The sequence below is a fragment of the Stenotrophomonas sp. C-A genome (assembly GCF_054030835.1).
In genome coordinates this window covers 734,229-1,184,316 of sequence record NZ_CM132916.1, presented here as the reverse complement: position 1 = coordinate 1,184,316, position 450,088 = coordinate 734,229, and the positions used below count along the sequence as shown (strand labels likewise).

Here is a 450,088-nt window from a genome sequence, read left to right as displayed (position 1 = left end):
TGATGGCAAGCAGCAGGTTGACCGCGCGCTCACCAATCTCCCGCATCGGCTGTCTGATCGTCGTCAGTGGCGGCGTGAGGTAGCGCGAGGAGGCTAGGTCGTCAAAGCCGACGATGGACAGATCCTCCGGCACGCGGATGCCCAGCTCCCGACAGGCCGCCAGGGTGCCCAGCGCCATCTGGTCGCTGAAACAGAAGACCGCAGTCGGTACCGGCGCGGCGGCCAACATCGCCATCGCGGCGGCATGGCCGGACTCCACCGAAAAGTCACCCGGCACGATGTTCAGCTGACGCAGGCGTCCACGCGCCTTGCCGGCCGCCCGCACCCCTTCCAGCCGTTGCTGGTGCAGGGGGTTGTCAGGCGGTCCACCGACCACCGCAATGCGTTCGTGTCCCAGCCCGTACAGGTGTTCCATCACCGCGCGCGCGGCGGCCGCATTGTCGATGTGGACGCTGGGAATGCCCAGCGCGGGATCGAATTCGCAGCCGTTGACCACCGGCGCGGCGGCACCCCGCTGTTCGACGATGTCACGCGCCGTGGGGGGCAGGCGATGCCCCAGCACGATCATGCCGTCGGCCTCGTTGCGCCGGAGCATCTGCGCGTAGCGCTCCTCGCGATCCGGTTGATGCTGGGTGTCCCCCAGCAGGACCGCGTAGCCAACGGCCTGCGCTGCGTCCTCCGCGCCCTGCAGGATCTGGGCGAAGAACGGATTGGCGATGTCCGGGACGGTGACCAGGATCTTGCCGCTGCGCTGGGTCTTGAGCGTGCGGGCCACCGTGTTGGGCACATAGCCCAGCGCGGTGGCGGCCTGCTCGATGCGCGCACGGGTGGCCGGCAGGACCTTGTCCGGCCGCGAAAGCGCCCGCGACACCGTGCCTGCGGAGACGCCGACGTGCTTTGCAATGTCGTAGATGGTGGCCATGGCGTTAGTTCTCCTGCCCGCTGTGCAGTGCACAACAGGTCCTGCGTGAGCCCCTGCTAGGATAATGCAATCGATTGCATCGAGGGCGAATCACGTTGAAGACGCTCAAGGGTCCAGCGCTGTTCCTGGCGCAGTTCATCGGCGACGCAGCTCCTTTTGATCGGCTGGACACGCTGGCCGGGTGGGCCGCGGGTCTCGGCTATTCTGGCGTACAAGTCCCCACCACGGCGCCCCACCTGTTCGATCTGGCGGAGGCCGCACGCAGCCAGGCGTACTGCGACGACCTCGCCGGCATGCTGGCCGGGCACGGCGTGCAGGTCACCGAGCTGTCCACCCATCTGCAGGGGCAGCTGGTCGCGGTCCATCCTGCGTACGACGGCCTGTTCGACGGCTTCGCGCCAGCGGACAAGCGCGGCGACCCCGCCGCGCGCCAGGCCTGGGCAGTGGAGCAGCTGCTGCTGGCGGCCAAGGCCAGCCAGCGCCTGGGGCTGACCGCGCATGCCACGTTCTCCGGCGCGTTGGCGTGGCCCTATTTCTATCCCTGGCCGCAGCGCCCACCGGGGCTGGTGGAGGAAGCCTTCGCCGAACTCGGCCGCCGCTGGCGCCCCATCCTCGATGCGTTCGACGCCTGCGGCGTGGACCTGTGCTTCGAGATCCACCCGGGCGAGGACCTGCACGACGGCGCGACCTTCGAACGCTTCCTCGATGTGGTCGATCACCACCCGCGCGCGAAGATCCTGTACGACCCCAGCCATCTGTTGCTGCAGCAGATGGACTACCTCGGTTTCATCGACCGCTACCACGCGCGCATCGGCGCCTTCCATGTGAAGGATGCGGAGTACCACGCCAGTGCCAGCAGCGGCGTGTACGGCGGCTACCAGGACTGGATCGATCGCCCGGGCCGGTTCCGTTCACTTGGCGACGGCCAGATCGACTTCAAGGCGATCTTCTCCAAGTTCGCCCAGTACGACTTCCCCGGATGGGCGGTACTGGAATGGGAGTGCTGCCTGAAGCACCCGGAAGACGGCGCACGCGAGGGTGCCGCCTTCATCCGCGACCACATCATCCGCGTGACCGAGCGCGCCTTCGACGACTTTGCCGACAGCGGCACGGACGCGGGATCACTGCACCGCATGCTGGGAATCTGAGCCGACACCGCCCCGGGAGGGCAAGCCATGACGCACGCCATGTCGCGCTTGGGCGCGATGATGTTTCTGCAGTTCTTCATCTGGGGGGCGTGGTTCGTCACCCTGGGTACCTACCTGGTGCAGGGCCCGCTGCAGGCCAGCGCCAGCCAGGTGGCAACGGCATTCCTCAGCCAGTCCATCGGCGCCATCGTGGCGCCGTTCCTGGTCGGGCTGATCGCGGATCGCTACTTCGCGGCGCAGCGCATCCTTGCGGTACTGCATCTGGCCGGCGCGGTGCTGATGTGGCTGGCGTCCACGGCAACCAGTTTCAGCATGTTCTCCGCCTGCGTCATGGGCTACATGCTGCTGTTCATGCCGACGCTGGCGCTGGCCAACAGCGTGGCGATGCGGCACATGCAGTCGCCGGAGAAGCAGTTCCCGCTGGTGCGCGTGGCCGGTAGCGTCGGCTGGATCGTTGCCGGCGTGCTGATCGGCTGGCTGGGCTGGGAACAGGCACACCGGCTCGAACTTACCTTCCAGATGGCGGCCGTGGCATCGCTGGTGCTGGGCCTGTACGCGTTCACCCTGCCGCACACGCCGCCGCTGGCGAAGCAGCGCGATGCCGGCCTCGGGCAGATCCTTGGGCTGGATTCGCTGCGGCTGCTGAAGTCGCGCGCGTATCTGGTGTTCTTCCTGGCTTCCATCGCCATCTGCATCCCGCTGTCGTTCTACTACAACTTCACCAATCCGTATCTCAACGACTTGGGCCTGCGGGGTGCAGCCGGCCTGCAGTCGCTGGGCCAGGTCTCCGAAGTGCTGCTGATGCTGGCCATGCCGTTCCTGTTCGTGCGGCTGGGAGTGAAGACCATGCTGGCGGTGGGCATGGCGGCCTGGGTGGTGCGCTACGCGCTGTTCGCCTTCGGCGATGCGGGCAGTGGTTTCTCCCTGCTGGTGATCGGCATCGTACTTCACGGTATCTGCTACGACTTCTTCTTCGTTACCGGCCAGATCTACACCGACGCGCACGCTGGCCCCGACGCACGCAGCAGTGCACAGGGGTTCATCACCCTGGCCACCTACGGCGTGGGCATGCTGATCGGCACCTTCCTGTCCGGCGCGGTGGTGGAGCACTTCACCACCGCGGCCGGCCCCGACTGGCAGCAGATCTGGCTGTTCCCGGCCGGCGTTGCACTGGTGGTGCTGGTCGCCTTCCTGCTGCTGTTCCGCGACCGGCCGGCGGCCACGGCCGCGCCCTCCACGCCCTGAGGATCCCAGTCGATGCCCAAGCTTGGAATCGCCATCGTCGGCGCCGGCATGATCGGCGCAGTGCATCGTCGTGCGGCACTGCTGGCGGGTGCCGAGGTACGCGGCGTGGCCGCCTCGTCACCGCAGCGTTCACATGAGGCAGCGCAGTCCTGGAATGTCGCGCGCGCCTACCGGGACATTGAGGAGGTCATCGCCGACCCGCAGGTGCAGGTCGTGCACGTGTGCACGCCCAATCACCTGCACCGCGCGATGGCCCAGGCTGCGCTGGAAGCCGGCAAGCACGTGATCTGCGAGAAGCCGCTGGCCACCTCGCTGGAAGATGCACAGGCGTTGGCTGCGCTGGCGGCCTCGCGCGGCCTTGTGGCCACGGTGCCCTTCGTCTACCGCTACCACCCGGTGGTGCGCGAGGCGCGCGCCCGTATCGCCCACGGTGAACTGGGGCCGTTGCACCTCATCCACGGCAGCTACCTGCAGGACTGGCTGCTGGACCCGGCCAGCAACAACTGGCGCGTGGACCCCGCGCTGGGAGGCACTTCGCGTGTGTTCGCCGACATCGGCTCGCACTGGTGCGACCTGGTGGAGTGGATCAGCGGCGAGCGTTTCGCCGAGGTCAGCGCGGCGTTCTCCACGGTAATCGCCGAGCGCGGCGCCGTCAGCGGACAGAGCTTCAGCACGCCAACGGCCGCCAGCACGATGCAGGCCGTCACGAGCGAGGACGTGGCCGCGGCGATGTTCAGGACCGGCGCCGGCACGCTGGCGTCACTGACGGTCAGCCAGGTCTCGGCCGGACGCCACAACCGCCTCTGGTTCGAGATCGATGGCGCAAAGGCCAGCGTTGTCTTCAACCAGGAGGATGCCGAACGGCTGTGGATCGGAAGACCCGACCAGCGCGAGGAGATCTTCGTGCGCGGGCCAGCCGGCGGCAGTGCCGAACAACGCCGCCTTTCCGTGCTGCCGGCCGGGCATGCACAGGGCTACGCCCAGTGTTTCGAGGCGTTTGTCGCCGACACCTATCGCGCCATTGAAGGCGAGCGGCCGCAGGGCCTGCCGACCTTCGAGGACGGCCTGCGCTCGGCGCAGATCGTTGACCGTGTCATTGCATCGGCCAGGTCGCGTGCCTGGACCACCATCGGTTGAATCCCGGGAGGATCTGTTGATGAAAGCTCTTTTCCGTAGAAGTGCAAGTCTCATCCTGCTGTTCGCCACCCTGCCCGCTTTCGCGGACGAAGCCGCCAGCACGCAGAAACCGATCGCGGTGCAGATGTATACCCTGCGCAACGCCGGGTCGCTCGACCAGCAGCTGAAGATCGTCCACGACGCCGGTGTGCACGCAGTGGAGACGGTCGGCACGCAGAACGCCAGCGCTGCGGAGCTCAAGCGGCTGCTGGACCGGTATTCGATCAAGGCGGTTTCGTCGCATGTGCCGCTGGCCGAGCTGCGCAATGATCTGGACGGCGTGGTGACGTTCAACCGGTCGATCGGCAACACCACGCTGGTGGTGCCGTACCTGGATGCGAAGGATCGGCCGACAGACGCCGCGGGCTGGACCGCACTGGGCCAGGAGCTGGGCAGGATCGCGAAACAGGTACGAGCCAAGGGCATGCGCCTGGCCTATCACAACCACGACTTCGAGCTGGTCGACTTCGATGGCAGCACCGGACTGGAGCTGCTGTTCGCAGCGGCCGGCCCCGACCTGCAGACCGAGCTGGACCTGGCCTGGGTCGCACGTGCGGGCCTGGACCCGGCCGTGATGCTGGGAAAATTCCGTGATCGCGTGTTCGCGGTGCACGCCAAGGACAATGCGCCCAAGGGCCAGGCTGAAGACGAAGGCGGATTCGCCGCCGTCGGCCAGGGCGTACTGGACTGGAACGCGATCCTGCCAGCCGCGGCCGCCGCGGGCGTGCACTGGTACATCATCGAGCACGACCAGCCGCGCAACCCGGCCAAGGTCATCCAGACCGGCGCGGACTACCTGCGTGAACACCTGGCCATCGACCAACCTGCTCGCGCACCGCGCTGATGCGAAGGAGCCTCGCTTGAACACTCGCCTGAAATTGAGCTTCACCCTGACCGCGGTCCTGTGCGGCGCGATGCTTGCGACCACGGCCTGGTGCAAGGACGACCCTGCGGCCGGTGCGAAGCTCTACAGCGCAAACTGCACGGCCTGCCACGGTGCCGATCGCGCTGGCATGCCGGGCGCGTTTCCTGCGCTCACCGACATCAGCAAGCGGCTGCAGCCCGCGCAGATCAAGGACAAGATCAGAAAGGGCGGCGGATTGATGCCGCCCTTCGCGCAGCTGTCGCAACAGGAAATCGATGACATCGCCAGCTACCTGGCGAAATAGCGGGTGGGCGCTACAGTTCGCGCACCCAGATGTTGCGGTAGCTGACCTTGGAGTCATGCTCCTGCAGATAGAGCGGCGCGCACGCATGGGGCGCGTACGAAGGCGCACCGATGTACTCGGTCTTGCCTGCCAGCACGGTGTCGTCCTGTACCAGCACGCCGTTATGCAGCACGGTGATGCGCGCGGGCGACGTCAGGCCGCCGCCCTGCGAGAAGCGCGGCGCCTTCCAGATGATGTCGTAGACCTGCCACTGGCCCGGTGCACGCGAGGCGTTCACCCGTGGCATGGCCTGCTTGTAGATCGAACCCGCCTGGCCGTTGGCATACGTGGGGTTGTTGTGACTGTCGAGCACCTGCAGCTCATACAGTTCCTGCAGGAAGATACCGCTGTTGCCGCGGTTCTGGCCGTCGAAGCCCTTCGTCTCGGTGGGGGTACGCCATTCGACATGCAGCTGGACATCGCAGAAGCGCTGTCGGGTGCGGATGCCTTTGCTGCCCGGCACCACGGTCATCGCGCCATCGGCGACGGTCCAGGGCACACGCCCGCCCTGCTCTGCCTCCCACGCCGAGACATCCTTGCCATCGAACAGCACGATGGCGTCGGACGGCGCCTTGCCCGCGGGCGTTGCCACGACTGCAGGCACCGGCGTCCACACCTCGGTCTTCTTCGGGTCACGCGCAGCGTCGGCACTGTCCTGGGCGAATGCAGTTGCAGCGGCCAGCAGGCTGGCGGTGATCAACGCAGGACGGATCATCAGGGTGGTGTCCATCAGCTGGTCCCCCACGCAGGCGTGCCGGGAACATAGGCCAGGTCGCCGTCGTAGCGCCCCGGCACGGCGACGTACTGCAGCACCCCGGTCGCGCCGACCTTGGAAGTGAAGAAGCCGAAGATGGCCAGCTGCTTGATCATCGTGAAGTAATGCGGCATCGCCTCGCCCTCTTCAGGCGTGCCGGTCTCGGTCACATCGGCAGGGCGTGCCTTGGCTTCGGCGTCCAGCGTTCGCAGCAACCCGGTGCGGGCTTCCGGTGTGAGCGATACGAAGCGGCCACCTGCGCGTTTGTCGATGTCGGCGAGGCCGGCACGAAACGCCGCCTGCTGCCGGGCGGTGTAGCAATCGCTGACGAATGTCGCCATGAACAACCCGGCACCGGCGTCCTTCGCGCCAGGTGTCCGGGTCCGCGGCAGGATGGTCTCGGCGATCTCGTCCAGCGTGCCGACATCGGCATCGGAGAAATGGATCTTCGTGGCGCCCGCCGGTGCCTGCCCGTGCACAAGCGCAGGCAATCCAACCATGGCCGCGCCGGTGGCGGCGACGATCATCTTCAACAGTTCGCGACGATCCATCAGAGGTTCCCCGCTTTCAGTTCGCGTACCGCGTGGTCGGCCGCGCGCGCGGTCAGCGCCATGTAGGTCAGCGAGGGATTCACGCAGGCGCTGGAGGTCATGCAGGCACCGTCGGTCACATAGACGTTGGGGGCATCCCAGACCTGGTTGTGCTGGTTCAGTACCGAGCTCTTGCGATCACGTCCCATGCGCGCGGTCCCCATCTCGTGGATGCCCTTGCCCGGGGCATAGTCGTTGTCGTGCATCTTCACGTCCTTGACGCCGGCCGCCTCCAGCATCTCGGCAGCATCGGCGGCCATGTCCTTGCGCATCGCCAGTTCGTTGGCACGCATGGCAACGTCCATCGCCAGCACCGGCAGCCCCCACTTGTCCTTGCGGTCGTGGTCCAGGCGGATTGTATTGTCGTGGTGCGGCAGCATTTCACCGAACCCGGTCATGCCGATGCGCCAGTCACCCGGCACGGTCAGCGCTTCCTTCAGGTCGGCGCCGATGTTCAGCTCGGCGATCTCACGCGACCAGCCGTTTCGGCTGGCACCGCCCTGGTAGCCGAACCCGCGCAGGTAGCCACGCTTGTCGGCTGCGACGTTGCGAAAGCGCGGAATGTAGAAACCGCAGGGACGGCGGCCGAAGTAGTACTTGTCTTCGTAGCCCTCGACCCGGCCCGAAGCACCCGCACCGAAATGATGATCCATCACGTTGTGCCCCAACTCACCGGACGAAGAGCCCAGCCCGCCGTCCCACACATCGGTCGCCGAATTCATCAGCAGCCAGGTCGAGTTGAACGACGACGCATTGAGGAAGATCACCTTGGCCGTGTACTGGTAGGTCTGCCCGGTCTCGGCGTCGATCACCTCCACGCCGCGGGCACGCTTGCGATCCTTGTCATAGAGCACTTCCTTGACGATCGAGAACGGACGCAAGGTCAGGTTGCCGGTCTTCATCGCCGCTGGCAGCGTCGCCGCCTGGGTCGAGAAGTAGGCACCGAAGGGACAACCCAGGATGCACTTGTTGCGGTACTGGCAGTTGACGCGCCCCTGCTCGGGCATCGGCTTGGTGATGTTGGCGGTGCGCGAGTGGATCATGTGGCGCGTCCCGCCGAAGGCCTTCTTGATACGCGCGGCCACATCCTTCTCGACGATGTTCAAGGGAATCGGCGGCAGGAACTCGCCATCCGGCAGCACGTCCAGGCCTTCGCGCGTGCCGGCGATGCCGGCGAACTTTTCCACGTAGTCGTACCACGGCGCGATGTCGGCGTAGCGGATCGGCCAGTCAGCAGCGATCCCGTCCTTGAGGTTCGCCTCGAAATCCAGATCGGAGAAGCGATAACTCTGCCGCCCCCACAGCAGCGAGCGGCCGCCGACGTGGTAGCCACGGAACCAGTCGAAACGTTTGGTCTCGATGTAGGGCGAGTCCTGTTCGTTGGCCCACATCCCTTCCAGATTTTCGGCCAGGCCGTAATCGCGCATCAGCACCGGGAAGTCGGCCTTCATCGCCTGCGTTGGCCGATTGCGATGCGGGAAGTCCCACGCCTCCTTCATCGCGTTGACGTAGTCCTTGACGTGCTCGATGTTACGGCCACGTTCCAGCATCAGGACCTTCAGGCCCTTTTCGGTCAGCTCCTTCGCCGCCCAACCGCCACTGATTCCCGAGCCAACAACAATGGCGTCGTAGTGATTATCTGCCATGGGTTTCTCACCTGGGTGGATATCGTTTCAGACGTCGCAGAGGCGGATCGCCTCGCGCAATGAGGCAACGGGATCGGGCGCTGCAGGCGTGAACTCCTGCGCCAGATACCCCTTGAAACCGGTGTCGCGGATCGCGCGACAGATGGCCGGATAGTGGAGCTCCTGCTGGTCTCCGATCTCGTTCCGGCCTGGCACGCCTGCGGTGTGGTAATGCTTGAAGCAGGCGTGGTGTTTTCCAATGGTGGCGATGATGTCGCCCTCCATGATCTGCATGTGATAGATGTCGTACAGCAGGCCGAAGTTGTCCGAGCCGAGCCGCTGGCACAGCTCCACGCCCCAGGCGGAGTGATCGCACAGGTAGTCGTGGTGATCGACCCTGGAGTTGAGCAGCTCCATCACCAGCACCACGCCGCGCTTCTCGGCATGCCCGAGGATGCGCTTGAGGCCAGCCTCGGCATTGGCCATGCCGTCGCGGGGATCCATGCCGTTGCGATTGCCGGAGAAGCAGATGAGGTTGCGGTAGCCAGCATCGGCGACCAGATCGATGTGCCGCGTGTAGCGCTCCACCAACTGGTCATGGAACTGGCGCCCGGCAAAGCCCTTGGTCAGGCCCAGCTCCGCGCCGTTGCACATCGAGCTGTACACGCCATGGGCCTTCAACGTCGGCCAGTCTTCCGGGCCGACCAGGTCGATCGCGGCGAAGCCGATGTCCTTCACCGTCGCGCAGAGCTGGGTGACGGACAGCTGCGGGAAGGTCCAGCGGGCGACGGAGTGCTTCAGGTTGCCTTTGAGCGGCGCGGTGGCGGCGAATGCGGGCAGCGTGCCCGCGATTGTCGCGGCCCCCAGGCCAATGCTGCCGGCAACTGCGATGCGCAGCGCATCGCGCCGCGTGAGCCCCGTCGCCGGGGCCGGTCTGATCGAATGGACGGACATCCACCTGCCGGCCTCCCAACCGGTATCAAACGCAACGATTCACTGCAATGCAATCGATTGCACCATAGGGGAGGAAATTGTCTGTTTGCAAGTCGCGGTGCACGAAAACTGATGCTGCGAAGCACAACGCAGATGACTTCGCGCAAAAAGAAAAGCCCCGCATCAGCGGGGCTTTCTTTCTGCTGCGAACGAGCGCTCGATCAGAACGGAATATCGTCGTCAGCGAAGTCGTCCATCGGCGGAGCCTGCTGCGGCTGCGGGCGCTGGTTGCCACCCTGGTTGCCGTAACCGCCGCCCTGGTTGCCGCCCTGGTTGCCATAGCCACCGCCCTGGCCGCCACGCTGGCCACCGCCACCGCCGCCGTACTCCTGGCGTGGAGCCTGCTGACGCTGCGGGCGATCGCCGCCGTAGTTGCCACCACCGCCACCGCCACTGCCTTCACCGCGGCCGCCCAGCATCTGCATTTCATCTGCCACGATGTCGGTGGAGTACTTCTCCACGCCGTCCTGGCCGGTGTACTTGTCGTAGCGCAGGCTGCCTTCGACGTAGACCGAGCTGCCCTTGCGCAGGTACTCGCCGGCGATCTCGCCGAGCTTGCCGAAGAACACCACGCGGTGCCATTCGGTACGTTCCTGCTGGTTGCCATCCTTGTCCTTGCGGACGCTGGTGGTGGCCAGGCTGATGCGGGTGATCGCCATGCCGCTCTGGGTGTACTTCACGTCCGGGTCGTTGCCGAGGTTGCCGACCAGGATGACTTTGTTGATGCCGCGCGCCATAGATGGATTCTTCCGTTGTCCGGGGCTGGACCAGTGATAGCACACCCGACGGGGTGCCGATACGCTGGACCTCCCACGGTTGCGAATGGGGGATATCGGAACGAGGCATCTTACCATTCCCTTCGCCCCCGGCCCGTCGGGAATCCGGCCGATCCGGGTCGGAACCGACCTCAACGAAGCAGGGGGCGATCCAGCAGCAGGCCGGTGACCCGCGTGACCTCCCCCACCGCCACCACCTTGGGCCCTTCATGGCAGTGGAAGCGCACGCCCGGCCGGATACGCTCCCGGTGCAGCCCAGCCCTCAGCACCTCATTGACCACGGTCAGGCCGGCCAACAGGGGCTCGCCCACCGGCAGCGGCAGCTCGGTCGCCCAGCTGTCGCCCTCGGCGTGCCGGAAGTCGGGCCAGATCATGAACAGCTCTGGCGCCCCGGCGTCAGCGGCGTCAGCGGCGTAGGCGAAGTCCCAGCGGATACCGTTCCGGGCCGGGCTGCGCCGCCCGCCCTCCTCCGGCGCGAGGATACGGATCCGCGCCTCGAAATCATCCGGAACATCCGGGTACAGGCGAAAAGACACCGCTTGGCTCCATCAGGCTGTGGCACTGACCGTCGCATGCCTGCGACCTTGACCACAAGCAGCATCGGGCGGGTCTGCCTGCAGCCACCCCATGGCATCATGCCCAGGCACCTTTTCCCCAGCCCCTTCCGCGCGCCCATGACGATCAAAGGCAAAGCCACCTCCCTGGACATCGCCCACCTGGCCGGGGTCTCCCAGCCGACCGTGTCGCGGGCCCTGCGGGGCAGCCCGATGGTCAATGCCGAGACCCGCGAGCGCATCCTGCGCATCGCCCGCGAGCTGAACTACAAGGTCGACAAGAACGCCTCCAGCCTGCGCCTGCGCAACGCCGGCACCCTGGCCCTGCTGTTCTTCGAGGACCCGACCAACGACGATTCGCTGATCAACCCGTTCTTCCATTCGATGCTGGGCTCGATCACCCGCGCCTGCGCGCTGCACGGGCAGGACCTGCTGGTCTCGTTCCAGCAGCTGTCCACCGACTGGCAGGCCGATTACGAGGACAGCAACAAGGCCGACGGCATCATCCTGCTCGGCTACGGCGACTACCACGAATCGCGCGACCGCCTGCAGCGGCTGGTCGAACAGGGCACGCATTTTGTGCGCTGGGGCGCCGCCCTGCCCGGCCAGCCCGGTGTCTCGATCGGCAGCGACAACTTCCAGGGCGGGCATGACATCACCACCCACCTCCTGCAGCAGGGCTGCCGCCGCATCGCCTTCCTCGGCCATGCCTCCAGCCATTACCCCGAATTCCAGGAGCGCTACCGCGGCCATGTCGCGGCCCTGCAGGACCACGGCCTGGCTGCCGAACCGGCGCTGCAGCACGATGCGATCACCACCGAGGCTTCCGGCCAGGAGGCCTGCCAGGCGCTGCTGGCGCGCGGCGAACCGATCGATGCGATCTGCGCCGCCAGCGACCTGATCGCCATCGGTGCGATGCGCGCCCTGCGCGAGGCCGGGCTACGGGTGCCGCAGGACGTGGCGGTGACCGGCTTCGACGACATCCCGCTGGCGGCCTCGGTATCCCCGGCGCTGACCACGGTGCAGCAGGACACCAAGCAGGCCGGCCAGCTGCTGGTGGAGCGCCTGCTGGCGCTGATCGGCCGGCAACCGGTGGAGAGCCAGAGCATCCCGGTGAAGCTGGTGGTGCGGGAATCGTCGCTGCGCCGGTAAGCGCCACCAGACCTCCCGCCACGCCCCAACGTGCGACGGCGGAATTCTCCCCCCATGACCAACGGCGGATGCGCACGGAAGCCGATGCGCGGATAACGCGCAGACATCGCCCATGGAAAGGTGTACGTCGCATGCTGAAGATCGATTCGCTGTCCAAGACGTACGCCAACGGCGTGCATGCCCTCAACAACGTCACCCTGGACATCCCGCGCGGCATGTTCGGCCTGCTCGGTCCGAACGGCGCCGGCAAGTCGTCGCTGATGCGCACGCTGTCCACCCTGCAGGAAGCCGACAGCGGCACGGCCACCCTCACCATTCCAGGCGAGGCGCCGATCGACGTACTGCGCGACAAGGACGCGGTGCGCCGCCGGCTGGGCTACCTGCCGCAGGATTTCGGCGTGTACCCGAAAGTCAGCGCGCTGGACCTGCTGGAACATTTCGCGGTGCTCAAGGGCCTGACCCAGCGCGCGCAGCGCCGCGAGGTGGTCGATGGGCTGCTGCAGCAGGTGAACCTGTGGGACGCCCGCAAGCGCAAGCTGGGCACCTACTCCGGCGGCATGCGCCAGCGCTTCGGCATTGCCCAGGCGTTGCTGGGTGACCCGCGGCTGGTGATCGTCGATGAACCCACCGCCGGCCTCGACCCGGAAGAACGCAACCGCTTCCTCAACCTGCTGGCGGCCATCGGCGAGAACGTGGCGGTCATCCTGTCCACCCATATCGTCGAGGACGTGACCGATCTGTGCCCGACGATGGCGATCATGAACAAGGGCCAGGTGCTGCTGACCGGCCGGCCTACCGAGGCCATCGACGCGTTGCAGCACCAGGTCTGGCGCAAGCAGGTCGATCCTTCGGAACTGGCCGACCACGAGGCACGCTACGTGGTGCTGTCCACCCGCCTGGTCGGTGGTCGCCCGGTGATTCACGTACACAGCGCCAATGACCCCGGCGACGGCTTCGCCGCCGTAGCCCCCGGCCTCGAGGACGTGTACTTCCAGCGCCTGCGCCTGCAGGCCCGTGCCCGCGCGGCAACCTGAGCGGAGCACACCATGATCCTCAACTTCTTCCGCTTCGAGCTGCGCGAGCAGCTGCGCTCCCCGCTGTTGTGGCTGCTGGCCGGGCTGTTCGCCCTGCTCGCCTTCGCCGCCGCGTCCAGCGACGCGGTGCAGATCGGTGGTGGCGCCGGCAACGTGCACAGCAACGCGCCCACCGTGATTGCACAGATGCTGGGCATCTTCACCCTGCTCGGCATGCTGGTCACCGCACTGTTCGTCAGCAACGCGCTGTTGCGTGACTTCGAACTCGGCACCGCCGAACTGATCTTCGCCAGCCCGGTGAAACGCCGCGACTACCTGGCCGGACGCATCGCCGCCGCCCTGGCGGCAGGCTTGCTGGTCTACGTGTTGATCGCGTTCGGCCTATGGCTGGCACCGTTCATGCCGTGGGTCGATCCCGAACGCATGGGCCCGATCAGCTGGCAGGGCTATGCGTGGACGTTCGCAGTCATCGTCATTCCCAACCTGTTGTTCACCACCGCGCTGCTGTCGCTGCTGGCGGCGCTGACCCGCTCGATCCTGTGGGTCTACATCGGCCTGGTGGCCTACCTGGTGCTGTACGGCGCCAGCGCGGCCCTGCTGCGCGACATCGACAACACGTGGATCGCGGTGCTGAGCGAACCGCTGGGCATGCGCGCACTGGGCCGCACGATCCGCTACTGGTCCACCGCCGAACGCAACAACGGCATTCCCGAACTGGCCGGTTATCTGCTGGCCAACCGCGCCCTGTGGCTGGGCGTGGCGGCGGCGCTGTTCGCCGCCACCTTCGCGTTGTTCCGTACCGAACGCAGCGGCAGTGGCCGTCGGCGCAGGGGCCGCAGGCACGCGCAAACGGTTGCCGAAGCCGCCATGGCCCGCCCCACCCGCGCAACACTGCCGCGCACGGTACCGGCGTTCACTGCCACCACCGCGTGGCAGCAGTTCCTGCGCCAGGTGCGCTTCGATACACGCGGCGTCCTGCGCAGCGTGCCGTTCATCGTGCTGCTGGTACTGGGCCTGGCCAATTTCCTGCCCAGCGCGCTGTTCCGGCAGACCCTGTACGGCACCTCGATCTGGCCGGTCACCTCGCAGATGATCATGGGGCTGCAGGGCGCCTTCAGCTGGCTGCTGGTGATCATCGTGTTGTTCTTCGCCGGTGAGCTGGTCTGGAAGGAACGCAGCGCGCGCATCAATGAAGTGACCGATGCCATGCCGGTGCCGAACTGGGTGCCGCTGTTGGCCAAGTTCACCGCATTGCTGGCGGTGATCGTCTGCTTCCAAGCGGCCGGTGCAGTGGCCGCGATGGGCGTGCAGCTGGCCAAGGGCTACACGCATCTGGAGCCGCTGCTGTACCTGCGCAGCCTGGCGCTGGATTCGGTGGTCTACATCCTCATGGGGGGCCTGGCGCTGGTGCTGCAGGTGCTCACCAACAACAAGTTCGTCGGTTACGCATTGCTGATCGTGGTGATGATCGGTCAGGGTGTGCTGGGCATGCTCGACTACACGCAGAACCTGTACAACTTCGGCAGCTGGCCCAACGCACCCTATTCGGACATGAACGGCTACGGCCACTTCCTGACCGGGCAGCTGGCATTCCAGGGCTACTGGGCCCTGTTCCTGCTGACCTTGATGTGCCTGGCGTCGGCCTTCTGGGTACGGGGTGTCAGCCAGGGACTGCGCCAGCGCCTGGCCCTGGCCGGCCGCCGCCTGCGTGGTCCGACCGGCGCCTTCGCCGCGGTGGCCGCGCTGGCGTTCGTCGGCCTGGGCGGCTGGCTGTACTGGAGCACCAACATCCGCAACGAGTTCATCTCGCCCGACCAGCAGCTGGACCTGCAGGCCCGCTACGAGCGCGAGCTGTCGAAGTACCGCAACCTGCCGCAACCACGCATTGTCGCCGTGGACAACCGCGTGGACCTGTTCCCGGAATCGCAGTCGATGGTGATCGATGCGAACTGGACGGTACGCAACACCCACGCCACGCCGATCCAGGACGTGCACGTCTCGATGGGCGATGACAAGCAGCTGATCGCGGTCGACCTGGGTGGGCAGACACTTTCGATGCATGACGCCGATCTCGGCTACCGCATCTACCGCCTGCAGAAACCGCTGCAACCGGGTGAAAACCGCAGCGTGCATTTCCGGGTGGTGCAGAAGCCTAATGGCATCACCGCCGGCCAGGCGCCGAGCAACATCGTGGACAACGGCACGTTCTTCAACAGCCGCGTGCTGCCTTCCTTCGGCTACAACGAAGGCGCCGAGATCAGCGACCGCAACGAACGCCGCAAGCGCGACCTGGGCGAGCCGCGGCGCATGCCCAAGCTGGAAGACGAAGCCGCACGCGCCAACACCTACATTTCCAACGATGCCGACTGGCTCGACTTCCGCACCACGGTCTGCACGGCACCGGACCAGGTGGCGCTGGCCCCGGGGTACCTCCAGCATGAGACCACGGTCAACGGCCGGCGCTGCTTCAGCTATGCCATGGACCGGCCGATGCTGAACTTCTACGCCTATCTGTCGGCACGCTGGGAGGTGCGCAAGGCGAAGTACAAGAACATTCCGGTGGAGGTCTACTTCGACCCGGCGCACGGCTACAACGTGGACCGGATGATCGAGGCGGTGCAGAAGTCGCTGGCCTACTACGAAGCGAACTTCACCCCGTACCAGCACCGCCAGGTACGCATCATCGAGTTCCCGGGCTATGCGCGCTTTGCGCAGTCGTTCGCCAACACCATCCCCTACTCCGAGGCCATCGGTTTCATCGCCGACCTGCGTGACCCGGACAAGGTGGACTACGTGTTCTATGTGACCGCGCACGAGATCGCACACCAGTGGTGGGCGCACCAGGTGATCGGTGCCAACGTGCAGGGCGCGACGGTGCTGTCCGAATCGCTGTCGCAGTATTCGGCACTGATGGTGATGGAGCAGGAGTACGGCCGCCAGCACATGCGCCAGTTCCTCAAGCGCGAACTGGACGGCTACCTGTCCGGGCGTGGTGGCGAGGCCATCGAGGAACAGCCGCTGGAACGTGTGGAGAACCAGCAGTACATCCACTACCAGAAGGGTTCGCTGGTGTTCTACCGGCTGCGCGAGGAGATCGGCGAGCAGGCGCTTAACCGGGCATTGAAGCGTTTCCTGCAGGACAAGGGTTACCAGCAACCGCCCTACACCACCTCGCGCGAATTGCTGGCCTACATCCGCGCCGAGACCCCGGCCGACCGCCAGCAGCTGGTTACCGACCTGTTCGAGAAGATCAGTTTCTACGACAACCGGGTGATGGTCGCCAGCGCCCGCCAGCGCGATGACGGCCGCTACGACGTGACCCTTGACCTGCATGCTGCCAAGCAATATGCCGACGGCAAGGGCCAGGAAAGCGACGGGAAGATGGAGGACTGGATCGAGATCGGCGTGTTCGCCAACGGGCCTTCAGGCAAGGAACGCGACCAGAAAGTGCTGTACCTGCAGCGTCATCACATCACCAGCGCCAATCCGAAGATCACGGTGACCGTGGATGAAAAGCCGGATGAAGCGGGCTTCGATCCGTATAACAAGCTGATCGACCGGGTGAGCGACGACAACCGGCGCAAGGTGACGATGTGAGGCAACGGGGGGCCGGCCTGTGCGCCGGCGCTCCACGCAGCACGTGCGGGCTTGGCTCGGCCTTGCTGTAGTTCCGAGCCATGCTCGGCACATTGTCCACGGCAGCCGCGAAAATTCAGTGCACCTGGGCCTTCGGCCCGAGCAATGCCAGCAGCACATAGACCACGATGGAGGCGACGGTACCGAACGCTGCCGGCAACCCGAACGCCCACGCCGAACGGCCCTGCTGGCGTGCCCACTGGGCCAGATGCCAGGCCGCGCCCAGGTTGATCAGCCAGGCAATGACGAACACCGGCCACAGCACCATGCCCACCGCGCGCAGCAGGGGCATGGACACCAGCGCTGCAGCGATCGCTGAGATCAGGAAGATCAGTGCGGAGCGGGAATGGCGCGATGTGGATGCGCTCATGCGGCCAACCTGCGCACCATCACCAGCACGCGATAGCTGCGGTTGTCGGCTTCCTGCAGCGGCTTCCAGCCCAGCCGAGCGTACAGGCCGCCATCCAGCGCTTCGGTCTGTAGATACAACTCGGAAACCCCCATCCGCACCGCCTGCGCCGCTGCCTGTTCCACCAGCGCGCCAGCCAGCCCACGCCCGCGATGGCTGTCGGCCACGAACACGCTGCCCAGCCAATGTTCGTACTGTGGGAACGCCTGCATTTCCCGGCGCTTGAGCTGGACTGCGCCAACCACCTGACCGCCATCGAATGCAGCGATCAGGTGCGGGAAACCTTCGGCATCCTGCGGCGGATTGAGCCGCTGCAGTTCCTGTTCCAGTGTCAGGCCGGCGTCCTGGCCCCATTGGGCGTGGTACCACTGGGCCAATTGCTGTCGTTCCGCTGCGTCGGCAGGCAATACCCTGAACTCCATGACCAAGCCTCGATCCCGATGTCGCCCAAGGGGATCACGGACGGCGTTCAAAAGGAAGCCTTCTGTAGCGTCGAGCCGTGCTCGACTGAGCGGGCATTGTGCGAAAGGCAGCCGAGCATGGGCTCGGCTCTACAGGACAATCAGCCCTGGGCGAAATCCTTGAGGATTTCGCCGATTCCGCTGGGCGAGATCTCGAAGCCCAGCGGAGTGCCCGGGTTGATCACCACGCCGTAGCCCCCCGGCACGCGGCGCAGCACGTCCAGCATCAACCAGCGGATCTGGTGTTGGGCCTGCTGGCTGTAGATGCCCACCCGCGATGGATCGGTGAACACGGCCACGTGCAGGGTGCCCTGCTTGTCGAACAGCAGCGGGTCGAAGCCGCTGCCGTCGGGCGTGACCAGGCTGCCGGTCAGCAGCACTACCTCGGAAGCGACGAAGGCCTCCATGAAGGCGCGGATCGGCACCGCCCCGTCCATCGCCGCCTTCAGCAGGGTTTCGATCGGGGTCTGCGGGGCGAGGTCGGTCATGGCGGTACGGCAGGGCGTGAGGGGGGCCTATTGTAGGGTCGAGCCTGCTCGACTGCTCGAAGAGCGTGCCAACCGAGGTTGGCACCCACCAGAGCGGTAGCGCCGGGCCATGCCCGGCGGCGCCCTCACCGTCCCAGACGCTGGTCCCGAGCCTTCTGGTCGGTCATCGCCTTGTCCAGCTCGACCTGCAGCGCCGGCTGCTGCACGGCGGCATCCAGCACGTACACCTTCACGCCATGCGCAGGCACTTCGGCCTTCAGGGAGGCATCCACCTGCAACGAACCGCCGTCCAGCGCATCACGCCAGCGGCCAGCCTGGACGTAACGCGCCACGGTGAAGCTCCTGGCCTGGTCGCCCTTGTTCAGCAGCACCAGCGCGGTCTGCGCCACCTCGCCCTGCTGCAGCACGCGGAAGAACACCGCCTCATCACCCTTCAGCCGCTCGTTCACCTGCAGGCCGCGCTGCAGCGCCGGGGTGGCTTCGCGCAGTCGTGCGATACGCTGCAGGGGCGCGAAGATGGGGCTCTTCGGCGCCGCATCCACACGCGGCTGGCCGAAGTAGGCGCGGTTGCCGGCGTGCTCGGCGCGGCCACGCATGAAACCGGTCTCCGAGCCGTAATAGACCACCGGAATGCCGCGCGCGGTGAACAGCCAGTTGTGCGCATCGATGAAACCGCTGTCGCTGGCCTGCAGGCGCGGCATGTCGTGGTTGTCGTAGAAGCTCATCAGCTCGTACGGGTTGGCGTACGGGCCACCGCTCAGGTGCAGCGGCTCGGCCAGCGTTTCAAAGCCCTTGCCGGCGGTGCCGAAGGTCTGCTCCAGTGCGCCGCGCAGCGGGAAATCGAGCACGCTGACATTGGCGTTGGCCGGCCAGGTGTGCTCGGCAATGGTCGCCGCGTTGTAGTCGAAGGCTTCGCCGAACATGAACATGCCCGGGTGCTCGGCGCGGATGCGCTTCACGAAGGCATGCCACCACGGGTGCGGCAGCCAGCCGATGGTGTCGATGCGCAGCGCGTCCACGCCCTGCGCGGTCCATTGCAGGTAGGCACCCACCAGGTAGTCCATTACCGCCGGATTGTCCTGGTTGAAGTCGGACAGCTCGGCCAGATTGCCGTCGAAGATCGAACCGTCCTTGCCGTCGACCGGACCGATGTTGTTGTAGAACGCGTGCAGCGGGTTGTGCTTCGGATCCAGTTTCTGCGGCGGCAGGTTCTGGTGGTCGGCAATCAGCTTTCCGTCCTTGTCGAAGATCTGGCCGAACTGCGGCTGCCGCGTCGGCATGGTCCAGGCCGGCGAGCCGTGGTTGCCCACGATATCCAGTACGACCTTCAAGCCAGCACCGTGCAGGCCCTTGGTCAGTCCGGCAAAGTCCAGGTCCCTGCTGGGCAGGTGCTCATCAAGCTTGTAGAAGTTGATGCCCCAGTACCCGTGGTAGCCGGTCTTGCCGCGGTCGGTCAGCGTGCTGGTGCAGCTGATCGGCTTGCTGCCGGTGAAAGCTTCGTCGGGGTTATCCACGATCGGCGTGATCCACACCGCGCCGAAACCCAGGTTGCGGATGTACTGCGCATTGTCGAGCACGCCACGGAAGTCACCGCCGAGGTAGCCGATATTGCCGTCCACCTTGTCCGGGCACGGCACCGGAATATCGAAGGTGCGGTGCTTGCCACCCTGGTCACGATGGTCGTTGGACGGGTCACCGTTGACGAAGCGGTCGGTGACCACGAAGTACACCGCATCGCTGGCGAACGGCTCGGTGGTGCCCACATAGTCCGGGCGCGGCGCGGCCGCCGCGTGGCCGGCCAGCACCAGGGAAACAGCAACAGACAGCGCACCACGCATCACACCACCTCCGGACGGGACGGAACCCACAACACGCACAGGCCGGCGATGAACAGGCTGCAGCCGCCCAGCACCAGTACATGCATCGGCTGGCCACCCAGCAACGTACGCAGGGCGAAGCCGAGCGCGCTGGCCGCGACCAGCTGCGGGATCACGATGAAGAAATTGAAGATGCCCATGTACACACCCATCTTCGACGCCGGCACGCTGTCGGACAGCAGTGCATAAGGCAGCGAAAGAATGGACGCCCAGGCGAAGCCGACGCCGACCATCGACAGCAGCAGCCAGTGCGGGTCGCGGATGAACATCAGCGAGACCAGCCCGGCACCGCCCAGCCACAGGTTGAGCAGGTGGCTCCAGCGCAGGCCGATCGCACGCACCATGAGTGGAATCAGCACCGCCGCCAACGCGGCGAAACCGTTATAGGCGCCAAACAGTACGCCCACCCAGTTGGCGCCTTCGTTGTAGGCCGCCGTCTTCGGGTCGTCCGAACCGAAGTGGACACCGGCCACCGCCGCAGTGGTGTAGATCCACATTGCGAACAGCGCGAACCACGAGAAGAACTGCACCCAGGCCAGCCGCCGCATGGTCACCGGCATCGCGCGCAGGTCGCCGACGATGGCGGCCAGCATATGCGTGCCAGGCAGCACGCGGGCCACGGCCAGCAGCAGGCCGTAGCCTGCACACAGCCCCGCCAGCACGTACAGCATCCTGTCGCCCTGTCGCCACGCGATCAGCACCGCCAGCAGCACGCCCAGGCCCAGCCATACGGCCACCCGCGCCCAGGGCGCCGGACCGCTGATCGTCGCCGCTGCGTGATGTGCCGGCGGCTCGGCATCATCGAACCCGGCCAGCTCCGCCGGTGAATATTCGCGGGTGCTGACCACCGTCCAGGTGATCGCCGCCAGCAGCACCACCGCGCCGAAGTAGAACGCATAGCGCACGGTGTCCGGCACCTCACCTGCAGCGGCCGTGTTGGCGACGCCGAAATGGGCGAGGATGAACGGCAGGAAGCTGGCGACGATCGCGCCCACGCCGATGAAGAAGCTCTGCATCGCATAGCCGGTGGGGCGCTGGCGTGGCGCCAGCTGGTCGCCGATGAAAGCGCGGAACGGCTCCATCGATACGTTGATCGAGGCATCCAGCACCCACAGCGTACCGGCCGCGATCCACAGCGTCGGCGAGTTCGGCATCACCAGCAGCGCCAGCGTGGTCAGCACCGCACCGATCATGAAGTATGGACGACGGCGCCCCCAGCGGGTCCAGGTGCGGTCGGACAGGTAACCGATCACCGGCTGCACCAGCAGGCCGGTCAGCGGCGCGGCGATCCACAATCCTGGTACCGCGTCGATGTCCGCGCCCAGCGTCTCGAAGGTGCGGCTGGCGTTGGCGTTCTGCAGGGCGAATCCGAACTGGATACCGAGGAAGCCGAAACACATGTTCCAGATCTGCCAGAACGACAGTTGTGGCTTGGCGGGACGATTCATCGTGCGTCCTCTTCCGCCGCCACCTGCGTCACCTTCAACGCTTGCACCTGCGCCTGGTTGAGCACGCCGTCGCGCCCGCCCTTTCCGCCGGTGTAGTGCGCGAAATGCTGCAGCGCGCTCATGTTGAAGCCTTCTTCAAGCGTGACCGTGCACGGCCCCTTGGGCACAGCGAACGTTGCAGAGGTCGAGTCCTGCACGGCCACGCTGTGCGGCATCGCAACCGTATGCCGCTGCAATGGCTGGCCCGGGCACTGCATTGCCAGCTGCTTGACCGCAGCCGTGACGCCGGTGTTGATCGGCCCGTTCGGGTTGCGGTACTGCAGGCGCAGGCGCACCTGCCCGGCCTTGGCCGAGGTGAACTGCCAGCGATCCTCGCCCTTCAGCACCTGCTGCGGACCGACGCAGAGCATCGAGCTGTGCAGCGATTCCAACGTGCCTTCGCGCCGGGTCAGGCTGAGGCAATGCTGCAGGCCATCGTCGCTGATGCGCGCCACGCCGTTGCTGTCGGTGACCGCCTTGCCGTCCTTCCACAGCACCTGATCGGCTGCCACCGCAACGTTCCAACCCGCGCCCTTGCGCAGGGCCTGCGGTGCCACCGGCGTGGCCGGCGCACGCGCGTTGGCATCCGCAGTCGTGGCAGCGAAACCGGTTGCTGCCGGGGCGGCGACCAGCTGCACCGTCGTGGTGCTGCCACGCGTGGTGGTTCTGCCGGCCACCAGCAGGCCATCGCCCACGTTCTGCGGGCGCTCCAGCACATAGCGCTTGCCGTTGGCTTCCAACGTGATACGGGGATGCGTGCCGAACAGTTCCGGCACCAGCACGGCCGGCAGCTTGGGCTGCACGCGGCCATCGTCCTGCACACCGAATACGCCTTCGACCACCATCGACAGATAGCCGGCCACCGACCACAGCTGCCGTTCGGAGTTGACCACCGGGCCGCTCAGCGCGCCTTCCTCGACATGCACGGCCTGGCTGACCAGCTCGTAGTTCTCCATGTTGGAACCGGCCAGCGCGGCGCCCTGCATCAGCGAGCGGATCTCTGCGGCGATGCGCGGCGCATCGTCCAGCTGCCGCGCCGCACGCAGCGAGTAGGCACTGACGAACGGCCAGATCGCGCGGTTGTGGTAGATCGGCTGCTGTGCTTCCTGCGGCCAGACCACCGGACTGCCGGCCGGCCCGATCGGGTACGCCGCCAGCGCACGGCGCGCACGCTCGGGCGGCAGCACGTCGGCCAGGATGCCCAGTGACAGGCCGAGCAGATCCACCTTGGCATACGGCACCGGATGCGCGGCTTCACCGATGTAGCTCATGTACTGGCCGATGTCCTCGCGCCAGAAGCGCGCATCGATCTGCTGCGCCAGCGCGTCGGCCCAGGCCTTGTAGTTGGCCGCACGGGCGTCACCACGCTGGGCCGCCAGCCGCTCGGCCAGGCGCAGCGCCTGGTAGTGCAGCACGTTGGTGGACAGCGCGTAGGAATCACCGATGAAGCGCACATCCTCACGGGTCCAGTCCGGATAGGTCTGCTCGCGCCAGTCCAGGAACGAGGTCTCGCCGCGGTACAGGCCCATCTGCCCGTCGAACACCATCGCGCGGTCCTGCGCCAGCGTGCCCTGCAGTGCCTGCCAGACCTGCTCGGAAAACGCGCGATCCTCCAGCAGGTGGCGTGCCGCCAGGAACCACACCACGCGGTCGCTGCTGATCGGCCAGCTGCCGCCGGAACCGGTGTCCTGCGCCACGAACAGGCCGGGCGTGTGCCCGTCGCGCGCCGCCGACAGCTTGAACTGCAGCGACTGCCGGGTGCGCTGCGGGTCCAGCCGCGCCAACGCCAGATCGGCAGCGAAGCTGACATCGCGGGTCCACACGTAGGGCCAGCGTGCGCCGGTCTGGAAACACTCGCACGGCACCGGCCGGCCTTCGTCGAACGCAGGATCGCGGATCGCGTCCACGCGGTCCTGGTCCATCTCCTGCTGGGCCAGCGCGAACAACGCATCGAACATCACGCTGCCGGTCTGGCTGCGCATCGGCATCGGCGCGATACGCACCTCACCCTTCGGCGCATGCAGCACGAAGCTGCCGTTGGCAGCGGCTTCGGCACGCGCATGGCGGCCATCGAATTGCAGGTCGGCCGCCTGCGCGGTCGATCCCAGCGCTGCCCCCAGGGCAGCGGTCAGGCAAATGATCTTCAGCATCGAAGCGGCGGACCGGCTTGCGCCCGTCGGCCTCCCTCCCTCTCTGCACGCGTTGTAGGTCCGCACCGTCGTTGCCGGCGGGCGGGCGCGGCCCCTCCCTCAAGGTGCCTTGGCCCCATGGTAGACGCGGGGCTGTCGGCTGCGTCCAGCTGCATACGTATTCATGGCGCCACGCGGTAGCGCGCCTGCTGCGCTGGCTTATGGTCCGGGTCTGCCAACGGCGCCTTGGGAGGGGAAATGCCGATGTCACACACTGCTGTACGCGCGGCAATCGCGCACCTGCTCGGCCTGGCCCTGCTGGCCTGGGCCACGCTGGCGCAGGCCGCGCCGCAGGTGGCCAGCGTCGAGTCACCGGGCAAGATACTCAAGGTCAGTCTCGTGCTGGACGGCGGCACCGCCCGCTACCGCGTCGAGCGTTTCGGCGAGCCTGTGGTGGAGGATTCGAAGCTCGGCTTCGCCCTGCGCGATGGCCGCCTGGACCGCGATTTCGCCCTGCTCGGCCAACAGCGGCGCAGCGTCGACGACAGTTGGGAGCAGCCGTGGGGCGAGCGCCGGCTCACCCGCAACCACTTCAACGAGCTGACCGTGCAGCTGGCCGAAACCACCGGCAGCAAGCGACGGCTGGATGTGGTGTTCCGCGTCTACGACGACGGCCTCGGCTTCCGCTATGTGTTCCCTGAGCAACCGAACCTGCGCGAGGCGATCATCGATGACGAGCTGACCGAGTTCGCCATCGCGCCCGAATCGACCGCCTGGTGGATTCCGGCCGGCGAACCGATCCACTACGAATACCTCTACCAGCGCACGCCGCTGCGCGAAGTGCCGCTGGTGCATACGCCGATGACCCTGCGCAGCCGCGATGGCCTGCACGTGGCGATCCACGAGGCTGCGCTGGTGGACTACGCCGGCATGTGGCTGCGCCGCACCGAGGGCCAGCGCCTGCGCGCGCAGCTCTCGCCCTCGGCCGAAGGCTGGAAGGTGCGCCGTGCCCTCCCCTTCGCCACACCCTGGCGCACGCTGCAGGTTGCTGACCGCGCGGGTGGGCTGATCGAATCGGACCTGATCCTCAACCTCAACGAACCCAATGCGCTGGGCGACGTGAGCTGGGTGAAGCGCGCCAAGTACCTCGGGGTGTGGTGGTCGATGCACCTGGACAACGAGAGCTGGGCGACCGGGCCGAAGCATGCGGCCACCACCGCCAAGACGAAGAAGGTGATCGACTTCGCCGCCGCGCACGGCTTCCGTGGCGTGCTGGTGGAAGGCTGGAATCCGGGCTGGGACGGCATGTGGGTGGGCAATGGCTACGACTTCGATTTCACCCGTGCCACGCCCGATTTCGACATCGAAGCGCTGTCCGCGTATGGCCTGAAAAAGGGTGTCCATCTGATCGGCCACCATGAAACCGGCTGTGCCATCGAGCACTACGAGGATCAGCTGGGCGCTGCGCTGGACCTGTACGCACGGCTGGGCGTGGACCAGTTCAAGACCGGCTACGTCTGCGACGATGGCCAGGTCGACCGCCGCAATCCGGCCGGCGGCCCGCTGTGGCGTGAGTGGCATGACGGGCAGTTCATGGCCCGCCACCATCTGAAGGTGGTGCAGGAAGCGGCGCGCCGCCATCTGTCGGTGAACCCGCATGAGCCGATCAAGGACACCGGCCTGCGCCGCACCTATCCCAACTGGATCTCGCGCGAAGGCGCACGCGGCATGGAGTACAACGCCTGGGGCCAACCGCCGAACCCGCCGGAGCATGAGGTCAATCTGGTGTTCACCCGCATGCTGGCCGGGCCGATGGATTACACCCCCGGCATCCTCAGCCTGAAGGGCCGCCACGGCCAGGCCATTCCCAGCACGCTGGCCCGCCAGCTGGCGCTGTACGTGGTGCTGTACAGCCCGATCCAGATGGCCGCCGACCTGCCCGAGCACTACCTGCAGCATCGCGAGGCGTTCCGCTTCATCGAAGACGTGGCGGTGGACTGGGAGCAGAGCCGCGTGCTCGATGGCGAAGTAGGCGACTACGTGACGATCGTGCGCCGCGACCGCAACAGCCGCGACTGGTTCCTCGGCAGCATCACCGATGAACACGGCCGCGTACTGCCAGTGTCGCTGGGCTTCCTGGAACCCGGCGTGCGCTATCGCGCAGAGATCTACCGCGATGGTGACGGCGCTGATTTCCGCAGCAACCCGTTCGCGTTCGCACGAGAAACCCGGGAGGTGACCAGCGCCGATGCCCTGACGCTGGTGCTGGCACCGGGCGGTGGACAGGCCATTCGCTTCACGCCTATCCGTTGAACGTCTTCCTCCCTGCGCGCCGCTGTAGCGCCCGAGCCCACGCTCGGGCGGCGGTGCGCAGCGCCGGAACGCAGCCGAGCATGGGCTCGGCTCTACAGAACGATGCACCTGAAAGCGATTACACCCCTGCAAACGCCATTGAATACGTATGCAGGGTGATTCCCGCGAAGAACGCGCTGCCTACCATAGCGGCGACGACAGCGGCCACCGCGTCGCACGTCCACGGTCACTCCGGGACGTTCACGAATCGATCTGCAACATTGCCTGGGAGGGGAAAATGTTGAACCACAAGCGCAGCGCGCTGAGCATCGCGCTGGCCGTTGTCCTGGCGCCGACGCTGGCGTCGGCACAGTCCACGCAGAGCACCACCACGCCGGCCGCCACCGCCGCCACCAACCTGGATACGGTGCAGGTCACCGGCATCCGCCGCGGCATCGAGAACGCGATCGCGATCAAGCAGGACGCCACCTCGGTGGTCGAGGCGATTTCCGCCGAAGACATCGGCAAGCTGCCCGACGTCAGCATCGCCGAATCCATCTCGCGCCTGCCCGGCCTGGCCGCCCAGCGCGTTGCCGGCCGTGCGCAGGTGATCAGCGTGCGCGGCCTGTCACCCGACTTCGCCACCACCCTGCTCAATGGCCGTGAAGTGGTCAGCACCGGCGACAACCGCGGTGTCGAGTTCGACCAGTATCCGTCCGAGCTGGTCAACGGCGTGACCGTCTACAAGACCCCGGACGCGGCGCTGGTCGGCCAGGGCCTGTCGGGCACCATCGACATGCAGACCGCACGCCCGCTCAGCTTCGGCGAGCGCGTGATCGCGGTCAGCGGCCGCTATCAGAAGAGCTCCCTGGGCCGCGCCGCCAACATCGATCCGTACGGCAATCGTTTCAGTGCCAGCTACATCGACCAGTTCTTCGACAACACCCTGGGCATCGCCATCGGTTACGCGCACAGCGACATGCCGATCCAGGAGAACCAGGTCGGCCTCTACGAGCCCTGGACCACCGAGCACACCGACAAGGGCGAGCGTCGCGGAATCGCGCCAGGCACCTACTTCACCGATGGCATCAAGGCACTGCGCCGTACCGGCAACAACAAGCGCGACGGCGTGATGGCGACGATCCAGTTCCGTCCGAGCAACAGCTGGACCAGCACCTTCGACGCGTTCCACACCGAAGCCGAGCAGATCGACACCGCCAACCAGTTCGAGCTGAGCCTCAGTGGCAATGGCGAGGACAGCAACAATCCCAACGCGATCCTGCCGGTGTTCAGCAATGTCGGCCGCAATGCCGATGGCAGCTTCACCGGTGGCACGATCAGCAATGCATACCCGCTGGTCCGCGGCATGTACAACAAGCGCAAGGACAAGATCGACGCGTTCGGCTGGAACAACGAGTTCAACGTCGGCGGCGTGAAGCTGGTCGCCGACCTGAACTACTCGAAGGCAACCCGCCGCGAGATCAACCTGGAAAACAACCTGCAGCTGGTGCCGCGCCCGCAGTTCGACACGATCGGCCTGGTGGTGAACAACAACAGCTTCTCGCAGATCACGCCGGGGCGTGACTACTCCAATCCGGGCAGCCTGTTCCTGACCAATACGATCTATGGTTCCGGCTACGGCAAGGTGCCGGAGGTCGAAGACCGCTTGAAGGGCGCCAAGCTGGCGGCGACGCTGCCGGTTCCCGAGGCCATGTCCAGCTGGTTCTCGGATGTGGACGTGGGCGTGAACTATGCCGACCGCCGCAAGCAGAAGGCCCAGGCCGAAGGCAACATCCTGCTCGGCGCCCAAGGCGAATCCACCATTGCCCCGGACCTGCAGTACCGCCCGGTCAACCTCGGCTTCGCCGGCATCGGCTACATCCCCTCGTGGAACGTGCCGGCAGCGGTGGGGCGCTACATGACCTTCAACCCGGTCGACAATCTGGACTACCTGATTCCCAAGTCGTGGACGGTCGAGGAGAAGATCACCACCGCGTGGGCACGCCTGAACATCAACACCGACATCGGCGTGGTCGGCGTGCGCGGCAATATCGGCGTGCAGATGCAGCACACCGACCAGAGCTCGGATTCGCGCTACTGGGACAGCTCGCAGCCGGTGGGCAGCAACATCCAGCCCTTCTCTGCCGGCAAGACCTACAAGGATTGGCTGCCGAGCTTGAACCTGGTGTTCATGTTCCCGCACCAGCAGACGCTGCGCTTCGCCGCCGCCAAGCAGGTCGCGCGCCCGCGCGTGGACCAGATGCGTGCCGGCCTGGAATTCGGTGTGGATACCAACAACGGCCGCCCCGGTGGCAGCGGCGGCAATCCGCTGCTGGATCCGTGGCGCGCGACCGCGCTGGATCTGTCCTATGAGAAGTACTTCGGCGAGAAGGCCTACGTGGCTGCGGCGATCTTCTACAAGGACCTGAAGAGCTACGTCTACACGCAGTCGGTGGACAACTATGACTTCAGCGGCCTGCTGGGCAATTACGTGCCGCCGCCGGGCATGACCGCACCGGTGCTGACCACCGGCACCTTCTCCACGCCGCAGAACGGCAAGGGCGGCACGTTGAAGGGGCTGGAGCTGACCGGGTCGTTCCCGCTGGAGATGCTGACCGACAGCCTGCGTGGCTTCGGCGTGCAGGCCAGCGCGACCTTCAACAAGAGCGACATCACCATCCTGGATCCGGAAAGCGCCTCCAGCGTGGGCAGTGACCCGATCAGCCTTCCCGGCCTGTCCAAGCGCGTGTACAACTTCACCGCCTACTACGAGCGCAGTGGCTTTGAAGCACGCGTGAGCCAGCGCCGCCGCTCGGACTTCATTGGTGAAATCGGCAACTTCAACGGCAACCGCACGCTGCGTTACGTGGTGGGCGAGAACGTGACCGATGCACAGGTCAGCTACACCTTCAGCGACAGCAGCGCCCTGCGTGGCCTGACCCTGCTGCTGCAGGGTAGCAACCTGACCAACGAGCCGTACCGCACCTATGCCGGCAGCAAGGACCGCCCGCTGGAGTACATCGAGTGGGGCCGCACCTACATGCTGGGCGTGAACTACAAGTTCTGATCACCACCGGGTAGTGCCGGCCGCTGGCCGGCAACCCATGGAAAGCAGGACCGGAAACCCGCTGCGCAGGCAGCGGGTTTTCTTCTGCGCGGATGCCGGCCGTTGGTCGGCCAGGCCCACCCACAAAAAAGGGACGGGGCGCTTCGGCCCCGTCCCCGCAAGTACCGCCACCGGAGAAAACGGTCAGCTGCGTCGGGCGCAATACACCGCGCGCGGCGGCAGCTGGAGTTCATTGCCCTGCACCGTGCCCGCATCCGGGCCCGGTACCTCCACCTGCTGCCAGTTGCCCGGCGGCAGCGGATGGCTCACCGCCTCGGCCGACAGGTTGAAGGCCAGCAGGAGGGTTTCATCTGCAAGCATACGCTCGAACAGCAGCACTGGCTCGGCGCTTTCGATGAACCGGATGCTGCCATGCAGGAGCGCCGGCTGGCTATGCCGCCAGGCCAGGAACCCCCGGAATGCGGCCAGGACCGAGCCCGGGTCGCGCTCCTGCACCGCCACGGCCGCGGCGCGGTGCTCGGCCGGGATCGGCAGCCACGGCTGGCCCGTGGTGAAACCGGCCAGCGGCGCATCAGTCCACGGCAACGGGGTGCGGCAGCCGTCGCGGCCCTTGAAGTTCGGCCAGAAGGTGATGCCATAGGGGTCCTGCAGCGCCTCGAACGGCACCTCGGCCTCAGCCAGGCCCAGCTCCTCGCCCTGGTACAGGCACACCGAGCCGCGCAGCGAGCACAGCAGCGCCACCAGCATCCGCGCCAGCCGCGGGTCAGCCGGGTGCCCGCCCCAACGGCTGACCGCCCGCTCCACGTCGTGATTCGACACCGCCCAGCACGGCCAGCCTTCGGTCATCGCCGCTTCCAGGCGGGAGACCGTGTCGCGGATGTAGGCCGCGCTGTAGTCGTCCACCAGCAGTTCGAAGCTGTAGCCCATGTGCAGGCGGCCGTCCCGGGTGTACTCGGCGGTGGTGGCCAGCGAGTCCTCCGAGGATATCTCGCCCAGGCTCACCGCGCCCGGGTACTCGTCCAGCAGCGCGCGCAGGCGCTCCAGGAAGGGCAGGTTCTCCGGCTGGGTGTTGTTGTAGTAGTGGTACTGGTACGCGTACGGGTTGTCCGGGCTGAAGCCGCGGCCCACGCGCTTGTCGGCGGGCTTTGGCGGGTTGTCGCGCAGCTGCGCGTCGTGGAAGCAGAAATTGATGGCGTCCAGGCGGAAGCCGTCCACGCCGCGGTCCAGCCAGAAGCGCACGTTGTCCAGGGTGGCCTGCTGCACGTCCGGGTGGTGGAAGTTCAGGTCCGGCTGGTCGACCAGGAAGTTGTGCAGGTAGTACTGCTCACGGCGCGGCTCCCACTGCCAGGCGCCGCCGCCGAACAGCGACAGCCAGTTGTTGGGCGGGGTGCCGTCCTCGCGCGGATCGGCCCACACGTACCAGTCGGCCTTCGGATTGCTGCGGTCCTGGCGGCTCTCGCGGAACCAGGCGTGCTCGATCGAGGTATGGCTCAGCACCTGGTCGATCATCACCTTCAGGCCCAGGCCGTGGGCCTTGGCCAGCAGCCGGTCGAAGTCGTCCAGGCTGCCGAACAGCGGGTCGACGTCGCGGTAGTCGGCGATGTCGTAGCCGAAGTCGGCCATGGGGGACTTGAAGAACGGCGAAATCCAGATCGCGTCCACGCCCAGCGCGGCGATGTGGTCCAGCCGCTCGATGATGCCCGGCAGGTCACCCACCCCGTCGCCGTTGGCATCGAGGTAGCTGCGCGGGTAGATCTGGTAGATGACGGCTCCGCGCCACCATGGATAGTGCGACATCGACAGCCCCCCTCCGGGCATGCAGGGCCCACCGGAAGCGGGCCGAAATCCTGTTCCGGCAAGCTTAGCGGTGGCCTCCGGGGCATGGCGCAGCCTGCATACGTATTCACGCTGGCCGCTGGCGTGACCACGCCGCAGCGGCGTGCCAGTCCGGTTTGCGCCCGGAGTTCACGGGCAACGCCTATAATCAACGGCGAGCCTGAAAGCCTGATCGCATGACCATCACCGAAGACACCCGTCCCGCCCTGGGCCTGCCCCAGATCCAGTCGCTTGCTGCGGCCGACATGGCCGCCGTCGACGCCCTGATCCGGCGCCGGCTGTCCTCGGACGTCGTGCTGATCAACCAGATCGCCGATCACATCATTTCCGCCGGCGGCAAGCGCCTGCGCCCGATGCTGGTCATGCTGGCCGGCCATGCGGTCGGCCAGGCCGGCCCGGATCACCACCAGCTGGCGGCAATCATCGAGTTCATCCACACCTCCACCCTGCTGCATGACGACGTGGTGGACGAATCCAGCCTGCGCCGTGGCCGCAGCACCGCCAACGCGCTCTGGGGCAATGCACCGAGCGTGCTGGTCGGCGACTTCCTGTACTCGCGCAGCTTCCAGCTGATGGTCGAACTGGAGCGCATGTCGGTGATGCAGATCCTGGCCGATGCCACCAACCGCATCGCTGAGGGTGAGGTGTTGCAGCTGCTGCACGTGCACAACCCCGATACCGACGAAGCCGCGTACCTCCGCGTGATCGAGCGCAAGACCGCGGTGCTGTTCGCCGCCGGCACCCGCCTGGGCGCGCTGGCCAGTGGCGTGGACGAAGCCAAGCAACAGGCCCTGTTCGACTACGGCATGCACCTGGGCTACGCGTTCCAGATCGCCGACGACGTGCTGGACTACTCGGCCAACGCCGACGAGCTGGGCAAGAACCTGGGCGATGATCTGGCCGAAGGCAAGGCGACGCTGCCGCTGATCCACGCGATGGCGCACTCCGACGACGCCACCCGTGAGCGCCTGCGCACCATCGTGCAGGACGGCGATGCCTCGGCGATGCCGGAAGTGCTGGCCGCGATCCGCGCCACCGGCGGCCTGGAGTACAGCCGCGCGCGTGCAGAGGAATACGCTGAGGCCGCCGAGCGCGCGCTCGATGGCCTGGGCGACAACGACGCGGTCGCCGCCCTGCGCGGCCTGGCCCGCTACGCGGTGCAGCGCTCGCATTGATCGGTTGAGGTGTGCCGACCAACGGTCGGCACCTACCGTGGCTGTGGGTGGATGCCGACCATTGGTCGGCACTGGAACATCGGTGGGTGCCAACCTTGGTCGGCACGCCTTTGTTTACCGGAACCGCTCCTCGAAGAACTCATCCAGCGCCTTCCACGCGCGCTTGGCCGCCCGTTCGTTGTACTGGCAGCCCGGCGGACTGTTGGCATCGCGCTCGGCAAAGCAGTGCACCGCACCACTGTAGTTGGTGAACTCCCAATCGACCTTGGCCGCGTTCATTTCCTTCTGGAAACCGGCGATGTCCTCGGCGGTCACGCTCTTGTCGTCGGCGCCATTGAGCACCAGCACCGACGGATGGCTGCCACCGGCCTGCGCCGGCAACGGCGAGCCCAATCCACCGTGCAGGCTCACCACACCGGCCAGCGGCGCACCGGCCCGGGCCAGCTCCAGCACCGTGGTGCCGCCAAAACAGAAGCCCACCGCGCCGATCCGGCTGGCATCCAGCGGCACCTTGCCGGCCTGCGCCTTGAGCACGTTCACCGCCTCCAGCGCGCGGGCACGCAGCAACGGCCGGTCGTTGCGCAGCTTGGTCGCCACCGGCCCGGCCTCGGCATCGGTCTTCGGCCGCACGCCCTTGCCGTAGACATCGGCCACCAGCACCACGTAGTCGTCACCGGCCAGCTGCTTGGCCTTCTCGATGGCCGATTCGTTCACGCCCTTCCAGTTCGGCACCATCACCAGGCCAGGGCGCTTGTCATGCTCGCCGTCGTCATAGACCAGCACGCCACTGAAGGTCGTGCCCTGGTGTTTCCATTCCACCGGCTGCGTCTTCATCGCCGCCCACGCCGGCATCGCCGCCAGCCCCAGGATCACCGCCACACCGCATCGCCAACGATTCATGCGCCTGCTCCGCAAGAAAAAGGGGACGGAGGGGATTAAGCCGTAATCGCCCCTCCCGCGTCGCATTCTGCATTGGCGGCGTGACGCAGGTGTGGTTGGATACGACTTAATCCCCTCCGTCCCCTTTTTTCGCATGAATCTTGTTGATCGCTTTCTGTCTGGCCTGATCCCGCGCCTGCCTGCTGACGATGCCCCGCAATGGGCCCACGTGCAGGGCGCAAGCGCCGAAGACCTGCAACGCCTGCGGGCGCAGTGGCCGCAGGTGCCGGACAGCCTGGTGGAGCTGCTGTCGCGCGTGGATGGCACCCACTACCGGGAGTACCCCGCGGGCAAGGTCTGCGTGCTGATGCTCGGCTCGGATGTCGAGGACGGCGGCTATCCGTACTACCTGCGATCGGTCGCGCAGATCTTCGAGGACCAGCAGCGGTGGGACGACAGCATCCGTTCCATCTACGAAGAGTGGCTGGATGACGAACCGGAGATTCTCGGCGAGGGCATCGATGCGGATCTGCCGATGAGCCGCCGGCTGTGTTTCTCGCACTGCATGAACAACGGTGGCACCTCGATGCTGTATCTGGAATTCGATCCGGCACCGGGCGGCACCGTCGGCCAGGTGGTGCGCTACCTGCACGATCCGGACAGCTACGCGGTGATCGCACCGAGCTTCGATGCGTACCTGCAGCAGCTGATCGATGGCGATTACGCGTTCATCGACGAAGACCAGTAGATCCACGCCATGGGTGGATGAATTCCCCGCTGGGTTGCCGGCCAGCGGCCGGAACTACCCTCAGGCGATACCCAGCCCGGGAATCGCGCTGATGCTCTCCGGGTCGAAACCGGCCAGCTCGGCAAAATGGCGGCCACGCGCCACGTAATCGCGATAGGCACCAAAACTGGGCGCGCCCGGCGACAGCAGCACCACCCCGCCCTGCGCACCCAGCGCCGCGCGTGCAAGCGCCATCGCCTCGGGCAGGTCGCCGGCGGCGTGCAGGCCGAAGCGACCGGCATCGGCCAGCGGCTGCAGCATCGCGTGGATGCGCGGGCCGTTGCTGCCCATGGTCACAATCTCCACCGGCGGCACGTCGTGCGCCATGTGCTGCATGAAATCGGTCCAGTCCAGGCCGCGGTCATGCCCGCCCACCAGCAGCGCGATGCGCTGCCCGGCGAAGCATTCCAGCGCGGCCAGGCTGGCATGCGGCGTGGTGCTGATCGAATCGTTGACGTAGGTCAGGCCATCGGCCACGCCAATCCGCTGCAGGCGGTTCGGCAGCGGGCGGAAATCCTGCACCGCCGGTGCCAGCGCCACCGAATCCAGGCCCAGCGCCTCCAGCGCGGCCAGCACCGCGCACAGGTTGCCGCGGTTGTGGCGGCCCGGCAGCGGCGTGTTACGGGTATCGAACACCGGCTGCTCGCCGCGATGCACGATGTCGCCCCGCATATGCCACCCCTGCGGCTGGTTGAACCAGACCACCTCACTATCGGGCAACGACAGCGCGGCCAGATGCGGATCGGCGGCATTGAGCACGGCGATGCGCGGCGCAGCTTCAGTCACCAGCCGCAGCTTGTCTTCGATGTAACGTTGTTCGCTGCCGTGCCAGTCCAGGTGTTCGGGGAACAGGTTCAGTACCACCGCCACCTGCGGGCGGGCGCCACTGCGCGCCACTTCACCGGTCTGGTAACTGGACAGTTCCACCGCCCAATACTCGGGTGCCGGCTGCGGATCCAGCACTTCCAGCAGCGGCAGGCCGATGTTGCCGACCAGGCCGGTGCGATGGCCGGCGGCACGCAGCAGGTGCGCGACCAAGGCGGTGGTGGTGCTCTTGCCCTTGGTGCCGGTCACGCACACGGTGTCGTGCACGATGCCATCGTCGGCCGCGTGTTCGGCGAACCACAGCGCGGTGCCGCCGATGAAGGTGGTGCCCTGCGCTGCCGCCGCCAGCGCGATCGGCTGGTAAGGGCTGATGCCGGGCGACTTGATCACCACATCGAACGCGGCCAGCGCTTCGGCCGAGGGTTCGCCACGCACGTCCAGCGCGCCCTGCGTTTCCGCACGCGCGGCTTCGGCTTCAGCAGCCGGGCAGAACAGGCTCAGGCCAAGCGTTGGCAGGCGCTCACGCAGCACCGCAAACGCGGCGCGGCCCTCACGACCCCAGCCCCACAGCGCAACGCGCTTTCCCTCAAGCGTCGAAATCTTCACGCACCCGTTCCCACAGCGCAGCCGGAACGCGGTGCTCGCCCTGCAGCTGCAGCAGCGGCGCCAGTTCCAGTTCGGCGGCATCCAGCTGCGGCTGGATCTCGTTGCAGAAGCGCTTCACCAGCACGTCTTCCTTCCACTCCGGGCGCTGCGCCAGGGTCGCCATCGCCGCACGCGATTCGCGGCCTTCGCCCACGCACTCGAACGGCTTGTGGTCCTGGAACTCCAGCAGCGCATCGAAGCCACCGGCCTGTTCGGCATCGTCCAGCAGATTGCGGCCGAAGATGCGCACCAGGCGCGTCTTCGGCATGAACGGGGCCAGCGCCAGGAACACGAAGTGGCACTTCGGGCAGACGCCGCACCAACGGTTCACCGGGCGCTCGCCGAGGATGTGGAAATTGCGGTTGCAGCTGGAGAAATGCGCGTCGTAGAAATCGGTCTTGGCGAACTGGCGGGCCACCGCCAGCTCCGACATCGGGCGCAGCAGCGAGTAGTACTGCAGGTCCGCTGCGACGTGCGCCTGCACGTGGCTGCCGAACGCCTGCTCGAACGCCCAGCCCTTGGACCACTGGTGGTTCACTTCGCCGGTGCCCGGAATCTGGCTGCCGTAGCTGGCCGAACGCTCGTTGGAGAACACCACCTGATCCACACCCTGCAACAGCGCGGCCAGCACCATGATCGCCGAGTTCACCGCGGTAACCGGGATATGCCCGTTCCACGCGCCCTGGCGGTTGAGCTCGAACAGTTCCGGCGCCAGCGCGCGGCCCAGGTTCAGCGTCGGCAGGCCGGTGCGCTCGGCACAGGCGCGGATCAGCTGCGAACCACCGATCCAGGTCACTGTTTCGTCCACGCCGGCACGCCGCAGCGCTTCGATGCTGACCAGCGAATCCTTGCCGCCACCAATGGCCACCAGCGCATGCGCCTGCAGGCCCAGCACCGGCGCCTGCGCCGCTTCGCCCTGTACCGGCAGGCGGAAGCGCCCGCGCAGGTTCAGACCGTTGCGGTAGGCGAACTCGCCCAGGCCGTTGAGGTAGACCGTCTCCACCAGCGCCGCGGTATCGGCATCGATGGCGTAGCTGTCGATGCTGACCGTCTCCGGCACGCCCGCCTTGTAGTAGCTGACACCGGCGATCAGGTGCAGCAGCTGCAGCGCGCGCTGCACGGCGGCGGTACGCGCCTCGTCAAGCACGAACGGGGCGCCCGGCACGGTGATGGTTTCCACCATCTCCGGGCCGTCATCGAAGGCGTAGACCAGCTTGGCCACGCCGGTTTCCGCAGCGAATTCGCAGCGGACGAAGCGGAAGCGGGAAACCTGGTGTTTGTCGAAAGCAGTCATGGTGTATCCGGTCAGGCACGGGCCCGCGCGAGGGCGCGGGGCGTGTCGGTGGGCGGGTGCAGGGCGCGCGCGGCGATCATTCGATCACGTCTTCGCGCGGCAGCATCCGCTGGTTGTAGGTGTTGGCCATCGAATAGCCGTAGGCACCGGCATCGGCGATCAGCATCACATCGTCCGGCGCGGTCGACACCGGCAGCTTGCGGCGCTTGCCGAACACATCGCTGGATTCGCAGATCGGGCCGACCACATCGAATGCCGCTTCGGCGTAACCGCCCTGGCGGCTGAGGTTCTCGATGTCGTGCCAGGCGTCGTACAGCGCCGGGCGCATCAGTGCATTCATGCCGGCATCCAGGCCGACGCGGCGCACGCCCTCCTTTTCCACCACCTGGGTGACATGGGTCAGCAGCACACCGGACTCGGCCACCAGGTAGCGGCCCGGCTCGATCGCAAGCCGGAACGCCGGGTGCAGCGCCTTGACCTCGGCCAGGCCGGCGGCCCAGGCATCCAGGTCGAACGGCTCGTCCTCGGCGGAATACGGAATCGGCAGTCCGCCACCGATGTCGATGGTCTGCACGCTGCCGATGCGGCGGGCGAAACCGGCCAGCTCATCGCACATCAGGCGCCAGTGCTGCGCGGTCTCCACGCCACTGCCCAGGTGCGCATGCAGGCCGACCACGCGGCTGCCCAGGTCGGTGGCCGCGCGCACGAACTCGTCGACGCGGGCGATCGGCAGGCCGAACTTGGACTCCTTGCCGCCGGTGCGGACCTTGGCGTGGTGGCCTTCGCCACGGCCCAGGTCGACACGCAGCCACAGCTCGCGGTTGCGGAACAGGTCCGGCCAGCGCTGCAGCGCTTCGACGTTGTCGACGGTCACGGTCACGCCCAGCGCGAACGCCGCCTCGTACTCGCTGCGCGGGCAGAAGCTGGGGGTGAACAGCACGCGCTTGGGCGACAGTTCCGGCAGGTGCTGGAACACATGCTTCAGCTCGCCGTGCGACACGCACTCCAGGCCGAAACCTTCGGCTTCCAGCAGCTGCAGGATGGCCGGGTGGCTGTTGGCCTTGATCGCGTAGTAGCGCTGGTCGATCGGCTTGATCGCGGCCAGCGCGCGGGCGCGGGCGCGCACCGTCGGCAGGTGGTAGACGTAGCGCGGCGTACCGGCATCAGCCAGCTGCAACAGGTGGGCACGCTGGCCCCGCCACCACGGCGTGCCACGCGGGCGCACGGTGCCGGCGATTTCGCGCCAGCGCGGGCCGAACACCTCGGTCTCTTCCACCGGCATCGCACCGCTGTCGATCAGCTCGGCATGCAGCACGGGCAACAGGCCATCGGCATCGGCTTCGTCGATGACGAAGGTCAGGTTCAGGTCGTTGGACGACTGCGAGATCATGTGCACGCGCTCGCGGCCGAAGGTGGCCCACACGTCCGACAGCTTGTGCAGCAGCGAGCGCATGCCACGGCCCACCAGGGTGATGGCCGCGCACGGCACGATCACCTTCACCTTGCAGATCTGCGACAGGTCGGCCGACAGCGCGGCCAGCACATCGGTGTTGACCAGGTTCTCGGACGGGTCCAGCGACACGGTGACGTTGGTTTCGGCCGAACCGATCAGGTCCACCGACAGGCCATGCTTCTTGAACAGGTTGAACACATCGGCCAGGAAGCCGACCTGCTGCCACATGCCGATGCCTTCCATCGACACCAGCACGATGCCATTGCGGCGGCTGATCGCCTTCACCCCCGGCACCGGTGCGGCGCTGCCATCGATGCTGGTGCCCGGCAGTTCCGGGCGCTCGGTATCGAGGATGGCCATCGGCACGCCGGCATCGCGGCACGGCTTGATCGAGCGCGGGTGCAGCACCTTGGCGCCGGTGGTGGCGATTTCCTGTGCTTCGTAATAGTCCAGGCGGGTCAGCAGGCGCGCGTCCGGCACGTCCTTCGGATTGGCGCTGAACATGCCCGGCACGTCGGTCCAGATCTCCACGCGGCTGGCGCCGAGCAGCGCACCGAAGTACGCCGCCGAGGTATCCGAGCCACCACGGCCGAGGATGGCGGTGCCGCCATCGGCATGCCGCGAGATGAAGCCCTGGGTGATCAGCAGGCGGGTCGGCTGCGCGCGGAAGCGCTGCATCCACTCCGCATCCGCACGCCACTGGCAGTTCACCGACAGGCGCTGCGACCAGTCGCTCTGGTTCGGCTGCGGCGGCATCGCATCCAGCCACTGCCGGGCATCCATCCAGCCCATGTCCAGGCCCGAGGCGTGCAGGTAGGCCGCGCCCAGGGTGGAGGACAACAGCTCGCCCTGGCCCAGCACGTCGGCCTGCCAGTCCAGCGGACGGGTGGCCGCACGCGCGTCGTCGAGCAGGCCCTGCAGCGCCGCCAGGCGCTCGGCCAGCACTTCGCGGCCCAGGCCCAGTTCAACCAGGAAGCCCTCGTGGCGCTCGACCAGCGCCGCCACGCGATCACGGCTGTCCGGCGCGCCATCGGCGATCGCGGTCAGTTCGTTGGTGACCCCGGACAGCGCCGACACCACTACCAGCACGCGCGAGCCGGTCTCTTCCGCACGTTTTTTCGCCAGCTTCCCGATCGTGTCCCAGCGATGACGACGCGACACCGAGGTGCCGCCGAACTTCAGTACGATCCAACGATCGACAAGGGGGGAAGCTGACATGGATTGGCTATGTAGAATGTGGGGAAGCCGCCCTCGGGGGCGGAACCTTTGATTCTAAGCGCAATATCACCGTAGATGGCCGTCCTCCGTTACCTGCAGCTCGATGTCTTCGCCCCCCGCCCCGGCACCGGCAACCCACTGGGCGTCGTCCTGGACGCCGACGGGCTCTCAAGTAGCCAGATGCAGGCCCTTGCCGCTTGGCTGAACCTGTCCGAGACGGTGTTCTTCCTGCGCCCCAGCACGCCGGGCGCCGACTACCACATCCGCATTTTCACCCCGACCCGCGAGCTGGCGTTTGCCGGCCACCCCAGCGTCGGCGCCGCCTGGGCGGCGGTGACCTGCGGCTTGGCGCAACCGCGCGACGGCGCCCTGTTGCAGCAATGCGCGGCGGGGTTGCTGCCGGTACGGGTGAGCGGTCCGGCCGTGGCACTGCAGATCCAGCTGGCCAGCCCCCCGGCGCGGCAACTGGACACCAGCGCGGACGCCGCGCCGAAGGAGCTGCTGGCGCTGGCTGCCTGTGGGCACGTACCCGAACTGTGGGACAACGGTGCACGCTGGTGGCTGCTGCCGCTGCGCGACGCCGCCGCCGTGCGCGGACTGGCGCCAGACATGGCGGCCCTGCGCGACTGGAGCTTGGCCACCGACGCTACTGGCTTGGCCGTGTTCGCCGACGAGCCCGGCGACGACCACGCCCGCGTGGTGCGCGCCTTCTGCCCCGCTGACGCGGCCGCCGTACCCGAAGACCCGGTGACCGGCAGCGCCAATGCGCTGATCGGCGCCTGGCTGCGGCAGCGCGATGCCCTGCCCGGCCGAGAAGGCCGCTACGTGGCCAGCCAGGGCCGCGAAGTGGGCCGCGATGGCCGCGTGCAGGTGCAGGTCGACGCGCAGGGCACGGTGTGGATCGGCGGCCAGGTGCAGTGCGTGATCGACGGCAGCATCCATTGGTAGCGTCGGGCCACGCCCGGCGAACGCCGCACACGGACGCCGGGCATGGCCCGGCGCTACCGTACCCCTCTCGTTCTACGGAGTTTGCCCCCTATGACCACCCGCCGTTTCCTGCAGCTGGACGTGTTCTCCCCGCGCGCCGGCGCCGGTAACCCGCTGGCCGTGGTACTCGATGCCGAGGGCCTGGATGACATCAGCATGCAGGCCATCGCCCGCTGGACGCGGCTGCCCGAAACCACCTTCGTGTTTCCGCCGCAGGCACCCGGTGCCAGCTACCGGCTGCGCATGTTCAGCCCGCAGAAGGAAGTGCCGTTCGCCGGCCACCCCAGCGTCGGTACCGCGCATGCGGTGCTTCAGAAGGGCCTCGCCACACCAGTCGAGGGCGTGCTGGTGCAGGACGGCATTGCCGGTGCTCTGCCGCTGCGCGTCAGCGGTGAAGGCGCGCAGCAGCGCATCGCCATCCGCACCCCGCGCGCGCAGCTGGCCGAGACTGCCGAGGCGACCGATCCTCGCCTGCAGGCCGCACTGAAGGGCTGGCCGCTGGGCACGCTGCCACCGGCACGCATGCAGGGCGGGCGCAGCTGGTGGGTGGTGCAGGTGGCCGATGAGGCCGCATTGCGCGCGCTGCAGCCGGACTGGGATGCGGTGGCCGCACTGGCCGAGTCCACCGACAGCATGGGCGTGTTCGCCTATGCCTTCAGCGATGGCAGCGAGGGCTTCGACCTGGCGGTACGTGCCTTCGTCGGCAATGGACGCCGCTTCGAAGACGCCGCCTCCGGCGCCGCCAACGCCGTGCTGGCCGCATGGCTGGACCTGCGCGATGCGCTGCCGCGCGGCCGCGCACCGTTCGAAGTCAGCCAGGGCCGCGAAGTGGGCCACGATGCGCGCCTGACGCTGCTGGTCGACGAGGACGGCGAGGTCTGGTCGGGCGGCCAGGTGCAGACCGTCATCACCGGCACCATCGATTGGTAAAGGGACACTGTAGAGCCGAGCCCACGCTCGGCTGTTCTTCGGCCAGATCACGGGACCTGCAGAAGCCGAGCCTGGGCTCGGCTCTACAGATGCGCCGGCTCAGCCCAGCTCGGCTTCCAGGCTGATCGGCACGGCGCTCAGTGCCTTGGACACCGGGCAGTTCTGCTTGGCGTCATCGGCAATCGCACGGAACTGCGTCGCGTCGATGCCCGGCACCACCGCCTTCACCTTCAGCCGGATCTGCGACAGCTGCGGGCCGCCTTCCAGCGACAGATCGACCTTGGCTTCGGTATCCAGCGAGGTCGGGGTAAAGCCGGCTTCGCCGAGCTTGGCCGACAGCGCCATGGTGAAACAACCGGCGTGCGCGGCAGCGATCAGCTCTTCCGGATTGGTGCCCTTTTCGTCGCCGAAACGGCTGTTGAAGCCGTAGCGGGTCTTGTCCAGCAGGCCACTCTGCGGCGTGCTCAACTGCCCCTTGCCCGACTTCAGATCGCCTTCCCAGTGCGCGGTGGCGTGTCGCGAGATTCCCATGTGCTGCTCCTGCGTGACGGTGATGAACGGTCACCCTCGCACGGGAGGCGTTAGCCCTGCGTCGCTCCGACGCACGCTGGAGGTCGTCTTCCGAACCCGGCGCGTGGACACTTCCTCGCCAACCGGAAACGCATTTCCCTCTTGTTTTCAGTGGTTTCGCGCATTCCGACGATGGTCGGGCGCGGGCCATCGCGCGCGCTGCCACACCCCCATCCCCCACTGCCGGCCATGTACTGAATCGGCCTGGATATGAAAAAACATGCACTTTCCGCGCTTCGGGCTATTGGCGGCGCCCGAGAGTTGCCCTACATTGCGCTTGCCGACGGGGTTCGGCGCCGACCAAACAACCAACCGTTCACGGAACAGGAAACCATGGCAAAGACCGCTAAGAAGGCTGCCCCGAAGAAGGCAGTGAAGAAAGTCGCGACGAAGGCAGCCGCCAAGCCGGCCGCTCCGAAGCCGATCAAGGAAGTGCTGACCAAGTCCGGCCTGGTTGCACACATCGCTGAAGCCTCCGGCGTCATCGCCAAGGACGTCCGCGCTGTGCTGGCCTCGCTGGAAAGCGCCGTCGCCTCCTCGGTGCACAAGAAGGGCGCTGGCTCGTTCACCCTGCCGGGCCTGCTGAAGATCACCACCGTCAATGTGCCGGCCAAGCCGAAGCGCAAGGGCATCAACCCGTTCACCAAGGAAGAGCAGTGGTTCGCTGCCAAGCCGGCCACCACCAAGCTGAAGGTGCGTCCGCTGAAGAAGCTGAAGGACGCCGCGCTGTAAGCGCGCGCCCCAACGCGGATTCCGACGGGACGGCTCTGGCCGTCCCGTTTTTTTTGTCCCAACCACAGCCCGCAACACAGCGTTGCCGCATTCCCGGGAATGCGCGTACAGGCCCGTCGCCATTGGCTGGGCGTGGTCCGTTGCGGCCCCGGAACGTACCAGGTGGAACACTGCGTGCAGCCCCGGCCATCGCCGCCGGGCACGGCCTTGCCTAAGGTGGGCACATCCTCCACAGCTACGGCGAGCGTCCCCTCATGGCCAGCCCCTCCACCCGCTACCGGATCTCGGTGACCCCCATCGAAAAGGACGGGTTGCAGTGCACCGGGCGCTGCACCATCGAACTGGAACATCGCGCCAGCCGCGACCTGATGCGCCTGCTGGAAGCGGCGCCGCGCACCGCAGGCATCAGCGGCGACGAGCGCGCGACCCTGGTGATCGCCACCCAGCTGCTGCGCGACATCGTGCAGCGCCACGCCGAAACCGAAGGCCATGCCCTGGCCGCCATCGCCGCGCAGGTGCTGCCGGCGCTGGATGCACTGGAACAGCTGCCCTCCTCCCGCTGATCGCGGCACAGCCGATACACTGCCTCCTTCCGTTCGCCTCGGGGAGGAGGCAGACATGCGCAGGTTCCTGATACTGATCGCACCGCTGGTGCTGCTGGCCTGTTCCCGGCCGCCATCGCAACCTCATCCTGCGGATGCCGCTCCGCCGGCCACGACCGAGGCGGCTGCCCGCGCGAAGCCACAGGCCGCCGCAGAAGGCGATGCAGCGGCCGTGCAGGCCATCGATGTCGATCCCCTGTTTGCCGCCGTCGCGGCCGAGGCCGAGCTGCCGGCGGGAATGCTCAATGCCTATGTCATGGCCCTGCTCAATCGCGATCGCAAGGCCATCGACGCCGCATGGACCTTCCCGCCCAGCGATGCACGACGCGCCGACGATGCCGCATTGCGCCAGCTCACGGACGTGCGCAGCCTGCGCCTGACCAGCGAACTGCCGGTCGCGCGCGACGGTCACCAGCCACCGCAGCTGCTGGAGGTTCCGGTGCAGATCCGCGCGGTGACCGCTGAGGGCACCTTCCGCTTCGGCGGCTGGTACCGCGTGCAGCCCAGCAGCGATGGCCGCGCCTGGCAGATCCAGTCGGCGCAACTGCGGCCATCGCTGGACTGAACCGTTGCAGCGGCATGCACGCGCGATTCAGCCGGCAAGGCTACTCTTTGGTCCATCCATTCCGCATTCACCGGTCACCGCCATGCGCCTGCGTTCCCTGATGACCCGCCTCGCGGCCTCCACCGTGCTGATCGCTGCTGCGATCGGCGCCCAGGCCGCCCCTTCCATTTCCGGCCGCGAACTGTCGGTCGGTGCCAGCGACGTGCAGCAGTACCTCGATGGCAGCTTCCCGCGCACCCAGGACGCCCTGGGGGGCCTGATCGCCCTGACCATGAGCCATCCGCAGCTGAGCCTTCCGGCCGGCGAACGGTTGAACCTGGGCATGGACGTCGCACTGGCCACCGCCGGTGGCAACCCGTCCAAGCTGGGAACGGTGAAGCTCAGCAGCGGCCTGCGCTACGACGCGCAGACCCAGGGCTTCCACCTGCAGCAGCCGAGCGTGGATGACTTCACCCCGGCCAACCAGGGCGGTCGCCTCGATTCGCGCACCCGCGGCCTGCTCAATGCCTGGCTGAGCGACTACGCCCAGCGCGAACCGATCTACAAGCTGGACCCGGCCGTGGCCGGCCTGCTCGGCGCACTGCAGGTGCAGTCGGCACAGGTGAAGAACGGCAAGCTGGTGGTCACCTTCAACCAGAACCTGGGCAACCTGGTGCCGGCAGGCGTGCTGGGTAAATGAGGTAGTGCCGGCCGCTGGCCGGCACTACCCGTAGCGCATCAGGCGGCAAGTACCTTGACCACCGCCTCACTGAAGGCGGGAATGTCGTCCGGCTTGCGGCTGGTGATCAGGTTTCCATCGATCACAACCGCGGTATCGCGCCATTTCGCACCTGCGTTGACCAGATCCTGCTGCAGGGACGGCCAGGACGTCACGTCGCGCCCCTCAGCAAGGCCGCTGTTGATCAGCAACCACGGGCCGTGGCAGATGGCCGCCACAGGCTTGCCGGCTTCATCCACTGCCCGGATGAAGCCGAGTACAACCTCGTCGGTACGCAGCGTGTCCGGATTGATGACGCCTCCGGGCAGGACCAAGGCATCGAAGCGTGCCGGATCCGCTTCATCCAGCGGAATGTCCACCGCGACGGCGTCGCCCCAGTTCTTCTCCTTCCAGCCCTTGATCGTCGCCTCCTTTGCGGGCGACACCACGCTGACGCGCGCGCCCTCGGCTTCCAGCAGCCGCTTGGGTTCGGTCAATTCGGACTGTTCGAAGCCGTGGGTGGCCAGGATGGCAATCTGCTTGCCCTTCAATCGCTCTGCCATGGGTGCACTCCGGTTGGGGGAGCCGACAGAATGGAAGAACGGCCCTTGCACGGCGGTGACCCTGCCGTGCACGGCAGGTGGAGAGCCTCCGGGTAGTGCCGGCCAGTGGCCGGCAGTCCCCGGTACCGGTCAGCGCTTGGGCTGCAGCATGGTGCCGGTGCACTTGGGCGAGCCGCAGCGGCACTCCCAGATCTTCTTCAGCTTGGCGGTATGACGCTCGGCCAGGGTGATGCCGTAGTTGTAGGTCAGTTCCTCACCTGGCTTGATGTCACGCAGCGCCTCGATGAACACCTTGTCGCCACGGCTGTCGCCGTCTTCGTCTTCCTCGATCACCGCCTCGCAGTTCGGGTCGCAGCTGTGGTTGATCCAGCGCGCGTCATTGCCCTTGTAGTTGGCATCGATCACCCAGTCGTCATTGAGGGTGAACAGGAAGGTATGGCCACTTTCAACGTCGCCGCTGTCATCGGCATCAACGTCGCCGTGGCTGCGCAGCAGGCCCTTGTACTGGATCACGCGCTCGCCCTGCTTGATCGGGGCCACGGAAAACACACCGTTGCCGTGGATGGCGGACTTGCGGGCTTGGATCTTCTTGGGCATCGGCAAGGGAAGTCTGCAGCGAAAGGAACGTTGATTCTCGCCCATTCCGGGTGATTGCGAAAATCACCCCGTTGGCGCAGCATTGCGCCCTGGCAACGGCCCCGGTGTGTCCTCCCGGCCCGGCCCCAGCGCCGGCTGAATGCCCGGGTTGGATGGCGACGAAGAAAAGCGTACAATTTCAGTCCGCTTTAAGAACCACTCGCATCCCCATGTTGCGCGTCACCAAACTCACCGATTACGCCACCGTCGTACTGACCGTGCTCGCCGCCCGTCCGGGCGAGGTGCTCAGTGCCACCGAGCTGGCCGAATTCACCGGTCTGGAGCCGCCCACCGTCAGCAAGGTACTCAAGCCGCTGGCCCAGGCCGGCCTGGTGGAAGGCCTGCGCGGCGTGCGTGGCGGCTACCGCCTGACCCGCCCGGCCATCGAGATCTCGCTGTTCGAAGTGGTCGAAGCGATGGAAGGGCCGCTGGCCCTGACCGAATGCAGCCACGACCACCACCAGTGTGGCATGGCGCCCAAGTGCGGCGCGCGCAGCAGCTGGCGGCTGATCAACGACGTGGTTTCCGAGGCCCTGCGCGATGTCACCCTCGCCCAGATCCTGCCCCCTCTCCCCCTTGCCGATGACGAACAGCGCCGCACCATCGCTGTCGACGTCGTCTCCTGATCCGTAGGCAGCCCCCCATGGCCACCGAAACCATCGAAAACGTCGCCCACGACGACACCCCCAACCGCGAGATCCACGAGCAGCTCGGCCGCAAGTATTCGGCCGGCTTCATCACCGAGATCGAATCGGACTCCCTGCCGCCGGGCCTGGACGAGGACACCATCCGTGCCCTGTCGGCCAAGAAGGATGAGCCGGAGTGGATGACGCAGTGGCGCCTGGACGCCTACCGCCACTTCCTGACCATGCCGATGCCGGACTGGGCCAAGCTGGAGATCGCGCCGATCGACCTGCAGGCGCTCAGCTACTACTCCGCGCCGAAGGGCCCGAAGTACGCCTCGCTGGATGACGTGCCCAAGGAGCTGCTGGACACCTACGACAAGCTGGGCGTGCCGCTGCACGAGCGCGCCAAGCTGGCCGGCGTGGCGGTGGATGCGGTGTTCGACTCGGTGTCGGTCGGTACCACCTTCCGCAAGGAACTGGCCGAGAAGGGCATCATCTTCTGCTCGATGTCCGAGGCCATCAAGGAACACCCGGAGCTGGTGCGCCAGTACCTGGGCACCGTGGTGCCGGTGGGTGACAACTACTTCGCCGCGCTCAACTCGGCGGTGTTCTCCGATGGCAGCTTCGTGTTCATTCCCAAGGGCGTGCGCTGCCCGATGGAGCTGAGCACCTACTTCCGCATCAACGCCGGCCACACCGGCCAGTTCGAGCGTACCCTGATCGTGTGCGAGGACAAGGCCTACGTGTCCTACCTGGAAGGCTGCACCGCGCCGATGCGCGACGAGAACCAGCTGCACGCCGCAGTGGTCGAGCTGGTCGCGCTGGAAGACGCGGAGATCAAGTACTCCACCGTGCAGAACTGGTACCCGGGCGACGAGAACGGCGTCGGCGGCATCTACAACTTCGTCACCAAGCGTGCCGAATGCCGTGGCGCGCGCAGCAAGGTCACCTGGACCCAGGTCGAGACCGGTTCGGCGATCACCTGGAAGTACCCGTCCTGCGTGCTGCTGGGCGACGATTCGGTGGGCGAGTTCCACTCGGTGGCGCTCACACACCACCGCCAGCAGGCCGACACCGGCACCAAGATGATCCACATCGGCAAGCGCACCAAGAGCAAGATCGTCAGCAAGGGCATCAGCGCCGGCCGCGGCCAGAACACCTACCGCGGCCTGGTGCGGGTGGACCGCAACGCCGATGGCGCGCGCAACTACACCCAGTGCGATTCGCTGCTGATCGGCAAGCAGTGCGGCGCCCACACCTTCCCCTACATCGAGGTGAAGAACCCGGGCGCCACCGTCGAGCACGAGGCCACCACCTCCAAGATCTCCGACGACCAGCTGTTCTATTGCCGCGCCCGTGGCATCAGCCAGGAAGACGCGGTGTCGATGATCGTCGACGGCTTCTGCAAGCAGGTGTTCCGCGAACTGCCGATGGAGTTCGCGGTGGAAGCCAAGAAGCTGCTGGAAGTCTCGCTGGAAGGTTCGGTGGGCTGACCGCCCGCCCCTGCCCCTCGCAAACGCATTCTCTTTACCGGCGGGCCGCGGCCCGCCCCACGGAAATCCCCACCATGCTGAAGATCGAAAACCTCCACGCCCGCATCGGCGACAAGGAAATCCTCAAGGGCCTGTCGCTGGACGTCCAGCCGGGCCAGGTGCACGCCATCATGGGCCCGAACGGCGCCGGCAAGTCCACCCTGGGCAATGTCCTGGCCGGCCGCGACGGCTACGAAGTGACCGAAGGCAGCGTGCAGTTCGACGGCGTCGACCTGCTGGAGCAGGACCCGGAAGCGCGCGCCGCTGCCGGCCTGTTCCTGGCGTTCCAGTACCCGGTGGAGATCCCGGGCGTGAACAACACCTACTTCCTGCGCGCGGCACTGAACGCCCAGCGCAAGGCACGCGGTGAGGAGGAACTCGATTCCATGCAGTTCCTCAAGCTGGTGCGCCAGAAGCTGGCCGTGCTGCACCTGAAGGACGAACTGCTGCACCGTGGCGTCAACGAAGGCTTCTCCGGTGGCGAGAAGAAGCGCAACGAGATCTTCCAGCTGGCCGTGCTGGAACCGAAGCTGGCGATCCTGGACGAAACCGACTCGGGCCTGGACATCGATGCACTGAAGAGCGTGGCCGATGGTGTCAACGCACTGCGCGCTGCTGATCGCTCGTTCCTGGTCATCACCCACTACCAGCGCCTGCTGGACTACATCAAGCCGGACGTGGTGCACGTGCTGGCCGATGGCCGCATCGTCAAAAGTGGCGGCCCGGAGCTGGCACTGGAACTGGAAGCGCACGGCTATGATTTCCTGAAGGACCGGGTCGTGCCCGAGGCGGCGGTCTGATGAGCGCCCTGCTTGATTCGATGGCCCAGGCCTTCTGCGGCAGCGATGCGCGCCGCGAAGTGCTGGATGCGGCCCTGCGCGACGGCCTGCCGGCCGCCCGCAACGAAGCCTGGAAGTACACCTCGCTGCGCCAGCTGGAACGCCGTGCGTTCGCTGCGGCACCGCTGCAGGGCCCGGCGCTGGATGCCGCGCTGCTGGAGGACATCCCGGCACCGCGCCTGGTGTTCGTCAACGGCCGCCTGGACGCCGCGCTGAGCGACGTGCAGGCCCTGCCGGCCGGCGTGCAGCTGCAGCCGCTGTCGGCCGCACTGGCCGCTGGCGAAGACGCCGTGCGTTTCCTCGGCCGCCGCTACGAGCGCAGCGAAGAGATCTTCGCCCGCCTCAATGCCGCCCTGGCCGATGAAGGCGTAGTGCTGCGCGTGGATGAAGGCGTGCAGGTCGAGGCACCGCTGCAGCTGGTGTTCGCCAGCGTCGCCGGCGACACCGACCTGGCCTGGCATCATCGCCACCTGATCGAACTGCGTGCCGGCGCCAGCCTGGGCGTAGTCGAGCACCGCTTCAGCGTGGGCGACTCCGCCCACCTGGACAACACCGTGCTGCATGCCCATGTCGCCCGTGATGCCGTGCTCAAGCACGCCCGCGTGCAGGCCGGCAGCGCGCGCCAGACCAGCTTCCTGCGCACCGACGCCGTGCTGGCCCGCGATGCGCAGTACCACCGCGTCGACCTGGAACTGGGCGCCGCGCTCAGCCGCCACGAACTGAACGTACGCCTGGAAGGCGACAACGCCCAGCTGACCGCCAACGGCGTGCTGCTTGGCAATGGCCGCCGCCACGTCGAAACCCGCCTGGGCATCGACCACATCGCACGCGATACCGCCTGCGAACTGCTGTGGCGCGGCGTCGCCGCCAACCGCAGCCGCGTGGTGTTCCATGGTGGCATCCAGATCCGCGAAGGCGCCGATGGCACCGACGCGAACCTGTCCAACAAGAACCTGCTGCTGTCGGCCGATGCCGAGATCGACACCCAGCCGACGCTGGTGATCGACGCCGATGAAGTGAAGGCCGCGCACGGCGCGACCGTCGGCCAGCTCGACGCCAATGCGCTGTTCTACCTGCGTTCGCGCGGCCTGCCGCAGGCACAGGCGCAGGCACTGCTCAGTGCCGCGTTCTGCCACGAACCGCTGAAGATCCTGCCGGACGCACTGCGTGCGCAGCTGGCACGCCGTCTGGACAAGGCGTTGGCCGAGGCAGGTGTGGCATGAACCTGTCTACGCCGCGCCCGATCGAAAGCCCCAGCGGTGCCCCCGACTGGGATCGCGTCCGCCTCGACTTCCCGCTGCTGATGCGTGAAGTGCATGGCAAGCCGCTGGTCTATTTCGACAATGCCAACACCGGCCAGAAGCCGGTGCAGGTGATCGGCGCGGTGGACGAGTTCTACCGCCGCTACAACGCCAACGTCAGCCGCGCGGTGCATGCACTGGGCAGCGAAGCCACCGACGCCTACGAAGGCGCACGCAACACGCTGGCGCGCTTCCTCAACGTGCGCCCCAGCGACCTGGTGCTGTGCAGCGGCACCACCTTCGCCATCAACCTGGTGGCCTACTCGTGGGCGCTGCCTCGACTGAAGGCCGGCGACGTGATCCTGATCACGCGCATGGAGCACCACGCCAACATCGTGCCGTGGCAGCTGGTCGCGCAGCGTACCGGCGCCACCATCCGCGTAGCCGAGATCACGCCTGACGGCGCACTCGATCTGGATGCGCTGCGCGCGGCGATGACCCCGGAGGTCAAGCTGCTGGCCGTCACCCACGTCTCCAACGTTCTGGGCACGGTCAACCCGGTGCGCGAGATCTGCCGCGAAGCGCGCAAGCGCGGCATCATCACCGTGGTCGATGGCTCGCAGGCGGTGCCGCACCGCAAGGTCGACGTCGCCGCGATCGGCTGCGACTTCTACGCGATCACCGGCCACAAGATGTGCGGCCCGACCGGCACCGGCGCCTTGTGGGCGCGCCGCGAGCATCTGGATGCGATGCCGCCGTTCCTCGGTGGCGGCGAGATGATCAAGGAAGTCAGCTTCGACGGCACCGTGTTCAACGATGCCCCGCACAAGTTCGAGGCAGGCACCCCGAACATCGCCGGTTTCATTGGCCTGGGCGTGGCGGCGGACTATCTGCAGAACGTCGGCTTGGACCACGTGGAAGCGCGCGAAGCCGAGCTGCTGGCGCACTTCACCGAAGAGCTGCGCCGGGTCGATGGCCTGCGCATCATCGGCGAAGCGCCGGAGAAGGCTGCGGTGGTCTCGTTCCTGATCGACGGTGCGCATGCCCATGATTTGGCGACCCTACTCGACCTGGAAGGCGTGGCCGTGCGCTCGGGCCAGCACTGCGCACACCCGCTGCTGCAGTACTTCGGCGTCGCGGCTACCTGCCGCGCCTCGTTGGCGTTCTACAACACGCATGCCGAGATCGAGCGGTTCATGACGGCGTTGGCGAAGGTGCGCAAGCTGCTGGGCTGAAGATTCGCCAGAACCTGGGAAGTATGAAAACGCCGCAGGAAACTGCGGCGTTTTTTATTGCGCGCTGGACGCAAGCAAGCAGATGTGTAACCGGGAAACGCTGAGTGATGCCAGGAACGGGCAATCTCACCGTAATGCCGATCCATCCACCATCAACGGCCTTGAGGCACCGTCTTCTACATGCCAACAAGCATGGATACCCCGAAGGCAATCAAGAAGACGTACATCATCACGACGCCCCTCAACACCCACCGTCCCCCCTGATGGAGCGTCTTCCCTTTGGAAGTAAGGGCAAGCACTGCAATACCGCGCAAGCACCTAAGCCACCAATCAACCTTGATGATTCCGACTGCAGCGAGTACTTCCGGCCGTTCACGCTCGATTTTCAGCAACATCCTGTGAGCCGCAAATGCGTTTACCCACATAGCGCCTAGAATGAAGGTAGAGCAGACAGGATAGCTCTCAATAATGACTGTCACTTAGCCCCTACCGGAAGAAAAATGCGAGCCTCATTCAACCTTAATTACCAGTCCATACCGACGGACACGAACAACTCTCGCGAGAACACCCTTGATCACTGATAACCCAGTTCAGCGACGACAGCCTTGCAGCTCGAATCCAAATCAACGTGAAATGATTTAAGCTCTTCTGAGGGCAACCTGCCCTTGTCGTCACGATGCATTACTGCATATCCCCGAAGCGGCCCCTCCTTACCCTCGGGAACAATGTCGTAGAGATCTCTGCCCCACCCCCGCGAGGCCTTCACGTAGTCAGCTATTACCGACATACATGCATCAACATGCCCGCCCTCCTTTACCTCTCGTGCCGAACAACCCGCAGTTGCGACAAGGCACAGCATTGAACCAAGCGTCAGCCTATAAATTATCATTAGCGACCTCCCGGAATGGGGATGAACTCATAACCCTCATGCCCCCGAATCATACCGGGGACTCCCTGCTGTAATTGATAGTCGTAGTCATACCCGTTTGTACCAGGGAAATAACCCTCTGCCCTTGTATTTGGATGCGTATGAAAATATCCCTTTACTATACATCCGCATTCGAATTCAGAAGGCTTTCCAGTGGATTCCATTGACATTCTGTCCCTGGTTCCCGCGGGCGACCTTACCAACTCATGGCCTTCCTCTCCCACAAACTGGACGATCCATCCGCCGTTCTCTCGCTTCAGAGACCCAGACTCCCCTCTGCGAACGGCCGGGGCGAACGGGTTCGAATCATTCCAAGCGCTCTCCATCTGCCCCTTTACTTTAGGATCTCGGGTCCATTCAGGATCGGATGCCCGCGGCTCTCGCCCATAGCTTCCATTCGAACCTGATGCAGCATTCGCAGCTCCCAGAGTTCCCATACGGCTACCTGGAGCGACCATCCCATTCTTTATTTTGCTTCCCACCACTGCGGATCTCCTCTGGCTTTTCTCTTCAGACGCACGCCCGTCCGGGTCCACAAATCTGTAGGGGCTATTGTTACCGTAGAAGTAGCGTCCAAACATTGAGCTCGATGCAGAAATTGGGTCCACACTAAGAAACACACCCAGCCCCGAGTCGTAATACCGCTGCTGCATATAGCTCAGCCCGGTCCCCGAGTCCGTCACATGCCCCGTATATCCCGGTCCATCCTTCAACGGCCGGTTGACCACCGTCCCATACGGCTCATACACCGTACGCTCGATGACGTTTCCGCTGGCATCGGTGATCGCCACCGGTGAACCCAGTGCATCAGTGTGGATGTACTCGACGACTTCCTGTGCGACCGCCGGAGCCACACAGGCCGCCAGCACCACCAGCGTGAGCACCGCCCGAATCAACAGCGAACAGAGTCCATTCATGGCTTAGTCCCAATTCAATACGCCGCGGGTGACGGGGAAGTCTGCGGACCATGCCGAACAGCCACCGGCGTTGCAGGCCCTGACAATGTAGAGACTGGCGCAGTAGGTCCCGCCGCTCGACTGCACGTAGGTATTGGGGCCGGTGTACAGGCGCCGTCCAGCTCCGGAAGGCTCAAGCTGATACTCCGTTGCCCCCGGAACCGCGCGCCAGCCGACGCTGCATTGCACCTGATAAGGCGCCTTGCGCGTGCTGAGCCACTCGGCCACGTAGATCTGAGTGGCCGCGGGAGGAAGCACCACGGAGACATTGGCGATGCCCGAGTAGGGACTGCACCCCGCGAAATTGCATGCCCTCACGCGATAGGCGTAGCTGCCATTGCCACGGCTGGCACCAAAGCTGTTCCCGCCGCCGTTATGCACCACCGTCCAGCCACCACCGTTGGCACTCTCCTCCAGCACGAAGCTCTCGCTGTTGGCCGGCACCGACCAGCTCAGGCTGTACTGCGGCACGTTCACCAGGCCCGGCGCGCTGATCACCGGCTCGATCGTCGGCGGTCCGATCACCGCTACCGTCGACGTGGCCGACCACGGTCCGCAGCCTGCGCCATTGCAGGCGGCAACCCGATAGCCATAGCTGCCGACCCCGCGCGCAGCGGTGGCATAGGAACCCGCGTTGCCGTCGAACAGCGTGACCCATCCGCCACCATTGCTGCTTTCCTGCAGGGTGTAGCGCGTGGCACCAGCCACCCCGTTCCAGCCAATGCCGATACTGCCCGGCGCAGCGCGTGCCGGCGCAGAGAGACCTGGCGCAGTGGCAGGCGGATACACCACCGTCACTGCGGCCGTGGCGCTGTATCCCGTGCATCCCACCGGGTTACATGCGCGAACCCGGTAGTTGTAGCTTCCCGCTGCCTTGCCACTGAAGGCCTTGGACTGACTGATGGCGTTGTGCACCTGGGCCCATGCGCCACCATTGGCGCTTTCCTCCAGCTCATAGCGCTCGGCACCGGAAGCCGCAGACCAAGCCACGTTGTAGCTGCCGTTGAAGGCCGTGGCAGGCAGGTTCAAGGTCGGCACAGTGGATGGCGCCAATGCCACGGCCACTGATGCGACATTGCTCCATCCGCCGCACACCGCCCGGCAGCCGCGCACGCGGAACTGATAGGTTCCCGTGACCAGGCCGGTGCTGGTGAACGATTGCGCCGCGCCATCAAAGACCGTGCTCCAGGTGCCCGCAAGGGCACGCTGCAGCTCATAGCGGTTGGCACCACCGGCCGGGCTCCAGGTCAGGTTCACGCTGCCCTGGGTGATGTAGCCCGGCGCACTCAGCGCGGGAACGCTGGGTGCGGCTTCGCCATGCACCTGGGACACCAGGCTGCCTGACAGGTAGAGATAGTCGGTCTGTTTGCCGGTACGTTCGTTGCGCTGGAATCGCAGCACACCGCCGTTGTCGTAGAACGAGTAGATTGCCCCCTTGCCACTGGCGCTGGCCTTCACCCGGCGCCCGTGGGCGTCATACTCGTAGCTCTCTGCTGTACCCGCCGCACGCAGCCGGTTGCCGTAGTCAAACGCGAAAGCCTGGCCATTGCGCACCGAAAGATTGCCCTGCACGTCATAGCCAAGACCGGTCACGGTTGCCCCGGTTCCGGTTTCGATCACGTTGACCAACCGATTCGTCGGATCGAAATAGTGCGTACGATCGCGGCTGCCGACCTTCGCACGGCGCAGGTTGTCCAGCGCGTCATACTCATACAAGGCGTTGCCGAAGCCCGGTGCAGTGACCGTCCGCAACCGGTCCAGGCCGTCATAGGTCATGTCCCGGTTACCGGGCGCCCCGGGCAGGCCATCGGAAATGGCCATCACATTGCCGCCGGCATCGTAGTCGTAGCTGTCATCCAGCACTGCGGCCGCTGCAGTGGCATCGCGGCTGCGGTCAGGCAGTCCGCGGGCATTCTGGGTCAACGTGTGCACGATCCCGTTGCCATAGACAAAGCGGGCCAACGCGCCATTGGCAAAGTAACTGGCCTCCTTTGCATAGCCGCCGACCGTCGTCGCCCGACCCAGTGCATCCGGCGCATAGCTGACGACACGCCCCCCCGGATAGGTATTGCTCGCCAGTGTGCCGTTGGCATCGTAGCCATAGGCCAGGCTCAGGCTTCCCAGATCCGGATGCTGCAGGGTTTCGCCGCTGAGCAGGCGGCGGCGGTTGTACTGGTAGCGGTTGACGACCATCGGCCGGGCCGGGTCGTTCTGCGTACTGATCTCGGCAGGCAGACCATCAGGCGCGTAGGACCAGTTCTGATTTCCGCGCCCATCCGGGAAGATCAGGGTCGACAAGCGGTTGGCAGCATCGTAACTGCGCTTCACCGCACGTCCACTGGCCAGCGCTTCACTGCGGTTGCAGTCGGTGGTGCTGGTCAAACCCGTGCCAGCCGCCGACCACAGCACGTTGCCTGCCGCGTCGTAGTCCTGCACGGTCGCGCCGGTTTCCGGTTCGATGGTCTTGCATAGCTGCTGGTAGCCGTCATAGACGTAGCGGCGGGTCAGCGACTGGCTGCCGTCTGCACTGCGGCGGGTGATCGCCAGCGGCTTGCCCAACGTGTCTCGCTGGATCTCGGTCACCACGCCTTCCGGATGCTGCAGCGTCAGCGGCATCTCATAGCTGGGCTGGTCGTAGGCAAGATGACGGGTCGTCGTGGCCTGGCCGCGTGGATTGGTCACCTTCACCGACAGATTGCCCACGTACTCCGTGCGGGTAACCAGTGCCCCCAGCTCGGACGATTGACTGACCACGGTGGGGCGGCCCAACGCGTCGTACTGCGTCGTGGTGCCGGTCAGGGTGGCATTGATATCGGAGAACTGCCGCGTGGGATACGAGGCAAACACAGTCTTGCCGCTGGTGTCGTAGCGGGTCACCACGGCGCTGTCCAGCACGTTGTTGGCGTTTTCGGTCACCAGCACCGGGCGGAACATCGCATCCAGGTAGGTATCCGTGCGCCGCCCGCCCTGCGTGCGGGAGTGCTTCCACGCACCGGCGGGCACCCCCAGCTGCGCGCCACCCAGCCGCTGCAGGTCCATGGTTACGCCATTCCAGTTCACGCTGTCGCCGCCAGGGAACTGCTGGCTGCGCAGCCTGCCCATGCTGTCGTAGCTGAAGCTGGTGGTTGCGCCGGTTTCGTCGGTCAGCGAGGTGATCCAACCGTTGTCGTCGACGGCAACCGTGCGCACCGCGCCATTGGGCGCTTCGGGCGTGGCCGGCATGCGCAGCTGCTGCGGAACGCCACGCTTCCATCCCGACAGATGGCTGGTATTGCCGCGGCCATCGGCCACCGAGGCAACCGTGCCGTCGGCTGCGTAGGTCACCTGCTGCGCCAGGCGGCCGAATGCATAGACGCGTAACGGCAGTGCTTTGGCCGTATCGAATTCGGTGCGCGACTGCTCGATGCCATTGAGCACACTGCGCGCCGCCTGGCCGTTCACCCACAGCGCGGGATTGTCGTAGTAGCTGGTGCTGCTGGTGCGACTCTGGCCGGCGGAATTCGCTTCGACAACGGTGACTTCGCGCGCAAATGCATCAAAGGCCTGCACGGTGCGGGTGAACTGCACGCCATCCTGTTCCACAACGGTGGATTGGACGGGGCGGTTGTAATGGGCCTTGAGATCGTTGGCACCGTACTTGAAGTCCTTGCCGGCCTCCTTCGGGAAGGGCGCCGCATCCAGCTGGGCATCCGGATAGTAGTTGTTGCGGTCAATGCGCACGACCGCGCCGCCCGATCGCGTTGTCGTGGACAACAACAGGCCATCGTTGTAGGCAACTTCCTTGCCGAACTCATAGACGCGAACGACACCATCGGGCAGCGTTTCGGTGGTGATCTTCGGCTCTGCCTGGCCCACCGGGATTACTGGACCGCCCAGGTCCTGGGCGAAAGCACCGTTGAGATTGGTGTATTGATAAGTCCACTGTGCAGTGGGCATGCCCGGACCGCTGATGGTCTTGGTCACCAGCGACATTGCGTCACGGTAGACCGGCGTGTAGTTCCAGCCGTCGGCAAACAGGTGATTGTCGCCAGAGGTCTGGCAATCCAGCTTTACATTCTTGCGCCCGTGGCGGAACGGGCGGAACAGGAACGTTCCCAGCGCACCCGACGGATGCTGGATGCTCAGGGTGATCTCGCTGGGCACGATCTTGTTGACGCGCGAGCATGTGGCCGGGTAGTCCATGTACTCCCAGATGCTCTGCCCGATGTAGTCGGCATACTTGTGGGTGACTGACAGCGGCGGCAGGTTGTAGACCCATTGGGTTCCGTCCGGCAGCGTCACTGTCCGCAGGATATCGGCCTCCGTGTACCCGTAAGTCCAGGTGCGCCCTGCAGCGGTTGCGGACGCGATCAGTCCTTTCGCGTTGTAGCCCAGGCTGATCTCGCGGCCATCGTTGGCAACCATGCGCAACAGCCGGTCGCCACTCCACTCGTAGCGCACCCAGTTGCCGAAGCGATCCACAACCTGCGATGGGTACAGGAACACACGCTTTCGATTCAGCAGTGCATTGCTTTCTGGCCCGTAGGGTTGCAGCGTTGCACCGTTGTGGGGCTTGGCGACCATCCAGTCGAAGTAGTACTTGGTACCGTCGGGCGCATGACCAAGGAAGCCTTGTCCCGGCTGTCCGCTCTTCAGGGCGGTCAGGCAACTGAACGTCCAGCCGCCCTTGGTATTCCAAGGCGCCGGTTCGCCAAACTGTGGCTGCGGCTGGCGCGCATCACCGCTGCCTCCCAGGACCGGCTCACCACCACCGCCTGGCAGGGAAAGGCGCACGCCATCCCAGAATGTAGTGGGACTGAAATTGACGGTCTGGGTTTGGCGACGGTTCCAGACCTCCAGCGCTGGGGGCGCCGCCACCGTACTGCAGCGCGCAGCAGGCGCCCAGTAGCCGACAGCAGCGGTCTCCGGCAGATCACCATAGACGCCGGACATGGACGGAATATCCAGATCCCAATCCGAGAATGGGCTCTCACTACTGCCATCGCCATCGCGGTAGCTGCGGCCCAAGGTCATCGCCAGGCTGCCATTGCCCGGAATCGAAACATCCGTGGCCTTGAAGCTGATCGAACCGTCATAGAGGTTGACCTGCTCGCCGAAGATCTCGCCCTTCAGCGGCTCGACAAGGTCCCCGTACTTCAGTCGCTTGTCGTACTCCTGCCGCCAGGTGGGAACGATCTGGGCGGAAACGCCGACCGGTGCCAGCACGCACAGGGCAACGACACCGAGAAGCAGACCCTTGGCAGCCATTGCGGCGCGCGGATGAGAAATGAGGCCAGACTGCATGCAGATCCTCCCTGGATCGACGTCCCTGTGTGCCCCACCTGCGCCGAACGGCAGTTGGCCTTCGACCAGGCGGCACCCACGCCGGCAGACAGCCACGCGTTGCTTCACGGTGGGCGGGTGCTGGTCACAGATATGAACGAATAATGAATATGGCGTCAAGTCCACGCATTGGCCAAACTCGGCAAAGTCACGTCAACCAGCAGCCTCCCGCGCCCTTCCCCGCCCCACATAGAATGTCCCCATGAGCACCCTGACCTTCCGCGCCGCCACGTCGGCCGACATCCCCGCCCTCATTGCCCTCGTCACCTCGGCCTACCGGGGTGACGCCAGCCGCGTCGGCTGGACCACCGAAGCCGACCTGCTGGACGGTGCCCGCATCGACGCCGAGGGCATCCAGGCCGACCTGGACCGCCCGCGCTCCACCATCCTGCTGGCCGAGCGCGGGGACCAGCTGGTGGCCTGCGCCCACGTCGCCGATGTCGACGGCAAGGGCTACTTCGGCATGTTCTCGGTCGACCCGGCCCAGCAGGGTGGCGGCGTCGGCAAGCAGCTGATGGACGCTGCCGAAGCGCACGCCGCACGCGAATGGAACGTGCCGGTGATGCAGATGACGGTGATCGACGTGCGCGACGAGCTGATCGCCTTCTACGAGCGTCGCGGCTACAGCCGCACCGGCATCAAGAAGCCGTTCCCGTATGGCGACGAGCGTTTTGGCATTCCCAAGCGCGACGACCTGCGCTTCGAGATCCTGGAAAAGCCGCTGGCCGGAGCCGCCGCGTGAGCGAGGCCTGGACCTTTGTCTGTGCCGGCAACGAGCTGCTGCCGGGTGAAATGAAGAGCGTGTTCGACGAGGTGACCGGCACGCCGATCGTGGTGTTCAACCTCGACGGCGAGCTGTACGCCCTGGAAGACCAGTGCACGCATGAAGAGTTCGAGCTGTCCTCGGGCGAATTCAACACCACCGAAGGCAGTGTGGAGTGCGTACTGCACGGCGCGCGCTTCGACGTGCGTGACGGCCGCGCCCTGTGTGCGCCCGCCTACAGCCCTGTGCCCAAGTTCCCGGTGAAGCGCGAACACGACGCCGTCTGGACCCGCGACGACCGGGATTGAGGCGGCGCCCCGCCCGGAGAGATCATTCACAGGGCGCCCCGCCAGAGAGCATCCACCCATGGGGTGGATCTACCGGAAGGCCATGAGGACCCTCCCAGGGCGCCCCGGGGTCGCCTCGGGGGGGCGCCACGTCCCGTACATGCGAATCATTATCGTTGATGTTATTCTACGTAACATCTTCGTAACGACTCGGCCCCCGCGCCATGGCTTCGCCCGCGCCCACCGCCACGCTGTGCCAGCTTGCCCGTCAAGGGTGGCCGCTGCTTGTGGTCGTGCTGCTGACGCTGCTGCTGGGCTGGTCGGCATTGCACGAAGGGCGCGGCAACAACCCGGCTGCCCACGGCTGGCAGGCACACGCTGATGATCTGCAGCAGGTCATGCCGATGCCGGCCCCGCCGGCGGACGAGTGCCCGCACCCTGCCGCGCCAGCACCGGAGCCGCCGCTGGATGGCGAGGGCACCACGCCCTGTACCGGACTGGCTCCCCCGCGCGCCGTCCTGGTCGCGCATGTTCCGCTATGGCGCTCCAACGCCCTGCGCTGGCAGCTGCACGATCCCGCACTGCGGTTGAACCCCGGCCACGCACCGCCCGCACCGCACGCCAGCTGAGGCGCCCTGCGGCTTTTGCCGTGCGCCTGTTTACGTTTCCTGCCAGCCGAGCGTCGGCTCGGCTCTACAGATACCGCCTTCTACATGCCGTCGCGCTGCCTGCGCTTCGGCCCGCGCCCTTTTCTGATCCAAGCCACCGCCACCCAGACCATGACCCACATCACGTCTCGCAAGCACGCCCCGCGCGTTTCCCTGCTCGCTACCGCCACCCTGGCCGCCGGCTTCGCACCGCTGGCCGCACAGGCCGCCGACAGCGCCGATGCCAGCTCCCGCAACGCCACCGACCTGGACAAGGTGCAGGTGCGCGGCAGCTGGTTCAATCCGTCCTCGCCGAAGTTCACCGCCGAGCTGCTGGACACCCCGAAGTCGGTGTCGATCGTGTCGGAGAAGCTGATCGCCGAAACCGGTGCGACCAACCTACAGGATGCGCTGCGCATGGTCCCGGGTATCACCTTCGGTGCCGGCGAAGGCGGCAACCCGACCGGTGACCGCCCGTTCATCCGTGGCTTCGATTCGCAGAGCAACGTCTTCGTCGACGGCCTGCGCGACGTCGGCTCGCAGACCCGCGAGATCTTCGACCTGGAGCAGGTGGAAGTGGTCAAGGGCCCGAGCTCGGCCTACGGCGGCCGTGACTCCGGTGGTGGCAGCCTGAACCTGGTGAGCAAGACGCCGAAGCTGAAGAACGAGACCAGCGCCAGCATGGGCATCGGCACCGACAGCTACGCGCGCGGCACCGTGGACGCCAACTACGTGCTGGGCGATGGCATCGCCGCCCGCCTGAACCTGATGAAGCACGCGTCGGACATCGCCGGTCGTGATGCGGCCAATGTCAGCCGTTGGGGCATCGCGCCGTCGATCGCGTTCGGCCTGAACGGCCCGGCGCAGCTGATCGCGAGCCACTACCACATGCAGAGTGATGACCTGCCCGATGCGGGTGGTTTCCCGTACAACAACCCGTTCACCAACGGCCCGAACGTGGCCAAGAACGGCGACGGCCGCCCGATGGTGCCGGACCGCAACAACTACTACGGCCTGGTCGACCGTGATTTCCAGCGTACCCGCGCCGATATCAGCACCCTGGACGCCAGCTACGATTTCGGTGGCCACAAGCTGCGCAACATCGCGCGCCTGGGCAACACCAGCAACGACTACCTGTGGACCCAGCCGGACGACAGCAAGGGCAACCCGAACAACTACGGCACCCTGTGGCGCCGCACCAACAGCCGCGCCGTCGACGTCAAGAGCTTCGCGGACCAGCTGGGCCTGACCGGCGCCTTCCAGACCGGCGCGCTCAAGCACAGCTACAGCGCCGGTGTGGAATACAGCGACGAGAAGATGACCCGTGGCAGCTACCAGATGACGCCGGGCACCGCCAACCCGCTGGAACCCCTCGCTGCCAACAGTTCGCGATGCACGGTGTCCGGTGCCGCTACCGGTTACAACTGCACCGACTTCAACAATCCGAACCCGAACGATCCGTGGGCGGCCGGTCAGACTGTCTACCGCAGCAACAAGGCGCTGGACGTTGAACAGCGCACCAAGACCAAGTCCGCCTACCTGTTCGACACCATCGAGCTCAATGCACAGTGGAGCTTCAACGTCGGCCTGCGTTATGACGACTACTCCACCACCCTGCTCACTCCGGGCAGCACCACTCCCCGCCTGCGCAACGACAACGACTTCGTGAACTACCAGGCCGGCGTAGTGTTCAAGCCGGTGGCCAACGGCAGCATCTACCTGTCCTGGGGCACCTCCTCGACCCCGCCGGGCATGGACGGTGGCGATGGCTCCGACGGCCTGACCGGGCTGGTGGCCGACCTCAAGCCGCAGGACACCAGGAACCTCGAACTCGGCACCAAGTGGGACCTGCTCGACAACCGCCTGAACCTGACCGCCGCGATCTTCCACACCGTGATGAACAACGCACGCGTGACCGTCGACAACGGCACCAGCCAGAACGCCGGCAAGAAGGAGATCAACGGCTTCGAGCTGGGCTTCAACGGCCAGCTGACCGACGCCTGGAGCCTGTACGGCGGCTACACCTACCTGGATTCGGAACTGAAGGACAACGGCTTTGTCTGCGCCGTTTCCGGCCGCACCTGCCCGAGCGGTATTTACGTGCCGTCGCCGAACAACGGCAACGTGTTCCCGAACACCGCCAAGCACAGCGCCAACCTGTGGACCACCTACCGCTTCCCGATCGGCCTGACCATCGGCGCTGGTGCGTTCTACTCGGACAAGCAGTACGGTGACGTTGCCAACATCAAGTGGATTGCCAGCTACACCCGCTTCGACGCGATGGCCAGCTACGCGATCCAGGACAACATCAGCCTGCAGCTCAACGTGCAGAACCTGACCGACAAGACCTACTTCACCAAAGCCTATGCCTCGCACTACGCGAGCATCGCCCCGGGTCGCTCGGCCACCCTGGCACTGAACGTGAAGTTCTGATGTAACTCCGCTCCACCACGGCGGCAGGCTCTCCTGCCGCCGTTTTTGTTTCCGGCGATACTCACCCCATGGCGACCCTTACCCCCATCGACAGCGACGCCCTGGCCGAGCTGCTGCAGCACGATCCGCAGGCTGCCTTCGCGCGCGTGCGCGACGCTGCGCAGGCCGGGCAGGTCGAGGCACAACTGCTGCTCGCGCAGATGCACATGGAAGGCAAAGGCACCGCGCAGGACGCCTCGGCGGCACTGCTCTGGTACGAAACCGCCGCCAACAACGGCGCGCCGATGGCGATGAACATGCTTGGCCGCTGCCACGAACTGGGCCAGGGCACCGCGCCCGACCCGGCGCTGGCTGCGGTGTGGTACCGCCGCGCCGCCGATAGCGGGCTGGACTGGGGCCTGTACAACCTGGCCAACCTGCTGGCCACCGGCCGCGGCGTGACCCAGGACCGCGCGCAGGCACTGGCCCTGTATACCCGTGCCGCACACCTGGGCCATGCCAAATCGATGAACCTGCTGGCCCGCCACCTCGAAGATGGCCTGGAGATCGAGCGCGATCCGCAGGCCGCCCTGGGCTGGTACCGGCGCGCGGCCGAGACCGGCGATTTCCGCGGCCAGGCCAACTACGCCTCGATCCTGCTGCAGGCCGGCCAGATCGAGCAGGCCGTGCACTGGCTGCGGCTTGCACTGGCACACGGCAGCCCGGCGTTCATGGCGCACATCGTCCCGGAACTGGCCGCATCGCCGCATCCACAGGTGCGCGCCCTGGTCGCACCGCCGTCCCTCTGAGGAGTCCCGCATGCTGCTGCACATCCCCGACATTCTCAGCGCCGACCAGGTGGCCGACTTCCGCCGCCGGCTGGATGCCGCCGACTGGACCGATGGCCGCGAGACGGTCGGCCATCTGGGCGCACAGGCCAAGCACAACCAGCAGCTGCCCGAGGCCTCACCGCTGCGCCGCGAACTGGGCGAGATCGTCCTCGTCGCATTGGCCCGGCACCCGCTGTTCTTCAGCGCCGCGCTGCCGCTGAAATACCTGCCGCCACGCTTCAACCGCTACAGCGGTGGCGGCACCTATGGTTTCCACGTCGACGGCGCGGTGATGAACCTGGCCAACGGCGAACAGCTGCGTTCGGACATCTCCTGCACCCTGTTCCTGTCGGCGCCGGACGAGTACGAGGGCGGCGAACTGATCATCAGCGACACTTACGGCGAGCATGAAGTGAAGCTGCCGGCGGGCGACCTGATCGTGTATCCGTCCAGCAGCCTGCACCAAGTGCGGCCGGTGACCCGAGGTGCGCGCGTGGCCTCGTTCTTCTGGGTGCAGAGCATGATCCGCGATGATGTGCAGCGCCGCCTGCTGTGGGAAATGGACGGCTCGATCGAGCGCCTGCGGCAGACCGGCGGCGACGCCGAAGCGGTACTGCAGCTGACCGGCGTGTACCACAACCTGCTGCGGCGCTGGAGCGAAGTCTGAGCCCCATCTGGCCAGCCTGCGACATTTTGGCAATCATTCTCATTTGCAACAGCTAACGGCTCTCATTACAATCACGCCCCGTTGATGCCGGCCGCTGCCGGCAGACCCCTGGGGACCCCTGCTTGCTGCGCCCGCTTCGCCCTCGCCCACTCATTCATCGCAAGATGGGCACCGCCATGCGTGGCCAGCGTCCTGCGCTGGCCAGCCTGCTGGCGTGGGTGGCGATGCTGGCCTTGCTGCTGGGTACTCTGCCACTGCTGCCACACGGGCAAGCCGGAATGGCCGTGCAGATGCCGCTGGAAGAACGCGGTGGCGAAGCGCCCCTGCAGGAAGAGGCCCCGGCCAAGCTGCGTCGCTGTGCTGCAGCTCCGGTGAAATCAGCCGAGAAGGCTCCCCCGCCGCTGCTGCTGGCCAGCCAGTGGCTGCGTACCGAACGTGAACTCGTACCCGCCACGCCGGCCATGCCCGGTGTGCGCCCGGACTGGCCGCTGGCCGCTCCGGACACGCCCTGGGCCGACGCGCCCGGGCGCCGCCAGCAACGCGGCCAGGCGCCGCCGCTCGCCTGATTCACGGCCCCGCGTGACCGCCTGCGCGGTCGCGTCAGCGCGCCGCTGCCTGCTTCATCCCTGCCGCCCCTGACCGGGCCTCCCCGTGCATGCCGCGCCATTCGCGCCTGGCATTGCATCACCCTGCATCCTTCGAGGTTACTGCCATGGCCCAGCGCCATCGTGTCCGTTCGTCCCTGTCCCGTACCCTGCTGACCAGCGCCGTGCTGGCGGCCATGACCGCCCCTGCCTTCGCCCACGGTGACGCTTCCGGCGCGCCGCAGACGCTGGACAAGGTGGTGGTCACCGCCTCCGGCTTCGAGCAGAAGGTGGTCGATGCACCGGCCAGCATCAGCGTGGTCAGTCGCGAAGAACTCAGCAAGCGCCCCTACACCAACCTGGTCGACGCGCTGCGCGACGTCGAAGGTATCGATGTCGGCCTGGAAGCCAGCGACAAGAACGGTCGTGCCACCATCTCCATGCGCGGCCTGCCGTCAGAGTACACCCTGGTGCTGATCGACGGCCGTCGCCAGAGCAATGTCGGCCAGCTGTATCCGAACAACTTCGGTGGCGGCCAGTTCGCCTACCTGCCGCCGCTGGATGCGATCGAACGCATCGAAGTGGTGCGCGGCCCGATGTCCACGCTGTACGGCTCGGATGCGATGGGTGGCGTCATCAACATCATCACCCGACGCAACCAGGACAGCTGGCACGGCGCCGTGACCCAGGGCTTCACCGTGCAGCAGGATGACCAGTTCGGTGATGCACGCACCACCGACCTGTACCTCAGCGGCCCGCTGCTGAAGGACCGCCTCAGCCTGGCGGTGCGCGGCAGCTACTACGACGCCAAAGCCTCCAATCCGGAGTGGGATGCACTGACCCTGCCCGACGGCAGCCTGTGGGAGCGCAGCATCGGCTTCGGCGGCGGTGGCAAGTCGGTGGCCAACACCAACTGGAACACCGGCGTACGCCTGGACTTCCGCGTCAACGATGACCACGAACTGTGGCTGGACTACGACGTGTCGCGGCAGAAGTACGACAACAGCGCAGGCCAGACCGGCACCCTGGACAGCCTGGCCAGCCTGTGGCGCGTCGGCAACGCGGTCATCCCCAACCCGAACGGCAGCGGCACCGTCACCCGCCGCGTGGTGCAGCCGCGCGTGGGCTACACCGCCTACCAGCGCTACGAGCGCGATCAGTTGTCGTTGACCCACCAGGGCCGTTACAGCTTCGGCACCTGGCAGACCTCGCTGACCCACAGCAAGAGCAGCAACCTCGGCCGCTCGCTGCCGCTGACCCTGGATGAGCGTGCCAACCTGCAGACGCTGTGGAATGACGTCTGCCGTCGCACCGGCGCTTCCAACAACTGCGCGGCCGGCCGTGGCAATGCGCTGACCGCACTCAATCCCAGCGAAATGGCGCGCCTGCAGGCGTTCCTGCCGCGCCCGCTGCGCACCATGGAACTGGAAGGCTACGTGCTCGACACGATGCTCGACCTCGACTTCGGCGCGCACAAGCTGACCGTCGGCGGCCAGTACAACGACACCGACATGATCGATGGCGTGTTCGGCATGGATGGCGCCGGTTATCGCAGCAACACCAAGCAGAAGCACCGCATGTGGGCGCTGTTCGCCGAGGACAACTGGGCGTTGACCGATAGCCTCACCGCCACCTTCGGCCTGCGCTACGACGACCACAACGTGTTCGGCAGCCACGTCAGCCCGCGCGGCTACCTGGTGTGGAACGCCAGCGACGCGTGGACCTTCAAGGGTGGTGTCAGCACCGGCTACAAGACCCCGCGTCCGGACCAGCTGTTCCCGGGCATCACCGGCTTCGGTGGCCAGGGCGTGCTGCCGCTGGTGGGCTCACCCAATCTGAAGCCGGAGACCAGCACCAACTACGAGCTGGCCGCCTACTACGAAGGCCAGCGCTGGGGCTTCAATGTCACCGGCTTCTTCAACAAGTTCGAAGACAAGATCGCCAGCGGCGGCACGTTCCCGAACTGCGAAGTGGCGCCGGCCGGCAGCGGTTACTGCGTGGACATCGGTCCGGGTTGGGCAACGCTGGGCTACAGCACCTTCACCCAGAGCGTGAACATCGACAAGGCCGAGACCCGCGGTGCCGAGCTGGCCGGTCATGTCGACCTGCTCGACACCCTGCAGTTGCGCGGCAACTACACCTGGACCAAGAGCGAGCAGACCAGCGGCCCCGACAAGGGACGCCCGATCGCAGGCACCACGCCGGCAAAGCACATGGCCAACGCCAGCCTCAACTGGCAGATCAATGACGCGGTCAGCGTGTCGCTGATTGGCGAGGGCCGCTACGACCGCTATCGCGACACGCTCATCGACAGTGCCGGCACCCGCCACGTGCGCTATTACGAGGACTACACGATCTTCCATCTCGGCGGCAGCTGGAAGGCCACGCCGTGGCTGACGGTCAACGCACGGGTCAACAACCTGTTCGACAAGGACTTCGTCTCGCAGTCGTGCCTGCTGCTCAATCCCAGTGAGTTCAGCTGCGTGGACGACTACGCGACCAAGGACCAGCGCCGCAGCTACTGGATCTCGCTCAACGCGAAGTTCTGATCGCCGCGCACCGCCTTGGTGGGTGCCAACCTTGGTCGGCACCGCTTCATCCACGCATGGCGTGGATCTACCGACCCGCGGTAGCGGTAGTGCCTGCCGCTGGCCGGCAGCCGATAACCCCCCTCCGGGATACAGAACGACACGCAATTGCGAGCTATTCTCATCAATGATGTAATGGGCAGTCCCCGTCCGCCTCGAACCGTGCCGTGAGCCGTCCTGCCTCTTCCACCGTGCAGCAGCAACAGAACCGTGGCTTCTGGCTGCGGACGCTGCACCAGTGGCACTGGATCAGCTCGGCGGTGTGCCTGATCGGCATGCTGCTGTTCGCGGTGACCGGCCTGACCCTCAACCACGCCGCGAAGATCGAAGCCAAACCCCAGGTGCAGAACCAGCATCTGGAACTGCCGGCCGCGCTACTGGGCCAGCTGGGCGCGCGCGAGGACGGCAACGCGCCGATTCCGCGCCCGGCCCGGCACTGGCTGGACGCCCAGCTGGGGATCGCCATCGGCGGGCGCCCGGCCGAATGGTCGCCCGAAGAGATCTACCTGTCGCTGCCGCGCCCCGGTGGCGACGCCTGGCTGAGCATCGATCGCGAGACCGGCGCAGTGGAGTACGAATCGACCTCCCGTGGTGCAGTGTCCTACCTCAACGACCTGCACAAGGGCCGCAACGCGGGCCCGGCGTGGGGCTGGTTCCTGGACCTGTTCGCCGTGGCCTGCCTGGTGTTCTGCATCACCGGCCTGTTCCTGCTGCACCTGCATGCGCGGCAGCGGCGCATGACCTGGCCGCTGGTCGGCCTCGGCCTGATGATCCCACTGCTGATCGCCCTGCTGCTGATCCACTGACTTTCCTTCGTTTCCGGAGCCGCCCCATGCGCGTCACCCTGACCATCGCCCTCAGCGGCCTGCTGGCCACCTCGCCGGCCTATGCCACCACCCTCGACATCAACGTCGAAGTACCCAAGCTCAACGTCGCCGAGTACCACCGCCCGTACGTGGCGGTGTGGCTGGAAGGCGCCGACCAGAAGGTCGCAGCAAACCTGTCTGTCTGGTACCAGCAGACCAGCAACAGCGAAGGCCACGGCACCAAGTGGCTGCCCGACCTGCGCCAGTGGTGGCGCAAGAGCGGCCGCACCCTGCAGGTGCCGGTGGACGGCGTGACCGGCCCGACCCGCCCGGCCGGCAAGCACGCGCTGTCGTTCAACGACAAGCAGCCGGCACTGAAGCAACTGGCCCCGGGCAACTACACCCTGGTGGTGGAAGCGGTGCGCGAAGTCGGCGGCCGTGAACTGCTGAAGATCCCCTTCACCTGGCCGGCCACTGCCGCACAGAACGGCAAGGCGCAGGGCGCCACCGAACTGGGCCAGGTCACCCTCGCCGTCAGACCCTGAAAAGGGGACGGAGGGGATCAAGTCGTAATTCCCTCCTCCTTGTCGCATCACCCCGCATCCACTGGAGTCTTCCGCATGAAGCGCACGCTCGTCCTCGCCGCCGCCCTGGCCGCTGCCCTTCCCTTCTCTGCCCTGGCCCACAAGGCCTGGCTGCTGCCCTCGCAGACCGTGATCGCCGGCAACACGCCGTGGATCACCGTCGACGGTGCGGTCTCCAACGATCTGTTCTACTTCAACCACGTGCCGCTGCGCCTGGAATCGCTGGTGATCACCGCGCCGGACGGCAGCACCGTGCAGCCGCAGAACGCAGCCACCGGCAAGTACCGCAGCGTGTTCGACATCGAACTGAAGCAGCCGGGCACCTACCGCATCGCATCGGTCAATGACGGCCTGTTCGCCACCTACGAGCAGAACGGTGAGCGCAAGCGCTGGCGCGGCAGCGTCGCCACCTTCGGCGAACTGCCCAAGGACGCGAAGAAGCTGGAAGTGAGCCAGTCGGTCGGCCGCGTGGAGACCTTCGTCACCAACGGTGCGCCGAACGACACCGCGCTGAAGCCGACCAACCGTGGCATCGAGCTGGTCGCCGTCGGCCACCCGAACGACCTGTTCGCCGGCGAGGAAGCCACCTTCCGCGTGCTGGTCGACGGCAAGCCGGCCACCGGCCTGGAATTCGAGATCGTGCGTGGCGCCACCCGCTACCGCAACGCGCAGGACGAACTGAAGGTCACCAGCGATGCCAAGGGCGAGATCAAGGTGACCTGGCCGGAAGCTGGCATGTACTGGCTGGAAACCGGTACCGAGGACAACAAGACCTCGGTGAAGCAGGCCGCCAAGCGCCGCCTTAGCTACGTGGCCACGCTGGAAGTGCTGCCGCAGTAATGACGTGGAACGCGATGCCGGGCAGCCCCGGCATCGCATCTGCAGCACACCACCATGACCGATCCCCAGCTCGACATCGCCCGCCTCGGTGGCACCACCATGGGCACCACCTGGAGCGTGTCGCTGGTCGCGCCGCGCCAGCGCGACCTGCACCCGCTGCATGCCGGCATCCAGGCGCGGCTGGACGAGGTGGTCGCGCAGATGAGCACCTGGGAGCCCGGCTCGGACCTGAGCCGCTACAACCGCGCCAACGCTGGCCAATGGTGCGTGCTGCCGGCTGAGACCCGCCAGGTGCTGGCCTGCGCACAGGCCATCGCCGCCGCCAGCGATGGTGCATTCGATCCCACCGTCGGCCCGTTGGTGGCACTGTGGGGTTTCGGTGCACATGCCGGCGAACGCCGCCAGCCCAACGACGCTACCCTGCAGGCAACGCGTGAGCGCTGCGGTTGGCAGCGCCTGCAATTGCGCAGCGATGCGCTGCTGCAACCGGGCGGACTGGAACTGGACCTGTCGGCGATCGCCAAGGGGTTCGGCGTCGATCAAGTGGCCGCCTGGCTGCGCGATCAGGGCATCGCTGCTGCACTGATCGAGGTCGGTGGCGAACTGGCCGGCTACGGCCGCAAGCCCGACGGCCACCCCTGGCGCGTACTGGTGGAATCCGCACCGGAAGAAGACGCGCACACCGAAACACCACCGCGGGTGCTGGCGCTGGAGGACAAGGCGGTGGCCACCTCCGGTGATCGCTGGCACCAGTACCAGGCCGATGGCGAGGCTTACAGTCACAGCCTGGACCCGCGCTCTGGCAGACCGGTGCGGCTGGTCGCCGCAGCGGTCACCGTGGTGGCCGACGACGCCATGCACGCCGATGCCTGGGCCACCGCACTGACCGTGCTCGGCCACGAACAGGGCATGGCGCTGGCCGAACGCGAAGGGCTGGCCGTGCGTTACCTGCAACGGGCCGCCGTAGGCCCCCGCGAATTCCTCAGCAGCGCCTTCCAGCGCCTGCTCGACGAGCAGGACGCATGAGCGCACGTCCATCGCGCGCGTGGCTCGGCAACGCACTGGTTCTGTTCCTGTTGGCAGTGATCGGCTGGGCGCTGCTGCGGCTGCATCTTGGTGAAGCCTGGTGGCAGGGCGCGCCGCCGGCACGGCAAACGCAGATCGCGATCATCGCCACCGCGCTGTATGCGCTGGCCTGCGCCGCACTGTGGTGGCGTGGGCGACCGCGCGACGATGCCGCCTGTGGCGACGTCGCACCGATCCTGCTGGTCTGGTCCAGCCAGACCGGCTTCGCGCGTGAGCTGGCCGAACGCAGCGCCGAGGCCCTGCGCGGTGCCGGCGTGCCAGTGCGCGTGCGCGGACTGCATGAGGTCGACGCCGCGTTGCTGGCCGACAGCCAGCGCGCGCTGTTCATCGCCAGCACCACTGGCGAAGGCGATCCACCCGATCATGCGCTGCCGTTCCTGCGCGGGGTGATGGCCTCACCGCCTGCGCTGCAGCACCTGCAGTACGGCGTGCTCGCACTGGGCGACCGCAGTTACGGCCACTTCTGCGGATTCGGCCACCAGCTCGACCAGTGGCTGCGACAGCATGGTGCGCATCCGCTGTTCGATGCGATCGAAGTCGACAACGCCGATCCGGCCGCGCTGCGCCATTGGCAGCAGTTGCTGGGCCAGCTCGGCGGCGGCGCCAGCGAACTGCCCGACTGGAGCCCGGCCGAGTACCAGCCGTGGACGCTGCTGCAACGTGAGCATCTGAACCCGGGCAGCCCTGGCGGCGCGGTGTATTGGTTGCGCCTGCAGCCCCCGGCCGATGCAGATGCGCAGTGGCAGGCCGGTGACATCGCCGAGATCGGCCCGCAGCATGCATCGCACACCGTGCGTGCCTGGCTGGACGCACAACGCTTCGATGCGGATACCGTGCTGGATGATGGGCAGACGTTGCTGGCACGCGTCGCGCGCTCGCACCTGCCCTCATTGGTTCCCCCAGGTGATCTGCCCGCATTGCTGGCGACCCTGCAACCGCTGCCCCATCGCGAGTACTCGATCGCCTCGGTGATGGCCGACGGTGCGGTTGAGCTGCTGCTGCGCCGACAGCTGCGCGCGGACGGCACGCCTGGCATCGGCAGCGGCTGGCTGTGCGACCACGCGGCCATCGGCGAACCGGTGCAGCTGCGCCTGCGCCGCAACGACAATTTCCATGGAGTGGCCGCCGACGTGTCGCTGCTGCTGATCGGCAACGGCACCGGCATTGCCGGCCTGCGCGCGCATCTGCACGAACGTATCCGCAGTGGCGCACGACGGACCTGGCTGCTGTTCGGTGAGCGCACCGCCGCGCATGACTTCCACTTCGGTGAAGAACTGCAGGCAATGCTGGCCGACGGCTCACTGGCGCGGTTGGATGCCGTGTTCAGCCGCGACGGCGGCGCGCATCGCTATGTGCAGGACCGGTTGCTGGCCGAAGCGGCAACGCTGCGGCAGTGGGTGGATGAAGGCGCCACGATCCTGGTCTGCGGCAGCCTGCAGGGCATGGCCCCGGCCGTGGATGCGGTGATCGAGCAGGTGCTGGGTGTTGCGGGCAAGGAAGCACTGCTGCTGGCCGGTCGCTACCGGCGCGATGTGTATTGAGGTTGCCGCATCCACGCATGGCGTGGATGGTGCCCACCGGCGCCCAGGAATCATCCCGCCGCCGCACTGACCCGTATCGCCAACAACTCGCCACCGCCCTGCAACGCGTGCCGCTGGCGCTCGCCGGCCGCCAACCACGCGGTATCGCCCGCCTGCAGCGCCGGCAGGCCGCTGTCGGCACCGAACTCCGCCTGACCGGCCAGCAGATGCAGTGCCCAGGCCACGCCCGGTTCGCAGAAGAAGAACATCGCGCCCACCAGTGGCCGGTGCAGCAGTTCGGCCTGCAGCAGCTCACGCTTCCACATCAGGTTGAAGTCGTGGGTGGTGCCATCGACCAGTTCGCCGTGCAGGGTTTCCTCACCCGCAAACCGCACGCGTCCGTGTGGCGGCAACACCTCGGCCACGCGACCATCGTCGAAGCGCAGGCGCACGCCATTGCCCTGCAGCAACACCAGCTCGCGCTCAACGCCGGGAAACGCGGAGAACGCGGCGTCCTGCTCGATCTCGGCCACCGACAGGCGCAGCGCCCAGTCATCGCCCTGCGCAGGCAGGCGCAGGATCTCGCGGGTCCAGCCAAGTCCATTCCGCCAGCGTTCGCGGCGATAGTCCAGGCTGGAAATGACCTGGCTCGGAGTGTGCAGCAGGGAGTCGATGTTCATCCACGCATTGCATCATGCCGCGCGCCGTCGTGCATCACCGCGTGGCGAGCGTGCCCTGGCCACCGCACCCGCCGGCCAGCAGCTGCGAGTGCTTCAGCCAATCCTGGTCGGGGTAGTAAGCAAACACCATCGTGCCGCCACGCAACGCATCGATCAGCGGCTTGGCCACCGACAGCCGCACCGCAGGGCAACCCAGGCTGCGGCCCAGCCGCCCCTGCATCTGCGCGGTAGCCGGGTTCACGTACGGCGCACCATGGATGACGATCGCTCGGTCACGCGCGCGGTCGTTGAAGCCCGGTTCCAGGCCGGCCAGGCGCAGCGAATATCCATTGCCACCCATGTAGGTCTCCTGCGCGGTGAATGCGCCGAGACTGGACATGAAACTGCCATCGCGGTTGGAGAAGTGCTCGGTGCGGTTCTCGCCGCTGTTGCGGCCATGCGCCACCCATTCCTCGAACAGCAGGCGCTGGTGGGCCAGGTCGAACACCCACAGTCGCGGCTCGGTGGAGGGCCGCGAGTAGTCGATCACGCTGAGGCGATCACCGTTGATGCCCAGCTCCGGCCGTTGCAACGCACAGCGCATGGCGTGCGCCGCCAGCTGCAGCACGTGGCGGTCGGCCTTGGGTGCACTGCGCGACAGCAGGGCAGCCAGATCATCGGCGCTGGTGGCAAGGGCGGGCGTCTGTGCCAGCGCCGGGGCGCTGGCCGAGGTCGCCAGCAGGCCGAACGCGGCCAGCCGGCACAGGCGGGATGCAGTCATGGGCACAACAGGAGGACTCAGTTGCCCTTGAGGGTGGACCCTGGCGGCTCGGATTCCAAGACCGGCTGCATTCCGGATTCAGCCGGGCTTGGGCGGACCGCCGGCAGCGAGGTCACCAGCAGGGTCGTGCCCGGCACCAGCACCTGGTACAGCTGGCGGGCGAAATCGGCCGGCAGCGCCATCGGCAGCGAGGGCGTGGCCAGCAGGTCCGGCGTGGCCTGGGCGCGGTCCTGGCCCAGCAACGGGTAGGCCGTCCACTGGTGCAGGCGCTGGTTCACGTCCAGCGGGCTGGGGGTATCGCTGTAACCCTGCCCCATCACGAACAGGGTGGTGCCCTGGAAGGCTGGCAAGGCGTCGGCCTTCAGCGGCGACTCGCCGATCATCACGCCATCGCGCAGCACGTACAGGCGCTGGTCGTGCAGGCTGACCAGGATGCCGACCTGCCCGGCCGGGGCCGCACTGTCATCCCACCAGGCCTGCGCCGGCGCGCCGCCCTCGGTCTCCGGCAAGGCCTGGCCACGTGCGTTGACCGGCGCCAGCACCGACGGATAGGCCAGGGTCATCGGCGAGCTCTTGGCATCGGCCACGACCACGGTATCGCCGCGCTGGGTTTCACTGAACAACTTCTGCGCGAAGGCCTGCGGCAGGCGCACGCAGCCGTGCGAGGCCGGATGTCCGGGCAGGCTGCCGCCATGCAGGGCGATACCGTCCCAGGTCAGCCGCTGCATGTACGGCATCGGCGCGCTGTTGTAGAGGTTGGACTTGTGGTCCTTGTCCTTCTGCAGGATGGTGAACACACCGGTCGGCGTCTCGTGCCCGGCCTTGCCCGAGCTGATCGTGGTCAGGCCGATGGCGATGCCATTGCGGTAGACGTAGGCGCGCTGCTCATCAAGGCTGACCACCAGCACGATCGGACCGGTCGGCGAGATTTCCGGATGCCACAGGTATTCGCCCGGCTTGAGGTCGGTCGGCCCGCGTACCTCGGCGGTGGCCGCAGCGGCAGCTGCAGGCTTGGCGGCCGGCGTCGGCGCAGCGGCATGAGCCAGCAGCGGCAGGGCCAGTGCAAGGGCGAGCATCAGGGTCGTGGGGCGGTGCGGAAGCATCCAGCGGGGGTCCTTTCCATGCGGAGCGGCCACCGTACACCATCGGCCCGTGGTGGTCGCGGCAAAACCAGGCGCCGGAAATGAAACTGCCCGGCGACACAGCCATGTGTCGTACCGGGCAATCGTTACGTCCTTGTCGGCCTGCTGCCGCCCCCTCGCATCCTGCGCTGTGGGGGTAGCGTTGCATCCTGCACGCGGCCGCGTCTGTCCTGTTTGTATCTCAGCCCCTTCCACAGGTCTGTGATGCCACCATCCTGGTGATTGGTGCCGCGTCCTGCGGCGGTCGGTGGTCACGGCCTTCCTGTCCGTGACCGGTGAACCAGCCTCCTGCCGGTTCCGACGATTCCTGCTGTCAGCGCCTCGGTACGGTTCGCACCGGTACCGATCCGGGTACCGGATCCGCCGGCAACAACCTGTTGCCTACGGTGATCCGCTGTCGATTCCGTTCGACGATTGCTTTCCCTATCCCCTTCACCTGCGTCAGGTCCTCGACGCGATGAAACGGGCCGTGTCTGCGCCGGTGCTCGACGATCGCCTCGGCCTTGGCGGCTCCGACCATCGTCAATCCCTGCTGCAGCGCCTGGGCATCGGCACGGTTGATGTCGATCGGTTCGGCGGCATGCGCCCCAGCGATCCACACGACCAGCACCAGTGCCCTCAACACGACACTCCAAGGCACGACGTGTATCTCCTTGTGGTTCTGGCCGTCCCGACCGGCAATCCCGTCGGTAGGAACAGTGTCCGTCACCACATGCACACAGCCTATCGGTTTCCTGGATTTCTAAAAGCCAGCCAAATACCCGACGTGATGTAGGAAAAACCCTACCCACGGCACAGGCGTAGAATGTCGCGATCACAGCCCATGCAATCGGAGTTTCAGATGGACAGCGCCAAGCTCGGCCAATTCGTCAATGACAAGTGGGACAGCGAGATCGTCCCGCAGTTGGTCGACTACATCCGCATTCCCAACAAGTCGCCGATGTTCGACGCCAATTGGGTGCAGAACGGCTACATGGAACAGGCGGTCACGCTGATGGAGAACTGGGCCAAGGCCCAGCAGCTGCCCGGTCTGAAGGTTGAAGTGGTGCGCCTGGAAGGCCGTACCCCGCTGATCTTCCTGGAAATTCCGGCTACCGGCGCCGAAACCGGCGACGACACCATCCTGCTCTACGGCCACCTGGACAAGCAGCCGGAAATGACCGGCTGGGACGACGACCTCGGCCCGTGGACCCCGGTCCTGCGCGGCGACAAGCTGTATGGCCGCGGCGGCGCCGACGACGGTTACGCCATCTTCGGCTCGCTGGCCGCCGTACTGGCGCTGCAGGCCCAGGGCCTGCCGCACGCGCGCTGCGTGGTGCTGATCGAAGCCTGTGAAGAGTCGGGCAGCTACGACCTGCCGGCCTACGTCGACCACCTGGCCGACCGCATCGGCAAGCCGTCGCTGGTGGTCTGCCTGGATTCGGGCTGCGCCAACTACGACCAGCTGTGGTGCACCACCTCGCTGCGGGGCCTGACCGGCGGCAACTTCACCGTGAAGGTGCTCAACGAAGGCGTGCATTCCGGCGATGCCTCCGGCGTGGTGCCGTCCAGCTTCCGCCTGCTGCGCCAGCTGCTGTCGCGCATCGAGGACCAGGACACCGGCCGCATCCTGATCGACGGCATGAACGTTGAAATTCCGGCCGAGCGCCAGGAACAGGCCAAGCGCGCCGCCGAAGTGGTCGATACCGAGATCTTCGAGAAGTTCCCGATGGTCGACGGCCTGCGTCCGATGAACGAGGACCTGACCGAGCTGGTGCTCAACCGCACCTGGCGCCCGGCGCTGTCGGTCACCGGCGTCGGCGGTATGCCGGCGCTGGAATCGGCCGGCAACGTGCTGCGCCCGCAGACCTCGGTGAAGCTGTCGCTGCGCCTGCCGCCGACCGCCGATGGCAAGACCTGCGGCGAGCTGCTGAAGGAAGCGCTGCTGCGCGACCCGCCAAACGGTGCGCAGGTCACCCTGGACCTTGAAAAGGCGTCCACCGGCTGGAACGCCCCGGCCATGGCGCCGTGGCTGACCCAGGCCATCGACGATGCCAGCCAGGCCTTCTTCGGCAAGCCGGCGATGTACATGGGCGAAGGCGGCTCGATCCCGTTCATGGGCATGCTCGGCGAGAAGTTCCCGGGCGCCCAGTTCATGATCACCGGCGTGCTCGGCCCGCACTCCAATGCGCACGGCCCGAACGAGTTCCTGCACATCCCGATGGGCAAGAAGGTCACCGCCTGCGTGTCCAAGGTGATCAGCGAGCACTACGCCGCCAGCCTGCGCGGCGAGACCAGCGGTTCGCCGGTGGCTGCCGACAGTGGCACTCGCCACGGCGACCACGGCTGCTGCTGATTACGGCACACCGTGACGGACGCAGCCTGGCCTTGCTAGGCTGCGTCCACCCTTGGTGGAAATCGCGCGCATGAATGGTCTGTTCGGCAGCAGCAGCTGGCTCTACATCATCCTGGTCGGCTTCTTCGTTGGCCTGCTTGGGCGTTTCTTCATGCCCGGCAACAACCGCATGGGCTGCCTGCTGACCATCGTGCTGGGCATCATTGGCGCCTTGGTGGCAGGCTGGTTCGGCCAGTACATGGGCTGGTACGCCCCCGGTGAGCCGGCCGGTTTCCTCGGTGCGGTAGTGGGTGCGGTGGCCGTGCTGGCCGTCCTGCGCCTGTTCAGCGGCCGCCGCTGACCCCGCTCCCCTTCCCTTCCTGTTCCCGACGAAGGCGCGCCCGGCGCGCCCGGATATGCCTGCATGACCGAACCCGCCTCCGACCCCCAGCGCAGCGCGCAGCGCCTGCAGTGGGCCCGTACCCAGCTCGATGATGCCAGCGCGGTGGTCGAACGCGCCTCGGTCGATGCCGGCATGCGCAGCTACTGGCGTACCACCAGTATCGGTGGCAGCCACATCGTGATGGATGCCCCGCCGGGACTGGAAGATCCGCGGCCGTGGCTGCGCATGCGCGGCCTGCTGCACGACCACGGCCTGCGTGTGCCCGCACTGCTGGCACAGGATCTGGATGCCGGTTTCCTGCTGCTGGAAGATCTCGGCGGCCCGACCCTGGCGAAGATCCTCGACGAGCGCAACGCTGACGACTGGTTCGGCCGTTCGATCGAACAGCTGCTGCGTCTGCAGGCGATCCCGGTGCCGGCCGACTTCGGCCAGTTCGGCGAAGCACTGCTGCAGCGCGATGCCGGCCTGTTCGACGAATGGTTCCTGCAGCGCCACCTGAACCTGGAGCTGGACTGCGGCGAGATCGAGGGGCTGCAGCTGGTACACCGCCGCTTGATGGACAACGCGCTGGGCCAGGCCCAGCTGATGACCCACCGCGACTACATGCCGCGCAACCTGATGCCGGTCGAAAATGGTCCCGCAGTGCTGGATTTCCAGGACCTGGTGCGCGGCCCGATCGCCTACGATGCGATGAGCCTGTTCAAGGACGCGTTCCTTAGCTGGCCGCTGGAGCGTGTGGACGAGTGGCTGGCGCAGTACCACGAGCGTGCCCGCGACGCCGGCCTGCCGGTGCCCGACCGCGCCACCTTCCTGCGCGATGCCGACTGGATGGGCATCCAGCGCCACGTGAAGATCCTTGGCCTGTTCTGCCGCCTGCGCTACCGCGACAACAAGGGCCATTACCTCGACGACGCGCCGCGCTTCATCACCTATCTGGATGAAGTGCTGCCGCGCTATCGCGAACTGGCGCCGCTGCAGCAGTTGCTGGACGACCGCATCAAGCCAGCACTGGCCGAGTTGGCCGCACCGCTGCGCGTGGCCCGATGAAGGCGCTGGTCTTTGCCGCTGGCCTCGGCGAGCGCATGCGCCCGCTGACCCTGCACACGCCCAAGCCGCTGCTGGAAGTGGCTGGCAAACCGCTGATCGTCTGGCACCTGGAACGCCTCGCCGCGCTCGGCGTGCGCGAGGTGGTGATCAACACCGCATGGCTGGCCGAACAGTTCCCGGCGACGCTGGGCGATGGCAGCCAATGGGGCCTGCGCCTGCATTTCATGTACGAAGGGCAGACCCCACTGGAAACCGGCGGCGGCATCCTCAACGCGTTGCCGGTGCTGGGCGACGCCCCGTTCCTGGTGGTGAACGGCGACATCTGGACTGATTTCGATTTCGCCACGCTGCCGCGCGAACCACAGGGCCAGGCGCACCTGGTGCTGGTCGACAACCCGGCGCAACACCCCGAAGGTGATTACCGCCTCGATGCGCAGGGGCTGCTGCATCACGACCGCGAAGGACCGTGCCTGACCTATGCCGGCATCGGTGTCTACCGCCCTTCGATCGTGGCCGACTGGCGCACGGTGATCGGCGATGCGCCGGGTAGCGAGCGTGTTCCGCCGAAGTTCTCGGTGGTGCCGCTGCAGAAGCATTTCATGGCGCAGGGGTTGATGACGGGGCAGCACCATCGCGGGCGTTGGACCGACGTGGGTACCGTGGATCGCCTGCGCGCGCTGGATGTTGAGTTGGCGGCGAACGGCTGAGCCCCTCGTGGCTGGACTCATTGAAAGCAGAAGCCGTGCTTGGCCGGTCGGGGTGAGCTGCGCAGGGGACGCTGCAAGTACGTCCATGTAAGCTCGGTCGCCGCATCCATGCGGCTCACGCCCCTGCGCAGCCCACCCCGCCCGGCCTCTGACAGTTTCCGTGGGCGTCCAGCCACGGAAGAAAGAAAAGAAAAGCAAAAGCGGGTCGCTTCGCTGCGCTTGCTCTGGTGTCGACCAAGGTCGACACCCACCACAAGCAAGACCCGTGTCGATCAAGGTCGACACCCACCAACAGCCGCGGGAACTTGTCGAAGGCGGGGCGCTGTGGGCTTGCGGGGTGTGAGCCGCATGGATGCGTCGACCAAGCCCCCATGGACGGGTTTACGGCGGCCCCGCAAGCCCACAGCGCCCCGCCTCCCCTCAGGAAGCCAGCTTTTGAAGTTGACGTTGCCTCGGCTTCGGCTTCGGCGGGTGCAGGGCGCAGCCCTGCAAACAAACCCCACCCTCAGTAACGAGGGCGGCCTTCTTCCAGCACCTGGCGCAGGAACGGTACGGTGATCCGCCGCTTCGCCGCCAGCGACTCGCGGTCCAGCCAGTCCAGCAGCGTGATCAACCCACCCAGCTCACGGCCGGTGTGCGACAGCAGCCACTCGATGGCCGCCTCGTCGATGGCCAGGCCGCGGCGCAGCGCACGCTCGCGCAGCACCGCAGCACGCCCTTCCTCATCCAGCGGCTGCAGCAGCACGCGGACGCACTGGCCCAACCGCGAACGCAGGTCCGGCAGCACCAGGCCCAGCTCGCCCGGCGCCTTCTGCGCCGTGTACAGCACGGTCACGCCTGCAGCGCGCGCGCGGTTGTGGAAATCGAACAGCGCGATCTCGTCTTCGCGATTGCCCGCGATCTCATCCAGGCCGTCCAGCGCCACCAGCTCGCGCACCTCCAGCCCATCCAGCGCCGCACGCACGCGGCCGGCCGCACTGGCCAGCGGCACGTAGGTCGGCAGGCGCCCGGCCTGCTCGGCGCTGGAACACATCGCCAGCGCCTGGTGGGTCTTGCCCGTGCCCGCCGCACCTTCCAGGTAGACCCAGTCGTGGCTGGCACCCACCGCGATCGCGCGCAGCTGCGCCAGCGCGCCATCCGGCGCGCCGATGAAGGTCTCCAGGCGCTGGTCCCGCGGGTAATGCAGGGCCAGCGGCAGTTGCGGCACACCCATCACTTCAGGTCGGGGCCCTTGTCGTTCGGAATGATGATATGGGGGGCATCGACCACGCCATCAAGCACGATCGCAGGCTTCTCGCCCACGTACAGCTCGCTCTGGCGATAACGCTGGTGCGCATAGCGCAGCAGCACGTTGGTCACCGCCGCCACCGGCAGCGCCAGCAGCATGCCGAGGAAGCCGAACAGCTGGCCACCAGCCATCACCGCGAAGATCACCGCCACCGGGTGCAGGCCGATCTTGTCGCCGACGATGCGCGGGGTCAGCACGTAGCTCTCCAGCAGCTGGCCGACGGTGAACACCACGCCGACCAGGATCAGCAGCTTCAGATCGAAGCCCTGCGCCTGCACCAGCGCCGCCACGATCGCCATCAGGATGCCGGTGGTCGCGCCCAGGTACGGGATGAAGCTGATCAGGCCGGCAATCAGGCCGATCAGCAGGCCCAGCTTGAGGCCGACCAGCGACAGGCCGCCGGCATAGATCACGCCCAGCGCCAGCATCACCAGGAACTGGCCGCGGATGAACGCGCCCAGCACCTCGTTGGACTCACGCGCCAGCGCGCTGATGGTGCCGATCTGGTTGCGCGGAATCACCGACGCCACCCGCTCGACCAGCTTGTCCCAGTCACGCAGGAAGTAGAACGCCAGGATCGGCAGCAGCAGGATGTTGACCACCCAGGTCACCATCGCGAAGCCCGAGCGCGAGACGTAGCCCATAAACGTGGTGGCGAAGCCGCCGGCCTGCTGCCAGTGGCTGCGCACCCATTCAATCAGACGGTCCGGATCCATCCACTGCATCACTTCCAGGCCGGTCTTCTGCTCGAACCAGGGAATGCCCTTTTCCATCAACCACGCCTGTGCCTGCGGCGCGACCGCGATCAGGGTGGTGATCTGGCGCTCGATCATCGGCACCAGCACCAGCAGCAGCGCCACGATCACCAGCACCATCGCGGCGAACACCAGCACCACGCCGGTCATGCGCGAGCGGCCGGTGGCCTCGATGCGGTCCACCAGCGGATCGCCCAGCCAGGCCAGCGCCAGCGCCAGCACGAATGGGGTCAGGATCGGCGCCAGCAGCCATACCACCCAGCCGACCAGGCCGGCGAACAGGATGTACTTCAGGCGGCGCAGGAACTGCGCGATTTCCGCTTCCGGGGTCAGAGTCATCGCAGGTGGTACTCGTTGCTTACCGGCGGGGCCACCGGGGTACCGGTGGTGTCATCGATCGGCGTCGGCAGGGCCGGCAGCGGTGCGCTCGGCACCAGCACGCCGTTGTCGCCCAGCATGCGGTTGAAGCCGGCCAGGCCGGTGGTCATCTCCAGGCTCAGCTCCAGCTGGCCGGCCGAAGCGTGCAGCGGGGTGACGTTGCGCACCACCGGCACCTCGCGCAGGCCGGCAGCCAGGCGCAGGTAGTCATCGGCACTGTTGATACCGGTGACCACCACCCGGTAGCTGCCGGCCTGGCCGACGGCGGCGCCCGCCTTGGCATAGCGCTTGACCAGCGCATCGGCGGCACCATCGGCACCGGCGGCCATCGCACGCATGGCGTTGGCGTCCTTGCTGGTCCACTTGTTCAGCTCACGGCCGTTGTCGACGAACACCCAGTCCGCCTGCCAGCCACCGTTGGCGCGGTACAGCTTGCCGATCAGCTGCATCGGCGGCGAGTAGCGCGAAGAGGCGCGGGCCACGGCGGCGCTGTCCTGGCGCCAGATGGCACCGGCCAGTGCCTGTTCGGCGGCACCACCGCTGGGCAGGCCCAGCTTGTAGCCGCGCTCGATGGCGCGGTTCAGCAACGGCCGGGCGGCGTTGGCCTGCTGCACGCTGACCAGGCGCGGACCACTGCCGTCGTCGACGGCCAGCCACAGCACCGGCTTCGGGCGCGGCTGCGGCCACAGCGGCAGGCCCAGCGCCGACACCAGCGAATCGACATCGTCCTCGCGGAAGCGGGCCACCAGCAGGGTACGGAAGCTGGGGGCGCCACTGGCGCTCACGCTCTGGTCCTGCTTGTAGTCGTAGCTGGCCACGTAATCCTTGGCATTGCGCAGCGCCTGCGCCACGCCAGGACGCGACATCACGCTGCGATCGCCGGACAATTTGCCCAGTACAACGCTCAAGGCGCGGGCCAGGGCGCCGTTGCGGTCGGCTTCGGCTTGGCTGTTGACGGGCACTTCGGCCTCGTACGCGCCAGTGGCGGTTGCAACATCACCCTCGGTGCGCAGGCCGCTCTGGGCCATCGTGGCCACCGGCAGGCTCAGCGCAAGGAGCAGGGTCAGAATCAGGCTGCGGCGCATCAGGACATCCATTGGCTCGACGTATCCGGGGGAATTGTTGCCCGAATACGGCCTTTGCGCCAATGCGGCCTGTTAAAATCGCCCGTTCAACCCCTGCCAGCGCCGACGCCCGTGACCAACACCCCGTCTTCCGCCCCCTCCCCCCTCACCTACCGTGACGCGGGTGTCGACATCGACGCCGGCAACGCGCTGGTCGAGCGGATCAAGCCCCTGGTCAAGCGCAGCTTCCGCCCGGAAGTGATGGGTGGCCTGGGTGGCTTCGGCGCCCTGTTCGACCTGTCCAACAAGTACCGCGAGCCGGTGCTGGTGTCCGGTACCGACGGCGTGGGCACCAAGCTGAAGCTGGCCCACCAGCTGAACCGCCACGATACGATCGGCATCGACCTGGTCGCCATGTGCGTGAACGACGTGCTGGTGCAGGGTGCCGAACCGCTGTTCTTCCTGGACTACTTCGCTACCGGCAAGCTGGACATCGACACCGCCGCGGCGGTCGTGGGCGGCATCGCCAACGGCTGCACCGAGGCCGGCTGTGCGCTGATCGGCGGCGAAACCGCTGAAATGCCCGACATGTATGCCCCGGGCGAGTACGACCTGGCCGGCTTCACGGTCGCTGCGGTCGAGAAGAGCGAGCTGAAGGACGGCGCCAGCGTGGCCGCCGGCGACGTGCTGATCGGCATCGCCTCGTCCGGCCCGCACTCCAACGGTTACTCGCTGGTGCGCCGCATCTACGACCGCGCCGGTCGCCCGGCCGATCTGGAGCTGGAAGGCGGCGTGAAGCTGGTCGATGCGCTGATGGCGCCGACCCGCCTGTACGTCAAGCCGATCCTGTCGCTGCTGAAGTCGCACGGCGAGGCCATCCACGGCATGGCCCACATCACCGGTGGCGGCCTGACCGAAAACATCATCCGTGTGGTGCCCGAAGGCCTGGGCCTGGACATCCAGGCCTCGTCGTGGACCCTGCCGCCGGTGTTCCAGTGGCTGCAGAAGGAAGGCGCGGTGGCCGACAGTGAAATGTGGCGCACCTTCAACTGCGGCATCGGCTTCGTGCTGATCGTGGCGCCGGACCAGGTGGCTGCAGTGTCCGACGCGGTCAAGGCGCAGGGCCTGGAGCACTGGACCATCGGCCAGGTGGTCACCGCCGAAGGCGCCGAGCGCGTCCACATCGGCTGATCCCGGCAACCCAGGAGCCCGCATGGACGCAACGCCCCCCTTGTCGCCCGCCCCCGTGCCGCCGCCGCTGGCGACGGTACCGGTGTTCAGCGCGCAGGATGCCGATCACCTGCGCATGCTGGCCATCGCGCACTACGTGGTCGGCGCCCTGATCGCGCTGTTCTCGCTGATCTTCATCATCCACATCGTGCTGGGCATCACCGCGCTCACCGGCAACCTGCCGATGAATTCCGGCGGCCAGCCGTCATCGCCGGCCGAGGAGCGCCTGTTCGGCTGGATGTTCACCATCGTCGGCTGCGTCATCGTGTTCGGTGGCGTGACCCTGGGTGCGTTCGTGGCCTACGCCGGCCGCTGCCTGACCCGTCGCCGCCGCTACCTGCTGTGCCTGATCGTGGCCGGCCTGGCCTGCCTGTTCACGCCGATCGGCACCGCACTGGGGGTGTTCAGCCTGATCACCCTGCTGCGCCCGCAGGTCAAGGCTGCCTTCGACCTTCCCGCCACGACCGCATGACTGCCTCCGGCAATCCGCCGCCGCTGCCACATCAGACCCTGGCGCAGCTGCAGCTGACCAGCCATCTGCAGACGCTGAAAGTGCTGTTCTACGCGTTGGCCGGCTTCCATTGGGTCGCCACAGTGGCGTTCCTCGGCCTCAGCGGCTGGGTGGCCCAGTCACGCGGGCTGGACGATGCCTGGATGCTGACCACGGTCTATGCGTCGATCGCCGGGCTGGCCGCCGTGCTGGGGTTCGTGCAGCTGCACACCGCGCGCCAGCTGTCACATCGCACCGGGCTGGCCTGGTGCCAGCGCGCAGCCTGGCTGGGCGTACTGGCCGGCCCGCTGGGCATGGCCTTGGCCGCCTATGCCTGGGTGTTCCTGTCCAAGCCTGAAATGGCCGCGCTGTTCGACCGCGGCGACCGCCTCAGTGTCTGAACCTGCCGGCAGACGCCCCGTCCTGTCCTGATCGATTTCCCATGTCCGCGCCTGCCCTCCCGACGTCCACTTCGCCCACCACCCACCGCTTCTCGGGCCCCAAGAAGCTGGCCTTTGCCACCGTACTGGCGGTGTTCGCAATCAGCTGGGTTCACCCGCTGTGGCCTACCGAACAGGCCCTGCACAGCACCCTGACCGTGATCGGGCTGGCCGCGCTGCTGTGGGTCGACCGTCGCGGCGGCTGGCTGGGCAACGGCGCCTTCATCGCCATCTGTGGCTTCATCGCGCTGCACTGCGTGGCGGCGCGCTGGCTGTATTCCAACGTGCCCTACGACGCCTGGGCGCAGGCGCTGACCGGCTGGTCGCCGAATGCGGCCTTCGGCTGGCAGCGCAATCACTTCGACCGCCTCATCCACTTCCTGTTCGGCGTCTGCTTCACTCCCGCGCTGCTGCAGCTGGCGCGCCATGCGTGGCCCGCGCTGCGCCTGGGCCAGGCCTTCACCCTGGCGGTGATGACGGTGATGTGTGCCAGCCTGGTCTACGAATGGTTCGAGTGGGCCATCGCGCTGGCGCTGTCGCCGGATGCCGCCGAGGCCTACAACGGCCAGCAGGGTGACATGTGGGATGCGCATGCCGACATGCTGATGGCGACCGTCGGCAGCCTGCTGACGTGGCCACTGATCCGCCGGAGTTCCCTGCAATGACCGCCCCAACCCGCATCGCCGTGCTCGCCTCGGGCCGCGGCAGCAACCTGCAGGCCATCCTCGACGCGATCGGCAGCGGCCGCCTGCCGGCCGAGGTGGTCGGCGTGTTCTCCGACCGCCCTGCTGCAGAGGCCCTGCAGCGCGTCGCACCGAACCTGCGCTGGGCACACACGCCGAAGTCCTTCAGCGACCGCGCCGCCTACGAGCAGGCACTGGGCGATGCGCTTGCCGCAGTACAGCCGGACTGGATCGTCTGTGCAGGCTACATGCGCATCCTCGGCGCGGCCTTCGTGCAGCGCTTCAATGGCCGGCTGGTCAACATCCATCCGTCGCTGCTGCCGCTGCACAAGGGCCTGGACACCCACGCGCGGGCGCTGCAGGCCGGTAATGCCGAACACGGTGCCAGCGTGCACCTGGTGGTGCCCGAGCTGGATGCCGGAGCCGTACTGGCGCAGGTGCGGGTTCCCGTGCTGCCGGGCGACGACGCGCACAGCCTGGCCGAGCGCGTGCTGGCGGTGGAGCATCCGCTGCTGATCGCCACCCTGCAGCTGTTGTGCGCTGGCCGCCTGGCTGAACGGGAGGGCCAGCCGCAACTGGACGGTCACCCCCTGTTTAGCCCGTTGGCCCTAGATTCCGCCGGGAACCTGAACCGGTAACGCCCTTGCACACGCCCCGCTGACTGCGGGGCTGGCATCCTGCCCCCTCCTGCGGTCCCTGTCCTCCATGAAGACCACGACCCTGCTGTCCACCTCATTGCTGCTGTCGCTTGCCGTGTTCCCCGGCGTGGGCTGGGGACAGGCACCGGCGCCCGCCACCCCGCCGGCACCGGTGCCCGCAGCGCAACCGCCTGCCGAGGCGCCGGCCGTACCGATGCCACCGGCACTGGCCTGGGAGCCACCGCCGCTGCAGCCCTTCAGCGCCACCTACCAGGCCTTCTACAAGGGCAAGGAAGCGGGCGATGCCAGCATGCAGGTCACCCACACCGGCGGCAGCCAGTGGCGGGTGGACATGCAGGTGGTCGGCCGCCGCGGCTTTGCCAGCGTGCTGGGCCTGAACATCGAGCAGAGCACGGTGTTCGAGGAGCGCGGCGGCGTGTATGCGCCGCTCAGCCAGAGCACGGTGCGCAAGGGCCTGTTCCTGGGCAAGAAGGCGGTCGGTACCTACAACTGGCAGGCCGGCACCGCGCAATGGACCGGTGACGTCAAGAAGGAACGCGCGCAGCCGATCCCGCTGCAGGCGGGTGACCAGAGCGCGCTGCTGATCAATCTGGCGATCATGCGCGATGCCCGCCCGGGCGCCGCCATGCATTACCGCTACGTGGACATGGGCAAGGTCCGCGAACACGACTACCAGGCCGCGCCGCAGACCGAGAACGTCGAGGTCGGCGACCTGTCCTACAACGCGCTGCGGGTCTACCGGACCAACGGCGGCAGAAACGAAACCATTCTCTGGATCGCCAACGGTGTCCCCACCCCGGTGCGCATCCTGCAACGCGAAGACGGCGAAGATCGCGTCGATCTGCGCCTGATCGAATACCAAGGAGTCTGAGCATGAACACCCTGACCCGCCACCTCACCTGGATCGCAGCCGCTGCCCTGACCGTGGCCAGCCTGCCGGCCATGGCCCTGGAACCGTTCAAGGCGGATTACCTGGCCAGCTACATGGGCATGCAGGCCAACGGCACCATGACCCTGGCCAGCGAAGGCAGCAACAAGTGGCGCTACAGCCTGCAGGTGAAGAACCAGCTGGCCGACCTGAGCCAGAGCACGGTGTTCGAGGAAGTGCGTGGCCAGCTGCGCCCACTCAGCAGCCAGGACCGTTCGGCACTGCTGGTGAAGAAGCGCAACGTGCAGGCCAACTACAACTGGACCAGCAACCAGGCCACCTGGACCGGCGACATCAAGCCGGACCGTGCGGGCCCCATCGCGCTGAAGGCGGGCGACATGGACGCGCTGCTGATCAACCTGGCGATCGCCCGTGACCTGGCCGCCGGCAAGCCGCTGACCTATCGCATGGTCGACGAAGGCCGCATCAAGAACATGACGTACCGCGTGATCGGCAAGGAATCGATCACCGTGGGCGGCAAGAGCTACGAGGCCACCAAGGTCTCGCGCGCCGACGGCAACAAGGAGCTGATCGCCTGGATCGTGCCGGAGTTTCCGGTGCCGGCGCGCATGCTGCAGCGTGAGAGCGGCCGCGATGCGCTGGACCTGACCATCAAGGCGATGAACTGACCGGAGATCCACGTCATCCACGCATGGCGTGGATGGATGTATCCCAAAAAGAAACGCCCGCTTTCGCGGGCGTTCTCTTATTTCTTCGCTTCGGCCGGTTTCTCTTCGGCCGCCTTGAACTCGGTGCGGCAGTCCACGCGGATCTGCTCACCGGTGCTGCGCCAGACGAAGGTGCGGCAATGACGGTTGCCGTCCTGGCTGTCGTTCACTGCGACCGCATAGAACGACTCGATGATTTCATCACGCGTGACCGTGCCATCGCCATTCCAGTCCATATCCTTCTGCTCGATGCCCCGGGTGATGGCGATGTTGGCGTACCAGGCATAGCCCAGCCACGCCAGCACGATCAGCACCAGGGCCAGCAGCGCCTTGCGACGCGGGCTGAACTTGCCGCGCAGGATCATGGCACGCGCCGGATGGTGGCGCCGAGCGAAGACAGCTTCTCTTCGATGTTCTCGTAGCCACGATCAAGGTGGTAGATGCGGTCGATGGTGGTGTCGCCGCTGGCCATCAGGCCGGCCAGGATCAGCGACGCCGACGCACGCAGGTCGGTCGCCATCACCGGTGCACCGCTCAGGTGCTCGCTGCCACGCACGATGGCGGTGTGGCCTTCGACCTGGATGTCCGCACCCAGGCGCAGCAGTTCGTTGACGTGCATGAAACGGTTCTCGAAGATCGTTTCGTTGATCACGCCCACGCCATCGGCCACGCAGTTGAGCGCCATGAACTGCGCCTGCATGTCGGTCGGGAATGCCGGGTATGGCGCGGTGGTCAGGTTGACCGCCTTCGGCCGCTTGCCCTGCATGTCCAGGGTGATGGTGTCGTCGGTGGTCTCGATCTTCGCACCGGCCTCGACCAGCTTGGACAGCACCGCGTCCATGGTGTTCGGGCGCGCACGGTTGACGGTGACCTTGCCACCGGTCATCGCTGCGGCGACCAGGAAGGTGCCGGTCTCGATGCGGTCGGGCAGCACTTCATGGCGGCCACCGGACAGGCGCTCGACGCCTTCGATCACCAGGCGGGCGGTGCCCAGGCCTTCGATCTTCGCGCCCAGCGCGATCAGGCAGTGCGCCAGATCGGTCACTTCCGGTTCCATCGCACAGTTGTCGAGGATGGTGGTGCCTTCAGCCAGCACCGCGCCCATCAGCACGTTCTCGGTGCCGGTGACGCTGACCATGTCGAAGGTGAAGTGCCCACCCTTCAGGCGCTTGGCGGTGGCCTTGATGAAGCCGTTCTCGACCACGATCTCGGCGCCCAGCGCCTGCAGGCCCTTGATGTGCTGGTCGACCGGACGCGAGCCGATCGCGCAACCGCCCGGCAGCGACACTTCGGCTGCGCCGAAGCGGGCCAGCAGCGGGCCCAGCACCAGGATCGAGGCGCGCATGGTCTTGACCAGCTCATACGGTGCCACGTGCTGGTTCACCGGACGCGGGTCGACCACGATCGCGCTGCCGCGCGACAGCGTGCCCTGGTCGATGGTGACCTTGGCGCCCAGTTCACCCAGCAGCTTCACCGTGGTGACCACGTCGTGCAGGTGCGGCACGTTGGTGATCTCCACTGGCGCATCGGCCAGCAGGGTCGCGCAGAGAATGGGGAGGACGGCGTTCTTGGCGCCGGAGATGCTCACTTCACCGTGCAGCGCAGCGCCGCCGGTCACAACGATCTTGGCCATGTATTCGGGATCTTCTGCGGTTCAGCCGGCTTCGGCCGGGGTCACGGTTTTCAGCGCCAGCGCGTGGATCGCGCCGCCCATCAGGTCGCCCAGCGTGGCATACACCATGCGGTGGCGGGCCAGCGGCATCTTGCCGGCGAAGGCCTCGCAGACCACGGTCGCTTCGAAATGCACGCCATCGTCGCCCTGCACGTCGGCGCGGGCGCCGGGCAGGCCGGTTTCGATCAGATTGCGGATGGTGTCGGCGTCCAACGGGCTTTCCTAATAAAATGTGCCTCCATTCTACTTCCGCTGCGTGGCGTCCGCATGGCCGAATCCCTGTTGCCCCCCCGTTCCGTCGACCCTGCCGGCCTGGTCGCCAGCGGCCGCCGCGTCTTCGAGATCGAGCGGCAGGCGCTGGATGCCGTGGCCGACCGCCTTGGCGAGGCCTTCCAGCAGGCCTGCCAGGCGATCCTGGCCAGCCGCGGGCGGGTGGTCGCCACCGGCATGGGCAAGTCCGGGCATATCGCCCGCAAGATCGCCGCCACCCTGGCCTCTACGGGTACGCCGGCGTTCTACGTGCACCCGGGCGAAGCCGGCCACGGCGACCTGGGCATGATCACCGAGGACGACGTGGTACTGGCCCTGTCCTATTCGGGCGAGTCCGACGAGGTGCTGATGCTGCTGCCGGTGCTCAAGCGCCAGGGCAACGTGCTGATTTCCATGACCGGCCGCCCGCAGTCCAGCCTCGCCACCGCCGCCGACATCCATCTGGACGTGAGCGTGCCGGCCGAGGCCTGCCCGCTGGCGCTGGCACCGACCTCCAGCACCACCGCCTCGCTGGCGATGGGCGATGCGCTGGCCGTGGCCCTGCTCGACGCGCGCGGCTTCACCGCCGATGACTTCGCCCGCTCGCACCCGGCCGGCAGCCTCGGCCGCCGCCTGTTGCTGCACATCACCGACGTGATGCACACCGGCGAGGACCTGCCCAGCGTGGGCGCCGACGCCAGCCTCAGCGAAGCGCTGATGGAAATGAGCCGCAAACGGCTGGGCATGACCGCCGTGGTCGATGCCGACGGCGTGCTGATCGGCCTGTTCACCGACGGTGACCTGCGCCGTGCGCTGGACAGCGCGCTGGACGTGCGCACCGCGAAGATCGCCGATGTGATGACCCGCAACCCGCGCACCATCGGTGCTGACCAGCTCGCGGTCGAGGCGGCCCGGCTGATGGAAACCCACAAGATCACCGGCCTGATCGTGGTCGATGGCCAGGGCCGCGCGGTCGGCGCCCTGAACATTCATGACCTGTTGCGGGCCCGGGTGGTTTAACCGACAGTCCGTAGACCCCATTCAGTCTGTAACGCCGCACCTGCCCCCAACGAGCCTGCCGCCCTGATGCCCTGGTCCCCCCTGCCCGCCTTACCCGCCCATCTGCATGCCGCCGCGGCCCGTATCCGCCTGGCCTGCTTCGACGTGGACGGCACCCTCACCGACGGTCGGCTGTACTACGACAAGGACGGCAACGAGAGCAAGGCGTACTTCGTGCAGGACGGTCTGGGCCTGAAACTGCTGCAGCAGCACGGCATCCATCCGGTGCTGATCACCGCGCGCAACAGCCAGTCCGCGCTCAAGCGCGGCGCCGACCTCGGCATCGATACCCAGATCGCCGTGGGCGACAAGCTGGCCAGCGTGCAGGCGCTGTGCGCGCAGCACGGCATCGGCCTGGAACAGGTGGCGTTCATGGGCGATGACCTGCCCGACCTGGCGCCACTGGGTGCGGTCGGCCTGGCGGTGGCCCCGGCCAACGCCCATCCGTGGATCGCCGAGCGCGTGCATTGGCAGACGCGCGCCGAAGGCGGACTGGGCGCCGCACGTGAGCTGTGCGACATCCTGCTGGCCGCGCAGGGGCATGTGGACGCCGTGCTGGCGAGGTTCGGCGCATGAACCTGCCTACCCTCAACTGGCGCACCGTGCTCGGCATCGGCCTGCTGCTGGCCGCCCTGCTGAGCAGCTGGGCGGCGCTGCGCAACCGCGACAAGGGGCCAGCCAAGGGTGGCCAGGAAGTCGGCGTGGACTACGTCCTGCACGACTTCCAGATCGTCGCCCTGGATGAGCAGGGCAAGGAATCGACCACGCTGCGTGCGCCGCTGCTGGAGCGCCAGCGCGGTGACCAGACCATCAACATCGCCACGCCGCTGTTCGAGATGCCGGACAAGGATGGCAAGCACTGGACCCTGCGTGCCGAGACCGGCTGGCTCAGTGCCAAGGGCGACGAGATGAAGCTGCGCGGCAATGTCGCTGGCGACAGCCCGGCCGGCCCGGGCACGGTGCCGACCACCTTCCGCACCGACCATCTGGACGTGTTCCCGAAGGAAAACCGCGCCCGTACCGACGCCCTGGTGACCATGACCCGCCCGGGCATGGAACAGTCCGGTGTGGGCTTCGAAGTGGATTCGAAGAACAACACGTATCATTTCCTCAGCCAGTCCAAGGGCCGCTACACGCCCAAGCGCTGATTCCGCCGCCAGCCTGCGACGTCTCCGGACAGGCGCAAGGCCGGCAGCTCCACCCGCCCGCCCCCGGTCCAGCCGGGAGGCCCCCACCGGTAGAACGGACCCCGATGAAGATTCCCTTTGCCGCTGTACTCGCGCTTGGTCTTCTTGTCCCCAGCGCCGCCTTCGCCAAGTCCACCGACCGCAACGAAGACATGCACATCGATTCCGGCGCCCAGTCGGGCATGCTCACCGGCGACGGCAAGACCGTGCTGTCGCAGGGCGTGATCATCACCCAGGGTACGCTGGACCTGCGCTCCTCCGAGGCCGAGATCTACCTCAAGGACGGAGAAGCGGTGCGTGTGGTGTTCACCGGCAAGCAGGCCAAGATGAAGCAGCAGCTTGATGACGGCACCTGGATGGATGCGCTGGCCGACCGCATCGACTACGACATCAAGACCGAGATAATCACCCTGACCGGCAACTACAAGGTCACCAGCGCGCGCGGCACCAACGCCGGCCAGCGCATGGTCTACAACACCCGTACCGGCGAAATGAACTCCGGTGGCGACGGCAGCCGCGTGCGCACCGTCATCCCGCCGAAGAGCAAGACCCCGGCCGCGCCGGCGGCACAGCCCAGGGCCACCACGCCGGCACAGCCGGCCGGGAGCAAGAAGTAATGCTCGTCGCCAAGGGCCTGCGCAAGAAGTACAAGCAACGCGAAGTCGTCAAGGACTTCGGGCTGACCCTCGACGCCGGTGAAGTTGTCGGCCTGCTCGGCCCCAACGGCGCGGGCAAGACCACCTGCTTCTACATGATCGTCGGCCTGGTGGCTGCCGATGCCGGCAGCATCGTGCTTGATGGCAAGGACATCACCGGCGACCCGATGTACACCCGCGCCAAGCAGGGCGTGGGCTACCTGCCGCAGGAACCGTCGGTGTTCCGCAAGCTGACCGTGGCCGACAACATCCGCCTGGTGCTGGAACTGCGCGAGGACCTTGATTCGAAGGGCCGCGAGCGCGAATTGAACAGCCTGCTCGACGAACTGCAGCTGGGCCACGTCGCCGACCAGCTCGGCGCCAGCCTGTCCGGTGGCGAACGTCGCCGCTGCGAGATCGCCCGTGCCCTGGCCGCGCAGCCGCGCCTGATCCTGCTCGACGAACCGTTCGCCGGTGTCGACCCGATTTCGGTCGGTGAGATCCAGCGCATCGTCACCCATCTCAAGCAGCGTGGCATCGGCGTGCTGATCACCGACCACAACGTGCGCGAGACCTTGGGTATCTGCGACCGCGCGTATATCCTCGCCGAGGGCAGCGTGCTGGCCCAGGGTTCGCCGGAAGCGATCCTGGACAACGCCGATGTACGTCGCGTCTACCTCGGGGATTCCTTCAAGCTGTGAGTGCAGTCGCCGGGTCCCTTTCCTTCCTTTCGGCACAGGCATGAAGACTCGGCTGCAGACATCGTTGGGACAGCAACTGGTGCTCACGCCCCAGTTGCAGCAGGCGATCAAGCTGCTGCAGATGTCCACCACCGAGCTGGAGCTGGAAATCGCGCAGGCGGTGGAAAGCAATCCACTGCTGGACTGGGCCGACAGCAGTGACAGCAGCAGTACCGCCAACGAAGCCGGCGATGGCAACGACAGTGACGCCCCCGCAGAACGCACCGATGCCGGTGACGACTGGGCACCGGCCGAACTGGACTGGAGCGCGGCCGGCAGCGGCGGCACCTTCGACGATGACGACGACAACGGCAGCGCTGCCGAGCGCGTAGCCGAAACCGAAACATTGGCCGACCATCTGCTGTGGCAGCTGCATCTGTCGCATCTGTCCTTGCGTGATCGCAGCATCGGTGCCGCACTGATCGATGCGTTGGACGACGACGGGTACCTGCGCGAGCCGCTGGCCACCATCGCGGAAACCCTGTTGCCGGCGATCCACGCCGACGAGGACGAGATCCTCGCCGTGCTGCATCGCATCCAGCGCTTCGATCCGGTGGGTGTGGCTGCACGCACGCTGGGCGAATGCCTGCTGCTGCAGCTGGATGTGCTGGCCGGCGACACGCCCGGCCTGATCCTGGCGCGACAGATTGCCGCAGGACCCTTGGAACGGTTGCCACGCAGCGGCGTCGCCGGGCTTGCCCATGAGTTGAAGCAGCCGCTGGACGAGGTCGAGACTGCCGTGGCGCTGCTGCGCTCGCTGGACCCGCGCCCGGGCACGCAGATCGCACCGCTGTCGCAGGACACCTATGTGGTGCCGGACGTGGTGGTGTGGCGGCAGAACGGCGTGTGGCGCGCGGCGCTGGCCGCGCATGCCGGACCGAAGGTGGTGATCCACCGCGGCTACGAACAGCTGATCCGACGCTGTGGCGACGCCGATGCCGGCTACCTGCGTGCCCAGCTGCAGGAAGCGCGCTGGCTGCTGAAAGGGCTGCAGCAGCGTGGCGAAACCCTGCTGCGCGTCGTGCGCAGCCTGATCCTGCAGCAGGCCGGCTTCCTTGAGTTCGGTGAGCAGGCGCTGCGTCCACTGACCCTGCGCGAGATCGCCGCCGAGCTCGGCCTGCACGAATCCACGGTGTCGCGTGCGATCGCCCGCAAGCACGTGCGTACCCCGCGCGGCACCCTGCCGCTGCGCGCCTTCTTCGCCTCCGGTATTGATACCGAGGGCGGCGGCGAGGCGTCCAGCACGGCCATCCAGGCGATGATCCGGCGCCTGATCGACGACGAGAACCCGCGCAAGCCGCTTTCTGACGCCAAGCTGGCTGACCTGCTCAAATCGTCGGGAATTCCAGTAGCGCGGCGCACCGTGGCGAAGTATCGTGAAGCCATGAACATTTCCGCCTCGCACGAAAGGGTCAGAATCGCTTGACGCGCCGCCGCGCCCGGCGGAGAGGTTCATTGGCACATCCGAACACAGGAGAAACCCGATGCGCATCGAAACGTTTGGCAAAGATGTCGAAGTCACCCCGGCCCTGCAGTCCTATGTAGAGGAGAAGCTGGCCCGGATCGGCAAACACTTCGACCAGCACTGCGAAGCGCGGGTGACCCTCAAGCTGCAGAAGACCGAACACCACGTCGACGCCAGCCTCAACATTCCCGGCCAGACCCTGCACGCCGAGGCCAATGCCCAGACCATGTATGCCGCGATCGACCTGCTTGCGGACAAGCTTGACCGTCTGGTGATCAAGCACAAGGAGAAAAAACAGCAGCACGCGCCGCTGCCGGTGGGCGACAATGGTGGCTGATCGCCACCGTTCCCCGCAGACATGCCCTTGACTGACCTCCTGGCGGCCGTGCAGACCCAGCTCTGCACGGCCACCGACCGCGACAGCGTCCTGCAGGCCGCCGCCGGGTTGCTGGCCTGCCGCCAGGCCAACGCCGAACAGATCTATCTGAACCTGTGCCAGCGCGAAGCGCTGGGCAGCACCGTGATCGGTCACGGCATCGCCATTCCCCACGGCCGCGCGCCAACCCTGGACCGCCCCCGCGGCGCCCTGCTGCGGTTGGCCACCCCGGTCGACTTCGGCGGCGAAGAGCCGGTGGACCTGGTGTTCGCCATGGCCGTCCCCGCCCACTACACCCACCAGCACCTGATGTTGCTGTCCGAGCTGGCCGAGCTGTTCTCGGCGCCGGACATCCGCCAGGCCCTGCGCGAAGCGGGCGATGCCCGGGCCCTGCGCGAGGCGCTGGACATGACCCCACCTGCGAGTGCCGCATGAATACCAGCATCACCGCCCGTGAACTGTTCGAACAGCAGCGCGAGCGGCTGGGGCTGCGCTGGGCTGCCGGCAAGTCCGGCGAGAAGCGCGAGCTGGAGGCCGGCAACACGGTCTCGCGGCGCCCCTCGCTGGCCGGCTACCTCAATGCGATCTATCCCAACAAGGTGCAGATCCTGGGCACCGAGGAACTGTCCTGGCTGGATGCGCTGGAACCGCGCCAGCGTTGGGAGACCATCGAAAAGATCATGCAGTCGCACCCGCTGGCGCTGGTGCTGACCCGCAACCAGGCCTGCCCGGAAGACCTGCGTGCCGCCGCGGATGAATCCGGCACGCCGCTGTGGCTGTCGCCCAAGCGCGGCCACGAACTGCTCAACCACCTGTCCTACCACCTGGCGCGTACGCTGGCGCCGCGGGTGATCCTGCATGGCGTATTCATGGAGATCTACTCGATCGGCGTGCTGATCACCGGCGAGGCCGGATCGGGCAAGAGCGAGCTGGCGCTGGAACTGCTCAGCCGTGGCCATCGCCTGGTGGCCGATGATGCCCCCGAATTCACCCAGATCGCGCCCGACGTGCTCGATGGCACCTGTCCCGAACTGCTGCAGGACCTGCTGGAAGTGCGCGGCCTGGGCGTGCTGAACGTGCGCGAGATGTTTGGCGACACAGCTGTAAAGAAGAACAAGTACCTTCGGCTGATCGTCCACCTGACCAAGCCGATGACCGAACCCACCCCGCATGGCTACGAGCGCCTGACCGGCGACTCGGGCACCCGCCATGTGCTGGACCTGGATGTTCCGCTGATCACCCTGCCGGTGATGCCTGGCCGTAACCTGGCCGTGCTGACCGAAGCCGCCACCCGCCTGCATATCCTGCGTACAAAGGGCATCGACCCGGCGGCGATGTTCATCGCCCGCCACAGCAACCTGCTGGAACGGCGAACGCCCTGACTTCCCTGCCCTTCGAAGAGCCTGTCCATGAGCACCGCAACCCCCTCCGCCCCGACCCTGATCATCGTCAGTGGCCTGTCCGGCTCGGGTAAATCCGTCGCCCTGAAGACCTTCGAGGACCAGGACTACTACTGCTCGGACAACCTGCCGATCCACCTGCTGCCCGACTTCGTGCGCAGCCTGCTGGCCAACCACGACGGCAGCGCACCACGCCGGCTGGCGGTCGGCATCGACGTGCGCGGCCAGGCCGACCTGAGCCAGCTGGGTGACTGGCGGCAGCTGGCCACCGACGCCGGCGTGGAAGTGAAGGTGCTGTTCTTCGAGGCCAGCGATGAAACGGTGCTCAAGCGCTATGCCGACACCCGCCGTCGCCATCCGCTGAGCCAGCTGGGTCTGTCCCTGCCCGAAGCCATCGCCCGCGAACGCGAGTTGACCGCACCGTTGCGCCGCGAGGCCGATGCGGTGATCGATACCAGCAACCTCAACGTGCATCAGCTGCGGCGGCGGATCATCACCGAGTTCACGATGGACCATGCCACCAGCCTGTCGCTGCTGTTCGAATCGTTCGCCTACAAGCGCGGCGTGCCGGCCGAGGCGGACTTCGTGTTCGACGCGCGGGTGCTGCCCAATCCCCACTGGGACCCGGACCTGCGCGCGCTCAGCGGCCGTGAGCCTGGCGTGCGCGACTACCTGGAAGCGCAGCCGGACGTGCAGCGCTACCTGGCCCAGCTGATGGATTTCCTCGATACCTGGCTGCCGAAGCTGGGTGATGGCACCCGCAGCTACGTGACCGTGGCGTTCGGCTGCACCGGCGGCAAGCACCGCTCGGTGTTCCTGGCCGAGCGCCTGGCCCGTCATGCCCGCGAGATGGGCTGGGAAGACGTGGCCACGTACCACCGCGAACAGGATTGAGGGGGGCGGCCGGGCTGCGCCCGGCACCCGCCGATGCCGAATCAACGGCAACGTCCGAAGCAAAAGCGGGTTTCCTGCGGGTAGACGGGGTGGGCCAACAAGCGGGGGACGCTGCAAGTACGTCCCTGTAAGCTCGGTCGCCGCTTGCTCGTGTGCGCAATCCTGCGCACACGGCAAGACCGGGGTTGGGCGTCCTGCCCAACCCGCCCCAAGGCATGCCTCGGGCCCATGCGGCTCACGCCCCCGCTTGCTGACCCACCCCGCCTTCGACAGATTCCTGCGATCTGTCGGGACGGCATTGTGTGCTGCTGTTGGTGGGTGTCGACCTTGGTCGACACGGTAGATCCACGCCATGCGTGGATGAGTCCCGGTCAGGCATCGAAAAACGCATGGGGTCGGATCCCTTTTCCAGGGGAAAAGGGCTCTGACCCCAGCAACGCTGAATACGGGACACAGTGCCCCTCATCTGCTGCTATCGCCAATTCACCTTGACCTGTTAACGTGCAGTAATGACCTGTGGCATTCTCCTCGTAACACATCCCGGGGTCGGGACCGCCCTGCTTGACGTGGCGACCCGGCTCCTGCGGCAGTTGCCGCTGAAAACCGAAGCTTTCGAAGTACCGTTCGACGCAGACCTGGACGCTCTTCTCCCGCTTGCCTCGGCCGCTCTGCGGCGGGTCGATGGCGGTGAAGGTGTGCTGATCCTGACCGACCTGTACGGCGCCAGCCCCGCCAACCTTGCCGGGCAGCTGGCCCGGCTGGGGACCCCGGTTCGCCGGGTGTCGGCGCTGAGCCTGCCGATGTTGCTGCGGGTGATGAATTATCCGGAACAGGGACTGGATCAACTGCCCGCCACAGCCGCGGCGGGTACCCGTAATGGAGCGATAGTCGACGATGCTTGAACGAGAACTCACCGTGAGCAACCGCCTGGGCCTGCATGCCCGGGCCACCGCCAAGCTGGTGCAGACCCTGGCGCCGTTCCGCTGCAACGTAACCATGGCCGCCAAGGGCCGTGAGATCAACGCCAAGAGCATCATGGGCGTGATGCTGCTGGCCGCCGGCCAGGGCACCCCGGTCACGGTGCGCATCAACGGCGAGGACGAAGCCGCCGCGATGGAAGCGGTGGTCGGCCTGTTCGAACGCCGCTTCGACGAGGACAGCTGAGCGTGCCGCGCGCGCGCGCCGGCCAGGTCCCTTCCGGCCAGCGGCCGGTACAGCTGCTGGCCGGGCACGGTGCTGCCCGTGGCGCGGCGATGGGCCGGGCGCGGGTGCGCCTGCCGCATGCGCTGGAAGTGGCCGAGCAGCGCGTCGCCGCCCATCAGGTCGAGGCCGAACTGGCCCGTCTGCACCGGGCGGTGGATGCCGCGCGCACGGAAATGCACGAGCTGCGCCAGCGCCTGCATGGCGCCTTGAACCAGGAAGTGGGCGAGTTCCTCGACCTGCATGCCCTGCTGCTGGACGATCCCGAGCTGTTGTTCGGGCTGGACGAACTGATCCGCAGCGGCCCCTACAGTGCCGGCTATGCACTGCGCCTGCAGCGTGATCGCCTGGCCAAGGTCTTCGATGGCATGGACGATGCCTATCTGAAGAGCCGCATGGACGACCTGGACCATGTGATCGGCCGCATCCACGCCTTCCTGCAGCCCGAACGGCCGCCGGTGATGAAGGGCCTGGCCGGGGAGATCCTGGTCTGCGACAACATCGCCCCGTCCGAGCTGGCGCAGCTGCAGGCACAGGGGGTGGTCGGCATCGTCACCGCCGCCGGCAGCGCGCTCTCGCACAGCGCGATCCTGGCGCGCAGCCTGCACCTGCCCCTGATCGTCAACGTGCCGCAGCTGCTCAGCCGCATCGCCGATGGCGACGTGCTGATCATCGATGGCGCCGACGGCAGCATCACCGCCAACCCGCAGGCCGACAATCTGCGCGACTACCGCGCGCGATTGAAGGAACACGCGCGCGAACAGCGCGAGCTCGGCCGCCTGCGCAGCAAGCCCAGCCGCACCCGCGACCAGGTCGACATCGCCCTGCTGGCCAATGCCGAATCGCTGGAGGACGTGACCCAGGCGCATGCGCTGGGCGCCCACGGCCTGGGCCTGTACCGCACCGAATTCCTGTTCCTGCAGCGCAACGAGCTGCCCGACGAAGAAGAACAGTTCCAGACCTACCGCGATGCCGCCCTGGGCATGAGCGGGCGACCGGTGACCATCCGCACCCTCGACCTGGGCGCGGACAAGGCTGATCGCACCGGCCTGACCCTGAGCAACGAAGAGAATCCCGCACTGGGGCTGCGCGGCGTGCGCCTGTCGCTGGCGCGACCGAAGGTGGCCGACACCCAGCTGCGTGCGATCCTGCGTGCCTCGGCCTACGGCAAGCTGCGGGTGCTGGTGCCGATGGTCAGCACCCGCGAGGAACTGCTGGCAGTGCGCCGGCGCATGCTCAAGCTGACCGAACAGCTGCGCAGCGAGGGCCACATGGTGTCCGACCACGTGCCACTGGGCGCGATGATCGAAGTTCCTGCAGCGGCGCTGGCGCTGGAAAGCTTCATCGACCTGGTCGATTTCCTGTCGATCGGCACCAACGACCTGGTGCAGTACCTGCTGGCGGCCGACCGCAACAACGAAGCGCTGGGTGAGTTGTATTCGCCGTTGCACCCGGCGGTGCTGCGACTGCTGCAGATGGTGATCGAGACCGGCGCGCGCCACCGCATCCCGGTGGCCGTCTGCGGCGAGATGGCCGGCGATGCGCGGATGACACCGCTGCTGCTGGCACTGGGCCTGACCGAATTCAGCCTGCATCCGGGCACGCTGCTGGAGGTCCGCCGCGCGATCCGCGAGGCCGACCTCGCCACACTGCGCGCCCGCGCGCCAAAGCTGCTGGCCGCACGCGACCGCCGCGCCATCGAGCGCTGGCTGGCGCTGGTGGCCGAAACGGCCTGAGCGCCAAGGGTCGTGCCGGTCGCCATGCGTGGCGGCTATGCGTTGAAACATCCCCTTGCGATAATGACGCGCTGAACACCCCTGTTGCCGCATCCTTGCCGGGATCGCGGCTTTTCTTATCCCGCGGGAGCTGCGATGGCTGAAGCTGTACGCCACGACAAGACTGCACGCCAACTGCGGATGCTGTCCGACGCACTGGACAGCGGTCGGCTGGGCCCGGTGCGCCGCCTGGTCAACACCCTGGCCCCGGCCGAGATCGGCAACCTGCTCGAATCGCTGCCGCCGGGCAAGCGCGAGGTTGTGTGGGGCCTGGTCGATCCGGAAGATGACGGCGAGGTGCTGGTCCACGTCGGCGACGACGTGCGCGAGAGCCTGCTCGCGGACATGGACCCGGACGAAATCATCGCCGCGGTCGAAGACCTGGACATCGACGACCTGGCCGACCTGGTCGAAGACCTGCCGGACACGGTCATCGACGAAGTCCTCAAGTCGATGGACCGCGAGAACCGCGAGCGCCTGGAGCAGGTGCTGTCCTACCCTGAGGACAGCGCCGGGCGCCTGATGAACCCGGACGTGGTGACCGTGCGCGCCGACGTCAACGTCGACGTGGTGCTGCGCTACCTGCGCCTGCGTGGCGAACTGCCCGACCACACCGACCACCTGTTCGTGGTCAGCCGACGCCATCAATACCTCGGCCGGGTGTCGCTGGCGGCACTGGTGACCCACGAGGACACCACCCCGATCAACCGCCTGATCGACGACGAGCAGCCGGCGATCGATGTCGGCGAAAGTGACCAGGAGGTCGCCCGCCAGTTCTCCGACCATGACTGGATCTCCGCGCCGGTGGTGGACGACAACAACATCCTGGTCGGCCGCATCACCATCGATGACGTGGTCGACATCATCCGTGGACAGGCCGAGCACCAGGCGCTGGGCGCCGCCGGCCTGGACGAGGACGAAGACCTGTTCAGCCCGGTCTGGCGCGCCATGCGCCGCCGCTTGATGTGGCTGTCGGTCAACCTGTGCACGGCGTTCCTGGCCTCCAGCGTGGTCGGCCACTTCGAGGGCACCATCGACAAGCTGGTGGCGCTGGCGGTGTTGATGCCGATCGTTGCCGGCCTCGGTGGCAACGCCGGCACCCAGGTGCTGGCGCTGATGGTGCGTGGCCTGGCGCTGGGCCAGGTGGGCGCCTCCAACGCGCGCACCCTGTTGTGGAAGGAGGTACGGGTTGCGCTGTTGAACGGCGTGATGCTCGGCTCGGTGCTGGGCCTGATCGTATTGGCCTGGTTCCATTCACCCGGTCTGTCTGCGGTGATCGCCATCGCGCTGACCTGCAACCTGCTGTTCGCAGCGCTGGCCGGCGTGCTGGTGCCGCTCACACTGAAACGCTTCGGCTTCGATCCGGCGTTGGCCAGTGGCATCTTCCTGACCGCCGTGACCGACTCGATGGGCTTCTTCACCTTCCTCGGCCTGGCCACCCTGGTGCTGCTGCACTGACCGTCTCAAGCGTTGGATCCCCGCTGCGCGGGGCTCTGACCCGTTCCCAACTGGATCCCCCATGGCAACCACGATCGAAAACTACTTCCAGCCCGGCTGGCGCGATCAGCAGCACACCTGCCCGGCCTGCGAATGGAAGGGCAGCTCGCGTGCCATGGAGATGGAGCTGGACGAGGACGCCACCGAGTACGACTGCCCGGTCTGCGAGAACCCGCTGCTGGTGGTGCTGCATCCGGACATGGCACAGGTACAGGCAGCTGCCGCCGAAGGCAACGCCGAGGCACAGGAGCAGTTGGACATCATCGCCAGTTTCCCGCGCGCGCAGTGACGCGGCGCACGATGCCGCATTGACGTGTGGCGGACTACGATGCGGTCATACCTGCCGCCTCGGGAATTCCCATGGTCCGTTCGATGTCGCGCTGGCTGCCGCTGCTGGCCCTTCTGATGATGAGCGGTTGCACTTCGCTGCCGGACAGCGCGCGTGGTCGCTTCGAAGCACGTGCGGTGAAGGTGGAGGGAGAGACCACCTACTACCAGGTGTTCATTCCGGCCGGCGTGCAGGCCGCCGCTCCCACCAACCTCCCGGTCATCCTGTTCCTGCACGGCTCCGGCGAGCGCGGTGCCGATGGCGTCAAGCAGACCCACGCCGGGCTGGGGCCTTACCTGCGCGAGCATCCCGACTTCCCCGCCCTGGTGGTGTTCCCACAGGTACCGGGCCACGAGGAGTGGAGCGGCCGCAACAACCGTGCGGCAGTGGCCGCACTGGACGCGACGATCGCCGAATTCGGCGCTGACCCGGCACGGCAGTACCTGACCGGCATGTCGATGGGCGGCTACGGCAGCTGGAACATCGCGTTGGACGACCCGCGCCGCTTTGCCGCGATCGTCCCCGTGTGCGGCGCGGTACTTGCACCACGCGCGAAGCGCCCAACCCTGTTCGTCGAGCAGGTCGCCCAGGAAACCGATCCGTATGCCGTGATCGCGCAGCGCCTGCGGCACACGCCGATCTGGATCTTCCACGGCGCGCTGGACGACGTGGTGCCGCCGGACGACGACCGCAGGCTGCACGCCGCCTTCCAGGGCGCCAGCGCACGCGACGTGCGCTACACCGAGTACCCCGACGGCAACCACAACGCCTGGGATGCCACCTATGCGGACCCGGCAATGTGGGCGTGGCTGTTCGCGCAGAAGCGCTGAGCCACAGCTTCTGCTGGGAAACATCTGTTGGTGGATGCCTACCGTTGGTCGGCTTGGGTATTGGTGGGTGCCGACCGTTGGTCGGCACTATCTCTCCGCTTCGGGGTAATCCATTGCTTGGTAACTCACATCGATCTCCCATCGGCACCAGGCATACGGATAATCCCCCACGCAGCTCGCCAAGTTCGCCCTGACCGGGTTGGCGACGATGTACATCGCATGGCGAAACAGTGATTCTTCAGAACGAATGGCGTGATCGTGATAGCTCGATTGCCAGAATCGTCCTGTCCTACCCAGCATGCGGTTGATCCGCAATGCACTGCTCGATTTGAAGCGTTGCATGATGTGGTCCAGCGAGAACGCTCGGATCTCCACAAGCCAATGGATGTGGTCTGGCATGACCACATAGGCAAGTGAGTGCGTCAGGCCCTCAGCATCAATGCGACGGAACACATCCATCACCTCCTGTGCCGCAGTGGCATCATCGAAGTAGCATCGACGTTCCTGGGTGACGGTGGTCAGGATGTAGGATTGCCCGATCCGGGAATGGCGGCCAAGGCGTAGGCGTGCGCGGTTCATGGGCCCAAGCGTGCGCCTGCCGGCATCCGTCTTCTATCGGGCAACCACGTCAGTACAGGTAGGCCCGGAACCATTCAGTGGCTAGGCCCGCACTTCACCGCACTGATGGTTCAGTGCCGACCAACGGTCGGCACCCACCAGGGCAGGTCAGCCCACCAGGGGGATCAGCCCAGCAGGGTTTCCAGCACGGCCATGCGCACGGCGACGCCGTTGGCGACCTGGCGCAGCACCCACGACTGCGGGCCGTCGGCCACCTCGTCGGTCACTTCCACGCCGCGGTTGATCGGGCCCGGGTGCAGCACCGCTGCATCCTTGCCGGCGCGGGCCAGGCGTTGGTTGGTCAGGCCGTACTGCGCGTGGTACTGCTCCAGCGACGGCACCAGGCCTTCTTCCATGCGCTCGCGCTGCAGGCGCAGCATCATCAGCGCGTCGACGCCTTCCAGCATCGCGTCGAAATCATCGCCGACCACGCAGCCCTTCAGGGTCTCGTCGTCCGGCAGCAGCGACTGCGGGCCGCACACGCGGATCTCACCCACGCCCAGCGTGCGCAGCGCATGCAGGTCGGTGCGGGCCACGCGCGAGTGCTTCACGTCGCCCACGATCACTACTTTCATCTTCGAGAAATCCGGGCCCTTGGCCTGGCGCAGGGTCAGCATGTCCAGCAGGCCTTGGGTCGGGTGCGCGCTGCGACCGTCACCGGCGTTGATCAGTGCAGTGCCCTCGCCCGCCGCTTCGGCCAGTGCGGCCACGGCGCCATCATCCGGGTGCCGCACCACGAAGCCGCGCACGCCCATCGCTTCCAGGTTGCGCAGCGTGTCGCAGGCGGTTTCGCCCTTGCGCGTGGACGAGGTCGAGGCATCAAAGTTCAGTACATCGGCGCCCAGCCGCTGCGCGGCCAGCTGGAACGAGCTGCGGGTGCGCGTGGACGGTTCGAAGAACAGCGTGCACACCGCCGAACCGGCCAATACGTGGCGCTTGTTGCCGACGCGGCCGACTGCGGCATCGCGGATCTGCCCTGCCCGATCGAGCAGCTGCAGCAGGGTCTCGCGCGGCAGGCCCTCCAGGGTCAGCAGGTGGCGCAGGCGTCCGGAGGCATCGATTTGCTGGGCGGTCATGGCGGTGTCGGGCAGTCAGGGAATGGGGGTGGCGTCGTCCGGCGACGACAGCCAGCGGTCGATGATCACCGCCGCGGCCACGGCATCGAGGGCGGCCGCATCACGGCGGCGCTTGCGCCCTTCGGCGCGCTCGACGGCGAAGCGGCGGGCGGCCTCGACCGAGCTGGAACGCTCGTCGATCATCACCACCGGCAGCTTGAAACGTTCCCGCAGCTGGCGGGCGAAGCCCTGCGCACGCTTGCGGTTGGGCTGGTCCTGGCCGTCCAGGGTCAGCGGGTCGCCGACCACCAGGCCATCGGGCTTCCATTCCTTGAGCAGGCGCTCGATCGCGGTCCAGTCCGGGCCGTTGCCGTGCACATCGACCACGGCCACCGCGCGCGCATGCGCGGCGAAGGCACTGCCGATAGCCACGCCGATCCGTCGCGAGCCGACATCGAAACCCAGAACGGTGCCATCACGGCGGATCGCCGGGGCAGCAGGAACCGGTGCGGGCGCGACCGGCTCAGACATGGCCGCTGTAATCCGTCAGCCGGAACAGGTCCACGCCGATACGCGAGGCCGCCCCCTGCCAGCGCTGCTCCAGCGGCAGCTGGAACACCAGTTCGGCATCGGCCGGCACCGTCAGCCAGCTGTTCTCGGACAGCTCGCTTTCCAGCTGCCCTGCGCCCCAACCGGCACAGCCAAGGGTGACCACGGCATTGGCCGGGCCTTCGCCGCGCGCCATCGCTTCGAGGATGTCGCGCGAGGTGGTCAGGTACAGGCCGTCGCCCACGGTCAGGCTGGAATCCCACGCCCGCGCGTCGTCATGGATGACGAAGCCGCGTTCGGGATGCACCGGGCCGCCGTTGAGCACCATGCGCGCCTGCAGGTCGCCATCACCGGTGGTGATGTCCATCTGTGCAAGCACTTCACCCAGCGTGTACTCGGAAGGCTGGTTGACCAGCACGCCCATCGCCCCGTTCTCGTCGTGCTGGCAGATCAGCGCGACGCTGCGGGCAAAGGTCGCGTCGAGCAGCGACGGCAGCGCGACGAGCAGGTGATCGGCAAGGGAGGTCGGCGTTACAGGCATGGCCCCATTCTACCTGCTGGGGCCGATATGGTCGCGCGATGGGCGCGTGCAGCGATGGGCTAGGATGGTGCTTTGCCATGGAAGGTCATCGATGCAGCCCTCTTCGCCCCTGACCCTGCCGGCACGCAGCGCCATCGTCCTGATCGCCCTGCTGCAGGGTCTGATGCTGTATGCCGCGCAGGAACTGTCCGATGCCTGGCCGTTCCGCGATATCGGCTGGCGCTACTGCTGGTACGCCTGGGTGCTGGCCATTCCCAGCGCGGTGGCGCTGAGCCTGGTCGAGCTGGGCCAGCGCCGCCTGTGGCTGCAGGCCGCGCTCGGCTCGGCGGTGGTGCTGGCGTTGGCCGCCTGGATCGGCTGGAACCTCAATGGCGAGACCGCACTGGAATCGGGCGCGCTGCAGTTCCCGCTGACCCTGGGCATGGCCGTGGCGGTGTTCGTGGCCCTGCCCTGGTGGCAGTTCCAGCTGCAGCACGGGCATTGGCGTGCCAGCTACCCGGCGTTGTTCGAGCGCGCCTGGCAGAACGGTCTGACCCTGGCCCTCGCCGCACTGTTCACCGGGCTGACCTGGCTGCTGCTGTGGTTGTGGGCGGCGCTGTTCCAGCTGCTGGAGGTGACGTTCTTCCGCGACCTGTTCCGGCAGGACGCGTTCATTGCGCTGGCCACCGGCAGCCTGGCCGGGTTCGGCGTGCTGATCGGGCGCACCCAGCACCGCGCGATCCAGATCACCCGCCAGGTGCTGTTCGCGATCTGCCGCGGGCTGCTGCCGCTGCTGTCGTTCATCGCGGTGCTGTTCGTGCTGAGCCTGCCGCTCACCGGGCTCGAGCCGCTGTGGAAGACCCGCTCGGCCGCCAGCCTGCTGCTGGTGCTGTCGCTGTTGCTGGTGACGTTCACCAATGCGGTCTACCAGCAGGGGGAAGACAGCGCCCCCTACCCCCTGCTGCTGCGACGCCTTGTTGAAGCCAGCCTGCTGGCGCTGCCGGTCTACGCGGCGCTGGCACTGTACGCGCTGGGCCTGCGCGTGGTGCAGTACGGCTGGACCGTGGACCGGTTCTGGGCAGTACTCGTCGCGTTGGCCGTGGCCGGCTATGCCGTGGGCTACGCGCTGGCGATGCTGCGCCGGCAGGGGCGCTGGTTGCAGATGCTGGAGCCGGTCAACCGCTGGATGTGCTGGGCGGTGCTGGCACTGGCATTGCTGGGCAACTCGCCGCTGCTGGACCCGGTGCGGCTGACCCTGTCCAGCCAGCTGGCGCGGCTGCGCGCGGACCCGCCGGCAATCACCAGCAGCGACGTCAACGTGCTGCGCTTCGATCTTGGGCGCCGTGGCGTGCAGGCGCTGCGCGAGCTGCAGCGTGATCCGGCCATCACCGCCGATGCCAACGCGCCACAGGTGATCGCGGCAGCGCTGGCACGCACGTCACGCTGGGACGACGGACAGCGCCTCGACAAGGGGCCGCAGGACGTCGTCGCCCTGCAGCGCGCGCTGAAACTGGCCAAGGGATCCAGCTCGCCACCGGACGATTGGTGGCAGGCACTGGCCACACGTTCGATCAATGGCGAATCCTGCGCCCAGAGCGAGCGCGACTGCCTGATCGTGCATCGCGACCTGGACGGCGATGGCACCGGCGAAGTACTGCTGTGCGAGCTGTACACCCACCGTGGCCCGGACTGCGTGCTGTATGCACGTGGCAGGGATGCCCAGTGGCGCCGGGCCGGTTCGCTGTTCGGCACCGTCAGCGGCCAGGCCGAGGCGATCAACCAGGCCCTGCGTGATGGCGAACTCACTCTTGTGCCACCGCGTTGGCCGATGCTGTCCATCGGCGGACGCCCTGCGCTGGCCATCGATCCCGAACCCGAATCCAACGAGTCTTCCCCATGAGCGGCTACTGCCTCATCGCCCCGGGCCATCCGGTGCACGACTACTACCACGCCAACGAGTACGGCTTCCCGCAGCGTGACGAGCGCGAACTGTTCGAGCGGCTGGTACTGGAGATCAACCAGGCCGGGCTGAGCTGGGAAACGATCCTGAAGAAGCGCGAGGGTTTCCGCGCGGCCTATGACGGCTTCGATGTGGACCGCGTGGCAGCGTATGCCGAGCAGGACATCGAACGCCTGCTGTCGGACGCGGGCATCATCCGCAACCGGCTGAAGGTACTGGCGGCGATCCACAACGCGCAGGTGATCCAGCAGCTGCGGGCCAGCCATGGCAGCTTCGCGGCGTGGCTGGATGCGCATCACCCGCTCAGCAAGGCCGACTGGGTGAAGCTGTTCAAGAAGACGTTCCGCTTCACCGGCGGCGAGATCACCGGCGAATTCCTGATGAGCCTGGGCTACCTGCCCGGCGCGCACGCCGAGAATTGCCCGGTGCATGCGCGGCTGCTGAAGCTGTCGCCGCCGTGGCTGAAGGCCGCCGGCGGTTGATCGGCGCTCGTGCCAGCCACGCATGGCGTGGCTCTACTGCATGCTGCGGGTGATCTACACGTTCCCGGCGAACGCGGAGAGCGCGATCACACGCCCATGTAGCGGCCGGGGCGGTGGTTGAACATCAGCACCAGGCTGAGCACCACCGCGCCGATGGCCGAATACAGCACCTTGGAAGGCGACAGCACGAAGAACGCGGCCACCATCAGGCAGGCGTCGTAGGACATCTGCACCTTGCCCGCGCTCCAGCCACGGGTGCGCTGCAGATACACCGCCAGGATGCCGATACCGCCGAGGCTGGCACGGTGACGGATGAAGAACAGGATGCCCAGGCCGGACAATGCGCCACCGACGATCGCCGAATACAGCGGGTGGATGTGCGAGAAGTCGATCCAGCGCGGCAGCAGGTCGGTCAGCACGCCGCAGGCGGTGACCGCGGCGAAGGTCTTCAGGGTGAATTCCCAGCCCATGCGCCGCACCGCCACCCAGTAGAACGGCAGATTGACCAGCACGAACACCACGCCGAAGTTCCAGTCCAGCGCGTAATGCAGCAGGAACGCCATGCCGGCCATGCCGCCGATCATCAGCCCACTCTTGGCGAAGATGGCCAGGCCCAGCGAGGCCACCATCGTGGCCAGCACCATGCCCTGCACATCCTCGGCGATCGAGTGGCGCAGCGCTTTTTCGTCGGCGGTGGTACCGGCGCTGTCGGGCGGCGGGGTCAGCGGACCGGCGGTGACCAGGTGGCCGTCAGCGTCGTCGCACGGCGCGGGGCCATGGGAGGGAAGGGACATGCGGATGGGGAACAGCAGGTGGGGAGCGGTATTAGACACGATCTGCATGACAGTTGCAGATGAAATCGTTCAGCTGAATGCGACTTGCCCTGCCCCGGCCCGCCCCTGCTCAGCCCTTGCCGGCCAGATGATGTGCCACCAACACGTTGGCATGGCCATGGCCCAGCCCATGCTCACTTTTCAGGAAGCTGACCAGCTCCATGTGTTTCAGGCCCTTCTTCCCCGCCAGCAGCCCGAACCAGTGCGCCACCGGCTGCCCGTAGGTCTTCTCGATGGAGGGGAAATACGAGGCCGGGCCATTCGGCTTGGTGTCAGTGCTCATGTGCAGCTCCCGTTGTTGAAGTCATTCATTCGACGAACCACAGACGCAGAAATCGACACCCCCACACGTCCGACCCAGTGCCGACCGACGGTCGGCACCCACCAAAGCAGAATGCCGTTCCAACAGCTCACGGGAAACTGTCGAAGGCGGGGTGGGTCCGGTTGAGGGGGCGTGAGCCGCATGGGCCCGAGGCATGCCTCGGGCGGGTTGGGCAAGACGCCCAACCCCGGTCTTGCCGTGTGCGCAGGACAGCGCACACGAGCAAGCGGCGACCGAGCCTACATGGACGTATTTACGGCGTCCCCCTCAACCGGACCCACCCCGCCATCCCACGGAATGCACGCATTTGACGTTGACGTTGCCTTGGCTTGAAGCAGGTGCCGGGCGCAGCCCGGCCGTATCATCCCGTCATGCCCCGCGAAAACCTCAACGACCTGCAGGCCTTCGTCCACGTTGCCCGCGAGGGCAGCTTCACCAAGGCCGCCGCCCAGCTGGGCATATCCCAGTCCGCGCTCAGCCATGCCATGCGCGGCCTGGAAGAACGTCTCGGCGTGCGCCTGCTGACCCGCACCACCCGCAGCGTCTCCACCACCGAAGCCGGCGCCCGCCTGCTCGATACCCTGGGCCCACGCCTGGCCGAGATCGAGGATGGGCTGGCCGCGCTGGCCGAATACCGTGAACGCCCGGCCGGCACCATCCGCATCAATGCCACCGGCCACGCCGCCGAGTACATCGCCTGGCCGCGGCTGGCGCCGCTGCTGCAGCAGTATCCGGATTTGAAGGTGGAACTGGCCGCCGACTACGGGCTGGCCGACATCGTGGCCGAGCGCTATGACATCGGCATCCGCCTCGGCGAGCGGCTGGCGCGCGACATGGTCGCTGTGCCGATCAGCCCGCCGCTGCGCATGCGCGTGGTCGGCGCGCCCAGCTACTTCCGCCAGCATGTGGTGCCACGGCATCCGGACGAGCTGGCAGATCACAACTGCGTCACCCTGCGCCTGCCCACGCATGGTGGGCTGATGCCGTGGGATTTCGGCCAGGATGGCAACGAACTGAGCGTGCGCGTCACCGGCCAGTGGACCTTCAACACCATGGGCATGACCCGCGCCGCTGCGCTGGCCGGCAGTGGATTGGCCTGGCTGCCGGAAGACCAGGTGCAGCCGATGCTGGACGATGGCCGGCTGCAGTCGGTGCTGGATGACTGGTGCCCGCACTTCGATGGCTACTACGCATACTACCCGTCGCGCCGCCACGTCACCGTGGCGATGCGCACGGTGCTTGATGCGCTGCGTGGGCCGATGGGGTGAGGGTCAAGGAGTGCGGACCAACGGTCCGCACCCACCACCAACGGTGCGCACCTACCAACGGTCCGCAGCCACCGGGTGGTCAGCCCTTGGCCTGCGCCGCACGCTGCGCGTTGTAGCGCTCGCCGACGATCGACACTTCATCCAGCGCCTGTGCGATGCGCTGCAGTTCCTCCGGCGCCAGCTGCAGGTTGGCCGCGCCCAGGTTTTCTTCCAGGCGATGGATCTTGGTGGTGCCCGGAATCGGCACGATCCACGGCGCCTGCGCCAGCAGCCAGGCCAGCGCCACCTGCGCTGGGGTCGCGCCACGTGCCGCAGCAATCGTACTGATGCGATCCACCAGCGCCTGGTTGGCGCGACGCGCTTCCACTTCGAAACGCGGCACGGTGTTGCGGAAGTCGTTGGCGTCGAACGTGGTATCGGCGTTGATCGCGCCGGTCAGGAAGCCGCGGCCCAGCGGACTGAACGGCACGAAGCCGATGCCCAGTTCCTGCAGGGTCGGCAGCAGTTCGCGCTCCGGTTCGCGCCACCACAGCGAGTACTCGCTCTGCACGGCGGCCACCGGCTGCACCGCATGCGCGCGGCGCACTGTGGCGGCACTGGCCTCGGACAGGCCGAAGTGACCGACCTTTCCTTCGGCGATCAGGTCACGCACGGTGCCGGCCACATCCTCGATCGGCACGTTCGGGTCGACGCGATGCTGGTAGAACAGGTCGATATGATCGGTGCGCAGGCGCTTGAGGCTGGCTTCGGCCACTGCACGGATGTTCTCCGGGCGGCTGTCCAGGCCGGTATCGACGCGCGCGTCCTTGAAGCCGAACTTGGTGGCGATCACCAGCGTGTCGCGGTACGGCGCCAGCGCCTCACCGAGCAGGTCTTCATTGGTATACGGGCCGTACACTTCGGCGGTATCGAAGAAGGTCACGCCGCGTTCCACCGCAGCGTGCAGCAGGGCGATGCCCTGGCTGCGCTCGACCGGTTGGCCATAGCCATGGCTCAGGCCCATGCAGCCCAGGCCCAGGGCGGAAACCTTCAGGCCACTGCGGCCGAGTTCACGTGTCTTCATCGTCATGCTCCAGAGGGGGAGCGCTGACGATACGCCTGCAGGGGCGCTGGATTGAACCGACTGGATGGCAGTCGGTCATGACTGGAATTCATCAATCCGGTCACGACCGAAGCCAGCCGGGTCACCGGATCTCGGAGATCTCCACGCCGTCCAGCCCCTGCGACAGGGTGCGCGCGTCACCGCCCTGGCTGAGCTTGATGCGAAGGCGTACCTCGTTCTGCGAATCGGCGTAGCGCAGTGCGTCCTCGTAACTGATCTCACCGGCCTGGTACAGCTCGAACAGGCTCTGGTCGAAGGTCTTCATGCCCAGCTGGACCGAGTCCTTCATCACTTCCTTCAGCTTGTGGATCTCGCCGTCGCGGATGTAGTCCTGCACCAGCGGCGTGCCCAGCAGGATCTCCATCGCCACCTTGCGCGAACGGCCATCGGGCGAAGGAATCAGCTGCTGCGCGACCACGCCTTTGAGATTCAGCGACAAGTCCATCAGCAGCTGGTTGCGGCGGTCTTCCGGGAAGAAGTTGACGATGCGGTCCATCGCCTGGTTGGCGTTGTTGGCATGCAGGGTGCACAGCACCAGGTGGCCGGTTTCGGCAAACGCGATGGCATGGTCCATGCCTTCGCGGGTACGCACTTCGCCGATCATGATCACGTCCGGTGCCTGGCGCAGGGTGTTCTTCAGCGCCGCTTCCCAACTGTCGGTATCGATGCCGACTTCGCGCTGGGTGATGATGCAGCCCTCGTGCTTGTGCACGAATTCGATCGGGTCTTCGATGGTGATGATGTGGCCGGTCGAGTTCTGGTTGCGGTAGCCGATCATCGCCGCCAGCGAGGTCGATTTACCGGTACCGGTGGCGCCGACGAACAGGATGATGCCGCGCTTGGTCATCGCCAGCGTCTTGATGATCGGCGGCAGGCTCAGTTCTTCCACGGTCGGGATGCGCGTCTCGATGCGACGCAGCACCATGCCGACCTGGTTGCGCTGGTAGAAGCAGCTGACACGGAAGCGGCCGACACCGGACAGGCCGATGGCGAAGTTGCATTCGTGGGTCTTCTCAAACTCCTCGCGCTGCGCCGGGGTCATCACGTTGAGGACCAGATCACGGCTCTGCTGCGGCGTCAGCGGGGTCTGCGTGATCGGCGAGATCTTGCCGTTGACCTTCATCGCCGGCGGCATGCCGGCGGTGATGAACAGGTCCGAGGCGCGCTGGTGCGCCATCAGCTTGAGGAACGAAGTGAAATCGATGGTGGTCGCGGTGGTGTTCACGGCGGGCTCCCAATGGGGCATGTACCAGGAAACGGTCGGTGGAGGAAACGGCGCGGGAACGGCGGCGCACTGGCGCACGCCGCCCCGTCGCGGCTCCGCCTTACTCGAACAGGCGCTTGTCCTTGGCGTAGTCGCGGGCCTGGTTGCGGGTGATCAGGCTGCGCTTGACCAGGTCCTGCAGGTGCTGGTCCAGGGTCATCATGCCGTACTGCTGGCCGGTCTGGATGGCCGAATACATCTGCGCCACCTTGTCCTCGCGGATCAGGTTGCGGATGGCCGGGGTGCCGACCATGATTTCCCACGCAGCGGTACGACCGCCACCAACCTTCTTCAGCAGCGCCTGCGAGATCACGGCACGCAGCGACTCGGACAGCATCGAGCGCACCATCGGCTTTTCGCCGGCCGGGAACACGTCGATGATGCGGTCGATGGTCTTGGCCGCCGAGCTGGTATGCAGGGTGCCGAACACCAGGTGGCCGGTTTCCGCGGCGGTCAGTGCCAGGCGGATGGTTTCCAGGTCACGAAGTTCGCCGACCAGGATGATGTCCGGGTCCTCACGCAGCGCCGAGCGCAGCGCTTCGTTGAAGCCATGCGTGTCACGGTGCACTTCGCGCTGGTTGATCAGGCACTTCTGCGAGGTGTGCACGAATTCGATCGGATCCTCGACGGTGAGGATGTGGCCGTATTCGTTCTTGTTAATGTAGTCGATCATCGCCGCCAGCGTGGTCGACTTGCCCGAGCCGGTCGGACCGGTCACCAGAATCAGGCCCTGCGGCTGCTGGATCACTTCGCGGAACAACGGCGGGCAGGCCAGGTCCTCGAGGGTGAGCACCTCGGACGGAATGGTACGGAACACCGCACCGGCGCCGCGGTTCTGGTTGAACGCGTTCACACGGAAGCGCGCCAGCGACGGAATCTCGAAGGAGAAGTCCACTTCGAGGAATTCCTCGTAATCGCGGCGCTGCTTGTCGGACATGATGTCGTACACCAGCGCATGGACCTGCTTGTGGTCCAGGGCTGGGATGTTGATCCGGCGAACGTCGCCGTCCACGCGGATCATCGGCGGCAGCCCTGCGGACAGGTGCAGGTCGGACGCTTTGTTCTTTACGGAAAACGCCAACAGTTCGGCGATATCCATGAGCGGCTACTCCCCAATAACGGCTTCGACTGGAAGGATCTTTCCCCGGGCGGCAGTATAGCCTCCTGATTCAACGGAACGCGTTACGTGGCCACTCCCCTGCCCCAGATCCTGAGCAACCTGCATGCCGCCGCCGAGGCCGCGGGCAGGCCCGATCCACGCCTGCTGGCGGTGTCCAAGACCCAACCGGCCGAGGCCGTGGCTGCGCTGGCTGCACAGGGCCAGCATGCCTTCGGCGAAAACTATGTGCAGGAAGCACTGGCCAAGATGCAGGCGCTGCAGCACCTGGCACTGGAATGGCACCTGATCGGCCACCTGCAGTCGAACAAGGCCGATGCCGTGGCCAGCCATTTCGACTGGGTACAGAGCGTGGACCGCCCCAAGCTGGTGACTGCGCTGGCACGCCATCGCCCGGCCGCGCGCGGCCCGCTGAACGTGCTGATCCAAGTCAACATCGACGACGAATCCAGCAAGCATGGCTGTGCACCGGAAGAAGTGGATGCACTGGCCGCGGCGATTACCGCTGAGCCCACCCTGCGCCTGCGCGGACTGATGGCGATTCCCGCGCCGTGGCCCGAGGCCGAGCGCCGTCGGGATGCATTCGTGCGCATGCGCACACTTTTCCAGTCGCTGGCTGCCCAGCACGCGCAGATCGACACGCTGTCGATGGGCATGAGCAGCGACTACGCCGAAGCCATCGCCGAGGGTGCCACCCTGGTGCGGATCGGCACCGCCCTGTTCGGCGCGCGCCCGCGCCCGGCCTGATTTTCCGAGGAGACTTCCATGGCAGCTGATTCCATCACCTTCATCGGCGGCGGCAACATGGCGCGCAGCCTGATCGCCGGCCTGATCCGCCAGGGCACACCCGCCGCGCACATCCACGTCGCCGAACCGGTGGCCGAACTGCGCCAGGCGCTGGCCGCCGACTTCGGTGTGCAGGTGCATGACAACGCCGCAGATGCCGCCGCGCAAGGTGGCACCTGGCTGCTGGCGGTGAAGCCGCAGGTGCTGCGTGAGGTCTGCCAGTCGCTGCGGGCACTGGCCCAGGCAAACCAGCCGTTGGTGGTGTCGATTGCCGCCGGTATCACCAGCGCGCAGCTGGAACGCTGGCTGGGCGGCAACCTGCCGGTAGTGCGCGCGATGCCCAACACCCCGGCCCTGCTCGGCGCCGGCGTGACCGGCCTGTTCGCAACGCCTTCGGTGGATACGCGGCAGCATGCACAGGCCGAGAAGGTGCTGGCCAGTGCCGGGCGCACGGTGTGGATCGACAGCGAGTCGCTGATGGATTCGGTGACTGCCGTCTCCGGCAGCGGACCGGCCTATGTGTTCCTGCTGGCCGAGGCGATGGAAGCGGCGGGTATTGCCCAGGGCCTGCCGGCCGACGCCGCGCGCACGCTGGTGGTGCAGACCCTGCTGGGCGCCTCGCGCATGCTGGATGAGGCTGGTGAGAGCCCGGCGGAACTGCGCCGCCGCGTGACTTCGCCGAACGGCACCACCCAGGCCGCGATCGAGAGCTTCCAGGCCGGTGGCTTCGAGGCGCTGGTGGACACCGCACTGCGCGCCGCGCAGGTGCGTGGGCAGGAACTGTCTGCGGCGAATGATTGATCCCGATGCGTGCCGACCAACGGTCGGCACCCACCGTCATCCACGCCTGGCGTGGATGCTCATTGCCCCAATGTGGTCATGACGAAATCGACGAAGCACTGCAGCCGCGGGCGCGGCCTGCGGTCGGGCAGGTAGATCAGGTGCATCGGCCGTGGTTCGGGCAGGTAGTCGCGCAGCAGCGGCTTCAACCGACCTGCTGCGATCTCCGCCGCCAGCAGTGCGGTCGGCTGCAACACCAGCCCCGCGCCGGCCACCGCGGCTTCGCGCAGCGCGACACCATCGTTGCAGGTGAGCCGCGCCTCCCAGTCCACCTGCTGTCCATTGGCCAACTGCCAGCCATGCCCGCCGCGCCAGGCCAGGTGGCTCAGGCAGTCGTGCCCCTGCAGATCCGCGGGCGTACGCGGCGTGCCGCGCCGGCGCAGGTAGGCTGGCGCCGCACACAGGCTCATCGCATACGGTGGCAGCGGCCGCGCCACCACCTCCTGCGACGGCAGTGGCCCGACCCGGATCGCAACGTCGAAGCCGTCCTCGATCAGGTCCACACGGCGGTTGCTCAGATCCAGTTCGATGTTCAACTGCGGCTGCGCGCGCAGCAGGCCGGCCAGTTGTGGCGCCAGCACGCAGCTGCCCCAGGTGGTGGGTGCGCTGACCCGCAGCAGCCCGCGTGGCTGTATCTGCAGGCCGGCCACATCGGCCTCGGCCTGCTGCACCTGCTCCAGCACTTGCCGGCACCCGGCCAGGTAGGCACTGCCGGCTTCGGTCAGGCGCTGGCGGCGGGTGTTCCGTTGCAGCAACGCGGTGCCCAGGTGCGCCTCCAGCTGCTGGATGTACTTGCCGACCATCACCGCCGAGACCTGCAGCTGTTCGGCGGCGCCGGCGAAGCTCCCGCGCTCGGCCACGGCAACGAAGGCCTGCATGCAGCGAAGGGTATCCATTACTAATCCAGAATTAGGAATCTGCGAAGCATACGCCGCTTACCTAACTCCACTGTGACGGCGCAGACTGCGCTCACCCCCTCACGCAAGGAACGGCCATGAAGATCCTCCTCGTCGGTGCCAGCGGCACGCTCGGCCAGGCAGTCGCCCACCAGCTCGGCCAGCAGCATCAGATTCTCGCCGCCGGCCGCAGCAGCGGCGAACTGCGCGTGGACCTGACCGATGACGCCAGCGTCGCCGAACTGTTCGCGCGTACCGGCCCGGTCGATGCGGTGATCTCCACCACCGGCTCGGTGCACTTCGGACCGTTGCAGCAGATGACGCCAGCACAGTTCAACATCGGGCTGCAGGACAAGCTGCTGGGGCAGGTGCGGCTGGCACTGGCCGCCCAGCACCACCTCAACGCCGGCGGTTCGATCACCCTGACCAGCGGCATCATCAGCGCCCAACCGATCCGCGATGGCGTCAATGCCACCGCCGTGAACGCCGCACTGGAAGGCTTCGTGCGTGCGGCAGCACTGGAGCTGCTGCCACGTGGCCTGCGCATCAACGTGGTCAGCCCGAACGTGCTGATCGAATCGATGGCGGCGTACGGCCCCTACTTCCCGGGCTTTGAAGCGGTAAGCGCGCAACGCGCGGCGCTGGCCTTCCAGCGTGCAGTGGAAGGCATCCAGAGCGGCGAGACGATCACGGTCTGGTAAGAAAAAAGGGGACGGAGGGGATTAAGTCGTTAATGCACAAACGACATAATCCCCTCCGTCCCCTTTTCGCGGGTCACTCCCAGCGCATCGGGCCGTCGCCGCGTTCGCCGAGGACGTCACCGGGGTTGGCCAGGCGGCAACGCTGCAGCGACAGGCAGCCACAGCCGATGCAGCCGGTCAGTTCGTCGCGCAGCAGTTCCAGCATATGGATGCGCTCCTCCAGCTCGGTGCGCCAGCGCGCGGACAGCTTGGCCCAGTCGGCCTTGGTCGGTGCGCGCCTCTCGGGCAGGCTTTCGAAGGCACGGCCGACGGCTTCCAGTGGCATGCCCACCCGTTGCGCGACACGGATCACGGCCAACCGTCGCAGCACGTCACGGCTGTAGCGACGCTGGTTGCCGGAGGTGCGCAGGCTGCTGATCAGCCCCTTGCGCTCGTAGAAATGCAGCGCGGAAACCGCCACGCCACTGCGCTGGGAGACTTCGCCAACGCTGAGTTCCTGGGAAACCATTGCTTGACCTAAACTGCGGTTGAGGTGGCATGCTGCTATCTTCGCCGCCAGTTGACAAGCGCGGCCCGCATCTGACTCGTATATGTCCCCCACTCTTTCGCCCGCCGACGCCCGTGCGCCGGCTGATACGTCGATCCTGTCCCCGCGCTACCGCGCCACCACCATCGGCATGGTGGCGCTGGTGGCGCTGCATGCCTTCGAAGCCCTGGCGGTGGCGGCGGCCATGCCGACCGTGGCCGAGGCACTGGATGGCCTGCGCCTGTATGCGCTGGCCTTCGGCGGCACCCTGGCCACCAGCGTGATCGGCATGACGCTGGCCGGACGCTGGGCCGACCGCCACGGGCCCGCCAGGCCGCTGTGGTACGGCCTGGCCTGCTTCGTACTGGGCCTGCTGCTGGCCGGCTTCGCGATGCGCATGGGCATGCTGGTGGCCGGGCGGCTGCTGCAGGGTTTCGGCGCGGGCGCGATCTCGGTTTCGCTGTACGTCATGGTCGGCCGCAGCTACCCCGAGCACCTGCAGCCGAAGGTATTCGCCGCGTTCTCGGCCGGTTGGGTGGTGCCATCGATGGTCGGCCCGGCATTGAGCGGCCTGATCGTGCAGCACCTGGGCTGGCGCTGGGTGTTCCTGGCGGTGCCATTGCTGGCGGTTCCGGCGGCCCTGCTGCTGCGCCCGGCACTCACGCGCATGCAGCCCACCGATGGCGGCCTCGCCGACGATGGGCGAGGCAACGTGGTGCGCTGGGCCAGCGGTGCCTCGCTGGCGGCGTTGTTGCTGTACTTCGGCGGCCAGCAGCAGGGAGCAGCGGCCCTGCTCTGTATCGGCGTGGCGATGCTGGCGCTGCTGTTCTGCGTACATCGACTGCTTCCGCCCGGAACACTGGTCCTGCGCCGTGGCCTGCCCAGCGTGATCGCGCTGCGCGGCATCGCGGCGGCCGCATTCTTCGCGTGCGAAGCCTATCTGCCGCTGCTGCTGCAGCGCGAACGCGGACTGTCGCCCAGCTGGGCCGGCGCCGTGCTCAGCCTCGGTGCGCTGGGCTGGTTCGCCGGTTCATGGCTGCAGGGTCACCAGCAGCGTGGCTGGTCGCGCCAGCAGCTGCTGCGCACGGGTACGTCATTGATGACCGTCGGCATCGCCGCCACGCTGGCGGTGCTGTTCAACGTGGTGCCCCTGCCGGTGTCGCTGCTTGGCTGGGCCGTGACCGGCTTCGGCATGGGCATGATCTACGCCAGCCTGTCGGTGCTGACGCTGTCGCTGTCGGCGCCGCAGGAGCAGGGTGCCAACACCTCGGCACTGCAGCTGAGCGAAGCGCTGTCGGTGACCACCGCGCTGGCGGTTTCCGGCGCGCTGTTCGCGTTGTTCGTGCAAAGCGCACCCCACACCGGTTACGTGTTGTGCCTGGCGATCACCTTCTGCCTGGCGCTGCTGGCCACGGTGATCGCGCGGCGGGTGTAACGCCGCCGCATTGCGGGATTGCCGGCCAGAGGCCGGCACTACCGGGTGCCAGTCCCCATGTCATCGATATCCCGGTGCAGGATGCGCCGCACCTCCAGCACCGCCTGCGGGGTCTCCTGCACGCTGTGGCCGGAAATGACCACCTTTTCGGACAATGCACCCGGCAGGTGCGCGCTCCAGTACGGCACCAGCCCGTCATCGGACTTCTCCACCGGCAGTTCCGGTTTGCGCTGGGCGATGATCGAGTGGTACTTCAGGCCCGCTTCGATCGGCAGCTGTGCGGCGGCCTTCACGAACGGATCGCTGGCCTTGAGGTTGTCGATGCTGTTCGGAATCTTCGGCTTGGCGGTGCCATCGACCTGCTGCTCGGCCTGCGCCAGTGCCATGAACACGTCCTCGAACTTGCCGAGAATGGTCAGCGGCAGGCGCACCAGGCGACCGATCAGGCGGCCGACCTTGTTGCCGGCGATGTCGGTACCCTGGTGCGGCGCGGCGATGAAGATCGCACGTTCCACGTTCGGCTGTGCCTTGAAATGCAGCAACGGCCCCAGCTTGTTCTGCACCCGCTTCAGCCGTTCACCCTTCAGGTCGTAGTTGGCCAGCAGGTCATTCCACAGCACGTCGCCCGAGTCGCTCACCAGCAGCCGGGCCAGTACACCGCCCATGCTGTGGCCGATGTAGACCATGTCCTTCGATGCACGCGTGCTGCCGTTGGGGTCGAAATGCTTCAGCGTATCGTTGAACGCATTGGCGATCTCGTAGCGGTTCAGTGCGATCGGCGCATTGGTCGGGTAATAGACCTGCCACACCTGGAACTGCTGGCGCAGCTCGGGATCACCCATGATCTCGTTGGCCAGGTTCACCCAGGCTTCCGGGCTGCTGGCCAGGCCATGCAGCATGAAGATGATGCGCCGGTTCGGGTCCCAAGGCTGCATCAGGTAGATGTGCGGTTCGCCGATGCCCTCGCTCATGCCGAACAGGGTGCGCAGCGACTGCCGGGCGAAGCCACTCTGCGCCAGCCACAGGCCATAGGCCGCGGTGAAGTTGCCGGCCAGCGGTACCTGCTCACCGTGCAGGGTGATGCGCTCGGTGGCTTCCGGCGAATAGGCATCCAGCTCGACCCGGCGCGTGCGCATCACGTCTTCCAGGCTGCTGCCCTCGAAACGCAGCAGTGCGGTGACGTTGATCGAGGACATCTCACTGAACTCGGGCACCGAATCGTCATGGCGATGACGACGGCCACGGTGCGCGTCGTCGCCGTCGTCCTGCGTGGTCTCGGCCTTCGGGCCATCGGGTTCGATCACCGGCGCGACCAGCTTCGGCGGATCCATCACCATCACCAGCTCGGCGCCGAAACCATCGCGGCGATAAGTGCTGCGCAGGCCGACGAAACTGACGGTACCGGCCGGCACCAGCTGCGCCGGGATGCTCTTCAGGTTCAACTGCTGGTAGTTGGAGGCCAGCGACCAGCTGCCGACCGAGACCGGCTTCGTGTAGTCCTCGCCGGCCAGTGCCGCCGCACGCGCACGCACGAACAGCACCACCGCTGCTTTCTCGGCCGCGTAGTTGTAGTAGTCGCGCACCTGCGTCTGGCGATCCTCGAAGGCACGGTCGGACGGTGAGCGGCCACTGTAGAACAGGTAGGCATAGGCATAGCGCGCGGCTTCCAGCCAGGCATCCAATGCCGCATCACTCATCGGCGGGTCGCCGGCGGCAGTCTTCTTCGGCGTCATCGCCAGCGCGGCCTTCACCCACAATTCGGACAGCGCCGACAGCCGCTGCTCGACATTGAGGTCATCGGTCATCAGCAGCGTGCTGCGGCAGACCAGAAAGTCCTTCTCGCACTGCGACTCGTCCAGGCCCGCCGCGCTGAGCGTTTCGCGCGCGGCCGGGCTGAGCTTGCCGGTGTTGAGCACATCCGCGCGCTTGTTGACCAGCGAATCGCTGGACTTGACCTGCTTGACGGTCACCATCGCACAGCCGCTGCTGCCCAGCAGCAGGAAGGCGGCAAGCAGCGCCGGCAACATGCGCTGCCAGCGGGTCAGAAAGAGTTGGGTCATTACTGCGGGTCCTGCTCGGCGCCGGGCACGCCCTGGCGGATCACGGTGGAGAAGTGCGGGCCATCACCCAGGTCCAGCGCGCGCTGGGTGATGCGGCCCTTGGCATGCAGCTCGGTGTACGGCACGCCTGGAGTGAGCGCGCCGACCTCCTGCGCGTACTCGGCCAGGTAACCGGACAGCAGCAGGCGGTAATCCAGCGGCAGGCGCGGTGCGATGTGACGGGCCAGGTCGAAGACGATCGTGGTGCAGTTGCTGGTCAGCGTGTTGTAGAAGCCCGGTTTCGCATCCAGTTCCCGGGCCTGTGCGATGTACGCGGCGAACAGTTCCTTCAGCTGCGCGCGGTCCATGCCATGCAGGCGGTACAGGTAGACATCCTCGCCACGCGCGTTGGTGCGTGTGCGGATGATGTCGGTCTCCTCCGAAGCCACCAGGGTCATCTCGAACTTGCGGAAGAAGCCACCCAGCGCCGAGAACGACTCACCGCGCTCCTTGCGGATCTCCAGCGAGAACACCACGTGGCGACCGTCCTCGAAGCCGAACGAGATCAGGGTGTGGGCGATGGCCGGGCCCATCCAGTACGACAGCACCAGGTCGGCCGAGCGCAGCTGGTCCAGGTCGTACTCGCGGCGCACCCAGTGTGCGTCGTAGTCGGTTTCGGTGCGCCAGCTGAAGTCACGCACATTGTCCAGCACGACGTGGCGGCCATCGAAGGACACCACGTGCAGGCGCTGGGCCACGTCATCGGCCCACAACCGGTCCTGGCGCGGGGTCAGCAGCAGCCACCACAGGCCGGCCAGTGCCAGCGATGCCCCGAACACCAGGCCCAGGCGGCGCGAGGCACGGCCCCGCGCGACCCGCCACGACGCCCACAGCGCCACCAGCAGCCACAGCCCGGCGACGCCGGTGGCCAGCCAGCCCGGCCCCGGCAACTGATAGGCCAGCAGCCCGGTCACCCACAGCGCCAGCAGCGCCATGGCACTTCCTGTCATCCATCGTCCTGCGGCGTTCACTGGCATCCTGTCGCGGTCTTGAAGCCGCATAGTTAGCCACAAGCGGGTTCACCGTGGCATCTACGGCCCGTTCAGGCAGGCCGGCGCACCGTCGGCGGCGGCCTCTGCGGCTTCGTTTCACCTCATAGGAGCACTGATGGGCATCACGTCCGTGGCCGGCGTTCCGGTCCAACCCCGGCATCGCGCCACCTGCCACTGCGGCACGGTCGAACTGCTGCTGGACCTGCCTGACGGCATCGTCGACCCGCGCCGCTGTGACTGCTCGATGTGCCGCCGCCGTGGCGCCATCGCCGCCAGCGTCACACGCGCGGGCCTGCAGGTGGTGCGCGGGCAGAACCACCTGCAGCTGTACCAGTTCAACACGCATGTGGCCGAGCACTACTTCTGCGGCGTGTGCGGCATCTACACCCACCACCGGCGTCGTTCCAACCCGGACCAGTACGGCTACAACGTGGCCTGCCTGGAGGGCATCGACCCGTTCGCACTGGGCATCATTCCGGTCAACGACGGGGTCAACCACCCGGCCGACCGCGGCGACTAGCCTAGTGGCGCGTCCGCCGTGGCGGTGCGGCGACCTTCTGCCACGGCGCCATGCCACTGCGGCCGGCCCGCACCGGGCGTTTCAGCCACGGGCGACGAGGCGTCGCCTGCGGTTCGGCAGCGACCGGGGGAGGGACAGGTCTGCGGCCGGGCCAGAGATGATCGAGCAGCCACATGGCGGGTCTCCGTGGGGGACGGGGACGACCTACGCTAGCGACAGTTGGGCAAAGGACGGGTGATGGTGCTGCGGCAGCCAGATGACAGCCGCGCCCATCAGTCCTGCGGCCGTGACCGGCCGAGGCGGCGCACCAGCACGAAGAACAACGGCACCAGCACCACCGCCAGCACCGTGCCGGAGACCATGCCGCCAATCACGCTCATGCCGATCTCACGGCGACTGACCGCACCGGCACCGGTGGCCAACGCCAACGGAATCACACCGGCCACAAAGGCCAACGACGTCATCACGATCGGACGCAGGCGCAGGCGTGCGCCCTGCAGCGCCGCCTCCACCGCAGAACTGCCGGCGCGATAACGGGCCTCGGCAAACTCAACGATCAGGATCGCATTCTTGGCTGACAGGCCGATGGTGGTCAGCAGGCCGACCTGGAAGTAGATGTCGTTGACGAAGCCCGCCGCCGTGGTCGCCAGCACGGTACCGATCACGCCCAAGGGGATCACCAGCACCACCGCCACCGGTACCGTCCAGCTCTCATAGAGCGCCGCCAGGCACAGGAAAATGAAAGCGATGGAGGCGGTGTACAGCCACAGCGTCTGGTTGCTGGCCAGTTGCTCCTGGTAGGACAGGCCGCTCCACTGCAGGTCGAATCCGGGTTGATCGGCAACCAGCGCCTGCATGCGCTGCATCGCCTCGCCCGAGCTACGCCCTTCCGCGGCGCTGCCCTGGATCTGCATCGCCGGCAGGCCGTTGAAACGCTGCTGCAGCTGCGGCCCGCGCGCCCAGTGGCTGCTGGCGAAGCTGGCGAACGAGGCCATCTGGCCATTGCCACCGCGCACATACCACTGGCCGATGTCGTCGGGCACGCTGCGGTAGGGCTGGTCACCCTGCATGTAGACCCGCTTGACCCGGCCACGGTCGAGGAAGTCGTTGATGTAGCTGCCGCCCCAGGCCGCCGACAGGGTGGAATTGATATCGGCCTGGGACAGCCCCAGCGCGCTGGCCTGCGCATGGTCGATGTCCAGCCGCAGCTCGGCCTTGTCGCCGAGGCCGTTCAGGCGCACCGAGGTGAGCCCATCGTCTTCGCCGGCCGCACGCACCACCTGTTCCTGCGCTGCCTGCAGGGCCACGCGCCCGGCCGCACTGGTGTCCTGCAACCACAGTTCGAAGCCGCTGGACTGGCCCAGTCCACGCACTGCCGGCGGTGCCAGTACATTGACCCTGGCATCCGGCAAGCTGCGGAAGTAGGCATTGGCACGCGTGATGATCGCCGCAGCGGTGTTGTCGCCCGTGCGCTCATCCCAGGGTTTCAGGGCGAGAAAACCCTGCCCCGCGTTCTGGCCGGTGCCGGCATTGTTGCGGCCGACCACCACGAACACCACGTCCAGGTTCTGCTTCTCGTGCTCCATGAAGTAGCGGCTGATCTGCTCGCCCAGCGCTTCGGTACGCGCCATCGGCGTGCCCTCCGGCGTGGAGAACTGGAAGGTCACCTGTCCCTGGTCTTCCACCGGCAGGAAGCCGGTGGGCATGCGCGCGTACAACGCAATCATGGCGACCACCAGCAGCAGGTAGAACGCCATCCAGCGCCGCGGCCGGGCGACCACGCCACCGAGCTTTCCCTGATAGGCCAACTGGCTGCGCTCGACTCCTCGGTTGAACGCCCTGAAGAAGCGGCCCTGCGGTTTCTGCGCCGAAGATGGCTTGAGCAGGGTCGCGCACAGCGCCGGGGTCAGCGTCAGCGCGACCAGCGCCGACAGCGCCATCGCAGATGCAATGGTGATCGAGAACTGGCGGTAGATGATGCCGGTGGAACCACCGAACAGGGCCATCGGCAGGAACACCGCGCCCAGCACCACGGTGATGCCGATCAGCGCGCCGGTGATCTCGCCCATCGATTTTTCGGTGGCCTCGCGTGGCGGCAGGTGCTCGTCGTGGATGATGCGCTCCACGTTCTCCACCACCACGATCGCATCGTCGACCAGCAGGCCGATCGCCAGCACCATCGCGAACAGGGTGAGCGTGTTGATCGTGAATCCGGCGACCGCCAGCACGCCGAACGTGCCCAGCAGCACCACCGGCACCGTGATCGCGGGGATCAACGTGGCACGCAGGTTCTGCAGGAACAGGAACATCACCACGACCACCAGCACGATGGCTTCGATGAGGGTATGGATGACCCCCTCGATCGAGACCCGCACGAACGGTGTGCTGTCACGCGGATAGGCCACCTGCAGCCCCGGCGGGAAGGTCGGCCGCAGCCGTTCGATCTCCGCGCGCACGGCATCGGCAGTGGCCAGTGCATTGGCACCGGAGGCCAGGGTCACCGAGAAGCCGGCCGCCGGATAGCCGTTGAGATAGCTGCTGGTCTGGTAGTTCTCGGCACCGATCTCCACCCGTGCCACGTCGCCCAGATGCACTGCAGCGCCGCTGGGAAGCGTGCGCAGGATGATCGCGCGGAACTGTTCGGGCGTCTGCAGCCGCGACTGTGCGGTGACGGTGGCATTCAGGCTCTGCGTTGCGCTGGATGGCAACGCCCCCAGCTCACCGGCCGTGACCTGGGTGTTCTGGGCCTGGATGGCCGTACGCACGTCGGCCGGCATCAGGTCGTAGGCACGCAGCTTGTGCGGGTCCAGCCACACGCGCATCGCATACGCCGAGCCGAACACATTGATCTCGCCCACACCCGGAATGCGGCTGATCGGATCCTGCACGTTGCTGACCAGGAAGTCGGAAACGTCCACCCGTTCCATGCGCCGGCTGGTGTCATACAGCGAGACCACCATCAACGAATCGCCCTGCGACTTGGCGACCGTCACGCCCTGCTGCTGCACTTCCTGCGGCAGCCGGTTGATGGCCTGGTTGACGCTGTTCTGCACCTGGACCTGGGCGATATCCGGATTGGCGCTCTGGTCGAAGGTGACCGTGATCCGCGCCTGCCCCGATGACGAACTGGTCGACGAGAAATACAGCAGATGGTCGATGCCCTTGATCTGCTGTTCGATCACCTGGGTGACGCTGTCTTCCACCGTCTGCGCCGAAGCACCTGTGTAGTTGGCGGTGATGTTGACCTGCGGCGGTGCGATGTCCGGGTACTGCTCCACCGGCAGCTGGCTGACGGCAATCGCGCCGAAGGCCATGATGCAGATCGCCAGCACCCAGGCAAATACCGGGCGGTGGATGAAGAAGCGCGGCAGCATGGGCTCAGTCCTTCCCGGCCGCTGCCGGCGTGACTGCCCCAGCGGGCTTCACCTGCACCGCCATGCCATCGGAGAGCCCCTGTGCGCCGGCCACGACCACCCGTTCGCCGGCAGCGATGCCATCCAGCACCAGCCACTGGTCGCCAATCGCGCGCGCGGTACGGAACAGGCGCAGCTTCGCCTTGCCGCCCTCATCCACCACCCACACCTGCGCCTCGCCCTTCGGGCTGCGGTCCACTGCAGACTGCGGCACCAGCAGCGCCTGCCGCTGCGTGCCCTGCCCCACCTGCGCCCGCACGTACATTCCCGGCAGCAGCTGCCCGGCGGGATTGGGAAACCGTGCACGCAGGGTGATGCTGCCGGTTTCCTGCTGCACGTCGATGTCGGCAAATTCCAGGGTGCCGGGCAACGGATACGCACTGCCATCGGACAGCCGCAGCCGCACCGCAGCGGTGGTGGCCTGCACGCCACCGTCGGCGATCGCGCGGCGCAAGGCCAGGTACTCGTTGCTGGACTGGGTGATGTCCACGTTCATCGGGTCGACCTGCTGGATCCGCGCCAGCGGGTCGGCCTGGCCGGAGGTGACCAGCGCCCCCGGTGTGAACAGCGCACGACCGATGCGCCCGGCAATCGGCGCGGTCACCGTGGCAAAACCAAGCCGCGTACGAGCGGTATCCAGGCTCGCCTGTGCCGCCTGCACCGCGGCTGCGGCCTGCTGCCCACTGGCGATGGCGTCATCCACGTCCTGGCGCGCGGCCAGCTGCTCGCCGCCCAGCGCTTGCATCCGTTGCGCGCGCAGGCGTGCGGTGACTGCCGCCGCTTCGGCGGTTTTCAGGTTGGCCTGAGCCTGATTCAGCGCCGCTTGGTACAGGGCCGGTTCGATCTGGAACAAAGGCTGCCCGGCACGCACGGTTTCGCCCTCCTCGAACAGGCGTTTCACCAGCACGCCATCCACCTGCGGGCGCACATCCGACTCCTGCGATGCGATGGTTCGCCCCGGCAGCTCCTGTTCCATCGCCAGCGGCCTTTCCTGCAGGGTCAGCACCTCCACCTCGTGAAGCCTGCCGGCCGGCTTGGGCGCATCCTTGCCGCAGGCCGTCAACAGGCCGAGCAGAACGAGCGCAAGCAGCAGCGGCCGTCGGAGCCGCGGTGGCCGGGCGTGGTGTGGCAACGGGGTGGGCAGGAGGTTCATCGGGTGCCGGGGTTCCGCGCGCCGGGGGGAGACGCTCGGCGCCGAATATAGAAGACCCGTGCGCGGAATCCGGCGAATCGCGCATGAAACATTTTTCATTTGCAGTCACCGCGAGCGGTTGCGAGGATGGCAGCCATCCAACCTGCACACTGGCCCATGCCGCGCGTACTCACCATCGAGGACGATCTTGTCACTGCGGAGGAAATCGCAACCGAGCTGCGCAGCCATGGCTTCGAGGTCGACGTTGCCGTTGATGGCACTGCCGGCCTCGCATTGGCGCGTGCGGGCGACTACGCGGTGATCACCCTGGACCGCATGCTGCCCGGCATTGATGGCCTGGCGCTGGTCACTGCGCTGCGGCGCGAAGGAATCGTCACCCCCGTACTGATGATCAGCGCGCTGTCGGACGTGGACGAGCGCGTGCGTGGCCTGCGTGCAGGCGGCGACGATTACCTGACCAAGCCGTTCGCCTCGGATGAGATGGCGGCCCGCGTGGAGGTATTGATCCGTCGCCAGAGCCAGGCTGCCGCCATCGACAACGTACTGCGCGCCGGTGACCTGGAACTGGACCTGATGACCCGTTCGGCGCGACGCGGGGGCCACGAGATTGCGCTGCTGCCCACCGAGTTCAAACTGCTCGAATTCCTGGTCCGCAATGCCGGCCAGGTGGTCACCCGCAGCATGCTGTTCCAGGAAGTCTGGGGCTATCACTTCGACCCCGGCACCAACCTGATCGACGTCCACATCGGCCGCGTGCGCAAGCGCATCGAGCAGCCGGGCCGCCCGCAACCCATCACCACCGTACGTGGAACCGGCTATGTCTTCGATGCGCAATCCTGACCAGTGGCGCTCGTCCAGCAGCCGCCTGCTCGGGTTGTACTGCATCCTGTTCGTGGCCTGGTCGAGCCTGCTGCTGGGGGTGATGTACTGGCGCATCTCGGACTACCTCAATGACCTGACCGAATCCGGCCTGCAGCAGCGCGCCCATCTGTTCATGGCATTCGACGGCCAGGCACTGGACGATGCGTTGCGCGACAGCCAGCGCTTCGACCTGCACCAGGTCTATACCTACGGATTGTTCAGCGGCGACGGCGCGCCATTGGCTGGACCGCTGACCGCCATCCCAGCGGGACTGCCGCTGGATGGCAGCTCGCACCCGGTGGAAGGCTGGACATTGGTCGATGGAAAGCACGAGAGCGGCGGCAGCGCGCTTGGCGTAGCGACCCGGGATGGGCGGACGCTGGTGTTCGTGCGCCAGAACGGCAAGCTCATGGCGGTCAACAGCATCATTCTCGATGCACTGCTGTGGGGCGTGTCGCTGACCGTCATCCCTGGCCTGGTCGGCTGGCATCTGCTGCGCCGACGCCCGCTGAAGCGGATCCAGCAGATCGAAGCGGCCACCAGCCGCATCGTCGCCGGCGACCTCGGCCAGCGCCTGCCGGTATCCAACCGTCGCGACGAGATCGATCGGCTGTCGAGCATCGTCAATGCCATGCTGGAACGCATCGAGCAGCTGATGACCGAGGTCAAAGGCGTGTGCGACAGCATCGCCCATGATCTGCGCACCCCGCTCACCCGACTGCGGGCGCATCTGTACCGCATGCGCGTCGGCCTGGACGAACAGGATCCGCATGCAGACCCGCTGGACAGGGCATTGGCGGAAACGGACATGCTGATGGCGCGCTTCACCGCGCTGCTGCGGGTATCCGAACTGGAAAGCCACCAGCGGCGTTCGGCCTTCGACGAGGTCGACCTAGCCGAGCTGCTGCAGGAACTGCACCAGTTCTACCTGCCACTGGCCGAAGAGAAGCAGCAGTTGCTGGAACTGCAGGTGGATCCACAGGTCGGCCTGCTGCGCGGCGACCGTGAGCTGTTGTTCGAAGCGGTGGCGAACCTGCTGTCCAACGCCCTGCAGTTCACCCCTGCGCACGGCCGCATCCTGCTGCGTGCGGTCGATGATCACGGCGCGCCGAGGATCGATGTGATCGACAATGGACCCGGCATCCCGCCGCAGGATCGCACGCTGATCTACCAGCGCTTCTTCCGCGGCAGCAGCAGTGCCGGCCAGGGACCTGGATTCGGCTTGGGCCTGTCGATCGTGGCTGCTATTGCCGGCCTGCACGGCTTCCGGCTGCGCGCGGGCAGCGCCCCGGGCGGCGGCGCCTGGCTGAGCATCCGCGGCGCCTCGGACGGCCTGCCCTGACACCGGGCCTGGGTAACTCAATCGCATTTGGGAATCATTTGTATTTGCAGACACGCATCCGGATAATCCGCCGTCACCGCCTTCCCGGATTCCTGACGATGCCCGCCCTGTCGCCGCGCCGCCCGCTGCTGTACACGCTCGCCCTGCCCACCCTGCTGGCCTCGGCCATCGCCCAGGCCCAGGACGGCCCGGCGGCACGCACCCTGGACAAGGTGACCGTGGTGGCCGAGCGGGCCAGCACCGCGACCAAGACCGACACCGCCCTGACCGAGACGCCGCAGGCGATCAGCGTGGTCACCCAGCAGCTGTTCACCGATCGCGGCGCGCACAACCTGCAGGAAGTGCTGCGCTACAGCGCCGGCGTCACCGCCGATGCCTGGGGCCTGGATACCCGCAACGACGCGACCTCGGTACGCGGGCTGGACCCCGTGCAGTACCAGGATGGCCTGCGCCGCAGCTACGGGTTCAGCCCGCTCGCCCGCCCGGAGATCTACGGCCTGGAACGCGTGGAAGTACTGCGCGGCCCGTCCTCGGTGCTGTACGGTGCCGGCGCCACCGGCGGCATCATCAATGTGATGAGCAAGCGCCCGACCTTTGGCACCCTCACGGGCGAGGTCGGCGTGCAGTTCGGCAGCTTCGACCGCAGGCAGCTGCAGGGTGACATTGGCGGCGCCTTGAACGATGCCGGTACGGTTGCCGGTCGCTTCGTCGGGCTGATGCGTGAATCGAACATGCAGACCGATGTACTCAACGATGACCGCATCTACCTGGCGCCCTCGATCAGCTGGCGCGGCGAACGCAGCACGCTGACCCTGCTGGCCAGCTACCAGCACGACAGGACCGGCTCCAGCCAGCAGTTCCTGCCGCTGGCAGCGACCCTGCTGGCGCCGCCGGGCCGCCGCCTGGACACCTCCACCTTCATCGGCCACCCCGGCTTTGATCGCATCGATTCGCGCGTCTACAGCCTGACCGCGCTGTTCGACCACAGCTTCAATGACGTGCTCAGCCTGCGCTCGGCGGTGCGTTACATCGATGGCAGGACCACCCTGCAGCAGATGTACGTGGACAGCTACAGCAATCCGGCAGATCCCTTCATCGACGCCGACCGCCGCGTGGTCAACCGCACCGCCTACGGCACCCGCCCCGACGTGCAGATCTTCAGCGCCGACAATGCGCTGCAGTTCGATTTCGCCACCGGTGCCTTCCAGCATCTGCTGCTGGCCGGTGTGGACTACAGCCAGTACAAGGAGCAGCTGCAGCGGCTGGACGCCACCGGCACGCCGATCGACATCTACACCCCGGTATCGGTCGCACCGATCGTGCGTGGCTGGGATCGTCAGCCGGACCAGACCTCCACCCAGCTGGGTGTCTATGTGCAGGACCAGATCCGCTGGGCCGACCGCGTCTCGCTGGTGCTGGGCGCGCGCCGCGACCATGCGCGCTCGAAGACCGAAGGCCAACCCAGCCAGACCGACAACGCCACCACCTACCGCGCCGGCCTGATCGGTGACCTCGGCGCCGGAGTATCGCCCTACCTGAGCTACAGCGAATCGTTCCTGCCGGTCACTGGCCAGGACCTGTTCGGCCAGGCCTTCAAACCAATGCGTGGCCGCCAGAGCGAGGCCGGCATCAAGTGGCAACCGGCACGCAATCTGCTGCTGACGATGGCGGCGTACCGCATCACCGAAACCAACCGGCAGACCAACGATCCGGACAACGTGCTGAACGTGGTGCAGACCGGGCAGATCCGCTCCAAGGGCCTCGAGCTGGAAGGCCAGTTCCAGTTCGCCAACGACCTGACGATCACCGCCGCCGTCGCGCGCAATGAGGCCGAAGTCAGCCGCAGCAACTTCGCGCTGGAAGTGGGCCAGCGCCTCAACGACACCCCACAGGACCTGGCCTCGGCCTGGGTGTCCAAGGGCTTCCAGCTGGACGATGCCGCACGCCTGCGCCTGGGCCTGGGCGTGCGCCATGTCGGCAATACGGCGTCGCTGGGCAATGGCGGGCGCATCATCACCCCCAGCTACACGTTGGCCGATGCATTGGTGGAAGTGCAGGTGACCGACTGGACGATGGCATTGAACATCACCAACCTCACCGACAAGCGCTACTACGCCCCGTGCCGCACGTTTGGCGACTGCTTCGCCGGCTACCCGCGCGTAGTCACCGGCACCATCAGCTATCGGTTCTGACCGAGGATCACGCTGACCGCCGATTCAGCAGGTGAACCGGCGGCTCAGCCGCGGGCAGGCAGCTTCGCCACGTCCAGGAAATTGCGCAGCACCGGCGACGCCTGTTCCGGGCGCGTGGAAAACTGCAGGGCGAAACGGGCGGCTTCGCCCTCCAGCACGCGGTAGACGATCTCCTGCGGACGAAAGCTGGCCATGCTGGCCGGCACGATCGCCACGCCGGCGTCCACCGCCACCAGCGACAACACCGCGTGCATGCCCTGCGCTTCCTGTACCACGCGCGGGGTGAATCCCGCCGCCGTGCACAGGCCCAGCACCTGCGCATGGAAGCCGATGCCCTCGCCCGCCGGCCACGAAACGAACGGTTCATCAGCCAGCATCGCCACACTGACCTCCGCCGCATCGGCCAACGCATGTGCACGCGGCAGCGCAATCGCCAGGCGGTCGTGGTCGAAGTCGTGCAGCACCAGCTCGGCGGTGGGAATCGGTGGAATCAGCACGCCTACGTCGATGCGCTGCTCACGCAGCCACAACTGCTGCTGGCGCGAGGTGGCTTCCTGCAGGTGCAACTGCACCTGCGGGTACTGCTGGCGGAAGCGGCGGATCAAACCTGGCAGGCGGCCATACAGCGCACTGCCGACATAGCCTACGCGCAGGCAGCCAGACTGTCCGCTCGCCGCCTCGCGCGTGCGCTGCAACGCCTGCTCAGCCTGCCGCAGCGTTGCACGTGCCTCCACCAGCAACGTCTGCCCGGCCACGGTCAGGCCCAGCGTGCGGTTGCCGCGCACGATCAATTCACTTCCGAGTTCGTCTTCCAGCCGACGTATTGCCGCCGTCAGCGGTGGCTGCGACATGTGCAGGCGGGCCGCAGCGCGGTGGAAATGCAGTTCTTCGGCCACGGCCACGAACTGGCGAAGCAGGCGCAGATCGATCATCTGGGAGCAGGCAGTGAAAACCTGCCTAGGGTACGCCCTCAGCCGCGCGCGTCCACGCTGGCGCGGGCAATGGCCGGCCACTGCAGCGCCACCGACTCGATGCTGTCGGCACTGACCGCACGCAGATCGCGCGGATACGCCACGTGCTCGGCCTCCTGCAGGCGCAGTGCGTGGAACTGGCCATTGCTTGCGCGCAGCACCCAGCCGCCGTCCTGGCAGCGTGTGGATGCCAGATAGGCCACACCTTGCGCAACAGCTTCCGGATGCAGCTCATCGGGCTCACCCTCGATGCCCCACATGCGCGTCTTTGCCACCGGCGAAACCGCATTGACCACGATGCCATGCTCCGCGCCCTCCAGCGCCAGCACATTGACCAGGCCAAGCGCCGCCAGCTTGCCCATCGCATAGGCGGACAGTCCGCGCTGTGCGTACTGCGGATACAGCGCGCGATCCGACGTCGTGATGACGATGCGGCCACCGCCCGCCGCGCGCATCGCCGGCCATGCCGCCTGCGCCAGCCACAGCGGCGTCTTCGCCGCCAGGCACAGCATCTGCTCCAGCGCCTCGTCCTCGATCGCTTCCAGTGGCTGGTACTCGACCCAGCCCGCGTTGTGGATCAGGAAGTCGATGCGGCCGTGCGCCTGCAGCAGTTCCTGCACCAGCGCATGGCAACCGCTGCGATGATCGATGGGACCGCTTGCGGCCTGTACCGCCAGACCCTGCCCCTGCAGCGCCTCGACGCTGCGAAGGATGCGCTGCGGATCGGCGCCTCGGCCATCGGTACCGGCACCGACGTCATGCATCACCACCTGCGCACCGCGCTCGGCCAGCAGGCGACTGTAGGCCAGGCCCAACCCACCCGCGGCACCGGTCACCAGGCCCACCTGGCCCTCGAAGGAAATACGGGAAATCGGCTTCATGGGCACAGCTTCGGCCAAGCGCACTGCCCCGGCCAATACCGTTGACCACCGCCCACGATACGCACCCGCTATCACCGGAAAAAGGGACGGAGGGAGTTAAGTCGTTTCAGGCACAGCAGGGCCAGTTACGACTTAATCCCCTCCGTCCCCTTTTCTGTTCAGCGACTGAAGCGGCGCGCGCCAGCCACGCAGATCACTGCGACCACGGTCACCAGCACCATGCTGAGGCTGACCGATTCGTGCAGCAGCAGCGCGGCCAGGGCCAGGCCGAAGAAGGGCTGCAGCAACTGCAACTGGCCGACGGCGGCGATACCGCCCTGGGCCAGCCCGCGATACCAGAACAGGAAGCCGAGCAGCATGCTGAACACCGCCACATAACCCAGCGCCCACCACGCCGAGGCATCGACCGCGGTGAACGAGGCCGGACGCATCAGCACCGTCAGCGGCAGCATCACCGGCAAGGCCAGCAGCAACGCCCAGCTGATCACCTGCCAGCCGCCGAGATGGCGGGCGAGCCGGCCGCCTTCGGCATAGCCCAGCCCGCACACCACGATCGCCGCCAGCATCAGCAGGTCGGCCTGCAACGAGGCCTCGATGCCGTTGCGCGCGGCATAGCCGACCACGCACGCACTGCCCAGCAGCGAGAACAGCCAGAACGCCGGGCGCGGCCGATCGCCACCCCGCAGTACGCCGAACACCGCAGTGCTCAACGGCAACAGGCCGAGGAACACGATGGTGTGCGCTGATGAGGCGTGGCGCAGGGCAAGCGCGGTCAGCAGCGGGAAGCCGACCACCACGCCGAGGCTGACCACCACCAGCCCCGGCAGGTCACTGCGCCGTGGCCAAGGCTGGCGCAGCATCAGCAGCAGGCCCAGGCCGAGTACCGCAGCGATGGTGGCCCTCGCAGCAGTGACGAATCCGGCATCCAGCTGCAGTACCGCCAGGCGGGTGGCCGGCAATGAGCCGGCAAAGATCACCACGCCAATGAAGCCATTGATCCAACCACTCGCCGACCGTTCCACGCCTATGCTCCTGGGGTGCCGGGCGGCGCCCGGCGGGATCTCCATGGAAGCACCTGCAGCCCGCGCTCCCCAGCTACAATCCAGTACAGTTTCAAATAACTGTACTGCCCACACTTCCAGCACACTTTCGCCATGCCACGCCCGCTTACCCGTATCGAATCGGTCATCCAGGCCGTCCGTACCCGCATCGGCGCGCGGGTGGATGGCCCCGGCTCACGCCTGCCCTCGGTGCGTGCTCAGGCGGCGGCGATGGGCGTGTCGGTCTCCACCGTGGTCGAGGCCTACGAGCGCCTCGCCGCCGAAGGGCTGATCAGCGCCCGTGCCGGTTCCGGCTTCTATGTCAGCGGACCGCCCGCACCGCTCGCTCTGGCCGAAATGGAACCGCGACTGGACCGCGCGGTGGACCCGCTGTGGGTGTCGCGGCAATCGCTGGAAACGCCGCCCGGGCACCTCAAGCCGGGCTGCGGCTGGATGCCCAGCGACTGGCTGTATCACGACGGCATGCGGCGAGGCCTGCGTCGGCTGGCGCGCGGCGATGCTCCCCACCTGGTCGACTACGCCGGCCCGCTCGGCCTTCCGCCGTTGCGCCATCTACTGCAGCGACGTGCCGCCGCGCTTGGCATCGATGCACCCATGGAGCAGATCCTGCTGACCGAATCCGGTACGCACGCGGTCGACCTGATCTGCCGCTTCCTGCTCAAGCCCGGCGACTGCGTGCTGGTGGATGACCCGAGCTACTTCAACTACCACGCGCTGCTGAAAGCGCACCAGGTGCAGGCGGTGGGTGTACCGTACACACACGCCGGCCCGGATCTGGACGCGTTCGCGCAGGCGCTGCAGGAGCACGCGCCGCGGCTGTACATCACCAATTCCGGCCTGCACAACCCGACCGGCGCGATCCTCCCGGCCAGCACCGCGCATCGGCTGTTGGGGCTGGCCGAACGCAGCGAGCTGATCATCATCGAAGACGACATCTTTGCCGACTTCGAGCTGCACCCTGCGCCGCGTCTTGCTGCGCTGGACGGGCTTTCGCGGGTGATCCACGTCGGCAGTTTCTCCAAGACACTGTCGGCCGCTTCGCGCTGTGGCTACATCGCCGCGCGCCACGACTGGATCGAAGCGTTGACCGACCTGAAGCTGGCCACCAGCTTCGGCGGTGGCCATCTGGCGATGCAGTTGATGCACATCGCGCTGACCGACAGTGGCTATCGCCGCCACATGCAATCGGTACGCTCGCGCCTGGCCGACGCGCGCCGGCACACGCTGCGTAAACTGCACACGCTGGGCATCACCCCGTGGCTGCAACCGGAAGCCGGCCTGTTCCTCTGGTGCCAGCTTCCCGATGGCCGCGACGCCGCTGCGCTGGCACGGCAATGCCTGCGCGAAGGCATCGTGCTGGCCCCGGGCAACGCCTTCAGCCAATCGCAGCGCGCGGCCGACTATGTGCGTTTCAACGTTTCGCAGTGCCAGGACCCGAGGATCTGGCAGGTACTGGCGCGCGCGCTGCGTTGAGCTGGTAATGCGCGACCAGCGCATCCACCACCATGCGCACGCCCGGCGACTGGCCGCGACGATGCGGCAGCGGCACGCAATGCCCCCTGCGCGCCGCGCTACAGTGGTATGTCCCCCCGCCGCAGGAATCCGCGCATGTCCACGTTCTCCGACCCGCAGGCGGTGGCCCGCTATGCCGAAGCACCGCTGCGCCAGGTGCCCGGTTTCCTCGCGTTGCAGCAGATGAGCCACCTGCTGCTGGCCGAACGCGTTCCCGCACAGGGCCGCGTGCTGGTACTCGGTGCCGGTGGCGGGCTAGAGCTGAAGGCCTTCGCCGAGGCACAGCCGGGCTGGCAGTTGCTGGGCGTGGATCCGGCCGCACCGATGCTGGCCCTGGCCGAGCTGACACTGGGTCGGCTGATGTCGCGCGTGCAGCTGCTGGAAGGCTACATCGACGATGCGCCCGATCTGCGCTTCGACGGTGCCAGCTGCCTGCTGACCCTGCACTTCCTCGACGCCGCGCAGCGCCTGCACACGCTGCGCGAGCTGCACCGGCGCCTGCAGCCCGGCGCGCCGCTGGTGGTGGCGCACCACAGCGTGCCGCAGGATCCGGCCGGCAAGCTGCGCTGGTTGCAGCGCTACGCGGCGTTCGCCGAAGCCTCGGGGGTTGCCCGCGCCGATGCGCAGCGCGCGATCGAGGCCATTGCCGAGCGGCTGCCGCTGCTGGCGCCCGAGCAGGAGGTCGCACTGCTGCACGAGGCCGGCTTCGACGACGTGGAGCTGTTCTATGCCGGCTTCAGCTTCAAGGGCTGGGTGGCGTACGCCGGGTGATGCCTACGGCACCACCGTGATGCCGATGCGCTGCATCAACAGCGCCACCTGCTGCACGTCCAGCGTGGCGCCGCGCAGGTTGGTGCTGCGCAGGTCCAGCTCGCCCAGCTCGGAGTTGGTCAGATCGCAGTCGGTGAAGTTGGCGCTGTTCCAGTCGATGCCCTCGAACTGGCCGCCGGACAGGTCCGAGCCGGCGAAGCTGGCGCCGCTCACATTCGCACCGTCCCAGCGGTTTTCCCATAGCTCGCACTTCTCCAGCGTCACCCGCGAGAAATTGGCATAGCGCAGGTTCGACTTCTTGATGAAGGCACTGCAGAACCCGCTGCGCGTGGTGATCTGGTTCATGAAGCTGGCGTTGCTGAAGTCCGCGCCCTGCGCACGGCACTCACTGATCTCCAGACCCAGCGCCTTGATGAAACTGAAATGGCACATGCTGATGTCACAGCTGCGGAAACTGGCTTCCTTCAGCGTGGCGCCATTGAAGCGGCAGCCGGCGCGGCTGTCGGCATCGTAGAAACTGCAGTTGATGAACTCGGTGCCGGTCAGGTCCGCGCCTGAAAAATCGCACTCGTGGAACTGCTGATCGACCACTTTCTGGCCGGTGTACTGGTCTGCGCGGATGCGCAGCTTGCGGTGAACGGTCGGGGACATCAGGGATTCCATGCCAGGGGCCCCGCCATGATGCCGGGCCGCAAAGGCGATCCATAGACCCCGGGTGCGGCCCGGTTTACCGGCAGTCCAGCCGCGCTGCGCCTACCCTGCCCAAATGCACGTTGTTGCACGTTAATGCACGAAGATGCAGACTTGCAGCATGAGCTCCGATTCCAGCCCCCTCCCCGCCCAGCGCACCCGGCAGATCCTCGAGGAACTGCGCCAGCAGGGCCGCGTGGTCGCCGCCGAACTGGCGCGCCACTATGCCGTCTCCGAGGATTCGATCCGCCGCGACCTGCGCGAGCTGGCCGCCCAGGGCCTGTGCCAGCGTGTCTACGGTGGTGCCGTGCTGCCACCGCCAAAGGAACGCCCGCTGCGCGAGCGCCTGACCCGCGACCGCGGCGACAAGGCTGAGCTGGCCGCCCGCGTCTGCGCGCTGCTGCAACCCGGCCAGGTCGTACTGCTTGATGCCGGTTCGACCAACCTGGCGATCGCCCAGCAGCTGCCGGCCGCTCTCGGGCTGACGGTGATCACCAATGCCCCGCAGATCGCCACCGCCGCCAGCATGCTTGAAGGCACCTCGGTGCAGCTGATCGGCGGCCGCTTGGCCAGCGGTGGCGGTGCGGTCGGTGCCGAAGCGTTGGCCCAGGTGCAACGCCTGCGTGCCGACGTGTACCTGCCCGGCCCCTGCGCGGTGGACGGCGACACCGGCGTGTGGGCGATGGATGCCGAGGAAGCCACGCTCAAGCGCGCGATGGTGGCCTGCAGCAGCCGCATCATCGTCGCCGCCACCACCGAAAAGCTCGGTGCCCGCGGCCACTGGCAGATCGCCAGCCTCGACGAGATCGACGACCTGGTGCTGACCACCACCGCGCCCCCCGCATTGGCGGCGCGCTTCCGCGCCGCCGGCATCGCGGTACACCCCACTCCGTCCTGACCATACCGCTCATGTCCCTTGCCAACCGCGCGCGTGCCGAACAGCACGCGACCCGCGCTGCGTTCTTCATTCCCGGCTTCGCCACCGCGCTGTGGGCCACCCTGGTGCCGTTCGCAAAGGCACGCACCGGGATCAACGACGCCACGCTGGGGCTGGTGCTGCTCTGCCTCGGTGCCGGTTCGCTGCTGGCGATGCCGTTGTCCGGCGTGCTGGCCGCGCGCCTCGGCTGCCGGCGGGTGATGGTGGCCAGCAGCCTGCTGATCTGCCTGACCGTGCCCGGCCTGGCGCTGGCCGGTTCGGCCTGGTCACTGGGGCTGGTGCTGTTCGTGTTCGGCGCCGCCGTGGGCGCGATGGACTGCACGATGAACGTGCAGGCCGTCATCGTCGAGCGCGAAGCACGGCGCGTGATGATGTCCGGCTTCCATGCCTTCTTCAGCATCGGCGGCTTCCTCGGCGCGGCCACCATGACCGTGCTGCTGTCCGCACAGCTGCCCCCCTTGGCATCGGTGCTGATCGGCGTTGGCGCCATGCTCCTGGTGATGCTGTTGTCGGCGGCGTACTGGCACAGCGAACGCATGCCGCACGACACACCGATGCTGGCCCTGCCGCACGGCATCGTGTTGTTCATCGGCGTGCTGGCGTTCGTCGCCTTCCTCGGCGAAGGCGCGATGCTCGACTGGAGCGCGGTGTTCCTCAGCGATGTACGTCGCGTCGATGCCAGCCTCGCCGGGATCGGCTATGTGACCTTCACCCTGACCATGACCGTCGCGCGCCTGTTCGGCGATGCACTGGTGGCACGCGTGGGCCGCCAGCGTGCGATCGTGTTCGGTGCCCTGCTTGCGGCCGCGGGCGTACTGGTGCTGACCTTGGTCACGCCGTGGCAGGCGTCGCTGCTCGGCTATGTGCTGGTCGGCCTCGGCTGCGCCAACATCGCACCCGCGCTGTTCTCGCTGGCCGGCCACCAGACCCGCATGCCGGGTGCGCTGGCAATCACGGCGGTATCCACGCTGGGCTTTGCCGGCATCCTTGCCGGACCGGCGCTGATCGGATTTGCTGCCAATCACTTCGGCCTGATCGCCGCCTTCATCGGCGTGACCACCGCCTTGTTGCTGGTTGCCCTGTCCACGCGTTGGCTGCGGGTGTAGTCCAGGGCATCAGCGCCGCCTGCGCCGCAGCTTCATCCGCAACCGCCGATAGCCGATCACCGTCGCCGTGGCACACAGCGCGGTGCCAGCAGCGCTCAGCAGCAGCAACACCGCCAGCCGGGCACCTTCCTGGCGCAGCATCGCCGGCAGGTCCCAGCTGTGCAGGAAGTAGAACAACCAACGCCCCACCCGCTCGCGATGCCCCATCGTCAGCAACGGATCGCCGGTCGCCAGATCGAGATAGACGCGCGTCGCCTCGGCATCGCCAAAGTCCACCACCGCCACCGGGAAGCGGCGTACCGCTGCACCATTCATGGCCTCGGGCGCACGCGGATAGAAGTAGGCATCCGCCGCATGCTGCACCACGAACCCCTGCATCGGTGCATCGGACAGCGCACGCACCTTCTGCTGCAGCCACGTTGCCGGAAGCAACCGCGTAACCTGCAGATGCCCATTGCTGCCGGACACGATGCGGGTATCACCCTGCCCGTCCAGCAGCACCGCGAACAGTTCACCACCGATCCGTCGCCACTGGATCTCCACCGGCCGGAAGCGCTCGGCATCGGCCACCGCCAGGAGCTTTGCCGGCTCACCCAACACGCCATCCACCGCCACCGCGCCACCCCGATAGCGTCCGCTGTCGATCGCCTCGCGCGTGCTGCTGAAGACGCCCAATGGATTCATCGACATCAGGCCGCTGAAAATCCAGGTGAACACGAAGGCCGCAGCACACAATCCGATCAGATGGTGCCAGCGCATCCACGACTCCACGTACGGCGTCTTCGCACCGGAACGATAGTGCCCACGGAAACGCCAGCGCCATACGCCCACCACGATGCCGCTGATCGCCGCCACCGTGCACAGTGCGGACAGCACGATCACCACCCACGTCCACACCGGGTCGACCGACTGCATGCGCAGGAAGTACAGCCAGTGCAGCCAGGCACCCACATAGTTCCAGCGCTGCTGCACATGCGGTGCGTCCAGCACCACTTCGCCGGTGTGCGAGGACACATACAGGTCACCCGGCTGCGCGCCCCCTACCTCCACCCGGTACAGCGGCCGGTGCGCGTCCAGCGCGCGCGAGTGCGTCCAGCGATCCTCGTCCACGCGCATCGCGCCGACGAACGCCTGGCCGCCAGCAAACTGTGCAGCGGACGCTTCGGCGCGCTGTGCCGACACCGGAAGCAGAACCTGGCCGGTGCGCGCAGACCAGGCGCCCACGTTGCCGCCGCTTCGCACCACATACGCTGGCTCGCCGCGCAGCGTCGTCAGTGCCACGGCCTCCGGCTCGGCCTGCACGGCAGCTGGCAGTACCGACAGCCCCTGCCAGCCGCGGGCATCCCCCAGCACCGGCAACGCCGCCAGCCGCTCACCCGGCGTCAGCTTCGGGTAGCCGATGAACAGCATCACCGTGCCACTCACGAACCACAGCAGCATCAGCAGGCACCCACCGATGCCCAGCCAGCGGTGCACCAGGTAGGTCCAGCGCTTGGCGGTGGATCGCAACGTCATCGCCAGCGTCCTCAGAAGCGATGGTCGACGGTGAATTCGACGCGCCGGTCCGCACCCAGCAACCACTGCGTACTGGTGTAGTACGCGGTGGCGTAGTACGCCTTGTCGAACACGTTGAACAGCCGCGCGGACAGTCGCGTGCGCGGTGCCGCCTGCCAGGTCAGCGCCAGGTCGGTAGTGCTGTAGCCGGGAAGTTCCAACGCGTTGGCATTGTCGGCGTAGCGCTTGCCGACATAGCGGATGCCCGCCGCTGCGCTCCAGTCCGGCAGGAACTGCCAGCTCAACCATGCGTTGGCCAAGCGCTCGGCCACGTTCGGCGGTACGTTGCCATCGCGCGACACCAGCACCGCCGGCGAACCGCTGGTTTCCAGGAAGTCCTCGAACTCGGCCTTCAGCACCGTGGCGTTGGCATCGAGCGACCACTGCGGCGCGAAGTTCCAGTTCAAGGACGCCTCAATGCCACGCGAGGTCTGCGCGCCCACCTGCACGCGGCGGTCCGGCACCAGCGGATCGCGGCTGAGCAGACCGGTCTTGCGGATGCGATACGCCGCCAGCGTCCACTCGCCGCCATCGAAGGCCTGCTTCAGGCCCACCTCGATCTGCCGGCCCTTGGCCAGGTCGAAGGCACCGTTGGCCGGGCTGATCATCAGCAGGCCACTGACCGGATCCGCCGCCTGCGAGTACTGCGCGTAGAGGCTCAGCGTCGGCTGCAGCGCGAACACCGTGCCTGCACGCCAGCCGGTGCTGCTGTAGGTCTTCGAGAACGCGTTCTGGCCGCTGATCAGATCGGTGCGATCGATGCGCGCGCGGTCGTGACGCAGCCCACCCAGTACCGACCAGCGTTCACTCAACACCAGCCGGTCCTCCACGAACAGCGCGTACTGCTCGGCGCGGTTGCGATAGCGCGGCAGGTTGGGCGCGTCGCTGGCGAACCGGCCTGGCACCGGATCGAACGGATCGACCGGGCCCGAGCTGCCGGCATAGGTGTTGTTGGTGTGCTTGAAGTGCGCACGATTGGCATCGAGGCCCACGGCAAAGCGGTTGGCCAGGCCCGCGATGTTTCCTTGTACCTGCAGTGTCGAGGTCAACCCGGTCTGGTCCTGGTTGTGGGTGATCTCGGTGTTGCCCGAGCGATCGATCAAACCGGTGGCGCGGTTGTAGACATAGGCCTCGGCATTGCGCCAGTCGCGCTGGCTGTCGATCTGGTAGACGCGGGTTCGCCATTCCACGTTCGACGTCGGCGTCCACAGCGTATCAAGTTGGGTCCAGCGGTCGCGATAACGGATGTCGCTGTCTTCCACGTTGTAGTTGCGATGGCGCAATGCCTCCAGCTGCTGCCCACCCACCAGCGGCGTGCCGAAGTAGCGCATCGGTTTCTGGTGGCCCTGCGCATGGGTGAGGGTCAGCTGCAGGTCCGGGCGTGGCTGCCACAGCAAGGCACCGGAGAAGGTCACGTCACTGTTTCGCCCGCGGTCAACCCAGCCACCGCTGTAATTGCCACTCACGTCCAGCCGATAGGCCAGGTCCCGGGTCAACGCACCGCCGCTGCCGAAGCCCAGGCGCGCAGTATCCTCGCTGCCGACGGTCACGCTGATCTCGTTCTCGATGGCGCTACGCGAGGGCTTCTTGGGCACGATGTTGATGACCCCGCCAATGGCGCCATCGCCATGGATGACCGACGCCGGGCCGCGCAGTACTTCGATGCGTTCGATCGACCAGGTATCGAACGGGAAGGTGATGCCCACGCCGCCGTACTGGCGAAGCCCGTCGTACAGGCGCATCACCGAGGCGCCATCGGTGAAGCCTCGGCTGGACAACGCACTCAGGCCGTTGCCCGGGTGCGGCATGGCACTGATCGCGCCTGCCCGGCTGATCGCATCGCTGAGGTTGGTGTCGCCCCGCTGTTCCAGCTGTTCACGCGAGATCACGGTCAGGCTGGCCGGTGTCTGCAGCACGCTCAGGCCCAGCGCAGACGCGGCGCTGGCGGTGGAAGACAGTTCACCGCTGCGGGTGTCGACCACGCGCACGGTATCCAGCGTGGTCGGGGGTGGCGCATCGGCGGCAAGGGCGGGCACGGCGTACAGCAGGGACATGCACAGCGCAGGCAGTGTCGCCCTGCGCAGGCGCGCGGAGTTGGGGTTGGTTTTCATTTGTTCACGGCATGCAGGGCCGCCCCGCAGTGGCAGGGCAGCTCAGGGAATTCGGAGAACGCGCACGCAGCAGTGCCAGGCCATGCCTGGCGGCTCGGCAAAATCAATCCAAAGGCGCGCGCGCAGGGCTCAGGCGGCCATCAAGGCCGGCGGCCCACGCGCTCCCAATGTGCCGCTGATGCGCTGCGGCAACGCCTGCACCGCACCGCGCAACGCGCGGCATACCGGCGCCATCGGCGCCAACAGCAACACTGCCGCCACCAGCAGGGTGATCAGCCGCGCGGCGATCAGGCAGTAGTCGCAGTCCACGCCCATCTCATGTTCGGCGTGTGGATCGGCAGGCGGCTTCTTTTCGGCCTCGCCGTGCGACATCCCGTGATGCTCGTGGTGCCCTTCCATCGCGTGCTGCGCATGCTCTGCGTGCATCGCGTGATTCATGGCAGCCACCGGTGCGGTTGCCGCAACGTGGCCATGTACCAGCCAGCGGCTCACCAACGGGGCGAGCAGCACCAGCAACATGGCAAGCCATGCCAGGGTCTGGAACCGGCGGTGGAGGACAGAACGACGCACGCCACCATTCTACGGGGCGATGGCCAACCTTGGACCGAGTTCAGGGTTTCCAGAAAGGCGGTGCGACGTTATGACGCAGCCGCGGACGCAGACGCTCTCCACGGCCCCAAAGGGGGACGGAAGGCGGCCTTACAGCCCCTTCCGTCCCCACATCGCATTGCTAGAACCGCGCGGGCTGCTGCACCGCACGTTCCAGGAACATGACGCCCGCCTGCAGGCTGTTGCGGGCGTTCTCCAACCAGCGCTCCGGATCGGCCACCGCAAATCGCTCCTGTGCATCCACATCACCCGAGTCGGCCAGGTCGGCCAACTGCAGATGGATGTGGTTCTCCACCAGGCTCACCAGCACGGCGAGCTCGGCCGACAATCCGGCGATGCGTTCGGTGAAGCCAGCGTCGTTGCTGTTCAGAGACATGTCCCCTGTTCCTATGCGTTGCGGTGTTGATGGATGGCTTCGAAACGCTCGGCGCAGGCAGGCCCACAGAACAGCCTGGCCGGATCGTTGTCGAAGTCTTCGCTGCAGTCCGGGTTGTGGCATTCCCCAATGGGCCTGAGTGGGGCAACGCTGCGGGCCCGCGTTGCGTGCTGGGCCAGTGCTCGTTGCAGATGGCGCGCGTCCAGTTCCTGCGCTTCGTCGATGGTGTCCGTCATGCGGGTTGTATTTTATCGAGGGGTCGTCGCACTGATTGAGAACGTCGCGGCCGCGGCCTGCGGCGCGCATGTGGCATCGGGCCGGGGCATTTCATTGAGGTCGGCTTCAGTCATGCAGGCTCCTTGTGCATGGGCGCCCTGGCGGGCGTTTGAGAGAGAGTGAAGGGCCGCGTCGAACGGCCCGGCCATCATCCGGAAACCGGTTCTCGCCGATTGCGACGCAAGAAGGCGATGATGCGGATCTGCGATCGCAGTCGCATGTCCAACCGCGTGGAGCGCCCATGGCGGAACCGGGGACAGCAGGTATCCAAAGGTGTTGCAAATGGCGGATCCATCGGACACCATGACCACATCAACACCTCCCATCACCTACTGACCACTTCGCGTCGGGCCGCCGCCGCATGGCCTGCACAGCGCAGGCATCGCACAGCGCCGTTGCCATCCACGGCCGCTGTGCATCGAACAACGTTCCAAGGGGGTCCCGCCGAATGTACACACCGCACCCAACACAGGACGTCGTCCCGGCGTTCCTGCAGGCCATGCATGCACACGGCATCGTGCCGGACGCCCGCGGACGCGATGCACTCAACGCCGACGGCACGCTGGTGCGCTTCCACGTGGAGGGTGACCGCCGTGGCACCCGCAATGGCTGGGCGGTCCTGTTCGGCGACAACGTGCCCGCCGGCGAGTTCGGCAGCTGGCGTACCGGTACCCGTCACGCCTGGTGCGCGCAATCACCGGCCACGCTGAGTCCCACCGAGCAGCGCGCGATCCGGCAGCGCCAGGAATCGGCCCGGACCGAACGTGAGCGGCAACAACGCGAGCGCGAGGATGCCGCAGCCAAGGCCGCCAACGTACTGTGGCAGCGGGCCATGCCCGCCGACGACAGCCACCCCTATCTTGCGCGGAAGGGCGTGCACGCTCATGGCCTGCGCGTGGCAGCGTGGCCGGTACGCAACAGCGATGGGCTGGTGTTCCGCCACATCGAGAATGCGCTGTTGGTGCCGGTGGTGAACACTGCCGGACGCATCGTCTCCCTGCAGGCGATCCTTCCCCGTACCGACCCGGCACTGGGGCGCGACAAGGACTTCCTGGCCGGTGGCCGCAAGCAGGGCTGCTTCCATGTCATCGGCAAGCCATTGCCCGGGCATCCCATCGCCATTGCCGAGGGCTATGCCACCGCAGCATCGATCCATCAGGCCACCGGCTGGTGCGTCGTGGTCGCGTGGGACGCGGGCAACCTGACGGCCGTGGCCCGTGCCTGGCGCAACGCCGTACCCGATGCCTCGTTCGTGCTCTGCGCGGATAACGACCAATGGACGCGGCAACCTCTGGAGAACCCTGGTGTCAGCCAGGCCACGCAGGCTGCGGTAGACATCGGTGCTCGGGTGGTCTGGCCGGAATTCGCCATCGTGCACGGCGACGATGATCGCCCCACCGACTTCAACGACCTGCATCGGCGTGAAGGCCTGGAAGCACTGCGCGCGCAGCTGCTTGCCGACCCACCGTGCGCGCCGGACGAAGGCCCCGCCGACAACGGCACACGCTCCCCGGCCGCCGCGAGCTATCAGGTTCCCGGCAACCTCTCCGCCTTCGATACCTTCACTCCGTTCCCGGACAGCAGCGCACGCGGCCGCCCGTTGCCGACCGCGCGCAATCTCGCCGAGCTGTGCCGCCGCACCGGCGTTACGGTGCGTTACAACGTCATCCGCAAGGACCTGGAGATCCTGGTGCCGGACCTGCAGTCCACGATCGACAATGCCAAGGAGGTTGCCGCCGGCGAAGTGATGGACTGCATGCACCGCGCCGGCATGGCCACCGCCAGCTTCGAGACCAACCTGTGCCAGGTGGCCGAAGCCAATCCCTACAATCCCGTTGCCAGCTGGATCACTTCACAGCCCTGGGATGGTCAGTCCCGCCTCCAGGCGTTCTTCGACACCGTGCAGGAAGCCCAGCCCACGCGCATGTCCGATGGCCGCATCCTGAAGGAGGTGCTGATGCGGCGTTGGCTGATCTCCGGCGTGGCGGCCGCCTTTGAACCGGATGGCGTGGTCGCACGGGGTGTACTGACCTTCGTCTCCAAGCAGAATCTGGGCAAGACGCGCTGGGCACGGCAGCTGGCACCGGCCGAACTGCAGCTGATCGCCGATGGCGTGGTACTCGACCCCGCCAACAAGGACAGCATCAAGCAGGTCATCTCCAAGTGGATCGTGGAACTGGGTGAGGTCGACGCCACCTTCCGCCGCACTGATATCGCCGCGCTGAAATCATTCATCTCGCGCAGCCACGATGAAATCCGCCGGCCTTACGCACGCACCGAATCGCGCTATGCGCGGCGCACCATCCTGTTCGCCAGTGTCAACGACGAGCGCTTCCTGCGTGACGCGACCGGCAACAGCCGCTGGTGGACCGTGCATGCCGTGGCGTTGGGTGAACCGGCGCGGATCGACATGCAGCAGGTGTGGGCCGAAGCCCATGCGCTGTACCGCAATGGCGAGACCTGGCACCTGTCCGGCGAAGAGCTGGATGCACTCAATGCCACCAACAGCGAGCACGAACCCATCTCGCCTATCGCCGAGCTGATCGACCGCCACTTCGACTGGTCCCTCCCCGCCGAGCATTGGAGCACGCACTACCGTGCCACCGAGATCGTCATCGCGGTGGGCATCGACAAACCGAACCGGCGCGAGGTCAACGAGGCCGCCGCCTACGTGGTGAAGCGGCATGGCGTGCGCACCCGCGTGGTGGGCAAGGAACGGGCAAAGGTGTGGCTGATGCCACCGCGCAGCCGCAGCCTGTCCGAACACATCGCAGGACCGTTCTGATGCCACGCACCCATGATGGCCGCGAAGTCGGCAGCGACAGCGCCGAGTGGCGCCTCGACTGCGAGGCACGTCGCCTGCTGCAACTGGCGGGCTACCGCTGCATCGACGCTCAAGGGCGGTGCAGAACGATCAGCCCGCGCCGGCATCGCCAGCAGTACCTGGCACGCGTACAGGCCACCCGGGGTCCTGTGGAGCGCGAGCGATTGGCGTCACTGGCGGTACGGCAATGGATCGCCAATCCACCCTACCAACCCGTCGAGGACGCGAGTAGATGAAAGGTGTTGACTGGAGCAGTCCACAGAGGCAAGATGACTGTATCGGCCACGCCACCTTCCAGGAGCGCTTCCGCCATGCCTCGACCCCGACTGCATGCCTTTGAAGGTGAGCAGCTCACCGTGCGACAGATCCACCAACGGGTACCGGTACTGTCCGAGCGGACCATCCGCGATCATCTTGCTGCCGGCCGTCGTACGCGTACCGCCATGTTGTGCTTTGACCCGATCGCGGCGGCAGCGCGCGGTGGCCGCATCACCCAGCGCATCCTGCGCGCCCGCAGCACCGCCGCACGTGATTCCTGATCCACCGGCAGCGGCCACGTTCTTCAAGGAGTAGATTCCCCATGATTCCCGCGTCCCTCGACAGCGGCCATCGCATGATCGCCGACACGCTGGCTGCGTTCCGTGCCGGGCCTGCCCTGGCCAGCACTGCGCTTTGCGCACGGCCGCAGGCGGGTCCGCCGCTCTACATCGGCATCGCCGGCGCCAAGCGTGCGGGCAAGGACACCCTCGCCAGCGGGCTGGCGTCGGCGCTGGCACTGCCCTGCGACAGCTTCGCCGCACCGCTGCGGCAGTTCGTCGCGTCCCTCCTCGGGCTCTCCCTGCGTGAACTGGACAGCCGCAAGGAGGACACCATCGACTGGCTGGCCGAACTCACTCCTCGCCACCTGATGCAGACCGCGGGTACCGAATGGGGCCGCGACCGCGTCCATCCCGAGCTGTGGGTACGCTCGCTGTTCGCGCGCCTGCCTGCGGGAGGACTGGTGCCCGACGTCCGCTTCAGCAATGAGGCCTGCGCGATCCGTCGCCGCGGTGGTGTCGTGATCCGCGTCAGCCGCCCGGGCCATGGAGGCCATGACACCCACGCCAGCGAGCAGCCACTGCCCGATGAGCTGGTCGACATCGAGGTAAGCAACGACGGCAGCCGGGCCGATCTGGTACGCAGGACGCTGGACCAGCTGCTGTCGCGCGGCGTGATCTGAGCCTGGAGCAGGGCCGCGCTGCCCTGCATCTTCCTGACCCAACCGCAGGTTCCGGCCCATCATCAGCGAAAATGATGTAAGGTCGTCCCCCATCACCGACGGCACCTGTCGTCACCCTGCATCCCCAACCATTTCGCAAAGAGGAATTGTCATGGAGGTCGAACAGTTCACGTCGACGCGCCAGAAGGCCATCGAATTGTTCAAGTCGCAGCCCAAGGGTGGCAAGGACATCGTGAGCCTGGACGCGATCTTCATCTCGCTGTGCTCGCTGGCCAACGCTCGGACCGAGACCGGCACCACCCGGCAGGAACGCACAGCGGCTCGTCCCGGCAGCCAGCAGCCTCCCGCGCCGTGGTTCACCGAGACCCTGGCCGCCCTGAAGGGCAAGGGCGAATCGATCACCGTGGCGCGGTTCCTGATGTTCGCCAACCGCTTCCCGGTCAAGCGCATGGACCAGGTCAATGCAGCGCGTTGGCTGCGTGATGCCGGCTACATTCCGCGCAAGACCGGCGGCAACCTGGTATTCGACCTTTGATCCAGCACCACCTGCAGTCCTGAAGCCCCGGCATCGTCCGGGGCTTTTTCGTTCCAGGGCCTGCTCGCCTGCATGAGGACCGCCAACCGGACGCCATCCTCACCCCGTACCTGCCACATCCCCTTGATCTGCCTTTCTCTCTTCCCTGTGAGGACTGCGAGTACGAAGGAAAGAGCAAACATCAGCAGCAACAGCCAGCGGCCGCAGAGCGTCATACGCTGCCCAGCAGCCCTCCTCACCCGTCCTCGGGGCGCCGATGAACACCTTCAGCACGCATACTTGCAAGTAGACGAAAGGTGTTGACTGGCGGTGCGGGATGGCAACAGTGGAGATCAATGCCACTGAAGACATCCTCCATGAACGCCCTGCCCGACAGCATCCAGACCCTGGCCGAGGTCATCGGCGAATCCGCAGCCCTCACGCTGGTGCGTGCGTGGCCGCCGACCACCTCCAGCACCACCGGCCGTCATCGCGTCATCGTCTACGTTCCCTCCACCCTGCCCGACCAGCATCGCCTGATCGACATCCTCGGCCGCGACGTTGCCCAGCGGCTGGTCACCCACTTCGGTGGCGAGCTGCTGTTCCTGGCCTCGTGCTTTGCAGCCAATGCCCATGAGCGCCGCGAGCAGATCGCACGAGCGGTCGCCTGTGGCATGCCGCGCGAGCACGTCGCGCGCGAATTCGGTGTCTCGCAGACCACCATCAAGCGCGCCCTGCGTGGCGCCCGTTCCGCGCCACCGCCTGCGGTCCATCCGGCCCTGCTCAAGGGGTACGCACGCGCATGAACGAGAGCGACCTGCTGGCTGGTGTTCCGGACTGGGCCAAGTATCTGGGGGGAACCTCGGGTGTACTGATCGCGGTGTCGCTGTGGCTGCGCCAGTGGTTGTCGTCGGCCAAGGTCGACCGCACCGCAGACGAGGCCACCAGCAACACCCTGCGCACCCTGCAGGAGCAGCTCGCGGCCGAGCGTACCCGCGCAGACGGCCTGATGCACGAGCGCGAAGCAATGGCCCAGGAGATCGGCCAGCTGCGCGGCGAGGTCAACGCCCTGCGCGCACAGATCGCCCAGCAGAGCGTGCAGATAGACGCGCTGTTGAACCTGGTGCGCAAGCAGCCGGGGGCCGCCGCATGACCGCCGCTGCAGCCAGCGCCCTCGGTGGGGCCAACATCGCCGCATTCCTGGACATGCTGGCGGTATCCGAAGGCACCGACATCCCCAGCCAGCGCTCGCGTGACCACGGCTACGACGTGATCGTGGGTGGCCAGTTGTTCAACGACTACCGCGACCATCCCCGCGTACTGGTGTCGCTGCCACGCTATGGCATCAAGTCCAGTGCCGCCGGTCGCTACCAGTTCCTGCGCAGTACCTGGGATGACCTGCGCGTGCGGCTGGGCCTGCCCGACTTCGGCCCGGTTTCGCAGGACCGCGCGGCCGTGGCGCTGCTCAAGCAATGCGGTGCCTACGAATTGATCCGCCTCGGTCGCTTCGATGCCGGCGTCAACGCCGCACGACGTATCTGGGCATCACTGCCGGGCGCCGGCTACGGGCAGAAGGAGCAGGCACTGGAAACACTGCGCGTGGCCTACCGCACCGCCGGCGGAGGCCTGCAGTGACGCCCGTCGCCCTCCGTTTCCGCATGGGCCTGCTGGTCCTCGCCGGTACCCACGCAGGCTGTGCCTGGCTGGGGTGGACGCTGCGCGACCGCAGCGCGGACCTTGCCATCGCCACCGTCCACACCGCACAGCAGGCATCGCGCGCTGATGCGGCGCAGGCCGCACATCAGCGGGACCTCGGCAACGCCCGCGCAGGTGCGCAGGCCGAATCGCAGCGCCTGGCCACGCAGGCCGAACGCACCCGGCAATTCCAGACCCTGCAACAGGACATCGAGACCCATGCCAAGACTCCTGGCCGTGACCGCGGCGATGCTGATGCTGAGTTCGTGCGCATCTGGCGCGAAGCCAACGCCGGCCGCGCCCTGCCGCGTTGATCTCAGCATCGCCCCGGCGCAGCTGCGTGCGCCGGACGAGCTGCCGGATCTGCAGGCGGCCAACGACGATGCGCTGCTACGCAATCACGTTGCCGTCGCGCGGCAGTACCACGCACTGGCCGACCAGCTGCGTGCCCTGCTGTGCAGCCTCGGCAGCCAGCAGGGGATCACCCTCAACGGTACAGCGCCAATGGCGCCTGCGGAGTGCGCAGCCACCGGCACCGGCACTGCCACCGCACGACAACAGCGCTGATCCCCGCGGCCACGCCTGCAATGTCCCATGCGGCGGGTGATGGCAACACTGGATGCAGACAGCGCGCGTCCCCGACCTGGCGCGTCCTCCCATTCAACGCACGAGCTGACATGGCGACCAACTCCCCCTCTTCCATTCTCGACGCACTGCACCCCGCCATCGAAGCCGCGATCCGCGCGCGCTTCCCGGACTTCGCAACCGTCGAGTTCTATCGCGAACCCGGTGCTGAAGGCCTGGCCACACCCGCCTGCCTGCTGGCGATGACCCGCTGCGATCGCAGCAAGGACAAGGACGATGGCAGCGGGCAGATGCAGGCACTGCTGCGCTTCGAGGCACGCGTCGTCGTCGCTGCCGCTACTGCCGACGCGGCACTGCAGCTGCGCAAGGCCGCCGTCGCGCTCGCCAGCTGGCTGCACCAGCTCGGCCGGTTCCCCGGTGCGGCCAGCGGCGCGATCGATGTGATCGCCGCACTGCCCGAAGACGCGGCGGCGGCGCAGCCAGGCCTTCGCACCTGGCTGGTGGAGTGGTCATTGCCGGTCGCCTTGGGCAGCAACGCCTGGGAGGAGACCGGAGGCACAGTTCCCCAGGCCTTCTACAGCTTCGTACCGGAGATCGGTCGTGATCACGAAGCGCGCTATCGGCCCATTGAGGGAGCAGCACCATGAGCGCCGAACACGCACGCTTGATCGGCAACCTGCTGATGATCGGCGTCGTGCGCGAGCTGGACGAAGCGGGCGGCCGCGTGCGCGTGGATGCAGACGGCATGCTGACCGACTGGATTCCCTGGCTGGAGCGCCGTGCTGGCCCAGGCATGCGCAGCTGGTGTGCGCCCGAACCCGGCGAGCAGGTGCTGCTGGCGTGCCCCTATGGCGACCCGGGCCAGGCACTCGTTCTCGGCAGCCTGTACCAAGACCGGTTCCCGGCGCCCACCGACTCGCGGCTGCGGCACCGCACCGAGTTCGCCGACGGCAGCGTTGTCGAGTACGACCAGGAAACCGCAACGCTCAACGTCGATGTCGGCAGCGGCAAGGTCATCGTCACCTGTGCAAGTGCACAGGTGATCGCCAGCGAATCGATCGTGCTCGATACACCGTCGGTCAAGGCGACTGGCGACCTGGACGTCACCGGTGCGATCAGTGCCGGCAAGGACATCAGCACACCCGGCGAGGTCAAGGCTGGCGCCATCGGCCTGAAGGCACACACGCACACCGCACAGGGTCCGACCGCACCCACCACGCCCGCGCAGCCCTGAGCGGCCACGCGTGCAATGCCCTGAAAACCCGCACTCCACGACGATAGAGGCCATGCGAGGAATCGACGCCAACACCGGCAAATCACTGGATGGGCTCGCCCATCTGCACCAGTCCGTGCGTGACGTTCTCACCACGCCCCTTGGCTCCCGGGTACTGCGCCGTGAATACGGTTCGCGCGTGTTCGAACTGATCGATGCGCCGACCAACCGCTCGCTGCGCATGGACCTGATCGCGGCCACCGTCGACGCACTCGCGCGATGGGAACCGCGGCTTCACGTCGAGAACGTCGACGTCTCCCTCCCCGCCCCCGGCGTGATGATCCTGGCAGTGACCGGAATCCACCTGCCGGACGGCGAGGCCATCACCATCGAAGGAATCGAGGTTCGCTAACCGTGGCATCCGGCTCGTTCACCAGTGTCAATCTCTCCCAGCTGCCTGCACCGGCGGTCATCGAAGTGCTCGATTTCGAGACGCTGTTCGATGAATCGTTGACCGCACTGCAGGTGCTCGACCCCACCTTCGACGCGCTGCTGCCGTCGGACCCGGCCTTCAAGATCCTGGAGGTCTGCACCTACCTGCGCCTGCTCGACCGACAGCGCGTCAACGATGCGGCGCGTGGCGTGATGCTGGCCTACGCGGTCGGCAGCGACCTGGACCAGCTGGCCGCGATCTTCGGCATCGGCCGCCAGATGCTGGACCCGGGCAAGCCGCAGGAAGGCATTCCGCCACGCTACGAGAGCGATGAAGATTTCCGTCGGCGCATCCAGCTGGGTCCGGAAGGCTTCAGCGTGGCCGGGCCGGAAGGCGCCTACATCTTCCACGCGCTGAGCGCCGATCCGCGGGTGCTCGACGCCAGCGCGACCAGTCCGTCGCCGGGTGAAGTGGTGGTCTCGGTGCTGTCGCGTGAAGCCGATGGCACGGCCACCCAGGCGCTGCTCGACGTAGTGGAAGCGAAGCTGAGTGCGGCCGACGTGCGTCCGCTGACGGACCACGTGCTGGTACGCACGGCGGCAATCATCAACTACGCGGTCACCGCCACGCTCTACACCTTCGCCGGCCCGGATTCGCAGGTGGTGCTGGCCGAAGCACGCTCGCGCCTGGATCGCTACATCGCCGAGTCGCATCGGCTCGGCCGCGATGTCACCCGCTCCGGCCTGTTCGCCGCATTGCATGCCGAGGGCGTGCAGCGCGTGGAGATTTCCAGCCCGGCGGCTGACGTGGTGGTGGACCGGACCCAGGCCACCTACTGCACCGCGGTGACCCTGACCCATGGCGGCAACGATGAGTGATTCCACCGCACGCCTGATCAATGCACGCCTGCGTGGCGCGATCGATGGGCACAACCTGCAGTTCCGCCATCCAGGTGGCGCACTGGCCACCCTGCAGGCGGTGTACCGCACCGATTGGCAGGGGCGATTGAAGCTGTCGGACACGATGCGGCGCAACCTGCAGCGTTTCTCGGCAGCCTTCGGCCACACTTGGTGGAAGGGCTTCTACGTCAAGCCGGCGAACCTGTCGTACAGTCATCCCGCTCCGGATGGCAGCTCCAGTGCCTGGTCCTTCCCGGTCTCCGATGCGATCGGGGGCCCGGAGCAGAACTTCGCCGGCGTGGTGGACGAGGATGGAAGCGCGTTTCCCAATGGTGCCGTGCGCACCATCAGCATCTGGCTGCGTGCAACCGAACCCTGTGCGATCGACTTCGGCATGCGCACCACCGGCGCAGGCAGGACCCGTCTGCAGGTGGGCACCGAGTGGAAGCGCTACAGCTACACCTATGCCGCAACCGCGGATGACGCCCCCCGGGGCGTGAGCATCGTGCTGGATCGGCGGGCAGGCGGGAACACCGGCCTGAAGCCGGACAGCCGCATCCACCTTTGGGGCGTGCAGGTGGAGGAAGGCCGCGAGGCGACCAGCTACATCCGCACCATGCCCCAGCCGGTGGGCGTGATCGATTACAGCGTGCTCAACAATGTGATCACGCTCAGCCGGCCACCCGCTCCCGGTTCGATCATCGACGCCGACGCGCTGATCAGGGTGCCGACGGCAACCACCCTGCTGCCGCCCAACGCCACCCGCGCGGAACGGGCGCTGGCCCGTGCTGCGGTGACCCGCCCGCTGCCGGTGGACATCACCGCGCTGTGGGATGCGGACCGCTGCCCGGCCGCGTTGCTGCCCTGGCTGGCCTGGGCCTTGTCCGTCGACGAATGGAAGGCCTACTGGCCGGAAACGGTAAAGCGTGCCCGCGTGCGCGCCGCGATCGCGATCCAGCGCCGCAAAGGCACCTGGGGCAGCGTCCGCGATGTGGTGGCTGCATTCGGCGGCTCGATCCTGATCCGCGAATGGTGGGAAATGCAGCCGCGAGGTGCACCGCACACCTTCGAAGCGGTGATGACCATCGCCAACCAGGGCGGCGAGACCGCCACCGCCAAGTTCGTCGACGACGTGATCGGCGAGATCAGCCGCACCAAGCCAGTGCGCTCGCACTTCACGTTCACCCAGGGCATGCAGGCCAGCGCCGGTATCGGTGCACTTGCCGGCGCCCATGGCACCACCTTCCGCCGCATCCAACTGATCGGAGAGTAAACCCCGCATGCGCTTGAAAATCACCGACGCCGGCTTCGCCAAGCTGGTCAATCCACCCAACACCGGCACCAGTGCCGTGCTGATCACCGAGATCGGCCTGACGTCCACGGCATTCACGCCGACGGCAGGGCTGACCGCCCTGCCGGGCGAGATCAAGCGGGTCTCGACGTTCGGCGGCAAGGCCGTGGGCGACGACACGCTGCACGTCACGATCCGTGACGACAGCGCTACCGCCTACAGCCTGCGCGGCTTCGGCCTGTACCTGGGCGACGGCACGCTGTTTGCAACCTTCGGCCAGACCGATCCGATCATGGAGAAGACCGCTGCCTCGATGCTGCTGCTCTCCACCGATACCCGCTTCAGTGAAGTCGATACCGCGCTGATCGAGTTCGGCAATGCCGAATTCATCTATCCGCCCTCCACCACCGAGGTGCAGGGCGTGGTCGAACTGGCCACGACGACCGAGACCGAAGAGGGGGCAGATGCCCAGCGTGCAGTGACACCGCGCGGGCTGCGTGCCTTCATCGACAAGCGCTTTGGCGCCAGCGCCCCCACCCAGTTCGTCCGCACGCTGCTGTCGATCGCCACCGATGCCGCGTTCCGCTCCGCTCTGGGGCTGAAATCGGCCGCGTTGAAGGACGAGGGCGCCGACAAGGGCCTGGATGCCGACCTGCTCGATGGCCGCCACGGCACCCACTATCTGGACTGGCGCAACATGACCGGCGTGCCATCCAGCGTGCACGTGCCCGGACAGGTGATTCTGTTCGCCGGTGCCACCGCGCCCAACGGCATGCTGCTGTGCAACGGCGCCGCTGTTCCGCGTGCCAGCTACCCGGCCCTGTTCGCCGCCATCGGTACCCGCTACGGCGCCGGTGACGGCGCAACCACCTTCAACCTGCCGGCAATGCAGGAAGGCACGGTGGTCACGCACACACTGAACCCGGAAGCGGTCGGCAGCTTCACCCAGGGTGAGGTGATCCGCCATGCCCACGGTGCAAGCGCGGCGACGGCAGGCAACCACAGCCACGCCATTTCCGTAGGCGCAGGCGGCGCGCACTCCCACGGTGCCAGCGCCAGTGCCGTCGGCGACCACGCGCATGGTGCGTGGACCGACTCGCAAGGCCACCACGCACATACCGGCGGCACCTCGTGGATCGGCGATCACCAGCATCTCACCGCGTTCGCCGAATCAGGCACCACCTACCCATGGGGCGCCGACTACAACAACCACGCCGGTTCACGCGGCAACCTGGACTACGACAACCCCTGGCCGTACACCAGCCCGGCCGGTGGCCACGCCCACAGCTTCACCACCGACGGCGCAGGCGGCCACGGCCACAACATCGGCATGAACGGCGCCGGCGGCCACTCGCACACCATTTCCATCGCCCAGGTGGGTGACCACGGCCACGCCGCGTCGGCCGCCGACGCCGGTGCGCACACCCACACCGTCGTGGTGGAGAACGCCGGTGGCGACCGCAACCTGCCGGCTGGCCTGCGGATGATCTATTGCATCGCGTACTGAGGACATGAACTTGCCTACCGAACCGCGCTTCGCGCACTCCTACGATCCCGATACCCGCGCCTACATGGGCAAGGTACGCCTGCAGCCTTCGCCGGACGGTGCCTGGAACCTGCCCGACTTCACCGTGGACGTCGCGCCTCGCCAACCTGCCGGCGAATACCAGGCACTGCGCCTGGCCGAGGATGGCTCACGCTGGGAACTGGTGGCCGATTTCCGCAACTGCATGCTGTGGGACACACGCACCGCGATGGCGGTACCCAACCGCCTCGCGCTGGGCGAGCCGTTGCCCAAGGACGTGACCCTGTCCGAACCATTCAAGCTGGATGGCACCACCGCGCAATACAACGCGTGGAATGCCAGCCGCCGCGAATGGACGCTGCTGCCGGACTACAGCTCGCGACCGCTGTGGAACAAGCACGATGCCAGCTTCGCTACTCCCGTTTCCCGTGGGGTCGCGCTGCCGTCATCGGTCACCGATCTGGCACCGCCTGCAGATCGCAGCTACCCGGTCACCTTCGATGAAGCCCGTGCTGCCTGGGTGATGGTCACTGCCCCCGAACCCGACCCGGCCGCGCAACCGCAACCGCAACCGCAACCGCAACCGCAACCGTGATTTCGGGCCACCGCTGCAATTAATCCAGCCGCGGCCAGATACGAACATGTACCCATGCGGCGCAGATCGCGACCGCAGCACCCACCCAACCAAGGAAAAAACAACGCATGGCCGAATTTCTGCATGGCGTGCAGGTCGTCAACATCGATGGTGGTTCCCGCTCGATCGCTGTTGCCTCGACCAGCGTCATCGGCATCGTGGGCACCGCGCCCCGCGCCGACAAGATCGCCTTCCCGTACAACACTCCGGTCCTGGTGACCTCGCGTTCGCAGGCAGCCAAGCTGCTCGCCAACGCCGCAACCGAAGTCGATGAGGGCACCCTCCCGGGCCAGCTCGACGCCATCTTCGACCAGTCCAACGCAGTCGTCGTTGTCATCCGCGTCGAGAAGGGCGCCACCGAAAATGACACCCTGGCCAACGTGCTGGGCGGCGTAAACGCGCAGACCGGTGCCTACACCGGCGTGCATGCATTGCTGGCGGCAAAGTCGGTGGTGGGCATCAAACCCCGCATCCTGGCGGTACCGGGCTTCACCCACACCCACGAAAAGCGCGATACCGAACTGCTGGCCAACCCGGTCGTGGCCGAACTGCTCGGCATTGCCGACAAGCTGCGCGCGGTGATCATCAAGGATGGCCCGAACAGCAACGACGACGCCGCCAAGAGCACCACCGCCCTGACCGGTTCCAAGCGCGTCTACGTGGTCGACCCGGCGCTGCTGGTGCAGTCCGGTGATGCCATCGTCACCCGCTACGCCTCCGGTGCCGTGGCCGGCGCCATCGCCCGCAGCGACAACGAACGCGGCTGGTGGGCATCGCCGTCCAACCTCGAGCTCAACGGTGTGGTCGGTACCGCACGTGCGATCGACTTCGGCCTGTCCGACGCGACCAGCCGCGCCAACCTGCTGAACCAGTCGAACGTGGCGACCATCATCCGCGAAGGTGGCTTCCGCCTGTGGGGCAACCGTACCGCCAGCAGCGACCAGAAGTGGCAGTTCCTGTGTGTGGTGCGCACTGCCGACATCATTGCCGACAGCCTCGAGGCCGCCCATCTGTGGGCCGTCGACCGCGGCATCAGCAAGACCTACGTCGACGACGTGCGTGAGGGTGTCAATGCCTTCCTGCGCGGCCTGAAGACCCAGGGCGCGATCCTCGGCGGCAACTGCTGGATCGACCCCGACCTGAATGCAGCGGACAGCGTGGCCCAGGGCCGCTTCTACTGGGACTTCGACTTCACCCCGACCTACCCGGGTGAGCAGCTGACCTTCCGCATGCACATGAACAACAACTACGTCTCGGAGATCTTCTAAGCATGGCGCGCAAGATCCGCAAGAACTTCAACTTCTACGTCGACGGCAAGGGCTATGCCGGCAGCGTGATGTCCTTCACCGCCCCCAAGCTGTCGCTGAAGACCGAGGACTTCCAGGCCGGTGGCATGCTGGCCCCGACCGAGATCGTGCTCGGCCATGACAAGCTGACCGCCGATGTCGAGTTCGCCTCCGACGACGCGGAGATCATGAGCAAGTTCCACGTCATCGAAAGCAAGGAATACGGCTTCACCGCCCGCGAAGCGCTGGAAGGCGATGACGGCGAAGTGACCCAGGTCGTGCACAACATGCGCGGCAAGGTGAAGCTGCTGGACCGTGGCGAAACCAAGGTCGGCGAGAAGGGCACGATCAAGGTCAACCTGGCGCTGAGCTACTACAAGCTGACCCATGGTGCCCAGGTCGTGCAGGAGATCGACGTGGTCAACATGATCGCCCGCCAGGGTGGCGTGGACGTGCTGGCCGGCATCCGCGGCGCACTGGGCATCTGAACCCTCGCCGCACTGAAGAACCCGGGGGCGCCTCGCGCCCCCGCATCCATCGCACCGCATCGCATTCCAGGAACGCATCCATGTCCAGCAAGACCAAGACCCCCACCGACACCGTCATCGAGCGCGATGGCTTCGCCGAAATCACCCTCACCCGCCCGCGCCAGGTCAACGGCATGGAAACCGCCGTGCTGCGCATGCGTGAACCGACCGTGGAAGACATGGAGCGCTACCAGGATGACAAGGGCAGCGACGCACAGCGCGAGGTGCGGATGATCGCCAACCTGTGCGAGGTCTCGCCGGAAGACGTGCGCAAGATGCCGCTGCGCGACTACGCACGACTGCAGGCAGGCGTCGCGCTTTTTACCACCTGACCCTGCCTCAGATCAGGCAGGGAGTGCTCGCCCTGGCCGGTCATACCGGCTGGGGCCTGCGCGAGATCATGACACTGCGGGTGTCGAAGTTCATCTGGTGGATTCAGGGATTGCCGGTACATGGCCAGTAACGTTCAAACGACAACGATCACGATCGGCGGCGAGGTGTCCAAGTCACTGAAGGACGCCTTCTCCTTCGCCAACGACGGTATCAAGCGCCTCGGCACCGAGGTGACCCTGCTGGACCGCAGGCTCGCGCGCATGAGTACGACCAGCAAGGAGTACGCCCGCATGCGTACCCAGGTCGATGCTCTGCGTGCCTCGCAGGTGGCGCTGGAGAGCATCGAAGCAAAGCGCGACGCCAACCTGGAGAAGCGCGGGAAGCTCGGCTCGGCATTTGGCGAGGCACGCGGCACGCTTGGCACGGCCGTTACCGCACTGGCCAAGCCGGTCGAGAACGCCTCCGGCTTCGCCCGCCAGAACCAGCAGATCGGCGTGGCGGCCAACCTCAGCCGCACCCAGGTGAGCGCCTTGGGTCAGGCCATCCTGGAACAGTCGCGTGCAACCAACCAGGGCGCCGACGCGCTGCAGCGCTCGATCAGGCTGATGATCGACGCCGGCATGGATGCGCAGTCGGCCCAGGCCAGCCTCGGTGCCGTCGGGCGGACCACCACCGTCACCGGTGCCAGCATCGATGATGTGGCCCAGGCCGCGGCCGCCCTGCAGCAGTCGTTCGACATCGATCCCTCGCGCATGCAGAACGCGCTGGATGTGCTGGTCGTCAACAGCCGGCAGGGCGGGCTGGGCCTGAAGGACATGGCCGAAGTGCTGCCTACCCTGGGTTCGTCGTTCGAGGCGATGAAGCTGCAGGGCACCTCGGCGGCCGCCACCCTCGGCGCGGCCCTGCAGGCCACCCTGGATTCGGCCGGCGGCGCCGACAAGGCCGCCAGCAACATGAAGAGCTTCATGTCCGAGGTGCTCTCGCCGGACATTCAGGAGAAGGCCAAGAAGAGCCTGAACCTGGATCTGCGCAAGATCATCGGCGATGCACAGACCAGCGGCGGCAATCCCTTCGATGCTGCGATGCAGGGAATCATCCAGGCGACCGCGGGCGACCAGAAGAAGATCGGCACCCTGTTCAGCGATGCACAGGCGAAGAACTTCGTCCAGCCGATGATCGAGAACTGGGATACCTACATCCGTGTCCGCGACAAGGCCTTGAATGGGTCGGCGGGTACCACCGATGCGGCCTATGCCGATGCGATGCAGACCGATCCGCAGAAGATCGAAGGTGCCAAGATCGCCGTGGACAACCTGTCCAAGGCCTTCGGTGCGGCACTGCTGCCCGCGGTGGGCGAGGCCGCCGTCAAGCTGACCGAGCTGTTGAACGGGGTTACCTCGTTCGTGCAGGAAAACCCGAAGCTGATCGCCAACACCACGCAGATCGTGGTCGGCATGCTGGGCATGCGCACGGCGGTGCTCGGCGCTCGCTACGCCTGGACCTTCCTGCAGGGCCCGATCCTGGGCGTGCAGAAGGCCTTCCAGCTGTTCCGTGGTGGCAGCCTGCTGGCACAGATGGGGCGCTTCGGGCCGATGGCCATGCGCCTGGCATCGGGCTTCCGTGTGGTTGCTACTGCCGTGGCCGCCATCGGTGGTGGTCCGATCACGATCGCCATCGCGGCAATCACCGCAGGCGCCATCCTGGTGCGCAAGTACTGGGAGCCGATCAAGGCATTCCTGGGTGGCGTCTGGGAAGGCCTGAGCGGTGCAGGCACCGCAGCGATGGGTGAACTTATGCGTGCGGTTGAACCGCTGCGCCCCGCCTGGGAAGTCATGAGCGGGTTGATCGGCCAGGCCTGGGACTGGCTGTCGAAGATGCTTGCACCTGCACAGTACACCGGCAACGAACTGTCGCGCGTTGCCCAGATCGGCAGCTTCCTCGGTACCGTTCTGATGGAAGGCCTGAGAATGAACATCCAGCTCATCAGCGGCCTGGTGCAGTACGTCGCCTGGATGGGCAACGTGTACACGACCGTCGCCAGCGGGATCGGAATCGGAATGAGCAAGATGTGGACGGCGATCAAGTCCGGTGCCGAATCCCTGTTCGACTGGCTCATCCCGAAGCTGGATTTCCTCATGCCCTACGTCGAGAAGCTGATGGGGTTCGTCGAAGGGGGCATTGGCAAGGTCAGTGCGCTGGTCGGCAAAGGCCTGGACTTCGGCAAGGAGGTGCTTGCCGGTGGAGCGGAAGCAATCGGCAACGGCATGGTGGGGTACACCAACATGCGGGCCGGCGGCCGAGGTGGCCTGGATGACGCCGTGGGCCTGGTCGGCGACGTCGCCACGTTGGACGCGCCGGGCGCGCGCAAGCGTTGGGGCGGCATCAGCGAGGCCGCTCGCGGTCGCACCGCACCCGACATGCCATCGCCCTCTGCGCGCGGCGTCACCACCGTGCAGCAGCAACAGACCAACAACATCACCATCCACCAGCAACCGGGTGAATCCAGCGAATCGGTGGCGCGTCGCACTGCCGACGAACTGCAGCGTCGCAACGCGGTTGCTGCCCGTGGTGGCCTGGCAGACAGGAACTAAGCATGAAGCGCGAGTTCGTAACCGCATCCATCGACAAGCTGTTGTCCAGTTTCCAGAGCAACGACTCCGGCAACGCCCCGGTACTGCTGATGCTGGGCGGCTTCAAGTTCAGCCTCAACACCGCCGTGTTCCAGGAGATCCAGCAGAGCAACGAGTATGGCTGGGCTGCGCAGGAACGCATCGGGCAGATGGCCGCCCTGCAGTACACCGGCCCCGGCAAGGCCAGCATGACCTTGCCGGGCGTCATCCACTATGCGTTCCGGGGTGCCGGCAATGAGCTCTCGCAGCTGCGCAAGCTGGCGGCACAGGGCAAGCCACAGCGGCTGCTGACCGGCAAGGGCGGAAACCTGGGGCTGTGGGTCATCGACAAGATCGACGCCACTGCCTCCGGCTTCACCGTCGATGCGGGAATCCAGCGGCACGAATTCACCCTCTCCCTGCGGAAGCACAGCGATGGCACGAACGTATAACACCCGCGACGGCGACGTCGTTGACCGCATCGCACATGCGCACTATGGCGAACAATCACCGGCCATTCTGCGCGCGATACTCGACGCCAACCCGGGCCTGGCCGCGCGCGGCGCAGTACTGCCTGCGGGCATCGCGATCACTCTGCCAGACGTGCAGCGCCCCGCCGGCGAACGCAAGGGGATCGCGCTGTGGGACTGAACATCAGACCGGCATTCCGCGTGGTGGCCAACAGCCAGGACATCACCGACAAGATCATGTCGCGCTTCAAATCATTGCGCATCACCGACGAGACCGACAACAACTCGGACATGCTGGAGCTGCAGCTGGCCGACCATGATCCGTCCGATCCGATCCAGCTGCCGCCGGCAGGCGCGGAGCTGGAAGCCTTCATCGGCTATGACGGCGAAGTGCGGCGCATGGGCCTGTACATATGCGATGAGGTGGAGATTTCCGGCTACCCGGGCAGCATGACCCTGCGCGCGCGCGCCGCACCGTTCGAGGCCAGCAAGGGCGGCAAGAACGATCTGCAGACGCAGAAGACGCGCACCTGGAAGAAGGGCACGACGATCGGCGGCATGGTCCAGCGCATGGCCGGCGAGCACGGACTCAGCGCGGCCGTGAGCGGATCGCTGGCGTCGATCGCACTGCCGCTGACAGTGCAGTCGCAGGAGTCGGACATGAACCTGCTGCTGCGCCTGGCCAAGCAGCACGATGCCATTGCCAAGCCGGGCGGCGGCCGCCTGATGTTCGTCAAGCGCGGCGAATCCACCAGTGCCAGCGGTGAGCGCATTCCCGACGTTACCCTGACCCCGGCCGATGGCAGTGGCTACAAAGTGAGCATCGTCTCACGCGAGAAGACCGGCACCACCATTGCCTACTATCGCGATGTACGCGGTGCCAAGCGCCAGGAAGTAAAGCTGGGCAGCGGTGAACCGATCGTGCGCCTGCGCATGGCCTACGCCGACCGCAAAACCGCTGAAGCCGCAGCGCGCGCCAAGCACCAGGAACAGGCCCGGCAGACGCGTACGCTGAGCTACACCCTGCCCGGCCGCGAGACGCTGATGGCCGAAGCCACGGTGGTGATGCAGGGCTTCCGCGATGGCGTGGATGGGCAGTGGCTGGTCAAGCGCGCCGAGCACAACATCAGCCACGACGGCTACGTGACCAGCATCGAGTGCGAACAACCCAACAGCGCCGACGCAGTGAAGGCGGCCCGCAGTGCGGCAGCCACCGAAGGCGAGCAGGTCGGCAGCGAGGTGTAGATCCACGCCATGCGTGGATGCTTTTCGCGCATCAACTCACGTACTGCGCTACCCCGTTGCCGAACGACCAGTTCTCCTTCTTCACTTCCACCAGGTTGATGAACACATCCTCGCGGCGGATGCCCACCGCCGCGTGCAGGCCATCAGCGATGCCGGCATACAGCGCCTTCTTCTGCTCCAGCGTGCGCCCTTCGTTCCAGGTGATCTGGATGCAGATGAAATCGCCGGTGCGGTCCACGCCCAGGTAGCCGGGGTCGTAGATCAGCGTGCCGGGCGCGTGCTGCTGGAAGATCTGGAAGCGGTCGTTTTCCGGCACGCCCACCGCGCGCATGGCCTGGTAGATGGTTTCGCCGACTCGTTGCAGGTAGTCGGCGGATTTACCTTTGCGAAGATCGATGCGGGCGAGCGGCATGGTGGCACTCCAGCGTGGATGGGTACGGCGACAGGCTGAGACTACGCCTGCCCGGGGCGGTGGGACAGCGCAGGGATGGAACCCTCTGGCTCCATGCGTGACACATTCCCGCCTGCGCACGCCGGGTGACGGAATTGCCATGGCGGCGCCGCTCTGGAGTCGTCATGTGCACGGTCGGCAGAGGTGGCGCTCTGCGCCATCAGTGATGGGCGACACAGTCGGCAGATGCTGGAGGGCACAGAACCGGAAACGCTTGGTGTGCCTGCGTGGAGTTGAGAACTTTCCTTACAGACCACTGTGATTGTGCGATCCCATGATCACCGCGCCGAGGCAGATTGCCTGGGCCGGGATTGGCGTCTCGAATAAACGAATGAACACCCATCGCTGCGATTTACGCCGCAGCAGAGAGAATGCACCGATTGCCTTCAATGGCGGCCGGTGCGTGGGGATCGACAGATCCGCCAGGCCTTCTTCTCGATGGGAGTTCGTTTGCCTTGGTACGCCAACCCGCACCGTCCGCCACCTTCACTCCCGAAGGTGGCCCCACGCCAGTGAGGGTTTCGCCATGACCAACCGCACCGCCGACCATCCCCGCCTGCACGCCCTGATCGGCAACATCGCCGCCGACGTGCCTGAAGACCTCGCACGCGAGATCGAATGCGCCCTGCAGGAACAGAACCTGCCCGTGCAGTCGCCTGCCTTCTTCGCCTGCCTCAATGCCATCAGCCACGCCGATGGCGACGACGGACAGCCGTGCCGCAGCCTCACCCTCGGCGCCAGCAATCACGCCTCGCTACGCCGCTCGATGTCCGGGCTCAGCACAGTGCTCGATCTGCTGCAGGCCGCCGATCGAGCGCGTGCCGAGTGTGGCCCGGACGAACAGTTGGGTGCCTTCCATACCGATGGGCTGATCGTGGCCGCGCGACAGCTGGTGCGCGAGGCGCATCACTGTCTCGCCGAGGGCCACACCTGACCGGCCCGGATGCGCTCCCGCTACAATCGCGCAGGGAACGCAGGAGGCCGCAATGGACGCCGAACACCTGGAGTATTTCAAGGCCGCCCTGGAGGGCCGCGCAAGCGTAGGCTGGAACGTCTGGTTCGCCGCCAACCAGCACGCGCTGGCACAACAGCTGAGCCGCCCTGCACTGCTGCGCTTGAAGTTCAGCAAACTGGATGAAGCCGAACGCTTGCTCGCCCAGGCCGGCATCGTGCCCCGCAGCACCGCGGGCAAGCGCTACGAAATGTACTGCGCGCAGTTCGCGGCAGACGTGGTGGACGCGAACGGTCGCCCGCTGCCAGCCCTCTGGCGCGCAGCGCACGGCGGTGCCATTGGCCTGCTGGCCGATGGCGAGCGTGAGGCCGGCCAGGCGAAGCTGCTCGTGGAGTTCCGCCGCGCCCGCAAGCGTGGGTTGCAACAGGGCCACGAATGGTTGGCCGATCTGTGCTTTGAAGGCGAGATGGAACTGACCAGCGGCAATGCCGAGGTGGGCCGTAGCCTGCTGGCGGTGGTGGTGCAGGCCGGCAGCGGCAACGACCTGCTGGATGCAACGGCGATGATCGCGCGCGCGCTGTTGGACGAACACGGCTGAGACAGGGTCCGCTGCCCGTCGGCCCAGCAGAATCGCAGGCAACAAAAAAGCCCCCATTGCTGGAGGCTTCTTTCGTTCTGCAACATGGTGGGCGGTACAGGGATCGAACCTGTGACCCTTGCCGTGTGAAGGCAATGCTCTACCGCTGAGCTAACCGCCCGGTGTGTTGCTGAGCCGCTCATTATAGGGGCTTTTCAGAGGCCGTCAACAGTTTTTCACATTCGTGTTCACGGGTGTTTCCGGGGTCCGCAGCCGAGCATGGCTCGGCTCTACAGAAAGACCCCGGTGCTACCTCACATCGTATGGGTCGGCTTGTCCGAACCGGTCAGACCGGCCAGCAGGGTCTCGATCTTGTGGCGCACGCCCTCGCCTTCCGCGCCCTCGGCCAGCTGCACACCGATGCCGGCAGTGCGGTTGCCCTGCGCACCGGCCGGGGTCACCCAGATCACCTTGCCGGCCACCGGCAGGCGCTCGCTGGAATCGGGCAGGGTCAGCAGCAGGAACACTTCGTCGCCCAGGAAGTAGCGCTTGGGCGTGGGCACGAAGATGCCGCCGTTCTTCACGAACGGCATGTACGCGCTGTACAGCGCGGCTTTGTCCTTCACGGCCAGGGACAGGATGCCCTGGCGGGCGTTGCTGGCACTCATCGATTTCCCCTTGCGGCAGGCCGCTCGTTCACCTTGTTCCAGGCCAGCAGCAACTCGACCACCGCAAGGTCTGCACGCACCGTGGTGCGCAGCAGGTCGCGGGTGCGGTTGGCCGCATCGAACCAGGCTGCAAGCTTGTGCAATCGCTCCGGCGTGGTCAAGGCATCGGTGCTGGCCTGGGTCAGCGCCAGGTCGGCGGCAAAGCGCAGGCGCAGCGCTGCGTTGTCATCGCCGCACCACTTCTGCGCCAGTTCCACTGCACCGGTCTTGCCGGCCGCCAGCTGTTCCAGCTCGCGACCTACTTCACGGCGCAGGCTCAGGCCATCCTCGCGCAGCCAGTTGTCGGCCTGGCCGGGATGCCCGCGTGCAGCCTCCAGCGCTTCGCGCGCCGACGCCTCGCTATGGCCCTGCTGCTGCAGCCAGGCCAGCGCCTCGTGCTGCGGCGGCAGCTTGAACTCCAGGCGCTGGCAGCGGCTGCGGATGGTCTGCGGCAGGCGCGCCGGGTCGCTGCTGATCAGCCACAGGTAACGGCCCGGCTGCGGCTCTTCCAGGGTCTTCAGCAGCGCGTTGGCGGCCGAACGGTTGATTGCATCGGCCGGGTCGACGATCACCACCTGTGCCACGCCGTACTGCGGGGTCAGCGCCAGCTTGTCGGTGATCTCGCGCACCTGCTCGATGACGATCTCGGTGCGCAGCTTGTCGCCGCTCTTGTTCGGAATGAAGCTGACCAGCTGCAGGTCCGGATGGGTACCCGCAGCGATCAGCTGGCGCGTGCGCGTGGCATGCGCGGCATCACCGCGGGCCAGCACGTGGTCGGCCAATGCCAGCGCCACCTCACGCTTGCCCAGCCCGGCCGGCCCGCAGATCAGCAGGCCATGGCCGAGGCGACCGGCATCGAGCGCGGCCACGGTCTGGTCGAACGCGCGCTGCTGCCATGGCGAGAACGTACTCATGCGCCCTCCCCGTCCTGCAGCCAGCGCTCGACACATGTGACCACATCAGCGGCCACGCGCGCCTGCTCCTGGCCCGCATCAATCAACGCAAAGCGCTGCGGGTCCTGCTGCGCACGGCTGCGGAATACTTCGCGTACGCGCTGGAAGAAATCGTCCTGCTCGCTCTCGATGCGGTCCGGCCACAGGTCACGGCCGTTGGCGCGCGCGCGGCCGACGGCCACGTCCACATCCAGCAGCAGGGTCAGGCCCGGCAACAGGCCGACCGCACGTCGCTCCAGATCGGCAATCCACTGCGGGTCGAGGCCACGGCCACCGCCCTGGTAGGCGTAGCTGGAATCGGTGAAACGATCACTCAGCACATAGGCACCGCGCTGCAGTGCCGGCTGGATCACCTGGCGCACATGCTGTGCGCGCGCGGCGAACACCAGCAGCAGTTCGGCTTCGGCACTGAGCGGCTCTGCGGCGATCTCGGCATCGGGCTTCAGCACCAGGCCGCGGATGCGCTCGGCCAGGGGCGTGCCGCCCGGCTCGCGGGTCAGCACCACTTCATGACCGTGGCTGCGCAGGCACTCGCGGATGGCGTTGATGGCGGTGGTCTTGCCCGCGCCCTCGCCGCCTTCCAGGCTGACGAAACGCGGGTGGCGAAGCAGCGCGGGACTCATTGCGCCGGGGTCTCCTTGGTACGTTGCTGGCGCAGCTGCTGCAGGTAGCGGGCGACTGCGGCGTTGTGCTTGTCCAGGCTGGGCGAGAACACGTGCGCGCCACTGCCATCGCCCACGGCGACGAAGTACAGCGCGTCGCCCGCTGCGGGTTGCGCGGCGGCCATCAGTGCATCGCGGCTGGGCATGGCGATCGGGGTCGGGGTCAGGCCGGCACGGGTATAGGTGTTGTAGGGCGTATCGGTGGTCAGGTCGCGGCGGCGGATGTTGCCGTCATACGCGGCACCGATGCCGTAGATCACGGTCGGGTCGGTCTGCAGGCGCATGCCGATCTTCAGGCGGCGCATGAACACGCCGGCAATCTGCGGGCGCTCGCTGGCCAGCGCGGTTTCCTTCTCGATGATCGAGGCCATCGTCAGCAGTTCGTAGGGCGTGTTGATCGGCAGGTCCGGCGCACGGCTTTCCCAGGCTTCATCCAGCGCCTTTTCCATCGCGGCGTGGGCGCGCTTGAGCACGTCCAGGTCACTGTCACCGCGCTGGTAGACGTAGGTCTCCGGCAGGAAGCGGCCTTCCGGATGCTGGCCACCGAAGCCCAGGCGCTGCATCAGCGCGGCGTCATCAAGATTGTCGGTGGTGTGCAGCAGCGGCTCGGCGCGCTTGAGCGCGGCACGCAGCTGGCGGATGTTCCAGCCTTCGATGATGGTGACGCGGTGCTGCAGCACCTTGCCGGCACGCATGCGCAGCAGCAGCTCGCGCGGGGTCAGGTCGCCGCTGAGCGCGTACTCGCCCACCTTCAGCTTGCCGGCGGCATCGAGCTGGCGCGCCAGCAGCTGCCACTGGGCATCCTGGCCCTCGTCCACGCCGGCATCGCGCAGCTTACGCAGCACGCTGTTCATGCCATCGCCACTGGCGATGACCATGCTCTCGGCAGTCGGGGTGATCGGGGCATCGGCGAACCGGGTCTGCTGGTAGAAGAACCACGCGCCCGCGCCAGCCACGACGGCGGCCAGCACCACCACCAGCGTTACCACGAACAGACACCCGCGCTTGGCTCCCGCCATGGACTACCTCTGAACTCGATTCCGTCGTGCAGGATACCGTGCCGGTGGTGTGGGGTCATGACCGGGGCCACACACCCGTGCCGACCAACGGTCGGCACCCACACCGAAGCCGAACCGGCGGCCGTCAGCCTTGCTGGCCGAGCGCGCGCAGCAGGCCGCGGGCCTTGGCGCGGGTCTCGTCCAGTTCCTTGTCCGGGTCCGAATCAACCACGATGCCGGCGCCGGTGCGGAAGCTCACCTCGTGGCCATCCACTTCGGCGGTGCGGATCAGGATGTTCAGGTCCAGGTCGCCATCCCGGTTCAGCCAGCCGAAGGCGCCGGTATAGGCGCCGCGCGGCACCTGCTCCAGTTCGCTGATGATCTGCATGCAGCGCACCTTGGGGCAGCCGGTGATGGTGCCGCCCGGGAACGTGGCGGCGATCACCTCGCCGGGCGTGACCTCCGGGCGCAGATGGCCACTGACGTTGCTGACGATGTGGTGCACATGGGCGTAGCTCTCCACGGTCATCAGCTCGTCGACCACCACGGTGCCGGGCAGGCAGATGCGGCCCAGGTCGTTGCGCTCCAGGTCGATCAGCATCACGTGCTCGGCGCGTTCCTTGGGGTGGCCCACCAGCTCCTGGATGCGCGCTGCGTCATCATCGCCTTCGAAGCGCGGGCGGGTGCCGGCAATCGGCCGGGTCTGCGCATGGCCAGCATGCACCGAGACCAGGCGTTCGGGCGATGAACTGACCACGTGGCGGCCGTGGGCGGTGAAAAGCCCGGCGAACGGTGCCGGGTTGGCACGGCGCAGCTGCGCGTACAGCGCCTGCGGGCTGACCGGCGCAGCGAACTGCGCGCTCCAGCGCCGCGACAGGTTCACCTGGAACACATCGCCGGCACGCAGGTAGTCGATCACCCGGCGCACGCCGTCGGTGAAGCGCTGCGGCGCATCCTCGGCCACCGACTGCGGCGGCTGCCAGCCCTGCCCGGCTTCGGGCAGCGCGGCCGAAGCCAGTGCCACCAGCGCGTCCAGCAGCGCCTGCTCGCCGGCTTCGGCGATGACGAAGCTGGCATCGTTGTGATGGTCGTGCAGCACCGCGGCCGGGCAGCGCAGTGCCAGCGCGGTCGGGCGGCCGTCCTCGCGCGCACGCGCCGGCAGAACCGGTTCGATCTGGCTGGCCACTTCGTAATCCAGCATCAGCGCCCAGCCGCCACGGAACGGCAGGCTGTGGCTGCCGTCGTGCAACAGGCGCTCGCGCTGCCAGGCACGGTCCAGCACCTGCAGGAAGCTGCCAGCGTGTACCGCATCATGCTGGTCACGCACCTGGCCGTCGGCGTCCAGCCGCAGGCCCTCGCCCTGCGCGGCCAGCAGCAGGCTCCAGCGGCCTTGGGCGGTGCCCGAGGCGGTGGATTCCATCAGCAGCGGGAAACGCGCCGGGTCGTGCTGCTGCAGCGCCAGCAGATCGATCGGATGCGGCAACGGGTGGATCAGCGGTGCGTGGGTCATGGCAGCCAGTTCGGGGGATCAGATGCACGGAAGCCGCCTTGCGGCGGCCTCCTCGTGCGTAACGCACGTTCAGTCGAGCATGGCTCGACGCTACAACTCGGTCAGACGCGCTTGAAGATCAGCGTACCGTTGGTGCCGCCGAAGCCAAAACCATTCGACATCACTACGTCCACCTTGGCCTGGCGTGCTTCGTTGGGCACGTAGTCCAGGTCGCAGCCTTCGCCCGGCTGCTGCAGGTTGATGGTCGGCGGAATGACGTTCTCCTGCAGCGCCATCACCGAGAAGATCGCTTCCACGCCGCCGGCAGCACCCAGCAGATGGCCGGTCATCGACTTGGTGGAGCTGACCATCATCTTGTAGGCGTGGTCGCCGAAGGCGGTCTTCATCGCCATGGTCTCGCCCAGATCGCCCAGCGGCGTGGAGGTGCCGTGCGCGTTGAGGTAGCCCACCTGTTCCGGGGTCACGCCGGCGTCCTTCATGGCCATGGCCATGCAGCGGGCGGCACCTTCGCCGTTCTCGCTCGGTGCGGTCATGTGGTACGCGTCGGAGCTGGCGCCGAAACCGGCCAGCTCGCAGTAGATCTTCGCGCCACGCGCCTTGGCGTGCTCGTACTCTTCCAGGATCAGGATGCCGGCGCCGTCGCCCAGCACGAAGCCGTCACGGTCCTTGTCCCACGGGCGCGAGGCCTGTTCCGGGGCATCGTTGCGGGTGCTCATGGCCTTCATCGCGCAGAAGCCGCCCAGGGCCGTCGGCGACGAGCCACGCTCGGCACCACCGACCACCATCACATCGGCATCGCCGTACTGGATCATGCGCATCGCGGTACCGATCGAATGGTTCGAGGTCGCGCACGCCGACACCGCCGAGAACGACGGGCCCTTCAGGCCGGTGATGATGCTCAGCTGGCCCGGCAGCATGTTGATGATGGTCTTGGGCACGTAGAAGGGCGAGATCTTCTTGCCCTCGTGGAACTCGATGGTCTGCTCTTCGATGCCGAGCAGGCCGCCGATGCCGGCGCCGACGATGGCGCCGATGCGTTCGGCATTGGCGTCGGTGATCTCCAGGCCCGAGTCGTGCAGGGCCATGAACGAGGCACCGAGGCCGTAATGGATGAACGGGTCCATCTTCTTGGCATCCTTGCCGCTGACCCGGAATTTGCCGAACAGTTCATTGTCGGCGGTGATGTCGAATCCCTTGACCTCACCTGCAATCTTGGTGGTGAACCGATCCAGATAGGCATCAGAAACGTTGGTCAGCGGACCGATGCCCGAACGACCATGGGTGATGCCTTCCCAGCTGCTGGCCAGATCATTGCCCAACGGCGAGACGATACCCAGGCCAGTTACGACGACGCGACGCTTCATTGCTGATTCTCCTGGCCCGGATGGTTTCAACGGGCAACTCGGTTTGCTTCGGTGTGATGCTCAAACACACGGGGCCGCAACAGCGGCCCCATGGGGTGCGGTGCGCGGCGAGCGTGAACCCGCGCGCGCACTGCCGTCTGACATCAGGCCTTGACGTGGGCCTTGATGTAGTCGATGGCGGCCTGCACGGTGCTGATCTTCTCGGCTTCTTCGTCCGGGATCTCGCACTCGAATTCTTCTTCCAGGGCCATCACCAGCTCGACGGTGTCCAGCGAGTCAGCGCCCAGGTCATCGACGAACGATGCGCTGTTGGTGACTTCTTCTTCCTTGACGCCAAGCTGTTCGACGACGATTTTCTTGACGCGTTCTTCGATGGTGCTCATGGGATCTCGCTCCAGATGGAGTTGTGGTTCAAAAGTGGTCGCCATCAAAGGCGATGGCCGTGGGATAGTGTAGTGGAAACCGGCGCGGCCTTGCATCGCAGCAAAAACCTCAGCAGATCAACCACTTGCGGCGCAATCCCTGCGCCCCTTGCTTACGGCATGTACATGCCACCGTTCACATGGAGGGTTTCGCCGGTGATGTAACCGGCAGCCGGGCCGGCCAGGAAGGCCACCGCATGGGCGATGTCTTCCGGCGAACCCAGGCGTTCGAGGGCGATGTCGTTGATCAGCGCGGTACGCGCTTCTTCCGGCAACGCCTTGGTCATGTCGGTGTCGATGAAGCCAGGTGCGACAACATTGACGGTGACACCGCGCGAACCGATTTCCTTGGCCAGCGACTTGCTGAAGCCGATGATGCCGGCCTTGGCGGCAGCGTAGTTGGCCTGGCCGGCGTTGCCGGTCACGCCCACCACCGATGCGATGTTGATGATGCGGCCCTTGCGCGCCTTCATCATGCCGCGCATCACCGCCTTGCTGGTGCGGAACACGCTGGTCAGGTTGGTGTCGATGATCGACGCCCAGTCCTCGTCCTTCATGCGCATCAGCAGGTTGTCGCGGGTGATGCCGGCATTGTTGACCAGGATCGAGATCGGGCCGAATTCCTTGGCGATGCCGTCCAGCACGCTGTCCAGCGCAGCCGCGTCGGTGACATTCAGCGCGCGGCCGTGACCACCGTGGGCGGCCAGGCGCTCACCGATCGCGGCAGCGCCGGATTCGGTGGTGGCGGTGCCGATGACGGTGGCGCCCTGGGCGGCCAGCAGATCGGCGATGGCGGCACCAATGCCACGGCTGGCGCCGGTGACCAGTGCGATTTCACCCTGCAGGGGCTTGCTCATGATGTTTTCCTCAGGCTGGGGCGGCGGCCGCACCCGTGCCGCGTGCAGCGGCCACTGGTACGGTCGGCAGGAACAGGGGGGATCAGGCCGACCATGCCTCGCGGGCGGCTTCGAAGTCGCCCGGCGTGGCCAGCGAACGGCCGTCGATGGCCTTGTCGATGCGCTTGACCAGGCCGGTCAGCACCTTGCCCGGGCCGCACTCGGCGATCTGGGTGACGCCACGGCCAGCCAGCGCCTGCACGCAGCCGGTCCACTGCACCGGCTGGTACAGCTGCTGGACCAGCGCGGTACAGATCGCGTCGATGCCGTCATGCGCCTTGGCGTCGACGTTCTGCACCACCGGCAGCTGCGGCGCCTGCCAGGCCAGGCCGGCCATCACTTCGGCCAGGCGGTTGGCGGCTTCGCGCATCAGCGGGGTGTGCGAGGGCACGCTCACGGCCAGCTTGACCGCCTTGCGCACGCCCTTCTCGGCCAGCAGCGCCAGCGCGCGGTCGACCGCATCGGCATCGCCACCGATCACGATCTGGCCCGGCGAATTGAAGTTGGCCGGCACCACCACCTGGCTGCCTGCCGCTTCAGCGCAGACGTCCAGCACCAGCTGGTCTTCGGCGCCGAGCACGGCGGCCATGGCGCCGACACCGGCCGGTGCGGCTTCCTGCATCAGCTGGCCGCGCAGGCGCACCAGGTGCGCGCCGTCATGCAGGCTCAGCGCGCCAGCGGCAACCAGGGCGGTGTACTCGCCCAGGCTGTGACCGGCCAGCACCGACGGGCGCGGACCGCCCACGGCGTTCCAGGCGCGCCACACGCCGATGCTTGCGGCCAGCAGGGCCGGCTGGGTGTATTCGGTGCGGTTGAGCATTTCCTCCGGGCCGCCCTGGGACAGCGCCCACAGGTCGACGCCGGCACCATCGGATGCCTCGGTGAAGGCGTCACGCACCTGCGGGTGCAGTTCGGCCAGCTCGGCCACCATGCCCACAGACTGCGAGCCCTGGCCGGGGAAGACAAAAGCGAGGGTGGATAGGGTCACGCGGTCATCCGCTTGTTGCAATCGAAGCGGGCCATGATAAGGGGGAACATGCCGTGTCGTCTGTACGTGCGCGTATGCACGCGTATGGTGAATGGCTGTCGCAACACGCTGGAGATCCGGGGCCGGATGCCTCTCCGACCCCAGCCGCTGATCAGCAGAACAGCTGCAGGACGTCCAGATCGCCGTCGGCGAGGAAATCCACGCACAGGCCCACCAGCATCAGTACGCCAGCGGTGCTGGCGCCATGGGCGATGAAAATGGAGTGAGCCAGCGCGCGCGCTGAGCGGCCCAGCTTCATGCAGACCCGGGCCAGGCTGCGCAGGCGGCCACTGACCGCGTGCACGTGCTCGCGCACCGGCGCCTGGGCATCGCCCATCGCCTGGGCCATCATCGCCTGCAGGTGTTCGGGGCGGTCGGCGTAGTACTTGGCCACGCCATAGCCGAACATCAGCCAGTCGCGGGCCTGCGCTTCGGACAGATCCATCACTTCCAGCGGATCTTCCTCGAAGTCGATGAAACCGACGTTCTCGCCATCCCAGGTGAGATTGCGCGGCAACGGCTGGCCGAAATAGGCGCCGCGCGCATGCGCTGCGGCAATGGCCAGCATCGCCGCCATCACCAGTCGGTCGCGACCTGCGTCGTCGGCTTCGCGCAGGCAGGTATTGAACGAACTGCCGTTGTCGCCGATCACCAGCGCGGCATGGCCGGTGCCCAGCACGTCGGGCACGTTCACGCCCTGCGCCTGCAGTTCTGCAAGGCGACGGGCTTCGGTTTCGCGCGCGGCGTCGCCGCCACGGTGCGGCGGTGGGCGCAGGGCGTCCAGATGAAAACGACGGGCAACAAAATTGAGCAGGCCAAGGGCCAGCGCCCGGCTTCCCTTGCCGTACTGCTTCAGCCAGGCACGTTGCCCTTCGATGACGATGGGCTCAACCATGACAGGTCCTCCTTAAACGCGTTACGGCCCCAGAGGGGCCGCAACGACAAAGCTTCACGTTGTCGTAACTTGCACTATCAATAGCGCAGCAGAGCCGAACCCCACGTGAAGCCGCCGCCGAAGGCTTCCAGCAGCAGCAGCTGGCCACGTTCGACCTTGCCCGAACGCACGGCGGCGTCCAGCGCAAGCGGCACCGAGCCGGACGAGGTATTGCCGTGCTTGTCGACGGTCACCACGACCTGGTCCATCGACATGTCCAGGCGCTTGGCGGTGGCTTCGATGATGCGCAGGTTGGCCTGGTGCGGAATCAGCCAATCCAGGTCGGACTTGTCCAGGCCGTTGGCGGCCAGGGTCTCGTCCACGACCGAGTCCAGCGCCTTGACGGCGTACTTGAACACGTCGTTGCCCTTCATGTTGATAGTGCCGCCGCCATTGGCGCCGTCCTTGAAGCCGGTCGAGACACCGACCGGGTTCCACAGCAGCTCCTTCTTGCTGCCGTCGGCATGCAGGTGGGTACTGAGGATGCCGGTCTCTTCATCGGCCTTGAGCACGACGGCGCCAGCGCCATCGCCGAACAGCACGCAGGTGGTGCGATCGTTCCAGTCGACCATGCGGGTCAGCGTTTCGGTGCCGATCACCAGCACATGCTTGCAGTCACCGGAACGGATGAATTTGTCGGCCACGCCCAGCGCGAACACGAAGCCCGAGCAGGCGGCGTTGACGTCAAAGGCAGGGCACCCCGCAACACCGAGCTTGGCCTGGATCAGGCACGCGGTGGACGGGAAAATGAGATCAGGGGTGGTCGTGCCGACCACGATCATGTCGAGCTGCGAGGCATCGATGCCTGCGGCTTCAAGCGCGCGCAGGGCGGCGTTGTAGCCAAGGTCGCTGGTGGTTTCGCCTTCGGCCGCGATGTGCCGTTCACGAATTCCGGTGCGCGACTGGATCCACTCATCCGAGGTTTCGACCATTTTTTCCAGGTCGGCGTTGGTCAGGACTTTTTCCGGCAAATAGCTACCGGTGCCCGCGATCCTCGAATAGATCCGCTTGCTCATCATGTTTCCTGTTGCGCGGGCCGCCGATCACCGGCACACCCGGGGAAGAAGGCAAAGGCCGCTGCCCGGAGGCAGCGGCCTTCCCGGCACATCAATCTTCTTCGACGGCCGAGGTCTTGGTCTGGATGACCTTCTTGCCGCGGTAGAAACCATCGGCAGTGATGTGGTGACGCAGGTGCACTTCGCCGGTGGTCGGGTCGGTCGACAGCTGCTTGGCGCTCAGGGCGTCATGCGCACGACGCATGCCGCGGCGGGACGGGGTGACACGGGATTTCTGCACAGCCATGGGATTGCTCCAAACTCGGTTCGTTTTGCTTCGTCGTATCGTCGCGCAGGACGCCAGCGCCCAGCACACTTTCGCTTTCGCCGCAGCCGCCGACGACAATCCGGCTGCTATTGTTTCTTCAATGCCGCCAACGCCGCGAACGGGTTGGCCTTCTTCGTTTCTTCTTCGCTCGGCGCCCAGTCCTTGTCGACTGCTTCACCGTCGGGCGACAGCGGTACCACCGGCACCGCCAGCACCAATTCGTCCTCGACCAGATCCAGCGGCTTCAGCTGGCCATCTTCCGGCACCAGCAACGCCTCGTATTCCTCCGGCAGGGACGATTCCTCGTCCTCGTCGCGGATCAGGCCAAGCCTCTGGGTCACCTTCACCGGCAACAGGAATCGCTGCATGCTGCGCTGACAGGTCAGCGGCAGCGCGGTGTCGATGGTCAATTCCACATAGGATACCCGCAAGACGTCGTCGCGACCGAATTCAAGCGAGTAATTGCACTCACCGTCGGTATCTGCGACCAACCCCTGCAGGCGGGTCAATTCAGCCAGGGACACCTGACCGTCGAAGCGCCTTCGCGCTACAACCATCCGCCAGGCATCCAGCGTTTCGGGCACGTTCGCGGACATAAGCCGCTGAATACTAAGGATCGGGGCGGCGACTGTCAAATGCCCGCCATACAGGACTTGCTGCTGGCGCTGCGGACACGCCAGACTGCCATGCCCTGCCCCGGTATTCTCGCATGTCACTGGTCCTGGCCTCTACCTCCCGCTACCGCCGCGAGCTGCTGGAACGGCTGGGCCTGCCCTTCGACTGCGCACGTCCGGACGTGGATGAGACTCCCTTGAACGGGGAGGCTCCGCTGGCCCTGGCCACCCGCCTGGCCGCCGCCAAAGCGGCCGAGGTGGCGTCCCGCCATCCCGGCGCGTGGGTGATCGGCTCGGACCAGGTCGCGGACCTGAACGGCCAGCCGCTGGGCAAACCGGGTACGGTCGAGGCCGCCTGTGCGCAGCTGGCAGCGATGTCGGGGCAGATCGTCCGCTTCCACACCGCCGTCTGTCTCAGTCGTGACGGAGAATCATTCACGGCCGTCGATCTGACCGAAGTCTGCTTCCGCACACTGGAACCGGACGAAATCGCCCGCTACGTAGCCACCGAACAGCCGCTGGACTGCGCTGGCAGCTTCAAATGCGAGGGCCTGGGCATCAGCCTGTTCGACGCCATCGACAACCGCGACCCGACCGCGCTGATCGGCCTGCCGCTGATCGCGGTATGCGGATTACTGCGCAGGGCCGGTTTCGCGGTGCCCTGAACGCTCCCGCCAACCTGTAGAGCCGAGCCCATGCTCGGCTGCTTTTCGCTGGGCACCTGCCATCTGCAACAAAAGCAGTCGAGCATGGCTCGACTCTACAGAAGCAGAGGACTCAACGGACCTCGAACGGCTGCTCCTGCCATTGCTCCACGCTGCCGTCGCGGCCGTGCAGGCGCAGGCCCAGCCAATGCCGGCCCGGCGCCAGCGTGGCGGTATCCAGCGACGCATCAAAGCCCACCGCCGGATGCTGCGGATCGGTACTGTCCGGCCAGGTGTGGCGCACGTCGAACACACGCCCATAGCGGGCGTCACCGATCGAGCGACCATCGACCAGCACTTCGACGCGCGCCAGGCCGACACCATCCTTGAACGCCCAGCCCTTGATCGCGAGCGTGCCGGATACCTTCTCACCATTGGACGGCGCGTCCAGCCACGCCATCGCCGGCGTCACGCACGGCCCTTCCGCGCGCTGCACCGGCAGCCGGAACAGCAGGAAGCGCTGGAACCCGTGATCACTGCTGACCACGCGTGGCGCAGGCAACGGCCCCACCTGATCGCAGATGGCGTGATAGCGCTCCAGCAGTTCGCGATAGCGCTGGTCGCTGGGTGACAGCACCAGCAGCATCGGCACCGTGCGCTCGCCCTCATGCAGCAGGTCCCACTGCGCCAACTGTGCGGTCCGCCCATGCTTGTCGTTGAGCGGATGCGGCAGTACCTCGATGTTGCCATTGCCGAGCTGGAAACCCAGCTCGGCGCCAACCTTGAAGTTGCCAGCCAGCACGCGCGTCCCTTCCGGCATCTGCCGCAGCTCTTCATGGACCGCTACCGCCAGTGGCTGCCAGCCGGCGAAATTGCGCGGGTAGTACTTGCTGCCGGCCATCTGCTCGCGCAGTGCCGGCGTGGATGCCATCAGGTAGTAGCCGAAGGCCAGCACCATGCCCGCGCCGGCCAACCACCAGCCGGTGCGGCGCAGCCAGCGCGGCCAGCCGTTGAGCACCACCGGCACCGCCACCAGCAATGCGAGGTAGCCCGGCAGCGGCCAGTGGAAGCTGATCCGCTCGACGTCAGTGAAGAAGCCGAGCACGAAAATGCCCAGCGTGGATACGCCACCCACCAGGCCGAAATAGCGCCACTGCACGCGCGCACCGCCACCGCTCCGGGTTCCTGCCAGCGCCACCTTCCACATCGCCATGCACAGGATCGGCGTCACCAGCATCGGCTGGATCACCAGGAACCACAGCCCGCCCCATTCAAACGCCCAGGGATGACGCTCGACCACCTGGAATTTCAGGCCGGCATCGTGGTTGTCCGCATTCCACGCCAGCAGTGGCAGCCATGCCAGCACGCCCACCGCCAATGCCACCCACACACGCGGATCGGCCAGCATGCGCCGCCCCTGCGGCAATGCCAGCAGCGCGATGAAGCCGACACCGATGACACCGATGAAACGGTAGTGGCTGAGTGCACCGATCAGCAGGCCCAGCGCCAGCTTCATCGCCGAGGAGGCATCCACGTTGTGCAGCAGGCGCGCACCGGCGTGCAGGCAGATCACTGCCGCCAGCGCCATCGGCACGTCCGGCACCGCCAGCAGGCCCAGCGTCGCCGACAACGGCATCAACAGCGTGAGGCTGCCTGCCTGCCAACCGGCCACATTGCCGAACCAGCGCGTGGCCGTGCGCACCACCAACAGCGGTAGCAGCGCACCGATGGCCAGGAACGGCAGGCGCAGCGCGAGCACGTGATGCCCGCCGATCTCCACGCCCAGGCGGGCCAGCCAGGCAGTCAGCCCGGGCAGATCCGAATAGGCCGCGGCCAGATGCTGGCCTTCCTGCCAATAGAACGCTTCGTCGACGAACAGCGGCAGGCGCGCGGCAACGATCAGCTTGGCCGCTGTGACCAGCGTCCATAACCAGAGAAATATCGTCCGTGCGCGCTGTTCGCCTTGCATTGCTCTATGGATAATCGAGTGGATTCCAGATCTGAGACGATCATGCCAGCTTCGTCCCCCAATCCCAGCATGCTAACCGATCAATTGCGTCAGGCCCTGCGGGAGGCACAGGATCAGGTGAACGCACTGGTACTGGGCAAGGTGCCGGAAGTCAGGCTGGCGTTCGTCGCATTGCTGTCCGGCGGCCACCTGCTGATCGAAGATCTGCCCGGCCTGGGCAAGACCACGCTGGCGCATGCGCTGGCCAGCAGCCTCGGCCTCAGCTTCCAGCGCGTGCAGTTCACCTCCGACCTGTTGCCCGCCGATGTGCTGGGCGTGTCGGTGTATGAAGCCGGCAGCCGCCAGTTCCAGTTCCACCCAGGCCCGGTGTTCACCCACGTACTGCTGGCCGACGAGATCAACCGTGCACCACCGCGCACGCAGAGCGCATTGCTGGAAGCGATGGCCGAACAACAGGTCACCCTGGACGGACAGACGCATCCACTGCCCGACCCGTTCTTCGTGATCGCCACGCAGAACCCGGTGGACCTGTCCGGCACCTTCCCGCTGCCGGATTCGCAGCTGGATCGTTTCCTGCTGCGGCTGGCGATGGGCTACCCCAGTGCCCAGGCCGAACGCGAACTGCTGCGTGGCAGCGACCGCCGCGACCTGATCGCGCGCGCCGTACCGAAACTGGATGACACCCAGGTGCGCGCGCTGCGCGACGCGGTGAACCAGGTGCATGCCAGCGACGCGCTGATCGACTATGTGCAGGCCCTGCTGACCCGCAGCCGCCAGCACGCCGGCGTGCGCGTCGGCCTGTCACCACGCGCCGGCCTGGCATTGCTGCGTGCGGCCAGGGCACATGCCCTGCTGCTGGGTCGCGGGCATGTCGTGCCCGAGGACGTGCAGACGCTGTTCGTCGCAGTGGCTGGTCACCGGCTGGTGGCGGAAGCCGAGTCCAGTTCGGGACCGGCACTGGCGCGCGCGATCCTGCAGACCGTCGCGGTGGATTGAGCGTGGCCACACCCTGGGCACGCATGCAACTGCTGGCACGGCCACGCAGGCCCGAAGCCTTGCCGAAGCGGCTGGACCGCCATCGCATCTATGTGCTGCCCACCCGCTTCGGCCTGTTCGTTGCCACCCTGCTGGTGGCCATGCTGCTGGGCGCGCTGAACTACAACAACAATCCGGCGCTGCTGCTGGCCCTGCTGCTTGCGGCAGCGGCCATCGCCAGTGCCATTGCCGCGCATCTCCAGTTGTCCGGCGTGCAGATCGATGCGATCTCGGCCGAGCCGGTACCGGCCGGGCAACCGTTGCGCCTGCGCGTAGACCTCTCACTGCGTGATCCGCGTGCGCGGCACGGCCTTCATCTGCAGCTGGGTGACAGCAACGCCTGGACCTCGCTGCCTGCGCACGGCCGTGGCGAAGTGGAACTGGACGTTCCCAGCGAACGCCGGGGCTGGCTGGAACTGCCGCGTATCCGCCTGTCCACCACCCAGCCGCTGGGCCTGGTGCGGGCATGGTCGTGGGTGTGGCCGGAACAGCCGCTGCTGGTCTACCCGCTGGCCGAGGCCGTGGCGCCTGCACTGCCGGAGAGCGGCAGCGATCCGCTGCATACCCGTGCCCATGCCAGCGGCGAGGAGCTGCATCAGCTGCGCCCCTACCGGGCGGGCGATGCGCCGCGCAGCATTTCCTGGAAGCACTCGGCGCGCCGCGACAGCCTGCTGGTGCGAGAGTACGAAAAGCCGGTCGGCATCGAAGTGATCCTCGACTGGCGCTCATTGGCGCCGCTGGGCCATGAAGCACGCATCGCTCGATTGGCGCGCTGGGTGGATGTGGCCGAACGCGAGGGCCGCCGCTACACCCTGCTGCTGCCTGCGCACCCGCCGTTCGGGCCCGGCCAGGGCGCCAGCCATCATCACCTGTGCCTGCGCGCGCTGGCGCTGATGCCGCATGACTGAGACCCCGGCCCTGCTCGACCGCAATGCCCGCAACTGGACCCTGGCCAGCGCGGCGCTGGCACTGTTGCCGTTGCTGCTGCAGCTGCCACCACTGCTGGCGGGCGTGATCGCGCTGGCAGCGATCATCACTGCCGCCCTGTCGTGGCGGACAGTGTTGCCGATGCCGGTACGCCTGCTGCTGGTGCTGGGCATGCTCGGCGCCATCGTCTGGCAGATGGGCGTGGTGCGCCCAGGACGCGATACCGGTTGCGCGCTGCTGGCCGCGATGCTGGCGATCAAGTCCAGCGAGCTGCGCAGCCTGCGTGATGCCCGCAGCCTGCTCGGCTTCGCGCTGTTCTCGCCCTTTGCAGCATTCCTGCTCGACCAGGGGCCGCTGACAACAGCGCTGGCCGCGCTGGCCGGGGGCAGCGCACTGATTGCACTGCAACGCCTGGCGCAGGATGAAGGCCATGCTGGCCGCCTGTCACTGCGTGGGCAGCTGCAGGGTGTCGGCCGCCTGTTGGCGATCGGCCTGCCGCTGGCATTGGCCTGCTTCTGGCTGTTCCCCCGACTGGCCACACCACTGTGGGGTATTCCCGAACGCGCCGTGGGTACACCGGGGCTGTCCGACAGCATGGAACCCGGCCAATGGCTGGACCTGATGGCCGACGACAGCCCGGCGCTGCGCGTGCAGTTCTTCGGCGCTCCGCCCGAGCCGGCGCAGCGCTACTGGCGCGGCCCTGTACTGACCGCCTTCGATGGACGGCGCTGGACACGCGACCGTGCCAGCGCGCGGCGACCTGCTGCAGTGGTTGCAGCGGGTACACAGGGCTGGGACTACCAGATCGACTACGAGCCCACCGACCGCCGCCAGCTGGTGGCGCTGGACCTGCCCAGCCGCGCACCTGCGGGCAGCATGCTGGATGCGGACATGAGCCTGAGCAGCGAACGCCCGCTGGCCTCGCTCAGCCGCTGGCGGTTGCATTCGGCCCCGCCACTGCGCTTCGACAGCACGCTGTCGCCCTATCTGCGCCGCGCGACGTTGCAGCTGCCGGCTGGCTTCAACCCGCGCACTGCCACGTTGGCGCAGCAATGGCGGCAGGACGCTGGCAGCGATGACGAGGCCATCGTGCGCCGCGCGCTGCAGTGGATCACCACCGATTTCTCGTACACGCTGGATACCCCTGCGGCAGGGCGCGACCCGATCGACGAGTTCCTGTTCGGCTACAAGGCCGGCTTCTGTGAACACTTCAGCTCGGCCTTCGTGGTGCTGATGCGCAACGCCGGCGTCCCGGCGCGGGTGGTGACCGGTTTCGCTGGTGGCACCCGCAACCGCATCGGCGACTACTGGGTGGTGCGGCGGATGGATGCCCACGCCTGGGCCGAGGTATGGCTGCCGCAGCGCGGCTGGGTCCGGGTTGACCCGACCGCAGCCGTGGCACCGGAACGCATCCTGGACACCCTGGATGACCGCCTGCAGGCCGGCACGGACACACCACTGCAGCAGCGTTGGCTGCAGCTGGGCCAGATGGGCGACTGGCTGCGCCGCGGCTGGAACGATCTGGTGCTGTCCTTCGATGCGCGCCGCCAGCAGCAGCTGCTCAAGCCGTTCGGGCTGGACGATCTGGGCCCCGGGCAGCTGGTCGCTGGCTTCGTGGTGGCCGCACTGCTGGCGCTGGCGTGGATGGCCTGGCTGCTGGCCCGTGGCGAGCGCGAACGCGACCCGCTGCTGCGCGCCTGGCACCGGCTCGGACGGCGCTACGCCCGCCTCGGCCTGGCCCGTGAACCGCACGAAACCGCACAGGACTGGGCACAGCGGGTACACCGGCAGCGCCCCGACCCGGCCCTGCTCGCACTCAGCCAGCGTTTCGCCGACGCGCGCTACGCTGGAACTTGCACCGACCTCGCTTCATTATTGCGGGACCTGCGCAGGCATCGCCCGACTTCCGGAGCCTCCCCATGAACACCAAGTTCCTTCTCACCGCTGTGGCCACGCTGGCCCTGTCGGCCTGCGCCACGGCCCCCAAGCCGCTGCAGGGACAGTTCAGCCTGGTCTCCCCTCGCGACTCGGTCGCTACCCAGCAGGTCGGCACGCCGGTCCGTTGGGGCGGTCGCATCATCGAAACCAAGCCCGGCCAGGGCGAGACCTGCTTCCAGATCATCTCGCGCCCGCTCAATGGCAGTGGCCGCCCGAACACCACCTCGTCCGACGCCAGCGACGGCCGCTTCATCGCCTGCCGTGCAGGCTTCTACGACCCGGCGGTGTTCGAAGCCGGTCGTGACGTGACCTTCATCGGCAAGATCGACGGCTACCAGAACACCCGCATCGGCGAGTACGACTACCGCCTGCCGAAGCTGTCGGCCGATGTGATCTACCTGTGGCCGGAACAGCGCCAGGTCGACGTGGCGCCCTACCCCTATGGCCCGTGGGGCCCGAGCCCGTATGGCCCGTACTGGGGCGGCTATGGTCGCTGGGGCTGGTGGTGATCATCACCGCACAGGCATGACGGAAAAGGCCGCCCTCGGGCGGCCTTTTTTCATCCACGCATGGCGTGGATCTACAGCGGGGCGCTCCTGGCGCTCATGCGTGATCTACGCCGGGAAACGGTAGATCCACGCCATGCGTGGATACCGGGCGCTCAACGTCCCGGGGTACCGAAGTGCCCCAGCGGCGCACCGGCCAGCAGATGCATGTGGATATGGAACACGGTCTGGCCGGCATCCTCGCGGCAGTTCATCACGATGCGGTAGCCGTCCTGTGCGAAGCCTTCGCGGCGCGCGTACTCGGCGGCAGCCAGCGCCAACTTCCCGATCAGGTGCGCCTGCGACGGCTGCAGGTCATCCAGGGTCGGAATGATCTCGTTCTTCGGGATGAACAGCACGTGCACCGGCGCCTGCGGTGCGATGTCCTTGAAGCCCAGCACCTCGTCATCCTCGTAGACGATGGTGGCCGGGATCTCGCGACGGATGATCTTGCTGAAGAGGGTTTCGTTGCTCATGGTCGGCCTCGGCGGGGATGTCTCCCGCATTGTAGGCCGCTCACGCCCGGCCATGCCGGCCGTTGCTCAATCGCGGAATTCGCTGCGCGTCCCGAACGCGTGCGACAGCGTGCCACGATCGACGTATTCCAGTTCGCCGCCCAGCGGCAGGCCCTGCGCCAGGCGGCTGGGCTGCACCTTGCGTGCGCGCGCCAGCTGCGCGAGGTAATGCGCGGTGGCCTCGCCCTCGACAGTGGCGCTGGTGGCGATGATCAGCTCCTGCACCTCGCCTTCGGCCAGCCGTCGCTCCAACTGCTCCAGGCCCAGCTCGCGCGGGCCGATGCCATCAAGCGGCGATAGGCGGCCCTGCAGCACGAAGTAGACACCGCGGAAGCCGGTGGCGTTTTCGATGGCCAGGCGGTCGGCCGGCGATTCGACCACACACAGTTGGCTGCGCTCGCGGCTGCTGTTGGCACAGGTCGGGCACAGCTCGGTTTCGCTGAAATCGCGGCACTGCGCGCAGTGGCCGATGCGTTCCACCGCCAGCGCCAGCGTTTCGGCCAGACGCTGGCCACCTTCGCGCTCGCGTTCGAGCAGGTAGTAGGCCATGCGCTGCGCCGTCTTCTGGCCGACGCCAGGCAGCACCCGCAACGCGTCGATCAATTGTTCAAGCAGGGGTGCGGACACGGCGGCATGCTTTGATGGCGTCGAGCAGGCTCGACAGCTACAGGGTCCGTGGCACCCGGTTACACGGGTGCCACGCTGAAAATCAGAACGGCAGCTTCATGCCCGGCGGCAGCTGCATGCCAGCGGTGGCCGACCCCATCTTCGACTTCGACTCGGCATCGATCTTGTTCGAGGCATCGTTGAAGGCGGCGGCGATCAGGTCTTCCAGCATCTCCGGGTCGCTGGCCAGCGACGGGTCGATGCGCACCTTGCGGCATTCCTTGGCACCGGTCAGGGTCACGCTGACCATGCCGCCACCGGCGCTGCCGGTCACTTCGATCTTGGCGATTTCTTCCTGGGCCTTCTGCAGGTTTTCCTGCATCTTCTGGGCCTGCTGCATCAGTTGGGCGATGTTGCCGCGCATAGTGTCTTACTCGTCAAAAGAACGGATGGAATCGGAAACAACCCGGGCGCCGTGCTGCTGGATCAGCACCTGCACTTCCGGATCGTCCATGAAAACAGCCTCTGCCACCTGCTGCCGCTCGCCACGCTGGCGATCGGCACGCTGGTGCAGGGTCTCGGCCGGAACGTGTTCGGTTTCCACGGTCTCGACCACGATCTTCGGCGCCTGGCCGAGGGCCTTCTCCAGCATCTCGCCCAGGGCGGCCAGCGCGCGCTCCGAGCGCAGGTATTCAAATCCGGGCGAAAGGCCCAGTTTCAAGGTCCCGTGCTGGCAACTGATGAAGGCAGCGTTGGCCGCCAGCTGCCGCGACGGGCCGCTCAGGCCGCTGTTGGCAACCAGATCCAGCCAGTCCTCGGCGCTGGCCAGGTCGCTGACACCTTCCAGCGGCGCGGTCCCCTGCACTGGCGCGGGCTCGGCCGGCGCGATGGCAATGCCTTCAGTGCGGAACGGGCGCTCGGACGGCGCAGGCTCGCCGGGAGCCGCGACGGGAGCTGGCGGTTCATGCCAGGGCGCCACCATGGCGGCGTCCGGCCCAGCCATCTCGGCCGCCAGCGCCTCGTCACGCGCCTCTGCTTCGTCGGTGGCCCACGGCGGCAGGTCGTCGCCCGCTTCTGCTTCAACGGATGGCGGCGCCGCTGCTTCGGCCTTCACCGGCGGCGGCGACACCGGCTCCTCCACCGGAACCGGCTCGGGCTCCGGCGTCGGCTCAGGGTCGGGTTGCGGGACCGGGACCGGCTCCGGTTCGGGTTCAGGTTCGCGCGGCGCGGCCTGCACCGGAGCGGCAACCTGCGCTGCCACGGTCGGGCTTGCCGAAGCGGCGGCAGTCGCCGGCGCCGCTTCGTGGGTACCCGCACCGCTGCCGCCCCCGGCAGCATTGCCGCCCGGCGCATTGCCTGCACCGTCCACCGACTTCGGCACTGGCGGTACTGCCGCAGCCGGACGGAACGCCAGCATGCGCAGCACGGCCATTTCAAAGCCCGCGCGCGGACTCGGCGCCAGCGGCAGGTCACGACGGCCATTCAAGGCCATCTGGTACCAGAGCTGCACCACTTCCGGGCGCAGGCGTTCGGCGAACACCGTCGCGTCCAGGCCTTCGGCAGCCGCTGCGGCACCCGGTACCAGCTGCTGCACCTGGATGCGATGCAGGCCTTCGGCCAATGCTTCCAGCACGCCACTCCAGTCGGGCGAGAATTCGGCCAGCGCGGCCACCACCTGCAGCAGGCGCGGGCCATCACCCTCGGCCAGCGCATCGAGCATCGCTGCCACCTGGGTGCGGTCGACCGTGCCCAGCATGGTGCGCACCACGTCCTCGCGCAGCGCGCCGCCGGCGTAGGCGATCGCCTGGTCCAGCAGCGACAGGCCGTCACGCAGGCTGCCATCAGCGGCCTTGGCCAGCTGCACGATGGCGCTGCCGTCAGCCTCGATCTCTTCTGCCGCTAGGATGCGGGTCATCTGGCCCTGGATCTGGTCCTCGTCCAGGCGCTTGAGATTGAACTGCAGGCAGCGGCTGAGCACGGTAACCGGCAGCTTCTGCGGGTCGGTGGTGGCCAGCAGGAACTTCACGTGCTCCGGCGGTTCTTCCAGCGTCTTCAGCAGCGCATTGAACGCCGCCTTGGACAGCATGTGCACTTCGTCGATCAGGTAGACCTTGTACTTGCCACGCGAGGGCATGTACTGCGCGTTCTCGATCACCTCACGCACGTCATCCACACCGGTGTTGGACGCGGCGTCGATTTCCAGCAGGTCGATGTAGCGGCCGGCGTCAATGTCCAGGCAGGCCGCACACTGGCCACACGGATCGGCGCTGGTGCCCTGCTCGCAGTTCAGCGACTTGGCGAAGATGCGCGCGATGGTGGTCTTGCCCACGCCGCGGGTGCCGGTGAACAGGAACGCGTGGTGGACCCGGCCGCTGTCCAGCGCGTTGCTGAGCGCACGGACCACGTGTTCCTGGCCCACCAGCTCGGCAAAACGCTTCGGACGCCACTTGCGGGCAAGGACGAGGTAGGACATCAGGCCACCGTTTTCCATCGGATGTTCCATTGTGCCATGCCTGTCCAGCCCCCTCGCCTCCGGCACGTCCTTCGCAGGCTCCTGGCTGGGGTGCTTGTGAAGTGCCGCGCAGCCCGCTAGAATCTGCGCCCCTGCTGAGGCGTTTGCCGATGGCAGGGATCCGGAGAGGTGTCCGAGTGGTTGAAGGAGCACGCCTGGAAAGTGTGTAAGCGTCTAAACCGCGCTTCGGGGGTTCGAATCCCCCTCTCTCCGCCAGATAAATGAAGAAGCCGCCCAGTGGGCGGCTTTTTTATTTGTCTGACGGAGAGCATCGGGCGAGAGAAGCCCCGCCGGGGTTCGACGGTTCTGCAGGAGCAGAACCGGACCGCCGCAGGCGGGTCCCGGTGCGCAGCGCGCCGGGATCGGGTGCATGGATGCACCCGACAATCCCCCCTCTCTCCGCCCCTGTCGGGGCAGCCCCCCAACAGAGGGGCTTGTTCCTCCAGACCCATCAGTAGATCCACGCCATGCGTGGATGCTTTTGATCGCCTTACGCACGCTCGATAGCACCCCAAAACAAAACTGAACGAATCCTGAAAATTCGCTATCGTAGGTGCCTTCAACCGACGCCCGGCCCATTGCCCATGAGCTCGATCGACAGCGCTCACGCCGCCTGCGAGAACTGCAACACTGCCCTGCACGGCCACTACTGCCATCGCTGCGGGCAATCGGCGCACAACCCGCTCAAGCACGTGGGCCATGCCATCGAAGAAGTGTTCGAATCCTTCTGGCATCTCGATGGGCGCATCTTCCGCACCCTGCGTGATCTCTGGGTACCCGGCCGCATCGCACTGAACTATCTCAAGGGGCGTCGCGTGGGATACGTACAGCCATTGCGCCTGTTCGTCATCCTCACCCTGTTTACGTTCTTCATCGGCAAGCTGTTCGTGCATGTCGACGACATCCACATGGGCGGCAGCAGCGGTTCGGCGTACACCAGGGCCACAACCGTGGAGCAGGTCGAGGCCGCGCGCGCGGAACAGCTTGCGACGATCGATCGCCAGCAGGCCAACTCACCCGCCACCGGCAACGCCGGCTTCGCCATGGCCAGGGCTGCAGTGAATGCCGCAGCCGCGCAGCGCAAGGCCGAGCTCACCGGTGCCGGAAAGGAGACCGCCGCGACGGAGCGCGGCACCTTCTTCAGCCACACCGTCAACGGTAAACCGTGGGACGCTGACACCAACCCCATCGTGATGACCGGCTGGCCCCGGTTCGCCAACAACTGGCTCAACAAGCGCCTGCACAACGGCAACGCCAACATCCAGCGCATGGGGGGCAAGACCGATCTGTACATGCAGGCGATCCTGACCGCATTACCAGGCGCCCTGTTCTTCCTGATGCCGGTGTTCGCACTGGTACTGCGCGTCGCCTACATTCCGCGCGCGATGGGCTATCTGGAACACCTGGTGGTGGCGCTGTACAGCCATTGCTGGCTGATGATGGTGCTGCTGACAACCTTCCTCATCGCCGGCATCAGCAGCGCGCTCGCATCACCCGCATTCGGCGCCGTCAGCCAATGGCTGTATGCACTGTTGTGGCTGGCAGTACCGGTCTATCTGCTGTGGATGCAGCAACGCGTGTACGGCGGCAACAAGGCGCTGACCGTGCTGCGCTACCTGGCCATCGGCGGCGTCTACCTGTTCCTGGTGAGCTTCGTGGTGATGTATGCGGTGCTGGCGGGAATCTCGGCCTGAGGGATACACGCAGGGCATCACGCCCATGAATCCACGCATGGCGTGGATCTACTGACGATCGTCTATCGTGGGCCCATGAACCTCCGCCTCTACTACCCCACCGATGCCAGCGCCTGCCTGTCGATTTTCGACAGCAACGTACCCACCTACTTCGCGCCCGAAGAGCGCAGCGACTTTGAACGCTTCCTGCGCGAACAGGCCACGGACTGTGCATTCCAGGTCATCGAGCGCGATGGCAGCATCGTGGCCTGTGGTGGCCTGTCGCGACGCGGCGACGGCAGTGCCGGTTTCTGCTGGGGCATGGTGCAGCGCGCGCTGCACCGGCAGGGGCTGGGACGCGAACTGGCACTGGCACGCCTGTGCCAGGCCGAAGCGGATCCCTCGATCAAGCGCATCGCGCTCAGTACCAGCCAGCACACCCAGGGCTTCTATGCCGGGCTGGGCTTCCAGGTGACGCGGATCGTGCCCGATGGGCACGGCGCCGGGATCGACGCCGTGGAAATGGAGCGGGAACTCTAGCGCTCCCGCCCCGGCCCCATCCACGCAGGGCGTGGATCTACCGCTGGCCCGCTCCCCTCAGAAGCCCACGCGCAGGTTGATCTGCCCGCCAACATCGCGGCGGCCATCGCCGTGCTGGCCCTGCACGAACATCGACAGCTGGCTGTTGCGGCCGAGCCCAACCGCCACGCCCACCTGACTGACCAGCGCATTGCGTGCCATCACCGCGCTGTAGACGTCGAACGCATTGCCACCGACGGCGAAGCGGTTGCGGCTGGCCACATCGGTGTCACCCGAGGCGTGCTGCCAGCCGAGGCCGACCGTCAGCTGTGCCGGGAAGCGCTCGCCGCTGCCCACATCCCAACGTCCACGCACGCCCACGGTGCTGACATTGAGCGTGTCCTTGCCGCCTTCCAGCTCCAGTGCAGCAGCGCCACCCTGCTCCACTGCGCGATCGCTGTCGACCCAGTGCTTGGTGAACTGCACGTACGGCTGCAACTGGGTCTTGCCATGGGTCCAGGTCCAGCTGCCCTCCACCTGCGCGATGGTCACATCCGAGTCCTGGCGGCTGTACAAGGTCTGGCCCAGCAGCGGCACCTCACGCGTGGTGCGCGTACGGTAGTCGCCGCGCGATACGCTGCCACCCACCGCGAAGCCGTTGTTCCACTGGCCCTGTGCATACAGGCCGAACGTGTTGCCACGCAGGCGGGCCCGCGAGCTGCGATCGTACAGGCGCGTATCCAGCCGCTCGTTGCCTGCGGCCGCACCCAGCACCACGTGCTCGCCCAGCTGCCAGTCCACGCCCGCCATCAGCGCATTGCGGTTGGAGCGGATGTCATCGCCGTTGCCGTCACCGTCCTGGCGGAACACCTTGCCACTGCCGGCCAGCCACGCCGAAGCACGCTCGCCCCGCACCGTCGGCAACTCACTGCCCAGACGCTGGCGGATACCCTCTTCCAGGTAATTGTCGTACAGCAGCACCGCGCGGCTGGCCGCATGCACTTCACCGGACAGCTGGTCGAAGGCAGCGCGCGCGGTACCCGCGTCATACATCAGCAGCGTGTTGTACAGGCCCAGTGCCGAACCACTCTGCGGCAGGCTGTCCAGCGCTGCGGCGGTGCTGTACTGGTTGCGCGTCTTCGCCGCCGTGGTGAATGCCGCGGTCTGCGCCACGTCGATCTGCAGGTTGGCCGTGTTCGCGGTATAGACCGGGGTGATGGTCAGGAAGGCCGACGGCGTGGTCGCCGAGGCGAACTGCCCGCTCACCCCACCGCCCGCATTGACCACGGTGTACTGCTGGCCCTGCTGGTAGCTGGTGCTCGGCGAAATGGTGTTCACCTGCACGGTGCTGCCACCCACGTTGGCACTGCCGCCCACCTGCACCGTGTCGCTGCCGGTGGCACCCAGATCGATGCCCAGCGTGCTGCCCGGCGACAGGGTCAGGTTGCCCCCCACCGTGATCGTGCCGGTGCCATTGCCCGCACCGCTGCCGTTGCCCGGACCATTGCCCGGCGACAGCACACCGCCGCTGGATACAGTCACGCCACCGCCGGTGCCACCGATGGTGCCGGTGCCGGACAGCGTGGTGCCGCTGCCGATGGTCCACTGGCCGCCGATGTTGCCGGTGACATTCAGGCCACCGCCGGTGACCTGGCCGGTACCGCTGAAACCACCGCTGTTGCCGCCAAGGTTCAAGCCCCCCGGGCCGGACTGCACGATGCTGCCGCCACCGCTGATGGTGCCGCCCAGCGTGGTGGTGCCACCGGTGTTGATGACCAGGCCACCGTTGTTGGTGATGTTACCGGTGATGGAACCGCTGGCCCCGCCGTTGCCGACCTGCACCGTGCCACCCGCATTGATGGTGGTGCCGCCGGTGTAGGTGTTGTTGCCGGTCAGCGTGATGGTGCCGTTGCCGGCCTGGGTCAGGCCACCGCTGCCACTGATGGTGCCGCCAACGGTGGTGTTGCCACCTACGTTGAACACCAGGCTGCCGTTGTTGCTGACGTTGCCGGCAATCGATCCGCTCGCGCCGCCGTTGCCAACCTGCAGCGTGCCGCCGGTGTTGATGGTGGTGCCGCCGGTATAGGTGTTGTTGCCGCCCAGGATCAGCGTGCCGGTGCCGGCCTGGGTCAGGCCACCGCTGCCGCTGATGGCACCGCCGACGGTGGTGTTGCCACCCACGTTGAACACCAGGCTGCCGTTGTTGGTGACGCTGCCGCCAATCGCACCGGTCGCGCCGCCATTGCCCACCTGCAGGGTGCCACCGGCAGTGATGGTGGTCGGGCCGGTATAGGTGTTGTTGCCGGTCACGGTCAGCGTGCCGCTGCCGGCCTGGGTCAGGCCGCCGCTGCCGCTGATGGTGCCGCCCAGCGTGGTGTTGCCCGCCACGTTGGACACCAGCGTGCCGTTGTTGGTGACGTCGCCGACGATCGAGCCGGTCGCACCGCCGTTGCCAAGCTGCAGCGTGCCACCGGCATTGATGGTGGTACCGCCGGTGTAGGTGTTGGTGCCGGTCAGCACCAGCGACCCACTGCCCGCTTGGGTCAGGCCACCCGTACCGCTGATGGTGCCGCCCAGCGCGGTATTGCCGGCCACGTTGGAAATCAACGCACCATTGTTGGTGATGTCACCGGCAAGCGAACCTGTGGCGCCGCCGTTGCCGACCTGCAGCGTGCCACCGGCATTGATGGTGGTGCCGCCGGTGTAGCTGTTGTTGCCGACCAGGGTCAGCACGCCGGCACCGGCCTGGGTCAGCGCGCCACTGCCACTGATCGCACCGCCGACGGTGGTGTTGCCACCGACATTGAACACCAAGCTGCCGTTGTTGGCGACGTTGCCGGTGATCGCGCCGGTCGCACCGCCATTGCCGACCTGCAGCGTGCCACCGGTATTGATGGTGGTGCCGCCGGTATAGGTGTTGTTGCCGGTCAGGGTCAGCGTGCCGGCACCGGCCTGGGTCAGGCCACCAGCGCCGCTGATGGTGCCGCCCAGCGTGGTGTTGCCGGCCACGCTGGACACCAGCACACCGTTGTTGGTGATGTCACCGACGATCGCACCGGTCGCACCGCCATTGCCGATCTGCAGCGTGCCACCGGCATTGATGGTGGTACCGCCGGTGTAGGTGTTGTTGCCGGTCAACACCAGTGTGCCGCTGCCAGCCTGGGTGAGGCCGCCGCTGCCGCTGACCACGCCGCCCACGGTTGCCGTGGTGCCGAGGTTGTAGACCAGGCTGCCATTGTTGGTGATGTCGCCCAGCACCGAACCGGTGCTGCCGCCGTTGCCGATCTGCAGCGTGCTACCACCGTTGATGGTGGTGCCACCGGTATAGGTGTTGTCGCCGCTCAGGGTCAGCGTGCCGGTACCGCTCTGCACCAGACCGCCGGTGCCACTGAGCACACCGCCGAAGGTGGTGCTGCCGTTGTTGCCGCCGGTGGTCAGGGTCGCCCCCCCCAGCACCACGCTGGATCCGGTCACGCCGGCCAGGCCTCCGATGCTCTGGCTGCCACCGGCACTGATGTCCAACGTGCCGGCGCCGGCCAGGTTCACCGTGCTGGCACCGGACAGGCTGCCACCAGCCGCCACCGCCAGCGTGCCGCTGTTGAGGGTGGTGGTACCGGTATAGGTGCTGGCACCGCCCAGGGTGACCGTTGCTGCGCCATCCTTCAGCAGGCCGCCAGCACCGCTGATCGGGCCGTTCAAGGTCAGCGCGTTGCTGCCGGCCAGGGTCAGCGTGCCGCTGGCCAGCTGCACGGTGTTGGCCAGGGTCAGCGCGGTGGTGCCGTCCAGGCTGGCATTGCCGCCCACGGTCAGCGTGCCGGTTCCCAGTGCACCGTTGTTGCCCAAGGCAAGGCCACCGGCGTTGAGTGCCACGCCGCCACTGAAGGTATTGCTGCCGGTCAGGCCCTGGATGCCAGCGCCGTTCTTCACCAGGCCGCCGGTGCCGGTGATGTCACCAGCGAACGTAGTGTTGCCCACGCCATTGAGTGTCAGCGTGCTGCCACCCAGCGCCACGGTGCTGCCGGCCACGCCTGCCAGCGAGCCGATGGCCTGCGGGCCACCCGCGCTGATGTCAAAGGCGGTACCGGCGTTGGCCAGATTCACCGCACCCGTGGCAGCCAGGCTGCCACCGGCGCCGATCGCCAGCGTACCAGCGTTGATGGTGGTGCCACCGGTGAAGGTATTGGTGCCGGTCAACGTCTGGGTGCCCGAACCTTCCTTGACCAGGCCACCGGAGCCCGCCACCGAACCACTGAAGGTGCCATTGGTGGCGCCTCCGATCGTCAGCGTGTTGGCGCCCAGATTCACCGTACCGCTGCCGATCAGGGTACCGAACTGCTGCGTGCCGCTACCCGCCGACAGATCGAAGGTCGCACCCGAGGCCAGGTTGACGATGCCACTGGCGTGCAGGCTCGCGCCGGCGCCCAGTGCCAACGTACCGGCGTTGATGTTGGTGCCACCGGTATAGGTATTGGTGCCGTTCAAGGTCAGCGTCGCTGCTCCCTCCTTGGTCAGGCTGCCGGTACCACTCAGGTTGCCGTTGAGGGTGAGGTTGTTGCTGCCGAGTACGGTCAATCCGTTGTTGAGGATGAAGTTGTTGGCCAGCGTCACCGCGGTGTTCGAATCGAGCGTAGCCGCGCCTCCAACCGTCACCGCACCGGTGCCCAGCGCAGCGTTGTTGCCGACCACCAGGCCACCTGCGTTGAGCGCCACGCCACCGCTGAAGGTGCTGGCGCCATTGAGCGTCTGCACGCCTGCGCCGTTCTTGATCAGGCCGCCATTGCCGCTGATCGCACCGTTGAAGGTGCTGTCCACGGTACCACCCAGGGTCAGCGTGCTGCCGCCCAGTGCCACCGTGCTGCCGGCCACGCCGGCCAGCGAACCGATGGCCTGGTTGCCCGCCGAGATGTCGAGCGTGCCGGTGCCGGCCAGGTTCACCGCGCCGGTCGCGGCGAGGCTGCCACCGGCACCGATCGCCAGCGTGCCGCTGTTGATGGTGGTACCACCGGTGTAGGTGTTGGCACCGCTCAGGGTTACGGTGGCCGCACCGTCCTTGATCAACCCACCCGTGCCCGAGATCACGCCGCCCAGCGCCAGCGCCTGGCTGCCGAGCAGATCAAGGTTGGCACCCGATGCGAGGTTGATGTTGTTGGCCAGGTTGACGCCGGTCGATGCATCCAGTGTCGCGTTGCTTCCGACCGTCAACGCACCGCTGCCGAGCGCAGCGTTGTTGCCGACCACCAGCCCGCCACCGTTCAAGGCCACGCCGCCGCTGAACAGGTTGGCGCCGCCGAGCGTGAGAATACCCGCGCCGTTCTTGACCAAACCGCCGGTACCGGCAATCGCGCCATCGAAGGTGCTGCTGCTGACGCCCCCCAGGATCAGTGAGTTGGCGCCCAGGCTGACCGTCGAGCCGGCCACGCCGGACAGCGAACCGATGGTCTGGTTGGCGCCGGAGGCCGAGATGTCGAAGCCCGCACCTGGCGCAGCGACGTTCACCGCACCGGTCGCCGCCAGGCTGCCACCGGCACCGATCGCCAGCGTGCCGGCGTTGATGGTGGTGCCGCCGGTGTAGGTGTTGATGCCGGTCAGTGTTTCGATACCGCTGCCGACCTTGGTCAGTCCACCGGTGCCTGCGATCGAGCCACTGAAGGTGCCATTGGCAGCGCTGCCCACTTCGATGTTGTTGGCACCGAGGTTGACCGTACCGTTGCCAACCAGCGTGCCAAACACCTGCGTGCCGTTGCCGGCCGACAGGTCCAGCGTGGCGCCGCTGGCGAGATTGACGGTACCGCTTGCGGCCAGGCTGGCCCCGGCGCCGAGCGCCAGCGTACCGGCGTTGACGTTGGTACCACCGGTGTAGGTGTTGATGCCGTTCAAGGTCAGCGTTGCGCCACCGTTCTTGGTCAGGCTGCCGGTACCGGAGAGCACACCATTTAGGGTGAGCGCGTTGGTGCCCAGCACGGTCAGCCCGGCATTGAGCACGACGTTGTTGGCCAGCGTCGCCAGTGCAGTGGTATCCAGCGTGGCCGCGCCGCCAACGGTGAGTGCGCCGGTACCCAGCGCCGCATCATTGCCCAGCACCAGGCCGCCGGCATTGAGCGTCACGCCGCCACCGAAGGTGTTGGCACCGGACAGGGTCTGCACCCCGGCACCGACCTTCACCAGGCCACCGCCCCCCCCGATCACGCCATCGAAGGCACCATTGGCTGCGGTGCCGAAGGTCAGCGAATTGCCACCGAGCGTCAGCGTGGTTCCGGCCACGCCGTTGAGCGCACCAATGGTCTGGTTGCCGGTTGCACCAGAGATATCGAAGCCCGCACCGGCATTGCCGAGCGTGACGTCGCCTGCGGCGGCCAGGCTGCCACCCGCACCCAGCGCCAAGGTACCGGCGTTGATGGTGGTACCACCGCTGTAGGTGTTGGCACCGTCCAGTGTCAGCGTGGCGGCGCCGTTCTTGATCAGGCTGCCATTGCCGGACACGATGCCGCCCAGGGTCAGCGCGTTGCTGCCCGGCACGGTCAGTGCCACGCCCGAGCCAAGGTTCACTGCGTTGCCCAGCGTCACCGCGGCGCCGGCATCCAGCGAGGCACTGTTGTTCACCGCCAGTGTGCCGGTACCCAGCGCACCGTTGGCGCCCACCACCAGGCTGCCGCCGTTCAAGGTCAGGCCGCCACCGAACGTGTTGGTGTTGTTGAGTGTCAGCAGACCAGCGCCGTTCTTGATCAGGCTGCCGTTGCCGCTCAGCACGCCGCCGAGTGCAACGTCACTGGTCCCGCCCAGAGTGAGCTGGGTGCCGGCACCGAAGTTCACCGCGTTGGCGAGGTTCAACGCCACCGAACTGTCGAGGCTGACGGTGCCGCCGATGCCCAGCGGCCCGGTACCCAGCGCATCGGCATTGCCCAGCTGCAGGCCGCCGGCATTGAGTGCCAGGCCACCACTGAAGGTGTTGGCACCGGACAGCGTCTGGATGCCGGTACCGGTCTTGACCAGGCCACCCGTGCCGCTGATCACGCCATCAAAGGTGGTGTTGGCATTGGTGCCGAAGGTCAGCGAATTGCCGCCCAGCGTCAGCGTGGTTCCGGTGACGCCGTTCAGCGCGGCAATGGTCTGGTTGCCACTGGCGCCGGAGATATCGAAGCCTGCGCCGACATTGCCAAGGGTGACATCACCGCCAGCGGCGAGGCTGCCGCCTGCGCCCAACGCCAGCGTGCCGTTATTGATGGTGGTGCCGCCGGCATAGAGGTTGGCACCGCTCAGGGTCAGACGTGCCGCGCCGTCCTTGATCAGCCCACCGGCACCGAATACCGGACCAGTGAGCGTCAGGTCATTGCTGCCCAGCACGGAGAGGTTGGCACCGGCAGCGAGGCCGATGTTGTTGCTTACGGTCAGCGCCGTTGTGGCGTCCAGCGAAGCGTTGCCACCCACGTCCAGCTGACCGGTACCCAATGCCAGTGCATTGCCCAGCTGCAGCACACCCGCGTTGAGGCCAACACCCCCACTGAAGCTATTGGGCCCGTTCAACGCCAGTGTCGCCGCACCGTTCTTGACCAGACCGCCGGTGCCGCTGATGACACCGCCCAGCGCCACGTTCTGGCTGCCCAGCAGGTCAAGCACTGCCCCAGTTCCAAGATTGACGCCGTTGGCCAGATTCAGTGCCACCGAACTGTCCAGCGTGGTATTGGCGCCCACCGACAGCGCACCGGTGCCCAACGCACCGGCATTGCCCAGCAGCAGGCCGCCACCGTTGACGGTCAACCCACCGCCGAAGGTGTTGGCGCCATTGAGGGTCAAAGTAGTGGCACCGTTCTTCACCAGCCTGCCCGCACCGGACACCACCCCACCCAGCGTGATCGCCTGCGAGCCTGGCAGCGACAGCGCGGCACCCGCCCCCAGTGCCACGTTGTTGCCCAGACTCAGCGGTGCACTGCCATCGAGCGAGACGTTTCCGCCAATGCCCAGCGTCCCCGTGCCGAGTGCGCCGCTGTTGCCCAGCAGCAGGGCGCCGGCGTTTGCGCTCAAGCCACCGCTGAAGGTATTGGTGCCGTTCAAGGTCAGTGTGGACGCGCCATTCTTGACCAGGCTGCCGGTGCCGGTGATGTTGCCGCCCAGTGTCAGGTTCTGGCTGCCCGGCAGGGTCAGCGCCGCGCCGAGGTTGATCGCATTGCCCAGGTTGAGCGCAGCAGTGGTGTCCAGCGAACCGTTGCCACTGACCGTCAGCGCACCGCTTCCCAGCGCGCCGGCGTTGCCCAGCACCAAGCCGCCGGCCGCAAGATTCACCCCACCGCTGAAGGTATTGGCGCCGGTCAGCGTCTGCATGCCACTGCCCTGCTTGATCAGGCCACCGGTGCCGCCGATCACGCCGGCGAAGGTCTGGTTGGTGGCATCACCGAAGGTGAGCGTGCTGCTGCCCAGCGTCACCGTGCTGCCGGCGATGCCAGACAGTGCACCGATGGTCTGGTTGCCGCCGAGTGAGATATCCAGTTCGGCGCCGGCCCCCGCCAGGCTCACCGCCCCGGTGGCCGCCAGACTGCCGCCACTGGCCAGCGCCACCTTGCCTGCGTTCACGTTCAGGCCGCCGGTGAACGCGTTGGCCCCACCCAGCGTCAGCGTGGAGGCGCCGTTCTTGACCAGGCTGCCGGAGCCACCAATGACACCGCCCAACGTCAGTGTGTTGCCTCCCAGAATGTCGAGCGAGCCACCTGCCCCGAGATTGATGTTGTTGCCCACACTCAACGCCGAGCTGCCATCGAGGGTCACGGCTCCGCCGACGTTCAAGGCACCGGTTCCCAGCGCACTGCCATTGCCCAGCAGCAGGCTGCCGGCATTGAACGCCAGCCCACCAACGAACGTATTGGCGCCATTGAGCGTCAGGGTTGACGCGCCATTCTTGATCAGGCCGCCAGCGCCGCTGATCACCCCGTTGAACGTGAGCGCTTGCCCGCCAAGCAGATTCAGGTTGGCGCCCGATCCGAGACTGACAGCATTGGTCAACGCCAGCGCCGTGGTGCCGTCGAAGGTGGTGTTGCCGCCGACAGAGAACGTACCACTTCCCAGCGCGGCCGCATTGCCCAGCAACAAGCCACCTGCGTTGAGCGCAACACCGCCAGTGAGGCTGTTGACGCCGGACAGGGTCTGCACGCCGGTACCGAGCTTGATCAGGCCACCGGTGCCTGCGGCGAACGTGCCGCTGAAGCTGGTATTGCCCAGCCCACCCAGGGTCAGCGTGTGGCTGCCGAGATTGACCGAACCGCCGAGGCCGGCCAGCGAGCCAATGGTCTGGTTGGTCGCCGCTGAAAGATCCAGGCTGGTGCCAACGCCCAGCGTGATCGCACCGGTGGGCGACAGGCTGCCGCCCGCGCCCAGCGCCAACGCGCCCCCGGCCAGGTTGAAGTTGCCGGTCAGCGAATTGGCACCATTCAAGGTCAGCGTGCCCGCGCCGTTCTTGGTCACGTTGCCGGCACCGGAAATCGAGCCACTCAATGTCAGCGCATTGCTGCCCAGCAGGTTCAGCGAGCCCCCGCCGTTGATCACCAGATTGTTGCCCAGGTTGAAGCCAGCCGTCGTATCCAGCGAGGCGCTGCCACCGACCGTCAGGTTGCCGCTGCCGAGTGCACCGGCATTGCCCAGCAGCAGGCCGCCCGCATTGAGGTTGACGCCGCCGGAGAACACGTTTGCGCCGCCGAGAGTAACGATGCCGGTGTTGTTGACCGTCAGCCCACCAGCGCCTGAAAGCACGCCACTCAGGCCGAATGCATTGGTCCCTGCCAGGGACAGATTGCCACCGAGGCTGAAAGCGTTGGTCAGGTTCAGACCGGCCGTGGAGGAGGCGATGGCACCGCCGTTGGCAGTGAACAGCCCTGTGCCGAACGAACCGGCATTGTTGAAATTGATCAGGCCATCATTGAGCGTCGTCGGCCCCGCACCCGCCCACGCACCCTGCAGGTTCCAAGTGCCGCTGTTGACCGTCAGCTTCTGGAAGTTGACGTACTGGTTCCAGCCCACCGTGGTCGGCGCACCACCGGTGCCGGAGCCGGGGCCAGAGGGACTGTTCTGCAGCACCAGGCTGTTGTTGCTCGCCGAGCCGCCATCAACCTGGCCCGCGGCCGCCAGATTGACACCCACGCTACCCACGGTACCGGCGATACCCACGCCGGCGTTGTTCACGCTGGAACCAGACACCGCTGTGAACGTATTGCCTGCCGTAGAGTTGCCCAGGTGCACGCTGCCGTTGATCGTTCCGGCGTTGAGGAAGGTGTTGCCGTTGGTCGCCGAGGCGGACCCGGCAAAGCCGACACGACCGGTGATGCTGCCGGTATTGGTGAACTGGGTCTGCGCGCCGCCATAACTGAGAATGGCCGGGGCATCGGCGGCGGTGAACAGACCCGCACCGAAGATCGACATGCTCACCGAGCCATTGTTGACGACGGTGCTGGTGCCGCCCGCAGCGTTCTGCACCACCAACGCCTGTCCACCGAAACCGAGCAGGGAGGCGATATTGACCAGGCCGTTTATCGAACCACCGGCCAGATTGTTCACGTTGATGGCGTTGCCACCGACCGTCGCGTTGCCCAGCACCATGCCCGACGCCGCCAGGCTCAGGCCACCGCTGATGGTGGGATCGACCGTGCCCTGGTTGTTCACGGTAATGCCGTTGCCGTTCAGGGTCACCGCACTACCACCCACGATCGGCGGCACGCTGAGCTGGGCGCCGGTCTGGATATCCAGGGTTACGCCATTGATGCTGTTGGCCAGCGAGTTGGTGCTTGAGCCTGTCGGGCAAGTGACTGTGTTGCCGACGGTGTTGCACGCTGCGAACGCAGATCCACTGGCCAGCGTGGCCGCCAGGGCCACCGCCAACTGGTGCGTCCGCAATCGCGGCACCCTCGCCGCGCTGACCGCACTTCCGCCGGGATTCTGGGCGACCTCCGAAGCAACCTGCATTACGCCGAGGGCACGATTGAAAACCAGACGGTAAATGCGGTTCATCGGTAAATCTCCATGAAAAGACCGGATGGCACTGCAGGCAGGTTTTTTTGAAGACAATGCGGCCCACCCTGGCTCCCGACACGGGAACAAGGCCTGCCTTCATTAACTTCTGAAAATCTTCACATCTTCACGCGACCGCACCTGGAACAGGCAGGCCAACGCGCCCGTCAAGGCGAAAACTCCCCGATTTCGCATGACGAATGGCGGCACTGTGCGGCCGATGGCGCCAGCGGCATGTGAATCACGCTCGTTATTTTTATGACGTACGTCAAATAAAACGGGAAGGCAAAATGGTTTTGCCGAAAATGCATATACCTGCAGAAAGCGGAGATTCCTTTCTCCGCCATAAGTAAATGCATTCAGCTGCTGGAGAGTTTCATCAGCACCAGGCCGGAAACGATCAATACCGCTGCACCGATCCGCATCGGGCTGACCTGCTCGCCCAGGAACACGATGCCGACCACGAATGCGCCGACTGCGCCGATGCCGGTCCAGATCGTGTAGGCGGTACCCAACGGCAGGCTGCGCATGGCCACCGCCAGCAGCCAGAAGCTAGCGATCATGCCGATGATCGTGACCACGGTGGGGGTGAGCTTGGTGAAGCCTTCGGACTGCTTCATGGACACGGCCCAGACGATTTCCAGCAGGCCGGCGAACAACAGATAGATCCAGGCCATGACAGCCCTCCTCTTGGTAGGGCCAGGCCGTCCTGGTCATTGATTCCCGATGCGGGGGAGGTCGTTCCTCCTGGCCGGCATTCTAGCAACGCCGGTCGACCCGGGGCGCTGCCAGCAGACGCGGGTTACAGCCGATTCAGTGCACGAAGCTGGCGTCGATGTACCTGCCTGCGCTATAGTTGCCGTCTGCCATCGGCCAGCCGATGTGCAGTCCGGCTGTGGTCTCCGGCGCATCGCGCGCTGCTTCCCCTGATCGGTGAACCGGCCGCCCACTGGGCGGCCAACGTCTCTATGGTGGCCCCGTCGGCCCCTCGCGACGCTAGGTCGAAAATCCCGCCAGGGCCGGAAGGCAGCAACGGTATCGATCGACGCGGGCGCCGAGGTCAGCCGGCGGGGCCATCGCCTTTTCCGGCGACGCCCCGCCTCTGGCAGATGCCAACCTTGGTTGGCGCCGTGCGCCGGCATGGCCCGGTGCTACCGCGCCTCGGGCGTGCCCTGATGGAACACTACCCGCCACCCCTGTGTGTGCCGGCGCCACAGCGAACTGCGCAGTACCCAGCCCTGCGGCTGGCCATCCAGGTAGTAGCGGCTGCGATAACGCACCTGGGCCAGGTCTTGCGTCAGCAGCGAGACCGCGTACTGCTCCGATTCGATCCGCACCTGCGCCCGTTCCAGCGGGATCTCCGCCAGCGCAGCTGCACGGTCGTAACAGCGGCCGGAACTGCCGATCTCGCTGAAATCCTCGTCCAGCAGGGCCGCAAGGGACTCGCGATCCCCCCGCACCTGCGGCGCATGCAGCGCGCGTTCCAGCGCCTCCAGTTCGGCGGCCAGCGTCGCGTCGGCGGGCTGGCCGGCGCCGCTCACGGCGGATCCTGCGCCAGCACGTGCGGTGCAGTGGGGTTGGCCAGCGGCACGCACTGCCCCGGTTGCGCCACGCGGTGCCCCCGCGCAGCCAGCGCCTGGCCATCGGCCACGCTCGCATAGTGGTAGAGCATCATCCGCGCCTGCAGTTCCGCGCTGTACTCGCGCTCCAGGTCGTCCACGCCGGTATGCGACGGGTTGCCGTGCAGGCCGCAGTCGTGCGCGATCAGTTCGTTGTCGTTGGCGAAACGGGCCAGCATCTCCGGAATCGGCCGGGTATCGCCGCTCCAGGTCAGCGCGCCCTGCAGGCGCAGGCCATAGGCTGTCTCCGGCCAATGGTGGCGCACCGGGAACACCTCCAGGCGCACGCCCTCATGCCAGAACGCCTCACCCACCACGATCAGCTGGAAGGCATCCCAGAAGTTGGCGCCGCCCTCGGCCAGCACGTTCGGGTAATCCCCGATGCGCTTGTGCAGCAGCGGCACCACCGTGGCAGGCACATACAGGCGCACCTTGCCGCGCCGGTGCGCATTGAAGAAGGTATCGACGAACAGGCGCTCGAAGCCCGCCACGTGGTCCAGATGCACATGGGTGACGAACAACGCCTGCGGCATGTGGCCGTAGTGCGCCTTGAACGCGGTCAGGCCTTCACCGCCGCAGTCGATGGTCAGCCACGGACGCCCGTCCCGCTCGATCACCGACATCGGCGACCCCAGCTCGACCGCCGACGCATTGCCGACGCCGAGGAAACGCAACGACCAATCCATCAGGTGCCCCGGTTCCAGGCCATGTCATAGGCGCGGCGCAGCCGCGCGAAGTCCTTCTGCACGTCTTCCATGCTGCGCTCGCCGCGCAGCTTGATCAGCGAGCGCAGCAGGCGCTTGAGATTGCGTTCGCGCCAGGCGGTCGCCGGGATGCGGATCACCCCGCGGTCGAAGTCGATCAGCCAGCCATGGCCGTTGCCGTCGAACAGGATGTTGTGCGCATTGAGATCGGCATGGTCCAGGCCGGCACGATGGAAGCGCGCGATCAGCCGTCCGGTTTCCTCCCATGGTGCGCCCCGGCCAGCGACCAGCGCACGGTCGGCCAGCGAACGGACACCCTCGATCCGCTCCATCAGGATCGCGGCCCGGTAGCGCAGGCCCTCGCGCATGTAGAACGCGGCGAGCGGCCGTGGCACCGGCAGCTTCTTCTCGCGCAGCGCGCGCATCAGCCGGAATTCGGCGAAGCTGCGGGTGCGGTCCGCGCCGCGCCAGAAGTACTGGTCATGGCTGATCTTCGCCGCCAGGCCACCGCGCAGGTAGTGGCGCAGCACGCTGGGGCCGAACGGCGCATCGACCAACCAGGCGCTGCCACGGCCGCCCTCACCCACCGGCCGGGCCCTGCTTCCCCAGTGCTGGGGCGAGAACAGGCCGATCTCGGCTTGCCGCAGCCGCTCGCGGTCGAACAGAATGGCCCCGATGCCGCGGCCCTCGCGGCATGGCGTCAGCGCTTCATTGGCGTCGAATGCGACCATTTCATTGAGTCTAACAACACATGGCATCAGCGTCCTCCTCCTTGTGCCTCCTGCGCCTGTCCGCACTCGGCGATGTCACCCACGTGGTGCCCCTGGTGCGCACCCTGCAGGCTGCGCGTCCGGACACGCCGATCCACTGGATCATCGACAAGGCCGGCCACAAGCTGCTCGACGGCCTGCCTGGCGTCACCTTCCATGCCTACGACAAGAAGAGCGGCATGGCCGGGGTCAAGGAACTGCGCAGGCAGCTGCCACCGGGGCGCTTCGAAGCGCTGCTGCAGATGCAGGTGGCGTTCCGCGCCAACCTGCTGTCGGCCTTCATTCCCGCAGAGCGTCGCATCGGCTACGACCGCAGCCGATCGAAGGATCTGCACGGTCTCTTCATCAACGAGCGCATCCCCGACCGCCCCGGCATCCATGTGCTGGACGCCATCGGCAGTTTCTGTGAACCCCTTGGCCTGCGCCAGACCGAGGTCAGCTGGGACCTGGCGGTGCCGCAGTCGGCATATGAGTGGGCCGCCGCGCAATGGCAGGACGATGGCCGCCCGGTGCTGATGATCTCGCCCTGTTCCAGCCACGTGCGCCGCAACTGGTATGCAGACCGCTATGCAGCCGTGGCCAACCACGCCGCACAGCGCGGTTGGCAGGTAGTGCTGTGCGGTGGCCGCAGCGAGCTGGAGCGCAGCATGGCCGATGCCATCCAGGCCCAGCTGCACACGCCTGCACTGGACCTGGTCGGCAAGGACACCTTGAAGCAGCTGCCGGCGCTGCTGGCCCGCGCCAATCTGGTGATGACCCCGGACTCGGGCCCGATGCACATCGCCAACGCGATGGGCGCCAAGGTACTGGGCCTGCATGCGGCCAGCAATCCGAACCGCAGCGGTCCCTATTCCGACCGCCGCTACTGCGTGGATCGCTACGATGATGCCGCGCGCAAGTATCTGGCCAAGCAGGCCGCGGATCTGAAGTGGGGCACCAAGATCGAGTTCGACGATGTGATGGAACTGATCACTGTCGAAGACGGTATCGCTGCGTTCGAACGCTACGTCGCCGACCACCTGGGGTGAGCGGCAGGCTGCCCGGGATTACGCGCGCTGCGCGTAATCCTGGTAGGACTTCTCTTCCACGTACGCCGAACCCAGCGCCAGGTTGATCGCCTTCTTGATGCGCGCGCGTTCGTCATTGCGCAGGTAGACACTGCGCGCCAGGTCGATGAAGCCCTGATCGAACGCCTGCGCCTTCTCCTTCAGCCGGATGTCATCCTCGATGTCCCACAGCTGCTCGTTGACCGCCTTCAGCTCGGCACGCAGCTTGGCGATGTCCTTCACCGCCGCCGGGTGTGCCATCCAGGTCTGCTCCAGCGCCGACAGCTCCTTGCGCACATTGGCCAGCTTGCCCTCGTCGCTGATGCGCTCGGACTTGATCTGCAGGATCGAGATCTTGTCCAGCAGCTCGCCGAAAGAAACGGGGACGAGGATTTCAGCGGTCATGGGGAAAAGCTCCAGCAGGTGATGCGTGCAGTTTAACCCGCAGCTCGCGATGGGACAGGTAGATCCATCTGGAGGAACAAGCCCCTCTGTTGAGGGGCTGCCCCGACAGGGGCGGGGAGAGGCCGGCAAAGGGAGGGGCCCACGCGTTGCACAGCAACGCGTGGGGCGACGCGCAACGCGCGTCGCGTCCCGCGCCAGATAAAGAAAAAGGGCTGCCTTTCGGCAGCCCTTTTTCTTTATCTGGCGGAGAGGGGGGGATTCGAACCCCCGAGGCGCTATAAACGCCTGCCTGATTTCGAGTCAGGTACATTCAACCACTCTGCCACCTCTCCGGGTGGTCCCCGGCGGACCGGGGACGCGCATCATACGAGGAAGTGAGGCCGACGACAAGTCATTCCGGCCAACCAAGTGAAAATTTCCTGAGCGCATGCCTTGCCGGACGCGTGCAGCCACCCGATGATGCCTGTCTCCCCAGCAACACCCCGCCCCAGCCCCCATGATCGAATTCGGACACCTCACCCACCCCGGCATGCGCCGCGAGCTCAACGAGGACACCTACTACGGTGACAGCGAGCTGGCCTTGTGGCTGGTGGCCGACGGCATGGGCGGACCCGCCTGCGGCGAAGTGGCAAGCGCGCTGGCACGCGAGACCATCGTGCGCGAGATCCGCCGCGGCGCGCCGCTGGCGCAGGCCATCCGCACCGCCGACGAAGAGATCATCCGCGCCTCGCGCCGACGCAACGACACGCTGCCGATGGGCACCACCGTGGTTGCCGCGCGCGTGCAGGGCAATCGCTATGAAGTGGCGTGGGTCGGCGACAGCCGCGCCTACCTGTGGCGCGACGGCCAACTTGCGCAGCTCAGCCAGGACCACAGCGTGGTGCAGGAACTGGTCGCGCAGGGCAACCTGACCGCCGAACAGGCGCGCGCACATCCGCATCGCAACGTGGTCACCCAGGCGCTGGGCGTGACCGATCCGGCGCATCTGAACGTGGCCACCACCAGCGGTGAACTGCGCCCGGGCATGCAGCTGCTGCTGTGCAGTGACGGACTGACCGAGGAAGTGGACGACCGCGGCATCGCCCGCACCCTCGCCTTCGACGATGCCAGCGCGCAGGAGTGCGTGGATACGCTGGTCGCGGCCGCGCTCGACGGCGGTGGCCGCGACAACATCAGCGTCATCCTGGTGCGCTGCCACTGAACCTGGTGCATGAGCCGAGCATGGGCTCGGCTCTACAGTAGATCCACGCCATGCGTGGATGTTTATGCGCTGGCGGGCTCTTCCACCTTCGGGCCATCCCACAGCGCGTGGCCAGCCTTCTTGCGCAGCCGCTCCAGTCGCGCGGCATGCGCTTCCAGCTCCGACGGCGTGGCCACCACGCGCGGGCGCGGCAGCAGCTTGCTGGTATCGAAGGCCTGCAGCGCCGCACCGGCACCACCGCCATCGTCATCGCCCAGGCCGAAGCCGATTTCCTCCTGGCCCGAGGTCAGCGCGATGTAGACGTCGCCCAGGATCTGCGCATCGAGCAGGCCGCCGTGCAGTGCACGGTGCGAGTTGTCCACGCCCAGCCGCTTGCACAGCGCATCCAGCGAATTGCGCTGGCCCGGGAAGCGCTCGCGCGCCATCACCAGGGTATCGATCACGGTGCAGCGGTCGGTGATCTTCCCGTACTGCGGCCCCAGCAGCGACAGCTCGTTGTCGAGGAAGCCCAGATCGAATGCCGCGTTATGGATGATCAGTTCGGCGCCATCGATGAAGGCCAGGAACTCGTCGGCGATCTGCGCGAAGTCCGGCTTGTCATCGAGGAACTCCAGGGTCAGGCCGGTGACTTCCTGCGCGCCCTGTTCGAACTCGCAGTCCGGCTTGATGTACTGGTGGTAGTTGTTGCCGGTCGGGCGACGCTTGAACAGCTCCACGCAGCCGATTTCGACGATGCGGTTGCCCTTCTTCCACTCCAGACCGGTGGTTTCGGTATCGAGGATGATCTGACGCATGGGCTCAGTTTACCGGGCTGGCGTCGCGGATCTGGATCGCCGCGTTGCGGGCCAGGGTATCCACCCGCTCATTGTCGGGGTCGCCGGAGTGCCCCTTCACCCACCGCCAGTCGATCTGATGCCGCAGCGTGGCCGCCTGCAGGCGCTCCCACAACTCGCGGTTCTTCACCGGATCGCCGCCGGCGGTCTTCCAGTTCTTGCGGATCCAGCCCGGCATCCACTGGGTCAGGCCCTGCCGCACGTACTGCGAATCGGTATAGAGCACGATGCTGCACGGTTCGGTCAGCGACTCCAGCCCGGAAATGGCCGCCATCAGCTCCATCCGGTTGTTGGTGGTGTGCGCCTCGCCACCGCTCAGCTCACGCTCGTGGCCCTTGTAGCGCAGCAGCGCAGCCCAGCCGCCGGGGCCGGGATTGCCAAGGCAGGAACCGTCGGTGTGGATTTCGATGGTTTTCAATACAACTCCAGAATCAGGTAGCTACGGTGCCGTGCCAGCGCACCGGCAGCGGTTTCGGCCCAGGCAGGGCCAGCGTGCGTTTTTCGGCATGGAACAGGCAGGCCGCGCGCAGCGGTGCCCAACCTCCGGGACGACGGCTGCCCGCACCGCGCCAGAGCGGGCCCAGGTAACGCATATCGTCGCACTCCAGCCCATGACGGCCGAGCAGCAGGCGGATCCGCTGCGGCGTGCGCACCACCAGCCCATGCTGGCGCCAGCGCGTGCGATACGGGCTGAACGGATTGAGGCTGCTCAGCCACAGGTGGCCGCCCGGCATCAGCACGCGCTCGCACTCGTCGAGCAGCCGATCAGCGTCGGCCGCGGTGACATGCTGCAGCACGATCGCATTGACGCTTTCATTGGCCAGCGGCAACGGCAGCGCACAGCGGGTGTCGCCGGCATAGCCCTGCCCCTGCCGGAACAGGCGCAGACCGCGTCCGCCCAGCTGTGCATCGTCCAGCCAGGCCACACTTGGTGCGATCCACAGCCAGGGCTGCGCCGGCAGCACCGACAGCTGCGGCAGCAGTAACTGTCGCTCCAGCACGCGCAAGGCCTCCGCCGGTTCACTGTCGAACCACGGGGTCTGGCTCGCTTGACGGGTGCTCTGCAGCGCGGGCATGGTCCAATTCTATGCGACTGACTGCCCTGCCCGCATTTGCGGATAACTACATCTGGACGCTGATCGACGACGAGGGTGCTGCCGTGGTCGTCGACCCCGGTGATGCCGCGCCCGTGCTCGCGCTGGCCGACCAGGGCCTGCGCGTGGACACGATCCTGCTCACCCATCACCACGACGATCACATCGGTGGCGTGCCGGCATTGCAGGCGCGTTTCCCCGGCGTACGGGTCGTCGCGCCGGTCGAGGAACGCATTCCCACGGCGACCGAGCGGGTCGGTGAAGGTGAACGCGTTCAGGCACTGGGCCGGACGTTCCACGTACTATCCGTGCCCGGGCATACCCGCAGCCACATCGCGTTTCACACTGCTGAACATCTTTTCAGCGGAGATTCGTTGTTCAGCCTGGGCTGTGGACGCCTGTTCGAAGGTACGCCGTCCCAGCTGCTGGCGTCGATGCGCAAGCTGGGTGCCCTGCCCGCGCAACTGCTGCTTTGTTGCGCTCATGAGTACACCGTGTCAAATGCCGTCTTCGCGCGGCATGTCGACCCCGCCAACGCTGCCTTGTGGCAGCGCCAAGAGGAGGCTTTGGCCATGCGCCGCGATGACCGTTCCACCCTGCCGGTAACCCTGGCCAACGAATTCGACTGCAATCCCTTCCTGCGTGTGCACGCTGCACCGATCCGTGCATCGGTATCGGCACACCTGGGCCGTGACGTCGTGGACGACGTCGACGTGATGGCCGGTCTCCGGCACTGGAAAGACGGCTTCCGCGCATGATGCGCCGAAGTCTGCCGCTGGCCCTGGGCCTTGCCCTGGGGCTGGCCGGAACCGCGGGCGCACAGTCGCTGGGGGCCGGCATCAGCCAGAACCTGACCGCTGCTGCGGCCCTGCCGCTGGACGCGTCAGCGCTGCCCGCCGCCTCCGTACGCAATGGCCAGGAGATCTTCACCAGCTTCCGCGACGGCCTGGCCGAGCCCAGCTGCGATGCCGAGGCCACCAGCCCGCGCTGGCAGAAGCAGTTCGCCCACGCCCCCTCGCGCCTGGCCAACCAGGATGACGATGCGCTGGTGCTGTTCGGCTATGTGGTCGAAGAGCTGCGCAAGGCCAACCTGCCCACCGAATTCGCGCTGATTCCGTTCGTGGAAAGCGGCTATCGGCCCAATGCCCGCAACGGCAGCGGCCCGACCGGCCTGTGGCAGTTCATCGCCACCACCGCGCGCAACCACCGCGTGCCGATGGCCAACGGCTATGACGGCCGCCTGTCGGCGGTGGATTCCACCCAGGCCGCGGTGCGCTACCTGAAGACCCTGCACGGCATGTTCGGCGGCGACTGGCGTCTGGCCACCATGGCCTACAACGCCGGCGAGTACCGCGTGCTGCAGTCCATGCGCAAGGCCGGCATGAACGCGCAGAACGCCAAGCCGGCAGCCCTGCCGGGCCTGTCGCCGGTCACCCATGCCTACGTCGAGAAGCTGCATGCCCTGGCCTGCGTGCTGGAAGACGTGGAAGACCAGCCGGGCGTGATGGCCTCGCTGGACCGCACCGTGCCGGTGCTGAAGGACCACACCCTGCCTGCGGGCACCAGCGTCCAGCAGTGGGCCGCACAGCGCGCGCTGGACCCTGCCAGGATCGCCCGCCTCAACCCGGCCCTGGCCGCCGGCAATCGCGCCTCGGGAACCACCCGGGTGCTGGCCCCGGTCTCAGCCGCTAATGCGACGGTGACGGAAACCGCGACCACACTGGTGGCCAGCACCGCACCGGTTGCCACGACCACGCCGACGCCGCGGGCGGCCAAGACCGTCGCCGCGATCGCTGATCGCCCGCGCACCCGCCGCCACACCGTGCGTGATGGCGAGTCGGCATGGACCATCGCCCGTCGCTACGGCATGCCGGTGAAGGCGCTGCTGTCACTGAACGGCCTGAGCGGCAGCAGCGTGCTGAAGCCGGGCGCGGTACTGCGCGTCGAGGATTGAAGCAGGCGCGGTTCCAGCCGCGCCCTGCCCTGCTTCCTGTAGAGCCGAGCCCATGCTCGGCTTTTTCATGTCTGCAAAGGGCGGTCGAGCAAGCTCGACCACCACCAAAGCTCAAGCGCGCCACAAACGACGCGACGACAAAAAAAAGGCCCGGCAATGCCGGGCCTTCTTCGATCCTGCTCGCCGCCAGGCTTACAGGTTCTCTTCGGTGGTCTGGATCACGAACTTCTTGCGCATCGCCTCGACGTAGGCCTTGGCTGCGGCCATGCCATCGATCTGGCTGAGCTGGTCCTTGAGCTGCTTCTGCTGCTCGGCAGTCACTTCCTTGATGTCGCCCGGGTTGACCTTGTTCACTGCGAACAGCAGCGCGTGGCCGTTGACATCCACCTTGCCATAGCTCGGCTTGCCCTCGGCCGGCACCGGCGCGCTGAAGATTGCGCGGTTGATTTCCGGAGTCGGCACCGGCTGGCTGCGCGGCAGGCCTGGCATCGGGCTCAGCTGCAGCTTCTCGCTGGCAGCCAGCGACTGCAGGGTGGCACCGGCCTTCAGCTTGGCCAGCACGGCGTCGGCGGCCTTGTCGCTGGCCTGGCGCTGGCGGTCGGCGCGGATCGCGGCGATCACCTGTTCGCGCGCCTTGTCCAGCGGCGTTGCCTGTTCCGGAGTATGCGCGGCAACGCGGATGACCACGCTGTGGTTGGTCGCGCCGCCCAGGGCGATCGGGTCGCTGGCGGTCCCGTCCTGCACCAGCACGTCGGAGAACGCGGCACGCAGCACGGCCGGGTCAGCGGCGATGCCACTGGCAGTGGCACGGGTGATCGGGCCCAGGGTCTGCAGCGGCAGGTTCACTTCCTTGGCCGCAGCAGCCAGATCGCTCGGGCTCTTGTTGATGGCGTCGACCAGCTTGCCGGCCAGTTCGTTGAAGCCGCGCTCGCCGTCGGCCTTCAACTGCTCGGCAGCCAGCGTGTCACGCACTTCCTCGAAGGACTTGCCTTCGCCACCGCGCACCGCGGCGACCTTGATGATGTGGTAGCCGAACTCGGTCTTGACCGGGCCAATCACGTCACCGGCCTTGGCGGCGAACAGCGCATCTTCGAACGGCTTGACCATCGCGCCGCGTTCGACCCAACCCAGGTCACCGCCCTGATCCTTTGAACCCGGGTCTTCCGAATTGGCCTTGGCCAGTGCAGCGAAGTCGGCACCGGCCGCCTTGGCTTCGGCAGCGATCTTGTTCGCCTTGGCTTCGGCGCCGTCACCGGTGATCAGGATATGGGCAGCCTGGCGCTGTTCCGGCGAGGTGAACTTCGCCTTCTCGTCTTCATAGCGCTTGCGCAGGGTCGCTTCGTCAGCCGCGGTCGGTGCCGGCAGGTTCGCGCCGTTGATCTCGACGTATTCCAGCGACACGCTTTCGGCCTGGCGGAAATCCTTGCCGTGGCTGTCATACCACTGCTTGATCTGTTCGTCGGTGACCGGCGCGGTATCGGCCGGCACTTCCGGCAGCGCGGCCAGCTCGACGTCGCGGGTTTCACCCAGCAGCTTCAGCAGGCGCTCGGTCTCGGCCTGGGTGACGAAGCCCGAATTCTGCAGGCCCGACGGAATCACCGACTGCTGCAGGCTCTCGCGCACCAGCTCCTGGAACTGCGTGGGCGTACGCGGCGGATTGCCACCGGCCAGGGCCAGGCGATAGTTGTTCTCGTTGAACTTGCCGTTCGAATCGAGGAAGGCCGGGATGGTGGCGATGTACTCGCGCACCGCACCGTCGCCCACCACGACACCGGCCTGCTCGCCCACCAGGCGCACGACCTGCTCGTCGATCAGCTGATCGAGCACGGCCATCTTGTTTTCAGTGCTTTCGAACGCGCGCGGGTCGAAGTTCTCACCCTGCTGCTGGCGCTCGCGCATGCGCTCCTGCTCGAAGCGGGTGCGGAAATCCTGCGCACTGATCTCGTGGTGCTGCCACAGCATGCGCACCGGCCACCACGACGGCGCCGAACGCCACCAGGTCGGCGGCGCGGAAACCTTGGCCACGTTCTGTGCGCCAACGCCACCGAGGTAGCTGTTGTCGATCACGAACAGGAACGGAATCATCAGCAGCCCCAGGATCACGGTGACGATCCAGCCTGAGGTCTTGTCGCGGAGTTTCTGCAGCATGGTGAGAATCACAAGGCCTGATTGGCGAGCCCGGCAGTGTAACCCGCTTCGCCGCAGGGACCAAAAGCAGCGCCGGCGCGGCCTGCGCCGATCTTCGTGGACCTGCACCATCAGCACATCGGCAGGCCTGCCGGCACGGCCCAAAGAAAAAGCCCCCGGCTTGCGCCGAGGGCTTTTAAAGTTGGCGGAGCGGACGGGACTCGAACCCGCGACCTCCGGCGTGACAGGCCAGCATTCTAACCAGCTGAACTACCGCTCCGCGCTGAAACTTTGCAGGCGCCCAGTATATCCGAAGACTCCCTGGAAACCCAGCCCGATGAACACTTTTTTCAAAGTTTTTTCACAGGGACTTAAGAATTCTGCAATGGCGGAGCGGACGGGACTCGAACCCGCGACCTCCGGCGTGACAGGCCAGCATTCTAACCAGCTGAACTACCGCTCCGTTCTTGCAAAAACCTTTTCGTCTTCCTCCCGAACCTGTCGGTGAGAAGACAAGGCCCCCAGCTTTGGGCCGGGGGCCTCGATGTAGTGGCGGAGCGGACGGGACTCGAACCCGCGACCTCCGGCGTGACAGGCCAGCATTCTAACCAGCTGAACTACCGCTCCGCATTGTTGCTTTTTTTGTTTTCCCACCGGCCTGGACCGGGGAGAAAACAAAGCCTCCAGCTTTTGGCCGGAGGCCTCGTTGAATGGCGGAGCGGACGGGACTCGAACCCGCGACCTCCGGCGTGACAGGCCAGCATTCTAACCAGCTGAACTACCGCTCCACACTCAAACTTTTACCGCGGTGCTGTGGTGGGTGCTGAGGGTTTCGAACCCCCGACCCTCTCCGTGTAAAGGAGACGCTCTACCGCTGAGCTAAGCACCCCAGCGAGCCGCTTAGTTTACAGCATCCTTCAGGGCCTTACCAGCCTTGAACGACGGATTCTTCGAAGCAGCGATCTTGATGGTGTCGCCGGTCTTCGGGTTGCGGCCGGTGCGGGCAGCACGGTCGCGGACCTGGAAGGTACCGAAGCCAACCAGGGTGACCGCATCGCCGTCCTTCAGCGCCTTGGTGACGGCAGCAACGACGGCATCGACAGCGCGGCTGGACTCGGCCTTGGTCAGGTCGGCAGCTTCAGCAACGGCATCGATCAATTCGGTCTTGTTCATTCTCTACAACTCCTTTGGCGGTGGGTTCCGCTTATTCGACAGGGAAGCAACCGCACGCCTTCTGCATGCGGCCGCCATGTGGAAACGGTTCGCCGATTCAGTCATCGCTGACAGCGATCACTCATTCGCGAGTGCTGCTTTTATACCAGTGGCCCTACCCCCACGCAAGCTGGAAAGCCAGCAACGACGCGGGTTTCGGGCCATCGGACAGCGCGCGTCAATGCTTGACGCGCGCGCTTCCACTCGGTTTGGCCTTGCTGCGCACCGTGACACGCTGCGCACTCTTGCGCGCCTTCTTCGGTGCCAGCGGACGCTCCAGCGCCAGGTCCAGGACTTCTTCGATGTACTTCACCGGCACGATCTCCAGATCGCGGGTGACGTTGGCCGGAATGTCTGCAAGGTCCTTGCGGTTCTCTTCCGGGATGATGACCGTGCGGATGCCGCCCCGCAGTGCGGCCAGCAGCTTCTCCTTCAAGCCACCGATGGCGGTGACACGACCACGCAGGGTGATCTCGCCGGTCATCGCCACGTCGGCACGCACCGGCACCTTGGTCAGCATCGAAACCAGCGAGGTGACCATTGCCGCACCAGCACTCGGGCCGTCCTTCGGCGTGGCGCCATCGGGCACGTGCAGATGCACGTCGTGCTTCTGCAGGAAGTCGCTGTCGATGCCGAAGCCCACGGCGCGCGAACGCACCACCGACAGTGCCGCCGACGCCGATTCCTTCATCACGTTGCCGAGCTGGCCGGTCAGGATCAGCTGGCCCTTGCCCGGCACCAGCGTTGATTCGATCTGCAGCAGATCGCCACCGACTTCGGTCCAGGCCAGGCCGGTGACCAGGCCGATCTCGTTTTCTTCCTCGGCACGGCCGAAGTCGAAGCGACGCACGCCCAGGTACTTGTCCAGGTTCTTGCTGGACACGCTCACCAGCGCCTTGGACTTCTTCGTGCCCTTCTTCGCTTTCACCGGCTGCGGGCCGGCCAGCGCGATCTCCTTCACCACCTTGCGGCAGATCTTGGCGATCTCGCGTTCCAGGTTGCGCACGCCCGATTCGCGCGTGTAGTAGCGCACGATGTCCTGGATGGCATCACTGCCGATCTCCAGTTCTTCCGGCTGCAGGCCGTTGGCCTTGATCTGCTTCGGCACCAGGTAGCGGGTGGCGATGTTGAGCTTCTCATCCTCGGTGTAGCCGGGGATGCGGATCACTTCCATGCGGTCCAGCAGCGGGCCCGGAATGTTGAGCGAGTTCGAGGTGGCCACGAACATCACTTCGGACAGGTCCAGATCCACTTCCAGGTAGTGGTCGTTGAACGCGTTGTTCTGCTCCGGGTCGAGCACTTCCAGCAGCGCCGAAGACGGATCGCCACGGAAGTCCATCGACATCTTGTCGATCTCGTCGAGCACGAACAGCGGGTTCTTGCTGCCGACCTTGTTGAGGTTCTGCACGATGCGGCCCGGCATCGAACCGACGTAGGTACGACGGTGGCCACGGATCTCGGCCTCGTCACGCACGCCGCCCAGCGACATGCGCACGAACTTGCGGTTGGTGGCCTTGGCGATGGACTGGCCCAGCGAGGTCTTGCCCACGCCCGGCGGCCCGACCAGGCACAGGATCGGGCCCTTCATCTGTTTCACGCGCGACTGCACCGCCAGGTATTCAAGGATGCGCTCCTTGACCTTCTCCAGGCCGTAGTGATCGGCATCGAGGGTGTCCTGCGCCACCTTCAGGTCCTTGCGCACCTTGCTGCGCTTCTTCCACGGCACGCCCAGCAGCCACTCCAGGTAGTTGCGCACGACCGCGGCTTCGGCCGACATCGGCGACATCTGCTTGAGCTTGTTCAGTTCGTTGCGTGCCTTGGCTTCAACGGCCTTCGGCATGCCGGCTTCGGCGATCTTGCGGGCCAGCTCTTCCAGCTCGCCCGGCGCGTCGTCCAGGTCACCCAGTTCCTTCTGGATGGCCTTCATCTGTTCGTTGAGGTAGTACTCGCGCTGGCTCTTCTCCATCTGCGACTTCACGCGGCCGCGGATGCGCTTTTCCATCTGCTGCACGTCGATCTCGCCATCGACCAGGCCGACCAGCATCTCCAGGCGATCGCCGACGGCCAGCGTTTCCAGCAGGCGCTGCTTGTCGGCCAGGCGCACGCTGATGTGCGCGGCGATGGTGTCGGCCAGGCGCGCCGGCTCATCGATGCCCGACAGCGTCTGCAGCAGTTCCGGCGGCAGCTTGCGGTTGGTCTTGACGTACTGCTCGAACAGCGACATCAGCGAGCGGGCGATCGCCTCGACCTCGCGCGCTTCGCGCTCGTCGGTGGCGTCGATTTCCACCGCCTGCCCGTGCAGCGAGCCGTTGCGCTCGTCGACGTGGGTGACCTGCACGCGCGACAGGCCTTCGACCAGCACCTTGATGGTGCCGTCGGGCAGCTTCAGCAGCTGCAGCACCTGCGCCAGCGTACCGACCTGGTAGAGGTCGGCCGCATGCGGGTCATCGGTCTCGGCCGACTTCTGCGCCAGCAGCAGGATGCGCTTGTCCGATTCCATTGCCTGTTCGAGCGCGTGCATGGACTTGTCACGGCCGACGAACAGCGGGATGACCATGTGCGGGAACACCACTACGTCGCGCAGCGGCAGGACCGGCAGGTCGAGGGTTTCACTTGGGGAACGGGCCATGGGGGCTCCAGGGAAGGGGAAAACCGCCTCCGGGAGGGCATCTTCCGGAGACAAAAAAAGCCGATGGCCCCGTTATGGGGCCATCGGCTTTCAGATGCAAGGCATTCCTTGAAAATCCTTTCCAATCAACAACCTGGAAGGATCACTCGGCGCCTGCGGCCTTCTGTTCAGGGGCCGCCGGGGTCTGGTAGATCAGGTACGGCTCGGACTTGTGCTCGATCACCGACTCGTCCACCACCACCTTGCTGACGTTTTCCTGCGACGGCAGGTCGTACATGGTGTCCAGCAGGACCGATTCGACGATGGTGCGCAGGCCACGGGCGCCGGTCTTGCGCTTGAGCGCCTTGCGGGCGATGGCCGACAACGCGTCCGGACGGAACTCCAGTTCGACGCTCTCCATCTCGAACAGCTTCTTGAACTGTTTGGTGATGGCGTTCTTCGGCTCGGTCAGGATCCTGATCAGGGCCGGCTCGTCCAGCTCCTCCAGGGTCGCCACCACCGGCAGGCGGCCGACGAACTCGGGGATCAGGCCGAACTTGATCAGGTCTTCCGGCTCGACTTCGGCCAGCACCTTGCCCACTTCCTGCTTGCGCTCGCTGCTCTTCACCTTGGCGCCGAAGCCGATGCTGCCGACGTCGGTGGAACGGGCCTGGATCACCTTGTCCAGCCCAGCGAACGCGCCGCCGCAGATGAACAGGATGTTCTTGGTGTCCACCTGCAGGAATTCCTGCTGCGGGTGCTTGCGGCCGCCCTGCGGCGGAACGCTGGCCACGGTGCCTTCGATCAGCTTCAGCAGGGCCTGCTGCACGCCTTCGCCGGACACGTCGCGGGTGATCGACGGGTTCTCGCTCTTGCGCGAGATCTTGTCGATTTCATCGATGTAGACGATGCCCTGCTGTGCCTTCTCGACGTCGTAGTCGCACTTCTGCAGCAGCTTCTGGATGATGTTCTCCACGTCCTCGCCCACGTAACCGGCTTCGGTCAGCGTGGTGGCGTCGGCCATGGTGAACGGCACGTTGAGCAGGCGGGCCAGGGTCTCGGCCAGCAGGGTCTTGCCCGAACCGGTCGGGCCGACCAGCAGGATGTTCGACTTCGCCAGTTCGACGTCGTCGTTCTTCTGCCGGCTCTCGATGCGCTTGTAGTGGTTGTACACGGCCACGGCCAGGGTGCGCTTGGCGCGGTTCTGGCCGATCACGTACTGGTCGAGCACCTCGAGGATCTCGCGCGGCTTCGGCAGCGAACTGCGCGCCGACTGCGCCTTTTCCTCAAGCTCCTCGCGGATGATGTCGTTGCACAGCTCCACGCACTCATCGCAGATGAACACGCTCGGACCCGCAATCAGCTTGCGCACTTCATGCTGGCTCTTGCCGCAGAAAGAGCAGTAGAGGATCTTGCCGGTGTCCGTGGAACGACCTTGGCGGTCTTCGCTCATGCTTCGCTTACCCAGTTACCCCACCCGCTGAACGGGGGTTCGATTCGAGAATAGCACAGGGCCGAGGGGACACCAGTCCCACCCGACCCTGCAGGAACGGGGCCTCCATGGCCCCGTGAAGGCCGGTCAGCCGGCCTGGATCGACTCATCCGGACGACGCTCCAGGACCTGGTCGACCAGACCGTAGGCCTGCGCCTCGAAGGCGCTCTTGAAGTTGTCGCGCTCGGTGTCACGGGCGATCGTCTCCAGCGACTGGCCGGTGTGCTTGGCCAGCACCTCGTTCAGGCGCGAACGCAGGGTCAGGATCTCACGCGCGTGGATGTCGATGTCGGTGGCCTGGCCCTGGTAGCCGCCCAGCGGCTGGTGGATCATCACGCGCGAGTTCGGCAGCGCATAGCGCTTGCCGGCTTCGCCCGCAGCCAGCAGCAGGGCACCCATCGAGGCGGCCTGGCCGATGCAGGTGGTGCTCACATTCGGCTTGATGTACTGCATGGTGTCGTAGATCGCCATGCCGGCGGTGACCACGCCACCCGGCGAGTTGATGTAGATGTTGATGTCCTTTTCCGGGTTTTCCGATTCCAGGAACAGCAACTGCGCCACCACAACGTTGGCCATGTGATCGTCGATCGGGCCCACGAGGAAGATCAGGCGCTCCTTCAACAGGCGCGAATAGATGTCGTAGGCACGCTCGCCGCGGCTGGTCTGCTCGACCACCATCGGAACCAGGTTCAGGGCTTTGGTTCGGTTGTCCATTACGTGAGGTACCTATCTTGGGGGGCAACAACCCCGCGCCGGCAAAGGCGCGGGGCATCCGGTGATCCGCCCGGGCTTACTGGCGGATCGCGTCCTGGAACGACAGCTTCTCTTCGGTGTGCTGGGCACGCTCGGCGATCCAGTCGATCACCTGCTCTTCCATTACACGGTTCTGCAGGCCAGACATCAGCTGGGGGTCGTTGCGGTACATCTCAATGACCTGTTCCGGCTCTTCGTAGGTCGACGCGATCAGACGCATCGTTTCGTTCAGGCGCTTGGCTTCCAGGCGCAGGTCGTTGATACGGGCCACTTCACCGACCAGCAGGCCGACCAGCACGCGCTTGGCGGCCGCTTCCTTGAAGCCTTCGTGGGCATCGGCCGGGATCTCGCCGACGTTCTGGCCGTTGCGGCGGATCTGCTCGACCTGCTGGGCCAGCATGGCGCGGGCTTCGTTCTCGACCAGGCGCGGCGGCATTTCCACCGACGAATAGGCGGCGATGAGCTGCTCGCCCACTTCGCGGCGCAGGCGGTTCATCAGGGCACCCTTCAGCTCGCGCTCCAGGTTGGCGCGGATGTCGCTGCGGAACTGCTCCACGTCGCCGCCCTTCACGCCGAAGCTCTTGATGAAGGCTTCGTCGACCGCCGGCACGACCGGCTCGGAGACTTCGGCGACCTTGACGGTGACCTGCACGGTCTTGCCGGCCAGCACCGGCACGCGCCAGTCAGCCGGGAACTCGACATCCAGGGTCTTCTCTTCGCCCTTGGCCAGGCCGACCAGGCCCTTTTCGATGGTGTCGAACATCATGCCCTGGCCGAGCACGATCGAACCCTTCTCGGTGCCTTCGGCCGGCAGGCGCTCTTCGCCGGCCTGCGACCAGGTTTCCACCGCGACCAGGTCACCGTCCTGTGCGCCGCGGCTGACCGGGGCCCAGGTGCGACGCTGGTTCTGCAGGTTCTCGATCATCTGGTCGATGTCGGCGTCGGTGATCTCGGCGCTGTGGCGCACAACGGTCAGCTTGCTGACGTCGATGTCGCCGAAGTCCGGCACCACCTCCACGGTGGCCACGAAGGAGAACTCACCCTCGTCGCCCTTGTCGATGCGCGGGCTGCCGACGATGCGCAGGTCGTGCTCGCGCACGGCCGCGTCGAAGGTTTCGCGCAGCAGGCCGTCCAGCGCCTCGCCACGGACCTGCGCGCCGAAGCGCTGCTCGATCACCTTGGCCGGCACCTTGCCCGGACGGAAGCCCTTGATGCGGGTGGTTCGGGCGATTTCGCCCAGGCGGCCGACGATGTGGCTCTGCAGACGCTCTTCCGGCAGCGAGAAGCTCAGGCGGCGTTCCAGGTTGCCGGTGGATTCGATCGAAGCTTGCATGTTGACTCCTGCCACCGGTGGCCCACGCCCCCGGCTCGATGATTGGGATGAAACGGTTGTAAGGACACGACGTCTGGGACGCGCCTGCTTGCCGCAGCCCTTTAGTTTCGCCCAATTCGGCCTGCACTGCCAGCGCGTGCCGGTCAAGGGGGCGCAGATGGCCCGATCAGGGCGGGGACAGGCCGGCACTGGTGCGAAAGGGGGGACTCGAACCCCCACGCCTTGCGGCACTGGAACCTAAATCCAGGGCGTCTACCAATTCCGCCACTTTCGCGTGGCCGGCACAGGCATTCATTGTCGCAGGCGACGGCGGGAATCGGAAGGCCTGCACAAAACTGAACATGACAGCCGCGTGCTCATTGCCCGCGCCAAAGGCCGTCCCGAAGGCGTGCAACGGTTCGGGACGGCAGCGACTCAGTGCTTCGCCTCGGCAGGGGACGCAGGTGCGTCAGCGCCCTGCCCGGCCGCCACATCCACCTTGCGGATGTCCACGCCACCCTCGTCGGCGCGACGCAGCTCCATCGCCTCCGGCGCCGCTTCACCCTCCACCGGCTGCGCCGGCTGCATCTGCATGGCGTCACCGACCGGGCGCGCTGGAACCGCCTCCGTACCTGCATCGCGCTCCACGGTCTGCGCCGGATCACGTTCCGGCGCGCAGGCCGCCAGCGCCAGCAACGCAAATGAAACCCACAGCCCCCGGTGCAGTCGCTTCATATCGGCCATCAGGATCTTCCTTCGTACATACATGCGCCCTCGGCGCGGAAGATCCATTGGGTGCGATGAAGGGCGCAGCGCGGTGAGAAGCAGCGCACAGCATTGAAAACACTGATGACGCGTATGCCCCTGATTTCAGCATCGCTTCAGTAGATCCACGCCATGTGTGGATGAAATGCCACCCGGCGAACAGGCAAGAAAAAAGCCACTTGGTGAACCAAGGGGAAGCTGCTGCGCATTCGCGCCGCAGCCCCACGCTTTGCATGGCAAAGCGTGGGCCCCACTTCACCGGCCCCCACGTCTCCGCGGCTTCGCCGCGCCCCCTTGACTCAAGGGGGCTCCACTCCAGCCGGCACCGCTGGTATCTGCAGACGCCACCCGGCGAACAGGCAAGAAAAAAGCCACTTGGCGAACCAAGTGGCTTTCGTCTGGTGGGCTGTCAAGGATTCGAACCTTGGACCTATTGATTAAGAGTCAACTGCTCTACCAACTGAGCTAACAGCCCGAAATCGGGGCGCGAATTATGACCCGATCCGCTCGGTGGGTGCAAGCACTTTTTTCAACGTGGTTGAAACCAGCACTGCGGTCCCGCTGCTGCTGCAGATCCACGCCGAGCGGGTTCTGCAACGCGTGATCCATCGAAACGATAGGAGTCACACTTATAAGAAAAAAGCCACCTGGAATACCAGGTGGCTTCTGTCTTGGTGGGCCGTCAAGGATTCGAACCTTGGACCTATTGATTAAGAGTCAACTGCTCTACCAACTGAGCTAACGGCCCGTGAAACTCAGACGCACATTGTAGCGTGCTTTCTGTTTATTGCAATACCGTTTCGGCTGCGCCGATGCGGTTGAATCAGTGGGGTGGCTGAGGGGATTCGAACCCCCGACCACCGGAATCACAATCTGATTCCGCTGATCTTGAACCCCAGCAAGTGCAAGCACTTACGAGACGCACATCGTAACAGGTGACATCACGGGTGACAACTAGGTGACGCCTAGTGCCGTCACAGGTGACGCGAGGTGACGCCGAATAAAGTGGTCATCTTCGGCGGACCTCTCCTAGGACAACCATTCAGAACTACTCATTGCTGTTCACCACCGAGGACTACTACAGTTCCACATAGGTCCACCCAGGACCAACAACCGAACCACTCAGGACCGTACCGGGCAGCCCCCGGTGCGGTCCTCCCGTTTTGACTTTTGCATCCCCCGAGGGCAAACGATGACGACTTGGCAAGAGAACGACCTGCACGCCGCCCAGCTCGAACTGGAGAAGGAAAGCACCAGCCTGGGCATTGCCCGCTACGAGAAGATCAGGGAGCAGCGCCAGGAGGCCGAGACCGGCCCCGGCCGCAAGCTGGTCATGGAGAGCATCGACGCCACCGCCGCCGCGATCATGGCGTTCGTGGCCGAAGCCGACACCGGCAAGCCGGGCAAGCGCCACGCCGCCCTCAAGTTCATCCGCCACCTGAACCCCCACGCCCTCGCCTATCTGACCAGCTTCACCTGCGTCAACGCGCTGGTCGCCGATCACCGCAAGGCGGTGTCCGTGGCGATCACCCTGGGCCACGAGGTAGCCAACGAGATCAACTTCTCCCTGCTCCGCGAGAAGCACCCCGGCCTGTACCGGGTGGTCCAGGAGCAGCTCAAGAAGTCCACCTCGGCCCGGCACTCCACCGCCGTCATGCGGCACGTCATCGCCGACGCCGAGTTCGCCCCCGAGGACGACAAGCGCCTCTACCTGTCCGACAAGGACGCGCTGCTGGTGGGCATGAAGCTCATCGAGCTGTTCGTCGAGGCGACCGGGCTGGTCGAGCTGGTCACCGTGGCCGAGCGTGGCAAGCGCCACCTGCTCATCGCCGGGAATCAGAAGGTGCTCGACTGGCTGACCAAGGCCCACGACAGCGCCGCCCTGTACCAGCCGGTGCTGATGCCGATGGTCGTCCCGCCCCGTCCGTGGACCACGCCCCGCGACGGCGGCTACCTGACCGACATCGGCGGCCGGGCTGACCTCGTGCGTACCCGCAACCGCGCCTACAAGCGCGAGCTGGCGCTGGTCGATATGCCCAACGTCTACCAGGCCCTCAACGCCATCCAGGCAACCGCCTGGAAGGTGAACGTGCCCGTCCTGGAGGTCATGCGCGAGCTGTGGAACGCAGGCGGCGGTGTCGCCGGGCTGCCGGAGCGCGAGCTGATGGACCTGCCGAGCCGCCCTGCCCTGCTGGAGACCGACCCGGACTACTTCAAGGAGCACCACGCCGACGAGTTCAAGGAATGGAAGCGCGACCGCGCCAAGGTCTACGAGGCCAACGCGCGCAGCGTGTCCACCCGCCTCGCCGCCGCGCAGAAGATCGCCCTTGCGGAGAAGTTCGCCGAGTACCCCGCGATCTACTTCCCGCACAACCTCGACTTCCGCGGCCGGTGCTACCCCCTGCCCCCGACGCTGACCCCGCAGGGTGATGATGCGGCCAAGGGCCTGCTGACGTTCGCCCAAGGCGTGCCGCTCGGCGAGGACGGTGCCTACTGGCTCGCCATCCACGTCGCCAACTGCTTCGGCGTGGACAAGGTGTCGTTCGAGGAGCGCGTGGCCTGGGTGCGCGAGCACGAGGAGCAGATTCTCGACAGCGCCCTCGATCCGCTGGACGGCCAACGCTTCTGTATGGACGCCGACAGCCCGTTCTGCGCGCTGGCCGCGTGCTTCGAGTGGCTCGGCTACAGCCTCAACGGCCGCGATCACGTCTCCCATCTGCCCATCGCGCTCGACGGCTCCTGCAACGGCCTCCAGAACTTCTCGGCCATGCTCCGCGACTCCGTGGGCGGCGCAGCCACCAACCTGATCCCGCAGCCGAAGCCCGCCGACATCTATTCGCGCGTGAAGGACGTGGCCCAGGAGAAGCTGCGCGCCCGTGCCGAGAGCGGCGACCCGCTGGCGATCAAGCTGGACGGCCAGCTCACCCGTGACATCGTGAAGCAGCCGGTGATGACGCTGCCCTACGGCGTCACGAAGTCGGGCATGCGCGCCCAGGTGCTCTCCAAGTTCAAGAAGCTGGGCATGGAGGACGATTGGGAGACCGCCGAGTACCTGGCGACCCTGCTGTGGGAGTGCATTGGCGAGGTGGTGATCGCAGCCCGCGCGGCGATGGACTGGCTGCGTGACGCCTCCAAGGTCGCCTCGTCGGCCGACCTGCCGGTGAGCTGGACGACCCCTGCCGGCTTCCCGGTCCTCCAGGAGTACCGCGAGGAGGAAGGCGTCCGCATCCGGCCGCACGTCGGAGGCCGCGAGGTGAATTTAGTGGTCAACATCGGCGGTACTAAGCTCGACCGTCGCAGGCAGACCCTCGGGATCAGCCCGAACTTCGTCCACTCCTGCGACGCCAGCCACATGATGCTGACCACCTGCCTCGCGGCAGAGAACGGCATCGAGTCGTTCGCAATGATCCACGACTCCTACGGTACGCACGCAGGCCAGGCAGCAATCCTCGCCGCCGCACTCCGACAGGCGTTCGTCGATCAGTACAGCGGCGACGTACTGGCCGACTTCCGACAGCAACTCGTCGAGCAGCTCCCGCCAGAAGCGGCAGAGAAACTCCCACCCCTCCCGCCGCATGGCGACCTGGACCTCAGCCTGGTGCTGGAGTCGCGCTATTTCTTTGCCTAGTCCATCCCCCTTTGGCAATTGATACCCCAAACGAGAACATCCACATGAGCATCAACTACCAGCACGCACTGAACACCTACGTTGCTCAGGACCACTTCGGTGTGGTCCTCGGCATCTACAACCCGGCCGAACACGGCACGGTCGAGGAGTTCAAGCACCGCATGACGGAGCTGCACGCAGGTGCGTGATCGCGTCATCGACGGACTGCACTCACGTTCTGCCGAGAGCGCCGCACGCGGCGCTTTCGTCGTGATCGACAGCGTGCAGTCCCTCGGCCACCCGGCCGATCAGGTGATCGGCTTGGCGTGTGCCTTCAAGAACTTCTGCGAAGTGCTCAGCCTCGATCCGATGGAAGTGCTGCGGGTCGTCTCGCGCATGGAGCAGGACTGCCGCTACCGGCAGGTCAACACCCTCAACGCCGTGCGCCGCTACGCGGAGCGCGAGCTGAAACCGCACTACCCGTGATGCGTGACCCGATCACCGACGCCTTCATCGACGAGGCGCTCATCGGCTTCGACATCGACGAAGCCTTCGGCATTTCCGCCGACACCCCGCTGACCGCCGCCGCTGACCTGTGGCGCGCGGGCATCTATCTCCCGACCAACTACGAGACCGACAACTGATGGCAACCAAGAAGCGCGAACGATTCGTCTCCCCCAAGGGCACCGCAGTGTGGCCGCGCCTGAACGAACCGGACACCAAGTTCAAGCCGGAAGGCGAATACACCGTGAGCCTGGCGTTCGACCCGAACGACAAGGACTTCAAGGCGCTGGCGAAGAAGCTGGAAACCCGGCGCGACGAGCTGTTCCAGGAGTTCCTGAGCGAGAACCCGAAGAAGAAGAAGGGTGCCGAAGTGGCCCCGGTGTTCACCGAAGAAACCGACGAGAACGGCGATGACACCGGCCGCGTGCTGGTGAAGTTCAAGATGAAGGCCAGCGGCGTCAGCAAGCGCACCGGCAAGAAGTTCACCATGCGCCCGGACATCTTCGACGCCCGCGGCAAGAAGATCGACAACCCGCCGCAGATCGGCGGCGGCAGCGAACTCAAGGTCTCCTACGAGATCGGCGGCTCGTTCGTCGAATCGGCCAAGAAGTTCTACCTGACCTGCTACATGGTCGCCGTCCAGGTGATCGAGCTGGTCGAGTTCGGCCAGCGCAACGCCAAGGACTACGGCTTCGGCGAGGAGGACGGCTACGAGGCCGCCGACAGCGCGCCGTTCAGCGACAGCGATGACGACTCGGACGACGACAGCGACTCCGACGACGAGGGCGATGACGGCGACTACTGATCCGCTGTCGGTCATCGTGGACACCGCGAGGGGGGCCGAGCATTTGGCCTCCCTCACGTTCCCGTTTGACCCGGTGCCCGCCTCGCGCCCGAAGGTTTCGCGCTGGGGCGTCTACTACGGCAAGACCTACAAGACCTGGAAGGAAGCCGCAGAGAAGCATCTGCCAGCCGGTGACCTGGACCTGTCGCCGACCGATCCGGTTTTAGTGGTCATCATCGCGGTATGCAAACGCGCCAAGACCTCGAAGGCCGCGTTTCCCAAGGGCGACGTGGACAACCTCGCCAAGGGGCCGATGGACGTTGTGACCAAAGCCACCGGCTATTGGGCCGACGACAAGCAAGTCATGTGGCTGCTCTCCGGTAAGCGCTGGGCGCAGCCGGACGAAGAACCACGCACCGAAGTCCACCTCTACAAACTCTAAGTGCGCCTCAAACCTCTGGAATCGGTAGAGGCGCTGTTCGTCCTCGCCAGCATGACCCGCCCCGAGCAGGTCACGACCGGCGAAGAACTCGCACGCCTGCACCGCTCGCAGGGCTACTCGAAGATCGCCGTCCACTTCGTCATCGAACGTGACGGCTCGATCTACGACGGTCGCCCGCTGAATCAGCCCGGCGCTCTCGCCGGTAAGCACAACCAATCCGCATACCAAGTCTGCCTCCTGGGCGGCGTCAACGACGCCATGCAGCCCGAGGACAACTTCACCGAAGCCCAACACGCCGCGCTGCGACGCCTGCTCGCCGCCTACGGCAAGCCCGTCGTGTGGGCACCTGACTTCCCTCGATAGGAGAACCCAACGTGAAACCGCTGCCCCCGCAAACCCAGGTCGTCCTGGATCACCTGCGTCGCCACTCGCACCTGACCTCGTGGCAGGCCGAAGGCGTCTACCGCATCCGCCGCCTTGCCTCGCGCGTCGATGAGCTGCGCGCTGCTGGCTTCGAGATCGAAACGCAGACCTGCGAGGACGCCTCGGGGCAGCGGTACACGCGCTATCGCCTGTCGCGCCGTCAGCGCCGCAGCAAGGCTCCGCTCCTGGAAGCGCGCCGCGCTCCGAAGCAGTACCGCGTCGATGCGCTGCTCCAGCTGTATCGCAACTACTGCACCGACGAGCTGGGCCTCGACGCCAACGATGCGACCGAAGAAGTCGCCGCATTCACCAAGTTCCTGCTGGAGAAGAACGCATGACCAACACTGCCACCACCGTCATTCCGTCCGCGATGCGCCTGGCTTTCGAGCGCGCATGGGCGAGCGCCGACAAGCCCTTCCGCGGCCTGGGCCGCACCGTCAAGGGTGCGCTGAATCGTCGCCTCGGCATTTCCTACCGCAAGCGCATGTGGTCCGTGGAGCGTGCAAAGCGCTGACTCCGAATACCTCCACAAAGAGCCGTGCCCGAACTGCGGCAGCAAGGACAACCTTGCGCGCTACAGCGACGGGCACGGCTACTGCTTCGGCTGCGGTCACTACGAGCCAGCCGAAGGCGAGGAGGTCTCTCAACCCACCAGCAGGAAAACCATGAGCGACTTTGCGAAGGGTGAACCGCAAGCCCTGGCGAAGCGCGGTATCACTGAGGAAGCATGCCGTAAGTACGGCTACTGGATCGGCAAGGACAAGCACGGCAAGACCGTGCAGATCGCCAACTACAAGCGCGATGGCGGCATCGTCGCGCAGAAGCTCCGCTACCCCGACAAGAAGTTCTCGTTCATCGGCGACTCGAAGGCGTGCGGGCTGTTCGGCCAGCACCTCTACGAACCGGGGCGACGCCTCGTCATCACCGAAGGCGAGATCGACGCGCTCTCCGTGGCGCAGGCACTCGGCCTCCGCTGGCCGGTGGTGTCCGTCCCGAACGGGGCGCAAGGCGCAGCCAAGTCCATCAAGCGCGAGCTGGAGTGGGTCAACGGCTTCGACGAGGTTGTGCTCATGTTCGATATGGACGAACCGGGCCAGGCCGCCGCGCAGGAAGTGGCGCTGCTGCTGACTCCCGGCAAGGCCAAGATCGCACAGCTCCCAGCGAAAGACCCGAACGAGCTGCTCCAGCGTGGCGACGCCGAGGCGATCACTCGCGCCATCTACGAAGCGCAGACCAAGCGCCCCGATGGCGTGGTGACGTTCGGCTCCCTCAAGGAGAAGGCACTCAAGCCGGTCTCGATGGGCATGCCCTGGCACGACCCGCGCCTCACCGCGCTGACCTACGGCAAGCGGTACGGCGAGGTCTACACCTTCGGCGCAGGCACCGGCATCGGCAAGACCGACTGGCTGATGGAGGAAGCAGCCTTCATCGCGCAGGAAACCGGCGACCGTGTTGGCCTGTTCTTCCTAGAGCAGCAGCCGGTCGAGACGGCGAAGCGCATGGCAGGCAAGGTTGCAGGCCGCCGCTTCCACGTTCCCGATGGGAGCTGGACGCAGGAGGAACTGGAAGCCGCGTTCGAGATTCTCGACAAGGGCCAGGTGTTCATCTACGACCACTTCGGCTCGTCCGAGTGGGACGTGATCGAAGCCAAGATGGCCCACATGGTCGTCGCCGAGGGCGTCAAGCACATCGTCCTCGACAACCTCACGTCGTTCGCGGCCGGTGCCGAGGACGAGCGGAAGATGCTGGAGGACACGATGGCGAAGATCGCGCAGTTCGCGCAGCGCCACCTCATCTGCATCTACCTGGTCTCGCACCTCGCCACGCCGGAAGGCAAGCCCCACGAGGAAGGCGGGCGCGTGATGCTCCGTCACTTCAAGGGCAGCCGCGCCATCGGCTTCTGGACGCACTTCGCCTTCGGCCTGGAGCGCAACACGCAGGCCGAGAACGAGGCCGAGCGCAACTGCACGACCTTCCGCGTCCTCAAGGATCGCTTCACCGGCCAGTCGAACGGCCAGGTTCTCTACTACAGCTACGACCACGCATCCGGCCGTCTGCTCAATGCAGATGCTCCGGGCGAATACGGCGACTTCGCCGACGAGTCATCCGATGTATCCACCTCCGACTACTGACGGCCGCTCGGTCGTCGGCTTCATCCCAGCTGATGCTCCGCTCTCCTTCGCTGAGAGCCTCGTTCTCCCCTACCAACTCCCGCGCTCCGACCAAGCCTGCCGTGTCATGTACGGCAAGCCAGGGCGGCGCGTGGTCATCCACATCAAAGCCGAGGAACTACCCCAATGAAAGAGATCGTCGCCATCGCAATCGACCTGCTGACCGCCCCGTTCCGCAAGGACACCGTGACCGACGTGGTGAAGGTGCTGGAGGGCCAGGTGGACAAGCTGTTCAAGATCAGCGCCGACCGCATCGCCACCGCCTCGACGCTGCGCGACAAGGCCGATGTCCTGCACTCGCAGGCCGACGAGCACGAGGAAGAAGCCGAGCGCGCACTGCGCGTCGCCGAGCGCTTCACCAACCTGATCCGCTAAGGGACCAACCATGACTGCCGAGCAACACGCTCGGTCCCTGTTCGACGTGTTGCCGGCCGAAGTCCGCCACCTGGTCATCCTGGGTGGCGGAAGCCTGCGCGCGTTCTACGACGGGACCGAAATCAAGGACATCGACTGCTTCTTCGTGTCACTTGCGAGCTACACCTACGTGGCCGCGTACCTGAGCGGCCGTAGCGACTGGACCAGCGAAGCCGCTCCGAACGGTATCCGCAACTTCCGCTCGCCCGAGGGTCACCTCGTGAGCCTGATCGGCTTCGAGTTCGGCACGCCGCACGAGCACTGCGCCCGCTTCGATCTGCGGTGCTGCGCCCATGTCGCCATCTACGAACCCAGCACCGACGAGGTGGTGGTCGTATCCCTCGAAGGCGCGGTTGCCGACGCATCGGAGAAGCTGCTGTTCGTGCTGAACAACAACGGCACCGAGCGCACCATCCGCCGCATCACGCACTACGTCGAGGACTACGGCTACACGCTGCATCCCGACCAGCCCGAGCAGGACGAACTGTTCGAGGACGACGACTTCTCCGGCCACGCGCCGCAGGGCGTCCACACGCCGCCGAAGGCCCCCGAGCCGGAGTACATCCTCCGCGCCCGCCGCCGCGTCCGCGCAATCCCCGTAACCAACCACGGCTACCCGTAAGGAGGACCGCCGTTGATCCTCGTATTCGACTGCGAGACCAATGGCCTCCTCGACGAACTTGACACGATCCACTGCATTTCCCTCCAAGAGGTAGATGAGACCGGCGCACCGCGCGGTCCCATCCTGTCCGCCAACGATCACGGCACGGGCGAAATGACAGTCCGTCAGGCCGTCGAGAGGCTCAAGAAGGCCAAGCGCGTTGTCGGCCACAACATCGCCGGATTCGACATTCCGGCTATCGCCAAGGTGTTCCCGGACTTCAAGGTCCAGGCGTACTTCGACACGCTGCTGATGTCCACGCTGGTCTACCCGGACCTCAAGGACCGCGACTTCAAGGCCCGCAAGAAGCAGGGAGCGAACCCGGTGTTGCCGGGCAAGCTGATCGGCCGTCACTCCCTCGAAGCGTGGGGCTACCGCCTCGGCCGCTGGAAAGGCGACTACGCGGCGCAGATGGCCGCACGCGGCCTCGACCCCTGGGCACAGTGGTCTCAGGAAATGGACGACTACTGCGACCAGGACGTTGCGGTCACGCAAGCGCTGTTCGCGTTGTTGATGAGCAAGGGCCTCCCCACCGAGGCCATCGAGCTGGAGCAGGCCGTCGCGCCGATCCTCTCGCGTCAGCAGCGCTACGGCTACCTGTTCGATCAGGAGAAGGCGCGTGAGCTGGAGTGCATCCTCGTGTCCCGGCGCACTGCGCTGGAGGCCGAGCTGCGCAAGGTCATTCCGCCGTGGAAGGTGGTGAAGCGCAAGTTCGTACCGAAGCGCGACGACAAGCGCCGCGGTTACGTCAAGGGCGTGGAGGTCACGACCTACAAGGACGTGGTGTTCAACCCGGCAAGCCGCCAGCACATCGCTGACCGCTTGACTGCAATGTACGGCTGGCAGCCCCAGGAGTTCACCGAGAAGGGCCAGCCGAAGATCGACGAAGAAGTCCTGGGCGCGCTCAAGTTCCCGATCATCCCGCTCCTGCTGGAGCACTTCATCGTCAACAAGCGCCTCGGCCAGCTCGCCGAAGGCGACGAGGCGTGGCTCAAGGCCATCAAGAAGGACGGCCGCATCCACGGCAGCGTGAATCAGAACGCAGCGGTGACCGGCCGCATGACGCACTCGAAGCCGAACATCGCTCAGGTGCCGAAGGTCCAGCACTCGAAGGAGAAGGGAATCCTCAAGGGCCAGGAAGGCGGCTACGGATTCGAGTGCCGCTCGTTGTTCTGCGTCCCAACAGGGAAGCTCCAGGTCGGCGCGGACGCCTCGGGATTGGAGCTGCGCTGCCTGGCGCACTTCATGGCAAAGCACGACGGCGGCGAGTACGCCAAGGTCATCCTCGAAGGCGACATCCACTCCGTCAACCAATCGGCGGCAGGACTGCCCACCCGCGACAACGCCAAGACCTTCATCTACGCCTTCCTCTACGGGGCAGGCGACGCGAAGCTCGGCTCCATCGTGGGTAAGGGTCGCCAGGCCGGGGCGAAGCTCCGCTCGAAGTTCCTGGCCGGGCTGCCTGCGCTGGAGAAGCTGGTACGCGGGGTCAAGAAGCGCGCGGCCGAGAAGGGATACCTGATCGGTCTCGATGGCCGGAAGCTGCACATCCGCAGCGACCACGCCGCGCTCAACACCCTGCTCCAGTCGGCCGGTGCGCTGGTGATGAAGAAAGCCCTGGTGATCCTCGACGCCGACCTGCAAGCCGCAAGGTTGGTGCCGGGCGTCCACTACGAGTTCCTCGCCAACGTCCATGACGAGTGGCAGATCGAAGTGGACGAGGACAAGGCCGAGTTCGTGGGCAAGACCGCACAGGCTGCCATCCGCAAGGCTGGCGAATACTTCGGCTTCCGCTGTCCGCTCGATGGCGAGTTCAAGATCGGAAGGAATTGGGCCGAGACGCACTGACCCGCGGCAAGCGGGACATTGCACTCGCCCTGGTGCGCCAAGCGAAACGCCGGGCAGCAAGGAAGGGACTGCCGTTCGACCTCACGTCGGACGACATCGTGGTCCCCGACTTCTGCCCGGCGCTGGGCATCCCGCTGTACCGCGCTGTCGGGCGCAAGGCCCAAGGCCCCAACTCACCCACGCTCGACCGCATCGAACCTGACCTCGGCTACGTCCGGGGCAACGTGCGCGTGATCTCCGCACGCGCGAATCAGATCAAGTCCGACGCGACTCCCTCGGAGCTTCTGCGAGTCGCCTGTTACGTCCAAGAGAACCGATGAACCCAACCAACATCCTGCGCGCCCTCGCGGCGCTGCTGGTCGTTGCCGCGCTCGCGGCTGGCGGCTTCGCAGCCTGGAAGTACACCGCAATGGCCCAGCGCGTGACGGAGCTGGAGGAGTCGGCAAAGGAACTGGCCGACCTCAAGCAGACCGTCGAGACCCTCAACCGCGAAGCCGTGCGCCGCTCTGCCTTCGATGCAGCGCTGCGGAACGCCCGCGCCACCACCAACCGCTCTGTGGAGATTGCAGCAAATGCTGACCCGGAAACTGGCGATTACCTGTCTCGCCGCATTCCTGACGAGCTGCGCCGCGCACACCTCGAAAGTCGTGCCGGAGCAGTTCCTCCAGCCGACCGTCATTGAGGGCACGCACTCCTCACTCGACGCCGTGATGGCTGACCCGACCACCACCACCTACGACCTCTACCGCTTCGGCGGCAACGCCGAGGACGGCCTCCTGCGCTGCAACGCCGACAAGGCGAGCGCCCTGGAAGTCCTCAAGGAATCGAACCGATGAACGAGAATCAGCTTCGCGTGCATTTCATTGGCGGCCCCGCTGACGGCGATGTCCGCTTGATCGCTCCGTGTACTACCTACCGCGTGGCTGTGCTCGAACACCAGCCCGAGGTTCACGCCTACAACGCCAAGTGCCCGTGCTGCACGGAGCGCATGCTGCGCCCCGTGGAGTGGAACACCGCGATCTACTTCATCCGCCGCGTTGGCGAGAAGTGCTGGGTCGCCGTACACGAGAGCATGGCATGAAGCGCGCACTTCTGATCCTGGCGCTGTGCGCTGGCCTCGCTGCGTGCGACATGAAGCCTTGGCCGCCACGCGCCGATTACGGCTCGTGCCTGAAAGGACACACCGAGAGTGGCCTGATGCTGATCCCAAACAGCAATGGCGGATTCTCGTACATCCCCACCAGCGATTACGTCTGCGACGAGTACGAGTACCCGCTCGGCGACGGCCCGGAGTACCAGGCCGGAATGAAGCGCTACGCCGCCGAGCTACAGGCGTGGTATGAGCGTCACCCGGAGAAGCGGCCATGACTTCCTACGTGACCTATCGGCCACCGCATGCGGCCGGTTCCTGGGTCATCGGCGGCAACTTCTTCGTGCAGGTCAAGGAGCGTCCGAACTGGCTGCACCGCTGGTTCGCGCTGGCGTTCCTGGGATGGCAGTGGGTGGACGCATGAACAAGCGCGGCCCCCTGCTGCTGATCGACGCCGACGTGCTGCGCTACCAGCTCGCGTTCTCGAACACCGCGAACATCGACTGGAACGGCGACGGCAACAAGGTCGAAGCGATCCAGCCCGAGCGCGCGAAGGCGAAGCTGGAGGACTACATCGACGAGATCGTCGAGAAGTTCGGCGCGCGTGATTACCTGCTGGCCCTGTCCTGCAAGAAGCACAACTTCCGCAAGGACATCGACCCGACCTACAAGCTCAACCGCGCCAGCAAGGACAAGCCTGCCCTGTGGTACGTGCTCGACGAGTTCGTATACGACGAGTTCGGCGACAAGATCGTGGAGATCGAGAACCTGGAAGGTGACGACGTGCTGGGCCTGCTGGCCTCGCACCCGAATCCGAAGCGCGCGCCAGGTAGCCGCATCGTCGTGTCCATCGACAAGGACATGCAGACGATCCCCGGCATCCGTCTCTACAACCCCAACCGTCCCGACGTGGGCGTCCGGCCGATCTCGGCTCACGACGCTGACCTGTTCTGGATGAAGCAGGTGCTCACGGGCGACCAGGTGGACAACTACCCCGGCTTCCCCGGCATCGGCCACAAGGGCGCGGACGAGCTGCTCATGCCAATCCACGAGGCGTACCGCGATGCGTCCGTCGAGGAGCACCTCGGCGCGCTGTGGAACACCGTCGTCACCACCTACACCACCCGCATCCCCCGCGGCGGCACCGAGCCGCTGTCGAAGCACGATGCGATCCGCCAAGCACGCCTCGCGCGAATCCTGCGCTACGGCGACTACAACCCCAAGACCAAGGAAGTGAAGCTGTGGAAACCCTGATCCTGTTCATCACCATCGTCGCCGTGCTGGCCGTGCTGTTCGCCTTCGTCGCCTACGGCGCTGCCTGGCTGTGGTGGCGCAGCCTCAACACCCTCGAACGTGCCATGTACCGCGACGCCGCCAGTATCAAGCTGTGGCCCGCTGCTGTCGGCGCTGTCGGCGTTGCTTGGCTGGTCGCACGCTCGCTCGCGTGACGATTAGCCCCGCTTGGCCCTAGCGTTCTCCCAATCAGCAATTAATTCGTCCCGGACGTGATCCGCTGCAACCGGACGCACAACCTTGTCATGCAAAAACACTGTGACTGTCGGTTTGCCGTCAGCGGTCTCGCCGCCGACCACCTTGAGATTTACCAGCGACTGCACCCTATTGACGAGATTGTCGTGGTCTTGCTGAGCCTTAGCGGGAGGGGAATGCTCGTAACTCGCCTCAGCGGCTACGAAGCCGTAAATCCTGTCTGCGTAGTTCTGTTGCGTGTGCGTTACTTGTTCGTATTCGGCGTACTCGATCCCGTCCATAAGCGGCTCCTTTTCTGACCGCTGAGTATGCGGCATTAACATCCCTGTTGGTAACTGGCCCGCTTCGTGCGGGCCTTTCCTTTTCTGGAGTCCCCATGAAGATCATCGGAATTACCGGCCGCGCCCGTAGCGGCAAAGACACCCTGGCCGAGTTCCTGGTCAGCGACCACGGCTTCGTGAAGCTGTCCTTCGCGGCCCCGATCCGCGCCTTCGTGGCGGACATCACCGGCCTGCCGGTGTCCGCGATGGAGGACGGCCCGCTCAAGGAGGAGCCGCTCGACTGGCTCAACGGGCAGACCCCGCGCCGCCTGATGCAGACCGTGGGCACCGAGTGGGGCCGCGAAATGATCGACCGCGACCTGTGGGTCAAGGTGGTCGCGCAGAAGATCCGTCAGGCCCGCCGCGACGGCGCTGCTGGCGTCGTGGTGTCGGACGTTCGCTTCGACAACGAAGCGCAGTTCATCCGTGAGTGGGGCGGCCAGGTGGTCCAGGTGCTCCGCGACAGCGCGGCCCCGGTCTCGGCGCATGCCTCCGAGGCAGGCGTCCACGGCGACCTGATCGACACCGTGCTCGACAACAACGGCCCGATCCACCGCCTGCGGATGGTCGCGGAATCGCTGGCCCGACTCTAAGGGTTTAGTGGTCATCATCGGGGGAAACGACAGTTTCCCCACCTATTCATAACCCAGGAGTTCTATGCAAATCCCTCTGCACTCCTACGACCTGATCGACCTCCTGGACGAACTGCACCCCGAAGTGATCTACGACCCCGCCCAGCCGAAGGAGGAGTTCCTGCTCCGGCAGGGCGAGCGTCGCCTGATCCTGCGGCTCAAGGCGCTGCGGAAGGTCGAGCAGATGGATCACCGCGCCCGCTAACCATGTGCAGCAAGCCCAACATGCCGGACCAGCAGGAGAAAGACCCGATCCTGCTGACCCGCCAGGACACCCAGCCGACCGGCCACGCGGCCGATCAGCGGCGTAAGTCCAAGGTCCGCCTGGACCTGAACAACGCAACGCAGTACCAAGGACTGACCATCCCGAATGGCTGACGCCAAGCAGACCTCGGCCGAGAAGCAGACGGCCGCGAAGCGCTACGGCGATCTCAAGTCCAACCGCAAAGAAGCCGAGACGCGCGCCAAGCGCTGCGCCAAGGTCACCCTGCCCCGCCTGTGGGTGGACGAGGGCGCGAAATCGCGCACCCCCGGTTCCGCCTACATCGACACCGGCCCGAAGTGCGTCAACGCCCTGGCCTCGAAGATCGTGCTGGCCTGGCTCCCGCCGAACGCCTCGGTATTCAAGCTCGCGCCTGACCAGGCCGTCGCCGAGAACATCGCCGAGCAGGCTGGCGTGGAGACCTCCGAACTGGAGGCCGCGCTGGTGGACGTGGAGCGGGTCATCGTCAACGACCTGGAGACCAGCGGCGTTCGCCCGGTCCTCAGCGAGGCGGCCAAGCACGCCATCGTCCTCGGCAACTTCCTGCTCTACGACCCCGACGAGGGCAAGCCCAAGCTGTACCCGCTGACCTCCTACGTGACCGACCGCGATGGCCTGGGCAACGTGCTGGAGATCATCACGCTCGACAAGATCGCCCCGGCCATGCTGCCGGACTCGATCCGCGCGGCGGTGATGCAGAAGCTCGCCCAGGAACGCGACGAAAAGACCAAGAACGACGACGTGAACCTCTACACCTGGGTGCGTCGCTCGGAAGATGGCAAGGAGTGGGAAGTGGTCCAGGAGGTCGAGGGCGTCGAAGTCCCCGAGACCGTGGGCACCTACCCCATCGACGCCTGCCCGTGGATTCCCCTGTGCGCCCCGCCGTCCCTCGTGGACGACTACGGCGAGGGCTTGGTCTACGACTACGTGGGCGCGTTCGAGTCGCTGGAGGCGCTGCGCAAGGCGATCCGTAAGGGTGCCGCCGCCCTGGCGAAGATCATCATGTTCCTCAAGCCGACCTCGACGATCCGCGAGCGCCAGCTCACCGAGGCCGAGTCCGGCGCGGTGCTGCGTGGCGAGGCCAGCGACGTGACCACGCTCCAGCTCCAGAAAGCCTACGACCTGAACTTCGTGCGTCAGGAGGCCGAAGGGCTGGCGAACTCGCTGGAGCTGATCTTTGGCGTGAAGTCCGCCGTGCAGCGCCCCGGCGAGCGTGTGACCGCCTACGAAATCCGGGTGCTCACCCAGGAACTCGACGACGCCCTCAGCGGCTTCATGGCGATGTCGGGCGAGCAGCTCTTGCTGCCGCTGATCCGCCGCCGCCTGCACAAGCTCCAGAAGCAGGGTCGCCTGCCCGAGCTGCCGCAGGAACTCATCAAGCCGCGCATCACCGTAGGCATCGCCGCCCTCGGCCGCGGCCACGACCTGAACAAGCTGATCGAGTTCGGTCAGGCAGTGGATGCGCTTGTCGGCGCAGAGGAGAAGGCACGCCGCCTCAACAGTGGCGAGGCGATCTCCCGACTGGCCGCCGCTTCCGACATTTCCACCAAGGGCCTGATCCGCTCCGACGACGAGCTTGCTGCCGAGCAGCAGGACGCCTCGGCGCAGGAGGCGATGGTCCGTGCCGCTCCGAATATCGCCTCAGCGATGACCCAAACCCCGTAACCCCCGAGAAGGACGCAATGTCGAACGAAACCACCGAGAAGCCCGCCAAGCCGACCAAGGAAGCCCCGAAGGCTCCGAGCGTCGAGCGTAAGGGCAAGGCCGAGATCACCCGCAAGACGAACGGCCTGGTCATCGTCAACTACAAGCCCGAGGACAAGTAATGTCGCAGCCGGGCAAGTCCGAAGTGACCGTCAGCCTTGACGGCATCAACGGCCAGCCGACCCCAGGTCAGCAGCCGCCGCAGAACTCCCAGGACACCCAGCAGCCCGCACCGGGCGCGCAGGGTGGCACCGATGGCGAGCGCCTGTTCGGCGGCAAGTACAAGACCGTGGAGGAGCTGGAAGCCGCCTACGCAGAACTGAGCACGCCAGCCGACGACAAGGGTGGCAAGGGCGGCCCCGCGACCATCGACGACGCCACCGCGGATGACGCGCGTGACGCCCTGGCGCGGGCTGGCCTGAACCTGGACGACTTCGCCACCGAGTTCAACTCGAACGGCTCGCTGTCCGAGGAGAGCTACAAGAAGCTCCAGGACGCGGGCTATCCGAAGGAGCTGGTGGACGTGTACGTCGATGGCCTGCGCGCTCGCGTGCAGACCTACGAGAACGCCGTCTACTCGCCTGCAGGCGGCAAGGCCGGTTACGACGGCCTGGTCCAGTGGGCCAAGACCAACCTGAGCGCCGAGCAGAAGCGGGCGTTCAACGAAGCGGTGCAGTCCGGCGACGCCGGACGCGCAGCGCTGGCAGTCCAGGGCCTCGTCGCCCTCCGTGGCGGCAACGGCCGCCTTCTGAACGGCAAGACCGCGGCGAACGCCGATGCCGGTCCCAAGCCGTTCCAGTCGCAGGCGCAGGTCGTCGAAGCGATGCGCGATGTGCGCTACCACCGTGATCCGGCTTACCGCGCGGAAGTCTCCGCCCGCCTGGCCGTGTCGCCGCTGTTCAAGTAATCCACTCAACCTCAAGCAAGGACTAAATGTCGGACGCAATCCCCTCCCGCCTGGGTCAAGCCCAGGCCAACGGCGACGCCTGGGCGCTGTTCAAGCAGAACTACACTGCTGAAACCATCACCAGCTTCGTCGAGAACTACAAGCTGGACGGCCGCGTGTCGGTGCGCAACATCGAGAGCGGCAAGTCCGCCTCGTTCCCGAACGTCGGCACCATCGGCTCCGAGTACCATGTGCCCGGCACCGAGATCAAGGGCATGGTGGTCGAGCACAACGAGACCATCATCACCCTCGATCCGATGCTGATCTCGCACGCCTTCATCGCCAACATCGACGAGGCGATGAACCACTACGACGTGCGTTCCGAGTACACCCGTCAGCAGGGTGCGGAGCTGGCGCTCAAGCGTATGCAGAACGAGCTGCGCTGCGCGATCCTGGCCGCTCGCACCACCGAAGGCAAGGTCGAAGGCCAGCCGGGTGGTGCCATCATCAAGGCCGCCACGATGGCCTCCGATCCGACCGTGCTGGCCGATGCGTTCCGCAACGCCCGCATGCTGTTCGACGAGAAGCTGCTGCCGGACAACCCGCAGGAGTTCACTGGCGCACTGGCCCCGGCTCAGTGGTATCTGCTGACCGAGAACAAGGACTTGATCGACCGCGACATCAACGCGGAATCGAACGGCTCCTACGGCCAGGCGATCATTTCCTCGGTCGCTCGCATCCCGCTGGTGAAGATCAACGCGATGCCGCGTGTCGATGAGTCGGCCCTGGCCTCGATCCCTGCCAAGTACCGCGGCAACTTTGCGGACACCGTGGGCGTGATCTTCCACCGCTCGGCGGTCGGCACCCTCAAGCTGCTGGACCTGTCCCTGGAGGACGTGTACCAGGGCGAGAAGCAGGGCACCCTGATGCTGGCGAAGTACGCGCTGGGTCACGGCATCCTGGCTCCGCGCGGTGCCATCGAGCTGTCGAAGGCTCCGTAAGCAATACAGCGCCGTTGGGCAAATCCCGCGGCGCTTCAATCTCTCTCCATCTACGGGGGACATCCACATGGGTGTCCCCCGTTTTTTTGCCCCGAATCCATGAACCTCGAACTCACTCCGACCACGGAACTCGAAGCCGTCAATGTGCTGCTCGGTGCTATCGGCGAAGCGCCGATCAGCGACCTCGAAGCGCTCGGCAACCTGTACGCCTCGCAGGCGCGCGACACCCTCCGCGCGGTGAGCCGCGAGGTCCAAACCGCTGGCTGGTGGTTCAACACCAGCGAGTCGTTCACCTTCACGCTCAACGCGGAAGGCAAGGTGCTGCCGCCGCAGTCGATCCTCAAGCTCGTCCCCGCACGCGGAAGCGAGCCGCTGGTGATCCGAGGCACGCGCCTCATCAACCCGCTCACCCTCGCCGACACGTTCTCGTCGGCACCCACCGCCGACTTCGTGACCTGGTTCCTCGCCTACGAGGAGCTGCCCGAGTCGGCCCGCCGCTACATCGCCGTGCGCGCTGCGCGTTTGTTCCAGACGAGCGTGCTGGGTAGCGACCAGCTCTACGTGTTCACCGAGAAGCACGAGGAGGAGGCATACCTCATCTTCGCGCAGGAGCACGCTGACTTCACCTACGCCCGCGGCCACAACTTCCTCAGTGGCTCGACGGACGTGTCTGATATTTGGGACCGCTGATGCCGCTAATCACGGGGGACTATCCCTCGTTCCTGGGAGGCGAGTCGCAGCAGGACGATACCGTCCGCTCGCCGAACCAGCTCACCAAGGCGATCAACGCCTGGCTGCATGCCGCAATGGGCGCGGGCAAGCGCCCGCCCGCCGAGTTCGTTGCTGGACTTGGCGTCACCCTCGATCACGACTGTGCCTTCCACTCCATCGTCCGCGATGAGAACGAGCGCTACATCGTCGCCGTGGGTCACCGCAGCATCCGCGTGTTCGACCACGAGACCGGCAAGGAATACACCGTCAATGCCACGGGCGACGCGCTCAACTACTTGGACACCCAGGGACAGCGTGCGTGGTCGTGCTTCGCGCTGGCGACGTTCTCCGACACCACCTTCATCGTCAACCGGCTGGTAGACGTGAAGCAGAGCGACGAGCTGTCGCCCGGTTCGCTGTACGGATCGGCGCAAACGATGTCCGACCTGCCGAAGCCCGGTGACAAAGGCTCGGCCGTTGTGCCGACCGGCGCGATCTACAACATCATCGGCTCGTCCGAGTCGCAGTTCGACGACTACTACGTCCAGAAGCAGTCCTCCTCGGTCTACCTGGAGGTCGCCCGGCCGGGCATCAAGCACCGCTTCGATGCCAAGACGATGCCGCACATCCTCAAGCGCATCCCCGATCCGGTGCATGCGGACGGCTTTTGGTTCTCCTTCGGTGGACCGGAGTGGACCGCTCGCCTCGCGGGTGACGAGCAAAGCAACCCGTTCCCGTCCATCGACGGCCAGCGCATCCGCGAGGTGTTCAAGCACCGGGACCGCCTGGGCTTACTGGCCGGGGAGAACGTGCTGATGTCCGAGGTCTCCGACCCGTTCAACCTCTGGCGCACTTCGGTGACCCAGGTGCTCGACGCCGACCCCATCGACGTAAGCGTCAGCGGGTCGAACGGCGTCACCACGCTCTACCACGCAGTTCCGTTCCAGTCGGCCCTGTTCCTTGCCGCTGCGGGCGGCCAGTTCCTCCTGACCGCCGAGCCGTACCTGGCCGCCAAGAACGTCAAGAGCGATCCGGTCAACAGCTACAGCAGCTCGCCGTACATCCGGCCGAAGCTGATGGGCGAGTCGCTGTACTTCACCGAGGACAGCGGCGCATACGCAAGCGTGCGCGAATACTTCATCGACGACCTGTCGGTGACCGGCGACGCCGCCGACGTGACCGCGCATGTGCCCAAGCTGATGCCGGGCCGCATGCGAGCGATGGCGAGCGCAAGTGGTGCCGACTGCGTGTTCTTCGCTCCTGACGAGCCGACCGACGCGCAGCTCTACGTCTACTTCGTCCGCTGGATCGGTGACGAGAAGCAGCAGTCCGCATGGACGCGCTGGTCAATCTCCGGCGTCGGCCGCATCGTCCACATGCACGCCATCAACGACGTGCTGTACGCCGTCGCGGAAGCGCCGGGAGGCGGCTGCGAGCTGCTCAAGTTCCGCATGGTGCTCAACCAGCACGACGCGGACGCCACGGGCGACTACAACTTCCTGCTCGACCGCATGCTGGTGGTGCAGCCCACCTATCAGCAGTTCGGCAACGAGACCTGGATCGACCTACCCTACATCGTGCCCGATGGCATGACGGTCACCGTCCTCAAGACGGACGACTGGCAAGACCCCGGCGCGTACCTCGACATCACCAAGGCGCGCTGGGACAACGCCCGCACCCGCCTCGCGCTCCCCGGTAACCACACCGAGGGCCGCGTGGTCGTCGGCATGGACTACGAGCACCGCCTCACGCTGACCAAGCCCATCGTTCGCGGCGGGCAGAACCAGGCCGTGCTGGTGGGCCGCACGCAGGTGCGTGACATCGAGGTCGCCTACAAGGACGGCGCGTACTTCGAGCTGGAGGTCGAGCAACACGGCAACGGCCGAGTCGAGACCTACGTGGCGTCGCACTCCGGTGCGTACACCGCGCGCGTCCTCAACGACTCGGTGTTCCGCACCAGCGCCCCGACGTTCCACTCCGGCTCTCGCCGGTTCCCCGTGCTGGGTGACGCCAACAGCGTCCGCATGCACCTCGTCAACCGCCTGCCGTTCCAGTGCTGGTTCCAGTCAGCACAGTGGCGCGGCATGTTCGTCTCCCGCAGCCGAGTATGACCCTGACCTATCGAAGCCCCACCGCCAGCGACATCCTCCACGTCGCCGAGAACATGCGGCAGGAGGACATCCTGGAGGTGGCGGCTTCGCATGGTCACACCCCGCTCCAGGCGCTCGCATACGCAGTGACCGCGAGCGACCGCAGTTTCGCCGCGATGCACGACGGTTCTCCCGTGTGCATCTTCGGCTTCACCCAGCACGCCGAGGGTATCGCCTCGGTTTGGCTGCTGGGCACCGACGCCCTGGTGGCTCCCTCGTTCCGCCGCACGTTCCTCCGAGAAGCTCGGCGGATCAGCGACGAGTGGGCGGCCACCTTCGGCACCATCTTCAACTTCGTCGATGTCCACGCCGTCACCACGCGGCGATGGCTCGGCTGGCTTGGCTTCCGCGAGAGCGGCGTCGAGTCCGCCTACGGCTTCGCCAAGACACCCTTCGTCCGAGTAACCAAGACCCCATGTGCAACCCCGTAGCAGTCCAGGTCGGTATCGCCGCAGTCAGCGCGATGGCGACCATGTACGGCCAGAATCAGAACAACAAGGCCATCGAGGAAGCCGCGGAGCGTCAGCAGGAGCAGATCAACGACCAGGCCGCCGAGCGCACCCAACAGCGCATGGAGGAGGCCCGCGCACTGCGATCCGCGATGCGCGCCTCCGCAGCAGAAGCGGCAGTGTCCGGCAACTCGGTCGAGCTGCTGGCGAACGACATCATGGCCCAGGCTGGCCGTGACGTGGCCCTCATCGAGAAGAACCGCAGGAACGGAGTCGTCGAAAGCGGCTCCGAAGCACGCGCTCGTATCCGCACCGGCAATGCCGAGGCGATGGGCGGCGTGATGCAGTCAGGCGCGAACGCCTACAGCAACATCCAAACCTACAAGCGCTATTCCATCCCCGGAGACGAGTAACCCGTGGCTCGCACGAAACCCCAAGAGATCATCCGCCGCGCGCAGGTGCCGCAGCGTCTCGCCGAGCGCCCCGTTCTGGCGGTGCAGGCTGACCAGGCGTCCTCCGCTGGTGCCGGTGCCCTCTCTCGCACCGCCGCTGCGGTGCTGACGCGCGTCTCGGATTCCGTCAACTCGCAGATGATCTCCAACAGCCGCGAGCAGTACACCGCCGCGGCGACCCAACGTATGCAGGAGGACGCCGAGGGTACGCCCCGGCAGGCCGAGGACTTCGTTGCCCAGCAGTCGGAGTCATGGCGTCGCGGCTACCTCAAGGCTGACGGCATCATCCGCGTCCGCGACTGGCAGATCGAAGCGGCCAAGGAGATCGCCAAGGCCGAACCCGGCACCGACATCGAGCCGCTCATCAAGGAGCGGATGGCGGCGCTGACGCAGAACCCCGAGTTCCAAGACCCGCAGGTCCGCAAGGCCCTGATGCCGGTCGCCATGCGCGCCGCGCAGCAGGTCCGCCAGCAGTGGCAGGCCGACTCGATGCGGGAAATGCTGGTGCGGCAGAAGGAGTCGCTGACCGCGATCATCCGCGACGGCATCAAGGGCGGCACGTTCCTCACCTCCGAGGGCATGAACGGCCTGTACGCGATGCTGGATCAGGAGGAGTACGCCTACCTCAACAAGCGCGACGTGGACGAACTCTACGTCGAGGCCGCCAAGGAGGAGCTGGCTGCGGGCAACCGCGATCCTCAGTCGATCCTGGCGTTCCTGGAGAAGGACCGCGGCGACGGCCAGCCAGGCTTGATGAACACCGAGCACGGCGACGAGCTGCGCGCGGCGGCTGCCGCTGGTGCCCGCGTAATCGCACACCGCGAGGACGAGGCACGCAAGCAGGCGATGGCCGAGGCGGAGTGGACGCTCCAGGGCCTCGCGGATCGCGGCCAGCTCACCCACAAGACCATCGACACCTGGGCCAGCAAGTTCGGCCTGAGCGGCGGCGACCTCCAGTCCTTCAAGCGCTACTGGAACAACCAGCAGGAGCAGACTCTCCGCCGCTGGGAGCAGGAAGCGAAGGAGCGCGCCCGAGAGGAGCGCATCCGCAAGCTGGTCGCCGGGGGCAACCCCTACGAGATCAGCGACGCCGACCTCAAGAAGCAGGCCGGTAAGGAGTGGGAGGAAACCCCGCAGGCCACACGCGGCCAGGTGCTCCAGAAGTGGGCACGGCAGGGCATCGTCATCCCTCAGCTCGAACGCATCCTCAAGCGCGCCGACCCGGCGTTCCAGGAGAACTTCCAGAACGCCGCGACGCTGTACGAACAGCTCCGCAAGGTCTCGCCCAAGTACGCCGATACGGTCGCTGGCGGCGAGGCTGCCGCGATGCTGGACCAGTACCTCTACGACACCCGGCGCAGCGGTCAGTCGCACCAGGAGGCCGCTCGCGTCCTGACGCAACCGAAGCGCGAAGTCGAGGAGGCCCGCTCGGTCATCAACGACACCTGGAAGTCCGGCATCAAGGACTACCTGGAGATCGACGGCAAGCCGCGCGACCCGCGTGAGCTGCACCGCATCCGCCAGGAAGCCGAGCGCATCGCCTCTCGTGGCGGCGTGTCCGGCGAAGCCGCCATCCGTGCAGCGGTCGGTCAGATCGACGCCCAGCGCACGACCGTCAACGGCCGCCGCGTGCCGAACATCGGCATGCCGCAGGGTGCCGAGCCAGCGGTAGACGAGCTGATCCAGACGGTCGCGCGCAAGCTCGGCCGCGACCCGGATGAGCTGTCGGCCCTGCCCAATCCCCGCAATCCTGGGCAGTGGCAGATCGTCGGCCCCGACAACTGGCTGATCCCTGACCCTGACACCGGCCGCGCCATCGGTTTCGACCCGCGTGCCATCGCGGCACAGCACCAGCGCTGGAAGGGAGACCTTGCGGAATCCCAGGCGCGTCGTCGGGTCGAGCAGCGCACCACCTGGGCGGATCAGTCCCGGAACATCCGCGACCTGCGCTCGCAGTCGGCGACAACGGAAGTCCCCGCGACCATCGCCAAGCGCGACGCCAGCGCCGCCGAGGCCGCCGCTTTCGAGCTGCCCAAGTTCGACCTCACCAAGCCGCTGGTCCCCAACGCGGGCACCAAGCAAACCACCACCACCCCGGCAGTCCCCGAGGACTTCCTGGAGTACCTGACGAGGAAGTAAGACCGCATGTTTGAATCCCTACCCGGCGCAGACGAGAACATCGTCAAGCCGGCAACCCAGCAGCCCATCGTGCAAGCCGTGCGCGAGCGCAAGGAGCAGCGAGAGGCCGCGCAGCGCCGGAAGGATCAGACGACCGTATGGGACGGATGGGGCGCTGCCCAGGCAAAGGGCGGCATCGGCTTCATCGACCGCTTCATCACCGAGCTGGGCTACGAGCCGCAGCAGGGCTATCGCATTCCCGCAGACGCGCGCAAGCGTTGGGAGTCGATGGGCCTGCGCCCGGAGCAGTGGGAGCTGTTCGGCCGGGCCACGTCCGACGAGCACCTCTCCTATCTGGAATCCGTGGCCTTCATGAATCAGATGGCGGACGACGACCTGGCGCAGTTTGGCCTGGGCGGACAGATCGCCCTCGGCTTCACCGACCCGGTGGCAACCGGCCTCGATCTCGCCACGGGCGGCCTGGGGTACGCAGCCAAGGCCGGACGCCTCGCCAACGCGGTGCGTTCCGGTCTACAGGCTGCGGGCACCTCCGCGCTGATGTCGGCCGCAACCTCCACCTACGACCCCGAGCAGACGCTCGCGGATGGCGTGCAGAGCGCCGCCCTGTCGTTCGCGTTCGGTGGTGCCCTCGGCGCTCGCCGGGGTGCCCTGTTCGATGGCGAGGTCAAGCCTGACGTGGTGAAGCGGCTGGCTGGTGACGACTCGCTGTCGGCCGCCCGCGTTGCTGGCACCGCCACCACCGACCCGACGCCCGGCGTCCTCCCGCTGCGCAATGAGACCGCATTCGAGCAGGAGTTCACCGACAAGGCGCTGGTCAACGCGCACATCACGCCCCACTTCGCCACCGTCCGCCGCGATCTTGCTGCCCGCATGGGTAGCGCCAAGTCGCCGCTGGTGCGCGAGGCGGGCCGCCTGCTGTTCCGCGATGGCGTCGGCTACACCGATCGCTCCGTCGCGGTCCAGGAGTCCACCAGCGAGTTCGCCAAGCGCCACCTGGCCGTCATGGAGACGGAATGGCGGAGCGGAGTGAACGCCGCGTGGGACGCCTACAAGCAACGGACGGGCACGCATTGGTGGAACTTCTCCGAGCGCGCCAAGTTCAACGAGGAGGTCGGCCGTGCCGTGCGCGGTGCGCCGGACGTGTCACCGGAAGCCGCCAAGGCTGCCGGAAGCGTCGCCAAGGCGATGCGGGATGCGCTCAAGCTGGCGCAGGACAGCAACCTCGACGGCTTCGCCAACGTGGCGCAGAACGGCAACTACCTGCCGCGCTATTGGAGCGGCAAGGGCTTCAAGCGCCTGTTCGGCGAAATGCAGCTCCACCAGGACGACGTGATCGACCAGCTCATCAAGCCCGCCATGCGTCGCGCATGGGAGGCCGCCGCCGACGAAGGCGACGAGATCGACGACGAGCTGCTCGGGGCGGTTGCACGCTCCTACCTCAAGCGCGCTCAGGCGAACTTCGAGGGCGACGGGATGGACCTGCTGGTCCGCCCGCTGGACAACGATTCGGTCGAGGAGATCGGCAACATGCTGACCGAGGCGGGCGTCTCGCCCGTGCGGTCGCAAGAGCTGCTGTCCAAGCTGGAGCGCAAGACCTACGAGTCGGGCAAGCTCGACCGCGCGAAGAAGCGCATCGACCTCGACGAGACCTACTCCACCACCATCCGCAACGAGGCTGGCGAGGACGTGCAGGTCTCGATGGCCGACCTGTTCGACAACGACGTGGACTCGGTGATGACCCGCTACATGCGCGAGATCACCGGCTGGTCGGCGCTATCGTCGAAGGCTGGCATCAAGAACCGCGCACAGCTCGACCGCTTCGTGTCGAAGCTCAAGAGCGACGCCCGCAAGTCCGGCGACGACGTGAAGGACATCGAGCGCCTGATCGACATCGGCCTCAAGTCCACCTTCGGTCGCAGCACCGAACTCGATCCCGCCAGCCGTGGCGCACGCTACGCGCGGTTCCTGCGCAACTGGAACTTCGCCCGCGTGATGAACCAGGTAGGCTTCTCGCTGTTCGCCGAGCTTGGCCCGACCATCGCGCATGCTGGTCTCCGCAACTTCTGGAACTCCGTGGGTGCCGCCCGCGACTTCCTGGTGCGCGGTGCTGACGGCAAGCTGTCCTCGCAGGAGGCGCGCGTGATGGAGCGACTGTTCGCACCCGGCACCGACTGGCTGCGCAACCCGCCGTTCCTGCGCCTGGACGAGGACGCGCTCGTGCCGCAGACGTTCAATGTCAAGCACGGCGAGAAGATCGACAACGCGATGAACATGGCGACGCACGTCACCTCGGTCGCATCCGGCATGGCCCCGATCAACACGATGCTCCAACGCATCGCCGGTCGCGCCACGCTGCTGCGGCTGCTGGACATGGCGAACGCCAAGAAGCTGTCGGACGCCGAAGTGGCCCGCCTGCGCACCTGGGGCCTCGACGAGAAGGCCCAGGCCGACGTGTTCGGCTACCTGAAAGGCAAGCGACAGATCGAGCAGATCGACCCGGACAAGCTGCCGTTCCAGACGCGCGAGCGCATGGCGGCATTCCTGTTCCGCGTGACGCGACACCAGGTTCTCGAAGGTGATGCCTCGGACAGCATCGAGCTGATGCACTCCACCACCGGCCGCATCGTCACGCAGTTCCGCAGCTTCATGATCAACAGCTTCACCCGCCACTTCCTGAACTCGGTCCACCACTACGACGACTGGCGCACCTACGCGATGGTCGTGCTGTCCACCTCGGCAGCAGGGATGGGCTGGGCGGCTCGCACGTACATCAACACCGCTGGCAACCCCGAGCAGCGGAAGAAGCAGCTCACGCAGGCTAACTTCTACAAGAACGCTGTCGCGCAATCGAGCTGGTCGAACGTCATCCCCGCAGTCACCGACGCAGTGTGGGCTGACGCCTTGGGCAACGACCCGGTATTCGCCAACAACCGCTCGACCGGCCTGGAGAACGGCGTGATGGGCATCCCGTCCATCGACCTGTTCAACAAGGTCTACGGCAGCACGCGGATGATCGGCTCGGCCATCCGCGACGACGAGGAGATCACCGAGAAGCAGATGCGCGACTTCTGGAAGATTTGGTGGTTCAACAACATGACGGGCGTCCGCAACATCGCGGATCAAGCCCTACAGCAGTTCCCCGACCGCAAGGACGGGACTGATCGACCGTAACCAGGAGGCCCTTCGGGGCCTCCACCTTTTTGAGGACGCATGATCGAACTATCGCGCGGCCTTTCCTTCGTGCTCTACACCTACGAGGGAGGCCCTACGCGGTTCACCGTGCCGTTCCTGTACATCGCCCGCGAACACATCCGGGCGTTCGTCGGTGAACCGGACGCGGCCCGCGCTGTCTCCGTGTCGTGGGTGGACGCCAGCACCATCGAGATTCCGTCGCAGGATGGCGTGCTCGACGCACCCTACACTGTGACCATCCGGCGATTCACGCCGATTGACGCCCTCCTGGTCAACTACAAGGAAGGCGCAAACCTCCCGGCGCGCGACTTGTCCAAGTCGTTCCGCCAACTACTGTACGCACACCAGGAACTCGCCGAGTTCGGTAGCGGCAGCGGCCTCCCCGGTGGCGGCCCCGGTAACCCCGGTGGCAACCCGGACCTCAATGCAATCATCGAGCAGCTCCTCCGCTCGCCAGCACTGCAAGACCTGCTGACCCGCATCGACCTCATCGACGTGAACGCCGAGGCGATCCTGGAGGAGATCATGCGCTCGCACGAGTTCTTCGACGTGCAGCGCGACTACGGCGACAAGATCAGCACGGCCACCCATGAGATCGGGCTGCTGACCGAAGGCAACAAGGTCATCGCGCAGCAGATCATCGACCTGTTCGCGCGGGTGGACTACGGCGAGCAGAGTAACCAAGCACGGTTCCTGGAGGTCAATCGCGCCATCGCCGACGAGCACTCTGCGCGCGTCGAGGCGATCACCGAGCTGCAAGGCCAGGTGGTCGAGAACGGCAAGACAATCTCCGCAGCGCTCAACCAGCGCATCGACGAGGTGGAGAGCACCACCGAAGCGGCGCGCGCGGCCACCGAGCAACGCCTCGGCGCAGAGATCGAGGACAGCGCGGCGCAGGTCCGCACCGCAGTCATGGCCGAGGTTGACGCGACCAAGGCCCGCGTGTCCGACGTTGAGACGGCAGTGGTTCGCCACGGCGAGAACATCGCTGGCCTGGCCGAGACCACGGAAGCCCTGACGGATGCCGAGGGTGCCAACACGGCATTCCGGCAGCAGATGGCGGCGAGCTACGGCGCGAACGTGCCGCAGGGGATCGCCAACGAGATCGACGGCCAGGTGTCGGCTGTTTCGGCTGCCTTCGAGCAGCGCATCGACACCGAAGCGTCCGCACGCGAAGCCCTGGCGTCCCAGGTGTCCACGCTTGAGACCAGCACCGCGCCGACGATCTTCTCGGACGCACAGCCCTCCCCGCCCGCTGGCGGCTTCAAGGTTCCGACCTTTTGGGTCAAGACCGGGCAGACCGGCGCGTACCTGACGCAGATTTGGGATGGCACCGGCTGGCGCAAGGCCGACCTGGATGTCACCTCTCCGACCGGCGCGCTGGTGCAGCAGCTCAACACCACCAAGATCACCGCCGAGCAGGCACAGGCCATCGCGGCCACGCAGGTCCAGGCGTTCAAGGACGGCGACTTCGCCACCATCCGGCAGGAGTTCAATGTGGTCGCCGGGCAGCACTCCGGCATGTACGGTCAGTGGCAGGCCAACTACTCGGTCAAGATCAACGCGGGCACCATCAACGGCGTCCCCGTGGTCGCCGGTATCGCCCTCTCCGCCAACCCGCAGACCGGCAGCGACTTCATCGTCACCGCGGATCGCTTCGCCTTCGTCCACCCGCAGTACACCTCGGGCGGCACCCTGGCGAGCATCAAGTATCCGTTCGTGATCGGTACAGTCGGCGGCCAGTCCACCGTGGGTATCCAAGGTGCGCTGGTGGTGGACGGGACGATCACTGCGGACAAGATCAGGGTGAACTCCCTAGCCGCACTCACGGCGAACGCGGGCACGATCAACGGCGGCACGTTCAAGACCCACACTCTCGACGGCAACGGCAACATCGTCAACGCTGCCGAGTTCCGCGTGGAAATCTCCAACCTCGGCGACTGGCCCCTGTGGGTCGGCTCCGGCGCGAAGAACGCCAACAACGCGGTGTTCTACGTGGACCGCAACGGCGGCGCGTTCTTCCGAGGCCGCGTCAATGCCCCCAACATCGTGGGGCAGTTCCAGTCGGCGACCGGCGTGTGGTGGACCGGGGCAACGAGCCTCTGCTACCAGGCGGGCAACAACTTCATCCCGCTCGGCGATTGGGTGGCGATCCACGAGTTCTGGCTCGGCGCTCCGGTGCTGGCTGGCGAGGGTCATACGCCTTCCGTGTCGGTGACCGTGACCGCGAACACGCGCGTCTACGGGCTGCACGTCATCTTGGAGGAGCTGCGCGACTCCGTATGGGTCGTCATCGCCTCACACGAACCGCCGATGTACCGCGCGTTGATTCAGCAGATGGGCGGCGACGGCAACACCTTCACCGCGTCCAATTTCTACACCTACGAGCAGTCGGTGACGCTCTCGGCGTCCGGGGCATGGACAGGCGGTGCCCGCGCGTTCCGCGTGCGTTGCCGCGCATCCAGTCCGCCTCCGCAGGTCCACGGCTACGACGCCCCGGCCTACCCGAACTACCTCATCACGTCGATTGGCGGCTTCGCCTTCGGCATCCGATAACCCTCAGAGAGAATCCAAGCACCGCATGAGCACTACCCCCGGCTACGTCTCCAACGCCGAGCTGGCCTCGCGCCTCTCGACGCTGGTAGACCGCTGGAACCGGCGCGAGAATCAGATGATCGCGCTGCTGACTCAGGAGGAAGGCACCGTCGTCGTGACGGACGGCCTGGGCAACAACCACACCCTCCCCTCGTTCCCGCAGCTCCAGAAGGACGTGGCCGGGCTGACCGACGAGCTGACCGGCTCGGTCGTGCAGGTGCGCGACCTGGTGTCCGTGGCAACCGGCATGGCGAACGCCGCACAGGCGTCCGCAGATGACGCCTCCGGCTTCGCCGACGCTGCCGAAGCATCCGCCGTGCGCGCTGCGGAATCCGCTGCGAGCATCGACGACGACGTGCAGGCCACCGCCGACGCGGCGACCTTCGCTGCTGCCAAGGCGGCCGAGGCTGCCGACAGCGCCACCGAGGCGGCAAGCTCCGCAGTGGACGCCGCCGCTTCGGCGACGGCCTCGGCCACCTCGGCGCTGGCTTCGGCTGGCTCTGCAAGCCAGGCGGGCACGTCGGCCACCGCAGCGGGTCAGGCGCGTTCGGACGCGCAGGCAGCGGCGACTGCTGCCGCCACGTCACGGGATCAGGCGCAGACTATCCTGGGCTATGCGACCGACGCGGCCGACCGCGCGGAAGCTGACGCCACCGCTGCCGCCGCATCGGCTGCCGCAGCCGCCGACAGCGCGACCGCCGCAGCGACCTCGGTCACCCAGGCAACCACCCAGGCCAACCGGGCGGAAGCCCAGGCGTCCGCTGCGTCGACCAAGGCTGGCGAGGCTGCTGGCTTGGCGACCACCGCGGCCGGTCATGCCTCCGCTGCGTCCGGCTCGGCGTCGGCTGCCTCGACCTCGGCGCAGACCGCATCGTCGGCCAAGACCGCTGCCGAGGCTGCCCGCGACAAGGCGAACCTGTACGCGAACGCCCCGCAGGGCACCGAGGTGTCGCCGGGCGAGTTCTCGGCGAAGCATTGGGCCGCCCAGGCGCAGGCTGCCGTCACCGGCTCGCTGGTCTACATGGGATCGTGGGATGCCAGCACGGGTGCGTTCCCGACCAACCCGGTGAAGGGGCATTTCTACAAGGTGATCGGCGAAGGCACTGTCGGTGACATCCACTGGCGAGTCGGCGACCAGGCGCTCTACGGCGCTACCTGGGAGAAGATCGACAACACCGATCAGGTAACCAGCGTCGCCGGAAAGCAGGGCGACGTGTCGCTCGTTGCTGGTGACATCGGCGGCCTGGGCGCGCTGGCAACCCGCAGCGACGTGGACTTCAACACCCAAGTCACCGGCAAGCCGACGACCTATCCGCCCAGCACGCACTCGCACACGAAGGCTCAGGTGGGTCTGGACAAGGTGGACAACACCGCCGATCTGGACAAGCCGGTAAGCACTGCGGTGCAGGCTGCGCTCGACGGCAAGGCTGCGGCGTCGCATACGCACACCATCGCCAACGTGACCGGTCTCCAGACCGCGCTCGACGGCAAGGCAGCGTCCTCGCACACGCACACCATCGCCAACGTCACGGGGCTACAATCGGCCCTGGATGGCAAGTCCGCTGTCGGCCACACGCACAACTCCACCGACATCGCCAACGTCGTCAACGTCACCGACGATCAGAGCATCGGCGGCATCAAGACGTTCGCGGCCGGTCAGATTCGTGCGCAGGGCTTCGGCGGCAATGCGGCGGCTGGTGTGGTCTATCTCGGCTCGCTGGATCGCTACGTCTACGTCCCCCCGACAGCCAACTCGATTGAGTTCCGGTTTGCGGACGGTACGGGTGGCGTCGCGTCCCTCAACGCTGGCGGCACCGTCTGGACCTCGGCGAACTTCAACCCGGCAGGGAAGGCCGACGCGGGCCACACGCACACCATCGCCAACGTCAGCGGCCTCCAAGGCGCACTGGACGCCAAGGCGAACTCGACGAGCGCTCAGTTCACCAACCTCATCAACATTGGCGGGGCGAGTGACCTGTCGGTGCAGCTCAACCCGACTGGCGGGCGGTCCATCCGCTTCGCTGCGACGGCTACGCCGAACACCGGCATTTGGGACGCGACGAACAACGTGTGGCTGTTCCGTATCAACGGGGATAACAGTGCGAACTTCGCCAGTCATGTGAGCGCACAGAACATCACCGCTGTCGGTGAGGTCTACTGCAACAACTGGATGCGCTCGAACACGTCCGGTACGGGCTGGTATCACCAGGTCCACGGTGGCGGCTGGTACATGGCCGATAACACCTGGATTCGCAACTACAACGGCAAGGGTCTGTGCCTTTCGGGGCCGGGCGGAAGCGGCGGCGATCTCCGACTGGAGAGCTACTCGCCGACCATCGCCTGCTACGACACGGACGCCGGCACGACGCACTGGATACACTGTAACGACAACCAGCACGGCTTCCTCGCCAACAATGCCTTCGCGTGGTGCGCCTACCGCGACGCAAGCAACAATTGGATCGCCACGGGCAACATCGTCGCCTATGCGTCCGATGCGCGTCTCAAGAAGAACATCGTGGACGCCTCGGCCTCCAAGGTGGGCGACTTCTTCGACCGATTCCGTGTGCGCGAGTTCGATTGGGACGCCGAAGCTATCGCCGAGTTGAATCCCACGTTCCACCCGAGTGCGGAGCATGAGGTCGGCGGCATCGCGCAGGAGGCCGAGGAGGTCTACTCGTTGATGGTCGCCACGCACGCAAACGGCATCAAGACGATCCAGTGGGAGAAGGCTGTTCCCTTCCTGATCGCTGAGGTGCAGGCGCTGCGTAAGCGCGTCGCGGACCTTGGGGGAGGTGCCTGATGGCCCTCCCCGGCTCCGGCCCTATCTCCTGGGAAATGATCCGCGCCGAGTTTGGCGGCGGCTACCCGATCTACGCGGACCAGTATTACCGAGGACGTGGATTGGTGCCCGACGTTCCGGCCAACTACGGCGTCCCCACGAGCGGCCCGATCTACGCCTCGCAGTTCTACAACGCGGTCAAGGCGACGCCGTTCCAAGCATCGCTGTCGCCGAGCTACCTGATGGGTAACTGGCCTCAGTCCACCAACGGCACGGTCAGCGAGTCGTTCAGCGTTTATTGCTCGGGCGGCACCGGCAACTACTCCGTGGTCTCCCGCTCCGTCACAGGCGGCGCGTCGATCTCCGGCAGCGGCCTCGGCGGCACTGTGACCGCCTCGGGGCGGAACACCTCCCGCATGGGGCAGTTCACTGTCGTCGTCACCGATGGCGTCACGCAGATCACCCTGACCGGCAACTACGAGTACAGCTTCGGTCGTCCGCTCTAACGCATCCACCACCTACAAGAGACCTAATGCACGATGAAGTGAAGCTGGTCGGCGCTCTCGCGGGCGTCGGCCTCATCGTGGGCATCGCAAAGATGCTCACGTCGAACGATCCGATCACCTGGAAGCAGGCGCTCGGCCGCGCAATCCTCTCTGGCGCTACCGGCCTTGCCGCTGGTGCCATCGTCATTTTCATCCCCGGCGTCTCCTTCGTCGCCCAGGTCGCGCTCGCGTGCATCCTGGCGTCGCTCGGCACGTCCGCGCTGGAGACCGTACTGAACCGCGTCGTCAACAAGTGACCGCCCCCAAGGATGCCTTGGAGCGACTGCACGCCGCAGTCGCGGACAAGCTCGCCGACACCATCGACTCGATGGAGTCGGACGCGAAGGGCCTGGCCTCGATCCTCAACGTGGCCCGGCAGTTTCTCAAGGACAACGGCATCGACGTTGCGGCCACGCCGCCCGGCTCACCGCTGGGCAAGCTGGCCGACAAGGTGTCCGAGTTCCCGTTCGATCCCGCTGAGGATGGGCGGCTGAACTGATGGAGGGCATGACGAGCCTCCACGTTCGTCACCCTTTCGAGGACTTCCGCAACTTCGCCTGGTACGTATGGAAGGAGCTGGGGCTACCAAGCCCCACTCCGATCCAGTACGACATCTGCGAGTTCCTGAAAACCGGCCCGCGCCGTCGCGTCATCATGGCGTACCGCGGCGTCGGCAAGTCCTGGGTGACGGCCGCCTACGTCTGCTGGCTCCTCTGGAAAGACCCCCAGCACAAGATCATGGTGGTATCGGCATCGAAGGAACGCGCCGATGCGTTCTCGGTGTTCGTCAAGCGCCTGATCGAAACCCTGCCTGAGCTGCAACACCTGCGCCCGCGTCCCGACCAGCGCAACTCGAACCTGGCGTTCGATGTCGGCCCCGCGCAGCCCGATCAGTCGCCCTCGGTGAAGTCGGTCGGTATCAACGGCCAGCTCACCGGCTCCCGCGCCGACACCATCATCGCGGACGACATCGAAGTCCCGAAGAACTCCATGACCGTCGTGCAGCGCGAGAAGCTCGCCGAGCTGGTCAAGGAGTTCGATGCGGTGCTCAAGCCGGGCGGCGAGATCATCTACCTCGGCACTCCGCAGACCGAGGAGTCGCTCTACAACAAGCTGCCCGAGCGCGGCTACGTCATCCGCATCTGGCCTGCGCGCTACCCGAAGGACACCAAGCACCGCCAGGTGTACGGCGACCGCCTCGCGCCGATGATCGCCGATGCGTTCGACGCGAACCCCAAGCTCGCCTGGAAGAACTGCGAGAGCGTCCGCTTCTCCGATGAGGACTTGATGGAGCGCGAGGCGTCCTACGGACGCTCCGGCTTCATGCTCCAGTTCATGCTCGATGCGTCGCTGTCCGACGCCGAGAAGTACCCGCTCAAGCTGTCCGACCTGATCGTGATGGACGTGGACCGCGAGGTCGCTCCGATCCGCGTGGTCTACAGCAGCGGCCCGGAGTACATCGTCAGCGACATCCCGTCCGTGGGCTTCACCGGCGACCGCCTGTACCGGCCCATGTACCTCGCCTCGGAAATGGAGGAGTTCACCGGCAAGGTGCTCGCCATCGACCCCTCGGGCCGAGGCGGCGACGAAACCGGCTACGCGGTCGTCGGCATGCTTCGCGGCATGCTCTACGCGCGCCGTGCTGGTGCGACCAAGGGCGGCTACGACGACGACACGCTGGAGACCCTGGCGCACATCGCGCGCGCCGAGAAGGTCTCCGCAGTCCTCATTGAGGCCAACTTCGGCGACGGCATGTTCGCCAAGATGCTCTCCGGCGTCCTGGCGCGCGTGTACCCGTGCTCCATCGAGGAGGTGAAGCACTATGGCACCTCGAAGGAGAACCGAATCATCGACGTGCTGGAGCCGGTACTGAACCAGCATCGCCTGGTGGTCGATGCCTCGATCATCCGCGCCGATCAGAAGTCCGAGCAGAAGTACCAGCTGTTCTACCAGCTGACGCGCATCACGCGCGACCGCGGCGCACTGCGCCACGACGACCGCCTCGAAGCGCTGGCGATGGCCGTGAAGTATTGGGCCGACCAGCTCTCCCGAGACGTGTCCAAGGAGGAGCAGCGCTACCTGGAGGAGCTGCTCGACCGCGAGTACGCCTCCTTCATCCAGTCCGTGACCGGCCGCGTGCCGTCACCCGACAACTACCTCGACATCCTGTAGGAGACCCAATGTCCAACACGCTCGCTGCGTGGCTGATGGCGCTCGCCGCCGCTGCCCTGCTGTACCTGTTCCTGCGCCGCAAGAACGACGACGACAACGACGGCCCGAGCGCACCCGCGCCGGTAACGCCGTGCGACTGCAACCACGCTCCCTGCTGCCACACCCAGGGCGGCCAGTCGAACCCTTACGCCCCGGTGTGAGCCAGGCTGTCCAGCTCGCGCGCCCTCTGACGATGAAGTCGGAGGGTCTGCGCCTGGTGGCCTACCTGTGCCCCGCAGACAAGTGGACCATCGGCTACGGCCACACCGGCAGTGACGTGAAGCCCGGCCTCCGCATCACCGAGGAACGCGCTGTGGAGCTGCTGGAGGCTGACCTCTCCAAGGCCGCTACGGTCGTCCGTCGATACGTGCGCGTGCCCCTCAGCGCGCCGCAGGAAGCCGCTCTGATCGACTTCGTGTTCAACCTCGGCGAGGGCAACTTCGCCAGCTCCACCCTGCTCCGCGTGCTCAACGCGGGCGACTACGCGGCGGTGCCCGCACAGCTCCGCCGATGGACCAAGGGTCGCGTCAAGGGCGTGCTGACGGACCTGCCCGGCCTCATCGACCGCCGCGAGGCGGAAGTCAAACTCTGGAACTCCAAGTGACCATCAAGACCATCTACAACCGCGCCAGCGAGCGCCTGGTGCGCGCCTACGAGCGCGCCAAGGGGTACGTAGCGCTGCGCATTGCCCTCGCCTCGCAGTGGCTCCCGGAGCGCCTGCGCGAGACCTCCCGTCGCACCTACACCGGCTGGCTGTTCGTCGCCGTGTTCCTGGCGCTGCCCTACGTCGTCCTCGGCGGCCTGTGGGAGCACTTGCGGAATGCCGCGGAGCGCCTGTGGGATGACGTGAGCGACATCGAGTGGGCTGCGTTCACCCCGAGCTACTGGCGGGAGCACATCAAGCAGTGACCACGCTGGCCTTTGACGGCCGGCTCGTTGCTATCGACTCGCAGGTCACCGCTGGTGATCTGCGGTACGAGGAGGAGAAGTTCTACCGCACCACCGACACCACCGGGCGCGACCTGGTGGTGTTCGGCGCGGGCACCACTTCCCACATCCAGCGAGCCGTGCGCGAGCTGTCGGAGGGATTCGACGAACTGACCAAGGGCGAGTACACGATCCTCGTGGTCGGCCTGCGGGACAACCCGGTGGCCTTCTACCACGACGGTCTCCCTCTCGACCTCCGGCGCGACTTCCTCGTCGCCGGTAGTGGTGGTGCGATTGCCCTGGCCGCCATGAAGGCAGGCCACAACGCGACCGAAGCAGTCCTCATGGCCTGCTCGACGGACCTCTACAGCGGTCCACCGGTGCAGACCTACGACACTTTCAACAAGCGCTTCCTTAGAAAACGGACATGACTTAACGGCGCAAGGATGCGCCTAAACTGGAATCCCCATCTGACGCGTCCGTTCCAAGGCCCCCATGAGATCGTTTATGCGATACGGCTTTTGAAGAAAGGTAGCCCATTGGTGAATGGTGGGCAGTTGAGGATTGGGAAGCCCCGTGGCAAACATGTAGGGTATTCGATTCGACAAGAGACAGTCAGCGACCGACATGGAGCCACCATCCTCGATATGAATATCTAAGATTGCCGCGTGGAACACTTTTGCCGCCAGTTGGTCTAAAGCTTGCGCGGAGGAAGCAACAACCTCGACCTCATAGCCGAAATTCACCAGGATTTCCTGCAACATCTCTGACAGGTCGGGGTCATCTTCTAAGACCAGTAGCGACCCCAAGCAACCCTTACCGTTTACCCGCGAAGCCATCTGACACCTCCCATGCGTAGCGGCCCGTACCCTATAACTATTGAAGGGGAATATCGCGCTGATGATTTGCAGCGTCCTGAACTGTTCAGCTAGAGAGTCAAGTCGTCTTCCTTGAACCACCACATTACAGCCAAGGCGACGAACCATACGATCAAGGGTATTCCGACAAGGAACTGGAGTAACAGGTCTCTCATGTACTCGCATCCCGCCGACTCAGTAAGCGCGGAATCAAGGATACGCACCTGCTGCTCCACAACGCTTGGGGCGGTGTTATCGTCGTTAATAAGTCCGCGGCTTCTTTCCGCCACGGCGTCCGCATCTCGCATCTTTACATGTTGATACAGAGCCGGTACTCCCACAAGGATTACACAAGCCAGCGTGATCGAAGCCGCGAACCGGGTGAGGATGCTATTGAGCGATGCCATGTGGTCTTGATGAGCTGTCTAGGGCAAACGCCAAGTCTACCGGACCACACAGACCGTCATCTCCTAGGGGGCTTGACAGAGCTGTTATCATTAGATAGACCTAAGTATTACTATAGTGGGACTGTAGAGTTCTATTCATTGGTATTCACCACCAAGTAGAACTACAGTCCTCCTATGCACTCTTGGGGTGTTCCTCTGTCCTCCTTGGGTGCCACTGCGGCGGAACTCCCATGCACCGACTTCTCCTGATCCTGCTCATCGCGGGCGTCACGCCCATCAACCCGCTCCTGGCGATCCTCGCGTACAACCGAGGGATGACCTGGGCTGTGCCTGTGTGCGTCCTATGGGGACTTGGGTCGCTCGCCTGGTTCGCTGTCGTGGCAACGCGGAAGCGCTCCGGTGTGACTGAGGCTCCCTCCTCGCGCGACTGAGGGGGTCGAAACGTTTGCGGCAAATTTCCGAAGGGGTATCCAACTACTTGGAACCGCGCGATCACCCCCCGTAGGGGGTCGCCCCCTGTAGCGCAAAGGCACGATGCGCCCCCCCCTTCGCGTCACCTGCGGCGTCACCACCTCGGCTAACCTGCTGATTCCAAAGGTGAACCACCGGATTAGGTATCCAGTGCCTAGGCAATCCCATGCGATACCTGGGCAACCTGCGGACATCCGCGCTCAAATGTTCGCGCCTCTGTCTGTCCCTATCTGTCTTTTTGCCCTGACCGCCACGCGTCCACCTCGGCACCACCTCGGCACACCTGCCTACCACCTCGGCGCACCCTGCCCCAGCCTATGCCCACCTGCCGCCCACCACGGCCAGCCAATGCGCCGCCACGGCCCACGCAAGGCCCGCCACGGGCATCCCTACCGCCCCGCCTATAGAAGCTCCCCACGCGCGCGCTAGGCGCTCCCTGCGACCATCCAAAAATCGTTGCCATCGGGGTATTGACAGCCATGCGGGGATTGATCTAATCTATACCCGTCGCCAGCAGCACGGCGGCAGCGGAAAAGGCGGCGACAGACGTGCGACCGATGGATCGACAGCACCTAGAGCTTATCCCGCCAGCACTGAGGACTAGCCCCAAAGGCCCCTGAGCGCACCGCAGGTAACGTCCGGCTCAATCCTCCCACTACCGGGAGTGATTGACAAACCGGGAACAAACGGGCATAATGCCCACCATCGAACAACGGTCGCAGGGTGCGGTCGGGACAGTAGGAAAGGGGCAGGCAGGAGCGCCGCCCACGGCAGAACGCGGGGAGCTGGGAACACTAGCCGCGCCGGGAAGTGTAAGGGCCGATGAAGGCCGCCACGGATACCGGGTCACCGCCAGAAAGAGCGGGGCCATCTGTACGGGATTCCTAGGCGAGCTGGAGGCGCTCCCGGAAGCTGGCGACGGTCAGATTCCATGCCTTACAAGCATGAGTCTGACCGCCAAAGCGTCCCTACCGTTGTGATGGGGCGTTTTGGTGGTCCGATTCACTGGAGAGCAACCCATGACGATGATCCCGTTTGATATGACCGCCCGCGACTACTACGTGGCCGGTTGCATCCGCCGCGGCATCCGCGAGCACCGCGCCCGACTCAACGAGCGGGAGCGCCAGGCGAACAGGAACCGCACCCAAGTTGCGCCTTGTCCCTCCCCCGTTGTCATCTGATCCCCTTTCGTCAACCCGGTTTTCCACACCCCGCCGACGTGTGACGGCGGGTCTTTTTTGGAGCTACCATGAGCACCAATGGACCACTGGAGGACTTGCAAGTGCGCAAGCTCACCGCTGAGATTCGCAAGATCAACCGCGAGAGCGACAAGCTGATGATGGAGACCCGGTGGTATCCGTTGGTGGTCGCCACGGCCTTTGTGGCTGGCATCGTCACGCTGACCAAGCTGTTCCTCTAACAGCGCCCTATCCCAATCCACCGAAGCCGCCGCAAGGCGGCTTTTTTGTTGCCCGGAGAAAGCTATGAACAAAATTCCTTCCGCCCTGATCGCCGCCGCTCTGCATGTGGCACCCAAGAATGACGTTCGCTTCTACTTGAATGGCGTGCTGATTGAGTCGCACGCCGATGGTGCGATCATCGTTGCTACAGACGGCCACCGCATGCTTGTGGTGCGTACCAGCCTGCCGTGGGACATTGGCAAGATCATCGTGCCGCGCAATGCGTGCGAGCTGGTCGCCAAGATGAAGGGCGATGTCTATTTCAGCGCCGTGGGCGATGCCAGCCGGTTCAAGGCGGAGCGCGGAGGCCAGGCCATTGAGTTTGCTGCCGTTGATGGAACCTACCCGGACTGGCGTGCTGCGGTGTCCAAGCCGAACGAACTCAAGCTGTCCGGATTCGCGCCTGCCGTCCTCGAAGGCGTAGTGAAGGCGGCCGGTGTAATTCGCAAGGCATTCGGCGGCAAGGCCACTTCACTGATTCCGGTGACTGGCGGCGACGTGGCGGCCATGTTCGGTATTGGCGGCATCACCGATCCGAGCATCAGGTGCGCGTCTTTGATCGTCATGCCAATGCGCGACTCGTCATACCCGGAAGCCCTGTGCAGCGACGCGCTCCGCGCTTAACCCGAACCCATTAGCCGCCGCTAGGCGGCTTTTTTGTTGCCCGGAGAAAGCCATGAACCTCGACAAGTACGCCCCTGAGAGCGCGAAGCGCATAGCCGTGGCGCTGGTGGATGCCGCCCTCGCCGCTGGTTACTCGCTCGGCGTCTACGACGGCGAAGAAACCACGGTGCGGCACAGCCGCGACCGGCAAGAAGTGTTGGAGGCCCTCGCCTCTACCGACCACGATCACCTGCGGTTCTACCGCCCGGACGCAACAAAGGCGGGGTTTGTGCTCCTGATTTGGGAGAACGGGAACGACGCCGCGAGCGACTGGAGCGACAACGACGAGACCAACGCGCTGGTGATGCCGGTGCTGCGCGGGCTGGGAGTGCTGTGATGGAACTGCGCACCTACGGAACCCGCAACGTGTTCCTGGCACAGCCGGGGCGCTATCACGAACAACTGGCGGCGACCGCGATGACGCCGCAGCAAGCCGAGGAGTTCGCCACCGTGGTCAACCGGGCAATCAGGGATACCGACTTCGACCCCATCGACCTTGCGTTGCTTGCGGCAGGGTGGCAGTTGGCTGACGTGCCTGTGACCATCGAAGTGGGCGAGTTCCTGACCAATGTGGCCCGGATGCTTCACAAGCTGTTCGAGGAGCTTTGCACCCCTGACGGCTATCCCGGCGTCTTTGGCTACGAGATCGCGGAACCGTTGGGTGCGTGGCTTGCCGAACGCCCCAAGAATCGCTGCGAACTCGCCGATGCTGAGCGGCAGGCACGCGAAATGATCCAAGCCGAGATGGGCCGCTTCGCATGAGCTACCGCGAGGAGGACATCATGTTCGAGACCGAAAAAGCGTGGGTGCTGCGCAAGGGGCCGAACCATTTTGAGGTCTACAAAATCGGCCTCACGCACTCGACACGCCACGGCATTTTTCACAACATCCCCGGCGCGCTGGATCGCGCCATTGAGCACGCAAAGGGCCTGTCGCAATGAGCAACGACAACGAGCTGGCTGTACCTGCCGGTGACAAGCTGGTCACCCTGGGCGACCGATCGGTCTCCTACGGTCCCCGCCAAGAGTTCGATGGAAGCGTCGAGCCTTGCGCACCGATGGCCGCGCAGTTTTGGGGCGTCTACCGCTGGGCTGGTAAGGACCGCTGGTGGTGGATTGCCGACGTGGCCGACGAAGACACCGCCCGCGCAGTGGCCGCCGCCTACCTGCTGAACGTCAAGCCCGATTGGGCGCACTGACCGACAACCACCGCTGATCCCGAGGCCCGCCTAGTGCGGGCCTTCGCATTTCTGGAGCACACCATGCAAATATACGTTGCCTGCCTTGCCTCATATAACGCTGGCGTCCTGCACGGCGAGTGGATCAACTTGGAGGGACGCGACGCCGACGACGTGCGCGATGAGATTGCCCGCATCCTGCGCGAGTCGCCGCACCCGAACGTGACCGTTGATTGCCCGGATTGCGGCGGTACTGGAACCACATACGTCCCCCGAGTATTCGGCGGGGCGGAATGCACGGCGTGTGGCGGAAGCGGCAAGGTCGCCAGCGCCGAGGAGTGGGCCGTCCACGACTACGACGACGTGTTCGGGGATACCTGGGGCGAGCACCCCGACCTGGACAAGCTGTGCGCATTGCAAGAGCGGCTGGACGAGTTGCACAACGACACCGAACGCGCCGCCTACACGGCCTTCTGCGACCACGAGGGCCTCGACGATGTGACCGTGGAGCAGTTCCACGAAGCCTACGCGGGCCAGTTCGATAGCTGGGCCGACTTTGCCGAGAACTATGTGGACGAATCGAGGCTTCTTCACGACGTGCCCGACGCCCTCTCCCGCTACTTCGACTACGAGAGCTATGGCCGCGACATTCGGCTCAACGGTGACGCGTTTGAGGTGAGCGGCTTCTACTTCTGGAGCCGCTAACGCCGCTTCCGCAAGACCCTGCGCCAATACAGGTATGTGCGATGCGCCGGCACCGAGCTAGTCCACACCCATACGACTAGGTGAAGGGCCGTAATGGCGACTTCTACGCGGGGGTCAATCATCGAATGGTCCTTGGGGTCGGGAGTGGCGATCACGCCCTTCAGCCCTAATCATAAGGCCAATCTCAATATTTGGCACTCATTGTTCCATTTGTAGCACTTGCATAACAGGAGACTTACATATGCGTAACGCAGATTTCACCGCAAACTCGACCCTGGTGATCGTCAACGTGGCCCTCCGCGTCCACCAGTTCGGCCCGTTCTTGGTATTCGAGCGGGAGGTTTTGGTCCTGCATGAACGGACCTACGAGGTGCCCGAATGATTCGGACCATCAATTTCGACCATAACGAGAAGCGCGGCGCTCTCCGCGCGATGCTCGGCCTACTCAACGAGCGCGTCCAGTTCTCGGTCGTCCCCGAGGACTGTGGCTGGCGGGTGTCGTATCCGGTCCCACCCGCGGCCCCAACGGAGACCCCGCGGCCATGACTTCACTGCACCAGTCGGGATCAATCTCTCCCGTGGTACTTGATTCCTACGGACGCGCCATCATTGTGGCCTGTAGTCTGCCCGACGGCAGCGTCATGCTGTCGGGCTGCGCATCCGCAGACGACCAGGGGGGCGTTCTCAGTCTATGAGTACGGTGAGACGGACAATAGCCAGCGCGGTAGTCCGCGTAGGGCAAGGACTGTTTTTTGCATCCGTGGTCGGGGCCATTGTGACCCTGGCGGCGATGCTGGCACTACCGTTCTTAAAACACTGAAACGTAAGACCTTTTTGTGGAGCGCAGCCGGGGGTGGCGGCGCATTACAACGCCGTGAGCAGGGGACAGGACGGCCCCTTCGCAGGGCAGAAGTACCTGGACCTGTTCGTGAAAGCCTTTGGATATGAGATCGGAATCGACCCCTCCCCCACGCCCTGGCAGCGTGGTTTCTGGATGGACAAAATTGGCAAGAATGCCATCAACATTGGCTTGGGCCTTGTAATCCTTACATTGCGGCTCCAAGATAGACCCTGATGGTTTCCCAAGGGGGAACCATCCCCTTACGGAAAATGAGCGCACCATGAATCTCTCGCAGAAAGAACTGACGGCCATTCTCACAACCGCACTGTCAGCCTTCCGGGAAGAGATCGACGAGGACATCACCGCCACCCGCATCCTCACCCTACTCGCCGTTGTGGACGAGCCGGGCATTCAGCAGGTGGACCTTGAGCGCGTCCTCGGCGGACTCTCTCCCTCCGCAGTGAGCCGCAATGTGCTCGACCTGTCGTCTATCAAGCGTAACCGCGAGCCGGGGCCTGACTTCCTGGAGCAGCGCCCTGATCCCGCCTACCGCAAGCGCAACCTGATCTTCCCGACGACCAAGGCGCTGCACTGGCTGGCTTCGCTCGCAGAACGTGTCAACCGCAAGGTGACGGCGCGCGTCGCAGCCGCCTAACCCCCAACACCCCGTTGTGCCCCGAGGCCCGCCTAGTGCGGGCCTTTTCATTTTTGGAGATACACATGGCCCTTCGCCTCAAAGGGACCGCGCCCAAGCCGGGTGCGCCCGATAAGCGCTACTACATGCTCGACGTGCAGGAGGGATACCGGCGCGTGCGCTTGTCCACCGGCACCCGCGACCGCGTGGCAGCCGAGCGCAAGGAGCAGGCGGTCCTCGACGCCCTGCGCGACGACCCCGACGTTTCCGAGGACGTGCTGCGCGAACTCATCCGGGGCAAGTCCCGGTCGGCGCAGATGGCCGTGGCGAAAGCCAAGGCCCGGCAGCGCACCCTCAAGGACGCGATGGATGACGCCCTGGACGACCGCAACTTTTGGGGCAAGCTCAAGTCCATCGAGACCGTCCGCACCAACTGCAAGATCGTCCAGGGCTTCCTGGGCGAGGACACGCCCATCAACGACATCACCCAGGCCGCAGTGGACGCGATGGTGACCAAGATGGAGGCCGAGGGAGCTGCTCCGGCGACCATCAACCGCAAGATGCACGCCCTGATGGCCGTCCTGCGCCGCGAGGCGAAGGCCGGGCGCATGCTGGCCGCCATCCCGGAGTACCGGCCGAGCGACGAGCGCGACAACGCGCGCCAGTTCACCCTGACCATTGAGGACGAGGAGCTGATCCTCTCCCGCGTGCTCGCGTGGGACATCCTGCCCGACCCCGAGTACGGCGGTCGGCCGCGGACGCGCGACGGTAAGGACTACCACGACCTGTTCGTGTTCCTGGCCGACGTGGGCTGCCGCCTGAGCCAGGCATTCAACCTGCGCTGGAGCGACCTGGTGGGAACCCCGCCGACCGCCGTTCGCTTCTGGCGTCACGGGGAACTGAAAGGCGGCCGGCAGCGCACCATCCCGTTGACCTCCCGCGCCTCGGAAGTGGTCCAGCGGCGGCGCAGGGCGGCAGGCAAGGAGCAGACCGGCCCCTTCTCCACGCTCAACAAGACCCGCGCCAACAAGCTCTGGAATCGTGCGCGAAAGGGGACGCATCTCGCCAAGGAGAAGGAGTGCGTGATCCACTCGCTGCGGCACACCTGCGCCACCCGGCTGCTGCTGGCGACCGGCAACATCAAGCTCGTGCAGGAGTGGCTGGGGCATCGGGACATCCGCACCACGTCGGAGACCTACGCGAAGGTGCTGGCCGAACAGGCGCTCATCGGCAAGTCTGCGCTGGAGCAATTGCGGGCTGCGCCGCAGGTGACGCCCACAGGTGACGTTCCGAGACAGGGATTGATTGCCAACGAGGGATTGTAGTACCAAAACTGACCGTCGCCAGCTTACTTTTCAGTAACTTAGCGACGGTAGTAAGAAAACAGTGGGGTGGCTGAGGGGATTCGAACCCCCGACCACCGGAATCACAATCCGGTACTCTAACCAACTGAGCTACAGCCACCACTGAAACTTTCGCTCCACCGCCGATGAGGCTGACGTTGAAACTTGATGCTTTGCTACCGGGCGGAACCAGAAGTCCGTCCCCCGAAGCGAGTCCGGCATTTTCCGGGAGTCGCGAAGGAATTGCAAGCACTTCTTCACATTGATGTGCAGGGGCCGGAACGGGAGATCAGAGCTGCTCCGCCGAGATCACACGCACGGCGTCCCCATGCTCATCCAGGAATGACAGCGTGGCCTCCCCCTTCGGCGTGACCTGCAACTGCAGGCGCGGCTGGCCCGCTCCGTCGAGCAGCTGAAGCATCGCATTGCGCGACTGCCTCCTGCCAGGAAGCACACAACGAGTAATCGCTTGCACACCTGCGCGTGCAAGCGCTCATCTTCGGCCGAGAACATCGGCCGCCGCCGTCCATCGGCAACACCGTTTCGATCACGTCGATCGACGCACTGCGTTGAGCCGTCGCCTCCATCAGCAGGCCAGTCAACGCCAGCGAGGTGACACCGCCGCAGTACAGGGTAAGCCGCCGTTGGTACCCGCGCTGTCGATGCACTTCGGCCAGTACCTGCTTTACCTCTCCCGCGCCTTTCGAAACTGCATCCGTGACGAGCGCCAGAAGGCGCGTGCCGCATGCACCGAACGTCAGGCGCAGGCAAACAGCTCGCCACCGTCGGACCCACTCCCGAGTGACGTGAATGATTGGTGAACGAATCGTGAATGAATCTCAAACAGGAATGGGGGAGATCCGTTCATACAACGTTAGCTGCAGGACATGGAACGCGAGGCGCGCGTTTGCAACCATGCCGGTTCCTGCAATGAAGGTGAGATCAATAGATGAGCAAGCGGCTAATCGGATTCGTCGCGCTGGCAGCGGTGCTGGCAGTGGCAGCCGTTGCAATGAACGGCTACCGGCAGCAGCCGGCTGCCGATGCCACGGCAGAGGAATCCGGGAAGAGTGGCAGCCTTGATGAAAGGCCCGACCAGGGAAGGCAGCTTCCGGCGTCAGGTGCGGCGGCCGCGCAGAGGCTGGAGCGGGACAACAAGATCCCGCCAGGCTCGTACAAGGCGGTGGGCCCCAAAGCCTACGAGATCGTAAGAGGCAACGAGTTCCGGCCTCCCGGTGACGCGCTCGCCCACGTCAAGCAACTGATGCTGCGCTCCGAATCCGGAGATGCCACGGCAACCTACGAAATCTATCGAACCATCGAGCAGTGCCAGACCTTCATCTCGGATCGCGCTGACAAGCTGGCGGATTCAGCCACCACGGTCGGGTCCGGCAACTGGTTCCTGGAGCGATCGGAACGAATCCTCAAAGAGTGCGAGTCGCTGGCTCTGGATCAGGACATCTATCACGCCGATTGGCTTTCGAAGGCCGCCGCCATGGGCTCGCAGGAAGCGATGCGCGCTTACTCGCGATCGCCGGAGAAAGTCATCGGTTCGCTTGATGACGCAATCCGTGATCCCGCGGCGCTCGAGGCGTGGAAGGACACCGCCACCGGATATCTGCGCGAACTGGAATCGCAAGGGAACGTCAATGTCATCAGCGACATGGCGATGGCCTACACGTATGGCGGCATCGTTCCTGCGGATCCCGTTGCCGCCCTGGCGTACACCCGCGTCCTCAACCGGCTGGACCCACGTTTTGCCACCACCACTGACATTGCCAACCATGAGAAAAACCTGAGCAGCCAAGAGAAAGAGAAAGCCCGCATTTCATCGAACGAAATCTTCAAGAACTGTTGCATCCCACGATAAGGACCTATTGTGAAAGCTAGACTGATTGGGATTATCCCTTCGCTTGGTAGAAACTCCATTCCCGCCATTGCAGGCGTGCTGCTGTTCATGGCAGCCGGGAGCCTTCAAGCGAAAAAGCTTCCTGGCGTCATCAACTGCACCGCCGGATGCACGCTGACAACCCCGTATCCCGATCCGGTGACCAACCAGCAGCTTTCCCAAGAGGTGCAGAAGCTCAATGACGGCCGGACCACCGTCTGGACAGCCCAGACGCGAGTCCAGACCGGCGATGTCCTGACCGTCTGCAACGGTATTTCCTGCGTCAACTACACGTGGCGAGGTGCAGGTTTCGACTCCGGCGAAGTGATTTCGACCGTCCTCCCGCCCAACTCCCGGGGCGGTGGTGGTGGCGGCGGTGGTGGTGGCGGCGGCGGCGGTGGCAGCGGCCCGATCAGCGGCGGCTGCCACGGCAACTGCGGTGGCGGCAAGGTCCGGGTGGGCGAACTGGAACAGATGTGATCCATCCAGGGCGCACTCGACCAGAGTGCGTCCATCGCGACATGGAAAAGGCCAGCGCATAGCGCTGGCCTTTTTCGTTGCCGGGCGCATTGCCCATCCCAGGCGGCGCTGCTCAAGCACCTGCGGAGTGAGCCGATCGTCGCCAGACGCAGGTTCACCGCAACCCGCCTGGCATCACGCCGTGCGACTGCACCCCAGGCAAAGGGCATCTTTCATCGGACAAGAGGAAGGCGGAATGCTCGCCACCCAGGATTGCCCAGCCATCGAATGGGAACCGATGTTCGCGGGCGTGATTTCATAAACCATTGATTCCAATGGCGCGCCCGACAGGAATCGAACCTGTAACCGCCGGCTTAGAAGGCCGGTGCTCTATCCAGTTGAGCTACGGGCGCCCGAACCGGAACGGTGTCCAATCCGACGTGATGTGGGATTGGTCGGGGTAGAGGGATTCGAACCCCCGACATCCTGCTCCCAAAGCAGGCGCGCTACCAGACTGCGCTATACCCCGGTCTTGCAATCCCCTCGGGCCACGCCCGGGGAGCTGGTCATTGTCGCCAAGCGCATTGGGAACTGTCAACGCAGGATGTGCAGATCCGGCGCCTGCCACAACGCCGAAAGCAGTCATCGGCTATGCTCACGCCCATCGGCCGGATGGCCGTCCAGACCCTCATTCGCACGGAGAACGCGCATGCGCAGCGGCAACCCGGCTCTTTCCGAGTCCACCTTCCTCGACCTCGCCAGCGGCTCGGTGGTGACCAGCCCCGACCAGGCAATGACCCTCAACGGCACCGTCAACAAGACCGGTTTCCTGCTGCTGTTGACCGTGCTGACGGCCGCTTTCGCCTGGAACCAGACCATCGACGACTACGGTCAGGTTTTGCCCGGTGCCAGGCTGTATGCCATGGGCGGCGCCATCGGCGGCCTGGTGCTGGCGCTGATCACCGTCTTCAAGAAGGAATGGTCGCCGGTCACCGCGCCGATGTACGCGCTGGTGGAAGGCCTGTTCCTCGGCGCCATCTCGGCCGTGTTCAACGCCAAGTTCCCGGGCATCGTGTTCCAGGCCGTGCTGCTGACCTTCGGCACTCTGTTTGCGCTGCTGTTCGCGTACCGCAGCGGCCTGATCAAGGCCACCGAGAACTTCAAGATGGGCGTGGTCGCGGCCACTGGCGGCATCGCCCTGCTCTACCTGGCATCGTTCGTGCTCGGCTTCTTCAACATCAACGTGCCGGTGATCCATGACTCCAGCTGGCTGGGCATCGCCTTCAGCCTGTTCGTGGTAGTCGTGGCCGCGCTGAATCTGGTGCTGGACTTCGACTTCATCGAGACCGGTGTCGCCCAGCGTGCACCGAAGTACATGGAGTGGTATGGCGCATTCGGCCTGATGGTGACCCTGGTCTGGCTGTACGTTGAATTCCTGCGCCTGCTGTCGAAGATCCAGCAGCGCTGAGCCGCAACATGCCATAGACGACAAAGGGCGCCCTTCGTGGCGCCCTTTGTCGTTCTCCCTCAGCGCGCCAGCAGTACCGGCAGCGACGACGCCAGCAACGCGATGCCTGACGCGGTCAGCAGGCCCAGCACGACCTGCCGGAAGCGCGCCTCGCTGATGCCGATGTAGACCCGCGCGCCCAGCAGGGTCGGCACCAGCATGGCCGGTGCCACGATGGCGAAATACGGCAACATCTGCCGGCTGACCAGGCCGCTGCCGACATAGGTGGCCATGGTCACCGCCAGCATCGCCAGGTTGAAGTTCTGGATGACCGCACGCTGTTCGTCCTTGCCGAAGCCTCGCAGGGTGCTCCACAGCGTCGGCACCGGCCCGGCAAAGCCGCCGATGCCACTGAACACACCACCGGCCATGCCAGCAATCGCATCACCGATACGGCCGCCGACGCGGACCGGAGGCAACGAGCGCGCCATCAGCATCACCGGGCACCACAGCGCCAGGAAGCCGCCCAGCAGTGCCTTGAACCAGTCCATGTCCAGCTGCGGCAGCACCATCACGCCCAGCGGAATGCCGGCCAGCCCGCCCAGCACGAAGGGCAGCAACAGGCGCAGGTTGAATCCACGGCGCACGGTGAACACAGCCACCAGCTGACCGACCAGCGCACCAAACACCGACAGCGTCGCCGCCAGCCGCGGCTCCAGCCCCCATGCCCAGAACGACATCGCCACCATGCCAAAGGCGAAGCCGGACAGGCCCTGCACGAATCCGGCGACGATCGCGCCCAGCGCGACCAGCAGATACACCGACTCCATCACCACCTCGGTTGCAGCCGCGCGACTACCCTGCCGCACCCATCTGTGCAGGGTAGTGCGCCGCGAGGTGCTCGACCAGCGCACGCACCTTGGGAGCAAGCGCACGCGCATGTGGATACAGCGCGAAGTAGCGCCGCTGTCCGGCGTGCCAGGCCGGCAGCACACGGATCAGGCGGCCGGCACGCAGGTCTTCCTGCACCGTCAGCGCGGTGAACAGGCTGATGCCCATTCCCGCCAGCGCGGCGGCATACAGCGCTGGCGTCGCATCCACGCGCAGGCGTTGCCCGGCCTCGACGCTCGCACTCGCACCGCGCGGCCCCTGCAACTGCCAGGGCGGCATTGAAGGTGTGGGACTGAAGCCCAGCAGCGTGTGCTGCGCCAGATCCGATGCCTGACGCGGCAGACCATGACGCGCCAGATAGGCCGGTGCAGCGACCAGGATGCGCGGGCAGCTGGCCAGTTCGCGCGCGACCAGCTGGCTGTCCGGCAGCGAGGCCGCGATACGCAGCGCCAGGTCAAAGCCACCACCGACGACATCGACCAGTTGATCATCGGCCGACAGGTCAAGCGCGACCTGCGGGTAGCGCTGCAGGAACGACGGCAGCCAATGCGGCAACTCCTGGCTGGCCACGACCTGCGGCACGCTGATGCGTACGATGCCACCGGGCTGCGCTTGCCCGGCACGCACGCGATCATCCGCTTCCTGCAGGCGATCCAGCAGCGCTGCCGCCTCGCGGTAGTAGTCGCGACCGGCCTCGGTCAGTGACAGCCGGCGGCTGTTGCGATCGAGCAGTCGCACCTGCAGATGCTCTTCCAGCTGCCGCAGTTGCCGTGACATCGCCGAATGGGTGGTCCCCAGGCGCTCGGCAGCGGCAGTGAAACTGCCTGCGTCGACGATGGCGCGCAGCGCACGCAGGGCGGCGAAGTGATCCATCGGCGAGCGACTCCAGGTGACGGGGCCCACGGCATGCGGGCCCCACCAGCTTATCAAGCGCCGTCGCCAGCCTTGCGCACCGGCAGCGCCAGGATCGCGTCGGTGCTCATGACATCACCGAAGGCGTCTTCGATCTGCGCCAGCGAGGCGTCATGCAGCGCGCGATGATCGATGCGCTGGCCACCGGCCAGGTCCAGGTCGCGGCTGGCGCTGGCATCGGACGATACGATCACCCGGTAGCCGCGCGGTGCCGCCGCCGCGTCGCGCGCAGCACCGGCCACGCAGGCATGGGTCTGCAGGCCGGTGAGGATCAGCGTGTCGATGCCGGCATCCTTCAGCACCGTGTCGAGCACCGCGGCCGAGTTGCCAGCGAACACGCTGACATTGTCCTTCTGCACCACGGTCTCACCCTCGCGCGGCTGCAGGTCGCGATGGAAGGCGGCATTGACGCTGCCCTGCGCGAACAGCGGTGCGCTGGCCGGCAGCACATGCTGCACATGGATCACGCGGATGCCGTGAGCATCGGCGAACTCGACCACCCGCCTGGCCTGGCGCAGTGCGGCCACGCCATCGGGAATGACCATGCGGCCACCAGCAAAGCCGGGCGCGGCGCTGGCATCGAAGTATTCGTTCTGGAAGTCGATCACCAGCACGGCGGTCTTCGCTGCATCCAGCGAGGCCGCGACCGGCGCGCCGGCCATGTGGCGGATGGTGGGATGGGCCGGCTCGGCAGCGGCGACCGGAGTGGTGGCGGCCATGCCGATCAGGCTGGCCAGTCCGAAGGCGGTGAGGTTCATGGTGTGGATTCCTGCGCGGTGGATGTGAGGCACAGGATGCGGAGCGATTGGCGCACGAACCAGCCGTGCGGGGGCACATGATCTGTGCGAAAACCGCACAACCGATCATTCCGTCATCCACGCATGGCGTGGATCTACCGGAAAACGCAACGGGGCGCCCGAAGGCGCCCCGCTGTGGATCCAACCGAGGTCTGTCGGCCGCTTACAGGCGGCTGGCAATGGCCTGGGCAAAGCTCATGGTGGTGCCGGTGCCGCCCAGGTCGCCGGTCAGCGAGTCCTTGGCTTCCATGGTCGCCACGATGGCCTTGCGCAGGCGCTCGGCGTTCTCCGGCTGGCCGACGTGATCCAGCATCTGCGCGGCTGCCAGCAGCAGCGCACACGGATTGGCCTTGCCCTGGCCGGCGATGTCCGGCGCGGTGCCGTGCACGGCTTCGAAGATCGCCGCGTCCTTGCCGATGTTGGCACCCGGGGCCAGGCCCAGGCCGCCGACGAGGCCGGCACACAGGTCGGAGATGATGTCGCCGAACAGGTTGGTGGTGACGATCACATCGAACTGTTCCGGACGCATCACCAGCTGCATGCAGCAGTTGTCGACGATCATTTCCTGGAATTCGATGTCCGGGTACTGCGCGGCCACTTCACGGGCGACATTCAGGAACAGGCCCGAGGTCGACTTGATGATGTTGGCCTTGTGCACGGCGGTGACCTTCTTGCGGCCGGTGCTCTTGGCCAGCTCGAAGGCGTAGCGCACGATGCGCTCGGAGCCCTTGCGGGTGATGCGGGTGCCGGAGAAGGCGGTCTCGCCGTCGGCCGACACTTCCTGGCCTTCGGCCAGGTACGCACCTTCGGTGTTCTCACGAACGGTGATCAGGTCGACGTTGTCGAAACGCGACTTGGTGTTCGGGAAGGTGTGGGCCGGACGCACGTTGGCGTACAGGTCGAAGTGACGGCGCAGGCTGACGTTGATCGAGGTGAAACCACCACCGACCGGGGTGGTCAGCGGGCTCTTCAGCGCGACCTTGTTGCGCGCGATCGATTCCAGGGTCACCGCCGGCATCAGGTCGCCGTGCTTTTCCAGGGCCACCAGGCCGGCGTCGGCATCTTCGTACTCCAGGCCAGTCTTGAGCTGGTCGAGCACGAACAGGGTGGCGTCCATGATTTCCGGGCCAATGCCGTCGCCGCGGATGACCGTAATTTTCTGCGTCATTGATCGATGTTCCGAACAGGGGGAAAAACGCCGTCCGGACGTGCCCGGAAACGCCGGCGCAAAGGAAGTTTCACCGGCAATTATGCCTTAGCCGGGCCCGGCTACCCAAGTAGACCATGGTCCTGACCCCGGCAAAGGCATAATTGCCCGCGCATTCTTCCTCTACCCCCGCCTGTCGGCGCGCCCCTTCAACAAGAAGGGGCTCTTGGGCGGTTGGATCGCGGGAAATGCCCCGGCGCGCGGCCGTGATCCGGTAGCGCCGGGCCATGCCCGGCGGCTTTTCGTTCAGGTCTCCGCCGGGCATGGCCCGGCGCTACCTCAGTGCTCGTGCGCTGCCGGGGCGGCGGCGCCGCCTTCCAGCTGGTCGAGGAAGTCGACCGCGCGACGCAGGTGCGGGATCACAATCGAGCCGCCCACCACCAGGCCGACCGAGAAGGTCTCGAAGAACTCCTCGCGGGTCACCCCGGCGTCCTTGCACTGGGCCACGTGGTAGCTGATGCAGTCGTCGCAGCGCAGCACCATCGAGGCCACCAGGCCCAGCAGTTCCTTGGTCTTCACGTCCAGCGCACCGGCCTGGTAGGTCTGCGTGTCCAGCGCGAAGAAGCGGCGCACCACCTGGTTCGGTTCGCCCAGGATGCGCTCGTTCATGCGCTTGCGGAAGTCGGTGAACTCGGCGATGCGGTCCTTGCTGCCGTCGTCGGCCGCGCTCATGCCTGGCCCTGCCCGGCCAGCAGCGGCTCGAGCTTGCCTTCACGGTGCAGGGCCATCATGTCGTCGTAGCCGCCCACATGGACGTCGCCGACGAAGATCTGCGGCACGCTGGTACGGCGGGTCTTGGCCATCATCTTCTCGCGCTCGACCGGGTCCAGGTCGATGCGGACCTCGGTCCACTGCTGGCCCTTGCTCTTCAGGAAGTTCTTGGCGGCCACGCAGTACGGGCAGACGGCGGTGGAATAGATGGTGATGGCGGGGGCACCGCCGGCGGTCTGGGCTGTCACGGGAAACTCCACGATGGATCGACGGTCTACATATGGTACCGGTGCGCTGGAAATTCCACGCCACGGCCGCAACACTGTGGATTAACGAATGGTTGCCCCCTGCCCTGCCACGCTTGGCGCGCCCCGCCCGAGGACCCCCTGCTTGCGAGCCCTGCTGCTGACTACCGCCGTCACCCTGGCCCTGGCCATGCCGCTGGCCCAGGCCCAGGAGAAGCTGCCCGACATCGGCTCCTCGGCCGGCGAGCTGCTGACCCCGGCCCGCCAGGCCGAATACGGCGCGATGATGCTGCGCGAGCTGCGCAACTACGGCTACCTGCTGGACGATCCGCTGGTCAACGACTGGCTGCAGACCATGGGCACCCGGCTCGGCTCCAACAGCGACCAGCCGCGCCAGCCGTACACGTTCTTCGTGATGAAGGACCGCCAGATCAACGCCTTCGCCACGCTGGGCGGCTATATCGGGGTCAATGCCGGCCTGGTGCTGACCGCCGAGCGCGAGGACGAGGTGGCCGCGGTGCTGTCGCACGAAATCGCCCACGTCACCCAGCAGCACGTGCTGCGCGGAGTCGAGCGCGCCCAGCGCGACCAGATCCCGATCCTGCTCGGCATGCTGGCGGCGGTGGTGGCCGCCCAGGCCAGCAACAGCACCTCCTCCGGCAACGCAACGATGGCCGCGATCAGCTCGGGCATGGGCCTGATGCAGCAGCGGCAGATCAACTACACCCGCTCCAACGAGTCCGAGGCCGACCGCCTCGGCATCCGCACCCTGTCGCGCAGTGGCTACGACGTGGATGCCATGGCCGGCTTCTTCGAGCGGATGGCATCTGCGATGCGCGGCAACGAGGGCGGCTACAGCGTGCCCGAGTTCCTGCGCACCCACCCGGTCAACATCACCCGCATCAGCGAGGCCAAGGCCCGCGCCGAGCAGATGAAGAAGGACACGGTGCTGCTGACCACCACCACCCCCAGTGGCGAGCGCAGGGAGCGCGTGGACCCGGCCGATCCCAGCCTGGCCGAACCCCTGTTGCGCGGAAACAACCCGCTGCTGCCCAGCAGTGTGCTGCGCATCCCGATGGGCCAGCTCAGCCGCGGCGCCAGTGGTGACTTCGACTGGGCGCGCGAGCGCCTGCGCGTGCTCAGCGCGGACTCTACCCCCGAGCTGGAACGCGAGTACGCCGATCTGGCCAAGCGCCAGAAGGACGGCCTCAACGATGCCCAGCGCTATGGCCAGGCGCTGGCGGTGATGCGCAGCGGTCGCGCCGGTGCCGCCCAGGCCCGTCAGACCCTGGCAGGCCTGCTGCAGACCCGCCCGGACAATCTGTGGCTGGCACTGGGGCTGGGCGAGGCCGAATCGCGTGCGGGCCAGACCGCCCAGGCCAACAGCCGCTTCGAGCAGCTACTGCGCCAGCACCCCAACAGCCGTCCGGTGGCGCTGACCTATGCCGAGATCCTGAACGAACAGGGCAGCCGCGAGGCCGGCCAGCGCGCGCAGGCCATGCTGCGGCCTCTGCTGTCGCAAAGCAGTAACGATCCGGTCTTCCAGCAGCGGTACGCCCGCGCCAGCGAACTGGCCGGCGACAGCGTGCGTGCCAGCGAGGCCTACGCCGAGGCGGCCTTCCTCAGCGGCCGGCCGGAACAGTCGCTGATGCAGCTGCAGGCGCTCAAGCGCAATCCTGCGCTGGACTACGTCGGCCGGGCACGGGTGGATGCGCGCATCGAGGCAATCACCCCCACCGTGCTGGAGCTGCGCCGCCAGGGCGTGCAGGACCCGGATCTGGACCGCCGCTGAGCGCTGCATGACCGGCCGATGGCAATCCAGGCCGGTTCCGGCCAGGTAGTCACAAACATGTCATCAAACCGTAGTCTACTGGCACCACTCCAGTAACCGAGCCCTACGGTGTCCTCGTGCAGAAACGCATCCTGATCGTCGATGACGAGCCCGCGATCCGTGAAATGGTCGCCTTCGCCCTGCGCAAGGGCGATTACGAACCGGTCCACGCCGGCGACGCCCGTGAGGCCCAGACCGCCATCGCCGATCGCGTCCCCGACCTGATCCTGCTGGACTGGATGCTGCCCGGCACCAGCGGCCTGGACCTGGCCCGCCGCTGGCGCAAGGAAACCCTGACCCGCGAAGTGCCGATCATCATGCTGACCGCCCGCGGCGAAGAGAACGATCGCGTCGGTGGCCTTGAAGCTGGCGTCGACGACTATGTGGTCAAGCCGTTCTCGGCGCGCGAACTGCTGGCCCGCATCCGTGCGGTGATGCGCCGCGCCCGCGAAGATGACGAGGACGGCAGCGTGGCCGTCGGCCCGATCCGCATCGACGGTGCCGCCCATCGCGTGTTCGCCAACGACCAGCCGGTGCCGATCGGCCCCACCGAATACCGCCTGCTGCACTTCTTCATGACCCACCCCGAGCGCGTCTACACCCGCGCCCAGCTGCTGGACCATGTGTGGGGCGGCAGCGTGTACGTGGAGGAGCGCACCATCGACGTGCACATCCGCCGCCTGCGCAAGACGCTGGAACCGTTCAACGCCGAGAACATGGTGCAGACCGTGCGCGGCGCCGGCTACCGCTTCTCCACTGCTACCTGAGTCTCGTCGTGCCGGCGCCACGCACCCGCGGGTGCCGGCGCCGGCAACTCTGCTATAACCCTCGGTTCACCCCAGTGAACCGCCGCACCTCAACGACGAGATCGCAATGCCCCGCCACATCCGCTCTGCCTGGTTGAAGACCCTGGCCACCGTCGCCGCGGTACTGCTGTTCGCCGGATTGGTGGGGTGGTTCACGGGCCATCTGTGGTTGTGCATCGCACTGGGCGCACTGGCCACGCTGGTGTGGCATTACTGGCGCCTGCGCAGCGTGCTGCGCCGGCTGACCGCGCGCCAGCGCTGGGACACCGCCGAAGAAGGCACCGGCGTCTGGAACGAGCTGGACCGCCTGCTGTACCGCAACCAGGTGGAAATGCGCGTGCGCAAGCGCCGCCTGCTGGACATGCTGCGCAGCTACCGCGCCGCCGCCGCCGCGCTGCCCGATGCCGTGGTGGTGCTGGACCGCAACAGCCAGCGTGTGCAGTGGTTCAACGAAGCAGCCACCGCCCTGCTCGGCCTGCATCATCCGGGCGACCTCGGCGAGGCCCTGGTCGAACGCCTGCAACCGATGCCGCTGGCGCATTGGCTGGCTGGTGGCCGCAATGCCGAGCCGATCCTGGACGTGCCCTCGCCGGTCGATCCGGCGATCCGCCTGAACCTGCGCCTGATTCCCTATTCGTCGGATTACTGGCTGCTGATCGCCCGCGACGTCAGCAAGCTGCTGCGCCTGGAACAGGTGCGCCGCGATTTTGTGGCCAACGTTTCACACGAACTGCGCACGCCGCTCACCGTGGTCCACGGCTACCTGGACATGATGGACCCGGAGGATTTCCCGGGAACCGGTCCGATGCTGGAAGAAATGCGCAAGCAGAGCCAGCGCATGGCCCAGCTGGTGGAAGACCTGCTGACGCTGTCGCGCCTCGAGTCGCAGGAACACAGCGAGGAAGAGACCGTGGCCATGCAGCCGATGCTGGCCACCCTGCGCCGCGAAGCCGAGGCGCACAGCCAGGGCCGCCACCAGATCAGCATCGACGACCTGGCCGGCGTTGACCTGCAGGGCTCGACCAAGGAACTGCACAGCGCCTTCTCCAACCTGGTCACCAACGCGGTGCGCTACACCCCGGCCGGTGGCCGCATCGCCGTGGAGTTCCGCCGCGAAGGCGACGGTGCCGTGCTGGCAGTGCGCGATTCCGGCTACGGCATCCCGGCCACCCACCTGCCGCGCCTGACCGAACGTTTCTACCGTGTCTCCAGCAGCCGCTCCCGCGAAAGCGGCGGTACTGGCCTGGGCCTGTCCATCGTCAAGCACATCCTCGGCCTGCACCACGCACGGCTGGAGATTGAAAGCGAGGTCGGCAAGGGCTCGGTGTTTTCCTGCCATTTCGATGCCGACCACGTGCGCCCGCGCGAGTCCGCCCCCCTGACTTCCATCGAAGAATGACGCCATGAGCAGCCTCGGATCCCTCCCCCTCCCCGTGAGCCCGGACAACGATCCGCTGCGTGACCCGGCGCTCTACATCAACCGCGAACTGTCGCAGCTGGATTTCAATTTCCGCGTGCTGGCCCAGGCGATGGACCCGCAGGTGCCGCTGCTGGAGCGGCTGCGCTTCATGTGCATCTCCTGCACCAACCTGGACGAGTTCTTCGAGATCCGCGCCGCCGCCGTGCGCCACGCGCAGGAATTCGGCCTGCCGCCGGCGCCGGACGGCATGAGCCCGCAGGCCATCCTCAATGCCATCCACGACCGCGCCGCGGAACTGGTGGACCAGCAGTACCGCTGCTGGAACGAGACGCTGCGCCCGGCGCTGATGGAGGCCGGCATCGGCGTGCTCGGCCGCCATTCCTGGACCGACCGCCAGAAGCGCTGGCTGCGCGCCTACTTCCGCAACGAGATCATGCCGGTGCTGTCGCCGCTGGGCCTGGACCCAGTGCATCCGTTCCCGAAGATCCTCAACAAGTCGCTGAACATCGTGGTGGTGCTGAAGGGCACCGACGCGTTCGGCCGCGCCGGCCACCTTGCCATCGTGCGTGCGCCGCGCTCGCTGCCGCGCATCATCCAGCTGCCGGAGAAGCTCGGCGGATCGCAGAACTTCGTGTTCCTGTCGTCGGTGCTGTCCACCTTCGTCGATGAGCTGTTCCCCGGCATGGAAGTGCAGGGGGCGTACCAGTTCCGCGTTACCCGCAACTCCGAGCTGGTGGTGGACGAGGAGGAAGTGGAGAACCTGGCGCTCGCACTGCGCGACGAACTGGTCGACCGCGGCTACCGCCCGGCGGTGCGCCTGGAAATCGCGCAGGACATGCCGCGCGATATCGTGCGCACCCTGCTGCAGAATTTCGGCCTGACCGAGAACGCGGTGTACCGCATCGACGGCCCGGTCAATCTCAACCGCATCATCCAGCTGTACGACCTGATCGCGCAGCCGGACCTGAAGTACCCGCCGATGACCCCGCGCACGCTGCGCGACAGCGACGGCATCTTCGAGACAGCGGCGCGCCAGGACCTGTTGCTGCACCACCCGTTCGATGCCTTCACCGCAGTGCTGGAGCTGATCCGGCAGGCGGCGATCGATCCCAATGTACTGGCGATCAAGCAGACCCTGTACCGCACCGGCAAGGATTCGCTGATTGTCGACGCGCTGATCCAGGCCGCGCGCAACGGCAAGGACGTGACCGTGGTGGTTGAACTGCGCGCACGCTTCGACGAAGAGGCCAACCTGGGCCTGGCCGATCGCCTGCAGGAAGCCGGCGTGCAGGTGGTGTACGGCGTGGTTGGCTACAAGACCCACGCCAAGATGCTGCTGATCGTGCGCCGCGAGGGCCGCAAGCTGCGCCGCTACGTGCACCTGGGCACCGGCAACTACCACAGCGGCACCGCCCGCGCGTACACCGACATCAGCCTGATCACTGCCGATGCGGACATCGGCAACGACGTGCACCTGCTGTTCCAGCAGCTGTCCGGGCTGGCCTCGAAGATGAAGCTCAAGCGCCTGCTGCAGTCCCCCTTCACCCTGCACACCGGCATCCTCGGCCGCATCGAGCGCGAAACGCGCATTGCCGCCGCCGGCCGCCCTGCGCGGATCATCGCCAAGATGAACGCGTTGAACGAACCGCAGGTGGTGCGCGCGCTGTACGCCGCCTCGCAGGCCGGCGTGCAGATCGACCTGATCATCCGCGGCGCCTGCACCCTGCGCCCGGGCGTACCGGGCATCTCGGACAACATCCGCGTGCGCTCGATCGTCGGCCGCTTCCTGGAGCACAGCCGCGTCTACTGGTTCGGCAACGACGGCGCACCGGAGATGTACTGCGCCAGCGCCGACTGGCTGGAGCGCAACCTGCTGCGCCGGGTCGAGACGTGCTTCCCGATCCTCGACCCGGAGCTGGCCAAGCGGGTCTACCGCGAAGTCCTGCAGAACTACCTGGACGACAACCTCAACGCCTGGGAGCTGGACGCCGACGGCATCTACCACAAGCGTGCCCCGGCGCACGACGAAGCCCCGCATTCTGCGCAGATGGCATTGATGCAGGGGCTGTGAGCCGGTGTGTCGACCAAGGTCGACACCTACCAGGAGCGGCAGGCACCGATTCTGGTCGGGATTGGATCAGTGCCGACCAACGGTCGGCACCCACCATCAGATCGCAGGGAACTGTCGAAGGCGGGGTGGGTCCGGTTGCGGGGGTGTCCGCGGCATGGATGCCGCGGCCAAGCCCCCAAGGATGGGTTCACGGCGTCCCCCGCAACCGCACCCACCCCGCCATCCCACGGATACCCCGCTTTTGACGTTGACGTTGACGTTGCCTCTGCGGGTGCAGGGCGCAGCCCTGCCGCACTCCCCTCTTCCAAAATGTGAAGGCCGCGCGGTGACGAGCACACCGCCCCTTCGGCTAACATTCGTCCATGCCGCACACCACCACGACTCCGCCCGCATTGCAGGATGGCGACCTGCTGGCCGCCATCGACCTTGGCTCCAATAGTTTTCACATGGTCATCGCGCGCTACACGCTCGGCCAGCTGCGGGTGATCGACCGCCTGCGCGAGACCGTGCGCATGGCCGATGGCCTGGATGGCAAAGGTGGCCTCTCCTCCGCTGCGCGGCAGCGCGCGCTGGAATGCCTGGCCCGCTTCGGCCAGCGCATCCGCAACGTGCCGCCGCACCGGGTGCGCGCACTGGCCACCAACACCGTGCGCCAGCTGCGCTCTCCGCAGTCGTTCCTGGTTCCCGCCGAAACCGCGCTCGGGCATGCCATCGAAGTGGTCAGTGGCCGCGAAGAAGCGCGCCTGATCTACCTCGGCGTGGCCCACGCGCAACCGCCCAAGCCCGGCCAGCGCCGGCTGGTGATCGACATCGGCGGCGGTTCCACCGAGTTCATCATCGGCATGGGCATGCAGACCCTGGAGCGCGAAAGCCTGCAGGCCGGTTGCATCGCCAGCACCCGGCGCTTCTTCCCCGGCGGCAAGCTGAGCAAGAAGCGCTGGAAGGACGCGCTGGCCGAGATCGGCCGCGAGTTCCAGCCCTTCGCCAGCAAGTACCGCGCGCTGGGCTGGCAGGAAGCACTGGGTTCTTCGGGCACGCACAAGGCGATCAGCGAGATCTGCGCCACGATGAAGCTGAGCAAGGGCGCGATCACCGCCGAGGCCCTGCCGCAGCTGCGCGATGAACTGCTGAAGGCCAAGAAGATCGACGACATCCAGCTGCCGGGCCTGTCCAGCGACCGCCGCCCGATCATCGCCGGCGGCATCCTGGTGCTGGAGGCCGCCTTCCAGGCACTGGGCCTGCAGAAGCTGCTGGTCAGCAAGGCGGCGATGCGCGAAGGCATCCTGTACGACATCGTCGGCCGCGCTGGCGAAAACGACCTGCGCGATGAATCGGTGTCCGCACTCAGCCAGCGCTACGGCATCGATACCGTGCAGGCCGATCGCGTGCAGGACACCGCGCTGTCACTGCTGGAACAGGTGCAGGAACGCTGGCGGCTCGATGCCGACGACGCGCGGATGCTCGGCTGGGCCGCGCGTCTGCACGAGCTCGGCCTGATGATCGCGCACAGCGGCTACCACGTGCATGGCAGTTACGTACTGGAACACTCGGATATCGCCGGCTTCTCGCGGCAGGAACAGCAGATGCTGGCCGCCCTGGTGCGCAGCCATCGCCGCAGCGTGACCAAGACCGCCTTCGACGCCCTGCCCGAGCGCCTGCTGCTGACCGCTCGCCGGCTGGCTGCCCTGCTGCGCCTGGCGGTGCTGCTCAATCGTGCCCACGAGGACGATCCACTGCCCGCGCTGGAACTGACCGCCGACGACAACCGCCTGTCGCTGATCGTGCCGCAGGCCTTCATCGATGCCCGGCCGCTGCTGCGCGCCGATCTGATCGGCGAGACCGACGGCATCGCCGGGCTGGGCATCCAGTTCCGGCCGTTCGTGGCCTGAGGCTCACGCTTTCCCACGAGGGGAAGAAGGTCACACACCGTTACGATTCGCGCATGCGCCCCCCGTTGACCTGCTGCGACGCAGCAGATCATGTCGGGGGAGCGCATTCAGCGCTACAGCTAAGCGACTGCTTTTGTTGAGCTTTCGTGAAATCTGACGATGAAGCCTGGTACAAATCGACACGCCCTCTTTACAGAGCATTAACCAACGAGACTACTATCGGGTCATCGGTCCGCTTATCGGCGGCCGATTTCTTCGACGCCCCTTTTGGCGTCCCTGCACGACCTGAGAGAGAGAGAGCTCGTCATGACTTCACGTACCACCCCCCTGGGGCAGGCCATCCGCTACGCCCTGGCAACCACTGCGACGCTGGCCGCGCTGCCTGCGTTCGCCCAGAGTGGCAGCACTGCCGCGCCGACCACCCTGGATCGCATCGAGATCACTGGCTCGCGCATCCGCCAGGTGGACGTGGAGACCGCACAGCCGGTCCTGGCACTGAGCCGGTTGGACATCGAGCGCCAGGGCTTCAGCTCGGTGGCCGACATCCTGCAGAACGTCACCGCGATGGGCAGCCCGGCGATCAGCCGCGCAAACGCACTGAGCTCGGGCGAAAACACCGGCGGCACCTACATCGACATGCGCAACCTGGGCGCGCAGCGCACCCTGGTGCTGGTCAACGGCAAGCGCCTGGGCATCAGCACCTCGGGCCTGCAGGACGTGTCCTCGCTGCCGGTGTCGGCGGTGGAGCGCATTGAAGTGCTGAAGGATGGCGCTTCGGCCATCTACGGTTCCGATGCGATGGCCGGCGTGGTCAACATCATCACCCGTTCCAACGTCAACGGCGTGACCGCCAACGTCTACCACGGCCAGTACAGCGAAGGCGACGGTGCACGTGACCGCTTCGACGTGGTCGGCGGCTGGAGCAATGACCGCGTGTCGCTGACCCTGGCACTGGAGCACTCCGAAGAAAAGAGCGTCTGGGCCAAGGACCGCTGGTTCAGCAAGTACGGCGTGAGCGACCGCCACCCGAACGATGCCTCCAACTGGACCACGCTGAGCCAGTGGGGCCAGGTCACCGGCCTGAAGGGTGGCCCGGGCTGCACCAACACCAAGGACGGCTGTGGCTACTCGCTCAACCGCGGTGCTGATCCGACCAACCCGGCCAACTACCACCTGACCGACGCGACCCCGTTCACCGGCGATGTCAGCAACGCCAACGAACAGATGCACGTCATGTATCCGCTCAAGCGTGATTCGGTGTACTTCGACGGTCGCTTCAAGATCACCGACCAGGTCAACCTGCGCACCGAATTCGGCTACAACAAGCGTTCGGCCGAGCGCCAGATTGCAGGCTACCCCCTGCAGTCCAGCTCGGTGTCCATCTCGGGCGACCCGACCGCTACCGGCCTGATGTCCAAGGACAGCTACTTCAACCCGTTCGGCAACCAGCACGGCTATGCCAAGCCAACCGACGTGGCCTGGAACCGCCGCACCTGGGAAATCCCGCGTGTGAGCACCAGCGAACTGAAGACCTACCGTGCGGTAGTGTCGCTGGATGGCAGCTTCGAGATCGGCCAGCGCTACTTCGACTGGGACGTGGGCTACCAGTACAACCGCAACGAGCTGACCGCTACCGCCACCGGCAACCTGCACAAGAAGCGCGTGCGTGACGCCGTGGGTCCGTCGTTCCTGGATCCGGCCACCGGCAAGGTGATGTGTGGCCGTCCGGGCGCGGTGATCAGCGGCTGCACGCCGTGGAACCCGCTGGTGCCCTACGGCAAGAACGATCCGAACGGACTGACCGGCAATGAAGAACTGATGGCCTGGCTGTTCCCGGCGGAGCACACCACCGGCCGGACCACCACCAAGAACGCGTTCGCCAACCTGTCCGGCAGCATCATGACCCTGCCGGCCGGCGACCTGGGCTTCGCTTTCGGCGTGGAAAGCCGCAAGGAAGATGGCCGCTACACCCCCGATGCCCTGGCCCAGACCGGCGCCACCACCAACCTGGCCGCAGGCCCGACCGGTGGCAGCTACAACGTGAAGGAAGCCTACCTGGAGCTCAGCGTGCCGGTGCTGGCCGACCTGCCCGGTGCGCGTGAGCTGAGCTTCAGTGCTGCCACCCGCTATTCCAAGTACAACACCTTCGGCAACACGCTCAACAGCAAGTTCGGTTTCAAGTGGAAGCCGATCGACCAGCTGCTGGTCCGTGGTACCTGGGCCGAGGGCTTCCGCGCACCGACCATCAACGATCTGTACGGTGGCGGTTCGGAAACCTTCGCGCAGTTCAGCGACCCGTGCGACACCGTGTTCGGCTCGGCCAAGGGCAGTGCTGAAGTCCGCTCGCGCTGCGCACGTGACATCGCCGATGCCGCCAACTTCCGCCAGCTGAAGCAGGGCAACACGCCGGTAACCACGGCACAGGATGCGACCCCGACGCCGTTCGTTTCCGGTTCCAACCCGCTGCTGGTTCCGGAAACCTCGACCAGCAAGACGCTGGGCCTGGTGTGGAGCCCGACCTTCCTCAGCAACCTCAACGTGGCGCTGGACTGGTGGAAGATCCGCATCGACAACACCATCGTCGGTGACAGCCCGAACCAGATCCTGAAGGACTGCTATGAGCAGGGCATCGAATCGCGCTGCAGCCGCTTCACCCGCGACCCGTCCAACGGCATCGTCACCGGCCTGAAGTTCGGCAACCGCAATGCTGGCTTCGCCGAGACCGAAGGTTACGACCTGGATGTCAGCTATCGCGTCGACACCAGCTACGGCAAGCTGAGCGCAGGCTGGACCAGCACCTATGTGAGCAAGAACGTCTACCGCTCCACCAATGATGTCCGTGATGCGATCACGCCGATCAACGGCGTTGCCAACACCATCGGCACCGCCACCAGCCTTGCGTTCCGCGTGCGCTCGAACCTGGTGCTGGGCTGGGATGTGGGTGACTTCGGCGTCAGCTGGACGGCACGCTACTACTCCGGTGTGAAGGAGCGCTGCCTCAACGCCTCGCGGTATGCGGACGAATGCTCCGATCCGACCTTCCTGGCTCCGTGGCTGAAGTCGCCGACCGCTTACAACGAGCGCGGCGCGGTGACCTTCCACGACGTGCAGTTCCGCTACAACCTGCCGTGGGATGCCACCGTTTCGGTGGGCGCGAACAATGTGTTCGGCAAGGAAGCTCCGGTGATGTACAGCAAGCCGAACTCGTCGTTCTCCTACTACGGTGGCTACGACATCGGTCGTTTCATGTACATGAAGTACCAGCAGCGCTTCTGATCCATCCGCACTGTTGAAGCTCGACGACCACGGCCCTTCGGGGCCGTGGTTTTTTTGTGCCCCCGCGCAGACTGTCGCTTTCCACATTGACCTTGATGCGTTCAATCAGGGGCACGGTACTCTGATCTGCTTCCGCCGCACGGCCACTGTTTGCAGCAATCGATTGATTTACTTCTGCTTTGTGCAGAAGCGTCACGACTGTCTACGGTGCTTTCGTCGTTTGCCCATACGTCTCCACGCCCGTCTTCACTAGGTTCGAACGTCCACCACCGCGGTGGCATTTACGCAGCCCCGCTTGGCTGTGTTCCGAAGACTTCGAAGACTGAGAGAGAGACCCATGACCATCCGTATTCCCGAGCTCGGGTTGGCGATCCGTCGTGCGCTGGCGATGACGGCCAGCACCGCACTGGCCGCCCCCGCATTCGCCCAGCACTCACCAGAAGCCACCACGCTGGACCGTATCGAGATCACCGGTTCGCGCATCCGCCAGGTCGACCTGGAAACCGCACAGCCGGTGCTGACCATCAGCCGCGCCGACATCGAGCGGCAGGGCTTCAATTCCGTCGCGGACATCCTGCAGAACCTGACCGCGACCGGCAGCCCCGCGCTCAGCCGCGCCAGCCCGCTCAGCAGTGGCGAAGCCTCCGGCGGCAGCTACGTGGACATGCGCGGGCTGGGGGCGCAGCGCACGCTGGTGCTGGTCAACGGCAAGCGCCTGGGCATGACCACTTCGGGTTACCAGGACATTTCCAGCATTCCCGCCGCTGCCGTGGAGCGCATGGAAGTGCTGAAGGACGGCGCTTCGGCCATCTACGGTTCCGACGCGATGGCCGGCGTGGTCAACATCATCACCCGGCGCAACGTCCAGGGTGTGACGGCCAACGTCTACCATGGGCAGTTCAGCGAAGGCGACGGTGCCCGCACCCAGTACGATGTGGTTGCCGGCTGGTCGAATGACCGCGCCTCGATCAGCGTCGCCGCCGAGCATGTCGAAGAGAAGGGCGTGTGGGCGAAGGACCGCGGCTTCAGCGCCTACACCTATACCGATCGTCATCCGGACGATGGCTGGACCACGGTCGGCCAGTGGGGGCGCATCGTCGGCTTCAAGGGCCCGGGCTGCAGCAGCGCCCGTGGCTGCAGCTATTCGCTCGATCGCGGCAGCCAGCCGGGCGGGCCGGACAGTTTCCACCTCAGTGACAACACACCGTTCACCGGTGACGTCAGCAACAGCAACGAACAGATGCACGTGCAGACGCCGATCAAGCGCGATTCGCTCTTCGTCGACGCACGCATGGATCTGAACGACCAGATCCGCTTCAACACCCAGTTGGCCTACAACCGACGCACCACCACGCGCCAGGTTGCCGGCTATCCGTTCCAGTCCGGTGCAGCCGGCATCACGCCGATGTCCGCCGACAGCTGGTTCAACCCGTTCGGCAGCCACCACGGCTATGAACGCCCAAGCGATGTGCACTGGAACCGCCGCAGCTGGGAGATTCCGCGCGTCAGCATCAGCGAACTGACCACCTGGCAGGGTGTCGCAGCGTTTGAAGGCAGCTTCCAGTTCGTCGGTCGCGAGTTCGATTGGGAAGCCGGCTACCAGTACAACCGCAGCGAGCTGGAGCAGCGAGCCACCGGCAACCTGCACAAGCAGCGCGTCGCCGATTCCACCGGTCCTTCGTTCTACAACCCGGCCACCGGCAAGGTGGAATGCGGCACACCGGACGCACCGATTGCCGGCTGCAAGCCCTGGAATCCGCTGGTGCCGTATGGCCAGGATGACCCGTACGGCCTGACCGGCAACAGCGAACTGCAGGACTGGCTGTTCCCTGAGGAACTCACGCGTGGCCGAAACACCACCCGCAACCTGTTCGCCAGCCTCAGTGGCGGCCTTGCCACGCTGCCCGCCGGGGAACTGGGCTTCGCCCTGGGCGTGGAGAGCCGCCGCGAGGAGGGTCGCTTCATTCCCGACGCGCTGGCCCAGACCGGTGCCACCACCAACCTGGCGGCGGGCCCCACCGGCGGTGGCTACCGTGTCGATGAGGCCTATCTGGAGCTGAGCGTGCCGTTGCTGCACGACCTGCCCGGTGCACGCCAGCTGACCCTCGACACGGCGACGCGCTACTCCGACTACACCACCTTCGGCGGAACCCTCAACAGCAAGTTCGGCGTCTCCTGGAAGCCGATCGACCAGTTGCTGGTCCGTGGCACCTGGGCCCAGGGCTTCCGTGCGCCGACCATCTCGAATCTGTACGGTGGCGGCTCGCAGACCTTCACCACCGGCTTCCGTGATCCCTGCGATACCGTCTATGGCGCGGCCGCCAGCAGCCCGGAGGTACGTGCACGCTGCGCTGCCGACATCGCCAACGCAGACAGCTACCGCCAGCTCGGCCAGGGCAACGAGCCGATCACCGGCAGCAGCGGGCAGACGCCCCTGCCCTTCACCAACGGCTCCAATCCCGACCTGAAGCCGGAAACCTCGACCAGCCGCACGCTGGGCCTGGTCTGGAGCCCGACGTTTGCCGAAGGACTGAACATCGCGCTGGACTGGTGGAAGATCCGCATCGACAACACCATCGTTGCCGACCATCCCAATGACATCCTCCGCGACTGCTACGAACTGGGCATCGCCGAGCGCTGCGGCAGCTTCACCCGCGACCCGGAACTGGGCATCGTCAACACGCTCAGATATGGCAGCCGCAACAGCGGTTTCCGCCAGGCCGAAGGCTATGACCTGGAGATCGGTCACAAGTTCGAAACGTCCTGGGGCACGCTGAGCGCCGACTGGAAGACCACCTATGTGGTGGCCGCGGAAGAACGGACCACCAACGAGGCGGATGCCCCGCCCATCCCCAGCAATGGCATCGCCACCAACGGCGGCATCGGCTTCCGTGTGCGCTCCAACGCATCATTGGGCTGGGAACGTGGCAACCTCGGCCTGGGTTGGGGCCTGCGCTATTTCTCCGCGGTCAAGGAACGTTGCCTGGATGCGGCCACGTACCCGGGTGAGTGCTCGCACCCGGGGCAGCGCGCACCGTGGTTCAGTGGCAGCCGTGACTACAACCGCCGCGGATCGGTCACCTTCCACGACGTGCAGGCACGCTACAACCTGCCATGGGATGCGACCGTCTCGATCGGTGCCAACAATGTATTCGGCCGCCAGGGGCCGGTCATGTACAGCCAGCCGAGCGCCAACTTCTCCTACTACGGTGGCTTCGACATCGGTCGTTTCATCTACATGAAATACCAGCAGCGCTTCTGATCCACCGCGCTCCCTGCACCACCACCACGGCCCTTCGGGGCCGTGGCTCCACGGGAACCGGACCGCCGTCATCCCGTGGTCGCAAAGCGGTCATATCCGCTACATCGCCAGGCCCGAGCATGCCGGAAACCGGGAGGCCCGCCATGCGCTATGCCATCGTCACCGAGACCTACCCGCCGGAAGTGAACGGCGTTGCCCTGACCGTGCAGGGCCTGGAGCAGGGACTGCGCACTTCCGGCCATGACATCGACCTGATCCGGCCACGCCAGGCCAGCGAAGCGCTGGACTCGGCGCCAGGCACGCTGCTGGTTCCGGGTGCCGCATTGCCGCGCTACCCCGGCCTGCGCTTCGGCCTGCCTGCACCGATCCGGCTCAACCGCCACTGGCAGCAGCAGCGTCCCGATGCGGTCTACATCGCCACCGAAGGCCCGCTGGGCTGGTCGGCGCTGCGCACCGCGCGCCGCCTTGGCATTCCGGTCGCCAGTGGTTTCCACACCCGCTTCGACGAGTACCTGCCCGACTACGGTGTCGCCTGGCTGCAGGCCGCGGCGATGCGCTGGATGCGCCGGTTCCACAACCAGGCCGACGCAACCCTGGTACCCACCCGCGAACTGCAGCAGTTCCTCGGTGAACAGGGCTTCGAACGCGTGCGCCTGCTGGCACGCGCGGTCGACAGCCAGCAGTTCGATCCGGGCCGGCGCGACCCGGGGCTGCGCGAGGAATGGGGCGTGGACGGCAATGGCCTGGTGGCGATCTATGTCGGCCGCATCGCCGCGGAAAAGAACCTTGGCCTGGCGGTGAAAGCCTTCCGGCGCCTGCAGCAGATCCGGCCCAAAGCCCGCTTCGTCTGGGTAGGTGATGGTCCGGCCCGCGAAAAACTGGCACATGAAAACCCGGATTTCATCTTCTGCGGCATCCAGCGCGGCGAGGCCCTGGCGCGGCATTTCGCCAGCGGTGACCTGTTCCTGTTCCCCAGCCGCAGCGAGACCTTCGGCAACGTGACCCTGGAAAGCATGGCCAGCGGCCTGGCCACCGTCGCTTTCGACTACGGTGCGGCCCGCGAATACCTGCGTGATGGCGAGAACGGCGCGGCCGTGGAAAACGATGAGCAGTTCATCGAGGCAGCCGTGCAGCTGGCCGCCGATGATGCACGGCGCCGCGAATTCGGCAGCAGCGCCGCGCGTGCGATGAAGCGCCTGCATCCACAGCAGGTGGTTGCCGAGTTCGATGCCCTGCTGTCCGAGCTGGCCCAGTCGCGGAGGAGCGGCCATGCGCACCACGCCGCTTGAGCTGCTGGCCGGCCGCGAGGCGCGGCTCTGCCGCCGGGCCAACCACTACTGCCGGCGTCGCCGCGTGCGTCGCCTGTTCTCGGTCATCAGCCGTCTCGGCGATGGCGTGTTCTGGTACGTGCTGATGGGCGCGCTGGTGCTGCTCGACGGCTTCGATGGACTGCGCGCCTCCGTGCACATGGCCGCCACCGGGCTGGCCGCGCTGCTGCTCTACAAAGGCCTCAAGCGCTGGACCCGGCGTCCCCGCCCGTATGCGGCCGATCTGCGCATCCGTGCCTGGGTGGCACCGCTGGACGAGTTCAGCTTCCCCTCCGGGCACACCCTGCACGCGGTGTCGTTCACCATCGTCGCGTTGGCCTACTACCCGTGGCTGGCACCGCTGCTGGTCCCGTTCACCTTCGGCGTCGCGCTGTCGCGGGTGGTGCTGGGCCTGCACTACCCGTCCGATGTACTGGCCGCCACCGGCATTGCCATCCTGCTGGCATCGGCCAGCCTGGCCTGGTTGCCGCTGCCGGTGTGATGGCCGCCGCGCCGGCACGCATGGCCCGGCGCTACCGTCATCGTTGATGGCCTAGAATGCAGGCATGACCACGCTGTTCATTTCCGACCTGCACCTGGACCCCAGCCGTCCGGAGATCACCGACCTGTTCCTGCGCTTCCTGCGCGAACAGGCGCCCGGCGCCGATGCGCTGTACATCCTCGGCGACCTGTTCGAGGCCTGGATCGGCGACGACACGCCCTCGCCCGCCGCCGATGCAGTGGCCGACGCGCTGAAGGTGCTCTCCGACAGCGGCGTGCCGGTGTACTTCATCCGCGGCAACCGCGACTTCCTGCTCGGCGAAGACTATGCGCGCCGTGCCGGCCTGCGCATCCTGCCCGACCCGTGCGTGATCGAGCTGTACGGTCGCCCGGTGCTGCTGCAGCACGGTGACCTGCTGTGCACGGACGACATCCCCTACCAGCAGTTCCGTGCACAGACGCGCGACCCGGCATTCCAGGCGCAGTTCCTGTCGCAGCCGCTGGCCGCACGCATCGCCTTCGCGCAGAAGGCACGCGACGCCAGCCAGGCCCGCCAGTCGGAAATGAAGCAGGGGGATCGTGCGCAGTTCGAGACCGTGACCGATGTGGCTCCGGCCGAAGTCGATGCCACCTTCATGCGTCATGGCGTGGACACCATGATCCACGGCCACACCCATCGCCCGGCGGTGCACACGCTGCAGGCCGGTGGCCGCACCTGCAACCGCATCGTGCTGGGCGACTGGTACGAACAGGGATCGGTACTGCGCGTGGATGCCGGCGGCTGGTCGCTGGAAACGCTCGCGCGCGAATGATGGATCGCAGGGTGCCAACCAAGGTTGGCATCTACCAGGGCAGGTGCACGCACCCGGGTAGACGCCGACCCCGGTCGGCGATTGGCCTCAGCGGAAGGCCGCGATGGTGGCCTTGGTATTGACCAGCACGCGCTGGTTGTCGGCGGTACTGGCATTGCCCATCGGGATGCCGTTGTAGCTGATGTTCGGGTTGGACCAGTAGTTCAGGCGCGGGCAGCCGGCCGAGCAGTCATAGGCCATGATCGTGCGCCAGCGCGAACCGGAGGACGGCTCGTAGCGATAGCCGTGCCCATAGGCATAGGGCGACGTGCTGGGATCACTGGCGATATCGTGCCGCGCACTCTGCAGATGGCCGATCTCATGCGCGAAGGAGTAGTAGCCGGTCGCGCAATCCCAGTACACCGCCGCGAAGGCCGTCGATGCCGTCGAGCCGATGCCCGAGGCCAACCCGCAGTAGCTCGTGTTGTTGATCAGCAGGACGCCGACATCGGCCGCGGTGTTGTTGCGGCTGGTGTGGATGCTGTCCATGTAGCCGTCGCTGGTGTTGCGGAAGCGGGTCAGGTCGGTGGTGAAGTTGCCGGACTCGGTGTAGTTGGTGGTTTCGTAGCCGGCCAGCTGCAGGGTGATGCCAACGTTGCTGTTGACGTAACCCTGGTTGGATTCGGCCACCGCCAGCTGCACCAGCGACTGCATGTTGCCGCCATAGGCCGTTACCGCTGCATTGGTCGCCACCACCAGCACGCGGATGGTGGCCGGGGTGCCGGACGAGGCCTGCGCGATGCCGATGCGGTCATTGTTGCCCATCGGGATTTTCGGCAGCTGGTTGTAGTCGGCCGGATGATCGGCCGGCATCCGCGATTCATCCACTTCCACCAGTACATGGCGGTTGCCCAGCGGACGCAGCCGGTAAAGCTTGCCGTCCTTGCGGATCGAGCCGGTGAGGGTGTTGCCCGAACGCACCAGGATCACTGAATTGCCAGGATCATCCTGACCGTTCGAAGTGGCGGCAGTCAGCCGATCGGACGGCGAGCGCAACTGGCCGTACCAGATGCTGCCGCCATCAGGCAGAGCTTCCACCTTGCTGCGCACCGCCTGCACGCGCTGGCCAAGCAGTTCGAACTCCAGTTGTGGCTGCGCGGTGGCAGCAGCGTCGACACGCACTTCCTGTACCGTCGCGGTGGACGGGGTGGCCAGCAGCTTGCCCAGCGCGGGCTCACTGTTTGCCGATGCCCGGCTGATGACCGTCACCGGCTCGAACAACGGTGCCGCATGCGCGGCCGCTGCCACCGACAAACCCAACACCAGGCCACCTGCCGCTTTGCCAATCGATCTGGACAACATTGCGTCGCTCCTTGAATGATGTGAACAGCGTTGATGCAGCACGCCCGGGTTTTCCGGGTCTGGCCATCTGGCCTGCGCGGGTCGTGTGAATTCAATAGAAGATGGGAATGAAAATCAGGAACTGTGATCGACCGCATCTGCGTTAAGTAAGGTCAAAGGCGTCACTACACTTCGCCAATACACCGCTTTCGCGCTACCGTGACGCAGTCACGACGGGACATGCACATGGCACCATCGCAGGACACGGATGAAGATGTCGGCTTGCTGCGGATTGGCCTGTTCTTCGATGGCACCCGCAACAACGCACACAACCTGGCACGCGGTCGCCCACAGGTTCCGCAGCCACGCCCGGCACAGCTGCGCGCGGATGATGATTCGACCTACCAGAGCCGGCTGACCAGCAGCTACGACAACGGCCTGACCAACATCGCGCGCCTGCAGCAGCTGTATCCGGACGGCCGCCGCGATGCGACGGGCGCACCTTCGTTGTCGATCTATGTGGAGGGCGTGGGCACCCGCGATGATGCCGATGATGATCTGATCGGACTGGCCTTCGGCATCGGTGCCAGTGGCGTTCGTGCAAAAGTGCAGCGCGCGCTGCAGGTGCTGCTGCCGGCTGCACTGGCCGAGCTGTCCGCGCGCTGGCAGCGACCGTTGCGTGGCGTGCAGCTGGATCTGTTCGGCTATTCGCGCGGCGCTGCCGCGGCACGTGACATCGCCAACCAGCTGCAGGGCTGGGACAGCGCGCGCTGGCGCCAGCTGCTGCAGGTCGCCGGCCTGTCCTGCACTGCGAACTTCGCTCCCGCCACACCGGTGCTGCGCTTCATCGGACTGTTCGACACCGTGGTCGCAGTCAATGGCGGCCGCGCCGATGAGCAGCCTCAGCGGGCCCTGCGCAGTGGTATCGCTGCACACGTCGTGCAGCTCACTGCACGCGATGAACATCGGCAGCACTATCCGCTGACCAGCGTGGCACCGCCATTCACCGAGATCGCCCTGCCCGGCGTACACGCCAACATCGGTGGTGGCTACAACCAGCTGGAGGAAGGCCCCAAGCTGCTGAGTCGTCCACGCCGGCAACAGCTGCGTCGGCCAGCAGTGGCTGACTACCAGACGCCACCGCTAGCCCTGCTGCAGGCGACCACGGCTTACGCTGAAACGCAGGCCGATGCCGAGCGCTGGCGGCAACAACTGGGCGTTGGGGAAAAAGAGATCTGGGTGGATGTCTGGCACCAGTGGCAGCAGCAGCGCCGTGCAGGCAGCCGCAGCGTACTGTTGTCACCGGTGCTGTATGTGACTGCCGCGGTGGTGCTGCGTCGGCGCATCGACTGGCGTTATCAACTGATCGCACTGCAGGTGATGCAGCAGCAGGCCATCGATGCCGGCGTGCAATGGACCGCCAATGCGGCCGGAGTTCCCGGCTGGGAGCTGCCGTCGGCCCTGCAGCCGATCGCACGCCGCCTGGTGGCCGGACAGCCGCTGACGCAGACACAGGAGGCGCTGCTGCGGCGGCGCTACCTGATGCAGTCAGCGCACTGGAACTTCGATGCACTGGGCGACACCGCACTGACCTACGCCGCCGATGCCGGCGTCAGCGAACTACCGTACCGGCCGGGTCCCGGCCTGTTCTACATCAACCGGCCGACCGTGGACGGCAAGCGCGTGGTGTTGCCGAATGCATAAGAAAAAGGGGACGGAGGGGATTAAGTCGTTTGTGGCATTAACGACTTAATCCCCTCCGTCCCCTTTTTCTCAACCGGCCTGCTCGACCAGGTTGGCAAGCTCATCCGCATCAAAACCAGCCAGCAGGCGCGCTTCGATGTTGAACGGCCCGTGCAGGTAGCCACCGGCGTACTCCACCAGCAGTTCCTTGAAACGTGCGCGCGGTTCGACACCGGCGCGGTCGCAGTACCAGCGGTACCAGCGCGAGCCGGCAGCGACGTGCGCCACTTCCTCGCGCAGGATCACTTCCAGCACATCGGCGGTCTCGCCATCGCCGACATTGCGCAGCTTCTCGATCATGCCCGGCGTCACGTCCAGGCCGCGCGCTTCCAGCACGCGCGGCACCAGCGCCATGCGTGCCAGGCCATCGTGCGCGGTCTTTTCGCACATTTCCCACAACCCGTTGTGCGCGGGAAAGTCGGCATAGTCGTGGCCATGCACCTGCAGGCGCTGGCGCAGCAGCATGAAGTGCCGCGATTCGTCGTCGGCACAGCTGACCCAGTCGGCATGGAACGCCGACGGCAGTCCGCGGAAGCGGTACACCGCATCCCAGGCCAGGTCGATCGCATTGAGTTCGATATGCGCGATGGCATGGATGAAAGCAGCCCGCCCTTCCACACCGCCCAGCCCGCGCCGCGGCACTTCGCGCGGATGCACCAGCACCAGTTGCGCCGGCCGGCCCGGCATACGGATCGGTTCCGGCGGCGGCGCATCGGCGGCCACTCTCAGGCGACCGGCACGGAACGCAGCGGCGTAGGCCTGGGTCAGCGCAACCTTGCGCAGCGGGTTGGCTTCGGCCAGGCACTGCTGCGCGGCGCGCAGCAGGTCGCCACCAACGTCGGGCACGTCAACCACGCCTGGACCTCAGGCGCGGCGCTTGTGCTTGGCATCGTCCGAACGCAGCTGCTGGATGCGCTCGAAGTAGCCCGGCTCGATACCGGTCGGGTAGTGGCCGTTGAAGCAGGACGAATCGAAGTTGCGCAGCGCCGGGTTGCCCTCGCTCACTGCCGCTTCCATGTCTTCCAGATCCTGGTAGATCAGCCAGTCGCAGCCCAGGTGGGCTTCGATCTCTTCCACGCTGCGGTTGTGCGCGACCAGCTCTTCTGCAGCCGGCATGTCGATGCCGTAGATGTTCGGGTAGCGCACCGGCGGCGCCGCGCTGGCCAGGTAGACCTTGCGTGCGCCTGCATCACGGGCCATCTGCACGATCTGCTGGCTGGTGGTGCCGCGCACGATCGAGTCGTCCACCAGCAGCACCACGCGGTTGCGGAACTCCAGGTGGATCGGATTGAGCTTGCGGCGCACCGACTTCACGCGCTCGCCCTGCCCCGGCATGATGAAGGTGCGGCCGATGTAGCGGTTCTTGATGAAGCCTTCGCGGTACTTCACCCCGAGCACGTTGGAGATCTCCAGCGCGGCGTCGCGCGAGGTATCCGGGATCGGGATGATGGTGTCGATGTCGTGGTCCGGGCGCAGGCGCAGGATCTTCTCGCCCAGCTTGATGCCCATGCGCATGCGCGCCTTGTGCACCGACACGTTGTCGATCATCGAATCCGGGCGTGCGAAGTACACGTACTCGAAGATGCACGGGGTGTGCTCGGCCGGCTCGGCGCAGATCTCAGAGAACAGCTCGCCACGCGCGGTGATCACCAGCGCTTCGCCCGGCTGCACGTCACGCACGCGCTGGAAGCCCAGCACGTCCAGCGCGGCCGACTCGGAAGCGACGATGTATTCGTCACCTTCGGCGTGGCTGCGCTTGCCCAGCACCAGCGGACGGATGCCATGCGGATCGCGGAAAGCCACCAGGCCCAGGCCCAGCACCACGCTGACCACCGCATAGCCGCCCTTGCAGCGGCGGTGCACGCCAGCCACGGCACGGATGGCCGCTTCCGGGCTGAGCTGGCGCTGCTGCTCCAGTTCGTAGGCGAACACGTTCAACAGCACTTCGCTGTCCGAATCGGTATTGACGTTGCGCCGGTCCTGTTCGAACACCTGCTGGCGCAGCGCCTCGGTGTTGATCAGGTTGCCGTTGTGGGCCAGCGCGATGCCGTACGGCGAATTCACGTAGAACGGCTGTGCCTCGTCCATGCCTTCCGAACCGGCGGTCGGGTAGCGCACATGGGCGATGCCGACGCTGCCTTCCAGGGTGGACATGGTGCGGGCATCGAACACATCGCGGACCAGGCCGGTGGCCTTCTGCACCCGCAGGCGGCTGCCATTGACGGTGGCGATGCCTGCTGCGTCCTGGCCGCGATGCTGGAGGACGGTCAAGCCGTCATACAACTGCCCGGCGACGTTCTGGTTGCCGACGATTCCGACGATGCCACACATGGTGCGAAGTCTCCGCTGGGCTGTGCCCAGTTACAAGGAAGGTGGCCGTACCTGGCCGCGGTGGTCGCCGCGCGCGCGGTCGACATTGGCCGGATCGCCCGGCTCGATACTGTCCGGCAGTGCTGAGGCGTCCGGACGCACTTCGGCCGGATCGTAGGAATCGCCCTGTTCCGCTTTCGCAGGCCGCAGCCATCCGCTGCCTGCCACTACCTGGTTGAGGATGCCATTATCGCCTGCCGCACCCGGCTTTCCCAACCCGGCGCCTGCATTCTTCCCCAACTCCATCAATGCAGATGGGGACAGGGCGTCGGTGGGCAAGCCCTTGGGCAGCAGATCAGCGCCGGGAACCTCCCAGTGCGGCAGCTTGCTGTTCATCCAGGCAACGGTGGGGTTCAGCAGTGGGCGCACCGCCGAACGCTGCCAGGAGGGCTCGGCGGTCAGCGGGGTGAAACTGCCCAGCAGCAGCAGGATCGCGGCGATCAGGCCGCCCCGCACAGCGCCCAGCACCCCGCCCAGCAGGCGGTCCAGGCTGGTCAGCATGCTGCGATGGACCAGGGCCTTGATGACCATGCCGATCACCGCGACCACGATCATCACGCCGATGCCGACCCCCAGGTAGCCACCGACGAAGTGTTCGCCACCGGGGGCCGCCGGGGCGGCCCACCAATGGGCGGCATCATTGCCGAAGGCGAAGGCCGCCCACGCGGCCAGCAGCCACGACAGGGTGCCGATGACGATTCCCACAAAGCCGCGCAGCATCCCCAGCAGGGTGGAGGCGGCGATCACGATCAGCAGCACCACGTCGATCATGGCGCCCCGCTCCTTCGGCGGCGCTGGCAACGGGGCTGCGCGTGGGTCATGGGTGCGGTCGCACCATGCCGGCCACGCCGACCTTGGCGGCGACCTGCGCCTTCAGCTGCTCGGCATCGGCGCGGTTGGCCACCGGCCCGACGCGGACGCGATGCAGGGTGCCCTTGTCCGTGCGCACCTGTTCAACGAACGCGCTGAAACCGGCGGCGCGGACCTTGTCGCGGAGGGCATTGGCATCGTTGGCCTGACCGAACGCGCCCAGCTGCACGGCAAAGCCGACGCTGCTGGCAGCCGGTGCCGCCGGTGTGGCTGGCACCGTCGCCGGCTTGCTGGCGGTGGCCTCCGGCTTCGGCTCGGGCTTCGGCGCAGGCTTCGGCGGTTCCGGCTTGGCGGCCGGGGGCGCGGTCGGCGTACTCGGCGGCAGGCTTTCGCTGCGGACCGGGTTGCTGCTGGCCGACGGCGCAGTGGCTGCGGACGGGGTGCTGGCGCTCGGCGTAGCGGGTGACGGGGTGGCCGCGACCGGGGCACTGCTGCCGGCCGCCGCGTCCAGGGTGATCACTTCGGCCTTCACATCCGCCCGGATCTTCACCGCCTGCAGGCGGGCCGCCTCGGCTTGGGCGCGGTCGGCATACGGCCCGACCCGCACACGCCAAGCCTGACGGCCGCCGATGGTGGCGGTTTCAGTGAAGCCCGGCAGCTGCGAGCGCTTCAGGTAGGCGATCACGGCATCGGCGTCGGCCTTGCTGCCGTAGGCACCGAAGGTAACCGCATAGTTGCCGGCGGCGACCGCCGGCGACGTGTCCACGGTCGGCGGCGTGGCAGGCGCTGCGGCCTCCGCAAGCGGTTTGGCCTGGCCGGTCTGCAGCCCCGTGGCACCGCCCGCCGGGGCCACCAGCGGCAGTTCACGGGTTTCGAACTGGCCATCGGCCGGTGCATCCGGCGCGGCGATCGGCACATTGGCGACGCCGCTGTCCGGTGCCGGTCCCTTGACCAGCATCGGCAGGAAAATCACGGCCAGTGCCACCAGCACGATGGCACCAATCAGACGCTGTTTCAGAGGCGTATCCACGTGAGGCAGGCAACTGTCCGGAGATTGCCATCGATTATACGGGTGCCGGACCGGACGGCGTCGGCGTTGGCTGAACGCGTATCAGGCGGCGTCCTGCAGCCATTGCAGGGCGGCGGCGGCGGTATGGAAGGAGCCGAACACCAGCACCCGGTCCCCACGTTCGGCCTGGGCCAGTGTCTGCGCCAGCGCCTGTTCGACGCTGTCAGCCAGCGCCGCCGTGGCGGCGGCCGTGCCGGCCAGGCGTGCCTGCAGCTGGGCGGCGCTCTGCCCGCGCGGGCCTTCCAGCCCGGCCAGGGTCCACTCGCCCACCACGTCCTCCAGCGCCTGCACCACACCCGCTGCGTCCTTGTCCTGCAGCGCGGCGTACACCGCCAGGGTGCGCCCGGCCGAGACCTCGGCCTTCAGCGCACGCGCGAGCTGGCCCGCGGCCTGCGGGTTGTGGCCCACGTCCACACGGATCTGCACGCCGTCGCGCTCGAATGCCTGGAGCCGGCCGGAAATGCGCGCCGCCGCGACACCGGCAGCCCACGCCGCGCGCGGCACCGGCTTGTCCAGCGCGCGCAGCGCGGCGATGGCGGCGCCGGCGTTGGCCAGCTGGATCGGGCCGGCCAGCGCCGGGGTCGGCAGTTCCATGCGCAGGCCGACGTCGCGCCAGCGCCAGCGCTGGGCATCGATCGGCTCGTAGAAATAATCGCTGCCGCCACGGATCGCGTTGGCACCCACCAGATAGGCACGTGCGAGCACGCTGGACGGCGGATCGGTCTCGCCCAGAATCACCGGCTTCCAGCCACGGATGATGCCGGCCTTCTCGGTGCCGATCGCTTCGCGGTCCTCGCCCAGCCATTCGGCATGGTCGATGTCCACAGTAGTGATCACCGCCACATCGGCATCGACGATGTTGACCGCATCCAGTCGACCGCCCAGGCCCACTTCCAGTACCGCCAGGTCCAGCCCGGCGTCGGCGAACAACTGCAGCGCGGCCAGCGTGCCGTACTCGAAATAGGTCAGCGTGGTCTCGCCACGCGCGGCTTCGACCGCATTGAACGCAGCGACCAGCGCCGCATCGTCCACGTCCTGCCCGTCGATGCGCACGCGCTCGTTGTAGCGCAGCAGGTGCGGCGAGGTGTAGGCGCCAACCTTCCAACCGGCAGCACGGCCGATGGCCTCGATGAAGGCCACGGTAGAGCCCTTGCCGTTGGTACCACCGACCACGATGGTGCGCTGGGCCGGCGTGCCCAGGCCCATCGCCGTGGCCACGGTGCGCACGCGCTCCAGGCCCATGTCGATGGTCGCCGGGTGCTGGCGTTCAATGTAGTCCAGCCAGTCGGCCAGGGTGGTCGGGGTGTTCGTCACGGCAGTGCTTCCAGCAGGTACAGGTGGTTCGGTGTGGCGGGTCAGAGTGCGCGGTGCTTGGCTTCGCCGAAGAACGGCGTGTGGTGGGCACAGTCGTTCAGGCGCACCACTTCCAGGCTGTCCAGGTCGGCGCCTTCGAGCAGGTTGAGCGTGGTCGGCGCCTGGCGGAAGGTCCACAGGCGGGAAATCGGCAGGCCCAGCACCTTGCAGAGGATCACGCGGTTCACCGCGTCATGGGCCACCACCAGCAGGGTGTCGTGCTCACCGAGGCCTTCGGTGGCCCGGGCCAGGCCGCGCCAGCTGCGCTCCAGCACCAGGCGCAGCGATTCGCCGCCGGGCATCAGCACGGTATCCGGCTCCTCGCGCCAGGCCTGCAGGCGCGACGGATCCTTCTCGTTGATTTCACTGGCCAGCAGGCCTTCCCACTCACCGTGGGCAATTTCCTGCAGCTCCGGCTCGGTCAGCAGCATGTCGGCACGGGCGGCGCCAAGCGCAAGCTGCGCGGTGCGCTGCGCGCGCGACAGCGGCGAGGCGACGGCACGGGTGATGTCCACCGAGGCCAGGCGGGCACCCAGTGCCTGGGCCTGGGCTTCTCCGATCGGCGAAAGCGGAATATCGATCTGGCCCTGGTAGCGGCCTTCGGCGTTCCACGGCGTTTCGCCGTGGCGGGCAAGCAGGATGCGCATGCGTGCAAGGGGTCCTGGGGGAGGAGGTTTCCGCGTTTCGTTCACATCCTGTGAAGTGCGCGGAACAGGGATGATACCTGTTCGGCGCACCCGGCCGGGCAGCTAGGGATGCAGTGCAACCAACGACGTCGAAGCGGACAGCCACGTTCACTTTGCAATATGCAACTAATCTGATGGCATTGCTGGCACCCGACGTCCACGCTTGGAGCCTTTGCGGGCCGATCAATGTCCAATCGCTCCTATCTGTGCTGCAGCCCCCTGCCGGGCATCTATCCCAGCTTCGCCGTCGACTACGATTCCGACGTGCAGACACTGGCAAACGATGTCTACTGCATACCGCTGCTGTGGCCGGCGCTTTTTACACCCGAGGATTTCCAGCGGGCTGATTTCGAAGTCGATGGCGAAGTTGTGATCGGACAGGCACCTTCGGCACCCAAACAGAAAGTGCTCGAAACCCTTCGGCGCCGCCGCACAGGCGTCGTCCAGGCATTCAAGGGTATCGGTGATCTTGCTCCGTACGTGAACATGCTCGAGCGGGTGATTGAAGACGCACCGTATGAGTTCATTTCAATCGAAATGGACGAAATTGCCGCCCTGAACGATCCCGAGGAAGAGTTCTATGAAGCGTTCGAGCGCTTGTTGTCCGGATTGGATGCACCGGACGAAGACGTTTGCGAACAGCTGATCGCGCTGGCTGCAATGGAACACTGCTGGCCTATCCCATCCGTCCGCCTGCATCTCGACGGCCTTGAGGGCTCGGAAGATGACTACTGGAATCACTGCCGGGTGCTCGGAGCGGGCAGCGATGTGTCGGGAATGGGGCGCCCGGTTCCCTGGGAAACCGCTTAGGGCTGCTGACAAAAAACCCCGCGACAGACGTCGCGGGGTTTCAGTATTGCAGTAGCGTGGATGCACCGCCCGGCAGTGTCTGCAGGCGTTGCCGGCCAGCGGCCGGCACTACCGCAACCGGTTTACTTCGCCAGGTTCAGTTCCTTCAACAGCTGCGGCGCCGGCGCCACTTCCTGCATGATCCACTGCATGTAGCGGCTGTCGACGGCGATCATGCGGGTCATCACCGGATCGAACACCCAGTTGGAGCTGACCGATTCCCAGTTGCCATCGAATGCCAGGCCGACCAGCTTGCCGTTGGCGTCCAGCACCGGCGAACCCGAGTTGCCGCCGGTGATGTCCAGGTTGGACAGGAAGTTCACCGGCACCGAACCAAGGCGCTTGTCTTCCAGGCCGCCATAGCGCTTGGCCTTGACCGCGTCGAGCAGCGCCTTCGGCGAATCGAACGGATCTTCGCCGGTTTCCTTCGCCGCCACGCCTTCCAGGGTGGTGAACGGGGTGTACTTCACGCCGTCCTTGCCATAGCCCATGACGTTGCCGAAGGTGATGCGCAGCGACAGGTTGGCGTCCGGGTAGACGAACTCACCCTGGCTCTTCTTGTAGTCGGCCACGGCCTGCAGGTACTGCGGTCGGGCAGTCAGCGATTCGCCTTCGCGGATCTTCTTCTGCTCTTCCTGCTTCAGCAGTGCCGGCATGACGGCCACCGCGTACTGGATGGCCGGATCGCTGCTGGCTTCAAACGCAGCGCGGTCGGCCTTGAACCACTTCAGGCGGGTGTCCAGGCTGCCCAGCTCGGTGCCGCCCAGCTTGGCCACCAGCGACTTCACCGCAGCGGCATCGCTGCCGGCCAGCCACTTGTTCAGCACTTCATTGTCGCGCTGCGCGGCGGGCAGGGCCACGTACTGCTCCAGCCAGTAGGCCTGCAGCTGCTGGTCCATCTTCGCCACATAGCGGCGGTCCATCTGCTTGAGGCCACCTTCGATGGTGGTCAGATCGCGTTCCTGGTAACCGGCTTCGCGCTCGGCATCCGGCTTGCTGCGCTCGATCGACAGGCGGTACAGGGTGATCGCTGCGCCAACGGCCGAGGTGTTGTTGAACTGACCGACGAACAGGTCGCGTTCGCGGGTCGACTTGCTGGTATCCAGATGCTTGAGCAGCTGCGCGTGTGCGGCCAGCGCCGGCTTGCCGGCGGCGCCCTGCTTCTTCAGCCACGCCAGCACAGCGGCTTCTTCAGCCTGCTTCTGGCCAGCGGCGTCGATGCGCTTGAAGCCTTCCAGCTGGCCCAGGTAGTTCTTGGCCACGTTGTTCATGCTGGCGGCGGTGGCGGCGTACTTCACCTTGACGTCGGCGTCGGCCTTGCCGGCGTCGGCGATCATCTTCAGTACCGCGTTGTAGTGCTTGGCGATGGTCGGGTAGGTGAAGCTGGCGGTTTCGTTGAACTCACCGGCCAGCGCATAGCGGTTGGTGCGGCCCGGATAGCCAGCCACCATCACGAAGTCGTCGGCGCCCAGCGGCTGGTCGGCGAACTTCAGGAAGTGCTTGGGCTGGTACGGCACGTTGTCGGCGGCGAAGGCGGCCGGCTTGGCGTCCTTGCCGACGTAGGCGCGGTAGAACGAGAAATCGCCGGTGTGGCGCGGCCACATCCAGTTGTCGACGTCGCCGCCGAACTTGCCGACGCTGCCCGGGGGCGCGTAGACCAGGCGCACGTCCTTGATTTCCATGTTGCGGAACAGGCGGTAGGTGTTGCCGCCGGAGAAACTGTACAGGCGGCAGCGGAAGCCGGCATCGGCTTCACAGGCGGCAACCTGGGCCTTGTCGAAGGCGTCCAGCGCGCGGCTGCGGGCCAGCGGGTCGTTGCCGGCGGCAGCGATGGCGGCCTTGGCCTGGGTGGTGACGTCGGTGATCTGGTCGAGCACGAACACGCGGGCGTTCGGGCCGGCGCTCAGTTCGTCCTTCAGGGTCGGCGCGTTGAAGCCGTCCTTGATCAGGTTCTTCTGCGCGGTCGAATTCAGCTGGATGGCGCCATAAGCGCAGTGGTGGTTGGTGACCACCAGGCCCTGCGGCGAAACGAAGCTGGCGGTGCAGCCGCCGAGGGCGACGACCGCACCCATCGGGTCGCCGGTCAGGTTGGACAGCTGTTCCGGGGACAGCTTCAGGCCGGCCTTCTGCAGCGGGCCGGCGATTTCCGGCAGCTGCTGCGGCACCCACATGCCTTCAGCAGCATGGGCGACCTGGGCCAGCCCGAGGCTGGCGACGATGGAGAATGCAAGCAGGTTCGAGCGCATGGAGCGGCCCCTGGTAGTGGAACCTTCGATTGTAGCCCGCCGCCCTGCCCCGGCCCGAACCCCGGAAGTCATGCAATCGGATGCTTCCACCGTTCAGCGTCTCCACTGCGATCAGACGGAGGCGGGAGGCCAGGCCGATGCAGGACACGCCGTAAACCCCGCTCCGCGGCCCGGCCCAGCCGCTGGCGGCTGTGCGTTCGGGCGCTTGCGAAGCAGTGCTTCGCAAGCAAAGCGCCCTCACCCATGGGGGCTCGATCGCGCCATCCATGGCGCTCACGGTCCTGCATCGGCCTGGCCTCCCGTCTCCCGACAATTCCCTGGCCTCGGACGGTAGCGCCGGGCCATGCCCGGCGAGTGCAGCGGCCACGTTCGAAACGCCCGTCGGCGCACGCCTTTCGTTCCACCACTGCACCCGCAGCGCAACATGGGAAATCCGCGCGGCACCCTATAATCCGCGCTTTCCCCCTGATGAGTTCCACCCCGATGGCGCAGCAAACGATGAAGGCCCTGGTCAAGCGCGAAGCGGCCAAGGGCATCTGGCTGGAAGAAGTTCCGGTTCCGACCCCGGGCCCGAACGAGGTCCTGATCAAGCTGGAGAAGACCGCGATCTGCGGTACCGACCTGCACATCTACCTGTGGGACGAGTGGAGCCAGCGCACCATCAAGCCGGGCCTGACCATCGGCCACGAATTCGTCGGTCGCGTCGCCGCACTCGGCTCGGCCGTGACCGGCTATGAAATCGGCCAGCGCGTCTCGGCCGAAGGCCACATCGTCTGCGGCCACTGCCGCAACTGCCGTGGCGGCCGCCCGCACCTGTGCCCGAACACCGTCGGCATCGGCGTCAACGTCAACGGTGCCTTCGCCGAATACATGGTGATGCCGGCCAGCAACCTGTGGCCGATCCCGGACCAGATCCCGTCGGAGCTGGCTGCGTTCTTCGACCCGTACGGCAACGCCGCGCACTGTGCGCTGGAGTTCAACGTGATCGGTGAGGACGTGCTGATCACCGGTGCCGGCCCGATCGGCATCATCGCAGCGGGCATCTGCAAGCACATCGGTGCGCGCAACGTGGTGGTGACCGACGTCAACGACTTCCGCCTGAAGCTGGCCGCCGACATGGGCGCCACCCGCGTGGTCAACGTGGCCAACCAGTCGCTGAAGGACGTGATGAAGGAACTGCACATGGAGGGCTTCGACGTGGGCCTGGAAATGAGCGGCAACCCGCGTGCGTTCAACGACATGCTCGACTGCATGTACCACGGCGGCAAGATCGCCATGCTCGGCATCATGCCCAAGGGCGCCGGCTGCGACTGGGACAAGATCATCTTCAAGGGCCTGACCGTGCAGGGCATCTACGGCCGCAAGATGTACGAGACCTGGTACAAGATGACCCAGCTGGTGCTGTCCGGCTTCCCGCTCGGCAAGGTGATGACCCACCAGCTGCCGATCGACGATTTCCAGAAGGGCTTCGACCTGATGGAAGAAGGCAAGGCCGGCAAGGTCGTGCTCAGCTGGAATTGACCCGAAGGGTCAATTCCCCCGCATGTTTCCTTATCCCCGCGCCTTTGGCGCGCCCCCTTGAACAACAAGGGGGCTCTTCCCCAGATGAGATCAGGAACACCGCGGAATTGAAAAAGGCGCCCAATGGGCGCCTTTTTCGTAAAGCGTGCCAGGCAAGCCTGGCACCTACCGGAGCACGGGTTATTTGCCGATCGCCACGGTCAGCAGCACGCGACTGTGTGCCAGCTTGCCCGAGTTCTCGCGGCCGTTGCTGTCGGTGCCGTAGTAGCCGAGGCCGACGTTGAACAGGCCGAACTTGCGGCTGACGCCGACGTTCCAGTCGGTGTAATCCTTGGCCAGGCCCTTCTCGAAGCTGCTGCGGCCGACGTTGGCGTTCAGCGTGAAGTCCTGCGGCAGGCCCCACTCGCCGCCGACGCCGTAGTACCAGCCGTCGGTACCGCTGTTCCACTGGTCGTTGGTGTAGGCCACGATCAGCTTGTAGGTGTCATCGAGCGTGGTGGTGGTGACCAGCTCGTTGTAGTTCTGGCTGCTGGCACCGATGTAGGTGTAGCGGTTCAGCAGCACGTCGAAGTTGACGCGCGGGGTGACGTCCACGCCGTAGCCGATCTGGTAGTCGATCTCGGTGTTCGGGTCGCCGGGGCCGAAGTCCACGCCCGAACCCCAGACACCGGCGTACAGGCCAACCGGCGAGGTGTAGGTGAAGCCTGCCTGCAGGGTCGGCTTCTCGTCGGTCTGCGACACGCCACGGAACAGGTAATCGGAAACGGCGGTGACGTTCCAGCTGTACGGCGATTCGTTTTCCTGGGCGCTGGCGGCGAACGGGGCGGCCAGGGTCAGGGCAGCGGCAATGGCGAGGCAGGCACGGGCGTGCTTCATGAGCGTCTCCGGTGGGGGCGGTGGCGTGGAAGGCGGGGAGCGGGCGTAGCGGCCGGAGCGGGACAGCTCCGGTTCACGAATTTTTAACCAGTTTGCTATTGCGATGCAACATGTGCCGGCCGTGGCGATGCCCCAGCCGGGCCGGTCGGCACGCGGCGATGCCCGGTAGAATCAACGGTTTCCCCGTTCAGAGCCGTGCCCACGCCATGACCGACGCTTCCTCCGCCCTGACCCGCCACTACGCCGAGGAACTGGACGCCATCCGCGCCCAGGGCCTGTTCAAGTCCGAACGGATCATCACCAGCCCGCAGTCGGCCGAGATCACCCTCGAGGACGGCCGCAAGGTGCTGAACTTCTGTGCCAACAACTACCTCGGCCTGGCCGACCATCCGGACCTGATCCAGGCCGCCAAGGATGCGCTGGATACCCACGGCTTCGGCATGGCCTCGGTGCGCTTCATCTGCGGTACCCAGGACCTGCACAAGCAGCTGGAGAAGCAGATCGCCGACTTCTTCGGCAAGCAGGACACCATCCTGTACGCGGCCTGCTTCGACGCCAACGGCGGCCTGTTCGAACCGCTGCTGGGCGAGAACGACGCGATCATTTCCGATGCACTGAACCATGCTTCGATCATCGACGGCGTGCGCCTGTGCAAGGCCAAGCGCTTCCGCTACGCCAACTGCGACATGGCCGACCTGGAAGCGCAACTGCAGGCCGCCGATGCCGCCGGCTGCAAGACCAAGCTGATCACCACCGATGGCGTGTTCTCGATGGACGGCTTCATTGCGCCGCTGGACGAGATCACCGCGCTGGCGAAGAAGTACAACGCGCTGGTGCACATCGATGAGTGCCACGCCACCGGCTTCCTCGGTGCCACCGGCCGCGGCTCGGCCGAGGTCAAGGGCGTGCTGGAGAAGATCGACATCATCACCGGCACCCTGGGCAAGGCCATGGGCGGCGCACTGGGCGGCTTCACCTGCGCCAGCGCCGAGGTGATCGAGCTGCTGCGTCAGCGTTCGCGGCCGTACCTGTTCTCCAACTCGCTGCCACCGCATGTGGTTGCCGCCGGCATCAAGGCGTTCGAGATGCTGGCCGCCGCTGACGACCTGCGCGACACCCTTGTGGAGAACACCCGCTACTTCCGCGAAAAGATGGTCGCCGCCGGTTTCGACGTGAAGCCCGGCGTGCACCCGATCAGCCCGGTGATGCTGTACGACGCACCGCTGGCGCAGAAGTTCGCCGAGCGCCTGCTCGAAGAAGGCATCTATGCGATCGGCTTCTTCTTCCCGGTGGTGCCCAAGGGCCAGGCACGCATCCGCACCCAGATCAGCGCCGCGCACAGCCGCGAGCATCTGGACCGCGCGATCGATGCGTTCACCCGCATCGGTGTCGAGCTGGGCGTGATCAAGGGCTGACCCCCACCGGTCAAAGCGTGCCGACCAAGGTTGGCACCTACCAGAGCTTGATGGCGTGCCGACCAAGGTCGGCACCTACCAAAGCCTGATGGCGTGCCGACCAAGGTCGGCACCTGCCGGCATCACTTCTTTTTCTTCTTGCCCTTCGGCTCGTCCTTGCTGGCCACCACCACCGGCTTGGCGGCAGCGTCCTGGCCGTTGCCCTTGGCAACGCGGATGCCGTTGGCCTTCATCCAGGCATCGAACTCATCGGCGGTCATCTTCTTGTCGCCGTTGCTCATCAGGAAGCGGTAGCTGCCGCGGCCATCCAGCTCCGGGGTCTTCACTTCCACCACCGGGGTTTCAGCCGGCGTTTCCGCCTTGGCCACCTTCTTGTGGCCACCACAGGCGGTCAGCAGCACCATCGGCAGCAGCAGGCCTGCGCAGCGCAGGGTTTGGTTGAGGGTCGGGTGGTACATGGGCAGGCTCCGTTCGGGAAATTCAGCAACCAGGCGCCCCCTACGCCTGGAACGGTGGCCGGCAACCGCCGGCCGCGGGCGATGATCAGCCCGGTGCAGCGGCCCCCAGCCGCTGCTGGTCACTGACCTCCAGCACCCGCCATTGCCCCTTGCCGAGATCGCCGAGCTGCAGCTCGCCGATCGCAACCCGGACCAGGCGCAGTACCTGCAGGTCGAAGGCCGCCAACAGGCGGCGGATGTGGCGGTTGCGGCCCTCGTCGAGGATCACCTCCAGCCACGCGGTCTTGTCGCCGCTGCGCAGCACGCGCACGGCCTGGGCAACGAGGAACTCACCCTCGTCCTCCACGCCGGCCTGCAGGGCCGCCAGCGTGGCGTCATCGGGCAGGCGGTCGACCTGCACGTGGTAGGTCTTGTCCGGCCCGGTCTGCGGGTCGGTCAGGCGCGCCGCCCACTGCGGATCGTTGCTGAACAGCAACAAGCCTTCACTGGCCTTGTCCAGGCGTCCGACCGGCGCGATCCACGGCAGCCCGGCGCCATCGAAACAGCGGTAGACGGTGTCGCGGCCACGCTCGTCCTGCGCGGTGGTCACCACCCCGCGCGGCTTGTTGAGCATCAGGTACAGGCGCTGCGGCGCACCCATCGGCTGGCCATCGACCTCGATCGGCGGCGCCGGCTGGCCAATCGGGAACTCGGGATCCCGCACGATGCGGCCGGAGACGCGTACGCGGCCCTCGGCGATCCAGCGCGCGGCCTCGCTGCGCGAGCAGACGCCGGCCTTGGACAGCACGCGCGCCAGGCCATGACGGACACCGGCGGCTGTGGCAGCGGGAATCGCACGCCCACGCGATGCGTGGGAGCGGGCGGCGGGGGCGGCAGGTGGGCGGCGCGTGCGCAAGCCTCTGCTCCCCGCGGCGCTTACTTCTTGTCGACCGGCTTGGTCTCAGCCGGTGCTTCGGCCGAAGCCGGGGTGGCGGCCGGAGCCGGACGTGCCTTGACCACACGCACGCCACGCGCCTTCATCCAGGCATCGAACTCTTCAGCGGTCATGCGCTTGCCGTTCTGGCTCATGTCGAAGCGCCAGGGCGTGTTGTCGAATTCGGTCTGCGGCTTGTAGGCCGCCGGATCGTTCGGCTTCACCGCCGGGGCGCTCGGAATGGCCTTGGCGATGTTCTGGCAACCATCGATGCGCAGGCGCTGCAGCACCTGGTCCAGCGACTGCGACGGATCGTAGTTGCTGCTCAGCACACCGGCCGGCATGCCCAGCTGGTTGCCACGGATGTAGAGCTCGTCGGCCACCGGCGCGATGGTCGTGGCCGGCAACGGCAGCGGCGAGGCGCTGGTGTTGACCGAGCAATCGACCGCAGCGTGGGCGGCGGGAACCAGGGCCAGCGCCAGGAAGGCGGCCGATGCAGAGCGCAGCATGAAGGGCATCCAGGAAAGGAAGTGACGCGGCGAGTTTAGCAATGCCGCGACAGCTTTCAAGCGCCACTTTCAATGAATACGGCAACTCATTGGTTTTACGAACAAAAACCCGACGAACGGTTGCCTGCGTAGCAGTAGATACCCGGATTCCGGCCGCAGAAACAACAAGACCCGGCCGAAGCCGGGTCCTGCTGTGTCTTACGGGCAGAGCGTCAGAACTTAGTTCTGGACGTTCAGCTCGGTACGACGGTTCTTGGCGCGACCTTCCGGGTTGTCCGAACCATCCGGGTTGGTGTTCGGAGCAATCGGACGGCTCTCGCCGTAGCCGATCGGGCCGACCAGGCGACCGGCGTCAACGCCGTTCTTGGTCAGGTAGTTGTACACGGCGGTAGCACGACGCTCCGACAGCTTCTGGTTGTAAGCGTCGGTACCCTTCGAGTCGGTGTGACCGGCAACTTCAACGCGCAGATCCGGGTAACGCTTCAGGATCTCGGTGGCTTCGCTCAGGATCGCCACGGCGTCCGGACGCAGGTTCGACTTGTCGAAGTCGAAGTTGACGCCCTTCAGGTCGATCGAGACCGGCACCGGGCAACCGTCCGGACCGATGGTCTGACCCGGCTGCGAGTTCGGGCACTTGTCGTCGCAGTTGTTGACGCCGTCACCGTCGTCGTCCAGGTCGGCGCAGCTCGGGGCAACCGGAGCCGGAGCCGGAGCAGCCGCGACCGGAGCCGGGCCCAGCGGGATCACGACGCCGACCGAAGCCAGCACGTCACCGAACCAGTCTTCCTTCGGAGCGGCAACGCTCTGGTCGTCGAAGTCAGCGCGGTAGGCCACTTCGGCGCGGACAGCAACGCGCTTTTCGAAGGTGGTCTGCAGGCCGACGCCCAGCTTGGCGGCAACGTTGCCGTCCTTACGCTGGCGCGGACCATTGGCATTCAGCGCCGGGTACTCTTCTTCCGACTTCTGGTAGCCCAGGCCACCGACGATGTACGGGTTCCAGCCGCGGCCTTCCTTGATGAAGTGGCGACGCAGGTCCAGCGAGACGCCGTACTGCGACCAGTTCAGGTCCTTGTTCGAATCGAAGTTCGGGTTCTGATAGTTCAGCTCACCGTCCAGCGACCAGTTCGGGCTGATGAACTTGCCCAGGCCCAGGGTCACGAACGGAGCGTCATTGGTCAGACGGTCGCTGTCCTGGAAGTTGAAGCCGGCCGAACCGGTCAGGTACCAGCGGTCATCGAACTCCTGCGCCGAAGCTGCCTGGGCAAAAGCCAGGCCGCCCAGCAGCGCGGCAGTAAGGATCTTCTTGTTCATTGAGTACAGCTCCTATTTCGGGGGTATGAAACCGGTAGAGGCATGGGCCAGCACAAGTGCGTCGATGTACGACAGCCGATTCAGCACGCCACCGCCGCGAACATTATGCTCAGGCGGGTGAAGGCCATGTTAACAGTCCCGTAACATGTGAAGTGTTGCGCCCGACCGTCCACCGGTCCGACGTTGAAACCCTATACAGGATGATGAAAATCCGCAAGACCCACACGCTGCAAGGGTTTGACGGGGTTTAGGCGGGGAAAACGACATATTGCGCAACGCGCTGCACCACACGGTTCAGCGTGTTTCCGGAAAGGTGAGGAACCTTATGATGGAGCCACGAACCCAGCCGGAGCCGTGATGAAAGCCGTCGCCCTGAGTCGTGAATCCGCCCCTGCACTGTGCGATATCCACCTGCCCCCGCCGCTGCCTCCCCGTGGGCGTGACCTGCTGGTCCGGGTCGAGGCGGTTTCGGTCAACCCCGTCGATGGCAAGCAGCGTGCCAGCACGGATCCGGCCACGCTCCAGGCGCCCCGCGTGCTGGGTTGGGACGCCGCCGGCGTGGTCGAGGCGATCGGCGACGAGGCCAGCCTGTTCGCCTCTGGTGACGAGGTCTATTACGCCGGTGATGTCACCCGCCCCGGCTGCAATGCGCAGTACCACCGGGTGGACGAACGCCTGGTCGCGCGCAAACCCACCACGCTGGATTTCGCTGAGGCCGCAGCGCTGCCGCTGACCACGCTCACCGCTTGGGAGCTGCTGTTCGAGCGCATGCCCCTGCGCCTGGACGATCGCCGCCACGCCGGCCAGCACCTGCTGGTGATCGGCGGTGCGGGCGGGGTCGGCTCGATGGCGATCCAGCTGGCCCGCCATGCGGGTTTCGAGGTGATCGCCACGGCGTCGGGCGAGGCCTCGGCCGACTGGTGCCGGCAGATGGGTGCCCGGCACGTGATCGACCACCGGCAACCGCTTCAGGCCCAGCTGCAGGCGCTGGGCATCGACGCGGTGCAGGTCGCACTCAACCTGGCCGACACCGATCACTACTGGGACGAACTGGGCCTGTTGCTGGCGCCGCAGGGACACGTCGGCCTGATCGTCGAGCCGCGTGGGCCGCTGCGCATCGGCGATCCCTACAAGGCCAAGTGCATCGGCATCCACTGGGAATTCATGTTCGCGCGCTCGCGCTTTGCCACTGCCGACTGCATCGAGCAGCACCGCATCCTCAGCCGCACGGCCAGCATGATCGATGCCGGCCAGCTGCGCGGCACCCTCAGCGAGACGCTGGGCCCGATCAATGCGACAAATCTGGACATCGCGCATCAGCGCCTGGCCGGCGGACGCACGGTGGGCAAGCTGGCGCTGGCAGGCTGGGGCGACTGACGCGTCATGTAGAGCCGAGCCCATGCTCGGCTGCTTTGCCTGGCACCGCCAGCCGAGCATGGGCTCGGCTCTACAGATTCCGCCTGTAGCGGCGGATTGGTCGGCATCTGTATCTATTGAAGTGACTGAATCGGGATTACGGTGGAAACAGATCCCCCTCCCCCGAGACCGCCATGCCCACCGCCCTGCCCCTGCGCATGCTGCAACTGATCACCGGCCTGTTCCTGTACGGCTTCGGCGCCTCGCTGATGATCCGTGCCGCCATCGGCGTGGCGCCCTGGGACGTGCTGTCGCAGGGCATCGCCGCGCAGACGCCGCTGTCGTTCGGGCTGGCCACCAATGTGATCGGTGCGCTGGTGCTGCTGCTGTGGTGGCCGCTGCGGCAGAAGCCGGGCGTTGGCACCGTGCTCAACGTGATGCTGATCGGCCCGTCCGCGCAGTTCGGGCTGTGGCTACTGCCGCCGGCGGTCGGCCTGGGCTGGCAGCTGGCGATGTTCTGCGCCGGCATGCTGCTGGTCGCGCTGGCCACCGGCCTGTACATCGGCGCCAAGCTGGGCCCTGGCCCGCGCGACGGCCTGATGACCGGCCTGCACGCCCGTACCGGCTGGCCGATCTGGAAAGTGCGCAGCCTGATCGAGGGCAGCGTGCTGCTGCTGGGCTGGTGGCTGGGCGGCAATGTCGGCCTCGGCACGCTGGCCTTCGCCCTGCTGATCGGGCCGCTGTGCGGAATGACGCTGGGCTGGTTCGGGATTGGCCGGCCGATGCCCGGACCGCGCCCGGCGAGCGCACAGCGCGGCCACGGGTAGCCGCGTCGCCGGGCATGTCCCGGCGCTACCGATTCGCCAGCCCTTGCCCCGGCCGCCGTTTCGCGGCACGCTTCGCGCTTCCGTACGCAAGCGTATCGACCATGTCGCCAGCCAACGAAAGCGCCTATCCCCACCTGTTCGCCCCGCTGGATCTGGGCTTCACCCAGCTGCGCAACCGCGTACTGATGGGCTCGATGCACACCGGCCTGGAAGATCGCGCCCGTGATTTCCCGCGCCTGGCGGCCTATTTCGCCGAACGCGCCGAGGGCGGCGTCGGCCTGATCGTCACCGGTGGCTTCGCGCCGAACGTGGTGGGCTGGTTGAAGCCTTTCGGCGGCAAGCTGTCCTGGCCCTGGGAAGTACGCCCGCACCGGCAGCTCACCGCCGCTGCACACCAGCACGGCGCGAAGATCTGCCTGCAGCTGCTGCATGCCGGCCGCTATGCCTACCACCCTTTGTCGGTGGCGCCGTCGAAGCTGAAGGCACCGATCAACCCGTTCACCCCGCGCGCGCTCTCGGCCAGCGGCGTCGAGCGCCATATCGCCGACTACGCACGCAGCGCGAAGCTGGCCCGCGAGGCCGGCTACGACGGCGTGGAAGTGATGGGCTCGGAGGGCTACCTCATCAACGAGTTCATCGCCCCGCGCACCAACAAGCGCACCGATGCCTGGGGTGGCGACGCGCGCCAGCGCATGCGCTTCGCGGTGGAGATCGTGCGCCGTATCCGCGAGGCCTGCGGCCCGGACTTCATCATCATCTACCGCCTGTCGCTGGTGGATCTGGTGGACGACGGCAGCAACTGGGACGAGATCGTGCAGCAGGCGCAGGCCATCGAGGCGGCCGGCGCAACGATCATCAATTCCGGCATCGGCTGGCACGAAGCGCGCATCCCGACCATCGCCACCTCGGTGCCGCGCGCTGCCTTCGCCGGGGTCACCGCCAAGCTCAAGCCACATGTGAAAGTGCCGCTGGTGGCGACCAACCGCATCAACATGCCCGACGTCGCCGAGCGCATCCTCGCCGATGGCGGCGCCGACATGGTGTCGCTGGCGCGGCCGCTGCTGGCCGACCCGCAGTGGCCAAACAAGGCCCGTACAGGCCGCGCCGAGGCGATCAACACCTGCATCGCCTGCAACCAGGCCTGCCTGGACCACGTGTTCGAGAACAAGCTGGCCAGCTGCCTGGTCAATCCGCGCGCCGCACACGAGACCGAGCTGGTCTACCGCCCCACCCCGGCCCCCAAAAAGGTCGCCGTGGTCGGCGCCGGCCCGGCCGGCCTGGCCTGTGCCACCGTCGCCGCCCAGCGCGGCCACCAGGTCACCCTGTTCGACGCCGGCGACGAGATCGGCGGCCAGTTCAACGTGGCCAAGCGCATCCCCGGCAAGGAAGAGTTCCACGAGACTCTGCGCTACTTCCGCCACACGCTGCAGGAGACCGGCGTGCAGCTGCGCCTCGGCACCCGTGCCGATGCTGCCAACCTGGCCGGCTTCGACGAGGTGGTGCTGGCCACCGGCATCACCCCGCGCAAGGTCGACTTCCCCGGCGCCGACCACGCCAAGGTGGTCAGCTACCTGGACGTGCTGCTGGGCCGGGTCACGGTGGGCGCCAATGCGGCGATCATCGGCGCCGGCGGCATCGGCTTCGATGTCGGCGAGTTCCTCAGCCACGCCGGTGAGTCGCCCTCGCTGGACCCGCAGCGCTGGATGGCCGAATGGGGCGTGGATGCCAGCTTCGAGGCCCGCGGCTCACTGGGCCGGCCCGAGGTCGAGGCATCACCGCGGCGGCTGTGGCTGCTGCAGCGCAGCCCGGGCAAGCCCGGTGCGCGACTGGGCAAGACCACCGGCTGGATCCATCGCGCCACGCTGAAGGCCAAGGGCGTGCGCATGCTCGGCGGCGTCGAGTACCTGGGCGTGGACGACGAGGGCCTGCGCATCCGTGTGGAAGGCAGCGAACAGCTGCTGCCGGTCGACCATGTGGTGATCTGCGCCGGGCAGGAACCGAACCGCGCATTGCAGGCCGAACTGCAGGCCGCCGGCATCAACGCGCAGCTGATCGGCGGCGCCGATGTGGCCGCCGAACTGGATGCGAAGCGGGCGATCGACCAGGGCAGCCGGGTCGCCGCTGCGCTCTGATGAGGGCCTGAATGGGGGGCGGAATGTGATTTCCGTCACCTCTGCCGAACCTGAATGTCAAGCCGGACGGTTCACGATGCGTTCGGCTATTCCCCCCTACCTTGCGCCATCTTTCCGCTCACCAGCCAGTTTCCGGTGAGCCGGCGCAGCCCCCTCGATCGGTACTGATCGTTTCTTTTGGGGCTGCCCACGGGGCGGCCCCGATGGCCGCCTCCCCATGACGCCAAGTCGTACCCCGCCTCCTGTCGCCCCCGCGGCCGGAACCGGAGGGTGCGGCCCACACGGAGCAAGGAGTTATATGAAACTGGCCTGGATTCTCTGGCTGTCGCAGTTGTTGCCGCAGCCGGCCGCTGATTCATTGTGTTTGAGCACCACCGTTTACCTGGAAGCCCGCGACCAGACCCTGCGTGGCCAGCAGGCCGTCGCCGAGGTCGCCCTGCGCCGCCTCGACAGTGGCCTGTGGGGCGACTCGATGTGCCAGGTGGTCACCGCGCGCAAGCAGTTCGCGCCGACCATCGTCTCCCCCGGCACCCAGCTGGGCAATGACGCGGCCTGGAGCGAGGCGATGAACGTGGCCTTCGACGCCGAGCGCAACTGGGCGCTGCCGGCCGGCGAGCGCCGCGAGATCGTGCCCGGTGCCAGCCACTTCGCCGCGCTGTCCATCGCCAGCCCGAACTGGCGCAATGCGTACCAGGTGGCCACCATCGGCGATCACACCTTCTATAAGGTGCAGAACCTCAAGCCGCGCCAGTCGTAACGATCCGTGCTGGCGGCAGCGTTGCCGCCCGCCGGCAGGCTCTGGGATAGTGGGCGTTTCCCGCCCGCATCACCTGGAGTTCCCATGAAGCTGTACAGCAAGCCCGGTGCCTGTTCCACCGCCGACCACATCGCCCTGCAGTGGACCGGCCAGCCGTTCGAGGTTGAACTGCTGAACAAGGACACCCTGAAGGGGCCGGAATTCCTCAAGATCAATCCGGCCGGTGCCGTCCCCGCACTGGTCGACGGCGACTTCGTGCTGCTGCAGAACGCCGCGATCATGGGCTATATCGCCGATAGCTTCCCGCAGGCCGGCCTCGGCGGCGACGGCAGCCCGCGCCAGCGCGCCGAAGCCACCCGCTGGCTGGCCTTCGTCAATTCCGATGTGCATCCGGCCTTCTCGCCGCTGTTCGCGCCGGGCAAGTTCATCGCCGACGAGAGCCAGTTCGATGCGATCCGCGCCGCCGCGCACAAGCGCCTGCGTGGCCTGTTCGAGACCGCCGACAAGCAGCTGGCCGACAAGCCGTGGCTGGCCGGGTTCCGCAGCTTCGCCGATCCGTACTTCTACATCACCCTGCGCTGGGCCGCCGGCACCAAGGTCGACCTGTCCGGCCTGGACAACCTGGCCGCCTACAAGGCGCGCATGGATGCCGACGCCGGCGTGCAGGCCGCGCTGAAGGCTGAAGGCCTGGCCTGATCTTGACCTGGGGTCGGATCCGTCTGCGCAGCAGGCGGCTCTGACCCCCTCGGTTCCAACAGCGTGATCAGCCGATCTGGCGGATCACTTCGCCCTTGGCATCGCGCAGGTAGGTCGGCACCACTTCGATGCGCAGCGCCGCCACCGGATAGATACCGCGCTCGGCACGCACGCCCGCCAGGGCCTGCAATCCCGCCTCGTCCAGTGCCCAGCGCGCGTTGTCGGCGGAGACGTCGCCCACTTCACCGCGCCCGGCCGGAACGAACTCCCACTGCCGCTCGCGGCTGACCAGTTCCAGCGATCTGCCGTGGCGCAGGCGCAGTGGCAGCAGCTCGCACACGCTGGCGACCTGGCCGGCCCCCAGCACCAGGGTGGTGACGCCCGCCTCCTGCCGCCAATCCAGTGTCTCGATGAACAACATGCCGGTACTGGAGCCCTCGCGCTCGCTGCCGGCCTGCACCTGTGCGGCCAGCGCCGGATCCTCCAGCAGGTTGCCGCGATGCAGGTCGCTGATCCACAGCGGCATCGCCGGCTGCAGCGCCTGCAGCACGCCACGCGTCGACCAGCGCTTGACCGCTTCCATCTCCTCATCGGTCAGCCCGACCAGCTGCAGGAACTGCAGGTGGCCATTGGCGGTGTCGCGTGCGGGCAACTGCGGATCCGCGACGAAGGCCAGATGGCACAAGCGCGTGCCGGTCTCCAGCGCGATCGGGCCGTTGGCATTGAGGTGGTGACCGTCCTCGAACACGTTGCCACTGCCGAACACATAGCGCGCCAGGTTCTGCAGCAGGTTCATCGGCCACACCGGCGGTGCGCTGCCGGCGTTCTCACCGGCGTCGGCAGCGAGGCGGAAGGTCAGCTCGAAACCATAGCCGCTGGTGGCGGCATCACTGCTCTCCTTGGCATACAGCTCGGAGAAGCCGTAAGTGACGTAGTGCCAGTGGGGTACCGGCGCATCCGCCCAGTACACGCTGATGCCATCGAGCGGATCCTGGCCACCGAGCGTGTGCGGAAGCGCGGTGCCGAAGTGACGCGGCTCCTGCCCGGCATACAGGGGCGCCAGCGCCGCATTGATCGCGTCCCAGCCGGGGGTATCGGTGTCGTCGTGGTCGTCCTGCACGCGGGACTCCTTGTGGGGAAGTGAACCGATCACTTTACGCGGTGCCTCAGGCCTGCACGACCTCGCCTCCACCCTTGACCACGGCCGCCTGGGTTTCCTGCCACCAGCGCTGCGCCAGCGCCGGACTGCGCGCCTTGCCCACCGCCGCCAGCAGTTCCGGGCACAGGCGTTCCAGCGCCAGCGCATCGGTGCAGCGTTCGATCTTCAACTGCATGAAGTAGCCCTTCAGGCCCAGGTGGCGGCGTACCGCCTCGCTCATCGCGTCGTACAGCTGCTGGTACAGCGCCGGGTCCTGTTCGCGCCCGGTGCTGATGCCGCGCAGCGGCGTCACCTCGGCACTTCCGCCGATCACTTCGATCAGGCCCTGCGCTGACAATTGCTCCAGTGCATCGGGCGGCGCACGCAGGCCTTCGAACAGGCCGCGCAATTCAGTGTCATCGCGATGGCCGTCGACCATCAGCAGGATCGAACGCAGTGCCGCCGGCAGGCGCCGGCCACGGTCTTCGATTTCCTGACGGCCAGCAGCCGTCTTGGCGTGCAGCAATGCCATTGCCTCCCCCTCCCTCGATGCGCAATGCCGGCGCGCCCTGGCGGGCACGCTCCCCTGCAACCGAGCTTAGCGCACCGGTTGCAGGGAGGAAGCTGCGGTGCAGCAACGGCCTCCCCTGTAGAGCCGAGCCCATGCTCAGCTGCTTTGGCAAGGCATGCGGAGCCGAGCATCGGCTCGGCTCTACAGAAGCAGGTCAGCGGCCCAGCGCGCGGCGGATTTCCTCCAGCGCGCTGGGATCATCCAGCGTCGACAGGTCACCCGGGTCGCGCTGTTCGGCCAACGCCTGCAACGAGCGCCGCAGCAGCTTGCCCGAACGGGTCTTGGGCAACGCATTGACCACGTGCACATGGGCTGGGCGCGCTACCGCACCAAGCGAAGTCGTCACCGTCGCCATCATCTCGGCCACCACTGGCGCCGGATCCTCGCCATCGAGCCCCTGCTTGAGGGTGACGAACACCAGCGGCACCTGCCCCTTCAGTTCGTCCTTGACCCCGATCACGGCAGCCTCGGCCACGCGCGGATGGCTGGAAATGGCCTCCTCGATCTCACGCGTGCCCAGGCGGTGCCCGGCCACGTTGATCACATCATCGGTGCGGCCGAGGATGAAGGTGTAGCCATCGTCGTCGCGGATCGCCCAGTCCAGCGAGCTGTACAGCAGTTCCTTGAAGTGGCTGAAGTAGCTCTGCAGGAAACGGCTGTCGTCGTTCCACACGGTGCTCATGCAGCCCGGCGGCAACGGTGGCGACACCACCAGCACGCCCTTCTGCCCTGGTGCGACTTCTTCGCCGGTGTTCTCGTCAATCACCTTCATCCGGTAGCCGAGATTGGGGAAGCCCGGCGAACCGAAGCGCACCGGCTTCATCTCCAGGCCCGGCAGCAGGGTCAGCGCCGGCCAGCCGGTTTCGGTCTGCCAGTAGTTGTCGATGATCGGCTTGCCGAGCGCTTCGCTGATCCAGTGCGCGGTCGGTTCATCCAGCGGCTCACCGGCCAGGAACAGGTACTTCAGCGCGCGCAGGTCGTGGCGATGGATGAAGTCTGCGTCGTGCTTCTTCAGCACGCGGATGGCGGTGGGCGACGAGAACATCGTGCGCACGTTGTACTGCTCGCACAGCGCCCACCAGATGCCCGGATCCGGATTCGTCGGCAGCCCTTCGTACAGCAGCGAGGTGCAGCCACCGATCAGCGGGCCGTACACGTTGTAGGAATGGCCCACCGCCCAGCCGACATCGGAGGTGGAGAACATCACCTGGCCCGGCTTGCAGTCGAACACGGTCTCCATCGACTGTGCCATCGCCACCGCATAGCCGCCCACATCGCGCTGCACGCCCTTCGGCTTGCCGGTAGTGCCGGAGGTATACAGCAGATAGCTCGGTTCGCTCGCTTCCAGCCACTGCACCGGCACATCGACTTCCCCGATCTGCGCTCGCAGCGTGGCGTACTCCACATCACGGCCCGGCACGCGTGGTTCGGCTGCATCCAGCCCACGCGACACGATCAGCACATGCGGTGGCGGTGAAGCCGCTTCGGCGCAGGCGGCGTCGACCATCGGCTTGTACGGAATCAGCTTGCCACCGCGCATGCCGGCATCGGCGGCGATGAGCAGCCTGGGCTTCGCATCGTCGATGCGCAGCGCCAGGTTGTGCGCGGCGAAGCCACCAAACACCACCGAGTGCACCGCACCGATGCGCGCGCAGGCCAGCATCGCGAACACGGCTTCGGCCATGTTCGGCATGTAGATCACCACGCGGTCACCGTGACCGACGCCGAGGTGCTTGAGCACGGCGGCGAAGTCGTTCACTTCGCGATACAGCTGGCGATAGGTGATCTCGCGCGTGCTGTTGGTTTCGGTGGAGATGGCGACCAGCGCGAGCTGGTCGGCGCGCTCGGCCAGGTGGCGATCCACGGCGTTGTAGCAGAGATTGGTTTCACCACCGACGAACCAGCGCCGGAACGGCGGGTTGCTGTAGTCGAGCACCTGCTGCGGCGGTTTGTGCCAATGGATGCGCTTGGCTTCCTCGCCCCAGAAGGCCTCCGGCTCGTCGATCGAGCGACGGTAGGTTTCCTCGTAGTTCATGACGCAGCCCTCCCAGACAAAGTCATGGGTTCGAGGATAGTCCGGCGCTGGCGCGCGGGCCGCCCTACCTTGGTAGGGGGTGGGTTTGTTCTGCAGGGCTTGCAGCCCTGCACCTGCAGAAGCCTAAGCAACGGCAGAAGCGGGTTTCCTGAGGGTTGGCGGGCTGGGTCCGGTTGCGGGGGACGCCGTGAATCCGTCCATGGAGGCTCGGTCGCGCCATCCATGGCGCTCACGCCCCCGCAACCGGACCCACCCCGCCTTCGACAGTTCCCCGCAGTCTTTCGGGCTGGCATTGCCTGCTCTTGGTGGGTGTCGACCTTGGTCGACACGCTTGATCCACACCATGCGCGGATGAATCCCATTCGATTCGATTTCTGACAGATGTGTCGACCAAGGTCGACACCTACCAACAGCCGTGCGGAACAACGGCCGCAGTTGCCAACAGCCGCGGGAACCTGTCAGAGGCGGTGCGGTGTGGGTGGGCAGGACCGTTGGCGCCATGGATGGCGCCATCGAGCCCCCATGGATGGGTTTACGGCGTGTCCTGCCCACCCATACCGCCCCGCCAACCCACGGACAACCCGCTTTTGACGTTGATGTTGACGTTGATTCTGCAGGTGCAGGGCTGCAAGCCCTGCCGCCCCCCCCCTAGAACGGAGCCGCGGACTCGAACGCGAGCGCCTCGCCCGTCAGCGGATGCGTGAACCGCAGGCTGCGCGCATGCAGATGCACGCGTTGCGCCGGTGCCGCGCCATACAGCACATCGCCGACCATCGGATGACCAAGGCTGGCCATGTGCAGGCGCAGCTGATGGCTGCGGCCGGTGATCGGTTCCAGTTCCACGCGCGTGCGCTGCGCTTCAACATCACGAGCCAACACGCGCCAACGCGTCAGCGCCGGCTTGCCGCGCTCATGGTCGACCATCTGCTTCGGCCGGTTCGGCCAGTCCACGATCAATGGCAGGTCCACTTCGCCGGCATCACCTTCGAGCACTCCCTGCACCACGGCTTCGTAGCGCTTGCCGACCTGGCGCTGCTCGAACTGCATCGACAATGCGGCCTGCATCTCCTTGCCGCGTGCGTGCAGCAGCAGCCCCGAGGTCACCTGGTCCAGCCGATGCACGGTCAACGCATCCGGGTACAGCGCCTGCAGGCGCGCGACCACGCAGTCCTGGTTCTCGGCGCTGCGGCCGGGCACGGACAGCAGGCCGGCCGGCTTCTCGGCCACCAGCAGCGCGTCATCGATGTAATGCAGGTGGATCATGCGGTTCCAGGAATTCCAAATGAAAACGGGGAAGCCGAAGCCTCCCCGTTTTCTGCGTACCGACCAGCGGTCGGTACCTACCTTGATGGAAGACGTACCGGCCGGAGCCGGTACCGCCTGCATCAGCCCAGCAGGTGGGCGACGCCGGCGCGCTCTTCTTCCAGCTCGGCCAGGGTCTTGTCGATGTACTTCTGGCTGAAGTCGTCGATCGGCAGATCCTTGACCAGGGTGTACTTGCCGTTCTCGGTGGTCGCTGCGAAGCCGAAGATCACGCCTTCCGGAATGCCGTAGGAACCGTCGGACGGCACGCCCATGGTGACCCACTTGCCGTTGCTGCCCAGCACCCAGTCACGCACATGGTCGATGGCAGCGTTGGCGGCCGAAGCAGCCGAGGACGAGCCACGGGCTTCGATGATCGCCGCACCGCGCTTGCCCACGGTCGGGATGAAGGTGTTGGCGTTCCACTCCTGGTCGTTGATCGCATCGGCGATCGACGCACCATCGGCGGTGGCGAAACGGTAGTCCGGGTACATGGTCGGGCTGTGGTTGCCCCACACGACCAGCTTCTCCATGCCACCGACCGGCTTGCCGAGCTTGGTCGACAGCTGGCTCAGCGCGCGGTTGTGGTCCAGGCGCAGCATGGCGGTGAAGTTTTCCGGCTTCAGGTCCGGGGCCGACTTCATGGCGATGTAGGCATTGGTGTTGGCCGGGTTGCCGACCACCAGCACCTTCACGTCACGGCTGGCGACCTTGTTCAGCGCTGCGCCCTGGGCGGTGAAGATCTTGGCGTTTTCCAGCAGCAGGTCCTTGCGCTCCATGCCCGGGCCACGCGGACGTGCGCCGACCAGCAGGGCGATGTCGGCGTCCTTGAACGCCACTTCGGCGTCATCGGTGCCGACCATGCCGGCCAGCAGCGGGAAGGCGCAGTCTTCCAGCTCCATCATCACGCCCTTCAGGGCGGCCTGGGCCTTGTCGACCGGCAGTTCCAGCAGCTGCAGGATGACCGGCTGGTCCTTGCCCAGCATTTCGCCGGAGGCGATGCGGAACAGCAGGGCATAACCGATCTGGCCGGCGGCGCCGGTCACGGCAACACGAACGGGTGCTTTCATGGGGGTTTCCTCTTGCTTGCAAGCGTTTGATGGGACGCCGCGGGCGTGGCCACGCTGGCCTGGCGGGCGGCGGGGAACAGGGAAACGGCCACCCGTGGGTGGCCGTTTCGAAGGGGGATCAGGCGGCGAGGTGCTTGTTCCACTCCGCGACGCGCTCGGCCTGGGCGGCCAGCACGGCGTCGACGTCGCCTTCCAGGGTGATCGAATGGATCACGTCGCCCTGCTTGACCGAATCGACGATGGCCTGGCCTTCCAGGACCTTGCCGAAGACGGTGTGGCGGCCGTCCAGCCAGTCGGTCTTGATGTGGGTGATGAAGAACTGGCTGCCGTTGGTGTTCGGGCCGGCGTTGGCCATCGACAGCGAGCCGACCTCGTGCTTCACGCCATTCTTCTCGTCTTCGAACTTGTAGCCCGGGCCGCCGGTGCCACGACCCTGCGGGCAGCCGCCCTGGATCATGAAGTCGGCGATCACGCGGTGGAAGATCAGGCCGTCATAGAAACCGTGCTTGACCAGGTTCACGAAGTTGGCCACGGTCAGCGGCGCCTTGTCGGCGAACAGCTCGACCTTGATCGGGCCCTGGGTGGTGTCGAAAGTGGCGATGAGGGACATGAAGATCCTTGATGCAGAGGGGAACGCGTCTAGCCACCTAGTTTACACCTGCCTCGTGGCGGCGGCGGCTTCGACCATCGGTGGAGAACCCGGCTTCAGCCGCCGGCGGGGGAGCCCCGCACGACGGTCCTGACGGCCTCGGCCGCCGCTGCGGACAGCCAGCTGAATGGGCCCCATGACTGGTGTGAAATCCACCTTTTCGCGAATCGTCAAGTTCGACGTATAATGTTGGACTTCTTTTTCCAAATCCGGCGCCGACTGGCCCCCTTTCGTATGTCCATCGAAAATCTTCGCAACATCGCCATCGTCGCCCACGTCGACCATGGCAAGACCACCCTGGTCGACCAGCTGCTGAAGCAGTCCGGCACCCTGTCCGAGCGCACCGTCCTCGCCGAGCGCGTGATGGACAGCAACGACCAGGAAAAGGAACGCGGCATCACCATCCTGGCCAAGAACACCGCCATCACCTGGGAAGACAAGAAGACCGGCATCAAGAACCGGATCAACATCGTCGACACCCCCGGCCACGCCGACTTCGGTGGTGAGGTCGAGCGCGTGCTGTCGATGGTCGACACCGTGCTGATCCTGGTCGACGCGATGGACGGCCCGATGCCGCAGACCCGCTTCGTGACCCAGAAGGCCTTCGCAATGGGCTTCAAGCCGATCGTCGTGGTCAACAAGGTCGACCGTCCGGGCGCCCGTCCGGAATGGGTGATCGACCAGGTCTTCGACCTGTTCGACAAGCTCGGCGCGACCAACGAGCAGCTGGACTTCCCGATCGTCTACGCCTCGGGCCTGAACGGCTACGCCGGCCTGGAAGACACCGTGCGCGACGGCGACATGACCCCGCTGTACGAAGCGATCATGCAGCACGCGCCGCGTCCGGAAGTGGACCCGGAAGGCCCGTTCCAGATGCGCATCAGCCAGCTGGACTACAACAACTTCGTGGGCGTGATCGGCATCGGCCGCATCCAGCGCGGCACCCTGAAGAAGAACATGCAGGTCGCGGTCATCGACCGTGAAGGCAAGAAGCGCAACGGCAAGGTGCTGCAGGTGCTGGGCTTCATGGGCCTGGAGCGCATCGAGCAGGATTCGGCCGAGGCCGGCGACATCGTGGCCATCTCCGGCATCCAGGAACTGACCATCTCCGACACCATCTGCGCGCCGGACTTCCCGGAAGCCCTGCCGGCGCTGACCGTCGACGAGCCGACCATCTCGATGACCTTCCAGGTCAACAACTCGCCGTTCGCCGGCAACAAGGACCTGTCCGGTGGCAAGTTCCTGACCAGCCGCCAGATCAAGGACCGCCTGGACCGTGAAAAGGTCCACAACGTGGCCCTGAAGGTCGAGCAGCTGGAAGACGCTGACAAGTTCCTGGTCTCCGGCCGTGGCGAACTGCACCTGTCGGTGCTGATCGAGAACATGCGTCGCGAAGGCTACGAGCTGGCCGTGTCGCGCCCGGAAGTGATCATCAAGGAAATCGACGGCCAGATGATGGAGCCGATCGAGCAGCTGGTGGTGGACATCGAAGAAATCCACCAGGGCGGCGTGATGGAAAAGCTGGGCACCCGCAAGGGCCAGCTGAAGAACATGGAATCGGATGGCAAGGGCCGCGTGCGCCTGGAATACTCGATCCCGGCCCGTGGCCTGATCGGCTTCCAGAACGAGTTCAAGACCCTGACCCAGGGTTCGGGCCTGCTGTTCCACGTGTTCGACCACTACGGTCCGAAGGAACAGGGCGCGATTGCCAAGCGCATCAACGGCGTGATGATCGCCAATGCGCCGGGCACCACGCCGGCCTACTCGCTGGGCCCGCTGCAGGAGCGCGGCAAGCTGTTCGCTGCTGAAGGCGACAACGTGTATGAAGGGCAGCTGGTCGGCATCCACTCCAAGGACAACGACCTGACCGTCAACGCGATCAAGACCAAGCCGCTGACCAACATGCGCGCTTCGGGCAAGGACGACGCGATCCAGCTGACTCCGGCGATCAAGTACTCGCTGGAACAGGCCCTGGACTTCATCGAAGACGACGAGCTGGTCGAGATCACCCCGAAGGAGATCCGTCTGCGCAAGAAGTTCCTGACCGAAAGCGACCGCAAGAAGGCTTCGCGCGGCGGCTGAGCCAGCACCCCGTGAACCAGAGCGGCTACAACCCGGATCCACACCGGCATCCGGGTCTCCATGTCATCGCCCTGCTCGAAGCGAGCAAGGCGATGCTGGCGCTGTTGGCCGCCACCGGGCTGGAAGTGCTCGGACCGCAGCCGCTACGGCACGGCATCATGGCCCTGATCCGGCGTTTCAGCCTGGATCCGGACCATGGCACCCTGCCCTCGCTGCTGCACATGATCAGCCCCGACGCGGTCCACCTGGCCGCGGCGGGGATGATCGGCTACGGCCTGCTGCACCTGGTCGAGGCCTGGGGCCTGTGGCGGGCCAAGGCCTGGGCTTCCTGGCTGGGCTGCCTGACCGCCGCCCTGTACCTGCCGTTCGACATCTTCGCGATCATCCGCCATCCCGGCTGGCCGTCGTGGACGATCCTGGCGATCAACCTGATCGTGGTCTACGTCCTCGCCCGCGACCTGCGCAAGCGCCACCGCTGAGCACCCGCTACACTGGGGATTGGAGCCGACCAAGCCGCCCCATGCGCCCGTCCTTGCCGCCTCTGCTGACCTGCCTGCTCGCCGCGCTGCCGGCGCTGCTTTCGGCTGGCTGCAGCCCGGCCACGCCCAGCGCGCATGCGGCCGAACCTGCGAGCCGCAACGTGCCGTTCCCGTACGCCGAAACCGATGTCGCCGACCTGCAGGCGCGAATGACCGCCGGTGAACTGGACAGCACCACCCTGACCCAGGCCTACCTGCAGCGCATCGCCGTCCTGGACCGCACCGGGCCACGCCTGCGCGCAGTGATCGAGCTCAACCCCGATGCCCTGAAGGAAGCCGCCGCGCGCGACCGCGAGCGCCGCGAAGGACGCCTGCGCGGCCCGCTGCATGGCATCCCGCTGCTGCTGAAGGACAACATCAACGCCGCGCCGATGGCCACCAGCGCCGGCTCACTGGCCCTGCAGGGCTTCCGTCCGGACGATGCCTACCTGGTGCGCCGGCTGCGCGAAGCCGGTGCGGTGGTGCTGGGCAAGACCAATCTCAGCGAATGGGCCAATTTCCGCGGCAATGATTCCATCTCCGGCTGGAGCGCGCGCGGCGGCCAGACCCGCAATCCCTATCGGCTGAGCCATTCGCCCTGTGGCTCCAGCAGCGGCAGCGCGGTGGCCGTGGCCGCCAACCTCGCCAGCGTGGCGATCGGTACCGAGACCGACGGCAGCATTGTCTGCCCGGCGGCGATCAACGGCGTGGTCGGGCTGAAGCCAACCGTCGGCCTGGTCAGCCGCGACGGCATCATCCCGATCTCCTTCAGCCAGGACACCGCCGGACCGATGACACGCAGCGTCGCCGATGCTGCTGCCGTGCTGACCGCGATCGCCGGCCGCGATGACGCCGACCCGGCCACCGCGACCATGCCCGGCCGTGCGGTCTACGACTACACCGCGCGGCTGGACCCGCAGGGCCTGCGCGGCAAGCGCATCGGCCTGCTGCAGACGCCGCTGCTGAAGTACCGTGGCATGCCGCCACTGATCGATCAGGCAGCGACCGAGCTGCGCCGCGCTGGTGCCGTCGTGGTCCCAGTCGAGTTGCCCAACCAGGGCGCCTGGGCCGAGGCCGAGCGCACGCTGCTGCTGTACGAATTCAAGGCGGGCTTGGAGCGCTACTTCAGCACCCATCGCGCCCCGCTGCGCAACCTTGCCGAACTGATTGCCTTCAACCAGGCGCACAGCAAGCAGGAACTGGGCCTGTTCGGCCAGGAGCTGCTGGTGGAGGCCGATGCCACCGCCGGGCTCGCCGACCCCGCCTACATCCGCGCGCGCAGCGATGCGCGCCGCATGGCCGGCCCGGAAGGCATCGACGCCGCCCTCGCCGCCCAACAGCTTGACGCCCTGGTAGCACCCACCACCGGCGTGGCGTGGCCGATCCGCAGCGAAGGCGACGACTTCCCCGGCGAGAGCTACAGCGCCGCCGCCGTGGCCGGTTACCCCAGCCTGTCCGTGCCGATGGGCCAGATCGATGGCCTGCCAGTCGGCCTGCTGTTCATGGGCACCGCCTGGAGCGAGCCGAAGCTGATCGAAATGGCCTACGCCTACGAGCAGCGCACGCGCGCACGGCGCCCGCCGCACTTCGATACCGATGCATTGATCGACGCCGGCGAGCCGTGATCGTATTTCTGTAGAGCCGAGCCCACGCTCGGCTTCACCGGAAAATCGAAAGCGGCCGAGCATGGCCCGGCTCTACAGAGGCTGGTCAGGCTCCACCGGCACGATCGCCGCTTCACCATCCTCCGCGCCAGGCGAACGCACATCCGCGGTGCGCGCACGTGGGCCACGCGGCATATCCAGCTCGTCTTCGTGTTGCAACCGCGCACGCACCTGCGGCAGCGACTGCGGATGCTCACGCGCAAGGAAATCGAGCATGCGCTCGCGCACCAGGCAGCGCAGGTCGAAGGCATCACCGGAGCTGCGCGCGCTGACCAGCAGCCGCACCTGGATCGCACGCTCGCTGGTCTCGGTCACCTGGGTCACGCAGACCCGGCCATCCCACAGCGCTTCGCCACGACAAATGCGCTCCAGTTCGGCGCGGATCGCCGCGATCGGCGCCCGGTAGTCCAGCCACAGGAACGCGGTGCCGAGCAGGTCGGCGCTGCGCCGCGTCCAGTTCTGGAAGGGGTTCTCGATGAACCAGGTCAGCGGCACCACCATCCGCCGCTCATCCCATATACGCACCACCACGTAGCTGCTGCCGATCTCCTCGATGCGGCCCCACTCGCCTTCGACAATCACCACGTCATCCAGCCGGATCGGCTGCGTCACTGCAATCTGCAGGCCAGCGATCAGGTTGCCGAACACCGGCTTGGCCGCGATACCGGCCACCAGGCCGATCAGGCCCGCCGAGGCCAGCAGCGCGGTACCGATCTTCTGCACCATCGGGAAGGTCAGCAGCACCAACGACGCGCCCAGCACGACGATGCCGCCCATCAGCACACGACTGAGCACCCGCGTCTGCGTCTGGATGCGGCGCGCTTCCAGGTTGTCGGAGACATCGATGGGATGGCTGCGCAGGATCGCGCGCTCACCGGCCGCCACCGCGCGTACAAGCAACCAGATGAAGCACGCGGTCAGCGCGATGTGCAGCACATGCTGCAGATTGCCCAGCAACGGATCCTGCAGCGGTGTGGCCTGCAACGCGGGAATCAACAGCAGCAGCGGCCATGCAGTGGCCATCGGCAGCCCGAGCACACGACCGATGCGCGCACGCCGGCGATCACGCCCTTTCAGCCGGTGATAGATCCACAGGATCAACCACGCGCCGATGCCGCCCACCAACGCTGCCAGACCCAACGGCCATGCATAGGCCTGTGCGCTTTGCCAGTGCACCGTTGCCACCTCCACTCGAACAGCCAAGCGGACAGCCTCGCGCATGGCGCATGAGCGTCACGTCAGTCGTTCGTAAGCAGGGTGTTGGTGGGCAGGGCTTGCAGCCCTGCACCTGCTGCGTGCTGGAGCAACGGCAACAGCAACAGCCGAAGCAGAAGCGGGTTTCCTGTGGGATGGCGGGGTGGGTCCGGTTGCGGGAGACGCCGTAAACCCTTCCATGGGGGCTTGGCCGCGGCATCCATGCCGCGGACACTCCCGCAACCGGACCCACCCCGCCTTCGACAGTTCCCGCGGCTGTTGGTGGGTGCCGACCGTTGGTCGGCACGGGGTCAGATCCCGTTGCTGCGCAACGGGCTCCTACCCCATTTTCAATATTGATATCTGACAGAAAAATCGTGTCGACCCCAGTCGACACCTACCAACAGCCGCCATTACCAGTGGATCCACGCCATGCGTGGATGATTCATTCGATATCTGACAGATGTGCCGACCAACGGTCGGCACCCACCAACAGCGCACGGTATCTGTCGGAGGCGGGGCGGTGTGGGTGGACAGGACCGTTGGCGCCATGGATGGCGCCATCGAGCCCCCATGGACGGGTTTACGGCGTGTCCTGACCACCCACACCGCCCCGCCATCGCACGGAATGCCCGCTTCTGCCGTTGCTGTTGCTTCGGCTTCTGGCAGGTGCAGGGCTGCAAGCCCTGCCGAAAAACCCTTACCGCACTTGCTCCTGCTTGCGCACGATCGCCATCGCGATCTCCAGCGACTGCTCGTAGTTCAACCGTGGGTCCACCGTCGAACGATACGCGCGCTCCAGGTCACGCTCGGTCAGTTCGCGCGCGCCACCGGTGCATTCGGTCACGTCCTCGCCGGTCAGTTCCAGGTGCACACCACCCAGGCGCGTGCCTGCAGCCGCATGTAGATCGAACGACATCTCCACTTCGCCACGCACATTGTCAAAGCGCCGCGTCTTGAAGCCATTGGCGGTGCTTTCGGTGTTGCCATGCATCGCATCGCACACCCACAGCACGCGACGGCCATCGCGCTTGACCGCGTCCAGCAGCGGCGGCAGCTTCTCGGCGATCTGCGCCGCCCCCATTCGGTGGATGAAACTCAGTCGGCCCGGTTCGTCATGCGGGTTGAGCACGTCGATCAGGCGCAGCAGCTGGTCCGGCGTCACCGACGGGCCGACCTTGATCGCAATCGGATTGCGCACGCCGCGCAGGTACTCCACGTGCGCGCCATCGAGCGCGGCCGTGCGCATGCCGATCCACGGGTAATGCGTGCTCAGGTTCAACCAGCCCTGCTGGCGTGGCACCTGCCGGGTCAGCGCCTGCTCGTAGGGCAGCAGCAGTGCTTCATGCGACGTGTAGAAATCGATGCGGTTGAGGTTGTGCACGCGGGCCCCGGCCAGGGTCTCCATGAAGTGCACGGCATCGCCGATCGATGCCACCATCTTCTGGTAGTCGGCGGCCAATGGCGAATGGCTCACCCATTCCAGGTTCCAGTACTCGGGGTGGTGCAGGTCGGCGAAACCACCATCGATCAGCGCGCGCACGAAGTTCATGGTCATCGCCGAATGCGCGTGCGCCTGCAGCATCCGCTTCGGGTCCGGCAGGCGTGCCGCCTCGGTGAAGGCCGGCGCGTTGATCACATCGCCGCGGTAGCTCGGCAGGGTCACACCGTCGCGGGTCTCGGTATCAGCCGAACGCGGCTTGGCGTACTGGCCGGCAAAACGGCCGACGCGGATCACCGGCTGGCGCAGGCCGTGCACCAGCACCAGGCTCATCTGCAGCAGCACCTTCAGCCGGTTGGAGATGGTGCCCGATTCGCAGTCACTGAAATTCTCGGCGCAATCGCCACCCTGTAGCAGGAAGCGCTTGCCCTCCTGCGCATCGGCCAGCTGCTGCTTCAGCGCCAGGATCTCCCACGACGTGACCAGCGGCGGCAGCCGCTTCAGCTCGTGCAGGGCAGCGTCCAGCGCCACCGGGTCCGGATAGGTCGGCATCTGCAGCGCGGTCTTGCCACGCCAGCTCTCCGGCGACCAGGCAGCGCCAGCAGCGGTCGCGGCAGGATCGGGGACAGGCGAAACGGCGGACAGGCTCATTGCAGGCTTCCGGAGGTGGGGGACGTTCATGGTCGCAGAGCCGACCGCTGTCGCAAAGGGTCGAACGTCGTCTGCACATGACTGAACGCCGGGGAAAGGGCATCGCGATCGGCCAAAAGCGGCATGCCCACGGCCAGCCGGACAGGCGCATGATTCGCCACGCACTGTTACGAAGTAACACTCAATCCCCATTGGCCCCTTCCACAGCCTATCCGCCATGAAGCCCTCCCTGCTTGCTACCGGCATTACCTTCGCCCTGACCCTGGCCAGTCTGCCTTCCCTCGCTGTGGCCGCCGATGCCGCCGCTCCCGTGAAGGACCTCGATACCGTCACCGTCAGCGCCCAGCTCGACCAGGCCCGCAATGCGCTGTCACCGGACATCGGCAGCAGCCAGTACCAGATCACCGCCGAAGACATCCAGAAGCAGCCTCTGGGTGCCTCCGCACCGCTCAGCCAGGTGCTGCTGCAGGCCCCGGGCGTGGTCCAGGATTCCTATGGCGGCGTGCATGTGCGCGGCGACCACGCCAACCTGCAGTACCGCATCAACGGCGTGCTGCTGCCCGAATCGATCTCGGGCTTCGGCCAGACCCTGGACGCCCGCACGATCAAGAGCATCCGGCTGATGGACGGCGCGCTGCCGGCGCAGTTCGGCGAACGCACGGCCGCGGTGGTCGACATCACCACCCGCAACGGAGCCGAGCTCGGCAATGGCGGCAGCGTCGGCATCACCACCGGCTCGTTCGGCAAGGTCAATCCGAATGCCTCATGGTGGGGCTCGCAGGGACGCTGGAGCTGGTTCCTGACCGGCAACTACGACCAGAACGACGTCGGCCTGGAGAACCCGACCCGTTCGCGCAAGCCGGAGCATGACGATACCCACCAGGGCAAGGCGTTCGCCGACCTGACCTATCTGGTCAACGACACCACCCGCCTGAGCGTGTTTGCCGGCTTCGCCAACAACCGCTTCCAGGTCCCGGTCAACCCGGGCCAGACGCCGCAGTTCGGCTATCTCGATACCACCACGTTCGATTCAAGCCAGCTGGACGAGACCCAGCGCGAGACCACCCGCTTCGGCATGCTGGTGCTGCAGGGCACGCTGGGCAGCACCGCCTACCAGGTCTCTGCCGGGCAGCGCTACAGCGATGTGGCATTCAACCCGGATGTCGTCGGCGACCTGGTGTTCAGCGGCGTCGCCTCGCAGGTCCAGCGCAGCAACCGCGCCAACACCCTGCAGGCCGACTTCTCCACCCCGCTGGGCAACGACCACACGCTGCGCTACGGCCTGTACGGCGATTACGAGACCGCGCAGGCCAGCAACAACAGCTGGGTGTTCCCGGTTGATGATGCCGGCCAGCAGTCCAGCACCACACCGCTGCAGATTCCTGATCGCAGCGCGTTCCATGCCAGCACGCTGGCGTTGTACGTGCAGGACGAATGGAAGCTCGGCGACGACTGGACCGTGAACTACGGCCTGCGTGGCGACCGCTACAAGGCCTTCGGCCACACCGAGGGCCAGCTCAGCCCGCGCGTGGGCGTGGTCTGGAATGCCAGCGACAGCACCACCGTGCACGCCGGCTATTCACGCTACTTCACGCCACCGGCCAGTGAGTTGATCGCCAGCAGCGACATCGCGCTATACGACGGCACCACCAACCAGCAGCCCAGCGGCGGCAACAACACGCCGTTGGCCGAGCGCAGCGACTACTACGACATCGGCGTCTCGCAGCAACTGGGCGAGCACCTGACCCTGGGCCTGGATGCGTATGACCGCCGTGTTGCGCGGCTGCAGGATGAAGGCCAGTTCGGCGCCGCCTACATCTACTCAACCTTCAACTATCGCCGTGGCCATATCCGCGGCCTGGAGTTCAGTGCCGACTACAGCAACGGTCCATTCAGCGCCTACTTCAACGCGGCCTACAACAAGGCGATCGGCACCCAGGTCATCACCGGTCAGTACAACCTCGATCCGGACGCGCTGGCCTATGTGGCCAACCACTGGATCCACCTCGACCACGACCAGAAGCTGACGTCGTCCGGTGGCCTCAGCTACGCCTTCGCCGGGCACAACCGGATCGGGGCCAACTACGTGTTCGGTAGCGGCCTGCGTTCGGACATCGAGGGCGTGCCCAATGGTGGCGAGCTGCCGTCCTACCTGCAGGTGAATCTCAGCGCCGGACACGATTTCAACGCCGACAGCGGTCATCCGCTGCACGTGCAGCTGGCCGTGATCAACGCACTGGATCGCAGCTACCAGCTGCGTGATGGCGGCGGTGTCGGCGTGTTCGCCCCGCAGTGGGGGCCGCGCCGCGGCGCTTACCTGAGCCTGCAGCAGGACTTCTGAGGTAGCGCCGGCCGCTGGCCGGCATTGCCACGGTGTGCCGGCCAGCGACCGGCACTCCCCTGCTTCAGCGCTTGACCTTGCGCAGCGACACCACCAGCGCCCACAACGCCAGCAGCACGAACCACACGCCCGACCACATCGGCATGGTCAGGCCCAGGAACGTCCAGTCGATGTTGCCGCAGTTGCCGGTACCGGTCAGCACGGTGCGGAACACTTCCAGCGGCCCCATGGTCTCGCTCAGGAAGGCCAGCGGCGGGCCACAGGTGGAACCCATTTCCGGCGGCAGCATCTGCACGTAGACGTGGCGCGCGGCGATGCCGACGCCCACTGCGGCGGCTATGAAGGCCAGCACGCCATAGGTCGCGCGTCCCGGGCGATTGGACGGACCATGCAGCGCGCCGATCAGGAACAGCAGGCCGAGCGCGGCGAAGGCCAAGCGCTGGAAGATGCACAGCGGACACGGCTCCAGGCCCATCTTCAGCTGCAGGAAGATCGCGTAGCCGAGCAGGCCCGCGCAGATCAGGAAGCCCAGGAAGAACTGGGCGCGGAAGGGCCAGCGCAGTGGATTCATCGTCAACGCTCGAATGGATCAGGCGCCAAGCGTAACCGAGAGTGCGCGCCGTCTGAACCGTCACAGGTGACGCCTGTCGGAACGGTGTGGGTCAGAGCCCGTTCCGCAGGAACGGAATCCGGCCCCTCAAACGCAAAAGCCCGGCAGAGGCCGGGCTTTCGCTGTGTCGCGTTGGAGCAGTCCGATTACTCGGCCACTTCCTCGGCCACGACCGGACGGTCAACCAGCTCGACGTAGGCCATCGGCGCGTTGTCGCCGGCGCGGAAACCGCACTTCAGCAGACGCAGGTAGCCGCCCGGACGGTTCGCGTAGCGCGGGCCCAGGATGGTGAACAGGTTGCCCACGGCTTCGTTGTCGCGCAGACGGGCGAAGGCCAGACGGCGGTTGGCGACGGAGTCGACCTTGGCCAGGGTGATCAGCGGCTCGGCAACGCGGCGCAGTTCCTTGGCCTTCGGCAGGGTGGTCTTGATCAGCTCGTGCTTGAACAGCGAGGCGGCCATGTTCTTGAACATCGCTTCGCGGTGGGCGCTGGTGCGGCTGAACTTACGGCCAGACTTCTGGTGACGCATGGTGATATTCCTTGGTTAATGATGAGACTGTGCGGATCGTTGTCGCCATCCTGGCGTTGCTGCGCGGACTGCGGTTGGTCCTGGTCGCCCGTCCTGGACGACCTGCCCCGCGAACCTTCGGTTCGTCGTGGCATGTTGTGTTGCGTTGAAGGCCCCACCGCGAACGGTGGAGCCTTCAGGCATTACCGATATCAGCCCAGCATGCCGTGGCTGGCGACGCCGGCCGGCGGCCAGTTCTCCAGCTTCATGCCGAGCGACAGGCCGCGCTGAGCCAGCACTTCCTTGATCTCGGTGAGCGACTTCTTGCCCAGGTTCGGGGTCTTCAGCAGCTCCACTTCGGTCTTCTGGATCAGATCGCCGATGTAGTAGATGCTTTCAGCCTTCAGGCAGTTGGCCGAACGCACGGTCAGCTCCAGATCGTCGATCGGGCGCAGCAGCACCGGATCCACGCCGTTGTTGGCCGGCTTCGCCGCACCGCGGTCGCGGTGGGTGAAGTCACCGAACACCGACAGCTGGTCGCTGAGGATGTCGGCGGCGGTGCGCACGGCTTCCTCGGCGTCGATGGTGCCGTTGGTCTCGATATCGATGACCAGCTTGTCCAGGTCGGTACGCTGTTCGACGCGGGCCGCTTCAACGGCATAGGCGACGCGGCGGACCGGCGAGAACGAGGCATCCAGGACCAGGCGGCCGATGGCACGGGTTTCTTCGTCCGGACGACGACGCGCGGCAGCCGGCTGGTAGCCGAAACCACGTTCGATCTTCAGACGCATGTTGATCGCCGTATCCTTGGTCAGGTGGCAGATCACGTGTTCGCCGTTCAGGATCTCCACATTGTGGTCGACCTTGATATCGGCAGCGGTGACAACGCCCGGGCCCTGCTTGGACAGGGACAGGGTGGCGCTGTCGCCGGAGTGCATACGGATGGCCACGTCCTTCAGGTTCAGCAGGACTTCGAGCACGTCCTCCTGCAGACCTTCGACCGTGGTGTACTCATGCAACACGCCGTCGATTTCGACTTCCGTGATGGCGAAGCCCGGGATGGACGACAGCAGCACGCGACGCAGGGCATTACCCAGCGTATGCCCGTAACCCCGCTCCAAAGGTTCGATAACGACCTTTGCACGGGTGTCGGTAAGGCGTTCGATCTGCGGACCGCGAGGACGCAGAACCTGGTTGGCGGTAACCGTCATGTTGCGGGTTCTCCTAGTGAACCCCCGGCCGTCGCCGGGGGCTCTCCAATGTGAATTACTTCGAATACAGCTCGACGATCAGCGCTTCGTTGATGTCCGCAGGCAGATCCGAACGATCCGGAACAGCCTTGAAGATGCCGGTGAACTTGCCGGAATCCACTTCAACCCACGACGGGCTCAGGTCATGCTGGGCGGCGACGGTCAGGGCTTCCTGGACGCGCAGCTGCTTGGCAGCCTTTTCAGACAGGGCGATGGCGTCGCCAGCCTTGACCTGGTACGAAGCCAGGTTGACCGACTTGCCATTCACGGTGACGCCGCGGTGCGACACCAGCTGACGGGCAGCCGGACGGGTCACGGCGAAGCCCATGCGGTAGACGACGTTGTCCAGGCGGGTTTCCAGCAGCTGCAGCAGGTTCTCGCCGGTGTTGCCCTTCTTGGTCGAGGCCTTCTTGTAGTAGTTGCGGAACTGACGCTCCAGCAGGCCGTAGATACGCTTGACCTTCTGCTTTTCACGCAGCTGGGTGGCGTAGTCGGACAGCTTGCCCTTGCGGGCAGTGGCGCCGTGCTGGCCGGGCTTCTGCTCCAGCTTGCACTTCGAGTCCAGCGCACGCGCCGGGCTCTTCAGGGACAGGTCGGCGCCTTCGCGACGGGCGAGCTTACAGGTAGGACCGATATAACGAGCCATTTCTTATCGCTCCCTTTAGACGCGACGCTTCTTCGGCGGACGGCACCCGTTGTGCGGGATAGGCGTCACGTCGATGATGTTGGTGATCTTGTAGCCGACGTTGTTCAACGAACGCACGGCCGACTCACGGCCCGGACCCGGGCCCTTGATGCGGACTTCCAGCGACTTCACGCCGTAGTCCAGCGCAGCACGACCGGCCTTTTCAGCAGCCACCTGGGCAGCGAACGGGGTCGACTTGCGCGAACCGCGGAAGCCAGCGCCACCGGAGGTCGCCCACGACAGAGCGTTGCCCTGGCGGTCGGTGATGGTGACGATGGTGTTGTTGAACGAAGCGTGGACGTGGGCAACGCCGTCGGTGACGACGCGCTTGATCTTCTTCTTGGTCTTAGCAGCGGGCTTAGCCATTTCTCAGTCCCTTACTTCTTGATCGCCTTGCGCGGACCCTTGCGGGTGCGGGCGTTGGTACGGGTGCGCTGGCCACGCAGCGGGAGGCCACGACGGTGACGCAGGCCGCGGTAGCAGCCCAGGTCCATCAGGCGCTTGATCGCGATGCCGATCTCACGGCGCAGATCGCCTTCCACGATGTACTTGCCGACTTCGGCGCGCAGGCGCTCGATTTCCGGCTCCGACAGATCGCGGATCTTGGTGGTCGAAGCAACGCCTGCGACTTCGCAGACCTTCTTCGAACGGGTACGGCCGATGCCGTAAATGCTTTGCAACCCGACCCAGACGTGCTTCTGGGCTGGCAGGTTGACGCCTGCAATACGCGCCATGACGCGGTTCTCCAGCTGAGTGATGGCCGACAGCGCGCCTCGGGCACGCCAATCCGGCAGGATGGATCAAAAAAGTGAACTAGCGATACTAACAAGGTTCCGGTTTACATGGAAGCCCGTGAAACCATTGGTTTCATGAACCCGGCCTGGGGAGTGTGCCCAGGCTCCGGCGCCGGATGGGGTTGGACCTGGGGTTTCCCCCGGAGCCGCCCGCGCTACTCCAGCGCGGGACCACCTCATCACACCCCCACCCGGAACCGCTGCGGGGGCCGCCCTTCGTTTGTGTGGCCGGAGTCCGCGAAGCGGAGGGACCATCACGTCAGGAAGACGAAAGTATAACAGGCCAATCAGCCGCGGGCAAAACCGCCGCGGTTGCCGCCCTTCAGGTTGGCCTTCTTCAGCAGGCTCTCGTACTGGTGGGACATCAGGTGCGCCTGCACCTGGGCGATGAAGTCCATCACCACCACCACCACGATCAGCAGCGAAGTACCACCGAAGTAGAACGAGGCGTTCAGCTGCGTGCGCATCAGTTCCGGCAGCAGGCACACGATCACCAGGTAGGCCGAACCCGCTGCGGTCAGGCGGGTCAGCACACCGTCGATGTAATCGGCGGTGGCCTTGCCCGGACGGATGCCCGGAATCAGCGCGCCCGACTTCTTCAGGTTGTCGGCGGTTTCCTGCGAGTTGAACACCAGCGCGGTATAGAAGAACGCGAAACCGGTGATCAGCGCGGCAAACACGATCATGTGCAGCGGCTCGCCCGGGCCCAGCGCATTGGCGACCTTCTGCAGGACCTGGCCGAAGCTGCTCTGGTTGGCGGCCTGGCCGGACCACATGGCCAGGGTGGCCGGGAAGGCCAGCAGGCTCGAGGCGAAGATCGCCGGGATGACGCCGGCCATGTTGAGCTTCAGCGGCAGGAACGAGGTCTGGTTCATGTACGCATTGCGACCACCCTGGCGGCGCGCGTAGTTGACCGTGATCCGGCGCTGGCCACGCTCGACGAACACCACGAAGAAGGTGAAGGCGAGCACGACGATGGCGATCAGCAGCAGCTGGATGAACTGGATGTTGCCGTCGCGGTAGGCGTCGAAGGTGTGGATGATCGCACCCGGCAGGCCAGCGACGATACCGGCGAAGATGATCAACGACACACCGTTGCCGATGCCGCGCTCGGTGACCTGCTCACCAACCCACATCAGGAACATGGTGCCGGCGGTCAGCGCGACCACGGCGGTGAGCACGAAGCCCATGCCCGGTGCGTACACGACCGGAGCGCCCGACGGCGAGACCTGGCCCTGCAGGGCCAGCGCGATCGAACCGCCCTGCACCACTGCCAGCAGCACGGCGCCGATGCGCGAATACTGGGTGATCTTGCGACGGCCGGACTCACCTTCCTTCTGCATCGCCTTCAGGGCGGGGAAGATGTGCACGGCCAGCTGCATCACGATCGATGCCGAGATGTACGGCATCACGTTCAGCGCGAAGATGCTGAAACGGTGCAGGGCGCCGCCCGAGAACATGTTGAACATGTCCACGATGCCGCCGCCCTGCTGTTGCATCATGGCAAGCATGGCATCGGGATTGACGCCCGGCACCGGCACGTAGCAGCCGATGCGATAGACGATCAAAGCCCCGACGACGAACAGCAAACGTTGGCGAAGTTCAGTGAACTTGCCCATTCCGCCCGCGAGGTTACCGATGCCAGCTTGCGCCATGATTTTCTTACTCCGTTACGCTGCCGCCGGCAGCTTCGATCGCGGCCTTGGCACCCGCCGTGGCAGCGATACCCTTCAGGGTGAACGCCTTGGTCACTTCGCCCTTGACGACGACCTTGGCCTTCTTCGCAGTGCTCGGGACCAGCTTGGCAGCACGCAGGGCGGCGAAGTCGATCTCACCGGCCGGCAGCTTGTCCAGCGCGTACAGCAGCACTTCAGCGGTGTCCTTGGCGATCGGCGAACGGAAGCCGATCTTCGGCAGACGACGCTGCATGGGGGTCTGGCCGCCTTCGAAGCCAGCCTTGATCTTGCCGCCACCCTTACGGGCGAACGAACCCTTGTGGCCGCGGCCGGCAGTCTTGCCCAGGCCCGAGCCGATACCGCGACCGACGCGGGTGCGCTCGGTGCGGGCGCCCGGTGCCGGGCTCAGTTCATTGAGACGCAGAGTCATGATCGATTACTCCTCAACCTTGACGAGGTAGTGAACGGTGTTGATCAGACCGCGAACCTGCGGGCTGTCCTTCAGTTCACGCACATCGTTGAGCTTGTTCAGACCCAGAGCACGCACCGACAGGCGGTGACGCGACTGAGCACCACGCAGGCCGCGCACCAGGCGCACCTTCACAGTCTTGTTGGACTCATTAGCCATGGTTGAGTTCCTCCACCTTCTTGCCGCGCTTGGCCGCGATGCGGGCCGGCGACTGCGCAGCAGACAGGCCCTTCACGGTGGCACGCACCAGGTTGATCGGGTTGCGCGAACCGGTGGCCTTGGCCAGCACGTTCTTCACGCCAACGGCTTCCAGCACGGCGCGCATGGCACCGCCGGCGATGACGCCGGTACCTTCCGAAGCCGGCTGCATGAACACGCGGGCTGCGCCGTGACCATCCTTGATGGTGTGCCACAGGGTGCCGTTGTTCAGGTCAACGCTGACCAGGTTCTTGCGGGCCTGCTCCATCGACTTCTGGATGGCGACCGGCACTTCGCGGGCCTTGCCATAGCCGAAACCGACCCTGCCTTCGCCGTCGCCGACCACGGTCAGGGCGGTGAAGGTGAACTGGCGGCCACCCTTGACGGTCTTGCTGACGCGGTTGACCGCGACCAGCTTTTCGATCATGCCGTCGTCGACTTTCTCTTCGCGGTTACGGTCGCGATCGCGACCCCGCTGCTGACGCTCTTCTGCCATTTTGATTCCTTGGTAGTTTGGGTATGTACGGCTCGGGGCCGCTTATGGTTGTGGAATGTCGCGTTGTTCCGGTGGACCACTGCAGAAGAGTGGCGCCGTCCAGCCTCACTCAGGCGGGCGAGCAGGCGGGCAGGAGACCACAGGTCCCCTGCCCTTATCCCTTAGAACTGCAGGCCGGCTTCGCGGGCGGCTTCTGCCAGGGCCTTGATGCGGCCGTGGTAGCGGTAGCCCGAACGATCGAAGGCAACCTTCTCGACGCCGGCGGCCTTGGCGCGCTCAGCGACGATGCGGCCGACCTTGGCGGCGGCGTCGGCGTTCTTGCCGTTCTTCAGACCTTCCATGACGTCGGTCTGGGTGGTGTTGGCAGCAGCCAGCACCTTGGAACCGTCGGCGGTGAAGACCTGGGCGTACAGGTGCTGGCCGGTGCGCAGCACCGACAGGCGGGCGACGCCGAGCTCACGGATGTGGGCGCGGGTCGACTTGGCGCGACGCAGGCGGGCGATGTTCTTGTTCATGATGTTTTTCCTTTGAAAGCGGAAGTGCCTGATTAGGCCTTCTTGGCTTCCTTACGGATGATGACTTCGTCGGAGTACTTCACGCCCTTGCCCTTGTACGGCTCCGGCTTGCGGAACGCACGGATCTTGGCGGCAACTTCACCGACGACCTGCTTGTCAGCGCCCTGGACCAGGATCTCGGTCTGGGTCGGGGTGGTGATGGTGATGCCTTCCGGCGCCACGAACACGACCGGGTGCGAGAAACCGAGCGACAGGCTCAGGTCCTTGCCCTGCATGGCAGCACGGTAACCCACGCCGACCAGCTCCAGCTTGCGCTCGAAGCCTTCGGACACGCCCTTGACCATGTTGGCCAGGATCGCACGCACGGTACCGGTCAGTGCGACCAGCTCGGCGTTCTCGGTGCTCAGGGTGGCAACGCCGTTGTCGACGTTGATGGCAATACCGGCCGGCTTGGCCAGCGACAGGGAGCCCTTCGGGCCCTTGGCGGTGACGCTGTCCGACTGGACGTTCAGTTCAACCTTACCCAGGTCGATCGGCTTCTTGGCTACGCGGGACATAGTTCTACTCCTTTCGCCTTAGGCCACGAAGCACAGGACTTCGCCGCCGACGCCCAGCTGGCGCGCCTGCGCATCAGTCATGATGCCCTTGGAGGTGGAAATGATGGAGATACCCAGGCCGTTCATGACCTTCGGCAGCTCGCTCTTGCCGCGGTACTGGCGCAGGCCCGAACGCGAGAAGCGCTTCAGGGTCGCGATGACCGGCTTGCCTTCGAAATACTTCAGCACGATTTCCAGCTCGGACTTGTTGTTTTCCAGCTGGGTCACGCGCAGGTCGGTGATGTAACCCTCGTCCTTCAGGACCTGGGCGATCGCAACCTTGATCTTGGACGACGGGGCTTTCACCGTCTGCTTGCCAACCGCGGCCGCATTCTTGATGCGGACCAGCAGGTCGGCGATGGGATCAGTCATGCTCATATGAGTACCTTTGAGTGCACCGATATCCGCTTTCGCGAAAATCTGTTGTCTCCTGGAAACGGGCCAGGTCCCTTGATGCAGCGGGCCAGAAGCCCACTCCTACAACCCCGTTTGCACAGGGCAAGACGCGGGAGTATACGCCAAAAGAGCCCGGCTTGCGCCGGGCTCTTCGGTTTTTTTGCGTCGGGAAGGCTGAACGCCTCCCCTGTCCGGTTCAGGAACCCCCGGAGGGGCTCCTGATCGCAGGGCCGGCTGGGATTACCAGCTGGCCTTGCGCAGACCCGGGACGTCGCCACGCATGGTGGCTTCACGCAGCTTGTTACGGCCCAGGCCGAACTTGCTGTAGACGCCACGCGGACGACCCGACAGCTCGCAACGGTTGCGCTGGCGGCTCGGCGACGAATCGCGCGGCAGCTTGGCCAGCTTGGTTGCGGCGTCGATCTTCTCTTCGTAGGTCGCGTCCACGGAGGACACGATCTTCTTCAGAGCTGCACGCTTTTCAGCGTACTTCTTTGCCAGCTTTTCCCGCTTGATGTCGCGGTTGACCATGGAGGTCTTTGCCATTTCGGTTTCCTCGACAGATCAGTTACGGAACGGGAACTTGAACGCTGCCAGCAGCGCCTTCGCTTCCGCGTCGGTCTTCGCAGTGGTGGTGATGGCGATATCCATACCGCGGATCGCGTCGACGGCGTCGAAGTCGATTTCCGGGAAGATGATCTGCTCCTTCACACCCATGTTGAAGTTGCCGCGGCCGTCGAAGGAACGACCGGAAACACCACGGAAGTCGCGCACGCGCGGCAGCGAGATGTTGATCAGGCGATCCAGGAACTCGTACATCTTGTGGCGACGCAGCGTGGTCTTGCAGCCGATCGGCCAACCATCACGGATCTTGAACGACGCAACCGACACACGCGACTTGGTGACAACCGGCTTCTGGCCGGAAATCTTGGTCATGTCGCCGACGGCGTTTTCCAGGATCTTCTTGTTGGTGGCCGCTTCGCCGACACCCATGTTCAGGGTGACCTTGACCAGCTTCGGCACTTCCATCGGATTGGTGTAGCCGAACTGCTTCATCAGCGCCGGCACCACTTCGTCCTTGTAGAACTTTTCGAGACGGGAACTCATCTTCTCATTCCTCAGGCGTCGAGCGCCTCACCGCTGGAGCGGAACACACGCAGTTTGCGTCCATCCTCCAGCACCTTGAAGCCAACGCGTTCGCCCTTGCCCGAAGCCGGGTTCAGAACATTCACGTTGGAGATATGGATCGAAGCTTCGCGCTCGACCACGCCGCCGGCAACACCTGCCTGCGGGTTCGGCTTGGTGTGGCGCTTGACGATGTTCACGTTGGCGACGACCACACGGTCGCCGTCGACGCGGACGACTTCGCCCTGCTTGCCCTTGTCCTTGCCAGCGTTGACGACAACCTGGTCGCCCTTCTTGATACGGTTAGCCATGATTATCTCCTGTCGCTCACAGCACTTCGGGAGCGAGCGAGACGATCTTCATGAACTTCTCCGAACGAAGTTCACGGGTCACCGGCCCGAAGATACGGGTACCGATCGGCTCCTGCTTGCTGTTCAGCAGAACGGCAGCGTTGCCGTCGAAGCGGATCAGCGAGCCGTCGGCGCGACGCACACCCTTGCGGGTACGCACCACGACGGCGTCATACACTTCACCCTTCTTGACCTTGCCGCGCGGAATCGCATCCTTCACGGTGACCTTGATGATGTCGCCGATGCCGGCGTAACGGCGCTTGGAACCACCCAGCACCTTGAAGCACATCACCTGCTTGGCACCCGAATTGTCCGCGACGTCAAGGTAGCTCTGCATCTGGATCATGATTCAGACTCCTTATTCAGCCGCACGCGTGATGACTTCCACCACGCGCCAGTTCTTGGTCTTGGACATCGGAGCAATCTCGGTCACGCGGACGACATCGCCTTCCTTGCAGGCGTTGTCGGCATCGTGGGCGTGCAGCTTCGTCGAGCGCTTGATGTACTTGCCGTACAGCGCGTGCTTGACCTGACGCTCAACCAGGACGGTAACCGTCTTGTCCATCTTGTTGCTGACGACACGGCCTTCGACCGTGCGCAGCGTCTTCTTTTCAGTATTGTCGCTCATAGCGGCCATCCTTACTTCGTGCTGCCGAGCAGGGTCTTGACGCGAGCAATCTCGCGACGGACCCGGCGAATGTCGTGGGTCTTCGGCAGCTGGCCGGTGACCTGCTGCATACGGACAGAGAACTGTTCCTTACGCAGGTCGATCAGGTGGGCCTTGAGTTCGTCAGCCGACTTTTCACGGAGAGTTTTGATATCCATCAGCGCACCGTACGGGTCACGAAAGTGGTGGTGACCGAGAGCTTGGCGGCGGCCAGGCGGAACGCCTCGCGAGCCACTTCCTCGGAAACACCCTCGATTTCATAGATCATGCGGCCGGGCTGGATCTGGGCCACCCAGTATTCCACGTTACCCTTACCAGAACCCATTCGGACTTCGATGGGCTTCTTGGTGATGGGCTTGTCGGGGAACACGCGGATCCACATCTTGCCGCCGCGCTTGACGTAGCGGCTGATCGAGCGGCGGGCCGCTTCGATCTGACGCGCGGTCAGCTGACCGTGTGCGGTTGCCTTCAGGCCGTATTCGCCGAAGCTGACAGCGTTGGCGCTCCAGCTCAGGCCATCGTTACGGCCCTTGTGTACCTTGCGGTACTTGGTTCGCTTGGGTTGCAACATTGTCGTTACCTCGCTTCACGGGCCGGGCGCTGACGGTCACCACGGTCGCCGCGATCGTGACGATCGTTGCGCGACGGGGTGTCGTCCTGCTTTTCCTGGCCAACCTGGGAGAAATCGAAGACCTCGCCCTTGTAGATCCAGACCTTGATGCCGATGATGCCGTAGGTCGTCTTGGCTTCAGCGAAGCCATAGTCGATGTCGGCACGCAGGGTGTGCAGCGGCACGCGGCCTTCGCGGTACCACTCCGAACGGGCGATTTCTGCACCGTTGAGGCGGCCACCGACGTTGACCTTGATGCCCAGGGCACCCAGGCGCATCGCGTTGCCGACCGAGCGCTTCATTGCACGGCGGAACATGATGCGACGCTCCAGCTGCTGGGCGATCGACTCGGCAACGAGCTGCGCGTCCAGTTCCGGCTTGCGCACTTCGGTGACGTTGATGTGCGCCGGGACGCCCATCATCTCGCTCACTTCCTTGCGCAGCTTCTCGATGTCCTCACCGCGCTTGCCGATCACCACGCCCGGACGGGCGGTGTGGATCGTCACGCGAGCGGTCTTGGCCGGACGCTCGATCAGGATCTTGCTGATGCCGGCCTGAGCCAGCTTCTTGCGCAGCATTTCGCGCACTTTCAGGTCGGCTGCCAGGTAACCAGCGAACTCGGCCTTGTTGGCGTACCACTTGGAGTTCCAGTCCTTGGAAATGCCGAGGCGGATACCAATCGGATGAACTTTATGACCCATGGTCTTTTCCTTATCCGCTTACTTGGCGGCGCCCACAACCACAGTGATGTGGCTGGTGCGCTTGAGGATGCGGGTACCGCGGCCTTTCGCCCGCGCCATGAAACGCTTCAGGGTCGGACCTTCATCAACCATGATGGTCTGAACCTTCAGCTCGTCGACGTCGGCGCCCTGGTTGTTTTCGGCATTTGCAATAGCCGACTCCACCACCTTCTTGATCAGGTGGGCAGCCTTCTTATCCGAGAACTTCAGCAGGTTGACCGCACGCTCGGCCGGCAGACCGCGCACCTGGTCAGCGACCAGACGAGCCTTCTGCGGGGAGATGCGCGCAGTGCGCAGGATGGCTTTCGCTTCCATTGTCATCTCTCCTTACTTGCCCGACTTCTTGTCACCACCGTGACCCTTGAAGGTCCGGGTGATGGCAAATTCGCCGAGCTTGTGGCCGACCATGTTCTCGTTGACGAGAACCGGGATGTGGTTCTTGCCGTTATGCACGGCAATGGTGACGCCTACCATGTCAGGCAGGATCATCGAACGGCGCGACCAGGTCTTGATCGGCTTCTTGCTGCCCGCAGCGGCCTCCACCTTCTTGACGAGGTGGTGATCGACGAACGGGCCCTTCTTGAGTGAACGTGCCATGGTCGATTAGCCCCTACGATCGCGGACGATGAACTGCTGAGTGCGCTTGTTATGGCGCGTCTTGTAACCCTTGGTCGGGACACCCCACGGGGTGACCGGATGCGGATTACCCTGGCCGGCCTTCGCCTCACCACCACCGTGCGGGTGGTCAACCGGGTTCATGGCAGCACCACGAACGGTCGGGCGGACGCCGCGCCAACGCTTGGCACCGGCTTTGCCCAGCTTTTCCAGGCTGTGCTCGTCGTTGCCGACTTCGCCGATGGTGGCGCAGCACTCGACCGGAACCTTACGCATTTCACCCGAGCGCAGGCGCAGGGTGGCGTAGATGCCTTCGCGAGCCACCAGCTGCACGGCCGCACCCGCGGCGCGAGCGATCTGAGCGCCCTTGCCCGGCTTCAGTTCGATGCAGTGGATGGTGGTGCCGACCGGGATGTTGCGCAGCGGCAGGGTGTTGCCGGCCTTGATCGGGGCATCCGAACCAGCGATCACCTGATCACCAGCCTTCAGGCCCTTCGGGGCGATGATGTAGCGACGCTCACCGTCGACGTAGCACAGCAGAGCGATGTGCGCGGTGCGGTTCGGATCGTATTCGATGCGTTCCACGCGCGCTGGGATGCCCAGCTTGTTGCGCTTGAAGTCGATGATGCGGTAGTGCTGCTTGGCACCACCACCGACGTGACGCACGGTGATGCGGCCATGGTGGTTACGACCACCCGAGCGGCTCTGCGACTCGACCAGCGCAGCGTGCGGAGCACCCTTGTGCAGGTCGGGAGTGACCACGCGCACGGCCGAACGGCGGCCGGGGGAAGTGGGCTTGAATTTCATCAATGGCATGGGATGTACCTCAGGCCTTGGCCGTTACATCGATCGACTGGCCATCGGCCAGGCGAACGTACGCCTTGCGCCAATCGCCGCGGCGGCCAGCACGGTTACGGAAGGACTTGTTCTTGCCCTTGACGTTGACCACGTTGACGGCTTCGACCTTGACGTCGAACAGCTGCTCAACCGCGGCCTTTACATCGGCCTTGGTGGCTTCGTTCGAAACTTCGAAGACATACTGGTTGGAGAGTTCCTGCAGGCGCGCGGTCTTTTCGGAGACACGCGGGGCACGCAGCACGCTGAAGATTTTTTCGTTGCTGTTCATGCCAGCCACTCCTCGACCTTCTTGACCGCGTCAGCGGTGATGACGACCGTGTCGGCACCCACCAGCGAGACCGGATCCAGACCCTGGACGTCACGCACCTGCACGTACGGCAGATTGCGGGCGGACAGGTACAGGTGCTCGGACGCTTCTTCGGTGACGATCAGCGGGCGCTTGCCCACTTCCAGGCCGGCCAGCTTGGCGATCAGACCCTTCGTGTTGGTCACTTCGACGTCGAAGGACTCCACGATGGTCAGACGGCCCTGACGGTTCAGCTCGGACAGGATCGCGCACATGGCGGCACGGTACTGCTTACGATTGACCTTCTGCTCGAAGCTGCGCGGCTTGGCCGCGAAGGTAACACCGCCGCCGACGAAGATCGGAGCCGTCAGTGCGCCATGACGCGCGCCGCCGCCCTTCTGCTTCTTCGACTTCTTGGTGGTACCAGCCACTTCGGAGCGAGTCTTCTGTGCCTTGGTGCCGGCGCGACCGGCGTTGCGGTAGGCAACGACGACCTGGTGGACCAGATCTTCGCTGAAATCGCGACCGAACACGGCGTCGGAGACCGAGACCTTGTTGTTGCTACCCGTGATAACGAGTTCCATCGTCATCTCTCCTTATGCCTTGCTCGCCGGACGGACGATCACGTCGCCACCCGCCGCGCCCGGAACGGCGCCGCGAACGGCGATCAGACCGCGCTCGACGTCGACCTTGACCACTTCCAGGTTCTGGGTGCTCTGCTGCACCGCGCCCATGTGGCCCGACATCTTCTTGCCCGGGAAAACGCGACCCGGGGTCTGGCGCTGACCCAGCGAACCCGGCGCGCGATGCGACAGCGAGTTACCGTGGGTTGCATCGCCCATACGGAAGTTGTGGCGCTTGATGGTGCCCTGGAAGCCCTTACCCTTGGTGACACCCTGGACGTCGACGATCTGGCCGACTTCGAAGATGTCCGCCTTGACTTCGCCGCCAACGGCGAAATCGCCGAGCTGCGCGTCTTCAACGCGGAATTCCCACAGGCCACGACCCGCTTCCACCTTCGCCTTGGCGAAGTGGCCGGCTTCCGGCTTGTTGACCAGGGCAGCGCGACGCGCGCCGACGGTCACCTGCACGGCGCTGTAGCCGTCGGTTTCGACGGTCTTGATCTGCGCGATGCGGTTCGGGGTTGCTTCGATCAGGGTCACCGGGATGGAGCGGCCATCTTCAGTGAACACGCGGCTCATGCCGGCCTTGCGGCCCACGAAGCCCAACGAATACTTCTTCGTCATGGTCGTAGTCCTCAGGTCAGCTTGATCTGAACGTCGACGCCGGCAGCCAGTTCGAGCTTCATCAGCGCGTCCACGGTCTTGTCATTCGGGTCAACGATATCGAGCACGCGCTTGTGCGTGCGGGTCTCGTACTGGTCACGCGCGTCCTTGTCGACGTGCGGGGAAACGAGAACGGTGTAACGCTCGATCTTGGTCGGCAGCGGGATCGGGCCACGCACTTGCGCGCCGGTCCGCTTTGCCGTTTCAACGATCTCGCTGGCCGAACGGTCGATCAGACGATGATCGAACGCTTTCAGCCGGATCCGGATCTTTTGGTCCGCCATGGCGGTAGGTTCCTTCGTTAAAAGAGCGACAGACAAAGCCTCTGGGTTGCTTTGTCCCATGAAATTCCTGAATACGGACGGCCCACAGTCCTGCAGGCCGCCAAGGTCACTCCATAGACCTCAAAAACGTAGGCAGACCCGTTCCCAGGCCTGCCCAGACGTAGAAGCATAATGGCACGCAAGGCAGCTGTCAACAGTCGCCTGTTGACGCCGCCTGAATGGCATTGACCCTTCCTGGTCCGGGGAACACAAGGCACATCCTGTGCCTGCTTTCCCATTTGATACGCCCCGATGCCCTACCCAGGCAACATCGGGGCGCAGATACTACCAGATTACTCGATGATCTTCGAGACCACGCCGGCGCCGACGGTACGGCCACCTTCGCGGATGGCGAAGCGCAGGCCTTCGTCCATTGCCACCGGGTTGATCAGGGTGACGACCATCTTGACGTTGTCACCCGGCATCACCATTTCGACGCCTTCCGGCAGAGCAGCTGCGCCGGTGATGTCGGTGGTACGGAAGTAGAACTGCGGACGGTAGCCGTTGAAGAACGGGGTGTGACGGCCGCCCTCGTCCTTCGACAGGACGTAGACTTCGCCTTCGAACTTGGTGTGCGGCTTGATCGAACCCGGCTTGGCCAGGACCTGGCCACGCTCGACGTCGTCACGCTTGGTGCCGCGCAGCAGCAGGCCAGCGTTGTCGCCTGCCTGACCCTGGTCCAGCAGCTTGCGGAACATTTCAACGCCGGTCACGGTGGTCTTCTGCACCGGACGGATGCCGACGATTTCGATTTCGTCGCCAACCTTGATCACGCCGCGCTCGATACGACCGGTCACCACGGTGCCGCGGCCCGAGATCGAGAACACGTCTTCCACCGGCATCAGGAACGGCTTGTCGATCGCGCGCTCCGGCTCCGGAATCCAGCTGTCCAGGGCATCGACCAGCTTCAGGATGGCCGGCACGCCGATGTCGCTCTGGTCGCCTTCCAGCGCCAGACGCGCCGAACCGGCGATGATCGGGGTGTCGTCGCCCGGGAAGTCGTACTTGCTCAGCAGCTCGCGCACTTCCATCTCGACCAGCTCGAGCAGCTCGGCGTCGTCAACCATGTCGGCCTTGTTCAGGAACACGACGATGTACGGCACGCCGACCTGACGCGACAGCAGGATGTGCTCGCGGGTCTGCGGCATCGGGCCGTCAGCGGCCGAGCACACCAGGATCGCGCCGTCCATCTGGGCGGCACCGGTGATCATGTTCTTGACGTAGTCAGCGTGGCCCGGGCAATCGACGTGGGCGTAGTGACGGACCGGGGATTCGTATTCGACGTGCGCGGTCGAGATCGTGATACCACGAGCCTTTTCTTCCGGAGCGGCGTCGATCGAGGAGTAATCCTTGAACTCGCCACCGAAGCGCTCGGCACCGATCTTGGTCAGTGCGGCGGTCAGCGTGGTCTTGCCGTGATCGACGTGACCGATGGTGCCGACGTTGACGTGCGGCTTGGTGCGCTCGAACTTACCCTTTGCCATTGTTCTATACCTTGATTGTTCGTAAGTGGTTTCAAGAGAGGCTGAGCGAGGCTCAGCCCTTCTTCATGACGGCTTCGGCGATGTTGGTCGGCGCCGGCTCGTAGTGATCGAATTCCATGGTGAAGGTGGCGCGGCCCTGGGTCTGCGAACGCAGCGCAGTGGCGTAGCCGAACATTTCACCCAGCGGGATCATCGCGTTGATGATGCTGGCCGAACCGTCACCGGTGGTGTCGGAACCCTGCAGCACGCCGCGACGACGGCTGACGTCGCCCATCACGTCACCCTGGTAATCCTCCGGGGTCACGATCTCGACCTTCATGATCGGCTCCAGCAGCACCGGCTTGGCCTTGGCGAAGCCCTGCTTGAAGGCCATCGACGAAGCCAGCTTGAACGCCATTTCCGAGGAGTCGACGTCGTGGTACGAACCGAACACCAGCTTCACCTTGACGTCCACGACCGGGAAGCCAGCCAGCGGACCGCTGGTGATGGTTTCGCGCAGGCCCTTTTCAACCGACGGAATGAATTCCTTCGGGATCACGCCGCCGGTGATGTCGTTGATGAACAGGAAGTCGTCCTTGATGGCCGGAGCCAGCTTCGGATCGGCACGGTCGGCAGCGGTGATCGGCGACAGTTCGATCACGACGTGACCGTACTGACCCTTACCACCGGACTGCTTGGCGTGCTTGTAGTCCGACTTGACGTCGGCCAGGGTGATGGTTTCGCGGTAGGCCACCTGCGGCGCGCCGACGTTGGCTTCAACGTTGAACTCGCGCTTCAGGCGGTCGACGATGATGTCCAGGTGCAGCTCGCCCATGCCCGAGATGATGGTCTGGCCGGATTCTTCGTCGGTCTTGACGCGGAACGACGGATCTTCCTGCGCCAGACGGCCCAGGGCCAGGCCCATCTTTTCCTGGTCCGACTTGGTCTTCGGCTCGACGGCCATCGAGATCACCGGCTCCGGGAACGTCATGCGCTCCAGGATGATCGGGGCGTCCACGGCGCACAGGGTGTCACCGGTGGTGGTGTCCTTCAGGCCCACGGCAGCGGCGATGTCACCGGCCAGAACTTCCTTGATTTCCTCGCGGTTGTTCGAGTGCATCTGCAGGATGCGGCCGATGCGCTCCTTCTTGCCCTTCACCGAGTTCAGCACGGTGTCGCCACCGTTCAGGGTGCCCGAGTAGACACGGAAGAAGGTCAGCGCGCCGACGAACGGGTCGGTGATGATCTTGAAGGCCAGCGACGAGAACGGAGCCTTGTCGTCCGACTTGCGGGTCATTTCGACGGTGTCGTCGTCAACGTCCACGCCCTTCACGTCCGGCACGTCGACCGGCGACGGCAGCAGCTGGATCACGCCGTCCAGCATGGCCTGCACGCCCTTGTTCTTGAAGGCCGAGCCGCAGTACATCGGCACGATTTCAGTGGCCAGGGTGCGGGTACGCAGCGCATTGATGATTTCAGCCTCGGCCAGCTCTTCGCCGCCCAGGTACTTTTCCATCAGCTCTTCGCTGGCTTCGGCAGCGGTCTCGACCATGAACTGGCGAGCCTCTTCAGCCGGGCCCTGCAGGTCGGCCGGGATTTCACCGTACTCGAACTTCATGCCCTGCGAAGCCTCATCCCAATGGATGGCCTTCATCTTCAGCAGGTCGACAACGCCCTTGAAGTTGTCTTCAGCGCCGATCGGCAGCTGCATCGGCACGGCAACCGCGCCCAGCTTGGCCTTCAGCTGGCCGACGACCTTCTGGAAGTTGGCACCGGTGCGGTCCATCTTGTTGACGAACGCGATGCGCGGCACGTGGTACTTGTTGGCCTGGCGCCACACGGTTTCCGACTGCGGCTGCACGCCACCGACGGCGCACAGGACGAAGACGGCACCGTCGAGCACGCGCAGCGAGCGCTCCACTTCGATGGTGAAGTCGACGTGCCCGGGGGTGTCGATGATGTTGAAGCGGTGCTCCGGCAGGGACTTGTCCATGCCCTTCCAGAACGCGGTGGTGGCAGCGGACTGGATCGTGATGCCACGCTCCTGCTCCTGCTCCATCCAGTCCATGGTGGCGGCGCCGTCGTGCACTTCACCGATCTTGTGGCTCTTGCCGGTGTAGAACAGGATGCGCTCGGACGTGGTGGTCTTGCCGGCATCGATGTGAGCCATGATGCCGAAGTTACGGTAACGCTCGATGGGAGTGGAACGGGCCACGGGAGCCTCTCAGATTTCTTGGATTTCGGATGGCCGAACGCCGCCTTTCGGCGGCCTTCGGATTGGCGCAGTCCTTCTGGGACCGCGAGGCAGCACGCACCGAAGTGGTGCTGCCCTGCCTGTTTTACAAGGCCGTCAAACTCACCAGCGGTAGTGGGCGAATGCCTTGTTGGCTTCGGCCATGCGGTGGGTTTCTTCGCGCTTCTTGATGGCGCCGCCACGGTTTTCCGAGGCGTCGATCAGTTCAGCAGCCAGCTTCTTCGGCATGGTGTTCTCACCACGCTTGCGCGCGGAGTCGATCAGCCAGCGCATGGCCAGAGCCATCTTGCGCGACGAACGCACTTCGACCGGCACCTGGTAGGTGGCACCACCGACGCGGCGCGACTTGACTTCGACCGCCGGAGCGACGTTGTCCAGAGCCTTCTGCACCAGTTCAATGGCGTTGGCGCTGCTGTTCTTCTCGGTGATCACGTCCATGGCGCCGTACACGATCTTTTCGGCGACGGACTTCTTGCCGCTCTGCATGACCATGTTGATGAAGCGGGCGATGGTTTCGCTTCCGTGCTTCGGATCGGGCAGGACGGAACGCTGCGGAGTATTACCCTTACGCGACATAGTGCTCTCTCCTTATGCCTTCGGACGCTTGGCGCCGTACTTGGAACGGGCCTGGCGACGCTTGGCAACGCCGGCGGCGTCGAGCGAGCCACGAACGGTGTGGTAACGCACACCCGGCAGGTCCTTGACGCGACCGCCGCGGATCAGGACCACGGAGTGCTCCTGCAGGTTGTGGCCTTCACCACCGATGTAGGAAATCACTTCTTCCTGGTTGGTCAGGCGGACCTTGGCAACCTTGCGCAGAGCCGAGTTCGGCTTCTTCGGAGTGGTGGTGTAGACACGGGTGCAGACGCCACGGCGCTGCGGGCACTTGTCGAGCGCCGGCGAGGCACTCTTGTAGGTGGTCGCTTGCCGCGGCTTGCGGACCAGCTGGTTGATCGTCGCCATCAGTAGGTTCTTCTGATTGGTGGCCGGAAAATCCGACCAGAGATGCGGAAATGTTAAAGCAGGCCAAAATTCTGGCCTGCTGAGACAGACGATTGTAGCAACCCGTCAGGAAAGCAGTCAAACGCCTCCTGTCAAGCCCGTTCCTGATCCTGGAACGTTACTGGGGGGCCTCCATGTACCCCGTTCAGGTTGGCCGGGAGGATCGCGGTCGATCCCCCTGCCCTTTCCCTACCCGTCGATGAACCGACGGGGTGGTCCGGCCTGCTGGCCGGACCGGATACCTCATTCTTCGCCAGACGCCTGTTCAGCTTCAGCTTCAACGGCCGGAGCCTCGACTGCAGCCGGGGTGCCGGTCAGGGCCTGCATCTCCGAGTCGGTCAGACCCGAAGCGCCGCGGCGGCGGCTGCTGTGGTACGACAGACCGGTACCGGCCGGGATCAGGCGGCCCACGATCACGTTTTCCTTCAGGCCGCGCAGGTTGTCCTTGGTACCGCGGACGGCCGCTTCGGTCAGCACGCGGGTGGTTTCCTGGAACGACGCGGCCGAGATGAACGATTCGGTCGCCAGCGAGGCCTTGGTGATACCCAGCAGGACCGGATCGAAGTGCGCCGGCAGCTCGTTGCGGGTCGACAGGCGCGCATTCTCCTCGATAACGCGCTGACGCTCCACCTGTTCACCGTTCAGGAACTTGCTGCTGCCCTGGTCGGTGATCTCGACCTTGCGCAGCATCTGGCGGGTGATCACCTCGATGTGCTTGTCGTTGATCTTCACGCCCTGCAGGCGGTACACGTCCTGGATTTCCTTCACCAGGTAGGCCGCCAGCGGTTCGACACCCAGCAGGCGCAGGATGTCCTGCGGGCTCGGCTCGCCGTCCACGATGGTTTCACCCTTGGTGACATGCTCGCCTTCGAACACGATGACCTGGCGGTACTTCGGAATCAGCTCCTCGTGCTCCGAACCATCGGTGTCCTTGATGATCAGGCGCTGCTTGCCCTTGGTGTCCTTGCCGAAGCTGATGATGCCCGAACGCTCGGCCAGCACCGCCGGATCCTTCGGCTTGCGCGCTTCGAACAGATCGGCCACGCGCGGCAGACCACCGGTGATGTCGCGGGTCTTCGACGCTTCCTGCGGAATCTTGGCGACCACGTCACCCACGCCGACGGCAGCGCCGTCCTGCAGGTTGACGATCGAGCGCGGCGGCAGCAGGTACTGCGCCGGCAGGTCGGTGCCCGGAATCGACAGGTCGTTGCCCTTGGCGTCGACGATGCGCACGATCGGGCGCAGGTCCTTGGCCTGGGTACCACGACGCTTCGGATCGGTGATTTCGCGCGACGCCAAGCCGGTCAGCTCGTCGGTCTTCTCGATGACGGTGATGCCGTCGACGAAGTCGATGAAGCGGATGAAGCCGGCCACTTCCGACACGATCGGGTGGTTATGCGGATCCCAGTTGGCCACGGTCTGGCCCGCCTTGATCGCATCACCGTCCTTGGACGTGATGGTCGCACCGTACGGCAGCTTGTAACGCTCACGCTCGCGGCCGTGGGCATCGAGCACCGAGATTTCGCCCGAGCGCGACACTGCCACCAGCGAGCCGTTGGCGTGCTCGACGGACTTGAGGTTGCTGAACTTGACCGAGCCGGTGGTCTTGACGGTGATGTTGTCGACCGCAGCAGCTCGCGACGCCGCACCACCGATGTGGAACGTACGCATGGTCAGCTGGGTACCCGGCTCACCGATGGACTGGGCGGCGATGACGCCGACCGCTTCACCGATGTTGACCAGGTGGCCACGGGCCAGATCGCGGCCGTAGCAGCGCGAGCAGACACCGAAGGCCGATTCGCAGGAGATCGTCGAGCGGACCTTGATGGTCTGCACGCCGGCATCTTCCAGCTTGGCAACCCAGGCTTCGTCCAGCAGGGTGTTGCGGGTGACGATCGGATCTTCGTCGTTGCCCGGCAGGAACACGTCCTCGGCAACCACGCGACCCAGCACGCGGTCCTTCAGCGGCTCGACCACGTCGCCGCCTTCCACGATCGGGGTCATGATCAGGCCTTCGGTGGTACCGCAATCCACCTCGGTGATCACCACGTCCTGCGCGACGTCGACCAGACGACGGGTCAGGTAACCCGAGTTCGCGGTCTTCAGCGCGGTATCGGCCAGACCCTTACGGGCACCGTGGGTGGAGTTGAAGTACTCCTGCACGTTCAGGCCTTCGCGGAAGTTCGCCTTGATGGGCGTCTCGATGATCGAGCCGTCCGGGCGGGCCATCAGGCCACGCATGCCGGCCAGCTGACGGATCTGCGCCTGCGAACCACGCGCACCGGAGTCGGCCATGATGTACAGCGAGTTCATCGACTTCTGGTCGATGGTCTCACCCTTGGCGTTGACCACCTTCTCGGTACCGATGGTGTCCATCATCGCCTTGGCGATGCGCTCGTTGGTGCGCGACCAGATGTCGACCACCTTGTTGTAGCGCTCGCCGGCGGTGACCAGGCCCGACTGGTACTGCTCCTGGATTTCCAGCACTTCGGCTTCGGCCTCGGTGAGGATGCCCTTCTTCTCGTCCGGGATCAGCATGTCGTCGATGCCGATCGAGACGCCGGCGCGGGTCGCGTAGGCGAAGCCGGTGTACATCAGCTTGTCGGCGAACACGACCGTGTCCTTCAGACCCAGCTGGCGGTAGCTGGAGTTGATCAGGCGGCTGATGTTCTTCTTGGTCAGCTCGGTGTTGGCCAGCGCGAACGGCAGGCCTTCCGGCAGGATTTCAGCCAGCAGGGCGCGACCGATCGTGGTGTCCACGATCGAGGTCTTGTTCTGCTTGATGCCGTCTTCGTCGGTCACCACTTCGGTGATGCGGACCTTGACGCGAGCGTGCAGTTCCACCACGCGGTTGTCGTAGGCACGCTTCACTTCGGCGATGTTGGCGAAGGCCATGCCCTCGCCCTTCTTGTTTTCCAGCGAGCGGGTCATGTAGTACAGACCCAGCACGACGTCCTGCGACGGCACGATGATCGGCTCGCCGTTGGCCGGCGACAGGATGTTGTTGGTCGACATCATCAGCGCACGCGCTTCCAGCTGGGCTTCCAGCGAGAGCGGCACGTGGACGGCCATCTGGTCACCGTCGAAGTCGGCGTTGAACGCGGTGCAGACCAGCGGGTGCAGCTGGATGGCCTTGCCTTCGATCAGCACCGGCTCGAACGCCTGGATGCCCAGACGGTGCAGGGTCGGCGCACGGTTCAGCATCACCGGATGCTCGCGGATGACCTCTTCCAGGATGTCCCAGACTTCGGCTTCTTCGCGCTCGACCAGCTTCTTGGCGGCCTTGATGGTGGTGGCCAGGCCACGACGCTGCAGCTTTGCGAAGACGAACGGCTTGAACAGCTCGAGCGCCATCTTCTTCGGCAGGCCGCACTGGTGCAGGCGCAGGTACGGACCGACCACGATGACCGAACGGCCCGAGTAGTCGACGCGCTTGCCGAGCAGGTTCTGGCGGAAGCGACCCTGCTTGCCCTTGATCATGTCGGCCAGCGACTTCAGCGGGCGCTTGTTGGTGCCGGTGATGGCACGGCCACGACGGCCGTTGTCCAGCAGCGCATCGACCGATTCCTGCAGCATGCGCTTTTCATTGCGCACGATGATGTCCGGCGCGCTCAGTTCGAGCAGGCGGCGCAGGCGGTTGTTACGGTTGATGACGCGGCGGTACAGGTCGTTCAGGTCGGAGGTCGCGAAGCGGCCGCCATCCAGCGGGACCAGCGGACGCAGGTCCGGCGGCAGCACCGGCAGCACGGTCATGACCATCCACTCCGGACGGTTGCCCGATTCCAGGAAGGCTTCGATCAGCTTGATGCGCTTGGTGAGGCGCTTGAGCTTGGTTTCCGAACCGGTAGCGGCGATTTCCTCGCGCAGGCGGGTCATTTCCGACTGCAGGTCGATGGTGCGCAGCAGTTCGTACACGGCCTCGGCGCCCATGGCGGCGTCGAAGTCGTCACCGTGCTCCTGGCGGGCCTGCAGGTACTGTTCTTCGGTCAGCAGCTGGCGGCGCTCCAGGGCGGTCAGGCCCGGCTCGGTCACCACGTAGGCTTCGAAGTACAGCACGCGCTCGATATCGCGCAGGGTCATGTCCAGCATCAGGCCGATGCGCGACGGCAGCGACTTCAGGAACCAGATGTGCGCGACCGGCGAAGCCAGGTCGATGTGGCCCATGCGCTCACGACGCACCTTGGCCAGGGTTACTTCGGTGCCGCACTTTTCGCAGACCACGCCGCGGTGCTTCATGCGCTTGTACTTGCCGCACAGGCACTCGTAGTCCTTCACCGGGCCGAAGATGGCGGCGCAGAACAGGCCGTCGCGTTCCGGCTTGAAGGTACGGTAGTTGATGGTTTCCGGCTTCTTCACTTCGCCGAAGGACCACGAACGGATCAGGTCCGGCGAAGCCAGCGCGATCTTGATCGCGTCGAAGTCCAGCGTCTGGCGCTGCTGGTTGAAGAGGTTGAGCAGGTCTTTCATGGTGTTCTCCAGAAGGAGGAATGCTGTGTCGATGGGCTTTCAGTTGACTGCCAGCGGCGCGGCGGCGGAGGCCGCCGCGCCGGCATGGATCAGTTGTCTTCCAGTTCCATGTTGATGGCCAGCGAGCGGATTTCCTTCACGAGCACGTTGAAGGATTCCGGCATGCCCGCGACCATCTCGTGCTCACCGTCGACGATGTTCTTGTACATCTGGTTGCGGCCCTGCACGTCATCGGACTTCACCGTCAGCATTTCCTGCAGGGTGTAGGCCGCGCCGTAGGCTTCCAGCGCCCAGACTTCCATTTCACCGAAGCGCTGGCCGCCGAACTGCGCCTTGCCGCCCAGCGGCTGCTGGGTGACGAGCGAGTACGGACCGGTCGAACGGGCGTGCATCTTGTCGTCGACCAGGTGGTTCAGCTTCAGGTAGTGCATGTAACCCACGGTGGTGTGGCGATCGAACGCTTCACCGGTGCGGCCGTCGTACAGCTGGGTCTGGCCACTGCTCGGCAGGTCGGCCAGTTCCAGCATGCGCTTGATTTCCGCTTCGGTGGCGCCGTCGAAGACCGGAGTGGCCATCGGCACGCCGTCGGTGAGGTTACGGGCCAGGCGCAGCAGTTCCTCGTCGCTGAACTGCGACAGGTCGACACGGTTGGCCACGTTGGTGTCGTCGTGGTTGTAGATGTCGTCCAGGAACTTGCGCAGGTCGGCAACGGCGGCCTGGGCTTCCATCATCGCCTGGATCTTGCGACCCAGGCCCTTGGCCGCCCAGCCCAGGTGCACTTCCAGGATCTGGCCGATGTTCATACGCGACGGCACGCCCAGCGGGTTCAGCACGATGTCCACGGTCTCGCCCGAGGCCATGTACGGCATGTCCTCGACCGGCACCACGTTGGAGACCACACCCTTGTTGCCGTGGCGGCCTGCCATCTTGTCGCCCGGCTGGATGCGGCGCTTCACGGCCAGGAACACCTTGACCATCTTCAGCACGCCCGGGGCGAGGTCGTCACCGGCGGTGATCTTGCCGCGCTTGTCGGCGAAGCGACGCTCGAATTCCTTCTCGTGCGCCTGGATCTGCTTCTGCGCGCGCTCGATGGCTTCCGAAGCGTCCTCGTCCTTCATGCGCAGGGCGAACCAGTCAGCCTTCTTCAGGCCGTCCAGGAAGGCGTCGCTGATCACGTCACCCTTCTTCAGGCCAGCGCCACCGTTGACCACCTTGCCCACGATCTGCGAACGCAGACGCATGTAGATGGCCGCTTCCAGGATGCGGAACTGGTCGTCGAAGTCCTTCTTGACGCGCTTGATTTCAGACTCTTCGATCTGGCGGGCGCGCTTGTCCTTCTCGATGCCGTCGCGGGTGAAGACCTGCACGTCGATGACGGTGCCGTCCATGCCCGGCGGAACGCGCAGCGAGCTGTCCTTAACGTCCGAAGCCTTCTCGCCGAAGATCGCGCGCAGCAGCTTCTCTTCCGGGGTCAGCTGGCTTTCGCCCTTCGGGGTGACCTTGCCGACCATGATGTCGCCGGCGCGGACTTCGGCACCGATGTACACCACGCCGCTCTCGTCCAGGCGGTTCAGCGCCTGCTCGGAGACGTTCGGGATGTCGGCGGAGATTTCCTCCGGCCCCAGCTTGGTGTCACGCGCAACGCAGGTCAGCTCTTCGATGTGGATCGTGGTGTAACGATCCTCTTCCACCACGCGCTCGGAGAGCAGGATGGAGTCTTCGAAGTTGTAGCCGTTCCACGGCATGAACGCGATCAGCATGTTCTGGCCCAGGGCCAGTTCGCCGATGTCGGTGGACGGACCGTCGGCCAGCACGTCGCCGCGGGCGATGACGTCACCCACCTGGACCAGCGGACGCTGGTTGATGCAGGTGTTCTGGTTCGAACGGGTGTACTTGACCAGGTTGTAGATGTCCACGCCTGCGTCGGTGGCGCCAACGATCTCTTCCTCGTTGACCTTGACCACGATGCGGGCGGCGTCGATCTGCACGATTTCGCCACCACGACGGGCGTTCACGGTCACACCGGAGTCACGCGCCACGGCGCGTTCGATGCCGGTACCGACCAGCGGCTTCTGTGCACGCAGGGTCGGCACGGCCTGACGCTGCATGTTGGCGCCCATCAGTGCGCGGTTCGCGTCATCGTGCTCCAGGAACGGAACCAGCGCGGCCGCGATCGACACGGTCTGCATCGGCGAGACGTCCATGAAGTGGACTTCCGCCGGCGGCTTCAGCAGCGATTCGCCCTGGAAGCGGCACGGAACGAACTGCTCGGTCAGCACGCTGTCGGCATTGGTCAGGGCGTTGGCCTGCGCAATGACGTACTCGTTTTCTTCGATGGCCGACAGGAACTCGACTTCGTCATAGACCTTGCCGTCCACGACCTTGCGGTACGGGGTCTCAAGGAAACCGTACTGGTTGGTGCGGGCGTACACGGCCAGCGAGTTGATCAGGCCGATGTTCGGGCCTTCCGGGGTTTCGATGGTGCAGACGCGGCCGTAATGGGTCGGGTGCACGTCGCGCACTTCGAAGCCGGCGCGCTCACGGGTCAGGCCGCCCGGGCCCAGGGCCGAGACACGACGCTTGTGGGTCACTTCCGACAGCGGGTTGTTCTGGTCCATGAACTGCGACAGCTGCGAGGAGCCGAAGAACTCCTTGATGGCAGCGGCGACCGGCTTGGCGTTGATCAGTTCCTGCGGGGTCAGGCCTTCCGACTCGGCCATCGACAGGCGCTCCTTGACCGCGCGCTCGACGCGGACCAGGCCCACGCGGAACACGTTCTCGGCCATTTCACCGACCGAACGCACGCGACGGTTGCCCAGGTGATCGATATCGTCGACCACGCCGCGACCGTTGCGGATCTCGGTCAGGACCTTGATCACGTCCAGGATGTCGGAGCTGTCGCCATGGGCGGCGACCAGGCGCTTGGACTCTTCGTCGTTGCGCTCACCGTAGTACTTGCGGTCGTACAGCACGGCTTCGCCGGTGGTTTCCTTGCGGCCCACGCGACGGTTGAACTTCATGCGGCCGACCGCGGACAGGTCGTAGCGCTCGAAGGTGAAGAACAGGTTGTGGAACAGGTTCTGCGCGGCGTCCTTGGTCGGCGGCTCGCCCGGACGCATCATGCGGTAGATCTCGACCAGGGCTTCCAGCTGGGTCTTGGTCGGGTCGATGCGCAGAGTGTTGGACAGGTACGGGCCACGATCCAGATCGTTCACCCACAGGGTGCCCACGGCATCCACGCCGGCCTTGCGGAAGGCCTGCAGCTGCTCGTCGGTGATCTCGTCATTGGCCTGGGCCAGCAGTTCGCCGGTCGAGGCGTCGACCACGTCGTGCGACAGGATGCGGCCGACGATGTAGTCGTCCGGCACGGCCAGGGCGGCGATGCCCGAGGCTTCCAGCTGCTTGATGTGGCGCGCGGTGATGCGCTTGCCGGCTTCCACGATGACCTTGTCGCCGTCGGCGAGGTCAAAGCCCAGGGTTTCGCCACGCAGGCGCTCCGGCACCAGCTCCAGCTGGACGCCTTCATCCGGGTTGATGTGGAAGGTGTTGATCTCGAAGAACTCGGCCAGCATCTCTTCGTTGCTGTAGCCAAGCGCGCGCAGCAGGATCGACACCGGCAGCTTGCGGCGGCGGTCGATACGGGTGAACAGCGCATCCTTCGGGTCGAACTCGAAGTCCAGCCAGGAACCGCGGTAAGGAATGATGCGGGCGCTGTACAGCAGCTTGCCCGAGCTGTGGGTCTTGCCACGGTCGTGGTCGAAGAACACACCCGGCGAGCGGTGCAGCTGCGAGACGATGACGCGCTCGGTGCCGTTGACGATGAAGGTGCCGTTCTCGGTCATCAGCGGGATTTCGCCCAGATAGACCTCCTGCTCCTTCACGTACTTGATGGCCTTGGTCGACGACTCACGGTCGTAGATCACCAGGCGCACGGTCACGCGCAGCGGGGCGCCGTAGCTCATGCCACGCTGGCGGCACTCACGCTCGTCGAAGACCGGTTCGCCCAGCTTGTAGCCGACGTATTCCAGGGCAGCATTGCCGCTGTAGCTGGCGATCGGGAAGACCGACTTCAGCGCAGCGTGCAGGCCGTGGTCCGTGCGCTTGGCCGGATCGACGTTTTCCTGCAGGAATTCACGATAGGAATCCACCTGGATGGCGAGCAGGAACGGCACTTCGAGAATCGAGCGCTGCTTGCCGAAATCCTTGCGGATACGCTTTTTTTCGGTGAACGAATAGGACGTCATGAGGTCTTCCACCTTGTTGTGCGGATCGTGCGCCCACGATCCGAAGGGAACTTGAAATTGTCAGTTGGAAGTCGCTGGTATTGCCGGCACCAGCACGCCTTCTCCCGCTACTTCCAACTGCCAACTCGTCTGCATCCACTCCCCCGCTGCCGCGCGCTGCGCTGGCCGGCCGGGGTCTGACCGCAGCCCGTGTTGGGCTTTTTGCCGCTCGTTACATCCACGCGTGGCGTGGATCTACAACACTGCAACAACGACCAAAGGCCGGGGGCTTACGCCCCCAGCCTTGGCTGCATCGCCGTGAATCGGTGACGATGCAAGGTAACTGCTTACTTGACTTCGACAGTCGCGCCAGCAGCTTCCAGGTCCTTCTTCATCTTCTCGGCGTCGTCCTTCGAAGCGCCTTCCTTCAGGACGCCACCGGCTTCGGCCAGGTCCTTCGCTTCCTTCAGGCCCAGGCCGGTGATGGCGCGGACGGCCTTGATGACTTCGACCTTCTTGTCGCCGGCCGACTTCAGGGTGACGGTGAACTCGGTCTGCTCTTCAACAGCAGCGGCCGGGCCAGCGGCAGCAGCCACGGCAACCGGAGCAGCGGCGGAGACGCCGAACTTCTCTTCGATGGCCTTGACCAGCTCCATCACTTCCATCAGGGACTTCTCGGCGATGGCGTCGACGATCTGTTCGTTGGTAAGGGACATGATTAATACCTTTGGATGATTTTCTGGGTTGAGGTTCCGTCAGGAACCACGGTAAGTCGAAACTCAGGCGGTCTCGGCGGCCGGCTCGGCAGCGTCGGCGGCGACGTCGCCACCACCCTGCTTCTCGCCAACGGCCTTGATGGCGCGGGCAAACATCGTGACCGGCTCGGTCAGGACGCGGGCCAGCATGGCCAGGGCCTGGTCGCGGGTCGGCAGCGAGGCCAGCACTTCGACGTGGCTTGCCGGGAACACTTCGCCACCGATGGCGACGACCTTAGCCTTCAGCTTGTCGTTGCCCTTGGCGGCTTCCTTGATCAGGCGACCGGCAGCGCCGGGCTCCTCGAGCGAGAACGCGTACAGCAGCGGACCAACCATCTGGTCCTGGGCGACTGCGAACTCGGTGCCTTCAACGGCGCGCGAAGCCAGGGTGTTCTTGACAACCTTCAAGAAAACACCGGTTTCACGAGCCTGCTTGCGCATCGCGGTCATCTGGGCGACCGTGGTGCCAGCGTATTCGGCTGCGATCAAGGAGTGGGCCTTGGCGGCGACGTCTGCCAGCTCGGCGACTACTTCTTGCTTCTGGGACAGATTGAGAGCCATTGCACTCCTCCTATTGAACTCCGCTTACGGCTCCTGCCGTGTGCGGTCCTGTGCGGCATCCATCCTGGACGCCGGGAACATCGGGATGATGTTCCGGGGGTGGGCCGTTCTAGACCTGGAGTGGGCCAACCTGGGAAACCCAGACGTGCGTGAACCAGAAAAACTCCAGAAGGGCACCATCTACGCAGGGTGATTCCGGGGAATCGATTAAGCGCTCATGACTGCTCCGGCGGCGACTCCTTGCCAGATCGAGCTTCCGTGCCCGTCGCCGGTATTACCACGACCGCGCCTGCGGTCTTTGACGGCTACCGCGGGCGATGCACTGCCAGCGATGCCTTCAAATGTCACGGTCACGGCACCGAAGGTACCGTGACCGCTTGAAACAATTACTTCAGGGTCAGCGACGACTGGTCGACGGTGACGCCCGGGCCCATCGTCGAGCTGACCGAAACCTTCTGCAGGTAGGTGCCCTTCGAGGTGGCCGGCTTGGCCTTGATCAGGTCCAGCAGCAGCGCGGTCAGGTTCGACTTCAGCGCGTCTTCGGCGAAGTCGGCCTTGCCGATGGTGCAGTGGATGATGCCGGCCTTGTCGGTGCGGTAACGGACCTGACCCGACTTGGCGTTCTTCACGGCTTCACCCGGGTTCGGGGAAACGGTGCCGACCTTCGGGTTCGGCATCAGGCCGCGCGGGCCCAGCACGGTGCCCAGCTTACCGACGACGCGCATGGCGTCCGGGGTCGCGATGACGACGTCGTAGTTCAGATCGCCGGCCTGCATCTTCTCGGCCAGGTCATCCATACCGACGGCTTCGGCGCCAGCGGCCAGGGCTTCGTCAGCCTTGGCACCGGCCGGAGCGAACACGGCGACGCGGACCGACTTGCCGGTACCGGCCGGCAGCACGGTGGAGCCGCGGACCTGCTGGTCGGACTTCTTCGCATCGACGCCCAGGCGCACAGCGACGTCGATCGACTCGACGAACTTGGCCTTGGTGGCGCTCTTCAGGATGTTGATCGCGTCCTCGAAGGCGTATGCCTTGCCCGGAACGACGGCGGCCTTGATGGCCTTCTCACGCTTGGTCTGTGCCATCTTATTAACCCTCCACCACGAGGCCCATGGAACGGGCAGAGCCAGCGATGGTACGCACGGCGGCGTCCAGATCGGCGGCAGTCAGATCCGGTTCCTTCGCCTTGGCGATCTCTTCCAGCTGCTTACGGGTGACCTTGCCGACCTTCTCGGTGTTCGGGCGCTTGGAGCCCGACGAGATGCCAGCGGCCTTCTTCAGCAGTGTGGTGGCCGGGGTGCTCTTGGTGATGAAGGTGAACGTACGGTCCGAGTAGGCCGTGATGATCACCGGAACCGGAAGACCCGGCTCGAGCTTCTGCGTGGCAGCGTTGAACGCCTTGCAGAATTCCATGATGTTCAGACCGCGCTGACCCAGCGCAGGACCGACCGGCGGCGAGGGGTTGGCCTGACCGGCCTTCACCTGCAGCTTGATGTAACCGACAACTTTCTTTGCCATGTGAGTACTCTCCGGGTGCTAGCGCCTTTCGACAACAGGCTCCCCATCGGACCGGGAATCACGCGTCCCGGCATCGCGTTTTGAAATCATGCTGAAGGCCACCTTTCGGCGGCCTCGTCCTGCTGGCTTCCCAGCGGGGAGCCGCGCACTATATCAGGTTTTTTCTTCACATGCCTGAAGCGGCACGTAAACGGAAGAAACCGGGCAAGGCCCGGCTCCCTCTGTAGAGTCGAGCCATGCTCGACTACCACACCATCCAGACCCCGGAGTCGAGCATGGCTCGACTCTACAGGACAGGTCAGACGGCCTTTTCGACCTGGCCGAACTCGAGTTCGACCGGAGTGGCACGGCCGAAGATCAGCACCGAGACGCGCAGACGGCTCTTCTCGTAGTTGACCTCTTCGACGACGCCATTGAAATCGTTGAACGGGCCGTCGGTGACGCGGACCATCTGGCCCGGCTCGAACAGCACCTTCGGACGCGGCTTCTCGACACCTTCCTGAACGCGGTTCAGGATGGCTTCGGCCTCGGAATCGGCGATCGGCAGCGGACGGTCGGCGGTGCCGCCGATGAAGCCCATGACGCGCGGGGTTTCCTTGACCAGGTGCCAGCTTTCGTTGTCGATGCGCGGAATACCGGCTTCTTCGTGGGTCTCGATCTGGACCAGCACGTAACCCGGGAAGAACTTGCGTTCGGAGCGGCGCTTCTGGCCAGCGCGCATCTCGACCACTTCTTCGGTCGGGACCAGGACATCGCCGAAGCGCTCTTCCATGCCGTCACGGACGATGCGATCGCGCAGAGCCTGCGCTACCGACTTCTCGAAGCCCGAATAGGCGTGAACGACGTACCAACGCTTCATGCAATTCTCCTTAGCGGCTCAGGAACAGCTGAATCAGCCACTGAATGACGTAATCGAACCCACCCAGCAGCAGGCTGAGAATGGTTACCACCACCATCACGACCCAGGTCATGCGGATGGCTTCCTGGCGCGTCGGCCAGACCACCTTGCGCAGTTCGAAGCGCGACTCGGAGAGGAATTCGCGGGTGTCGCGCCCCTTGCCGGTCAGCATGAACACGCCGATACCGCCAACCAGACCGACTACAACCGCCAACGCACGCAGCTGACCCGCCCACGCACCCAGCTGGGTGGCGCGACCGGAGTCGGCGGAGAACCAGAACCAGACGAACAGACCAGCCAGCACCAGCAGCGATGCGGCGACGTACTTGACGATATCCCCGCCATTGGCGGAGTTGTCCTTGGAGTGTTCGATCTTGCTATTCATCCGGCTGTGTCTGCTTTAGCGGCCCAGGCCGCTGGATAAGGTGGGCAGATGGCACGCCAGGAGGGACTCGAACCCCCAACCTGCGGTTTTGGAGACCGCTGCTCTGCCAATTGAGCTACTGGCGTACGTGTTGAAACTTGCCTTCCCTTAGACGGCGAAGGCGGACCGAGGTTCCCGGCCCGCCATTCGCGTAACCGGCGGCGCTATGCAACCACCGGTACTGCAGGCTTACTCGATGATCTTCGAGACCACGCCGGCGCCGACGGTACGGCCACCTTCGCGGATGGCGAAGCGCAGGCCTTCGTCCATTGCCACCGGGTTGATCAGGGTGACAACCATCTTGACGTTGTCACCCGGCATCACCATTTCGACGCCTTCCGGCAGAGCAGCTGCGCCGGTGATGTCGGTGGTACGGAAGTAGAACTGCGGACGGTAGCCGTTGAAGAACGGGGTGTGACGGCCGCCCTCGTCCTTCGACAGGACGTAGACTTCGCCTTCGAACTTGGTGTGCGGCTTGATCGAACCCGGCTTGGCCAGGACCTGGCCACGCTCGACGTCGTCACGCTTGGTGCCGCGCAGCAGCAGGCCAGCGTTGTCGCCCGCCTGACCCTGGTCCAGCAGCTTGCGGAACATTTCAACGCCGGTCACGGTGGTCTTCTGCACCGGACGGATGCCGACGATTTCGATTTCGTCGCCAACCTTGATCACGCCGCGCTCGATACGACCGGTCACCACGGTGCCGCGGCCCGAGATCGAGAACACGTCTTCCACCGGCATCAGGAACGGCTTGTCGATCGCGCGCTCCGGCTCCGGAATCCAGCTGTCCAGGGCATCGACCAGCTTCAGGATGGCCGGCACGCCGATGTCGCTCTGGTCGCCTTCCAGCGCCAGACGGGCCGAACCGGCGATGATCGGGGTGTCGTCGCCCGGGAAGTCGTACTTGCTCAGCAGCTCGCGCACTTCCATCTCGACCAGCTCGAGCAGCTCGGCGTCGTCAACCATGTCGGCCTTGTTCAGGAACACGACGATGTACGGCACGCCGACCTGACGCGACAGCAGGATGTGCTCGCGGGTCTGCGGCATCGGGCCGTCAGCGGCCGAGCACACCAGGATCGCGCCGTCCATCTGGGCGGCACCGGTGATCATGTTCTTGACGTAGTCAGCGTGGCCCGGGCAATCGACGTGGGCGTAGTGACGGACCGGGGATTCGTATTCGACGTGCGCGGTCGAGATCGTGATACCACGAGCCTTTTCTTCCGGAGCGGCGTCGATCGAGGAGTAGTCCTTGAACTCGCCACCGAAGCGCTCGGCACCGATCTTGGTCAGTGCGGCGGTCAGCGTGGTCTTGCCGTGGTCGACGTGACCGATGGTGCCGACGTTGACGTGCGGCTTGGTGCGCTCGAACTTACCCTTGGCCATGGCTGCTTATCTCGAATTCGTCTGAGAGGTGATGCTTAAGATGGTGCTCACGAAAGGAATCGAACCTTCGACCTCTTCCTTACCAAGGAAGTGCTCTACCGACTGAGCTACGTGAGCCGAGTTTTGCATTATGACATGAACTCGATAATATTCAAAGTTCATTCAATGGAGCGGGAGACGGGAATCGAACCCGCACCATCAGCTTGGAAGGCTGAGGTTCTACCATTGAACTACTCCCGCGCCGGGAATGTCACAACGTGAAACTGGTGGAGGGAGGTGGATTCGAACCACCGAAGGCGTAAGCCAGCAGATTTACAGTCTGCCCCCGTTGGCCGCTTGGGTATCCCTCCTTACCACCCCATTCCGTTGCCGCCGAAGCGTTGCGGTGTGTGGTGGTGAGCCGCTTATTCTGCTGATGGGACGGGGGGCTGTCAACGCTTTTTTCCACTTTTTTCACACGCTGTCGCAAACCCATTGATACGCAAGGTTATTGCCCGGGGACCGGCAGGGTCTCGCTGGCGAAAATTGCGACATGAGGGACACCGTCGCCGCCGATCCAGCCCCGATACATGCCCTGGGTGTTGAACGGCGTGGCCATTTTTCCGTCTGCGCCGAGCACGATCGCACCGCCATCGCCGCCCATCTGCGGGATCGTCTCGTTGATCACGCCCTTGCCGGCCTGCTCCGGGCTCTGCCCCTGGTAACGCATGCGCGCGCAGATCTCGTGCGCGGCGGCAGTACGGATGTAGTACTCGCCCCAGCCGGTGCCAGACACCGCACATCGTGCGTCAGCCCAGGTACCGGCGCCGATGATCGGCGAATCACCCACGCGCCCATAGCGCTTGTTGGTCATGCCACCGGTGGAGGTACCGGCGGCCAGGTGCCCCTGCACATCCAATGCGACTGCACCGACGGTCCCGAAGTGCTTTGCGGTCTCCAGATCGGCATGCGCCTGGCCGCCGGCCTCTTCCTTCAGTGCACGCTGCAACTGCTGCCAGCGCTTTTCCGTACGGAAATAGGAGGGATCGACCAGAGAAATGCCCTGCTCGACCGCGAAGGCTTCGGCGCCCTGCCCGACCATCATCACGTGCCTGGACTTCTGCATTACGGTCTGCGCCAGCAGGATCGGGTTGCGCACCCGCTGCACGCCCGCCACCGCGCCCGCCGCCTGGCTCGCGCCGTCCATGACGGCCGCATCCAGCTCGTTGTGGCCGTCGTGGGTGAACACCGCGCCCTTGCCGGCGTTGAAGGTGGGATCGTCCTCCAGCACGGTGATCGCGGCGGTGACCGCCGCGAGCGCCGGGCGGCCCGCGGCCAGTTCGGCATGCCCCTTCAGCAGCGCCGCCCGCAGCGCGTCACGTGCGGCCTTTTCCTCAGCCGGCGACAGGTCCTTGCGCTCGACGCCGGCGCCGCCGTGGATGACCAGCAGCGGTGAAGCCGCCGGTGCGGCCTGGACAAGCGTGGGCAGGGACAACAGTGCGGACAGCGCCAGGCGCAGTTTCATCGGGTACGTCTCCAGCAGGTAGGCAAGGGAGGCATCATCGTAGAGCCGAGCCCATGCTCGGCTGATGCCTCGATTGAAAGGCAGCCGAGCGTGGGCTCGGCTCTACAGCATCCCATGCGTGGCCACAGGATCGCCGGGTCACTGGCGGATGACTTCGATCTCGCCGTCGCTGACGTCGGCCATGGCCTGGTAGTCGGCCTCGGCCTGGAAGTCATCCAGGCGCATGCGGCTGCCGCTGGCGACCACCGTTACCGGCACCGCGTGGAAGCGCAGCGGTTCACCTTTGACCAGGCGGTCGGCATCGCGGCCGGGGCTGACCACCCAGACCTTGCCCTCGCCGTCAGCACTGTAGACCTGTGCCTGGCCATCGGGCTCCACGCACAGGGCAGTGTCTTCGTCGACGCCGATGCCGACGATGTCGGGATCACCGCTGTCCTGGGCGGCGCGCGCTATGAACACGATCAGGCGGCCGAGCCGATCGCGCTTGTCGAAGTGGGTATCGGTAACCACGCGCTGCAGGTAGGGCATCTGCAGGAAGCCACTGTCCATGGTCACCGCGCTGCCCATCGGGTCGGCCAGCGCACCGGCAGAGGTGATGCTGCCGCCATCCATCGCGCCGTAGGCATAGCCACCGAGTATCGCCAGGCCAGCACTGGTGCCGGCAATCGGCTTGCCGGCGCGCACATGCGCGTTGAGCGCGCGGTTGAGCACGGTGCCCTTCCAGAAGCGGATGTAGCGGGACTGGTCGCCGCCGGCGATGAAGATGGCATCGGCTGCAGCCACCACGCGCAGCACGGCCGGATCATCGGCACCACGGCGATTGTCGAACACCAGCGTCTGCACTGCGGTGGCCCCGCCGATCTCGCGATACAGGCGGTCCTGCAGTTCGTCACTGCCAGAAGCGCGCAGGATCAGCACGCGGCCATTGCCGGCCTGCTTCAGCCACCACTGGAATGCTTCGGGCACCCATTCGCCGCCGCCCATCAGCATCATCGCCGGTGCGCGCGGGCCGGGTCTCGGCGCCTCCAGGTCACCCACTTCGTAATAGGCAAAGCCCGGCCCCTGCAGATCCTGCGCAACGGTCGCCAGCGGCCAGGCCAGGACCAGCAGTGCCAGCCAGAGAAAGGGTCCGCGCAGGGGGCGGTGGAGGCGTCGCATCTTGATCTCCCTGAACAAAATCGACTTGCAAGCGTTTTCACTCTTTGCCAGATAGGGACCCAGTAGTCAAGGGCATGAAAAAGGCGTTAAATGCGCGCGCCCATTCCGGAAATCTGAATGGGGGACAGGGCCCCTCCTCTGCGGGCCGGCTTCATTTCCGAGAATTCCTCATGCGTAGAAAGGCGATGGCGTGGTCGATCCAGCTGGCGTTGATGGGCGTGGCTGCTTCCGCGGCGGCCCAGGCACCGGCTTCCTCTTCGGTTCAACAACTGGACGCGGTGCAGGTCACCGGTTCGCGCATTCCGCGCGCCCAGGTGGAAGGCCCCGCCCCGATCACGGTGATCAGCGCCGAGCAGATCCGCTCCAGCGGCTTTACGACCGTGCCGGACGTGCTGCGCGCGATGACCCAGAACGGGGGGGAGACCCAGAGCCAACAGTCCTCCAGCGGCGCCGACTTCTCGCCGGGCGCCCAGCAGGTGGACCTGCGCGGCCTGGGCCCGAACCACACGCTGGTGCTGGTCAATGGCCGCCGCATCGCCGACTTCCCGATGCCGTTCAAGGGCCGCAGCAACTTCACCGATGTCTCCAACATCCCGCTGGGGATGATCGAGCGCATCGAAGTGCTGACCGGCAGCGCCTCGGCCATCTACGGCTCGGACGCGATCGCCGGCGTGGTCAACTTCATCCTGAAGAAGAAGGCCGACGGCACCACCATCGACATGCGCATGGGCACCACCAGCGAAGGCGGTGGCGCCTCGTTCGACATGAGCCTGGCCAGCGGTTTCAGCCGCGGCAATTTCAACGCGGTGTACAGCGTTGAGCTGCAGTCGCAGAGCCCGCTGTGGGCGTACGAGCGCGACATCCAGGATTCGACCCAGGACGCACCGACTGAACGTACGCGCGCCGCTCGCCGCGCCTATCTGCGCACGGACTACAACGACGCCTACCTGGACCCAGGCGCAGCGACCTGCGAAGCACTGGCCGGGCAGAACCAGGGCAGTACCTACCATGCCTACCGGCCGCGCTCCGGCTGGTATTGTGGCAGCGATACGTCAATCGGCTACGGCACCATCCTCAGCAAGCGCCGCGGCGCCAACGGCTACGCTTCGCTCAGCTACGACTTCGACAACGGGCAGCAGTGGTTCGCCGACGTGCAGCTGGGCTATCACACGATGTCGCTGATGCGCGATGTGACGTCCTGGGGCTACATGAGCTCAGACGGCAATGAAGCGGGCTATTTCAGAAACATTGCCAGCACGGAGGCCGATCAACAGATCGAATCCTGGAACCGCCAGTTTTCGCCGGAGGAAATGGGCGGCCTGCGCAACGGCATGGTGCGCAGCACGCAGAAGACCTTCAGCGTGACCACTGGCTTCAAGGGCAATCTAGCCGGCAACTGGGACTACGAGGCCGCACTGAGCCACTCGCAATACCAGTCGCGGATCAGCTGGGCGAAGATCATCGCCGCCAAGGCCAATGATCTGTTCCTGGGCCCGCAGCTGGGCGATTACACCGATGACGAAGGCAACGTATTCCCGATTTTCAATGCCGACCCGTCACGCCTGTACCGGCCGCTGACCCGCGCCGAGTACGATTCGATCGCAGCACGTACCACCTACACCCCGAAGTCACGCACCGAGACGGCTGCGTTCACGCTGACCAATTCCGCGCTGTTCGGTCTGCCGGGCGGTGATGCCGGCTTCGCCGCAACCGTGGAAGTGGGCCAGCAGGCGTATTCGCTGAATCCCGATCCGCTGGCGACCCAGTACTACTACTACAGCTGGAAGGATTCGGATGGCAACGGTTCGCGCAACCGCTGGGCCACGGCGGCCGAACTGCGCATGCCGCTGCACGAGACGTTCAACCTGAGCGTGGCAGGCCGCTACGACCAGTACCGCTATTCCGGCCACACCATCGGCAAGGCTACGTGGAGCGGCGGCCTGGAATGGCGCCCGATCGACACCCTGCTGGTACGTGGTTCGTATGGCACCGCGTTCCGCGCACCGGACCTGCACTACGTGTTCGCCGGCCCGGGCAACGACGAGACTGACGTAGTCGATCTGTACGACTGTCGCGCCAATAGCACCGAATGCGACGAAGACGTCAGCATCATCCGCAGCCGCACCGGCAACCGCCAGCTCGACCCGGAAACCAGCACCTCGTGGAGCGCCGGCTTCGTCTGGTCGCCGGCGATCGGCCTGGACCTGTCGGTGGACTGGTTCGACATCGACATGCGCAAGCAGGTGCAGGACATGGACGTGCGCACGATCCTGGCCAGCGAAGCGAACTGCCGCCTCGGCAGTGCCGACATCAACTCGCCGACCTGCGTGGACGCGCTCGACCGCATCACCCGCACCAGTGATGGCCGCCTGTACGGCGTGCGCGTCGCCCCGATCAACGTCGCCCGCGAATCGACCTCCGGCATCGACGTCGGCCTGCGCTACCGCCTGCAGACCGGCATCGGTGATTTCATCCTCAACGGCACCCACACCTGGGTGAAGAAGCACGATTTCCAGCGCTACCCCGGTGACCCCGTCGAAGATCAGTTCGCGGTCAACAGCGGTTTCGATATTCCGCGCACCAAGACCAGCCTGAGCGTGACCTGGGAGAAGGCTGCGTGGTCGGCCACGGTCTACGGTTCACGACTGGGCAAGCTGCCAACCTATGACAGCTACGCCCAGACCTTCGACTGGGACAGCGGTGACAGCCCGTACATCAAGGCGACCTACCGCTACAACGCGTCGCTGCAGTACCGCTTCGACGACCACGCGCGCCTGTCGCTGTCAGTGGTGAACGTCTTCAACAAGATGCCGCCGAAGGACGCCACGTACACCGCCTACCCGTACTACGACGTATCCTGGTTCGACAGCGTCGGCCGCACCATCAACCTGCAGTACACCCACAAGTTTGGTGGCAGCGCGTTGTAAGCGCGGTTACGCAGGACGTGGACGACGGGGCCCGCCATTGGCGGGCCTTGTTGTTTGCGGCGCTGGCTCGGGTTTTCCACACCCCACGTGGAAAGCGATGGGAACTAGGTGTGGACAAGTGGGTGGGAACATTGCACCGCAGGTGTTTCCACGCATGGTGTTTTTTTGTCCACGCCCCCGATTGTTTTCCACACAGCACGTGTAAAGCCATGGGAACTTGGTGTGGAAAAGTGGGCGCGAGCGTTGCAGCACAGGCGTTTCGAAGCGTGGTGAAATTTTATCCACGTCGCGCGGGCAAGCACCTGTAGAGCCGAGCCCATGCTCGGCTCCGGCTGGCATCAGCCGAGCATGGGCTCGGCTCTACAGGACGTCGCATGGTTTTCCACACCAGGCGTGGAAAGCGATGGGAGTTTGCTGTGGACAAGTGCCGGCGAACATCACGCCGCAAGCGTTTCGCAGCGTGGCGTTTTTTTATCCACCCCGGAAACGCAAACGCCCCGCTCGGGGCGGGGCGTTTGCGTAGCATCAACGCGCGGTGGGATCAGACGTTGAAGCGGAAGTGCAGGATGTCGCCTTCCTGCACGCGGTACTCCTTGCCTTCCAGGCGCAGGCGGCCGGCTTCCTTGGCGCCGGCTTCGCCCTTGTACTTGATGAAGTCGTCATACGCGATGGTTTCGGCGCGGATGAAGCCCTTCTCGAAGTCGGTGTGGATGACCGCGGCGGCCTGCGGGGCGGTGGCGCCCTTGCGCACGGTCCACGCACGGACTTCCTTCACGCCAGCGGTGAAGTAGGTCTGCAGGCCGAGCAGGCTGTAGGCGGCGTTGATCACGCGGTTCAGGCCCGGCTCGCTCAGGCCGAGGTCGGCCAGGAAGGTATCGCGGTCTTCGTCATCGAGCTGGGACAGCTCTTCTTCGATCGCAGCCGACACCGGCACCACCTGCGCGCCTTCAGCGGCGGCATGCGCGCGCACGGCTTCCAGGTGCGGGTTGTTCTCGAAACCGTCTTCCAGCACGTTGGCGATGTACATCACCGGCTTCAGGGTCAGCAGGAACAGATCGCGGACCAGCGCCTTCTCTTCCTCGTCCAGGCCCACCGAGCGGCCAGCCTTGCCGTCGGACAGCGCGGCCTGCAGCTTGGCCAGCACCGGCTTGCGCGCCGCTGCGTCCTTGTCACCGCCCTTGGCCGCGCGCTCGGCACGGTTCAGCGCCTTCTCGACGCTGTCCAGGTCGGCCAGCGCCAGCTCGGTGTCGATGGTTTCGATGTCCGAGATCGGGTCGACCTTGCCGGCCACGTGCACGATGTCGCCGTGCTCAAAGCAGCGCACCACGTGGGTGATCGCATCGACTTCGCGGATGTGCGCCAGGAACTTGTTACCCAGGCCTTCACCGCTGGCAGCACCGGCCACCAGGCCGGCGATGTCGACGAACTCGACCGCGGTCGGAATGACCTTCTGCGGGTTGATGATGCCTGCCAGTTCGCCCAAGCGCGGATCCGGCACCGGCACGATGCCGACGTTCGGTTCGATGGTGCAGAACGGGAAGTTCGCCGCGGCGATACCCGCCTTGGTCAGCGCATTGAACAGGGTCGACTTGCCGACGTTGGGCAGGCCGACGATGCCGCATTTGATACCCATGGGTGACAGCTCTCTGGGGTGAAAGTGATTGGGAAAGCAGCGGCATGGGCGCTGCTTTTCCAATCATTCTCCGTACCGACCAACGGTCGGTACCTACCGTTTATTTCGGGGTGTGCAGCCGCTTCATCGCTTCGCTGAAATCGCCCTGTACCGCCAGCGGCATCACGTCGATCGCATCGTCGATGGCACGCGCGATCAGCACGTCGTCGTCCTTGGACGGGCGGCCAAGCACCCAACCCACCACCCGGTCCTTGTGGCCGGGATGGCCGATGCCCACGCGCAGGCGATGGAACTTGCCGTGACCGAGCAGGCGGATGGTGTCACGCAGGCCGTTCTGGCCACCGTGGCCACCGTCGAACTTAAGCCGCGCCACACCGGGCGCCAGGTCCAGTTCGTCATGGGCCAGCAGGGTCTCTTCCGGTTCGATCTTCCAGAACCGCTGCGCGGCGGTGACCGACTTGCCGCTGAGGTTCATGAAGGTGGCGGGCTTGAGCAGCCACACCGTCTGCCCGGCGATCTCGACCTTGGCGGTCTCGCCGAACAGCTTGCTGTCCACATTCCATCGTGCACCGGCTTTTTCAGCCAAGGCCTCAACGAAATGAAACCCGGCATTGTGCCGGGTCCGGGCGTGTTCCGATCCGGGGTTGCCCAGACCGACGATCAGTCGCAGTCCTGCCATGGTTCCTTCCAATACGGTGCCTGCCCGGAGGCAGGCACCGTAGCGGTATTACTCGGCGGCAGCCGCTTCTTCGTCAGCCGCGTCGGCCTTGCCGGCCTTGGCGGTGACGATGGCGTCGTCGTGGTCCTTGCCCAGCGCCAGGGCCGGGATTTCCACGCCCTTCGGCAGCTTGATGTTGGACAGGTACACCACGTCACCGGCCTTCAGCTCGCCCAGGTCGACTTCGATCGACTCCGGCAGGTCCTTCGGCAGGCAGGTGATGGTCACTTCCTTCAGTTCGTGGGTGACCACGACGTCGGCAGCCTTGCCGGCCGGCGAGGTGTCTTCGTTGATGAAGTGCAGCGGGACCGAAGCGGTCAGGGCTTCGTTCTCGTTCACGCGCTGGAAGTCCAGGTGCATGATCAGCTGCTTGTACGGGTGGCGCTGCATGTCACGCAGCAGGACCTTCTGCACCTGGCCGTCCAGGTTCAGGTCCAGGATCGAGGCATAGAACCACTCGTTCTGCTGGGCCAGCCAGATTTCGTTGTGGTCCAGGCTGATGGCGACCGGCTCGGCGTTGCCGCCGTACACGATGGCCGGGATCACACCAGCGTGACGCAGGCGGCGGCTCGCACCCTTACGCTGCAGTTCACGCTTGGTGACCTTGATTTCATGGGTCTTCGACATTTTCGACTACTCAGGTTGTTGCCCTGCCTTGCGGCCTGGCGGTTGAAGATGCTTCCGCGACCAGAAGCACCCGGGGTATGTCCCCGCCGTTGCCGGCAGGGACGAAAAACTCAGTCGACGTACAGCGAGCTGACCGACTCGCCGAAGGCGATGCGGCGCATCGTTTCGGCCAGCATTTCCGCCACGCTCAGCTGGCGGATCTTGCTGCACACCCGCGCGGCGTCCTTCAGCGGGATGGTGTCGGTCACCACCAGCTCGTCGAGCTGGGAATTGGTGATGTTGTCCACCGCCGGGCCCGACAGCACCGCGTGGGTGCAGTAGGCGGCGACCTTGAGCGCACCGCGCGCCTTCAGGGCAGCGGCAGCGGCGCACAGGGTGCCGGCGGTATCGACGATGTCATCGACCATCACGCAGGTCTTGCCTTCGACGTCACCGATGATGTTCATCACGGTGGAGACGTTGGCGCGCGGGCGGCGCTTGTCGATGATCGCCAGGTCGGCGTCATCCAGGCGCTTGGCCACCGCACGGGCGCGGACCACACCACCCACGTCCGGCGACACAACGATCAGGTTCTCGGTGCCGTAGGCGCGCCAGATGTCGGCCAGCAGCAGCGGGGACGCATACACGTTGTCCACCGGAATATCGAAGAAGCCCTGGATCTGGTCGGCGTGCAGGTCGACGGTCAGCACGCGATCAGCGCCAGCGGTGCTGAACATCTTCGCCGCCAGCTTGGCGGTGATCGGCACGCGCGAGGAACGCATGCGGCGATCCTGGCGCGAGTAGCCGAAGTACGGCACCACGGCGGTCACGCTGGCCACCGATGCGCGCTTGAGCGCGTCGATCAGCACCAGCAGTTCCATCAGGTTTTCCGCGCTCGGCGCACAGGTCGGCTGGATCACGAACACGTCCTGCTTGCGGACGTTCTCTTCGATTTCCACCTGCACTTCACCATCGGAGAAGTGCGAAACCAGCGCCTTGCCCGGGCGAACCCCCAGTTCCTTGCAGATGTTCTGCGCCAGACGTTTGTTGGCGTTGCCGGAAAAGACCAGCAGGTTCGGGGACTCTTGCATCATGATTGTCTCGGGCGGGGACGAGTGGCGGGGATCCGGAGTCGGCAAGGACCCTGATGGACCCTTGCTGCTGACAACACCGCGGTTGTTTCCACGTCCCGCGCAGGCGATGCGCTGGAAGGCGCGGACACAGCCGCTATTGGCAGGGGCGGTAGGATTCGAACCTACGAATGCCAGGATCAAAACCTGGTGCCTTGGGCCTCTTGGCGACGCCCCTGCAGTGATAAATCAGTGTTGCTCGAGTGCATCCAGCAGTGGCGAACGCGCAACGCCCGCTGCCACCCTTGCCCGCAACTCCTTCGGCAACTTCGACCGTCCCTGCTCTGCGGCAGACTGCGATGCGAACTCGACGAAACAACCACTTCCCGAACCGGTCAGCCGCGCCGTGCCGATGTCGCTCAACGCGGCGAACGCTGCCTCGACGGCAGGCTCACGGCGGCGCAGCACCGGTTCGAACGCGTTCCCGACCAGGGTCCCGGAAGCGAAGTCCTCTATTTTCGCCACTGGGCTGTCGCGCGTCAAATCCGGGTCTGCGAACAGGGCCGGGGTGGGAACATGAACGCCCGGTTCGACCACCACGTACCAGGCCGGGGCCAGGGTGATCGGCTGCAGGCGCTCGCCCACGCCTTCGGCCCAGGCATTGCGGCCGCGCACGAACACCGGCACGTCCGCGCCCAGGCGCAGGCCCAGCGCGGCCAGCGCATCCTCGTCCAGACCTGCCCGCCAGAGCCGGTTCAGCACCACCAGCACGGTGGCGGCATCGGAGGAACCGCCGCCAAAGCCACCGCCGGCAGAAACGTGCTTTTCGACGATGATGTCGGCGCCTTGCGCGATATTGGCCGCGTCTTTCAGAAGCCGCGCGGCGCGTACCGCCAGATCATCCGCCTCGGCAACGCCGGCCAGCCCCTCGCCCTCACGACGCACCTGCCCGTCTTCACGCAGGCGCAGACCAATGCGGTCGCCCCAGTCCAGCAGGCGGAACACGGTCTGCAGCTCGTGGTAGCCGTCGGCGCGGCGGCCGGTGATGTGCAGGAACAGGTTCAGCTTGGCCGGGGCCGGCCACCAGGACCAGCCCGCGTCATCGTACCCGGCGCTCATGGGGCGCCCTGCCCCCACTGGTCCACCAGCAGGCGCACCTTGGCGTCACCATTGCTGGCCTCGATCCGGCGCGGCAACGCCGGGCGCCCGGCCTCGGCCGGGTACCAGTCCAGGTACTGCACCTGCCAGCCCATCTGCTGCATGCGACGCGGCCGGCCTTCACCGTCGCGCTCGACCTTCTCCGGACCGGCAGCATCGCCGGCCACCAGGCCACGGATCCACTGCGGCAGCTGGTTGACCGGGATGTCCCAGCCGGTCGCCTCCAGCAGCAGCAGCTGGGCGTCCTCGCCGTCACGCGGCCCGCCGGCCAGTCCCTCAAGGCGACCGGCTTCGGAATGGGTATCGCCGGTCAGCTTCCAGCTCTGCCGGGTCACCGGCGCGCTCAGCTCGACCACATAGCGGCGCCCTTCCTGCTTCCAGTCGATGCGACCGCTGCCGCCATCCTTGCCCTTGCTGACCGCGACCCGGCCCTGGAAGGCCCAGTCCGACTGCGCCTGCAGCGCGGCCACGCGCGCCGCCTCCGCCTGCGCCGCTTCGGCCGAAACAACCTCGACCACCGCCGGCGCCGGGGTCTTCTGCGTGCCCACGCTGGTACAGGCGGTCACCGCCAGGGTCACGGCCGCCAACAGCAGCGGCCGGATCAGGGAAACACTCATGGATTGAATTTCTCGCGGGCGCGCAGCAGCGCGCGGTTTTCAGGATCGAGCTTGGCCGCTTCTTCAAAGAAGTGGCGGGCTTCGTCATGCTTGCCCAGCACCCACAGCACTTCGCCGACATGGGCGGCGATCTCCGGGTCCTTGGCCAGGGTCCAGGCCCGGCGCAGCTGCACCAGCGCCTCTTCCTTGCGGCCCAGGCGATACAGCACCCAGCCATAGCTGTCGACGATGGCGGCGTTGTCCGGCTCAGCCACGCGGGCGCGGTCGATCAGCTCCAGTGCTTCCTGCAGGCGGCCGGTGCGATCGGCCAGGGTGTAACCCAGCGCGTTCAAAGCCGGCACGTTCTCCGGATCGGTCACCAGGATCTTGCGCAGATCGGCCTCGGCGCGCGGGATGTCGTCGCGGCGTTCCCAGGTGAGCGCACGGGCGTACAGCAGGCCGTTGTCATCCGGGTAAGCGGCCAGGCCGCGGGCCAGCGCATCCAGTTCACCGGCGCTGTCGTCGGCGCGCTGGCGCAGTTCCGCTTCCAGCAGGTAGGCGTCGCGGCGCACGTCGTCGTCAACCACCGCATCGGACTGGATCGCGTGCACCTCATCCAGTGCCAGCGGCAGGCGCCCGGCCAGGGCCTGGGCGTTGGCCGCGCGCAGGCGCGCTTCGCTCAGCTCATCGCCACCGGGCACGCTGTGATACCACTGCACCGCCTCGGGGTAACGCTTGAGGTATTCGGCGATCTTGCCCAGCAGCAGGCGCTGCGCCGGGTCCGGCTTGGCCGCCTGCCGCGACAGTTCATTGTAGAGGTTGGACAGCGCGGCCTTGTCGCCCTGCTTGGCCAGCAGCGAAGCGCGCATGCCCCAGGTCTGCACGTCCTGCGGGCCGAACGCCAGCACGCGCTCGGCGGCGGCGGGCTGGCCGAGGCTGTCATAGGCGATGGCCACGGCATTGCGCAGTTCTGGGTCCTGGCGGGTTTTCGGCTCCACGTCGTGCAGCAGCGACAACGCCTTGCCGGTCTCGCCCGCCTGCTGCAGCTGGCTGGCACGCAGCAACGCCACACGCGGTTCTTCAGGGAAGCGCTTGACCACTTCATCGATCATGCGCCGCGCCAGGTCGGGCTTGTCCATGCGCAGGGCAAGGCGACCGAACTCCTGCCAGGCTTCGATCTTCGGTGGAATGGCGTTGGCGTCGACCAGCTCACCCAGCACCTGCGCGGGCACCGCCGGATCGCGGCCGCCACCGATCAGGGCGGCCAGGGCAAACTTCCAGCCGCGCTCGTCGGAGTCGGCCAGCAGGCCCTGCAGTTCGGTGCGGGCAGCCTTCACATCGCCCTGACGCATGGCCAGCGCACCGGCCGCACTGCGCATGGTCAATGAGCGCGGGGCCCGCTGTTGCCACAGGGCCAGGCCCTTGGCGGCGCTGGCATCATCGTTGGCGAGCATGGAAATGCGGGTCGCACGCTCGGCCAGGCCGGCGTCGCCGTCGGTCTGCTGGGCCGCCTGCAGGTACCAGCGCGCGGCCTCGGCCAGCTTGCCGGCCTGCAGGGCGAACTCACCGGCCATCACCGGTTCCAGCGCCAGTTCCTCAGTGGCCGGGGCCCTTGCAGGGGCCTTGGCCGGCACCGCCGCCAGGGCCTGGCTGCAGGCCAGGGACAGCAGCAGAACACTGGGGATGCGAATCAATGCGGGCATCGTCGGCATCGGGGCCTTAAAATGTCGTCCAATGGCCAGCAGCTTATCGCAAGCAACTGAACAATGACCCTGTGGGTGCTCGGACTGAATCACCAGACCGCACCGGTGGAGCTGCGCGAGCGCGCGGCCTTCGCCGGTGAGGCGTTGCCGCGCGCGCTCGGTTCGCTGCGCGATACTCCGCAGATCGCCGAGGCGGTGCTGCTGTCCACCTGCAACCGCACCGAGCTGTATGCCGTGGCCGATTCGGCACAGGCGCTGGACCAGTGGCTGCACACCCAGGCCGGCGACCTGCAGGGCTACCTGTACCAGCACGCCGATGCCGAGGCCGTGCGCCACCTGTTCCGGGTCGCCACCGGCCTGGACTCGATGGTGCTGGGTGAGCCGCAGATCCTCGGCCAGGTGAAGGATGCCTGGTCGACCGCGCGCGACCACGGCCTGCTCGGCCAGCGCCTGGACCGCCTGTTCCAGCAGACCTTCTCGGTGGCCAAGCGTGCGCGCACCGATACCCAGGTCGGCGCCAACCCGGTATCGGTGGCGTCGGCTGCGGTGCGCCTGGCGCAGAACGCGTTCGCCAGGCTGGACGATTCCACCGTGCTGCTGGTCGGTGCCGGCGAGACCATCGAACTGGCTGCACGGCACCTGAGCGAAGGCAAGGTACGCCGGCTGCTGATCGCCAACCGCACCCTCGCCCACGCGCAGGAACTTGCCAGCCGCCATGGCGGCGTGGCCCTGCCGCTGACCGAACTGGACCGCCACCTGGGCGAGGCCGACGTGGTGTTCTCGGCCACCGCTGCGCGCGAACCGGTGATCCATCGCGAGATGGTGGCCAAGGCCCTGCGCGCACGCCGGCACAAGCCGATGCTGCTGTTCGACCTGGCCGTACCGCGCGACATCGAGGCAGAGGTCGGCACGCTCAACGACGCCTTCCTCTACACCGTGGACGATCTCGAGCGCGCGGTGGAAGACAACCGCCGTGGCCGCCGCGAGGCCGCCGCCGAAGCCGAGGCGATCATCGACCTGCAGGTGTCGCGCTTCGTCGAGACCCAGCAGGCCAGCGCCCACCAGGCGCCGCTGCGGCAGCTGCGCGCGTTCGGCGAAGCCACCCGTGCCGAGCTGCTGGAGCGCGCACGCCAGCAACTGGCCAACGGCAAGCCGGCCGATGAAGTGCTGGAACTGCTTGCCCACGGCCTGACCAACCGCCTGCTGCATCCGCCGACCGCCGCCCTGCGTGCGGCCGCGCTGAGTGGCGATGCCGACCTGACCCGCGCCGCCGAGCGCCTGTTCCCGGCCACGCCGGGTTACCGCCACCCACCCGTGAGACCCGATGACGCCGACCCTGCGCCGTAAGCTGGAAGCGCTGGCCGAGCGCCGCGAAGAACTGGAACGCCTGCTCGCCGAACCCGATGTGGTCGCCGACAACACTCGTTTCCGCGACCTTTCGCGCGAATTCGCCCAACTTGAACCGATCGCCATCGCCCTGGCTGATGAAGCCCGTGCCAAGGCCGATCTGGCAGCCGCCGAAGGCATGCGCGCCGACCCCGACCTGCGCGAGCTGGCCGATGAGGAAATCGCTGCTGCGCAGGCGCGCCTGCAGGAACTGGAGCAGGAGCTGGCGCTGCTGCTGGTGCCGCGCGACCCGCGTGACGAAGGCAACCTGTTCCTGGAAGTGCGCGCGGGTACCGGCGGCGACGAAGCAGCGATCTTCGCCGGCGACCTGTTCCGCATGTATGCCCGCTATGCCGAGCGCCAGGGCTGGAAGGTCGAGATCGAATCGGACAGTCCGGGCGAGCACGGCGGCTACAAGGAAGTGGTGGCGCGCGTGGTCGGCCGTGGCGCGTTCTCGCGCCTGAAGTTCGAATCGGGTACGCATCGCGTGCAGCGCGTGCCGGCCACCGAATCGCAGGGCCGCATCCACACCTCGGCGGCCACCGTAGCGATCATTCCCGAGGCCGATGAGGTCGATGACATCGTCATCAACCCGGCCGACCTGAAGGTGGATACGTTCCGCTCGTCCGGCGCCGGTGGCCAGCACGTGAACAAGACCGAATCGGCCATCCGCATCACCCATGTGCCAACCGGCGTGGTGGTGGAATGCCAGACCGAGCGCAGCCAGCACGCCAACCGCGACAAGGCGATGAAGCGCCTGAAAGCACAGCTGCTGGACGCCGAGCGCCAGCGCCAGGACGCGGCGCAGGCCGAATCGCGGCGCCTGCAGGTCGGCAGCGGCGACCGCAGCCAGCGCATCCGCACCTACAACTTCCCGCAGGGCCGGATCACCGACCACCGCGTGGAAGGCCTGACCCTGTACGACCTGCCCAACGTACTGGCCGGCGACCTCGATCCGCTGCTGCAGCGGCTCAGCCACGAGCACCAGGTCGACGCCCTGGCCCAGCTGTCGGCGGGCTGAGCACGATGACGGCCTGGCAGCAGCGACAGCACCTGCAACAGGCGATTGCACGCCAGCCCGGCGATTTCGTCGCCTGGGTGATGCTGGCCGACCTGGAACTGGAAGCCGGCGACATTGCCGCCGGCGAGCAGGCGGCGCGGCGCGCGCTGCAGCTGCGCCCGAATCACCCTGAAGCACTGGCACGGTTGGGTCGCGTGGCCTGGATGGCCGGCGCGCATGCCGACGCGGCGAAGCTGCTCGGCCAGGCCTCGGCGCTGGCCCCACAGCACCCCGGCATCGCGTTGTGGCTGGGCCATGCGCTGGAAGATGCCGATGATGCCGAAGGCGCGGCGGCGGCCTATCGCCGTGCACATGCGCTGATGCCGGACGAACCCTATATCGCCGCGCAGCGCCTGGCCTGGCAGCGTCGCCTGTGCGACTGGCAGGACGTGGATGCGCTGGCCACACAGGTGCGTGGCGCCCTGGCCGCCGGGCAAGGCGTGGTCGAACCATTCGCGTTCCTCAGCGAGGATGCCAGCGCGGCCGAACAGCTGGCCTGCGCGCGTGCACGCGCCGCAGTGGTTGCTTCGGGGGTGCGTCCCCTTCCTGCCGTGAAGGTGCGCGGGCACGGCCCCTTGCGCGTCGGTTTCCTTTCCAATGGTTTTGGCGCCCATCCCACCGGGCTGCTGACCGTGGCCCTGTTCGAGCAGTTGCGTCATGACCCGGCGTTGCAGCTGCATCTGTTCGCGTTGAACCACGATGATGGCAGCCGCATCCGCCAGCGCCTGCAGGCAGCCACACCGCTGCATGATGTGGCCGGGCTGCGCCATGCAGACACTGCCGCGCGCATCCGCGCACAGGGCATTGACCTGTTGTTCGACCTGCGCGGCTGGGGCGGCGGCGGCACGCCGGAAGTGCTGGCGATGCGCCCTGCCCCGCTGCAGTTGAACTGGCTGGCCTATCCCGGCACATCAGGCGCGCATTGGATGGATGCCGTGGTCGCCGACGACTTCGTGCTGCCGGCATCGCTGGAATCGCAGTTCAGCGAACGCGTCCTGCACCTGCCACGTGCCTTCCAGCCCTCGGACAACACCCGCATCCTGGCGCCAGCACCATCCCGCGCCGAGTGCGGCCTGCCCGAACACGGCGTGGTGTTCTGCTGCTTCAACAACAGCTACAAGCTCAACCCGCGCAGCATGGGCCGTGCCTTCGCAGTGCTGCAGGCGGTGCCAGGCAGCGTGCTGTGGCTGCTGTCCGGGCCCGGCCAGGCCGATGCGCGCCTGCGTGCCGCCGCACAGACCGCAGGCCTGGACCAGGCGCGCCTGGTGTTCATGGCCAAGCTGCCGCATCCTCAGTACTTGGCCCGTTATCAGCTGGCCGACCTGTTCCTGGACACGCATCCGTACAACGCCCACACCACCGCCTCCGATGCACTGTGGGCCGGCTGCCCGGTGCTGACCTGCCCCGGCGACACCTTCGCCGCGCGCGTGGCCGGCAGCCTCAACCACCACCTGGGGCTGGCACGGATGAATGTCGCCGACGATGCCGGGTTCATCGCCACCGCCAGCGCGCTGGGCAACGATCCGGCAGCACTGGCGGCGTTGCGCGCTGAACTGGCACGGGCACGCGAAGACAGCGGCCTGTTCGACATGGCCGGATTTGCCCACGACCTTTCGGCGCTGCTGCAGCATCTGGCGGGCGAACAGGGCTGGCAGGGCCTCGACATCACCTGAGCGATCCCTGCGCTACGCTCGGGCTTCCTCCCCGCGTGGTGTGACGATGGCCAAGCTCAAGCGCAAGGACTACGACGAACTGCTGCTGCCTTTGCAGCTGGAACTGACCGCGATGGCGCGCTGGGTGCAGCACAGCGGGCAACGCCTGCTGGTGCTGTTCGAGGGACGTGATACCGCAGGCAAAGGCGGCGCGATCCAGGCCATCAGCCAGCACCTCAACCCGCGCCAATGCCGGGTGGTGGCGCTGCCCAAGCCCACCGACCGCGAAGCCACGCAGTGGTACTTCCAGCGCTACGCCTCGCACTTGCCCGCCGCCGGCGAGATCGTGCTGATGGACCGCAGCTGGTACAACCGCGCAGGCGTCGAGCGGGTGATGGGCTATTGCAGCGAAACCGAGTACCAGCAGTTCCTGCATCAGGCGCCGGTGTTCGAACAGCTGCTGGTGGACGACGGCATCCTGCTGTTCAAGTACTGGCTGTGCGTGGACCAGGAGCAGCAGGAAAAGCGCTTCGCCGAGCGCCACCTCGATCCGCTGAAGGGCTGGAAGCTCTCTCCGGTGGACCTTAAATCACGCAGCAAGTACAGCGCTTACACCGAGGCCCGCGAGGCAATGCTGCGCGCGACGCATCGTGAGGCGGCGCCGTGGACGCTGGTGGATTTCAACGACCAGCGGCTGGGCCGGCTGACCCTGGTGCGCAACCTGCTGGACCGGCTGCCGGATACCCGCGTGGACGCGCCTTTGCCGGAGCTGCCGAAGCTGAAGGGCAAGCTGCATCGCGAGCACTACGATGTGCTGAAGCCGATCGAGGATTTCCCGGTCGAGGAATAGGGTGGGTCGGCAGGGCCTGCGGCCCTGCACCTGCAGAGGCAACGGCAACAGCCGGCTCTGGGAGTTTTGCTTGTTGGCTGGGGTGGTGTGGGTTGGCAGGACACGCCGTAAACCCATCCATGGGGGCTCGATGGCGCCATCCATGGCGCCAACGGTCCTGCCAACCCACACCGCCCCATCCCCGACAGATTTCCGGTGACGGAGGTAGATCCACGCCATGCGTGGATGAATCTCCATTGAAATCGAATACTTCAACAATTGAACGAAGAGCATCCACGCATGGCGTGGATCCACGTGTCGGCCAAGGTCGACACCCACCAACAGCCGCAGAAATCTGTCAGAGGCGGGGCGGTGTCGGAGTGCGGGGTGTCAGCCGCATGGATGCGGCTGCCAAGCCTACATGGACGTACTTGCGGCGTCCCCGCACTCCGACACCGCCCCGCCACAACACGGAAATCGCACTTTGGCTGTTGCTGTTGCCGTTGCTTGAATGTTTCGGCGGGTGCAGGGCGCAGCCCTGCCGATACCCAACCTACTTGGCAGCAGCGATCTGCTTTTCGATGTCGGCGGCCGTCACCGGGCCGAGGAAGCTGTGCGCCAGCTTGCCTTGCGGATCGATGAGATGCGTCAACGGCAGACCGCGCGGCGTGGCGAAATCCGCCGGCGGATCGAACGGGTCCACGATCACGATCGGATAGGTCACCGGATGCTTGGTCAGGAACGACTGCATCTCCGGCAACTCGATGTCTTCATAGGCCAGGCCGACCACTTCGATGTTGCTGCGCATCGCATGCAGCGCCGAAAGCTCCGGCATTTCCTTGCGGCACGGTGCACACCAGGTCGCCCAGAAATTCACCACCACCCACTTGCCACGATGCGCAGCCAGGTCGTAGTCGCTGCCATCCACTGCCTTCATCTTCAGCGTCGGGAACTCGGCGGTGATGCGTTCGGCCGGGGTCTCTTCGACCGGCGCCGGTGAGGTCGGCGTCGGTGCCTGTGCCGGTGGCTGGCTGCTGGCGGGGGTCGGCTCCTGGGCCGGCTTGCAGGCCGACAGCGCCAGCAGCAGGGCCAGCGGGAGCAGCAACGGGGTCTTGCGGGTCATGGCATGTCTCCGGAATCGGTGTAGATATCGCTGACCTTGCGCTTGAGGCGTTCGCGCAGGGGCAGCCGCAGATCGTCCAGTGCCGCCAGCGCAGCACGGCCCAGTGTGTCGTCGCGGTATGGCAGATGCTGCTCGGCTACCGGGATGCGCAGCTGGGTGCATTCGTACAGATCGGCCAGGCTCACCTGGTCCAGGTCGCGCGAGAGCAGCCATTCGCCGCGTTCATCGCGGCGCAACAGGCCGATTTCCTGCAGGTTGCAGGCCAGGTCCTGCAGCAGCGAATCGGTCAGCATCGGCTCCAGACGCAGGATTTCATCGTCGGCCAGGCCCTTGCCCTTGGCACGTGCATGGTGGAAGCGGCCGAGCAGGCGCAGCAGGCCATAGAACTCGTAGCCCTGCGGCAGGCGCAGTTCCACCGGCTGGTAGCGGAAGGCGGCCATCGACGAGGACAGCGACGCGCCCAGCAGCACCGCCACCCAGCACAGGTAGATCCACAGCAGCAGGATCGGCACGAAGGCGACGGTGCCGTAGAGCTTCTGGTAGGACTGGAAACTGCCCAGATAGGCGCCAATGCCCCACTTCACCAGTTCCAGGATGACCGCCGCGAGAATCGCGCCGGGTACCGCGTGCCGCCATTTCACGGTGTGGTGCGGCACCACCCGGAACATCAGCGTGATGCAGACGAACTCGATCAGGATCGGCGCCAGCCGCAGTGCGAACTCGGCCAGCCAGCGACCTTCCTGGGTCCCGAACAGTGGCATCGCGAACACCCGCGCCGACACCGCCAGCGAAGCGGCAGCGAGCATCGCGCCCAGGGTCAGCACGGTCCAGTAGACCAGGAAGCGGGTCAGCTTGGGCCGGGTCGAACCGACCCGCCAGATCTGGTTGAAGGTTTCTTCAACGCTGTTGAGGGTGATCAGCAGTGATACCACCAGCGCGATGAAGCCGGCGGCGGTGAGCTGGCCGGCACTGGCCGAGAACTGCCGCAGGTAGCCCTCCGCCGCACGCGCGGCGTTGGGCACGAAGTTGGAGAAGACGTAATCGCTGAGCTGGTCGCTCCAGCGGTCGAAGACGGGGAAGGCCGAGAGCACGCCGAACACCACGATGGCCAGCGGCACCAGCGCGAACACCGTGGTGTACGCCAGCGCCGCCGCTGCCTGGAACAGGCGGTCGTCGAGGAAGCGATGCCACAGGAAGCGGCCGAAACTGATGGCCCGTGCGCGATCCCGCGCGCGCTCCATCCACAGGTTGAGCGTATCCAAAGGTTCCATCGGTGGAAGGGTACCCGATGCGGAATGCTGGCAGGATAGCCATACTGATGGCTACACGACGAGGAGAAGCGGGCACGATGGGCGAGATTCTGGTGCTGTACTACAGCCGGGGCGGTTCGGTGGCACGGCTGGCGCGCCAGATCGCGCGGGGCATCGGCGAAGTGCCGGGCATGACCGCGCGCCTGCGCACGGTGCCGCCGGTGGCTGCGGTGACCCAGACCGCGCAGCCGCCGGTACCCGACGATGGCGCCCCCTACGTGAGCGTGCAGGACCTGGTCGAATGCCAGGGCCTGCTGCTCGGCAGCCCCACCCGCTTCGGCAACATGGCGGCCCCGGTGAAGCACTTCCTCGACGGGCTGGGCGCCGAATGGGTCAACGGCACCCTCTCCGGCAAGCCGGCCGGCGTGTTCACCTCCACCGCCTCGATGCATGGCGGGCAGGAATCGACCCTGCTGTCGATGCAGGTGCCACTGCTGCACCATGGCTGCGTGATCGTCGGCATCCCGTTCACCGAGCCGGCGCTGAGCCACACCACCAGTGGCGGCACGCCCTATGGCGCCAGCCACGTCGCCGGTGCCGCCGACGACCCGCAGCCGACCGACGACGAGGCGGTGCTGGCGCGTGCGCTGGGCCGCCGGGTGGCCGACATCGCGCAGCGGTTGGCCCGATGAACCGCGCGCCGCGCACGGTCCTGCTGCTGGCCCTGATGGGGCTGGCCGCGCTGTTCGCCGGCTGGTTCATCAATGACAAGCACTGGCTGGCGACCCAGCTGGTGTTCACCGCGCCGCCGCTGGCGCTGGCCTGTGCGCTGCGCCTGGGCTGGCGCAAGGCCGGCTTCTGGGCCTCGGTGCTGGCGCTGGGCTGGTTCAGCCATGGCGTGATGAGCGCCTGGAGCCATCCGGAAACGCGCTGGCTGGCATTGATCGAGATCGCGCTGGCGCTGCTGGTGATCTTCAGCGCCAGCCTGCCCGGGCTGCGCGCCCGCTTCGGCAAGCGACGCTGACGCTGCGCCCGCCGGGCCGTATCATCTGTGTTCCTGGCCCCGCGCCGCTGTACCTGTCCTGGTTTCGCGCATGCACATGATGGAAGAGCTCCTGGTCGTCACCACCGGTGGCACGATCGACAAGATCTACTTCGACGACAAGTCGGACTACCAGATCGGCGACCCCCAGATCGGCATGATCCTGCGCGAGCTGGGCGTGACGTTCCGCTTCAACGTGATTCCGATCCTGCGCAAGGATTCGCTGCACATCAACGATGAAGACCGCGAACTGATCCGCGCCACCATCGCCGCGCAGCCGACCCGGCACGTGCTGGTGACCCATGGCACCGATTCGATGGTGCAGACCGGCAAGGTGCTGGCGACGATCCCGGACAAGACCATCGTGATGACCGGCGCGCTGAGCCCGGCGCGTTTCCGCGGTTCGGATGCGGAGTTCAACATCGGCTGTGCGATCGGTGCGGTGCAGTCGCTGCCGACCGGCGTGTACATCGCCATGAACGGGCGGATCTTCGATCCGCAGCACGTGCGCAAGAACGTAGCGGCGAACCGCTTCGAATCGGTTTGAGGAACGGCGTGCCGACCAAGGTCGGCACCCACCACGACGCGGCGGCACGCACCACCGCGCGGCCCCATGCAAAAACGCCCCGGCCTAAGCCGGGGCGTGCCCATGGAGAGGGACTTGGGCTCAGTACTGGGCGCTGAGGGTCAGGCCCGAGAAGGTGCTGTACGCCTTCACCCGCACATACCAGGTGCCGGCGGCCGGGCTGTTGATGGTGCAGGTCTCGCTGTTGCCGCTCAGGTACGGACGGCAGGTGTAGGTGGTATCGGTCGGGGCACTGCCCTGGCGCACGTACAGGTCGGCATCACCGCTGCCGCCACTGATCGCCACGCGCAGCTGGCTGCTGCCGGCCGGAACCGCAACGGTGTAGTTCAGCTCGGCACCGGTGGCGGCGCCCAGGCCGGTCACCGGCACGTTGTTCTGCAGCACGTTGCCACCCGGGTTCGGGCCGCCACCGTTGATCGCTGCAGCGACCGCCGCGTCGGCGTCGATGATGCCGGCGCCGCAGCCACCCGAGCAGGCGCCCGGCAGCGGGCGTGCGGTGCTCTTGATGATGCTCTCCACCTGCGCCGGGCTCAGCGGGCTCGGGGCTACGGATTGCATCAGCGCGACCACGCCGGCCACGTGCGGTGCCGCCATCGAGGTGCCGTTGTACGAAGCGTAGCTGGCACTGCCCGGGGTGGTGGTGCCGCTGTTGAGGGTGGACAGGATGCCCTGGCCCGGTGCCGAGATATCGATGCCGTTGCCATAGTTGGAGAAGCTGGCACGCGCACCGGCCGAGGTGGTGGCCGCCACTGCGATCACGTTCGGGCAGTTGGCCGGCACCGACGAGGACACGTTGGTGTTGCTGTTGCCGGCGGCGACCACCACGGTGGTACCACGGCCGACAGCGCCATTGATCGCGTTCTGGTAGGTGGTCGAGCAGCTGCCACCGCCGCCCAGCGAGAGGTTGATGACCTCGGCCGGATTGGCATTGGCCGGCACGCCACTGACGCTGCCGCCGGAGGCCCACACAATCGCGTCGGCGATGTCAGAGGTGTAACCGCCGCACTTGCCGAGTACGCGTACCGGCACGACCTTGGCGTTGAATGCGGTACCTGCCACGCCGGTGCTGTTGTTGGTCACCGCCGCCACCGTACCGGCGACGTGGGTACCGTGCCAGCTGGAGTTCGAACCCGGGTAGCCCGCCTGGCACTCGTTGTCGCCGTACCAGTCGCCCTCATCGTTCGGGTTGTTGTCGCGGCCGTTGCCGTCGCGCGCCATCGCCGCATCGCTGATGAAGTCGTAGCCCGGCAGGATGTTGGCATTGAGGTCGGCATGGTTGGTGATGCCGGTGTCGATCACCGCCACGACCACACCGGTGCCGGTGGCCTTGTCCCAGGCCGGCCGGATGTTGATGCCGGCATTGGAGGTGCCAAAGCCCCATTGCTCGCTGAAGCGGGTGTCGTTCGGGGTCAGCGTGGCACGCATGATCTGGTCGACTTCAACGTATTCCACGTTCGGGTCGGCGGCCAGCTTGCGCATCAGCTGCTCGGATTCGGCCTGGTCGAGCGGACGATCGGTCTTGACCAGGGTCGGGCCGACGGCCAGCTTGCGGACCTGCTGCAGGCCCAGCGCGCGGCCCTGGCTGCTGGCCAGGCCGGCGGCGGCACTTTTCAGTGAAGAGGCCAGTGCGGTGGTGTTGGCCACCGGCGCGCTGCCGTCGCGGTACTTCACGATGAAGCGCTGGTGGGTCGGCGCGGACTGCAGGCCGCTGAGCTGGACATCACCGGCCAGCGCAGGCGTGGCCAGCAGCAGCGATGACAGAACGGACGCACCAAGGACCACCCACACTCGACGCACACGCGGTTGCGTTACCTGGGACATCGTATTTCCCTTTCTTGTGGTGTGAATGCCGGAATCGGCAGAAGCACCGGCCCGAACCCTGGGCTGGCTTGCATTGGCGAGGTTCGAAGTCCGGCGAGCCAGCGGATCCCCCTTCCGATCCGCCGTGCAGATGACGCTAATGACCAAAACCGGACACCACAAGATTTTCAGCGTCTTTTCAGCAAGATGAAATGTTCGTTCTGAGACTTCCCGGGTCGAGGGTTTGTGAAGGTGAAGGAACTTTCTCGTGCCCTGCACGCACCTGACTGGGTCATCACATGTCCTGCAATGACTTTGCCGACATCGGCGTCCACTGCTGTCACCAACGACCGCGGAGCGCCTGCCCGCCGCGTCGGACGCGCTGACTACTTTGCCTGCGGAACGCGCGCCGGCCGGATGCGCTGCCCTTTGACCGGCTCGCCGCGTGCAATCGGCTGGCCATCGGCCACGTAACCGGAGAACTGTGCCGGCAACGCTTCGCCGACACCGAACACGGGCCCGGCCTGCAGCTGGTAGTGCAGGTGCGGCTCGGAGGAGTTGCCGCTGTTGCCACAGTCACCGAGGTGCGCGCCGCTGCGGACAACCTGTCCCTGCGCAACGCGCACACTGCCCTGGCGCAGGTGCGCCAGCACCGAGTACTCCTCATTGCCGTGGTCGAGGATGACGCGGTTACCGGTGAGCTGGGCGGCATTCATCTGGCCCGGCACGTTGTCGGCCACACCCTCGATCACTTCCACCACCGTGCCATCGGCTGGCGCGAGGATCGGGCGACCGAAGCAGTAGTAGTCATCGTTGCGCAGCCCATCGCCACGGTGCGAGCGGCCGTCGCGGAGCACCAGCAGATCCAGCGCGAAGCGCTGGCCGGCATGGGCCGCATGGTAGTTCTGTTCGACAGTACGCCCGCCCCAGAACACAAAGTACTCATCGTCGAACGGCAGTTGCAGCCGTGTGCGGGTCTGGTAGTCGAGGAACCCGCTCGCCGCTGCCTGCGGCGGTGCGGTCTGTAGCGGGCGGATGTAGAAGCCGCCGATCCGCCCTTCGGCATCGATGGCCCACAGCACCTGGATGATGGCCGGGCTCCTGGCGAAGCGCGCCTGTCGCAGATAGGTGTCGAATCCATCAACCTTCTCGACCTTCTCACTGACCAGCTCGGTTTCTGCGCCCCAGCCCGCCAGCACCTGCTCGCGCAGCGCCACCAGGCTCTGCGGGGACTGCAGCCCCGCCTGCATCTGGGGCGTCATCCGTTCCCACAGTGCGTCGACGTGCCCTTCGTAGAACTGCGCGGTCAGCATGGCACCTTGTTGGCGCGGATCTGTGGCCTCAGCCGCACTGGTGAGAGCAGAGAAGGAAACAACCAGAACTGCAAACAGGCGCGGAAGCAATGTCATGTCAGGGGTCCTTTCGATCCGGATCGGGAAGGCCGGCAACGATTGCCGCCAGCTGCGTGCGGTACTCGGCCAGGGCAGTGCGGCCCCTCGGCGTCAACTGCAAAGTGGTCAGTGGGCGCTTGCCGCGGAACGACTTGTCGATGGCGACCAGACCTGCCGCTTCAAGCTTGCTCAGATGGCTGGAGAGGTTGCCCTTGCTCAACCCGCTGAGATGCTCGACAAATCCGAACTCGGCGGATTCGGCACCTGCCAGGATCGACAGGATCAGCAGGCGCGCCGGCTCGTGGATCAAGCGGTCGAGCTGGAGCAGCGCTCTGGAATCAGGCAGCTGGGTCATTCGACGTTCGTCCGCGCCGCCATGAACGCGCGCATCTCCACCTGCAGCCGCTGGAAGCGCTGGTGGTCACGCCAGCCGACCACGATCAGTGCGATGGATGCCAAGGGGAACACCGCGGTGCTCGGGCCGAAGCCGTACGCCTGCCCGGTGAAGGCCAGCGCGGCCTGGCACAGCAGGAACACGCCCACGATGAACTCCAGCGGCGTACGCAGCCAGCGCCACACCACCCAGGGCAACAGGGCCACCACGACCAGGTAGCCAATGGCGCGCAGGTCCCAGGCGCGTTCGCCCATCGGTACCAGCCGGGTCAGCACGCTGCCGATCACCAGCACGCTTACCAGCGCGGTGAAGGTGATGAAGAAGCGCTGGAAATTGCGTTCGACCGGCGTGACCTGCTCTTCGACCTGGCCCAGCCGCTGGTAGTAGCGGCGTGCCAGCCATTGCTTGCCGACGATCCACAGCACCGGCACGGCAATCAGCACGATGCGCAGCGCCAGGGTGGTCGGCAACAGAGCGCCGGCAAGAAACGAGGCCAGGCAGGCGATGCCGCCTGCCATCGCCGACAGGCCCCCGGCACTTCGCGAATACCGCGAGTATTCACGGGTCAGCGCCTGCAGGCGCGAGGAAGGATCAATGACGGACGGCTGCTGCATGACACGCTCCATCGGGGTCGCTTGAATTTAGTTTGCACTGCAAACCTATTTGCGTCAAGCAATCGCCTGCTGCGGTCTGGCGGGCGGGCCCACAACGCAGAAAGCCCGTCACTGGGACGGGCTTTCCAGAGGCGCAGTCGAGCATGGCTCGACGCTACGGTTCGGCGTGGGTGATCAGCCCAGCTTGACCAGCCAGTTGTGGCGGTCCGGCAGGCGGCCGTATTGGATGTCGGTCAGTTCCTTGCGTAGCGACATGGTCACTTCGCCGGCCGGGGCGTTGATGTCCCCCACCGAGAAGCCCTCGCCCTTCAGCTGGCCGATCGGGGTGACCACCGCCGCGGTGCCGCAGGCGAACACTTCGGCGATCTCGCCGGAGGCAACGCCGTCCTTCCACTCGTCGATGCTGACCTTGCGCTCTTCGACCTTCATGCCGCGGTCGCGGGCCAGCTGCAGGATGCTCTCCCGGGTAATGCCCTCAAGGATGCTGCCCGAGAGCTGCGGGGTGACCAGCGTGCCGTCCTTGTAGACCAGGAACACGTTCATGCCGCCCAGTTCTTCCAGGTACTTGCCTTCCACCGGGTCGAGGAACAGCACCTGCGAGCAGCCCTGTGCCTGCGCCTTCTGCTGCGGCAGCAGCGAGGCGGCGTAGTTGCCACCGCACTTGGCGGCGCCGGTGCCGCCCTTGGCTGCACGCGCGTATTCGGTGGACAGCCAGATCGACACCGGGGCGACGCCCTTGGCGAAGTACGGGCCAGCTGGGCTGGCGATGACGTAGTAGCCGGCCTTGTGTGCGCCACGCACGCCGAGGAAGGCTTCGTCGCCGATCATGAACGGACGGAAGTACAGGCTCGACTCATCGGCCGACGGCACCCAGGCGCTGTCGACGGCGATCAGCTGCTTCAGCGATTCGACGAAGATCTCCACCGGCAGTTCCGGCAGCGCCAGGCGCTGTGCCGAACGCTGCAGTCGACGGCCGTTGGCATCCGGGCGGAAGGTCCAGATCGAACCGTCGGCATGGCGGTAGGCCTTGATGCCTTCGAAGATTTCCTGGCCGTAATGCAGCACGGCTGCAGCCGGGTCCAGCTGCAGCGGGCCGTAGGCGCGCACATTGGCGTTGTGCCAGCCGGTGTCCTTGTCCCAGCGCACTTCCACCATGTGGTCGGTGAAGTGCAGGCCGAAGCCCGGCTTCTCCAGGATCTGGGCGCGCTCCTCAGCGCTGCGCGGGTGGTCCGAACGGGTGACGGCGAAGCTGGGAATGGACTGGGACACCGGAGATTTCCTGTTCTGGTTGCGGGTAATGCCGGGCCCGCGTCACTGCGGGCCGTGGGTCAAAGCATGCCGGTCTCGAGCCGGGCCGCCTCGGACATCATGTGCTGGTTCCACGGCGGGTCGAACACCAGGTCGACGTCGGCCTCGGCCACCGTCGGGATCATTTCGAGCTTGCTGCGCACGTCGTCGACCAGGATCTCGCCCATGCCGCAGCCCGGTGCGGTCAGGGTCATCTTCACGTCGATCTCCCGCTTGCCTTCGTCCAGGTGCTTGATCTCGACTTCGTAGACCAGGCCCAGTTCGACGATGTTCACCGGAATTTCCGGGTCGAAGCAGGTGCGCAGCTGCTGCCATACCAGCTGTTCCACCTGTTCATCGGTGGCATCGGCGGGCAGTTCCAGCGGCGCCGGCGCCTCCTTGCCGATGGCGTCGCCGTCCTTGCCGGCGATGCGGAACAGGTTGCCCTCGACAAACACCGAATAACTGCCGCCCAGTGCCTGGGTGATGTACCCATAGCTGCCGGCAGGCAGGGTCACGGTGTCGCCCTGCGGGACCATCACGGCCTCGCAATCGCGTTCGAAGTGGACAGGTTCGCTGCTACGGGAATACATGGGGACCGATATGGGGCCGTGGCCGGGGCCACGCAAGACGGCATTCTAGCCCAGCCGCCCTGCGGCCGCCGGTGCACTGCGGCAAACCACAGTATCCTGTGGGTAATCTTCAGGGAGCTTCGATGTCCTCCAATGCCGCGCGTGCCAGGACCGTGACCTGGCTCTGGCCCCTCATGCTGTTGCTGGGTCTGGTTGTTGCTCCCCTTGCCTGGATGGTGCTGGCGCTGATGACCGGCCGGCAGGTCGGCTGGATGGCGGTACTGACCGCCCTGGAACTGGTGTTCATGCTGCGCATGGGTACGCTGGGCCCGGGCCGGTTGCGCATCGCGCTGGTCGTGCTGGGCACCCTGCTGGTGGCCGCCGTGGCCAACTGGGCCATCGCCAGCGCCTGGATGGGCGGCTCGATCGGGCTGGATCTGTGGGACGCCACGATGCGGATGGGCCCGCACCTGGCCTGGACCCTGATCACCCTCGCCAATGGCGCGATCGAGTGGCTGTGGCTGGCCCTGGGCGTGGCCGTGGGCGCCTGGCTGGCGCGCTGACCGCGAGACTCACGCCACGCGTGGATGGCGGTAGTGCCGGCCGCTGGCCGGCAGAAGCGTGCGGACCAAGGTCCGCACCTACCGGATGCAGCCGGATCTCAATGCCCGCCGTCGAGCGCCTTCAGTTCGCTCACCAGCGAGGCTGCCGCCTCGGCACCGTCGCCGTACAACATGCGGGTGTTGTCGGCGTAGAACAGCGCATTCTCGATGCCGGCAAAGCCGGTGCCCTTGCCACGCTTGATCACCACCACGTTGCGCGCATTGACCACGTCCAGCACCGGCATGCCGTAGATCGGGCTGGCCGGATCGGTGCGTGCGACCGGATTGACCACGTCGTTGGCGCCGATCACCAGCACCACGTCGGTGTTGGCGAACTCCGGGTTGATGTCGTCCATGTCGGCGATCAGGTCGTAGGGCACGCCCGCCTCGGCCAGCAGCACGTTCATGTGCCCGGGCATGCGTCCGGCCACCGGGTGGATCGCGAACTTCACCTTGACACCGCGCTGGCCCAGCCGCTGCGCCAGCTCCCATATCTTGTGCTGGGCCTGCGCCACGGCCATGCCGTAGCCTGGCACGATCACCACGCGTTCGGCGTAGGCCATCATCGCCGCGACGTCCGATGCTTCAATCGGCTTCTGCGCACCCGTGATCGCCTGCGCTTCCCCGCCGGCACCGCCGCCGAAGTTGGAGAACAACACGTTGCGGATCGGCCGGTTCATCGCCTTGGCCATCAGCCGGGTCAGCAGGATGCCCGCCGCGCCGACCATCATGCCGGCGATGATCAATGCCTCATTGCCCAGCACGTAGCCTTCGAACGACACCGCCAGGCCGGTGAAGGCGTTGTACAGCGAGATCACCACCGGCATGTCGGCGCCACCGATCGGCAGCGTCATCAGCACGCCCAGTGCCAGCGCCAGCACGAAGAAGGCGACGATCGCCCAGGTATTGAGCGTGCTCGCGGCGATGATCGCCAGCAGCACCACCGCCAGTGCCACCAGCAAGTTCATCACCTGCTGGCCCGGCCAAGTCACGCGCTTGTCGAGGCGGCCATCGAGTTTGGCCCAGGCGATCACCGAGCCGGACAACGACACCGCACCGATGGCCGCGCCGACCACCGCCAGCAGCAGCACCGTGCCCGAGGGCTGGCGCGCGGCCAGGTCGGCCAGCGCCTGCGCGCTCCAGTGGCTGGTATCGCGGTTGGCCAGGAAGGCGTAGCGCAGCAGTTCCACTGCACCGATGGCCGCCGCCGAGCCACCGCCCATGCCGTTGTACAGCGCCACCATCTGCGGCATGTCGGTGATGGCGACCTTGCCGGCCGACCACCAGGCCAAACCCGCGCCAAGCAGCAGCGCCACCAGGATCAGCGGCACGTTGTGCAGTTCGGGCAGGAAGAAGGTTGCCGCCGTAGCCAGCAGCATGCCCAGCCCGGCCCAGCGGATGCCGCTGCGCGCAGTCAGCGGCGAAGCCATGCGCTGCAGGCCCAGCAGGAACAGCGTGGCGGCGACGAGGTAGCTGGCCTTGACCAGCCAATCGAGCAGTTCGACGGTGCTGATGTTCAAGCCTGCGGCTCCTTCGGCTCGTCCTTGCCGCCCTTGGGCGCGCTCGGCTTGAACATTTCCAGCATGCGCGCGGTGACCACGTAGCCACCGGCCGCGTTGCCGGCACCGAGCACCACGGCGAGGAAGCCCAGGGCTTTCTCCAGCGGTGTCTGCGCGTGCCCCAGCACCACCATCGCACCGATCAGCACGATGCCGTGGATGAAGTTGGAGCCCGACATCAGCGGGGTATGCAGGATCACCGGCACCCGCGAAATGATCACGTGGCCGGCGATGGCTGCCAGCATGAAGATGTACAGCGCTACGAACCCGTCACTCACTGGCAACGCTCCTGCTCTGTCTTCGTCGTCCCATCATAACCACGGGCTGAACCCGGTGCGCGCCCGGCGTCAACCGAAGCCGCGCTCACGCGTTGTCGATGGTGACCCCGAGCGAGGAACCGTACCCTGTGCTGGTGAGCAGCCCCGTTCCCCCGAGCGCCGAGACCGATGCCCTGCCGGCGTCGCTGGAAGCGTTCCTGGCCAGCGTTGGCCCGCGTGCGTTCCGCTTCGCCGAGGCTGGCCTGCGCCAGCGCGAAGACGCCATGGACGCGGTGCAGGACGCGCTGCTGCGCATGCTGGACTACGCCGACAAGCCGGCGGCCGAATGGGCGCCGCTGTTCTGGAGCATCCTGCGCCGGCGCGTGATCGACGTGCAGCGCCGGCGCCGCTTCCGCCTGCCGTTCTGGCGCGACAACCAGGACGCGGAAGGCGGCGAGATCGATTGGGCCGATCCCGGCCCGGACCCGGCACAGGCGCATGAACAGCGCCAGCAGTACCAGCAGCTGGTGGACGCGTTGCGCCGCCTGCCCGCCCGCCAGCGCGAAGCCTTCACCCTGCGCGTGCTGCAGGACCTGGACGGGGCCACCACCGCCCGCGCCATGGGCTGCAGCGAAGGCGCGGTAAAAACCCATCTGGCACGCGCCCGCCAGGCGCTGCAGGATTACCTGGAGATCCACCCGTGAACCGCTCCCTGCCTTCCGATGACACCCTGCGCAGCCTGCACGCACAGTCGCTGCACGCGCTGTCGCCGGCAACGCTGGCCCGGCTGCGCCAGGCTCGCCACGGCGCCACGGCCACCCATCGCGGGCGCTGGCGCTGGTGGCTGGCCAGTGCCTGTTCGCTGGTGGTGGCACTGGGTATCGGCCTGCAGTTCAGCGGCCATGGCACGCTGACGGGCCCTGCGCCGGCACCTGTGCTTGCCTCGGTGGAAGACAACAGCGCGCTCTACGACGAAAATCCCGACCTGTACCTGTGGCTGGGCGATACCGACCTGGCGATGGAGTGAACCATGCCCCGATTCAATCACCTGCCGCTGCTGCTGACCCTGTCGCTGCTGCCGGCCCTCCCGGCACTGGCGCAGAGCGCCGCGCCCTCCCCTGCCGCACGCCCCGCGCCGGCCGCGCCGCTGCCGGCCTGGGAACAGTTGAGTGAAGCACAGCGGGAATCCCTGCTGGCACCGCTGCGCGACCGCTGGAACAGCGCCGATGCCGGCCAGCGCCAGCGCATGCTCTCGCATGGCCGGCGCTGGCAGTCGATGAGCCCTGAGGAACGCGACAAGGCCCGACGTGGCCTGCGCCGCTTCGAGCACATGAGCCCGGAACAGCGTGAGCAGGCCCGGGCCCTGTTCGGCCAGATGCGGGATCTGCCGCCCGCGCAGCGCGACGCACTGCGCGAGCGCTGGTCGCAGATGACGCCGGAACAACGCAAGGACTGGGTGCGCGAGAACCCGCCGCCGGCGAAGCCGCGGTAAAGGCAGCGTTCAACCCTTTGTAGAGCCGAGCCCACGCTCGGCTGCTTTATCGCGCCTGCGCAAGCCGAGCATGGGCTCGGCTCTACAGGAGGCATATCAGGTTCACGCCTGCCAGCGCGTCTTCGCCAGCAGCTCGTCGTCCCAGTCGAAACCGAGCTGGCCTTCGCGCACGAACAGCGCGACGAAGTTGAGCAGGTTGCGCGCATACATCTCGCTGGCCTGTGTTGCACCGCGGCTGGCCAGGCCCAGCGGGCCATCGATAGTCACGCCCTGGTGTTCGATGCACTGCCCTGGCTGGGTCAGTGCGCAGTTGCCGCCGCCCTCCGCCGCCAGGTCCACGATCACGCTGCCGGTGGCCATGCCTTCCACCATTGCGGCAGTCACGATCGTCGGCGCCGGTCGCCCCGGTACCGCAGCGGTGCAGATCACCACATCCACACCACGCAGGTGGTCGGCCAGGCGGCGCTGCTGCTCGGCACGCTCTTCATCGGTCAACGCGCGCGCGTAACCGCCCTCGCCCGCCGCGCTCACCCCGAGGTCGAGAAAGCGCGCGCCCAGCGACTGGATCTGCTCGCGGGTTTCCGGGCGCACGTCGAAGCCTTCCACCTGTGCACCCAACCGGCGCGCGGTGGCGATGGCCTGCAGGCCCGCCACACCGGCACCGATCACCAGCACCTTGGCCGGACGCACGGTACCGGCGGCGGTGGTCAGCATCGGAAAGAAGCGTGGCGCACGCTCGGCCGCGATCAGCGCCGCCTTGTAGCCGGCCATGCCCGCCTGCGAACTGAGCACGTCCATCGCCTGCGCGCGGGTAGTGCGCGGCAGCTGCTGCAGCGGGAACAGCTGCAGGCGGTCGCCAGCGGCCAATGCCGCAAGCGCCGGATCACTGGCCGGGGCCAGCAGGCCGACCACGCTGGCAGCGGGCTTGAGCTGCTCCAGGACCAACGCCGGCGGCGCCTGCACGCACAGCAGGATATCGATCTCTCCCCAACGACCCGCGTCGAACACACGTGCACCGGCATCGTCATAGGCCGCATCGGTGAAGCCTGCAGCCAAGCCGGCGCCCGCTTCGTACCAGACGGTAATGCCGAGGGCACCGAGCTTGCGCGCGGTTTCCGGCGTCAACGCCACGCGCCGTTCGCCCGGCGCGGTCTCCTTGATCCCCAGCAACGCCACGGCCATGCAGGTCCCCGCTGATCGGTGAGTTTTCCCGATCCTAGCAGGCGGCTCCGCTCAGTGCAGGGTGGCGCTGCCCGGGTCCAGCCGATCGATCACGCCCTGCATGGCGCTGTCGAAGGCGCCGTCATCCACATGGGCGCGCAGCCGGCCCAGCCGCACCATCACCGCCAGTTCCTCCGGAGAGGCCACGCAGAAGCGCACGCCGCGGCGGTTGACGAACAGCAGGCGCGAGGAGATCGGGCTGACCCAGGACAGCTTGCCGGCCTGCACCTTGCCGTCCTTGTCGACAAAGTCCAGCCAGTTGCCGATTTCCATGCGGCGGAAGCGGTCGGCATCGGCGTTGTCGAAATCGTCGGCGTCGATCTGCCCGCCCAGCTCGACCGCGGGCGATTCAGCCACCGGCGGTGCCGGCAAGGCAACCTGCGGCAGTTCCGGCAGCGCGCGCTGCAGTTCCGGGCGCGATTCGGCAATGCCCTGCAAGGTGTCATGCAAGGCGTCGATGGCACCGGTGGCGGCATCGCCGTGCACGCCGACACTGGCAAATACCTTGGCCAGCACCGGCTGCCAGGCCTGCAGCCACGGCTTGCCGACGATCTGGCGGCGGGCCTCGGCCACTTCCTCCAGCAGGCCGTCAGCCAGGCTCAGTGCCTCGGCCACCGACGCACCCTCCTCGCCCTCGCGCAGCAGCGCCAGGGTCAGGTGGTGCTGCCACGGCTGGCGCAGGAACTCGGCGATGGCCGGCGGCAGGGTGGCATCGCCGATGCGGCGGTCCAGTTCGGCACCGGCGCGGCTGCGGGCCATTTCCAGCTTTTCCTGGCCGCGCTGCGTTTCGGCGGCGCGACGCTCGGCGATTTCCACGCGGCGGCGATGCTGGACGAGGAACTCGCGGAATTCTTCTTCCAGGGTCAGGAAGATCGCCAGGTTCTCGTTGAACTCGGCCACCAGCCGTTCGATGATCTCCTCGACCTTGGCCATCAGCATGCGCTCGGCCTGGCTTTCGCCGGTATTGCCTTCGCAGGCTTCGGCCAGCGAGTTGAGCAGCTTGCGTGCCGGATGGGTCTTCTGCACGAACATGCGGCGGTCGAGCATCGCCACCTTGACGAAGGGCACCACCAGGCGGCCGATCAACTCGCGCGAGCGACCTTCCAGCTCGCGTTCGTCCAGCATCACGTCGAACAGCATGCCCACCAGATCAATCGCGTCCTCGTCCTGCGGGTCCAGCCGGGTCTGGCCGGGATCGACGCCGAGACGGGTGGCGCTGGACAGCACTTCACTCTTCAGCCGCTGCGCCAGCGATTCGCCGTCCTCGCCGATGGCCGCACGCAGGGTGGCGCTGGGCGTGGCCTGCAGCAGTGACAGCACCGACATCATCTCGCGCTGGCTCAACGGGCGGTGCTGGCCGACCGCGACCTGCGCGGCCGAGGTGGCGTCCTCGCGAACGTGGCGGGTCTGCTGCAGCAGCTCATGCAGGGCCTCCAGCAACATGCCCTGCTGGCCGGCATACGCCTCACCGCTGCCGGCATCCTCGCCCCCGAGGTGCTGCTGCATGTGGCCACGGCGCTCGGACCAGCGCGCGGCGAACCGCTGCGCCCAGGCCGGCGCGGCCTGTTCATCATCGCTGAATTCGGATTCGAAGCCCGCCGCGTGGCGCGGCTCGACCAGATCGTCCGCCCCCGGCGCCATGCGCGGGTCGGGCGCGGCCGACAGCGGACGCCGCGGCGCCCCCATCTGCGACATCACGCCAGCGGCGGCAAGCTGCTCGTCCAGCTTCTCGTAGATGCGGCCCACCGGCGCGCGCAGGTCGCGTTCGCACAGTTTGATCAGCACCAGGTGCACTTCCGGCGCCAGCTCGCAGCCGGCAAAGGCCTCATGGATGGCCACGCCCAGGTGCTCGGGGCTGACCGGGTTGTGGTCGGCATCCAGCTCGGCGCCGCCGATCAAGCGGCCCAGGCGCCGGTCCAGCCGCGCCAGCACCGGCTTGAAGTCGCGCAGCAGCACGGTGGCGAAATTGCGCACCGCCAGCCGCGACTCCAGTACATGTTCAGCCAGCAGGCTCAGGCCATCCTCGGCCGGTCCGGACAGGGTGGCTTCGGCCGACAGCGGCTCGCCACTGGCCAGTGCATCCCAGGCCCGCTGCAGGTGGCCGGCAAAGGCGGCGGCGATGTCCTCACGGCGGCGGCGCAGCTCGCGCATCGCATCCAGGAACAGCAGCTGCGACGAGCCTGCATTGCCGGCCCGGTCGAACAGTGCATCGTCGAAACGCGCCAGTGCGGCCCCGAAAGCCTGGCACAGCGCCGGCAGGACCATGTCCCGGGCACGCTGAAGCTGGACCGGGTCACGGCCCGGCGATCCCATCGGTGTGGGCGCGCTCATCATTCGGGAAGGCTCCCCACCTTCTCTGATACGACAGACAGCATGGACATCGCGACGACCGGCACACCCCATGTACCGGTACGTCGATGGTAGGCCGGCCAGCCCGTCACGGACAGTGAAACAGTCCTCACTTCAAACCTCATGACCGGCGGCCCGGCAAGATAGATATCGTAAGCCGTGCGAGGCCCACGAGGCGAGAGGAAGCGGTCGTCCCTTTCCCGCCAGTGGCATGATGTTCATCACAGTTTGATATTCAGGGGCGAGACGCGACACAGACGGCGTCATTGACCACCCCGACTATAATCAAACACCCGTGATGACCGGTTCAGACTCCATGCCCGACCCCGCTGCCCTGCTTGCCCTGGATGCCCGCCGCTCGGTGCCCTCGCGGCAACTGGGCGAGCCCGGACCGGATCCGGCCACCCTGCAGCGCATGCTGGCCTCGGCCGTGCGCGTGCCCGACCACGGCAAGCGCGTACCGTTCCGCTTCCTGAAGATCGCCGGCGATGCACGTCACACTCTGGGCGACTTCCTGGCCGAGCGCAGCCGCCAGCGCGACCCGCATGCCGGTGAGGCGGTATTCGAGAAGGACCGCCAGCGTTTCAGCCATGCGCCGCTGGTGATCGTGGTGGTGGCCAGCCCGCGTCCGGACCCGAAAGTGCCCGAACAGGAACAGCTGATGACCGCCGGCTGCGTCTGCTTCGCCCTGCTGCAGGCCGCGCAGGCGCTGGGCTTCGGTGCGCAGTGGCTGACCGCATGGATGGCCTTCGACCCGGCCGTGCAGGCCTATCTGGGGCTGTCCGAGGGCGAAGGCATCGCCGGTTTCATCCATATCGGCACGCCGAAGGCCGCCGTCCCCGAACGCGAGCGCCCCGATCCGGCGGCCCTGCTGCGTGACTGGACGCCGCCGGCATGAGCCTGCCGGCAGCGCCGCCCTCGCTGTACCTGGTCGACGCCAGCATCTACGTGTTCCGCGCCTGGCACTCGCTGCCGGACCAGTTCCAGGACGCGCAGGGCTGGCCGACCAACGCGGTGCACGGCTTCGCCCGGTTCCTGCTGGACCTGCTCGAGCGCGAGCGCCCACGGCACATCGCCATCGCCTTCGACGAAGCGCTGGACAGCGGCTTCCGCCACCGCCTGTACCCGGCCTACAAGGCCAACCGCGACCCGGCGCCGGAGGCGCTCAAGCGCCAGTTCGTGCACTGCAAGGCGCTCTGCGCGGCGTTGGGCCTTGCCGTTCTGGCCCACCACGAATACGAGGCCGATGACCTGATCGGCAGCGCCCTGCATGTGCATCGTGGCAGCCACCGCGGCGTGATCATCTCCGCCGACAAGGACCTGTCGCAGCTGCTGCTGGACCACGACGAACAGTGGGACTACGCGCGCAACCAGCGCTGGGACGTGGCCGGGGTGAAGGCACGGCACGGCGTGCATGCGCACCAGATCGCCGATTACCTGGCGCTGTGTGGCGACGCGGTGGACAACATTCCCGGTGTCAGTGGCGTCGGCAGCAAGTCTGCCGCCGTGCTGCTGGCCCATTTCGGCAGCATGGACGCGCTGTACGAGCGACTGGATGAAGTACCGTTCCTGCGCCTGCGCGGCGCCGCACAGATGGCCGTGCGCCTGCGCGAGCAGCGCGAGCACGCCCAGCTCTGGCGCCAGCTGACCACCATCGCGCTGGACGCGCCGCTGGAAGGCAGCCAACCCGGCCTGCTGCGCCAGGCGGCCGACCCGGAGCTGCTCGGCGGCCTGTGCCAGACCCTGCGCTTCGGCCCGATGACCCGCCGCCGGCTGTTCGATGCCGCCGGCGTACCCGACATTCTTCCCACCCACAGCGAGCCCGCATGAGCCAGCGCAACACCGAAGCCCCGCGTGTCGTCTATGAAGGCAAGTACCAGCGCATGCTGGTGCGCGGCACCTGGGAGTACAGCGAACGCACCCATGCCGGCGGCCTGGCGGCGATCATCATCGCCGTCACCCCCGAGGACAAGGTGCTGTTCGTCGAGCAGTTCCGCGTGCCGCTGCAGGCCCCCACCATCGAGATGCCGGCCGGCCTGGTCGGCGACATCCACGCCGGCGAATCGATCGAAGTCTCGGCCGTACGCGAACTGGAAGAAGAAACCGGCTGGACCGCCGACCACGCCGAAGTGCTGATGATCGGCCCGACATCTTCCGGCGCCAGCAGCGAGAAGATCGCCTTCGTGCGCGCTACCGGCCTGCGCCGGATCGGTGAAGGCGGCGGCGATGACAGCGAGGACATCACCGTGCACGAGATTCCGCGCAGTGAGGCTGCGGCCTGGCTGGTACAGAAGATGGGCGAAGGCTACGAGCTGGATGCCAAGCTCTGGGCCGGGCTGTGGATGATCGAGCACCACCTGGACGGACGCCCGCGTGGCTGACGCCGACCTGCATGCGCTGCCGGCGCTGCTGGGCGCCGACGACCCGGCGATCTACACCCTCCACCGGCCGCAGGGCGCCTCACCGTACCTGCTGCTGGCCGACCACGCCGGCCAGCAGGTGCCGCGAGCATTGGAAGGCCTTGGCCTGGCGCAGGCCGAGCTGGACCGCCATATCGGCTGGGACATCGGCATTGCCGGCACCACCCGTGCACTGGCCGAACGGCTGGATGCCTGGGCGATCGAACAGACCTATTCGCGGCTGCTGATCGACTGCAACCGTCCGCTGGCCTCGCCAACGCTGATTCCGGAAGTGAGCGACCACACCGTGGTGCCGGGCAATGCCGGGTTGTCGGCGGCACAGCGGCAGCAGCGTATCGATGCGATCCACGCGCCCTACCATGCACGCATCGACGCAGAACTGGATGCGCGCCGCGATGCCGGCCGCCCTACCCTGCTGGTGATGATGCACAGCTTCACCCCCGCGATGAACGGCGCGCAGCGACCGTGGCATGCCGGCGTGCTGTACCACCAGGACACGCGCTTTGCGCATGCGCTGCTGCAGGCACTGCGCGACGACGGCGACCTGGTGGTGGGTGACAACGAACCATATTCGGTCAGCAGCACCAGCGACTACGCGGTGCCGGTGCACGGCGAAGGCCGTGGGCTGGTGCACGTGGAACTGGAGATCCGCCAGGACCTGATTGCCGACGTGGCCGGGCAGCAGGCGTGGGCGGAGCGGCTGGCGCGGATCTTCAGCGCGCTGCAGCCGCAGTTGCTGGCGTTCGGTTGAACGTCATCCACGCATGGCGTGGCTCTACTCGCGATGTCCCAGTAGATCCACGCCATGCGTGGATGGTGTCGTTCAACGCAATACGGGCGCGTCCATCCACGGGAACGGCTTGAAGCCCTGCACCTGCAGCGTCGCGCCGATGACATCGAAGTCATCCTTGATCGCCTGCGCGCGGCGACGATCCAGCGCTTCACCCAGCACCAGCGGCAACACGCGGCAGCGCGCCAACGCCTCGCCCACCGGAATCTCCAGCAGGCGCGCCACGCACTGGGCTGCGGCTTTGATCTGCCCCTCCGGGCACGCTCCCAGCGTCAGATCGAAGGACGCGAAGATGCCTGTGCCCACACCCGCCTCGCGCGCAGCCACCTGTTCCGCAGCTTCCGCTTCGCCCAGGGCCTCGTCGATACCCTCGACCTGCTGGAACGCGTCGTACTCGGCGTAGTACGCCAGCGCCTGTGCGTAGTCCCGCAGCGACGACAGCGGGCGTTGCCGCTTCTGCACGTCGAGCACATCCGCAAACGTCGCAGGTTCCAGAAACGTGCCCAGGCCCAGCGCGCGCGCTTCAGCCGGGACCTCGCTGTCCTCATCGAAGGCGGCATCCTCATCGGGTGGCAACCAGAAGCGCGCCTGCAGCAGATCGCCCTCGGTGGCGTGCACCCAACCGAAGGAACCGTACACCTCATCATCATCGTTGCAGGCGGCGAAGGCATGCAGGGTCTGTTGCAGGTCCAGCAGTTCGATCATGCGTCGGTGCTCAGGCAGGCGGTCGCTGCCGAGTCTACCGGCGCCGGGCGCAGGCCCAGCGCGATCACCACGCCGAGCGCGGCGAACAGCGCGGCGCCGTACTGTGCATTGACCATGCCCTGCAGGGCATCGGGGCTGGTTGCCGCCTGCGTGCCGCGCGCGGCGTTGGCGATCATCACCAGTACCGCCAATCCCAAGGCGCCGCCGATCTGCTGGGCGGTGGCCGCCATGCCGGACGCAACACCTTGCTGCGGTCCCGGCACGCCCTGCCCGGCCACGATCCACATCGCCGTCCAGCTCATGCCCTGGCCGATGCTGAGCACCACGATGCCCGGCAGCAGCGGCCAGTAGCCGGCGCCATGCGGCATTGCCAGCGCCACCGCGGCGATGCCGATGGCACCGGCGGCAAAGCCCCAGGCCAGCACCTGCCGTGGCGAACGGCGCCGCAGCATGCGTTCGGCAATACGGATGCCGAAGGTGCACACCAGCGTCGGCAGCAGGAACGCCATGCCAGCCTGCAGCGGGCTCCAGCCATAGCCATCCTGGAAGTACAGCGCCAGGAAGTAGTACTGCACGCCGTAGCTGCTCATGAAGGCGAAGGTCAGGCCCAGTGCCGCGCGCAGGCCGGGCAGGCGCAACAGCGAAAACTGCATCAGCGGGTCACGGCTGCGCTTCTCGATCTGCACGAACACGGTCAGCAGTACTGCTGAAAGCAGCAGGCAGATGAGCGTGGCCGGCGCCGTCCAGCCCCACTCCGGCCCTTGCACGAGGGTGGTGACCAGCAGGCTGCCGCCAGCGGTGACGGTGAGGCAGCCGGCCAGGTCGAAGGAACGCCCCTGCACCCGTGGGCCATCGGCCGGCAACCACGCACCGGCAGCGACCGCACATGCGGTGGCCAGCGGCACGATTACCGCCAGCACCGCCGGCCAGCCGAACGCCTGGGTCAGCACGCCACCGAGCAGCGTGCCCAGCGCCAGGCCCACCGCGCTGGCCATGCTCCAGATCGCCAGCGCGCGGTTGCGCACCGGGCCTTCGGCGTACAACGTGTTGATCAATGCCAGCGTGGCCGGGAACAGCAGCGCCGCACCGACGCCCTGTGCGGCACGCGCAATGATCAGCAGGGTGGCATTCGGCGCCAGCGCACCGAGCAACGAAGCCAGTGCGAACAGCAGCATGCCCAGCCGGTAGAAACGGCGGCGGCCGATCAGGTCGGCGGCGCGGCCACCCAGCAGCAGGCTGCCGCCGAACGCGACGGTGTAGGCACTGACCACCCATTGCAACTGCTGCGCGTTGATCTGCAACGCGCGGCCCATGTCGTGCAGGGCGACGAAGATGATGGTGGCGTCCAGGGCGATGATCAGCTGCGCGGTGGCCAACAGGGTCAGCGCACAGCGCGGGTATTTGAGGGGAGGCATCGGCGGGTTGGAGCGGTGGGGGGAGCGCAGTCTCATTGATGCGGACAACTCAATAAACCCCCTGCCGCCCATATCTGTCATGATTTTCAGCATGAATGCAGCCTCGATGGACCTCAATGCGGTGCGCATGCTGGTGCAGGTCGCCGAAGCACGCAGCTTCACGGTGGCCGCCGGCCAGCTCGGCCTGAGCCAGTCCGGCCTGTCCCGCGCGATCGGCCGGCTGGAGGCCACGCTGGGGGTGAAGCTGCTGCAGCGGAACACCCGCAACGTGGCGCTGACCCCGGATGGCCGCCAGTTCGTGGAACAGGTGGCCCCCCTGCTGGCCGGCCTGGACGATGCCGAGCGGCAACTGGCCGACCGCCCGTGCACGCCCTCGGGCACGTTGAAGATCAGCGCGCCGTCGATGTTTGGCCGCAAGGTGCTGGTGCCAATGCTGGGGCCGTTGCTGCAACAGCATCCGCAGTTGCAGGTGGAAGCGGTGCTCAGCGACCGCCTGGTCGATCTGGTCGAGGAAGGCTTCGATGCCGCGCTGCGCACCGGCGTCATCGCCGACCAGCGCATCGTCGCGCGGCCCTTGCGGCCGCTGCGCTGGGTGACGGTGGCCAGCCCCGCCTATCTGGCCCGCTGTGGCGCACCGGGCGATGTAGCCGCGCTGCAGGATCACGCGTGCCTGGCGGTGCGCAACCTGCGCAGTGGCCGGCTGGTGGACTGGCAGTTCCTGCAGGACGGGCAACTGCGTGAGGTCACGCCACCGACGCGGATGGTGTTCGACAGCGGCGATCCGCTGGTGGAAGCGGCCATCGCCGGTATCGGCATCGTGCAGGTGATGGATTTCGCGGTGGCCGATGCGTTGGCCGACGGCCGCCTGCAGCGCGTGCTGCAGCCCTTCGAGGGCCGCAGCCGCGAACTGTCGTTGATCTACCCGCCGTCGCGCCAGCATTCGCCGAAGCTGCAGGTGCTGACCGACGCGTTGCTGGCGGGGGATTGGTAGATCCACGCCATGCGTGGATGAGGCCGGTAGCGCCGGGCCATGTCCGGCGCTACCGGTGAGGCGTTGCCGGCCAACGGCCGGCACTACCGATCAGGCAAAGCTATCGGTGGCGCGCACCAGCGCGTCCACGTTCTCGGCTTCGAACGCCGAGTGGCCCGAGGCCGGGGTGATGTCCAGCTTCGCCTTCGGCCACACCTTGGTCAGGTCCCAGGCGTTGGCCAGCGGGCAGACCACGTCGTAGCGGCCGTGCACGATCACGCCCGGAATATCGGCGATGCGGTGCGCGTCGCGCAGCAGCTGGTCTTCCACTTCGAAGAAGCCGCCGTTGACGAAGTAGTGGTTCTCGATGCGCGCGAACGCCAGCGCGAAGTGCGGATCTTCGTGACTGTTGATGAAGTCATCATCCACGTGCAGGAAGCTGGTGGCGCCTTCCCACACCGCCCACGCCTTGGCCGCTTCCAGGCGGGTGGTTTCGTCGTCGCTGGTCAGGCGGCGGTGGAAGGCCGAGATCAGGTCATGACGCTCCACTGACGGAATCGGCTTCAGGTAGTGCTCCCACGCATCCGGGAACAGGCGGTTGGCGCCCTCCTGGTAGAACCATTCCAGCTCCCAGCGACGCAGCATGAAGATGCCGCGCAGGACCAGTTCGGTCACGCGCTGCGGGTGGGTTTCGGCATAGGCCAGCGCCAGGGTCGAACCCCAGCTGCCGCCGAACACCTGCCAGCGATCGACCTTGAGGTGTTCGCGCAGCTTCTCGATATCGGCAACGAGGTCCCAGGTGGTGTTGTCCACCAGGTCCGCGTGCGGGGTCGAACGGCCGGCACCGCGCTGGTCGAACAGGATGATCCGGTACTTGGCCGGGTCGTGGAACTGGCGCATCTTGTCGCTGCAGCCGCCGCCCGGGCCACCGTGCAGCATCACCACCGGCTTGCCGTCCGGGTTGCCGCACTGTTCGAAGTACAGCGTGTGGCGGTCGTCGACCTTCAGGGTGCCGACCTCGTAGGGGGTGATGGCGGGGTACAGCGTACGCATGCTTGCAGCTCCAGGGTGATGCCCTGCCGGGGCAGGAGAACCTCCATTCTAGGCCGGACGCCGGCCCAGAGTGATGCGGTCGCGCTGCTCCAGGTCCTGCACGGTCTGCACCTCGGCAAAACCCGCCGCGTCGAACAACGCGCGGATCGCCTCGCCCTGGTCCCAACCGTGCTCGATCAGCAGCCAACCATCGGGCAGCAGGTGGGCCTGGCCACCGTCGACGATGCGGCGGATGTCATCCAGGCCATCCACGCCGGAGGCCAGCGCGGTGGCCGGTTCAAAACGCAGGTCGCCCTGTTCCAGATGCGGGTCGTCGCTGGCGATGTACGGCGGGTTGCTTGCTATCAGGTCGAAACGCGCGCCCTGCAGCGGCGCATACCAGTCGTGCCCGCCCTCGGCGAAGCGCACGTTGCGCAGCTCATGGCGCGCGGCGTTACGCTTGGCCACGGCCAGCGCGCCCGGGCTGGCATCGGTGGCCTGCACCTGCGCCTGCGGCCGCTCGCTGGCCAGCGCCAGCGCGATCGCGCCGCTGCCGGTGCCGAGGTCGGCCACCTGCAGGTCGCGATTGGCCGGCAGGCGCTCGAGCGCCAGTTCCACCAGCAGCTCGGTTTCCGGGCGCGGAATCAGCGTGGCCGGGTCGACCTCCAGGTCCAGCGTCCAGAAACCGCGGCGGCCGGTCAGGTAGGCCACCGGCTCACCGGCCACGCGGCGGGCCAGCAGTGCTTCGAAGGTGGCCTGATCGGTGGACGGCAGCGGGTCGGTGGCGTGCGCGAACAACCAGCTGCGCGGGCGCTCCAGTACGTGCAACAGCAGCAGTTCGGCCTCGTGGCGGGCGTCGATGCCGCCCAGGCGGGCGCTGGCCTCGGCCACGATCTGGCGCAGGGTGGGTTCGGGTTGGAAAGACATTCCTCAATTGTAGAGCCGAGCCGATGCTCGGCTACTTCTGGAACAGCCGAGCATCGGCTCGGCTCTACAGATCCACCGTCGAGCGTGGCTTGACGCTACAAAAAGCTGGAATCCGTTCAGGTTTCGCCAGAGCGCATAAGGAGGGGCTATCAGCCCTTTTCACGCGCCCAGGACGATTTTCCTTGTCACACAGGCAGTTGCAGGATGAGGGCGGCAAGGTTCAGTGCCTGCTCATGGCCCTTTGATAGACTCCATCTATCAAATAGATGCAATCAATGGATTGTTCTTATCGCGAGCGAATCGGTAACCTAGCTCCTGTCGATTCACCCACTCCCCTTCACCAGAGGAAAAACGATGTCCCTGATCAACACCCAGATCCAGCCGTTCGAAGCCAACGCTTACCACAATGGCGAGTTCATCAAGGTTTCCGACAACAGCCTGAAGGGCCAGTGGTCCGTCCTGATCTTCATGCCGGCCGCCTTCACCTTCAACTGCCCGACCGAGATCGAGGACGCGGCTGACCATTACGCCGAGTTCAAGAAGGCCGGCGCCGAGGTCTACATCGTCACCACCGATACCCACTTCTCGCACAAGGTGTGGCACGAAACCTCGCCGGCCGTCGGCAAGGCCCAGTTCCCGCTGGTCGGCGACCCGACCCACCAGCTGACCAATGCCTTCGGCGTGCACATTCCGGAAGAAGGCCTGGCCCTGCGCGGCACCTTCATCATCAACCCGGAAGGCGTGATCAAGACCCTGGAGATCCACTCCAACGAGATCGCCCGTGACGTCTCCGAGACCCTGCGCAAGCTGAAGGCTGCCCAGTTCACCGCCGCCAACCCGAACCAGGTCTGCCCGGCCAAGTGGAAGGAAGGCGAGAAGACCCTGACCCCGTCGCTGGACCTGGTCGGCAAGATCTAAAGCAGTACCGGCCTGCCGTGGCCCCACGCCACCGCGCGCCTTTCATCCCCGTGCCGGTCCCCCCGCCGGCGTGGGGGTGAACCCAAGACAGCCAACGCGCGCCAGCCTTGGCCAGCCAGCCCGTTCCACGGTCGCTGTCTTGGGTTCACCCCTACCCCCTGCTGGTCCGCTACCTTCTAAAGCGGTGCCACGCCCCCTGTTTGCCTGAAGCCAGGAGATGACCCGATGTTGGACGCCAACCTGCAGTCGCAGCTGAAGACCTATCTGGAGCGCGTGACCCGCCCGATCCAGATCACCGCGCACGCCGACGACGGCGCCAAGTCGCAGGAAATGCTGGAACTGCTGCAGACCCTGGAAAGCCTGTCGGACAAGATCTCGCTGCAGGTGCTGCGTGACGGCCAGGGCCGCGTGCCGTCCTTCGACCTGGGCACCCCGGGCCAGGACATCCACCTGACCTTCGCCGGCCTGCCGATGGGCCACGAGTTCACCTCGCTGGTGCTGGCGCTGTTGCAGGTGGGCGGCCACCCCTCCAAGGCCACTGCCGAGCTGATCGAGCAGGTGCAGAACCTGGAAGGCGAGTACAAGTTTGAAACCTACTTCTCGCTGTCCTGCCAGAACTGCCCGGACGTGGTGCAGGCGCTGAACCTGGCCGCCGTGCTCAACCCGCGCATCCAGCACGTGGCCATCGATGGTGCCCTGTTCCAGGACGAAGTCGAGAAGCGCGAGATCATGTCGGTGCCGACCGTGTACCTCAACGGTGAAGTCTTCGACCAGGGCCGCATGACCCTCGAGCAGATCGTGGCCAAGCTGGATACCAATGCCGGCAAGCGCGATGCCGAGAAGATCGCCGCCAAGGACGCCTTCGATGTGCTGGTGGTGGGCGGTGGCCCGGCCGGCGCGGCAGCAGCGATCTACGCCGCACGCAAGGGCATCCGCACCGGCATCGCCGCCGAGCGTTTCGGTGGCCAGGTGCTGGACACCATGGCGATCGAGAACTTCATTTCGGTGAAGGAGACCGAAGGCCCGAAGCTGGCCACGGCGCTGGAACAGCACGTGCGCGAGTACGAGGTGGACATCATGAACCTGCAGCGCGCCAGCGCGCTGGTGCCGGCCGGTGAAGACGGCCTGGTGCAGGTGCAGCTGGAGAACGGCGCAGTGCTGAAGTCGCGTTCGGTGATCCTGTCCACCGGCGCACGCTGGCGGCAGATGAACGTGCCGGGCGAAGACCAGTACCGCAACAAGGGCGTGGCCTACTGCCCGCATTGCGATGGTCCGCTGTTCAAGGGCAAGCGCGTGGCGGTGATCGGCGGTGGCAACTCCGGCGTGGAAGCGGCCATCGATCTGGCCGGCATCGTGTCGCATGTAACCCTGCTGGAGTTCGATTCCAGCCTGCGCGCCGATGAAGTGCTGCAGAAGAAACTGCGCAGCCTGGCCAACGTCACCGTGTTGACCAGCGCGCAGACCACCGAAGTGCTGGGCGACGGCAGCCGTGTCACCGGCCTGGTCTACAAGGACCGCGTCGGCGGCGACGCCCACCGCGTCGAGCTGGAAGGCATCTTCGTGCAGATCGGCCTGCTGCCCAACACCGAGTGGCTGAAGGACACCGTGGCGCTGTCGCCGCGTGGCGAAGTCGTCATCGACGACCGCGGCCAGACCAACCTGCCGGGTGTTTTCGCCGCCGGCGATTGCACGACGGTACCCTACAAGCAGATCATCATCGCCATGGGCGCCGGTTCGACCGCCGCACTGAGCGCGTTCGACCACCTGATCCGCTCGTCGGTGAGCAGCAGCAGCGGTGCCGTTGCTGAAGCTGCCTGATCCACCGTTCCCAGATCACCGGGAACATTGTCTGCCTGTCGGGTAACCACGCCGTCAGCCGGTCCGTTACCCCTGGGGTGTAAGGATGAACCTACGTGATCTGAAGTACCTGGTAGCCCTGGCCGACCACAAGCATTTCGGCCGGGCTGCCGCCTCCTGCTTCGTCAGCCAGCCAACGCTGTCCACGCAGATCCGCAAGCTGGAAGAAGAGCTGGGCCTGCCACTGGTGGAACGCGCACCGCGCAAGGTGATGCTGACCCCGGCCGGCCAGGAGGCTGCCGCGCGGGCGCGAGTGATCGTGTCCGAAGTGGAACAACTGAAGGAAGCGGCGCGACGCAGCCGCGATCCGGAAGCCGGTACGGTGCGCCTGGGGATCTTCCCGACCCTGGGCCCGTACCTGCTGCCGCATGTGATCCCGCGCATCCGCGATCGCTTCCCGGAGCTGGAACTGCTGCTGGTCGAGGAAAAGAGCGATGTGCTGCTCGACCGCCTGCGCGAAGGCAAACTCGATGCTGCGCTGCTGGCCCTGCCGGTGATCGACGATCAGCTGCACGCCGAGTTCCTGTTCGAGGAGCCGTTCCTGCTGGCCGTGTCCGGGCGCCACCCGCTGGCCCGTCGCGAACACCTGGACGTGCAGGAACTGGCCACGCAGAAGCTGCTGCTGCTGGAAGACGGGCATTGCCTGCGCGACCAGGCGCTGGAAGTCTGCCGCCTGTTCGGTGCCAACGAGAAGTCCGAGTTCCGCGCCACCAGCCTGGAGACGCTGCGGCAGATGGTTGCCGCCGACGTCGGCATCACCCTGCTGCCGAGCCTGTCGGTGCAGCCGCCGGTCCCGCGCTCGAACAACATCCGCCTGCTCGACTTCACCGGCGAGGGCCGTCCCAGCCGCCGCATCGCCATGATCTGGCGCCGCAGCTCGGCCATGAACGACTTCCTGATGGAGCTGGCCGACCAGTTCAAGCGCCTGCCGCAGGCGCTGTTCACCCTGGAGGCGGTCAACGCCGCCGGCGACACTGCCGCCCTGCCCGGCCCCGCGCTGAACGGCTGAGCCCCCGCAGTACCGGCCTGGAATCGGCAGGAGTCGATTCCGGCCGCATTTGTCCCCACAATACAGACAGGCGGCGCCAGCAGGTGCCGCCTTTTGCATGGCTTTCAACCAAGGAGCTTCACCATGAGTACCGCCAGCGGCCTGCCGCCGTCGATCACCGTTTCCACCTTCGACATGGACCGCCTGGACGCCATGCTCGAATCCCCTGCGCTGAGCCAGACGCCTGCCGCGCTCGCGCTTGCTGAAGAACTCAACCGTGCCACCGTGCTGGCAGCGGACCAGATTCCCGAAGGCATCGTCATGATGCATTCGCGCGTGGAGTGCGAAGATGAAGTGTCGGGCGAAAAGCACGTCCTGACCCTGGTCTTCCCCCGCGAAGCCAACGTCGATGAAGGCAAGGTCTCCGTGCTGGCCCCGGTCGGCACCGCCCTGCTGGGCCTGGCCATCGGCCAGAGCATCGACTGGAACGCGCCTGGCGGCCGCAAGCTGCGCCTGCGCGTGACCGCGGTCCACAACGACCGCCCCTGATTACCGCTGCGCACCGCGCGCGATTCGATCCCCCTGCACCAGGAGCCGTAATGAGTACCCCGTCCAAACTGTCCCAGCTGCGCGAACTGTCCGTGGTCGTTGCCGATACCGGTGACTACGAGGCGATCAAGCGCCTGCAGCCGGTGGACTGCACCACCAATCCGACCCTGGTGAAGAAGGCGCTGGACCTGCCGGTCTACGCCGAGCTGATCGAACGCGAACTGGCCTGGGGCCGCCAGCAGGATGGCGACCGCGAAGCCGTGGTGCACGCCGTGGCCGACCGCCTGACCATCGGCGTCGGCGCGCTGCTGAGCACGCTGGTGCCGGGCCGCGTGTCCACCGAAGTGGATGCCGACCAGGCTTACGACACCGCCGCCACCGTGGCCAAGGCCCGCCAGTTCATCCAGATGTACGCCGATGCCGGCGTGCCGCGCGAGAAGATCCTGATCAAGATCGCCGCGACCTGGGAAGGCGTGGAAGCCGCGCGCATCCTGCAGGCCGAGGGTATCGACTGCAACCTGACCCTGATCTTCAACCCGACCCAGGCGCTGGCCTGCAGCGAAGCCGGCGCGTTCCTGATCTCGCCGTTCGTCGGCCGCATCCTGGACTGGTACGTGGCCAACGGCCAGACCCCGGCCAGCATCGACGAAGACCCGGGCGTGAAGTTCGTGCGTGGCGTGTATGCCGAATTCAAGCGCCGCGGTTCGCCGACGGTGGTGATGGGCGCCTCGTTCCGTTCGACCGCGCAGATCGAAGCGCTGGCCGGCTGCGACCGCCTGACGATTTCGCCGGACCTGCTGGAGAAGCTGGACGCCGACCACGGCGCGCTGCCGCGCAAGCTGGTGGCCGGTGCCGCCGACGGCGTGGCGGTGACCCCGATCGATGCGGCGAAGTTCGCGGCGGATCTGGCGGCCGATCCGATGGCGACCGAGAAGCTGGCGACGGGTATCGATGCGTTTGCCAAGGATCTGGAAGCACTGCGCGAGCGGATCCGCGCGGCACTGTGATTCCGGCCAACGGCTGAGCCCCTCGTGGCGGGTCGGTTGGTCGCGAAAGGCATGAAGCAACAGCCGTGCTGGGTCGGGCGGGTTGGGTTCGCGGGAGACGCCGTGAATCCATCCCTGGAGGCTTGGCCGCCGCATCCATGCGGCGGACACTCCCGCGAACCCAACCCGCCCGCCCTCTGACAGTTTCCTGTGGCCGCCCGCCACGGAAGAAAGAAAGAAGAGCAACAGCGGGTCGCGCGCTTCGCTTGCTCGGAGCCGAGCATGGCTCGGCTCTACAGGAAGCAGAAGCAGAAAAGAAAAAGGACGCGGCGAAAGCCGCGTCCTTTTTCTTTTCCAACAGTTCGTCAGTAACCCAATGCTCTTTCCCACCGTCACCGGGAAACTGTCGAAGGTGGGACGGGGGCGGCTGGCAGGACCGTTGGCGCCATGGGCCCGAGGCATGCCTCGGGCGGGTTGGGCAGGACGCCCAACCCCGGTCTTGCCGTGTGCGCAGGACAGCGCACACGAGCAAGGCGCCATCGAGCCCCCAAGGATGGGCTTACGGCGTGTCCTGCCAGCCGCCCCCGTCCCGCCAAACCATCAGCAACCCAGAGCCGCTTTGGCTTTGGCTTTGGCTTTGGCTTTGGCTTTGGCTTTGGCTTTGGCTCTGGCTCTGGCTTTGGCTCTGGCTTCTGCCCGCCGCAGGCGGACCACCGCGCGTCAGCGCGGCGCCTCCACATCCAGCCCGATCGGGCAGCTCACGCCGGTGCCGCCGATGCCGCAATAGCCATTCGGGTTCTTCGCCAGGTACTGCTGGTGATAGTCCTCGGCGTAGTAGTACGCCGGCGCCGGGTACACGATCTCGGTGGTGATCGGGCCGTAACCGGCCGCATCCAGCTGCGCCTGGTAGGCCTCGCGGCTGGCCAGCGCTGCGGCGTACTGCGACTCGTCGGTGGCGTGGATCGCCGAGCGGTACTGGGTGCCGGTGTCGTTGCCCTGGCGCATGCCCTGGGTCGGGTCGTGGCTCTCCCAGAACAGCTGCAGCAGCCGCTCCAGGCTCACCACTGCCGGATCGAACACCACCTGCACCACTTCGGTATGGCCGGTCAGGCCCGAACAGACCTCTTCATAGGTCGGATTCGGGGTGATGCCACCTGCATAGCCGACCGAGGTGCTGTACACGCCCGGTTCGGTCCAGAACTTGCGCTCGGCGCCCCAGAAGCAGCCCAGCGCGAAACGGATCTGCTGCAGGCCGGCGAAACGGTCCTTCAGCGGATGGCTGTTCACGAAGTGCTGGTTGCTGTGCAGCGGCAGCGGTTGGTCACGCCCCGGCAGCGCCTCTTCCGGGCGCGGCAGGCGCTGCTTGAAGGCGCCGATGCCGAGGATGCCCTCGCCAATTCCCAACATGATGCGCTCCTACGCCGGAAGTCCGGCTATGTCGTCTGCATCTGAAATGGGGGCGTCCGGCGCGTGGCCCAAGTCCAGCGCCGCCACGATGTCCTCGGCCTGCGGCCGCGCCGCGTCGGGGATGCCCACCCGCAGCACGCCGAACAGCGGCAGCTCACCCATGCCACCCAGCAGCGACTCGCCGAACACGAAGGCCGGGATGCCGGCATCTTCCAGCGCGTGCTTGACCAGGTGGGCGTCGAACAGGTTGTCGGCCTTGTACACGATGTGCATGCGGCGGCTCCGTGGGACAGGGTTCCAGCATACGCCCGGGGGCTGAATGGTGGTGGTGACGGCGCATGACCATTCCCACGGCCAGCCCTACCGGGCAGCCATGCCCCGTACGCGCTAGACTGTTGGTCTTTCTGCCTTTCTTTTTCGCCGACTCATGTCCGAGCACACCCCCGCCAGCCCCGAGACCCCCGCCGACAGCCACGAAAAGCGCGATTTCATCCGCCAGATCGTGCGCGAGGACCTGGCCAGCGGAAAGCACCAGGCGATCAAGACCCGCTTCCCGCCGGAGCCGAACGGCTACCTGCACATCGGCCACGCCAAGTCGATCTGCCTGAACTTCGGCATCGCCGGTGAATTCAGCGGCGTCTGCAACCTGCGTTTCGACGACACCAACCCGGCCAAGGAAGATCCGGAATACGTGGCCGCGATCCAGGACGACGTGCGCTGGCTGGGCTTCAGCTGGAACGAGCTGCGCCACGCCTCGGACTACTTCCAGACTTATTACCTGGCCGCCGAGAAGCTGATCGAACAGGGCAAGGCCTATGTCTGCGACCTGTCGGCCGAGGAAGTGCGCGCTTACCGCGGCACCCTGACCGAGCCGGGCCGCCCGTCGCCGTGGCGCGACCGCAGCGTCGAGGAAAACCTCGACCTGTTCCGCCGCATGCGGGCCGGTGAATTCCCGGATGGCGCGCGTACCCTGCGCGCCAAGATCGACATGGCCAGCGGCAACATCAACCTGCGCGATCCGGCGCTGTACCGCATCAAGCACGTCGAGCACCAGAACACCGGCAACGCGTGGCCGATCTACCCGATGTACGACTTCGCCCACGCCCTGGGTGATTCGATCGAGGGCATCACCCACTCGTTGTGCACGCTGGAATTCGAAGACCACCGCCCACTGTACGACTGGTGCGTGGACAACGTCGATTTCGCCCATGACGATGCGCTGACCCAGCCGCTGGTCGATGCCGGCCTGCCGCGCGAAGCAGCCAAGCCGCGCCAGATCGAGTTCTCCCGCCTGAACATCAACTACACGGTGATGAGCAAGCGCAAGCTGATGGCGCTGGTCACCGAACAGCTGGTGGACGGTTGGGAAGACCCGCGCATGCCGACCCTGCAGGGCCTGCGTCGCCGTGGCTACACCCCGGCCGCGATGCGCCTGTTCGCCGAGCGCGTGGGCATCAGCAAGCAGAACTCGCTGATCGACTTCAGCGTGCTGGAAGGCGCGCTGCGCGAAGACCTGGACAGTGCCGCGCCGCGCCGCATGGCGGTGATCGATCCGGTCAAGCTGGTGCTGAGCAACCTGCCGGAAGGCCACGAAGAACAGCTGACCTTCAGCAACCACCCGAAGGACGAGAGCTTCGGCAGCCGCGAAGTACCGTTCGCACGCGAAGTGTGGATCGACCGCGAGGACTTCGCCGAAGTACCGCCGAAGGGCTGGAAGCGCCTGGTCCCGGGTGGCGAAGTGCGCCTGCGCGGCGCCGGCATCATCCGCTGCGATGAAGTGATCAAGGATGCCGACGGCACCATCACCGAGCTGCGCGGCTGGCTGGATCCGGAATCGCGTCCGGGCATGGAAGGCGCCAACCGCAAGGTCAAGGGCACCATCCACTGGGTCAGCGCCGTGCACGGCGTACCGGCCGAGATCCGCCTGTACGACCGCCTGTTCTCGGTGCCGAACCCGGACGACGAATCGGAAGGCAAGACCTACCGCGATTACCTCAACCCGGAATCGCGCCGCACCGTCACCGGCTATGTCGAGCCGGCCGCGGCCAGCGCCGCGCCGGAGCAGTCGTTCCAGTTCGAGCGTACCGGCTACTTCGTGGCCGATCGCCGCGACCACACCGAGGCCAAGCCGGTGTTCAACCGCAGCGTGACCCTGCGCGACACCTGGTCGGCCTGAGGACCTGCGCGGGCGCCGGGAAGGCGCCCGCACGACCACGACCATGATCACCGCCCTGTCCGCCCTGCTCTGGTTCATCTCGCAGCATCCGCTGCTGACGTTCTTTTCGGCGATGGTGCTGGCCGGGCTGGTCTCGTGGTGGCGGCGCTTTCCGGGCTACGCCATCGTGGTGTTCCCGCTGGCGATGCTCAACATCTTCCTCGGCCACTTTCTCAACGCCGCCTTCCTCAACGTGGTGGGCGAGCGTGGTGAAGCGGTGATCGTGAAGTCCGAGCGGACCAGCTCGACGATGAACGAGCAGTACATCTGGCGCTACGAAGCGGTACTGCGCACTGCCGAAGGCCGCGATGTGGAAGTGGTGTTCCACACCAACACCGCCTCACTGTGGCCGCTGGAGAATGCCATCCGCATCCCGGCGCCCGACCAGCCATTCGTGGTGAAGTACACGCCGGGTTTCCCGCGCAACTTCGTCATCCTCACCAACGAATCCCCGCACGGCATCGCCCAGGCCCGTGCCAGTGCGCGCGAGCGCGTGGAGGTGGCGGCACGCAAGCTGCACTTCAGCCCGGGCAATGCCGATTTCCGCACGGACTATCGCCGCGAGCTGGAAACCTGGCTGCGCGACCACGGCAACGATCCGCAGCAGCAATCCGACGCGCAGCGATATCGCGCCGAACTCGACGCTCTCGACCGTTAGATTTCCAGGCCCTGCCTGGGTGTTCCACCCCATCCACCGACAGGCCTGACATGACCACGACCTCCGCCGCCCTCCTCCCGCTGCTGCAGCAGGTCCTGCAGGACGCGGGCGTCGCCAGCCACGTCGACGGCAACGCGCTGCTGCTCGACAGCGGCCTGCGCCTGACCCCGCATGCGATGGCCGCACATGCGCGCGACAACGGCGGTTGGCAGACCTCCACCGTCATCGAAAGCCAGCATCCGCAGCTGTTCGCCGACGGCCTGTTCGAGTACCAGCATGCCAACGGTGCCGATGAGCAGGCATCGCTGTTGTCCGGCTTCCAGACCTGGGTGCGGGTGGACCTGGCGACCCTGCAGACCGCGCTCGGCGCCGAAGAAGCACAGGGCCTGCCGATGCTGGGCCTGACCTATCCGGCCAGCGACGACGGCGAGGAACTCGAACGCACCGTGGTGCTGGGGCCGTTGGCGCACTACCGCGCGCAGGAGGTGGATGCCTCCACCTGCAGCGAGGACGACCACGGTTCCTGCCCTTGCTGCCTGTTCACCCACAGCATGGAGGCCTTCGACGAGCTGCTGAAAGCCCGCCAGTTCCTGGCCATCCGCCTGTTCGCCTCGCGCGATGCCGATGGCCTGTGCGAGGCCGATTGCCGGGTCAATGGCCACGACTTTGCCGCCGCCCTGCCCCTGCTGCGCGCCTACGCGGCCAGCTGGCCGCAGGCCGGGCTGGAATTCCGCAAGCAGTACGTGGTGATCCGCACCGGTTCACCGGGCTGATCCGCCGCCACACCCGATACAGGCCGGTGCGGCTACACTGCGCGCCGGTTTCCCAAGCAACCGCACTTTCTTCCATCCCACACGAGGCACCCCCGCGATGCTGTACGCGCAAGTCCACCTGACCCTTCCCGCCTGGATCCACGACCAGATCGACCTGGATCGTCGATATCCGGGCGATGAGGCCAAGGTCGCGCTGGCGATCGAGCTGTCGCGGCTGAACGTCGAACACGCCAGTGGCGGCCCGTTCGGCGCCGTGGTGTTCGGCCCGGATGACAAGGTCATCGCCGCCGGCGTGAACCGGGTGATGCCGCACGCGACCTCGCTGGCGCACGCCGAGAACATGGCCTACATGCTGGCCCAGCAGCGCCTGCAGACCCCGCGCCTGAACGCGGTGCTGTCGCCGGTCACCCTGGCCACCAGTTCGCAGCCGTGCTGCCAGTGCTATGGCGCCACCGTGTGGGCCGGCATCGACCGCCTGCTGATCGGTGCCAACTCGGCCGACGTCGAGGAACTGACCCCGTTCGACGAAGGCCCGCTGCCGGCCGACTGGGTGGGCGAACTCAACAAGCGCGGCATCGAAGTGGTGCAGGGCCTGAACCGCGACGCCGCGCGCAGCGTGCTGCGCGCCTATGGGGAAAGCGATGGCGCCCGTTACTGAAACCGGCATCGGCCTGCTGTGCCTGTGCCGGCAGGGCTTCGAGCCCGAACTGGCCGGCGAGCTGCAGTTCCGCGCCGGTGAAGCCGGTTTCGCCGGTTATGCGCGCACCCAGCGCAATGATGGCTACGTGCTCTTCATGTGCGACGAAGCTGCGGCACTGGCACCGCGCCTGCGCTGGCGCGAGCTGATCTTCGCGCGACAGAAGCTGGTGGTACTGGCCGAGCTGCCGCAGCTGGACCCGGCCGACCGCATCACCCCGATGCTGGAGGTGCTGGCCGATGCGCCGCGCTTCGGCGACCTGTGGGTGGAACACCCGGATTCGGATGCCGGTAAGCCGCTGTCCGGCCTGGCCCGCGCCTTCGGCAACGCGCTGCGCCCGGCGCTGCGCAAGGCCGGCAAGCTGACCGACAAGCCAAACAATCGCCTGCCGCGCCTGCACGTGGTGTTTGTGGACGGCACCCACGCCTTCGTCTGCGTGGCCGACCCGGCCGACAGCGCGCCGTGGGCGCTGGGCATCCCGCGCCTGAAGCTGCTACCCGAAGCGCCTTCGCGTTCGGCGCTGAAGCTGGACGAAGCGCTGCTGACTCTGCTGACGCCGGAAGAACGCGAGGCGCTGGCCAGGCCCGGAATGCGTGCGGCCGACCTTGGCGCCGCCCCCGGCGGCTGGACCTGGGTGCTGACCCGCCAGCACATGCACGTACTGAGCATCGACAACGGTCCGCTGCGCCAGCACGTGCTGGACACCGGCCTGGTCGAGCACCTGCGCGCCGATGGCTTCCATTGGCATCCGGAGCAGCCGCTGGACTGGATGGTCTGCGACATGGTCGAGCAGCCGCGGCGCGTGGCAGAGCGCATGGCCACCTGGTTCCGCGAAGGCTGGTGCCGGCACGCGATCTTCAACCTGAAGCTGCCGATGAAGAAGCGCTGGGACGAAACCCGGCTGTGCCTGGACCTGTTCCAGGACCAGGCCGGCAAGCCGCTGGTGGTGCGCGCCAAGCAGCTGTATCACGACCGTGAGGAGATCACGGTACTGGCCTCGCCGCTGCGCTGAGGAACATGCCCGCCGGGCATGGGCCCGGCGCTACCGAGGAAGGGAACCATGCGATACCACTCGCTCGCCACGCTGATCACCTTGCTGGCAACCGCACCTGCCATGGCCCAGCAGCTGCCGCACACCCCTGCGCAGAGCCAGCCGCTGGGCCCCACCGGCGGCGCGATCCGCCAGCAACCGCTGGATGCTGGCCGGGTCAGCGGCAGCGTCGAGATTGCACAGCCGACCGGCGAGGCGCAGGTGACCGTGCGTTCGCTGGAACCCAGCAGCGTGGTCGGCCAGTACCGCATCCACTTCGCCACGCTGGATGTGAACGGCGATGGTTTCATCAGCCGCGAGGAAGCGCAGGCGAATCCGGCACTGGCCGATGAGTTCAATGCATTGGACGTGAAGCGTCGCGGCAAGCTGGATCGTGCCGACCTGGCCGGTTGGCTGGTCGACTGAAAAAAGGGGACGGAGGGGATTAAGTCGTTTGTGGCACAAACGACTTAATCCCCTCCGTCCCCTTTTTTTGTTCACCGGTGCCGGAAGCGTGCCAACCAAGGTTGGCACCTACCAGAGCGGCGTCCCGTGGTTGGTAACGCGCCAGCGATGCCCGCAGCGTCGTGCGGCATGTATTCCGCTTACACCCCAGCGGCGCGCTTCCAGAACGCCTGCACCAGCGGCGGCCATTTGCCGACACAGCCCAGCGCGCGACCACGGGCCAGGGTCAGGTGCATTTCGTCGTTGGAGAACAGGCGGTTGATCGCATCGAAGCTGTAAGCGGCGATGTGGTTGTCGCTGCGCCGTTCGCGTGCCCAGCGCTGCAGGCGCTGCGGCGACAGCCGCGGCTGGCCCCGACGCTCGGCGGACGGCGCCAGCCACTGCTGCAGGGCGGCGACATCGCGCAGCCCCAGGTTCACGCCCTGCCCGGCCAGCGGATGCACCACATGTGCGGCATCGCCCAGCGCCAGCACGCGGCCGGCCACATAGTGACGGGCCAGCTGACGGCGCAGCGGGAACGCCGCACGCGGCGAGGCCAGCCGCAGTTCGCCCAGGCGTGCAGCGAAGGCGCGGGTCAGTTCCCGGTTGAACGCATCTTCGTCCAGCGCCAGCACGCGTGCTGCCTCGTCTTCAGGCAGGGTCCAGACGATCGAACTGCGGCGCTCGGCCACCGGCAGCAACGCCAGCGGGCCGCTCGGCAGGAAGCGCTGCCAGGCGGTGGCCTGGTTCGGCAGTTCACTGTCGACATAGGCCACCACGCCACGCTGGTGGTAGTCGTGCTTTTCAACTTCGATCCCGGCCAGCTGGCGCAGGGTCGACTCGGCACCGTCGGCGGCCACCGCCAACGCCGCTTCCAGGCGGCGACCGTCATCCAGGCGCAGGCGCACGCCGTCTTCATCCTGTTCCAGCGCTTCCACCCGTGCCGGGCAGTGCAGCTGCACGCCCGCCGCCGGCAACGCCGCCCACAGGCGGTCCTGCAGCAGGCCGTTCTCGACGATGTAGCCCAGTTCGCGCCGGCCGAAGCGATCGGCGTCGAACAGCAGATCTTCGCCACCGGCCGCATCCCACACCTGCATGCGCCGGTAGGGCCAGGCGCGGGCCTGCGCGATCGCCGGCCACACGCCCAGGCGGTTCAACAGCTGCACGTTGTCAGCAGCGAAGGCGAACACGCGCAGGTCCGGCTGTGCGGCCTGCCACGGCGCCGGCTCACGGCCTTCCACCAGCGCAACCGACAGGCCGGCATCGGCCAGCGCCAGCGCACACGCGGCACCGACCACGCCTCCACCGACGATGGCCACATCAAGGCGCGTGCGCCGGCTCATGCGGCTTCTCCACGGCACAGACGTGGCACGTCGCCACGGAAGCCCATCGCGCCACCGACCAGCATCGACTGCACCGACGCGCGTTGCGCGGCCACCAGGCCGAGGCTGCGCAGCGGCCGCATCAGCGGCGCCGGGTTGCTGGTCAGGCGCGCCAGGCCACCGGAGAACGCCACCGTCTGCCGGCGATCTTCCTCGCGGCGCGCGACATAGGCCTGCAGCAGTGCATCGCTGCCGGCATCCTCATGCGCATCCTCCAGCAGCTCGGCCAGGGTCAGCGCATCGCGCAGGCCCAGGTTGAAGCCCTGTGCACCCAGCGGATGAATGGTCTGCGCGGCATTGCCCAGCAGCACCGTGCGTTCACCGGCCAGCGCGCGCGCCAGTACCTGGATGAGCGGATAAGCACTGCGTGGGCCGGATTCGAGCAGGCGGCCGGCACGCCAGCCGATCGCGTTCTGCAGGCGTTGCAGCCAGGCCACATCGTCCAGCGCCATCACCGCATCGGCGTGGTCGCGCGCTACGCCATGCACGGTGCCGAAGTGACGATCGCCACGCGGCAGCAGGGCCGTCGGGCCGGTATCGGTGAACCGCTCCCAGGCCGTGCCGTCCGGCGTGCGCTGGCTGCGCACGCGGGCCACGAACAGGGTCTGCTGGAAATCATGGCGGTCGACCTCGATGCCCAGCGCGCCACGCACGCCGCTGGTGGTGCCATCGGCCCCCACCACCAGACGTGCCAGCAGCACGCGTTCACCCGCCTCGTCAGCCACCCGCACCTGGCGGTAGCCGTCGACCACCTCGCCCAGCCCCAGGAACCGCATTGGCCGGTAACGGCGCAGGCGCGGCAGCTCCTGAAGCCGCGCTTCCAGCGCCTGGCCGAAATCGCGCGCGACCACCACCTGGCCGAACCACGGCCTGTCGTAATCGGCCGCTTCGAGCTGCACACGGCCGAAATCGCCGGCACGACTGACATGGATGCGCCGGATCGGGCCCGGTGCCATCGCCAGCTTCTGCATCACCCCCAGCGCGGTCAGCGCATTGACGGTGGCAGCGGCGAAACTGAGATTGCGCTGGTCGAACACCGCCGGCAGCTCGCCGGCCGGGCTGGCCTCGAGCAGGCCCACGTCGCGGCCCAGGCGGTCCAGGGCAATGGCCAGGCTGGCACCGACCAGGCCACCACCGACGATCAGCACGTCATGTCGTTCACTCATGTGTTCATGATACGCGCTCGTCCCGACTGCAGGCCGAACGGGCGGTACCTGCGCCAACCCGCGCGGCGGGCTAGAATGAAACCTGAATCCGCTCCGGGCCCCCGCCATGTCCGATACCGCCAACCGCGCCTTCGTCCTGTCCGTACTCGTACTGCTGCTGGCGGCGACCCGGGTCAACCACTTCGCGGCCATTCCGGATGCCTCCTGGGCCGTTTTCTTCATCGGTGGCTTCTACCTGGCCCGCTGGACGCGCTGGGCGTTCCCGCTGCTGATGGTGTTCGCCGTACTGGTCGACTGGATCGTGATCCGCAGCAGCGGCCTGGATTTCTGGCAGCACTACTGCGTGTCGCCGGGCTACTGGCTGCTGCTGCCGGCCTACTTCTCTTTGTGGGCCGGCGGCATGCTGCTGGGCCGCAACTACCAGAGCGCGCGCTGGCCGGTACTGGCCAAGGGCGCACTGCTGCTGGTCGCCTCGGTGGCGGTCTGCCACCTGCTGGCACAGGGCGGCTTCTACTGGTCCAGCCGCAACGTGGCCGAGCCGACCCTGGCCGGCTGGGCACAGAACTACGCGCAGTGGTTCGGGCCCTACCTGCGCACCACGGCGATCTATGTGGCGCTGGCCGCCGCCCTGCAGCTGGCCGTGGAGCAGGTGTTGAAGCTCCAGCAGGCCCGCCGCGACATCCGCCACTGAGCCGCGCCATGGGTCATCGCCTCTCGCGCATCTACACCCGCACCGGCGACGACGGCAGTACCGGCCTTGGCGACGGCCAGCGCGTGGCCAAGGATGACGCCCGCGTGGCGTCCTTCGGCACCGTCGACGAGGCCAACGCCGCGCTCGGCCTGCTGCTGGCCGCACCCCTGCCCGAGGATGTGCGCGCGCTGGTGGTGCATCTGCAGCACCAGCTGTTCGACCTGGGCGCCGAACTGTGCATCCCCGGCCACGCCGCGATCCATGCCGCCGACGTTTCGGCCCTGGAACAGCAGCTGGACCATTACAACGCCGACCTGCCGATGCTGAAGGAATTCATCCTGCCAGCCGGTGGCGAAGCCGCCGCGCGCTGCCATCTGGCCCGCACCATCGTCCGCCGCGCCGAGCGCGAAACGGTCACCCTGGCCCGCCACGAAGCCGTGCGCAGCGAGGCGCTGCAGTACCTCAACCGGCTGTCGGACCTGCTGTTCGTGCTGGCCCGGGTGCTGGCCCGCGCCGATGGCCAGGGCGAAGCGCTGTGGCAACCGCAGCAGCGCCAGCGCTGAGTCGGCACGATGCTGGTCTATACCCACCCGTCCTGCCTGCTGCATGACCCCGGTCCCGGCCATCCCGAATGCCCGCAACGCCTGCAGCATGTGCTGGACGCGCTGCACGCGGCCTTCCCCGGCCAGCTGGACTGGCGCGAAGCGCCGCCGGCCAAGTTCGGCGAACTGACCCGGGTCCACGACAGCGCCCTGCTCGACTTCGTGCTGCAGCCGCAGACCGCGCCGTTGCGCCAGCTGGACATGGACACCTGGACCTCGCCCGGCTCGGCCAGCGCCGCCGTGCACGCCGCCGGTGCCGGTGTGGCCGCAGTCGATGCGGTGATGCTGGGTGAGGACCCGCTGGCCTTCTGCGCGGTGCGCCCGCCGGGCCACCACGCCACCAGCAGCACGGCGATGGGCTTCTGCCTGTTGAACAACATCGCCATCGCCGCCGCCTATGCCCGCGACCGCCATGGCCTGGAGCGGATCGCGGTGGTCGATTTCGACGTGCACCACGGCAATGGCACCCAGGACATCTTCCAGCACGATGCCCGGGTCTCGTACTACAGCACCCACCAGGCCGGGCTGTTTCCCAATTCCGGCCTGCGCCGCGACCGCGGTGCCGGCAACCTGATGAACATCCTGCTGCCGCCGGGCAGCGGCGGCTTCCGCTTCCGCAACGTCTGGGCCGACGAGATGCTGCCGGCCATCGACGACTTCCGCCCGCAGCTGCTGCTGATCTCGGCCGGCTTCGACGCCCACCTGCGTGATCCGCAGGCGGACCTGATGCTGGAGACCGACGATTTCGCCTGGATCACCCGTGAACTGCACGCGCTGGCACGCCGTCACGCGGCCGGCCGGGTGGTCTCGATGCTGGAGGGAGGCTACGACCTGCAGGCCCTGGCCGAATGCAGCGTGGCCCATGTCCAGGCCCTGATCACACCCTCTGCGGGTGGCTCCGCCGGATGAACCCGAACCGGCAGGCTTCGGCGCCCTTCATTGCCCCTATGCAAGGGATGGGGCAAGCTACCGTCCGTTTTCGCCCGAATCCGAACCGCGTGCGCCGAGCCCTCCGCCTGCTTCCCCTGCCTCTGAGCATCGCCATCAGCCTGCCGGCGATGGCCGATGATAAGCCGCTCAACTGGGGCCTGTGCCCGGCCACCGACGTCATTCCCGCATTCACCGACGCCCCCACCCCGGTCCCGGCCCAGGACAAGGCTGCCGCCGCGGCCGCCCGCGAGAACCAGCCGACCGACATCGAAGGTGACCAGCTGCTGGGCACCACCACCGTGCCGCAGTACGAGGGCAACGTGGCGCTGCGCCGGGGTGACCAGTTCGTCGGTACCGACAAGCTCAGCTTCGACACCGAGACCGGCAACTACATCGCCGACGGCAATGTCCGCTACCAGGACGGGTCGATCCGGATGGTCGCCAAGCGTGCCGAAGGCAACCAGGAAAGCGACACCCACAAGATCTCCGACATCAAGTACCAGCTGGTGTCACGCCGGGGCAACGGCGATGCCGAGTCGGTCGACCTGCAGGGCGCGGTCGGCCAGATGCACCGCTCCACCTACACCACCTGCGACCCGTCGCAGCCGGTATGGAAGCTGTCGGCGCCGCAGATCGAAGTGGACAACGACGAAGGCTTCGGCACGGCCCGCAACGCGGTGCTGCGCATCGGCAAGGTGCCGGTGCTGTGGGCGCCCTACTTCAAGTTCCCGATCGATGACCGCCGCAAGACCGGCCTGCTGTTCCCGCAGCTGGGCATGTCCGGCCGCAACGGTTTCGATTACGCGCAGCCGATCTACTTCAATCTGGCGCCGAACTACGATGACACCCTGACCCCGCGCTACATGAGCCGGCGCGGCCTGCTGCTCGACAACGAGTTCCGCTACCTCTACAACGGCGGCCGTGGCGAGGTGCTGACCAGCTACATGCCCAGCGACAAGCTGCGCGACCGCGACCGCGGCCGGGTGATGTTCGACGGCTACCACAACGTGAACAGCCACTGGCAGGCCCGCGCCAACCTGGCCTGGGTGAGCGACGAGCGTTATGTCGAGGACTTCGCCAACCGCCTGGTGGGCGTGACCGCCTCCAACCTGCAGAGCACCATCGGCCTGTACGGCACCGGCCAGAACTGGACGGCCGGCATCATGGCCGACCGCTGGCAGCTGACCGACTACACCCTCGACGAGCGCGCCCTGCCCTACAACCGCGAGCCACGCCTGTTCTTCAACTGGAACAAGCCGGTGCTGCCGTGGCTGGAAACCGGCATCTACACCGAAGCGGTGCGCTTCACCCACGACGACGTCAACTTCAAGTACGGACCGGACCGGGGCACGGATCTGCAGTACACGCGGAACGGCATCCAGCAGACATCCGGTCTTGGCATCAGTGGTGGCTCGCGCCTGGACGTGAAGCCGTACGTATCGTTCCCGATCAGTGGCGCGGCCTGGTACATCACCCCGACCCTGGCCTACCGCTATACGGCCTACCAGCTGGACCGCGGCCTGGTCGACGGCGTCAACGGCATCCAGGCCCAGATCCTGCGCTCGCAGGGCATCGACCCGGCCACGGCCACCCCGGAACAGCTGCGCGGCAATACATCGCCCAGCCGCAGCCTGCCGATCGGCAGCCTTGATGCCGGCCTGTTCTTCGATCGCGAGACGTCGATCGGTGGCAAGTCATTCCTGCAGACCCTGGAGCCGCGCCTGTTCTACCTGCGCACGCCCTATCGCAACCAGGACGAGCTGCCGATCTTCGACACCCGTGACTTCACCTTCAGCTGGGGCCAGCTGTTCCGCGACTCGCGCTATACCGGCGCCGACCGCCAGAACGATGCCAACCAGCTGACCCTGGCACTGGGCACCCGCTTCATCGACCAGACCACCGGCAAGGAACGCTTCTCGGCCGCGATCGGCCAGATCCAGTACTTCGACGAATCGCGGGTCAGCACCACGCCGGGCGGCGCACCGGTGGAGAAGGGCAAGTCGGCCTGGATCGCCGACGGCAACTACATGATCAACGACCGCTGGACCCTGGGCGCCACCTACCAGTGGGACCCGAAGTACAAGCGCGAGGATCTGGCCAGCGTCCGCGCCCGCTATCTGATGCCCAACGATGGCGTGATCAACCTCAGCTACCGCTACCGCATCAACGCTGGCGCGCCGGCGACCGCCAACAAGCATGACCGGACCCTGCTGGAGCAGGCCGACCTGTCGTTCCTGTACCCGCTGAACGCGCGCTGGAGCCTGGTGGGCCGGTATTACTACTCGCTGCAGGACAAGGAACCGCTGGAGATCATCGCCGGCGTGCAGTGGGACAGCTGCTGCCTGGCGGTACGTGCGGTGGCCCGCCGCTACGTGCGCAACCGCGAAGGCGACATGAACAATTCCTTCCAGCTGGAGTTCGTGCTCAAGGGCCTCAGCTCCATCGGCCAGGACACGGACCGTACGCTGCGCCGTGCTATCCTCGGCTACAACCGCGACGACCTCTATCTCGTGCCGCCCAGCAACACCGGGGCGACCCGGGATGACTACGATCCGAATCAGATCCCATGACCAAGCGCTTCCCCGTTCTTCTCGCCTCCCTGCTGGCGGTGTCCAGCGTGTCCGCCCCCCTGCAGGTGCTCGCGCAGGAGGCGCAGCCGTTGGACCGCATCGCCGCCGTCGTCGACGAGGATGTGATCCTGCAGAGCGAGCTCCAGCGTGCGATCGCCAACATCAAGGCGCAGTACGCCGGCCGTGAAAACCAGCTGCCGCCGGAAGACGTGCTCAGCCGCCAGGTGCTCGAGCGCCTGGTGCTGGTCAAGCTGCAGGTAGCCCGCGCCCAGGGCAGCGGCATCCGCGTCAGCGACCAGGAGCTGAACCAGGCGATGAATGCCATCGCCCAGCAGAACGGCTCGAACCTGGATGCACTGCGCCAGCGCCTGGCTCACGACGGCATCGACTTCAACGATTTCCGCGCTTCGGTGCGCGATGAAATCACCGTGCAGCGCCTGCGCCAGAGCTTCGCGCAGAGCCGCATCAGTGTCAGCGAGGGCGAAGTCGACGCCGCCCTGAAGCAGCAGGCCACGGTGGGCAACCAGTACCACCTGGCGCACATCCTGATCGCCCTGCCCGACGGCTCCAACGCCGACCAGATCGCCACCGGCCAGAAGAAGGCTGAAGGCGTGAAGGCCCTGTTGGACAAGGGTGAGCTGGACTTCAACGCGGCCGCCGTGCGTTATTCGGACAGCCCCAACGCGCTGGAAGGCGGCGACCTGGGCTGGCGCAGCCTGGATGAAATCCCGCAGGCCTTCGCGCAGATGATGGAAAAGATGAAGCCCGGCGAAGTGGTCGGCCCGATCCGCGGCCCCAGCGGTTTCCAGCTGCTGAAGCTGGTGGAAGTGCGTGATGCCAGCGCCGCCAGCGGTGGTGAGCACACGGTCACCGAGTACCACGGCCGCCACATCCTGGTGCGCGTGGACGATCACCAGAGCGACGCTGCCGCCAAGGCCAAGATCGATACCCTGCGCGCCCGCATCGCCGGTGGCGCGGACTTCGAGACCGTGGCCAAGGAGTCCTCCGAGGACAACAACAGCAAGGGCCAGGGCGGCGATCTGGGCTGGTTCCCGGCCGACGCGTTCGGTCCGGCGTTCGGCCAGCAGGTATCCGGCATCCAGGATGGCGGCGTCAGCCAGCCGTTCCGCACCGATGCCGGCTGGCACATCGTGCAGCGCGTGGGCACCCGCCAGACCGACGTGACCACCGACAACCAGCGTGCCCAGGTCCGCGAGACCATCGGCCGCCGCAAGCTGGAAGACGAGTACAACCGCTTCCTGCAGGAACTGCGTGGCGAAGCCTACGTCAGCTTCCGCAGCGGCGACCGCGCGGAAAACACCGCCACGCCGCCGCAGTCCTGACCGATGCGTCCCGAGCTCGCTCTGGTACCGGGCGAGCCCGCCGGGATCGGCCCGGAGCTGTGTGTCCGCCTCGTCCAGCAGCCGCGTGAAGATTGCCGGCTGCTGGCCTTCGCCGACCCGGATACCCTGCGCGCGGCCGCCGCCGCGCTGAACCTGCCCCTGCAACTGCTGCCCGAGGACGCCGAAGCACGCGTCCCCGGCGATCTGCGTGTGCGCGTTGTGGCCAATACCGTGCCCAGCCACTTCGGCCAGGCCAACCCGGCCAATGCCGGTGCCGTCATCGCTGCCCTGCTCGGTGCTGGCCAGGCCTGCCTGTCCGGCGAACTGCACGGCGTGGTCACCGGCCCGGTGCACAAGGCGGTCATCAACGAAGGCGGCATCGCCTACAGTGGGACCACCGAACTGCTGGCCGACCAGGCCGGGGTGAAGGTGGTGATGATGCTGGCCAACCACATCGTCCGCGTGGCCTTGGCCACTACCCACCTGCCACTGCGCGAGGTGGCCGACGCGATCACCGCGCCCCGCCTGGAACACACCCTGCGCACCGTGCATGCCGCCCTGCGCCGCGAGTTCGGCCTGCCTGCGCCGCGCATCGCCGTGCTCGGCCTGAATCCGCACGCCGGCGAAGACGGCCATCTGGGTCGTGAGGAGCTGGACCTGATCATTCCGCTGCTGCAGCGCCTGCGCGCCGAGGGCATGGACCTGATCGGGCCGCTGCCGGCCGATACCGCCTTCCTGCCGGCCAAGCTGGCGGGCTTCGACACCGTGCTGGCGATGTACCACGACCAGGGCCTGCCGGTGCTGAAGTATTCGGGCTTCGAGCAGGCGGTGAACCTGACCCTGGGCCTGCCCTACCCGCGCGTGGCGGTGGACCATGGCACGGCACTGGATCTGGCCGGGCGCGGCATTGCCGATCCTTCCAGCCTGCAGGCGGCCACGACGTTGTGTGCGCAGCTTGCGCGGCAACGTACACTGAGCGCATGAATTCCCCGCATTCCCCCTCCGGCCCGGTGTTCACCGCCCCGGCCAAGAAGCAGCTTGGCCAGCATTTCCTGGCCGACCGCCACTACATCGACAAGATCGTGATGGCGGTCAACCCGAAAGACGGTGACCGCCTGGTCGAGATCGGTCCCGGCCAGGGCGCGATCACCCTGCCGCTGCTGCGCGTGCATCCGAAACTGACGGTGATCGAGTTCGACCGCGACCTGATCGCGCCGCTGACCGCCGCCGCCGAGCCGCTGGGCGAGCTGACCATCGTCCACCGCGACGTGCTGCGCGTGGACTTCACCGAGCTGGCTGCCGGCCAGCCGATCCGCCTGGTCGGCAACCTGCCCTACAACATCTCCTCGCCGATCCTGTTCCATGCACTGGAACATGCCGCGGTGATCCGCGACATGCACTTCATGCTGCAGAAGGAAGTGGTCGACCGCATGGCCGCCGGCCCCGGCAGCAAGGTGTACGGCCGGCTCAGCGTGATGCTGCAGGCCTACTGCCAGGTGACCTCGCTGTTCGTGGTGCCGCCGGGCGCGTTCCGGCCGCCGCCGAAGGTCGATTCGGCCGTGGTGCGGCTGGTGCCGCGTGACCCGGCCACGATCAACATCAACGACCACAAGCGTTTCGCCGAGGTGGTCAAGGCCGCCTTCGGGCAGCGCCGCAAGACCCTGCGCAACGCCCTGAACAACGTGGTGTCCGCCGAACAGTTCGTTGCCGCCGGCGTGCGTCCCGATGCCCGCGCCGAACAGCTGGACGTGGCCGAATTCATCGCCTTGGCCAATGCCTCCTGATTACACTGCCGGTATGGAAGACGCTGACGTTTATGCCATCTCCGTCGAAGTCGCACCGCGCTTCCTCGACGATCAATCCGCGCCGGAAGACGGGCGCTATGCGTTCGCCTACACGATCCGCATCCACAACCAAGGACGTGTTGCCGCGCGCCTGGTCGCACGCCACTGGCGCATCACCGATGCCAACGGCCGCGTCGAGCATGTCGACGGCGACGGGGTGATCGGCGAGCAGCCGCGCCTGCGTCCCGGTGAAGACTTCCATTACACGTCCGGTGTCATGCTGGGGACCGATCACGGGACCATGCAGGGCCACTACGACATGGTCGCCGACGACGGCACCGAATTTGCCGCGCCGGTCGCACCTTTCGTGCTGGCCATCCCGCGTACCCTGCACTGACACGGAGGCCGAACGATGAGTGTGTGGGCGATCGGCGACCTGCAGGGCTGCTATGACGTCACCCAGCGACTGCTGGAAAAGATCCGCTTCGACCCGGCGCAGGACACCCTGTGGTTCTGCGGCGACCTGGTCAACCGTGGCGGCCAGTCGCTGGAAACGCTGCGGCTGGTGCATTCGCTGCGCGAGCACAGCATTGTGGTGCTCGGAAACCATGATCTTTCGCTGCTGGCCGTCGGTGCGCGCACCGAAGAGGAACAGCGCAAGGTCAACCCGGACCTGCTGCGCATCGTGCAGGCCGAGGACCGCGACGAACTGCTGGACTGGCTGCGCCTGCAGAAGCTGGTGCACGTGGACCGCGAGCTGGGCTGGATGATGGTGCATGCCGGCCTGGCGCCGAAGTGGACCACGCAGATGGCCGAGAAGCATGCGGCCGAAGTCGAGGTGCAGCTGCACGGCGCCGGTTACCGCAAGCTGTTCCGCAACATGTATGGCGACAAGCCGAGCTGGGCCCCCAACCTGTCCGGCTACGACCGCTCGCGCGCGATCATCAATGTGCTCACCCGCATGCGCTACTGCACCCCGCGTGGGCGCATCGGCATCGAGGACAAGGGCACGCCGGGCACGCAGGAACAGGGGCTGTATCCCTGGTTCGAAGTGCCGGGCCGGGTCGAGCGCGACCTCAAGGTCGTCTGCGGCCACTGGTCGGCGCTGGGCCTGACCATCACCCAGGGCGTGCACGCCATCGACACCGGCGCGGTCTGGGGCGGCAAGCTGACCGCGATCCAGCTCGATACCGACGAACTGCGCGTGGTACAGGTGCCGGGCCGCGATGTACCCGCCCCCGTGCCCAACGCCCGCCCGCCAGCACGCCCGGCGCACGAGCGCCCGGCTGCGTCGGCGCAGGGCAAGGAACAGGGCGGCGGTAACGCTCCGGCCGCCAACCCGGGCAATCGCGGCCCGCGCCGTCGTCGTCGCCGTGGTGGCGGTGGTGGTGGCTCCGCGGGCCCCGGCAACAGTAGTCCCCCGCCGCAGGCATGACGCGGCGCGGCTGGGCACCATGGATGGTGCTGCTGACGCTGGCCCTGGCCAGCGGCTGCCAGCCCACTTCGGCCCCGGCCCCCACCGGCGGCGGAAACGCCGGTCACACGCCATCGCAACCGCAGGCGCCTTCGCCGCCGCTGGTGGCTGCAGCGCGCGCGCAGATCGGCGTCACCACCCGCTACGACCCTGCCTATCAGGTGCTGGCCTATCCCGGCGGAGACGTTCCGGTTGATCGCGGCGTGTGCACCGACGTGGTGGTGCGCGCCCTGCGCAGCCAGGGCCTGGACCTGCAGGCGCAGGTGCATGAAGACATGCGCGGCAACTTCAGTGCCTATCCGGCGATCTGGGGCCTGTCACGACCGGATCGCAACATCGATCATCGCCGCGTACCGAACCTGATGCGCTGGTTCGAACGGCAGGGCTGGCAGCAGCCGATCACGGCCCTCGCCGCCGACTACGCGGCCGGCGACATCGTCGCCTGGAAGCTCAACGGCAACGGCCTGCTGCACGTGGGCATCGTCTCCGACCGGCAATTGGCCGACGGCACACCGCTGGTGCTGCACAACATCGCGCGCGGCACGCGCGAAGAGAATCTGCTGTTCCAGCATGCCATCATCGGGCATTACCGGAGGCCGTAGGCAATCCTGTAATCCGAGCCATGCTCGGCTCCCCGATGTGTCCGCCGACAGCAGTCGAGCATGGCTCGACGCTACAGGGGCGTTGCGACGATCAGCGGCGCACGTAGTGCACGAAGCGGAACGCGTAGGCATGGCGTTCGTCGGCCGTGTGCAGCTCGCTGCTCACTTCCCGCCAGTCCCGCACGTCCACTTCGGGGAAATGGGTATCGGCGGGGACTTCGGCATCCACCCAGGTCAGGTACAGGTCACTGGCCTGGTCCAGCAGCTGGTGGAAGATCTCGCCGCCACCGATGATGCACAGCTCGCTGGCGCCCTCGTCTTCGGCAATCGCCTTCGCCTCGTCCAGCGACGCCACCGCCCGCATGCCCTCGAACGGCACCTGGCCGCTGCGGGTCAGCACCAGGTTGGTCCGCCCCGGCAGCACGCGGCCGATCGACTCGGCCGTCTTGCGCCCCATCAGGATCGGCTTGCCCAGGGTGAGCGCCTTGAAGTGCCTGAAATCATCCGGCAGGTGCCAGGGCATGGCATTGCCCTGGCCGATGCCACGGTTGCGATCCAGCGCCACGATCATCGACAGCTTCATTGCTACCACCTCCTCAGCTGGCGTCGATCTGCAGGCGTTCGCAGGCAGCGTTGGCGGCACTGGCGGCCTGCAGCGCCGCTGCCAGCTCGGGGCTGGACGTGGACTGCTCATCCAGGCCATCGAGGATCTTCTGCTTCTGCGCCTCTTCGATATCCTTCAGCCCCGGTCCTGACAGGATGTCTGCCGACAACGCGGCAGTGTCGGTGCTGGCACGACGTGCCAGAAATGCCTGCAACTGGTCACTGGAATAGACGGTGGCAAGCTGCTGCTCGAGTGTGCGCTGATAGGCCGGATCCTCGACACCCGCCTTCAGGTGCTCGGTCATCGCCGTGTACATGCCGGTTACCGCCTCACGCATCTGCGCCCGGCAGCCTTCCGGCACATCCTGGGGCATCATCGTGCTGCCGTTGAAGGCCCCGGCGAACGCCTGCACTTCCTCGCGCATGTGCTTGTGCACGATCTGCTCGTTGACCTGCCGGGCCAGCGACAGCGTATCGGCCGGTCCGGCCTGCACCATGGCCAGCGGCAACATGCCGCACAGCGCCAGCAGGCCGCTGGAAATCAATCGGGAACTCATACCGCCACCGGCGCCTTGATCGCCGGGTGCGGATCGTAGCCATCGATGCGGATATCGTCGAACTGGAAGCCGAACAGATCGGTCACCTCCGGGTTCAACCACAGCGTCGGCAGCGCGCGCGGTTCACGCGACAGCTGCTCGCGCGCCTGCTCGAAGTGGTTCGAATACAGGTGCGCATCGCCCAGCGTATGCACGAAATCACCCACGCCCAGGCCGGTGGCCTGCGCCACCATGTGAGTCAACAGCGCATAGCTGGCGATGTTGAACGGCACGCCGAGGAAGATGTCGCCGCTGCGCTGGTACAGCTGGCAGCTGAGCTTGCCGTCCACCACGTAGAACTGGAACAGGTTGTGGCACGGCATCAGCGCCATCTGCGAAAGCTCGCCCACGTTCCAAGCGCTGACCACCAGCCGGCGCGAATCGGGATTGCGCTTGATCTCGTCCACCAGCCACTGCATCTGGTCGATCTCGCCGCCATCGGCGGTGGCCCAGCTGCGCCACTGCTTTCCGTAGACCGGGCCGAGGTCGCCGTTCGCATCGGCCCACTCGTCCCAGATCCGCACCTGGTTGTCCTTCAGGTAGCCGATGTTGGTGTCGCCCTTCAGGAACCACAGCAGCTCATGGATGATCGAGCGCAGGTGCAGTTTCTTGGTGGTGACCAGCGGGAAGCCTTCGTTGAGGTCGAAGCGCATCTGCCAGCCGAACACGCTGCGGGTGCCGGTACCGGTACGGTCGCTCTTCTCGGCACCGTGTTCGAGCACGTGCGCCAGCAGGTCCAGGTAGGGCTTCATGCCTTGCCCTCGGTGGCCACCGGCAGCTGCGGCTGCAGCACCGGTGCGCGGCGCGACATCACCAGCAGCACCAGGCCGAAGGCGATCAGCGGCAGGCTGAGGATCTGGCCGCGGGTCAACCAGTCGAAGGCCACGTAAATGCCGTTGTCGGGCATGCGCACGAACTCGACTGCGAAGCGGAACAGGCCGTACAACAGCGCGAACAGGCCACCGACCAGATAGCGATGGCGCGGCTTGGCCGACACCGTCCACAGCACCACGAACATCACCAGGCCTTCCAGGAATGCTTCATACAGCTGCGAGGGATGCCGTGCGAACTGGTTCAACGCGCCGGTCGCGAACTGCGCCTGCAGGGTCGCGTGGTCGAGCTGGTTCAGCGGCGCCGGCAGGCCGGACGGGAACACCACGCCCCACGTGCCGTCGGTGTACTTGCCCCACAGCTCGGCGCCGATGAAGTTGCCGATGCGGCCGAAGCCCAGGCCCAGCGGCACCAGCGGCGCCATGAAATCCATGGTGTCGAAGAAGTGCAGCGCGTGCTTGCGCGACCACCACCAGCAGGCACCCAGGACGCCCAGCAGGCCACCGTGGAAGCTCATGCCACCGTCCCACACCTTGAACAGCAGCAGCGGGTTGTGCAGGAAATCGCCCAGCGCGTAGAACAGCATGTAGCCGATGCGCCCGCCCAGCACCACGCCGAGCATGGCGTAGAACAGCAGGTCGGAGAAACCATTGGCATCGACGCCCGGCAGGCGCCCGGCGGCGATGCGCTTGCGGCCCAGCAGCCAGGCGGCGGTGAAGCCGAGCAGGTACATGATGCCGTACCAGTGCACCTTGATCGGCCCCAGCGAGAGGGCGATGGGGTCGATGTCGTGGAAATAGATCATGGAAGGTGCCTTGCGGTTGAACGCCTATTCTCGGGCCAGTGCCGCCCCGGCTCAACCAAGGAGCTGGGGCGAGTTCGGCAACGCGTCATCGTTCGACCGCGTCGAGGCCGGAAAGTGCCCTTCGATCAGGCTGGAGACCTCGTCGATGGCATCCTGCAGCGCTTCCACCGGATGGGAGCCACGCAGGCCCTCGCGCAGGTGGGTGCAGACCCGCTGCCACTGCGCCGGGCTGACCCGGCCGTGCAGGCCCCGGTCGGCGACGATCTCGATGGCGTGGTCAGCCAGCAGCAGGTAGATCAGCACGCCATTGTTATGGGTGGTATCCCAGGTGCGCAGACGGGCGAAGGCATGTTCGGCGGCCTGGCGCGGGCTGACCCTGTGCCACAGCGCGGCCAGCGGCAGGTCCGCTTCCACCGCGAACATCACCTGCCCGCCGTGGCGCTGCTCACCGGCCGCGATGGCCTCGGTGATCGCCTGCAGCGTGGCCGGCGGGAACGCGCGCCGTACCGACGGCGAAAACACATGACGACACAGTCGTTGGATCATCACCAGCCCCCCGAAGCACCGCCACCGCCGGAGCGGCCACCACCACCGCCCCAGCCGCCGCCACCGCCAAAGCCGCCTCCGCCGCCCCAGCTGCCACCGCCCCAGCCACCGCCACCGGCAAAGCGGCCCGGGTGGCCTGAGAGCATGGCCACGATCAGGCCCACGATGCCCGCCAGGCCACTGGCCAGCAGCGTGGACGTGAACAGGAACGCCGCCAGGGCTGCACCGGCACCGCCGAGCACGCCACGCAGCGGACGCGGCACCCGCGAGAACACGCCGCGCAGGATGCTGCCGGCGAACACACCGATGAACAGCGCCAGGAACCAGGTATCACCGCCACCGCTGGGATCACGCCCGCGATGGCCGCTGACCGGTGCCGGCAGCGTTTCGCCGTCGATCAGCTTGACCAGCACCGCCGTGGCGTCGGTGATGCCACCGGCGTAGTCGCCGCTGCGGAAGCGCGGCACCAGGTATTCCTGGATGACCCGGTTGGCGATGGCATCGGGAATCGCGCCTTCCAGGCCGTAGCCGGGTTCGATGCGCACGCGCCGGTCATCCTTGGCCACTACCAGCAGCACGCCGTCATCCACGCCCTTGCGGCCAATCTGCCACTGGTCGAAGACGCGCGTGGTGTACTGCGCGATGTCTTCCGGCTGGGTGGTGGGCACCACCAGCACCTGCAGCTGGCTGCCCTTGCGCTGCTGCAGTTCCATCGCCTGCTGCACCAGCGCCTGCTTCTGCGTGGCATCCAGCGTGCCGGTGGTATCGACCACCGGCGAATCCAGCGCAGGAACCGGCGCCAGCTGCTGCGCCTGCGAGGCCAGCGGCAGCCACAGCAGCAGGGCCAGCAGCGCAGTGGCAAGGCGCATGGGTCAGTGGCCCGGCTGCGGTGCCGGCTGCTGCTGCGGCGCGTTGCCGAAATCGACCGCCGGCGCGTTGGAGATCTGCGCTTCGTTTTCCACGGTGAAGTTCGGCTTGGTCTTGTAGCCGAAGATCTTGGCGGTGATCACCTGTGGGAACGAGCGGATGTAGGTGTTGTAGTCCTGCACCTGCTGGATGTAACGGCCGCGGGCGACGGTGACCCGGTTCTCGGTACCTTCCAGCTGCGCCTGCAGGTCGCGGAAGTTCTGGTTGGACTTCAGCTCCGGATAGTTCTCGGTGACCACGAGCAGCCGCGACAGCGCGCTGCCGAGTTCGCCCTGGGCCTGCTGGAACTGCTTGAGCGAGGCTTCGTCGTCGGCATTGACGTTGATCTGGCCGACACGCGAACGGGCGTTGGTGACCTCGGTCAGCACGCGCTCTTCCTGGCTGGCGAAGCCCTTCACGGTCTGCACCAGGTTGGGCACCAGGTCGGCGCGGCGCTTGTACTGGTTGATGACCTCCGACCAGCTGGCCTTGACCGCTTCATCCTTCTGCTGGATGGCGTTGTAGCCACAGCCGGAGAGCAGGGAGGCCAGCAGCATCAGGGGCAGGACACGGGTGAACAGGCGCATGGCGGAGGTTCCGGGTGGGCTTGGCGCCGAGCATGCCATGGTTCGGGTGAAAGACCGGCCATCGGGCGCCGCCCCCTCCGCGGTGGCCATGCTCATGGATCGCGTGAGTAGTCCGGGCGGGTGGGCATGGCGGGGGACGCCGTGAATCCGTCCCTGGAGGCTTAGCCGCGCCATCCATGGCGCGGATACCCCCGCCACGCCCACCCGCCCGGCCTCATACGGTTTCCTGCCCACCGCGGGAAGATCAAAAGAAAAATCAAAAGCAAAACGCGGTTCTTCAGGCATTCGTGTCGACCAAGGTCGACACCTACCAGAGCGGGACGCCGTTCCGACAGATCGCGGAAAACTGTCGAAGGCGGGGTGGGTCAGTTTGCGGGGGCGTGAGCGCCATGGATGGCGCGACCGAGCCTACACGGACGTACTTGCGGCGTCCCCCGCAAACTGACCCACCCCGCCATCCCACGGATAGCCCGTTTTTGACGTTGACGTTGCCTCGGCGGGTGCAGGGCGCAGCCCTGCCGGAAACTCTCCCCCCCTCAGCAGGCCTCAGCCACCGCAGTGCGAGGACGCCCCAGCCATGCCAGCACCAAACCGGATGCCGCCAGCAGGCCACCGGCCACCGGAATTGCCGCGTAGCCCAGGCCCGAACTGATCACCGCACCGCCCAGCGCCGCACCCACGGCATTGCCCAGGTTGAACGCACCCACGTTGATCGACGATGCCAGACCCGGCGCCTCGCTGGCCGCCTGCATCACCCGGATCTGCAGCGGCGGCACGATCGCAAAGGTTGCCGCGCCGAACAGCAGCACGCCCAGCGCCGCAGTAGCATGGTGCATGAAGGCCAACGGCAGCACGAACATCAGCACCGCCAAAGCGGCCAACAGGATGCGGGTGGCGCCATCCAGCGACCAGTCAGCCATGCGCCCGCCGATGCCGTTGCCGAAGGTGAAGCCGATACCGATCAGGGCCAGCGACATCGCAATGAAGGCGTTGGAGGCACCGGTCAACTCGGTCAGCACCGGCGCCACGTAGGTGTAGAGGGTGAACATCGCGCCCGCGCCGAGGACCGTGGTGCCCATCGCCAGCAACACCTGCGGCTGCACGATCGCCTTCAGTTCGCGACGCACGTCCGGGCGCGGACCCGGCGCAGACGCCGGCAGCGCGAAGCCCAGCGCGGTGATCGCGACCAGGCCCAGCACCGCCGTACCGGCGAAGGACAGGCGCCAGCCCAATTGCTGGCCCACCCAGGTGGCCAGCGGCACGCCGCCAATGTTGGCGATGGTCAGGCCCATGAACATGGTGGCCACGGCAGCAGCCTGCTTGTCCTTAGGCACAAGGCTGGCGGCGACCACCGCACCGATGCCGAAGAAGGCACCGTGATTGAGGCTGGTGACCAGACGCGACAGCAGCAGCAGGCCGTAGTTCGGGGCCAGTGCCGAGAGCAGGTTGCCAACCACGAAAATCGACATCAGCAGCATCAGCGCGGTGCGCTTGCCGAACCGTCCCATCAGCAGCGTCATCACCGGGGCCCCCAGCATCACGCCCACGGCGTAGGCGGTGATCAGCATGCCGGCGGTGGGAATGCCCACGCCCACGCCGTCGGCGATGACTGGCAACAGGCCCATCGGCGCAAACTCGGTGGTTCCGATGGCGAAGGCGCCGACGGCAAGCGCCAGCAAGGCGGCTCTGGAATTCATGGGAGGGTTTCCTGGGGGCGGGAATCGGGAGTGCGTAGCCTGCGCGCTCTGCTGTTCCGGATTAAGCCTCGCCCTGGGAAAACACTGTTGATCCTGGTTCACAAGTGGATGCCGGAATTCCGCTGCGAGTGCCAAAACCGCGGTTCCGGTGTAGAGCCGAGCCCATGCTCGGCTGCTTCCTGCCGGTCAGCCGAGCATGGGCTCGGCTCTACAAGGCAGAACGAAGAACCCCCGGCGTTGGCCGGGGGTTCGGGGTCATGCGCTTACCAGTCGCCGGCACCCGGCACGTGGTGTTCGCGGGCGCGGCGGCGCATCAGCAGGTTCAGCCACTCCACCAGCACCGAGAAGCCCATCGCGGCGTAGATGTAGGGCTTGGGCACGTGCACGTCCAGGCCGTCCAGGATCAGCACCGCACCGATCATCAGGATGAAGGCCAGGGCCAGCATCTTCACGGTCGGGTTGGCGTCGATGAAGCGGCCCAGCGGGTTGGCGGCCAGCAGCATCACCAGCACCGACAGCAGGATGGCGGCCACCATCACCGGGATGTGGTCGGCGATGCCGACGGCGGTGATCACCGAGTCCAGCGAGAACACGATGTCGATCACCGCGATCTGGGCGATCACGTAGCCGAACACGGCCGACGCCTTGGTGGTGCTGGGGTCTTCGTCCTCGCCACCGCTGATCAGTTCCTTGATCTCCATGCAGCCCTTGATGATCAGGAACAGGCCACCGACGATCAGCACCAGGTCGCGGATGGAGATGCCCATGCCGGCCACGGTGAACAGGTTGGCCGCCATGTGCGCCAGGTAGGCCAGCGACACCAGCAGGCCGATGCGGGTGATGCAGGCCACCGCGATGCCGAGCTTGCGTGCGAACGGACGCCGCTCTTCCGGCAGCTTGCTGACCGCGATGGAAATGAACACCAGGTTGTCGATGCCGAGCACGATTTCCAGCGCGCTGAGCGTGAACAGGGTCACCCAGGCATTGGGGTCGGCGAGGAACTCAAAGGACATGGAAACTCTTCAAGGCAGTGGGGGAATGGGGTTTCAGCCGTAATTGCCGGCCATTGCATGCGGGACCACGACCAGCGCCCAGCACAGCAGCACGTTCATCATCAGCACGAACACCGCCGCCGAGCCCATGTCCTTGGCGCGACCGGCCAGTTCGTGGATCTCGCTGCCGTAGCGCTCGATCACCGCCTCGATGGCCGAGTTGGCCAGTTCCATCGCCAGCACCAGCAGCATCGAGCCGATCAGCAGCGCGCGCTCGACCGGGGTCTGGCCCAGCCAGATCGCGACCGGGGTCAGCAGGATCAGCAGGTAGACCTCCAGCCGGAACGAGGACTCATGCAGCCAGGCGGCGCGCAGGCCCTGCCAGGACCAGCGGGCGGCCTGGAAGATGCGGCGCGGGCCGCGGGGCAGATGGCCGAACTGATCAGCCACGGGTGGCACATCCAGCAACAGGGGCGCGGCGCAGCGACCGCTCAGACGCACGGCAGGGAATCATGGGTGCACAGGGATAGGCAGATGGCCGCCATTTTGCCACAAGGCCGCCAGCCGCATCCCGGCACCGGCCCGGTGAATGGACTGCCAGGGGCAAGCCCCGGCCCGCCCCAGCTTCTATGATGGCTGTCCCCTTCCCTGCTGGAGCGCCTGATGTCCCGTCGCCGTACCTGCCTGCTGATGCTGGGCCTGCTGACCGTCGCCCCCCTGGCCCAGGCGCTGAGCCCGACCAAGCCGCCGCGCGTGCCCGAGCAGGTCTCCAACGTGGCCTGGGCCGGCGACATGGCCCGCTTCGCCAGCGCCGACCAGGCCAACCCGCCGCCACGGGGCGGCATCGAATTCATCGGCAGCTCCTCGATCCGCATGTGGGAAGGCCTGGCAGCCGACTTCCCCGGCCAGCCGGTGTTCAACCGTGGCTTCGGTGGTTCGGAAGTGCGCGACAGCACCTGGTATGCCGACCGCATCGTAGTGCCGTATGCGCCGTGCAAGGTGTTCTTCTACGCCGGTGACAACGACCTCAACAGCGGCCGCAGCGCCGTGCAGGTGCGCGACGATGTGGTTGCCTTCGTGCAGCGCGTGCACCGCGACCTGCCGAAGACCAGGGTCGAGTACCTGTCGATCAAGCCGAGCCCATCGCGTGCGCATCTGCTGCCGGCGATCAACGAGGCCAACGCGCTGATCAAGGCCGCCCTGGCCAAGCTGCCCAACACCGGTTTCACCGACGTCTACACACCCATGCTCGGCACCGATGGCCAGCCGGATGCGTCGCTGTTCCGCGAGGACATGCTGCACATGACCCCGGCCGGCTATGACATCTGGACCAAGGCACTGGCGCCGAAGGTCAACTGCAACTGAGGCGGACGGGCGCCGGAGGGCGCCACGCGCTCGCGCTCCGGTAGATGCCAACCTTGGTTGGCATAGGGCACCGGCGTGAATCCTGTTGAAAGCGCCGACCAAGGTCGGCATCTACCGAGGCAGCAGGTGCCGCCTCAGCGGAAGATCACCGTGGCCTGGGTGCCCTGGCCCGGCTCGCTGGCCAGGCTGACCTTCCAGCCGAAGCGGTCGCACAGCCGGCGCACGATCGACAGGCCCAGGCCGGTGCCCTGCGGACGGCTCGGCTCGGCACGGTAGAACGGCTCGAAGGCCCGCGACAGCGCGTCGGCCGACATGCCGATACCGGTATCGCGCACCACCACCCGGTCGTTGTGCACCTGCACGTCGATGCGCCCTTCGTCGGTGTAGCTGCAGGCGTTGCGCACCAGGTTGCTGACCACCACCTGCAGCACCCGCGGCGGCGCATGCAGCTGCACCGGGCCATCGCTGTGCAGGTGCACCGACACCGGGCGCGTACCCAGCAGTTCGTTGGCGTTGTCGACTTCATAGCGGACGATGTCGTTGACGTCGAACAGCTCGACCTGGGGCTCGACGTCGGCCTCGCGTGCCAGGATCAGGAAGGCATCGATCACCGCCTCCATGTCACGGCCTGCACGCTGGATGCGCTGCAGGCTGCGGCGCAGGCGCGGCTCCAGGCTGTCATCGCCCAGTGCCATGTCGCTGGCGACGCGGATGACGGTCAGCGGTGTGCGCAGTTCATGGCTGGCGTCGCGGGTGAAATTGCGCTCGCGCGCCACATGCGCGCTGACCCGGTTGGCCAGCGAATGCAGTGCGGCCGCCAGCTGCCGGGTCTCGCCCTGCATGTCCGCCGGCAGCTTGTTCGGTTCCAGGTCGGCCGCCTCCGGGTGGCCCGGATCCCAGCGTGAGACGCGCCGCGCCAGCCAGTTCACCGGCGACACCAGGCGCTTGGAGGCCCGATAGGTCACCCAGCTGGCGCCATACACCGCCAGCAGGGTCAGCAGCACCGGCACGATGCCGAACCAGAACGCCAGCATCTCCGCGCGCGAACGCAGGAACACCAGGTAAAGGCGGCCGGCCGGGCGTACATCGACCAGCACCAGCTGGTCGTCCTTGGGCAGTTCGTGGAAGCCGGGCTCCAGGTTGCGCAGGTTGGCCGGCAACGACAGGGCCGACTGCCCGCTTTCCAGCAGGTAGCCACGGATGTTCTGGGTGTTGGGTGGGGGCTGCACCGGCGAGGCCTCGTGCAGCGTCCAGAAGTACGCTGCCTCCTCGCGCAGGGCGGCGCCAACCAGGCTGTGCTTGATCACCAGCGAGACCAGCCACGCACCCAGCAGGATGCCCAGGCTGGCCAGCACTGCCTGCAGGATGAAAGCGATACGGATCTTGCGCGGCAGGCCGTGCGGCATTGCGGGGTCCCGGTCAGAGCGCTGCGATTATAGGCAGCGCACTGCGCCGTGCGGATGCATGGGCGATGACCGGTGGCAGCACCATCCGGTCATCCCCCGCCCTCGTCCGTGGCCGCATCCCGGCCCGGCCTGCGGCTGCACCGGCGCGGGCCTGCTCAGGCCATCGGCTGGGCGATGTCGGCAATGCGGTAGCCGGCACTCTGCACGGTATGCAGCAGCGGACGGTCGAACGGCTTGTCGATGATCTTGCGCAGGTTGTACAGATGGCTGCGCAGGGTGTCCGAATCCGGCAGGCCGTTGCCCCAGATCTCGCGTTCGATCTCCTGGCGGGTGACCACGCGCGGCGATTCGCGCATCAGGATGGTCAGCAGGCGCAGGCCGATCGGCGACAGCTGCAGCTCGGTACCGGCACGGGTGGCACGCATGCTGACCGGATCAAGCACCAGGTCGGCGACCTTCAGTACTTCCGACCCCACCTGGCGACGTTCGCGGCGGATCAGCGCGCGCAGGCGGGCTTCCAGCTCCTGGATCGCGAACGGCTTGGTCAGGTAGTCATCGGCGCCGAAACCGAGGCCGGTGAGCTTGTCGTCCAGCGTGTCGCGTGCCGTGAGCATCAGCACCGGGGTGGACTTGCGCGCATCGTTGCGCAGGCGACGGCACACTTCGATGCCATCCAGGCGCGGCAACATCAAGTCGAGCACCACGACGTCATAGCTGTTCTCCGCCGCAAGGCGGTAGCCATCCAGGCCGTCCTGTGCATAGTCGACTTCGAAGCCGCGACCTTCCAGGTATTCCCCGATCATCTCGGAGATGTTGCGGTTGTCTTCGACCACCAGCACCAAGCCGGAGGTCTCCTTCGTCTGACGCATGTGATTCCCTCTAACTTCAGCTTTGTGAAACATGCCGGATCGACGGTGGACGCGATGTGAAGTTCCGTCAAGAGGGAAGTAAATCGTTCAGAGCAGGGGGCGCAGCAGCGGCCAGACGTTGTCCAGCACCTTCGGCTGCGCCTGTGCGGTCGGGTGCAGGCCATCGGCCTGCATCATGCCCGGCTGCAGGGCCACGCCCTCCAGCAGGAACGGCAGCAGCGGCACCTTGTACTGCGTGGCCAGCGCCTTGTAGGCGGCCGCCAGGCGCTGGCGGTAGGCCGGGCCGTAATTGGGCGGCACGTCGATGCCCAGCAGCAGCACCTTGGCACCGGCCTTCTGGCTGGCCTGCACCATCTTTTCCAGGTTGCCCTGCACCTGCGCCGGGGTCAGCCCACGCAGCGCGTCATTGCCACCGAGGGCAATCACCACCACGGTCGGTTTTTCCTTGGCCAGCAGGCCCGGCAGGCGGGTCAGCGCGCCGGCGGTGGTCTCCCCGCTCATACTGGCGTTGACGATGCGCGCCGGCGTTTTCGACTGCTGCCTGACCCGCTGCTGCAGCAGGCTGACCCAGCCGGCGTCGGCGGGGATATTGTGGGCTGCACTGAGGCTGTCGCCGAGCACCAGCACGGTACCGGCCGGACCTTTGGCACAGGCCAGCCCCGGCAACAGCAGGAACGCTAGCAGCAGCATCATCATCGCGCCGGCTTGCCGGCTCCATCCCGTCTTGCGCATTGGAGTCTCCTCATCGACAGCCTGTCCCCCCGCAGCGCGCCCGTCGCCATCGCCGTCGACCAGGTCGGCAAGTCCGTGCAGGGCCCGGAGGGTGAAGTCCACATACTGGACAACATCACCCTGACCGTCCATGAAGGCACCAGCGTGGCCATCGTCGGTGCTTCAGGTTCCGGCAAGACCACCCTGCTCGGCCTGCTGGCCGGGCTGGACCTGCCCAGCCGCGGCCGCATCAGCCTGGCCGGGCATGACCTGGGAAACCTTGACGAGGAAGCACGCGCCCAGCTGCGCGCACGCGAGGTCGGTTTCGTGTTCCAGAGCTTCCACCTGCTGCCGGCACTGACCGCCGCCGAGAACGTCGCGCTGCCACTGGAGCTGGCCGGACGCGAGGACCGCGCGCGGGTGGACGAGGTGCTGGCCCAGGTGGGCCTGGCCCATCGCGCCCGCCACTACCCGCGCCAGTTGTCCGGCGGTGAACAGCAACGCGTGGCACTGGCGCGTGCCTTCGTCACCCGCCCACGCATCCTGTTTGCCGACGAACCGACCGGCTCGCTGGACCACGCCACCGGCCAGCACATCAGCGACCTGCTGTTCGAGTTGAACGCCGGCAGCGGCACCACCCTGGTGCTGGTCACCCATGACCTGCGTCTGGCCCAGCGCTGCCAGTACATCCATCGCATCGACGACGGCCGCCTGCTGCCGGTTGAACATGGGGCCCAGGCATGAACCTGCTGCGGCATGCGTGGCGCGCGCTGCGTCGCGAGGCCCTGGCCGGCGACCTGCTGACCGTGTTCGCCGCGCTGGTACTGGGCGTGGCGGTGATGACCGCAGTCGGTACGCTGGTGAACCGGGTCAACCTGGCACTGACCGGCAGCGCAGCGGAAATGCTCGGCGGTGACCTCGGCATTGCCGGGCGCGATGACCCGCCGCAGGCGTTCGCCGATGAGGCACAACGGCGCGGACTGGCCTTCACCCGTATCGCCAGCTTCGGCAGCGTGCTGTTCAACGGTGATGCCAGCCAGATGGCCAGCATCAAGGCGGTGCAGGCGGGCTATCCACTGCGCGGCACGCTGCGGGTGCGCAGCACGCCCGGTGGCGCGCTGATCGCCGAGGCCGGCATGCCACCCAAGGGCCAGGCCTATGCCGACCCGCGCCTGCTGCAGGGGCTGGGGCTGAAGACCGGCGATGACCTCGAATTCGGCGCAGGCACACTGCGCATCGCCGGCATCATCGAGGCCGAACCGGACACCGGTGGCGACCTGCTGACGCTCTCGCCGACCCTGCTGGTCAACCGCGCCGATGTTGAGGGCACCGGCCTGCTCGGCCCCGGCAGCCGCATCAACTATCGGCTGATGTTTGCAGGACCACCCGGGCAGGTCGCGTCCCTGCGTGAGTGGCTGCTGCCACAAGTGAAGGGCCTGCGCCTGCTGAGCGTGGATGACACCCAGCGCGGCGTGCGCCAGGCCTTCGATCTGGCCGGCCGCTTCCTCGGCCTGAGCGCGCTGCTGGCAGTACTGCTGGCCGGCGTGGCGACCGCGCTGGCGGCCAACCGTTTTGCCCTGCGCCGTATCGACCAGGTGGCGATCCTGCGCTGCCTGGGTGCGCGCCAGCGCGACATACTGCTCGGCCTGGCACTGCAGCTGCTGATGCTGGCAGTGCCGGCCTGCGCGCTTGGCATCGGCCTGGGCATGGCCGCGCAGGAAGGGCTGGTGCAGGTGCTGGGCAGCCTGGTGCCGCAGCGCCTGCCGCTGCCGGAAGCGATGCCGGCGCTGACCGGTGCCGGCATCGGCCTGTTGCTGCTGTTCGGCTTCGGCCTGCCACCGCTGCTGCGCCTGCGCGGGGTGCCGCCGATGCGCGTGCTCAACCGTTCCTTCGCCTCCCTGCCGCCGGCCTCGCTGCTGGCCTATGTGGCCGCGCTGGGGGCGAGCCTGTT

441 protein-coding genes, 19 tRNA genes, 1 other RNA gene and 1 pseudogene (2 of these 462 only partly in view) are annotated in these 450,088 nt (G+C 66.3%); 239 read left to right on the top strand and 223 right to left on the bottom strand.

Going from position 1 to position 450,088, the window contains the following annotated elements:
* On the bottom strand, positions 1-922 hold the 5' portion of the coding sequence (locus ACW5IY_RS05575) for a LacI family DNA-binding transcriptional regulator (protein ID WP_457327039.1). It extends 86 nt beyond the left edge of the window; 922 of the gene's 1,008 nt are visible here — the first part of the coding sequence; its start codon is at positions 920-922; its stop codon lies beyond the left edge, outside the window.
* A 95-nt stretch (positions 923-1,017) separates the two neighbouring features.
* On the opposite strand from ACW5IY_RS05575, the gene ACW5IY_RS05570 reads away from it, so the two are divergent.
* The 5 genes from ACW5IY_RS05570 to ACW5IY_RS05550 all read left to right on the top strand — a co-directional run bounded on the left by ACW5IY_RS05570 (position 1,018) and on the right by ACW5IY_RS05550 (position 5,660).
* The gene (locus ACW5IY_RS05570; protein ID WP_049434541.1) at positions 1,018-2,070 is read left to right on the top strand and encodes a sugar phosphate isomerase/epimerase family protein; all 1,053 of its coding nucleotides are present in this window, start codon (positions 1,018-1,020) and stop codon (positions 2,068-2,070) included.
* Between the two features lie 27 nt (positions 2,071-2,097).
* Complete coding sequence (locus ACW5IY_RS05565) at positions 2,098-3,315, top strand: nucleoside permease (protein WP_049434539.1); 1,218 nt, start codon at positions 2,098-2,100, stop codon at positions 3,313-3,315.
* Positions 3,316-3,327: 12 nt separating this feature from the next.
* Entirely contained in the window at positions 3,328-4,452 is a 1,125-nt protein-coding gene (locus ACW5IY_RS05560; protein ID WP_019337062.1) for a Gfo/Idh/MocA family protein, read from the top strand.
* A 19-nt stretch (positions 4,453-4,471) separates the two neighbouring features.
* Entirely contained in the window at positions 4,472-5,335 is an 864-nt protein-coding gene (locus ACW5IY_RS05555) for a sugar phosphate isomerase/epimerase family protein (RefSeq protein WP_010483479.1), read from the top strand.
* Between the two features lie 70 nt (positions 5,336-5,405).
* Positions 5,406-5,660, top strand: a complete 255-nt coding sequence (locus ACW5IY_RS05550; protein WP_049413537.1) for a c-type cytochrome — start codon at positions 5,406-5,408, stop codon at positions 5,658-5,660.
* Positions 5,661-5,670: 10 nt separating this feature from the next.
* Here the strand turns inward: ACW5IY_RS05550 and ACW5IY_RS05545 are convergent, their stop codons facing one another.
* The 6 genes from ACW5IY_RS05545 to ACW5IY_RS05520 form a co-directional block, all read right to left on the bottom strand.
* Positions 5,671-6,429: a 3-keto-disaccharide hydrolase gene (locus ACW5IY_RS05545; RefSeq protein ID WP_049434676.1), complete on the bottom strand. Its 759-nt coding sequence runs from the start codon at positions 6,427-6,429 to the stop codon at positions 5,671-5,673.
* Positions 6,429-7,004, bottom strand: coding sequence for a gluconate 2-dehydrogenase subunit 3 family protein (locus tag ACW5IY_RS05540; RefSeq protein ID WP_049434537.1), 576 nt, complete (start codon positions 7,002-7,004; stop codon positions 6,429-6,431). The genes ACW5IY_RS05545 and ACW5IY_RS05540 overlap by 1 nt, the downstream gene beginning before the upstream one ends.
* Positions 7,004-8,689, bottom strand: a complete 1,686-nt coding sequence (locus tag ACW5IY_RS05535) for a GMC oxidoreductase (RefSeq protein ID WP_049413477.1) — start codon at positions 8,687-8,689, stop codon at positions 7,004-7,006. The genes ACW5IY_RS05540 and ACW5IY_RS05535 overlap by 1 nt, the downstream gene beginning before the upstream one ends.
* 27 nt (positions 8,690-8,716) lie before the next feature.
* The gene (locus ACW5IY_RS05530) at positions 8,717-9,622 is read right to left on the bottom strand and encodes a hydroxypyruvate isomerase family protein (RefSeq protein ID WP_049434535.1); all 906 of its coding nucleotides are present in this window, start codon (positions 9,620-9,622) and stop codon (positions 8,717-8,719) included.
* Between the two features lie 200 nt (positions 9,623-9,822).
* Positions 9,823-10,398 (bottom strand): single-stranded DNA-binding protein, encoded by a 576-nt coding sequence (locus ACW5IY_RS05525; RefSeq protein WP_049434534.1) that lies wholly within the window; start codon positions 10,396-10,398, stop codon positions 9,823-9,825.
* Positions 10,399-10,568: 170 nt separating this feature from the next.
* On the bottom strand, positions 10,569-10,973 hold the full coding sequence (locus tag ACW5IY_RS05520) for a hypothetical protein (protein ID WP_049434531.1): 405 nt from the start codon (positions 10,971-10,973) through the stop codon (positions 10,569-10,571).
* Between the two features lie 138 nt (positions 10,974-11,111).
* On the opposite strand from ACW5IY_RS05520, the gene ACW5IY_RS05515 reads away from it, so the two are divergent.
* The 3 genes from ACW5IY_RS05515 to ACW5IY_RS05505 all read left to right on the top strand — a co-directional run bounded on the left by ACW5IY_RS05515 (position 11,112) and on the right by ACW5IY_RS05505 (position 16,774).
* The gene (locus ACW5IY_RS05515) at positions 11,112-12,143 is read left to right on the top strand and encodes a LacI family DNA-binding transcriptional regulator (RefSeq protein ID WP_024956968.1); all 1,032 of its coding nucleotides are present in this window, start codon (positions 11,112-11,114) and stop codon (positions 12,141-12,143) included.
* 131 nt (positions 12,144-12,274) lie between these two features.
* Positions 12,275-13,177, top strand: a complete 903-nt coding sequence (locus ACW5IY_RS05510; RefSeq protein ID WP_049434530.1) for an ABC transporter ATP-binding protein — start codon at positions 12,275-12,277, stop codon at positions 13,175-13,177.
* A gap of 12 nt (positions 13,178-13,189) precedes the next feature.
* Positions 13,190-16,774 (top strand): ABC transporter permease/M1 family aminopeptidase, encoded by a 3,585-nt coding sequence (locus ACW5IY_RS05505; RefSeq protein WP_049434528.1) that lies wholly within the window; start codon positions 13,190-13,192, stop codon positions 16,772-16,774.
* 115 nt (positions 16,775-16,889) lie between these two features.
* Here ACW5IY_RS05505 and ACW5IY_RS05500 read toward each other — a convergent pair whose 3' ends face one another.
* From ACW5IY_RS05500 to ACW5IY_RS05475, 6 genes are all read right to left on the bottom strand, one after another.
* A complete protein-coding gene (locus tag ACW5IY_RS05500) occupies positions 16,890-17,183 on the bottom strand; it encodes a hypothetical protein (RefSeq protein WP_049434527.1) in 294 nt (97 codons plus the stop codon).
* Entirely contained in the window at positions 17,180-17,644 is a 465-nt protein-coding gene (locus ACW5IY_RS05495) for a GNAT family N-acetyltransferase (RefSeq protein ID WP_049434526.1), read from the bottom strand. The genes ACW5IY_RS05500 and ACW5IY_RS05495 overlap by 4 nt, the downstream gene beginning before the upstream one ends.
* 140 nt (positions 17,645-17,784) lie before the next feature.
* Positions 17,785-18,171, bottom strand: coding sequence for an SseB family protein (locus ACW5IY_RS05490; protein WP_049434524.1), 387 nt, complete (start codon positions 18,169-18,171; stop codon positions 17,785-17,787).
* A gap of 125 nt (positions 18,172-18,296) precedes the next feature.
* Positions 18,297-20,009: an alpha-amylase family glycosyl hydrolase gene (locus tag ACW5IY_RS05485; RefSeq protein ID WP_049434523.1), complete on the bottom strand. Its 1,713-nt coding sequence runs from the start codon at positions 20,007-20,009 to the stop codon at positions 18,297-18,299.
* Positions 20,009-21,496 (bottom strand): MFS transporter, encoded by a 1,488-nt coding sequence (locus ACW5IY_RS05480; RefSeq protein ID WP_049434521.1) that lies wholly within the window; start codon positions 21,494-21,496, stop codon positions 20,009-20,011. Before ACW5IY_RS05480 ends, ACW5IY_RS05485 begins: the two co-directional genes overlap by 1 nt.
* A complete protein-coding gene (locus ACW5IY_RS05475; protein WP_049434519.1) occupies positions 21,493-23,685 on the bottom strand; it encodes a Six-hairpin glycosidase-like protein in 2,193 nt (730 codons plus the stop codon). Before ACW5IY_RS05475 ends, ACW5IY_RS05480 begins: the two co-directional genes overlap by 4 nt.
* Positions 23,686-23,922: 237 nt before the next feature.
* Between ACW5IY_RS05475 and ACW5IY_RS05470 the strand changes: the two genes are divergently transcribed.
* Together ACW5IY_RS05470 and ACW5IY_RS05465 are read left to right on the top strand one after the other, a co-directional pair.
* Entirely contained in the window at positions 23,923-25,977 is a 2,055-nt protein-coding gene (locus ACW5IY_RS05470) for a glycoside hydrolase family 97 protein (protein WP_049434517.1), read from the top strand.
* Between the two features lie 277 nt (positions 25,978-26,254).
* Positions 26,255-29,023, top strand: a complete 2,769-nt coding sequence (locus tag ACW5IY_RS05465) for a TonB-dependent receptor (RefSeq protein ID WP_049434674.1) — start codon at positions 26,255-26,257, stop codon at positions 29,021-29,023.
* A gap of 183 nt (positions 29,024-29,206) precedes the next feature.
* Here the strand turns inward: ACW5IY_RS05465 and ACW5IY_RS05460 are convergent, their stop codons facing one another.
* On the bottom strand, positions 29,207-30,820 hold the full coding sequence (locus ACW5IY_RS05460; protein ID WP_049434515.1) for an alpha-glucosidase family protein: 1,614 nt from the start codon (positions 30,818-30,820) through the stop codon (positions 29,207-29,209).
* 215 nt (positions 30,821-31,035) lie between these two features.
* Between ACW5IY_RS05460 and ACW5IY_RS05455 the strand changes: the two genes are divergently transcribed.
* A complete protein-coding gene (locus tag ACW5IY_RS05455) occupies positions 31,036-32,034 on the top strand; it encodes a polyprenyl synthetase family protein (RefSeq protein ID WP_010483521.1) in 999 nt (332 codons plus the stop codon).
* A 114-nt stretch (positions 32,035-32,148) separates the two neighbouring features.
* Here the strand turns inward: ACW5IY_RS05455 and ACW5IY_RS05450 are convergent, their stop codons facing one another.
* On the bottom strand, positions 32,149-32,934 hold the full coding sequence (locus ACW5IY_RS05450; protein ID WP_049434513.1) for a dienelactone hydrolase family protein: 786 nt from the start codon (positions 32,932-32,934) through the stop codon (positions 32,149-32,151).
* 133 nt (positions 32,935-33,067) lie between these two features.
* Between ACW5IY_RS05450 and ACW5IY_RS05445 the strand changes: the two genes are divergently transcribed.
* Positions 33,068-33,661, top strand: coding sequence for an SMI1/KNR4 family protein (locus tag ACW5IY_RS05445; RefSeq protein WP_049434512.1), 594 nt, complete (start codon positions 33,068-33,070; stop codon positions 33,659-33,661).
* A gap of 60 nt (positions 33,662-33,721) precedes the next feature.
* On the opposite strand, the gene murD is transcribed toward ACW5IY_RS05445, so the two are convergent.
* From murD to ACW5IY_RS05430, 3 genes are all read right to left on the bottom strand, one after another.
* Positions 33,722-35,131: a UDP-N-acetylmuramoyl-L-alanine--D-glutamate ligase gene (murD, locus tag ACW5IY_RS05440; protein ID WP_049434510.1), complete on the bottom strand. Its 1,410-nt coding sequence runs from the start codon at positions 35,129-35,131 to the stop codon at positions 33,722-33,724.
* Positions 35,112-36,464: a UDP-N-acetyl-alpha-D-muramoyl-L-alanyl-L-glutamate epimerase gene (murL, locus tag ACW5IY_RS05435; RefSeq protein ID WP_049434509.1), complete on the bottom strand. Its 1,353-nt coding sequence runs from the start codon at positions 36,462-36,464 to the stop codon at positions 35,112-35,114. The genes murD and murL overlap by 20 nt, the downstream gene beginning before the upstream one ends.
* A gap of 76 nt (positions 36,465-36,540) precedes the next feature.
* The gene (locus ACW5IY_RS05430; RefSeq protein WP_049434507.1) at positions 36,541-39,135 is read right to left on the bottom strand and encodes a bifunctional aspartate kinase/diaminopimelate decarboxylase; all 2,595 of its coding nucleotides are present in this window, start codon (positions 39,133-39,135) and stop codon (positions 36,541-36,543) included.
* A 75-nt stretch (positions 39,136-39,210) separates the two neighbouring features.
* On the opposite strand from ACW5IY_RS05430, the gene ACW5IY_RS05425 reads away from it, so the two are divergent.
* Positions 39,211-40,083 carry a PhzF family phenazine biosynthesis protein gene (locus tag ACW5IY_RS05425; protein ID WP_049486714.1) on the top strand — a complete coding sequence of 291 codons (873 nt, stop codon included), beginning with the start codon at positions 39,211-39,213 and terminating at the stop codon, positions 40,081-40,083.
* A gap of 90 nt (positions 40,084-40,173) precedes the next feature.
* Complete coding sequence (locus ACW5IY_RS05420; protein WP_049434505.1) at positions 40,174-41,052, top strand: PhzF family phenazine biosynthesis protein; 879 nt, start codon at positions 40,174-40,176, stop codon at positions 41,050-41,052.
* A gap of 99 nt (positions 41,053-41,151) precedes the next feature.
* Here ACW5IY_RS05420 and ACW5IY_RS05415 read toward each other — a convergent pair whose 3' ends face one another.
* Entirely contained in the window at positions 41,152-41,583 is a 432-nt protein-coding gene (locus ACW5IY_RS05415) for an OsmC family protein (protein WP_005408443.1), read from the bottom strand.
* Positions 41,584-41,955: 372 nt separating this feature from the next.
* On the opposite strand from ACW5IY_RS05415, the gene ACW5IY_RS05410 reads away from it, so the two are divergent.
* From ACW5IY_RS05410 to ACW5IY_RS05395, 4 genes are all read left to right on the top strand, one after another.
* Positions 41,956-42,354, top strand: a complete 399-nt coding sequence (locus ACW5IY_RS05410; protein ID WP_010483539.1) for an HU family DNA-binding protein — start codon at positions 41,956-41,958, stop codon at positions 42,352-42,354.
* Positions 42,355-42,608: 254 nt separating this feature from the next.
* Entirely contained in the window at positions 42,609-42,917 is a 309-nt protein-coding gene (locus ACW5IY_RS05405; RefSeq protein WP_010483541.1) for a DUF3861 family protein, read from the top strand.
* A 55-nt stretch (positions 42,918-42,972) separates the two neighbouring features.
* Positions 42,973-43,521, top strand: a complete 549-nt coding sequence (locus ACW5IY_RS05400; RefSeq protein ID WP_049434503.1) for a hypothetical protein — start codon at positions 42,973-42,975, stop codon at positions 43,519-43,521.
* Positions 43,522-43,603: 82 nt separating this feature from the next.
* Positions 43,604-44,200, top strand: a complete 597-nt coding sequence (locus ACW5IY_RS05395) for a DUF1439 domain-containing protein (protein ID WP_049413438.1) — start codon at positions 43,604-43,606, stop codon at positions 44,198-44,200.
* 38 nt (positions 44,201-44,238) lie between these two features.
* Here ACW5IY_RS05395 and ACW5IY_RS05390 read toward each other — a convergent pair whose 3' ends face one another.
* Complete coding sequence (locus ACW5IY_RS05390) at positions 44,239-44,781, bottom strand: type 1 glutamine amidotransferase domain-containing protein (RefSeq protein ID WP_049434501.1); 543 nt, start codon at positions 44,779-44,781, stop codon at positions 44,239-44,241.
* A 129-nt stretch (positions 44,782-44,910) separates the two neighbouring features.
* Entirely contained in the window at positions 44,911-45,378 is a 468-nt protein-coding gene (locus ACW5IY_RS05385; RefSeq protein WP_029550719.1) for an SET domain-containing protein, read from the bottom strand.
* 209 nt (positions 45,379-45,587) lie between these two features.
* Between ACW5IY_RS05385 and ACW5IY_RS05380 the strand changes: the two genes are divergently transcribed.
* The 5 genes from ACW5IY_RS05380 (at position 45,588) to ACW5IY_RS05360 (ending at position 50,890) form a co-directional block, all read left to right on the top strand.
* Complete coding sequence (locus tag ACW5IY_RS05380) at positions 45,588-46,043, top strand: SUF system Fe-S cluster assembly regulator (RefSeq protein ID WP_005408436.1); 456 nt, start codon at positions 45,588-45,590, stop codon at positions 46,041-46,043.
* 17 nt (positions 46,044-46,060) lie between these two features.
* Positions 46,061-47,536 carry a Fe-S cluster assembly protein SufB gene (sufB, locus tag ACW5IY_RS05375; RefSeq protein WP_049434499.1) on the top strand — a complete coding sequence of 492 codons (1,476 nt, stop codon included), beginning with the start codon at positions 46,061-46,063 and terminating at the stop codon, positions 47,534-47,536.
* Positions 47,537-47,610: 74 nt separating this feature from the next.
* Positions 47,611-48,375, top strand: a complete 765-nt coding sequence (sufC, locus tag ACW5IY_RS05370; protein WP_019337095.1) for a Fe-S cluster assembly ATPase SufC — start codon at positions 47,611-47,613, stop codon at positions 48,373-48,375.
* A complete protein-coding gene (gene sufD / locus ACW5IY_RS05365; RefSeq protein WP_049486716.1) occupies positions 48,375-49,637 on the top strand; it encodes a Fe-S cluster assembly protein SufD in 1,263 nt (420 codons plus the stop codon). Before sufC ends, sufD begins: the two co-directional genes overlap by 1 nt.
* A complete protein-coding gene (locus ACW5IY_RS05360) occupies positions 49,634-50,890 on the top strand; it encodes a cysteine desulfurase (RefSeq protein ID WP_049434497.1) in 1,257 nt (418 codons plus the stop codon). The genes sufD and ACW5IY_RS05360 overlap by 4 nt, the downstream gene beginning before the upstream one ends.
* A gap of 888 nt (positions 50,891-51,778) precedes the next feature.
* On the opposite strand, the gene ACW5IY_RS05355 is transcribed toward ACW5IY_RS05360, so the two are convergent.
* On the bottom strand, positions 51,779-52,735 hold the full coding sequence (locus ACW5IY_RS05355) for an RHS repeat domain-containing protein (RefSeq protein ID WP_100049970.1): 957 nt from the start codon (positions 52,733-52,735) through the stop codon (positions 51,779-51,781).
* Between the two features lie 3 nt (positions 52,736-52,738).
* Positions 52,739-58,057, bottom strand: a complete 5,319-nt coding sequence (locus ACW5IY_RS05350; RefSeq protein ID WP_049434496.1) for an RHS repeat domain-containing protein — start codon at positions 58,055-58,057, stop codon at positions 52,739-52,741.
* 241 nt (positions 58,058-58,298) lie between these two features.
* On the opposite strand from ACW5IY_RS05350, the gene ACW5IY_RS05345 reads away from it, so the two are divergent.
* The 13 genes from ACW5IY_RS05345 to ACW5IY_RS05285 all read left to right on the top strand — a co-directional run bounded on the left by ACW5IY_RS05345 (position 58,299) and on the right by ACW5IY_RS05285 (position 71,731).
* On the top strand, positions 58,299-58,838 hold the full coding sequence (locus ACW5IY_RS05345) for a GNAT family N-acetyltransferase (RefSeq protein ID WP_049434494.1): 540 nt from the start codon (positions 58,299-58,301) through the stop codon (positions 58,836-58,838).
* On the top strand, positions 58,835-59,167 hold the full coding sequence (locus tag ACW5IY_RS05340) for a non-heme iron oxygenase ferredoxin subunit (RefSeq protein WP_005412525.1): 333 nt from the start codon (positions 58,835-58,837) through the stop codon (positions 59,165-59,167). The genes ACW5IY_RS05345 and ACW5IY_RS05340 overlap by 4 nt, the downstream gene beginning before the upstream one ends.
* A 203-nt stretch (positions 59,168-59,370) precedes the next feature.
* Positions 59,371-59,775 carry a hypothetical protein gene (locus ACW5IY_RS05335; RefSeq protein WP_049413398.1) on the top strand — a complete coding sequence of 135 codons (405 nt, stop codon included), beginning with the start codon at positions 59,371-59,373 and terminating at the stop codon, positions 59,773-59,775.
* A gap of 150 nt (positions 59,776-59,925) precedes the next feature.
* Positions 59,926-62,226, top strand: a complete 2,301-nt coding sequence (locus tag ACW5IY_RS05330) for a TonB-dependent receptor (protein ID WP_049434671.1) — start codon at positions 59,926-59,928, stop codon at positions 62,224-62,226.
* A 68-nt stretch (positions 62,227-62,294) separates the two neighbouring features.
* Complete coding sequence (locus tag ACW5IY_RS05325) at positions 62,295-63,014, top strand: tetratricopeptide repeat protein (protein WP_049434491.1); 720 nt, start codon at positions 62,295-62,297, stop codon at positions 63,012-63,014.
* A 10-nt stretch (positions 63,015-63,024) separates the two neighbouring features.
* Complete coding sequence (locus tag ACW5IY_RS05320) at positions 63,025-63,702, top strand: Fe2+-dependent dioxygenase (protein WP_049434489.1); 678 nt, start codon at positions 63,025-63,027, stop codon at positions 63,700-63,702.
* A gap of 164 nt (positions 63,703-63,866) precedes the next feature.
* Positions 63,867-64,268, top strand: coding sequence for a hypothetical protein (locus ACW5IY_RS05315; protein WP_049434487.1), 402 nt, complete (start codon positions 63,867-63,869; stop codon positions 64,266-64,268).
* Positions 64,269-64,414: 146 nt separating this feature from the next.
* On the top strand, positions 64,415-66,835 hold the full coding sequence (locus ACW5IY_RS05310; RefSeq protein WP_049434485.1) for a TonB-dependent receptor domain-containing protein: 2,421 nt from the start codon (positions 64,415-64,417) through the stop codon (positions 66,833-66,835).
* Between the two features lie 206 nt (positions 66,836-67,041).
* Positions 67,042-67,680: a PepSY-associated TM helix domain-containing protein gene (locus tag ACW5IY_RS05305; RefSeq protein WP_049434483.1), complete on the top strand. Its 639-nt coding sequence runs from the start codon at positions 67,042-67,044 to the stop codon at positions 67,678-67,680.
* Positions 67,681-67,706: 26 nt separating this feature from the next.
* Positions 67,707-68,225, top strand: coding sequence for a DUF2271 domain-containing protein (locus tag ACW5IY_RS05300; protein ID WP_049434481.1), 519 nt, complete (start codon positions 67,707-67,709; stop codon positions 68,223-68,225).
* 75 nt (positions 68,226-68,300) lie between these two features.
* Complete coding sequence (locus ACW5IY_RS05295; RefSeq protein WP_049434479.1) at positions 68,301-69,104, top strand: DUF4198 domain-containing protein; 804 nt, start codon at positions 68,301-68,303, stop codon at positions 69,102-69,104.
* Between the two features lie 54 nt (positions 69,105-69,158).
* A complete protein-coding gene (locus ACW5IY_RS05290) occupies positions 69,159-70,130 on the top strand; it encodes an FAD:protein FMN transferase (protein ID WP_049434477.1) in 972 nt (323 codons plus the stop codon).
* Positions 70,127-71,731: a sulfite reductase subunit alpha gene (locus ACW5IY_RS05285; RefSeq protein ID WP_049434476.1), complete on the top strand. Its 1,605-nt coding sequence runs from the start codon at positions 70,127-70,129 to the stop codon at positions 71,729-71,731. The genes ACW5IY_RS05290 and ACW5IY_RS05285 overlap by 4 nt, the downstream gene beginning before the upstream one ends.
* Positions 71,732-71,781: 50 nt before the next feature.
* On the opposite strand, the gene ACW5IY_RS05280 is transcribed toward ACW5IY_RS05285, so the two are convergent.
* From ACW5IY_RS05280 to ACW5IY_RS05265, 4 genes are all read right to left on the bottom strand, one after another.
* On the bottom strand, positions 71,782-72,390 hold the full coding sequence (locus ACW5IY_RS05280; RefSeq protein ID WP_005412516.1) for a HutD/Ves family protein: 609 nt from the start codon (positions 72,388-72,390) through the stop codon (positions 71,782-71,784).
* Between the two features lie 34 nt (positions 72,391-72,424).
* Positions 72,425-73,150 carry a murein L,D-transpeptidase catalytic domain family protein gene (locus ACW5IY_RS05275; protein WP_049434474.1) on the bottom strand — a complete coding sequence of 242 codons (726 nt, stop codon included), beginning with the start codon at positions 73,148-73,150 and terminating at the stop codon, positions 72,425-72,427.
* A gap of 17 nt (positions 73,151-73,167) precedes the next feature.
* Positions 73,168-74,253: a L,D-transpeptidase gene (locus tag ACW5IY_RS05270; RefSeq protein WP_049434472.1), complete on the bottom strand. Its 1,086-nt coding sequence runs from the start codon at positions 74,251-74,253 to the stop codon at positions 73,168-73,170.
* Between the two features lie 352 nt (positions 74,254-74,605).
* Positions 74,606-74,932: a ComEA family DNA-binding protein gene (locus ACW5IY_RS05265; RefSeq protein WP_012510302.1), complete on the bottom strand. Its 327-nt coding sequence runs from the start codon at positions 74,930-74,932 to the stop codon at positions 74,606-74,608.
* Positions 74,933-75,133: 201 nt separating this feature from the next.
* Between ACW5IY_RS05265 and ACW5IY_RS05260 the strand changes: the two genes are divergently transcribed.
* From ACW5IY_RS05260 to murU, 4 genes are all read left to right on the top strand, one after another.
* Positions 75,134-76,627, top strand: coding sequence for a M20 family metallopeptidase (locus ACW5IY_RS05260; RefSeq protein ID WP_010483606.1), 1,494 nt, complete (start codon positions 75,134-75,136; stop codon positions 76,625-76,627).
* Between the two features lie 70 nt (positions 76,628-76,697).
* Positions 76,698-76,967, top strand: coding sequence for a GlsB/YeaQ/YmgE family stress response membrane protein (locus tag ACW5IY_RS05255; RefSeq protein WP_049434469.1), 270 nt, complete (start codon positions 76,698-76,700; stop codon positions 76,965-76,967).
* Between the two features lie 63 nt (positions 76,968-77,030).
* Positions 77,031-78,056: an aminoglycoside phosphotransferase family protein gene (locus ACW5IY_RS05250; RefSeq protein WP_049434467.1), complete on the top strand. Its 1,026-nt coding sequence runs from the start codon at positions 77,031-77,033 to the stop codon at positions 78,054-78,056.
* Positions 78,053-78,763, top strand: coding sequence for an N-acetylmuramate alpha-1-phosphate uridylyltransferase MurU (gene murU / locus ACW5IY_RS05245; protein WP_049434465.1), 711 nt, complete (start codon positions 78,053-78,055; stop codon positions 78,761-78,763). Before ACW5IY_RS05250 ends, murU begins: the two co-directional genes overlap by 4 nt.
* A gap of 505 nt (positions 78,764-79,268) precedes the next feature.
* On the opposite strand, the gene hda is transcribed toward murU, so the two are convergent.
* The 3 genes from hda to ACW5IY_RS05230 are packed head-to-tail and all read right to left on the bottom strand — an operon-like array spanning position 79,269 to position 82,281.
* Positions 79,269-79,976: a DnaA regulatory inactivator Hda gene (hda, locus tag ACW5IY_RS05240; protein WP_049434462.1), complete on the bottom strand. Its 708-nt coding sequence runs from the start codon at positions 79,974-79,976 to the stop codon at positions 79,269-79,271.
* A complete protein-coding gene (locus ACW5IY_RS05235) occupies positions 79,976-81,145 on the bottom strand; it encodes an AI-2E family transporter (protein WP_049434460.1) in 1,170 nt (389 codons plus the stop codon). The genes hda and ACW5IY_RS05235 overlap by 1 nt, the downstream gene beginning before the upstream one ends.
* Positions 81,142-82,281 carry a DUF2066 domain-containing protein gene (locus tag ACW5IY_RS05230; RefSeq protein WP_049434458.1) on the bottom strand — a complete coding sequence of 380 codons (1,140 nt, stop codon included), beginning with the start codon at positions 82,279-82,281 and terminating at the stop codon, positions 81,142-81,144. The genes ACW5IY_RS05235 and ACW5IY_RS05230 overlap by 4 nt, the downstream gene beginning before the upstream one ends.
* A 99-nt stretch (positions 82,282-82,380) precedes the next feature.
* Here ACW5IY_RS05230 and purM point away from each other — a divergent pair, with 99 nt between their 5' ends.
* The 7 genes from purM to ACW5IY_RS05195 all read left to right on the top strand — a co-directional run bounded on the left by purM (position 82,381) and on the right by ACW5IY_RS05195 (position 87,307).
* A complete protein-coding gene (purM, locus tag ACW5IY_RS05225; RefSeq protein WP_049434457.1) occupies positions 82,381-83,439 on the top strand; it encodes a phosphoribosylformylglycinamidine cyclo-ligase in 1,059 nt (352 codons plus the stop codon).
* A 22-nt stretch (positions 83,440-83,461) separates the two neighbouring features.
* Complete coding sequence (locus ACW5IY_RS05220; RefSeq protein ID WP_019336866.1) at positions 83,462-83,950, top strand: hypothetical protein; 489 nt, start codon at positions 83,462-83,464, stop codon at positions 83,948-83,950.
* Positions 83,947-84,369: a hypothetical protein gene (locus tag ACW5IY_RS05215; protein WP_049434455.1), complete on the top strand. Its 423-nt coding sequence runs from the start codon at positions 83,947-83,949 to the stop codon at positions 84,367-84,369. Before ACW5IY_RS05220 ends, ACW5IY_RS05215 begins: the two co-directional genes overlap by 4 nt.
* 41 nt (positions 84,370-84,410) lie before the next feature.
* Entirely contained in the window at positions 84,411-85,073 is a 663-nt protein-coding gene (locus ACW5IY_RS05210; protein WP_010483625.1) for a DUF2238 domain-containing protein, read from the top strand.
* Positions 85,070-85,729 (top strand): phosphoribosylglycinamide formyltransferase, encoded by a 660-nt coding sequence (gene purN / locus ACW5IY_RS05205; RefSeq protein WP_049434453.1) that lies wholly within the window; start codon positions 85,070-85,072, stop codon positions 85,727-85,729. The genes ACW5IY_RS05210 and purN overlap by 4 nt, the downstream gene beginning before the upstream one ends.
* Positions 85,730-85,796: 67 nt before the next feature.
* On the top strand, positions 85,797-86,621 hold the full coding sequence (locus ACW5IY_RS05200; RefSeq protein WP_049486823.1) for a DUF3108 domain-containing protein: 825 nt from the start codon (positions 85,797-85,799) through the stop codon (positions 86,619-86,621).
* Between the two features lie 2 nt (positions 86,622-86,623).
* Positions 86,624-87,307: a DUF3108 domain-containing protein gene (locus ACW5IY_RS05195; protein ID WP_049434451.1), complete on the top strand. Its 684-nt coding sequence runs from the start codon at positions 86,624-86,626 to the stop codon at positions 87,305-87,307.
* 77 nt (positions 87,308-87,384) lie between these two features.
* Here ACW5IY_RS05195 and ACW5IY_RS05190 read toward each other — a convergent pair whose 3' ends face one another.
* The 3 genes from ACW5IY_RS05190 to ACW5IY_RS05180 are packed head-to-tail and all read right to left on the bottom strand — an operon-like array spanning position 87,385 to position 89,231.
* Positions 87,385-87,711, bottom strand: a complete 327-nt coding sequence (locus ACW5IY_RS05190) for a hypothetical protein (RefSeq protein WP_019336869.1) — start codon at positions 87,709-87,711, stop codon at positions 87,385-87,387.
* Entirely contained in the window at positions 87,708-88,979 is a 1,272-nt protein-coding gene (gene murA / locus ACW5IY_RS05185; protein ID WP_049434450.1) for a UDP-N-acetylglucosamine 1-carboxyvinyltransferase, read from the bottom strand. The genes ACW5IY_RS05190 and murA overlap by 4 nt, the downstream gene beginning before the upstream one ends.
* A gap of 21 nt (positions 88,980-89,000) precedes the next feature.
* Entirely contained in the window at positions 89,001-89,231 is a 231-nt protein-coding gene (locus ACW5IY_RS05180; RefSeq protein ID WP_005408396.1) for a BolA family protein, read from the bottom strand.
* Between the two features lie 54 nt (positions 89,232-89,285).
* On the opposite strand from ACW5IY_RS05180, the gene ACW5IY_RS05175 reads away from it, so the two are divergent.
* From ACW5IY_RS05175 to ACW5IY_RS05100, 16 genes are all read left to right on the top strand, one after another.
* Positions 89,286-90,287: a KpsF/GutQ family sugar-phosphate isomerase gene (locus ACW5IY_RS05175; protein ID WP_049434447.1), complete on the top strand. Its 1,002-nt coding sequence runs from the start codon at positions 89,286-89,288 to the stop codon at positions 90,285-90,287.
* Between the two features lie 66 nt (positions 90,288-90,353).
* Positions 90,354-90,902 carry an HAD hydrolase family protein gene (locus ACW5IY_RS05170; RefSeq protein ID WP_049434444.1) on the top strand — a complete coding sequence of 183 codons (549 nt, stop codon included), beginning with the start codon at positions 90,354-90,356 and terminating at the stop codon, positions 90,900-90,902.
* Entirely contained in the window at positions 90,899-91,474 is a 576-nt protein-coding gene (gene lptC, locus ACW5IY_RS05165; protein WP_043398371.1) for an LPS export ABC transporter periplasmic protein LptC, read from the top strand. The genes ACW5IY_RS05170 and lptC overlap by 4 nt, the downstream gene beginning before the upstream one ends.
* 104 nt (positions 91,475-91,578) lie before the next feature.
* Positions 91,579-92,130 carry a lipopolysaccharide transport periplasmic protein LptA gene (gene lptA, locus ACW5IY_RS05160; RefSeq protein ID WP_043398368.1) on the top strand — a complete coding sequence of 184 codons (552 nt, stop codon included), beginning with the start codon at positions 91,579-91,581 and terminating at the stop codon, positions 92,128-92,130.
* On the top strand, positions 92,130-92,849 hold the full coding sequence (lptB, locus tag ACW5IY_RS05155; protein ID WP_010483646.1) for an LPS export ABC transporter ATP-binding protein: 720 nt from the start codon (positions 92,130-92,132) through the stop codon (positions 92,847-92,849). Before lptA ends, lptB begins: the two co-directional genes overlap by 1 nt.
* Positions 92,850-92,889: 40 nt before the next feature.
* Positions 92,890-94,314, top strand: coding sequence for an RNA polymerase factor sigma-54 (locus tag ACW5IY_RS05150; RefSeq protein WP_049434443.1), 1,425 nt, complete (start codon positions 92,890-92,892; stop codon positions 94,312-94,314).
* A gap of 58 nt (positions 94,315-94,372) precedes the next feature.
* A complete protein-coding gene (gene hpf, locus ACW5IY_RS05145) occupies positions 94,373-94,690 on the top strand; it encodes a ribosome hibernation-promoting factor, HPF/YfiA family (RefSeq protein ID WP_004147311.1) in 318 nt (105 codons plus the stop codon).
* A gap of 21 nt (positions 94,691-94,711) precedes the next feature.
* Complete coding sequence (locus ACW5IY_RS05140; protein ID WP_043398359.1) at positions 94,712-95,164, top strand: PTS sugar transporter subunit IIA; 453 nt, start codon at positions 94,712-94,714, stop codon at positions 95,162-95,164.
* Positions 95,161-96,111 carry an HPr(Ser) kinase/phosphatase gene (gene hprK / locus ACW5IY_RS05135; RefSeq protein ID WP_005408388.1) on the top strand — a complete coding sequence of 317 codons (951 nt, stop codon included), beginning with the start codon at positions 95,161-95,163 and terminating at the stop codon, positions 96,109-96,111. Before ACW5IY_RS05140 ends, hprK begins: the two co-directional genes overlap by 4 nt.
* A gap of 27 nt (positions 96,112-96,138) precedes the next feature.
* On the top strand, positions 96,139-97,023 hold the full coding sequence (rapZ, locus tag ACW5IY_RS05130; RefSeq protein WP_043398355.1) for an RNase adapter RapZ: 885 nt from the start codon (positions 96,139-96,141) through the stop codon (positions 97,021-97,023).
* Between the two features lie 509 nt (positions 97,024-97,532).
* Positions 97,533-97,925, top strand: a complete 393-nt coding sequence (locus ACW5IY_RS05125) for a PTS sugar transporter subunit IIA (protein ID WP_010483657.1) — start codon at positions 97,533-97,535, stop codon at positions 97,923-97,925.
* Complete coding sequence (locus ACW5IY_RS05120) at positions 97,918-98,187, top strand: HPr family phosphocarrier protein (protein ID WP_005408385.1); 270 nt, start codon at positions 97,918-97,920, stop codon at positions 98,185-98,187. The genes ACW5IY_RS05125 and ACW5IY_RS05120 overlap by 8 nt, the downstream gene beginning before the upstream one ends.
* 2 nt (positions 98,188-98,189) lie before the next feature.
* On the top strand, positions 98,190-99,959 hold the full coding sequence (gene ptsP, locus ACW5IY_RS05115; protein WP_049434439.1) for a phosphoenolpyruvate--protein phosphotransferase: 1,770 nt from the start codon (positions 98,190-98,192) through the stop codon (positions 99,957-99,959).
* Between the two features lie 135 nt (positions 99,960-100,094).
* On the top strand, positions 100,095-101,456 hold the full coding sequence (gene mgtE, locus ACW5IY_RS05110) for a magnesium transporter (protein ID WP_010483662.1): 1,362 nt from the start codon (positions 100,095-100,097) through the stop codon (positions 101,454-101,456).
* A 61-nt stretch (positions 101,457-101,517) separates the two neighbouring features.
* On the top strand, positions 101,518-101,784 hold the full coding sequence (locus ACW5IY_RS05105; protein ID WP_457327036.1) for a hypothetical protein: 267 nt from the start codon (positions 101,518-101,520) through the stop codon (positions 101,782-101,784).
* 71 nt (positions 101,785-101,855) lie between these two features.
* A complete protein-coding gene (locus ACW5IY_RS05100) occupies positions 101,856-102,653 on the top strand; it encodes a carboxylesterase family protein (RefSeq protein ID WP_049434437.1) in 798 nt (265 codons plus the stop codon).
* A gap of 87 nt (positions 102,654-102,740) precedes the next feature.
* Here the strand turns inward: ACW5IY_RS05100 and ACW5IY_RS05095 are convergent, their stop codons facing one another.
* The 4 genes from ACW5IY_RS05095 to ACW5IY_RS05080 form a co-directional block, all read right to left on the bottom strand.
* Positions 102,741-103,232: an REP-associated tyrosine transposase gene (locus tag ACW5IY_RS05095; protein WP_049434435.1), complete on the bottom strand. Its 492-nt coding sequence runs from the start codon at positions 103,230-103,232 to the stop codon at positions 102,741-102,743.
* Positions 103,233-103,396: 164 nt separating this feature from the next.
* Positions 103,397-104,347 (bottom strand): aspartate carbamoyltransferase catalytic subunit, encoded by a 951-nt coding sequence (locus tag ACW5IY_RS05090; RefSeq protein ID WP_049434434.1) that lies wholly within the window; start codon positions 104,345-104,347, stop codon positions 103,397-103,399.
* A gap of 15 nt (positions 104,348-104,362) precedes the next feature.
* Positions 104,363-104,857: a Holliday junction resolvase RuvX gene (gene ruvX, locus ACW5IY_RS05085; RefSeq protein ID WP_010483674.1), complete on the bottom strand. Its 495-nt coding sequence runs from the start codon at positions 104,855-104,857 to the stop codon at positions 104,363-104,365.
* Positions 104,850-105,416: a YqgE/AlgH family protein gene (locus ACW5IY_RS05080; protein WP_005408377.1), complete on the bottom strand. Its 567-nt coding sequence runs from the start codon at positions 105,414-105,416 to the stop codon at positions 104,850-104,852. Before ACW5IY_RS05080 ends, ruvX begins: the two co-directional genes overlap by 8 nt.
* A gap of 91 nt (positions 105,417-105,507) precedes the next feature.
* Here ACW5IY_RS05080 and ACW5IY_RS05075 point away from each other — a divergent pair, with 91 nt between their 5' ends.
* Together ACW5IY_RS05075 and ACW5IY_RS05070 are read left to right on the top strand one after the other, a co-directional pair.
* Entirely contained in the window at positions 105,508-107,295 is a 1,788-nt protein-coding gene (locus ACW5IY_RS05075) for a DUF4153 domain-containing protein (RefSeq protein WP_049434432.1), read from the top strand.
* A complete protein-coding gene (locus ACW5IY_RS05070; protein WP_049434429.1) occupies positions 107,292-107,837 on the top strand; it encodes a DNA-3-methyladenine glycosylase I in 546 nt (181 codons plus the stop codon). Before ACW5IY_RS05075 ends, ACW5IY_RS05070 begins: the two co-directional genes overlap by 4 nt.
* A gap of 86 nt (positions 107,838-107,923) precedes the next feature.
* Here ACW5IY_RS05070 and ACW5IY_RS05065 read toward each other — a convergent pair whose 3' ends face one another.
* Positions 107,924-108,631, bottom strand: coding sequence for a YitT family protein (locus ACW5IY_RS05065; RefSeq protein ID WP_029379885.1), 708 nt, complete (start codon positions 108,629-108,631; stop codon positions 107,924-107,926).
* Positions 108,632-108,740: 109 nt separating this feature from the next.
* Complete coding sequence (locus ACW5IY_RS05060; protein WP_049434426.1) at positions 108,741-108,953, bottom strand: DUF4287 domain-containing protein; 213 nt, start codon at positions 108,951-108,953, stop codon at positions 108,741-108,743.
* Between the two features lie 410 nt (positions 108,954-109,363).
* On the opposite strand from ACW5IY_RS05060, the gene ACW5IY_RS05055 reads away from it, so the two are divergent.
* On the top strand, positions 109,364-110,260 hold the full coding sequence (locus ACW5IY_RS05055) for a LysR family transcriptional regulator (RefSeq protein ID WP_049434668.1): 897 nt from the start codon (positions 109,364-109,366) through the stop codon (positions 110,258-110,260).
* A 79-nt stretch (positions 110,261-110,339) separates the two neighbouring features.
* Here ACW5IY_RS05055 and ACW5IY_RS05050 read toward each other — a convergent pair whose 3' ends face one another.
* The 3 genes from ACW5IY_RS05050 to ACW5IY_RS05040 all read right to left on the bottom strand — a co-directional run bounded on the left by ACW5IY_RS05050 (position 110,340) and on the right by ACW5IY_RS05040 (position 113,725).
* Positions 110,340-111,323, bottom strand: a complete 984-nt coding sequence (locus ACW5IY_RS05050; RefSeq protein WP_049434424.1) for an aldo/keto reductase — start codon at positions 111,321-111,323, stop codon at positions 110,340-110,342.
* Between the two features lie 121 nt (positions 111,324-111,444).
* Positions 111,445-112,608, bottom strand: coding sequence for a PilT/PilU family type 4a pilus ATPase (locus ACW5IY_RS05045; protein WP_049434422.1), 1,164 nt, complete (start codon positions 112,606-112,608; stop codon positions 111,445-111,447).
* A 79-nt stretch (positions 112,609-112,687) separates the two neighbouring features.
* Complete coding sequence (locus tag ACW5IY_RS05040; RefSeq protein WP_006422551.1) at positions 112,688-113,725, bottom strand: type IV pilus twitching motility protein PilT; 1,038 nt, start codon at positions 113,723-113,725, stop codon at positions 112,688-112,690.
* 87 nt (positions 113,726-113,812) lie between these two features.
* Here ACW5IY_RS05040 and ACW5IY_RS05035 point away from each other — a divergent pair, with 87 nt between their 5' ends.
* Positions 113,813-114,490 carry a YggS family pyridoxal phosphate-dependent enzyme gene (locus ACW5IY_RS05035; protein WP_049434420.1) on the top strand — a complete coding sequence of 226 codons (678 nt, stop codon included), beginning with the start codon at positions 113,813-113,815 and terminating at the stop codon, positions 114,488-114,490.
* 18 nt (positions 114,491-114,508) lie between these two features.
* Positions 114,509-115,330: a pyrroline-5-carboxylate reductase gene (gene proC, locus ACW5IY_RS05030; RefSeq protein WP_049434418.1), complete on the top strand. Its 822-nt coding sequence runs from the start codon at positions 114,509-114,511 to the stop codon at positions 115,328-115,330.
* Between the two features lie 59 nt (positions 115,331-115,389).
* On the opposite strand, the gene ACW5IY_RS05025 is transcribed toward proC, so the two are convergent.
* Positions 115,390-116,265, bottom strand: a complete 876-nt coding sequence (locus ACW5IY_RS05025; protein WP_049434416.1) for a LysR family transcriptional regulator — start codon at positions 116,263-116,265, stop codon at positions 115,390-115,392.
* A 98-nt stretch (positions 116,266-116,363) separates the two neighbouring features.
* On the opposite strand from ACW5IY_RS05025, the gene ACW5IY_RS05020 reads away from it, so the two are divergent.
* Complete coding sequence (locus ACW5IY_RS05020; protein ID WP_019336939.1) at positions 116,364-116,966, top strand: short chain dehydrogenase; 603 nt, start codon at positions 116,364-116,366, stop codon at positions 116,964-116,966.
* A gap of 73 nt (positions 116,967-117,039) precedes the next feature.
* Here ACW5IY_RS05020 and soxR read toward each other — a convergent pair whose 3' ends face one another.
* Positions 117,040-117,474: a redox-sensitive transcriptional activator SoxR gene (gene soxR / locus ACW5IY_RS05015; protein WP_049434414.1), complete on the bottom strand. Its 435-nt coding sequence runs from the start codon at positions 117,472-117,474 to the stop codon at positions 117,040-117,042.
* Positions 117,475-117,556: 82 nt separating this feature from the next.
* Between soxR and ACW5IY_RS05010 the strand changes: the two genes are divergently transcribed.
* A complete protein-coding gene (locus tag ACW5IY_RS05010) occupies positions 117,557-118,927 on the top strand; it encodes an MFS transporter (protein ID WP_049434412.1) in 1,371 nt (456 codons plus the stop codon).
* A 38-nt stretch (positions 118,928-118,965) separates the two neighbouring features.
* On the opposite strand, the gene ACW5IY_RS05005 is transcribed toward ACW5IY_RS05010, so the two are convergent.
* Positions 118,966-120,987 carry an esterase/lipase family protein gene (locus ACW5IY_RS05005; RefSeq protein WP_049434409.1) on the bottom strand — a complete coding sequence of 674 codons (2,022 nt, stop codon included), beginning with the start codon at positions 120,985-120,987 and terminating at the stop codon, positions 118,966-118,968.
* Positions 120,987-121,961, bottom strand: coding sequence for an Lnb N-terminal periplasmic domain-containing protein (locus tag ACW5IY_RS05000; protein ID WP_100049896.1), 975 nt, complete (start codon positions 121,959-121,961; stop codon positions 120,987-120,989). Before ACW5IY_RS05000 ends, ACW5IY_RS05005 begins: the two co-directional genes overlap by 1 nt.
* 172 nt (positions 121,962-122,133) lie before the next feature.
* On the opposite strand from ACW5IY_RS05000, the gene ACW5IY_RS04995 reads away from it, so the two are divergent.
* Complete coding sequence (locus ACW5IY_RS04995) at positions 122,134-122,538, top strand: GFA family protein (RefSeq protein ID WP_049434405.1); 405 nt, start codon at positions 122,134-122,136, stop codon at positions 122,536-122,538.
* A 272-nt stretch (positions 122,539-122,810) separates the two neighbouring features.
* Here ACW5IY_RS04995 and ACW5IY_RS04990 read toward each other — a convergent pair whose 3' ends face one another.
* Together ACW5IY_RS04990 and ACW5IY_RS04985 are read right to left on the bottom strand one after the other, a co-directional pair.
* Entirely contained in the window at positions 122,811-125,912 is a 3,102-nt protein-coding gene (locus ACW5IY_RS04990) for an efflux RND transporter permease subunit (protein ID WP_049434403.1), read from the bottom strand.
* A gap of 4 nt (positions 125,913-125,916) precedes the next feature.
* Entirely contained in the window at positions 125,917-127,104 is a 1,188-nt protein-coding gene (locus tag ACW5IY_RS04985; protein ID WP_049434401.1) for an efflux RND transporter periplasmic adaptor subunit, read from the bottom strand.
* Between the two features lie 156 nt (positions 127,105-127,260).
* Between ACW5IY_RS04985 and ACW5IY_RS04980 the strand changes: the two genes are divergently transcribed.
* The 3 genes from ACW5IY_RS04980 to ACW5IY_RS04970 all read left to right on the top strand — a co-directional run bounded on the left by ACW5IY_RS04980 (position 127,261) and on the right by ACW5IY_RS04970 (position 131,499).
* Positions 127,261-127,944, top strand: coding sequence for a response regulator transcription factor (locus tag ACW5IY_RS04980; RefSeq protein ID WP_049434398.1), 684 nt, complete (start codon positions 127,261-127,263; stop codon positions 127,942-127,944).
* A complete protein-coding gene (locus tag ACW5IY_RS04975; protein ID WP_100049895.1) occupies positions 127,931-129,307 on the top strand; it encodes a sensor histidine kinase in 1,377 nt (458 codons plus the stop codon). Before ACW5IY_RS04980 ends, ACW5IY_RS04975 begins: the two co-directional genes overlap by 14 nt.
* 98 nt (positions 129,308-129,405) lie before the next feature.
* Entirely contained in the window at positions 129,406-131,499 is a 2,094-nt protein-coding gene (locus tag ACW5IY_RS04970; protein ID WP_049434395.1) for a TonB-dependent siderophore receptor, read from the top strand.
* A 44-nt stretch (positions 131,500-131,543) separates the two neighbouring features.
* Here ACW5IY_RS04970 and ACW5IY_RS04965 read toward each other — a convergent pair whose 3' ends face one another.
* The 3 genes from ACW5IY_RS04965 to ACW5IY_RS04955 form a co-directional block, all read right to left on the bottom strand.
* Complete coding sequence (locus ACW5IY_RS04965) at positions 131,544-132,431, bottom strand: LysR family transcriptional regulator (RefSeq protein WP_049434392.1); 888 nt, start codon at positions 132,429-132,431, stop codon at positions 131,544-131,546.
* 38 nt (positions 132,432-132,469) lie between these two features.
* Positions 132,470-133,351 (bottom strand): SDR family NAD(P)-dependent oxidoreductase, encoded by an 882-nt coding sequence (locus tag ACW5IY_RS04960; protein WP_049434390.1) that lies wholly within the window; start codon positions 133,349-133,351, stop codon positions 132,470-132,472.
* A 158-nt stretch (positions 133,352-133,509) separates the two neighbouring features.
* Positions 133,510-134,373: a DMT family transporter gene (locus tag ACW5IY_RS04955; RefSeq protein WP_049434388.1), complete on the bottom strand. Its 864-nt coding sequence runs from the start codon at positions 134,371-134,373 to the stop codon at positions 133,510-133,512.
* Between the two features lie 132 nt (positions 134,374-134,505).
* Between ACW5IY_RS04955 and ACW5IY_RS04950 the strand changes: the two genes are divergently transcribed.
* Positions 134,506-135,885 (top strand): aminotransferase-like domain-containing protein, encoded by a 1,380-nt coding sequence (locus tag ACW5IY_RS04950; RefSeq protein ID WP_049434385.1) that lies wholly within the window; start codon positions 134,506-134,508, stop codon positions 135,883-135,885.
* 135 nt (positions 135,886-136,020) lie between these two features.
* Positions 136,021-136,695, top strand: a complete 675-nt coding sequence (locus ACW5IY_RS04945) for a class I SAM-dependent methyltransferase (RefSeq protein WP_049434382.1) — start codon at positions 136,021-136,023, stop codon at positions 136,693-136,695.
* 3 nt (positions 136,696-136,698) lie between these two features.
* On the opposite strand, the gene smqnr is transcribed toward ACW5IY_RS04945, so the two are convergent.
* On the bottom strand, positions 136,699-137,346 hold the full coding sequence (gene smqnr, locus ACW5IY_RS04940; RefSeq protein ID WP_049434380.1) for a SmQnr family pentapeptide repeat protein: 648 nt from the start codon (positions 137,344-137,346) through the stop codon (positions 136,699-136,701).
* Positions 137,347-137,506: 160 nt separating this feature from the next.
* Here smqnr and ACW5IY_RS04935 point away from each other — a divergent pair, with 160 nt between their 5' ends.
* Positions 137,507-138,283: a DeoR/GlpR family DNA-binding transcription regulator gene (locus tag ACW5IY_RS04935; RefSeq protein WP_049434378.1), complete on the top strand. Its 777-nt coding sequence runs from the start codon at positions 137,507-137,509 to the stop codon at positions 138,281-138,283.
* A gap of 11 nt (positions 138,284-138,294) precedes the next feature.
* Entirely contained in the window at positions 138,295-139,428 is a 1,134-nt protein-coding gene (locus ACW5IY_RS04930; protein ID WP_049434376.1) for an MFS transporter, read from the top strand.
* Positions 139,429-139,437: 9 nt separating this feature from the next.
* Here ACW5IY_RS04930 and ACW5IY_RS04925 read toward each other — a convergent pair whose 3' ends face one another.
* The 5 genes from ACW5IY_RS04925 to ACW5IY_RS04905 form a co-directional block, all read right to left on the bottom strand.
* Complete coding sequence (locus ACW5IY_RS04925) at positions 139,438-140,943, bottom strand: PepSY domain-containing protein (RefSeq protein ID WP_049434374.1); 1,506 nt, start codon at positions 140,941-140,943, stop codon at positions 139,438-139,440.
* Positions 140,944-140,954: 11 nt separating this feature from the next.
* Positions 140,955-143,093 (bottom strand): TonB-dependent receptor, encoded by a 2,139-nt coding sequence (locus ACW5IY_RS04920; RefSeq protein WP_049434371.1) that lies wholly within the window; start codon positions 143,091-143,093, stop codon positions 140,955-140,957.
* A gap of 129 nt (positions 143,094-143,222) precedes the next feature.
* Entirely contained in the window at positions 143,223-143,612 is a 390-nt protein-coding gene (locus ACW5IY_RS04915; protein ID WP_049434369.1) for a DUF2946 family protein, read from the bottom strand.
* A gap of 211 nt (positions 143,613-143,823) precedes the next feature.
* Positions 143,824-144,078 carry a hypothetical protein gene (locus ACW5IY_RS04910; protein WP_005408345.1) on the bottom strand — a complete coding sequence of 85 codons (255 nt, stop codon included), beginning with the start codon at positions 144,076-144,078 and terminating at the stop codon, positions 143,824-143,826.
* Between the two features lie 11 nt (positions 144,079-144,089).
* The gene (locus tag ACW5IY_RS04905) at positions 144,090-144,314 is read right to left on the bottom strand and encodes a hypothetical protein (RefSeq protein ID WP_010483754.1); all 225 of its coding nucleotides are present in this window, start codon (positions 144,312-144,314) and stop codon (positions 144,090-144,092) included.
* 488 nt (positions 144,315-144,802) lie between these two features.
* Between ACW5IY_RS04905 and ACW5IY_RS04900 the strand changes: the two genes are divergently transcribed.
* The 24 genes from ACW5IY_RS04900 (at position 144,803) to ACW5IY_RS04785 (ending at position 163,656) form a co-directional block, all read left to right on the top strand.
* Positions 144,803-147,139, top strand: coding sequence for a VapE domain-containing protein (locus ACW5IY_RS04900; RefSeq protein ID WP_049434367.1), 2,337 nt, complete (start codon positions 144,803-144,805; stop codon positions 147,137-147,139).
* Positions 147,139-147,414 carry a hypothetical protein gene (locus ACW5IY_RS04895; RefSeq protein ID WP_100049894.1) on the top strand — a complete coding sequence of 92 codons (276 nt, stop codon included), beginning with the start codon at positions 147,139-147,141 and terminating at the stop codon, positions 147,412-147,414. The genes ACW5IY_RS04900 and ACW5IY_RS04895 overlap by 1 nt, the downstream gene beginning before the upstream one ends.
* A 75-nt stretch (positions 147,415-147,489) precedes the next feature.
* Positions 147,490-147,717, top strand: coding sequence for a hypothetical protein (locus tag ACW5IY_RS04890; RefSeq protein ID WP_010483758.1), 228 nt, complete (start codon positions 147,490-147,492; stop codon positions 147,715-147,717).
* A gap of 41 nt (positions 147,718-147,758) precedes the next feature.
* Entirely contained in the window at positions 147,759-148,397 is a 639-nt protein-coding gene (locus ACW5IY_RS04885) for a deoxynucleotide monophosphate kinase family protein (RefSeq protein WP_049434365.1), read from the top strand.
* 151 nt (positions 148,398-148,548) lie between these two features.
* A complete protein-coding gene (locus tag ACW5IY_RS04880; protein ID WP_049434363.1) occupies positions 148,549-148,932 on the top strand; it encodes a hypothetical protein in 384 nt (127 codons plus the stop codon).
* Between the two features lie 356 nt (positions 148,933-149,288).
* Positions 149,289-149,717, top strand: coding sequence for a Mor transcription activator family protein (locus ACW5IY_RS04875; protein ID WP_019336914.1), 429 nt, complete (start codon positions 149,289-149,291; stop codon positions 149,715-149,717).
* Positions 149,714-150,064, top strand: coding sequence for a hypothetical protein (locus tag ACW5IY_RS04870; protein ID WP_010483765.1), 351 nt, complete (start codon positions 149,714-149,716; stop codon positions 150,062-150,064). The genes ACW5IY_RS04875 and ACW5IY_RS04870 overlap by 4 nt, the downstream gene beginning before the upstream one ends.
* The gene (locus ACW5IY_RS04865; protein WP_049434359.1) at positions 150,061-150,546 is read left to right on the top strand and encodes a glycoside hydrolase family 24 protein; all 486 of its coding nucleotides are present in this window, start codon (positions 150,061-150,063) and stop codon (positions 150,544-150,546) included. Before ACW5IY_RS04870 ends, ACW5IY_RS04865 begins: the two co-directional genes overlap by 4 nt.
* On the top strand, positions 150,543-150,920 hold the full coding sequence (locus ACW5IY_RS04860) for a hypothetical protein (protein ID WP_049434358.1): 378 nt from the start codon (positions 150,543-150,545) through the stop codon (positions 150,918-150,920). Before ACW5IY_RS04865 ends, ACW5IY_RS04860 begins: the two co-directional genes overlap by 4 nt.
* On the top strand, positions 150,862-151,173 hold the full coding sequence (locus tag ACW5IY_RS04855) for a hypothetical protein (RefSeq protein ID WP_049434355.1): 312 nt from the start codon (positions 150,862-150,864) through the stop codon (positions 151,171-151,173). Before ACW5IY_RS04860 ends, ACW5IY_RS04855 begins: the two co-directional genes overlap by 59 nt.
* 110 nt (positions 151,174-151,283) lie before the next feature.
* A complete protein-coding gene (locus ACW5IY_RS04850) occupies positions 151,284-151,838 on the top strand; it encodes a hypothetical protein (protein ID WP_049434354.1) in 555 nt (184 codons plus the stop codon).
* Complete coding sequence (locus ACW5IY_RS04845; RefSeq protein ID WP_049434353.1) at positions 151,835-152,425, top strand: phage baseplate assembly protein V; 591 nt, start codon at positions 151,835-151,837, stop codon at positions 152,423-152,425. The genes ACW5IY_RS04850 and ACW5IY_RS04845 overlap by 4 nt, the downstream gene beginning before the upstream one ends.
* A 52-nt stretch (positions 152,426-152,477) precedes the next feature.
* Entirely contained in the window at positions 152,478-152,816 is a 339-nt protein-coding gene (locus ACW5IY_RS04840; protein WP_010483777.1) for a GPW/gp25 family protein, read from the top strand.
* Between the two features lie 2 nt (positions 152,817-152,818).
* Positions 152,819-153,715 carry a baseplate assembly protein gene (locus tag ACW5IY_RS04835; protein ID WP_049434351.1) on the top strand — a complete coding sequence of 299 codons (897 nt, stop codon included), beginning with the start codon at positions 152,819-152,821 and terminating at the stop codon, positions 153,713-153,715.
* Entirely contained in the window at positions 153,708-155,009 is a 1,302-nt protein-coding gene (locus tag ACW5IY_RS04830) for a phage tail protein I (protein ID WP_049434349.1), read from the top strand. The genes ACW5IY_RS04835 and ACW5IY_RS04830 overlap by 8 nt, the downstream gene beginning before the upstream one ends.
* A gap of 7 nt (positions 155,010-155,016) precedes the next feature.
* Positions 155,017-156,534: a tail fiber protein gene (locus tag ACW5IY_RS04825; RefSeq protein WP_049434348.1), complete on the top strand. Its 1,518-nt coding sequence runs from the start codon at positions 155,017-155,019 to the stop codon at positions 156,532-156,534.
* Positions 156,535-156,538: 4 nt separating this feature from the next.
* Positions 156,539-157,147 carry a hypothetical protein gene (locus tag ACW5IY_RS04820; protein ID WP_049434346.1) on the top strand — a complete coding sequence of 203 codons (609 nt, stop codon included), beginning with the start codon at positions 156,539-156,541 and terminating at the stop codon, positions 157,145-157,147.
* A 107-nt stretch (positions 157,148-157,254) separates the two neighbouring features.
* Entirely contained in the window at positions 157,255-158,454 is a 1,200-nt protein-coding gene (locus ACW5IY_RS04815) for a phage tail sheath C-terminal domain-containing protein (protein WP_010483787.1), read from the top strand.
* Between the two features lie 2 nt (positions 158,455-158,456).
* Entirely contained in the window at positions 158,457-158,960 is a 504-nt protein-coding gene (locus ACW5IY_RS04810; RefSeq protein WP_010483789.1) for a phage major tail tube protein, read from the top strand.
* A gap of 80 nt (positions 158,961-159,040) precedes the next feature.
* The gene (locus ACW5IY_RS04805; RefSeq protein ID WP_019336908.1) at positions 159,041-159,331 is read left to right on the top strand and encodes a phage tail assembly protein; all 291 of its coding nucleotides are present in this window, start codon (positions 159,041-159,043) and stop codon (positions 159,329-159,331) included.
* Positions 159,332-159,451: 120 nt separating this feature from the next.
* On the top strand, positions 159,452-161,923 hold the full coding sequence (locus tag ACW5IY_RS04800) for a phage tail tape measure protein (RefSeq protein WP_049434343.1): 2,472 nt from the start codon (positions 159,452-159,454) through the stop codon (positions 161,921-161,923).
* A 2-nt stretch (positions 161,924-161,925) separates the two neighbouring features.
* Positions 161,926-162,393: a phage tail protein gene (locus ACW5IY_RS04795; RefSeq protein WP_049434341.1), complete on the top strand. Its 468-nt coding sequence runs from the start codon at positions 161,926-161,928 to the stop codon at positions 162,391-162,393.
* Complete coding sequence (locus tag ACW5IY_RS04790; protein ID WP_010483798.1) at positions 162,377-162,592, top strand: tail protein X; 216 nt, start codon at positions 162,377-162,379, stop codon at positions 162,590-162,592. The genes ACW5IY_RS04795 and ACW5IY_RS04790 overlap by 17 nt, the downstream gene beginning before the upstream one ends.
* On the top strand, positions 162,583-163,656 hold the full coding sequence (locus ACW5IY_RS04785; RefSeq protein WP_049434340.1) for a phage late control D family protein: 1,074 nt from the start codon (positions 162,583-162,585) through the stop codon (positions 163,654-163,656). Before ACW5IY_RS04790 ends, ACW5IY_RS04785 begins: the two co-directional genes overlap by 10 nt.
* Before the next feature lie 31 nt (positions 163,657-163,687).
* Here ACW5IY_RS04785 and ACW5IY_RS04780 read toward each other — a convergent pair whose 3' ends face one another.
* On the bottom strand, positions 163,688-164,068 hold the full coding sequence (locus ACW5IY_RS04780; RefSeq protein ID WP_049434338.1) for a tautomerase family protein: 381 nt from the start codon (positions 164,066-164,068) through the stop codon (positions 163,688-163,690).
* Positions 164,069-164,633: 565 nt separating this feature from the next.
* Between ACW5IY_RS04780 and ACW5IY_RS04775 the strand changes: the two genes are divergently transcribed.
* Positions 164,634-165,041, top strand: a complete 408-nt coding sequence (locus tag ACW5IY_RS04775) for a hypothetical protein (protein ID WP_049434335.1) — start codon at positions 164,634-164,636, stop codon at positions 165,039-165,041.
* 52 nt (positions 165,042-165,093) lie between these two features.
* On the top strand, positions 165,094-165,657 hold the full coding sequence (locus ACW5IY_RS04770) for a hypothetical protein (protein ID WP_049434332.1): 564 nt from the start codon (positions 165,094-165,096) through the stop codon (positions 165,655-165,657).
* 85 nt (positions 165,658-165,742) lie between these two features.
* Here the strand turns inward: ACW5IY_RS04770 and ACW5IY_RS04765 are convergent.
* From ACW5IY_RS04765 to ACW5IY_RS04700, 14 genes are all read right to left on the bottom strand, one after another.
* Positions 165,743-165,817 (bottom strand) — tRNA-Val (locus ACW5IY_RS04765).
* Positions 165,818-165,950: 133 nt separating this feature from the next.
* Positions 165,951-166,304 carry a PilZ domain-containing protein gene (locus ACW5IY_RS04760; RefSeq protein ID WP_046982794.1) on the bottom strand — a complete coding sequence of 118 codons (354 nt, stop codon included), beginning with the start codon at positions 166,302-166,304 and terminating at the stop codon, positions 165,951-165,953.
* Positions 166,301-167,257: a DNA polymerase III subunit delta' gene (locus ACW5IY_RS04755; RefSeq protein ID WP_049434331.1), complete on the bottom strand. Its 957-nt coding sequence runs from the start codon at positions 167,255-167,257 to the stop codon at positions 166,301-166,303. Before ACW5IY_RS04755 ends, ACW5IY_RS04760 begins: the two co-directional genes overlap by 4 nt.
* The gene (tmk, locus tag ACW5IY_RS04750) at positions 167,254-167,919 is read right to left on the bottom strand and encodes a dTMP kinase (RefSeq protein WP_049434329.1); all 666 of its coding nucleotides are present in this window, start codon (positions 167,917-167,919) and stop codon (positions 167,254-167,256) included. Before tmk ends, ACW5IY_RS04755 begins: the two co-directional genes overlap by 4 nt.
* Positions 167,916-168,977: an endolytic transglycosylase MltG gene (gene mltG / locus ACW5IY_RS04745; RefSeq protein ID WP_049434327.1), complete on the bottom strand. Its 1,062-nt coding sequence runs from the start codon at positions 168,975-168,977 to the stop codon at positions 167,916-167,918. Before mltG ends, tmk begins: the two co-directional genes overlap by 4 nt.
* 124 nt (positions 168,978-169,101) lie before the next feature.
* Positions 169,102-170,466, bottom strand: coding sequence for an aminodeoxychorismate synthase component I (locus tag ACW5IY_RS04740; RefSeq protein ID WP_049434325.1), 1,365 nt, complete (start codon positions 170,464-170,466; stop codon positions 169,102-169,104).
* A 101-nt stretch (positions 170,467-170,567) separates the two neighbouring features.
* Positions 170,568-171,830: a beta-ketoacyl-ACP synthase II gene (fabF, locus tag ACW5IY_RS04735; protein ID WP_049434323.1), complete on the bottom strand. Its 1,263-nt coding sequence runs from the start codon at positions 171,828-171,830 to the stop codon at positions 170,568-170,570.
* Positions 171,831-171,973: 143 nt separating this feature from the next.
* Entirely contained in the window at positions 171,974-172,213 is a 240-nt protein-coding gene (acpP, locus tag ACW5IY_RS04730; RefSeq protein WP_005415509.1) for an acyl carrier protein, read from the bottom strand.
* A gap of 152 nt (positions 172,214-172,365) precedes the next feature.
* On the bottom strand, positions 172,366-173,109 hold the full coding sequence (gene fabG / locus ACW5IY_RS04725) for a 3-oxoacyl-ACP reductase FabG (RefSeq protein ID WP_004146899.1): 744 nt from the start codon (positions 173,107-173,109) through the stop codon (positions 172,366-172,368).
* 82 nt (positions 173,110-173,191) lie between these two features.
* Positions 173,192-174,136, bottom strand: a complete 945-nt coding sequence (gene fabD, locus ACW5IY_RS04720) for an ACP S-malonyltransferase (protein ID WP_049434321.1) — start codon at positions 174,134-174,136, stop codon at positions 173,192-173,194.
* 151 nt (positions 174,137-174,287) lie between these two features.
* Positions 174,288-175,070 carry a BUD32 family EKC/KEOPS complex subunit gene (locus ACW5IY_RS04715; protein WP_049434319.1) on the bottom strand — a complete coding sequence of 261 codons (783 nt, stop codon included), beginning with the start codon at positions 175,068-175,070 and terminating at the stop codon, positions 174,288-174,290.
* A gap of 77 nt (positions 175,071-175,147) precedes the next feature.
* Complete coding sequence (locus tag ACW5IY_RS04710; RefSeq protein ID WP_049434317.1) at positions 175,148-176,125, bottom strand: beta-ketoacyl-ACP synthase III; 978 nt, start codon at positions 176,123-176,125, stop codon at positions 175,148-175,150.
* A 91-nt stretch (positions 176,126-176,216) separates the two neighbouring features.
* Positions 176,217-176,411: a 50S ribosomal protein L32 gene (rpmF, locus tag ACW5IY_RS04705; RefSeq protein WP_004154640.1), complete on the bottom strand. Its 195-nt coding sequence runs from the start codon at positions 176,409-176,411 to the stop codon at positions 176,217-176,219.
* Positions 176,412-176,518: 107 nt separating this feature from the next.
* Positions 176,519-177,028: a YceD family protein gene (locus tag ACW5IY_RS04700; protein ID WP_010483828.1), complete on the bottom strand. Its 510-nt coding sequence runs from the start codon at positions 177,026-177,028 to the stop codon at positions 176,519-176,521.
* Positions 177,029-177,141: 113 nt separating this feature from the next.
* On the opposite strand from ACW5IY_RS04700, the gene ACW5IY_RS04695 reads away from it, so the two are divergent.
* Positions 177,142-177,711: a Maf family protein gene (locus tag ACW5IY_RS04695; RefSeq protein ID WP_043398220.1), complete on the top strand. Its 570-nt coding sequence runs from the start codon at positions 177,142-177,144 to the stop codon at positions 177,709-177,711.
* 112 nt (positions 177,712-177,823) lie between these two features.
* Here the strand turns inward: ACW5IY_RS04695 and ACW5IY_RS04690 are convergent, their stop codons facing one another.
* On the bottom strand, positions 177,824-179,659 hold the full coding sequence (locus ACW5IY_RS04690) for a glycosyltransferase family 39 protein (protein WP_049434314.1): 1,836 nt from the start codon (positions 179,657-179,659) through the stop codon (positions 177,824-177,826).
* Positions 179,660-179,701: 42 nt separating this feature from the next.
* On the opposite strand from ACW5IY_RS04690, the gene ACW5IY_RS04685 reads away from it, so the two are divergent.
* From ACW5IY_RS04685 to ACW5IY_RS04670, 4 genes are read left to right on the top strand one after another with little or no spacing between them, the layout of a single operon-like run.
* On the top strand, positions 179,702-180,655 hold the full coding sequence (locus ACW5IY_RS04685) for an AAA family ATPase (protein WP_043398214.1): 954 nt from the start codon (positions 179,702-179,704) through the stop codon (positions 180,653-180,655).
* 23 nt (positions 180,656-180,678) lie between these two features.
* Positions 180,679-181,602 (top strand): DUF58 domain-containing protein, encoded by a 924-nt coding sequence (locus ACW5IY_RS04680; protein WP_032952475.1) that lies wholly within the window; start codon positions 180,679-180,681, stop codon positions 181,600-181,602.
* Positions 181,595-183,544 (top strand): transglutaminase TgpA family protein, encoded by a 1,950-nt coding sequence (locus ACW5IY_RS04675; RefSeq protein ID WP_049486831.1) that lies wholly within the window; start codon positions 181,595-181,597, stop codon positions 183,542-183,544. Before ACW5IY_RS04680 ends, ACW5IY_RS04675 begins: the two co-directional genes overlap by 8 nt.
* Entirely contained in the window at positions 183,541-184,068 is a 528-nt protein-coding gene (locus ACW5IY_RS04670) for a Slp family lipoprotein (RefSeq protein ID WP_049434310.1), read from the top strand. Before ACW5IY_RS04675 ends, ACW5IY_RS04670 begins: the two co-directional genes overlap by 4 nt.
* 152 nt (positions 184,069-184,220) lie before the next feature.
* Here ACW5IY_RS04670 and ACW5IY_RS04665 read toward each other — a convergent pair whose 3' ends face one another.
* From ACW5IY_RS04665 to dnaX, 4 genes are all read right to left on the bottom strand, one after another.
* Positions 184,221-184,580, bottom strand: coding sequence for a histidine triad nucleotide-binding protein (locus ACW5IY_RS04665; RefSeq protein WP_014646179.1), 360 nt, complete (start codon positions 184,578-184,580; stop codon positions 184,221-184,223).
* A 66-nt stretch (positions 184,581-184,646) separates the two neighbouring features.
* Positions 184,647-185,246: a recombination mediator RecR gene (recR, locus tag ACW5IY_RS04660; protein ID WP_049434308.1), complete on the bottom strand. Its 600-nt coding sequence runs from the start codon at positions 185,244-185,246 to the stop codon at positions 184,647-184,649.
* Positions 185,247-185,328: 82 nt separating this feature from the next.
* Positions 185,329-185,649, bottom strand: coding sequence for a YbaB/EbfC family nucleoid-associated protein (locus tag ACW5IY_RS04655; RefSeq protein WP_004154630.1), 321 nt, complete (start codon positions 185,647-185,649; stop codon positions 185,329-185,331).
* A 6-nt stretch (positions 185,650-185,655) separates the two neighbouring features.
* Positions 185,656-187,716, bottom strand: coding sequence for a DNA polymerase III subunit gamma/tau (dnaX, locus tag ACW5IY_RS04650; protein ID WP_049434307.1), 2,061 nt, complete (start codon positions 187,714-187,716; stop codon positions 185,656-185,658).
* Between the two features lie 144 nt (positions 187,717-187,860).
* Here dnaX and ACW5IY_RS04645 point away from each other — a divergent pair.
* From ACW5IY_RS04645 to ACW5IY_RS04635, 3 genes are all read left to right on the top strand, one after another.
* Positions 187,861-187,953 (top strand) — tRNA-Ser (locus tag ACW5IY_RS04645).
* Between the two features lie 368 nt (positions 187,954-188,321).
* On the top strand, positions 188,322-189,431 hold the full coding sequence (locus tag ACW5IY_RS04640; RefSeq protein WP_049434305.1) for a DUF3667 domain-containing protein: 1,110 nt from the start codon (positions 188,322-188,324) through the stop codon (positions 189,429-189,431).
* A gap of 75 nt (positions 189,432-189,506) precedes the next feature.
* Positions 189,507-189,950 (top strand): GNAT family N-acetyltransferase, encoded by a 444-nt coding sequence (locus tag ACW5IY_RS04635; protein ID WP_049434303.1) that lies wholly within the window; start codon positions 189,507-189,509, stop codon positions 189,948-189,950.
* A gap of 57 nt (positions 189,951-190,007) precedes the next feature.
* Here ACW5IY_RS04635 and ACW5IY_RS04630 read toward each other — a convergent pair whose 3' ends face one another.
* Positions 190,008-200,915, bottom strand: coding sequence for an autotransporter-associated beta strand repeat-containing protein (locus ACW5IY_RS04630; RefSeq protein ID WP_049434301.1), 10,908 nt, complete (start codon positions 200,913-200,915; stop codon positions 190,008-190,010).
* A 359-nt stretch (positions 200,916-201,274) separates the two neighbouring features.
* Positions 201,275-201,592: a DMT family transporter gene (locus tag ACW5IY_RS04625; RefSeq protein WP_010483859.1), complete on the bottom strand. Its 318-nt coding sequence runs from the start codon at positions 201,590-201,592 to the stop codon at positions 201,275-201,277.
* Between the two features lie 300 nt (positions 201,593-201,892).
* Here ACW5IY_RS04625 and ffs point away from each other — a divergent pair.
* Positions 201,893-201,989, top strand: an RNA gene (ffs, locus tag ACW5IY_RS04620) — signal recognition particle sRNA small type.
* A gap of 77 nt (positions 201,990-202,066) precedes the next feature.
* Here ffs and ACW5IY_RS04615 read toward each other — a convergent pair.
* From ACW5IY_RS04615 to ACW5IY_RS04605, 3 genes are read right to left on the bottom strand one after another with little or no spacing between them, the layout of a single operon-like run.
* Entirely contained in the window at positions 202,067-202,456 is a 390-nt protein-coding gene (locus ACW5IY_RS04615) for a nuclear transport factor 2 family protein (protein WP_053091847.1), read from the bottom strand.
* Positions 202,453-203,220, bottom strand: a complete 768-nt coding sequence (locus tag ACW5IY_RS04610) for an MBL fold metallo-hydrolase (protein WP_049434299.1) — start codon at positions 203,218-203,220, stop codon at positions 202,453-202,455. Before ACW5IY_RS04610 ends, ACW5IY_RS04615 begins: the two co-directional genes overlap by 4 nt.
* Complete coding sequence (locus ACW5IY_RS04605) at positions 203,220-203,969, bottom strand: 3-deoxy-D-manno-octulosonic acid kinase (protein ID WP_049434296.1); 750 nt, start codon at positions 203,967-203,969, stop codon at positions 203,220-203,222. The genes ACW5IY_RS04610 and ACW5IY_RS04605 overlap by 1 nt, the downstream gene beginning before the upstream one ends.
* Before the next feature lie 20 nt (positions 203,970-203,989).
* On the opposite strand from ACW5IY_RS04605, the gene ACW5IY_RS04600 reads away from it, so the two are divergent.
* Entirely contained in the window at positions 203,990-205,036 is a 1,047-nt protein-coding gene (locus ACW5IY_RS04600; RefSeq protein ID WP_049434295.1) for a glycosyltransferase family 9 protein, read from the top strand.
* Between the two features lie 18 nt (positions 205,037-205,054).
* Here ACW5IY_RS04600 and ACW5IY_RS04595 read toward each other — a convergent pair whose 3' ends face one another.
* Both ACW5IY_RS04595 and ACW5IY_RS04590 read right to left on the bottom strand, forming a co-directional pair.
* Positions 205,055-205,459, bottom strand: a complete 405-nt coding sequence (locus ACW5IY_RS04595) for a DUF6165 family protein (protein WP_046982834.1) — start codon at positions 205,457-205,459, stop codon at positions 205,055-205,057.
* Between the two features lie 241 nt (positions 205,460-205,700).
* Positions 205,701-205,791, bottom strand: a tRNA-Ser gene (locus tag ACW5IY_RS04590).
* Between the two features lie 164 nt (positions 205,792-205,955).
* Here ACW5IY_RS04590 and ACW5IY_RS04585 point away from each other — a divergent pair.
* Positions 205,956-206,660, top strand: a complete 705-nt coding sequence (locus ACW5IY_RS04585; RefSeq protein ID WP_010483871.1) for a PP2C family protein-serine/threonine phosphatase — start codon at positions 205,956-205,958, stop codon at positions 206,658-206,660.
* Between the two features lie 62 nt (positions 206,661-206,722).
* On the opposite strand, the gene dnaQ is transcribed toward ACW5IY_RS04585, so the two are convergent.
* Genes dnaQ through ACW5IY_RS04570 form a run of 3 tightly spaced genes read right to left on the bottom strand, consistent with a single transcriptional unit; the run spans position 206,723 to position 208,569 of the window.
* Positions 206,723-207,454, bottom strand: a complete 732-nt coding sequence (gene dnaQ / locus ACW5IY_RS04580) for a DNA polymerase III subunit epsilon (RefSeq protein WP_010483873.1) — start codon at positions 207,452-207,454, stop codon at positions 206,723-206,725.
* Positions 207,455-207,458: 4 nt separating this feature from the next.
* Positions 207,459-207,911, bottom strand: a complete 453-nt coding sequence (rnhA, locus tag ACW5IY_RS04575) for a ribonuclease HI (protein WP_010483875.1) — start codon at positions 207,909-207,911, stop codon at positions 207,459-207,461.
* 13 nt (positions 207,912-207,924) lie between these two features.
* On the bottom strand, positions 207,925-208,569 hold the full coding sequence (locus ACW5IY_RS04570) for a methyltransferase domain-containing protein (RefSeq protein WP_049434293.1): 645 nt from the start codon (positions 208,567-208,569) through the stop codon (positions 207,925-207,927).
* A gap of 11 nt (positions 208,570-208,580) precedes the next feature.
* Between ACW5IY_RS04570 and gloB the strand changes: the two genes are divergently transcribed.
* Complete coding sequence (gene gloB / locus ACW5IY_RS04565; RefSeq protein ID WP_049434290.1) at positions 208,581-209,345, top strand: hydroxyacylglutathione hydrolase; 765 nt, start codon at positions 208,581-208,583, stop codon at positions 209,343-209,345.
* The gene (locus tag ACW5IY_RS04560; RefSeq protein ID WP_049434288.1) at positions 209,342-210,541 is read left to right on the top strand and encodes a lytic transglycosylase domain-containing protein; all 1,200 of its coding nucleotides are present in this window, start codon (positions 209,342-209,344) and stop codon (positions 210,539-210,541) included. The genes gloB and ACW5IY_RS04560 overlap by 4 nt, the downstream gene beginning before the upstream one ends.
* A gap of 192 nt (positions 210,542-210,733) precedes the next feature.
* Here ACW5IY_RS04560 and ACW5IY_RS04555 read toward each other — a convergent pair whose 3' ends face one another.
* The 15 genes from ACW5IY_RS04555 to ACW5IY_RS04485 all read right to left on the bottom strand — a co-directional run bounded on the left by ACW5IY_RS04555 (position 210,734) and on the right by ACW5IY_RS04485 (position 221,558).
* Entirely contained in the window at positions 210,734-212,689 is a 1,956-nt protein-coding gene (locus ACW5IY_RS04555; protein WP_049434286.1) for a peptidyl-prolyl cis-trans isomerase, read from the bottom strand.
* 182 nt (positions 212,690-212,871) lie between these two features.
* Positions 212,872-212,948, bottom strand: a tRNA-Asp gene (locus tag ACW5IY_RS04550).
* Positions 212,949-213,054: 106 nt separating this feature from the next.
* A tRNA-Asp gene (locus ACW5IY_RS04545) sits at positions 213,055-213,131 on the bottom strand.
* 87 nt (positions 213,132-213,218) lie between these two features.
* Positions 213,219-213,295: transfer RNA gene (locus ACW5IY_RS04540), tRNA-Asp, on the bottom strand.
* Positions 213,296-213,379: 84 nt separating this feature from the next.
* Positions 213,380-213,456, bottom strand: a tRNA-Asp gene (locus ACW5IY_RS04535).
* A gap of 26 nt (positions 213,457-213,482) precedes the next feature.
* Positions 213,483-213,557: transfer RNA gene (locus ACW5IY_RS04530), tRNA-Val, on the bottom strand.
* Positions 213,558-213,568: 11 nt separating this feature from the next.
* Positions 213,569-213,841 (bottom strand): HU family DNA-binding protein, encoded by a 273-nt coding sequence (locus ACW5IY_RS04525; RefSeq protein WP_004146343.1) that lies wholly within the window; start codon positions 213,839-213,841, stop codon positions 213,569-213,571.
* 217 nt (positions 213,842-214,058) lie between these two features.
* A complete protein-coding gene (lon, locus tag ACW5IY_RS04520; protein ID WP_049434084.1) occupies positions 214,059-216,509 on the bottom strand; it encodes an endopeptidase La in 2,451 nt (816 codons plus the stop codon).
* 142 nt (positions 216,510-216,651) lie between these two features.
* Entirely contained in the window at positions 216,652-217,941 is a 1,290-nt protein-coding gene (gene clpX, locus ACW5IY_RS04515) for an ATP-dependent Clp protease ATP-binding subunit ClpX (RefSeq protein ID WP_019336555.1), read from the bottom strand.
* Positions 217,942-218,067: 126 nt separating this feature from the next.
* Positions 218,068-218,694 carry an ATP-dependent Clp endopeptidase proteolytic subunit ClpP gene (clpP, locus tag ACW5IY_RS04510; RefSeq protein ID WP_004146318.1) on the bottom strand — a complete coding sequence of 209 codons (627 nt, stop codon included), beginning with the start codon at positions 218,692-218,694 and terminating at the stop codon, positions 218,068-218,070.
* Between the two features lie 76 nt (positions 218,695-218,770).
* A complete protein-coding gene (tig, locus tag ACW5IY_RS04505) occupies positions 218,771-220,066 on the bottom strand; it encodes a trigger factor (RefSeq protein ID WP_049400909.1) in 1,296 nt (431 codons plus the stop codon).
* A gap of 189 nt (positions 220,067-220,255) precedes the next feature.
* Positions 220,256-220,340 (bottom strand) — tRNA-Leu (locus ACW5IY_RS04500).
* Positions 220,341-220,480: 140 nt separating this feature from the next.
* Complete coding sequence (locus ACW5IY_RS04495) at positions 220,481-220,789, bottom strand: hypothetical protein (protein ID WP_049434082.1); 309 nt, start codon at positions 220,787-220,789, stop codon at positions 220,481-220,483.
* Positions 220,790-221,209: 420 nt separating this feature from the next.
* Positions 221,210-221,285 (bottom strand) — tRNA-Lys (locus ACW5IY_RS04490).
* Between the two features lie 197 nt (positions 221,286-221,482).
* Positions 221,483-221,558, bottom strand: a tRNA-Lys gene (locus ACW5IY_RS04485).
* 444 nt (positions 221,559-222,002) lie between these two features.
* On the opposite strand from ACW5IY_RS04485, the gene ACW5IY_RS04480 reads away from it, so the two are divergent.
* From ACW5IY_RS04480 to ACW5IY_RS04380, 21 genes are all read left to right on the top strand, one after another.
* Positions 222,003-224,438 (top strand): DNA-directed RNA polymerase, encoded by a 2,436-nt coding sequence (locus tag ACW5IY_RS04480; protein ID WP_457327027.1) that lies wholly within the window; start codon positions 222,003-222,005, stop codon positions 224,436-224,438.
* Between the two features lie 44 nt (positions 224,439-224,482).
* Entirely contained in the window at positions 224,483-224,626 is a 144-nt protein-coding gene (locus ACW5IY_RS04475; protein WP_005412422.1) for a hypothetical protein, read from the top strand.
* Positions 224,619-224,903, top strand: coding sequence for a hypothetical protein (locus ACW5IY_RS04470; protein ID WP_049397849.1), 285 nt, complete (start codon positions 224,619-224,621; stop codon positions 224,901-224,903). Before ACW5IY_RS04475 ends, ACW5IY_RS04470 begins: the two co-directional genes overlap by 8 nt.
* Positions 224,903-225,061 carry a hypothetical protein gene (locus ACW5IY_RS04465; RefSeq protein ID WP_154267700.1) on the top strand — a complete coding sequence of 53 codons (159 nt, stop codon included), beginning with the start codon at positions 224,903-224,905 and terminating at the stop codon, positions 225,059-225,061. The genes ACW5IY_RS04470 and ACW5IY_RS04465 overlap by 1 nt, the downstream gene beginning before the upstream one ends.
* Positions 225,061-225,726 carry a hypothetical protein gene (locus tag ACW5IY_RS04460; protein WP_004154595.1) on the top strand — a complete coding sequence of 222 codons (666 nt, stop codon included), beginning with the start codon at positions 225,061-225,063 and terminating at the stop codon, positions 225,724-225,726. Before ACW5IY_RS04465 ends, ACW5IY_RS04460 begins: the two co-directional genes overlap by 1 nt.
* Positions 225,710-226,147, top strand: coding sequence for a RusA family crossover junction endodeoxyribonuclease (locus ACW5IY_RS04455; protein ID WP_160314062.1), 438 nt, complete (start codon positions 225,710-225,712; stop codon positions 226,145-226,147). The genes ACW5IY_RS04460 and ACW5IY_RS04455 overlap by 17 nt, the downstream gene beginning before the upstream one ends.
* Positions 226,148-226,510 carry an N-acetylmuramoyl-L-alanine amidase gene (locus ACW5IY_RS04450; protein WP_004154593.1) on the top strand — a complete coding sequence of 121 codons (363 nt, stop codon included), beginning with the start codon at positions 226,148-226,150 and terminating at the stop codon, positions 226,508-226,510.
* Between the two features lie 11 nt (positions 226,511-226,521).
* Positions 226,522-226,908, top strand: a complete 387-nt coding sequence (locus ACW5IY_RS04445) for a helix-turn-helix domain-containing protein (RefSeq protein WP_004154592.1) — start codon at positions 226,522-226,524, stop codon at positions 226,906-226,908.
* Positions 226,905-227,084: a hypothetical protein gene (locus ACW5IY_RS04440; protein ID WP_049434079.1), complete on the top strand. Its 180-nt coding sequence runs from the start codon at positions 226,905-226,907 to the stop codon at positions 227,082-227,084. Before ACW5IY_RS04445 ends, ACW5IY_RS04440 begins: the two co-directional genes overlap by 4 nt.
* Before the next feature lie 151 nt (positions 227,085-227,235).
* Positions 227,236-228,702 (top strand): toprim domain-containing protein, encoded by a 1,467-nt coding sequence (locus ACW5IY_RS04435; protein WP_005412418.1) that lies wholly within the window; start codon positions 227,236-227,238, stop codon positions 228,700-228,702.
* Positions 228,703-228,867: 165 nt separating this feature from the next.
* Positions 228,868-229,116, top strand: a complete 249-nt coding sequence (locus ACW5IY_RS04430; RefSeq protein ID WP_005412417.1) for a hypothetical protein — start codon at positions 228,868-228,870, stop codon at positions 229,114-229,116.
* Between the two features lie 10 nt (positions 229,117-229,126).
* Positions 229,127-229,777, top strand: coding sequence for a hypothetical protein (locus ACW5IY_RS04425; protein WP_049434078.1), 651 nt, complete (start codon positions 229,127-229,129; stop codon positions 229,775-229,777).
* Positions 229,778-229,789: 12 nt separating this feature from the next.
* Positions 229,790-231,664, top strand: a complete 1,875-nt coding sequence (locus ACW5IY_RS04420; RefSeq protein ID WP_065428010.1) for a DNA polymerase — start codon at positions 229,790-229,792, stop codon at positions 231,662-231,664.
* Entirely contained in the window at positions 231,646-231,984 is a 339-nt protein-coding gene (locus ACW5IY_RS04415) for a hypothetical protein (protein WP_050483582.1), read from the top strand. The genes ACW5IY_RS04420 and ACW5IY_RS04415 overlap by 19 nt, the downstream gene beginning before the upstream one ends.
* Complete coding sequence (locus ACW5IY_RS04410; protein ID WP_005412414.1) at positions 231,981-232,346, top strand: hypothetical protein; 366 nt, start codon at positions 231,981-231,983, stop codon at positions 232,344-232,346. The genes ACW5IY_RS04415 and ACW5IY_RS04410 overlap by 4 nt, the downstream gene beginning before the upstream one ends.
* A gap of 28 nt (positions 232,347-232,374) precedes the next feature.
* Positions 232,375-232,500 carry a hypothetical protein gene (locus tag ACW5IY_RS04405; protein WP_258013034.1) on the top strand — a complete coding sequence of 42 codons (126 nt, stop codon included), beginning with the start codon at positions 232,375-232,377 and terminating at the stop codon, positions 232,498-232,500.
* Positions 232,497-232,745 carry a hypothetical protein gene (locus tag ACW5IY_RS04400; RefSeq protein ID WP_004154585.1) on the top strand — a complete coding sequence of 83 codons (249 nt, stop codon included), beginning with the start codon at positions 232,497-232,499 and terminating at the stop codon, positions 232,743-232,745. The genes ACW5IY_RS04405 and ACW5IY_RS04400 overlap by 4 nt, the downstream gene beginning before the upstream one ends.
* Positions 232,742-233,032 (top strand): hypothetical protein, encoded by a 291-nt coding sequence (locus tag ACW5IY_RS04395; RefSeq protein WP_049434075.1) that lies wholly within the window; start codon positions 232,742-232,744, stop codon positions 233,030-233,032. The genes ACW5IY_RS04400 and ACW5IY_RS04395 overlap by 4 nt, the downstream gene beginning before the upstream one ends.
* Positions 233,029-233,178, top strand: coding sequence for a hypothetical protein (locus tag ACW5IY_RS04390; RefSeq protein ID WP_160314061.1), 150 nt, complete (start codon positions 233,029-233,031; stop codon positions 233,176-233,178). The genes ACW5IY_RS04395 and ACW5IY_RS04390 overlap by 4 nt, the downstream gene beginning before the upstream one ends.
* On the top strand, positions 233,175-234,008 hold the full coding sequence (locus ACW5IY_RS04385) for a hypothetical protein (protein WP_004154583.1): 834 nt from the start codon (positions 233,175-233,177) through the stop codon (positions 234,006-234,008). The genes ACW5IY_RS04390 and ACW5IY_RS04385 overlap by 4 nt, the downstream gene beginning before the upstream one ends.
* Complete coding sequence (locus ACW5IY_RS04380; RefSeq protein WP_049397854.1) at positions 233,996-234,202, top strand: hypothetical protein; 207 nt, start codon at positions 233,996-233,998, stop codon at positions 234,200-234,202. The genes ACW5IY_RS04385 and ACW5IY_RS04380 overlap by 13 nt, the downstream gene beginning before the upstream one ends.
* A gap of 3 nt (positions 234,203-234,205) precedes the next feature.
* Here the strand turns inward: ACW5IY_RS04380 and ACW5IY_RS04375 are convergent, their stop codons facing one another.
* The gene (locus ACW5IY_RS04375) at positions 234,206-234,523 is read right to left on the bottom strand and encodes a hypothetical protein (protein WP_150359514.1); all 318 of its coding nucleotides are present in this window, start codon (positions 234,521-234,523) and stop codon (positions 234,206-234,208) included.
* Between the two features lie 95 nt (positions 234,524-234,618).
* On the opposite strand from ACW5IY_RS04375, the gene ACW5IY_RS04370 reads away from it, so the two are divergent.
* The 23 genes from ACW5IY_RS04370 to ACW5IY_RS04260 all read left to right on the top strand — a co-directional run bounded on the left by ACW5IY_RS04370 (position 234,619) and on the right by ACW5IY_RS04260 (position 257,628).
* Positions 234,619-235,155: a deoxynucleotide monophosphate kinase family protein gene (locus ACW5IY_RS04370; RefSeq protein ID WP_049434072.1), complete on the top strand. Its 537-nt coding sequence runs from the start codon at positions 234,619-234,621 to the stop codon at positions 235,153-235,155.
* A 64-nt stretch (positions 235,156-235,219) separates the two neighbouring features.
* The gene (locus tag ACW5IY_RS04365) at positions 235,220-235,399 is read left to right on the top strand and encodes a hypothetical protein (protein WP_049434071.1); all 180 of its coding nucleotides are present in this window, start codon (positions 235,220-235,222) and stop codon (positions 235,397-235,399) included.
* A 20-nt stretch (positions 235,400-235,419) separates the two neighbouring features.
* A complete protein-coding gene (locus tag ACW5IY_RS04360; RefSeq protein ID WP_005412406.1) occupies positions 235,420-235,572 on the top strand; it encodes a hypothetical protein in 153 nt (50 codons plus the stop codon).
* Entirely contained in the window at positions 235,565-237,121 is a 1,557-nt protein-coding gene (locus tag ACW5IY_RS04355; RefSeq protein WP_005412405.1) for a portal protein, read from the top strand. Before ACW5IY_RS04360 ends, ACW5IY_RS04355 begins: the two co-directional genes overlap by 8 nt.
* Before the next feature lie 17 nt (positions 237,122-237,138).
* Positions 237,139-237,282, top strand: coding sequence for a hypothetical protein (locus ACW5IY_RS04350; RefSeq protein WP_004154577.1), 144 nt, complete (start codon positions 237,139-237,141; stop codon positions 237,280-237,282).
* Positions 237,282-238,067, top strand: coding sequence for a capsid assembly protein (locus ACW5IY_RS04345; protein WP_049434070.1), 786 nt, complete (start codon positions 237,282-237,284; stop codon positions 238,065-238,067). The genes ACW5IY_RS04350 and ACW5IY_RS04345 overlap by 1 nt, the downstream gene beginning before the upstream one ends.
* 26 nt (positions 238,068-238,093) lie before the next feature.
* Complete coding sequence (locus tag ACW5IY_RS04340; protein WP_049434069.1) at positions 238,094-239,047, top strand: major capsid protein; 954 nt, start codon at positions 238,094-238,096, stop codon at positions 239,045-239,047.
* A 99-nt stretch (positions 239,048-239,146) separates the two neighbouring features.
* A complete protein-coding gene (locus ACW5IY_RS04335; RefSeq protein ID WP_005412402.1) occupies positions 239,147-239,737 on the top strand; it encodes a hypothetical protein in 591 nt (196 codons plus the stop codon).
* Positions 239,737-241,869: a phage nozzle protein gene (locus ACW5IY_RS04330; protein ID WP_049434066.1), complete on the top strand. Its 2,133-nt coding sequence runs from the start codon at positions 239,737-239,739 to the stop codon at positions 241,867-241,869. Before ACW5IY_RS04335 ends, ACW5IY_RS04330 begins: the two co-directional genes overlap by 1 nt.
* Positions 241,866-242,339, top strand: coding sequence for a hypothetical protein (locus tag ACW5IY_RS04325; protein WP_049434065.1), 474 nt, complete (start codon positions 241,866-241,868; stop codon positions 242,337-242,339). Before ACW5IY_RS04330 ends, ACW5IY_RS04325 begins: the two co-directional genes overlap by 4 nt.
* 32 nt (positions 242,340-242,371) lie before the next feature.
* Positions 242,372-242,770 (top strand): virion core protein, T7 gp14 family, encoded by a 399-nt coding sequence (locus ACW5IY_RS04320; protein WP_049434063.1) that lies wholly within the window; start codon positions 242,372-242,374, stop codon positions 242,768-242,770.
* Between the two features lie 3 nt (positions 242,771-242,773).
* Positions 242,774-244,948, top strand: a complete 2,175-nt coding sequence (locus ACW5IY_RS04315) for a hypothetical protein (RefSeq protein ID WP_049434061.1) — start codon at positions 242,774-242,776, stop codon at positions 244,946-244,948.
* 69 nt (positions 244,949-245,017) lie between these two features.
* Entirely contained in the window at positions 245,018-248,119 is a 3,102-nt protein-coding gene (locus ACW5IY_RS04310) for a hypothetical protein (RefSeq protein ID WP_239682841.1), read from the top strand.
* A 39-nt stretch (positions 248,120-248,158) separates the two neighbouring features.
* Complete coding sequence (locus ACW5IY_RS04305; protein WP_053091846.1) at positions 248,159-250,696, top strand: phage tail fiber domain-containing protein; 2,538 nt, start codon at positions 248,159-248,161, stop codon at positions 250,694-250,696.
* Positions 250,697-250,721: 25 nt separating this feature from the next.
* Complete coding sequence (locus ACW5IY_RS04300; protein WP_049434056.1) at positions 250,722-253,535, top strand: tail fiber domain-containing protein; 2,814 nt, start codon at positions 250,722-250,724, stop codon at positions 253,533-253,535.
* Positions 253,535-254,020: a hypothetical protein gene (locus ACW5IY_RS04295; protein ID WP_126411773.1), complete on the top strand. Its 486-nt coding sequence runs from the start codon at positions 253,535-253,537 to the stop codon at positions 254,018-254,020. Before ACW5IY_RS04300 ends, ACW5IY_RS04295 begins: the two co-directional genes overlap by 1 nt.
* A 26-nt stretch (positions 254,021-254,046) precedes the next feature.
* Complete coding sequence (locus ACW5IY_RS04290) at positions 254,047-254,316, top strand: phage holin family protein (protein WP_005412393.1); 270 nt, start codon at positions 254,047-254,049, stop codon at positions 254,314-254,316.
* Positions 254,313-254,558 carry a hypothetical protein gene (locus ACW5IY_RS04285; RefSeq protein WP_032961803.1) on the top strand — a complete coding sequence of 82 codons (246 nt, stop codon included), beginning with the start codon at positions 254,313-254,315 and terminating at the stop codon, positions 254,556-254,558. The genes ACW5IY_RS04290 and ACW5IY_RS04285 overlap by 4 nt, the downstream gene beginning before the upstream one ends.
* An 8-nt stretch (positions 254,559-254,566) precedes the next feature.
* Complete coding sequence (gene terL, locus ACW5IY_RS04280) at positions 254,567-256,231, top strand: phage terminase large subunit (RefSeq protein WP_223846474.1); 1,665 nt, start codon at positions 254,567-254,569, stop codon at positions 256,229-256,231.
* Positions 256,232-256,239: 8 nt separating this feature from the next.
* Entirely contained in the window at positions 256,240-256,431 is a 192-nt protein-coding gene (locus ACW5IY_RS04275) for an LPXTG cell wall anchor domain-containing protein (RefSeq protein WP_049434054.1), read from the top strand.
* A gap of 32 nt (positions 256,432-256,463) precedes the next feature.
* On the top strand, positions 256,464-256,874 hold the full coding sequence (locus ACW5IY_RS04270; protein ID WP_219627573.1) for a lysozyme: 411 nt from the start codon (positions 256,464-256,466) through the stop codon (positions 256,872-256,874).
* Positions 256,871-257,179: a hypothetical protein gene (locus ACW5IY_RS04265; RefSeq protein WP_049397869.1), complete on the top strand. Its 309-nt coding sequence runs from the start codon at positions 256,871-256,873 to the stop codon at positions 257,177-257,179. The genes ACW5IY_RS04270 and ACW5IY_RS04265 overlap by 4 nt, the downstream gene beginning before the upstream one ends.
* The gene (locus ACW5IY_RS04260; protein ID WP_004154560.1) at positions 257,176-257,628 is read left to right on the top strand and encodes a hypothetical protein; all 453 of its coding nucleotides are present in this window, start codon (positions 257,176-257,178) and stop codon (positions 257,626-257,628) included. Before ACW5IY_RS04265 ends, ACW5IY_RS04260 begins: the two co-directional genes overlap by 4 nt.
* A 21-nt stretch (positions 257,629-257,649) precedes the next feature.
* Here ACW5IY_RS04260 and ACW5IY_RS04255 read toward each other — a convergent pair whose 3' ends face one another.
* Entirely contained in the window at positions 257,650-258,036 is a 387-nt protein-coding gene (locus ACW5IY_RS04255; RefSeq protein ID WP_049397870.1) for a response regulator, read from the bottom strand.
* A gap of 1,915 nt (positions 258,037-259,951) precedes the next feature.
* Here ACW5IY_RS04255 and ACW5IY_RS04250 point away from each other — a divergent pair.
* The 11 genes from ACW5IY_RS04250 (at position 259,952) to ACW5IY_RS04200 (ending at position 265,737) form a co-directional block, all read left to right on the top strand.
* Entirely contained in the window at positions 259,952-260,113 is a 162-nt protein-coding gene (locus ACW5IY_RS04250) for a hypothetical protein (RefSeq protein WP_153643622.1), read from the top strand.
* Positions 260,114-260,181: 68 nt separating this feature from the next.
* Entirely contained in the window at positions 260,182-260,352 is a 171-nt protein-coding gene (locus ACW5IY_RS04245) for a hypothetical protein (RefSeq protein WP_004154558.1), read from the top strand.
* A gap of 64 nt (positions 260,353-260,416) precedes the next feature.
* A complete protein-coding gene (locus ACW5IY_RS04240) occupies positions 260,417-261,016 on the top strand; it encodes a DNA polymerase III subunit beta family protein (RefSeq protein WP_049397873.1) in 600 nt (199 codons plus the stop codon).
* 52 nt (positions 261,017-261,068) lie between these two features.
* A complete protein-coding gene (locus tag ACW5IY_RS04235) occupies positions 261,069-261,392 on the top strand; it encodes a hypothetical protein (RefSeq protein ID WP_049397874.1) in 324 nt (107 codons plus the stop codon).
* Positions 261,392-261,817, top strand: a complete 426-nt coding sequence (locus ACW5IY_RS04230) for a hypothetical protein (RefSeq protein ID WP_049397875.1) — start codon at positions 261,392-261,394, stop codon at positions 261,815-261,817. The genes ACW5IY_RS04235 and ACW5IY_RS04230 overlap by 1 nt, the downstream gene beginning before the upstream one ends.
* Positions 261,818-261,837: 20 nt before the next feature.
* A complete protein-coding gene (locus ACW5IY_RS04225) occupies positions 261,838-261,996 on the top strand; it encodes a hypothetical protein (RefSeq protein ID WP_153643621.1) in 159 nt (52 codons plus the stop codon).
* Positions 261,993-262,253 carry a hypothetical protein gene (locus ACW5IY_RS04220; protein ID WP_032961791.1) on the top strand — a complete coding sequence of 87 codons (261 nt, stop codon included), beginning with the start codon at positions 261,993-261,995 and terminating at the stop codon, positions 262,251-262,253. Before ACW5IY_RS04225 ends, ACW5IY_RS04220 begins: the two co-directional genes overlap by 4 nt.
* A gap of 63 nt (positions 262,254-262,316) precedes the next feature.
* Entirely contained in the window at positions 262,317-262,937 is a 621-nt protein-coding gene (locus ACW5IY_RS04215) for an antirestriction protein ArdA (protein ID WP_049397877.1), read from the top strand.
* Between the two features lie 241 nt (positions 262,938-263,178).
* Positions 263,179-263,319 carry a hypothetical protein gene (locus ACW5IY_RS04210; RefSeq protein WP_005412379.1) on the top strand — a complete coding sequence of 47 codons (141 nt, stop codon included), beginning with the start codon at positions 263,179-263,181 and terminating at the stop codon, positions 263,317-263,319.
* A gap of 739 nt (positions 263,320-264,058) precedes the next feature.
* Positions 264,059-264,433, top strand: coding sequence for a helix-turn-helix domain-containing protein (locus ACW5IY_RS04205; protein ID WP_005412378.1), 375 nt, complete (start codon positions 264,059-264,061; stop codon positions 264,431-264,433).
* A 65-nt stretch (positions 264,434-264,498) separates the two neighbouring features.
* On the top strand, positions 264,499-265,737 hold the full coding sequence (locus ACW5IY_RS04200; RefSeq protein ID WP_049397878.1) for a tyrosine-type recombinase/integrase: 1,239 nt from the start codon (positions 264,499-264,501) through the stop codon (positions 265,735-265,737).
* A 62-nt stretch (positions 265,738-265,799) separates the two neighbouring features.
* Here ACW5IY_RS04200 and ACW5IY_RS04195 read toward each other — a convergent pair.
* A tRNA-His gene (locus ACW5IY_RS04195) sits at positions 265,800-265,876 on the bottom strand.
* A 168-nt stretch (positions 265,877-266,044) separates the two neighbouring features.
* Entirely contained in the window at positions 266,045-266,176 is a 132-nt protein-coding gene (locus ACW5IY_RS04190) for a hypothetical protein (RefSeq protein WP_258009652.1), read from the bottom strand.
* A gap of 528 nt (positions 266,177-266,704) precedes the next feature.
* Between ACW5IY_RS04190 and ACW5IY_RS04185 the strand changes: the two genes are divergently transcribed.
* Together ACW5IY_RS04185 and ACW5IY_RS04180 are read left to right on the top strand one after the other, a co-directional pair.
* Positions 266,705-267,625 carry a hypothetical protein gene (locus ACW5IY_RS04185; protein WP_010483898.1) on the top strand — a complete coding sequence of 307 codons (921 nt, stop codon included), beginning with the start codon at positions 266,705-266,707 and terminating at the stop codon, positions 267,623-267,625.
* Positions 267,626-267,700: 75 nt separating this feature from the next.
* Complete coding sequence (locus ACW5IY_RS04180; protein ID WP_065427980.1) at positions 267,701-268,123, top strand: hypothetical protein; 423 nt, start codon at positions 267,701-267,703, stop codon at positions 268,121-268,123.
* Between the two features lie 315 nt (positions 268,124-268,438).
* On the opposite strand, the gene ACW5IY_RS04175 is transcribed toward ACW5IY_RS04180, so the two are convergent.
* Both ACW5IY_RS04175 and ACW5IY_RS04170 read right to left on the bottom strand, forming a co-directional pair.
* Positions 268,439-268,515: transfer RNA gene (locus ACW5IY_RS04175), tRNA-Arg, on the bottom strand.
* A 39-nt stretch (positions 268,516-268,554) separates the two neighbouring features.
* Positions 268,555-268,631: transfer RNA gene (locus ACW5IY_RS04170), tRNA-Pro, on the bottom strand.
* Positions 268,632-268,811: 180 nt separating this feature from the next.
* Between ACW5IY_RS04170 and ACW5IY_RS04165 the strand changes: the two genes are divergently transcribed.
* Positions 268,812-269,570, top strand: a complete 759-nt coding sequence (locus ACW5IY_RS04165; RefSeq protein WP_019336559.1) for a Bax inhibitor-1/YccA family protein — start codon at positions 268,812-268,814, stop codon at positions 269,568-269,570.
* A gap of 59 nt (positions 269,571-269,629) precedes the next feature.
* On the opposite strand, the gene ACW5IY_RS04160 is transcribed toward ACW5IY_RS04165, so the two are convergent.
* From ACW5IY_RS04160 to grxC, 6 genes are all read right to left on the bottom strand, one after another.
* A complete protein-coding gene (locus tag ACW5IY_RS04160; protein WP_049434044.1) occupies positions 269,630-270,379 on the bottom strand; it encodes a sulfite exporter TauE/SafE family protein in 750 nt (249 codons plus the stop codon).
* Positions 270,380-270,404: 25 nt separating this feature from the next.
* On the bottom strand, positions 270,405-271,313 hold the full coding sequence (locus ACW5IY_RS04155; RefSeq protein WP_049434043.1) for a LysR family transcriptional regulator: 909 nt from the start codon (positions 271,311-271,313) through the stop codon (positions 270,405-270,407).
* A gap of 53 nt (positions 271,314-271,366) precedes the next feature.
* Positions 271,367-272,110, bottom strand: a complete 744-nt coding sequence (locus ACW5IY_RS04150; protein ID WP_049434041.1) for a cysteine hydrolase family protein — start codon at positions 272,108-272,110, stop codon at positions 271,367-271,369.
* Positions 272,111-272,312: 202 nt separating this feature from the next.
* Positions 272,313-273,317 (bottom strand): isocitrate dehydrogenase, encoded by a 1,005-nt coding sequence (locus ACW5IY_RS04145; RefSeq protein WP_032129081.1) that lies wholly within the window; start codon positions 273,315-273,317, stop codon positions 272,313-272,315.
* Positions 273,318-273,635: 318 nt separating this feature from the next.
* The gene (locus ACW5IY_RS04140; protein WP_005408260.1) at positions 273,636-274,028 is read right to left on the bottom strand and encodes a carboxymuconolactone decarboxylase family protein; all 393 of its coding nucleotides are present in this window, start codon (positions 274,026-274,028) and stop codon (positions 273,636-273,638) included.
* The gene (gene grxC, locus ACW5IY_RS04135) at positions 274,025-274,315 is read right to left on the bottom strand and encodes a glutaredoxin 3 (RefSeq protein WP_010483913.1); all 291 of its coding nucleotides are present in this window, start codon (positions 274,313-274,315) and stop codon (positions 274,025-274,027) included. The genes ACW5IY_RS04140 and grxC overlap by 4 nt, the downstream gene beginning before the upstream one ends.
* A gap of 142 nt (positions 274,316-274,457) precedes the next feature.
* Between grxC and ACW5IY_RS04130 the strand changes: the two genes are divergently transcribed.
* From ACW5IY_RS04130 to lpxH, 10 genes are all read left to right on the top strand, one after another.
* Positions 274,458-276,104 (top strand): M48 family metalloprotease, encoded by a 1,647-nt coding sequence (locus ACW5IY_RS04130; RefSeq protein WP_049434040.1) that lies wholly within the window; start codon positions 274,458-274,460, stop codon positions 276,102-276,104.
* Positions 276,105-276,220: 116 nt separating this feature from the next.
* Positions 276,221-276,910, top strand: coding sequence for a phosphate regulon transcriptional regulator PhoB (phoB, locus tag ACW5IY_RS04125; protein ID WP_005408258.1), 690 nt, complete (start codon positions 276,221-276,223; stop codon positions 276,908-276,910).
* A gap of 106 nt (positions 276,911-277,016) precedes the next feature.
* Positions 277,017-278,348 (top strand): phosphate regulon sensor histidine kinase PhoR, encoded by a 1,332-nt coding sequence (gene phoR / locus ACW5IY_RS04120; protein WP_049434037.1) that lies wholly within the window; start codon positions 277,017-277,019, stop codon positions 278,346-278,348.
* 4 nt (positions 278,349-278,352) lie between these two features.
* Positions 278,353-280,440 carry a polyphosphate kinase 1 gene (ppk1, locus tag ACW5IY_RS04115; protein WP_049434036.1) on the top strand — a complete coding sequence of 696 codons (2,088 nt, stop codon included), beginning with the start codon at positions 278,353-278,355 and terminating at the stop codon, positions 280,438-280,440.
* Between the two features lie 362 nt (positions 280,441-280,802).
* Positions 280,803-282,329: an exopolyphosphatase gene (ppx, locus tag ACW5IY_RS04110; protein ID WP_010483920.1), complete on the top strand. Its 1,527-nt coding sequence runs from the start codon at positions 280,803-280,805 to the stop codon at positions 282,327-282,329.
* A gap of 306 nt (positions 282,330-282,635) precedes the next feature.
* Entirely contained in the window at positions 282,636-285,605 is a 2,970-nt protein-coding gene (locus tag ACW5IY_RS04105) for a TonB-dependent receptor domain-containing protein (protein ID WP_049434035.1), read from the top strand.
* 337 nt (positions 285,606-285,942) lie between these two features.
* A complete protein-coding gene (locus ACW5IY_RS04100) occupies positions 285,943-288,867 on the top strand; it encodes a TonB-dependent receptor domain-containing protein (RefSeq protein ID WP_197638504.1) in 2,925 nt (974 codons plus the stop codon).
* Between the two features lie 143 nt (positions 288,868-289,010).
* A complete protein-coding gene (locus tag ACW5IY_RS04095) occupies positions 289,011-290,156 on the top strand; it encodes a glycosyltransferase family 4 protein (protein ID WP_049434033.1) in 1,146 nt (381 codons plus the stop codon).
* Positions 290,137-290,676, top strand: coding sequence for a phosphatase PAP2 family protein (locus ACW5IY_RS04090; protein WP_010483928.1), 540 nt, complete (start codon positions 290,137-290,139; stop codon positions 290,674-290,676). Before ACW5IY_RS04095 ends, ACW5IY_RS04090 begins: the two co-directional genes overlap by 20 nt.
* A 64-nt stretch (positions 290,677-290,740) precedes the next feature.
* A complete protein-coding gene (lpxH, locus tag ACW5IY_RS04085) occupies positions 290,741-291,487 on the top strand; it encodes a UDP-2,3-diacylglucosamine diphosphatase (protein WP_457327008.1) in 747 nt (248 codons plus the stop codon).
* 87 nt (positions 291,488-291,574) lie between these two features.
* Here lpxH and ACW5IY_RS04080 read toward each other — a convergent pair whose 3' ends face one another.
* Entirely contained in the window at positions 291,575-292,828 is a 1,254-nt protein-coding gene (locus tag ACW5IY_RS04080) for a zinc-dependent metalloprotease (RefSeq protein ID WP_010483932.1), read from the bottom strand.
* Between the two features lie 225 nt (positions 292,829-293,053).
* Between ACW5IY_RS04080 and ACW5IY_RS04075 the strand changes: the two genes are divergently transcribed.
* Positions 293,054-294,511 (top strand): DUF2235 domain-containing protein, encoded by a 1,458-nt coding sequence (locus ACW5IY_RS04075; protein WP_049434031.1) that lies wholly within the window; start codon positions 293,054-293,056, stop codon positions 294,509-294,511.
* Positions 294,512-294,580: 69 nt separating this feature from the next.
* Here the strand turns inward: ACW5IY_RS04075 and ACW5IY_RS04070 are convergent, their stop codons facing one another.
* The 6 genes from ACW5IY_RS04070 to ACW5IY_RS04045 form a co-directional block, all read right to left on the bottom strand.
* Positions 294,581-295,405: a ferritin-like domain-containing protein gene (locus ACW5IY_RS04070; RefSeq protein ID WP_049434030.1), complete on the bottom strand. Its 825-nt coding sequence runs from the start codon at positions 295,403-295,405 to the stop codon at positions 294,581-294,583.
* 9 nt (positions 295,406-295,414) lie between these two features.
* On the bottom strand, positions 295,415-296,881 hold the full coding sequence (gene purF, locus ACW5IY_RS04065; protein ID WP_010483938.1) for an amidophosphoribosyltransferase: 1,467 nt from the start codon (positions 296,879-296,881) through the stop codon (positions 295,415-295,417).
* Between the two features lie 30 nt (positions 296,882-296,911).
* Entirely contained in the window at positions 296,912-297,691 is a 780-nt protein-coding gene (locus ACW5IY_RS04060) for a CvpA family protein (RefSeq protein ID WP_049434029.1), read from the bottom strand.
* A 46-nt stretch (positions 297,692-297,737) separates the two neighbouring features.
* The gene (locus ACW5IY_RS04055; RefSeq protein WP_049486835.1) at positions 297,738-298,760 is read right to left on the bottom strand and encodes an SPOR domain-containing protein; all 1,023 of its coding nucleotides are present in this window, start codon (positions 298,758-298,760) and stop codon (positions 297,738-297,740) included.
* Between the two features lie 81 nt (positions 298,761-298,841).
* A complete protein-coding gene (gene folC / locus ACW5IY_RS04050; protein ID WP_049434026.1) occupies positions 298,842-300,113 on the bottom strand; it encodes a bifunctional tetrahydrofolate synthase/dihydrofolate synthase in 1,272 nt (423 codons plus the stop codon).
* Between the two features lie 41 nt (positions 300,114-300,154).
* Positions 300,155-300,799 carry a histidine phosphatase family protein gene (locus ACW5IY_RS04045; protein ID WP_010483945.1) on the bottom strand — a complete coding sequence of 215 codons (645 nt, stop codon included), beginning with the start codon at positions 300,797-300,799 and terminating at the stop codon, positions 300,155-300,157.
* Between the two features lie 225 nt (positions 300,800-301,024).
* Between ACW5IY_RS04045 and ACW5IY_RS04040 the strand changes: the two genes are divergently transcribed.
* Positions 301,025-301,648: a hypothetical protein gene (locus ACW5IY_RS04040; protein WP_049434025.1), complete on the top strand. Its 624-nt coding sequence runs from the start codon at positions 301,025-301,027 to the stop codon at positions 301,646-301,648.
* A gap of 122 nt (positions 301,649-301,770) precedes the next feature.
* Here the strand turns inward: ACW5IY_RS04040 and ACW5IY_RS04035 are convergent, their stop codons facing one another.
* Complete coding sequence (locus ACW5IY_RS04035) at positions 301,771-303,933, bottom strand: S46 family peptidase (protein WP_049434024.1); 2,163 nt, start codon at positions 303,931-303,933, stop codon at positions 301,771-301,773.
* A gap of 498 nt (positions 303,934-304,431) precedes the next feature.
* On the opposite strand from ACW5IY_RS04035, the gene tdh reads away from it, so the two are divergent.
* On the top strand, positions 304,432-305,454 hold the full coding sequence (tdh, locus tag ACW5IY_RS04030) for an L-threonine 3-dehydrogenase (protein ID WP_010483949.1): 1,023 nt from the start codon (positions 304,432-304,434) through the stop codon (positions 305,452-305,454).
* A gap of 180 nt (positions 305,455-305,634) precedes the next feature.
* Here tdh and ACW5IY_RS04025 read toward each other — a convergent pair whose 3' ends face one another.
* Positions 305,635-306,330 (bottom strand): TorF family putative porin, encoded by a 696-nt coding sequence (locus ACW5IY_RS04025; RefSeq protein ID WP_049434023.1) that lies wholly within the window; start codon positions 306,328-306,330, stop codon positions 305,635-305,637.
* Between the two features lie 206 nt (positions 306,331-306,536).
* Here ACW5IY_RS04025 and kbl point away from each other — a divergent pair, with 206 nt between their 5' ends.
* Positions 306,537-307,745, top strand: coding sequence for a glycine C-acetyltransferase (gene kbl, locus ACW5IY_RS04020; protein ID WP_005408238.1), 1,209 nt, complete (start codon positions 306,537-306,539; stop codon positions 307,743-307,745).
* A 122-nt stretch (positions 307,746-307,867) separates the two neighbouring features.
* On the opposite strand, the gene ACW5IY_RS04015 is transcribed toward kbl, so the two are convergent.
* The 4 genes from ACW5IY_RS04015 to ACW5IY_RS04000 all read right to left on the bottom strand — a co-directional run bounded on the left by ACW5IY_RS04015 (position 307,868) and on the right by ACW5IY_RS04000 (position 310,936).
* Positions 307,868-308,203: a hypothetical protein gene (locus ACW5IY_RS04015; RefSeq protein WP_005412356.1), complete on the bottom strand. Its 336-nt coding sequence runs from the start codon at positions 308,201-308,203 to the stop codon at positions 307,868-307,870.
* Between the two features lie 85 nt (positions 308,204-308,288).
* On the bottom strand, positions 308,289-309,098 hold the full coding sequence (locus ACW5IY_RS04010; protein ID WP_019337049.1) for a pseudouridine synthase: 810 nt from the start codon (positions 309,096-309,098) through the stop codon (positions 308,289-308,291).
* Between the two features lie 20 nt (positions 309,099-309,118).
* Positions 309,119-309,625 (bottom strand): hypothetical protein, encoded by a 507-nt coding sequence (locus tag ACW5IY_RS04005; protein WP_019337048.1) that lies wholly within the window; start codon positions 309,623-309,625, stop codon positions 309,119-309,121.
* A 219-nt stretch (positions 309,626-309,844) separates the two neighbouring features.
* Positions 309,845-310,936, bottom strand: coding sequence for an OmpA family protein (locus tag ACW5IY_RS04000; RefSeq protein ID WP_010483958.1), 1,092 nt, complete (start codon positions 310,934-310,936; stop codon positions 309,845-309,847).
* 357 nt (positions 310,937-311,293) lie between these two features.
* On the opposite strand from ACW5IY_RS04000, the gene ACW5IY_RS03995 reads away from it, so the two are divergent.
* The 5 genes from ACW5IY_RS03995 (at position 311,294) to ACW5IY_RS03975 (ending at position 316,704) form a co-directional block, all read left to right on the top strand.
* Positions 311,294-312,313, top strand: a complete 1,020-nt coding sequence (locus ACW5IY_RS03995; protein ID WP_049434022.1) for a zinc-binding alcohol dehydrogenase family protein — start codon at positions 311,294-311,296, stop codon at positions 312,311-312,313.
* Between the two features lie 173 nt (positions 312,314-312,486).
* Positions 312,487-313,119 (top strand): membrane protein YczE, encoded by a 633-nt coding sequence (yczE, locus tag ACW5IY_RS03990; RefSeq protein ID WP_010483962.1) that lies wholly within the window; start codon positions 312,487-312,489, stop codon positions 313,117-313,119.
* Between the two features lie 101 nt (positions 313,120-313,220).
* Positions 313,221-315,251, top strand: coding sequence for an NADPH-dependent 2,4-dienoyl-CoA reductase (locus ACW5IY_RS03985; RefSeq protein WP_049434021.1), 2,031 nt, complete (start codon positions 313,221-313,223; stop codon positions 315,249-315,251).
* Between the two features lie 298 nt (positions 315,252-315,549).
* Positions 315,550-316,008 (top strand): cell wall hydrolase, encoded by a 459-nt coding sequence (locus ACW5IY_RS03980; protein ID WP_004154513.1) that lies wholly within the window; start codon positions 315,550-315,552, stop codon positions 316,006-316,008.
* A gap of 84 nt (positions 316,009-316,092) precedes the next feature.
* On the top strand, positions 316,093-316,704 hold the full coding sequence (locus ACW5IY_RS03975; RefSeq protein ID WP_049434020.1) for a glutathione S-transferase N-terminal domain-containing protein: 612 nt from the start codon (positions 316,093-316,095) through the stop codon (positions 316,702-316,704).
* Between the two features lie 67 nt (positions 316,705-316,771).
* Here the strand turns inward: ACW5IY_RS03975 and ACW5IY_RS03970 are convergent, their stop codons facing one another.
* The 6 genes from ACW5IY_RS03970 to ACW5IY_RS03945 all read right to left on the bottom strand — a co-directional run bounded on the left by ACW5IY_RS03970 (position 316,772) and on the right by ACW5IY_RS03945 (position 323,430).
* On the bottom strand, positions 316,772-317,824 hold the full coding sequence (locus tag ACW5IY_RS03970; protein ID WP_049434019.1) for a suppressor of fused domain protein: 1,053 nt from the start codon (positions 317,822-317,824) through the stop codon (positions 316,772-316,774).
* Positions 317,825-317,870: 46 nt separating this feature from the next.
* Positions 317,871-318,374: a hypothetical protein gene (locus ACW5IY_RS03965; protein ID WP_049434018.1), complete on the bottom strand. Its 504-nt coding sequence runs from the start codon at positions 318,372-318,374 to the stop codon at positions 317,871-317,873.
* Positions 318,375-318,567: 193 nt separating this feature from the next.
* Positions 318,568-320,448 (bottom strand): propionate--CoA ligase, encoded by a 1,881-nt coding sequence (gene prpE / locus ACW5IY_RS03960; protein WP_010483967.1) that lies wholly within the window; start codon positions 320,446-320,448, stop codon positions 318,568-318,570.
* Positions 320,449-321,096: 648 nt separating this feature from the next.
* Positions 321,097-321,711, bottom strand: a complete 615-nt coding sequence (locus ACW5IY_RS03955; protein ID WP_049434017.1) for an RluA family pseudouridine synthase — start codon at positions 321,709-321,711, stop codon at positions 321,097-321,099.
* A gap of 122 nt (positions 321,712-321,833) precedes the next feature.
* A complete protein-coding gene (locus ACW5IY_RS03950; protein ID WP_049434016.1) occupies positions 321,834-322,820 on the bottom strand; it encodes a malate dehydrogenase in 987 nt (328 codons plus the stop codon).
* A gap of 118 nt (positions 322,821-322,938) precedes the next feature.
* Positions 322,939-323,430, bottom strand: coding sequence for a peptidylprolyl isomerase (locus ACW5IY_RS03945; protein ID WP_004153629.1), 492 nt, complete (start codon positions 323,428-323,430; stop codon positions 322,939-322,941).
* Between the two features lie 273 nt (positions 323,431-323,703).
* Here ACW5IY_RS03945 and typA point away from each other — a divergent pair, with 273 nt between their 5' ends.
* Genes typA through ACW5IY_RS03930 form a run of 3 tightly spaced genes read left to right on the top strand, consistent with a single transcriptional unit; the run spans position 323,704 to position 327,694 of the window.
* Entirely contained in the window at positions 323,704-325,551 is a 1,848-nt protein-coding gene (typA, locus tag ACW5IY_RS03940) for a translational GTPase TypA (protein ID WP_010483969.1), read from the top strand.
* A gap of 11 nt (positions 325,552-325,562) precedes the next feature.
* Complete coding sequence (locus ACW5IY_RS03935; RefSeq protein WP_005408223.1) at positions 325,563-326,030, top strand: DUF2127 domain-containing protein; 468 nt, start codon at positions 325,563-325,565, stop codon at positions 326,028-326,030.
* A 41-nt stretch (positions 326,031-326,071) separates the two neighbouring features.
* Positions 326,072-327,694 carry an amidase gene (locus ACW5IY_RS03930; protein WP_049434015.1) on the top strand — a complete coding sequence of 541 codons (1,623 nt, stop codon included), beginning with the start codon at positions 326,072-326,074 and terminating at the stop codon, positions 327,692-327,694.
* Positions 327,695-327,766: 72 nt separating this feature from the next.
* On the opposite strand, the gene ACW5IY_RS03925 is transcribed toward ACW5IY_RS03930, so the two are convergent.
* Both ACW5IY_RS03925 and ACW5IY_RS03920 read right to left on the bottom strand, forming a co-directional pair.
* Entirely contained in the window at positions 327,767-328,954 is a 1,188-nt protein-coding gene (locus tag ACW5IY_RS03925; protein WP_219625811.1) for a mechanosensitive ion channel family protein, read from the bottom strand.
* 673 nt (positions 328,955-329,627) lie between these two features.
* Positions 329,628-331,019 (bottom strand): class II 3-deoxy-7-phosphoheptulonate synthase, encoded by a 1,392-nt coding sequence (locus ACW5IY_RS03920; protein WP_049435134.1) that lies wholly within the window; start codon positions 331,017-331,019, stop codon positions 329,628-329,630.
* A gap of 217 nt (positions 331,020-331,236) precedes the next feature.
* Between ACW5IY_RS03920 and ACW5IY_RS03915 the strand changes: the two genes are divergently transcribed.
* Entirely contained in the window at positions 331,237-333,360 is a 2,124-nt protein-coding gene (locus ACW5IY_RS03915; RefSeq protein ID WP_049435133.1) for a TonB-dependent receptor, read from the top strand.
* A gap of 64 nt (positions 333,361-333,424) precedes the next feature.
* Here ACW5IY_RS03915 and ACW5IY_RS03910 read toward each other — a convergent pair whose 3' ends face one another.
* The 47 genes from ACW5IY_RS03910 to ACW5IY_RS03680 all read right to left on the bottom strand — a co-directional run bounded on the left by ACW5IY_RS03910 (position 333,425) and on the right by ACW5IY_RS03680 (position 370,021).
* Entirely contained in the window at positions 333,425-333,931 is a 507-nt protein-coding gene (locus tag ACW5IY_RS03910) for a disulfide bond formation protein B (RefSeq protein ID WP_010483974.1), read from the bottom strand.
* A 185-nt stretch (positions 333,932-334,116) separates the two neighbouring features.
* Positions 334,117-334,500, bottom strand: coding sequence for a 50S ribosomal protein L17 (gene rplQ, locus ACW5IY_RS03905; RefSeq protein ID WP_005408217.1), 384 nt, complete (start codon positions 334,498-334,500; stop codon positions 334,117-334,119).
* Between the two features lie 191 nt (positions 334,501-334,691).
* Complete coding sequence (locus ACW5IY_RS03900) at positions 334,692-335,690, bottom strand: DNA-directed RNA polymerase subunit alpha (RefSeq protein ID WP_010483975.1); 999 nt, start codon at positions 335,688-335,690, stop codon at positions 334,692-334,694.
* Between the two features lie 55 nt (positions 335,691-335,745).
* The gene (rpsD, locus tag ACW5IY_RS03895) at positions 335,746-336,375 is read right to left on the bottom strand and encodes a 30S ribosomal protein S4 (protein WP_004145446.1); all 630 of its coding nucleotides are present in this window, start codon (positions 336,373-336,375) and stop codon (positions 335,746-335,748) included.
* A 15-nt stretch (positions 336,376-336,390) separates the two neighbouring features.
* Positions 336,391-336,780 carry a 30S ribosomal protein S11 gene (rpsK, locus tag ACW5IY_RS03890; RefSeq protein WP_004145443.1) on the bottom strand — a complete coding sequence of 130 codons (390 nt, stop codon included), beginning with the start codon at positions 336,778-336,780 and terminating at the stop codon, positions 336,391-336,393.
* Between the two features lie 11 nt (positions 336,781-336,791).
* Positions 336,792-337,148, bottom strand: coding sequence for a 30S ribosomal protein S13 (gene rpsM / locus ACW5IY_RS03885; RefSeq protein ID WP_004154500.1), 357 nt, complete (start codon positions 337,146-337,148; stop codon positions 336,792-336,794).
* A gap of 347 nt (positions 337,149-337,495) precedes the next feature.
* Positions 337,496-338,863 (bottom strand): preprotein translocase subunit SecY, encoded by a 1,368-nt coding sequence (secY, locus tag ACW5IY_RS03880; protein WP_005408215.1) that lies wholly within the window; start codon positions 338,861-338,863, stop codon positions 337,496-337,498.
* A 7-nt stretch (positions 338,864-338,870) separates the two neighbouring features.
* Positions 338,871-339,314, bottom strand: coding sequence for a 50S ribosomal protein L15 (gene rplO / locus ACW5IY_RS03875; protein WP_004154498.1), 444 nt, complete (start codon positions 339,312-339,314; stop codon positions 338,871-338,873).
* 6 nt (positions 339,315-339,320) lie between these two features.
* Positions 339,321-339,512, bottom strand: a complete 192-nt coding sequence (rpmD, locus tag ACW5IY_RS03870) for a 50S ribosomal protein L30 (protein ID WP_004145412.1) — start codon at positions 339,510-339,512, stop codon at positions 339,321-339,323.
* Positions 339,505-340,047: a 30S ribosomal protein S5 gene (gene rpsE, locus ACW5IY_RS03865; protein ID WP_049435132.1), complete on the bottom strand. Its 543-nt coding sequence runs from the start codon at positions 340,045-340,047 to the stop codon at positions 339,505-339,507. Before rpsE ends, rpmD begins: the two co-directional genes overlap by 8 nt.
* Before the next feature lie 161 nt (positions 340,048-340,208).
* A complete protein-coding gene (gene rplR, locus ACW5IY_RS03860) occupies positions 340,209-340,562 on the bottom strand; it encodes a 50S ribosomal protein L18 (RefSeq protein ID WP_005408212.1) in 354 nt (117 codons plus the stop codon).
* 32 nt (positions 340,563-340,594) lie between these two features.
* A complete protein-coding gene (rplF, locus tag ACW5IY_RS03855) occupies positions 340,595-341,119 on the bottom strand; it encodes a 50S ribosomal protein L6 (protein ID WP_010483977.1) in 525 nt (174 codons plus the stop codon).
* Between the two features lie 18 nt (positions 341,120-341,137).
* The gene (rpsH, locus tag ACW5IY_RS03850; protein ID WP_005408210.1) at positions 341,138-341,536 is read right to left on the bottom strand and encodes a 30S ribosomal protein S8; all 399 of its coding nucleotides are present in this window, start codon (positions 341,534-341,536) and stop codon (positions 341,138-341,140) included.
* Positions 341,537-341,794: 258 nt separating this feature from the next.
* Positions 341,795-342,100 carry a 30S ribosomal protein S14 gene (rpsN, locus tag ACW5IY_RS03845; protein WP_005408209.1) on the bottom strand — a complete coding sequence of 102 codons (306 nt, stop codon included), beginning with the start codon at positions 342,098-342,100 and terminating at the stop codon, positions 341,795-341,797.
* A gap of 18 nt (positions 342,101-342,118) precedes the next feature.
* Positions 342,119-342,661, bottom strand: a complete 543-nt coding sequence (rplE, locus tag ACW5IY_RS03840; protein ID WP_004154491.1) for a 50S ribosomal protein L5 — start codon at positions 342,659-342,661, stop codon at positions 342,119-342,121.
* An 11-nt stretch (positions 342,662-342,672) separates the two neighbouring features.
* A complete protein-coding gene (rplX, locus tag ACW5IY_RS03835; RefSeq protein WP_004154490.1) occupies positions 342,673-342,990 on the bottom strand; it encodes a 50S ribosomal protein L24 in 318 nt (105 codons plus the stop codon).
* A gap of 16 nt (positions 342,991-343,006) precedes the next feature.
* A complete protein-coding gene (gene rplN / locus ACW5IY_RS03830) occupies positions 343,007-343,375 on the bottom strand; it encodes a 50S ribosomal protein L14 (protein WP_004145357.1) in 369 nt (122 codons plus the stop codon).
* Positions 343,376-343,387: 12 nt separating this feature from the next.
* Positions 343,388-343,657, bottom strand: a complete 270-nt coding sequence (gene rpsQ / locus ACW5IY_RS03825; protein ID WP_004154489.1) for a 30S ribosomal protein S17 — start codon at positions 343,655-343,657, stop codon at positions 343,388-343,390.
* 11 nt (positions 343,658-343,668) lie between these two features.
* Positions 343,669-343,854, bottom strand: a complete 186-nt coding sequence (gene rpmC, locus ACW5IY_RS03820; protein ID WP_004154487.1) for a 50S ribosomal protein L29 — start codon at positions 343,852-343,854, stop codon at positions 343,669-343,671.
* Complete coding sequence (gene rplP, locus ACW5IY_RS03815) at positions 343,854-344,267, bottom strand: 50S ribosomal protein L16 (protein WP_004154486.1); 414 nt, start codon at positions 344,265-344,267, stop codon at positions 343,854-343,856. The genes rpmC and rplP overlap by 1 nt, the downstream gene beginning before the upstream one ends.
* Before the next feature lie 5 nt (positions 344,268-344,272).
* The gene (gene rpsC, locus ACW5IY_RS03810; RefSeq protein ID WP_004145350.1) at positions 344,273-345,007 is read right to left on the bottom strand and encodes a 30S ribosomal protein S3; all 735 of its coding nucleotides are present in this window, start codon (positions 345,005-345,007) and stop codon (positions 344,273-344,275) included.
* Positions 345,008-345,025: 18 nt separating this feature from the next.
* Positions 345,026-345,361: a 50S ribosomal protein L22 gene (gene rplV, locus ACW5IY_RS03805; RefSeq protein ID WP_004145348.1), complete on the bottom strand. Its 336-nt coding sequence runs from the start codon at positions 345,359-345,361 to the stop codon at positions 345,026-345,028.
* 12 nt (positions 345,362-345,373) lie between these two features.
* A complete protein-coding gene (gene rpsS / locus ACW5IY_RS03800; protein ID WP_004154485.1) occupies positions 345,374-345,643 on the bottom strand; it encodes a 30S ribosomal protein S19 in 270 nt (89 codons plus the stop codon).
* A gap of 6 nt (positions 345,644-345,649) precedes the next feature.
* Positions 345,650-346,477: a 50S ribosomal protein L2 gene (gene rplB / locus ACW5IY_RS03795; RefSeq protein WP_004145339.1), complete on the bottom strand. Its 828-nt coding sequence runs from the start codon at positions 346,475-346,477 to the stop codon at positions 345,650-345,652.
* 10 nt (positions 346,478-346,487) lie between these two features.
* Positions 346,488-346,787: a 50S ribosomal protein L23 gene (rplW, locus tag ACW5IY_RS03790; protein WP_004145338.1), complete on the bottom strand. Its 300-nt coding sequence runs from the start codon at positions 346,785-346,787 to the stop codon at positions 346,488-346,490.
* Entirely contained in the window at positions 346,784-347,389 is a 606-nt protein-coding gene (gene rplD / locus ACW5IY_RS03785) for a 50S ribosomal protein L4 (protein WP_004145337.1), read from the bottom strand. Before rplD ends, rplW begins: the two co-directional genes overlap by 4 nt.
* 12 nt (positions 347,390-347,401) lie before the next feature.
* The gene (gene rplC / locus ACW5IY_RS03780; RefSeq protein ID WP_004145336.1) at positions 347,402-348,052 is read right to left on the bottom strand and encodes a 50S ribosomal protein L3; all 651 of its coding nucleotides are present in this window, start codon (positions 348,050-348,052) and stop codon (positions 347,402-347,404) included.
* Positions 348,053-348,063: 11 nt separating this feature from the next.
* Positions 348,064-348,375, bottom strand: a complete 312-nt coding sequence (gene rpsJ / locus ACW5IY_RS03775; RefSeq protein WP_005408208.1) for a 30S ribosomal protein S10 — start codon at positions 348,373-348,375, stop codon at positions 348,064-348,066.
* A gap of 332 nt (positions 348,376-348,707) precedes the next feature.
* A complete protein-coding gene (tuf, locus tag ACW5IY_RS03770; RefSeq protein ID WP_004154360.1) occupies positions 348,708-349,898 on the bottom strand; it encodes an elongation factor Tu in 1,191 nt (396 codons plus the stop codon).
* A gap of 52 nt (positions 349,899-349,950) precedes the next feature.
* A complete protein-coding gene (gene fusA / locus ACW5IY_RS03765) occupies positions 349,951-352,092 on the bottom strand; it encodes an elongation factor G (protein WP_049435135.1) in 2,142 nt (713 codons plus the stop codon).
* A gap of 141 nt (positions 352,093-352,233) precedes the next feature.
* Entirely contained in the window at positions 352,234-352,707 is a 474-nt protein-coding gene (gene rpsG / locus ACW5IY_RS03760) for a 30S ribosomal protein S7 (RefSeq protein WP_004145321.1), read from the bottom strand.
* A gap of 12 nt (positions 352,708-352,719) precedes the next feature.
* Positions 352,720-353,094: a 30S ribosomal protein S12 gene (gene rpsL / locus ACW5IY_RS03755; protein WP_004145320.1), complete on the bottom strand. Its 375-nt coding sequence runs from the start codon at positions 353,092-353,094 to the stop codon at positions 352,720-352,722.
* Between the two features lie 282 nt (positions 353,095-353,376).
* Positions 353,377-357,600 carry a DNA-directed RNA polymerase subunit beta' gene (gene rpoC, locus ACW5IY_RS03750; protein WP_049435136.1) on the bottom strand — a complete coding sequence of 1,408 codons (4,224 nt, stop codon included), beginning with the start codon at positions 357,598-357,600 and terminating at the stop codon, positions 353,377-353,379.
* Positions 357,601-357,689: 89 nt separating this feature from the next.
* Entirely contained in the window at positions 357,690-361,844 is a 4,155-nt protein-coding gene (gene rpoB / locus ACW5IY_RS03745; protein WP_049401089.1) for a DNA-directed RNA polymerase subunit beta, read from the bottom strand.
* A gap of 326 nt (positions 361,845-362,170) precedes the next feature.
* On the bottom strand, positions 362,171-362,539 hold the full coding sequence (gene rplL, locus ACW5IY_RS03740; protein ID WP_010480374.1) for a 50S ribosomal protein L7/L12: 369 nt from the start codon (positions 362,537-362,539) through the stop codon (positions 362,171-362,173).
* Between the two features lie 63 nt (positions 362,540-362,602).
* The gene (rplJ, locus tag ACW5IY_RS03735; RefSeq protein ID WP_010480377.1) at positions 362,603-363,139 is read right to left on the bottom strand and encodes a 50S ribosomal protein L10; all 537 of its coding nucleotides are present in this window, start codon (positions 363,137-363,139) and stop codon (positions 362,603-362,605) included.
* Positions 363,140-363,525: 386 nt separating this feature from the next.
* Positions 363,526-364,224 carry a 50S ribosomal protein L1 gene (gene rplA / locus ACW5IY_RS03730; RefSeq protein ID WP_004154350.1) on the bottom strand — a complete coding sequence of 233 codons (699 nt, stop codon included), beginning with the start codon at positions 364,222-364,224 and terminating at the stop codon, positions 363,526-363,528.
* A 4-nt stretch (positions 364,225-364,228) separates the two neighbouring features.
* A complete protein-coding gene (gene rplK, locus ACW5IY_RS03725; RefSeq protein ID WP_004145248.1) occupies positions 364,229-364,657 on the bottom strand; it encodes a 50S ribosomal protein L11 in 429 nt (142 codons plus the stop codon).
* A 298-nt stretch (positions 364,658-364,955) separates the two neighbouring features.
* The gene (nusG, locus tag ACW5IY_RS03720) at positions 364,956-365,516 is read right to left on the bottom strand and encodes a transcription termination/antitermination protein NusG (protein WP_004154362.1); all 561 of its coding nucleotides are present in this window, start codon (positions 365,514-365,516) and stop codon (positions 364,956-364,958) included.
* Between the two features lie 10 nt (positions 365,517-365,526).
* Positions 365,527-365,940, bottom strand: a complete 414-nt coding sequence (secE, locus tag ACW5IY_RS03715) for a preprotein translocase subunit SecE (protein ID WP_010480389.1) — start codon at positions 365,938-365,940, stop codon at positions 365,527-365,529.
* A gap of 49 nt (positions 365,941-365,989) precedes the next feature.
* A tRNA-Trp gene (locus tag ACW5IY_RS03710) sits at positions 365,990-366,065 on the bottom strand.
* Positions 366,066-366,168: 103 nt separating this feature from the next.
* A complete protein-coding gene (tuf, locus tag ACW5IY_RS03705; RefSeq protein WP_004154360.1) occupies positions 366,169-367,359 on the bottom strand; it encodes an elongation factor Tu in 1,191 nt (396 codons plus the stop codon).
* A gap of 41 nt (positions 367,360-367,400) precedes the next feature.
* A tRNA-Thr gene (locus tag ACW5IY_RS03700) sits at positions 367,401-367,476 on the bottom strand.
* A gap of 49 nt (positions 367,477-367,525) precedes the next feature.
* A tRNA-Gly gene (locus tag ACW5IY_RS03695) sits at positions 367,526-367,599 on the bottom strand.
* Between the two features lie 24 nt (positions 367,600-367,623).
* Positions 367,624-367,709, bottom strand: a tRNA-Tyr gene (locus ACW5IY_RS03690).
* Positions 367,710-367,846: 137 nt separating this feature from the next.
* Positions 367,847-368,863: an isoaspartyl peptidase/L-asparaginase family protein gene (locus ACW5IY_RS03685; protein WP_049435116.1), complete on the bottom strand. Its 1,017-nt coding sequence runs from the start codon at positions 368,861-368,863 to the stop codon at positions 367,847-367,849.
* A 138-nt stretch (positions 368,864-369,001) separates the two neighbouring features.
* Positions 369,002-370,021, bottom strand: a complete 1,020-nt coding sequence (locus tag ACW5IY_RS03680) for a cyanophycinase (protein WP_457326997.1) — start codon at positions 370,019-370,021, stop codon at positions 369,002-369,004.
* A gap of 170 nt (positions 370,022-370,191) precedes the next feature.
* Between ACW5IY_RS03680 and ACW5IY_RS03675 the strand changes: the two genes are divergently transcribed.
* Positions 370,192-372,948 (top strand): TonB-dependent receptor plug domain-containing protein, encoded by a 2,757-nt coding sequence (locus ACW5IY_RS03675; RefSeq protein WP_049435115.1) that lies wholly within the window; start codon positions 370,192-370,194, stop codon positions 372,946-372,948.
* A gap of 541 nt (positions 372,949-373,489) precedes the next feature.
* Here the strand turns inward: ACW5IY_RS03675 and ychF are convergent.
* The 8 genes from ychF to ACW5IY_RS03635 form a co-directional block, all read right to left on the bottom strand.
* On the bottom strand, positions 373,490-374,581 hold the full coding sequence (gene ychF / locus ACW5IY_RS03670; RefSeq protein ID WP_049432727.1) for a redox-regulated ATPase YchF: 1,092 nt from the start codon (positions 374,579-374,581) through the stop codon (positions 373,490-373,492).
* Between the two features lie 100 nt (positions 374,582-374,681).
* A complete protein-coding gene (gene pth / locus ACW5IY_RS03665) occupies positions 374,682-375,260 on the bottom strand; it encodes an aminoacyl-tRNA hydrolase (RefSeq protein WP_008268208.1) in 579 nt (192 codons plus the stop codon).
* 48 nt (positions 375,261-375,308) lie between these two features.
* Positions 375,309-375,926 (bottom strand): 50S ribosomal protein L25/general stress protein Ctc, encoded by a 618-nt coding sequence (locus ACW5IY_RS03660; protein WP_014036085.1) that lies wholly within the window; start codon positions 375,924-375,926, stop codon positions 375,309-375,311.
* A 110-nt stretch (positions 375,927-376,036) separates the two neighbouring features.
* Positions 376,037-376,996 (bottom strand): ribose-phosphate diphosphokinase, encoded by a 960-nt coding sequence (locus tag ACW5IY_RS03655; protein WP_005415400.1) that lies wholly within the window; start codon positions 376,994-376,996, stop codon positions 376,037-376,039.
* 140 nt (positions 376,997-377,136) lie between these two features.
* Positions 377,137-377,213: transfer RNA gene (locus tag ACW5IY_RS03650), tRNA-Gln, on the bottom strand.
* Positions 377,214-377,224: 11 nt separating this feature from the next.
* Positions 377,225-378,094 carry a 4-(cytidine 5'-diphospho)-2-C-methyl-D-erythritol kinase gene (gene ispE, locus ACW5IY_RS03645; RefSeq protein ID WP_049435114.1) on the bottom strand — a complete coding sequence of 290 codons (870 nt, stop codon included), beginning with the start codon at positions 378,092-378,094 and terminating at the stop codon, positions 377,225-377,227.
* The gene (lolB, locus tag ACW5IY_RS03640) at positions 378,091-378,750 is read right to left on the bottom strand and encodes a lipoprotein insertase outer membrane protein LolB (RefSeq protein ID WP_049435113.1); all 660 of its coding nucleotides are present in this window, start codon (positions 378,748-378,750) and stop codon (positions 378,091-378,093) included. The genes ispE and lolB overlap by 4 nt, the downstream gene beginning before the upstream one ends.
* Positions 378,747-380,432 (bottom strand): tetratricopeptide repeat protein, encoded by a 1,686-nt coding sequence (locus ACW5IY_RS03635; protein WP_192840448.1) that lies wholly within the window; start codon positions 380,430-380,432, stop codon positions 378,747-378,749. Before ACW5IY_RS03635 ends, lolB begins: the two co-directional genes overlap by 4 nt.
* Before the next feature lie 63 nt (positions 380,433-380,495).
* Here ACW5IY_RS03635 and hemA point away from each other — a divergent pair, with 63 nt between their 5' ends.
* From hemA to ppk2, 4 genes are read left to right on the top strand one after another with little or no spacing between them, the layout of a single operon-like run.
* Positions 380,496-381,779, top strand: coding sequence for a glutamyl-tRNA reductase (hemA, locus tag ACW5IY_RS03630; protein WP_010481752.1), 1,284 nt, complete (start codon positions 380,496-380,498; stop codon positions 381,777-381,779).
* Complete coding sequence (gene prfA, locus ACW5IY_RS03625) at positions 381,757-382,839, top strand: peptide chain release factor 1 (protein WP_010481754.1); 1,083 nt, start codon at positions 381,757-381,759, stop codon at positions 382,837-382,839. Before hemA ends, prfA begins: the two co-directional genes overlap by 23 nt.
* Positions 382,840-382,844: 5 nt before the next feature.
* Complete coding sequence (locus ACW5IY_RS03620; protein ID WP_049435112.1) at positions 382,845-384,551, top strand: O-linked N-acetylglucosamine transferase family protein; 1,707 nt, start codon at positions 382,845-382,847, stop codon at positions 384,549-384,551.
* A gap of 46 nt (positions 384,552-384,597) precedes the next feature.
* Positions 384,598-385,380, top strand: coding sequence for a polyphosphate kinase 2 (gene ppk2, locus ACW5IY_RS03615; protein ID WP_019338137.1), 783 nt, complete (start codon positions 384,598-384,600; stop codon positions 385,378-385,380).
* 532 nt (positions 385,381-385,912) lie between these two features.
* Here the strand turns inward: ppk2 and ACW5IY_RS03610 are convergent.
* Both ACW5IY_RS03610 and ACW5IY_RS03605 read right to left on the bottom strand, forming a co-directional pair.
* Positions 385,913-386,482: a TlpA disulfide reductase family protein gene (locus ACW5IY_RS03610; protein ID WP_049486744.1), complete on the bottom strand. Its 570-nt coding sequence runs from the start codon at positions 386,480-386,482 to the stop codon at positions 385,913-385,915.
* Positions 386,479-387,753 (bottom strand): YihY family inner membrane protein, encoded by a 1,275-nt coding sequence (locus tag ACW5IY_RS03605; RefSeq protein ID WP_032130426.1) that lies wholly within the window; start codon positions 387,751-387,753, stop codon positions 386,479-386,481. The genes ACW5IY_RS03610 and ACW5IY_RS03605 overlap by 4 nt, the downstream gene beginning before the upstream one ends.
* Positions 387,754-387,830: 77 nt before the next feature.
* On the opposite strand from ACW5IY_RS03605, the gene wrbA reads away from it, so the two are divergent.
* From wrbA to ACW5IY_RS03590, 3 genes are all read left to right on the top strand, one after another.
* Positions 387,831-388,424, top strand: a complete 594-nt coding sequence (wrbA, locus tag ACW5IY_RS03600) for an NAD(P)H:quinone oxidoreductase (RefSeq protein ID WP_012510135.1) — start codon at positions 387,831-387,833, stop codon at positions 388,422-388,424.
* Positions 388,421-388,756 (top strand): DUF2069 domain-containing protein, encoded by a 336-nt coding sequence (locus tag ACW5IY_RS03595; RefSeq protein WP_049435186.1) that lies wholly within the window; start codon positions 388,421-388,423, stop codon positions 388,754-388,756. The genes wrbA and ACW5IY_RS03595 overlap by 4 nt, the downstream gene beginning before the upstream one ends.
* Before the next feature lie 79 nt (positions 388,757-388,835).
* Positions 388,836-389,321, top strand: coding sequence for an asparaginase domain-containing protein (locus tag ACW5IY_RS03590; protein WP_040009892.1), 486 nt, complete (start codon positions 388,836-388,838; stop codon positions 389,319-389,321).
* A gap of 120 nt (positions 389,322-389,441) precedes the next feature.
* On the opposite strand, the gene ACW5IY_RS03585 is transcribed toward ACW5IY_RS03590, so the two are convergent.
* From ACW5IY_RS03585 to sufT, 6 genes are all read right to left on the bottom strand, one after another.
* Positions 389,442-391,181, bottom strand: a complete 1,740-nt coding sequence (locus ACW5IY_RS03585; RefSeq protein ID WP_049435188.1) for a S8 family peptidase — start codon at positions 391,179-391,181, stop codon at positions 389,442-389,444.
* Between the two features lie 365 nt (positions 391,182-391,546).
* Complete coding sequence (locus ACW5IY_RS03580) at positions 391,547-392,569, bottom strand: M23 family metallopeptidase (RefSeq protein WP_049486746.1); 1,023 nt, start codon at positions 392,567-392,569, stop codon at positions 391,547-391,549.
* A 1-nt stretch (position 392,570) separates the two neighbouring features.
* Positions 392,571-392,906 carry a transcriptional regulator gene (locus ACW5IY_RS03575; protein WP_010481771.1) on the bottom strand — a complete coding sequence of 112 codons (336 nt, stop codon included), beginning with the start codon at positions 392,904-392,906 and terminating at the stop codon, positions 392,571-392,573.
* Positions 392,903-393,559, bottom strand: coding sequence for a hypothetical protein (locus ACW5IY_RS03570; RefSeq protein ID WP_049436453.1), 657 nt, complete (start codon positions 393,557-393,559; stop codon positions 392,903-392,905). Before ACW5IY_RS03570 ends, ACW5IY_RS03575 begins: the two co-directional genes overlap by 4 nt.
* A gap of 174 nt (positions 393,560-393,733) precedes the next feature.
* Complete coding sequence (locus ACW5IY_RS03565; RefSeq protein WP_010481775.1) at positions 393,734-394,828, bottom strand: branched-chain amino acid aminotransferase; 1,095 nt, start codon at positions 394,826-394,828, stop codon at positions 393,734-393,736.
* A gap of 59 nt (positions 394,829-394,887) precedes the next feature.
* Entirely contained in the window at positions 394,888-395,439 is a 552-nt protein-coding gene (gene sufT / locus ACW5IY_RS03560) for a putative Fe-S cluster assembly protein SufT (protein ID WP_005415385.1), read from the bottom strand.
* A gap of 122 nt (positions 395,440-395,561) precedes the next feature.
* Between sufT and ACW5IY_RS03555 the strand changes: the two genes are divergently transcribed.
* Complete coding sequence (locus ACW5IY_RS03555) at positions 395,562-395,981, top strand: hypothetical protein (RefSeq protein ID WP_049436454.1); 420 nt, start codon at positions 395,562-395,564, stop codon at positions 395,979-395,981.
* 98 nt (positions 395,982-396,079) lie between these two features.
* Here ACW5IY_RS03555 and ACW5IY_RS03550 read toward each other — a convergent pair whose 3' ends face one another.
* Complete coding sequence (locus ACW5IY_RS03550) at positions 396,080-397,540, bottom strand: NAD(P)(+) transhydrogenase (Re/Si-specific) subunit beta (protein WP_049436455.1); 1,461 nt, start codon at positions 397,538-397,540, stop codon at positions 396,080-396,082.
* Positions 397,537-397,857, bottom strand: a complete 321-nt coding sequence (locus ACW5IY_RS03545; protein WP_005408173.1) for an NAD(P) transhydrogenase subunit alpha part 2 — start codon at positions 397,855-397,857, stop codon at positions 397,537-397,539. The genes ACW5IY_RS03550 and ACW5IY_RS03545 overlap by 4 nt, the downstream gene beginning before the upstream one ends.
* 98 nt (positions 397,858-397,955) lie before the next feature.
* On the opposite strand from ACW5IY_RS03545, the gene ACW5IY_RS03540 reads away from it, so the two are divergent.
* From ACW5IY_RS03540 to ACW5IY_RS03530, 3 genes are read left to right on the top strand one after another with little or no spacing between them, the layout of a single operon-like run.
* A complete protein-coding gene (locus ACW5IY_RS03540) occupies positions 397,956-398,540 on the top strand; it encodes an RNA polymerase sigma factor (protein ID WP_005408172.1) in 585 nt (194 codons plus the stop codon).
* The gene (locus ACW5IY_RS03535; RefSeq protein WP_049436456.1) at positions 398,537-398,863 is read left to right on the top strand and encodes a membrane protein; all 327 of its coding nucleotides are present in this window, start codon (positions 398,537-398,539) and stop codon (positions 398,861-398,863) included. The genes ACW5IY_RS03540 and ACW5IY_RS03535 overlap by 4 nt, the downstream gene beginning before the upstream one ends.
* Before the next feature lie 3 nt (positions 398,864-398,866).
* Positions 398,867-399,328 carry a DUF3106 domain-containing protein gene (locus tag ACW5IY_RS03530; protein WP_049436457.1) on the top strand — a complete coding sequence of 154 codons (462 nt, stop codon included), beginning with the start codon at positions 398,867-398,869 and terminating at the stop codon, positions 399,326-399,328.
* A gap of 102 nt (positions 399,329-399,430) precedes the next feature.
* Here the strand turns inward: ACW5IY_RS03530 and ACW5IY_RS03525 are convergent, their stop codons facing one another.
* On the bottom strand, positions 399,431-400,510 hold the full coding sequence (locus ACW5IY_RS03525) for an NAD(P) transhydrogenase subunit alpha (protein WP_049436458.1): 1,080 nt from the start codon (positions 400,508-400,510) through the stop codon (positions 399,431-399,433).
* Positions 400,511-400,561: 51 nt separating this feature from the next.
* Complete coding sequence (locus tag ACW5IY_RS03520) at positions 400,562-402,883, bottom strand: DUF1631 domain-containing protein (RefSeq protein ID WP_049453825.1); 2,322 nt, start codon at positions 402,881-402,883, stop codon at positions 400,562-400,564.
* Between the two features lie 331 nt (positions 402,884-403,214).
* Between ACW5IY_RS03520 and ACW5IY_RS03515 the strand changes: the two genes are divergently transcribed.
* The 4 genes from ACW5IY_RS03515 to ACW5IY_RS03500 are packed head-to-tail and all read left to right on the top strand — an operon-like array spanning position 403,215 to position 406,069.
* Complete coding sequence (locus ACW5IY_RS03515) at positions 403,215-403,796, top strand: nitroreductase family protein (protein ID WP_010481787.1); 582 nt, start codon at positions 403,215-403,217, stop codon at positions 403,794-403,796.
* Positions 403,793-404,728: a 5'-3' exonuclease H3TH domain-containing protein gene (locus ACW5IY_RS03510; RefSeq protein WP_049436460.1), complete on the top strand. Its 936-nt coding sequence runs from the start codon at positions 403,793-403,795 to the stop codon at positions 404,726-404,728. The genes ACW5IY_RS03515 and ACW5IY_RS03510 overlap by 4 nt, the downstream gene beginning before the upstream one ends.
* A complete protein-coding gene (locus ACW5IY_RS03505) occupies positions 404,725-405,279 on the top strand; it encodes an NUDIX hydrolase (protein ID WP_010481791.1) in 555 nt (184 codons plus the stop codon). Before ACW5IY_RS03510 ends, ACW5IY_RS03505 begins: the two co-directional genes overlap by 4 nt.
* Entirely contained in the window at positions 405,272-406,069 is a 798-nt protein-coding gene (locus tag ACW5IY_RS03500; protein WP_049436461.1) for an N-formylglutamate amidohydrolase, read from the top strand. The genes ACW5IY_RS03505 and ACW5IY_RS03500 overlap by 8 nt, the downstream gene beginning before the upstream one ends.
* Positions 406,070-406,141: 72 nt before the next feature.
* Here the strand turns inward: ACW5IY_RS03500 and ACW5IY_RS03495 are convergent, their stop codons facing one another.
* Positions 406,142-406,813, bottom strand: a complete 672-nt coding sequence (locus ACW5IY_RS03495) for a DUF7716 domain-containing protein (protein WP_049436462.1) — start codon at positions 406,811-406,813, stop codon at positions 406,142-406,144.
* Entirely contained in the window at positions 406,810-408,228 is a 1,419-nt protein-coding gene (locus ACW5IY_RS03490) for an MFS transporter (protein WP_049436463.1), read from the bottom strand. Before ACW5IY_RS03490 ends, ACW5IY_RS03495 begins: the two co-directional genes overlap by 4 nt.
* 106 nt (positions 408,229-408,334) lie before the next feature.
* Between ACW5IY_RS03490 and ACW5IY_RS03485 the strand changes: the two genes are divergently transcribed.
* The gene (locus tag ACW5IY_RS03485) at positions 408,335-409,219 is read left to right on the top strand and encodes a LysR substrate-binding domain-containing protein (RefSeq protein WP_049436472.1); all 885 of its coding nucleotides are present in this window, start codon (positions 408,335-408,337) and stop codon (positions 409,217-409,219) included.
* Between the two features lie 90 nt (positions 409,220-409,309).
* On the opposite strand, the gene pip is transcribed toward ACW5IY_RS03485, so the two are convergent.
* On the bottom strand, positions 409,310-410,251 hold the full coding sequence (pip, locus tag ACW5IY_RS03480; RefSeq protein ID WP_049436464.1) for a prolyl aminopeptidase: 942 nt from the start codon (positions 410,249-410,251) through the stop codon (positions 409,310-409,312).
* 48 nt (positions 410,252-410,299) lie between these two features.
* A complete protein-coding gene (prmC, locus tag ACW5IY_RS03475; RefSeq protein WP_049436465.1) occupies positions 410,300-411,157 on the bottom strand; it encodes a peptide chain release factor N(5)-glutamine methyltransferase in 858 nt (285 codons plus the stop codon).
* A gap of 354 nt (positions 411,158-411,511) precedes the next feature.
* On the opposite strand from prmC, the gene ahpC reads away from it, so the two are divergent.
* From ahpC to ACW5IY_RS03450, 5 genes are all read left to right on the top strand, one after another.
* Positions 411,512-412,075: an alkyl hydroperoxide reductase subunit C gene (gene ahpC, locus ACW5IY_RS03470; protein ID WP_049436466.1), complete on the top strand. Its 564-nt coding sequence runs from the start codon at positions 411,512-411,514 to the stop codon at positions 412,073-412,075.
* 225 nt (positions 412,076-412,300) lie between these two features.
* Positions 412,301-413,893 (top strand): alkyl hydroperoxide reductase subunit F, encoded by a 1,593-nt coding sequence (gene ahpF / locus ACW5IY_RS03465; RefSeq protein WP_049436467.1) that lies wholly within the window; start codon positions 412,301-412,303, stop codon positions 413,891-413,893.
* An 85-nt stretch (positions 413,894-413,978) separates the two neighbouring features.
* Positions 413,979-414,941 (top strand): LysR substrate-binding domain-containing protein, encoded by a 963-nt coding sequence (locus ACW5IY_RS03460; RefSeq protein WP_049436468.1) that lies wholly within the window; start codon positions 413,979-413,981, stop codon positions 414,939-414,941.
* Between the two features lie 123 nt (positions 414,942-415,064).
* Positions 415,065-415,469 (top strand): nucleoside diphosphate kinase regulator, encoded by a 405-nt coding sequence (gene rnk / locus ACW5IY_RS03455; protein ID WP_049436469.1) that lies wholly within the window; start codon positions 415,065-415,067, stop codon positions 415,467-415,469.
* 50 nt (positions 415,470-415,519) lie between these two features.
* On the top strand, positions 415,520-416,476 hold the full coding sequence (locus ACW5IY_RS03450) for a transaldolase (RefSeq protein ID WP_049436470.1): 957 nt from the start codon (positions 415,520-415,522) through the stop codon (positions 416,474-416,476).
* 699 nt (positions 416,477-417,175) lie between these two features.
* On the opposite strand, the gene msrA is transcribed toward ACW5IY_RS03450, so the two are convergent.
* Both msrA and ACW5IY_RS03440 read right to left on the bottom strand, forming a co-directional pair.
* Positions 417,176-417,841 carry a peptide-methionine (S)-S-oxide reductase MsrA gene (msrA, locus tag ACW5IY_RS03445; protein ID WP_049435653.1) on the bottom strand — a complete coding sequence of 222 codons (666 nt, stop codon included), beginning with the start codon at positions 417,839-417,841 and terminating at the stop codon, positions 417,176-417,178.
* Between the two features lie 30 nt (positions 417,842-417,871).
* On the bottom strand, positions 417,872-418,135 hold the full coding sequence (locus ACW5IY_RS03440; RefSeq protein ID WP_010481810.1) for a putative signal transducing protein: 264 nt from the start codon (positions 418,133-418,135) through the stop codon (positions 417,872-417,874).
* A 154-nt stretch (positions 418,136-418,289) separates the two neighbouring features.
* Between ACW5IY_RS03440 and ACW5IY_RS03435 the strand changes: the two genes are divergently transcribed.
* From ACW5IY_RS03435 to ACW5IY_RS03410, 6 genes are all read left to right on the top strand, one after another.
* On the top strand, positions 418,290-420,038 hold the full coding sequence (locus ACW5IY_RS03435) for a glutamine--tRNA ligase/YqeY domain fusion protein (RefSeq protein ID WP_049435561.1): 1,749 nt from the start codon (positions 418,290-418,292) through the stop codon (positions 420,036-420,038).
* Between the two features lie 43 nt (positions 420,039-420,081).
* Positions 420,082-420,735 carry a membrane protein gene (locus ACW5IY_RS03430; RefSeq protein ID WP_049435562.1) on the top strand — a complete coding sequence of 218 codons (654 nt, stop codon included), beginning with the start codon at positions 420,082-420,084 and terminating at the stop codon, positions 420,733-420,735.
* A 50-nt stretch (positions 420,736-420,785) separates the two neighbouring features.
* Positions 420,786-421,508, top strand: coding sequence for a DUF6348 family protein (locus ACW5IY_RS03425; protein WP_049435564.1), 723 nt, complete (start codon positions 420,786-420,788; stop codon positions 421,506-421,508).
* A 97-nt stretch (positions 421,509-421,605) separates the two neighbouring features.
* Positions 421,606-422,166 carry a nucleoside deaminase gene (locus ACW5IY_RS03420; protein WP_004154307.1) on the top strand — a complete coding sequence of 187 codons (561 nt, stop codon included), beginning with the start codon at positions 421,606-421,608 and terminating at the stop codon, positions 422,164-422,166.
* Positions 422,150-423,217, top strand: coding sequence for a 23S rRNA (cytidine(2498)-2'-O)-methyltransferase RlmM (rlmM, locus tag ACW5IY_RS03415; RefSeq protein WP_049435565.1), 1,068 nt, complete (start codon positions 422,150-422,152; stop codon positions 423,215-423,217). The genes ACW5IY_RS03420 and rlmM overlap by 17 nt, the downstream gene beginning before the upstream one ends.
* A 48-nt stretch (positions 423,218-423,265) precedes the next feature.
* Positions 423,266-423,661 carry an EF-hand domain-containing protein gene (locus ACW5IY_RS03410; protein ID WP_049435566.1) on the top strand — a complete coding sequence of 132 codons (396 nt, stop codon included), beginning with the start codon at positions 423,266-423,268 and terminating at the stop codon, positions 423,659-423,661.
* A gap of 179 nt (positions 423,662-423,840) precedes the next feature.
* On the opposite strand, the gene ACW5IY_RS03405 is transcribed toward ACW5IY_RS03410, so the two are convergent.
* A complete protein-coding gene (locus tag ACW5IY_RS03405) occupies positions 423,841-425,022 on the bottom strand; it encodes a UbiH/UbiF family hydroxylase (RefSeq protein ID WP_049435569.1) in 1,182 nt (393 codons plus the stop codon).
* Positions 425,019-426,227 carry a 2-octaprenyl-6-methoxyphenyl hydroxylase gene (gene ubiH / locus ACW5IY_RS03400; protein WP_049435570.1) on the bottom strand — a complete coding sequence of 403 codons (1,209 nt, stop codon included), beginning with the start codon at positions 426,225-426,227 and terminating at the stop codon, positions 425,019-425,021. Before ubiH ends, ACW5IY_RS03405 begins: the two co-directional genes overlap by 4 nt.
* Positions 426,228-426,333: 106 nt before the next feature.
* Between ubiH and ACW5IY_RS03395 the strand changes: the two genes are divergently transcribed.
* The 10 genes and pseudogenes from ACW5IY_RS03395 to ACW5IY_RS03350 all read left to right on the top strand — a co-directional run bounded on the left by ACW5IY_RS03395 (position 426,334) and on the right by ACW5IY_RS03350 (position 436,223).
* On the top strand, positions 426,334-426,918 hold the full coding sequence (locus ACW5IY_RS03395) for a hypothetical protein (protein ID WP_019338105.1): 585 nt from the start codon (positions 426,334-426,336) through the stop codon (positions 426,916-426,918).
* Positions 426,919-426,926: 8 nt separating this feature from the next.
* Positions 426,927-427,481 carry a cob(I)yrinic acid a,c-diamide adenosyltransferase gene (locus ACW5IY_RS03390; protein ID WP_043398096.1) on the top strand — a complete coding sequence of 185 codons (555 nt, stop codon included), beginning with the start codon at positions 426,927-426,929 and terminating at the stop codon, positions 427,479-427,481.
* A 9-nt stretch (positions 427,482-427,490) separates the two neighbouring features.
* A complete protein-coding gene (locus ACW5IY_RS03385; protein ID WP_019338104.1) occupies positions 427,491-428,429 on the top strand; it encodes a histone deacetylase family protein in 939 nt (312 codons plus the stop codon).
* A gap of 89 nt (positions 428,430-428,518) precedes the next feature.
* On the top strand, positions 428,519-431,020 hold the full coding sequence (gene lptD, locus ACW5IY_RS03380; RefSeq protein WP_010481829.1) for an LPS-assembly protein LptD: 2,502 nt from the start codon (positions 428,519-428,521) through the stop codon (positions 431,018-431,020).
* Positions 431,017-432,348 (top strand): annotated as a pseudogene (locus ACW5IY_RS03375) (peptidylprolyl isomerase); the annotation flags it as partial. The gene lptD and the pseudogene ACW5IY_RS03375, both read left to right, overlap by 4 nt.
* A gap of 18 nt (positions 432,349-432,366) precedes the next feature.
* Positions 432,367-433,347 carry a 4-hydroxythreonine-4-phosphate dehydrogenase PdxA gene (pdxA, locus tag ACW5IY_RS03370; protein WP_043398088.1) on the top strand — a complete coding sequence of 327 codons (981 nt, stop codon included), beginning with the start codon at positions 432,367-432,369 and terminating at the stop codon, positions 433,345-433,347.
* Entirely contained in the window at positions 433,344-434,147 is an 804-nt protein-coding gene (rsmA, locus tag ACW5IY_RS03365; protein ID WP_005408139.1) for a 16S rRNA (adenine(1518)-N(6)/adenine(1519)-N(6))-dimethyltransferase RsmA, read from the top strand. The genes pdxA and rsmA overlap by 4 nt, the downstream gene beginning before the upstream one ends.
* Before the next feature lie 13 nt (positions 434,148-434,160).
* Positions 434,161-434,544, top strand: coding sequence for a Co2+/Mg2+ efflux protein ApaG (gene apaG / locus ACW5IY_RS03360; RefSeq protein WP_005412297.1), 384 nt, complete (start codon positions 434,161-434,163; stop codon positions 434,542-434,544).
* A 15-nt stretch (positions 434,545-434,559) separates the two neighbouring features.
* Positions 434,560-435,582, top strand: coding sequence for a symmetrical bis(5'-nucleosyl)-tetraphosphatase (locus ACW5IY_RS03355; protein ID WP_049435573.1), 1,023 nt, complete (start codon positions 434,560-434,562; stop codon positions 435,580-435,582).
* Positions 435,579-436,223: a DUF1287 domain-containing protein gene (locus ACW5IY_RS03350; protein ID WP_049435574.1), complete on the top strand. Its 645-nt coding sequence runs from the start codon at positions 435,579-435,581 to the stop codon at positions 436,221-436,223. The genes ACW5IY_RS03355 and ACW5IY_RS03350 overlap by 4 nt, the downstream gene beginning before the upstream one ends.
* Before the next feature lie 91 nt (positions 436,224-436,314).
* On the opposite strand, the gene ACW5IY_RS03345 is transcribed toward ACW5IY_RS03350, so the two are convergent.
* The 10 genes from ACW5IY_RS03345 to ACW5IY_RS03300 form a co-directional block, all read right to left on the bottom strand.
* Positions 436,315-436,806, bottom strand: a complete 492-nt coding sequence (locus tag ACW5IY_RS03345) for a dihydrofolate reductase (protein ID WP_049435575.1) — start codon at positions 436,804-436,806, stop codon at positions 436,315-436,317.
* A 13-nt stretch (positions 436,807-436,819) separates the two neighbouring features.
* Entirely contained in the window at positions 436,820-437,383 is a 564-nt protein-coding gene (locus ACW5IY_RS03340; protein ID WP_239682832.1) for a hypothetical protein, read from the bottom strand.
* Entirely contained in the window at positions 437,380-438,174 is a 795-nt protein-coding gene (locus tag ACW5IY_RS03335; RefSeq protein WP_049435577.1) for a thymidylate synthase, read from the bottom strand. The genes ACW5IY_RS03340 and ACW5IY_RS03335 overlap by 4 nt, the downstream gene beginning before the upstream one ends.
* On the bottom strand, positions 438,171-439,058 hold the full coding sequence (gene lgt / locus ACW5IY_RS03330) for a prolipoprotein diacylglyceryl transferase (protein WP_049435578.1): 888 nt from the start codon (positions 439,056-439,058) through the stop codon (positions 438,171-438,173). Before lgt ends, ACW5IY_RS03335 begins: the two co-directional genes overlap by 4 nt.
* Before the next feature lie 51 nt (positions 439,059-439,109).
* Complete coding sequence (locus ACW5IY_RS03325) at positions 439,110-439,604, bottom strand: TPM domain-containing protein (RefSeq protein WP_043398070.1); 495 nt, start codon at positions 439,602-439,604, stop codon at positions 439,110-439,112.
* A complete protein-coding gene (locus ACW5IY_RS03320; RefSeq protein ID WP_049435579.1) occupies positions 439,604-440,473 on the bottom strand; it encodes a TPM domain-containing protein in 870 nt (289 codons plus the stop codon). The genes ACW5IY_RS03325 and ACW5IY_RS03320 overlap by 1 nt, the downstream gene beginning before the upstream one ends.
* Positions 440,474-440,476: 3 nt before the next feature.
* Entirely contained in the window at positions 440,477-441,097 is a 621-nt protein-coding gene (locus ACW5IY_RS03315) for a LemA family protein (RefSeq protein WP_043398066.1), read from the bottom strand.
* Positions 441,098-441,633: 536 nt separating this feature from the next.
* Complete coding sequence (locus tag ACW5IY_RS03310) at positions 441,634-442,794, bottom strand: MFS transporter (RefSeq protein WP_049435580.1); 1,161 nt, start codon at positions 442,792-442,794, stop codon at positions 441,634-441,636.
* A 263-nt stretch (positions 442,795-443,057) separates the two neighbouring features.
* The gene (locus ACW5IY_RS03305; protein WP_049435581.1) at positions 443,058-443,807 is read right to left on the bottom strand and encodes a TerC family protein; all 750 of its coding nucleotides are present in this window, start codon (positions 443,805-443,807) and stop codon (positions 443,058-443,060) included.
* Between the two features lie 33 nt (positions 443,808-443,840).
* Positions 443,841-444,236, bottom strand: coding sequence for a diacylglycerol kinase (locus ACW5IY_RS03300; protein ID WP_049435654.1), 396 nt, complete (start codon positions 444,234-444,236; stop codon positions 443,841-443,843).
* Positions 444,237-444,449: 213 nt separating this feature from the next.
* On the opposite strand from ACW5IY_RS03300, the gene ACW5IY_RS03295 reads away from it, so the two are divergent.
* Positions 444,450-445,151 carry an SGNH/GDSL hydrolase family protein gene (locus ACW5IY_RS03295; RefSeq protein WP_049435582.1) on the top strand — a complete coding sequence of 234 codons (702 nt, stop codon included), beginning with the start codon at positions 444,450-444,452 and terminating at the stop codon, positions 445,149-445,151.
* Between the two features lie 134 nt (positions 445,152-445,285).
* Here the strand turns inward: ACW5IY_RS03295 and ACW5IY_RS03290 are convergent, their stop codons facing one another.
* The 3 genes from ACW5IY_RS03290 to ACW5IY_RS03280 form a co-directional block, all read right to left on the bottom strand.
* Positions 445,286-446,557, bottom strand: coding sequence for a sensor histidine kinase (locus tag ACW5IY_RS03290; protein WP_099560050.1), 1,272 nt, complete (start codon positions 446,555-446,557; stop codon positions 445,286-445,288).
* Between the two features lie 155 nt (positions 446,558-446,712).
* Positions 446,713-447,426: a response regulator transcription factor gene (locus tag ACW5IY_RS03285; protein WP_002811889.1), complete on the bottom strand. Its 714-nt coding sequence runs from the start codon at positions 447,424-447,426 to the stop codon at positions 446,713-446,715.
* A gap of 87 nt (positions 447,427-447,513) precedes the next feature.
* Positions 447,514-448,158 carry an arylesterase gene (locus tag ACW5IY_RS03280; RefSeq protein ID WP_049435584.1) on the bottom strand — a complete coding sequence of 215 codons (645 nt, stop codon included), beginning with the start codon at positions 448,156-448,158 and terminating at the stop codon, positions 447,514-447,516.
* Positions 448,159-448,233: 75 nt separating this feature from the next.
* Here ACW5IY_RS03280 and ACW5IY_RS03275 point away from each other — a divergent pair, with 75 nt between their 5' ends.
* Entirely contained in the window at positions 448,234-448,881 is a 648-nt protein-coding gene (locus ACW5IY_RS03275; protein WP_049435585.1) for an ABC transporter ATP-binding protein, read from the top strand.
* Positions 448,878-450,088, top strand: the 5' portion of a protein-coding gene (locus ACW5IY_RS03270) for an ABC transporter permease (protein WP_049435586.1). The gene runs 1,303 nt beyond the window's last position; 1,211 of the gene's 2,514 nt are visible here — the first part of the coding sequence; it begins with the start codon at positions 448,878-448,880; its stop codon lies beyond the right edge, outside the window. Before ACW5IY_RS03275 ends, ACW5IY_RS03270 begins: the two co-directional genes overlap by 4 nt.

Bases quoted from the DNA above. Each gene is read 5' to 3' on its own strand.
- ACW5IY_RS03435 (WP_049435561.1), top strand. From the start codon at position 418,290: ATGTCCGAGCACACCCCCGCCAGCCCCGAGACCCCCGCCGACAGCCAC.
- ACW5IY_RS04770 (WP_049434332.1), top strand. From the start codon at position 165,094: ATGGACGCCGAACACCTGGAGTATTTCAAGGCCGCCCTGGAGGGCCGC.
- ACW5IY_RS03425 (WP_049435564.1), top strand. From the start codon at position 420,786: ATGACCACGACCTCCGCCGCCCTCCTCCCGCTGCTGCAGCAGGTCCTG.
- ACW5IY_RS05430 (WP_049434507.1), bottom strand. From the start codon at position 39,135: ATGTCAGCTTCCCCCCTTGTCGATCGTTGGATCGTACTGAAGTTCGGC.
- prfA (WP_010481754.1), top strand. From the start codon at position 381,757: ATGACGCCGACCCTGCGCCGTAAGCTGGAAGCGCTGGCCGAGCGCCGC.
- ACW5IY_RS04570 (WP_049434293.1), bottom strand. From the start codon at position 208,569: ATGCCCGCGCTGCAGAGCACCCGTCAAGCGAGCCAGACCCCGTGGTTC.
- ppk1 (WP_049434036.1), top strand. From the start codon at position 278,353: ATGAGCAGCCTCGGATCCCTCCCCCTCCCCGTGAGCCCGGACAACGAT.
- ACW5IY_RS05425 (WP_049486714.1), top strand. From the start codon at position 39,211: ATGGCCGTCCTCCGTTACCTGCAGCTCGATGTCTTCGCCCCCCGCCCC.
- ruvX (WP_010483674.1), bottom strand. From the start codon at position 104,857: ATGTCTGAGCCGGTCGCGCCCGCACCGGTTCCTGCTGCCCCGGCGATC.
- ACW5IY_RS03685 (WP_049435116.1), bottom strand. From the start codon at position 368,863: ATGAAACTGCGCCTGGCGCTGTCCGCACTGTTGTCCCTGCCCACGCTT.
- ACW5IY_RS04670 (WP_049434310.1), top strand. From the start codon at position 183,541: ATGAACACCAAGTTCCTTCTCACCGCTGTGGCCACGCTGGCCCTGTCG.
- ACW5IY_RS04250 (WP_153643622.1), top strand. From the start codon at position 259,952: ATGACGATGATCCCGTTTGATATGACCGCCCGCGACTACTACGTGGCC.
- hda (WP_049434462.1), bottom strand. From the start codon at position 79,976: ATGGGTGTGCCGCAACTGCCGCTGGCCCTGCATTACCCGCGGGACCAG.
- ACW5IY_RS03505 (WP_010481791.1), top strand. From the start codon at position 404,725: ATGAGCCAGCGCAACACCGAAGCCCCGCGTGTCGTCTATGAAGGCAAG.
- sufB (WP_049434499.1), top strand. From the start codon at position 46,061: ATGGCCACCGAAACCATCGAAAACGTCGCCCACGACGACACCCCCAAC.
- rplC (WP_004145336.1), bottom strand. From the start codon at position 348,052: ATGACGAAGAAGTATTCGTTGGGCTTCGTGGGCCGCAAGGCCGGCATG.
- ACW5IY_RS05355 (WP_100049970.1), bottom strand. From the start codon at position 52,735: ATGAATGGACTCTGTTCGCTGTTGATTCGGGCGGTGCTCACGCTGGTG.
- lptA (WP_043398368.1), top strand. From the start codon at position 91,579: ATGAAGATTCCCTTTGCCGCTGTACTCGCGCTTGGTCTTCTTGTCCCC.
- prmC (WP_049436465.1), bottom strand. From the start codon at position 411,157: ATGTCTTTCCAACCCGAACCCACCCTGCGCCAGATCGTGGCCGAGGCC.
- rplL (WP_010480374.1), bottom strand. From the start codon at position 362,539: ATGTCCCTTACCAACGAACAGATCGTCGACGCCATCGCCGAGAAGTCC.
- ACW5IY_RS03410 (WP_049435566.1), top strand. From the start codon at position 423,266: ATGCGATACCACTCGCTCGCCACGCTGATCACCTTGCTGGCAACCGCA.
- ACW5IY_RS04140 (WP_005408260.1), bottom strand. From the start codon at position 274,028: ATGAGCGCGGCCGACGACGGCAGCAAGGACCGCATCGCCGAGTTCACC.
- ACW5IY_RS03395 (WP_019338105.1), top strand. From the start codon at position 426,334: ATGTCCGATACCGCCAACCGCGCCTTCGTCCTGTCCGTACTCGTACTG.
- ACW5IY_RS03405 (WP_049435569.1), bottom strand. From the start codon at position 425,022: ATGAGCCGGCGCACGCGCCTTGATGTGGCCATCGTCGGTGGAGGCGTG.
- ACW5IY_RS04240 (WP_049397873.1), top strand. From the start codon at position 260,417: ATGAACAAAATTCCTTCCGCCCTGATCGCCGCCGCTCTGCATGTGGCA.
- ACW5IY_RS05335 (WP_049413398.1), top strand. From the start codon at position 59,371: ATGGCTTCGCCCGCGCCCACCGCCACGCTGTGCCAGCTTGCCCGTCAA.
- ACW5IY_RS04245 (WP_004154558.1), top strand. From the start codon at position 260,182: ATGAGCACCAATGGACCACTGGAGGACTTGCAAGTGCGCAAGCTCACC.
- ACW5IY_RS04665 (WP_014646179.1), bottom strand. From the start codon at position 184,580: ATGAGCAACGAAACCCTCTTCAGCAAGATCATCCGTCGCGAGATCCCG.
- ACW5IY_RS05060 (WP_049434426.1), bottom strand. From the start codon at position 108,953: ATGAGCACTGACACCAAGCCGAATGGCCCGGCCTCGTATTTCCCCTCC.
- ACW5IY_RS05260 (WP_010483606.1), top strand. From the start codon at position 75,134: ATGGACAGCGCCAAGCTCGGCCAATTCGTCAATGACAAGTGGGACAGC.
- lptB (WP_010483646.1), top strand. From the start codon at position 92,130: ATGCTCGTCGCCAAGGGCCTGCGCAAGAAGTACAAGCAACGCGAAGTC.
- ACW5IY_RS05475 (WP_049434519.1), bottom strand. From the start codon at position 23,685: ATGCTGAAGATCATTTGCCTGACCGCTGCCCTGGGGGCAGCGCTGGGA.
- lptC (WP_043398371.1), top strand. From the start codon at position 90,899: ATGAACCTGCCTACCCTCAACTGGCGCACCGTGCTCGGCATCGGCCTG.
- rplD (WP_004145337.1), bottom strand. From the start codon at position 347,389: ATGGAACTCGTTATCACGGGTAGCAACAACAAGGTCTCGGTCTCCGAC.
- murU (WP_049434465.1), top strand. From the start codon at position 78,053: ATGAAGGCGCTGGTCTTTGCCGCTGGCCTCGGCGAGCGCATGCGCCCG.
- ACW5IY_RS04435 (WP_005412418.1), top strand. From the start codon at position 227,236: ATGAGCGACTTTGCGAAGGGTGAACCGCAAGCCCTGGCGAAGCGCGGT.
- proC (WP_049434418.1), top strand. From the start codon at position 114,509: ATGGCAGCTGATTCCATCACCTTCATCGGCGGCGGCAACATGGCGCGC.
- ACW5IY_RS04795 (WP_049434341.1), top strand. From the start codon at position 161,926: ATGAAGCGCGAGTTCGTAACCGCATCCATCGACAAGCTGTTGTCCAGT.
- ACW5IY_RS04640 (WP_049434305.1), top strand. From the start codon at position 188,322: ATGAGCTCGATCGACAGCGCTCACGCCGCCTGCGAGAACTGCAACACT.
- ACW5IY_RS05210 (WP_010483625.1), top strand. From the start codon at position 84,411: ATGTCCGCGCCTGCCCTCCCGACGTCCACTTCGCCCACCACCCACCGC.
- ACW5IY_RS04205 (WP_005412378.1), top strand. From the start codon at position 264,059: ATGAATCTCTCGCAGAAAGAACTGACGGCCATTCTCACAACCGCACTG.
- fabF (WP_049434323.1), bottom strand. From the start codon at position 171,830: ATGAAGCGTCGCGTCGTCGTAACTGGCCTGGGTATCGTCTCGCCGTTG.
- ACW5IY_RS05550 (WP_049413537.1), top strand. From the start codon at position 5,406: ATGCTTGCGACCACGGCCTGGTGCAAGGACGACCCTGCGGCCGGTGCG.
- ACW5IY_RS04525 (WP_004146343.1), bottom strand. From the start codon at position 213,841: ATGAACAAGACCGAATTGATCGATGCCGTTGCTGAAGCTGCCGACCTG.
- ACW5IY_RS04690 (WP_049434314.1), bottom strand. From the start codon at position 179,659: ATGCAAGGCGAACAGCGCGCACGGACGATATTTCTCTGGTTATGGACG.
- rpsS (WP_004154485.1), bottom strand. From the start codon at position 345,643: ATGGCACGTTCACTCAAGAAGGGCCCGTTCGTCGATCACCACCTCGTC.
- pdxA (WP_043398088.1), top strand. From the start codon at position 432,367: ATGCGTCCCGAGCTCGCTCTGGTACCGGGCGAGCCCGCCGGGATCGGC.
- rpsJ (WP_005408208.1), bottom strand. From the start codon at position 348,375: ATGGCGGACCAAAAGATCCGGATCCGGCTGAAAGCGTTCGATCATCGT.
- ACW5IY_RS03320 (WP_049435579.1), bottom strand. From the start codon at position 440,473: ATGCGCCTTGCCACTGCGCTGCTGGCCCTGCTGCTGTGGCTGCCGCTG.
- ACW5IY_RS03295 (WP_049435582.1), top strand. From the start codon at position 444,450: ATGTCCCGTCGCCGTACCTGCCTGCTGATGCTGGGCCTGCTGACCGTC.
- ACW5IY_RS05465 (WP_049434674.1), top strand. From the start codon at position 26,255: ATGTTGAACCACAAGCGCAGCGCGCTGAGCATCGCGCTGGCCGTTGTC.
- rlmM (WP_049435565.1), top strand. From the start codon at position 422,150: ATGGCGCCCGTTACTGAAACCGGCATCGGCCTGCTGTGCCTGTGCCGG.
- soxR (WP_049434414.1), bottom strand. From the start codon at position 117,474: ATGGTTTCCCAGGAACTCAGCGTTGGCGAAGTCTCCCAGCGCAGTGGC.
- ACW5IY_RS04900 (WP_049434367.1), top strand. From the start codon at position 144,803: ATGTACACACCGCACCCAACACAGGACGTCGTCCCGGCGTTCCTGCAG.
- ACW5IY_RS05530 (WP_049434535.1), bottom strand. From the start codon at position 9,622: ATGTCCGTCCATTCGATCAGACCGGCCCCGGCGACGGGGCTCACGCGG.
- ACW5IY_RS03925 (WP_219625811.1), bottom strand. From the start codon at position 328,954: ATGCGCGAGGCTGTCCGCTTGGCTGTTCGAGTGGAGGTGGCAACGGTG.
- ACW5IY_RS05535 (WP_049413477.1), bottom strand. From the start codon at position 8,689: ATGGCAGATAATCACTACGACGCCATTGTTGTTGGCTCGGGAATCAGT.
- ACW5IY_RS05495 (WP_049434526.1), bottom strand. From the start codon at position 17,644: ATGGAGTTCAGGGTATTGCCTGCCGACGCAGCGGAACGACAGCAATTG.
- ACW5IY_RS05395 (WP_049413438.1), top strand. From the start codon at position 43,604: ATGCGCCTGCGTTCCCTGATGACCCGCCTCGCGGCCTCCACCGTGCTG.
- ACW5IY_RS05280 (WP_005412516.1), bottom strand. From the start codon at position 72,390: ATGAACATCGACTCCCTGCTGCACACTCCGAGCCAGGTCATTTCCAGC.
- rpsN (WP_005408209.1), bottom strand. From the start codon at position 342,100: ATGGCAAAGACCTCCATGGTCAACCGCGACATCAAGCGGGAAAAGCTG.
- ACW5IY_RS04890 (WP_010483758.1), top strand. From the start codon at position 147,490: ATGCCTCGACCCCGACTGCATGCCTTTGAAGGTGAGCAGCTCACCGTG.
- ACW5IY_RS05220 (WP_019336866.1), top strand. From the start codon at position 83,462: ATGGACGCAACGCCCCCCTTGTCGCCCGCCCCCGTGCCGCCGCCGCTG.
- ACW5IY_RS05100 (WP_049434437.1), top strand. From the start codon at position 101,856: ATGGTCCGTTCGATGTCGCGCTGGCTGCCGCTGCTGGCCCTTCTGATG.
- ACW5IY_RS03335 (WP_049435577.1), bottom strand. From the start codon at position 438,174: ATGAAGCCCTACCTGGACCTGCTGGCGCACGTGCTCGAACACGGTGCC.
- ACW5IY_RS05195 (WP_049434451.1), top strand. From the start codon at position 86,624: ATGAACACCCTGACCCGCCACCTCACCTGGATCGCAGCCGCTGCCCTG.
- ACW5IY_RS03390 (WP_043398096.1), top strand. From the start codon at position 426,927: ATGGGTCATCGCCTCTCGCGCATCTACACCCGCACCGGCGACGACGGC.
- ACW5IY_RS04595 (WP_046982834.1), bottom strand. From the start codon at position 205,459: ATGACCGCTGAAATCCTCGTCCCCGTTTCTTTCGGCGAGCTGCTGGAC.
- ACW5IY_RS04840 (WP_010483777.1), top strand. From the start codon at position 152,478: ATGCGAGGAATCGACGCCAACACCGGCAAATCACTGGATGGGCTCGCC.
- ACW5IY_RS05175 (WP_049434447.1), top strand. From the start codon at position 89,286: ATGGCCGAATCCCTGTTGCCCCCCCGTTCCGTCGACCCTGCCGGCCTG.
- ACW5IY_RS03385 (WP_019338104.1), top strand. From the start codon at position 427,491: ATGCTGGTCTATACCCACCCGTCCTGCCTGCTGCATGACCCCGGTCCC.
- ACW5IY_RS03290 (WP_099560050.1), bottom strand. From the start codon at position 446,557: ATGCCGCACGGCCTGCCGCGCAAGATCCGTATCGCTTTCATCCTGCAG.
- rpmC (WP_004154487.1), bottom strand. From the start codon at position 343,854: ATGGATATCAAAACTCTCCGTGAAAAGTCGGCTGACGAACTCAAGGCC.
- ACW5IY_RS04295 (WP_126411773.1), top strand. From the start codon at position 253,535: ATGGCCCTCCCCGGCTCCGGCCCTATCTCCTGGGAAATGATCCGCGCC.
- murA (WP_049434450.1), bottom strand. From the start codon at position 88,979: ATGGCCAAGATCGTTGTGACCGGCGGCGCTGCGCTGCACGGTGAAGTG.
- terL (WP_223846474.1), top strand. From the start codon at position 254,567: ATGACGAGCCTCCACGTTCGTCACCCTTTCGAGGACTTCCGCAACTTC.
- ACW5IY_RS04695 (WP_043398220.1), top strand. From the start codon at position 177,142: ATGTCACTGGTCCTGGCCTCTACCTCCCGCTACCGCCGCGAGCTGCTG.
- rplR (WP_005408212.1), bottom strand. From the start codon at position 340,562: ATGAACAAGAACATCGCCCGCCTGCGTCGCGCCAAGTCGACCCGCGCC.
- ACW5IY_RS04355 (WP_005412405.1), top strand. From the start codon at position 235,565: ATGGCTGACGCCAAGCAGACCTCGGCCGAGAAGCAGACGGCCGCGAAG.
- sufD (WP_049486716.1), top strand. From the start codon at position 48,375: ATGAGCGCCCTGCTTGATTCGATGGCCCAGGCCTTCTGCGGCAGCGAT.
- ACW5IY_RS04755 (WP_049434331.1), bottom strand. From the start codon at position 167,257: ATGAGTACGTTCTCGCCATGGCAGCAGCGCGCGTTCGACCAGACCGTG.
- ACW5IY_RS04230 (WP_049397875.1), top strand. From the start codon at position 261,392: ATGGAACTGCGCACCTACGGAACCCGCAACGTGTTCCTGGCACAGCCG.
- ACW5IY_RS03310 (WP_049435580.1), bottom strand. From the start codon at position 442,794: ATGAATTCCAGAGCCGCCTTGCTGGCGCTTGCCGTCGGCGCCTTCGCC.
- ACW5IY_RS03595 (WP_049435186.1), top strand. From the start codon at position 388,421: ATGAACCGCGCGCCGCGCACGGTCCTGCTGCTGGCCCTGATGGGGCTG.
- ACW5IY_RS04980 (WP_049434398.1), top strand. From the start codon at position 127,261: ATGCCGCGCGTACTCACCATCGAGGACGATCTTGTCACTGCGGAGGAA.
- ACW5IY_RS04685 (WP_043398214.1), top strand. From the start codon at position 179,702: ATGCCAGCTTCGTCCCCCAATCCCAGCATGCTAACCGATCAATTGCGT.
- ACW5IY_RS05330 (WP_049434671.1), top strand. From the start codon at position 59,926: ATGACCCACATCACGTCTCGCAAGCACGCCCCGCGCGTTTCCCTGCTC.
- ACW5IY_RS04680 (WP_032952475.1), top strand. From the start codon at position 180,679: ATGCAACTGCTGGCACGGCCACGCAGGCCCGAAGCCTTGCCGAAGCGG.
- rpsK (WP_004145443.1), bottom strand. From the start codon at position 336,780: ATGGCTAAGCCCGCTGCTAAGACCAAGAAGAAGATCAAGCGCGTCGTC.
- ACW5IY_RS04885 (WP_049434365.1), top strand. From the start codon at position 147,759: ATGATTCCCGCGTCCCTCGACAGCGGCCATCGCATGATCGCCGACACG.
- ACW5IY_RS04880 (WP_049434363.1), top strand. From the start codon at position 148,549: ATGGAGGTCGAACAGTTCACGTCGACGCGCCAGAAGGCCATCGAATTG.
- ACW5IY_RS05255 (WP_049434469.1), top strand. From the start codon at position 76,698: ATGAATGGTCTGTTCGGCAGCAGCAGCTGGCTCTACATCATCCTGGTC.
- ACW5IY_RS03420 (WP_004154307.1), top strand. From the start codon at position 421,606: ATGCTGTACGCGCAAGTCCACCTGACCCTTCCCGCCTGGATCCACGAC.
- ACW5IY_RS03610 (WP_049486744.1), bottom strand. From the start codon at position 386,482: ATGACCCGCAAGACCCCGTTGCTGCTCCCGCTGGCCCTGCTGCTGGCG.
- ACW5IY_RS04270 (WP_219627573.1), top strand. From the start codon at position 256,464: ATGAAGTCGGAGGGTCTGCGCCTGGTGGCCTACCTGTGCCCCGCAGAC.
- dnaQ (WP_010483873.1), bottom strand. From the start codon at position 207,454: ATGCGTCAGATCATCCTCGATACCGAAACCACCGGTCTGGAGTGGAAG.
- ACW5IY_RS04005 (WP_019337048.1), bottom strand. From the start codon at position 309,625: ATGCTGCGCTCTGCATCGGCCGCCTTCCTGGCGCTGGCCCTGGTTCCC.
- ACW5IY_RS05320 (WP_049434489.1), top strand. From the start codon at position 63,025: ATGCTGCTGCACATCCCCGACATTCTCAGCGCCGACCAGGTGGCCGAC.
- rplQ (WP_005408217.1), bottom strand. From the start codon at position 334,500: ATGCGTCACCAGAAGTCTGGCCGTAAGTTCAGCCGCACCAGCGCCCAC.
- ACW5IY_RS03485 (WP_049436472.1), top strand. From the start codon at position 408,335: ATGGACCTCAATGCGGTGCGCATGCTGGTGCAGGTCGCCGAAGCACGC.
- ACW5IY_RS05405 (WP_010483541.1), top strand. From the start codon at position 42,609: ATGGCCAGCCCCTCCACCCGCTACCGGATCTCGGTGACCCCCATCGAA.
- ACW5IY_RS05380 (WP_005408436.1), top strand. From the start codon at position 45,588: ATGTTGCGCGTCACCAAACTCACCGATTACGCCACCGTCGTACTGACC.
- ACW5IY_RS03980 (WP_004154513.1), top strand. From the start codon at position 315,550: ATGAAACTGGCCTGGATTCTCTGGCTGTCGCAGTTGTTGCCGCAGCCG.
- mgtE (WP_010483662.1), top strand. From the start codon at position 100,095: ATGGCTGAAGCTGTACGCCACGACAAGACTGCACGCCAACTGCGGATG.
- ACW5IY_RS04865 (WP_049434359.1), top strand. From the start codon at position 150,061: ATGACCGCCGCTGCAGCCAGCGCCCTCGGTGGGGCCAACATCGCCGCA.
- ACW5IY_RS04935 (WP_049434378.1), top strand. From the start codon at position 137,507: ATGAGCTCCGATTCCAGCCCCCTCCCCGCCCAGCGCACCCGGCAGATC.
- acpP (WP_005415509.1), bottom strand. From the start codon at position 172,213: ATGAGCACCATCGAAGAACGCGTCAAGAAAATCGTCGTCGAACAGCTT.
- fabG (WP_004146899.1), bottom strand. From the start codon at position 173,109: ATGAGCAAGCCCCTGCAGGGTGAAATCGCACTGGTCACCGGCGCCAGC.
- ACW5IY_RS03285 (WP_002811889.1), bottom strand. From the start codon at position 447,426: ATGCGTCAGACGAAGGAGACCTCCGGCTTGGTGCTGGTGGTCGAAGAC.
- ACW5IY_RS04630 (WP_049434301.1), bottom strand. From the start codon at position 200,915: ATGAACCGCATTTACCGTCTGGTTTTCAATCGTGCCCTCGGCGTAATG.
- ACW5IY_RS03985 (WP_049434021.1), top strand. From the start codon at position 313,221: ATGTCGCCAGCCAACGAAAGCGCCTATCCCCACCTGTTCGCCCCGCTG.
- tmk (WP_049434329.1), bottom strand. From the start codon at position 167,919: ATGAGTCCCGCGCTGCTTCGCCACCCGCGTTTCGTCAGCCTGGAAGGC.
- sufT (WP_005415385.1), bottom strand. From the start codon at position 395,439: ATGTATTCCCGTAGCAGCGAACCTGTCCACTTCGAACGCGATTGCGAG.
- ACW5IY_RS03955 (WP_049434017.1), bottom strand. From the start codon at position 321,711: ATGATCCACCTGCATTACATCGATGACGCGCTGCTGGTGGCCGAGAAG.
- ACW5IY_RS03915 (WP_049435133.1), top strand. From the start codon at position 331,237: ATGAAGCCCTCCCTGCTTGCTACCGGCATTACCTTCGCCCTGACCCTG.
- ACW5IY_RS05050 (WP_049434424.1), bottom strand. From the start codon at position 111,323: ATGAAGACACGTGAACTCGGCCGCAGTGGCCTGAAGGTTTCCGCCCTG.
- ACW5IY_RS05505 (WP_049434528.1), top strand. From the start codon at position 13,190: ATGATCCTCAACTTCTTCCGCTTCGAGCTGCGCGAGCAGCTGCGCTCC.
- apaG (WP_005412297.1), top strand. From the start codon at position 434,161: ATGGAAGACGCTGACGTTTATGCCATCTCCGTCGAAGTCGCACCGCGC.
- ACW5IY_RS04320 (WP_049434063.1), top strand. From the start codon at position 242,372: ATGGCGACCATGTACGGCCAGAATCAGAACAACAAGGCCATCGAGGAA.
- ACW5IY_RS04405 (WP_258013034.1), top strand. From the start codon at position 232,375: ATGGCTGACCCGACCACCACCACCTACGACCTCTACCGCTTCGGCGGC.
- ppk2 (WP_019338137.1), top strand. From the start codon at position 384,598: ATGGCCAAGCTCAAGCGCAAGGACTACGACGAACTGCTGCTGCCTTTG.
- ACW5IY_RS03995 (WP_049434022.1), top strand. From the start codon at position 311,294: ATGAAAGCCGTCGCCCTGAGTCGTGAATCCGCCCCTGCACTGTGCGAT.
- ACW5IY_RS05385 (WP_029550719.1), bottom strand. From the start codon at position 45,378: ATGCCCAAGAAGATCCAAGCCCGCAAGTCCGCCATCCACGGCAACGGT.
- ACW5IY_RS05500 (WP_049434527.1), bottom strand. From the start codon at position 17,183: ATGAGCGCATCCACATCGCGCCATTCCCGCTCCGCACTGATCTTCCTG.
- ACW5IY_RS03620 (WP_049435112.1), top strand. From the start codon at position 382,845: ATGACGGCCTGGCAGCAGCGACAGCACCTGCAACAGGCGATTGCACGC.
- ACW5IY_RS04995 (WP_049434405.1), top strand. From the start codon at position 122,134: ATGGGCATCACGTCCGTGGCCGGCGTTCCGGTCCAACCCCGGCATCGC.
- ACW5IY_RS04395 (WP_049434075.1), top strand. From the start codon at position 232,742: ATGAAGCGCGCACTTCTGATCCTGGCGCTGTGCGCTGGCCTCGCTGCG.
- ACW5IY_RS05545 (WP_049434676.1), bottom strand. From the start codon at position 6,429: ATGGACACCACCCTGATGATCCGTCCTGCGTTGATCACCGCCAGCCTG.
- rplE (WP_004154491.1), bottom strand. From the start codon at position 342,661: ATGAGTTCCCGTCTCGAAAAGTTCTACAAGGACGAAGTGGTGCCGGCG.
- lon (WP_049434084.1), bottom strand. From the start codon at position 216,509: ATGGCCCGTTCCCCAAGTGAAACCCTCGACCTGCCGGTCCTGCCGCTG.
- ACW5IY_RS04790 (WP_010483798.1), top strand. From the start codon at position 162,377: ATGGCACGAACGTATAACACCCGCGACGGCGACGTCGTTGACCGCATC.
- hemA (WP_010481752.1), top strand. From the start codon at position 380,496: ATGACCCTGTGGGTGCTCGGACTGAATCACCAGACCGCACCGGTGGAG.
- dnaX (WP_049434307.1), bottom strand. From the start codon at position 187,716: ATGGAAAACGGTGGCCTGATGTCCTACCTCGTCCTTGCCCGCAAGTGG.
- ACW5IY_RS04870 (WP_010483765.1), top strand. From the start codon at position 149,714: ATGAACGAGAGCGACCTGCTGGCTGGTGTTCCGGACTGGGCCAAGTAT.
- tuf (WP_004154360.1), bottom strand. From the start codon at position 349,898: ATGGCAAAGGGTAAGTTCGAGCGCACCAAGCCGCACGTCAACGTCGGC.
- rplF (WP_010483977.1), bottom strand. From the start codon at position 341,119: ATGTCCCGCGTAGCCAAGAAGCCGATCGACCTGGGTAAGGTTGAACTG.
- ACW5IY_RS03510 (WP_049436460.1), top strand. From the start codon at position 403,793: ATGAGCCTGCCGGCAGCGCCGCCCTCGCTGTACCTGGTCGACGCCAGC.
- ACW5IY_RS04850 (WP_049434354.1), top strand. From the start codon at position 151,284: ATGGCGACCAACTCCCCCTCTTCCATTCTCGACGCACTGCACCCCGCC.
- phoR (WP_049434037.1), top strand. From the start codon at position 277,017: ATGCCCCGCCACATCCGCTCTGCCTGGTTGAAGACCCTGGCCACCGTC.
- ACW5IY_RS04815 (WP_010483787.1), top strand. From the start codon at position 157,255: ATGGCCGAATTTCTGCATGGCGTGCAGGTCGTCAACATCGATGGTGGT.
- ACW5IY_RS04965 (WP_049434392.1), bottom strand. From the start codon at position 132,431: ATGATCGATCTGCGCCTGCTTCGCCAGTTCGTGGCCGTGGCCGAAGAA.
- ACW5IY_RS04090 (WP_010483928.1), top strand. From the start codon at position 290,137: ATGCGCACCACGCCGCTTGAGCTGCTGGCCGGCCGCGAGGCGCGGCTC.
- ACW5IY_RS04625 (WP_010483859.1), bottom strand. From the start codon at position 201,592: ATGGCCTGGATCTATCTGTTGTTCGCCGGCCTGCTGGAAATCGTCTGG.
- ACW5IY_RS04560 (WP_049434288.1), top strand. From the start codon at position 209,342: ATGATGCGCCGAAGTCTGCCGCTGGCCCTGGGCCTTGCCCTGGGGCTG.
- rplV (WP_004145348.1), bottom strand. From the start codon at position 345,361: ATGGAAGCGAAAGCCATCCTGCGCACTGCGCGCATCTCCCCGCAGAAG.
- pip (WP_049436464.1), bottom strand. From the start codon at position 410,251: ATGCGTACGCTGTACCCCGCCATCACCCCCTACGAGGTCGGCACCCTG.
- smqnr (WP_049434380.1), bottom strand. From the start codon at position 137,346: ATGTCCCCGACCGTTCACCGCAAGCTGCGCATCCGCGCAGACCAGTAC.
- ACW5IY_RS05080 (WP_005408377.1), bottom strand. From the start codon at position 105,416: ATGCCTGTAACGCCGACCTCCCTTGCCGATCACCTGCTCGTCGCGCTG.
- ACW5IY_RS05125 (WP_010483657.1), top strand. From the start codon at position 97,533: ATGACCTGTGGCATTCTCCTCGTAACACATCCCGGGGTCGGGACCGCC.
- rpoC (WP_049435136.1), bottom strand. From the start codon at position 357,600: ATGAAAGACCTGCTCAACCTCTTCAACCAGCAGCGCCAGACGCTGGAC.
- ACW5IY_RS05420 (WP_049434505.1), top strand. From the start codon at position 40,174: ATGACCACCCGCCGTTTCCTGCAGCTGGACGTGTTCTCCCCGCGCGCC.
- ACW5IY_RS04390 (WP_160314061.1), top strand. From the start codon at position 233,029: ATGACTTCCTACGTGACCTATCGGCCACCGCATGCGGCCGGTTCCTGG.
- rplN (WP_004145357.1), bottom strand. From the start codon at position 343,375: ATGATCCAGATGCAGAGCTACCTTGACGTCGCGGACAATTCGGGTGCC.
- ACW5IY_RS04210 (WP_005412379.1), top strand. From the start codon at position 263,179: ATGCGTAACGCAGATTTCACCGCAAACTCGACCCTGGTGATCGTCAAC.
- ACW5IY_RS04075 (WP_049434031.1), top strand. From the start codon at position 293,054: ATGGCACCATCGCAGGACACGGATGAAGATGTCGGCTTGCTGCGGATT.
- ACW5IY_RS05350 (WP_049434496.1), bottom strand. From the start codon at position 58,057: ATGCAGTCTGGCCTCATTTCTCATCCGCGCGCCGCAATGGCTGCCAAG.
- ACW5IY_RS04925 (WP_049434374.1), bottom strand. From the start codon at position 140,943: ATGACGTTGCGATCCACCGCCAAGCGCTGGACCTACCTGGTGCACCGC.
- ACW5IY_RS05040 (WP_006422551.1), bottom strand. From the start codon at position 113,725: ATGGATATCGCCGAACTGTTGGCGTTTTCCGTAAAGAACAAAGCGTCC.
- ACW5IY_RS04155 (WP_049434043.1), bottom strand. From the start codon at position 271,313: ATGGATCACTTCGCCGCCCTGCGTGCGCTGCGCGCCATCGTCGACGCA.
- ACW5IY_RS03495 (WP_049436462.1), bottom strand. From the start codon at position 406,813: ATGATCGAACTGCTGGACCTGCAACAGACCCTGCATGCCTTCGCCGCC.
- ACW5IY_RS05285 (WP_049434476.1), top strand. From the start codon at position 70,127: ATGAGCGCACGTCCATCGCGCGCGTGGCTCGGCAACGCACTGGTTCTG.
- prpE (WP_010483967.1), bottom strand. From the start codon at position 320,448: ATGAACTACGAGGAAACCTACCGTCGCTCGATCGACGAGCCGGAGGCC.
- ACW5IY_RS04425 (WP_049434078.1), top strand. From the start codon at position 229,127: ATGACTGCCGAGCAACACGCTCGGTCCCTGTTCGACGTGTTGCCGGCC.
- rplO (WP_004154498.1), bottom strand. From the start codon at position 339,314: ATGACTCTGCGTCTCAATGAACTGAGCCCGGCACCGGGCGCCCGCACC.
- ACW5IY_RS05010 (WP_049434412.1), top strand. From the start codon at position 117,557: ATGTCCCCCACTCTTTCGCCCGCCGACGCCCGTGCGCCGGCTGATACG.
- rplJ (WP_010480377.1), bottom strand. From the start codon at position 363,139: ATGGCTCTCAATCTGTCCCAGAAGCAAGAAGTAGTCGCCGAGCTGGCA.
- ACW5IY_RS05555 (WP_010483479.1), top strand. From the start codon at position 4,472: ATGAAAGCTCTTTTCCGTAGAAGTGCAAGTCTCATCCTGCTGTTCGCC.
- kbl (WP_005408238.1), top strand. From the start codon at position 306,537: ATGACCGACGCTTCCTCCGCCCTGACCCGCCACTACGCCGAGGAACTG.
- rpsH (WP_005408210.1), bottom strand. From the start codon at position 341,536: ATGAGCATGACTGATCCCATCGCCGACCTGCTGGTCCGCATCAAGAAT.
- ACW5IY_RS03520 (WP_049453825.1), bottom strand. From the start codon at position 402,883: ATGATGAGCGCGCCCACACCGATGGGATCGCCGGGCCGTGACCCGGTC.
- ACW5IY_RS05020 (WP_019336939.1), top strand. From the start codon at position 116,364: ATGAAGATCCTCCTCGTCGGTGCCAGCGGCACGCTCGGCCAGGCAGTC.
- ACW5IY_RS05480 (WP_049434521.1), bottom strand. From the start codon at position 21,496: ATGAATCGTCCCGCCAAGCCACAACTGTCGTTCTGGCAGATCTGGAAC.
- rpmF (WP_004154640.1), bottom strand. From the start codon at position 176,411: ATGGCTGTGCAGAAATCCCGTGTCACCCCGTCCCGCCGCGGCATGCGT.
- ACW5IY_RS05400 (WP_049434503.1), top strand. From the start codon at position 42,973: ATGCGCAGGTTCCTGATACTGATCGCACCGCTGGTGCTGCTGGCCTGT.
- ACW5IY_RS04045 (WP_010483945.1), bottom strand. From the start codon at position 300,799: ATGCGCATCCTGCTTGCCCGCCACGGCGAAACGCCGTGGAACGCCGAA.
- ACW5IY_RS05295 (WP_049434479.1), top strand. From the start codon at position 68,301: ATGAAGCGCACGCTCGTCCTCGCCGCCGCCCTGGCCGCTGCCCTTCCC.
- ACW5IY_RS03340 (WP_239682832.1), bottom strand. From the start codon at position 437,383: ATGAGTTCCCGATTGATTTCCAGCGGCCTGCTGGCGCTGTGCGGCATG.
- ACW5IY_RS03555 (WP_049436454.1), top strand. From the start codon at position 395,562: ATGTCCTCCAATGCCGCGCGTGCCAGGACCGTGACCTGGCTCTGGCCC.
- ACW5IY_RS04910 (WP_005408345.1), bottom strand. From the start codon at position 144,078: ATGTCTCTGAACAGCAACGACGCTGGCTTCACCGAACGCATCGCCGGA.
- ACW5IY_RS04375 (WP_150359514.1), bottom strand. From the start codon at position 234,523: ATGGACGGGATCGAGTACGCCGAATACGAACAAGTAACGCACACGCAA.
- ACW5IY_RS04805 (WP_019336908.1), top strand. From the start codon at position 159,041: ATGTCCAGCAAGACCAAGACCCCCACCGACACCGTCATCGAGCGCGAT.
- ACW5IY_RS03575 (WP_010481771.1), bottom strand. From the start codon at position 392,906: ATGACCCAGCTGCCTGATTCCAGAGCGCTGCTCCAGCTCGACCGCTTG.
- ACW5IY_RS05140 (WP_043398359.1), top strand. From the start codon at position 94,712: ATGCCCTTGACTGACCTCCTGGCGGCCGTGCAGACCCAGCTCTGCACG.
- sufC (WP_019337095.1), top strand. From the start codon at position 47,611: ATGCTGAAGATCGAAAACCTCCACGCCCGCATCGGCGACAAGGAAATC.
- ACW5IY_RS05150 (WP_049434443.1), top strand. From the start codon at position 92,890: ATGAAGACTCGGCTGCAGACATCGTTGGGACAGCAACTGGTGCTCACG.
- secE (WP_010480389.1), bottom strand. From the start codon at position 365,940: ATGAATAGCAAGATCGAACACTCCAAGGACAACTCCGCCAATGGCGGG.
- ACW5IY_RS05200 (WP_049486823.1), top strand. From the start codon at position 85,797: ATGAAGACCACGACCCTGCTGTCCACCTCATTGCTGCTGTCGCTTGCC.
- ACW5IY_RS04360 (WP_005412406.1), top strand. From the start codon at position 235,420: ATGCCGGACCAGCAGGAGAAAGACCCGATCCTGCTGACCCGCCAGGAC.
- ACW5IY_RS05490 (WP_049434524.1), bottom strand. From the start codon at position 18,171: ATGACCGACCTCGCCCCGCAGACCCCGATCGAAACCCTGCTGAAGGCG.
- clpP (WP_004146318.1), bottom strand. From the start codon at position 218,694: ATGGACAACCGAACCAAAGCCCTGAACCTGGTTCCGATGGTGGTCGAG.
- ACW5IY_RS04215 (WP_049397877.1), top strand. From the start codon at position 262,317: ATGCAAATATACGTTGCCTGCCTTGCCTCATATAACGCTGGCGTCCTG.
- rpsQ (WP_004154489.1), bottom strand. From the start codon at position 343,657: ATGAGCGACAATACTGAAAAGAAGACGCTGCGCACGGTCGAAGGCCGT.
- murL (WP_049434509.1), bottom strand. From the start codon at position 36,464: ATGACTGCTTTCGACAAACACCAGGTTTCCCGCTTCCGCTTCGTCCGC.
- rplP (WP_004154486.1), bottom strand. From the start codon at position 344,267: ATGTTGCAACCCAAGCGAACCAAGTACCGCAAGGTACACAAGGGCCGT.
- ACW5IY_RS05460 (WP_049434515.1), bottom strand. From the start codon at position 30,820: ATGTCGCACTATCCATGGTGGCGCGGAGCCGTCATCTACCAGATCTAC.
- rplA (WP_004154350.1), bottom strand. From the start codon at position 364,224: ATGGCACAGACCAAGCGTGAGAAGGCCATCAAGGCCGCCGTCGTTCCG.
- ACW5IY_RS04460 (WP_004154595.1), top strand. From the start codon at position 225,061: ATGGCAACCAAGAAGCGCGAACGATTCGTCTCCCCCAAGGGCACCGCA.
- ACW5IY_RS04600 (WP_049434295.1), top strand. From the start codon at position 203,990: ATGGCATCAGCGTCCTCCTCCTTGTGCCTCCTGCGCCTGTCCGCACTC.
- ACW5IY_RS04040 (WP_049434025.1), top strand. From the start codon at position 301,025: ATGTCCAATCGCTCCTATCTGTGCTGCAGCCCCCTGCCGGGCATCTAT.
- ACW5IY_RS05025 (WP_049434416.1), bottom strand. From the start codon at position 116,265: ATGGATACCCTTCGCTGCATGCAGGCCTTCGTTGCCGTGGCCGAGCGC.
- gloB (WP_049434290.1), top strand. From the start codon at position 208,581: ATGCGACTGACTGCCCTGCCCGCATTTGCGGATAACTACATCTGGACG.
- ACW5IY_RS05565 (WP_049434539.1), top strand. From the start codon at position 2,098: ATGACGCACGCCATGTCGCGCTTGGGCGCGATGATGTTTCTGCAGTTC.
- secY (WP_005408215.1), bottom strand. From the start codon at position 338,863: ATGGCGCAAGCTGGCATCGGTAACCTCGCGGGCGGAATGGGCAAGTTC.
- ACW5IY_RS04775 (WP_049434335.1), top strand. From the start codon at position 164,634: ATGACCAACCGCACCGCCGACCATCCCCGCCTGCACGCCCTGATCGGC.
- rsmA (WP_005408139.1), top strand. From the start codon at position 433,344: ATGAATTCCCCGCATTCCCCCTCCGGCCCGGTGTTCACCGCCCCGGCC.
- ACW5IY_RS05450 (WP_049434513.1), bottom strand. From the start codon at position 32,934: ATGAATCGTTGGCGATGCGGTGTGGCGGTGATCCTGGGGCTGGCGGCG.
- ACW5IY_RS04585 (WP_010483871.1), top strand. From the start codon at position 205,956: ATGATCGAATTCGGACACCTCACCCACCCCGGCATGCGCCGCGAGCTC.
- ahpC (WP_049436466.1), top strand. From the start codon at position 411,512: ATGTCCCTGATCAACACCCAGATCCAGCCGTTCGAAGCCAACGCTTAC.
- ychF (WP_049432727.1), bottom strand. From the start codon at position 374,581: ATGGGTATCAAATGCGGCATCGTCGGCCTGCCCAACGTCGGCAAGTCG.
- ACW5IY_RS04440 (WP_049434079.1), top strand. From the start codon at position 226,905: ATGACCAACACTGCCACCACCGTCATTCCGTCCGCGATGCGCCTGGCT.
- ACW5IY_RS04990 (WP_049434403.1), bottom strand. From the start codon at position 125,912: ATGCTGCCGCGCTTCTTCATCCACCGCCCGGTATTTGCCTGGGTGCTG.
- ACW5IY_RS05325 (WP_049434491.1), top strand. From the start codon at position 62,295: ATGGCGACCCTTACCCCCATCGACAGCGACGCCCTGGCCGAGCTGCTG.
- ispE (WP_049435114.1), bottom strand. From the start codon at position 378,094: ATGAGCGCCGGGTACGATGACGCGGGCTGGTCCTGGTGGCCGGCCCCG.
- ACW5IY_RS04975 (WP_100049895.1), top strand. From the start codon at position 127,931: ATGCGCAATCCTGACCAGTGGCGCTCGTCCAGCAGCCGCCTGCTCGGG.
- ACW5IY_RS04970 (WP_049434395.1), top strand. From the start codon at position 129,406: ATGCCCGCCCTGTCGCCGCGCCGCCCGCTGCTGTACACGCTCGCCCTG.
- rpsE (WP_049435132.1), bottom strand. From the start codon at position 340,047: ATGGCAGAAGAGCGTCAGCAGCGGGGTCGCGATCGCGACCGTAACCGC.
- ACW5IY_RS03660 (WP_014036085.1), bottom strand. From the start codon at position 375,926: ATGTCGAAGACCCATGAAATCAAGGTCACCAAGCGTGAACTGCAGCGT.
- ACW5IY_RS03945 (WP_004153629.1), bottom strand. From the start codon at position 323,430: ATGTCCCTCATCGCCACTTTCGACACCACCCAGGGCCCGATCAAGGTC.
- ACW5IY_RS05510 (WP_049434530.1), top strand. From the start codon at position 12,275: ATGCTGAAGATCGATTCGCTGTCCAAGACGTACGCCAACGGCGTGCAT.
- rpsD (WP_004145446.1), bottom strand. From the start codon at position 336,375: ATGGCTCGTTATATCGGTCCTACCTGTAAGCTCGCCCGTCGCGAAGGC.
- ACW5IY_RS04475 (WP_005412422.1), top strand. From the start codon at position 224,483: ATGAGCATCAACTACCAGCACGCACTGAACACCTACGTTGCTCAGGAC.
- ACW5IY_RS04340 (WP_049434069.1), top strand. From the start codon at position 238,094: ATGTCGGACGCAATCCCCTCCCGCCTGGGTCAAGCCCAGGCCAACGGC.
- ACW5IY_RS04820 (WP_049434346.1), top strand. From the start codon at position 156,539: ATGAACTTGCCTACCGAACCGCGCTTCGCGCACTCCTACGATCCCGAT.
- ACW5IY_RS05045 (WP_049434422.1), bottom strand. From the start codon at position 112,608: ATGCCCCATTGGGAGCCCGCCGTGAACACCACCGCGACCACCATCGAT.
- ACW5IY_RS04950 (WP_049434385.1), top strand. From the start codon at position 134,506: ATGCCACGCCCGCTTACCCGTATCGAATCGGTCATCCAGGCCGTCCGT.
- ACW5IY_RS05310 (WP_049434485.1), top strand. From the start codon at position 64,415: ATGGCCCAGCGCCATCGTGTCCGTTCGTCCCTGTCCCGTACCCTGCTG.
- ACW5IY_RS03930 (WP_049434015.1), top strand. From the start codon at position 326,072: ATGCGCCCGTCCTTGCCGCCTCTGCTGACCTGCCTGCTCGCCGCGCTG.
- ACW5IY_RS03900 (WP_010483975.1), bottom strand. From the start codon at position 335,690: ATGACGGTTACCGCCAACCAGGTTCTGCGTCCTCGCGGTCCGCAGATC.
- ACW5IY_RS03975 (WP_049434020.1), top strand. From the start codon at position 316,093: ATGAAGCTGTACAGCAAGCCCGGTGCCTGTTCCACCGCCGACCACATC.
- ACW5IY_RS04200 (WP_049397878.1), top strand. From the start codon at position 264,499: ATGGCCCTTCGCCTCAAAGGGACCGCGCCCAAGCCGGGTGCGCCCGAT.
- ahpF (WP_049436467.1), top strand. From the start codon at position 412,301: ATGTTGGACGCCAACCTGCAGTCGCAGCTGAAGACCTATCTGGAGCGC.
- ACW5IY_RS04275 (WP_049434054.1), top strand. From the start codon at position 256,240: ATGTCCAACACGCTCGCTGCGTGGCTGATGGCGCTCGCCGCCGCTGCC.
- typA (WP_010483969.1), top strand. From the start codon at position 323,704: ATGTCCATCGAAAATCTTCGCAACATCGCCATCGTCGCCCACGTCGAC.
- ACW5IY_RS05005 (WP_049434409.1), bottom strand. From the start codon at position 120,987: ATGACCCAACTCTTTCTGACCCGCTGGCAGCGCATGTTGCCGGCGCTG.
- ACW5IY_RS05470 (WP_049434517.1), top strand. From the start codon at position 23,923: ATGCCGATGTCACACACTGCTGTACGCGCGGCAATCGCGCACCTGCTC.
- rnk (WP_049436469.1), top strand. From the start codon at position 415,065: ATGAGTACCGCCAGCGGCCTGCCGCCGTCGATCACCGTTTCCACCTTC.
- tuf (WP_004154360.1), bottom strand. From the start codon at position 367,359: ATGGCCAAGGGTAAGTTCGAGCGCACCAAGCCGCACGTCAACGTCGGC.
- clpX (WP_019336555.1), bottom strand. From the start codon at position 217,941: ATGAGCGAAGACCGCCAAGGTCGTTCCACGGACACCGGCAAGATCCTC.
- ACW5IY_RS05055 (WP_049434668.1), top strand. From the start codon at position 109,364: ATGCCCCGCGAAAACCTCAACGACCTGCAGGCCTTCGTCCACGTTGCC.
- ACW5IY_RS04160 (WP_049434044.1), bottom strand. From the start codon at position 270,379: ATGGAGTCGGTGTATCTGCTGGTCGCGCTGGGCGCGATCGTCGCCGGA.
- ACW5IY_RS03590 (WP_040009892.1), top strand. From the start codon at position 388,836: ATGGAAGAGCTCCTGGTCGTCACCACCGGTGGCACGATCGACAAGATC.
- ACW5IY_RS04370 (WP_049434072.1), top strand. From the start codon at position 234,619: ATGAAGATCATCGGAATTACCGGCCGCGCCCGTAGCGGCAAAGACACC.
- ACW5IY_RS04345 (WP_049434070.1), top strand. From the start codon at position 237,282: ATGTCGCAGCCGGGCAAGTCCGAAGTGACCGTCAGCCTTGACGGCATC.
- purN (WP_049434453.1), top strand. From the start codon at position 85,070: ATGACCGCCCCAACCCGCATCGCCGTGCTCGCCTCGGGCCGCGGCAGC.
- ACW5IY_RS03605 (WP_032130426.1), bottom strand. From the start codon at position 387,753: ATGGAACCTTTGGATACGCTCAACCTGTGGATGGAGCGCGCGCGGGAT.
- pth (WP_008268208.1), bottom strand. From the start codon at position 375,260: ATGGCAGGACTGCGACTGATCGTCGGTCTGGGCAACCCCGGATCGGAA.
- ACW5IY_RS05515 (WP_024956968.1), top strand. From the start codon at position 11,112: ATGACGATCAAAGGCAAAGCCACCTCCCTGGACATCGCCCACCTGGCC.
- ACW5IY_RS05275 (WP_049434474.1), bottom strand. From the start codon at position 73,150: ATGACTGCATCCCGCCTGTGCCGGCTGGCCGCGTTCGGCCTGCTGGCG.
- ACW5IY_RS05485 (WP_049434523.1), bottom strand. From the start codon at position 20,009: ATGCGTGGTGCGCTGTCTGTTGCTGTTTCCCTGGTGCTGGCCGGCCAC.
- ACW5IY_RS03635 (WP_192840448.1), bottom strand. From the start codon at position 380,432: ATGCCCGCATTGATTCGCATCCCCAGTGTTCTGCTGCTGTCCCTGGCC.
- ACW5IY_RS04895 (WP_100049894.1), top strand. From the start codon at position 147,139: ATGCCACGCACCCATGATGGCCGCGAAGTCGGCAGCGACAGCGCCGAG.
- ACW5IY_RS04145 (WP_032129081.1), bottom strand. From the start codon at position 273,317: ATGACGCAGAAAATTACGGTCATCCGCGGCGACGGCATTGGCCCGGAA.
- ACW5IY_RS03430 (WP_049435562.1), top strand. From the start codon at position 420,082: ATGATCACCGCCCTGTCCGCCCTGCTCTGGTTCATCTCGCAGCATCCG.
- ACW5IY_RS03965 (WP_049434018.1), bottom strand. From the start codon at position 318,374: ATGGCATTGCTGCACGCCAAGACGGCTGCTGGCCGTCAGGAAATCGAA.
- ACW5IY_RS04095 (WP_049434033.1), top strand. From the start codon at position 289,011: ATGCGCTATGCCATCGTCACCGAGACCTACCCGCCGGAAGTGAACGGC.
- ACW5IY_RS04325 (WP_049434065.1), top strand. From the start codon at position 241,866: ATGACCCTGACCTATCGAAGCCCCACCGCCAGCGACATCCTCCACGTC.
- ACW5IY_RS05120 (WP_005408385.1), top strand. From the start codon at position 97,918: ATGCTTGAACGAGAACTCACCGTGAGCAACCGCCTGGGCCTGCATGCC.
- ACW5IY_RS05095 (WP_049434435.1), bottom strand. From the start codon at position 103,232: ATGAACCGCGCACGCCTACGCCTTGGCCGCCATTCCCGGATCGGGCAA.
- ACW5IY_RS05410 (WP_010483539.1), top strand. From the start codon at position 41,956: ATGGCAAAGACCGCTAAGAAGGCTGCCCCGAAGAAGGCAGTGAAGAAA.
- ACW5IY_RS03680 (WP_457326997.1), bottom strand. From the start codon at position 370,021: ATGCGACGCCTCCACCGCCCCCTGCGCGGACCCTTTCTCTGGCTGGCA.
- ACW5IY_RS04845 (WP_049434353.1), top strand. From the start codon at position 151,835: ATGAGCGCCGAACACGCACGCTTGATCGGCAACCTGCTGATGATCGGC.
- ACW5IY_RS05250 (WP_049434467.1), top strand. From the start codon at position 77,031: ATGACCGAACCCGCCTCCGACCCCCAGCGCAGCGCGCAGCGCCTGCAG.
- ACW5IY_RS05445 (WP_049434512.1), top strand. From the start codon at position 33,068: ATGAATCTTGTTGATCGCTTTCTGTCTGGCCTGATCCCGCGCCTGCCT.
- ACW5IY_RS03345 (WP_049435575.1), bottom strand. From the start codon at position 436,806: ATGAAGCTGTCGATGATCGTGGCGCTGGATCGCAACCGTGGCATCGGC.
- ACW5IY_RS04825 (WP_049434348.1), top strand. From the start codon at position 155,017: ATGCGCTTGAAAATCACCGACGCCGGCTTCGCCAAGCTGGTCAATCCA.
- ACW5IY_RS03515 (WP_010481787.1), top strand. From the start codon at position 403,215: ATGCCCGACCCCGCTGCCCTGCTTGCCCTGGATGCCCGCCGCTCGGTG.
- lgt (WP_049435578.1), bottom strand. From the start codon at position 439,058: ATGATCTATTTCCACGACATCGACCCCATCGCCCTCTCGCTGGGGCCG.
- ACW5IY_RS05540 (WP_049434537.1), bottom strand. From the start codon at position 7,004: ATGGATCGTCGCGAACTGTTGAAGATGATCGTCGCCGCCACCGGCGCG.
- ACW5IY_RS05300 (WP_049434481.1), top strand. From the start codon at position 67,707: ATGCGCGTCACCCTGACCATCGCCCTCAGCGGCCTGCTGGCCACCTCG.
- ACW5IY_RS04190 (WP_258009652.1), bottom strand. From the start codon at position 266,176: ATGCTTCAGCTGCTCGACGGAGCGGGCCAGCCGCGCCTGCAGTTGCAG.
- wrbA (WP_012510135.1), top strand. From the start codon at position 387,831: ATGGGCGAGATTCTGGTGCTGTACTACAGCCGGGGCGGTTCGGTGGCA.
- ACW5IY_RS04875 (WP_019336914.1), top strand. From the start codon at position 149,289: ATGAACGCCCTGCCCGACAGCATCCAGACCCTGGCCGAGGTCATCGGC.
- ACW5IY_RS04855 (WP_049434355.1), top strand. From the start codon at position 150,862: ATGCTGAGTTCGTGCGCATCTGGCGCGAAGCCAACGCCGGCCGCGCCC.
- ACW5IY_RS04000 (WP_010483958.1), bottom strand. From the start codon at position 310,936: ATGAACAAGAAGATCCTTACTGCCGCGCTGCTGGGCGGCCTGGCTTTT.
- ACW5IY_RS05230 (WP_049434458.1), bottom strand. From the start codon at position 82,281: ATGGATGTCCTGATGCGCCGCAGCCTGATTCTGACCCTGCTCCTTGCG.
- ACW5IY_RS03540 (WP_005408172.1), top strand. From the start codon at position 397,956: ATGGTGACCCCGAGCGAGGAACCGTACCCTGTGCTGGTGAGCAGCCCC.
- ACW5IY_RS03675 (WP_049435115.1), top strand. From the start codon at position 370,192: ATGCGTAGAAAGGCGATGGCGTGGTCGATCCAGCTGGCGTTGATGGGC.
- ACW5IY_RS03490 (WP_049436463.1), bottom strand. From the start codon at position 408,228: ATGCCTCCCCTCAAATACCCGCGCTGTGCGCTGACCCTGTTGGCCACC.
- ACW5IY_RS03950 (WP_049434016.1), bottom strand. From the start codon at position 322,820: ATGAAAGCACCCGTTCGTGTTGCCGTGACCGGCGCCGCCGGCCAGATC.
- ACW5IY_RS04945 (WP_049434382.1), top strand. From the start codon at position 136,021: ATGTCCACGTTCTCCGACCCGCAGGCGGTGGCCCGCTATGCCGAAGCA.
- ACW5IY_RS04675 (WP_049486831.1), top strand. From the start codon at position 181,595: ATGACTGAGACCCCGGCCCTGCTCGACCGCAATGCCCGCAACTGGACC.
- ACW5IY_RS04780 (WP_049434338.1), bottom strand. From the start codon at position 164,068: ATGCCGCTCGCCCGCATCGATCTTCGCAAAGGTAAATCCGCCGACTAC.
- hprK (WP_005408388.1), top strand. From the start codon at position 95,161: ATGAATACCAGCATCACCGCCCGTGAACTGTTCGAACAGCAGCGCGAG.
- lpxH (WP_457327008.1), top strand. From the start codon at position 290,741: ATGACCACGCTGTTCATTTCCGACCTGCACCTGGACCCCAGCCGTCCG.
- ACW5IY_RS05270 (WP_049434472.1), bottom strand. From the start codon at position 74,253: ATGCTTCCGCACCGCCCCACGACCCTGATGCTCGCCCTTGCACTGGCC.
- ACW5IY_RS05360 (WP_049434497.1), top strand. From the start codon at position 49,634: ATGAACCTGTCTACGCCGCGCCCGATCGAAAGCCCCAGCGGTGCCCCC.
- mltG (WP_049434327.1), bottom strand. From the start codon at position 168,977: ATGGCGGGAGCCAAGCGCGGGTGTCTGTTCGTGGTAACGCTGGTGGTG.
- ACW5IY_RS04610 (WP_049434299.1), bottom strand. From the start codon at position 203,220: ATGGATTGGTCGTTGCGTTTCCTCGGCGTCGGCAATGCGTCGGCGGTC.
- ACW5IY_RS03585 (WP_049435188.1), bottom strand. From the start codon at position 391,181: ATGTCCCAGGTAACGCAACCGCGTGTGCGTCGAGTGTGGGTGGTCCTT.
- rplX (WP_004154490.1), bottom strand. From the start codon at position 342,990: ATGGCTAACCGTATCAAGAAGGGCGACCAGGTTGTCGTCAACGCTGGC.
- ACW5IY_RS03315 (WP_043398066.1), bottom strand. From the start codon at position 441,097: ATGCGCCTGTTCACCCGTGTCCTGCCCCTGATGCTGCTGGCCTCCCTG.
- yczE (WP_010483962.1), top strand. From the start codon at position 312,487: ATGCCCACCGCCCTGCCCCTGCGCATGCTGCAACTGATCACCGGCCTG.
- rpsC (WP_004145350.1), bottom strand. From the start codon at position 345,007: ATGGGTCATAAAGTTCATCCGATTGGTATCCGCCTCGGCATTTCCAAG.
- ACW5IY_RS04930 (WP_049434376.1), top strand. From the start codon at position 138,295: ATGTCCCTTGCCAACCGCGCGCGTGCCGAACAGCACGCGACCCGCGCT.
- ACW5IY_RS03350 (WP_049435574.1), top strand. From the start codon at position 435,579: ATGACGCGGCGCGGCTGGGCACCATGGATGGTGCTGCTGACGCTGGCC.
- ACW5IY_RS05415 (WP_005408443.1), bottom strand. From the start codon at position 41,583: ATGGGAATCTCGCGACACGCCACCGCGCACTGGGAAGGCGATCTGAAG.
- ACW5IY_RS04495 (WP_049434082.1), bottom strand. From the start codon at position 220,789: ATGGCCGATATGAAGCGACTGCACCGGGGGCTGTGGGTTTCATTTGCG.
- ACW5IY_RS04555 (WP_049434286.1), bottom strand. From the start codon at position 212,689: ATGCTGCAGAAACTCCGCGACAAGACCTCAGGCTGGATCGTCACCGTG.
- ACW5IY_RS04430 (WP_005412417.1), top strand. From the start codon at position 228,868: ATGAAAGAGATCGTCGCCATCGCAATCGACCTGCTGACCGCCCCGTTC.
- rplB (WP_004145339.1), bottom strand. From the start codon at position 346,477: ATGCCATTGATGAAATTCAAGCCCACTTCCCCCGGCCGCCGTTCGGCC.
- nusG (WP_004154362.1), bottom strand. From the start codon at position 365,516: ATGAAGCGTTGGTACGTCGTTCACGCCTATTCGGGCTTCGAGAAGTCG.
- ACW5IY_RS03525 (WP_049436458.1), bottom strand. From the start codon at position 400,510: ATGGCCGTGGCGTTGCTGGGGATCAAGGAGACCGCGCCGGGCGAACGG.
- ACW5IY_RS04800 (WP_049434343.1), top strand. From the start codon at position 159,452: ATGGCCAGTAACGTTCAAACGACAACGATCACGATCGGCGGCGAGGTG.
- ACW5IY_RS04080 (WP_010483932.1), bottom strand. From the start codon at position 292,828: ATGTTGTCCAGATCGATTGGCAAAGCGGCAGGTGGCCTGGTGTTGGGT.
- ACW5IY_RS04385 (WP_004154583.1), top strand. From the start codon at position 233,175: ATGAACAAGCGCGGCCCCCTGCTGCTGATCGACGCCGACGTGCTGCGC.
- ppx (WP_010483920.1), top strand. From the start codon at position 280,803: ATGCCGCACACCACCACGACTCCGCCCGCATTGCAGGATGGCGACCTG.
- ACW5IY_RS05315 (WP_049434487.1), top strand. From the start codon at position 63,867: ATGGGCACCGCCATGCGTGGCCAGCGTCCTGCGCTGGCCAGCCTGCTG.
- ACW5IY_RS05070 (WP_049434429.1), top strand. From the start codon at position 107,292: ATGAGCGGCTACTGCCTCATCGCCCCGGGCCATCCGGTGCACGACTAC.
- ACW5IY_RS04830 (WP_049434349.1), top strand. From the start codon at position 153,708: ATGAGTGATTCCACCGCACGCCTGATCAATGCACGCCTGCGTGGCGCG.
- rpsM (WP_004154500.1), bottom strand. From the start codon at position 337,148: ATGGCGCGTATTGCAGGCGTCAACCTGCCAGCCCAGAAGCACGTCTGG.
- ACW5IY_RS03450 (WP_049436470.1), top strand. From the start codon at position 415,520: ATGAGTACCCCGTCCAAACTGTCCCAGCTGCGCGAACTGTCCGTGGTC.
- ACW5IY_RS04455 (WP_160314062.1), top strand. From the start codon at position 225,710: ATGACGGCGACTACTGATCCGCTGTCGGTCATCGTGGACACCGCGAGG.
- ACW5IY_RS03530 (WP_049436457.1), top strand. From the start codon at position 398,867: ATGCCCCGATTCAATCACCTGCCGCTGCTGCTGACCCTGTCGCTGCTG.
- ACW5IY_RS04740 (WP_049434325.1), bottom strand. From the start codon at position 170,466: ATGACCCACGCACCGCTGATCCACCCGTTGCCGCATCCGATCGATCTG.
- ACW5IY_RS04605 (WP_049434296.1), bottom strand. From the start codon at position 203,969: ATGGTCGCATTCGACGCCAATGAAGCGCTGACGCCATGCCGCGAGGGC.
- ACW5IY_RS04810 (WP_010483789.1), top strand. From the start codon at position 158,457: ATGGCGCGCAAGATCCGCAAGAACTTCAACTTCTACGTCGACGGCAAG.
- ACW5IY_RS05170 (WP_049434444.1), top strand. From the start codon at position 90,354: ATGCCCTGGTCCCCCCTGCCCGCCTTACCCGCCCATCTGCATGCCGCC.
- ACW5IY_RS04635 (WP_049434303.1), top strand. From the start codon at position 189,507: ATGAACCTCCGCCTCTACTACCCCACCGATGCCAGCGCCTGCCTGTCG.
- ACW5IY_RS04960 (WP_049434390.1), bottom strand. From the start codon at position 133,351: ATGAAGCCGATTTCCCGTATTTCCTTCGAGGGCCAGGTGGGCCTGGTG.
- ACW5IY_RS04150 (WP_049434041.1), bottom strand. From the start codon at position 272,110: ATGAACCTCACCGCCTTCGGACTGGCCAGCCTGATCGGCATGGCCGCC.
- ACW5IY_RS05000 (WP_100049896.1), bottom strand. From the start codon at position 121,961: ATGGCGCTGCTGGCGCTGTGGGTGACCGGGCTGCTGGCCTATCAGTTG.
- ACW5IY_RS04015 (WP_005412356.1), bottom strand. From the start codon at position 308,203: ATGTACCACCCGACCCTCAACCAAACCCTGCGCTGCGCAGGCCTGCTG.
- ACW5IY_RS04985 (WP_049434401.1), bottom strand. From the start codon at position 127,104: ATGAACCTCCTGCCCACCCCGTTGCCACACCACGCCCGGCCACCGCGG.
- ACW5IY_RS05215 (WP_049434455.1), top strand. From the start codon at position 83,947: ATGACTGCCTCCGGCAATCCGCCGCCGCTGCCACATCAGACCCTGGCG.
- ACW5IY_RS04225 (WP_153643621.1), top strand. From the start codon at position 261,838: ATGTTCGAGACCGAAAAAGCGTGGGTGCTGCGCAAGGGGCCGAACCAT.
- ACW5IY_RS04365 (WP_049434071.1), top strand. From the start codon at position 235,220: ATGCAAATCCCTCTGCACTCCTACGACCTGATCGACCTCCTGGACGAA.
- ACW5IY_RS04480 (WP_457327027.1), top strand. From the start codon at position 222,003: ATGACGACTTGGCAAGAGAACGACCTGCACGCCGCCCAGCTCGAACTG.
- tdh (WP_010483949.1), top strand. From the start codon at position 304,432: ATGAAGGCCCTGGTCAAGCGCGAAGCGGCCAAGGGCATCTGGCTGGAA.
- lolB (WP_049435113.1), bottom strand. From the start codon at position 378,750: ATGAGTGTTTCCCTGATCCGGCCGCTGCTGTTGGCGGCCGTGACCCTG.
- rplW (WP_004145338.1), bottom strand. From the start codon at position 346,787: ATGAACAGCAACGAAAAAATCTTCAGCGTGCTGCGTGCCCCGCGTGTC.
- ACW5IY_RS04220 (WP_032961791.1), top strand. From the start codon at position 261,993: ATGAGCAACGACAACGAGCTGGCTGTACCTGCCGGTGACAAGCTGGTC.
- ACW5IY_RS03440 (WP_010481810.1), bottom strand. From the start codon at position 418,135: ATGCACATCGTGTACAAGGCCGACAACCTGTTCGACGCCCACCTGGTC.
- rpoB (WP_049401089.1), bottom strand. From the start codon at position 361,844: ATGACGTCCTATTCGTTCACCGAAAAAAAGCGTATCCGCAAGGATTTC.
- rapZ (WP_043398355.1), top strand. From the start codon at position 96,139: ATGAGCACCGCAACCCCCTCCGCCCCGACCCTGATCATCGTCAGTGGC.
- ACW5IY_RS04655 (WP_004154630.1), bottom strand. From the start codon at position 185,649: ATGCGCGGCAACATCGCCCAACTGATGCAGCAGGCCCAGAAGATGCAG.
- ACW5IY_RS05190 (WP_019336869.1), bottom strand. From the start codon at position 87,711: ATGATCCTGCGCGGCAAGTTCAGCCCGCGTCGCAAGGCGCTGCTGGCC.
- ACW5IY_RS04290 (WP_005412393.1), top strand. From the start codon at position 254,047: ATGCACGATGAAGTGAAGCTGGTCGGCGCTCTCGCGGGCGTCGGCCTC.
- ACW5IY_RS05390 (WP_049434501.1), bottom strand. From the start codon at position 44,781: ATGGCAGAGCGATTGAAGGGCAAGCAGATTGCCATCCTGGCCACCCAC.
- ACW5IY_RS05075 (WP_049434432.1), top strand. From the start codon at position 105,508: ATGCAGCCCTCTTCGCCCCTGACCCTGCCGGCACGCAGCGCCATCGTC.
- ACW5IY_RS05345 (WP_049434494.1), top strand. From the start codon at position 58,299: ATGAGCACCCTGACCTTCCGCGCCGCCACGTCGGCCGACATCCCCGCC.
- ACW5IY_RS04330 (WP_049434066.1), top strand. From the start codon at position 239,737: ATGCCGCTAATCACGGGGGACTATCCCTCGTTCCTGGGAGGCGAGTCG.
- ACW5IY_RS03280 (WP_049435584.1), bottom strand. From the start codon at position 448,158: ATGCGCAAGACGGGATGGAGCCGGCAAGCCGGCGCGATGATGATGCTG.
- ACW5IY_RS04165 (WP_019336559.1), top strand. From the start codon at position 268,812: ATGCGCAGCGGCAACCCGGCTCTTTCCGAGTCCACCTTCCTCGACCTC.
- ACW5IY_RS04335 (WP_005412402.1), top strand. From the start codon at position 239,147: ATGAACCTCGAACTCACTCCGACCACGGAACTCGAAGCCGTCAATGTG.
- rpmD (WP_004145412.1), bottom strand. From the start codon at position 339,512: ATGGCTAATGAGTCCAACAAGACTGTGAAGGTGCGCCTGGTGCGCGGC.
- ACW5IY_RS05455 (WP_010483521.1), top strand. From the start codon at position 31,036: ATGACCATCACCGAAGACACCCGTCCCGCCCTGGGCCTGCCCCAGATC.
- ACW5IY_RS04465 (WP_154267700.1), top strand. From the start codon at position 224,903: ATGCGTGACCCGATCACCGACGCCTTCATCGACGAGGCGCTCATCGGC.
- rpsL (WP_004145320.1), bottom strand. From the start codon at position 353,094: ATGGCGACGATCAACCAGCTGGTCCGCAAGCCGCGGCAAGCGACCACC.
- ACW5IY_RS03460 (WP_049436468.1), top strand. From the start codon at position 413,979: ATGAACCTACGTGATCTGAAGTACCTGGTAGCCCTGGCCGACCACAAG.
- ACW5IY_RS04905 (WP_010483754.1), bottom strand. From the start codon at position 144,314: ATGACGGACACCATCGACGAAGCGCAGGAACTGGACGCGCGCCATCTG.
- hpf (WP_004147311.1), top strand. From the start codon at position 94,373: ATGCGCATCGAAACGTTTGGCAAAGATGTCGAAGTCACCCCGGCCCTG.
- rpsG (WP_004145321.1), bottom strand. From the start codon at position 352,707: ATGTCGCGTAAGGGTAATACTCCGCAGCGTTCCGTCCTGCCCGATCCG.
- ACW5IY_RS04700 (WP_010483828.1), bottom strand. From the start codon at position 177,028: ATGTCCGCGAACGTGCCCGAAACGCTGGATGCCTGGCGGATGGTTGTA.
- ACW5IY_RS03355 (WP_049435573.1), top strand. From the start codon at position 434,560: ATGAGTGTGTGGGCGATCGGCGACCTGCAGGGCTGCTATGACGTCACC.
- ACW5IY_RS04350 (WP_004154577.1), top strand. From the start codon at position 237,139: ATGTCGAACGAAACCACCGAGAAGCCCGCCAAGCCGACCAAGGAAGCC.
- ACW5IY_RS03655 (WP_005415400.1), bottom strand. From the start codon at position 376,996: ATGCAAGAGTCCCCGAACCTGCTGGTCTTTTCCGGCAACGCCAACAAA.
- ACW5IY_RS03580 (WP_049486746.1), bottom strand. From the start codon at position 392,569: ATGACATTGCTTCCGCGCCTGTTTGCAGTTCTGGTTGTTTCCTTCTCT.
- ACW5IY_RS04305 (WP_053091846.1), top strand. From the start codon at position 248,159: ATGATCGAACTATCGCGCGGCCTTTCCTTCGTGCTCTACACCTACGAG.
- ACW5IY_RS04255 (WP_049397870.1), bottom strand. From the start codon at position 258,036: ATGGCTTCGCGGGTAAACGGTAAGGGTTGCTTGGGGTCGCTACTGGTC.
- ACW5IY_RS04235 (WP_049397874.1), top strand. From the start codon at position 261,069: ATGAACCTCGACAAGTACGCCCCTGAGAGCGCGAAGCGCATAGCCGTG.
- ACW5IY_RS03920 (WP_049435134.1), bottom strand. From the start codon at position 331,019: ATGAGCCTGTCCGCCGTTTCGCCTGTCCCCGATCCTGCCGCGACCGCT.
- ACW5IY_RS04920 (WP_049434371.1), bottom strand. From the start codon at position 143,093: ATGAAAACCAACCCCAACTCCGCGCGCCTGCGCAGGGCGACACTGCCT.
- ACW5IY_RS04185 (WP_010483898.1), top strand. From the start codon at position 266,705: ATGAGCAAGCGGCTAATCGGATTCGTCGCGCTGGCAGCGGTGCTGGCA.
- rplK (WP_004145248.1), bottom strand. From the start codon at position 364,657: ATGGCAAAGAAAGTTGTCGGTTACATCAAGCTGCAGGTGAAGGCCGGT.
- ACW5IY_RS04025 (WP_049434023.1), bottom strand. From the start codon at position 306,330: ATGAAGCACGCCCGTGCCTGCCTCGCCATTGCCGCTGCCCTGACCCTG.
- purF (WP_010483938.1), bottom strand. From the start codon at position 296,881: ATGTGTGGCATCGTCGGAATCGTCGGCAACCAGAACGTCGCCGGGCAG.
- ACW5IY_RS03325 (WP_043398070.1), bottom strand. From the start codon at position 439,604: ATGATCCAACGACTGTGTCGTCATGTGTTTTCGCCGTCGGTACGGCGC.
- ACW5IY_RS04300 (WP_049434056.1), top strand. From the start codon at position 250,722: ATGAGCACTACCCCCGGCTACGTCTCCAACGCCGAGCTGGCCTCGCGC.
- ubiH (WP_049435570.1), bottom strand. From the start codon at position 426,227: ATGAGTGAACGACATGACGTGCTGATCGTCGGTGGTGGCCTGGTCGGT.
- ACW5IY_RS04715 (WP_049434319.1), bottom strand. From the start codon at position 175,070: ATGGTTGAGCCCATCGTCATCGAAGGGCAACGTGCCTGGCTGAAGCAG.
- ACW5IY_RS04915 (WP_049434369.1), bottom strand. From the start codon at position 143,612: ATGTTGCTGGTGCTGCTCGCCCCGTTGGTGAGCCGCTGGCTGGTACAT.
- ACW5IY_RS04060 (WP_049434029.1), bottom strand. From the start codon at position 297,691: ATGATCGACGTGGTGCTGCTGATCGTGATCGCCGCCTCCACCCTGCTG.
- ACW5IY_RS05290 (WP_049434477.1), top strand. From the start codon at position 69,159: ATGACCGATCCCCAGCTCGACATCGCCCGCCTCGGTGGCACCACCATG.
- ACW5IY_RS03570 (WP_049436453.1), bottom strand. From the start codon at position 393,559: ATGCAGCAGCCGTCCGTCATTGATCCTTCCTCGCGCCTGCAGGCGCTG.
- ACW5IY_RS04710 (WP_049434317.1), bottom strand. From the start codon at position 176,125: ATGAGCAAGCGGATCTATTCGAGGATCGCGGGCACCGGTAGCTATTTG.
- ACW5IY_RS05090 (WP_049434434.1), bottom strand. From the start codon at position 104,347: ATGACCGCCCAGCAAATCGATGCCTCCGGACGCCTGCGCCACCTGCTG.
- tig (WP_049400909.1), bottom strand. From the start codon at position 220,066: ATGCAAGCTTCGATCGAATCCACCGGCAACCTGGAACGCCGCCTGAGC.
- ACW5IY_RS03910 (WP_010483974.1), bottom strand. From the start codon at position 333,931: ATGAATCCACTGCGCTGGCCCTTCCGCGCCCAGTTCTTCCTGGGCTTC.
- ACW5IY_RS04035 (WP_049434024.1), bottom strand. From the start codon at position 303,933: ATGCGCTCGAACCTGCTTGCATTCTCCATCGTCGCCAGCCTCGGGCTG.
- ACW5IY_RS05560 (WP_019337062.1), top strand. From the start codon at position 3,328: ATGCCCAAGCTTGGAATCGCCATCGTCGGCGCCGGCATGATCGGCGCA.
- ACW5IY_RS05235 (WP_049434460.1), bottom strand. From the start codon at position 81,145: ATGACTCTGACCCCGGAAGCGGAAATCGCGCAGTTCCTGCGCCGCCTG.
- ACW5IY_RS05105 (WP_457327036.1), top strand. From the start codon at position 101,518: ATGGCAACCACGATCGAAAACTACTTCCAGCCCGGCTGGCGCGATCAG.
- ACW5IY_RS04760 (WP_046982794.1), bottom strand. From the start codon at position 166,304: ATGAGTGCCAGCAACGCCCGCCAGGGCATCCTGTCCCTGGCCGTGAAG.
- ACW5IY_RS04400 (WP_004154585.1), top strand. From the start codon at position 232,497: ATGAACGAGAATCAGCTTCGCGTGCATTTCATTGGCGGCCCCGCTGAC.
- ACW5IY_RS04100 (WP_197638504.1), top strand. From the start codon at position 285,943: ATGACCATCCGTATTCCCGAGCTCGGGTTGGCGATCCGTCGTGCGCTG.
- ACW5IY_RS05525 (WP_049434534.1), bottom strand. From the start codon at position 10,398: ATGGCGCGCGGCATCAACAAAGTCATCCTGGTCGGCAACCTCGGCAAC.
- ACW5IY_RS04410 (WP_005412414.1), top strand. From the start codon at position 231,981: ATGAACCCAACCAACATCCTGCGCGCCCTCGCGGCGCTGCTGGTCGTT.
- ACW5IY_RS03305 (WP_049435581.1), bottom strand. From the start codon at position 443,807: ATGTCCTTTGAGTTCCTCGCCGACCCCAATGCCTGGGTGACCCTGTTC.
- ACW5IY_RS04105 (WP_049434035.1), top strand. From the start codon at position 282,636: ATGACTTCACGTACCACCCCCCTGGGGCAGGCCATCCGCTACGCCCTG.
- ACW5IY_RS05065 (WP_029379885.1), bottom strand. From the start codon at position 108,631: ATGTCCCTTCCCTCCCATGGCCCCGCGCCGTGCGACGACGCTGACGGC.